427 protein-coding genes, 7 tRNA genes, 3 rRNA genes, 1 pseudogene and 2 riboswitches (2 of these 440 only partly in view) are annotated in these 457225 nt (G+C 71.6%); of the genes and pseudogenes, 268 read left to right on the forward strand and 170 right to left on the reverse strand.

The window, feature by feature from the left end; all coding sequences use genetic code 11:
* The 12 genes from pafA to OG432_RS28680 all read left to right on the forward strand — a co-directional run.
* On the forward strand, positions 1-1089 hold the 3' portion of the coding sequence (gene pafA, locus OG432_RS28625; protein WP_328313841.1) for a Pup--protein ligase. 273 nt of this gene lie to the left of the window's left edge; the window shows 1089 of its 1362 coding nt (coding positions 274-1362); the start codon falls outside the window, past its left edge; it ends in the stop codon at positions 1087-1089.
* Between the two features lie 138 nt (positions 1090-1227).
* Complete coding sequence (locus OG432_RS28630; protein WP_328313842.1) at positions 1228-2244, forward strand: FKBP-type peptidyl-prolyl cis-trans isomerase; 1017 nt, start codon at positions 1228-1230, stop codon at positions 2242-2244.
* Between the two features lie 40 nt (positions 2245-2284).
* Positions 2285-2656, forward strand: coding sequence for an FKBP-type peptidyl-prolyl cis-trans isomerase (locus OG432_RS28635; protein WP_328313843.1), 372 nt, complete (start codon positions 2285-2287; stop codon positions 2654-2656).
* A gap of 147 nt (positions 2657-2803) precedes the next feature.
* A complete protein-coding gene (locus tag OG432_RS28640) occupies positions 2804-3754 on the forward strand; it encodes a helix-turn-helix transcriptional regulator (RefSeq protein WP_328313844.1) in 951 nt (316 codons plus the stop codon).
* Positions 3755-3770: 16 nt separating this feature from the next.
* Positions 3771-4745 (forward strand): helix-turn-helix transcriptional regulator, encoded by a 975-nt coding sequence (locus OG432_RS28645; RefSeq protein ID WP_328313845.1) that lies wholly within the window; start codon positions 3771-3773, stop codon positions 4743-4745.
* Positions 4746-4777: 32 nt separating this feature from the next.
* Positions 4778-5014 carry a hypothetical protein gene (locus OG432_RS28650; RefSeq protein WP_328315280.1) on the forward strand — a complete coding sequence of 79 codons (237 nt, stop codon included), beginning with the start codon at positions 4778-4780 and terminating at the stop codon, positions 5012-5014.
* Positions 5015-5033: 19 nt separating this feature from the next.
* Positions 5034-5231, forward strand: coding sequence for a hypothetical protein (locus OG432_RS28655; protein WP_328313846.1), 198 nt, complete (start codon positions 5034-5036; stop codon positions 5229-5231).
* 212 nt (positions 5232-5443) lie between these two features.
* Positions 5444-5728 carry a Sec-independent protein translocase subunit TatA gene (tatA, locus tag OG432_RS28660; protein ID WP_328313847.1) on the forward strand — a complete coding sequence of 95 codons (285 nt, stop codon included), beginning with the start codon at positions 5444-5446 and terminating at the stop codon, positions 5726-5728.
* 73 nt (positions 5729-5801) lie between these two features.
* Positions 5802-6758, forward strand: coding sequence for a twin-arginine translocase subunit TatC (gene tatC, locus OG432_RS28665; RefSeq protein ID WP_328313848.1), 957 nt, complete (start codon positions 5802-5804; stop codon positions 6756-6758).
* A gap of 37 nt (positions 6759-6795) precedes the next feature.
* Entirely contained in the window at positions 6796-7704 is a 909-nt protein-coding gene (locus OG432_RS28670) for a diacylglycerol kinase (RefSeq protein ID WP_328313849.1), read from the forward strand.
* Between the two features lie 69 nt (positions 7705-7773).
* Positions 7774-10602: a DEAD/DEAH box helicase gene (locus OG432_RS28675; RefSeq protein ID WP_328313850.1), complete on the forward strand. Its 2829-nt coding sequence runs from the start codon at positions 7774-7776 to the stop codon at positions 10600-10602.
* A gap of 183 nt (positions 10603-10785) precedes the next feature.
* Complete coding sequence (locus tag OG432_RS28680; protein ID WP_328313851.1) at positions 10786-11415, forward strand: TetR/AcrR family transcriptional regulator; 630 nt, start codon at positions 10786-10788, stop codon at positions 11413-11415.
* A gap of 39 nt (positions 11416-11454) precedes the next feature.
* Here the strand turns inward: OG432_RS28680 and OG432_RS28685 are convergent, their stop codons facing one another.
* The gene (locus OG432_RS28685) at positions 11455-12432 is read right to left on the reverse strand and encodes an ADP-ribosylglycohydrolase family protein (protein ID WP_328315281.1); all 978 of its coding nucleotides are present in this window, start codon (positions 12430-12432) and stop codon (positions 11455-11457) included.
* A gap of 138 nt (positions 12433-12570) precedes the next feature.
* On the opposite strand from OG432_RS28685, the gene OG432_RS28690 reads away from it, so the two are divergent.
* The 3 genes from OG432_RS28690 to OG432_RS28700 all read left to right on the forward strand — a co-directional run bounded on the left by OG432_RS28690 (position 12571) and on the right by OG432_RS28700 (position 15336).
* Positions 12571-13239, forward strand: coding sequence for a PadR family transcriptional regulator (locus OG432_RS28690; RefSeq protein ID WP_328313852.1), 669 nt, complete (start codon positions 12571-12573; stop codon positions 13237-13239).
* A gap of 232 nt (positions 13240-13471) precedes the next feature.
* A complete protein-coding gene (locus OG432_RS28695; protein ID WP_328313853.1) occupies positions 13472-14494 on the forward strand; it encodes an ATP-binding cassette domain-containing protein in 1023 nt (340 codons plus the stop codon).
* 95 nt (positions 14495-14589) lie between these two features.
* On the forward strand, positions 14590-15336 hold the full coding sequence (locus OG432_RS28700) for an ABC transporter permease (protein ID WP_328315282.1): 747 nt from the start codon (positions 14590-14592) through the stop codon (positions 15334-15336).
* Positions 15337-15480: 144 nt separating this feature from the next.
* Here OG432_RS28700 and OG432_RS28705 read toward each other — a convergent pair whose 3' ends face one another.
* Together OG432_RS28705 and OG432_RS28710 are read right to left on the reverse strand one after the other, a co-directional pair.
* On the reverse strand, positions 15481-16326 hold the full coding sequence (locus tag OG432_RS28705; protein ID WP_328313854.1) for a siderophore-interacting protein: 846 nt from the start codon (positions 16324-16326) through the stop codon (positions 15481-15483).
* A gap of 49 nt (positions 16327-16375) precedes the next feature.
* The gene (locus OG432_RS28710) at positions 16376-17284 is read right to left on the reverse strand and encodes a 5'-3' exonuclease (protein ID WP_328315283.1); all 909 of its coding nucleotides are present in this window, start codon (positions 17282-17284) and stop codon (positions 16376-16378) included.
* A gap of 276 nt (positions 17285-17560) precedes the next feature.
* Between OG432_RS28710 and OG432_RS28715 the strand changes: the two genes are divergently transcribed.
* The 4 genes from OG432_RS28715 (at position 17561) to OG432_RS28730 (ending at position 21914) form a co-directional block, all read left to right on the forward strand.
* Entirely contained in the window at positions 17561-18628 is a 1068-nt protein-coding gene (locus OG432_RS28715) for a quaternary amine ABC transporter ATP-binding protein (RefSeq protein ID WP_328313855.1), read from the forward strand.
* A complete protein-coding gene (locus tag OG432_RS28720; RefSeq protein WP_328313856.1) occupies positions 18621-20423 on the forward strand; it encodes an ABC transporter permease/substrate binding protein in 1803 nt (600 codons plus the stop codon). Before OG432_RS28715 ends, OG432_RS28720 begins: the two co-directional genes overlap by 8 nt.
* Positions 20424-20646: 223 nt before the next feature.
* The gene (locus OG432_RS28725; RefSeq protein WP_328313857.1) at positions 20647-21201 is read left to right on the forward strand and encodes a helix-turn-helix domain-containing protein; all 555 of its coding nucleotides are present in this window, start codon (positions 20647-20649) and stop codon (positions 21199-21201) included.
* The gene (locus tag OG432_RS28730) at positions 21201-21914 is read left to right on the forward strand and encodes a helical backbone metal receptor (RefSeq protein WP_328313858.1); all 714 of its coding nucleotides are present in this window, start codon (positions 21201-21203) and stop codon (positions 21912-21914) included. Before OG432_RS28725 ends, OG432_RS28730 begins: the two co-directional genes overlap by 1 nt.
* A gap of 10 nt (positions 21915-21924) precedes the next feature.
* Here the strand turns inward: OG432_RS28730 and OG432_RS28735 are convergent, their stop codons facing one another.
* Positions 21925-23037: a TDT family transporter gene (locus OG432_RS28735; protein WP_328313859.1), complete on the reverse strand. Its 1113-nt coding sequence runs from the start codon at positions 23035-23037 to the stop codon at positions 21925-21927.
* A gap of 70 nt (positions 23038-23107) precedes the next feature.
* Here OG432_RS28735 and OG432_RS28740 point away from each other — a divergent pair, with 70 nt between their 5' ends.
* On the forward strand, positions 23108-24061 hold the full coding sequence (locus tag OG432_RS28740; protein WP_328313860.1) for a LysR family transcriptional regulator: 954 nt from the start codon (positions 23108-23110) through the stop codon (positions 24059-24061).
* A 217-nt stretch (positions 24062-24278) separates the two neighbouring features.
* Here OG432_RS28740 and OG432_RS28745 read toward each other — a convergent pair whose 3' ends face one another.
* The 3 genes from OG432_RS28745 to OG432_RS28755 form a co-directional block, all read right to left on the reverse strand.
* Positions 24279-24983 carry a gamma-glutamyl-gamma-aminobutyrate hydrolase family protein gene (locus OG432_RS28745; protein WP_328313861.1) on the reverse strand — a complete coding sequence of 235 codons (705 nt, stop codon included), beginning with the start codon at positions 24981-24983 and terminating at the stop codon, positions 24279-24281.
* A gap of 26 nt (positions 24984-25009) precedes the next feature.
* Positions 25010-26461, reverse strand: a complete 1452-nt coding sequence (gene eat, locus OG432_RS28750) for an ethanolamine permease (protein WP_328313862.1) — start codon at positions 26459-26461, stop codon at positions 25010-25012.
* A gap of 157 nt (positions 26462-26618) precedes the next feature.
* Positions 26619-27365, reverse strand: a complete 747-nt coding sequence (locus OG432_RS28755) for a FadR/GntR family transcriptional regulator (protein WP_328315284.1) — start codon at positions 27363-27365, stop codon at positions 26619-26621.
* A 131-nt stretch (positions 27366-27496) separates the two neighbouring features.
* On the opposite strand from OG432_RS28755, the gene OG432_RS28760 reads away from it, so the two are divergent.
* From OG432_RS28760 to OG432_RS28780, 5 genes are all read left to right on the forward strand, one after another.
* Positions 27497-28861, forward strand: a complete 1365-nt coding sequence (locus tag OG432_RS28760; RefSeq protein WP_328313863.1) for a glutamine synthetase family protein — start codon at positions 27497-27499, stop codon at positions 28859-28861.
* Positions 28862-28869: 8 nt separating this feature from the next.
* Complete coding sequence (locus OG432_RS28765; RefSeq protein WP_328313864.1) at positions 28870-30240, forward strand: aldehyde dehydrogenase family protein; 1371 nt, start codon at positions 28870-28872, stop codon at positions 30238-30240.
* A gap of 6 nt (positions 30241-30246) precedes the next feature.
* Positions 30247-31029 carry a 3-oxoacyl-ACP reductase gene (locus tag OG432_RS28770; RefSeq protein ID WP_328313865.1) on the forward strand — a complete coding sequence of 261 codons (783 nt, stop codon included), beginning with the start codon at positions 30247-30249 and terminating at the stop codon, positions 31027-31029.
* An 87-nt stretch (positions 31030-31116) separates the two neighbouring features.
* Positions 31117-32436, forward strand: a complete 1320-nt coding sequence (locus tag OG432_RS28775; RefSeq protein ID WP_443058478.1) for an HAD family hydrolase — start codon at positions 31117-31119, stop codon at positions 32434-32436.
* Between the two features lie 22 nt (positions 32437-32458).
* Positions 32459-33379, forward strand: a complete 921-nt coding sequence (locus tag OG432_RS28780; RefSeq protein ID WP_328313866.1) for a DUF2510 domain-containing protein — start codon at positions 32459-32461, stop codon at positions 33377-33379.
* 77 nt (positions 33380-33456) lie between these two features.
* Here OG432_RS28780 and OG432_RS28785 read toward each other — a convergent pair whose 3' ends face one another.
* On the reverse strand, positions 33457-34659 hold the full coding sequence (locus OG432_RS28785) for an amino acid deaminase/aldolase (protein ID WP_328313867.1): 1203 nt from the start codon (positions 34657-34659) through the stop codon (positions 33457-33459).
* A 195-nt stretch (positions 34660-34854) separates the two neighbouring features.
* Between OG432_RS28785 and OG432_RS34980 the strand changes: the two genes are divergently transcribed.
* The 3 genes from OG432_RS34980 to OG432_RS28800 all read left to right on the forward strand — a co-directional run bounded on the left by OG432_RS34980 (position 34855) and on the right by OG432_RS28800 (position 38120).
* On the forward strand, positions 34855-36048 hold the full coding sequence (locus tag OG432_RS34980; protein ID WP_443058479.1) for a hypothetical protein: 1194 nt from the start codon (positions 34855-34857) through the stop codon (positions 36046-36048).
* A gap of 83 nt (positions 36049-36131) precedes the next feature.
* The gene (gene mycP, locus OG432_RS28795) at positions 36132-37337 is read left to right on the forward strand and encodes a type VII secretion-associated serine protease mycosin (RefSeq protein WP_328315287.1); all 1206 of its coding nucleotides are present in this window, start codon (positions 36132-36134) and stop codon (positions 37335-37337) included.
* Positions 37338-37391: 54 nt separating this feature from the next.
* Positions 37392-38120, forward strand: a complete 729-nt coding sequence (locus tag OG432_RS28800; protein ID WP_328313868.1) for an SseB family protein — start codon at positions 37392-37394, stop codon at positions 38118-38120.
* 46 nt (positions 38121-38166) lie between these two features.
* Here OG432_RS28800 and OG432_RS28805 read toward each other — a convergent pair whose 3' ends face one another.
* On the reverse strand, positions 38167-38526 hold the full coding sequence (locus OG432_RS28805; RefSeq protein WP_328313869.1) for a DUF1844 domain-containing protein: 360 nt from the start codon (positions 38524-38526) through the stop codon (positions 38167-38169).
* Between the two features lie 376 nt (positions 38527-38902).
* Between OG432_RS28805 and infC the strand changes: the two genes are divergently transcribed.
* The 9 genes from infC to OG432_RS28850 all read left to right on the forward strand — a co-directional run bounded on the left by infC (position 38903) and on the right by OG432_RS28850 (position 49325).
* On the forward strand, positions 38903-39571 hold the full coding sequence (infC, locus tag OG432_RS28810) for a translation initiation factor IF-3 (protein ID WP_328315288.1): 669 nt from the start codon (positions 38903-38905) through the stop codon (positions 39569-39571).
* Positions 39572-39674: 103 nt separating this feature from the next.
* Positions 39675-39869, forward strand: a complete 195-nt coding sequence (gene rpmI, locus OG432_RS28815) for a 50S ribosomal protein L35 (RefSeq protein ID WP_053723558.1) — start codon at positions 39675-39677, stop codon at positions 39867-39869.
* Positions 39870-39973: 104 nt separating this feature from the next.
* Positions 39974-40357, forward strand: coding sequence for a 50S ribosomal protein L20 (gene rplT / locus OG432_RS28820; RefSeq protein ID WP_003970214.1), 384 nt, complete (start codon positions 39974-39976; stop codon positions 40355-40357).
* Between the two features lie 529 nt (positions 40358-40886).
* Positions 40887-41741 (forward strand): TrmH family RNA methyltransferase, encoded by an 855-nt coding sequence (locus OG432_RS28825; RefSeq protein WP_328315289.1) that lies wholly within the window; start codon positions 40887-40889, stop codon positions 41739-41741.
* Between the two features lie 66 nt (positions 41742-41807).
* Positions 41808-42920: a sensor histidine kinase gene (locus tag OG432_RS28830; protein WP_328313870.1), complete on the forward strand. Its 1113-nt coding sequence runs from the start codon at positions 41808-41810 to the stop codon at positions 42918-42920.
* A 172-nt stretch (positions 42921-43092) separates the two neighbouring features.
* Positions 43093-44214 (forward strand): phenylalanine--tRNA ligase subunit alpha, encoded by a 1122-nt coding sequence (gene pheS / locus OG432_RS28835; RefSeq protein WP_328313871.1) that lies wholly within the window; start codon positions 43093-43095, stop codon positions 44212-44214.
* Entirely contained in the window at positions 44214-46742 is a 2529-nt protein-coding gene (gene pheT, locus OG432_RS28840; RefSeq protein ID WP_328313872.1) for a phenylalanine--tRNA ligase subunit beta, read from the forward strand. Before pheS ends, pheT begins: the two co-directional genes overlap by 1 nt.
* Before the next feature lie 654 nt (positions 46743-47396).
* Entirely contained in the window at positions 47397-48737 is a 1341-nt protein-coding gene (locus OG432_RS28845) for a transcriptional regulator (protein ID WP_328313873.1), read from the forward strand.
* A 51-nt stretch (positions 48738-48788) separates the two neighbouring features.
* Positions 48789-49325: an NUDIX domain-containing protein gene (locus OG432_RS28850; RefSeq protein WP_328313874.1), complete on the forward strand. Its 537-nt coding sequence runs from the start codon at positions 48789-48791 to the stop codon at positions 49323-49325.
* Between the two features lie 15 nt (positions 49326-49340).
* Here OG432_RS28850 and OG432_RS28855 read toward each other — a convergent pair whose 3' ends face one another.
* Together OG432_RS28855 and OG432_RS28860 are read right to left on the reverse strand one after the other, a co-directional pair.
* The gene (locus OG432_RS28855) at positions 49341-49598 is read right to left on the reverse strand and encodes a hypothetical protein (RefSeq protein ID WP_328313875.1); all 258 of its coding nucleotides are present in this window, start codon (positions 49596-49598) and stop codon (positions 49341-49343) included.
* A 191-nt stretch (positions 49599-49789) separates the two neighbouring features.
* On the reverse strand, positions 49790-50650 hold the full coding sequence (locus OG432_RS28860) for a 3-hydroxybutyryl-CoA dehydrogenase (RefSeq protein WP_328313876.1): 861 nt from the start codon (positions 50648-50650) through the stop codon (positions 49790-49792).
* 163 nt (positions 50651-50813) lie between these two features.
* On the opposite strand from OG432_RS28860, the gene OG432_RS28865 reads away from it, so the two are divergent.
* Entirely contained in the window at positions 50814-52142 is a 1329-nt protein-coding gene (locus OG432_RS28865) for a glycoside hydrolase family 10 protein (RefSeq protein ID WP_328313877.1), read from the forward strand.
* Between the two features lie 43 nt (positions 52143-52185).
* On the opposite strand, the gene OG432_RS28870 is transcribed toward OG432_RS28865, so the two are convergent.
* Positions 52186-53124 (reverse strand): DMT family transporter, encoded by a 939-nt coding sequence (locus OG432_RS28870; protein WP_328313878.1) that lies wholly within the window; start codon positions 53122-53124, stop codon positions 52186-52188.
* On the opposite strand from OG432_RS28870, the gene OG432_RS28875 reads away from it, so the two are divergent.
* Together OG432_RS28875 and OG432_RS28880 are read left to right on the forward strand one after the other, a co-directional pair.
* A complete protein-coding gene (locus tag OG432_RS28875; protein ID WP_328313879.1) occupies positions 53123-54559 on the forward strand; it encodes an aminotransferase-like domain-containing protein in 1437 nt (478 codons plus the stop codon). The two genes, OG432_RS28870 and OG432_RS28875, sit on opposite strands and share 2 nt — an antisense overlap.
* A gap of 162 nt (positions 54560-54721) precedes the next feature.
* Positions 54722-55153, forward strand: coding sequence for a GNAT family N-acetyltransferase (locus OG432_RS28880; RefSeq protein WP_328313880.1), 432 nt, complete (start codon positions 54722-54724; stop codon positions 55151-55153).
* 92 nt (positions 55154-55245) lie between these two features.
* On the opposite strand, the gene OG432_RS28885 is transcribed toward OG432_RS28880, so the two are convergent.
* Entirely contained in the window at positions 55246-55734 is a 489-nt protein-coding gene (locus OG432_RS28885; RefSeq protein WP_328313881.1) for an RrF2 family transcriptional regulator, read from the reverse strand.
* A 105-nt stretch (positions 55735-55839) separates the two neighbouring features.
* On the opposite strand from OG432_RS28885, the gene OG432_RS28890 reads away from it, so the two are divergent.
* On the forward strand, positions 55840-56583 hold the full coding sequence (locus OG432_RS28890) for an SDR family oxidoreductase (protein ID WP_328313882.1): 744 nt from the start codon (positions 55840-55842) through the stop codon (positions 56581-56583).
* Between the two features lie 33 nt (positions 56584-56616).
* Here OG432_RS28890 and OG432_RS28895 read toward each other — a convergent pair whose 3' ends face one another.
* Together OG432_RS28895 and OG432_RS28900 are read right to left on the reverse strand one after the other, a co-directional pair.
* Positions 56617-57057, reverse strand: a complete 441-nt coding sequence (locus OG432_RS28895) for a VOC family protein (protein WP_328313883.1) — start codon at positions 57055-57057, stop codon at positions 56617-56619.
* A 13-nt stretch (positions 57058-57070) separates the two neighbouring features.
* Positions 57071-58471 (reverse strand): hypothetical protein, encoded by a 1401-nt coding sequence (locus tag OG432_RS28900; RefSeq protein WP_328313884.1) that lies wholly within the window; start codon positions 58469-58471, stop codon positions 57071-57073.
* Between the two features lie 277 nt (positions 58472-58748).
* Between OG432_RS28900 and argC the strand changes: the two genes are divergently transcribed.
* Genes argC through OG432_RS28925 form a run of 5 tightly spaced genes read left to right on the forward strand, consistent with a single transcriptional unit; the run spans position 58749 to position 63609 of the window.
* Positions 58749-59780 carry an N-acetyl-gamma-glutamyl-phosphate reductase gene (gene argC / locus OG432_RS28905; protein ID WP_328313885.1) on the forward strand — a complete coding sequence of 344 codons (1032 nt, stop codon included), beginning with the start codon at positions 58749-58751 and terminating at the stop codon, positions 59778-59780.
* Complete coding sequence (argJ, locus tag OG432_RS28910; protein WP_328313886.1) at positions 59777-60958, forward strand: bifunctional glutamate N-acetyltransferase/amino-acid acetyltransferase ArgJ; 1182 nt, start codon at positions 59777-59779, stop codon at positions 60956-60958. Before argC ends, argJ begins: the two co-directional genes overlap by 4 nt.
* Positions 60955-61866 carry an acetylglutamate kinase gene (argB, locus tag OG432_RS28915; protein WP_328313887.1) on the forward strand — a complete coding sequence of 304 codons (912 nt, stop codon included), beginning with the start codon at positions 60955-60957 and terminating at the stop codon, positions 61864-61866. Before argJ ends, argB begins: the two co-directional genes overlap by 4 nt.
* Positions 61863-63059 (forward strand): acetylornithine transaminase, encoded by a 1197-nt coding sequence (locus OG432_RS28920; RefSeq protein ID WP_328313888.1) that lies wholly within the window; start codon positions 61863-61865, stop codon positions 63057-63059. The genes argB and OG432_RS28920 overlap by 4 nt, the downstream gene beginning before the upstream one ends.
* Positions 63060-63066: 7 nt before the next feature.
* The gene (locus OG432_RS28925) at positions 63067-63609 is read left to right on the forward strand and encodes an arginine repressor (protein ID WP_328313889.1); all 543 of its coding nucleotides are present in this window, start codon (positions 63067-63069) and stop codon (positions 63607-63609) included.
* A gap of 45 nt (positions 63610-63654) precedes the next feature.
* On the opposite strand, the gene OG432_RS28930 is transcribed toward OG432_RS28925, so the two are convergent.
* The gene (locus OG432_RS28930; RefSeq protein WP_328313890.1) at positions 63655-64347 is read right to left on the reverse strand and encodes a L,D-transpeptidase family protein; all 693 of its coding nucleotides are present in this window, start codon (positions 64345-64347) and stop codon (positions 63655-63657) included.
* 315 nt (positions 64348-64662) lie between these two features.
* On the opposite strand from OG432_RS28930, the gene argH reads away from it, so the two are divergent.
* The 3 genes from argH to OG432_RS28945 all read left to right on the forward strand — a co-directional run bounded on the left by argH (position 64663) and on the right by OG432_RS28945 (position 68242).
* Positions 64663-66090, forward strand: a complete 1428-nt coding sequence (argH, locus tag OG432_RS28935) for an argininosuccinate lyase (protein WP_328313891.1) — start codon at positions 64663-64665, stop codon at positions 66088-66090.
* Between the two features lie 68 nt (positions 66091-66158).
* The gene (locus OG432_RS28940; protein WP_328313892.1) at positions 66159-66710 is read left to right on the forward strand and encodes a TetR/AcrR family transcriptional regulator; all 552 of its coding nucleotides are present in this window, start codon (positions 66159-66161) and stop codon (positions 66708-66710) included.
* A gap of 38 nt (positions 66711-66748) precedes the next feature.
* Entirely contained in the window at positions 66749-68242 is a 1494-nt protein-coding gene (locus OG432_RS28945; RefSeq protein ID WP_328315290.1) for an MFS transporter, read from the forward strand.
* A 395-nt stretch (positions 68243-68637) separates the two neighbouring features.
* On the opposite strand, the gene OG432_RS28950 is transcribed toward OG432_RS28945, so the two are convergent.
* Positions 68638-69267, reverse strand: coding sequence for a lysophospholipid acyltransferase family protein (locus tag OG432_RS28950; RefSeq protein WP_443058617.1), 630 nt, complete (start codon positions 69265-69267; stop codon positions 68638-68640).
* 320 nt (positions 69268-69587) lie between these two features.
* On the opposite strand from OG432_RS28950, the gene OG432_RS28955 reads away from it, so the two are divergent.
* The 3 genes from OG432_RS28955 to OG432_RS28965 are packed head-to-tail and all read left to right on the forward strand — an operon-like array spanning position 69588 to position 71863.
* Positions 69588-70748, forward strand: a complete 1161-nt coding sequence (locus OG432_RS28955) for a glycerophosphodiester phosphodiesterase (protein ID WP_328313893.1) — start codon at positions 69588-69590, stop codon at positions 70746-70748.
* A gap of 23 nt (positions 70749-70771) precedes the next feature.
* Complete coding sequence (locus tag OG432_RS28960; RefSeq protein WP_443058480.1) at positions 70772-71323, forward strand: sigma-70 family RNA polymerase sigma factor; 552 nt, start codon at positions 70772-70774, stop codon at positions 71321-71323.
* Between the two features lie 36 nt (positions 71324-71359).
* Positions 71360-71863 carry a GNAT family N-acetyltransferase gene (locus tag OG432_RS28965; RefSeq protein WP_328313894.1) on the forward strand — a complete coding sequence of 168 codons (504 nt, stop codon included), beginning with the start codon at positions 71360-71362 and terminating at the stop codon, positions 71861-71863.
* A 28-nt stretch (positions 71864-71891) separates the two neighbouring features.
* Here the strand turns inward: OG432_RS28965 and OG432_RS28970 are convergent, their stop codons facing one another.
* Both OG432_RS28970 and OG432_RS28975 read right to left on the reverse strand, forming a co-directional pair.
* Positions 71892-72323, reverse strand: coding sequence for a hypothetical protein (locus OG432_RS28970; RefSeq protein ID WP_328313895.1), 432 nt, complete (start codon positions 72321-72323; stop codon positions 71892-71894).
* A gap of 2 nt (positions 72324-72325) precedes the next feature.
* Complete coding sequence (locus OG432_RS28975; RefSeq protein WP_328313896.1) at positions 72326-72685, reverse strand: hypothetical protein; 360 nt, start codon at positions 72683-72685, stop codon at positions 72326-72328.
* 570 nt (positions 72686-73255) lie between these two features.
* Between OG432_RS28975 and OG432_RS28980 the strand changes: the two genes are divergently transcribed.
* From OG432_RS28980 to OG432_RS29015, 8 genes are all read left to right on the forward strand, one after another.
* Positions 73256-74311, forward strand: a complete 1056-nt coding sequence (locus OG432_RS28980) for a methionine ABC transporter ATP-binding protein (protein WP_328313897.1) — start codon at positions 73256-73258, stop codon at positions 74309-74311.
* A complete protein-coding gene (locus tag OG432_RS28985) occupies positions 74308-74976 on the forward strand; it encodes a methionine ABC transporter permease (RefSeq protein ID WP_328313898.1) in 669 nt (222 codons plus the stop codon). The genes OG432_RS28980 and OG432_RS28985 overlap by 4 nt, the downstream gene beginning before the upstream one ends.
* An 82-nt stretch (positions 74977-75058) precedes the next feature.
* Complete coding sequence (locus tag OG432_RS28990) at positions 75059-75907, forward strand: MetQ/NlpA family ABC transporter substrate-binding protein (RefSeq protein WP_328313899.1); 849 nt, start codon at positions 75059-75061, stop codon at positions 75905-75907.
* 184 nt (positions 75908-76091) lie between these two features.
* Positions 76092-76748 carry a GNAT family N-acetyltransferase gene (locus tag OG432_RS28995; protein ID WP_328315292.1) on the forward strand — a complete coding sequence of 219 codons (657 nt, stop codon included), beginning with the start codon at positions 76092-76094 and terminating at the stop codon, positions 76746-76748.
* Positions 76749-76852: 104 nt separating this feature from the next.
* Positions 76853-78067 (forward strand): precorrin-6y C5,15-methyltransferase (decarboxylating) subunit CbiE, encoded by a 1215-nt coding sequence (gene cbiE, locus OG432_RS29000; RefSeq protein ID WP_328313900.1) that lies wholly within the window; start codon positions 76853-76855, stop codon positions 78065-78067.
* 341 nt (positions 78068-78408) lie between these two features.
* Positions 78409-82092: a nicotinate-nucleotide--dimethylbenzimidazole phosphoribosyltransferase gene (gene cobT / locus OG432_RS29005; RefSeq protein WP_328313901.1), complete on the forward strand. Its 3684-nt coding sequence runs from the start codon at positions 78409-78411 to the stop codon at positions 82090-82092.
* A gap of 170 nt (positions 82093-82262) precedes the next feature.
* Positions 82263-83483: a uroporphyrinogen-III C-methyltransferase gene (gene cobA / locus OG432_RS29010; protein ID WP_328313902.1), complete on the forward strand. Its 1221-nt coding sequence runs from the start codon at positions 82263-82265 to the stop codon at positions 83481-83483.
* Between the two features lie 159 nt (positions 83484-83642).
* A complete protein-coding gene (locus OG432_RS29015) occupies positions 83643-84461 on the forward strand; it encodes a TrmH family RNA methyltransferase (protein ID WP_328313903.1) in 819 nt (272 codons plus the stop codon).
* A 198-nt stretch (positions 84462-84659) separates the two neighbouring features.
* Here OG432_RS29015 and OG432_RS29020 read toward each other — a convergent pair whose 3' ends face one another.
* Positions 84660-85913 (reverse strand): protein kinase domain-containing protein, encoded by a 1254-nt coding sequence (locus tag OG432_RS29020; protein WP_328313904.1) that lies wholly within the window; start codon positions 85911-85913, stop codon positions 84660-84662.
* 200 nt (positions 85914-86113) lie between these two features.
* On the opposite strand from OG432_RS29020, the gene OG432_RS29025 reads away from it, so the two are divergent.
* Both OG432_RS29025 and OG432_RS29030 read left to right on the forward strand, forming a co-directional pair.
* Positions 86114-86419 carry a hypothetical protein gene (locus tag OG432_RS29025; protein ID WP_328313905.1) on the forward strand — a complete coding sequence of 102 codons (306 nt, stop codon included), beginning with the start codon at positions 86114-86116 and terminating at the stop codon, positions 86417-86419.
* A 209-nt stretch (positions 86420-86628) separates the two neighbouring features.
* A complete protein-coding gene (locus OG432_RS29030; protein WP_328313906.1) occupies positions 86629-86838 on the forward strand; it encodes a hypothetical protein in 210 nt (69 codons plus the stop codon).
* 262 nt (positions 86839-87100) lie between these two features.
* Here the strand turns inward: OG432_RS29030 and OG432_RS29035 are convergent.
* The 5 genes from OG432_RS29035 to OG432_RS29055 all read right to left on the reverse strand — a co-directional run bounded on the left by OG432_RS29035 (position 87101) and on the right by OG432_RS29055 (position 87599).
* Positions 87101-87172 (reverse strand) — tRNA-Val (locus OG432_RS29035).
* Positions 87173-87220: 48 nt separating this feature from the next.
* Positions 87221-87292: transfer RNA gene (locus tag OG432_RS29040), tRNA-Val, on the reverse strand.
* A 48-nt stretch (positions 87293-87340) separates the two neighbouring features.
* Positions 87341-87412: transfer RNA gene (locus tag OG432_RS29045), tRNA-Val, on the reverse strand.
* 1 nt (position 87413) lies between these two features.
* A tRNA-Cys gene (locus OG432_RS29050) sits at positions 87414-87487 on the reverse strand.
* A 39-nt stretch (positions 87488-87526) separates the two neighbouring features.
* A tRNA-Gly gene (locus OG432_RS29055) sits at positions 87527-87599 on the reverse strand.
* 200 nt (positions 87600-87799) lie between these two features.
* On the opposite strand from OG432_RS29055, the gene OG432_RS29060 reads away from it, so the two are divergent.
* From OG432_RS29060 to OG432_RS29070, 3 genes are all read left to right on the forward strand, one after another.
* Complete coding sequence (locus OG432_RS29060) at positions 87800-88855, forward strand: chorismate-binding protein (RefSeq protein ID WP_328313907.1); 1056 nt, start codon at positions 87800-87802, stop codon at positions 88853-88855.
* Positions 88856-89677: an aminotransferase class IV gene (locus OG432_RS29065; protein WP_328313908.1), complete on the forward strand. Its 822-nt coding sequence runs from the start codon at positions 88856-88858 to the stop codon at positions 89675-89677.
* Between the two features lie 64 nt (positions 89678-89741).
* The gene (locus OG432_RS29070) at positions 89742-90575 is read left to right on the forward strand and encodes a GNAT family N-acetyltransferase (protein ID WP_328313909.1); all 834 of its coding nucleotides are present in this window, start codon (positions 89742-89744) and stop codon (positions 90573-90575) included.
* Positions 90576-90595: 20 nt separating this feature from the next.
* On the opposite strand, the gene OG432_RS29075 is transcribed toward OG432_RS29070, so the two are convergent.
* On the reverse strand, positions 90596-91114 hold the full coding sequence (locus tag OG432_RS29075; RefSeq protein ID WP_328313910.1) for a DsbA family protein: 519 nt from the start codon (positions 91112-91114) through the stop codon (positions 90596-90598).
* A gap of 140 nt (positions 91115-91254) precedes the next feature.
* Between OG432_RS29075 and OG432_RS29080 the strand changes: the two genes are divergently transcribed.
* Together OG432_RS29080 and OG432_RS29085 are read left to right on the forward strand one after the other, a co-directional pair.
* On the forward strand, positions 91255-91704 hold the full coding sequence (locus OG432_RS29080) for a hypothetical protein (RefSeq protein ID WP_328313911.1): 450 nt from the start codon (positions 91255-91257) through the stop codon (positions 91702-91704).
* 192 nt (positions 91705-91896) lie between these two features.
* Positions 91897-92070, forward strand: coding sequence for a hypothetical protein (locus OG432_RS29085; RefSeq protein ID WP_328313912.1), 174 nt, complete (start codon positions 91897-91899; stop codon positions 92068-92070).
* Between the two features lie 36 nt (positions 92071-92106).
* Here OG432_RS29085 and OG432_RS29090 read toward each other — a convergent pair whose 3' ends face one another.
* Both OG432_RS29090 and OG432_RS29095 read right to left on the reverse strand, forming a co-directional pair.
* Complete coding sequence (locus OG432_RS29090) at positions 92107-92664, reverse strand: CGNR zinc finger domain-containing protein (protein WP_328313913.1); 558 nt, start codon at positions 92662-92664, stop codon at positions 92107-92109.
* Positions 92665-92858: 194 nt separating this feature from the next.
* Positions 92859-93275 (reverse strand): SsgA family sporulation/cell division regulator, encoded by a 417-nt coding sequence (locus tag OG432_RS29095; RefSeq protein WP_053723613.1) that lies wholly within the window; start codon positions 93273-93275, stop codon positions 92859-92861.
* A gap of 199 nt (positions 93276-93474) precedes the next feature.
* Here OG432_RS29095 and OG432_RS29100 point away from each other — a divergent pair, with 199 nt between their 5' ends.
* From OG432_RS29100 to OG432_RS29115, 4 genes are all read left to right on the forward strand, one after another.
* On the forward strand, positions 93475-93876 hold the full coding sequence (locus OG432_RS29100; protein ID WP_328313914.1) for a TIGR02611 family protein: 402 nt from the start codon (positions 93475-93477) through the stop codon (positions 93874-93876).
* Between the two features lie 51 nt (positions 93877-93927).
* Positions 93928-93999: transfer RNA gene (locus tag OG432_RS29105), tRNA-Val, on the forward strand.
* A 105-nt stretch (positions 94000-94104) separates the two neighbouring features.
* On the forward strand, positions 94105-94551 hold the full coding sequence (locus OG432_RS29110) for an SRPBCC family protein (RefSeq protein ID WP_328313915.1): 447 nt from the start codon (positions 94105-94107) through the stop codon (positions 94549-94551).
* 39 nt (positions 94552-94590) lie between these two features.
* Positions 94591-94662 (forward strand) — tRNA-Val (locus OG432_RS29115).
* A gap of 73 nt (positions 94663-94735) precedes the next feature.
* Here OG432_RS29115 and OG432_RS29120 read toward each other — a convergent pair.
* Complete coding sequence (locus tag OG432_RS29120) at positions 94736-95461, reverse strand: 3'-5' exonuclease (protein ID WP_328313916.1); 726 nt, start codon at positions 95459-95461, stop codon at positions 94736-94738.
* A gap of 190 nt (positions 95462-95651) precedes the next feature.
* Here OG432_RS29120 and OG432_RS29125 point away from each other — a divergent pair, with 190 nt between their 5' ends.
* From OG432_RS29125 to OG432_RS29140, 4 genes are all read left to right on the forward strand, one after another.
* Complete coding sequence (locus OG432_RS29125) at positions 95652-96230, forward strand: DUF4365 domain-containing protein (protein WP_328313917.1); 579 nt, start codon at positions 95652-95654, stop codon at positions 96228-96230.
* On the forward strand, positions 96230-97423 hold the full coding sequence (locus tag OG432_RS29130) for a hypothetical protein (protein WP_328313918.1): 1194 nt from the start codon (positions 96230-96232) through the stop codon (positions 97421-97423). The genes OG432_RS29125 and OG432_RS29130 overlap by 1 nt, the downstream gene beginning before the upstream one ends.
* Before the next feature lie 160 nt (positions 97424-97583).
* Entirely contained in the window at positions 97584-99560 is a 1977-nt protein-coding gene (gene thrS / locus OG432_RS29135; protein ID WP_328313919.1) for a threonine--tRNA ligase, read from the forward strand.
* An 87-nt stretch (positions 99561-99647) separates the two neighbouring features.
* Positions 99648-100205 carry an HIT family protein gene (locus tag OG432_RS29140; RefSeq protein ID WP_328313920.1) on the forward strand — a complete coding sequence of 186 codons (558 nt, stop codon included), beginning with the start codon at positions 99648-99650 and terminating at the stop codon, positions 100203-100205.
* A gap of 2 nt (positions 100206-100207) precedes the next feature.
* Here the strand turns inward: OG432_RS29140 and OG432_RS29145 are convergent, their stop codons facing one another.
* Positions 100208-101881, reverse strand: a complete 1674-nt coding sequence (locus OG432_RS29145) for a hypothetical protein (protein ID WP_328313921.1) — start codon at positions 101879-101881, stop codon at positions 100208-100210.
* A 164-nt stretch (positions 101882-102045) separates the two neighbouring features.
* Positions 102046-104244 carry an elongation factor G-like protein EF-G2 gene (locus OG432_RS29150; protein ID WP_328313922.1) on the reverse strand — a complete coding sequence of 733 codons (2199 nt, stop codon included), beginning with the start codon at positions 104242-104244 and terminating at the stop codon, positions 102046-102048.
* A gap of 272 nt (positions 104245-104516) precedes the next feature.
* On the opposite strand from OG432_RS29150, the gene pgsA reads away from it, so the two are divergent.
* From pgsA to OG432_RS29185, 7 genes are all read left to right on the forward strand, one after another.
* On the forward strand, positions 104517-105182 hold the full coding sequence (gene pgsA / locus OG432_RS29155; RefSeq protein WP_328313923.1) for a phosphatidylinositol phosphate synthase: 666 nt from the start codon (positions 104517-104519) through the stop codon (positions 105180-105182).
* Positions 105179-106075 carry a phosphatidylinositol mannoside acyltransferase gene (locus OG432_RS29160; protein WP_328313924.1) on the forward strand — a complete coding sequence of 299 codons (897 nt, stop codon included), beginning with the start codon at positions 105179-105181 and terminating at the stop codon, positions 106073-106075. Before pgsA ends, OG432_RS29160 begins: the two co-directional genes overlap by 4 nt.
* Positions 106072-107232: a glycosyltransferase family 4 protein gene (locus tag OG432_RS29165; protein WP_328313925.1), complete on the forward strand. Its 1161-nt coding sequence runs from the start codon at positions 106072-106074 to the stop codon at positions 107230-107232. The genes OG432_RS29160 and OG432_RS29165 overlap by 4 nt, the downstream gene beginning before the upstream one ends.
* A gap of 345 nt (positions 107233-107577) precedes the next feature.
* Positions 107578-108123 (forward strand): hypothetical protein, encoded by a 546-nt coding sequence (locus OG432_RS29170; protein ID WP_328313927.1) that lies wholly within the window; start codon positions 107578-107580, stop codon positions 108121-108123.
* A gap of 180 nt (positions 108124-108303) precedes the next feature.
* Positions 108304-109224, forward strand: coding sequence for a pyridoxal 5'-phosphate synthase lyase subunit PdxS (pdxS, locus tag OG432_RS29175; RefSeq protein ID WP_328313928.1), 921 nt, complete (start codon positions 108304-108306; stop codon positions 109222-109224).
* Between the two features lie 6 nt (positions 109225-109230).
* Complete coding sequence (pdxT, locus tag OG432_RS29180; RefSeq protein WP_328313929.1) at positions 109231-109818, forward strand: pyridoxal 5'-phosphate synthase glutaminase subunit PdxT; 588 nt, start codon at positions 109231-109233, stop codon at positions 109816-109818.
* 114 nt (positions 109819-109932) lie between these two features.
* Positions 109933-110685: a YebC/PmpR family DNA-binding transcriptional regulator gene (locus OG432_RS29185; protein WP_328313930.1), complete on the forward strand. Its 753-nt coding sequence runs from the start codon at positions 109933-109935 to the stop codon at positions 110683-110685.
* Positions 110686-110760: 75 nt separating this feature from the next.
* On the opposite strand, the gene OG432_RS29190 is transcribed toward OG432_RS29185, so the two are convergent.
* On the reverse strand, positions 110761-111072 hold the full coding sequence (locus OG432_RS29190; protein WP_328313931.1) for a hypothetical protein: 312 nt from the start codon (positions 111070-111072) through the stop codon (positions 110761-110763).
* A gap of 316 nt (positions 111073-111388) precedes the next feature.
* Here OG432_RS29190 and ruvC point away from each other — a divergent pair, with 316 nt between their 5' ends.
* The 8 genes from ruvC (at position 111389) to OG432_RS29230 (ending at position 120719) form a co-directional block, all read left to right on the forward strand.
* The gene (ruvC, locus tag OG432_RS29195) at positions 111389-111919 is read left to right on the forward strand and encodes a crossover junction endodeoxyribonuclease RuvC (RefSeq protein ID WP_120725158.1); all 531 of its coding nucleotides are present in this window, start codon (positions 111389-111391) and stop codon (positions 111917-111919) included.
* Complete coding sequence (ruvA, locus tag OG432_RS29200; RefSeq protein ID WP_328313932.1) at positions 111916-112521, forward strand: Holliday junction branch migration protein RuvA; 606 nt, start codon at positions 111916-111918, stop codon at positions 112519-112521. The genes ruvC and ruvA overlap by 4 nt, the downstream gene beginning before the upstream one ends.
* A 106-nt stretch (positions 112522-112627) precedes the next feature.
* Entirely contained in the window at positions 112628-113728 is a 1101-nt protein-coding gene (gene ruvB / locus OG432_RS29205; protein ID WP_328313933.1) for a Holliday junction branch migration DNA helicase RuvB, read from the forward strand.
* 164 nt (positions 113729-113892) lie between these two features.
* A complete protein-coding gene (yajC, locus tag OG432_RS29210) occupies positions 113893-114381 on the forward strand; it encodes a preprotein translocase subunit YajC (protein ID WP_328313934.1) in 489 nt (162 codons plus the stop codon).
* A 144-nt stretch (positions 114382-114525) separates the two neighbouring features.
* Complete coding sequence (gene secD, locus OG432_RS29215; RefSeq protein WP_328313935.1) at positions 114526-116274, forward strand: protein translocase subunit SecD; 1749 nt, start codon at positions 114526-114528, stop codon at positions 116272-116274.
* Position 116275: 1 nt separating this feature from the next.
* Positions 116276-117382 (forward strand): protein translocase subunit SecF, encoded by a 1107-nt coding sequence (gene secF, locus OG432_RS29220; protein WP_328313936.1) that lies wholly within the window; start codon positions 116276-116278, stop codon positions 117380-117382.
* Positions 117379-117930 carry an adenine phosphoribosyltransferase gene (locus tag OG432_RS29225; protein ID WP_328313937.1) on the forward strand — a complete coding sequence of 184 codons (552 nt, stop codon included), beginning with the start codon at positions 117379-117381 and terminating at the stop codon, positions 117928-117930. The genes secF and OG432_RS29225 overlap by 4 nt, the downstream gene beginning before the upstream one ends.
* A 224-nt stretch (positions 117931-118154) precedes the next feature.
* Positions 118155-120719, forward strand: a complete 2565-nt coding sequence (locus OG432_RS29230) for a RelA/SpoT family protein (protein WP_328313938.1) — start codon at positions 118155-118157, stop codon at positions 120717-120719.
* A 615-nt stretch (positions 120720-121334) separates the two neighbouring features.
* Here OG432_RS29230 and OG432_RS29235 read toward each other — a convergent pair.
* Both OG432_RS29235 and OG432_RS29240 read right to left on the reverse strand, forming a co-directional pair.
* Positions 121335-122564 (reverse strand): DUF349 domain-containing protein, encoded by a 1230-nt coding sequence (locus OG432_RS29235; RefSeq protein ID WP_328313939.1) that lies wholly within the window; start codon positions 122562-122564, stop codon positions 121335-121337.
* Between the two features lie 204 nt (positions 122565-122768).
* A complete protein-coding gene (locus tag OG432_RS29240) occupies positions 122769-123551 on the reverse strand; it encodes a peptidylprolyl isomerase (protein ID WP_328313940.1) in 783 nt (260 codons plus the stop codon).
* 164 nt (positions 123552-123715) lie between these two features.
* Here OG432_RS29240 and OG432_RS29245 point away from each other — a divergent pair, with 164 nt between their 5' ends.
* The 4 genes from OG432_RS29245 to OG432_RS29260 all read left to right on the forward strand — a co-directional run bounded on the left by OG432_RS29245 (position 123716) and on the right by OG432_RS29260 (position 128208).
* Positions 123716-124426: an MBL fold metallo-hydrolase gene (locus OG432_RS29245; protein WP_328313941.1), complete on the forward strand. Its 711-nt coding sequence runs from the start codon at positions 123716-123718 to the stop codon at positions 124424-124426.
* A 14-nt stretch (positions 124427-124440) separates the two neighbouring features.
* Complete coding sequence (gene hisS / locus OG432_RS29250; RefSeq protein WP_328313942.1) at positions 124441-125703, forward strand: histidine--tRNA ligase; 1263 nt, start codon at positions 124441-124443, stop codon at positions 125701-125703.
* A gap of 440 nt (positions 125704-126143) precedes the next feature.
* Positions 126144-126782, forward strand: a complete 639-nt coding sequence (locus OG432_RS29255; RefSeq protein WP_328313943.1) for a vitamin K epoxide reductase family protein — start codon at positions 126144-126146, stop codon at positions 126780-126782.
* 70 nt (positions 126783-126852) lie between these two features.
* Positions 126853-128208, forward strand: a complete 1356-nt coding sequence (locus OG432_RS29260) for a replication-associated recombination protein A (RefSeq protein ID WP_328313944.1) — start codon at positions 126853-126855, stop codon at positions 128206-128208.
* A gap of 42 nt (positions 128209-128250) precedes the next feature.
* On the opposite strand, the gene OG432_RS29265 is transcribed toward OG432_RS29260, so the two are convergent.
* Positions 128251-128931 (reverse strand): DUF2470 domain-containing protein, encoded by a 681-nt coding sequence (locus OG432_RS29265; RefSeq protein WP_328313945.1) that lies wholly within the window; start codon positions 128929-128931, stop codon positions 128251-128253.
* Between the two features lie 231 nt (positions 128932-129162).
* On the opposite strand from OG432_RS29265, the gene rpsD reads away from it, so the two are divergent.
* Entirely contained in the window at positions 129163-129777 is a 615-nt protein-coding gene (gene rpsD / locus OG432_RS29270; RefSeq protein ID WP_053723667.1) for a 30S ribosomal protein S4, read from the forward strand.
* Between the two features lie 21 nt (positions 129778-129798).
* On the opposite strand, the gene OG432_RS29275 is transcribed toward rpsD, so the two are convergent.
* A complete protein-coding gene (locus tag OG432_RS29275; RefSeq protein ID WP_328313946.1) occupies positions 129799-131982 on the reverse strand; it encodes an ATP-binding protein in 2184 nt (727 codons plus the stop codon).
* Positions 131983-132149: 167 nt separating this feature from the next.
* Between OG432_RS29275 and OG432_RS29280 the strand changes: the two genes are divergently transcribed.
* The 14 genes from OG432_RS29280 (at position 132150) to nusB (ending at position 145619) form a co-directional block, all read left to right on the forward strand.
* A complete protein-coding gene (locus OG432_RS29280) occupies positions 132150-132590 on the forward strand; it encodes a DUF948 domain-containing protein (RefSeq protein WP_328313947.1) in 441 nt (146 codons plus the stop codon).
* A gap of 7 nt (positions 132591-132597) precedes the next feature.
* Complete coding sequence (locus tag OG432_RS29285; RefSeq protein ID WP_328313948.1) at positions 132598-132939, forward strand: DUF6167 family protein; 342 nt, start codon at positions 132598-132600, stop codon at positions 132937-132939.
* Positions 132939-135608, forward strand: coding sequence for an alanine--tRNA ligase (gene alaS, locus OG432_RS29290; protein ID WP_328313949.1), 2670 nt, complete (start codon positions 132939-132941; stop codon positions 135606-135608). Before OG432_RS29285 ends, alaS begins: the two co-directional genes overlap by 1 nt.
* A complete protein-coding gene (ruvX, locus tag OG432_RS29295; protein WP_328315293.1) occupies positions 135608-136072 on the forward strand; it encodes a Holliday junction resolvase RuvX in 465 nt (154 codons plus the stop codon). Before alaS ends, ruvX begins: the two co-directional genes overlap by 1 nt.
* Positions 136073-136173: 101 nt before the next feature.
* Positions 136174-137916: an endolytic transglycosylase MltG gene (gene mltG / locus OG432_RS29300; RefSeq protein WP_328313950.1), complete on the forward strand. Its 1743-nt coding sequence runs from the start codon at positions 136174-136176 to the stop codon at positions 137914-137916.
* On the forward strand, positions 137897-138739 hold the full coding sequence (locus OG432_RS29305; RefSeq protein ID WP_328313951.1) for a shikimate dehydrogenase: 843 nt from the start codon (positions 137897-137899) through the stop codon (positions 138737-138739). The genes mltG (OG432_RS29300) and OG432_RS29305 overlap by 20 nt, the downstream gene beginning before the upstream one ends.
* 197 nt (positions 138740-138936) lie before the next feature.
* On the forward strand, positions 138937-140121 hold the full coding sequence (aroC, locus tag OG432_RS29310) for a chorismate synthase (protein WP_328313952.1): 1185 nt from the start codon (positions 138937-138939) through the stop codon (positions 140119-140121).
* Positions 140122-140156: 35 nt separating this feature from the next.
* A complete protein-coding gene (locus OG432_RS29315; protein ID WP_328315294.1) occupies positions 140157-140639 on the forward strand; it encodes a shikimate kinase in 483 nt (160 codons plus the stop codon).
* Positions 140636-141730, forward strand: coding sequence for a 3-dehydroquinate synthase (gene aroB / locus OG432_RS29320; RefSeq protein ID WP_328313953.1), 1095 nt, complete (start codon positions 140636-140638; stop codon positions 141728-141730). The genes OG432_RS29315 and aroB overlap by 4 nt, the downstream gene beginning before the upstream one ends.
* Entirely contained in the window at positions 141727-142176 is a 450-nt protein-coding gene (gene aroQ / locus OG432_RS29325; RefSeq protein WP_328313954.1) for a type II 3-dehydroquinate dehydratase, read from the forward strand. The genes aroB and aroQ overlap by 4 nt, the downstream gene beginning before the upstream one ends.
* Positions 142177-142307: 131 nt before the next feature.
* Complete coding sequence (locus tag OG432_RS29330; protein WP_328313955.1) at positions 142308-143252, forward strand: Pro-rich N-terminal domain-containing protein; 945 nt, start codon at positions 142308-142310, stop codon at positions 143250-143252.
* A 193-nt stretch (positions 143253-143445) separates the two neighbouring features.
* Positions 143446-144552 carry a M24 family metallopeptidase gene (locus OG432_RS29335; protein ID WP_328313956.1) on the forward strand — a complete coding sequence of 369 codons (1107 nt, stop codon included), beginning with the start codon at positions 143446-143448 and terminating at the stop codon, positions 144550-144552.
* A gap of 69 nt (positions 144553-144621) precedes the next feature.
* Positions 144622-145188, forward strand: coding sequence for an elongation factor P (gene efp, locus OG432_RS29340; protein WP_328313957.1), 567 nt, complete (start codon positions 144622-144624; stop codon positions 145186-145188).
* Positions 145189-145190: 2 nt separating this feature from the next.
* Positions 145191-145619, forward strand: coding sequence for a transcription antitermination factor NusB (gene nusB, locus OG432_RS29345; protein WP_328313958.1), 429 nt, complete (start codon positions 145191-145193; stop codon positions 145617-145619).
* Positions 145620-145789: 170 nt separating this feature from the next.
* On the opposite strand, the gene bldD is transcribed toward nusB, so the two are convergent.
* On the reverse strand, positions 145790-146290 hold the full coding sequence (gene bldD / locus OG432_RS29350; RefSeq protein ID WP_014044812.1) for a transcriptional regulator BldD: 501 nt from the start codon (positions 146288-146290) through the stop codon (positions 145790-145792).
* A gap of 297 nt (positions 146291-146587) precedes the next feature.
* Here bldD and pyrR point away from each other — a divergent pair, with 297 nt between their 5' ends.
* The 14 genes from pyrR (at position 146588) to OG432_RS29420 (ending at position 163454) form a co-directional block, all read left to right on the forward strand.
* Positions 146588-147190: a bifunctional pyr operon transcriptional regulator/uracil phosphoribosyltransferase PyrR gene (gene pyrR, locus OG432_RS29355; RefSeq protein WP_328313959.1), complete on the forward strand. Its 603-nt coding sequence runs from the start codon at positions 146588-146590 to the stop codon at positions 147188-147190.
* 96 nt (positions 147191-147286) lie between these two features.
* Positions 147287-148270, forward strand: a complete 984-nt coding sequence (locus OG432_RS29360; protein ID WP_328313960.1) for an aspartate carbamoyltransferase catalytic subunit — start codon at positions 147287-147289, stop codon at positions 148268-148270.
* A gap of 2 nt (positions 148271-148272) precedes the next feature.
* A complete protein-coding gene (locus tag OG432_RS29365; protein ID WP_328313961.1) occupies positions 148273-149559 on the forward strand; it encodes a dihydroorotase in 1287 nt (428 codons plus the stop codon).
* Positions 149556-150146, forward strand: a complete 591-nt coding sequence (locus tag OG432_RS29370; RefSeq protein ID WP_328313962.1) for a PH-like domain-containing protein — start codon at positions 149556-149558, stop codon at positions 150144-150146. The genes OG432_RS29365 and OG432_RS29370 overlap by 4 nt, the downstream gene beginning before the upstream one ends.
* Entirely contained in the window at positions 150143-151312 is a 1170-nt protein-coding gene (gene carA / locus OG432_RS29375; RefSeq protein ID WP_328313963.1) for a glutamine-hydrolyzing carbamoyl-phosphate synthase small subunit, read from the forward strand. Before OG432_RS29370 ends, carA begins: the two co-directional genes overlap by 4 nt.
* On the forward strand, positions 151305-154613 hold the full coding sequence (gene carB, locus OG432_RS29380) for a carbamoyl-phosphate synthase large subunit (RefSeq protein WP_328313964.1): 3309 nt from the start codon (positions 151305-151307) through the stop codon (positions 154611-154613). The genes carA and carB overlap by 8 nt, the downstream gene beginning before the upstream one ends.
* An 84-nt stretch (positions 154614-154697) precedes the next feature.
* Positions 154698-155810: a quinone-dependent dihydroorotate dehydrogenase gene (locus tag OG432_RS29385; protein WP_328313965.1), complete on the forward strand. Its 1113-nt coding sequence runs from the start codon at positions 154698-154700 to the stop codon at positions 155808-155810.
* Positions 155807-156640 (forward strand): orotidine-5'-phosphate decarboxylase, encoded by an 834-nt coding sequence (pyrF, locus tag OG432_RS29390; RefSeq protein ID WP_328313966.1) that lies wholly within the window; start codon positions 155807-155809, stop codon positions 156638-156640. Before OG432_RS29385 ends, pyrF begins: the two co-directional genes overlap by 4 nt.
* 372 nt (positions 156641-157012) lie before the next feature.
* Complete coding sequence (locus tag OG432_RS29395) at positions 157013-157336, forward strand: integration host factor (protein WP_053724505.1); 324 nt, start codon at positions 157013-157015, stop codon at positions 157334-157336.
* A gap of 38 nt (positions 157337-157374) precedes the next feature.
* On the forward strand, positions 157375-157968 hold the full coding sequence (gene gmk, locus OG432_RS29400; RefSeq protein WP_328313967.1) for a guanylate kinase: 594 nt from the start codon (positions 157375-157377) through the stop codon (positions 157966-157968).
* A 100-nt stretch (positions 157969-158068) separates the two neighbouring features.
* Entirely contained in the window at positions 158069-158341 is a 273-nt protein-coding gene (gene rpoZ / locus OG432_RS29405; RefSeq protein WP_005319902.1) for a DNA-directed RNA polymerase subunit omega, read from the forward strand.
* Between the two features lie 115 nt (positions 158342-158456).
* Complete coding sequence (coaBC, locus tag OG432_RS29410; protein ID WP_328313968.1) at positions 158457-159689, forward strand: bifunctional phosphopantothenoylcysteine decarboxylase/phosphopantothenate--cysteine ligase CoaBC; 1233 nt, start codon at positions 158457-158459, stop codon at positions 159687-159689.
* 288 nt (positions 159690-159977) lie between these two features.
* On the forward strand, positions 159978-161186 hold the full coding sequence (gene metK / locus OG432_RS29415) for a methionine adenosyltransferase (RefSeq protein WP_328313969.1): 1209 nt from the start codon (positions 159978-159980) through the stop codon (positions 161184-161186).
* Between the two features lie 120 nt (positions 161187-161306).
* A complete protein-coding gene (locus OG432_RS29420; protein ID WP_328313970.1) occupies positions 161307-163454 on the forward strand; it encodes a primosomal protein N' in 2148 nt (715 codons plus the stop codon).
* Positions 163455-163584: 130 nt separating this feature from the next.
* Here OG432_RS29420 and OG432_RS29425 read toward each other — a convergent pair whose 3' ends face one another.
* On the reverse strand, positions 163585-164133 hold the full coding sequence (locus tag OG432_RS29425; RefSeq protein WP_328313971.1) for a hypothetical protein: 549 nt from the start codon (positions 164131-164133) through the stop codon (positions 163585-163587).
* A gap of 325 nt (positions 164134-164458) precedes the next feature.
* Between OG432_RS29425 and fmt the strand changes: the two genes are divergently transcribed.
* The 4 genes from fmt to OG432_RS29445 all read left to right on the forward strand — a co-directional run bounded on the left by fmt (position 164459) and on the right by OG432_RS29445 (position 169043).
* Positions 164459-165403 carry a methionyl-tRNA formyltransferase gene (fmt, locus tag OG432_RS29430; protein WP_328313972.1) on the forward strand — a complete coding sequence of 315 codons (945 nt, stop codon included), beginning with the start codon at positions 164459-164461 and terminating at the stop codon, positions 165401-165403.
* 38 nt (positions 165404-165441) lie between these two features.
* Complete coding sequence (locus OG432_RS29435; RefSeq protein WP_328313973.1) at positions 165442-166929, forward strand: RsmB/NOP family class I SAM-dependent RNA methyltransferase; 1488 nt, start codon at positions 165442-165444, stop codon at positions 166927-166929.
* Positions 166930-167217: 288 nt separating this feature from the next.
* A complete protein-coding gene (gene rpe / locus OG432_RS29440) occupies positions 167218-167901 on the forward strand; it encodes a ribulose-phosphate 3-epimerase (protein ID WP_328313974.1) in 684 nt (227 codons plus the stop codon).
* A 92-nt stretch (positions 167902-167993) separates the two neighbouring features.
* The gene (locus OG432_RS29445; protein WP_328313975.1) at positions 167994-169043 is read left to right on the forward strand and encodes a sugar-binding transcriptional regulator; all 1050 of its coding nucleotides are present in this window, start codon (positions 167994-167996) and stop codon (positions 169041-169043) included.
* A 68-nt stretch (positions 169044-169111) separates the two neighbouring features.
* Here OG432_RS29445 and OG432_RS29450 read toward each other — a convergent pair whose 3' ends face one another.
* The 3 genes from OG432_RS29450 to OG432_RS29460 are packed head-to-tail and all read right to left on the reverse strand — an operon-like array spanning position 169112 to position 173105.
* A complete protein-coding gene (locus OG432_RS29450; RefSeq protein WP_328313976.1) occupies positions 169112-170206 on the reverse strand; it encodes an amidohydrolase family protein in 1095 nt (364 codons plus the stop codon).
* The gene (locus OG432_RS29455) at positions 170207-171556 is read right to left on the reverse strand and encodes a glutamine synthetase (protein ID WP_443058482.1); all 1350 of its coding nucleotides are present in this window, start codon (positions 171554-171556) and stop codon (positions 170207-170209) included. It lies immediately after the preceding gene.
* 4 nt (positions 171557-171560) lie between these two features.
* Positions 171561-173105: an ATP-dependent DNA ligase gene (locus OG432_RS29460; protein WP_328313977.1), complete on the reverse strand. Its 1545-nt coding sequence runs from the start codon at positions 173103-173105 to the stop codon at positions 171561-171563.
* A 71-nt stretch (positions 173106-173176) separates the two neighbouring features.
* On the opposite strand from OG432_RS29460, the gene OG432_RS29465 reads away from it, so the two are divergent.
* From OG432_RS29465 to OG432_RS29475, 3 genes are all read left to right on the forward strand, one after another.
* Positions 173177-173605 (forward strand): ribonuclease, encoded by a 429-nt coding sequence (locus OG432_RS29465; RefSeq protein ID WP_328313978.1) that lies wholly within the window; start codon positions 173177-173179, stop codon positions 173603-173605.
* On the forward strand, positions 173602-173946 hold the full coding sequence (locus OG432_RS29470; protein ID WP_328313979.1) for a barstar family protein: 345 nt from the start codon (positions 173602-173604) through the stop codon (positions 173944-173946). Before OG432_RS29465 ends, OG432_RS29470 begins: the two co-directional genes overlap by 4 nt.
* Positions 173947-174035: 89 nt before the next feature.
* Entirely contained in the window at positions 174036-175517 is a 1482-nt protein-coding gene (locus OG432_RS29475) for a GuaB1 family IMP dehydrogenase-related protein (protein WP_328313980.1), read from the forward strand.
* Here OG432_RS29475 and OG432_RS29480 read toward each other — a convergent pair.
* Positions 175514-176584, reverse strand: a complete 1071-nt coding sequence (locus OG432_RS29480; RefSeq protein ID WP_328313981.1) for a GDSL-type esterase/lipase family protein — start codon at positions 176582-176584, stop codon at positions 175514-175516. The two genes, OG432_RS29475 and OG432_RS29480, sit on opposite strands and share 4 nt — an antisense overlap.
* A gap of 373 nt (positions 176585-176957) precedes the next feature.
* Between OG432_RS29480 and OG432_RS29485 the strand changes: the two genes are divergently transcribed.
* The 4 genes from OG432_RS29485 to OG432_RS29500 all read left to right on the forward strand — a co-directional run bounded on the left by OG432_RS29485 (position 176958) and on the right by OG432_RS29500 (position 182037).
* Positions 176958-178427 (forward strand): amino acid permease, encoded by a 1470-nt coding sequence (locus tag OG432_RS29485; protein ID WP_328313982.1) that lies wholly within the window; start codon positions 176958-176960, stop codon positions 178425-178427.
* Between the two features lie 10 nt (positions 178428-178437).
* On the forward strand, positions 178438-178893 hold the full coding sequence (locus OG432_RS29490) for an Lrp/AsnC family transcriptional regulator (protein ID WP_053724485.1): 456 nt from the start codon (positions 178438-178440) through the stop codon (positions 178891-178893).
* Between the two features lie 567 nt (positions 178894-179460).
* Positions 179461-180276, forward strand: a complete 816-nt coding sequence (locus OG432_RS29495) for a carbon-nitrogen hydrolase family protein (RefSeq protein ID WP_328313983.1) — start codon at positions 179461-179463, stop codon at positions 180274-180276.
* A 69-nt stretch (positions 180277-180345) separates the two neighbouring features.
* Positions 180346-182037 carry a flavin monoamine oxidase family protein gene (locus OG432_RS29500; RefSeq protein WP_328313984.1) on the forward strand — a complete coding sequence of 564 codons (1692 nt, stop codon included), beginning with the start codon at positions 180346-180348 and terminating at the stop codon, positions 182035-182037.
* A 334-nt stretch (positions 182038-182371) separates the two neighbouring features.
* On the opposite strand, the gene OG432_RS29505 is transcribed toward OG432_RS29500, so the two are convergent.
* The 3 genes from OG432_RS29505 to OG432_RS29515 all read right to left on the reverse strand — a co-directional run bounded on the left by OG432_RS29505 (position 182372) and on the right by OG432_RS29515 (position 186069).
* Positions 182372-183091 (reverse strand): DUF5995 family protein, encoded by a 720-nt coding sequence (locus tag OG432_RS29505; RefSeq protein ID WP_328313985.1) that lies wholly within the window; start codon positions 183089-183091, stop codon positions 182372-182374.
* A 192-nt stretch (positions 183092-183283) separates the two neighbouring features.
* Positions 183284-184699 (reverse strand): uracil-xanthine permease family protein, encoded by a 1416-nt coding sequence (locus tag OG432_RS29510; RefSeq protein ID WP_328313986.1) that lies wholly within the window; start codon positions 184697-184699, stop codon positions 183284-183286.
* Between the two features lie 167 nt (positions 184700-184866).
* A complete protein-coding gene (locus tag OG432_RS29515; RefSeq protein ID WP_328313987.1) occupies positions 184867-186069 on the reverse strand; it encodes an MFS transporter in 1203 nt (400 codons plus the stop codon).
* Between the two features lie 124 nt (positions 186070-186193).
* Here OG432_RS29515 and OG432_RS29520 point away from each other — a divergent pair, with 124 nt between their 5' ends.
* On the forward strand, positions 186194-187333 hold the full coding sequence (locus OG432_RS29520; protein ID WP_328313988.1) for an ROK family transcriptional regulator: 1140 nt from the start codon (positions 186194-186196) through the stop codon (positions 187331-187333).
* Between the two features lie 95 nt (positions 187334-187428).
* Here OG432_RS29520 and OG432_RS29525 read toward each other — a convergent pair whose 3' ends face one another.
* Positions 187429-189804, reverse strand: a complete 2376-nt coding sequence (locus tag OG432_RS29525) for a chitinase C-terminal domain-containing protein (RefSeq protein ID WP_328313989.1) — start codon at positions 189802-189804, stop codon at positions 187429-187431.
* 285 nt (positions 189805-190089) lie between these two features.
* Positions 190090-190220, forward strand: a riboswitch (FMN riboswitch).
* A gap of 166 nt (positions 190221-190386) precedes the next feature.
* Here OG432_RS29525 and ribD point away from each other — a divergent pair.
* The 10 genes from ribD to OG432_RS29575 all read left to right on the forward strand — a co-directional run bounded on the left by ribD (position 190387) and on the right by OG432_RS29575 (position 198966).
* Entirely contained in the window at positions 190387-191475 is a 1089-nt protein-coding gene (gene ribD, locus OG432_RS29530; RefSeq protein ID WP_328313990.1) for a bifunctional diaminohydroxyphosphoribosylaminopyrimidine deaminase/5-amino-6-(5-phosphoribosylamino)uracil reductase RibD, read from the forward strand.
* Positions 191476-191477: 2 nt separating this feature from the next.
* Positions 191478-192086: a riboflavin synthase gene (locus OG432_RS29535; RefSeq protein ID WP_328313991.1), complete on the forward strand. Its 609-nt coding sequence runs from the start codon at positions 191478-191480 to the stop codon at positions 192084-192086.
* 5 nt (positions 192087-192091) lie between these two features.
* Positions 192092-192736, forward strand: a complete 645-nt coding sequence (locus tag OG432_RS29540; protein WP_328315296.1) for a nicotinamide mononucleotide transporter family protein — start codon at positions 192092-192094, stop codon at positions 192734-192736.
* A complete protein-coding gene (locus OG432_RS29545) occupies positions 192733-194031 on the forward strand; it encodes a bifunctional 3,4-dihydroxy-2-butanone-4-phosphate synthase/GTP cyclohydrolase II (RefSeq protein ID WP_328313992.1) in 1299 nt (432 codons plus the stop codon). Before OG432_RS29540 ends, OG432_RS29545 begins: the two co-directional genes overlap by 4 nt.
* Positions 194032-194094: 63 nt before the next feature.
* Positions 194095-194580 (forward strand): 6,7-dimethyl-8-ribityllumazine synthase, encoded by a 486-nt coding sequence (ribH, locus tag OG432_RS29550; RefSeq protein ID WP_328313993.1) that lies wholly within the window; start codon positions 194095-194097, stop codon positions 194578-194580.
* Positions 194581-194615: 35 nt separating this feature from the next.
* A complete protein-coding gene (locus OG432_RS29555; RefSeq protein WP_100577332.1) occupies positions 194616-194897 on the forward strand; it encodes a phosphoribosyl-ATP diphosphatase in 282 nt (93 codons plus the stop codon).
* A 73-nt stretch (positions 194898-194970) separates the two neighbouring features.
* The gene (gene hisG / locus OG432_RS29560; protein WP_328313994.1) at positions 194971-195828 is read left to right on the forward strand and encodes an ATP phosphoribosyltransferase; all 858 of its coding nucleotides are present in this window, start codon (positions 194971-194973) and stop codon (positions 195826-195828) included.
* 46 nt (positions 195829-195874) lie between these two features.
* Positions 195875-196354: a PH domain-containing protein gene (locus tag OG432_RS29565; protein ID WP_328313995.1), complete on the forward strand. Its 480-nt coding sequence runs from the start codon at positions 195875-195877 to the stop codon at positions 196352-196354.
* A 183-nt stretch (positions 196355-196537) separates the two neighbouring features.
* Entirely contained in the window at positions 196538-197875 is a 1338-nt protein-coding gene (locus tag OG432_RS29570) for a hemolysin family protein (RefSeq protein WP_328313996.1), read from the forward strand.
* The gene (locus OG432_RS29575) at positions 197872-198966 is read left to right on the forward strand and encodes a hemolysin family protein (RefSeq protein WP_328313997.1); all 1095 of its coding nucleotides are present in this window, start codon (positions 197872-197874) and stop codon (positions 198964-198966) included. Before OG432_RS29570 ends, OG432_RS29575 begins: the two co-directional genes overlap by 4 nt.
* A gap of 15 nt (positions 198967-198981) precedes the next feature.
* Here the strand turns inward: OG432_RS29575 and OG432_RS29580 are convergent, their stop codons facing one another.
* Positions 198982-200880 (reverse strand): AAA family ATPase, encoded by a 1899-nt coding sequence (locus tag OG432_RS29580; RefSeq protein ID WP_328313998.1) that lies wholly within the window; start codon positions 200878-200880, stop codon positions 198982-198984.
* Between the two features lie 389 nt (positions 200881-201269).
* Positions 201270-201863, reverse strand: coding sequence for a uridine kinase family protein (locus tag OG432_RS29585; RefSeq protein WP_328313999.1), 594 nt, complete (start codon positions 201861-201863; stop codon positions 201270-201272).
* Positions 201864-202079: 216 nt separating this feature from the next.
* Between OG432_RS29585 and OG432_RS29590 the strand changes: the two genes are divergently transcribed.
* Complete coding sequence (locus tag OG432_RS29590; RefSeq protein WP_328314000.1) at positions 202080-203444, forward strand: peptidase C39 family protein; 1365 nt, start codon at positions 202080-202082, stop codon at positions 203442-203444.
* 119 nt (positions 203445-203563) lie between these two features.
* Positions 203564-203728: an SCO1431 family membrane protein gene (locus OG432_RS29595; protein WP_328314001.1), complete on the forward strand. Its 165-nt coding sequence runs from the start codon at positions 203564-203566 to the stop codon at positions 203726-203728.
* 19 nt (positions 203729-203747) lie between these two features.
* On the opposite strand, the gene OG432_RS29600 is transcribed toward OG432_RS29595, so the two are convergent.
* From OG432_RS29600 to OG432_RS29610, 3 genes are read right to left on the reverse strand one after another with little or no spacing between them, the layout of a single operon-like run.
* Positions 203748-204608, reverse strand: a complete 861-nt coding sequence (locus OG432_RS29600) for a hypothetical protein (RefSeq protein ID WP_328314002.1) — start codon at positions 204606-204608, stop codon at positions 203748-203750.
* Positions 204605-205825: a DUF6114 domain-containing protein gene (locus tag OG432_RS29605; protein ID WP_328314003.1), complete on the reverse strand. Its 1221-nt coding sequence runs from the start codon at positions 205823-205825 to the stop codon at positions 204605-204607. The genes OG432_RS29600 and OG432_RS29605 overlap by 4 nt, the downstream gene beginning before the upstream one ends.
* The gene (locus tag OG432_RS29610) at positions 205816-206430 is read right to left on the reverse strand and encodes a DUF6230 family protein (RefSeq protein ID WP_328314004.1); all 615 of its coding nucleotides are present in this window, start codon (positions 206428-206430) and stop codon (positions 205816-205818) included. Before OG432_RS29610 ends, OG432_RS29605 begins: the two co-directional genes overlap by 10 nt.
* Before the next feature lie 112 nt (positions 206431-206542).
* Here OG432_RS29610 and OG432_RS29615 point away from each other — a divergent pair, with 112 nt between their 5' ends.
* Entirely contained in the window at positions 206543-207169 is a 627-nt protein-coding gene (locus tag OG432_RS29615) for a TetR/AcrR family transcriptional regulator (RefSeq protein ID WP_328314005.1), read from the forward strand.
* A gap of 114 nt (positions 207170-207283) precedes the next feature.
* On the opposite strand, the gene OG432_RS29620 is transcribed toward OG432_RS29615, so the two are convergent.
* Complete coding sequence (locus tag OG432_RS29620) at positions 207284-208588, reverse strand: glycoside hydrolase family 18 protein (protein WP_328314006.1); 1305 nt, start codon at positions 208586-208588, stop codon at positions 207284-207286.
* 395 nt (positions 208589-208983) lie between these two features.
* Between OG432_RS29620 and OG432_RS29625 the strand changes: the two genes are divergently transcribed.
* The 4 genes from OG432_RS29625 to OG432_RS29640 all read left to right on the forward strand — a co-directional run bounded on the left by OG432_RS29625 (position 208984) and on the right by OG432_RS29640 (position 213605).
* Positions 208984-210156 carry an acyl-CoA dehydrogenase family protein gene (locus OG432_RS29625; RefSeq protein ID WP_328314007.1) on the forward strand — a complete coding sequence of 391 codons (1173 nt, stop codon included), beginning with the start codon at positions 208984-208986 and terminating at the stop codon, positions 210154-210156.
* Between the two features lie 392 nt (positions 210157-210548).
* Positions 210549-211175: a GNAT family N-acetyltransferase gene (locus tag OG432_RS29630; RefSeq protein WP_328314008.1), complete on the forward strand. Its 627-nt coding sequence runs from the start codon at positions 210549-210551 to the stop codon at positions 211173-211175.
* 178 nt (positions 211176-211353) lie between these two features.
* The gene (locus OG432_RS29635; protein WP_328314009.1) at positions 211354-212475 is read left to right on the forward strand and encodes a hypothetical protein; all 1122 of its coding nucleotides are present in this window, start codon (positions 211354-211356) and stop codon (positions 212473-212475) included.
* A gap of 35 nt (positions 212476-212510) precedes the next feature.
* Entirely contained in the window at positions 212511-213605 is a 1095-nt protein-coding gene (locus OG432_RS29640) for a phosphotransferase family protein (protein ID WP_328314010.1), read from the forward strand.
* A 54-nt stretch (positions 213606-213659) separates the two neighbouring features.
* Here the strand turns inward: OG432_RS29640 and OG432_RS29645 are convergent, their stop codons facing one another.
* Entirely contained in the window at positions 213660-214082 is a 423-nt protein-coding gene (locus OG432_RS29645) for a hypothetical protein (RefSeq protein WP_328314011.1), read from the reverse strand.
* A gap of 204 nt (positions 214083-214286) precedes the next feature.
* Between OG432_RS29645 and OG432_RS29650 the strand changes: the two genes are divergently transcribed.
* From OG432_RS29650 to fxsA, 4 genes are all read left to right on the forward strand, one after another.
* Complete coding sequence (locus OG432_RS29650) at positions 214287-214727, forward strand: Lrp/AsnC family transcriptional regulator (RefSeq protein WP_328314012.1); 441 nt, start codon at positions 214287-214289, stop codon at positions 214725-214727.
* Between the two features lie 9 nt (positions 214728-214736).
* The gene (locus OG432_RS29655) at positions 214737-216398 is read left to right on the forward strand and encodes an amidohydrolase (RefSeq protein ID WP_328314013.1); all 1662 of its coding nucleotides are present in this window, start codon (positions 214737-214739) and stop codon (positions 216396-216398) included.
* 581 nt (positions 216399-216979) lie between these two features.
* Complete coding sequence (locus OG432_RS29660; protein ID WP_328314014.1) at positions 216980-217747, forward strand: polyprenol monophosphomannose synthase; 768 nt, start codon at positions 216980-216982, stop codon at positions 217745-217747.
* A 111-nt stretch (positions 217748-217858) separates the two neighbouring features.
* Positions 217859-218443 carry an FxsA family membrane protein gene (gene fxsA, locus OG432_RS29665; protein WP_328314015.1) on the forward strand — a complete coding sequence of 195 codons (585 nt, stop codon included), beginning with the start codon at positions 217859-217861 and terminating at the stop codon, positions 218441-218443.
* A gap of 119 nt (positions 218444-218562) precedes the next feature.
* Here the strand turns inward: fxsA and OG432_RS29670 are convergent, their stop codons facing one another.
* From OG432_RS29670 to yczE, 4 genes are all read right to left on the reverse strand, one after another.
* Positions 218563-218937 carry an RNA polymerase-binding protein RbpA gene (locus OG432_RS29670; RefSeq protein ID WP_053724453.1) on the reverse strand — a complete coding sequence of 125 codons (375 nt, stop codon included), beginning with the start codon at positions 218935-218937 and terminating at the stop codon, positions 218563-218565.
* 254 nt (positions 218938-219191) lie between these two features.
* Positions 219192-220547, reverse strand: coding sequence for an MFS transporter (locus OG432_RS29675; protein ID WP_328315297.1), 1356 nt, complete (start codon positions 220545-220547; stop codon positions 219192-219194).
* A 66-nt stretch (positions 220548-220613) separates the two neighbouring features.
* Complete coding sequence (locus OG432_RS29680; protein ID WP_328314016.1) at positions 220614-221378, reverse strand: glycerophosphodiester phosphodiesterase; 765 nt, start codon at positions 221376-221378, stop codon at positions 220614-220616.
* The gene (gene yczE, locus OG432_RS29685) at positions 221375-222046 is read right to left on the reverse strand and encodes a membrane protein YczE (protein ID WP_328314017.1); all 672 of its coding nucleotides are present in this window, start codon (positions 222044-222046) and stop codon (positions 221375-221377) included. Before yczE ends, OG432_RS29680 begins: the two co-directional genes overlap by 4 nt.
* 101 nt (positions 222047-222147) lie before the next feature.
* On the opposite strand from yczE, the gene OG432_RS29690 reads away from it, so the two are divergent.
* On the forward strand, positions 222148-223650 hold the full coding sequence (locus OG432_RS29690) for an SCO1417 family MocR-like transcription factor (RefSeq protein WP_328314018.1): 1503 nt from the start codon (positions 222148-222150) through the stop codon (positions 223648-223650).
* 131 nt (positions 223651-223781) lie between these two features.
* Here OG432_RS29690 and OG432_RS29695 read toward each other — a convergent pair whose 3' ends face one another.
* Positions 223782-225407 carry a hypothetical protein gene (locus OG432_RS29695; protein WP_328314019.1) on the reverse strand — a complete coding sequence of 542 codons (1626 nt, stop codon included), beginning with the start codon at positions 225405-225407 and terminating at the stop codon, positions 223782-223784.
* A gap of 73 nt (positions 225408-225480) precedes the next feature.
* Positions 225481-225675 carry a hypothetical protein gene (locus OG432_RS29700; RefSeq protein WP_328314020.1) on the reverse strand — a complete coding sequence of 65 codons (195 nt, stop codon included), beginning with the start codon at positions 225673-225675 and terminating at the stop codon, positions 225481-225483.
* A 307-nt stretch (positions 225676-225982) separates the two neighbouring features.
* Here OG432_RS29700 and OG432_RS29705 point away from each other — a divergent pair, with 307 nt between their 5' ends.
* Together OG432_RS29705 and OG432_RS29710 are read left to right on the forward strand one after the other, a co-directional pair.
* Positions 225983-226375, forward strand: a complete 393-nt coding sequence (locus OG432_RS29705; protein ID WP_328314021.1) for an ankyrin repeat domain-containing protein — start codon at positions 225983-225985, stop codon at positions 226373-226375.
* Between the two features lie 266 nt (positions 226376-226641).
* Positions 226642-228069 (forward strand): HEAT repeat domain-containing protein, encoded by a 1428-nt coding sequence (locus tag OG432_RS29710; protein ID WP_328314022.1) that lies wholly within the window; start codon positions 226642-226644, stop codon positions 228067-228069.
* Between the two features lie 973 nt (positions 228070-229042).
* On the opposite strand, the gene OG432_RS29715 is transcribed toward OG432_RS29710, so the two are convergent.
* The 4 genes from OG432_RS29715 to OG432_RS29730 form a co-directional block, all read right to left on the reverse strand.
* The gene (locus OG432_RS29715; protein ID WP_328314023.1) at positions 229043-229912 is read right to left on the reverse strand and encodes a biotin-dependent carboxyltransferase family protein; all 870 of its coding nucleotides are present in this window, start codon (positions 229910-229912) and stop codon (positions 229043-229045) included.
* Positions 229909-230538, reverse strand: a complete 630-nt coding sequence (gene pxpB / locus OG432_RS29720) for a 5-oxoprolinase subunit PxpB (protein WP_328314024.1) — start codon at positions 230536-230538, stop codon at positions 229909-229911. The genes OG432_RS29715 and pxpB overlap by 4 nt, the downstream gene beginning before the upstream one ends.
* Positions 230535-231308, reverse strand: a complete 774-nt coding sequence (locus tag OG432_RS29725; protein WP_328314025.1) for a LamB/YcsF family protein — start codon at positions 231306-231308, stop codon at positions 230535-230537. The genes pxpB and OG432_RS29725 overlap by 4 nt, the downstream gene beginning before the upstream one ends.
* 242 nt (positions 231309-231550) lie before the next feature.
* Complete coding sequence (locus tag OG432_RS29730) at positions 231551-232843, reverse strand: MFS transporter (RefSeq protein WP_328314026.1); 1293 nt, start codon at positions 232841-232843, stop codon at positions 231551-231553.
* A 197-nt stretch (positions 232844-233040) separates the two neighbouring features.
* Between OG432_RS29730 and OG432_RS29735 the strand changes: the two genes are divergently transcribed.
* The 4 genes from OG432_RS29735 to OG432_RS29750 all read left to right on the forward strand — a co-directional run bounded on the left by OG432_RS29735 (position 233041) and on the right by OG432_RS29750 (position 241277).
* The gene (locus OG432_RS29735) at positions 233041-233748 is read left to right on the forward strand and encodes a GntR family transcriptional regulator (protein WP_328314027.1); all 708 of its coding nucleotides are present in this window, start codon (positions 233041-233043) and stop codon (positions 233746-233748) included.
* A 114-nt stretch (positions 233749-233862) separates the two neighbouring features.
* Positions 233863-235392, forward strand: a complete 1530-nt coding sequence (locus OG432_RS29740) for a hypothetical protein (protein ID WP_328314028.1) — start codon at positions 233863-233865, stop codon at positions 235390-235392.
* 304 nt (positions 235393-235696) lie between these two features.
* The gene (locus tag OG432_RS29745) at positions 235697-236608 is read left to right on the forward strand and encodes a hypothetical protein (RefSeq protein WP_328314029.1); all 912 of its coding nucleotides are present in this window, start codon (positions 235697-235699) and stop codon (positions 236606-236608) included.
* A 49-nt stretch (positions 236609-236657) separates the two neighbouring features.
* On the forward strand, positions 236658-241277 hold the full coding sequence (locus OG432_RS29750; RefSeq protein WP_328314030.1) for a hypothetical protein: 4620 nt from the start codon (positions 236658-236660) through the stop codon (positions 241275-241277).
* 41 nt (positions 241278-241318) lie between these two features.
* On the opposite strand, the gene OG432_RS29755 is transcribed toward OG432_RS29750, so the two are convergent.
* Entirely contained in the window at positions 241319-241720 is a 402-nt protein-coding gene (locus OG432_RS29755) for a hypothetical protein (RefSeq protein ID WP_328314031.1), read from the reverse strand.
* 397 nt (positions 241721-242117) lie between these two features.
* Here OG432_RS29755 and OG432_RS29760 point away from each other — a divergent pair, with 397 nt between their 5' ends.
* From OG432_RS29760 to OG432_RS29775, 4 genes are read left to right on the forward strand one after another with little or no spacing between them, the layout of a single operon-like run.
* Positions 242118-245006 (forward strand): sensor histidine kinase, encoded by a 2889-nt coding sequence (locus tag OG432_RS29760; protein ID WP_328314032.1) that lies wholly within the window; start codon positions 242118-242120, stop codon positions 245004-245006.
* Positions 245003-245449 (forward strand): roadblock/LC7 domain-containing protein, encoded by a 447-nt coding sequence (locus OG432_RS29765; protein ID WP_328314034.1) that lies wholly within the window; start codon positions 245003-245005, stop codon positions 245447-245449. The genes OG432_RS29760 and OG432_RS29765 overlap by 4 nt, the downstream gene beginning before the upstream one ends.
* 27 nt (positions 245450-245476) lie before the next feature.
* Positions 245477-245914, forward strand: a complete 438-nt coding sequence (locus OG432_RS29770) for a DUF742 domain-containing protein (protein WP_328314036.1) — start codon at positions 245477-245479, stop codon at positions 245912-245914.
* The gene (locus OG432_RS29775) at positions 245895-246500 is read left to right on the forward strand and encodes a GTP-binding protein (RefSeq protein WP_328314037.1); all 606 of its coding nucleotides are present in this window, start codon (positions 245895-245897) and stop codon (positions 246498-246500) included. The genes OG432_RS29770 and OG432_RS29775 overlap by 20 nt, the downstream gene beginning before the upstream one ends.
* A gap of 79 nt (positions 246501-246579) precedes the next feature.
* On the opposite strand, the gene glpK is transcribed toward OG432_RS29775, so the two are convergent.
* The 5 genes from glpK to OG432_RS29800 form a co-directional block, all read right to left on the reverse strand.
* The gene (glpK, locus tag OG432_RS29780; protein ID WP_328314038.1) at positions 246580-248091 is read right to left on the reverse strand and encodes a glycerol kinase GlpK; all 1512 of its coding nucleotides are present in this window, start codon (positions 248089-248091) and stop codon (positions 246580-246582) included.
* 197 nt (positions 248092-248288) lie between these two features.
* Positions 248289-249479 carry a lipid-transfer protein gene (locus OG432_RS29785; RefSeq protein WP_328314039.1) on the reverse strand — a complete coding sequence of 397 codons (1191 nt, stop codon included), beginning with the start codon at positions 249477-249479 and terminating at the stop codon, positions 248289-248291.
* On the reverse strand, positions 249476-249904 hold the full coding sequence (locus OG432_RS29790; protein ID WP_328315298.1) for a Zn-ribbon domain-containing OB-fold protein: 429 nt from the start codon (positions 249902-249904) through the stop codon (positions 249476-249478). The genes OG432_RS29785 and OG432_RS29790 overlap by 4 nt, the downstream gene beginning before the upstream one ends.
* A gap of 145 nt (positions 249905-250049) precedes the next feature.
* Positions 250050-250397 (reverse strand): DUF962 domain-containing protein, encoded by a 348-nt coding sequence (locus OG432_RS29795; RefSeq protein ID WP_328314040.1) that lies wholly within the window; start codon positions 250395-250397, stop codon positions 250050-250052.
* 199 nt (positions 250398-250596) lie between these two features.
* Complete coding sequence (locus OG432_RS29800; RefSeq protein ID WP_328314041.1) at positions 250597-251385, reverse strand: M15 family metallopeptidase; 789 nt, start codon at positions 251383-251385, stop codon at positions 250597-250599.
* A gap of 148 nt (positions 251386-251533) precedes the next feature.
* Between OG432_RS29800 and OG432_RS29805 the strand changes: the two genes are divergently transcribed.
* The gene (locus OG432_RS29805; RefSeq protein WP_328314042.1) at positions 251534-252094 is read left to right on the forward strand and encodes an NUDIX domain-containing protein; all 561 of its coding nucleotides are present in this window, start codon (positions 251534-251536) and stop codon (positions 252092-252094) included.
* A 23-nt stretch (positions 252095-252117) separates the two neighbouring features.
* Here the strand turns inward: OG432_RS29805 and OG432_RS29810 are convergent, their stop codons facing one another.
* The gene (locus tag OG432_RS29810; RefSeq protein WP_328314043.1) at positions 252118-254472 is read right to left on the reverse strand and encodes a glycoside hydrolase family 31 protein; all 2355 of its coding nucleotides are present in this window, start codon (positions 254470-254472) and stop codon (positions 252118-252120) included.
* Between the two features lie 218 nt (positions 254473-254690).
* Between OG432_RS29810 and OG432_RS29815 the strand changes: the two genes are divergently transcribed.
* Positions 254691-256679 (forward strand): acetoacetate--CoA ligase, encoded by a 1989-nt coding sequence (locus OG432_RS29815; RefSeq protein ID WP_328314044.1) that lies wholly within the window; start codon positions 254691-254693, stop codon positions 256677-256679.
* On the opposite strand, the gene OG432_RS29820 is transcribed toward OG432_RS29815, so the two are convergent.
* Positions 256680-257999 (reverse strand): aminotransferase class I/II-fold pyridoxal phosphate-dependent enzyme, encoded by a 1320-nt coding sequence (locus tag OG432_RS29820; RefSeq protein WP_328314045.1) that lies wholly within the window; start codon positions 257997-257999, stop codon positions 256680-256682.
* 45 nt (positions 258000-258044) lie between these two features.
* Here OG432_RS29820 and OG432_RS29825 point away from each other — a divergent pair, with 45 nt between their 5' ends.
* Positions 258045-259319: an MFS transporter gene (locus tag OG432_RS29825; RefSeq protein WP_328314046.1), complete on the forward strand. Its 1275-nt coding sequence runs from the start codon at positions 258045-258047 to the stop codon at positions 259317-259319.
* 24 nt (positions 259320-259343) lie between these two features.
* A complete protein-coding gene (locus OG432_RS29830; protein WP_328314047.1) occupies positions 259344-260228 on the forward strand; it encodes a hypothetical protein in 885 nt (294 codons plus the stop codon).
* Positions 260229-260379: 151 nt separating this feature from the next.
* Here the strand turns inward: OG432_RS29830 and ptsP are convergent, their stop codons facing one another.
* On the reverse strand, positions 260380-262050 hold the full coding sequence (gene ptsP, locus OG432_RS29835) for a phosphoenolpyruvate--protein phosphotransferase (protein ID WP_328314048.1): 1671 nt from the start codon (positions 262048-262050) through the stop codon (positions 260380-260382).
* An 80-nt stretch (positions 262051-262130) separates the two neighbouring features.
* Positions 262131-262580: a PTS sugar transporter subunit IIA gene (locus OG432_RS29840; protein ID WP_328314049.1), complete on the reverse strand. Its 450-nt coding sequence runs from the start codon at positions 262578-262580 to the stop codon at positions 262131-262133.
* Positions 262581-263256: 676 nt separating this feature from the next.
* On the opposite strand from OG432_RS29840, the gene OG432_RS29845 reads away from it, so the two are divergent.
* From OG432_RS29845 to OG432_RS29905, 13 genes are all read left to right on the forward strand, one after another.
* Positions 263257-264782 (forward strand): 16S ribosomal RNA (locus OG432_RS29845).
* A 279-nt stretch (positions 264783-265061) separates the two neighbouring features.
* Positions 265062-268186, forward strand: a 23S ribosomal RNA gene (locus OG432_RS29850).
* A 90-nt stretch (positions 268187-268276) separates the two neighbouring features.
* Positions 268277-268393 (forward strand): 5S ribosomal RNA (gene rrf / locus OG432_RS29855).
* Together the 16S, 23S and 5S rRNA genes form the textbook arrangement of a ribosomal RNA operon.
* Before the next feature lie 187 nt (positions 268394-268580).
* Complete coding sequence (locus OG432_RS29860; RefSeq protein WP_328314050.1) at positions 268581-269189, forward strand: CDP-alcohol phosphatidyltransferase family protein; 609 nt, start codon at positions 268581-268583, stop codon at positions 269187-269189.
* Positions 269190-269303: 114 nt separating this feature from the next.
* Complete coding sequence (locus OG432_RS29865) at positions 269304-271799, forward strand: mannose-1-phosphate guanyltransferase (protein WP_328314051.1); 2496 nt, start codon at positions 269304-269306, stop codon at positions 271797-271799.
* Between the two features lie 88 nt (positions 271800-271887).
* Positions 271888-272820 carry a DUF881 domain-containing protein gene (locus tag OG432_RS29870; protein WP_328314052.1) on the forward strand — a complete coding sequence of 311 codons (933 nt, stop codon included), beginning with the start codon at positions 271888-271890 and terminating at the stop codon, positions 272818-272820.
* A complete protein-coding gene (locus OG432_RS29875; RefSeq protein ID WP_003970459.1) occupies positions 272817-273149 on the forward strand; it encodes a small basic family protein in 333 nt (110 codons plus the stop codon). Before OG432_RS29870 ends, OG432_RS29875 begins: the two co-directional genes overlap by 4 nt.
* 5 nt (positions 273150-273154) lie before the next feature.
* The gene (locus OG432_RS29880) at positions 273155-273961 is read left to right on the forward strand and encodes a DUF881 domain-containing protein (protein ID WP_328314053.1); all 807 of its coding nucleotides are present in this window, start codon (positions 273155-273157) and stop codon (positions 273959-273961) included.
* Between the two features lie 82 nt (positions 273962-274043).
* Entirely contained in the window at positions 274044-274988 is a 945-nt protein-coding gene (locus OG432_RS29885) for an FHA domain-containing protein (RefSeq protein WP_328315299.1), read from the forward strand.
* Positions 274989-275007: 19 nt separating this feature from the next.
* Positions 275008-275748: a transcriptional regulator FtsR gene (gene ftsR, locus OG432_RS29890; protein ID WP_328314054.1), complete on the forward strand. Its 741-nt coding sequence runs from the start codon at positions 275008-275010 to the stop codon at positions 275746-275748.
* A 53-nt stretch (positions 275749-275801) separates the two neighbouring features.
* Entirely contained in the window at positions 275802-276275 is a 474-nt protein-coding gene (locus OG432_RS29895; protein ID WP_267054329.1) for a bifunctional nuclease family protein, read from the forward strand.
* A 224-nt stretch (positions 276276-276499) separates the two neighbouring features.
* Positions 276500-277087, forward strand: a complete 588-nt coding sequence (locus OG432_RS29900; RefSeq protein ID WP_328314055.1) for a MerR family transcriptional regulator — start codon at positions 276500-276502, stop codon at positions 277085-277087.
* 64 nt (positions 277088-277151) lie between these two features.
* The gene (locus OG432_RS29905) at positions 277152-278705 is read left to right on the forward strand and encodes a DNA polymerase IV (protein WP_328314056.1); all 1554 of its coding nucleotides are present in this window, start codon (positions 277152-277154) and stop codon (positions 278703-278705) included.
* On the opposite strand, the gene OG432_RS29910 is transcribed toward OG432_RS29905, so the two are convergent.
* Positions 278621-278998 (reverse strand): PRC-barrel domain-containing protein, encoded by a 378-nt coding sequence (locus tag OG432_RS29910; protein WP_328314057.1) that lies wholly within the window; start codon positions 278996-278998, stop codon positions 278621-278623. The two genes, OG432_RS29905 and OG432_RS29910, sit on opposite strands and share 85 nt — an antisense overlap.
* 135 nt (positions 278999-279133) lie before the next feature.
* A riboswitch (glycine riboswitch) is annotated at positions 279134-279241 on the forward strand.
* 193 nt (positions 279242-279434) lie between these two features.
* Between OG432_RS29910 and gcvP the strand changes: the two genes are divergently transcribed.
* Entirely contained in the window at positions 279435-282320 is a 2886-nt protein-coding gene (gcvP, locus tag OG432_RS29915; protein ID WP_328314058.1) for an aminomethyl-transferring glycine dehydrogenase, read from the forward strand.
* Between the two features lie 118 nt (positions 282321-282438).
* Here gcvP and OG432_RS29920 read toward each other — a convergent pair whose 3' ends face one another.
* Both OG432_RS29920 and OG432_RS29925 read right to left on the reverse strand, forming a co-directional pair.
* Positions 282439-282645 (reverse strand): DUF5999 family protein, encoded by a 207-nt coding sequence (locus OG432_RS29920; RefSeq protein ID WP_328315300.1) that lies wholly within the window; start codon positions 282643-282645, stop codon positions 282439-282441.
* Positions 282646-282988: 343 nt separating this feature from the next.
* Positions 282989-283576 carry a hypothetical protein gene (locus OG432_RS29925; RefSeq protein WP_328314059.1) on the reverse strand — a complete coding sequence of 196 codons (588 nt, stop codon included), beginning with the start codon at positions 283574-283576 and terminating at the stop codon, positions 282989-282991.
* Between the two features lie 494 nt (positions 283577-284070).
* Here OG432_RS29925 and OG432_RS29930 point away from each other — a divergent pair, with 494 nt between their 5' ends.
* On the forward strand, positions 284071-285591 hold the full coding sequence (locus OG432_RS29930) for a glutamate--cysteine ligase (protein WP_328314060.1): 1521 nt from the start codon (positions 284071-284073) through the stop codon (positions 285589-285591).
* A 99-nt stretch (positions 285592-285690) separates the two neighbouring features.
* On the opposite strand, the gene OG432_RS29935 is transcribed toward OG432_RS29930, so the two are convergent.
* Positions 285691-287448, reverse strand: a complete 1758-nt coding sequence (locus OG432_RS29935) for a substrate-binding and VWA domain-containing protein (RefSeq protein ID WP_328314061.1) — start codon at positions 287446-287448, stop codon at positions 285691-285693.
* 184 nt (positions 287449-287632) lie between these two features.
* On the opposite strand from OG432_RS29935, the gene OG432_RS29940 reads away from it, so the two are divergent.
* Positions 287633-288415, forward strand: a complete 783-nt coding sequence (locus OG432_RS29940) for a CPBP family intramembrane glutamic endopeptidase (RefSeq protein WP_328314062.1) — start codon at positions 287633-287635, stop codon at positions 288413-288415.
* Between the two features lie 71 nt (positions 288416-288486).
* Here the strand turns inward: OG432_RS29940 and OG432_RS29945 are convergent, their stop codons facing one another.
* Together OG432_RS29945 and OG432_RS29950 are read right to left on the reverse strand one after the other, a co-directional pair.
* On the reverse strand, positions 288487-289302 hold the full coding sequence (locus tag OG432_RS29945; protein ID WP_328314063.1) for a PhzF family phenazine biosynthesis protein: 816 nt from the start codon (positions 289300-289302) through the stop codon (positions 288487-288489).
* A gap of 128 nt (positions 289303-289430) precedes the next feature.
* A complete protein-coding gene (locus OG432_RS29950; protein ID WP_328314064.1) occupies positions 289431-289679 on the reverse strand; it encodes an SCO4226 family nickel-binding protein in 249 nt (82 codons plus the stop codon).
* Between the two features lie 217 nt (positions 289680-289896).
* Here OG432_RS29950 and OG432_RS29955 point away from each other — a divergent pair, with 217 nt between their 5' ends.
* The gene (locus OG432_RS29955; protein WP_328314065.1) at positions 289897-290502 is read left to right on the forward strand and encodes a PadR family transcriptional regulator; all 606 of its coding nucleotides are present in this window, start codon (positions 289897-289899) and stop codon (positions 290500-290502) included.
* 117 nt (positions 290503-290619) lie between these two features.
* Here the strand turns inward: OG432_RS29955 and OG432_RS29960 are convergent, their stop codons facing one another.
* Together OG432_RS29960 and OG432_RS29965 are read right to left on the reverse strand one after the other, a co-directional pair.
* Positions 290620-291048, reverse strand: coding sequence for a type II toxin-antitoxin system Rv0910 family toxin (locus OG432_RS29960; RefSeq protein WP_328314066.1), 429 nt, complete (start codon positions 291046-291048; stop codon positions 290620-290622).
* An 85-nt stretch (positions 291049-291133) separates the two neighbouring features.
* On the reverse strand, positions 291134-291325 hold the full coding sequence (locus OG432_RS29965) for a hypothetical protein (RefSeq protein ID WP_328314067.1): 192 nt from the start codon (positions 291323-291325) through the stop codon (positions 291134-291136).
* A 317-nt stretch (positions 291326-291642) separates the two neighbouring features.
* Here OG432_RS29965 and OG432_RS29970 point away from each other — a divergent pair, with 317 nt between their 5' ends.
* The 3 genes from OG432_RS29970 (at position 291643) to OG432_RS29980 (ending at position 294392) form a co-directional block, all read left to right on the forward strand.
* Positions 291643-292161 carry a Clp protease N-terminal domain-containing protein gene (locus OG432_RS29970; protein WP_328315301.1) on the forward strand — a complete coding sequence of 173 codons (519 nt, stop codon included), beginning with the start codon at positions 291643-291645 and terminating at the stop codon, positions 292159-292161.
* Between the two features lie 87 nt (positions 292162-292248).
* On the forward strand, positions 292249-293232 hold the full coding sequence (locus OG432_RS29975; RefSeq protein ID WP_328314068.1) for an EamA family transporter: 984 nt from the start codon (positions 292249-292251) through the stop codon (positions 293230-293232).
* A 194-nt stretch (positions 293233-293426) separates the two neighbouring features.
* Complete coding sequence (locus tag OG432_RS29980) at positions 293427-294392, forward strand: DMT family transporter (protein WP_328315302.1); 966 nt, start codon at positions 293427-293429, stop codon at positions 294390-294392.
* 79 nt (positions 294393-294471) lie between these two features.
* Here the strand turns inward: OG432_RS29980 and OG432_RS29985 are convergent, their stop codons facing one another.
* Positions 294472-295155: a pyridoxamine 5'-phosphate oxidase family protein gene (locus OG432_RS29985; protein WP_328314069.1), complete on the reverse strand. Its 684-nt coding sequence runs from the start codon at positions 295153-295155 to the stop codon at positions 294472-294474.
* 23 nt (positions 295156-295178) lie between these two features.
* Here OG432_RS29985 and OG432_RS29990 point away from each other — a divergent pair, with 23 nt between their 5' ends.
* Positions 295179-296519 (forward strand): aminotransferase class I/II-fold pyridoxal phosphate-dependent enzyme, encoded by a 1341-nt coding sequence (locus OG432_RS29990; RefSeq protein ID WP_328314070.1) that lies wholly within the window; start codon positions 295179-295181, stop codon positions 296517-296519.
* Here the strand turns inward: OG432_RS29990 and OG432_RS29995 are convergent.
* Positions 296513-297577: a DMT family transporter gene (locus OG432_RS29995; protein WP_443058484.1), complete on the reverse strand. Its 1065-nt coding sequence runs from the start codon at positions 297575-297577 to the stop codon at positions 296513-296515. The two genes, OG432_RS29990 and OG432_RS29995, sit on opposite strands and share 7 nt — an antisense overlap.
* Before the next feature lie 38 nt (positions 297578-297615).
* On the opposite strand from OG432_RS29995, the gene OG432_RS30000 reads away from it, so the two are divergent.
* On the forward strand, positions 297616-298518 hold the full coding sequence (locus OG432_RS30000; RefSeq protein WP_328314072.1) for a LysR family transcriptional regulator: 903 nt from the start codon (positions 297616-297618) through the stop codon (positions 298516-298518).
* A 65-nt stretch (positions 298519-298583) separates the two neighbouring features.
* Positions 298584-298871: pseudogene (locus tag OG432_RS30005) on the forward strand (IS5/IS1182 family transposase); the annotation flags it as partial.
* A 30-nt stretch (positions 298872-298901) separates the two neighbouring features.
* Here the strand turns inward: OG432_RS30005 and OG432_RS30010 are convergent.
* Complete coding sequence (locus tag OG432_RS30010) at positions 298902-299291, reverse strand: RidA family protein (protein ID WP_328314073.1); 390 nt, start codon at positions 299289-299291, stop codon at positions 298902-298904.
* A 363-nt stretch (positions 299292-299654) separates the two neighbouring features.
* Between OG432_RS30010 and OG432_RS30015 the strand changes: the two genes are divergently transcribed.
* The gene (locus OG432_RS30015) at positions 299655-300638 is read left to right on the forward strand and encodes a tetratricopeptide repeat protein (protein WP_328314074.1); all 984 of its coding nucleotides are present in this window, start codon (positions 299655-299657) and stop codon (positions 300636-300638) included.
* A 117-nt stretch (positions 300639-300755) separates the two neighbouring features.
* Here the strand turns inward: OG432_RS30015 and OG432_RS30020 are convergent, their stop codons facing one another.
* Positions 300756-301238, reverse strand: coding sequence for a pyridoxamine 5'-phosphate oxidase family protein (locus tag OG432_RS30020; RefSeq protein WP_328314075.1), 483 nt, complete (start codon positions 301236-301238; stop codon positions 300756-300758).
* A gap of 107 nt (positions 301239-301345) precedes the next feature.
* On the opposite strand from OG432_RS30020, the gene OG432_RS30025 reads away from it, so the two are divergent.
* Positions 301346-301996 carry an isochorismatase family protein gene (locus OG432_RS30025; RefSeq protein WP_328314076.1) on the forward strand — a complete coding sequence of 217 codons (651 nt, stop codon included), beginning with the start codon at positions 301346-301348 and terminating at the stop codon, positions 301994-301996.
* Here the strand turns inward: OG432_RS30025 and OG432_RS30030 are convergent.
* Entirely contained in the window at positions 301983-302486 is a 504-nt protein-coding gene (locus OG432_RS30030) for a Rieske (2Fe-2S) protein (RefSeq protein WP_328314077.1), read from the reverse strand. The two genes, OG432_RS30025 and OG432_RS30030, sit on opposite strands and share 14 nt — an antisense overlap.
* A 193-nt stretch (positions 302487-302679) precedes the next feature.
* Here OG432_RS30030 and OG432_RS30035 point away from each other — a divergent pair, with 193 nt between their 5' ends.
* The 6 genes from OG432_RS30035 to OG432_RS30060 all read left to right on the forward strand — a co-directional run bounded on the left by OG432_RS30035 (position 302680) and on the right by OG432_RS30060 (position 307206).
* Positions 302680-303570, forward strand: a complete 891-nt coding sequence (locus tag OG432_RS30035) for a HipA family kinase (protein WP_328314078.1) — start codon at positions 302680-302682, stop codon at positions 303568-303570.
* On the forward strand, positions 303567-303950 hold the full coding sequence (locus OG432_RS30040) for a DUF3037 domain-containing protein (RefSeq protein WP_328314079.1): 384 nt from the start codon (positions 303567-303569) through the stop codon (positions 303948-303950). The genes OG432_RS30035 and OG432_RS30040 overlap by 4 nt, the downstream gene beginning before the upstream one ends.
* Before the next feature lie 159 nt (positions 303951-304109).
* Positions 304110-304871, forward strand: coding sequence for a 3-oxoacyl-ACP reductase FabG (fabG, locus tag OG432_RS30045; protein ID WP_267054355.1), 762 nt, complete (start codon positions 304110-304112; stop codon positions 304869-304871).
* 17 nt (positions 304872-304888) lie between these two features.
* Positions 304889-305650 (forward strand): SDR family oxidoreductase, encoded by a 762-nt coding sequence (locus OG432_RS30050; RefSeq protein ID WP_328314080.1) that lies wholly within the window; start codon positions 304889-304891, stop codon positions 305648-305650.
* Between the two features lie 224 nt (positions 305651-305874).
* Positions 305875-306558, forward strand: coding sequence for a uracil-DNA glycosylase (ung, locus tag OG432_RS30055; RefSeq protein WP_328314081.1), 684 nt, complete (start codon positions 305875-305877; stop codon positions 306556-306558).
* Between the two features lie 165 nt (positions 306559-306723).
* Positions 306724-307206, forward strand: a complete 483-nt coding sequence (locus OG432_RS30060; RefSeq protein WP_328314082.1) for a hypothetical protein — start codon at positions 306724-306726, stop codon at positions 307204-307206.
* A gap of 16 nt (positions 307207-307222) precedes the next feature.
* Here the strand turns inward: OG432_RS30060 and OG432_RS30065 are convergent, their stop codons facing one another.
* From OG432_RS30065 to OG432_RS30075, 3 genes are all read right to left on the reverse strand, one after another.
* The gene (locus tag OG432_RS30065; protein WP_328314083.1) at positions 307223-307672 is read right to left on the reverse strand and encodes a hypothetical protein; all 450 of its coding nucleotides are present in this window, start codon (positions 307670-307672) and stop codon (positions 307223-307225) included.
* A 159-nt stretch (positions 307673-307831) separates the two neighbouring features.
* Positions 307832-308368, reverse strand: a complete 537-nt coding sequence (locus OG432_RS30070) for a DinB family protein (protein WP_328314084.1) — start codon at positions 308366-308368, stop codon at positions 307832-307834.
* A 39-nt stretch (positions 308369-308407) separates the two neighbouring features.
* Positions 308408-309010 carry a TetR/AcrR family transcriptional regulator gene (locus tag OG432_RS30075; RefSeq protein ID WP_328314085.1) on the reverse strand — a complete coding sequence of 201 codons (603 nt, stop codon included), beginning with the start codon at positions 309008-309010 and terminating at the stop codon, positions 308408-308410.
* 191 nt (positions 309011-309201) lie between these two features.
* Between OG432_RS30075 and OG432_RS30080 the strand changes: the two genes are divergently transcribed.
* Both OG432_RS30080 and OG432_RS30085 read left to right on the forward strand, forming a co-directional pair.
* Positions 309202-310446, forward strand: coding sequence for an FAD-dependent monooxygenase (locus OG432_RS30080; RefSeq protein ID WP_328314086.1), 1245 nt, complete (start codon positions 309202-309204; stop codon positions 310444-310446).
* Positions 310443-311348 carry a Gfo/Idh/MocA family protein gene (locus tag OG432_RS30085; protein ID WP_328314087.1) on the forward strand — a complete coding sequence of 302 codons (906 nt, stop codon included), beginning with the start codon at positions 310443-310445 and terminating at the stop codon, positions 311346-311348. Before OG432_RS30080 ends, OG432_RS30085 begins: the two co-directional genes overlap by 4 nt.
* Here OG432_RS30085 and lnt read toward each other — a convergent pair.
* The gene (gene lnt, locus OG432_RS30090) at positions 311272-312843 is read right to left on the reverse strand and encodes an apolipoprotein N-acyltransferase (protein ID WP_328314088.1); all 1572 of its coding nucleotides are present in this window, start codon (positions 312841-312843) and stop codon (positions 311272-311274) included. The genes OG432_RS30085 and lnt overlap by 77 nt on opposite strands.
* A 111-nt stretch (positions 312844-312954) precedes the next feature.
* The gene (locus OG432_RS30095; protein WP_328314089.1) at positions 312955-313443 is read right to left on the reverse strand and encodes a nuclear transport factor 2 family protein; all 489 of its coding nucleotides are present in this window, start codon (positions 313441-313443) and stop codon (positions 312955-312957) included.
* A gap of 83 nt (positions 313444-313526) precedes the next feature.
* On the opposite strand from OG432_RS30095, the gene OG432_RS30100 reads away from it, so the two are divergent.
* Positions 313527-314315, forward strand: coding sequence for a crotonase/enoyl-CoA hydratase family protein (locus tag OG432_RS30100; protein WP_328314090.1), 789 nt, complete (start codon positions 313527-313529; stop codon positions 314313-314315).
* 237 nt (positions 314316-314552) lie between these two features.
* On the opposite strand, the gene OG432_RS30105 is transcribed toward OG432_RS30100, so the two are convergent.
* From OG432_RS30105 to OG432_RS30115, 3 genes are all read right to left on the reverse strand, one after another.
* On the reverse strand, positions 314553-315353 hold the full coding sequence (locus tag OG432_RS30105; RefSeq protein WP_328314092.1) for a GNAT family N-acetyltransferase: 801 nt from the start codon (positions 315351-315353) through the stop codon (positions 314553-314555).
* A gap of 52 nt (positions 315354-315405) precedes the next feature.
* Positions 315406-315603 (reverse strand): hypothetical protein, encoded by a 198-nt coding sequence (locus OG432_RS30110; protein ID WP_328314093.1) that lies wholly within the window; start codon positions 315601-315603, stop codon positions 315406-315408.
* Between the two features lie 126 nt (positions 315604-315729).
* Positions 315730-315906, reverse strand: coding sequence for a hypothetical protein (locus OG432_RS30115; RefSeq protein WP_267054369.1), 177 nt, complete (start codon positions 315904-315906; stop codon positions 315730-315732).
* A gap of 208 nt (positions 315907-316114) precedes the next feature.
* Between OG432_RS30115 and OG432_RS30120 the strand changes: the two genes are divergently transcribed.
* Positions 316115-316498, forward strand: coding sequence for a hypothetical protein (locus OG432_RS30120; protein WP_328314094.1), 384 nt, complete (start codon positions 316115-316117; stop codon positions 316496-316498).
* A 27-nt stretch (positions 316499-316525) separates the two neighbouring features.
* Here OG432_RS30120 and OG432_RS30125 read toward each other — a convergent pair whose 3' ends face one another.
* Together OG432_RS30125 and OG432_RS30130 are read right to left on the reverse strand one after the other, a co-directional pair.
* Complete coding sequence (locus OG432_RS30125) at positions 316526-317398, reverse strand: undecaprenyl-diphosphate phosphatase (RefSeq protein WP_328314095.1); 873 nt, start codon at positions 317396-317398, stop codon at positions 316526-316528.
* Between the two features lie 359 nt (positions 317399-317757).
* Entirely contained in the window at positions 317758-318462 is a 705-nt protein-coding gene (locus OG432_RS30130; RefSeq protein ID WP_328314096.1) for a TVP38/TMEM64 family protein, read from the reverse strand.
* A 582-nt stretch (positions 318463-319044) separates the two neighbouring features.
* On the opposite strand from OG432_RS30130, the gene tuf reads away from it, so the two are divergent.
* Together tuf and OG432_RS30140 are read left to right on the forward strand one after the other, a co-directional pair.
* Entirely contained in the window at positions 319045-320235 is a 1191-nt protein-coding gene (gene tuf / locus OG432_RS30135) for an elongation factor Tu (protein ID WP_328314097.1), read from the forward strand.
* 270 nt (positions 320236-320505) lie between these two features.
* Complete coding sequence (locus OG432_RS30140) at positions 320506-321297, forward strand: spermidine synthase (RefSeq protein WP_328315303.1); 792 nt, start codon at positions 320506-320508, stop codon at positions 321295-321297.
* Between the two features lie 87 nt (positions 321298-321384).
* Here the strand turns inward: OG432_RS30140 and OG432_RS30145 are convergent, their stop codons facing one another.
* The gene (locus OG432_RS30145) at positions 321385-322425 is read right to left on the reverse strand and encodes a hypothetical protein (RefSeq protein WP_328314098.1); all 1041 of its coding nucleotides are present in this window, start codon (positions 322423-322425) and stop codon (positions 321385-321387) included.
* A 110-nt stretch (positions 322426-322535) separates the two neighbouring features.
* On the opposite strand from OG432_RS30145, the gene OG432_RS30150 reads away from it, so the two are divergent.
* From OG432_RS30150 to OG432_RS30160, 3 genes are all read left to right on the forward strand, one after another.
* Positions 322536-322973, forward strand: coding sequence for a DUF4442 domain-containing protein (locus OG432_RS30150; protein ID WP_328315304.1), 438 nt, complete (start codon positions 322536-322538; stop codon positions 322971-322973).
* Positions 322974-323145: 172 nt separating this feature from the next.
* Positions 323146-325638, forward strand: coding sequence for a beta-glucosidase family protein (locus tag OG432_RS30155; protein WP_328314099.1), 2493 nt, complete (start codon positions 323146-323148; stop codon positions 325636-325638).
* 74 nt (positions 325639-325712) lie between these two features.
* Entirely contained in the window at positions 325713-326369 is a 657-nt protein-coding gene (locus OG432_RS30160; protein WP_328314100.1) for a DedA family protein, read from the forward strand.
* A 90-nt stretch (positions 326370-326459) separates the two neighbouring features.
* Here OG432_RS30160 and OG432_RS30165 read toward each other — a convergent pair whose 3' ends face one another.
* Positions 326460-326903 (reverse strand): SRPBCC family protein, encoded by a 444-nt coding sequence (locus OG432_RS30165; protein ID WP_328314101.1) that lies wholly within the window; start codon positions 326901-326903, stop codon positions 326460-326462.
* A 128-nt stretch (positions 326904-327031) separates the two neighbouring features.
* Here OG432_RS30165 and OG432_RS30170 point away from each other — a divergent pair, with 128 nt between their 5' ends.
* From OG432_RS30170 to fxsT, 7 genes are all read left to right on the forward strand, one after another.
* A complete protein-coding gene (locus OG432_RS30170) occupies positions 327032-327562 on the forward strand; it encodes a gamma carbonic anhydrase family protein (protein WP_328314102.1) in 531 nt (176 codons plus the stop codon).
* 72 nt (positions 327563-327634) lie between these two features.
* A complete protein-coding gene (locus OG432_RS30175) occupies positions 327635-328378 on the forward strand; it encodes an acyltransferase (RefSeq protein WP_328314103.1) in 744 nt (247 codons plus the stop codon).
* A gap of 133 nt (positions 328379-328511) precedes the next feature.
* On the forward strand, positions 328512-329084 hold the full coding sequence (locus OG432_RS30180; RefSeq protein WP_328314104.1) for a helix-turn-helix domain-containing protein: 573 nt from the start codon (positions 328512-328514) through the stop codon (positions 329082-329084).
* A gap of 401 nt (positions 329085-329485) precedes the next feature.
* The gene (locus OG432_RS30185) at positions 329486-329677 is read left to right on the forward strand and encodes a hypothetical protein (RefSeq protein ID WP_328314105.1); all 192 of its coding nucleotides are present in this window, start codon (positions 329486-329488) and stop codon (positions 329675-329677) included.
* Between the two features lie 20 nt (positions 329678-329697).
* Complete coding sequence (locus OG432_RS30190) at positions 329698-332124, forward strand: FxsB family cyclophane-forming radical SAM/SPASM peptide maturase (RefSeq protein ID WP_328314106.1); 2427 nt, start codon at positions 329698-329700, stop codon at positions 332122-332124.
* A gap of 194 nt (positions 332125-332318) precedes the next feature.
* A complete protein-coding gene (locus tag OG432_RS30195) occupies positions 332319-333665 on the forward strand; it encodes a TIR-like protein FxsC (RefSeq protein WP_328314107.1) in 1347 nt (448 codons plus the stop codon).
* On the forward strand, positions 333658-337632 hold the full coding sequence (gene fxsT / locus OG432_RS30200; protein WP_328314108.1) for an FxSxx-COOH system tetratricopeptide repeat protein: 3975 nt from the start codon (positions 333658-333660) through the stop codon (positions 337630-337632). Before OG432_RS30195 ends, fxsT begins: the two co-directional genes overlap by 8 nt.
* Before the next feature lie 66 nt (positions 337633-337698).
* On the opposite strand, the gene OG432_RS30205 is transcribed toward fxsT, so the two are convergent.
* A complete protein-coding gene (locus tag OG432_RS30205; RefSeq protein ID WP_328314109.1) occupies positions 337699-338562 on the reverse strand; it encodes an alpha/beta fold hydrolase in 864 nt (287 codons plus the stop codon).
* A 99-nt stretch (positions 338563-338661) separates the two neighbouring features.
* Positions 338662-339069 carry a CoA-binding protein gene (locus tag OG432_RS30210; protein WP_328314110.1) on the reverse strand — a complete coding sequence of 136 codons (408 nt, stop codon included), beginning with the start codon at positions 339067-339069 and terminating at the stop codon, positions 338662-338664.
* A 202-nt stretch (positions 339070-339271) separates the two neighbouring features.
* On the opposite strand from OG432_RS30210, the gene OG432_RS30215 reads away from it, so the two are divergent.
* The 3 genes from OG432_RS30215 (at position 339272) to OG432_RS30225 (ending at position 344238) form a co-directional block, all read left to right on the forward strand.
* Positions 339272-339898 (forward strand): YigZ family protein, encoded by a 627-nt coding sequence (locus OG432_RS30215; protein ID WP_328314111.1) that lies wholly within the window; start codon positions 339272-339274, stop codon positions 339896-339898.
* A 177-nt stretch (positions 339899-340075) separates the two neighbouring features.
* Positions 340076-341230: an exonuclease SbcCD subunit D gene (locus tag OG432_RS30220; RefSeq protein ID WP_328314112.1), complete on the forward strand. Its 1155-nt coding sequence runs from the start codon at positions 340076-340078 to the stop codon at positions 341228-341230.
* On the forward strand, positions 341227-344238 hold the full coding sequence (locus OG432_RS30225; RefSeq protein WP_328314113.1) for an SMC family ATPase: 3012 nt from the start codon (positions 341227-341229) through the stop codon (positions 344236-344238). The genes OG432_RS30220 and OG432_RS30225 overlap by 4 nt, the downstream gene beginning before the upstream one ends.
* 27 nt (positions 344239-344265) lie before the next feature.
* Here OG432_RS30225 and OG432_RS30230 read toward each other — a convergent pair whose 3' ends face one another.
* Positions 344266-344661, reverse strand: a complete 396-nt coding sequence (locus OG432_RS30230; RefSeq protein ID WP_328314114.1) for an LppU/SCO3897 family protein — start codon at positions 344659-344661, stop codon at positions 344266-344268.
* Between the two features lie 55 nt (positions 344662-344716).
* Complete coding sequence (locus tag OG432_RS30235; RefSeq protein ID WP_328314115.1) at positions 344717-345163, reverse strand: Lrp/AsnC family transcriptional regulator; 447 nt, start codon at positions 345161-345163, stop codon at positions 344717-344719.
* A gap of 94 nt (positions 345164-345257) precedes the next feature.
* Here OG432_RS30235 and OG432_RS30240 point away from each other — a divergent pair, with 94 nt between their 5' ends.
* A complete protein-coding gene (locus OG432_RS30240; RefSeq protein ID WP_328314116.1) occupies positions 345258-345746 on the forward strand; it encodes a rhodanese-like domain-containing protein in 489 nt (162 codons plus the stop codon).
* 46 nt (positions 345747-345792) lie between these two features.
* Here the strand turns inward: OG432_RS30240 and OG432_RS30245 are convergent, their stop codons facing one another.
* The 3 genes from OG432_RS30245 to OG432_RS30255 all read right to left on the reverse strand — a co-directional run bounded on the left by OG432_RS30245 (position 345793) and on the right by OG432_RS30255 (position 350066).
* On the reverse strand, positions 345793-347469 hold the full coding sequence (locus OG432_RS30245) for a DUF885 domain-containing protein (protein ID WP_328314117.1): 1677 nt from the start codon (positions 347467-347469) through the stop codon (positions 345793-345795).
* A gap of 85 nt (positions 347470-347554) precedes the next feature.
* On the reverse strand, positions 347555-349054 hold the full coding sequence (locus OG432_RS30250; RefSeq protein WP_328314118.1) for a GNAT family N-acetyltransferase: 1500 nt from the start codon (positions 349052-349054) through the stop codon (positions 347555-347557).
* A gap of 142 nt (positions 349055-349196) precedes the next feature.
* Positions 349197-350066: an alpha/beta fold hydrolase gene (locus OG432_RS30255; protein WP_328314119.1), complete on the reverse strand. Its 870-nt coding sequence runs from the start codon at positions 350064-350066 to the stop codon at positions 349197-349199.
* A gap of 353 nt (positions 350067-350419) precedes the next feature.
* On the opposite strand from OG432_RS30255, the gene OG432_RS30260 reads away from it, so the two are divergent.
* Complete coding sequence (locus OG432_RS30260) at positions 350420-351184, forward strand: GntR family transcriptional regulator (protein ID WP_328314120.1); 765 nt, start codon at positions 350420-350422, stop codon at positions 351182-351184.
* 81 nt (positions 351185-351265) lie between these two features.
* Here OG432_RS30260 and OG432_RS30265 read toward each other — a convergent pair whose 3' ends face one another.
* The 3 genes from OG432_RS30265 to OG432_RS30275 form a co-directional block, all read right to left on the reverse strand.
* Positions 351266-352423, reverse strand: a complete 1158-nt coding sequence (locus OG432_RS30265) for an ROK family transcriptional regulator (RefSeq protein ID WP_328314121.1) — start codon at positions 352421-352423, stop codon at positions 351266-351268.
* An 88-nt stretch (positions 352424-352511) separates the two neighbouring features.
* Complete coding sequence (locus tag OG432_RS30270; protein ID WP_328314122.1) at positions 352512-353162, reverse strand: response regulator transcription factor; 651 nt, start codon at positions 353160-353162, stop codon at positions 352512-352514.
* Between the two features lie 51 nt (positions 353163-353213).
* Positions 353214-354383, reverse strand: a complete 1170-nt coding sequence (locus tag OG432_RS30275; RefSeq protein ID WP_328314123.1) for a sensor histidine kinase — start codon at positions 354381-354383, stop codon at positions 353214-353216.
* A 107-nt stretch (positions 354384-354490) separates the two neighbouring features.
* On the opposite strand from OG432_RS30275, the gene OG432_RS30280 reads away from it, so the two are divergent.
* The 3 genes from OG432_RS30280 (at position 354491) to OG432_RS30290 (ending at position 356675) form a co-directional block, all read left to right on the forward strand.
* Complete coding sequence (locus OG432_RS30280) at positions 354491-355420, forward strand: ABC transporter ATP-binding protein (protein ID WP_328314124.1); 930 nt, start codon at positions 354491-354493, stop codon at positions 355418-355420.
* Between the two features lie 3 nt (positions 355421-355423).
* Positions 355424-356170 (forward strand): ABC transporter permease, encoded by a 747-nt coding sequence (locus OG432_RS30285; RefSeq protein WP_328314125.1) that lies wholly within the window; start codon positions 355424-355426, stop codon positions 356168-356170.
* Between the two features lie 184 nt (positions 356171-356354).
* Positions 356355-356675 (forward strand): hypothetical protein, encoded by a 321-nt coding sequence (locus tag OG432_RS30290; RefSeq protein WP_328314126.1) that lies wholly within the window; start codon positions 356355-356357, stop codon positions 356673-356675.
* Between the two features lie 36 nt (positions 356676-356711).
* On the opposite strand, the gene mug is transcribed toward OG432_RS30290, so the two are convergent.
* Positions 356712-357257, reverse strand: a complete 546-nt coding sequence (mug, locus tag OG432_RS30295) for a G/U mismatch-specific DNA glycosylase (RefSeq protein ID WP_328315305.1) — start codon at positions 357255-357257, stop codon at positions 356712-356714.
* A 13-nt stretch (positions 357258-357270) separates the two neighbouring features.
* Positions 357271-358713, reverse strand: coding sequence for an adenylosuccinate lyase (purB, locus tag OG432_RS30300; RefSeq protein ID WP_328314127.1), 1443 nt, complete (start codon positions 358711-358713; stop codon positions 357271-357273).
* A 280-nt stretch (positions 358714-358993) separates the two neighbouring features.
* On the opposite strand from purB, the gene OG432_RS30305 reads away from it, so the two are divergent.
* From OG432_RS30305 to OG432_RS30345, 9 genes are all read left to right on the forward strand, one after another.
* Entirely contained in the window at positions 358994-359527 is a 534-nt protein-coding gene (locus tag OG432_RS30305; RefSeq protein ID WP_328314128.1) for a DUF6907 domain-containing protein, read from the forward strand.
* A complete protein-coding gene (locus OG432_RS30310) occupies positions 359524-359895 on the forward strand; it encodes a DUF6907 domain-containing protein (RefSeq protein WP_328314129.1) in 372 nt (123 codons plus the stop codon). Before OG432_RS30305 ends, OG432_RS30310 begins: the two co-directional genes overlap by 4 nt.
* A complete protein-coding gene (locus OG432_RS30315; protein WP_328314130.1) occupies positions 359892-360086 on the forward strand; it encodes a hypothetical protein in 195 nt (64 codons plus the stop codon). Before OG432_RS30310 ends, OG432_RS30315 begins: the two co-directional genes overlap by 4 nt.
* Complete coding sequence (locus tag OG432_RS30320) at positions 360083-360871, forward strand: hypothetical protein (RefSeq protein WP_328314131.1); 789 nt, start codon at positions 360083-360085, stop codon at positions 360869-360871. The genes OG432_RS30315 and OG432_RS30320 overlap by 4 nt, the downstream gene beginning before the upstream one ends.
* Positions 360872-360874: 3 nt before the next feature.
* Positions 360875-361021 (forward strand): hypothetical protein, encoded by a 147-nt coding sequence (locus OG432_RS30325; RefSeq protein ID WP_328314132.1) that lies wholly within the window; start codon positions 360875-360877, stop codon positions 361019-361021.
* A gap of 9 nt (positions 361022-361030) precedes the next feature.
* Positions 361031-361540 carry a hypothetical protein gene (locus tag OG432_RS30330; RefSeq protein WP_328314133.1) on the forward strand — a complete coding sequence of 170 codons (510 nt, stop codon included), beginning with the start codon at positions 361031-361033 and terminating at the stop codon, positions 361538-361540.
* 500 nt (positions 361541-362040) lie between these two features.
* A complete protein-coding gene (locus OG432_RS30335; RefSeq protein ID WP_328314134.1) occupies positions 362041-362772 on the forward strand; it encodes a GntR family transcriptional regulator in 732 nt (243 codons plus the stop codon).
* Between the two features lie 260 nt (positions 362773-363032).
* On the forward strand, positions 363033-363407 hold the full coding sequence (locus OG432_RS30340; protein ID WP_328314135.1) for a hypothetical protein: 375 nt from the start codon (positions 363033-363035) through the stop codon (positions 363405-363407).
* Complete coding sequence (locus tag OG432_RS30345; RefSeq protein ID WP_328314136.1) at positions 363404-363646, forward strand: hypothetical protein; 243 nt, start codon at positions 363404-363406, stop codon at positions 363644-363646. The genes OG432_RS30340 and OG432_RS30345 overlap by 4 nt, the downstream gene beginning before the upstream one ends.
* 94 nt (positions 363647-363740) lie before the next feature.
* Here the strand turns inward: OG432_RS30345 and OG432_RS30350 are convergent, their stop codons facing one another.
* The 12 genes from OG432_RS30350 to OG432_RS30405 form a co-directional block, all read right to left on the reverse strand.
* Positions 363741-367919, reverse strand: coding sequence for a transglycosylase SLT domain-containing protein (locus OG432_RS30350; protein ID WP_328314137.1), 4179 nt, complete (start codon positions 367917-367919; stop codon positions 363741-363743).
* A 174-nt stretch (positions 367920-368093) separates the two neighbouring features.
* Positions 368094-368318 carry a hypothetical protein gene (locus OG432_RS30355; RefSeq protein ID WP_328314138.1) on the reverse strand — a complete coding sequence of 75 codons (225 nt, stop codon included), beginning with the start codon at positions 368316-368318 and terminating at the stop codon, positions 368094-368096.
* Complete coding sequence (locus OG432_RS30360) at positions 368315-368680, reverse strand: hypothetical protein (protein ID WP_328314139.1); 366 nt, start codon at positions 368678-368680, stop codon at positions 368315-368317. The genes OG432_RS30355 and OG432_RS30360 overlap by 4 nt, the downstream gene beginning before the upstream one ends.
* Positions 368681-368939: 259 nt before the next feature.
* Positions 368940-369755, reverse strand: coding sequence for a hypothetical protein (locus tag OG432_RS30365; RefSeq protein ID WP_328314140.1), 816 nt, complete (start codon positions 369753-369755; stop codon positions 368940-368942).
* The gene (locus tag OG432_RS30370) at positions 369752-370327 is read right to left on the reverse strand and encodes a hypothetical protein (protein ID WP_328314141.1); all 576 of its coding nucleotides are present in this window, start codon (positions 370325-370327) and stop codon (positions 369752-369754) included. The genes OG432_RS30365 and OG432_RS30370 overlap by 4 nt, the downstream gene beginning before the upstream one ends.
* Positions 370324-370566: a hypothetical protein gene (locus OG432_RS30375; protein ID WP_328314142.1), complete on the reverse strand. Its 243-nt coding sequence runs from the start codon at positions 370564-370566 to the stop codon at positions 370324-370326. The genes OG432_RS30370 and OG432_RS30375 overlap by 4 nt, the downstream gene beginning before the upstream one ends.
* Entirely contained in the window at positions 370563-370718 is a 156-nt protein-coding gene (locus OG432_RS30380) for a hypothetical protein (RefSeq protein WP_328314143.1), read from the reverse strand. Before OG432_RS30380 ends, OG432_RS30375 begins: the two co-directional genes overlap by 4 nt.
* Before the next feature lie 5 nt (positions 370719-370723).
* Entirely contained in the window at positions 370724-371488 is a 765-nt protein-coding gene (locus OG432_RS30385; protein ID WP_328314144.1) for a hypothetical protein, read from the reverse strand.
* 226 nt (positions 371489-371714) lie between these two features.
* Positions 371715-372848 carry an AAA family ATPase gene (locus OG432_RS30390; protein ID WP_328314145.1) on the reverse strand — a complete coding sequence of 378 codons (1134 nt, stop codon included), beginning with the start codon at positions 372846-372848 and terminating at the stop codon, positions 371715-371717.
* Positions 372845-373258, reverse strand: a complete 414-nt coding sequence (locus OG432_RS30395; RefSeq protein ID WP_328314146.1) for a hypothetical protein — start codon at positions 373256-373258, stop codon at positions 372845-372847. The genes OG432_RS30390 and OG432_RS30395 overlap by 4 nt, the downstream gene beginning before the upstream one ends.
* A complete protein-coding gene (locus OG432_RS30400) occupies positions 373255-373473 on the reverse strand; it encodes a DNA-binding protein (RefSeq protein WP_328314147.1) in 219 nt (72 codons plus the stop codon). The genes OG432_RS30395 and OG432_RS30400 overlap by 4 nt, the downstream gene beginning before the upstream one ends.
* Positions 373470-373676, reverse strand: a complete 207-nt coding sequence (locus OG432_RS30405; protein ID WP_328314148.1) for a DNA-binding protein — start codon at positions 373674-373676, stop codon at positions 373470-373472. The genes OG432_RS30400 and OG432_RS30405 overlap by 4 nt, the downstream gene beginning before the upstream one ends.
* 129 nt (positions 373677-373805) lie before the next feature.
* Here OG432_RS30405 and OG432_RS30410 point away from each other — a divergent pair, with 129 nt between their 5' ends.
* Positions 373806-374366 (forward strand): helix-turn-helix domain-containing protein, encoded by a 561-nt coding sequence (locus OG432_RS30410; protein ID WP_328314149.1) that lies wholly within the window; start codon positions 373806-373808, stop codon positions 374364-374366.
* The gene (locus OG432_RS30415) at positions 374359-375546 is read left to right on the forward strand and encodes a site-specific integrase (RefSeq protein WP_328314150.1); all 1188 of its coding nucleotides are present in this window, start codon (positions 374359-374361) and stop codon (positions 375544-375546) included. The genes OG432_RS30410 and OG432_RS30415 overlap by 8 nt, the downstream gene beginning before the upstream one ends.
* A 136-nt stretch (positions 375547-375682) precedes the next feature.
* On the opposite strand, the gene def (OG432_RS30420) is transcribed toward OG432_RS30415, so the two are convergent.
* Positions 375683-376315, reverse strand: a complete 633-nt coding sequence (def, locus tag OG432_RS30420) for a peptide deformylase (RefSeq protein ID WP_328314151.1) — start codon at positions 376313-376315, stop codon at positions 375683-375685.
* Positions 376316-376689: 374 nt separating this feature from the next.
* Here def (OG432_RS30420) and OG432_RS30425 point away from each other — a divergent pair, with 374 nt between their 5' ends.
* Entirely contained in the window at positions 376690-377412 is a 723-nt protein-coding gene (locus tag OG432_RS30425) for a GNAT family N-acetyltransferase (RefSeq protein WP_328314152.1), read from the forward strand.
* A 67-nt stretch (positions 377413-377479) separates the two neighbouring features.
* On the opposite strand, the gene OG432_RS30430 is transcribed toward OG432_RS30425, so the two are convergent.
* Positions 377480-378313: an SGNH/GDSL hydrolase family protein gene (locus OG432_RS30430; protein ID WP_328314153.1), complete on the reverse strand. Its 834-nt coding sequence runs from the start codon at positions 378311-378313 to the stop codon at positions 377480-377482.
* Positions 378314-378574: 261 nt separating this feature from the next.
* On the opposite strand from OG432_RS30430, the gene OG432_RS30435 reads away from it, so the two are divergent.
* Positions 378575-378841: a holin gene (locus tag OG432_RS30435; protein WP_328314154.1), complete on the forward strand. Its 267-nt coding sequence runs from the start codon at positions 378575-378577 to the stop codon at positions 378839-378841.
* Here the strand turns inward: OG432_RS30435 and OG432_RS30440 are convergent.
* The 8 genes from OG432_RS30440 to bioB all read right to left on the reverse strand — a co-directional run bounded on the left by OG432_RS30440 (position 378838) and on the right by bioB (position 386194).
* Entirely contained in the window at positions 378838-379857 is a 1020-nt protein-coding gene (locus tag OG432_RS30440) for a hemolysin family protein (RefSeq protein ID WP_328314155.1), read from the reverse strand. The two genes, OG432_RS30435 and OG432_RS30440, sit on opposite strands and share 4 nt — an antisense overlap.
* On the reverse strand, positions 379854-381191 hold the full coding sequence (locus OG432_RS30445; RefSeq protein WP_328314156.1) for a hemolysin family protein: 1338 nt from the start codon (positions 381189-381191) through the stop codon (positions 379854-379856). The genes OG432_RS30440 and OG432_RS30445 overlap by 4 nt, the downstream gene beginning before the upstream one ends.
* 175 nt (positions 381192-381366) lie before the next feature.
* A complete protein-coding gene (locus OG432_RS30450) occupies positions 381367-381789 on the reverse strand; it encodes a GNAT family N-acetyltransferase (RefSeq protein ID WP_328314157.1) in 423 nt (140 codons plus the stop codon).
* A 68-nt stretch (positions 381790-381857) separates the two neighbouring features.
* The gene (locus tag OG432_RS30455) at positions 381858-382538 is read right to left on the reverse strand and encodes a class I SAM-dependent methyltransferase (protein WP_328314158.1); all 681 of its coding nucleotides are present in this window, start codon (positions 382536-382538) and stop codon (positions 381858-381860) included.
* 70 nt (positions 382539-382608) lie between these two features.
* A complete protein-coding gene (locus OG432_RS30460; protein ID WP_328314159.1) occupies positions 382609-382971 on the reverse strand; it encodes a VOC family protein in 363 nt (120 codons plus the stop codon).
* On the reverse strand, positions 382971-383663 hold the full coding sequence (gene bioD, locus OG432_RS30465; RefSeq protein WP_328314160.1) for a dethiobiotin synthase: 693 nt from the start codon (positions 383661-383663) through the stop codon (positions 382971-382973). The genes OG432_RS30460 and bioD overlap by 1 nt, the downstream gene beginning before the upstream one ends.
* Before the next feature lies 1 nt (position 383664).
* Entirely contained in the window at positions 383665-384954 is a 1290-nt protein-coding gene (locus OG432_RS30470) for an adenosylmethionine--8-amino-7-oxononanoate transaminase (protein ID WP_328314161.1), read from the reverse strand.
* The gene (gene bioB / locus OG432_RS30475; protein WP_328314162.1) at positions 384947-386194 is read right to left on the reverse strand and encodes a biotin synthase BioB; all 1248 of its coding nucleotides are present in this window, start codon (positions 386192-386194) and stop codon (positions 384947-384949) included. Before bioB ends, OG432_RS30470 begins: the two co-directional genes overlap by 8 nt.
* 145 nt (positions 386195-386339) lie before the next feature.
* On the opposite strand from bioB, the gene OG432_RS30480 reads away from it, so the two are divergent.
* The gene (locus OG432_RS30480; protein ID WP_328314163.1) at positions 386340-387482 is read left to right on the forward strand and encodes an 8-amino-7-oxononanoate synthase; all 1143 of its coding nucleotides are present in this window, start codon (positions 386340-386342) and stop codon (positions 387480-387482) included.
* A 70-nt stretch (positions 387483-387552) separates the two neighbouring features.
* On the opposite strand, the gene OG432_RS30485 is transcribed toward OG432_RS30480, so the two are convergent.
* The gene (locus tag OG432_RS30485; protein ID WP_328314164.1) at positions 387553-387774 is read right to left on the reverse strand and encodes a DUF397 domain-containing protein; all 222 of its coding nucleotides are present in this window, start codon (positions 387772-387774) and stop codon (positions 387553-387555) included.
* A 23-nt stretch (positions 387775-387797) separates the two neighbouring features.
* Positions 387798-388661: a helix-turn-helix domain-containing protein gene (locus tag OG432_RS30490; protein WP_328314165.1), complete on the reverse strand. Its 864-nt coding sequence runs from the start codon at positions 388659-388661 to the stop codon at positions 387798-387800.
* 244 nt (positions 388662-388905) lie between these two features.
* Between OG432_RS30490 and OG432_RS30495 the strand changes: the two genes are divergently transcribed.
* Entirely contained in the window at positions 388906-389349 is a 444-nt protein-coding gene (locus OG432_RS30495; RefSeq protein WP_328314166.1) for an ATP-binding protein, read from the forward strand.
* Between the two features lie 50 nt (positions 389350-389399).
* Here OG432_RS30495 and OG432_RS30500 read toward each other — a convergent pair whose 3' ends face one another.
* The 3 genes from OG432_RS30500 to OG432_RS30510 all read right to left on the reverse strand — a co-directional run bounded on the left by OG432_RS30500 (position 389400) and on the right by OG432_RS30510 (position 391341).
* Positions 389400-389870, reverse strand: a complete 471-nt coding sequence (locus OG432_RS30500) for a C40 family peptidase (RefSeq protein ID WP_328314167.1) — start codon at positions 389868-389870, stop codon at positions 389400-389402.
* A 526-nt stretch (positions 389871-390396) separates the two neighbouring features.
* Positions 390397-390705, reverse strand: coding sequence for a hypothetical protein (locus OG432_RS30505; protein WP_328314168.1), 309 nt, complete (start codon positions 390703-390705; stop codon positions 390397-390399).
* Between the two features lie 6 nt (positions 390706-390711).
* Positions 390712-391341 (reverse strand): ATP-dependent Clp protease proteolytic subunit, encoded by a 630-nt coding sequence (locus OG432_RS30510; protein ID WP_328314169.1) that lies wholly within the window; start codon positions 391339-391341, stop codon positions 390712-390714.
* Between the two features lie 427 nt (positions 391342-391768).
* On the opposite strand from OG432_RS30510, the gene OG432_RS30515 reads away from it, so the two are divergent.
* Entirely contained in the window at positions 391769-392482 is a 714-nt protein-coding gene (locus tag OG432_RS30515; RefSeq protein ID WP_328314170.1) for a carbon-nitrogen hydrolase family protein, read from the forward strand.
* A gap of 281 nt (positions 392483-392763) precedes the next feature.
* On the opposite strand, the gene OG432_RS30520 is transcribed toward OG432_RS30515, so the two are convergent.
* Positions 392764-393522 carry an SDR family NAD(P)-dependent oxidoreductase gene (locus OG432_RS30520; RefSeq protein WP_328314171.1) on the reverse strand — a complete coding sequence of 253 codons (759 nt, stop codon included), beginning with the start codon at positions 393520-393522 and terminating at the stop codon, positions 392764-392766.
* Between the two features lie 146 nt (positions 393523-393668).
* Here OG432_RS30520 and OG432_RS30525 point away from each other — a divergent pair, with 146 nt between their 5' ends.
* From OG432_RS30525 to OG432_RS30565, 9 genes are all read left to right on the forward strand, one after another.
* Positions 393669-394304, forward strand: coding sequence for a TetR/AcrR family transcriptional regulator (locus OG432_RS30525; protein WP_328314172.1), 636 nt, complete (start codon positions 393669-393671; stop codon positions 394302-394304).
* Positions 394305-394873: 569 nt separating this feature from the next.
* Positions 394874-395158: a type II toxin-antitoxin system Phd/YefM family antitoxin gene (locus OG432_RS30530; RefSeq protein WP_328314174.1), complete on the forward strand. Its 285-nt coding sequence runs from the start codon at positions 394874-394876 to the stop codon at positions 395156-395158.
* 312 nt (positions 395159-395470) lie between these two features.
* Positions 395471-395773, forward strand: coding sequence for an urease subunit gamma (locus OG432_RS30535; protein WP_328314175.1), 303 nt, complete (start codon positions 395471-395473; stop codon positions 395771-395773).
* Positions 395774-395787: 14 nt separating this feature from the next.
* Positions 395788-396099, forward strand: a complete 312-nt coding sequence (locus tag OG432_RS30540; protein WP_328314176.1) for an urease subunit beta — start codon at positions 395788-395790, stop codon at positions 396097-396099.
* Positions 396092-397813 carry an urease subunit alpha gene (locus tag OG432_RS30545; RefSeq protein ID WP_328314177.1) on the forward strand — a complete coding sequence of 574 codons (1722 nt, stop codon included), beginning with the start codon at positions 396092-396094 and terminating at the stop codon, positions 397811-397813. Before OG432_RS30540 ends, OG432_RS30545 begins: the two co-directional genes overlap by 8 nt.
* A gap of 14 nt (positions 397814-397827) precedes the next feature.
* Positions 397828-398502, forward strand: coding sequence for an urease accessory protein UreF (locus tag OG432_RS30550; protein WP_328314178.1), 675 nt, complete (start codon positions 397828-397830; stop codon positions 398500-398502).
* 302 nt (positions 398503-398804) lie between these two features.
* The gene (gene ureG / locus OG432_RS30555; protein ID WP_328314179.1) at positions 398805-399482 is read left to right on the forward strand and encodes an urease accessory protein UreG; all 678 of its coding nucleotides are present in this window, start codon (positions 398805-398807) and stop codon (positions 399480-399482) included.
* The gene (locus tag OG432_RS30560; RefSeq protein ID WP_328314180.1) at positions 399470-400240 is read left to right on the forward strand and encodes an urease accessory protein UreD; all 771 of its coding nucleotides are present in this window, start codon (positions 399470-399472) and stop codon (positions 400238-400240) included. Before ureG ends, OG432_RS30560 begins: the two co-directional genes overlap by 13 nt.
* A 205-nt stretch (positions 400241-400445) precedes the next feature.
* The gene (locus tag OG432_RS30565) at positions 400446-401972 is read left to right on the forward strand and encodes an alpha/beta hydrolase (RefSeq protein ID WP_328315306.1); all 1527 of its coding nucleotides are present in this window, start codon (positions 400446-400448) and stop codon (positions 401970-401972) included.
* Between the two features lie 90 nt (positions 401973-402062).
* Here the strand turns inward: OG432_RS30565 and OG432_RS30570 are convergent, their stop codons facing one another.
* The 7 genes from OG432_RS30570 to OG432_RS30600 form a co-directional block, all read right to left on the reverse strand.
* Positions 402063-403088 carry an NAD-dependent epimerase/dehydratase family protein gene (locus OG432_RS30570; protein WP_328314181.1) on the reverse strand — a complete coding sequence of 342 codons (1026 nt, stop codon included), beginning with the start codon at positions 403086-403088 and terminating at the stop codon, positions 402063-402065.
* A 94-nt stretch (positions 403089-403182) separates the two neighbouring features.
* The gene (locus tag OG432_RS30575) at positions 403183-403884 is read right to left on the reverse strand and encodes a lysophospholipid acyltransferase family protein (RefSeq protein WP_328314182.1); all 702 of its coding nucleotides are present in this window, start codon (positions 403882-403884) and stop codon (positions 403183-403185) included.
* 410 nt (positions 403885-404294) lie between these two features.
* Positions 404295-404456: a hypothetical protein gene (locus tag OG432_RS30580; RefSeq protein ID WP_162952649.1), complete on the reverse strand. Its 162-nt coding sequence runs from the start codon at positions 404454-404456 to the stop codon at positions 404295-404297.
* 64 nt (positions 404457-404520) lie between these two features.
* The gene (locus OG432_RS30585; RefSeq protein ID WP_328314183.1) at positions 404521-405480 is read right to left on the reverse strand and encodes a cytochrome c oxidase assembly protein; all 960 of its coding nucleotides are present in this window, start codon (positions 405478-405480) and stop codon (positions 404521-404523) included.
* 123 nt (positions 405481-405603) lie between these two features.
* Complete coding sequence (locus OG432_RS30590; protein WP_328314184.1) at positions 405604-406629, reverse strand: 6-phosphofructokinase; 1026 nt, start codon at positions 406627-406629, stop codon at positions 405604-405606.
* Positions 406630-406785: 156 nt separating this feature from the next.
* The gene (locus OG432_RS30595; protein ID WP_328314185.1) at positions 406786-407514 is read right to left on the reverse strand and encodes a type 1 glutamine amidotransferase; all 729 of its coding nucleotides are present in this window, start codon (positions 407512-407514) and stop codon (positions 406786-406788) included.
* 25 nt (positions 407515-407539) lie between these two features.
* Positions 407540-408787 carry a Mur ligase family protein gene (locus OG432_RS30600; protein ID WP_328314186.1) on the reverse strand — a complete coding sequence of 416 codons (1248 nt, stop codon included), beginning with the start codon at positions 408785-408787 and terminating at the stop codon, positions 407540-407542.
* A gap of 117 nt (positions 408788-408904) precedes the next feature.
* Here OG432_RS30600 and def (OG432_RS30605) point away from each other — a divergent pair, with 117 nt between their 5' ends.
* Entirely contained in the window at positions 408905-409441 is a 537-nt protein-coding gene (gene def, locus OG432_RS30605; protein WP_328314187.1) for a peptide deformylase, read from the forward strand.
* Between the two features lie 201 nt (positions 409442-409642).
* Here the strand turns inward: def (OG432_RS30605) and OG432_RS30610 are convergent, their stop codons facing one another.
* Positions 409643-410296, reverse strand: a complete 654-nt coding sequence (locus tag OG432_RS30610; RefSeq protein ID WP_328314188.1) for a TetR family transcriptional regulator — start codon at positions 410294-410296, stop codon at positions 409643-409645.
* A 176-nt stretch (positions 410297-410472) separates the two neighbouring features.
* Here OG432_RS30610 and OG432_RS30615 point away from each other — a divergent pair, with 176 nt between their 5' ends.
* Complete coding sequence (locus OG432_RS30615) at positions 410473-411702, forward strand: acyl-CoA dehydrogenase family protein (protein WP_328314189.1); 1230 nt, start codon at positions 410473-410475, stop codon at positions 411700-411702.
* 66 nt (positions 411703-411768) lie between these two features.
* Here the strand turns inward: OG432_RS30615 and OG432_RS30620 are convergent, their stop codons facing one another.
* From OG432_RS30620 to OG432_RS30630, 3 genes are read right to left on the reverse strand one after another with little or no spacing between them, the layout of a single operon-like run.
* Positions 411769-412257 (reverse strand): glutathione peroxidase, encoded by a 489-nt coding sequence (locus OG432_RS30620; protein ID WP_328314190.1) that lies wholly within the window; start codon positions 412255-412257, stop codon positions 411769-411771.
* Between the two features lie 31 nt (positions 412258-412288).
* Positions 412289-413170 carry an acyl-CoA thioesterase gene (locus OG432_RS30625; protein WP_328314191.1) on the reverse strand — a complete coding sequence of 294 codons (882 nt, stop codon included), beginning with the start codon at positions 413168-413170 and terminating at the stop codon, positions 412289-412291.
* Between the two features lie 36 nt (positions 413171-413206).
* Positions 413207-415720 (reverse strand): DEAD/DEAH box helicase, encoded by a 2514-nt coding sequence (locus tag OG432_RS30630; protein ID WP_328314192.1) that lies wholly within the window; start codon positions 415718-415720, stop codon positions 413207-413209.
* A gap of 143 nt (positions 415721-415863) precedes the next feature.
* Here OG432_RS30630 and OG432_RS30635 point away from each other — a divergent pair, with 143 nt between their 5' ends.
* Complete coding sequence (locus OG432_RS30635) at positions 415864-416655, forward strand: metal-dependent hydrolase (protein WP_328314193.1); 792 nt, start codon at positions 415864-415866, stop codon at positions 416653-416655.
* A 386-nt stretch (positions 416656-417041) separates the two neighbouring features.
* On the opposite strand, the gene OG432_RS30640 is transcribed toward OG432_RS30635, so the two are convergent.
* Together OG432_RS30640 and OG432_RS30645 are read right to left on the reverse strand one after the other, a co-directional pair.
* Positions 417042-418823 (reverse strand): ABC transporter ATP-binding protein, encoded by a 1782-nt coding sequence (locus OG432_RS30640; protein ID WP_328314194.1) that lies wholly within the window; start codon positions 418821-418823, stop codon positions 417042-417044.
* Positions 418820-420664, reverse strand: a complete 1845-nt coding sequence (locus OG432_RS30645; protein ID WP_328314195.1) for an ABC transporter ATP-binding protein — start codon at positions 420662-420664, stop codon at positions 418820-418822. Before OG432_RS30645 ends, OG432_RS30640 begins: the two co-directional genes overlap by 4 nt.
* 161 nt (positions 420665-420825) lie before the next feature.
* On the opposite strand from OG432_RS30645, the gene OG432_RS30650 reads away from it, so the two are divergent.
* Positions 420826-422433 carry a peptide-N4-asparagine amidase gene (locus OG432_RS30650; RefSeq protein ID WP_328314196.1) on the forward strand — a complete coding sequence of 536 codons (1608 nt, stop codon included), beginning with the start codon at positions 420826-420828 and terminating at the stop codon, positions 422431-422433.
* A 97-nt stretch (positions 422434-422530) separates the two neighbouring features.
* On the opposite strand, the gene OG432_RS30655 is transcribed toward OG432_RS30650, so the two are convergent.
* Together OG432_RS30655 and OG432_RS30660 are read right to left on the reverse strand one after the other, a co-directional pair.
* Positions 422531-423928: a Gfo/Idh/MocA family protein gene (locus OG432_RS30655; RefSeq protein WP_328314197.1), complete on the reverse strand. Its 1398-nt coding sequence runs from the start codon at positions 423926-423928 to the stop codon at positions 422531-422533.
* A gap of 197 nt (positions 423929-424125) precedes the next feature.
* Positions 424126-424584: a MarR family winged helix-turn-helix transcriptional regulator gene (locus tag OG432_RS30660; RefSeq protein WP_328314198.1), complete on the reverse strand. Its 459-nt coding sequence runs from the start codon at positions 424582-424584 to the stop codon at positions 424126-424128.
* A gap of 116 nt (positions 424585-424700) precedes the next feature.
* Between OG432_RS30660 and OG432_RS30665 the strand changes: the two genes are divergently transcribed.
* Positions 424701-426512 (forward strand): ABC transporter ATP-binding protein, encoded by a 1812-nt coding sequence (locus tag OG432_RS30665; RefSeq protein ID WP_328314199.1) that lies wholly within the window; start codon positions 424701-424703, stop codon positions 426510-426512.
* 119 nt (positions 426513-426631) lie between these two features.
* On the opposite strand, the gene OG432_RS30670 is transcribed toward OG432_RS30665, so the two are convergent.
* Positions 426632-426784, reverse strand: a complete 153-nt coding sequence (locus OG432_RS30670; RefSeq protein ID WP_328314200.1) for a hypothetical protein — start codon at positions 426782-426784, stop codon at positions 426632-426634.
* 161 nt (positions 426785-426945) lie between these two features.
* Here OG432_RS30670 and mltG (OG432_RS30675) point away from each other — a divergent pair, with 161 nt between their 5' ends.
* A complete protein-coding gene (gene mltG, locus OG432_RS30675) occupies positions 426946-427782 on the forward strand; it encodes an endolytic transglycosylase MltG (RefSeq protein ID WP_328314201.1) in 837 nt (278 codons plus the stop codon).
* A gap of 36 nt (positions 427783-427818) precedes the next feature.
* On the opposite strand, the gene OG432_RS30680 is transcribed toward mltG (OG432_RS30675), so the two are convergent.
* The 5 genes from OG432_RS30680 to OG432_RS30700 form a co-directional block, all read right to left on the reverse strand.
* Entirely contained in the window at positions 427819-428886 is a 1068-nt protein-coding gene (locus OG432_RS30680) for an NAD(P)-binding domain-containing protein (protein ID WP_328315307.1), read from the reverse strand.
* A 97-nt stretch (positions 428887-428983) separates the two neighbouring features.
* On the reverse strand, positions 428984-430192 hold the full coding sequence (locus OG432_RS30685; RefSeq protein WP_328314202.1) for an LLM class flavin-dependent oxidoreductase: 1209 nt from the start codon (positions 430190-430192) through the stop codon (positions 428984-428986).
* The gene (locus tag OG432_RS30690) at positions 430192-431226 is read right to left on the reverse strand and encodes an ABC transporter substrate-binding protein (protein ID WP_328314203.1); all 1035 of its coding nucleotides are present in this window, start codon (positions 431224-431226) and stop codon (positions 430192-430194) included. The genes OG432_RS30685 and OG432_RS30690 overlap by 1 nt, the downstream gene beginning before the upstream one ends.
* 125 nt (positions 431227-431351) lie before the next feature.
* Entirely contained in the window at positions 431352-432125 is a 774-nt protein-coding gene (locus OG432_RS30695) for an ABC transporter ATP-binding protein (RefSeq protein WP_328314204.1), read from the reverse strand.
* Positions 432098-433000: an ABC transporter permease gene (locus OG432_RS30700; RefSeq protein ID WP_328314205.1), complete on the reverse strand. Its 903-nt coding sequence runs from the start codon at positions 432998-433000 to the stop codon at positions 432098-432100. Before OG432_RS30700 ends, OG432_RS30695 begins: the two co-directional genes overlap by 28 nt.
* 551 nt (positions 433001-433551) lie before the next feature.
* Here OG432_RS30700 and OG432_RS30705 point away from each other — a divergent pair.
* The 5 genes from OG432_RS30705 (at position 433552) to OG432_RS30725 (ending at position 437403) form a co-directional block, all read left to right on the forward strand.
* A complete protein-coding gene (locus tag OG432_RS30705) occupies positions 433552-433974 on the forward strand; it encodes a YjbQ family protein (RefSeq protein ID WP_328314206.1) in 423 nt (140 codons plus the stop codon).
* A gap of 155 nt (positions 433975-434129) precedes the next feature.
* A complete protein-coding gene (locus tag OG432_RS30710; RefSeq protein WP_328314207.1) occupies positions 434130-434705 on the forward strand; it encodes a hypothetical protein in 576 nt (191 codons plus the stop codon).
* Positions 434702-435916, forward strand: coding sequence for an MAB_1171c family putative transporter (locus OG432_RS30715; RefSeq protein WP_328314208.1), 1215 nt, complete (start codon positions 434702-434704; stop codon positions 435914-435916). Before OG432_RS30710 ends, OG432_RS30715 begins: the two co-directional genes overlap by 4 nt.
* Positions 435913-436875 carry a DNA-binding protein gene (locus OG432_RS30720; RefSeq protein WP_328314209.1) on the forward strand — a complete coding sequence of 321 codons (963 nt, stop codon included), beginning with the start codon at positions 435913-435915 and terminating at the stop codon, positions 436873-436875. The genes OG432_RS30715 and OG432_RS30720 overlap by 4 nt, the downstream gene beginning before the upstream one ends.
* Positions 436876-436929: 54 nt before the next feature.
* Positions 436930-437403, forward strand: coding sequence for a DUF3574 domain-containing protein (locus tag OG432_RS30725; protein WP_328314210.1), 474 nt, complete (start codon positions 436930-436932; stop codon positions 437401-437403).
* 9 nt (positions 437404-437412) lie between these two features.
* Here OG432_RS30725 and OG432_RS30730 read toward each other — a convergent pair whose 3' ends face one another.
* The 9 genes from OG432_RS30730 to OG432_RS30770 form a co-directional block, all read right to left on the reverse strand.
* Positions 437413-437997, reverse strand: coding sequence for a phospholipase domain-containing protein (locus OG432_RS30730; RefSeq protein ID WP_328314211.1), 585 nt, complete (start codon positions 437995-437997; stop codon positions 437413-437415).
* 158 nt (positions 437998-438155) lie between these two features.
* Entirely contained in the window at positions 438156-438734 is a 579-nt protein-coding gene (pspAB, locus tag OG432_RS30735) for a PspA-associated protein PspAB (protein WP_328314212.1), read from the reverse strand.
* A gap of 55 nt (positions 438735-438789) precedes the next feature.
* Positions 438790-439713 carry a zinc metalloprotease HtpX gene (gene htpX / locus OG432_RS30740; protein WP_443058487.1) on the reverse strand — a complete coding sequence of 308 codons (924 nt, stop codon included), beginning with the start codon at positions 439711-439713 and terminating at the stop codon, positions 438790-438792.
* 59 nt (positions 439714-439772) lie between these two features.
* Positions 439773-442634: an NHLP bacteriocin export ABC transporter permease/ATPase subunit gene (locus OG432_RS30745; RefSeq protein ID WP_328314213.1), complete on the reverse strand. Its 2862-nt coding sequence runs from the start codon at positions 442632-442634 to the stop codon at positions 439773-439775.
* Position 442635: 1 nt separating this feature from the next.
* Positions 442636-444927 carry an NHLP family bacteriocin export ABC transporter peptidase/permease/ATPase subunit gene (locus tag OG432_RS30750; protein WP_443058488.1) on the reverse strand — a complete coding sequence of 764 codons (2292 nt, stop codon included), beginning with the start codon at positions 444925-444927 and terminating at the stop codon, positions 442636-442638.
* Entirely contained in the window at positions 444912-445715 is an 804-nt protein-coding gene (locus tag OG432_RS30755) for an HlyD family efflux transporter periplasmic adaptor subunit (protein ID WP_328314214.1), read from the reverse strand. Before OG432_RS30755 ends, OG432_RS30750 begins: the two co-directional genes overlap by 16 nt.
* 75 nt (positions 445716-445790) lie before the next feature.
* On the reverse strand, positions 445791-446015 hold the full coding sequence (locus OG432_RS30760; protein WP_328314215.1) for a type A2 lantipeptide: 225 nt from the start codon (positions 446013-446015) through the stop codon (positions 445791-445793).
* 384 nt (positions 446016-446399) lie between these two features.
* Positions 446400-447452 carry a chitinase gene (locus tag OG432_RS30765; RefSeq protein ID WP_328314216.1) on the reverse strand — a complete coding sequence of 351 codons (1053 nt, stop codon included), beginning with the start codon at positions 447450-447452 and terminating at the stop codon, positions 446400-446402.
* A gap of 261 nt (positions 447453-447713) precedes the next feature.
* A complete protein-coding gene (locus tag OG432_RS30770) occupies positions 447714-448190 on the reverse strand; it encodes an Lrp/AsnC family transcriptional regulator (RefSeq protein WP_328314217.1) in 477 nt (158 codons plus the stop codon).
* Between the two features lie 438 nt (positions 448191-448628).
* On the opposite strand from OG432_RS30770, the gene OG432_RS30775 reads away from it, so the two are divergent.
* Positions 448629-450170 carry a UDP-N-acetylmuramoyl-L-alanyl-D-glutamate--2,6-diaminopimelate ligase gene (locus tag OG432_RS30775; protein ID WP_328314218.1) on the forward strand — a complete coding sequence of 514 codons (1542 nt, stop codon included), beginning with the start codon at positions 448629-448631 and terminating at the stop codon, positions 450168-450170.
* Between the two features lie 111 nt (positions 450171-450281).
* A complete protein-coding gene (locus OG432_RS30780) occupies positions 450282-450791 on the forward strand; it encodes a mycothiol transferase (RefSeq protein ID WP_328314219.1) in 510 nt (169 codons plus the stop codon).
* Between the two features lie 69 nt (positions 450792-450860).
* Here the strand turns inward: OG432_RS30780 and OG432_RS30785 are convergent, their stop codons facing one another.
* Positions 450861-452066 (reverse strand): alpha/beta hydrolase family protein, encoded by a 1206-nt coding sequence (locus OG432_RS30785; protein WP_328314220.1) that lies wholly within the window; start codon positions 452064-452066, stop codon positions 450861-450863.
* A gap of 133 nt (positions 452067-452199) precedes the next feature.
* On the opposite strand from OG432_RS30785, the gene OG432_RS30790 reads away from it, so the two are divergent.
* The 4 genes from OG432_RS30790 (at position 452200) to OG432_RS30805 (ending at position 456592) form a co-directional block, all read left to right on the forward strand.
* Positions 452200-452817, forward strand: coding sequence for a TetR-like C-terminal domain-containing protein (locus OG432_RS30790; protein WP_328314221.1), 618 nt, complete (start codon positions 452200-452202; stop codon positions 452815-452817).
* Between the two features lie 188 nt (positions 452818-453005).
* Complete coding sequence (locus tag OG432_RS30795; protein ID WP_328314222.1) at positions 453006-454526, forward strand: FUSC family protein; 1521 nt, start codon at positions 453006-453008, stop codon at positions 454524-454526.
* A gap of 220 nt (positions 454527-454746) precedes the next feature.
* On the forward strand, positions 454747-455403 hold the full coding sequence (locus tag OG432_RS30800) for an HAD family hydrolase (RefSeq protein ID WP_328314223.1): 657 nt from the start codon (positions 454747-454749) through the stop codon (positions 455401-455403).
* A gap of 133 nt (positions 455404-455536) precedes the next feature.
* Entirely contained in the window at positions 455537-456592 is a 1056-nt protein-coding gene (locus OG432_RS30805) for a lactonase family protein (RefSeq protein WP_328314224.1), read from the forward strand.
* Between the two features lie 205 nt (positions 456593-456797).
* Here OG432_RS30805 and OG432_RS30810 read toward each other — a convergent pair whose 3' ends face one another.
* A protein-coding gene (locus OG432_RS30810) for a sirohydrochlorin chelatase (protein ID WP_328314225.1) crosses the window boundary here: on the reverse strand, positions 456798-457225 show its 3' portion. Its footprint extends 511 nt past the window's final position; only the last 428 of its 939 coding nucleotides appear in the window; its start codon lies beyond the right edge, outside the window — the gene reads right to left on this strand; it ends in the stop codon at positions 456798-456800.

Below are 457225 nucleotides of genomic sequence, written 5' to 3' on the forward strand. Positions count from 1 at the left end.
GACGCCGAACGCCGCCTGCACGAGGAGGGAATCGCGGGCGACGTCTATCTCTTCAAGAACAACACCGACTCGGCGGGAAACTCCTACGGCTGCCACGAGAACTATCTGGTGGCACGGCACGGGGAGTTCTCGCGGCTCGCGGACATCCTCATCCCGTTCCTCGTGACCCGCCAGCTGATCTGCGGCGCCGGCAAGGTGCTCCAGACCCCGCGCGGCGCGGTCTACTGCGTCAGCCAGCGTGCCGAGCACATCTGGGAGGGCGTCAGCTCCGCCACCACCCGCTCGCGTCCGATCATCAACACCCGGGACGAGCCGCACGCGGACGCCGAGCGCTACCGGCGCCTGCACGTCATCGTCGGCGACTCCAACATGTCGGAGACGACGATGCTGCTCAAGGTCGGCGCCACCGACCTGGTGCTGCGCATGATCGAGGCCGGCACCGTCATGCGCGACCTCACCCTGGAGAACCCGATCCGGGCCATCCGCGAGGTCTCCCACGACATCACCGGCCAGCGCAAGGTGCGCCTGGCCAGTGGCCGCGAGGCCTCCGCCCTCGAAGTGCAGCGCGAGTACTACGAGAAGGCCGTGGACTTCGTGGAGCACCGCGGCATCCGTACCGGCACCGTCGCCCAGGTCCTCGAACTGTGGGGCCGCACCCTGGACGCGATCGAGGCCGAGGACCTCGACCGGATCGGCACCGAGATCGACTGGGTCATGAAGTACAAGCTCATCGAGCGGTACCGGGCCAAGAACAACATGACCATGTCGCACCCGAGGGTCGCGCAGATAGACCTCGCCTACCACGACATCCACCGTCGGCGCGGTCTGTACTACCTCCTGGAGCGCAAGGGCCAGGCGGCTCGCATCTGCGACGACCTGAAGATCTTCGAGGGCAAGTCGGTGCCCCCGCAGACCACTCGGGCCCGGCTGCGCGGCGACTTCATCCGCCGCGCCCAGGAACAGCGCCGTGACTTCACCGTCGACTGGGTGCATCTGAAGCTCAACGACCAGGCGCAACGCACCGTGTTGTGCAAGGACCCGTTCCGGTCGGTGGACGACCGGGTGGAGAAGCTGATCGCCGGTATGTGAGGCCACGTCAGCACCCGTGAACCGGGGGCCCCGCGCGCTGTTGCGCACGGGGCCCCCGGGCATGCCGGACCCTTGTGGTGGCCGATGGGGGCCGTAGAGTGGCCGCTCCGACCGTTCCAGCTACCCCCGAGGACCACTGTGCGACGCCGACTTGCTGCCGCGCTCATCGTGCCGGCCTTGATGCTCACCGCGGCCTGCGGAGGAGGTGACGACGACGCAGCGAAGAAGAAGGACGCGTCCGCTTCCCCTTCCGCGCAGCCGTCGCAGCCGCCTGCCGCTCCCAAGCCGGTGTCCGACGCATCGCCGATGCCCACCGTCGCGGGTGACGCGGACAAGAAGCCCACGATCACCATCCCCAAGGGTGATCCGAGCGGGAAGTTCGTCGTCAAGACGCTGACCGCGGGCACCGGCGCGGAGGTCAAGAAGGACGACCTCGCGGTGACCAAGTACACCGGGAAGATCTGGAAGAGCGGAAAGGACCTCGCCGGTTCGTACGACAAGGACGGCGTGCCCCAGGTCATCCCGGCCGGCTCGCAGACCTACATCCCCGCGTTCAGCGAGGCGGTGCTGGGCCAGAAGATCGGCGCCCGCGTCCTGGTCGTCGCTCCGCCGGCCGCCGCGTTCGGCAGCGCGGGCAAGCAGGAGCTCGGGGTGAGCGGCACCGACACCCTGGTCTTCGTCCTCGACGTCGACAGCGTGATGCCGAAGAAGGTCGACGGCACCCAGGCGTCCATCCCGTCGGACCTGCCGCAGATCAAGGCGGACAAGGAGGAGGCCGCCACGATCTCCGTCCCGAAGAACGACCCGCCCAAGACGCTCGTCGACCAGGTGCTCATCGAAGGCAAGGGCCCCGAGGTCAAGAGCGGCCAGACCGTGTACATGCAGTACAGCGGTGCCACCTGGAAGCCGAACGAGGGCGTCGCGCAGGCGAAGCTGTTCGACACCTCGTGGAAGACGGGTGCCCCGTTCTCGACGACGATCGGACAGGGCCAGGTCATCGAGGGCTGGGACAAGGGCCTCGTCGGCAAGAAGGTCGGCAGCCGTGTGCTGCTGGTCATTCCGCCGGAGCAGGGCTACAAGGACAAGGCCCAGGGCGCGGACATCCCCGCGAACTCGACCCTGGTCTTCGTCGTGGACATCCTCGGAGCAATGTAAGACTGGTCCGGTTGCCCATAGCGATCAGTAGGAGCATTACGTGAGCATCGACAAGCCCGAGGTCGACTTCCCCGGCGGCGAGCCGCCGAAGGACCTGGAGATCAAGGAGATCTGGGAGGGCGACGGCGCCGTCGCCAAGGCCGGAGACTTCGTCAAGGTCCACTACGTGGGCGTGGCCTTCTCCACCGGCGAGGAGTTCGACGCCTCCTGGAACCGCGGCAACCCGCTGGAGTTCAAGCTGGGTGCCGGCCAGGTCATCTCCGGATGGGACCAGGGCATCCAGGGCATGAAGGTCGGCGGCCGCCGCCGGCTGACCATCCCGGCCCACCTGGCCTACGGCGACCGCGGCGCCGGCAGCGCCATCGCCCCGGGCGAGACGCTGATCTTCGTCTGCGACCTGGTCGCCGTCTGAGACGCACCCGGATCGGTCCCGAGCGATCGGACCTGATCGGACCGAGGGTCCATGCCTGCGGGCATGGGCCCTCGGCTTTTGCCCCGGGAGCCCGGAGCGGTACGGTCAACGGTCGTAGCGCACAACGAGAGAGGGCGTAGGGCATCGATGGCGATTGCCAAGGCCGAGCGGCTGATGAACCTGGCGCTGTGTCTGCTCGGGACACGGCGGGCACTCAGCAAGCGGGAGCTGCGCGAGTCCATCGAGGCCTACCTGGAGGCCGGTTCCGACGACTCCTTCAACCGGATGTTCGAGCGGGACAAGGACGACCTGCGTGAACTGGGCCTGGTGATCGAGACCGTCGAGAACCTCGACGGCGAGACCGGCTATCTCGCCCGCCGCGACAGCAACCGTCTGCCGCCGGTCCAGCTCGACGCCGAGGAGGCCGCCGCCCTCGGACTCGCCGCCCGCGTCTGGCAGCAGGCCCGGCTGGCGGGAGCGGCCAGCGGCGCCCTGCAGAAGCTGCGCGCCGCCGGCATGCCGGAGGCCGACAATCCGTACGAGCACAGCACGATCGAGCCGCGCATCCCGGTCCACGAGACGGCCTTCGAGCCGTTGATGCTGGCCTGCCGCGACCGCCGTCCGGTCGTCTTCGACTACCGCAAGGTCACCGCCGTACGCCCCGAGGAGCGCCACGTCGAGCCGTGGGGCCTCGAATGCTGGCGCGGCCACTGGTACCTGGCCGGCTGGGACCGTGACCGGGGGGCCGAGCGGGTGTTCCGGCTCAGCCGCATCTCCGGCCGGGTCCGCTCCCGCGCCGGTGCCTTCACCGCGCCGGTGCCCGACGTCGTGACCGTGCGCGAGACCGTCGAGACCTGGGCGGGGGAGACCGCGACCCGCTCGGCGCGGATCCGGCTGCGTGCCGGGGCCGGCTACCCGCTGCGCTCGCGCGCCACCTCGATGCGGGAACTCGGCGACGGGTGGGAGGAGTTGGAGATTCCGTACGGGCACGGGCTCGACGCCCACCTCGTGGAGTTCGGCCCCGATGTGGTCGTGCTGGAACCCGCCGATCTGCGGGCCGACGTGATGGACCGGCTGCGCGCCGTGGCCAAGGGCTGAGGGGGACCGTACGACCATGGCTGCCAATGCCATCGACCAGACGCGGCGGATGCTGTCGCTGGTGACCTATCTGCGCGAGCGCCCCGGCGCCCATGTCGCGGACGTCGCCCGCGCCTTCGGCATCACCGAGGACGAACTGATCTCCGACCTCGATGTGCTGCCCATGTGCGGCACGAGCTTCCGCGGCGGCGACCTCCTGGACATCGACACCGACGGCGACCGCATCTGGTGGCACAACCCGGACGACGTCGCGGCGCCGCTCCGGCTCGCCGCCGACGAGGCGACCGCGCTGCTCGTGGCCGCCCGCGCCGTCTCCACCCTGCCGGGCCTGCGCGAGGGCGACCGGCAGGCGCTGCTGCGCGCCACCGCGAAGCTGGAGGCCGCGGCCGGCGAGGCCGCCGGAGCCAGCTCCCGGCTCTCGGTCACCTTCGAATCCGAGGGCGGTGTCTTCGCCGAGGTCGACCGGGCCATCTCCGAGCGCCGCCGGCTGTGGGTGAAGTACTACTCGCCCGCGCGCGACGAACTCACCGAGCGCGAGGTCGACCCGATCCGGCTCTTCGCCGTGGGCCACACCTACATGGAGGCGTGGTGCCGCCTCTCCGAGGCCCGGCGCACCTTCCGCCTCGACCGGGTCGCCGAGATCCGGCTCCTCGACGAGGTGTCCGCGCCGCCCGAGCTCGAACTGCGCGACCTGTCCGAAGGCCTCGTCCAGCCGTCAGCCGAGGACCCCGAGGTCGTCGTCGAGGTAGGTCCTGGCGGGCGCTGGGTCGCCGAGTACTACCCGCACGACAGCGCCGAGGAACGTCCCGACGGCGGCCTGCGGATCACGCTGCGCACGCCCGACCCGGCGTCGCTGCGCCGTCTCGCGCTGCGCCTGGGCCAGGACGGCCGGATCGTCTCGCCGGCGGACCTCGCCGAAAGCGCCCGGCGCGCGGCCACCGAGGCGCTGGCCGGCTACGAGGACCGGCCCACGCCCGGCCACCGGAACTGAGGAGAGTGCGGAACGTGTCGGTCTCGCCCGTGATGTCCCGCCCGGTGGTCCCGGTGCTCTTCAAGGCGGCCTGCCCGGACTGCCGTGGCCGCTTCGAGCTCGCCGCCCCCGCGTTCCGGCTGGCGATCGGCGCGAGCCGCCGCACCACCTTCTACTCCTTCACCTGCCCCGAGTGCGGCTCGGCCGTCCGCAAGCCGGCCGGGGAGCGCATCATCGAGCTCCTCACCGGCGGCGGCGTCCGCACCCTCCGGCTCCACTCCACCGTCTAGACCTCCAGGATCGGCATCCATGTTCTGGCCGATGACCGCCATCGCCCTCGGGTTCCTCGGGATCGCCGTCCTCGGTGTCCTCGCCGTCAAGGTGTTCGTCGAGGCACAGCGGCTCGGCCGCCAAGTGGCCGACACCACACAGCGGATCAACCGCGCGGCCGAGGAGCTGGAGCGCGCCGCGGTCGACCTCGCGGGTGCGGGGGAAACGCTGGGATGAACAGTGCGCTCCGATGTCGTCCGTTTCGGGGCGGTACGCTGCACAACGCGGCCCAGCTAGCGAGGCGCGGTCCGCAAACGGGAGTGCGCACGGGGATTGCCCTGCGTTCACCCTTGCGCGTTACGATCGCTGCACGTAAGGAGGCCGGACACCGGTCCGGCGGTCCTCACGCAGCCCCCAACCCTGCAGCCTCGGTGAGAAGGTAAACGCTTATGTTCGGAAGGCTCGGCGCCCCCGAGATCATTCTCATCCTCATCGTCGTCGTCCTGCTGTTCGGCGCGAAGAAGCTCCCGGACATGGCGCGGTCGCTCGGCAAGTCGGCCCGCATCCTCAAGAGCGAGGCCAAGGCGATGAAGTCCGACGGTCAGCAGACCGCCCCGGCGGACCCGCCCGTCCCGGGCGAGCAGCCGCCGGCCCAGCGCACCATCCAGTCGGCGCCCGGCGACGTGAGCAGCGCTCGCCCGGTGGCCGAGCCGACGGACACCACCAAGCGCTGACACCGGGCCCCAGCAGGCGCTGCTCACCATCGGTGTGAACAGAGTGACCTGCCGCACGAGATGAGGACGTGGGTTGCTCAAGTCTGCCCGCAAACAACAGAGGGACCCCGAGGGGCGGATGCCTCTCTCGGACCACCTTCGTGAGCTGCGCAACCGGCTCGCGAAGGCGGTTCTGGCGATCCTGGTCTGCGCGATCGTGGCGGCGTTCTACTACAAGGACATCGCCGAACTGATCACCAAGCCGATCAAGGAGGCCGTGGACTGTACGGTGCCGTTCACCGAGCTCACCAGGAAGGACGGCGCGAAGGTCTGCGGCAACATCACGATGTCCGGCCTCATGGGGCCGTTCACCTTGATGATCAAGGTGTCGCTCGTGACGGGTGTCGTCGCGGCCAGCCCGGTCTGGCTCTACCAGCTGTGGGCGTTCGTCTCGCCCGGACTGCACAAGCACGAGAAGCGGTACTCGCTGAGCTTCGTCGCGGCGGGCTTCCCGCTCTTCCTCGCCGGTGCCTGGTTCTCGTACAACGTGCTGCCCGCGGCCGCCACGGTGCTCCTCGGCTTCACCCCCGAAGGGGTGGCCAACCTCCTGCCGCTCAACGAGCTCATCGACCTCGTCACCCGCATGATCATCGTCTTCGGCCTCTCCTTCGAGCTGCCGCTGTTCCTGGTGATGCTCAACTTCAGCGGCATTCTCACCGGCCGCCGGATGCTGGGCTGGTGGCGCGGAATGATCATGGGTGTCACGGTCTTCGCGGCGTTCGCGACGCCGACCGTCGACCCGGTCTCGATGCTCTCGCTCGCCGCCCCGATCGTCGCCCTGTACTTCGTCGCCGTCGGCGTCTCGATCGTGAACGACAAGCGACGCAAGGAGCGCGCCGCATCCGGGCCCGCCGACGACGAGGCCTCCGACCTCGACCTCACGCCCGATGACGTCGGCGCCATCGAGCCGGTGACCTCGCCCGCCGCGCTGCCCGAGCAGTCCGACGGCGGACGCGGGAGCAAGCTCTCCGGTTACGACGACGTCACCTGACCTTGACGTGGTCGCCGGAGCTTGTAAGGTCCGGCGGGTGACCAGCGAGATCACCCTCTTCGTCAATCCCACCGCGGGACGCGGCCGGGGCGCGCACGCCGCGCAGCCGGCCGCTTCCGCATTGCGGGCCGCGGGATTCTCGGTACGCACCGTCCTCGGCGAGGACGCGGGTGACGCGCTGCGGCGCGCCCGCCGGGCGGTCGAGGCCGGCACCGGTGCCCTCGTCACCGTCGGCGGCGACGGCATGGTCAACCTCGCCCTCCAGGCCGTCGCCGGCACCACCACCCCGCTCGGCGTGATCGCCGCGGGCACCGGCAACGACTTCGCCCGCGCCCTCGGCCTGCCCGTGCGCGACCCGGCGAAGGCCGCGGAAGTGGCGGCCCGTGCCCTCGCGGACGGGCACCTCAGGGAGATCGACCTGGGCCGGACCGGCGACCGGTGGTTCGCGACCGTCCTCGCCTCGGGCTTCGACTCCAAGGTCAACGACCGCGGCAACCGCATGCGATGGCCGGGCGGCCGCTTCAAGTACGACCTCGCGATGCTGGCCGAACTGGCCGCCTTCAAGCCCGTTCCGTACAAGGTCACCCTCGACGACGGCGAGACCCGCGAGATCGAGGCGACGCTCGTCGCCGTCGGGAACTCCTCCTCCTACGGAGGCGGCATGCGCATCTGCGCCGGCGCCGACCTCACCGACGGGCTCTTCGACGTCACGGTCGTCGGCGACTGCTCGCGCGCCACGCTCATCAAGGTCTTCCCGCGCGTCTACCGGGGCACCCACCTGGACCACCCCGTGGTCAGCACCTACCGCGCCGCCTCGATCGCGCTGGCCGCGCCCGGCATCACCGGCTACGCCGACGGGGAGCCGCTCGGCCCGCTCCCGCTCACCGCGGAGTGTGTACGCGCCGCGGTACGGGTATTGGCACCGGTACCGGCGTCCGGCCGGTAGGCCTCGGCACCGGGCCTCCCATAAAGATCGCGACCTCTGTCGGAGGCGGCGGGTAGGCTCGAAGACAAGATGACAGAGGACCTCTCACCAGCCGAAGCGTACGCAGCTGCCCGGCTCCGCGCCGCCGAGCAGGCCACCGCGCTCGCACCCTTCCGTGACCTGTACGAATTCGATCTGGACCCCTTCCAGATCGAGGCCTGTCAGGCCCTCGAAGCCGGAAAGGGCGTGCTCGTCGCGGCCCCCACCGGCTCGGGCAAGACCATCGTCGGCGAATTCGCCGTGCACCTGGCCCTCGGGCAGGGCCGCAAATGCTTCTACACCACGCCCATCAAGGCACTGTCCAACCAGAAGTACGCCGACCTGGCGCGCCGCTACGGCGCCGACAAGGTGGGCCTGCTGACCGGCGACAACAGTGTCAACGCGGACGCGCCCGTGGTCGTCATGACCACCGAAGTGCTCCGCAACATGCTGTACGCGGGCTCCCAGGCGCTCATCGGCCTGGGATACGTGGTGATGGACGAGGTGCACTACCTCTCCGACCGCTTCCGCGGCGCCGTATGGGAAGAGGTGATCATCCACCTTCCCGAATCCGTCACGCTCGTGTCGCTGTCGGCGACGGTCTCCAACGCGGAGGAGTTCGGCGACTGGCTCGACACCGTGCGCGGCGACACCGAAGTGATCGTCTCCGAGCACCGGCCGGTGCCGCTGTGGCAGCACGTCATGGCCGGGCGGCGGATGTACGACCTCTTCGAGGAGGAGTCCGACCACGGGGGCCGCGGCATCGCCCGGCGCGAGGTCAACCCCGACCTGCTGCGCATGGCCCGCCTGGAGAACCAGAAGACGTACAACCCGCGCGAGCGGCGCCGCGGCAAGATGGTGCGCGAGGCCGACCGCGAGCGGGAGCGCCGCTCGCGGTCGCGGATCTGGACGCCGGGGCGCCCCGAAGTCATCGAACGGCTCGACGCCGAAGGCCTGTTGCCGGCCATCACCTTCATCTTCAGCCGCGCCGCCTGCGAGGCCGCCGTCCAGCAGTGCATGTACGCGGGGCTGCGGCTCAACGACGAGGAGGGCCGCCAGAAGGTCCGCGAGATCGTCGAGGAGCGCACCGCCTCCATCCCCGGTGAGGACCTGCACGTCCTCGGCTACTACGAGTGGCTCGAAGGTCTGGAGCGCGGCATCGCCGCCCACCACGCCGGCATGCTGCCGACCTTCAAGGAGGTCGTGGAAGACCTGTTCGTGCGCGGCCTGGTGAAGGCCGTGTTCGCCACCGAGACGCTCGCCCTCGGCATCAACATGCCGGCGCGCTCGGTGGTGCTGGAGAAGCTCGTCAAGTGGAACGGCGAGCAGCACGCCGACATCACCCCCGGCGAGTACACCCAGCTGACCGGCCGGGCCGGGCGCCGCGGTATCGACGTCGAGGGCCACGCGGTGGTCCTGTGGCAGCGCGGCATGGACCCGGACGCGCTCGCGGGTCTGGCCGGCACGCGCACGTATCCGCTGCGCTCCAGCTTCAAGCCCTCGTACAACATGGCCGTCAACCTGGTCCAGCAGTTCGGGCGGCACCGCTCGCGCGAGCTGCTCGAAACGTCCTTCGCGCAGTTCCAGGCCGACAAGTCGGTGGTCGGCATCTCGCGTCAGGTGCAGCGCAACGAGGAGGGCCTGGACGGCTACCGGGAGGGCATGCGCTGCCACTTGGGCGATTTCGAGGAGTACGCCCGGCTGCGGCGCGACCTCAAGGACCGTGAGACCGACCTCGCCAAGCACGGCGCCGCCCAGCGCAGGGCCGCCGCGGCGGCGTCCCTGGAGAAGCTGAAGCCGGGCGACATCATTCACGTGCCCACCGGCAAGTTCGCGGGCCTCGCCCTGGTCCTCGACCCCGGGATCCCCGCGGGCCGCACCAACGGCCACCGCGGCTTCGAGCAGCACGACGGGCCCCGCCCGCTCGTGCTGACCGCCGAGCGGCAGGTCAAGAGGCTCGCCTCGATCGACTTCCCGGTGCCCGTGGAGGCCCTGGAGCGGATGAGGGTCCCGAAGTCGTTCAACGCGCGCTCGCCGCAGTCCCGCCGGGACCTGGCGTCCGCGCTGCGCACCAAGGCCGGTCACATCGTCCCCGAGCGGCACCGCAAGGCCCGCTCCGAGGCCGCCGACGACCGCGAGATCACCCGGCTGCGCACCGCGCTGCGGGCCCACCCCTGCCACGGCTGCGACGAGCGCGAGGACCATGCACGCTGGGCCGAGCGCTACTACCGCCTCCAGCGCGACACCCAGCAGCTGGAGCGGCGCATCGAGGGGCGCACCAACACCATCGCGCGCACCTTCGACCGCATCGTGTCGCTGCTCACCGAGCTCGACTATCTGCGCGACGACGAGGTCACCGAGCACGGCAAGCGCCTGGCCCGTCTCTACGGCGAGCTCGACCTGCTGGCGAGCGAATGCCTGCGCGCACGCGTCTGGGAAGGCCTGAGCCCGGCCGAACTCGCGGCCTGCGTATCGGCGTTGGTGTACGAGGCGCGCCAGTCCGACGACGCGGTGGCGCCCAAGACGCCGTCCGGCAACGCCAAGGCGGCGCTCGGCGAGATGGTGCGGATCTGGGGCCGGCTCGACGCCCTGGAAGAGGACCACAAGATCAACCAGGCGGAGGGCGTGGGGCAGCGCGAGCCCGACTTCGGGTTCGCGTGGGCGGCCTACCAGTGGGCCAGCGACAAGGGCCTGGACGAAGTGCTCCGCGAGGCCGACATGCCCGCCGGCGACTTCGTCCGCTGGTGCAAGCAGGTCATCGACGTCCTGGGGCAGATCGCGGCGGCGGCCCCGCGGGAGAACAGCACGGTCTCCAAGAACGCCCGCAAGGCGGTGGACGCGCTCCTGCGCGGCGTCGTCGCCTACAGCTCGGTCGGCTGACCGGCCGGTCGGCCGGGCGCCACGCCGGGTGTCCCGCCGACCTTATGGGGCGCCCGGTGTGTGCGGCCCCCCGTCGGAGTTCCGGCCGCCGGGGGGCGGCTCCCTGCCCGCCACCGACCACCCCGAGCGGGGTCGAACCCTCGCCACCCGGTGCCTTTCGCCGCGTGTGCGACGATCGTTTTCATGAGCTCCACGACGGGACGGAAGGCCGGACGGCCGCGGGCGGTCCAGCGGCCCGACACCGGGCTCGCCGCGCGCGATGAACTCCTGTGCGCGGCGGCCGAGTTGTTCACGCTGCACGGCTATGCGGCGACGACGACCCGGACGGTGGCGGAGCGGGCGGGGCTGCGCCAAGCCACGATGTACCACTATTTCTCGGGCAAGGAGGACCTCCTGGCCGAGCTGCTCGAATCGACGGTCACCCCCTCCCTCGGCCTGGCGCGCCGGCTCCTGGACGACTGCACGCGCGGCGCCGAGGAGCGGCTGCGCGCGCTGTGCCGTTTCGACGTGGAGCTGCTGTGCGGCGGCCCCCACAACCTGGGGGCCCTGTATCTCCTCCCCGAGGTGCGGGCCGAGCGCTTCGCGGTGTTCCACCGCAACCGCGCCGAACTGAAGGCGGCGTACGCGGAGCTGCTCGCGGGCACGCGCGCCTGCGCCGGCCTTGGCGCCGACGAGCTCGCGCTGCGTACGGATCTCGTCTTCGGCCTGATCGAGGGCGTCATCCTGATCCACCGCTCGTCCCCCGGCCGAGCGGTACCGGCCTTCGCCGCGGCCACCGCGGACGCGGCGCTGCGGATCGCGGGGGCCGGCTGAGTAGGGGGTTCCCCGGCCGCACGGGCACGCGCCCGCCCCTTATGCGACCGTCCCCGCCAACTCCCGCGCCAGGCGTGCCAGTTCGGTCACCCGCAGAACCCGGTCCCCGCACCCCGGCACGGGCACGTGCAGGGGATCCGTCCAGCGGGCCGGAATGGCGCGCACGCCGTAGCGGGCTCCGGCCAGGCCGCCGGTGACGGCCGCGACCGTGTCCGTGTCGCCGCCCAGGTCGATCGCCGCACCCAGCGCCCCCTCGAACGAGTCCGTCGTGCGCAGCGCCCACAGGGCGGAAGCCAGGCACGGCCATACCGCGCCGTTGAACTCCGTGGCGTCGTCGGGGTGCCATCCGGGTGCCAGGACCGCCGCCCAGCGCGCGCGGTGCTCGCGGTGGACGGCGGCCAGCGCGTCCAGCACGGCCGCGAGGGGATCGGCGCCGTCCAGCGCGGCACGGATCAGCTCGTGGTAGATCGCCGTGCCTTCCCAGGCGGCCCGGTCGCCGTGGGTGAGTGCGGCGATGCGGCGGGCGGCGGCCATCGTGGCCTCGCGGCCGGCGTCCGCGAAGTACACCGCGGCCGTGGTGGCCCGCATCAGTGAACCGTTGCCCGCCGCATGCCTGTTGACCTGGAAGTGGAGCGCGGCCGCGCGGTCCCAGGGGTCGCCGCTGGTCAGGACCGCCTCGGTCTGGAGCCCTATGTCCTTGGGGTCCGAGGCCGCCCAGCGCTGGAAGCGCCGGAAGACGTCGGCCGGTTCGAGACCGCCGTGTTCCAGGAGGGAATCGGCGACGAGGACCGCCATCTGCGTGTCGTCGGTCGCCTCGCCGGGATCCCAGCCGCCGCCCCCGCACATCGTGCCGGCACCGTCGGGGAAGCGCCGCGCATAGACACCGGGGGGCCCGAATTCGAACGGTGCGCCGAGCGCGTCGCCCACCGCCGAGCCGATGACCGCTCCCTCGGCCCGCTCGGCCCGTTCCGTGGTGCTGCCCGTCACGACGCGTCCGGCTGTGCCCCCGTCTTCCATGTCCATGCCGGTCACGCTACCCAGCGTGGGGGCCGCACGGGCGCGGGGGAGGTTTCCAGAACGCGATACATCGTGGTTGACGGTCCGCCACACTCGCGATATGTTCGGCTACGAGTAATCGGGAACGAGGTGGAGGCGATGGCAGTCGGGCGGCGCAAGCTCCGCAACCCCCTGGCGCTGGCCGTTCTGGTGCTGCTTGCCGAGCGGTCGCCGATGCATCCGTACGAGATCGCCCAGACTCTGCGCCGACGCGGCAAGGAGCACAGCATCAAGATCAATTACGGCTCGCTCTACACCGTCGTCCAGAACCTGGAGAAGCACGGCTTCGTGGAGGTCGCCGACGTCCAGCGGCAGGGCAACCGCCCCGAGCGCACGCGCTACGCCCTCACCCCGGCGGGCCGCGAGGAGATGCTCGACTGGATGGCGGACATCGTCGCGGTGCCCGTGCACGAGTTCCCGATCTTCGAGACGGCGCTGTGCCTCATGGGCGTCCTGCCGCCCGACGAGGTCGCCGCGCTCCTCAAGCAGCGCGTCAATTCGCTGGAGGTGCAGGCCGCCGGGCTCCGAGGAGCGCTGCGCAAGCTGTGCGAGACACTGCCGCGGGTGCTGCTCGTGGAGAGCGAGTACCAGCTCCACATGATCGATGCCGAGGTCCAGTGGGTGCGCGGCTTCCTCGAGGAAATGGCCGACGGCACCCTGGACGGCCTCGACGGCTGGCGCACCTGGCACGCCACGGGCCGACTCCCGCAGGAATGGGAGCACTTGGAGGACGAGGACCACTCCCGGGGCGACACCGCCGGCTCATGACCGGCGGCGCGCCACCGCACGTGGACGGACAGACGCACAGAGACAGGCAGTTGAACGCAGAGAACCCCGGCACGGGCTGTTGCAGCAGCCCACACCGGGGTTGCGACCCCGGACCGGACCCGCGCGAAGCAGGCCAGGCGATCGAGGTGCGGCACGCCAAGGATAGCCCGGCGCTCCCACGCGGATCGGTCCGTCATTTCGGCCAACCCGCTCACCACAGGAGAGCCTCGTCATGAACAACCGGGCGCCCGCAGTGCAGGCGCACAACCTGATCAAGACGTACCCCGGTGATGTCACCGCCCTCAACGGCATGGCGATCACCGTCGAGCCCGGCACGGTCTTCGGGCTGCTCGGCCCCAACGGCGCCGGCAAGTCCACCACCGTCAAGATCCTCACCACCCTCGCGCGCCCCGACAGCGGCACCGCGACCGTCGCCGGACACGATGTGCTGCGCCACCCCGACCGGGTGCGCCGCGCGATCGGCGTGGTCGCGCAGAAGTCCGGCGCCGACCCCGTCGCCACCGGTCGCGAGAACCTCCAGCTCCAAGGGCGGCTCTACGGTCTGACCGGGGCGTCCCTCAACGGCCGCGTCGGCGAACTCCTCGAACGGTTCGACCTCGCCCACGCCGCCAAGCGCATCGTCAAGGGGTACTCCGGCGGCATGCAGCGCCGCCTGGACGTCGCGCTCGGTCTGGTCCACCGGCCCGAAGTCCTCTTCCTGGACGAGCCGACCACCGGACTCGACCCCGAGGCGCGCACCGCGATGTGGGAGGAGATCTCACGTCTCGCCGGTGACGAGGGGCTGACCATCGTGCTCACCACCCACTACCTCGAAGAGGCGGACCGGCTCGCCGAACGCATCGCGATCGTGGACCGCGGCCGTGTCGTCGTCGAAGGCACCCCCGACGAGCTGAAGGGTGAGCTGCGCGGCGACGCCGTCCATGTGGAACTGCGCGAACCGGTCGTCGACTCCGGCGCCACACCGTCGCCGCTGCGCGCGGCCCTCACCGGCCTGCCCGGCATCCACGAAGTGCTGCTCGACGGCCGCCGGGTCAGCGCCCGCGCCGACGACGGGGCGGCCGCCGTGCCCGTCCTGCTCGCCGCCCTGGAACGGGCCGGAGCCCTTGTCGCCGCCGCGACCGTGGCCCGGCCCTCCCTCGACGACGTCTACCTGCGCTACGTGGGACGCCGTTACTCCGAGGCCGAGGCGGCAGCCGAAGCCCCCGCCCTCGCGACCGCGGGAGACGCCCGATGACCACCCGAGCACCTGCCCCCGCTCCCGCTCCTGTCCCCGCCCCGGTCCCGGCCGTCGCCCTCAAGGGCCCCAACGTCCTCGCCCAGACCTGGTACATGACGCAGCGTCAGCTGATGGCGATCTTCCGCCAGCCCGCCTATCTCCTCATCACCCTCATCCAGCCGGTGATCTGGCTCTTCCTCTTCGGCAACCTCTTCAAGAAGGTCGTCCAGCTCGGGGGCTTCGGCACCACCTCGTACCTGGACTACCTGGTGCCCGGCATCGTCCTGATGAGCGCGCTCGGCTCCAGCATGTGGGCCGGCATGGGCACCCTCGAGGAGATCGAGCGCGGCACGCTCAACCGGTTCCTCACCACACCGGTCAGCCGTGGCGCCCTGATGAATGCCAATGTCGTCCAGAACGGCATCAGCATCACCGTCCAGACCGTCATCATCCTGCTGCTCGGCAAGCTCGGCGGGGCCCACTACCCCGGCGGATTCGGCGGGTTGGTCATTCTCGCGGTCGCGGCGATCCTGCTCGGCACGGTCTTCGGCGCGTTCTCCAACGCGCTGGGCATGCTGGTCCGCCAGCGCGAGTCGATCATCGGCATCAACACCTTCCTGCTGCTGCCGCTGACCTTCCTGTCCTCGGCGTTCATGGCGCCGGCCCAGATGCCCTCCTGGATGCGGCACATCGCCGACTTCAACCCGCTCAACTGGGGCATGGTGGCGGGCCGTTCGGCCATGTCCGCCGACCCGGACCTCGGCCTCGTCCTCGGCCGGGGCGGCGCGCTCCTGGCCCTCGCGATCGTCGCGGTCCGGCTGTCGACCCGTACGTTCCGCTCGTACCAGAAGTCGGTGTAGCGGCGCGGCGCACGCCCCGGACGCACGAGACCCCCGGCGGGCAGCTGCCGGGGGTCTCGTGCGGGGGCGCGGGGGAGTGGCGCGCTTCGGTCGGGGGAGCGGCCCGGCCGAAGCGCCGGCGGATCACGGTCCCGCCGGGCCGGCTCAGGCGGCGGGGGCCTCCTGCTCGCGCTCCACCTGCTCGTTCCACTCCCGCTTGGCCGCGCGCCAGGCGTCGTCGTCCTGGCCCAGGCGCCAGTAACCCGAAATGGACAGCCGCTCGCGCGGCACGTGGTGCGAGACGCGGAGCAGCGCGCGCAGCTCCTTCACGAAGCCGGCCTCTCCGTGCACGAAGGCGTGCACGTCGCCGGCCGGGAAGTCCAGGCCCTTCACGGCGTCCACCAGCGCGGAGCCCACCGGGGCCTCGCCCCGGTGCAGCCATGTCACCGCGGTGCCGTCCGGGGTGCTGATCTTCTGCTCCTCCTCGGGGCCGCTCACCTCGACGAAGGCGCGCACCACGGCGCCCGCCGGCATGCGCTCCATGGCCGCCGCGATCGCGGGCAGCGCGCTCTCGTCGCCGGCGAGCAGATGCCAGTCGGCGGCCGGATCCGGGGCGTATCCGCCACCGGGGCCGAGGAAACGCACCGTCTCGCCGGGCTTGACCCGGGCCGCCCACGGGCCCGCGAGGCCCTCGTCGCCGTGCACCACGAAGTCGACGGACAGCTCGCCGGCCTCCGCGTCCCACCCGCGCACCGTGTACGCGCGGGTGCTGGGCCACTGCTCGCGCGGGAACTCGGCGCGGATGCGCTCCATGTCGAAGGGCTCCGGGTAGCTCACGCCCTGCGCCGGGAACAGCAGCTTGATGTAGTGGTCGGTGTGTTCGCCCGCGCTGAAGCCGGCGAGCGACGCACCGCCGAGCACGACCCGCATCATGTGCGGGGTGATCCGCTCGGTGCGCACCACCTGTGCCTCGTTGATCTTCGGTGTCTTGCGAGACGGCCGTTCTGCCACAGTGCGCTCCCCTGATTCACCATTAGTTAGGTTTACCTAAGCTAGCACTTCAGGCGCGGAGAGTGGAGAGCAGCCTGCCCGTCGCCCCGGCGAGCCCCCACTGCGCCACCAGCTCCTCCAGGGTCGCCGGATCGAGCGGCTCCGTGGGCAGCACCGGATCGAAGGCCGGCAGCGCCACGTCCATCGCGACCCGCACCACCTTCGGCGCGACGTCCAGATATTCGGCCGCCTCCAGGATTCCCCGGCGCTTGGCCGGGGTCAGCCGGGAGAAGCGGTCGGCCGCGGCCGCGCGGACCCCCGCCAGGTCGCCGTATTCGTTGATCAGCTGGGCCGCGGTCTTCTCGCCGATGCCCTTCACGCCGGGCAGCCCGTCGCTCGTGTCGCCGCGCAGCGCCGCGAAGTCCGCGTACTGGTCGGGGCGCACCCCGTACTTCGTGCGGATCATCTCGTCGTCGACCAGGTCGCAGTCGCCCACGCCCTTGCGCGGGTAGAGCACCCGCACCCCGCGCTCGTCGTCGACCAGCTGGAAGAGGTCGCGGTCGCCGGTCACGATGTCGACGGGGCCGGGCGCGAGGCCGGACAGGGTGCCGATCACGTCGTCCGCCTCGTACCCCGCGACACCCACACGGGCGATGCCCAGCGCGTCCAGGACGTCGTCGATCACCGGGACCTGCGGGGCGAGGGTGTCGGGGGTCTCCTCCTCGTCGGGCACGCCCGCCGGGGTCTCCTCGGCCACCCGGTGCGCCTTGTAGGAGGGGATCAGGTCGACCCTCCACTGCGGCCGCCAGTCCGCGTCCATGCACGCCACGAGGTCGTCCGGACGGTGGTCGTGGACCAGGCGGGAGATGAAGTCGAGCAGGCCGCGCACGGCGTTGACCGGCGTGCCGTCCGGGGCCCTGACCGTGTCGGGGACCCCGAAGTAGGCCCGGTAATAGAGGGACGAGGTGTCGAGGAGCATCAGGCGTCGCGTCACACCCCCGATGATGCCGCACACCACCGACAGTGACCGTCGGGAAGGGCGGGCGGGGGCGCGAGGGGAATGCGTGGAGGAGTACGTGAACAAGTGAACTGGATCACTTGTGCGTTTCTTCGGGAACCGACCGGGAAGGCGCGTCGCCGGAGCGGACCCAAGTATGGATTTCAACCATTTCTCGGGCTGCGGACCGAATCCGCGCCGCTCCACGGCCCGCCCGCGGGGGTGCGGGCCGTTTTCAGTTCGACCCGTGAGGTGTATGTGTCCAGGCTGCAAGCCGAGCAGCTCTACAAGGTGTTCGGCAGACGACCCGAGGAAGCCGTCAGCAGGCTCGAAGGCGGCGCCGACCGCGACGAGCTGCGGGCCGACGGGACGACCGCGGCGGTGATCGACGCCTCGTTCACGGTGGAACCCGGTCAGATCTTCGTGGTCATGGGCCTCTCCGGCTCCGGCAAGTCGACCCTGCTGCGCATGCTCAACGGGCTCCTGGAGCCCACGTCGGGCCGCGTCCTGTTCGACGGGCAGGACCTGACCGGTCTCTCCGCCCGCGACCTGCGCACGGTCCGCTCCAGCAAGATCAGCATGGTGTTCCAGCACTTCGCGTTGTTCCCGCACCGCAGCGTCCTGGAGAACGCCGCGTACGGCCTCGAAGTACAGGGCGTACCCCGTGCCGAGCGCGACAAGCGTGCGGCCGAGGCCCTGGAACTGGCCGGCCTCGGAGGCTGGGGCGACTCCTGGCCCGACGAGCTCTCCGGCGGCATGCAGCAGCGCGTGGGCCTGGCCCGCGCCCTGGCCACCGACGCCGACCTGCTCCTGATGGACGAGTCCTTCAGCGCGCTCGACCCGCTGATCCGGCGCGACATGCAGGACCAGCTCCTCGAACTGCAGAAGCGGCTCAAGAAGACGATCGTGTTCATCACGCACGACCTCAACGAGGCCATGCGGCTCGGCGACAACATCGCCGTGATGCGCGACGGGCGCATAGTCCAGCTCGGCACCGCCGAGGACATCCTGCTCACCCCGGCCAACGACTACGTGGCCTCCTTCATCCAGGACGTCGACCGCTCCCGGGTGCTCACCGCGCTCTCCGTGATGACCGCCCCGCACCGGCCCGACGTGGGCACGTGCGACTGCGAGACCGTGCTGCCCGACACCCCCGTCGCCGACGTGTGCGCGGTGGCCGCGCGGGTCCCGCACCCCGTCGCCGTCAAGGACAGCGAAGGCGCCGTGCTCGGCGTCGTGCCGCAGGAGCGCCTCATCGCCTTCCTCGGCGACGACAAGCAGGGCCCCGTGCCCTGCTCGACGAAGGATGTGGCCGCCCATGCCTAGGCTCCACCTCGGCGACTGGGTCGACAGCGCCGTCAACTTCCTCCAGACCCACCTGTCCTGGCTGTTCGACGCCATCACCCATGTCGTCAACGGCATGTACAACGGCATCAACACCGTCCTCGACGCCCCCCAGCCCCTGCTGTTCGCCGGCATCCTCGCCGTCGTCGCCTGGTGGCTGCGCGGTCTGCTCGCCGGCGTCCTGACCTTCGCCGGATTCGCGCTGATCGACTCGATCCAGCTGTGGGACGACACCATGTCGACGCTGTCGCTGGTGCTCGTCGCCGCGATCGTGACGCTGGTCGTGGCGATCCCGCTCGGCATCTGGGCCTCGCGCTCCACGACCGTGAGCGCCGTGATGCGGCCGGTCCTCGACTTCATGCAGACCATGCCGGCCATGGTCTACCTGATCCCCGGCATCATCTTCTTCGGCGTCGGCGTCGTGCCCGGCATCATCGCCACCATCGTCTTCTCGCTGCCCCCGGGCGTGCGCATGACCGAACTCGGCATCCGCCAAGTGGACGGCGAACTCGTCGAGGCGGCCGAGGCGTTCGGCACCACCCCGCGCAACACCCTGCTCCGGGTGCAGCTGCCGCTCGCCCTGCCGACCATCATGGCCGGCATCAACCAGGTCATCATGCTCAGCCTGTCCATGGTCGTCATCGCCGGCATGGCGGGCGGCGGCGGCCTCGGTGGCGCCGTCTACCGCGCCATCGGCAACGTCGACATCGGGCTCGGCTTCGAGGCCGGCATCTCCATCGTCGTCCTCGCCATGTACCTGGACCGGATGACCGGCGCGCTCAGCCGCCAGGTCTCCCCGCTCGGCCGCCGCGCGCTCGCCAAGGCGAAGGCCGCCGCCGGCGGGCTCAAGATCTGGAACTACCGTCCGCAGCCCGTCGTCGCGATCGTCGGCGTGGTGATCCTCGCGCTGGTCGCCGGCGGCATGAACATGTTCGGCTCCTCCGGCGAGACCACCGCCTCCGGCGCCAAGAACGTGGGCAAGGGCAAGAAGATCTCGCTCGGCTACATCCCCTGGGACGAGGGCGTCGCCTCCACCTTCCTGTGGAAGGAGCTCCTGGAGCGCCGCGGCTTCACCGTCGACGCCCGCCAGTACGAGGCCGGCGCGCTCTACACCGGCATGGCCGGCGGCCAGATCGACTTCGAGACCGACTCCTGGCTGCCCACCACGCACGCCCAGTACTGGGCGAAGTACAAGGACAAGCTGGAGGACGCGGGCTCCTGGTACGGCCCGACCTCCCTGGAGCTGTCGGTGCCGTCCTACGTCAAGGACGTCAACACCCTCGACGACCTCAAGGGCAAGGGTTCCGAGTTCAAGAACCGCATCGTCGGCATCGAGCCGAGCGCGGGCGAGACCGGGATCCTGAAGGACAAGATCCTCAAGCAGTACGGTCTGGACGGCGAGTACAAGGTCGTCGACGGCTCCACGCCCGGCATGCTCGCCGAGCTGAAGCGGGCGTACGCCAAGAAGGAGCCCATCGTGGTTCCGCTCTGGTCGCCGCACTGGGCGTACAACACCTACGACCTGAAGAAGCTCAAGGACCCGAAGGGGGCCTGGGGCAAGGGCGACGACGTGCACACCCTGGCCCGCAAGGGCTTCGCCGCCGACAACGCGCAGGTCGGCACGTGGCTGAAGAACTTCCACATGGACGAGAAGCAGCTCACCAGCCTGGAAGCGAAGATCCAGTCCACCGGCAAGGGCAAGGAGCAGGACGCCGTGCGCGCCTGGCTGAAGGACAACCCGGGCCTCGCCGACAAGTGGACCCCGGTCGCTTCGTAGCGGACCGGGTTCCACCTGCCTTTCCGCAGCCGCGGCCGGTCTTCCGGCCGCGGCTGCGGAACGTCGCGCTCCGGTCCGGTCGTGCTCCGGTCGCGGTCCGATCGCGTACGGAACGGTTGGCGATCTTGGCGGGACGGTCCCCTACGGCCCCGAAGCTGCGTAGGGTGACCTGCACGCAGCCGGTGCGAACGCGGACCGGGTGAACGGGGAGGGAGCCCGGGAGATGGACGACAAGGAAACTCTTCGGGTGGGAGTGGCGGTGCGGCGCCTGCGACGCAGCCTCGGCCTCACCCTCGCCGTGGTCGCCGAGCGCAGCGGCCTTTCGGTGCCCTTCCTCAGCCAGGTCGAGAACGAGCGGGCCCGCCCCAGCGCCCGCTCCATCCAGCGCGTGGCGGACGCCCTGAACACCACGGTCGGTGAGCTGTACGACGCCGCCGACTGCACCCGCACCGTCGACGTCGTACGGGCCGAACCCGAGGGGGACGCCCAGGGCGCGCGGCCCCTGCTGCGCGGCCACCACCAGCTGCACGCCATGGAGTTCACCGGCGAGCAGGACACCGGACGCGAATTCCAGCACCGCAACGACGAGGTGATGTACGTGGCCGACGGAGCGGCCGAGGTGGAGGCGGAGGGCCGCGCCTACCGCCTGGAGCGGGGCGACACGCTGTGCCTGTCCGGCGGGGTGCGCCACCGCTGGCGGGCGGCGCTGCCCGGCACCCGCATCCTCGTCGTGGCGGTCGCCGACCACATCGAGGCCATCGAGGAGACCCGCCACTGATGCGGGTGGTCTCCCTCGTCCCGTCCTTGACGGAGGCGGTCGCGGTCGGCGCGCCCGGCCTCCTGGTGGGAGTGACCGACTGGTGCACCCATCCGGCGGGCCTCGACGCCGAGCGGATCGGCGGCACCAAGAACCCGGACGTGGCGCGCGTCGTCGCGCTGGCGCCGGATCTCGTCGTCGCCAACGAGGAGGAGAACAGGGCCGCCGATCTGGCCGCCCTCACGGCCGCTGGCCTCGACGTCCTGGTCACCGAGGTCCGCTCGCTTCCGCAGGCCTTCGCCGAACTGGAGCGGGTCCTCGTCGACGGCTGCGGCCTCGCCAGGCCCGGCTGGCTCGACGCGGCCGAGCGGGCCTGGGCCGCGGTGCGTCCGGGGCCGCAGCGGCGGGCCGTCGTACCGATCTGGCGACGCCCCTGGATGGTTGTCGGCCGCGACACGTTCGCGGGCGACCTGCTGGCCCGGCTCGGCGTGCACAACGTCTACGCCGGCCACGCCGAGCGCTACCCCCGTATCGCCATCGACGAGCTGAACGCGGCCGGCGCCGACCTCGTCGTGCTGCCCGACGAGCCCTACCGCTTCACGGCGGCGGACGGCCCCGAGGCCTTCCCGGAGCTGCCCGCGGCCCTCGTCGACGGTCGCCAACTGACGTGGTACGGGCCGTCGTTGGCCAACGCGCCGGCCGTGATCGGCGCGGCGCTCGGCATCGACGTCTGATGTCGGCGGGCTACTTCTTCACGGGCGCCGCGAGCAGCTTCCCGTTCACCAGGCCCCGTACGGTGTGGAACCCGGCCACCAGCCAGGCCGCCACCAGCAGCACGTACAGGGCCACCGCCAGCCAGTCGAAGGCGTGCAGCGCGGTGTGGCGGGCGAGGCCCTCCGCGCCGGTCACACAGGTGCCGACGGGGAAGGTGAAGGCCCACCAGGTCATCGCGAACCCCATGCCGCGCCGGGCCGCGCGCACCGCCATCGCCACCGCGAGCGCGAGCCACATCAGGGCGAAGCCCATCACCGGCACGCCGTAGAGGACGGCGAAGGCGGCCATGCCGTGCGCGTACGTGGCCTCGATGGAGCCGCCGGCGACATCGGCCAGCTTGTTCACGGCGGTCGTCGACTGGCCGAGCGGGCCGAGGACCAGGAACAGGGTGGGGGTGAGGAACAGGGGCAGCGCGCCCCGGTGGATCAGGCGCGAGAACACCACCGGCAGGATGACCAGGGTGGCGAGCAGGCTCATCCCGAACATCGCGTACGAGCCGAGCAGCATCGCCTCGCGGGCCTGGCCGGCCGGCAGGTGGGGAACGAGCAGCGGGCCCAGCGTCGCCGACACCATGGGCGCGACCACCGGCAGCAGCCAGACCGGGGAGGCGCTGCCCGGAGCCACGTCGTGCCGCACGACCATCAGATACGGCACGGCCACGGCGGCCGCGAGGCCGATCACCGTGCCCACCGCGTAGAGCACCCAAGCCAGCGGCACCGCCGCGCTCTCGCCGATCAGATCGGCGCCGACCGAGAGCGAGCCGATGCCGACGGCCAGGAACGCCATCGACAGACAGCCGTAGAAGGGCGCGACGGCCGGGTCGAGGAGGTGGGCGCGGGCCTGGTCGCGGTGGTGCAGCCAGTGCCCGGCACGGGCCACGAGCAGCACCGCGAGCAGGGCGAGGGAGAACGCCCAGATCAGCGGAAGGCCGGGGATGTGGAAGGGCAGTCCCGCGCCCGCGTTCGCGATGATGGCGGTGCCCATGACCGCGGCGTACCAGTTCGGCCCGAGATGGCGAAGGGCGGGGAGCCGGGCGGCGGCGAGGGGCCGGGTGCGGGGGCGCGGGGGCGCGATGGTGGCCATGCATCCAGCTTCGGCCCGACGGCCGGGCCCCGCCACGCCCGTCGCGGCTATGGACCCATAAGCTGGGTTTATGAGCACCGATGGTCCCGAGGACACCAGCCCGCTGGCCCACCGCGTGCCCGATCTGGGGGCGATGGAGCTGCTGCTCGCCGTCGCCCGGCACGGCAGCCTCGGGCGTGCGGCCCGCGACCTCGGCATCACCCAGCCCGCCGCGAGCAGCCGCGTGCGTTCCATGGAACGGCTGCTCGGTGTGGCGCTGGTCGACCGTTCCCCGCGCGGCTCCACGCTCACCGCCGAGGGCGTCCTCGTGACGGACTGGGCCCGGCGGGTGGTGGAGGCGGCCGAGGCGTTCGACGCGGGCGCGCAGGCGCTGCGCGGGCGCCGGGACTCGCGGCTGCGGGTCGCCGCGAGCATGACGATCGCCGAGTACCTGCTGCCGGGCTGGCTGATCGCGCTGCGCGCCGAGCGTCCCGGCACCGCGGTGTCCCTGACCGCGGGGAACTCGGCGGTGGTCGCGGAACGCCTCCTCGCCGACGAGGCCGACCTCGGCTTCGTCGAGGGCCTCGGCGCGCCGGTGGGCCTCGACTCCGCGGTCATCGGCCACGACCGGCTCGTGGTGGTGACCGCTCCCTCGCACCCGTGGGCCCGCAGGCGCCGTCCGCTGCCGCCCGCGGAACTGGCCGCCACGCCGCTCATCCTGCGCGAGCGCGGCTCGGGCACCCGGCAGGTCCTCGACGCGGCGCTCGCCGCGCACGGCGGCCTCGCCGAGCCCCTCATCGAACTCTCCTCCACCACCGCGGTGAAGGCGTCCGTGGTCAGCGGGGCGGGGCCGTCGGTCCTCAGCGAACTGGCCCTGGGGGAGGAGCTGGCCGCGCGCCGTCTCGTGGAGATCCCGGTCGAGGGGGTGCGGCTGCGTCGCGATCTGCGCGCGGTGTGGCGCCAGGGCCCCCTCCCCGCCGGCCCGGCCCGCGACCTCCTGACCCTGACCCACCGGGGCTCCGCCCCGGACCCCGTCCGCGCCTGAGCGTCGCTCGTCCTCGATCTCCCCCAAGGCCTCAAGGGCCAGGTGGGACCCCCATGACGGGCTGAGGATGCCGATGGCCGCCCGGCACCCGGTAGTTGGGGGCGCGGGGAACCGCGCGACCAGCCACGCACGGTCCGCACCCGAAGGCGGGGTTGGGGGCGCGGGGAACCGCGCGGGCGGCGGCACGCCCGACGGCCGCGGTTCCTGCGGGCTCGCCTCAGGCCCCGTTCGCCACCGGCAGGCACGCGGCCGCACGCACCAGGCCCTCGGCCACGCGCAGGTCCCGGCCCATCTCCGGGTGCCACTGGACGCCCAGCACCCACCCACCGCCGGGCAGCTCGGCCGCCTCGACCGTGCCGTCGTCAGCGTGGGCCGAGGCCACCAGGGACGGGGCGAGGCGGTCCACGCACTGGTGGTGGTAGGCCGGCACGGACGACGCCTCGGGCACGAGCGATGCGTACAGCGTGCCCGGCACCGGCTCGACCGTGTGCTCGCCGAACACCCCGCGCCCCCCGGTGTGCCCCTCCAGATGCTGGACCAGCGTGCCTCCGAGCGCGACGTTGAGGAGCTGGAGACCGCGGCAGATGCCGAGGAGCGGGGTGCCCGAGGTCAGCGCCGCGTCGATCAGGGCCAGTTCCCACGCGTCCCGGTCGCGGGCGGGTGGTCCGGTACGGGGCGACGGCTCAGCCCCGTACAGGACCGGCTCGACGTCCGCCCCGCCCGCGATGACCAGGCCGTCGAGGCGCGCCACCACCTCGGCCGCGGCCGCCGGGTCGTCGTCCGGCGGCAGCATCGCCGCGAGGCCGCCGGCCGCCCGGACGAGGCGGGGGTATCCGGCCGGCAGCAGGGCGGCGGGCAGCTCCCACACGCCCCACCGGGCGGACTCCAGATACGTACTGATGCCGATGAGCGGCTTGGACACGGCGGAGGTCTCCGTTCGAAGGGGAGTCAGTCCCGGGCGAGTTCGGCCTCGGCCGCGGCCAGGGCGGCGAACTCCTCCTCGGGCGCGTGGGCGACCAGTCGGTGGCGACTGTAGAAGGCGAAATAGGCCAGCGCGATCGCGTACACGCCCAGCGCGATGAACGCCGCGTCCTTGTCCACCAGGAAGGTGGCCACCAGGGCGAAGAGCGCGAGCACGAACGCGACGGAGGAGGTCAGGACCCCGCCGGGGGTGCGGTAGGGCCGCTCGATGCCCGGCTCGCGGCGGCGCAGGACCACGTGCGAGAGGGCCATCAAAGCGTACGAGATGGTGGCGCCGAACACCGCCACGTTCAGCATCCGCCCGCCGTTGCCGCTCCAGGCAGCCAGCGCGAAGCCGAGCGCGCCGGGGATCAGCAGGCCGAGGTAGGGCGACTTGCGGCGGCTGGTGAGGGACAGGAATCGGGGCAGATAACCCGCCCGGGACAGCGCGAAGAGCTGGCGCGAACCCGCGAAGATCAGCGAGAAGAACGACGCCACCAGGCCGGCCAGGCCGGCGTAGTTCACGAACCGGCTCAGGGCCGTCGGGCCGCCGTCGCCCTGGAGCGCCACCACCAGCGGGTTGCCCGCGTCCTTGATGGCGGCCGAGCCGTGCGCCCCGGTCGCGGCGAAGAAGGTCACCACGGCGAGCAGGACGAGGACCGACAGCGAGATGGCCAGCGCGCGGGGCATGGACCGCACCGGGTCCTTGGCCTCCTCGGCCGCGAGCGGCACCCCTTCGACGCCGAGGAAGAACCACATGCCGAAGGGGAACGCCGCCCAGATGCCGAGCACGCCGAACGGCAGCCATGAGGTGGAGCCGAGCGCCGAGGCGTCCACGGGGATGTCGTTGAGCCTGGAGGCATCGAAGTTGGTGAAGGCGCCGATGGCGAAGACCAGCAGGGCGGCCACGGCGATCGCGGTCACCACAAGGCTGAAGCGCAGTGCTTCGCCCACACCCCACAGGTGGATCCCGATGAAGATCGCGAAGCAGGCGAGGTAGACGGGCCAGCCGGAGGTCAGCCCGAAGAGGCCGAGCGATTCGACGTAGTCGCCGATGAAGAGCGAGATCGCGGCGGGCGCCAGGATGTACTCGATGAGGATCGCGGTGCCGGTCAGGAAGCCGCCCCAGGTGCCGAGCGCCCGGCGCGCGAAGCCGTAACCGCCGCCCGCGGTGGGCAGGATGGCGGAGAGTTCGGCGAGCGAGAAGACGAGGCAGGCGTACATGATGCCCATCAGGGCGGTGGCCGCGGCGAGACCTCCGAAGCCGCCCTTGGACAGGCCGATGTTCCAGCCGGAGAAGTCGCCCGACACCACGTAGGCGACGCCGAGCCCGGTGAGCAGCAGCCAGCCGGCGCTGCCGCGCCGCAGGGTGCGCCGGTGGAGATAGTCGTCCTCGGCGGAGGCGGGTGGTGCGGTGCGCAGGTCGGTGCCCTCGGCCATGAGCCGCTCCAGATGATCGTCAGGGAAGATCAGGTCAATGGTTCGGCTGCATACCTTTGCCGGAGGGCAGGGTGATGCGCAAGGGGTGTACGTAAAACCGCGGTTACGGAGCCGGCCGCCCCGGCTTCCCTGCCCCTCTGCCCCCCTCCCGCCCCGCTCAGGTCAGGAAGCCGCGCAGCAGCGCCGCCGTGCCCCCGCAGTGCTCCCGCATCACTTCGCGCGCCCCGTCCGCGTCGCCGTCGAGCACCGCCTCGACCAGCGCGGTGTGCTGGTGCTGGGAGTGCTCCAGGTTGCGGACCAGGAGCGGGATGCAGTCCAGGAGCTCGTTCACCGTGGCCCGCACCGCCGCGTACTGGGCGGTGAGGCTCGGTGATCCGGAGAGTTCGGAGAGCGTGAGGTGGAGCAGGGTGTCCTGGCGGCGGTAGTCGGAGAGCTCGGCGTCATGGGTCGCGGTGAGCGCGGCGCGCAGCCGCCCGGCGTCCTCGTCGGTCAGGCCGTGCGCGGCGCACAGCCCCGCGGCACCGACCTCCAGGACCTCCCGGAAGCGCAGGACGTCCTCGACGTCGACCGAGGCGATGCGCCGGCGCAGCTCGTCCTCGCCGCCCTCGGCGGGCCTGGCCAGGACGAAGGTGCCGCCGTACCTGCCGCGCCTGCTCTCCACGAGCCTCTGGTCCTGGAGGACCTTGAGCACCTCGCGCAGGGTGACCCGGCTGATGCCCATCCGATCGGCCAACTCCCTTTCGGACGGCAGCCGTTCACCCGGCGGAACCAGTCCGAGGCGCAGCAGCTGAAGCACCTGCTCCAGTGCTTCCTCGAACCCGTTCCCGGCCCGTACGGTCCGCAGTACGGGAACGAGCGCGTCCGGCGCCCGGCTCTCCGTGCGGTCCGTTGCCCGGTCCTCCACGCGGTCGCGTGTCCGGCCCTCCGTGCGGTCCGTCGAGTCGATCTTCTTCGCCACGTCGTGGATTCCTCTTCCCAATCAATGGTTCTACCCCATACCTTATGGCTCTCGGCTGACCCAAGGAGGAGCTTCCCGTGGCAGACCGCACACCCCCGCTCTCGATCGAGGAGCTGCGAGACCTCGTCACGAGCGGTGAGATCGACACTGTCGTCCTCGCCTTCCCCGATATGCAAGGGCGGCTGCAGGGCAAGCGCTTCGCGGCCGGCTTCTTCCTCGACGAGGTCCTGGCGCACGGCACCGAGGGCTGCAACTACCTGCTCGCCGTCGACACCGAGATGAACACGGTCGACGGTTACGCCATGTCGTCCTGGGAGCGCGGCTACGGCGACTTCGCCATGCGCGCCGACCCCGCCACGCTGCGCCGTGTCCCGTGGAACGACGGCACCGCGATGCTCATCGCCGACCTCGGCTGGAACGACGGCTCGCCCGTCGTCGCCGCCCCCCGCCAGATCCTGCGCCGCCAGCTGGAGCGCCTCGCCGAGCTCGGCTACACCGCCCAGGTCGGCACCGAACTCGAATTCATCGTGTTCAAGGACAGCTACGAGCAGGCCTGGGACGCCGGGTACAAGGGCCTCACCCCGGCCAACCAGTACAACATCGACTACTCGGTGCTCGGCACCGGCCGCATCGAGCCGCTCCTTCGCCGCATCCGCAACGAGATGCAGGCGGCGGGCCTGACCGTCGAGTCCGCCAAGGGCGAGTGCAATCCCGGCCAGCACGAGATCGTCTTCCGCTACGACGAGGCCCTGGTCACCTGCGACCAGCACGCCATCTACAAGACCGGCGCCAAGGAGATCGCGGCCCAGGAGGGCGTCTCGCTCACCTTCATGGCCAAGTACGACCAGCGCGAGGGCAACTCCTGTCACATCCACCTCTCGCTCACCGACGAGGAGGGCCGTAACGTGATGGCGGGCGACGGGGCCGAGCCCATGTCGCCCGTGATGCGTCACTTCCTGGCCGGACAGCTCGCCGCGCTGCGCGACTTCTCCCTCCTGTACGCGCCGAACATCAACTCCTACAAGCGGTTCCAGCCGGGCTCCTTCGCGCCCACCGCCGTCGCCTGGGGCCACGACAACCGCACCTGTGCGCTCCGGGTCGTCGGCCACGGCGCCGGAACCCGCTTCGAGAACCGCCTGCCTGGCGGCGACGTCAACCCGCACCTCGCCGTCGCCGGACTCGTCGCGGCCGGCCTGTACGGCATCGAGAACAAGCTGGAACTGCCGGACGCCTGCACCGGGAACGCCTACACCGGCGACTACGCCCACGTCCCGACCACCCTGCGCGAGGCCGCCGACCTGTGGGAGAACAGTCCCATCGCCAAGGCCGCGTTCGGGGACGAGGTCGTCGCGCACTACCGCAACATGGCGCGGGTCGAACTCGACGCGTTCGACGCCGCGGTGACCGACTGGGAGCTCCGCCGCTCCTTCGAACGCCTGTGAGGAACGAGTTGTCCACTGCGTACGAGCTTCAGGTGCTCAACCCGGCCACCGAGGACGTGATCGCGGTCGTCGCCGGCGCCACCGCCGCCGATGTGGACGCGGCCGTGGCGCGGGCCAGGACGGCCCAGCGCACGTGGGCCGCCGCGGCCCCCGCCGACCGCGCCCGTCTCCTGCGCCGCTTCGCGGCCGTGGTCGACCAACACATCGAAGAACTGGCCCAGTTGGAGGTCGACGAGGCCGGCCACACCATCGGCAACGCCCGCTGGGAGGCGGGCAACGTCCGTGATCTGCTCGACTTCGCCGCCGGGGGAGTGGAGCGCCTGAACGGCCGTCAGATCCCGGTCGCGGGCGGCCTCGACATCACCCTGCTCGAACCGCTCGGCGTCATCGGCGTCATCGCCCCCTGGAACTTCCCGATGCCCATCGCGGCCTGGGGCACCGCCCCCGCGCTCGCGGCCGGCAACGCGGTGATCCTCAAGCCCGCCGAGACGACCCCGCTCACCGCTCTGCGCCTGGCCGGCCTCGCCCTTGAGGCGGGGCTGCCCGAGGGTCTGTTCCAGGTGCTGCCCGGCGCGGGCACGGTGGCCGGCAACGCGCTCGTCGAGCACCCCGGCGTCGCGAAGATCGTCTTCACCGGGTCGACCCGCGTCGGCAAGCAGATCATGACCACGTGCGCCGACCGCGTGAAGCGGGTCACCCTCGAACTCGGCGGCAAGAGCCCCAACATCGTCTTCGCCGACGCCGACATCGAGGCCGCGGCCGCCGCCACCCCGATGTCCTTCCTCGACAACTCCGGCCAGGACTGCTGCGCCCGCACCCGCATCCTGGTCCAGCGCACCGCGTACGACCGCTTCATGGAACTGCTCGGCCCCGCGATCGAGGAGATCGTGGTCGGCGACCCGGCCGACGAGAAGACGCAGATGGGTCCGCTGATCTCGCGCGTCCAGCTGGACCGCGTCAGGTCCTACGTCCCCGACGGCGCGCCCGGCCTGCGCGGGAGCGCGCCCGACGGGCCCGGGTTCTGGTTCCCGCCGACCGTCCTGACCGGCCTCGACGCGGACGCGCCCGCCGCCGTCGAGGAGGTCTTCGGACCGGTCGCCGTCGTCCTGCCCTTCGAGGACGAGCAGGACGCGGTACGACTGGCCAACGCCACCGAGTACGGACTCTCCGGATCCATCTGGACCCGCGACGTCGGCCGCGCGCTGCGCGTCTCGCGGGCCGTGGCGGCCGGCAACCTTTCCGTCAACTCCCATTCCAGCGTGCGCTATTCGACCCCGTTCGGCGGCTACAAGCAGTCCGGCCTGGGCCGCGAGCTGGGCCCCGACGCCCTCACCGCTTTCACCGAGACCAAGAACGTCTTCATCAGCACGGAGGCCTGAGCACTCATGACCGACGACATCATCTGCCGCCGCCTGGTCGGCCGCACCGCCGTCATCACCGGAGCCGGCAGCGGCATCGGCCTCGCCACCGCCAGGCGGCTGGCCGCCGAGGGCGCCCACGTGGTGTGCGGCGACATCGACGAGAACGCCGGCAAGGCCGCCGCCGAAGCGGTCGGCGGCACGTTCGTCAAGGTCGACGTCACCGACCAGGAGCAGGTCGAGGCGCTGTTCAAGACGGCCTTCGACACCTATGGCAGCGTCGACATCGCGTTCAACAACGCGGGCATCTCGCCGCCCGACGACGACTCCATCCTCACCACCGGGCTCGACGCCTGGCGCCGCGTCCAGGAGGTCAACCTCACCTCCGTCTACCTGTGCTGCAAGGCCGCCCTGCCCTACATGCAGCGCCAGGGCCGCGGCTCCATCATCAACACCGCCTCGTTCGTGGCGATCATGGGCGCCGCGACCTCGCAGATCTCCTACACCGCCTCCAAGGGCGGCGTGCTCGCCATGTCCCGCGAGCTCGGTGTGCAGTTCGCCCGCGAGGGCATCCGCGTCAACGCGCTGTGCCCGGGGCCCGTCAACACCCCGCTGCTCCAGGAGCTGTTCGCCAAGGACCCCGAGCGCGCCGCGCGCCGTCTGGTGCACATCCCGGCGGGCCGGTTCGCGGAGGCCGACGAGATCGCCGCCGCGGTCGCCTTCCTCGCCAGCGACGACTCCTCGTTCATCAACGCCACCGACTTCCTGGTCGACGGTGGCATCTCCGGGGCATACGTCACCCCGCTCTAGACCCGCAACCCCCGCTGTTCACCCGGGGGTCACGCACCCGGCAGCCGGGCGTCGCTCGACGCCCGGCTGTGCTGTCTAACGTCCGCGATGATCGTCCCGACGAAGGAGTCCTCCAGCGTGTCCAAGTCCCCCGCCGTCCGCCGGCTTCCGGTCCTCGCCGCGGCGCTGTCCATGGCCGCCGCCGGGCTCGTCGCCGCCCAGCCCGCCCAGGCGCATCCGCACCCGGCCCGCTGCCCCCAACTGACCGTCTCCGACGGCTGGTTCGGCGACAACCAGGACCGGATACAGGATCTGATCGACACCTACGGCACATGCGGCGCGGGGGCGGGCCACGGCAAGAAGCCGGTCGCCGTCTTCGACTGGGACAACACCGTCGTCAAGAACGACGTGGGCGACGCCACCATGTACTGGCTGCTGCGCAACTCCAAGATCCAGCGCCCCGCACGCGGCGACTGGCACACCACCAGCCGCTATCTGACCGACGCGGCGGCGACATCCCTCGCCGCAGCCTGCCCGGCCGGCCGCTCCACGACGCTGCCGACCGCCACCGACACCGCCTGCGCGGACGAGATCCTCGCGGTCTACGGCGAGGGCGCCACCGGCAAGGGCGCCGCAGCCTTCGCCGGATTCGACCGCCGCACCATGGAACCCTCGTACGCCTGGCTCGCCCAGCTCCTGCACGGCTGGACCCCGGCCCAGGTCGAGGCCTTCGCGAGCGCGGCCCGCACCCAGAACCTCACGGCCCCCGCCGACGCCGTCCAGACCTTGGGCAGCAACACCAAGGCCACGGCCTGGGTGCGCTACTACGACCAGCAGCGCGATCTGATCCGTACGCTCCAGAGGGCGGGCTTCGACGTCTGGATCACCTCGGCCTCGCCCGAGCCCGTCGTCGACGTGTGGGCGCGCGGCGCGGGCGTGGCTCCCGACCACGCCATCGGCATCCGCTCCACCACCCAGCACGGCCGCATCACCTCACACCTGAAGGGCTGCGGCTCGGCCAGGGACGGCGACGACTCGGTGATCACCTACATCGACGGCAAGCGCTGCTGGATCAACCAGGAGGTCTTCGGCGTACGGGGCGCCGCGGCCGAAAAGGTGCAGCCGGTCAGGAACCGCCAGGTGTTCGCGGCCGGCGACTCCGACACCGACGTGTCCTTCCTGCGGGACGCGACCGGGCTGCGTCTGGTCCTGAACCGCAACAAGAACGAGCTGATGTGCCGGGCGTACGACGACAGCGACGGCCGCTGGATCGTCAACCCCATGTTCATCGAGCCCAAGGGCCGGAAGGCCGCGCCCTACCCGTGCGCCACCACCGGCTACACCGAGCACGACGGAACGCCGGCCCCCGTGCGGCGCGCCGACGGCTCGGTCGTGCCCGACCAGTGGGACTCGGTGTACGGCGGCTGAACGCGGGTTCTAGGGTGTGCGCATGACCATGACGACCCCGCCCGGCTGGTATCCGGACCCGGGCGTGCCCGGCACCGAACGCTGGTGGGACGGCGCCGCCTGGACCGCCCACACCAGGGCGCCGGGCGGGCAGGTCTTCGGACCGCCGCAGCCCGCCGCCGTGGTCGTCGTGCCGCCCGCCCGGCGGCGCGGCCGGACGGCGGCGATCGCCGCGTCGGCCGCGCTCCTGGTGGCCGCGGTCGTCGGCGGGGCCGTCCTCATCGGCACGGGCGACGAGCCGCACCCCGCGAGCGCGAGCAAGAGCGCCACGACGCCCGTCGTCGTCAACTCGCCCTCCAGCGGGCCGAGTTCATCGCCCTCCGGCGATCCGGACACGCTCGTCGACCAGCTCAACGGCATCACTCTGCCGATCCCGGACGGCTGGGAGAAGACCGACGACGCGGTGACCGGACTCGTGACCATGACGACCAAGGGCACCTACGACTGCCCCGGCGACTCCGGGTTCTGCCACCACGGCCGGGTCACCACCTCCACCGCCACCACGACCGACCTCAGGACCCCCGAGGCCGTGGCCAAGAACGACATCACCGACGCCGCCGACGACGCCTACGACCACGACCCGGTCGGCTCCCGCCCCTACGACGGGATCACCGCGCACCACGAGGTGACGTCCGGCTCCGTCGTGGTCGACGGGCGCACCGGCTACTTCGTGCGCTGGCAGGTCGAGACCGGCGCGGGGCCCGGCGGCTACGTCGAGTCGCTCGCCTTCCCCTCGACGGTGGGCAGCCAGGCCATGGTCATCGCCCGGTTCGCCTTCGACGCGGGCGCGGACGGCCCGCCGCTCGCCCTCATGGACACCATCACCCGGGGTGTCGCGCCCATCGGCGGCGGCGGTGCACAGAACGGCGGCGCCGGCACCAGCCTGGCGCCACCGTCGCTCTGACCGCGCCGCGCCGTACCGTGCCGCGTGCGGTCCCGCGTCCCTCCGGCGCTGTACGGGCCGGTCCGGCCCCGTCCGGCCTAAAGGAACGTGCGGCCCTCGCCCCGGTACGTCGGCACGGTCGCCGTCACCCGGTCGCCCTCGATCAGCCGCAACTCATCGAAACGCTCACACAGTTCGCCCGCCTTGGCGTGCCGGAACCACACCTTGTCGCCGATCAGGAGATCGTCCGCGGCGGAGCCGAGCAGCGGCGTCTGCACCTCGCCCGCGCCTTCCTGCGGGTCGTACCGCAGCCCCTCCGGCAAGTACGGCACCGGCAGCCGGTCCGCGCCGGGTGCTCCCGAGGCCGGGTAGCCGCCGCCGAGCACGGTCACGACACCGACACCCGGCCGGCGCACCACCGGCTGGGCGAACAGCGCCGCCGGACGCCCGCTGAACGAGGTGTAGTTGTCGAAAAGCCGCGGCACATAGAGCCCCGAGCCCGCCGCGATCTCGGTCACCGCGGCCTCGGCCGCCGTGTGCTGCACACTGCCGGTTCCACCGCCGTTGACGAACTCCAGGTCCGGCGCGACGGCCCGGACCGCACGCACCACTTCGGCACGCCGCGCCGCCAGCTCCCTGCGGGCCGCGCCCTGCATCAGGCGGATCGCGCGCGAGCGCACGGGACGGCCGGCCACCGCGTCCCCGACCCCGGCCACATGACCCTCGTACGCCATGAGACCCACCAGGCGGAACCCGGGACGCCGGGCCACCGCGCGGGCGAGCTCGGCCAGTTGGGCGGGGGTGCGCAGCGGGGAGCGGCGGGCGCCGACCCGTACCCGGCCCCCGAACAGCTGGAGCGAGGTGTCCAGTTCCAGACAGACCCGCACCTCCTCGCCGTCGCCCTCGCGGGCCCGGTCGACGAGATCCAGCTGCGCCGGGTCGTCGATCATCACGGTGACGGCCCCGGCGAGCTTGGGGTCCGACGTCAGCTCCGCGAACGAGGCCCGGTCCGCGGACGGATAGGCGAGCAGCACGTCCTCGAAGCCGGCCCGCGCCAGCCACACCGACTCGGCCAGCGTGAACGACATGAGGCCCGCGAAGCCGGGCCGGGCGAGCACCCGCTCAAGGAGCGCGCGGCACCGGACCGACTTGCTGGCGACCCGGATCGGTTTGCCGGCCGCCCGGCGGACCAGATCGTCCGCGTTGGCGTCGAACGCCTCCAGATCGACGATCGCCACAGGCGCATCGAGGTGAGCGGTCGCCCGGTCGTACCGGGCGCGGTCAGCGGCGCGGGGAGTCATGACGGAAGCCTGCCAGAACCGGTTACCACAAGGTAGGGGTTCGGCCGGTGCGGATGCCGCGGCGGCGGACCGGCACACCGTCCGCGCGACGACCGGCACACGGACCGGTCTGCACCCGCACAGGATCAGCCCGTAGAGTGACGCCCGAGCACAAGAGGGCGGGACCGAACGGCAAGAGGGGCATGAGGGGGGCCGATGACCACCGACGCACGGCCCCCGCACAGCGCCCCCCAACTGCCGCCCGCCGCACCGGAATCCGACCCGTCCGACCCGGCCGGCCCCCCGCCGTCGGACCCGGCGGTGCCCGCGCCCGCACGGGCCGCCGACCGGCTGCGTACCGCGCTCGACCTGATGGACCCGGGCCCGGTCCTGCCGGACACTCCGCACATCCCGGACCTCCCGTACGTCCCGTTTGCGCCGGGCGCTGCGGATACCCCGGGCGCTCCGGGCACCCAGAACACCTCGCGCGTCCAGAACACCTCGGGCACCACCGGCATCCCGAACGCCCCCATACCGTCCACGGCTTCGGCGCCGCGCCCGCCCTCGATACCCCCGCAGCCGGCCGCGCCGCCGCGGCCCCTGCTCCCGCCGGAACCGCTGTCCGACGAGCCGGGCCCGCTGCGGCCGGTGCCCGCGCGGCGCCCCGGGCGGGTGGCCGCGGCCGCGATCTGCGTGGTGCTCGGCGTCGGGCTCATCGGCGGCGCGGCCGCGGGCACCTGGCTGGACGACGACTCCGAAGGGCCCGCAGCCCCCAGCAACTACACGGCCGCCCGCGACCTGTGGCACAGCGTGCCCGTCGACACCCTCTTCCCGCGCACCATCCGCGGCACCGGCGCGGGACCGGGCGGCGCCGACCGCCAGTGGACCCGCATCGGGGTCGCCCCGGACGGCGACTGCGCCGGCGCGCTCGACGCCCTCCTCCTCAAGGTCATCACCCCGGTCGGCTGCGTCCGCATGCTGCGCGCCACCTACACCGACGCGACGGCCAGCAGCGTGACCACCGTCGGCCTGGTCTTCACCCGCGCCGACCCCGCCGCCATGACCGCCCTGGCGAACCGGTTCACCACCGAAAAGCTCGGCGACCGCACCGATCTGCTGCCGCGCCCCTACGCCGTCAAGGGCACCGAGGCCGCCGCGTTCGGCGACAAGCAGCGCGCGAGCTGGACGGTACGGGTCCTCACCGACGCCCCGGTGCTCGTCACCGCCGTCTCCGGCTTCGCCGACGGCCGCGCGGTGGCCACACCGCAGGCCGCCGAACAGGCCACGGCGAACGGCGCGAGCGGCCTCGCGGCCGAGGCGGGCCTGGGCCACGACGCCAAGGGCATCGCCGACAACGTGGAACGCGGCCTGCGCAAGAGGGTCGCCGCCGGCCCGGAGCACACACCATGAACGAACCCATGGACGGGGCCTCCATGTGCGGGCCCGCTACGGAGGGCACGCCTGCGTGCGGGGCACCCGTGGTCCCGCCGCCCATGATCCGGCTGCTCCCCGCGCCGGGCGCCCGCCTGCGCCGCGTCGGCGCGCTCGGGGCCGTCGCCGCGCTCGGCCTGGTGCTCTGCGCGGGTCCGGCGCACGCCGACGGGATCCGCGACCGGCAGTGGGAGCTGGGCGCCATGCACACCCAGCAGGCGTGGCGTACGTCCCAGGGCCAGGGCATCACGGTGGCGGTCCTGGACACCGGCGTCGACGGCAGCCACCCCGACCTCGCGGGACAGGTCCTGCCGGGCAACGACCTCATCGGCTTCGGGGCCGGGCAGGGCAGCCGAGACTGGGCCCGGCACGGCACCGCCATGGCGGGCATCATCGCGGGCCACGGCCACGGCGAGGGAGACCGGGCGGGCGTGCTCGGCATCGCGCCGGAGGCCAAGATCCTCCCGGTCCGGGTCATCCTGGAGTCGACCGACCCGGCCCGCAAAGAGGCCCGCGAGACCAAGGGCGGCGCGCTCGCCGACGGCATCCGCTGGGCCGCCGACAACGGCGCCGACGTCATCAACCTCTCGCTCGGCGACGACAGCGCCTCCGCGCACCCCGAACCCGCCGAGGACGCCGCGATCCAGTACGCGCTCGGCAAGGGCGCCGTCGTCGTGGCCTCCGCGGGCAACGGCGGCGACCAGGGCGACCACATCTCCTACCCGGCCGCCTACCCCGGCGTGATCGCGGTGGCCGCCGTCGACAGGAACGGCACCCATGCCTCCTTCTCCACCCGACGCTGGTACGCCACCGTCAGCGCGCCCGGCGTGGACGTCGTCATAGCGGACCCGGACCGCAAGTACTACGAGGGCTGGGGCACCAGCGCCGCCTCCGCGTTCGTCTCCGGCGCCGTCGCCCTCGTACGCTCCGCGGATCCCGGCCTCAGCCCGGCGCAGATCAAGAAGCTCCTGGAGGACACCGCCCGGAGCGCCCCCGACGGCGGCCGGGACGACGCCCGTGGCTACGGCATGATCGACCCGGCCGCCGCGCTCACCGCCGCCGCCGCGCTGAAGCCGGCCGGGGTACACCCGGAGTCCGCCGCGCACGGCACGACGTACTTCGGCGGCGGGCCGGACGCTCCGGCCGCGCCCGACGACCCCTCGAACTGGCTGGCCCCGCTCTCCGCGGGCGGCGGCGTCCTGCTGCTCGTGACCGGTGTGGCGCTGTGGCGCTCCACCCGGGTCAAGACGCCGCGCGAGTGGCTGTGAGTCCGGCGCGGACGCCGTGACGGGCCGGCCGCCCCGCCCGGTTAGTCTCGTGACGTGGCGCTCAAGAACATTCCGGATTCCGGCTTCTCCGACGACGACGGCACTGCCGCCCCCGAACTGACCGAGGCGCTGGCCGCCTGGGCCGAGGACAGATCTGCCGAGCCGCGGGTGCTCGCCGCCCTGCGCACGGCACGGCTGCTCGTGCCGGTCGTCGCCATGCTCGGCGAGAGCGAGATCGACGAGAACGGCCTCAAGCGCGAGAAGACCAGCGACATGGCGGTGCCCACCCTGAAGGCGGGCGGGCGCACGGCGCTGCCCGCGTTCACCTCGATCGAGTCGCTCGCCCTGTGGGACCCGGCGGCCCGGCCGGTCGCCGTCCCGCTGCACCAGGCGCTCGCGGCGGCCGTGCACGAGAAGGCGGACACCGTGGTCATCGACCTGGCGGGGCCGGTCGCCTACGAGCTCAAGGGCGCCGCCCTGCTCGCCCTCGCGGAGGGCCGCAGCAGCACGGACCCGCTCCAGGACCCCGCGGTGCTCGGCGCGGTGCGTGCGGCGGTGGCCGCGGTTCCCTCGGTGCTGCGCGCCCATCTCGGCCCCGGCAGTGCGGACGGCACGCTCGCCCTGGTCGTCGCCGACGGCGCGGTCCCCGCCGACGCGGGCCGCGCGGTCGCCGAGCTGATCGCCGCCGACGAGACGCTGCGGGCCCGGCTCGTGCGCGGCCTCGACCTGGCCCTGCTGCCGTCCGTGGCCCCACAGCCGAACGAGCCGCTCTTCACCCGCTGAGGGGGAGGAGCGGCTCGTCCTGTTCGTACGGAAGGCGCGAAGGGGCTCAGCCGAAGACGGCGCCCGTGTACTTCTCGCCCGGACCCTGGCCCGGCGCGTCCGGCACGATCGACGCCTCGCGGAACGCCAGCTGGAGCGACTTGAGGCCGTCGCGCAGCGGGGCGGCGTGGAAGGACGAGATCTCGGTGGCCCCGGCGTCGAGCAGTCCGGCCAGGGCGTGCACCAGCTTGCGGGCCTCGTCGAGGTCCTTGTGCTCGTCGCCCTCCTCGGTCAGGCCGAGCTTCACGGCGGCGGCGCTCATCAGGTTCACGGCGACCGTCACGATCACCTCGACCGCCGGAACCTCCGCGATGTCGCGGGCCATGGTGTCGAAGTCGGCTGTGTCTTGGGGGGGCGTCTCACTCATGCCCACACGATATGCGGTGTGCGGAGCCGCCTCCCGCCACGCGTCCGATTGGCCCCTCCGTGCGGTTGCTGCTAACCTTGTGTAACGACCGGCCGGGCACGTGTGCCCGGCCCACAAGTGGAGGCTCCGATCTCCCACCCGACCACCCTCAGGGGAGGCGGGTCATCCGGTCAGGTGGCCCCCATCGTTCCGTACGGACGATGGAGCCGCCCGATGTGCGCCCCGCGGTGGACCCGCGGCGTGTGTTCCGGTTTCTTTGGAGCCCCGCCTGTGTCCGTCCCGGGGCATTTTTTGTGCCTCGTGGTGGTTGGTCACGTCACTAGAGACATACGCGGCTGTCTGCCAGACAGTCGTGTGGTGCTACTGAGGAGGATCCATCAGCGCCGAGCCCCGCATCAACGACCGGATTCGCGTTCCCGAGGTCCGACTTGTCGGCCCCAGCGGCGAGCAGGTCGGAATTGTTCCGCTTGCCAAGGCCCTGGAGCTCGCCCAGGAGTACGACCTCGACCTGGTCGAGGTCGCGGCGACCGCCCGTCCGCCCGTGTGCAAGCTCATGGACTACGGGAAGTTCAAGTACGAGTCGGCCATGAAGGCCCGTGAGGCGCGCAAGAACCAGGCGCACACGGTCATCAAGGAGATGAAGCTCCGGCCGAAGATCGACCCGCACGACTATGACACCAAGAAGGGTCACGTCGTCCGGTTCCTCAAGCAGGGCGACAAGGTCAAGATCACGATCATGTTCCGTGGTCGTGAGCAGTCCAGGCCGGAGCTCGGCTACCGACTGCTCCAGCGCCTCGCTTCGGACGTGGAGGAGCTCGGCTTCGTCGAGTCCAGCCCGAAGCAGGACGGCCGAAACATGATCATGGTTCTCGGTCCGCACAAGAAGAAGACCGAGGCGATGGCCGAAGCCCGCGAGGCCCAGGCGGCCCGCAAGGCGGAACGCCAGGGTCAGTCCGCCCAGGCCGAGGAGTCCGTCGAGGACGAATCTGCCGCCGAGGCGCCCGCCGCCGAGGCAGTGGCCGAGGAACACCCCGCCGAGGCCTGATTCCGGGACAGCCCGTTCCGGAAATCAACCGACACGAATGACGCTCCCGAGCGCCGGTCCCCGGACCGGCTGGGAGCGCCACTGACGAGGAGATAACGGCGCTATGCCGAAGAACAAGTCGCACAGCGGTGCCAGCAAGCGCTTCAAGATCACCGGCTCCGGCAAGGTGCTCCGTGAGCGTGCCGGCAAGCGCCACCTGCTCGAGCACAAGTCGTCCAAGAAGACCCGCTCGCTGACGGGCACGGTCGTTCTGGCTCCGGCCGACGCCAAGAAGGTCAAGAAGCTTCTCGGCAAGTGACGTTCCTCCGCCTCCGCTCGCCGGAGGCGGAACGTCGAGACCGGGACCTATTCGATTTCGGGCCGTGTGAGTCCAACCACGGCCCCGCTACAAGGAGTTAACAAGTGGCACGCGTCAAGCGGGCAGTCAACGCCCACAAGAAGCGCCGGGCAATTCTCGAGGCGGCCTCCGGCTACCGTGGTCAGCGTTCGCGCCTGTACCGCAAGGCCAAGGAGCAGGTCACCCACTCGCTGGTCTACAACTACAACGACCGCAAGAAGCGCAAGGGCGACTTCCGTCAGCTGTGGATCCAGCGCATCAACGCCGCTGCCCGCCAGAACGGCATGACGTACAACCGCCTCATCCAGGGTCTGAAGGCCGCCAACATCGAGGTGGACCGCAAGATCCTGGCCGAGCTCGCGGTCAACGACGCCAACGCGTTCGCCGCGCTCGTCGAGGTGGCCCAGAAGGCCCTCCCGAGCGACGTCAACGCCCCGAAGGCCGCGTAAGCGCCTGGCGGCTTGCCGAGCCGGACCGGACCCGCAGGCCGATGGCCTGCGGGTCCGGGTGCGTTGCGGAAGCTTTCCCGGGGGCGCTGTGCCCCCGATCCCCCGCCCCGGGGGCTGTGCCCCGAACCCCCGCCACCGCGGGCTGCCGACGGGGAGCGGTGACCGCCCCGGTCCCGGTCCCGGCCCGGCCTCGTCTGGGGACGGCCTCACCAGGTCCTGGCTTTCGGAGCGCGTGCCCCGGCCCGCCCTTCCGGGACTGTGCCCCAAGGTCCGGGCTCTGGGGGCTGCGGCCTCAAGGTCCCGCCTCCGGGGCCGTGGCCTCAAGCCCCGGTCCCGGCTCCGGGGGCTGTGCCTCAAGGTCCCGCCTCCGGGGGCTGCGACCCGGCCCCGCCTCTGGGGGGGGAGGCCTCAAGGTCCGGGCTCTGGGGGCTGCGGCCTCAAAGCCCCGCCTCCGGGGGCTGTGCCCCAAGGTCCCGGCTCCGGGGGCTGCGCCCCGGACCCACTCCCTTCGTAGAGAGAGCGCGTGTACATGCCCACCCCCGAGCTGATCTCCCCGCGTTCCCCTCGCGTCGCCGCCGCCCGTCGGCTTGCCCGGCGTAATTTCCGGGGGAAGGAGCGCCGGTTCATCGCCGAGGGGCCGCAGGCCGTGCGGGAGGCCGTCGAGCATCGCAGGGACGGCGCGCCCACCCTGATCGAGCTGTTCACGACCGTCGAGGCCGCCGAGCGCTACACCGACATCGTGGGCGCCGCCCTCGACGCGGGGGTCCGCGTCCACTACGCGGACGACGAGGTGCTCGCCGAGGTCTCCCAGACCGTCACCCCGCAGGGCCTGGTCGGCGTCTGCCGTTTCCTGGACTCGCCGTTCGAGGAGATCCTCGACGCGAAGCCCAAGCTGGTCGCCGTGCTCGCGCACGTCCGCGACCCCGGGAACGCCGGCACCGTCCTGCGCTGCGCGGACGCCGCCGGCGCCGACGCGGTCGTCCTCACCGACGCCTCCGTGGACCTCTACAACCCCAAGTCCGTGCGCGCGTCGGTCGGTTCGCTCTTCCACCTGCCGGTCGCGGTCGGCGTCCCCGTCGAGCAGGCCGTCCAGGGCCTGCGGGACGCGGGCGTACGCATCCTGGCCGCCGACGGAGCGGGCGAGGACGACCTCGACGCCGAGCTGGACGCCGGGACCATGGGCGGACCCACCGCGTGGATCTTCGGCAACGAGGCCTGGGGCCTGCCCGAGGAGACCCGCGCGCTCGCGGACGCCGTGGTGCGCGTGCCGATCCACGGCAAGGCCGAAAGCCTCAACCTCGCGACCGCCGCCGCCGTCTGCCTCTACGCATCCGCCCGTGCGCAGCGTGCTGCCACAGGGTGCCGCTCCGTGACCTCCTACTAGTAGTGTTGCGGGCCCGGGGGCCCACTCAGCGCTTCGGAGAGGCGGGATAGGGGGATGGCTGTCGGCATGAGCAGCATCGGCAACAGCACCGCGCTGTGTCCGCCCGGCCGTCCTGACGTCCTCGGCTTCGACCCCGACGACCTGCCCGACGGCATCGTCGTCGCGGACGACAAGGGCCAGGTGATCTGCTTCAACGCCGCAGCCGTCAGAATCACGGCGGTCGCGAAGCACGAGGCACTCGGCTTCCCCCTGGAGCGCGCGCTGCCCCTGGAAGACCTCAAGGGCCGCCGCTGGTGGCAGCTCACCGACCCGTACGGCGGCCTCGCCATCCGGGTCGGCCAGCCCGAACGCAATCTGCTGCTCCCCGGCGGCCGCGAAGTCCTGGTCTCCGCGCGCTACGTGCGCGAACACCCGAAGGGGCCCGTGCGACGGGTCGTGGTCAGCCTGCGCTCCACCGAGGCCCGGCGGCGCACCGAACGCTCGCACGCCGAGCTGATCGCCACCGTCGCCCACGAGCTGCGCTCCCCGCTGACCTCCGTCAAGGGCTTCACCGCGACGCTGCTCGCCAAGTGGGAGCGGTTCACGGACGATCAGAAGCGCCTCATGCTGGAGACCGTCGACGCCGACGCCAACCGCGTCACCCGGCTCATCGCCGAGCTCCTCGACATCTCCCGCATCGACTCCGGCCGCCTCGAAGTGCGCCGCCAGCCCGTCGACGTCCCCGCCGCCGTCGGCCGTCACCTCCAGGCGCACGTCGCATCGGGACAGGCCCCGGACCGCTTCCTCGTCCGCGTCCAGCGCCCGCTGCCCGATCTGTGGGCCGATCCCGACAAGATCGACCAGGTGCTCGGCAACCTGCTGGAAAACGCGGTGCGCCACGGCGAGGGAACCGTCACCATTGAGGTGGCACCAGCGCCCGTCCGCATCGACGAGCACGACGAGAAGGGAACGGCGGTCACCGTGAGCGACGAAGGCCCCGGCATCCCCGAGGAGTCGATGGGCCGTGTCTTCACCCGCTTCTGGCGGGGGAGCAAGCGCGGCGGGACGGGCCTCGGCCTGTACATCGTCAAGGGCATCGTCGAGGCGCACGGCGGCACCATCACGGTCGGCCGGGGGCCGGGCGGTGGCGCACAGTTCCGATTTATCCTGCCCGTCGGCGCTCCGGCGTATCTCCAGTAGATCGCCCCGAGCCGCCCACGGGCGCATGCGCATTCCATCACCCCGTTAGACTCGACCTTTGGCGCGTTTGTGTCCGCGCGCCATCGCCGTATCGCTGTCGCGGTCGCGGGGACCCCCGGCCTGGGGGCACCTCCCAGCGTTAGCTGGGGGACAATCGGAAGCACGGGAAGAGATGTCGGCACCCAACAAGTCGTACGACCCTGTCGAGGTCGAGGCGCTGAAACCGGAAGAGATCGAGCGCATGCGGGACGAGGCGCTCGCCGCCTTCGCCGCCGCGGGCGACCTCGACGCGCTCGCCCAGGCGAAGACCGCGCACACCGGTGGCACCTCGCCCCTCTCGCTCGCCAACCGCGAGATCGGCGCACTGCCGCCGCAGGCCAAGGCCGCGGCGGGCAAGCTCGTGGGCATGGCCCGCGGCGCCGTGAACAAGGCCCTGGCCGCGCGCCAGGCCGAGCTGGAGGACGAGCGGGACGCCCGGGTCCTGGTCGAGGAGGCGGTCGATGTCACGCTGCCCCACGACCGCGTACCGGCCGGCGCCCGCCACCCGCTGACCACGCTCTCGGAGCGCATCGAGGACGTCTTCGTGGCCATGGGCTACGAGGTCGCCGAGGGCCCCGAGGCCGAGGCCGAGTGGTTCACCTTCGACGCGCTCAACATCGGCCCGGACCACCCGGCCCGCAGCGAGCACGACACCTTCTTCGTGCAGGGGCCCGAGGCCGCCGCCCCTTCCGGCGTCGTCCTGCGCACCCACACCTCGCCCGTGCAGATCCGCTCGATGCTCGACCGCGAGCCGCCGGTGTACGTGATCTGCCCCGGTCGGGTCTACCGCACCGACGAGCTGGACGCCACGCACAGCCCGGTCTTCCGTCAGGTCGAGCTGCTCGCCGTGGACGAGGGCCTGACCATGGCCGACCTCAAGGGCACCCTCGACCACATGGTCAAGGCGCTCTTCGGCGAGGACATCGAGACGCGCCTGCGGCCGAACTTCTTCCCGTTCACCGAGCCGTCCGCCGAGATGGACATGGTCTGCTACGTCTGCCGCGGCGCGTCCGTCGGCAACCCGGACCGTCCCTGCCGCACCTGCTCCAGCGAGGGCTGGATCGAGCTCGGCGGCTGCGGCATGGTCAACCCGAAGGTGCTCACCGCCTGCGGTGTGGACGCCGAGAAGTACAGCGGCTTCGCCTTCGGCTTCGGCATCGAACGGATGCTGATGTTCCGCCACAACGTAGAAGACATGCGAGACATGGTCGAGGGTGACATCCGGTTCACCCGGCCGTTCGGGATGGAGATCTGATGCGGGTCCCGCTTTCCTGGCTGCGGGAGTACGTCGACCTCCCCGCCACCGAGACCGGCCGCGACGTGCAGGCCAGGCTCGTCGACGCAGGTCTTGAGGTCGAGACCGTCGAGCAGCTCGGCGCCGGGCTCAAGGGCCCGCTCGTCGTCGGCAAGGTCCTCACCATCGAGGAGCTGGAGGGCTTCAAGAAGCCCATCCGCTTCTGCACCGTCGACGTCGGCCGGGCCAACGGCACCGGTGAGCCCCAGGAGATCGTCTGCGGCGCCCGCAACTTCGCGGTCGGCGACAAGGTCGTCGTGGTGCTGCCCGGCGCGGTGCTGCCCGGCGACTTCGCGATCGCCGCGCGCAAGACGTACGGCAGGACCTCGCACGGCATGATCTGCTCCGGCGACGAGCTGGGCATGGGCCCGGACACCACCGGCGGCATCATCGTGCTCCCCCCGGAGCACGAGGTCGGCACCGACGCGATCGCGTTGCTCGAACTCGTCGACGAGGTCCTCGACATCGCGGTCACCGCCAACCGCGGCGACTGTCTGTCGATGCGCGGCGTGGCCCGCGAGACCGCGATCGCCTACGGTCTGCCGCTGCGCGACCCGGCGCTGCTCGACGTGCCCGCGCCCAACTCCTACGGCTACCCGGTCAAGGTCGCCGACCCGATCGGCTGCGACCGCTTCACCGCGCGCACCGTGACCGGTCTCGACCCCGAGGCCCGCTCCCCGATCTGGCTGCAGCGCCGTCTTCAGAAGGCCGGCATGCGTCCGATCTCGCTCGCCGTCGACATCACCAACTACGTGATGATCGAGCTCGGCCAGCCGCTGCACGCCTACGACCGCGGCCTGGTCGACGGGCCCATCGGCGTGCGCCGCGCCGAGGCCGGCGAGCTGCTCACCACGCTCGACGGCACCAAGCGCAAGCTGGACGCCGCCGACCTGGTCATCACCGACGACCGGGGCCCCATCGGCCTGGCCGGTGTCATGGGCGGCGCCAACACCGAGATCGCCGACTCCGTCACGGACCCCGAGACCGGCGAGGTCAAGGGCACCACCGAGGTCGTCATCGAGGCCGCGCACTTCGACGCGGTCGCCATCGCCCGCACCGCGCGCCGTCACAAGCTGACCTCCGAGGCGTCCCGGCGCTTCGAGCGCGGCGTCGACCCGCAGGCCGCGGCGGCCGCCGCCCAGCGGACCGTCGACCTGCTCGTGCTGCTCGCGGGCGGCACGGCCGAGGCCGGCGTCACCGAGATCGTCTCGCCGTCCGCGCCGCGCACCATCTCCATGCGCGCCGACCACCCGGACCGCGTCGCGGGCATCGAGTACGGCCGCGAGACCGTCGTGCGCCGCCTCCAGGAGGTCGGCTGCGACGCCTACGGGCAGGACGAACTCGTCGTCACCGTGCCGTCCTGGCGGCCCGACCTCACCGAGCCGAACGACCTGGCCGAAGAGGTCATCCGCCTGGAGGGCTACGCCAACCTGCCCTCCACCCTGCCGAAGCCGCCCGCCGGACGGGGTCTGACGGAGCGTCAGCGACTGCACCGCAGGGTCGGCCGGGCGCTCGCCGGCGCCGGGTTCACCGAGGCGCCGAGCTACCCGTTCGTCGCCGAGTCGGTCTTCGACCAGCTGGGTCTGGACGCGGACGACGCAAACCGTGCCGTCGTGAAGCTGGTCAACCCGCTCAGCGACGAGGAGCCGGCGCTGCGCACCACGCTCCTTCCGGGCCTCCTGGCCACGCTGCGCCGCAACGCCGGCCGCGGCAGCCACGACCTGGCGCTGTTCGAGACGGGCCTGGTCTTCCACCCGTCGCCGACGCCGGGCGTCGCGGCCCGGCTGCCCGTCGACCGCCGGCCCACCGACGAGGAGATCGCCGCTCTCGACGCCGTGCTGCCCGTGCAGCCGCGGCACGTGGGCGCCGTCCTCGCCGGTGCGCGCGAGCAGGCCGGCTGGTGGGGCAGGGGCCGCCCGGCCGACTGGGCGGACGCCGTCGAGGCGGCGCGCGCCGTGGCCCGCGAGGCGGGGCTCGAACTCGCCGTGGACCAGGGCCAGTACGGCCCCTGGCACCCGGGCCGCTGTGCCGAGCTGTATGTGTTCCCCGAGGGCGTCAAGACCCTCGTCGGGCACGCCGGTGAGCTGCACCCGCGCGTCGTCAAGGCGTTCGGTCTGCCCGCCCGCAGCTGCGCCATGGAGCTGAACCTCGACGTCCTGGAGCGGGCCGCCGAAGGCGCCGTGCGGGCGCCGTCGATCTCCACCTTCCCGGTCGCGACCCAGGACGTGGCGCTCGTCGTCGACGCCCGGGTCCCGGCGGCGGCGGTGGAGAACGCGCTGCGCGTCGGCGCCGGTGAACTCCTCGAATCGATCCGCCTGTTCGACGTCTACAGCGGCGAGCAGACCGGCGCGGGCAAGAAGTCCCTCGCCTACGCGCTGCGCTTCCGTGCCGCCGACCGCACCCTGACCGTCGAGGAGGCCTCGGCCGCCCGCGACGCGGCGGTGGCCCACGCGGCCGAGGCCACGGGCGCGGTGCTGCGCGGCGCGTAGCCCGCGGCGCGACGCACGACGCACCGAGAGGGGCGCCCCGGGATTCCCGGGGCGCCCCTCTCTCATGCGGAGACGTCCGCGAGCGAAGGAAATCGACCCGTCCGGGAGCCGGCGCAGCCCGGCCCCGCGGTCCGGTGCACCGCAGCGCGCAGAGGCCGAGGGACCGACGGCAGGTCCGTACTCCGGGACGGACCGTCGGTCGGCGGCGACCTGCACGAGGCGCTCGCGGAGGCGGCTCGCACCTCGCCGGTCTCGCCCGCCGCCGTGGTGGCCCGGGTGCGGCGCGCTGCTCGACCACACCCGTGGGCGGCTCTCGGACGACGTCGCTCTCCTGGTCCTGCGCAACGACCGCGGCCCGGGTGCCGGCGCAGCCGATCGGCGGCGGCGCGGCCGGTGTTCACCGGTGGCTCGGGGCGCCGTCGCCCTGCCGGGAGTGCCGGGCAGCGCGGACAGGGCGGACGGCGCCGGGAGGGCCGCCGCACTGTACGAGGGGGAGCCGGCGGCCCGGTCGCCTCGGGGAGAGGCGGTTCAGAGTCAACCGTCCACGGCCGCTCCTGGGCAGAGAGCGCGGCGCATAAATGCGGGTACTCGCTTCACACCCCGTGTGAACCCGGCTCCACTACGCTGATGTCACCGAGCCGACGGAGGGGCCTCATGCAGCCCAATACCCTGCTCGACGCGCTGGTGGACGAGGCGGGGATCTCGCACGCCGGGCTCGCGGCCCGGGTCAACCAGGCGGGGCGGGCCAGAGGTATCACCCTGAGATACGAACACACCGCGGTGGCACGGTGGTTGAAGGGTCAGCGGCCGCGCGGCCAGGTGCCCGACCTGATCTGCGAGGTGCTCGCCGGCCGGCTGCGACGCCGGGTCACCCTCGACGACATCGGCCTCGGCGTGCCGGGCGAACCGGCCCCGCTGCACGGCTCGCCGCTCGCAGGCTTCGTCGAGCGGGCCACCGCCCTGTGGCGCTCGGACGAACAGCAGCGCACCCACATACTCGACGCGCCGGCCGTCACCGGCACCCCGGCGGTCATGCCCGTATGGGAGTGGGAGAACCCGCCCGAGGACACCGATGTGTCCCGCAACGGCCAGACGGCGGTGGGGGAGTCCGACATCGAGATGCTGCGCTCGGCGCGCGAGCACTACGAGCTGATGTACCGCAAGGCGGGCGGCATCGCGACCCGCTCCCGCGTCGTCGGATTCCTCAACGCGGAGACGGCGCCCCTGCTGCGCGGCGGCTACACGGACGCCACCGGGCGCCAACTGCACCGCGCCACGGGCGGGTTGGTGGCCATCGCCGGCATCTGCGCCTACGACTCCAACGCCCAGGGTCTGGCCCAGCGCTACTTCCACCAGGCGCTGCGGCTCGCGAAGGCCAGTGGGGACAGGGGGCTTGGGGCCTACGTCATCGCGCTCCTCGTCAACCAGTCGCTCTTCATGCGGGACTACCGCCAGTCGGTGGCCTTCGCGGAGGCGGCCCTGCGCGCGGCGGGCGGCCGGCTCAGCCCCGCCCTCGCCTCCGATCTGTACGCCATGCAGGCCAAGGCGTACGCACATCTGGGGGACGGTCAGAGCGCGTTGTCCTCGATCAGGAGCGCCGAATCGGCGGCCGGGCGGATCCGGCCGGGCCAGGAGCCGGCCGAGACCGGCTACGTCCAGCCGGGCCTCGTCAACGTGCAGGTGGCCGAGGCCCTGCTCAGCCTCGGCGATCTGCCGGCCGCCCGTGAACAGGCCGCGCTCGCGGCCGACGAGCCCTCCCACGACAGGGGCAGGGTGCACCGCCTTGCGATGCTCGCGCAGATCGAGCTGCGGCAGGGCGACGCCGACCGGGCCGTGGCCACCGCGGTCGAAATGGCCGAGCGGGCCCGGGGGATGGAGTCGCAGCGACTGCGTGACCGGCTGCGCGTGGTGCGCGAGCACCTGGCCGCGAGCGGCTGCGCCGGCGCGGCCGAAGCCGCCGAGCTGATCGACGGGGCACTTCGCGTTCCCCTGTGACCGTCAGCCTGCTGCGATATTGCCACCTACTTGTCGAAAGGTGGCAGAAACGTGCAGTGGACGAACCTGAACGAACGAACTGTGTACGAGAATCGCTGGTTCCGGGTCAACCTGGCGGACGTGGCGCTCCCGGACGGGCGACACCTGGACCACTTCCTCATCAGGCTGCGGCCGGTCGCCGTGGCCACCGTCGTGAACACCGCCAACGAGGTGCTGCTGCTCTGGCGGCACCGCTTCATCACCGACAGCTGGGGCTGGGAACTGGCGGCCGGCGTCGTCGAGGACGGCGAGGACATCGAGGCCGCCGCGGCCCGCGAGATGGAGGAGGAGACCGGCTGGCGGCCCGGCCCGCTCAAGCCCCTGCTCACCGTCGAGCCGGCCAACGGCCTCATCGACGCCCGGCACCACCTGTTCTGGTCCGAGTCGGCCGAGTACATCGGCCACCCCGAGGACGACTTCGAGTCGTCACGTCGCGAGTGGGTCCCCCTCAAGCTGGTGCCCGACATGGTCGCCCGGGGGGAGGTCCCGGCCGCCAACATGGCGGCCGGACTCCTGCTCCTGCACCATCTGCGCCTGGCCGACGGCTAGGCCCTGGTCGCGACGTCAACGCCCGAGGGCCTGCCACACGGCGAGCGATAGCGCGCCGAGGGCGGCCAGTGCGGTGAGGGCGGGGAGCGGCCACCTCAGATGTTCGAGGGCCGCTACCCGTCCCACCGTCTCGGTCAGTTCACGCTCCGTCTGCTCGCCCCGCTGGGCGAGCAGCGCGAGCTGCCCGTCCATGTGGGCCATGCCGACGTCCAAGCGGCGGCGTAACTCCGCCAGTTCGTCGACGGTGATCGAATGTCCCGGGTGGCTGGACACGGTGGGGCTCCTTTGTCCTGTCAGGACGTGCCATGGATGTGTTGGCTCAGAGTCAACTCGCCGTGTTCCAGGGGCGGGAGCGTGTGCGATGGGCATATGCGGGCTCGTGCCGCACACCCGGTGTGCGCGGCACGAGCCCGGCCCACGCCTTTCAGGCGTACACCCGCGTATACAGACGTACGCCGTTGTCCTCAGGCGTACGAGTAGAAACCGGACCCGGTCTTGCGGCCGAGGCGTCCGGCGTCGACCATCCGCTGGAGCAGCGGGGGAGCGGCGTACAGGGGCTCCTTGAACTCGTCGTACATGCTGTCCGCGACCGAGGCGACCGTGTCCAGGCCGATGAGGTCGGAGAGCTTCAGCGGGCCCATCGGGTGGGCACAGCCCAGCTCCATGCCGTTGTCGATGTCCTCGCGGCTCGCGATGCCCGACTCGAACATCCGGATCGCCGAGAGCAGATACGGGATGAGCAGCGCGTTGACCACGAAGCCCGAGCGGTCCTGGGCGCGGATCGCGTGCTTGCCGAGGACCTTCTCGACCAGGACCTGGGCGCGGCTGATGGTGCCCTCGGAGGTGGTGAGGGCCGGGATCAGCTCGACGAGCTTCTGCACCGGGGCCGGGTTGAAGAAGTGGATGCCGATGACCTGGTCGGGGCGCGAGGTGGCGACCGCGAGCTTCACCAGCGGGATCGAGGAGGTGTTGGAGGCCAAGATCGCGTCCGGACGGGTCACGACCTGGTCGAGGATCTGGAAGATCTCGGTCTTGACCTGCTCGTTCTCCACGACGGCCTCGATCACGAGATCGCGGTCGGCGAACTCGCCGAGGTCGGTGGTGAAGCTCAGGCGGGCGAGCGTCGCATCGCGCTCCTCCTCGGTGATCTTGCCGCGCTCGGCGGCCTTCGAGAGGGAGTTGTGCAGCCGGGTGCGGCCGATCTCCAGGGCTTCGCCGGTGGTCTCCGCGACCATGACGTCCAGGCCGCTGCGGGCGCACACCTCCGCGATGCCCGCGCCCATCTGGCCACAGCCCACAATTCCGACGCGTTCGATGTCGGTCACATCGTGCCTTTCGCTCTACTGCAGTCCCCGGCAGGTCCCCCGTGTGATTCCGGCGCCCGCCTCCGGCCCCTGACGTTACTCCGAACGCGCGCGTGCCCGTGGGGGCGGGGCGGGCACGCCGTCCGGTAGACCTGGGTCCATGGCACCTGAGCGAGGGGCGAACGTGGGACTAATCACGCGGCGGGGCTTCGTGGCGGGGGCCGCGGGAGCGGTGAGCGGGCTGATCACGGCCGGTGGCGCGGCCGCGGCCGACCGGGGGTGCGCCGAGGCCGCGGACCCGGACGGGGCGCTGCACCGGGCGGTGCGGTCGGTGGCGGCTGCCGAGCCGTCCCGGGCCGCCGGTGATTCCTCGCGCGGCAGGGGCGGCCGGCGCGAGTTCCGGGGGGTGTGGCTGGCCACCGTCGCCAACCGGGACTGGCCCTCACGCCCCGGTCGGGGCGCGGCGGCCCAGCGCGCGGAGCTCCTCGCCCACCTGGACACGGCGGTGGAGCGACGGCTGAACGCCGTGGTGTTCCAGGTCCGCCCGACCGCCGACGCGCTCTGGGACTCGCCGTACGAGCCGTGGTCCCAGTGGCTCACCGGGGTGCAGGGCCGGGACCCGGGATGGGACCCGCTGGGCACCGCGGTCCAGGAGGCGCACCGTCGCGGCCTCGAACTGCACGCCTGGTTCAACCCCTACCGGGTCGCGAACCACACCGACCCCACGCGACTCGTGGCGACCCACCCCGCCCGCGTGCACCCCGACTGGGTCGTCCCGTACGGCGGGAAGCTCTACTACAACCCGGGCCTGCCGGAGGTCCGCCGGTTCGTCGAGGACGCCATGCTGGACGCGGTCCGGCGCTACGACGTCGACGGCGTCCACTGGGACGACTACTTCTATCCCTATCCGGTGGCGGGCGAGAGCTTCGACGACGACGAGGCCTACGCCCGGTACGGCGGCGGGTTCGGTGACCGCGCGGCCTGGCGGCGCGACAACATCGACCTCCTGGTGCGCGAGACGGCCGCCCGGATCAAGGAGATCAGGCCCCGGGTCCGGTTCGGCGTCAGCCCGTTCGGGGTGTGGCGCAACGCCGCGAGCGATCCGCTGGGTTCGGCGACGAAGGCCGGCGCCCAGACCTACGACGATCTGTACGCCGACACCCGCGGGTGGGTGCGCGAGGCGTTGATCGACTACATCTGCCCGCAGCTGTACTGGAACATCGGGCTCGCCGCCGCCGACTACGCGGTCCTCGTGCCCTGGTGGGACGAGGTGGCCCGGGGCACCGGCGTCGACCTGTACATCGGCGAGGCCCTCTACAAGGCGGGCGACCCGGCGCAGCCCGCCGCCTGGCAGGACCCGGCGGAACTGTCGCGCCATCTGACCCTGGCGGGCCGCTACGCCTCCGTCCGCGGCCACTGCTTCTTCGCCGCCAAGGAGGTCGCCGAGGACCGCGCGGGGGCGATGGCCCGCCTGGTCGCCGACCATTACGCGGTCCGGGCCGGCGTGGCCTGATCGATGCCGCCGGCCGGCGCCGTGCCTCGTGAAAGCCGAGGCGTCAGGACCGGGCCCGCTGCGTCACCGCGATGCACACCAGGACGCCCGCCGCGGCGAGCGGGGCGGCCGGGCTCAGGTGCTCGCCGAGCAGCAGCACCGACCAGACGAGCGTCAGGAGGGGCTGCGCCAGCTGGAGCTGGCTGGCCTTGGCGACGCCGATGGCGGCCATGCCCCGGTACCAGAGGTACAGGCCGAGGAATGTGGAGGCGGAAGCCACCCAGAGCAGCCCGACGACCCCGTGGACGGTGAGGTGCCAGGGTTCCAGGGTGAGGCCGAGGACCGTGCCGGTCACGGTGAGCGGGACGCACAGGACCAGGGCCCAACCGACGACGTGCCAGCCCGGCATGAGGCCCGAGAGCCGCCCGCCCTCGGTGTATCCGGCGGCACACAGGAGCAGCGCCGCGAACAGGTAGAGGTCAGCACGCGACAGCTCCCCGCCGCTCTGCTGGACGGTGAAGACGACCACCACGGCGGCGCCGGCGAGCGCGGCCGCCCAGAAGGCGCGTGAGGGGCGCCGCCGGGTGCGCAGGGCCGCGAAGGCGGCCGTGGTGAGCGGCAGCAGACCCACCACGACGGCCGCGTGCGACGTCGTCGCGGTCCCGAGCGCCAGCGTGGTCAGGACCGGGAAACCGATCATCACGCCACCCACGACCACGGCGAACCCGCCCCAGTGCGACCGGTCGGGAAACGGCACCCGGCCCCGCCACAGGAAGACCCCGGCGAGCAGCGCGGCGATCAGCAGCCGCAGCGACACCATCGACCACGTGCCGAAGCTCTCCAGTCCCCAGGCGGTGCTGGGGAAGGTCAGGGAGAACGAGAGCACGCCGAGCGTGGCGAGAGCCGTCCCGCGCGGCAGGGCGGGACGACGGTGGCCGTCCTCCTGAACTGCTGTCGGAACCGCTATCGGAACAGGGGGAGTAGCGCTATTCTGTGCTGTCATGCATGAGCGTAGCAGCGTGGCTGAACTGGCAAAATCCCTCCGGGGCGAACTCAATCGCTACTCCGTGGGCGGAAGGCTGCCGTCCAGTCGAGCCCTCGTCGAGCGCTACCGGGTCTCCCCGGTGACGGTCTCAAGGGCCCTCGCCCAGCTCGTCGCGGAGGGGCTCGTCGTCACCCGCCCCGGCGCGGGCGCCTACCGCGCCGAGCCGCGCGCCGACACCGGCCGCACCGGCGACACCTCCTGGCAGGAGGTCGCGCTCAGCGCCGACGGCGCCACCGAGCCGGCCCCGCGCGCGGTCGACGCCGCCGGAGTCCTGGCCGCCCTCGCGGTTCCGGCGACCGGCGTCATCGACCTCAGCGGCGGCTACCTCGACGCGGGGCTCCAGCCCGAGCGGGCCATGGGCGCGGCGCTCGCACGGGCCGGCCGCCGCCCCGGGGTGTGGAGCCGCCCGCCCGTCGACGGGCTGCCCGAACTGCGCTCCTGGTTCGCCCGGGAGATCGGCGCCGCCGTCACCGCGGCCGACGTACTGATCACCTCGGGCGGCCAGGCAGCCCTGACCACCACTTTGCGCGCGCTCGTCGCGCCCGGCGCCCCCGTCCTCGTCGAATCGCCCACCTACCCCGGCACCCTGGCGGTGGCCCGCGCCGCCGGGCTGCGTCCCGTCCCGGTCCCGGTCGATGCCGACGGCGTGCGACCCGATCTCCTCGCCCGCGCCTTCCAGGCCACCGGCGCCCGCGTCTTCTACTGCCAGCCCCTCTTCCAGAACCCGACCGGCGCCCTCCTGTCCCCGGACCGCGGCCGCGAAGTGGTGGGCATCGCCCACTCCTTCGGTGCGTTCGTCGTGGAGGACGACTTCGCCCGCCGGCTCGGTCACGAGGACGCCGGAGCGCTGCCCGCGCCGCTCGCCGCCGACGACCCTAACGGTGTCGTCGTCCATGTCTCCTCCCTCACCAAGGCGACTTCGCCGAGCCTGCGGATCGGGGCGCTCGCCGCCCGCGGACCGGTACGGGAGCGCCTGCGCGCCATCCAGGCCGTCGACTCCTTCTTCGTGCCGCGCCCCTTGCAGGAGACCGCCATCGAACTCGTCGGCTCCCCGGCCTGGGACCGTCATCTGCACGCCGTCTCCGCCGAGTTGACGGCCCGTCGCGAAGCCCTGGCAGGCGGCGTACTGCACCGCCTGCCCGAACTGGCCCTGCCCCACATCCCCTCCGGCGGCTATCACCTCTGGCTCCGGCTGCCCGAGGACCTGCCCGAGCCCGCCGTCGTCGCCGCCGCGCTGCGTGCCGGCGTCGCCGTCTCCGCGGGCCGCCCCCACTTCGGTGCCGAACCCCCGGCCGGCCATCTCCGCCTCAGCTTCGCGGGCGTGACGGGGCGCGCGCAGATCGCCGAAGCGGTGCGCAGGCTGCGCACCGCCCTGGACGACGTGCGGAGTTGACCGGGCGCGCCCGGGGCGGCCCCGTGGCGGCGGCACCCGCGCTCCCGTGACGGCGGCACCCGCGCCTCGGGGTTGGGCGACGGCCTCCCGGCCCGGCGCGCGTCACCCGCCGAAGTGGTGCCCGCCACTGACAAGCCGCCCGCCGGCTGCCAGGCTCCTGCCATGAGCGAAGTGATCTTCCGCGAGTACGCGATCTCGGCCGACCCCGCCCGGCTCGACCCGGCACGGATCCACCACTGGCTGTCCACCGACGCGTACTGGGCTCTCGGCCGGACCCGCGAGAAGCAGGACGCCGCCATCGCGGGGTCCCTCAACTTCGGTGCCTACGAGGCGAGTTCGGGCGAACAGGTCGCCTATGCGCGGGTCGTCACCGATCACGCCACGTTCGCGTGGCTGTGTGATGTGTACGTCGATCCCGCGGTACGGGGCAAGGGCCTCGGCACGGCCATGGTGGCCGCGGTGCGTGATCACCTCGCCCCGGTCGGCCTGCGCAGGATCATGCTGGCCACGGCCGATGCCCACGGGGTCTACGAGAAGCTGGGCTTCCGCGCCCTGGAGAACCCGGACCGGTGGATGGCGCTCGGCCTTCAGTAGGGCACATCCCGCGGCCGCGGGCCCGACGCCGCGAAACGGCCGGGCGCGGTGGGCAGGCGCGGCCGCGGGGGCCGGCGCGGGGCCGGCGCCCCTCAGTGCGGGCCCGGTGGTTCGGTGAGCCAGGCGCCGATGCCCGGCAGCGCGTCCGGCCCGCTGTCGCTCTCCACCGAGCCGACGAGGTCGGCGATCGTGACCGCGGCCAGTGACGCCCGCCACGCGGCGTCCGCGGCGCCCATCGCTCGGGCGATGGGGCACTGCTGCGCACACTTCTCCGGGGGTGTCGCGAACGGCCCCCGCTGACGGATCTCGGTGCACACGAACGCCGGGGCCGCCCCGTCGACGGCCTGCACCACATCGAGCAGCGTGATGGCGCCGGCCGCCTTGGCGAGCACATAACCGCCGGTCTTGCCCTGGATGGAGTGCACAAGGCCGGCCCGTGAAAGCGCCTGCAAGTGCTTGGCCATATAGCTGGGCGACACATCGTGCAGCTCGGCGAGACGGGCGGCCGGCACAGGGTCCCCGGCCGCCGTCAGCACCACACAGCAGTGCAGCGCCCACTCGACGCCGCCGGACAGTTTCATGCCGCCTCCCGTTGACTCGGACAGAGACTATCCGAGTATTATCTCGGATATCGGGTATCCGAGTTTGCGTATGGGAAATGTCCAGCTCCCGAAGGAAGGTCCACCATGAAGATCACCGTCATCGGCACCGGGCTCATCGGCTCCCAGCTGGCCACCCGGCTCGCAGGTCTGGGGCACGACGTGACCAGCGCGTCCCTGTCGTCCGGCGTCGACCTGCTCACCGGCGAGGGCCTCGACGCGGCGCTCGCGGGGGCACACGCCGTGGTCAACGTGACGAACTCGCCGACGTTCGACGAGAAGTCCCTCGACTTCTTCCGCACCACCGTGGGAAATCTGCTCGACGCGGGCGAGCGGTCCGGCGTCCGCCACCAGGTGGCCCTGTCGATCGTCGGCGCCGACCGGGTTCCCGAGCTGGACTACTACCGGGCCAAGGTGCTCCAGGAGGACCTGCTGCGCGGCGGTCCCACGCCGTACTCGATCGTCCGCGCGACGCAGTTCTTCGAATTCATGGAGCCCACGATGAGCTGGACGTCGGACGACGCCGCGGTGCGGCTGCCGGCCACCGCCATCCAGCCCACCGCCAGCGCCGACGTCGTGAACGCCCTCGCCGAAGTGGCCGCGGGGCACCCGCTCGACGGGATCCTGAACGTCGCGGGGCCCGACACGTTCACGCTCGACGCGCTCGGCCGGCTCACCCTGGCCGCCCGCGGAGACGAGCGTCCCGTGATCACCGATGACCGGGCCGGCCTCTTCGCCGCGGTCCACGACGACGCCCTGACCGCGGGGCCGGACGCGCACCTGGCGCCCACGCGGTACGAGGACTGGCTGACCGGCACCCTCAACGCCTGAGACCCGGCGCCCCGGCCGGGTCGCGTCGCCCGCTCAGGCCGGTGCCGGGGTGGGCTGTTCGCCGAAGACCCAGGGCGCGAGGACGACGAGCCAGCCGTCGGGATCCTCGAAGCTCACCGCGCCCCGCTCAGGCCAGTAGGGGTTCGCGGCGGGCACCGGGCGATGCCCGTGCTCGGCCAGCCGCCGGGTTGCGCGGGCGACGGCCTCGGGGCCGCGGAGGTAGAGCACCAGCTGGTTCTCGGGGTTCGGCTCAGGGATGCGGGGCGAGTCGCCGTGCTGCAGGAGCTCCATGTGCACCGGGGTGCCCGGCAGGCCGAGCACGACACCGTCGTACCCCTGATGGCCGCGCCACTGGGCGAGCACCGGCAGGCCGAGGACATCGCGGTAGAAGACCAGGACGTCGTCGTACCTCGCGGTCGGCCGGGCGAACCGGACCGCTCCTACATCGAGATGGCTGGGCCAGGTGTGAGACATGCGGCCCATGCTGTCAGGCGCGCCCCTGGGCCGAATCGGGCTTGGGGCGTAGGCCTTGGGGAGGGGCCCTGGGACGGGCCGCAGTGCGCCCCGAGCGGCAGCCGGCGGCCAACCGGCCGAGGCCACCGCTCCCTTCGGGGCGGCGGCAGCGAGCCCGGAGCGCCTGTTCGCCGGCCGAGGCGGACGGTTGTCCTGGGCGCAGGCGCGCATCAGTGGTCCGCGCGGGTGTCCGTGCGTCGACGACCGTCGCCAGCAAGCCGTAGTACGCACCGGTGCGGCTCTCGAAATCCGTGTGCGCGGACAGGCCGGGGACGCGGTCGTCCGGTGCGCGCAACAGGTCGACGGATGTCTGGGCGAAGCGGGCGGGCAGGCCTTCCCGCCCGGCGCCTGCCAGGAGGGAGCGCAGTGTGGTGACGGCGGCACGGGAGATCTCGCGCTGTTCCCGCCCGGCGCGCAGCATGCTCCGGTACCCGGACGCCGGTTCGGCCTCGACGAGGGTCCGGCTCGGGTCGTCGGCGAGTTCCCTGCCGGTGTGCGCCGTCCGGTGCGCCTCGGCCCCGGCTTCCAGCAGGACGTGCAGCGCGTCGAGCGGAGCGGTGGTGTGCGGTCCTGATGCGGCGGGGTCGATGCGAACGGAGAGGGTGGCCTCGACGTCGTCCGCGAGACGGCGGGCGGCGGCGTGGGCGCGCTCGGCCGTGCGACGTCCGACGCCCGTGTGTCCCAGGCCCCGCACTCCGGCGTCGAGCACGTCCCGCGCGGTGCGGGCGCCGGCCGCCTCCAGCTCGCGCGCCTCCGGGCCGGCCGCCACCCCTTCGAACAGTCGCGCAACGGGGGTGGCGCTCAGCTTCGCCTCCGTCTGCTCGGCGCGCAGTGCGTTCCACGCCGCGCGCACGGCGTCGCGAGCCCGTGCGTGGTCCTGGGCCACCCGCTCGGCCCTCTCGTGCAGCGCGCGTGCCCGAGCCACGGTCCTGGGGCGTACGCCCGCCAGGCGAACCGAGCCGCGGAGGTTCCCTCCGAAGAGACCGACGGCGATCAGGGCCAGACCGCTCAGCATGAGCGCGTCGGACAGCGCGTAGGGATTCTCGTCGTCGGGCGACGGCTCCAGGTCCCCCTTGTGCCGGCCCTCGGTGAACATGAAGCCCGTTTCCCAGCCGTTCCGCGTGCCCGAAGCGGAGGACGACGGCTTGAGCAGCTCGCCCCTCCCCGGGTCGCACCGATAAGCGGCCTCGCGCGAGCGACCCCCGTCGTGGTACGGGTCCTGCCAGCGCACGGTGCACCGGCCGTCGGGCTTCTCGCTGATCACGGTGAGGTCGATCTGGCGCGTCTCGGGATACGTGACGTAGGTGTACGCCGACCAACCGAACAGCACGACGCCGAGCGCCAGCACCCAGCGAAAGAACGGCCTGTGCCGCATGGTCCCCCCTCATCCCCGGCCTATGACCCCCGGCCCAGGACCCCGGCGGAGATTACCGCCGGCCGGCGGCAGTGGGCCGGGGCCGCCGTCCGCGTGCGGCGGCGCCCCCCGACCCCTTCGAAGGGGCCCGGCCCGGCCGCAGCCGCCGCCTCGACGCCAGGTCGTCACCCCGCTGCCCCTGGCCGGCCGGCCCCGGCCAGGCATAGCCCGCCGCACACATGTCTTTGCATAAAACTGCATAGCTGCGTATAGTCATGCCATCACCGAGGAGGATTCGATGGCGGCGGTACGTGCGGCAGTGGCAGGGGCCAGTGGATATGCGGGTGGGGAGCTGCTGCGTTTGCTGCTCGGGCATCCCGGGGTCGAGATCGGGGCGCTGACCGCGAACTCCAACGCGGGGCAGCCGCTCGGATCGCTTCAGCCGCATCTCGTTCCGCTCGCCGGGCGCATCCTGGAGCCGACCACCGCCGAAGTGCTCGCCGGGCACGACGTCGTGTTTCTCGCGCTGCCGCACGGCCAGTCCGCCGCGGTCGCGGAGCGACTCGGCGACGATGTCCTCGTCGTCGACATGGGGGCCGACTTCCGGCTCCGCGACGCGGGTGACTGGGAGAAGTTCTACGGCTCGGCGCACGCCGGCTCCTGGCCCTACGGGCTGCCCGAACTGCCGGGCGGACGGGCCGCGTTGGAGAGCACGCGCCGGATCGCCGTGCCGGGCTGCTACCCGACGGCCGTCTCCCTCGCGCTCTTCCCCGCCTACCAGGGCGGACTCGTGGAGAACGAGGCCGTCGTCGTCGCCGCCACCGGCACCTCCGGCGCCGGCAAGGCGCTCAAGCCGCACCTGCTCGGCAGCGAGGTCATGGGCTCGATGTCCCCGTACGGGGTCGGCGGGGGCCACCGGCACACCCCGGAGATGATGCAGAACCTCGGCGCCGTCGCGGGCGAGGACGTCACCGTGTCCTTCACGCCCACCCTCGCGCCGATGTCCCGCGGCATCCTCGCCACCTGTTCCGCGAAGGCGAAGCCCGGCGTCGACGCCGCGAGCGTACGGGCCGCCTACGAGAAGGCCTTCGCGGACGAGCCCTTCGTCCACCTGCTCCCCGAGGGGCAGTGGCCCGCCACCGCTTCCGTGTACGGATCCAACTCCGTTCACGTACAGGTCGCTCACGACGAGAGCGCCCACCGCGTCATCGCGATCAGCGCCATCGACAACCTCACCAAGGGCACCGCCGGCGGCGCGGTGCAGAGCATGAACATCGCCCTCGGACTCGACGAGTCGACGGGCCTTTCCACGATGGGAGTCGCGCCGTGAGTGTGACCGCAGCGCAGGGGTTCTGGGCGTCGGGCATCGCCGCCGGGATCAAGCAGAACGGCAACCCGGACCTGGCCGTCGTGGTCAACGCCGGGCCCCGCACCGCAGCCGCGGGCGTCTTCACCTCCAACCGCGTCAAGGCCGCCCCGGTCCTGTGGTCCGAGCAGGTCCTCAAGGGCGGCGAGGTGAGCGCCGTCGTCCTCAACTCCGGCGGCGCCAACGCCTGTACGGGACCCAAGGGGTTCCAGGACACCCACGCCACGGCCGAGAAGGCGGCGGCCTCCCTCAACACCGCCGGGTTCGACGACGCCGGCGGCCACGGCGCGGGCACGGTCGCCGTCGCCTCCACCGGGCTCATCGGCACCCTGCTGCCGATGGACAAGCTGCTTCCGGGCATCGACACGGCGGTGGCCCAGCTCACCGAGCACGGGGGTGAGAAGGCCGCCATCGCCATCAAGACCACCGACACCGTGCACAAGACCAGCGTGGTCACCCGGGACGGCTGGACCGTGGGGGGCATGGCCAAGGGTGCCGGCATGCTCGCCCCCGGGCTCGCCACCATGCTCGTCGTGCTCACCACCGACGCCGACCTGGACGCGGCCACCCTCGACAAGGCACTGCGCGACGCGACGCGCCGGACCTTCGACCGCATCGACTCCGACGGCTGCATGTCCACCAACGACACCGTGCTGCTCCTCGCCTCCGGCGCCTCCCAACTCGTACCGGAATACGATGAGTTCGCCGAAGCCGTACGGGGCGTCTGCGACGACCTGGCGCGCCAGCTGATCGGCGACGCCGAGGGAGCCTCCAAGGACATCCGCATCGAGGTGATCAACGCCGCGAGCGAGGACGACGCCCTGGAGGTCGGGCGGTCCATCGCCCGCAACAACCTCCTCAAGTGCGCCGTTCACGGCGAGGACCCCAACTGGGGCCGGGTGCTCTCCGCTATCGGCACCACGAAGGCCGCCTTCGAGCCGGACCGGCTGAGCGTCGCCATCAACGGCGTGTGGGTCTGCAAGAACGGCTCCGTCGGCGAGGACCGCGACCTCGTCGACATGCGCTTCCGCGAGGTCGAGATCACCGCCGACCTCGCCGCCGGCACCAGCGAGCCCGTCGTCATCTGGGCGAACGACCTCACCGCCGACTACGTCCACGAGAACAGCGCGTACAGCTCATGAGCACTCGTAAGCACACCGCACTGCCCAAGGCGCAGATCCTCATCGAGGCGCTGCCCTGGCTGATCCGGCATCACGGCAAGACCGTCGTCATCAAGTTCGGCGGCAACGCCATGATCGACGAGGATCTGAAGGCCGCCTTCGCCCAGGACGTGGTGTTCCTGCGCCAGTCCGGCCTCAAGCCCGTCGTGGTGCACGGCGGCGGACCGCAGATCAGCGCCCAGCTCGACAGGCACGGCCTGGTCAGCGAGTTCAAGGCGGGCCTTCGGGTCACCACGCCCGAGGCCATGGACGTGGTCCGCATGGTGCTCGCCGGACAGGTGCAGCGCGAACTCGTCGGCCTGCTCAACCAGCACGGGCCGCTCGCCGTCGGCATGACCGGCGAGGACGCCCACACCATCACCGCCACCCAGCACCGCCCCGAGATCGACGGCGAGCTCGTCGACATCGGGCGGGTCGGCCAGATCACCGCGATCGACCCGGGCGCGATCAAAGCGCTCCTGGACGACGGCCGGATCCCGGTCATCTCCTCGATCGCCCGCTCCCAGGACGACGGACATGTCTACAACGTCAATGCTGATACGGCGGCTGCGGCACTTGCGGCTGCGCTGGGCGCCGAGACCCTGATGGTCCTCACCGACGTCGAGGGTCTCTACGAGGACTGGCCCAACAGTGACGACGTCATCAGCAAACTGACCGCCGCTCAGCTGGAGAAGCTGCTGCCCGAGCTCTCCAGCGGCATGGTGCCCAAGATGGAGGGCTGCCTGTTCGCCGTGCGCAACGGGGTCAACACCGCGCGCGTGATCGACGGACGGGTCCAGCACTCCATCCTGCTGGAGATTTTCACCGACGAAGGCATCGGCACGATGGTCGTGCCGGACGGACGAGACGCCCAAGGGGGAGCGCGGTGACCAACCACGAACTCGCACAGCGCTGGCAGCAGGCCATGACGGACAACTACGGCACGCCCAAGCTCGCGCTCGTGCGCGGCGCGGGCGCCAGCGTCTGGGACGCGGACGGCGTCCAGTACGCCGACTTCGTGGGCGGCATCGCGGTCAACGCGCTCGGCCACGCCCACCCGGCCGTCGTGCAGGCAGTGACCCAGCAGATCGCCTCGCTCGGCCACGTCTCGAACCTGTTCGTCGCGGAGCCGCCGGTGGCGCTCGCCGAACGGCTGCTCCAGCTCTTCGGGCGGCCCGGCCGGGTGTACTTCAGCAATTCCGGCGCCGAGGCCAACGAGGCCGCCTTCAAGATCGGCCGGCTGACCGGGCGCACCCACATGGTCGCCACCCACGGCGGCTTCCACGGCCGGACGATGGGCGCCCTCGCGCTCACCGGCCAGGAAGGCAAGCGGACGCCGTTCCTGCCGCTGCCCGGCGACGTCACCCACGTGCCGTTCGGGGACGTCGAGGCGCTGCGGGCGGCGGTCACCGAGGAGACCGCCTTCGTCATCATCGAGCCGATCCAGGGCGAGCTCGGCGTCGTGGTCCCCCCGGCCGGCTACCTCGGGGCCGCCCGGGAGATCACCCGTGCCACCGGAACGCTGCTCGTCCTCGACGAGGTCCAGACCGGCATCGGACGGACCGGCAGCTGGTTCGAGTACCAGCGGCACGAGGGCGTCGATCCGGACATCGTCACCCTCGCCAAGGGGCTCGGCGGGGGACTGCCGATCGGTGCGACCGTCGCGTTCGGCGCCACGGCCGAACTCCTCAAGCCCGGCATGCACGGCACCACCTTCGGCGGAAACCCGGTCGCCTGCGCCGCGGGACTCGCCGTGCTCGACACGCTCGCCGCCGACGGCGCGCTCGACCAGGTCAAGCGCACCGGCGAGAAACTGCGGGACGGGATCGAGGCGCTGGGCCACCCGCTGGTCTCCCACGTCCGTGGTGCGGGGCTGCTGCTGGGTATCGTGCTCAACGAGCCCCTCGCACCCCGGGTGCAGCAGGCGGCTCAGGATGCCGGCTTCCTGGTCAACGCGCCCGCGCCCGATGTCGTACGGCTCATGCCGCCGCTCATCATCGGGGACGCGGAGGCGGATGCGTTCGTCCGGGCGCTGCCCGGCATCCTTGAAGCAGCAGGCGGGGACGGAAGATCCGGAGAATGAGACGACGATGACCGACGAGGCGCAGGACTTCGAGCCGGGCGGCCCCGCCGTACCGCAGACCCGCACCGCCCGCCACCGCCGGATCGTGGACATCCTCAACCGGCAGCCGGTGCGGTCCCAGAGCCAGCTCGCCAAGCTGCTCGCGGACGACGGGCTGAGCGTCACCCAGGCGACGCTCTCGCGCGACCTCGACGAACTGGGCGCGGTGAAGATCCGCAACACCGGCGGTGAGCTGATCTACGCGGTGCCCAGCGAGGGCGGTTTCCGCACGCCCAAGGCGCCGCTCGGGGAGTCCGCCAAGGAGGAGCGGATGCGCCGGCTCTCCGCCGAGCTGCTGATCTCCGCCGAGGCCTCCGCCAACCTGGTGGTGCTGCGCACCCCGCCCGGCGCCGCTCAATTCCTCGCCTCGGCCATCGACCAGGCCGAACTGCACGACATCCTCGGCACGATCGCGGGTGACGACACGCTGATGCTGATCAGCCGCGACCCCACGGGCGGCCAGGCGCTTGCCGACCATCTGCTGCGCCTGGCCCAGAGCGACCACCGCTGACGGCAGTGGGGGAAGACCGCCAACTCCCGCGCGGGGCGGCCGGGTTCAGTATCCGGTGAGCGCGGTCGGGCCGGTGTCCGTGCCGATCGCGATGTGCGGGCGGCGCCCCGGGACGGCCCAGGCAAGCACCCGGTCCATGGCCTCGGCGGGCACCGACACACAGCCGGCGGTCGCGCCGCGCCCGTTGACGTGCAGGAAGATCCCGGCGCCCCGGCCGCGCACCGGGCGCTCGTAGTTGAAGCCGACGACCAGGGCGCGGGCGTACTGGCTCGCGTACGCCGTCAGGTGCTCGGACTCGCCCGCCCGGCAGTCCGCCGGCAGGCCCTCCACCCAGCGGTTGTAGGCGCGGGACTCGTTGTCCTCGCACCACCACGACCGGTCGGTGGCGCGCCGGTAGGGATAGCGGGTGCCGGGCGGGGCGGCCGCCACCCCGAAGGCGTACGGAAGGGCGTACAGGCCGGTCGGTGTGGTGTCGGTGCCCTGGACCCGCGCGTCGCCCTCGACCAGCCCCTTCGCGCCGAACCTGGCGGGGGCCGAGCCCGCCGCCACCCAGTGCCCGTCGCGCAGGTCCCACCAGGTCAGCAGGCCGGTGGTCGCGTCGATCCCGGCGGCCTCGGCGGTCAGGAGCTGGCTGCCCCCGCCGGTGCTCGCCATCCGCTCGGGCAGCGGCGCGGGCGAGGGGCCGGGCGTGGCGAGCGGAACCAGCAGGGACGCGAGGAGCAGAGCAGCGAGGCGCATGTTCCGGACGGTAGGCGCCGCCACCGCCCAGGGCCCCCCGAACCGGCGCGGATTGCTCCGTAAGCGGGACGCGGCCGCCCGCCCGTGGCCGGGGTGGGTCCGGGGCCGGGGTGGGTCCGGTGGCCTGGGTGCGTGCGTGGCCGCGGCCCCCCGATCGGACGCGTTGACAAAACATGCAGAGCTCTGCATAGTTATGCCAACGTCAACCTGGCTACGGGGCGCGACTTCGGGTGAGCGCGAATCGTTGCACGACCGTCTCCCCGCTCCTCCGCGGCGGGGAGACGGTGGCACAACCACTTCTGAGGAGCTTGAGCTGTGAGCAGCAACAACGGTGACGTCCGGCTCTGGGGCGCCCGGTTCGCCGACGGTCCCGCCGAGGCGCTGGCGAAGCTGTCCGCCTCGGTCCACTTCGACTGGCGGCTCGCCCCGTACGACATCGCGGGCTCCCGCGCCCACGCCCGGGTGCTCCACACGGCGGGCCTGCTCACCGCCGACGAGCTCCGGCGGATGCTCGCGGGCCTCGACCAGCTGGCGAACGACGTCACCGACGGCACGTTCGTCGGCACCATCGCCGACGAGGACTGCCACACCGCCCTGGAGCGCGGCCTCCTGGAGCGCCTCGGCCCCGACCTCGGCGGCAAGCTCCGCGCCGGCCGGTCCCGCAACGACCAGGTCGCCACCCTCTTCCGGATGTACCTGCGCGACCACGCCCGGATCATCGGCGGCCTGATCGCCGAGCTCCAGGACGCCCTCGTCGGGCTCGCCGAGGCGCACCCGGACGTCGCCATGCCCGGCCGTACGCACCTCCAGCACGCCCAGCCGGTCCTCTTCGCCCACCATGTGCTCGCCCACGTCCAGTCGCTCTCCCGGGACGCCGAGCGGCTGCGGCAGTGGGACGAGCGGACCGCGGTGTCGCCGTACGGCTCCGGCGCGCTGGCCGGCTCCTCGCTCGGCCTCGACCCGGAGGCGGTCGCCGCCGACCTCGGCTTCGAGCACGGCTCGGTCGGCAACTCCATCGACGGCACGGCCTCGCGTGACTTCGTCGCCGAGTTCGCCTTCATCACCGCGATGATCGGCGTGAACCTGTCGCGGATCGCCGAGGAGATCATCATCTGGAACACGAAGGAGTTCTCCTTCGTGACCCTGCACGACGCCTTCTCCACCGGGTCGTCGATCATGCCGCAGAAGAAGAACCCGGACATCGCGGAGCTCGCGCGGGGCAAGTCGGGCCGCCTCATCGGCAACCTCACCGGCCTGATGGCGACCCTGAAGGCGCTCCCGCTCGCTTACAACCGCGACCTCCAGGAGGACAAGGAGCCGGTCTTCGACTCCTGCGACCAGCTGGAGGTGCTGCTGCCCGCCTTCACCGGAATGATGGCCACGCTCACCGTCAACCGGGAACGCATGGAGGAGCTCGCCCCGGCCGGCTTCTCGCTCGCCACCGACATCGCCGAGTGGCTGGTCAAGCAGGGCGTGCCGTTCCGGGTGGCGCACGAGGTCGCGGGGGAGTGCGTCAAGGTGTGCGAAGCCCACGGCATCGAACTCGACCAGCTCACCGACGAGCAGTTCGCGAAGATCTCGGAGCACCTCACCCCCGAGGTCCGTACGGTCCTCAACGTCAAGGGTGCACTCGCCTCCCGCAGCGGCCGCGGCGGCACGGCTCCCTCGGCCGTCGCCGTCCAACTCGCCGAGATCAAGGCCGACTTGACGGTGCAGCACGCCTGGGCGGACGCGAAGAAGTAGCCGCACGCAGAGCGGTGTGACCCAGCCCCAATGAGACATCTGTGTCTCATTGGGGCTAGGCTCGTCTCATGACCGTGGACCGAGACCAGGTACTCCGCACCGCCGCCGCCCTCCTCACCCGCAAAGCGACCGCCACCATGGACGAGGTCGCCCGCGCCGCGGGCATCGGCAGGGCCACCCTGCACCGGCACTTCGCCGGACGGGAGGCCCTCGTCAGAGCGCTGGAGGAACTCGGCATCCGCGAGCTGGAGGCCGCACTCGCCGCCGCCCGGCTGGAGGACGGAGCGGCCGCGGACGCGCTGCGCCGCTTGGTCGCCGAGGTCGAACCCGTCGCCGGCCTCCTCGCCTTCCTCGTCACCGAGAACCAGCTCTTCGAGGGCGAGGAGATGAACGAGGGCTGGGCCCGCATCGACGCCCGGGTCTCCGCGCTCTTCCGGCGCGGACAGGAACGGGGCGAGTTCCGCATCGACCTCACCCCCGCCTGGCTCACCGAGGCCCTGTACGGGCTGATCGGCGCCGGCGCCTGGTCCGTGCAGGACGGCCGGGTCGCCGCCAAGGACTTCCAGTACATGATCGCCGAGTTGCTGCTCGGCGGTGTACGGCGGAGCGTGGAGAAGTGACCGCAACCCAGCACCCGGCGTCCCGGGCCGCCGGCCCCATGGGCCGCTGGCTCGCGCTCGCGGTACTCGTCCTCGCCGTGCTGCTCGTCGCCGTCGACGCGACCGTGCTCGGCCTCGCCACGCCCTTCCTGAGCGAAGACCTGAAGCCGACCGGCACTCAGCTGCTGTGGATCGGCGACATCTACTCGTTCGTCATCGCCGGACTCCTCGTCTCCATGGGCAGCCTCGGCGACCGCATCGGCCGCAAGAAGCTCCTGCTCTCGGGGGCCGTGGCCTTCGGCGCGGTGTCCGTGCTCAACGCGTACGCGTCGAGCCCCGAGATGATGATCCTGGCCAGGGCCCTGCTCGGCATCGCGGGCGCGACCCTGATGCCGTCCACGCTCGCCCTGATCCGCAACATCTTCCACGACCCCAGGGAGCGCAGCCTCGCCGTCGGCATCTGGGGCGCGGCCGCCTCCGCGGGCACGGCGGTCGGGCCGGTCGTCGGCGGTTTCCTCCTGGAGAACTTCTGGTGGGGCTCGGTCTTCCTCATCAACCTGCCGGTCATGGCCGTCCTCGTCCTCGTCGGCATCAAGCTGCTGCCCGAGTCGCGCGACCCCGACCCGGGGCCCTGGGACCTCGTCAGCGTGGGTCTCTCCCTGGTCGGCGTCGTCGCCGTCGTATACGCGGTGAAGGAGGCCGCGGTCAACGGGTTCCGCTGGGACATCGCGGTCGCCGCGGTGCTGGGCGTCGGCGCGCTGGTCTGGTTCGTACGCCGCCAGCGCACGCTCGACTCGCCGCTCCTGGACATCCGGCTCTTCCACCACCGGGGCTTCTCCGGGGCCGTGCTCGCCGATCTGCTGACCATCCTCGGGCTTTCCGGTCTGGTCTTCTTCCTGTCCCAGTTCCTCCAACTGGTGCAGCAGCGCTCGCCGTTGGAGGCAGGACTCATCGAACTGCCCGCGGCGGTGGGGGCGGTGGGCACGGGGCTCGCGGCCGGCACGATCGCCCGCAGGACCTCGGTGCGCGGGGCCGTCGCGGGCGGGCTCGCGGCCGTGGGCCTCGCGCTCGCCGCGTGTGTCCTGCTCGGCGCGGAGACCGGCGTCGTCTCGCTCGGCCTCGCCCTGTTCGTGGGCGGCCTCGGCGCGGGCCTCGCCTTCACGGTGACGGCCGACGTCATCCTCTCCAGCGTGCCCAAGGAGCAGGCCGGAGCGGCGTCGGCGGTCTCGGAGACGGCGTACGAGCTCGGCGCGGCGCTCGGCATCGCGCTGCTCGGCTCGGTGGTGACCGGGATCTACCGGGGTTTCCAGGTGCCGGCCGGCGTTCCCGCGGAGATCGCGGCCGAGGCGCACGACTCGCTCGGCGGGGCGGTGGAGGCGGCCGGGCGGCTGCCTTCGGAGCAGGCGCACGTGATGCTGGGGGCGGCGCGGGACGCGTTCACCTCCGGGTTCCAGGCGGCGGCGGGGGTGGGGGCGGTCGTCCTCTTCGCCACGGCGACGGCGGCGTGGTTCCTGCTCCGCGGCCAACACCTGGCCGAAACCCCCGAACCCTGACCCCGCCCCCCCCGGGGCAACTCCCGGGCTCCCTGACCCCGCGCCCGGGGCCACCCCGGGCTCCCTGACCCGCCAGGGGCGCGAGGAACTGCGTGCCCGGCCCACGACGGTCCGCAGGCAGTGTGGGGGTTGCGCCCGCCAGGCGGGATGCGCGCCGGGTGCCTCGACTCGTGCCAGGGGCGCGGGGAACTGCGCGCCCGGCCGTCCATGGTTCGCGGACAACCCACGGGCTGCCCCCGAGGGGCTGGTCGTTCGGGTGCCGGTCCGCCGTGGCTGGTCGCGCAGTTCCCCGCGCCCCTGGCGGGGTTGCTGTGGGCCGTGTGCGGTTCGGCGGGGTTGGGGCGTGCCCCTGGCGGGGCTGCTGGGAGCCGGGGCGTGGGTTCGGCCGGGTTGGGTCAGGCCGCCTTGGCCTTGGTGGCGTACATGTCCACGTACTCCTGGCCGGACAGCCGCATGACCTCCGCCATCACCGAATCCGTGACGGCCCGCAGAACGTAGCGGTCCCGGTCCATCCCCTCGTACCGCGAGAACTCCATCGGCTCACCGAAGCGAACCGTGACCTTGCCGGGCCGCGGCATCCCCGCACCGCCCGGCTGCAACTTGTCCGTGCCGACCATCGCGAAGGGGACGACGGGCGCGCCCGTCATCAGGGTGAGCCGGGCGACGCCCGTCCGGCCGCGGTACAGGCGCCCGTCGGGGGAGCGGGTGCCCTCCGGGTAGATGCCGAACATCCGGCCGTCCTCCAGGATGCGGCGGCCGGTCATCAGCGCCGCGACACCCCCGTTGGCGCCGTCCCGGTCGACCGGGATCATGCCGACGCCGGTGAAGAACCAGGCCATCAGCCGGCCCTTGAGCCCCTTGCCCGTGACGTACTCGTCCTTGCCGATGAAGGACACCTGCCGGTCGCACACGATGGGCAGCACGATCGAATCGATGAAGGTCACGTGGTTGCCGGCGAGGATGACTGGACCGGTGCCCGGGATGTTCTCGGCGCCTTCCACCTGTGGGCGGAACATCAGGCGCATGATCGGTCCGAGCACTGCCTTGATGAGCGCGAAGCGGGACAACGGGCCCTCCGGGGTCGTCTGGGTGGATGTCGGAAGTCTGTGCAGGTGAGGACGATACTCGCGGCACACGTCCGATCGCACATCGGGTTCACGTAGTGGATACACGTTATTGACGCGTGTTTCCGCCAGGTTCGGCCCTCCTTGGCCCCCGTGTACCCCTAAAGCATCCCGCTCTTCACCTCGGTCCGCCTACGCTCGACTCCTCGCTTTGGCAGGTGCGGGACATACGGACATCACCAGCGGAAACCGAAGCGGAAACCGACGACCGAGGAGTGTTCATGACTGACGGTGAGCGGATGAGCCCCGGGCGGCGCGCCGTGCTCGGTGCGGCGGGCGCGGCCGCGCTCGGCACGGCGGCCACGGGCCTCGCGGGCGCGCCGGCCGCCGCCGCGCAGAACCGCGGCGGCGGCCCGGCCGGCTACCGCGGCCTGCCCGTGCCGTACGTCATCGGGCACCGCGGCACCGCCGGATACCGGCCCGAGCACACGCTCGGTTCCTACCAGCACGCCCTCGACCTCGGCGCCCACGTCATCGAGCAGGACGTGGTGCCCACCAAGGACGGGCACCTGGTCTGCCGGCACGAGAACGACATCTCGGCCACCACCGACGTCTCCGCGCACCCCGAGTTCGCCTCCCGCCGCACCACCAAGAGCATCGACGGGACCGCCGTCACGGGATGGTTCACCGAGGACTTCACGCTCGCCGAACTGAAGACGCTGCGCGCCAAGGAGCGCATCCCGGGCAACCGCCAGCACAACACCCTCTACGACGGCCGCTGGGACGTGTCCACCTTCGAGGAAGTGCTGCGCTGGGCCGAAGCGCAGGGCCGCCGCCTCGGCCGCCGGATCTGGCTGCACTCCGAGACCAAGCACCCCACCTATTTCCGCGGCATCGGGCTGCCCCTGGAGGAGCGCGTCGCCTCCCTGCTGCGCCGCTACGGGCGCCACCGCGCCGACTCCCCGCAGTTCCTCCAGTCCTTCGAGCCCAGCAGCATCCAGCGCCTGACGAAACTGGTCGACACCCCGTCGGTGGTGCTGCTCTCCAACGCGGGCACCAAGCCCTGGGACTTCGTGGTCGACGGCGATCCGCGCACCGTGGACGACCTCGTCGCGCCGGCCGGGCTGCGGTGGATCGCCTCCTACGCCCAGGGCATCGGCCCCACCCTCGACCTGATCATCCCCAAGGACGCCGAAGGAAGGCTGACCCGGCCGACCACGCTCGTCCGCGACGCGCACGCGCGGGGCCTGATCCTGCACCCCTACACCATGCGCAACGAGAACACCTTCCTGCCCGCCGAGTACCGGCGCGGCACCGACCCCAACGCCTACGGCGACGCGTTCGGTGCCTTCAGGACGTACTTCGCGACCGGCATCGACGCGGTGTTCTCCGACAACGCCGACACCGCACTGCTCGCCGCCGCCGATTTCCGCGAGCGCTGAGGACGACCCCGTACGAGTGACAAGTGGCCGCCGCCGAAACCGGGTTCGGCGGCGGGCGCGTCCCGCTCGGCATGGATCTCGTCACAGAGCTCAGCCCGCTCGTCGCCGCCGAGGCCGCCGCGGAGGCCTCCGGCACCGGAGTCGACGCCGACGACCTCGAACAGGCCGTCTGGCTCAGGCTGTTGGAGCGGCAGCCCGAGGACAGGCCGGTCCCGGCCCGCTGGGTGCGCACCGCCGTGCGGGCCGAGGCCCGCCGGGCCCGGCGGGTGCGGCGCCAGGAGAGCCCGTACGCGGGCGAGCGCGCGGCCGATCCGGGCCCGGGGCCCGAACTCGCCGCCATCAGCGCCGAACGGCGCCGCGTCCTGCACGCGGCGGTCCGCCGCACCCCGGGCAACTGCCCCCGCCTCCTGACCGCTCTGCTCTCGCCCGAGGACCCCACCTACCGGGAAATCGCAGGGGAGTTGGATATCTCACAGGGCAGCCTGGGACCGATGCGTTCCCGTTGCCTGGGATGCCTGCGCAGAATGCTGGCGGCGGAGGTTGCCGCTCCTGAACGAGGGGGAAAGGAGCGGTAGACAATCGGGGACCAGTTGAGCGAGAGGCATGCACACATGGGCATGAGCGTGACCATCTCTGCGGCCGGCGCACAGGATGCCGAGCAGATAATGAAGCTGCAGTACCTGTGCTACCAGAGCGAGGCCGAGCTCTACGGCGACTACTCGATCGAGCCCCTGACCCAGACCCTTGAGGACCTGCGGGGCGAACTGTCCACGGGATACGCCCTGGTGGCCAGGCTCGGCGACGAGATCATCGCGTCGGTGCGGGGCCGGGTGGACGCATCCGGCACCGGGCGCATCGACAAGCTCATCGTGCACCCGCGGATGCGGGGCCACGGCCTGGGCGGCCGCCTCCTGGACGCCATCGAGGCGCACTTCACGGCTCGGCTCGACGCCAAGCGCTTCCAGCTCTTCACCGGCCACCGCAGCGAGTCGAACCTGCGGCTGTACCGCAGGCACGGCTACGCGACCGTGGCCACGGAGGCCGTGAGCAAGCGGCTCTCCCTGATCACCCTCGAAAAGGACGTGGCGGCCCAGGAGTTCGTCGCCAGCGCCTAGCGCCCAGCACCTGTCCGGCGGCCAGGCCCTAGCGCTTGTTGCGCCTCAGCCACAGCATGCCGAGGACCGGCAGGATCACCGGGATGAAGACGTAGCCCATCCCGTAGTCCGACCAGACCGTCGCGTCGGGGAAGGCCGAGGAGTCCGCGAGGGTCCAGGTGCCGACGACCAGGACGAAGAGGAGTTCCGCCGCGCAGCACACCAGGGCTGCCCGGCGGGCCCTCTCGCCGCCGCGCACCAGCGAGTACGTGATGAAGCCGTACACGCAGGCCGCGATCGCGGACAGCGCGTACGCCAGCGGAGCCTTGCCGAAGTCCAGGGCGATCTGGACGATCGAGCGGGACGCCGCGGCCACGGTGAACACGCCGTAGAACCAGACGAGTACCCGGCCGGGCCCCGAGCCGAGCTTGCCGGCCTCGGCCTTGCCGGCGGGCGTGGTGTCAGTGGCGGACTCGGTCACGGTCAGCCTCCCCAGATGTCGTAGAGACGCACTTCGAGCACGGCCAGGACCACGGCGCCCGCCGACACCGTCACCGAGCCCCACTTGGTCCGCTCGGAGAGCGAGAGGAACCCCGCCGCGGGGACGGCCGCGAACGCACCGGCCAGATACGCGACGAAGATGGCGACACCCTGTTCGGGCCGCTCGCCGCGGCCGAGCTGCACCAGCCCGACGACGAGCTGGGCCAGCGCGAGGACGGCGACCACGGCCATGCCGATGAAGTGCCAGTCCTTGGTGGCCTGGTCCCGGTAGGCGGCATATCCGCACCAGGCGGCGAGGGCGAGCGCGGCGGCGGCGACCGCGACCGTCAGGGCATCGAGCATGGGGTCGAGGGTATTACGGGCCGAAAGGCCCGATGCGCTCGCCCCCGGGCCCGCGCACGGGCCCGGGAAGGGGGAGGCCGGCCGTGGCCTTGGCCACAGCGGACCGGGCCGGCGGGCCGGTCGGGTACGCGGTCGCGAGGGCCCTGACGGCGGCGTCGGCGCAGGCCGGGGCGGGTGCGTGGAAGGCCGCGGCGGTGGAGCGGGACCGTCCGCATGGCAGTCGGAAGATGTCCGGTATTCGGACATCCCCGTTTGGTTCCCGACCGGTTCTGCTTTACTTGCGACATGACCACGACGAGCAGCCGCACCCTTGCGACCGAGGCGATGATGACGCCCGGTGCTCGTTGTATGTGTCGAATGTGCGCCTTCTGAGGGTCCCCGCCCGAGCCTCGCGCCCCGAAGCGAGACCACGTGGCCGTGCCCGGTTCCGTACCAAAACCCACGGATTCGGCCTGCCCCCGCGCGCACCGCGCCCCCGGTATCCACCGCTGGGGCCGAGCCGCGCCCCGAACACGTTTGCCCCGTGCCCGGCATACCCCGCGCCGCGCACTCGACAGTGACGGAAATCCTGTGATCACCACAACGGGCCTGACCAAGGTCTACCAGTCGCGCGGACGAGATATCACCGCGCTCGACGGCGTCGACCTGCACGTCCGCGAGGGCGAGGTCTACGGCGTCATCGGCCAGAGCGGCGCCGGCAAGTCCTCCCTCATCCGCTGCGTCAACCTCCTGGAGCGCCCCACTTCCGGCACGGTCACCGTCGACGGCGTCGACCTCACCGCCCTCGCCGGCCGCGGCCGGCGCGCGGGCAAGGACCTGCGCCGGGCCCGCTCCCGCATCGGCATGGTCTTCCAGCACTTCAACCTGCTGTCCTCGCGCACCGTGCAGGACAACATCGAGCTGCCCCTGGAGATCCTCGGCGTCTCCGGCAAGGAGCGCTCACGCAAGGCCCTCGACCTGCTCGACCTGGTGGGGCTCGCCGACCGGGCCAAGGCCTACCCCGCCCAGCTCTCCGGCGGCCAGAAGCAGCGCGTCGGCATCGCCCGCGCCCTGGCCGGCGACCCCAAGGTGCTGCTCTCCGACGAGGCGACCAGCGCCCTCGACCCGGAGACCACCCGCTCGATCCTCCAGCTCCTTCGCGACCTCAACCAGCAGCTCGGCCTCACCGTCCTGCTCATCACGCACGAGATGGACGTCGTCAAGACGATCTGCGACTCGGCGGCCCTGATGCAGAAGGGCCGCGTCATCGAGTCCGGCACGGTGACCGAACTGCTCGCCACCCCCGGCTCCGAACTCGCGGCCGAACTCTTCCCGGTGAGCGGCGGCGCCACCGGCCCCGAGCACACCGTCATCGACGTCACCTTCCACGGCGACGCGGCCACCCAGCCCGTCATCTCGCAGCTTTCGCGGACGTACAACATCGACATCTCGATCCTCGGCGCGGCCATGGACACCGTCGCGGGCCGGCAGATCGGCCGCATGCGGATCGAACTGCCCGGCCGCTACGAGGAGAACGTCGTCCCCATCGGCTTCCTGCGCGAGCAGGGCCTCCAGGTGGACATCGTGGACGACAGCGCCGGCAACGGCGGCCAGGCGCTCGACCTGGTGAAGGAAGGTGCCAAGTGAGCTGGTCGGAGATGCAGCCGCTGCTGTCGCAGGGCACGTACGACAGCCTCTACATGGTTCTGTGGGCGACCGTCGTCACCATCGGACTCGGGCTGCCGCTCGGTGTGCTGCTCGTCCTCACCGACAAGGGCGGCCTGCTCCAGAACCGTCCGGTGAACAAGGTCATCGGCGTGATCGTGAACATCGGCCGCTCGCTGCCGTTCATCATCCTGCTGATCGCCCTGATCCCGTTCACCACCTGGGCCGTCGGCACCTTCATCGGACCGAGCGCCATGATCGTGCCGCTCTCCATCGGCGCCATCCCGTTCTTCGCGCGCCTCGTGGAGACCTCCGTGCGCGAGGTCGACCACGGGCTCGTCGAGGCCGTGCAGTCCATGGGCGGCGGCATCCCCACCATCGTGTGGAAGGCGCTGCTCCCGCAGGCCCTGCCCTCGCTGGTGTCCGCGATCACCACCACGGTGATCACGCTCGTCAGCTACTCCGCGCTCGCCGGCGCGGTCGGCGGCGGCGGGCTCGGCTCGGTCGCCATCACCTACGGCTACCAGCGCTTCGAGACCAACTTCATGCTCGTCACGGTGGCCGTCCTGATCGCCATCGTCACCGTGATCCAGCTGCTCGGCGACGGCGTCGTACGCCTGCTCGCCCGCCGCGGCCGGACCTCCTGAACCGTCTGGACCCTTCTCGAACACCACGGCCCGCACTCCTTGTCCGGGCGTCACACCGCACCACCGGAAAGAGGCACTTTTCGTGCGCAACAACACCAAGATCACCGCTGCCGCCCTCGTCACCGCCGCCCTCGCCGTCGGCCTCACCGCCTGCGGCTCGTCCTCGGACCCGAAGGCGGGCGGCAAGGCCGACGAGTCCAAGGCGCTCGTCGTCGCGGCGTCCCCCACGCCGCACGGCGACATCCTCAAGTTCGTCAAGGACAACCTGGCGGCCAAGGCCGGACTCAAGCTGGAGGTGAAGGAGTTCACGGACTACGTCCTGCCCAACACCGCCACCGAGCAGGGCCAGGTCGACGCCAACTTCTTCCAGCACAAGCCCTACCTGGACGACTTCAACAAGAAGAACGGCACCCACATCGTGCCCGTCGTCGACGTGGAGCTGGAGCCGCTCGGCGTCTACTCGCACAAGGTCAAGTCCCTCAAGGACCTCACCTCCGGCCAGACCGTCGCCGTCCCCAACGACACCACCAACGAGGGCCGCGCCCTCCAACTCCTCGCCGCCAACGGCGTGATCACCCTGAAGGACGGCGCCGGCTCCGGTGCCAAGCTCTCCGACATCAAGGACAGCAAGGGCCTGAAGTTCAAGGAGCTGGAGGCCGCCACGCTGCCCCGCGCCCTCAACGACGTGGACGCCGCGGTCATCAACGGCAACTACGCGATCGAGGCGAACCTGAAGCCCGCCAAGGACGCCCTCGCCCTGGAGAAGGCGGACGGCAACCCCTACGCCAACTTCCTCGCCGTCAAGCAGGGCAACGAGAACGACCCGCGCGTCCAGAAGCTCGCCAAGCTCCTGAACTCCGACGAGGTCAAGAAGTTCATCAACGACAAGTACGCGGGCTCCGTCGTCCCGGCCTTCGGCCCCGCCAAGTAGCCCTGCCCGTACGGCAGGACGAAGGTCCCGGACACCCCGCCAGGTGTCCGGGACCTTCGTCGCTACGGCCACCCGGCCATGCGCGCGGGGGGCCCGATGCTGCATGCTGTGTCTTTACGGTCCTCACAGGTTGACGGGCCACGCGGCCCCGCGGGCCGGCGCGGTCCCCAAGGCGGTCCACGGCATGGAGCGGCACATGACTACCCACCTTCCGGTGTTCCCGGACATCTCCATCAGCACGGACCGCCTCGTGCTGCGCCCCTTCGAGGATGCCGACGGCCCCGCGCTCATCGAGATGATGAACGACGAGCAGGTCGTCGCCTGGACCGCGGTGCCCCACCCCTACACCGCCCGCGACGCCGACGACTGGGTCCGCCACCTCGCCCCGCGCGAGCGCACCGAGGGCCGAGGAATCGTTCTGGCGGTCACCGAGTTCCTCACCCAGCGCCTCGTCGGCATCGTCCACCTCCAGAACACCAACTGGCGCACCCTGGCCACCGAAGTCGGCTATGTCGTGGCACCGTGGGCGCGCGGCGAGGGATACGCCACCGAGGCCGTGCTCGCCGCCGCCCAATGGCTCTTCAGGGACCAGCGCTTCGAGCGCCTCGAACTGCGCACCGCCGCCGACAACACCGCCTCCCAGCAGGTCGCGCAGAAGATCGGCTGCATCAGCGAGGGCGTGCTGCGCAACGCCTGGATAGCGCGTACGCAGACCGAGGACGGCGGCTGGACGGACATCCGCACCGACCTCATCGTGTGGAGCCTGCTCCCGGAGGACCTCGACGGCGTCGCCGAGCAGCTCGCCGACGCCGGTTACGCCTCCTACACCGACTGGAACTGACCCACGGCCGACGGACCGAACGAAGAACCGGAGCTACCCTCAAGTCCGTACCCCGGCACACATCCGCCGCCCCGACCTGCCACACCACCTGGAGTCTGACGAAGATGGCCGACCGCGTCACGGTGATCGGCTGGGACGGCTCGCCGCTCACCCCCGCGGCCACCTCCGCGCTCTCCGCGGCCACCCTGGTGGCCGGCGCCGCCCACCACCTCGCGCTCCCGGAGGTGCCGGCCGGAGCCGAGCGCATCCGGCTCGGCAGCGTGGGCCTGGCCGCCCGGCGCATCGCCGGGCACCGCGGCAGCGCGGTCGTCCTCGCCGACGGCGACCCCGGCTTCTTCGGGGTCGTCCGCACCCTCAGGGACCCCGAGCACGGCCTCGAAGTCGAGGTCGTGCCCGCCGTCTCCGCCCTCGCCGGCGCCTTCGCGCGGGCCGGGATGCCCTGGGACGACGCCCAGCTCGTCGTCGCCCACCCCCGCACCCTGCGCCGCGCCGTCAACGTCTGCCGCGCCCACCCCAAGGTCGGCGTCCTCACCTCGCCGGGCGCGGGCCCCGCCGAACTGGCCCTGCTCCTCGAAGGGGTCCACCGCACCTTCGTCATCTGCGAGGAACTGGGCAGCGACCGCGAACAGGTCACCGTCCTCACCTCAGAGAACGCCGCCGACCACGCGTGGCGCGACCCCAACGTCGTCATCGTCCTCGGCGGCGGCCCGTCCGGCGAGGGCGAGGGCTGGCTCGCCGGGCCCGCCCCCGGCTACCCGTCGGCGCCCCGCGGCTGGGCGCTGCCCGCCCGCGAGTACGGCACCGGGCTCGGTTCCGGGGAATCCACCGACCTGCGCGCCGCCCAACTCGCCCGGCTCGGGCCGCGCGTCGGCGACCTCGTCTGGGACATCGGCTGCGGCAGCGGCGCGCTCTCGGTGGAGGCGGCCCGGTTCGGCGCCGCCGTGATCGCCGTCGACGACGACGCCGATGCCTGCTCGCGCACCGAGTCCACCGCGCGCCGCTTCGGCGTACAGCTCCAGGTGGTCCGCGGCAAGGCCCCGCACGTCCTGGAGTCGCTGCCCGAACCCGACGTCGTACGCATCGGAGGCGGCGGCGCGGCGGTCGTCGAGGCGTGCGCGGATCGCAGGCCGGAGCGCATCGTGACGCACGCGGCCACCCGGGACGCGGCGGAGGCCGTGGGAGCCGTTCTGAGCGCCGGCGGATACGACGTCGAGTGCGCGCTCCTCCAATCGGTCGACCTCGACACGAGCGCCTGGTCGGAGCGCGAACGCTCGGTCGCCTTCCTGCTTTCCGGACGGCGGAAAGAAAGATCCCCGTGACTCCTTCGGCGCGTCGCGGAGGGTAGGCTGGCCGATCGTTGTACCGCACCCGGCCGTTCGGAGCTCCGCTGGCCAAGGGCCGGAAAAGGGAACCGCTTTGGGGCCCGTCGGCGGTACGGCACAACCGGGGGACGCGCAACGTGGCGCAGCCCACACGGTCCGTGGCCGGGACTGACCGCCGCAGCGCCGAAGGCCCGCGACAATGCATGGTGTCGTTGACGCCCGCGGGCCGTTCGCGACCGCGCGGCGCACCGTACGGAGCGACGGGTGCCGCACACGCCGAGCGTGGGCGGCCCCGGGCCGCAGGCCGAAGGAGCACTACAGATGGGCGAGGGGTACGCATGACTGACACCGGCCAGGTCCCGGGCGAGGGACTGCCGGAGAACGCAGGCATGGTGGAACAGCCGGGCGTCCCCGCTCCCGGCGTCTACACCTTCCTCGATCCCGCAGACACCTCGGCGAACACCGCGGACGACGACGATCTGCTGCTGATGCCGGGCGCCCAGGGCGCCTGGATCGACCCGCAGTCCTCGCCCGCCCCCGTCGCCGCCCAGCCGTCCACCCCCGGCCCGGCCGCGGAGCCCGGCGCGCACGAGACCGGTGGCCGTGACACCGGCTCCGTCGAGCTCGGCGGAGCCCGCGCCGCGCAGGCCCCCGCGAGCGCCGTCCCGCCGCCGTCCCGCCGCCCGCTCCACCTCGGCCCGCAGGTCCCCGACGCCTCCGCAGGTGTCGTACGGTCCCTCGCCGACCGGGGTCCGGCCGCCGCCCCCGTGAACCCGGTGCCCACGCGGAACCAGGGCCCGCCGACGGCGGGTCCCGAGTACCTGGACATCCCGCGCGAGGCGGCCGCGGCCCAGCCCCCAGCACCACAGTTCGCGGAGATGCAACCGGGGAGTGGCCTGGCATGGACGCCTCAGCAGCGTTCCGCGCCCCACGCGTCGCTCAACATGCCGATGCCCCCAGCAGAAACGGTCGTCCCCGAGGACTTCGCGGTGCACGCGGCGGCTCCGGCCGCCCAGCCCCACGCCGCCGAACAGCAGGCCCAGCACATGGCGCAGTCCGGCGCCCGGCCCGTGCTCCTCGTCGACCAGCTCGTCGCTCAGCAGGCGGCCCAGCCGGGCGCTGCACAGGCGCCGCAGCAGGGCGGACAGCCGCAGCCGACCGGCCAGTTCGTGCCGGTCGAGGGCACGGTCCCGACCGGCCCCCACCTCGCGCCCGCCCCGGCGCAGGCCGCCCCCGTACCGGAAGCGCCCGCGCTCGCGGAGCCCGGTGCGCAGGACGCGGCACCGCAACAGGCGCCGGAGCCGGTCGTCACCGGGCCCGCCGCCGTTACCGGGCCGGCACAGGCCGTGTCGGCACAGTCCGTGTCGGCACAGGCCGGGCCGATGGCGCCCGCCGAGCCGGTGGGACCCGGCGCCGCCGCGCCCGAGGCGCTCCCGGCCGAGCCCCCCGTGGCCGAGCCCTCCCTTGCCGAGCCCCTCCCGGCCGAGCCCCCGGCGGCCGAACCGCTCGCCGCCGAAGCGCCTCTCGCCGAAGCGCCGTTCGCGGAGCCGGACCCGGCCGTGCAGGCCCCGGCAGAGGCGGCTCCTCCCGCGCCGCCGGCCGTGCCCGAGGCCGTGACGCCCGAGTTCGCGACGTCCGAGCCTGTGGCGCCCGAGCCGCTCGCCGCCGAACCGGCCGCCGCCGAGCCCGTCGCGGCCGAGCCCGTCGCGGAAGAGGCGGCCGCGCCGCAGCCCGTGGCCGCGGAGCCCGTGCAGGCAGCCGTGCCCGAGGCGCAGCCCGTGGTGGCGGCGTCCGCCCCGGACCAGGCCCCCACGCATGTCGCCGTCCCTCTGCCGCAGACCCCGGTCGAGGAGCAGGCGCCCCAGCAGCACGGTGTCGTGGAGTCCGCCGCCGGGGTGCCGGTGGCCGTCGCCCCCGAGCCCGTCCTCGTGCCGCGGCAGGACCAGCCGGTGACGGCCGGAGCACCGGCCGTCGACCCGGCGCAGGTGCCCGAGACCTCCCTGGTCGATGCACCCGTCGCGGCCGATGCGCCCGTCGCGCCCCAGCCCGCCCCGACGCACGCGGTCGCCCCCGCCGCCGAACCGGCGACGCCCCAGGAGCCGCAGGCCACGGACGTCGCGCAGGTCCCGCAGGCCCAGCCGGTCACGGAGGCCATGGAAGCCGCACAGCTCACCGAGGGCGTCGAGCCCACGGATGCCGGACAGCTCACCGAGGTCGTCGAGCCCGCGGAGGCCGTCGAGCCCGCGGATGCCGTCGAGCCCGCGGATGCCGTCGAGATCCCGGAGCAGGTGCCCGCCGCCTCCGGCTACGACGACGCCGAGCGCGAGGCCGTCCTTCGCGTCATGCGCGAGCGACGCGACATCCGCAACGGCTTCCGCGCCGACCCCATCCCGCACGAGGTGCTGCTGCGCGTCCTGGAGGCCGCCCACACCGCGCCCTCCGTCGGGCACTCGCAGCCCTGGGACTTCGTGGTCATCCGGTCCGCCGAGACCCGCCGCACCATGCACGAACTCGCCCAGCGCCAGCGCGAGGCGTACGCCAAGTCGCTGCCCAAGGGCCGGGCCAAGCAGTTCAAGGAACTGAAGATCGAGGCCATCCTCGAAACCCCGGTGAACATCGTCGTCACCGCGGATCCGACCCGCGGCGGCCGGCACACCCTGGGCCGTTACACCCAGCCGCAGATGGCCCCGTACTCCTCGGCGCTCGCCGTCGAGAACCTGTGGCTCGCCGCCCGCGCCGAAGGGCTCGGCGTGGGCTGGGTCTCCTTCTTCGACGAGCGCGAGATGGTCCGCGCCCTCGGCCTGCCCGAGCACCTCGAAGTGGTCGCCTACCTCTGCGTCGGCTACGTCGACGAATTCCCCGACGAGCCCGAGCTGATGCAGGCGGGCTGGTCCAAGCGCCGCCCGCTGTCCTGGGTCGTCCACGAGGAGACGTACGGCCGCCGCGCACTGCCCGGCGAGGACCCGCACGACCTGCTCCAGGAGACCGTCTCGGGCATCCGCCCGCTGGACGCGAAGGCGCTCGGCGAGGCCTGGGAGCGGCAGAAGCGGATGACCAAGCCCGCGGGTGCGCTCGGCATGCTGGAGATCATCTCCGCCCAGCTGTCCGGCCTCTCGCGCAAGTGCCCGCCGCCGATCCCGGAGCCGGCCGCCGTCGCGATCTTCGCCGGTGACCACGGCGTGCACGCGCAGGGCGTCACCCCCTGGCCCCAGGAAGTCACCGGCCAGATGGTCGCCAACTTCCTCGGCGGCGGCGCGGTCTGCAACGCCTTCGCCCATCAGGTCGGCGCCGAAGTCTGCGTCATCGACGTGGGCGTCGCCTCCGAACTCCCGGCGACGCCCGGCCTGTTGCCCCGTAAGGTGCGGCCCGGTACCGCCGACATGACGACCGGTCCGGCGATGACCCGCGAGGAGGCGATCGCCGCCATCGAGGTCGGCATCGAGACCGCCCGCGACCTGGTGGCGGCCGGCAACAAGGCGCTCCTGACCGGCGAGATGGGCATCGCCAACACCACCGTGTCGGCCGCCCTCATCTCCCTCTACACGGGCGTCGACCCGGTCGAGGTCACCGGCCGCGGCACCGGCATCAACGACGAGACGCACGCCCGCAAGGTCGACGTCGTACGCCGCGCCCTGGAACTGCACCAGCCGGACCCGGCCGACCCCATCGGCGTCCTCGCCGCGATCGGCGGCCTGGAGCACGCGGCCCTGGTCGGCTTCCTGCTCGGCGGCGCCTCCCTGCGTACGCCGGTGATCCTCGACGGCGTCAGCACGGGAGCGGCCGCCCTGGTCGCCCGCGCGATCGCCCCCGAGGTCCTGTCCGCGTGCATCGCGGGCCACCGCAGCGCCGAGCCCGGCCATGTCGCGGCCCTCAACAAGCTGGGCCTGCGCCCGCTCGTCGACCTCGACCTGCGCCTGGGCGAGGGCACCGGCGCCCTGCTCGCCCTCCCGGTGGTGCAGAGCGCGGCCCGCGCGATGCACGAGGTCGCCACGTTCGACTCGGCGGGCGTCACCGAGAAGTAGCCCGTACGGCATGGGCGGGGGCCGGGGTCGCGGACCCCGGCCCCCGCCCATGCCGCCGCACGCACCCGCCCCTTAGGCTGTCGGCGGGGGCGCGTACCCCTCCCACCAGCCGCTTCATCGCAGCAGCGGCCCTTTCGCACCGCCAGCCCGCCCGAGGAGCACCCGCCACCATGGTCGAACACCCCGCGTACCCGGTAGGCCTCCGCCTCACCGGCCGCCGCGTCGTCGTCGTCGGCGGCGGCCAGGTGGCCCAGCGCCGTCTGCCGGCCCTCATCGCCGCCGGGGCCGACGTCACGCTGATCTCCCCGAGCGCCACCCCGTCGGTCGAGGCGATGGCCGACGCGGGCGAGATCCGCTGGGAGCGCCGCCGCTTCCAGGACGGCGACCTCGCCGACACCTGGTACGCCCTGGTCGCCACCGCCGACACCGAGGCCAACGGGCGCATCTCCGCCGAGGCCGAGCGCTCCCGCGTCTGGTGCGTACGCTCCGACGACGCGAGCGCCGCCACCGCATGGACCCCGGCCACCGGCCGCTCCGAGGGCGTGACCGTCGCCGTCCTCACCACCGACACCCCGGACCCGCGCCGCTCGGCCGCGATCCGCGACGCCGTCGTCGAGGGCCTGCGCGACGGCACCCTGGTCGCGCCGCAGCAGCGCACCCGCACCCCGGGTGTCGCGCTGGTCGGCGGCGGGCCCGGCGACCCCGACCTGATCACCGTGCGTGGCCGCAGGCTGCTCGCCGAGGCGGACGTGGTGATCGCCGACCGGCTCGGCCCCCGCGACCTCCTCGACGAACTGCCGCCGCACGTCGAGGTCATCGACGCCGCGAAGATCCCGTACGGCCGGTTCATGGCGCAGGAGGCCATCAACAACGCGCTGATCGAGCACGCGAAGGCCGGCAAGGCGGTCGTGCGGCTCAAGGGCGGCGACCCGTACGTCTTCGGGCGCGGTATGGAGGAACTCCAGGCGCTCGCCGAGGCCGGCATCACCTGCACGGTCGTGCCCGGCATCTCCAGCTCCATCTCGGTGCCGGGCGCGGCCGGCATCCCGGTCACGCACCGCGGTGTCGCCCACGAGTTCACCGTGGTCAGCGGCCATGTGGCACCGGACGACCCGCGCTCGCTCGTCGACTGGAAGTCGCTGGCCCAACTGCGCGGCACCCTGGTGATCCTCATGGGTGTCGACAAGATCGGCGCGATCGCACGGGCCCTGGTGACGCACGGCAAGAACCCGTCGACCCCGGTCGCGCTCGTCCAGGAGGGCACCACGGCCGCGCAGCGCCGCGTGGACGCCACCCTGGAAAGCGTCGGGGATGTCGCACGGGCCGAGGACGTCAGGCCGCCGGCGGTCATCGTCATCGGCGACGTGGTGACGGTGAACTCCCGCGCCTGAGCCCCCCCGGGCCGCTCCCGCCCAGCCCACCCACCCACTCACCCACCCACGCGAGCCACGCCCGACGACCGTTGACGGACGACCCCCACCCCAGCCGTTGACGTCGTCGGCCCCGCAGGCCCCGTTGGCACCCAACCCAGGACAAGGCAGTATCACCCTGTGGCCGATCTCATCACCGTCGAGGACCCCGACGACCCCCGCCTGCGCGACTACACGGGCCTGACCGACGTGGAACTGCGGCGCCGCCGCGAACCCGCCGAGGGCCTCTTCATCGCCGAGGGCGAGAAGGTCATCAGACGGGCCAAGGACGCCGGGTACGAGATGCGCTCGATGCTGCTCTCGGCCAAGTGGGTCGACGTCATGCGGGACGTCATCGACGAGCTTCCCGCGCCCGTGTACGCGGTCAGCCCCGACCTGGCCGAACGCGTCACCGGGTACCACGTGCACCGCGGCGCGCTCGCCTCGATGCAGCGCAAACCGCTCCCGGCCGCGGACGAACTCCTCACCACCGCGCGCCGGGTGGTGGTCATGGAGGCGGTCAACGACCACACCAACATCGGCGCGATCTTCCGCAGCGCGGCCGCCCTCGGCATGGACGCGGTCCTGCTGTCCCCGGACTGCGCCGACCCGCTGTACCGCCGCTCGGTGAAGGTGTCGATGGGCGCGGTCTTCTCGGTCCCGTACGCCCGCCTCGAGTCCTGGCCCAAGGGCCTGGAAACGGTCCGCGGCGCGGGTTACCGTCTGCTGGCCCTGACCCCCGACGAGAAGGCCTCCAGCATCGACGAGGCGGCCCCGCACAAGCTCGACAAGGTGGCGCTCATGCTGGGCGCCGAGGGCGACGGCCTGTCCCGCCAGGCCCTGGTCGCGGCGGACGAGTGGGTGCGCATCCCGATGGCCCACGGAGTCGACTCCCTGAACGTGGGCGCGGCAGCAGCCGTGGCCTTCTACGCCGTAGCAACAGGCCGCCCCACCACCTGACCCCCCCCCAACCCCGCCGGGGGCTCGGGGAACTGCGCGAACGGCCCCCGCCGGCCAGCACCCGAAAGACGACCGTCGGCCAAGCCTCCCCGAGCATCTCAGCCAGGGGAGCCCCCAACCTCGCCGGGGGCGCGGGGAACTGCGTGCCCAGCCGAAGCCGGCCCGCAGACGAAGAGCCGCCCCCCCCCCGCAGAGCCCTCAGAACTGCTTAACCGCAGCGATCCCCAGCAGCACAATCAACGTCACCAGCACAAACACGGTGAGCCGCTGCCGCAGCAGTCGCGGGTTGGCGGGCCGCAGCCCGCCGCCCGACGTGCGCGTCCCGGGCCGCGTCCCCGGCCGCCCCCCGGGCCGGGAGGCGTTGCTGCGGGGCCCACCAGGCCGCGACCCACCGGTACGCGGCGCGGACCCACCGGTACGCGGCGCGGACCCACCGGTACGCGGCGCAGACCCACCCGTACGCGCCCCGGGCCGCGGCCCCCCGGACGTCCCCGAGCCCGAGCCCGTACCCCGCCCCGCCTCGGTATACCGCTGCGTGCGCTCGTCGAGCCGCCCCGTGGGCCGCTCCACCTCCACCCGCTCGCGCTGCACGGGAGGCCGCACGTCCGTGCCCTGGGCGTGCAGACCGCCCTGGGCCTCCCGTGCGGCGATCTCCTTGAGCCGCATCGAGAGCTGCAGCGTGCTCGGCCGCTCCTCGGGGTCCTTCGCCAGACACGCCTGGACGAGCGGGGCCAGCGCGTCCGGCACGCCGCGCAGTTGGGCCTCCTCGTGCACGACGCGGTAGAGCATGACCTCGGAACTGCCGTGCCCGAAGGGCGAGTCGCCCATCGCCGCGTACGCCAGCGTCGCGCCGAGCGAGAAGACGTCCGTGGCCGGGGTGACCGCCGCGCCGCGCACCTGCTCGGGTGCGAGGAAGCCGGGGGACCCGACGGCCGTGCCGACATGGGTGAGCGTCGAGGCGCCGGTGGCCCACGCGATGCCGAAGTCGATGATCCTGGGCCCCTTGGGGGAGAGCAGGATGTTGGACGGCTTGAGGTCGCGGTGGACGACCCCGGCCTCGTGCACCGCGACGAGCCCCTCGGACAGCGCGGCCCCGATGGCCGCGGTGTCGGCGGCCGACAGCGGACCTTCCTCGGCGACCTTGTCGTGCAGCGAGGGCCCGGGAACGTACTGCGTGGCGAACCAGGGTCGCTCCGCCTCCAGATCGGCGGCGACCAGCCGTGCCGTGCACCCGCCCCGGATCCGCCGTGCCGCCGAGACCTCACGGGCGAACCGGGACCGGAACTCCTGGTCCTCGGCGAGATCGGGCCGGATCACCTTCAGCGCCACCCGCTGCCCGCGCCGGTCGGAGCCGAGGTACACGACCCCCATGCCGCCCGCGCCGAGACGCCGGTGGAGCCTGAACGAGCCGACGACACGCGGGTCCTCGCGCCGGAGCCGCATCATCGCCATTTTCATCCCCGCTGCCAGTCCTGTTGACGGGGCACAGCTTACGTACCCGCCGCCCGGTGTGCTCATAGGCCGCGCCCTCGCGGCCCGACCGATTGTCCGTGCGGGGTGGGAAACATGAAGCGTGGTCAGCAAGCCGCGGATCCCCGGCCGCTGAACCGTGCGAGATCTCAACGGTCCGTAGCGGAAGGGGGTTTGGGTCCGTGAAGGGTGATCGTGTGGAGATGGTGGTGGGCGCCGGATACACGACCCGCACCGACGAAGCGGTGGCCGGCAGGGCGGGCCGCAGGGTCGGGACGGCGGTCCGCCGCGGGGTGGTCGAAGTGAGCGAAGTCACGCACAGCGGCGCGGTCGCGCGTACCGCACGCCTCATGGCGACGCGGGCGCCCGCCCTGGTCGGACAGCCCGTCCCGAGGGGGGCCGCGGGGGAGTCGGAGCCCCGCGCGCGGGCCCGCCCCCTCCGGGAAGACCCCAAGGCCCAGGGGTCCCGTCTCCACCCAGGGGAGTAGGCGTGGGGGTGACGGCTCATCCCCTGGGAGGCCCGCAGAGCGGTACGAGGGCATGACGTCCGGCGCCCCGAGGATCCCTAATGTTGAAGTCAAGCGGCGGGTGATGCACTCGTCCCCCGAGGTCAGACACCCGCCGCTGTCGGGCCACCTCCGTGGGCGGAGGCCGGCCGGACACATGAGGCAGACCCATAAGCGAACAGGAGAGGACCATGGCGGACACGGCTGCGCGGACGATCATCCGCACGCGAGGACGCAGGGCGTACAGCGTCGCGTTCGGTGCCCGTCGTTCCGGCCCGCGCCACCCCTTGGTGGCGACGGCCATGGTCCTTCCCCTGGCGGCCCTGCTCGTAGTCGTCTTCGGAGGCTGGGATGCGGTGGTCACACAAGCGTCGTCCGTGGGCGTGATGCTGGGGCGCTGAGCGGCGCTCCGGACCCGGTAGAGCGGACCGGGTCGGGACATCCGGCCATTACAGCCCCGTGGGGACGGGGGTGCGGCGGACGGCAGTAAGAGGCGTTGCCCGATCGGCTGGGGAGCCGATCGGGCAACGCCTTTTGCACGCGCGGCGGGCGGATGGGCGAGAGCGGGGGCGGGGGCGGCCACGGCGACACGAGCGCGGGCCAGGGAGCGGCGCGCGCACGACAGAACCCCCGGCCTTCGAGAAGGCCGGGGGTTCCGGGCGGTGCGCGATACTGGGATTGAACCAGTGACCTCTTCCGTGTCAGGGAAGCGCTCTCCCGCTGAGCTAATCGCGCGGGAACGGCCCCCACACCTTACGGGGCCGGTTACTTCGTGTTACTGCGTGCGCGATACTGGGATTGAACCAGTGACCTCTTCCGTGTCAGGGAAGCGCTCTCCCGCTGAGCTAATCGCGCGGGAACGGCCCCCACATCTCACGGGGCCGGTTACTTCGTGTTACTGCGTGCGCGATACTGGGATTGAACCAGTGACCTCTTCCGTGTCAGGGAAGCGCTCTCCCGCTGAGCTAATCGCGCTTGGAGGTGGAGACGGGATTTGAACCCGTGTAGACGGCTTTGCAGGCCGTTGCCTCGCCTCTCGGCCACTCCACCAGGAGTGCATATGAGGGTTCGGGAAGATCCCCCACACCGAGCGGACGACGAGATTCGAACTCGCGACCCTCACCTTGGCAAGGTGATGCTCTACCAACTGAGCCACGTCCGCTTGTCGTTTCCGTTCCGCTTGCGCGTCCCGGCGACGTGTTGAACTCTAGCGGATTCCGGGGCCAGTACAAAAACGCGTTTGTGCAGCGTGCTGCGTTGCACCTGGTCCGGACCGCCGCCGGGGCGCGACCGGCGGCCCCCCGGGTCACGCCCCGGGGCACGCAGAGGCACCCCACCTGCACCGGCCCTAGACTCACAGACGTGCACGACCTCGCTCCTCTGGCCCGCTTCGGCCATCTCGTCGCCTCGGGCCTGCGTGATGTCACCAGCGATCCCGAGGCCCTCGACTCCACCGGTTTCTGGGCCGTGTCCGCCGACTTCGAGGGCCGGCTCGTCTGCGCCCGCTTCGCGGACGTCCGCGAAGGGCCGGTCCCCGAACCCGTGCCCGGAGCCTGGCGCGGGCCCGCCCCCGAGGACTGGACGTCGTCCCTGGACCGCGCCGCGTACACGGCGGGCGTACGCCGCATCCGCGAGCACATCGCGGCCGGTGAGGTCTACCAGGCCAACCTCTGCCGCGTCCTGAGCGCACCGCTGCCCGACCCGGCGACGGCCGACGTGGACGCCCTCACCGCGCTGCTCGCCCGCGGCAACCCGGCGCCCTTTGCCGGAACGATTCGGCTGCCCGCCCACGGGGTGGAGATCGCGACCGCGTCGCCCGAACTGTTCCTGCGGCGCACCGGACGCGTCGTCGAGTCCGGGCCCATCAAGGGGACCGGCCGGACCGCGGCCGACCTCCTGGAGAAGGACCACGCCGAGAACGTGATGATCGTGGACCTCGTCCGCAACGACATGGGACGCGTCTGTGCCACCGGCACGGTGAGCGTGCCCGAGCTGTGCGCCGTCGAGGAGCACCCCGGTCTCGTCCACCTCGTCTCCACCGTCCGCGGCGAACTGCGCGAGGGCGCCGGCTGGCGCGAGCTGCTCGCCGCCACCTTCCCGCCCGGCTCCGTCACCGGCGCGCCGAAGTCCAGCGCCCTGCGGATCATCGACGCGCTGGAGACCGCGCCCCGCGGCCCCTACTGCGGCGGCGTCGGGTGGGTCGACGCCGACCGCGGCACCGCACAACTCGCCGTCGGCATCCGCACGTTCTGGGTGGACCGGCCGCACGGCGTCCTGCGATTCGGTACCGGGGCCGGCATCACCTGGGGCTCCGACCCGGACCGCGAATGGCGGGAGACCGAGCTGAAGGCGTCGCGCCTGCTCGCGATAGCGTCGGGCGACAGGGCCCACAGCGGGCACAGTGGAAGGACCGCGTAAATGCAGATCTGGGTCAATGGCGCCCTGCGGGACGCCGGCGCCGCACAGGTGTCCGTCCTCGACCACGGGCTCACCGTGGGCGACGGCGTCTTCGAGACCGTGAAGGCGACCGGCGGAAAGCTGTTCGCGCCCACCCGCCATCTGGACCGGCTGACCCGCTCCGCCCGCGGTCTCGGCCTGCCCGACCCCGATCTCGACGAGGTGCGCCGTGCCTGCGCGGCCGTGCTCGATGCCAACCCCGTGCCGCTCGGCCGACTGCGGATCACCTACACCGGCGGACTCTCGCCGCTCGGCTCGGACCGCGGCGACAACGGGCCGACCCTGGTCGTCGCACTCGGCGAGACCTCGCGCCGCCCCGACACCACCGCGGTCATCACCGTGCCGTGGACGCGCAACGAACACAGCGCGGTGACGGGCCTGAAGACCACCTCGTACGCCGAGAACGTCGTCGCCCTCGCGAAGGCGCACGCGGCGGGCGCCTCGGAGGCGCTCTTCGCCAACACCGCGGGACAGCTCTGCGAGGGCACCGGTTCCAACGTCTTCGTGGTCGTCGACGGCCGCCTGCACACCCCGCCGCTCGCCTCCGGCTGCCTCGGCGGCATCACCCGCGCGCTGACCGTCGAATGGACCGGCGCGCAGGAGAGCGAGCTCCCGCTGGACGTCCTGGAGAGCGCCGAGGAGATCTTCCTGACCTCGACCCTGCGCGACGTGCAGGCCGTACACCGTATCGACGGGCGGCAGTTGAGCGCCGTGCCGGGCCCGGTCACCACGAAGGCCATGCGGATCTTCGACGAACGGGCCGGATCGGACCTGGACCCGTGACCGGAGCGGATCCGGACCGGTAAAGCGCGTGACGGGCGCCGCCCCGGCAGGTACAACGGCCTTGATGACCACCACCATTCGGCCGACCGAGCCGCTCCAGCAGGGCGCCGACGGCGCCAAGTCGCGGACCTACGACGTATGCGTGAACAGCCGACGCGTCGGCCGGATCAAGATCGCCACCGACGCCTTGTCCGGGGCCGGCACGGGCCGGATCGAAGAGCTGCACATCGACCGCGCGGACCGCGGCCGCGGCCGCGGCACCGTGGCCGCGCTCGCCGCCGAGGAGGTGCTGCGCGGCTGGGGCTGCGACCGGCTCCACCTCACGGTTCCGGCCGACGCCGACGCGGCCCTGCGGATGGCGGCGGCCCTCGGCCACGTGGAGCGCAGCCGCAACATGGTCAAGCAACTTGCGCCCACCGCAGCGGAGTTGCCCGACGGAACGGTCGGAAGGCCCATGAACGCCGACGAGTTCGAGGGCTGGCGGGCCGCCGCGGTGGAGGGCTACGCGCAGAGCTGGATCGAGCGGGGCGTGCCCGAGGCGGCGGCTCGGACCAAGTCCGAGGAGGAGCACCGCACCCTGCTGCCCGAGGGCGCCGCCACCGCGGGGACGCACCTGCTGCTCCTGGAGGACCGGGGCCGCGAGGTGGGCACCTTGTGGGTGGCCCGAGCCCCGGGGCCCGGCGCGGGGGCGTACGTCTACGACGTCCACGTCGCCGAAGAACACCGGGGCCGGGGTCACGGCCGCTCCCTGATGCTGCTCGCGGAGCGGGCGGCGCTCGCCGACGGCATGGACACCATCGGGCTGCACGTCTTCGCGGACAACACTCCGGCCCTGCGCCTGTACGAGTCGCTCGGCTACCGGACCACGCGCCACCACCTGGGCAAAGCCCTGCTCTGAGCCGAGGGCCCGGATGCGGCCTACTGGGCGAGCAGCCGGTCCACGAGCTCCTCGATGCGCTCCCGCAGTCCGTCCTGGCTCGCGCCGCCGTCGAGGCGCTCCTCGCCGATGACGTACGTCGGGGTGCCCGTCACACCGATCGCCTTGCCCTCGGCCTGGTCCGCGTCGACGATCAGCATGTGCCGTCCGTCGATGAGGGCGGTGTCGAACTCATCGGCGTCCAGGCCGAGTTCGGCCGCCGTTCGCACCAGGACGGACTCGCCCTGTTCGGCGAGGCGCCCGGTGCGGCCGAGGACGGCCTCCACGTACGGCCAGCCCTGCCCCTGCTCGAAAGCCTCCTCGGCGGCCTGGGCCGCGGCGAAGGCATGCTTGTGCTTCTCCAGCGGAAAGTGCCGCAGCCGGATGTCGAGCCGGTCGCCGTAGCGGGCGCGCAGGGCGCGGATGTCGTCGAGTGCGGTGGCGCAGTCGGGGCACTGCAGCTCGCACCACACGTCGAGGACGGCGGGGCCGCTGGTGCCGGAGGGGGTGGTGTCGCTCATGGGGCCAGTCTCCCAGCAACCGGGACCTGGGGAGGATCCCGCCCCGGAGATCTCCCTGAGGTCGTGGCCGGGCGTGGCCCGCCGGACGGGTTCCGGTGCAGGATGGAAGAAGCCACACCGCCCATGCCTGGAGGAACCGGATGCTTGCCGAGACCGTCTGCTCCGCCGTTTCCGCGGCCGGACTGGGCATCGCTGCCATCACGGCGTACCGCAAGCGTTTCCTCGCGGCTACGCGCATCGCCGCCTATTCGCTGGTCCCGGTCGGCCTCGTCATGACGGGCGTCGTGCAGTGGGTGTCCGGCATCGTCTTCAAGCCCAGTGTGTGGCTCGGCTTCGGCCTGCTCGGGATCGCCTGGCTGCTGTTCCTGACCACGCGGGCCGTGGAGCGGCGCGGTGGCGGCACCCGCAAGGAACGCAAGGCCGCCGCGGCGGCCGCCCGGCGCGACAACGTGGCCCCGGCGGCCACCGCGCCCCCGCTCGGCGCGGGCCGCGCCCCGGCGGCCGGCCCCGTGGCGAAGCCGCAGGGCAAGCCCGCCGCGAGCGAGGACTTCAGCGACATCGAGGCCATTCTGAAGAAGCACGGCATCTGATTCCCCCGCTCCTGGGAGCAGCCGGGAGCGCGGCCGCTCCCGGGCGGGGGTGCCGGGGGCCGAGGAAGGCTGTCCCGCACGGCTGTTCCCGCACGGCTGTTCCCGTACGTGCTACAAGATCGGGTGAACTCCCGCTCATTATGGACACGTTGGTATATCCATGCGGCGGGGCTGCGTCATCATCGGCCCGAGATGCTGGACACTTCCCAGGGCGCCGTCCCTGCACCGACCGACGAGCCGAGCGCGCCCGACCCTCAGGCTCGCGGCTGCCTCTTCGCCCTCTCCCAGCCGCCCCTGATGATCTTCCTGGGGGTGATCGGCTCTCTCCTGCTCATGGCCGCCCTGCACGACCTCTTCCTGCTGTGAGGCCCGACGCTCCGGCGCCCCGCGCCCCCGGCACCGTCAGCGGGCCGCTTCCTTGCGCCGGGCGCGGTAGGCGGCCACATGCAGGCGGTTCCCGCAGGTGCGGCTCGAGCAGTAGCGGCGTGAGCGGTTGCGCGAGAAGTCCACGAAGGCCCGCCCGCAGTCCGGCGCCTCGCACCGGCGCAGCCGCTCCAGCTCGCCGGTGACGATGAAGAAGGCGAGGGCCATGCCGCCGTCGGCCGCCAAGTGGTCGGCGACGGAGGCGCCGGGCGCGAAGTAGTGCACGTGCCAGTCGTAGCCGTCGTGGTCGGTCAGCTGCGGGGTGGTGCCGGCCGCGGCGACCAGCTGGTTGACGAGCTCGGCGGTCGCGCGGGCGTCCGGCGCCGCGAAGATGTCGGCGAACCTGCCGCGCACCCCCTGGACGCCCAGCAGGTCACCGGGGGAGAGCCGCTCGACTCCGCTGATGTTGTGGTCCTGGACGAAGCCGTACAGCGCGTCCACGTCCGCGAGGAGGTCGGTCGCCTCGCTCTCGGGCGCGGTGTTCACCAGATCGACCACCATGTCGAGGGCGATCCGGGTGTCGTGAGGGATCAGCACGATTCGCTCCCTGGCCTGCGGCGGGCGGCGCCCGTCGGATGCTGGCCGACTCTAGCGGCTCGTGCTGTACGCGCATCGGCGCCGTCCCCCACGACGGCTTCGTGGGGGACGGCGCCGATGGCTGCCGCTCCGTGGTTGTCCGCGCGGCGCCGTCGCCCCGAGTCGGACGGCGCCGTGCGGCTCTCTGCCTGGCCTCAGTTGTTCTCGGCCAGGATGTGCGAGAGTTCCGTGTCGAGATCGAAGTGACGATGCTCGGTGCCGGGCGGAACCGCGGCGTCGGTCCGCTTCAGGAACGACTCCAGGGCCCGCGCCGGGGCTTCGAGAAGGGCTTCTCCTTCCGGCGAGCTCAGGGCGATACAGACGACGCCCTGGCCGTGACTGCGTGATGGCCAGACTCTGACGTCGCCGGTTCCGGTGGGCCGGTGCAGGCCCTCGGCGAGGAGATCGCGAGCGAAGACCCACTCGACGGTTTCCTCGGCTCCGGTGTGGAAGGTGGCGTGCACGGCATAGGGATCGGCCGTGTCATACCGCAGGCCCGCGGGTACAGGCAGTGAGGACTCGCTCGACACAACGAGGCGCAGGTGCAGCTCGCAGCTGACCGTGGTGTTCATAAGCGCCAGGGCCTTTCGCTCAGTGTGCGCTCGGGGATTCGCACGTCGGCGAAATCGACATGCCACCTACGGTGCCGTTGTAAACCCCTCTGACCGTTTTGAAGGGGTTCACGTAGCTCGTACGGCGGAGTATTACTTTGGGTGATACGCCCATTTCGGTGAACCGGTTTCGAGACACCCGTCCGGTAGGTTGGGGCGCATGGATACGGGGAGTGACGAGCGGGGCGGGGCGGCACTCGGATCGCGCGCGCCGGCGTTCGTCAAGGCGTCGAAACCGCTGCACATCAGCTGGCAGGTCGGCGTCTTCGTGGTCGGTCTCGCGGTCGTGGCCGGGGGCGTGGTCATGCTGCCGCTGCCGGGTCCGGGCTGGCTGGTGATCTTCGGCGGCATGGCGATCTGGGCGACCGAATTCGTCTGGGCCCAGCTGGTGCTCCGCTGGACCAGGCGCAAGGTCAGGGAGGCCACGCAGAAGGCGCTCGATCCCCGAGTCCGGCGGCGCAACATCATCCTCACCGCGGCCGGCCTGATCATCGTCGGCGTGCTCGCGGGGATCTATCTCCGGTCGTTCGGCTTCGTGCCGCCATGGAGGATCGACCACTGACCGTGGGTGGTCAAAGACCCCGCTGACATGCGGTAATGTTGGCGCTGCACCGGGCGATTAGCTCAGTGGGAGAGCGCTTCGTTCACACCGAAGAGGTCACTGGTTCGAACCCAGTATCGCCCACCCGGACCGAAGGCCCCGGAGATCATCCCGATCTCCGGGGCCTTCGGCGTTCCCGTCGCGGGGCCGCCCCACCGCCGTTGTGCGGGCCCGCGCAGACTGGGGAGCATGAACTGGTGCCACTACCGCTTCCGCAGCGTCTGGGAGCTGCGTGCGGCTCCTGCGGCCGTCTACACGGTCCTGGAGCGCGCCGAGGAATACCCGCTCTGGTGGCCCCAGGTCCGCGACGTGACCCCCGTCGACGACCGCACCGCCACCGCCCGCTTCCGCTCGGTCATTCCGTACGACCTCCGCGTCACCGCGCACGAGACGCGGCGCGACCCGGCGGCGCTGATCCTGGAGGCCGCCCTGAGCGGTGACCTCGAAGGGCGGGCGCGCTGGACCCTGCTCGCACACGACGGCGGCACCCGGGCCGTCTACGACCAGGAGGTCGAGGTGCGCAAACCCCTGCTGCGCCGGCTCGCCGTGCCGGGCCGCCCGCTCTTCCGGGCCAACCACGCCCTCATGATGCGCGCCGGACTGCGCGGGCTCCGGCGTCACCTGGACGTGGTTTGAAAGCTGGGCCCAAGGGCCTGTATGGTTCAGTCCGTTCCCGGGCGATTAGCTCAGTGGGAGAGCGCTTCGTTCACACCGAAGAGGTCACTGGTTCGAACCCAGTATCGCCCACCGGGAAAGGCCGGTCCGTCACAGACGGGCCGGCCTTTTTGCTGCCCGCCGCCCACCGGTCACCCGCCAACCCTCAGGCCGCCGCCGGAAGTTCGGGCCGCAACGGCCACGCCGTGTCCACCAGCTCCTCGGTGCCCTGCTTGCTGAACCACGCCTGCAGACCACGCGCCTGCGCCGCGTGCCAGGTCGCCTGCAGCGCGTGCAACTCCGTCGGCGTCAGCCGCTCCAGGCGGCCCGCGAACCTGCGCCCCACCGCCCGTACGACCTCCAGGGCGGCCAGCGCGTCGGCCGCCGCGTCGTGCGCCCCCTCCAGCGCCACGCCGTAGTGCTCACACAAGTCGGTGAGGGTGCGGCGCCCCTTGCGGTAGCGGTCCAGATGCTTGTCGAGCACCCGCGGATCGAGCACCCGCAACGGATTGCGGCCCAGGTAGTGGCCCAGGGAAGCGGCGCGATGGCGCCTCAACTCCCGGTCCAGCAGCGTCAGATCGAACGGCGCGTTCATGATGACCAGCGGCCGACCCGCCGAGCACTGCTCCGCCAGCGCCTTCGCCACCTCGTCCATCACCGGGGCGGGCCAGCGCCCGTTCAGCCGAAGATGCTCATCGGTCAGACCGTGGACGGCGGTCGCGCCCTCCGGCACGGGTATGCCCGGGTTGATCAGCCAGCGGGTCACCCGCGGCCGCGCCCCGGGACCGTCCTGCACCACAAGGGCCGCCGACACTATCCGGTCCCCTTCGACGTCCACCCCGGTCGTCTCGGTGTCGAACGCCGCCAGGGGACCCTCGAACCAGCACGTCATGTCTACTCAACTCCTCGCGTACTACCGGCAGATGGCGTGCATCCCCTGCCCGATTCCGTGATACCCGTGCTGTTTGCGACATACGCCGTTTGCGGACGCCGGAGTGCGGAGACAACACAGGAGACGGCACGCACTGTTGACGGACCGTCACGCAAAAGGTTCGGCACAGCCCGGAAGGCATACGACAGCCATGGCGCTCGCGCAGCCCGATCCGGCCGCGCCCGGGTACGGTCTGCTGCCCGAGGGGATCGCACCGCTGCGCGGCTCGCTCGCCACCACCGCCTGCATGGAGACCCTCCAGGTGGGCTACCTGCACGCGGTGGCGGCCGCGGCCGGGTGCTCGCTGTCGCAGCCCTTCCCGGACAACGGAATCGACTGGCACCTGAGCCACAGCGCGGCCGGCCACACCGTCGACGACGAAGTGACCATCAAGGTGCAGCTCAAGTGCACGTACCAGATACCGCCGCATCCGCCGGGCGGAGCCTTCTCCTTCACGCTGGACAACGACCACCTGGTGAAACTGGCCCGCACACCCGTGTCGGTGCACAAGATCCTGGTCGTGATGGTGGCGCCGAGGAACCGCGACGAATGGCTGCACGCGGGCCACGACCGGCTGGCGCTGCGGCACTGCTGCTACTGGACCAACCTGGCCGGACACCCGGTGACCGGCCGGCGCAGAACCACGGTGCGAATACCGACCTCGCGGATCTTCGACGACCGCGCGCTCTGCGAGATCATGACGCGGGTCGGGGTGGGAGGGAGACCCTGATGCGCTGGTTGGACGAAGAGCCCGGCGGGATGCCGCCGGTACCCGGCCAGGTCGACCCGGCGGTGCTCGGCACCCTGCTGAGCCGGCACGGCTGGCACAGGCGCGGGGGAGCGCCGGGGCGCTACGCGCGCTGGACACCCCCCGGAGCGGCCGGCTCCGGCACGAGCCTGCTGGTCCCCGAGAGCCGGGCCTACCCCGACAGCGACGACCTGATCGGCGAGGCGCTCACCGCCCTCGCCCGCAGCGCCGCGCCGTCCGCACGCGAGGTGCTCGTCTCGCTCGCCGTGCCCAGCGACGAGGTCCGCTGGTGGCGCGAGGTCCCCGAGGGCCCGGCCGGCGCCGCCTCCTGGAGCGAACAGGAACACCTGCGCGGCGCGGCCCGCCGCATGCTGCTCGCCGGTGCGCTGGCCGTACGCGGCTCCGTCGGCCACCACGGGGCACGCCACCGCAGCCAGGCACTCGCCTCCCTCGCCGGAGTCCTGGTCGAGCCCGCGGCGGGCGGAGGGCTCACCGCGTTCGTTCCCGCCGCCACCGCAAGGCCCGCCGTGATCCGCCTGCACACCGCCCTGGGCGCCGTACGCGACGCCGTCGACTACCAGCGGACCACCGGCGGCATGGAAGCCTTCGACGCCGCCGTCCGGGCAGGCGTGAGCCGCGAGCTGACCGAATCCCTCGTCACTCTGGTGCGGGGCAGCGAAGGCGTGCGCGTCGCCCTCGCCTGGGCCCCCGCGGCCGGCGTCCCCGAAGGGTGCGCGGCCCGGCCCGAACCTGTCGACTTCTCGCCCGGCGACCTGCCCGCCCTGCGCGCCGCGGGAGCCCGTTACCTCGGCGGCGAACCGTCCTTGCCGGTACGCGTCACCGGCGTCGTGGAGCGGCTGCGCCGGTCGGGGCCGCGCGGCCCGGGGGTCGTACGGCTGCGGGTGCTGGCCGGGGCGGAGGTCGCCCACGTCCGCATGGAGCTGGACGAGGAGGCGTATCGCATCGCCGGACACGCACACCTGGTCGGGCTGCCGATCCGGGTCGTGGGGCGCCTGGAGAGCCGGGGCGGTTTCCGGCGGCTCTTCGACGCCCGCGAGGTGACACCGGTCCAGGTCGACGACGCCGAGCGGGACCGGCTGATGAAGTCGCTCCAGGAGAACCTCGACTTCTTCGAGGAGGCCTGCGGTGCGGAACCGGATGCCGCCCCCGAATGACCCCGCCCCCGAATGCACCGCCCCGAATGCTCCGCCCCGAACGACCCGGCCCCGCACGAGGGGCCCGATATCCGTTTCGCGACGCACCCCACCGGCTCGGTAGGATCGTCTCGCGTACGCGACACGCGCTGCGCGAGCCCCCTACGGCAGGAGAAGTCCGGTGTCAGACGTCCGTGTGATCATCCAACGCGATTCCGAGCGGGAAGAGCGCGTGGTGACGACGGGCACTACGGCGGCCGAGCTCTTCGCCGGTGAGCGCACCATCGTCGCGGCCCGCGTGGCCGGCGAGCTGAAGGACCTGGCGTACGAGGTGAAGGACGGCGAGGAGGTCGAGCCCGTCGAGATCTCCTCCGAGGACGGCCTCGACATCCTGCGCCACTCGACCGCGCACGTCATGGCCCAGGCCGTGCAGGAGCTGTTCCCCGAGGCGAAGCTCGGCATCGGCCCGCCGGTCCGGGACGGCTTCTACTACGACTTCGACGTCGAGAAGCCGTTCACGCCCGAGGACCTCAAGGCCGTCGAGAAGAAGATGCAGGAGATCCAGAAGCGCGGCCAGCGCTTCTCGCGCCGCGTCGTCACCGACGAGGCCGCCCGCGAGGAGCTCGCCGACGAGCCGTACAAGCTGGAGCTCATCGGCATCAAGGGCTCGGCGTCCACCGACGACGGCGCGAACGTGGAGGTGGGCGGCGGCGAGCTGACCATCTACGACAACCTCGACGCCAAGACCGGCGAGCTGTGCTGGAAGGACCTCTGCCGCGGTCCCCACCTGCCCACCACCCGCAACATCCCCGCGTTCAAGCTGATGCGCAACGCCGCCGCGTACTGGCGCGGCAGCGAGAAGAACCCGATGCTCCAGCGCATCTACGGCACCGCCTGGCCCTCCAAGGACGAGCTGAAGGCGCACCTGGAGTTCCTCGCCGAGGCGGAGAAGCGCGACCACCGCAAGCTGGGCAACGAACTCGACCTGTTCTCGATCCCGGAGCAGATCGGCTCCGGCCTCGCCGTCTTCCACCCCAAGGGCGGCATCATCCGCCGGGTCATGGAGGACTACTCGCGCCGCCGGCACGAGGAGGAGGGCTACGAGTTCGTCTACACCCCGCACGCCACCAAGGGGAAGCTCTTCGAGACCTCGGGCCACCTGGACTGGTACGCCGACGGCATGTACCCGCCCATGCAGCTCGACGAGGGCGTGGACTACTACCTCAAGCCCATGAACTGCCCGATGCACAACCTGATCTTCGATGCGCGCGGGCGCTCCTACCGCGAACTGCCGCTGCGGCTCTTCGAGTTCGGCACGGTGTACCGGTACGAGAAGTCGGGCGTGGTGCACGGTCTGACCCGGGCCCGGGGCTTCACCCAGGACGACGCGCACATCTACTGCACCAAGGAGCAGATGGCCGACGAGCTCGACCGGACGCTCACCTTCGTCCTGAACCTGCTCCGCGACTACGGTCTGAACGACTTCTACCTGGAGCTGTCGACCAAGGACCCGGAGAAGTTCGTCGGCTCGGACGAGATCTGGGAGGAGGCCACCGACACGCTGCGCGCGGTGGCCGAGAAGCAGGGCCTCGACCTGGTCGCCGACCCCGGCGGCGCGGCCTTCTACGGCCCGAAGATCTCGGTCCAGGCGCGCGACGCCATCGGCCGCACCTGGCAGATGTCGACCGTGCAGCTCGACTTCAACCTGCCCGAGCGGTTCGACCTGGAGTACACCGGGCCCGACGGCACCAAGCAGCGGCCGGTGATGATCCACCGCGCGCTGTTCGGCTCCATCGAGCGGTTCTTCGCGGTGCTCCTCGAGCACTACGCGGGTGCCTTCCCGGCGTGGCTCGCGCCGGTCCAGGCGGTCGGCATCCCGATCGGCGACGCGCACATCCCGTACCTCCAGGAGTTCGCCGCCGCGGCGAAGAAGAAGGGGCTGCGGGTCGAGGTGGACGCGTCCTCGGACCGGATGCAGAAGAAGATCAGGAACCAGCAGAAGCAGAAGGTTCCGTTCATGATCATTGTCGGGGACGAGGACATGGCCGCGGGCACGGTCTCCTTCCGCTACCGCGACGGTTCGCAGGAGAACGGCGTCCCGCGTGACGAGGCGCTGGCCAAGCTCGTCGATGTGGTGGAGCGTCGCGTGCAGGTGTGATCGTGTTACCCCGCGCATGCGGGGCTCGGCCCCCGGGAAGTGAGGTCACTTCCCGGGGGCCTTCTTCGTGCGTCAGGGGAAGGTCATATGCTGATTCGCATGACGAGTGAGCCGGAGCAGCAGATCGGAGTGGGTGTCCAGGACGCGTTCCAGCGCCTGTGGACGCCTCACCGGATGGCGTACATCCAGGGCGAGAACAAGCCGACGGGACCGGAGTCCGGCGACGGGTGTCCGTTCTGCTCGATCCCGGCGAAGTCGGACGAGGACGGGCTGATCGTCAAGCGCGGCGAGCACGTGTACGCCGTGCTGAACCTCTACCCCTACAACGGGGGGCACCTCATGGTCGTGCCCTACCGTCACGTCGCCGACTACACGGAGCTTGACGCGTCCGAGACCGCGGAGCTCGCGGACCTCACCAAGCGCGCGATGACCGCGCTGCGTGCCGCTTCCGGGGCGCACGGGTTCAACATCGGCATGAACCAGGGCTCGGTGGCCGGCGCCGGGATCGCCGCCCATCTGCACCAGCACATCGTGCCGCGCTGGGGTGGCGACACCAACTTCATGCCGGTGGTCGGCCACACCCGGGTGCTGCCCCAACTCCTCGCGGACACCCGCGCGATGCTGGCCGACGCCTGGCCTTCCTAGGCTCAGGCGTCGTACACGTCCGCCTTCCTCGGGGCCGGGTCCTGGACCAGGCCGCTGAGGATCGAGGAGCGGTTGGTGAAACGCTCGGTGTTCACTCCGTGCTCGTCGAGCACCTTCATGGCCGCCGAGTGCACCACCCGCAGCACCGGTGTCGCCGCGCGCATCGCGTCGTCGGCCATGAAGCGGTGGCGCCAGGGCTTGTCCGCCCAGGCGTGCCGCAGGCCGAACGGCTCGGGCAGCGCTATGCGGCCGCCCAGGTGGTCGAGAAGCGGCGGGTACCAGGTCAGCGGGGCGCGGGCGGCGAGGCGTACGACCTCGGTGGCGTCGACCAGGGGCAGCTGGACCGTCTTCTTCTCCCAGAACTTGAAGGTCTTGTCGACCTCCTTGGTCTTGGGGGCGGGCTTGGTGGTGAACAGGGGGTGCACCGGGCCGAGCGCGTGTCCGGTCACCTCGATCCGCAGGGTCTCGTGGAGGACGGTGACGGTGACCATCATGGTGATGACCAACTGGCCGTCCCACAGCGTGAACTGGATGCCGAGGTAGTGCCGGTTCCCGCTGGAGAACTGCTGCTCGTTGCAGATGCGCTGTATCTCGTGCTGGCGTACCTGGAAGTTGTCGATGTCCTGGCCGCTGGGCCGTGACACCTCCTTGGCGCCCTCGCCGATGGGGGAGACCACCCAGTTCTTGATGGACGGGGTGGGGAAGCCGCCGGTGTGCAGCGGGCCGCGTTCCAGGAGCTGGAGGCGGTCCTGGATGGCCCGTATGACGTCCCAGCTGCGGAAGCCGTGGATTTCCTTGCCGGCTTCCTTGGGTTCCAGCTCTTCGGCGAGCTGCCAGCTGCCCCAGCGGGTACCCATGCCGAGTATGCCTTTGGGGCCGGCGTAGAAGACGACGTTGGACTGGTCTTCGGCGGCCAGTTTGACCAGGGACTGGCGGAGCTGTTCCGCCGAGCCCGCGGCCGCGCTCTTGGGCACGGCCTCGGGGATCCTGGCTCCTATGCCGCCGCCGCCGAGCAGGCTGTCCCAGCGGGAGCGCAGGTCGCGTGCGGTCTTCTCACAGATGACCTTGGCCCAGTACCAGCCGACGACGGGGGCCACGAGCATCGCGCGCAGGTAGAGGCCGAGGAAGCCGTGGAAGGGCAGTTTGATCAGGAAGAGGACGGCGAGGCCGGCGGCGGCCACGAGCAGGACGGTGCCGAGCGCCCCGGCCCGGCGGTCCTTGGCTCCGGCCAGGGTGCGGCGGAGCTGGAAGATACCGAGCCAGAGCAGCATGCCGGGCAGGAAGAGGAACCCGAACACGGCCATGACGAGGGTGAGTTTGCTGTCGCGTTCCTTGCGGATGCGGATCGAGGCGAGGCAGTGCTCGACGATGGTGCCGGGTTCGGTGCCGAAGGACTGGATGATGCCCTTGCGGGTGGCGCCGAGCATCCTGGACTGCACGGCGCGGGCGAACGCCTCGCCGAGATTGGGTTCGAGGAGTGACAGTCTGCCCTTGGTCACCTCGGACTCGTGCCATTCGTTGTTGGCCTTGAGTATGTCCTGGACCGGGGTGTCCCGGTACGCGGCCGAGGCGAGTGCCTGGGTCGCCGCCGTCTGGCCCGCGGAGCCCTGGAGCGGCACCTGTGGCCTGGGCAAGAAGTCGAAGAATGGCTCTTCTGTCGTCACTGCCGCCCCCATCGCCGCGCGCCGTCGCTCCGCGGCCTGTTCCCGGCCGTCGCACCCCGCACACCATCTGATCTGGGACCCCAGCGTATCGGGGTCGCGGCCCGCTCGTCAGGGGACGTCGCAATGCGGCCCGCCGCACGGGGATCGCGGCGGGCAGCTTTCTGAGACTATGTCAACTATCGTCCCTGTTCTCCCTGTTCACGGATTTTGTCGGCGATCTGGGGCGGCATCGGCTCGTGCCGTGCGTACCTGCGGCTGAACCGTCCCGTGCCGTGCGAGAGCGACCTCAGGTCGAGGGCGTACCGGCCGATCTCGATCTCCGGGATCTCGGCCCGCACCAACGTGCGCCCCGGGCTCGCCTGTTCGGTGCCGACCACCCGGCCGCGGCGCCCGGACAGGTCGCTCATCACCGGGCCCACGTACTCGTCGGCGACCATGACCTGGACCTCGGCGACGGGTTCGAGCAGGTGGATCCGGGCGTCGGCGGCAGCCTCGCGCAGCGCGAGGGCGCCCGCGGTCTGGAAGGCCGCGTCCGAGGAGTCCACCGAGTGCGCCTTGCCGTCCACGAGCGTGATGCGTACGTCGACGAGCGGATGGCCCGCGGCCACGCCCTTCGCGGCCTGGGACCGTACGCCCTTCTCGACCGACGGGATGAACTGCCGCGGGACCGAGCCGCCGACCACCTTGTCCACGAACTCGACGCCGCTGCCCGGCGGCAGCGGTTCCACGTCGATCTCGCAGATCGCGAACTGTCCGTGGCCACCGGACTGCTTGACGTGCCGGCCGCGTCCGGTGGAGCGCGCGCCGAACGTCTCGCGCAGCGACACCTTGTGCGGTACGACGTCGACCTGGACGCCGTACCTGCTGCGCAGCCGCTCCAGGGCGACCTCGCGATGGGCCTCGCCCAGGCACCACAGCACCAACTGGTGGGTGTGCGCGTTCTGTTCGAGCCGCATCGTGGGGTCCTCGGCGACCAGGCGCGCCAGGCCCTGCGACAGCTTGTCCTCGTCGGCCTTGCTGTGGGCCTCGATCGCCAGCGGGAGCAGCGGGTCGGGCATGTCCCAGGGCGCCATCAGGAGCGGATCGTCCTTCGCGGACAGGGTGTCTCCGGTCTCGGCCCTGGACAGTTTCGCCACGCACGCCAGGTCGCCCGCGACGCACCGGGTCAGCGAGCGCTGCTGCTTGCCGAAGGGCGAGGACAGGGCGCCGATCCGCTCGTCGACGTCGTGGTCCTCGTGACCGCGGTCCGCCAGGCCGTGGCCGGACACGTGCACCGTCTCGTCGGGGCGCAGGGTGCCGGAGAAGACGCGTACCAGGCTGATCCGGCCGACGTACGGGTCGGAGGAGGTCTTGATCACCTCGGCGACCAGGGGGCCCTCCGCCGTGCAGGCCGGGGTCGGGCGCGGTGTGCCCTCGGGGGTCGTGAGGTCGGGTGCGGCCCGCTCCAGGGGGGAGGGGAAGCCGCCGGTGACGAGTTCGAGCAGTTCGATGGTGCCGAGGCCGTGCCGGGCGCCGTCCGCGGCGGGCGCCGCGGCGAGGACGGGGTGGAAGGTGCCGCGGGCGACGGCCCGCTCCAGGTCGGCGACGAGCGAGGCGAAATCGAGGTCCTCGCCGCCGAGATAGCGGTCCATGAGGGTCTCGTCCTCGCTCTCCGCGATGATCCCCTCGATGAGCCGGCTGCGGGCCCGCTCGATCAGCGCAAGCCGGCCCGCGTCGGGTCCGGTCTCCTTGCGCTCGCCCGAGGCGTAGTCGAAGACGCGCTGCGAGAGCAGCCCGATGAGACCGGTCACCGGGGCGTGTCCGTCGGGGCCCGGCGTGCCGTGGACCGGCAGGTACAGCGGCAGCACGGCGTCGGGGTCGTCGCCGCCGAACGTCTTGGCGCAGATCTCGGTCATGGCGTCGAAGTCGGCGCGGGCCGCCTCCAGATGCGTGACCACGATGGCCCGCGGCATCCGGACGGCCGCGCACTCCTCCCAGAGCATCCGGGTCGAGCCGTCCATGGCGTCCGCGGCGGAGACCACGAAAAGAGCCGCGTCCGCGGCGCGCAGACCGGCCCTGAGTTCCCCTACGAAGTCGGCGTATCCGGGGGTGTCCAAGAGATTGATCTTGAATCCGCCCCATTCGACCGGGACCAGCGACAGCTGGACGGAGCGTTCCTGGCGGTGCTCGATGTCGTCGTAGTCGGAGACGGTCCCGCCGTCCTCGACCCGGCCCGCGCGGTTGACGGCTCCCGCCGCCAGCGCCAGCGCCTCCACCAAGGTGGTCTTTCCGGATCCGCTGTGGCCGACCAGCACCACGTTCCGTACGGATGCGGGGTGGTCGGCCGTCGGAGCCCTGCCGGCGGCCCCGGGGTGTGCGTGTGCCTTGTCGCCCATGTCCGTTCCTCCCGGTTTCGTGCGCGGTGAGGTGGTGAGAGGGCGCGGACACGCGGACTCCGCGTGCCGAGGCGGCATCAGCGACGCCCGCGGTATTTCGAGCTTTGCACTCCGGTCACGGTGCGTCCATACGTCGTACGCGACCTCACGCGCACGGTGGCCCGCGGGCCGCCCGGCGGGTGCCCGGCGGTGCGGCCCGCCAGTCGTGGCTACGATGGGTCGGCCGGTGGCCAGCAGGGGCCGCGCGGCCACACCGACCCCTCGGGAAGGCCATGCTGAACAAGTACGCGCGTGCATTCTTCACGCGTGTCCTCACGCCGTTCGCCGCATTTCTGCTCCGCCGAGGAGTCAGCCCCGACGCGGTGACCCTCATCGGTACGGCCGGAGTGATGGCGGGTGCGCTGGTCTTCTTCCCCCGTGGAGAGTTCTTCTGGGGCACGATCGTCATCACCCTGTTCGTGTTCTCCGACCTGGTCGACGGCAACATGGCCCGCCAGGCCGGGATCTCCAGCCGCTGGGGCGCGTTCCTCGACTCGACGCTCGACCGGGTCGCCGACGGCGCGATCTTCGGCGGCTTCGCGCTGTGGTACGCGGGCCGGGGCGACGACAACGCCCTGTGCGCGGTGGCCATCTTCTGCCTGGCCAGCGGCCAGGTGGTGTCCTACACCAAGGCGCGCGGCGAGGCGATCGGCCTGCCCGTCGCCGTCAACGGTCTCGTCGAGCGCGCCGAACGCCTCGTGATCTCGCTGGTCGCGGCGGGCCTGGCCGGGCTGCACACCTTCGGTGTGCCGGGGATCCAGGTGCTGCTGCCGATCGCGCTGTGGATCGTCGCCGCCGGCAGCCTGGTCACGCTGATCCAGCGCGTGGTGACCGTCCGCCGGGAGTCCGCCGAGGCCGACGCGGCCGCCGCGCGGGCGGCCGGTGAGGCGGGCGCATGAAGGACCGACTGACCGACGCCCTGTACGGACTCGGCTGGGCGGCCGTCAAGAAGCTGCCGGAACCCGCGGCGACCCGGCTCGGCCGGAGCATCGCCGACCAGGTGTGGAAGCGGCGCGGCAAGAGCGTGCTGCGTCTTGAGTCCAACCTGGCGAGAGTCGTCCCCGACGCCTCCGCGGCGCGGCTGGCCGAGCTGTCCCGGGCCGGCATGCGCTCGTACATGCGGTACTGGATGGAGTCCTTCCGGCTGCCGTCGTGGAGCAGGGACCGGATGGCGAACGGGTTCGTGCCCGAGGACGTCCACCACCTCGCCGACGCCCTCGCCTCCGGGCGCGGAGTCGTCGTCGCGCTGCCCCACATGGGCAACTACGACCTGGCGGGCGCCTGGGTCACCAGCAAGCTGGACATCCCGTTCACCACGGTCGCCGAGCGCCTCAAGCCCGAGACGCTCTACGACCGCTTCGTCGCCTACCGCGAGAGCCTCGGCATGGAGGTGCTGCCGCACACCGGCGGCTCCGCCTTCGGCACCCTGGCCAGGCGGCTGCGCACGGGCGGCCTGGTCTGCCTGGTAGCCGACCGCGACCTGTCGGCCTCGGGCGTCGAGGTCACGTTCTTCGGCGAGACGACCCGGATGCCCGCGGGCCCGGCCATGCTGGCGCAGCAGACCGGCGCGGTCCTCCTGCCGGTGACGCTCTGGTACGACGACTCGCCGATCATGAAGGGGCGCGTGCACCCGCCGATCGAGGTGCCCGGGACAGGTGACCGGGCCTCCAGGACGTCCTCCATGACACAGGCGCTGGCAGATGCCTTCGCCACCGGAATCGCCGACCACCCCGAGGACTGGCACATGCTGCAACGCCTGTGGCTCGCGGACCTGGAGGAGCGAAGGCCGTGAAGATCGGCATCGTCTGCCCCTACTCGTGGGACGTCCCGGGCGGCGTCCAGTTCCACATCCGCGACCTGGCGGAGCACCTCGTCCGCCTCGGCCACGAGGTGTCGGTGCTCGCCCCCGCCGACGACGAGACCCCGCTGCCGCCGTACGTCGTCTCGGCGGGCCGGGCCGTCCCCGTCCCGTACAACGGCTCGGTCGCGCGGCTCAACTTCGGGTTCCTCTCCGCCGCGCGGGTGCGGCGCTGGCTGCACGACGGCACCTTCGACGTCATCCACATCCACGAGCCGGCCTCGCCCTCGCTCGGCCTGCTCTCCTGCTGGGCCGCGCAGGGCCCCATCGTGGCGACGTTCCACACCTCCAACCCCCGCTCCCGCGCGATGATCGCGGCGTATCCGATCCTCCAGCCCGCCCTGGAGAAGATCAGCGCACGGATCGCGGTCAGCGAGTACGCGCGCCGCACCCTCGTGGAACACCTGGGCGGTGACGCGGTGGTGATCCCCAACGGCGTCGACGTCGACTTCTTCGCGAAGGCGGAGCCGAACAAGGACTGGCAGGGCCAGACTCTCGGCTTCATCGGCCGCATCGACGAACCCCGCAAGGGCCTGCCGGTCCTCATGAAGGCGCTGCCCAAGATCTTCGCCGAGTGCCCCGAGGCCCGGCTGCTCGTCGCGGGCCGCGGCGACGAGGAGGAAGCCGTCGCGTCCCTGCCGCCCGAGCTGCGCTCCCGGGTCGAATTCCTCGGCATGGTCAGCGACGAGGACAAGGCGCGCCTGCTGCGCAGCGTGGACGTGTACGTCGCGCCCAACACCGGCGGCGAGAGCTTCGGCATCATCCTGGTCGAGGCGCTCTCCGCGGGCGCCGCGGTCCTCGCCAGCGACCTGGACGCCTTCGCGCAGGTCCTCGACCAGGGCGAGGCGGGAGACCTGTTCGCCAACGAGGACGCCGACGCCCTGGCCGCGGCCGCGGTGCGCCTGCTCGCCGACCCCGGCCGCCGGGCGGGCCTGAGCGAACGCGGCTCGGCCCACGTGCGGCGCTTCGACTGGGCCACGGTCGGCGCGGACATCCTCGCGGTGTACGAGACGGTGACGCACGGCGCGGCCGCGGTCGCCGCGGACGAACGCCCCGGGTTCCGGGCGCGGTTCGGGCTGGCACGCGACTGACCCCCGGGTCGCTCCGCGGCGTACGGAGGTGGCCCCGGCTGCCCGCCCTGCCCGCCCTGCCCGCCCCGACCGGGGCCGGCCCCCGTCAGGGGGCGCGGGGAACTGCGCGAGGCGCGGGCACGGGTCGCAGACGTAAGCGGGGTTGCAGGGCTCAGCCCCAGACCCCGGTCAGGCCTTGAGGGCGCTCGTCCTCCATCTCCTCCAAGGCCCCAAGGCCCCAAGGGCCAGGGGGCCTGAATGACGGGCCGAAGTGGGCCGCGTCGGCCGGCGCCGAGCAGCCGGACGGGCCGAGGCGGGCCGCATGGGCCACCCCGGCAAGGCTTCGCCCCGGTAGCCTTGCGGCCCGTGACCGTAACCCTCATCTGGATCGTCGTCGCCCTCGTCGCGATCGGCCTCTATCTCAGCTGGACCGCCGGCCGTCTCGACCGGCTGCACGCCCGCATCGACGCGGCCCGCGCCGCCCTCGACGCCCAACTGCTGCGCCGCGCATCGGTCACCCAGGAACTCGCCACCAGCGGGGTGCTGGACCCGGCCGCGTCCATCGTGCTCTACGAGGCCGCGCACGCCGCGCGCCAGGCGGAGGAGGAGCACCGCGAGGTCGCCGAGAGCGAGCTCAGCCAGGCGCTGCGGGCCGTCTTCGGGGAGCCGGCACAGGTCGAGGCGGTACGCGAGGCGCCCGGGGGGGTGGAGGCCGCGGAGGAGCTCGCTCAGGCGGTGCGCAGGGTGCCCATGGCGCGGCGCTTCCACAACGACGCCGTGCGGGCGGTGCGGGCGCTGCGCAGGCACCGTACGGTGCGCTGGCTGCGGCTCGCGGGACACGCGCCGTTCCCCCTCGCCTTCGAGATGGACGACGAGCCGCCGACCGCGCTGGCCGACCGGCCGGGGACCTGACCGCGGGGACCTGATCCGGCGGACCGGGGCACCTGATCCGGCGGACCGCCGTGACTGGATCCCCCGGACCGCGGGGCCGAAAACGATCCACCGGCTCAGTATTGGCCCTTGCTGTGGACCGGGTGGCCGGGGTTCTCTCGGGTCAGCAGAATCCCTTTCTTCGTTCAGTGAGGTCGCTCCGTGTCCAGCACCCCTTCCAGCACCCCGAACGCCGACAGCCCCGCCGTCGGCACCGCACGCGTCAAGCGCGGCATGGCCGAGCAGCTCAAGGGCGGCGTGATCATGGATGTGGTCAACGCCGAGCAGGCGAAGATCGCCGAGGACGCGGGCGCCGTCGCCGTCATGGCCCTGGAGCGGGTTCCCGCCGACATCCGCAAGGACGGCGGCGTGGCCCGGATGTCCGACCCGAACATGATCGAAGACATCATCGGCGCGGTCTCCATCCCGGTGATGGCCAAGTCCCGCATCGGCCACTTCGTCGAGGCCCAGGTCCTGCAGTCGCTCGGCGTCGACTACATCGACGAGTCCGAGGTCCTGACCCCGGCCGACGAGGTCAACCACAGCGACAAGTTCGCCTTCACCACGCCGTTCGTGTGTGGCGCGACCAACCTGGGCGAGGCCCTGCGCCGCATCGCCGAGGGCGCGGCCATGATCCGCTCCAAGGGCGAGGCCGGCACCGGCAACGTCGTCGAGGCCGTACGCCACCTGCGCCAGATCAAGAACGAGATCGCCAAGCTGCGCGGCTTCGACAACAACGAGCTGTACGCCGCCGCCAAGGAGCTGCGCGCCCCGTACGAGCTGGTCAAGGAAGTCTCCGAGCTCGGCAAGCTCCCCGTCGTGCTGTTCTCCGCCGGTGGTGTGGCCACCCCGGCCGACGCCGCGCTGATGCGCCAGCTCGGTGCCGAGGGCGTCTTCGTCGGCTCCGGCATCTTCAAGTCGGGCGACCCGGCCAAGCGCGCCGCCGCCATCGTGAAGGCCACCACCTTCTTCGACGACCCGAAGATCATCGCGGACGCCTCCCGCAACCTGGGCGAGGCCATGGTCGGCATCAACTGCGACACGCTGCCCGAGACCGAGCGCTACGCCAACCGTGGCTGGTAATCACTCATGAACAACCCCCCCGTCATCGGCGTACTGGCCCTCCAGGGCGACGTACGGGAGCACCTCATCGCCCTGGCCGCGGCGGACGCCGTGGCCAGGCCGGTCAGGCGCCCCGAGGAACTCGCCGAGGTGGACGGCCTGGTCATCCCCGGCGGCGAGTCCACCACCATCTCCAAGCTGGCCGGACTCTTCGGCATGCTGGAGCCCCTGCGCGAGCGCATCGGCGCGGGCCTGCCCGTCTACGGCACCTGCGCCGGGCTGATCATGCTCGCCGACAAGATCCTCGACCCGCGCTCGGGCCAGGAGACCTTCGGCGGCATCGAGATGATCGTCCGCCGCAACGCCTTCGGCCGCCAGAACGAGTCGTTCGAGGCGACCGTCGAGGTCGCCGGCGTGGGTCCCGTGGAGGGTGTGTTCATCCGCGCGCCCTGGGTCGAGTCGGTCGGCGCGCGCGCCGAGGTGCTCGCCGAGCACGGCGGCCACATCGTCGCCGTGCGCCAGGCGAACGCGCTGGCGACCTCGTTCCACCCCGAGCTCACCGGCGACCACCGCATGCACGCGCTGTTCGTCGACATGGTGCGCGGCGCCGCGTGAAGCACGCCCGCTTCGCCGCCCCGCGCGAAGCGGGGGCCGGGCGACGGGCGGGCCGGGTCCCGGTAGGATCTCTGCCGAACGACGCAGAATGGGTTACGCGAAGGAGACAGGCAGATGTCCGGCCACTCTAAATGGGCTACGACGAAGCACAAGAAGGCCGTGATCGATGCCAAGCGCGGCAAGCTCTTCGCGAAGCTGATCAAGAACATCGAGGTCGCGGCCCGCACCGGGGGCGCCGACATCGACGGCAATCCGACGCTCTTCGACGCCGTGCAGAAGGCCAAGAAGCAGTCGGTGCCCAACAAGAACATCGACTCCGCGCTCAAGCGCGGCGCCGGTCTCGAGGCGGGCGGTGCCGACTACGAGACGATCATGTACGAGGGTTACGGACCGAACGGTGTCGCGGTGCTCATCGAGTGCCTCACCGACAACCGCAACCGTGCCGCCTCCGACGTACGTGTCGCGATGACCCGCAACGGCGGCTCGATGGCCGACCCGGGATCCGTCTCGTACCTGTTCAACCGCAAGGGCGTCGTCGTCCTGCCCAAGGGCGAGCTCTCCGAGGACGACGTCCTGGAGACCGTTCTCGAAGCGGGCGCCGAGGAGGTCAACGACCTCGGTGACTCCTTCGAGATCATCTCCGAGGCCACCGACATGGTCGCGGTCCGCACGGCGCTCCAGGAGGCCGGCATCGACTACGACTCGGCCGAGGCCAACTTCGTCCCGACCATGCAGGTCGAGCTGGACGAAGAGGGCGCGCGGAAGATCTTCAAGCTGATCGACGCGCTGGAGGACAGCGACGACGTCCAGAACGTCTTCGCCAACTTCGACGTCTCCGACGAAGTCATGGAGAAGGTCGACGCCTGACCGGAAATCGCTCCGGTGAAGAAAACCGAATTGGCCCGCCGACGAGACCGTCGGCGGGCCACTTTCGACTCCGGGTCAGCCGTCGATGCTCCGCACCGACCCGTCGTGCCACAGGCTGCCCTTGCCGTCGGGGCCGACGGTGGAAGCGCGCATGTAGGTCGAACTGCCCTGCTGCCACCAGATGTTGATGGTGGACGTGTAGTTACAGGTGTTGTGGAAATAGACGGTGGTCGTGGAGACGCCGTCGGCCCACGACCAGTTGAAGCAGCCGCTGGTGCCCCGGTGCATGGACATCGGCGTCGCCGTCGCGGCCTGGGCGGGCGCGGCTATGGCGACGCTTCCGGCCACGAGCGACGCGGCGACCGCGGCCTTCATGATTTTGCGCATGGTTCCCCGATTCTTTCGAAAAACCCGGCGAACAGATAATTCCGCCGGGAACAGGATGGTCGTTCCTGTCTGTTCCGGGAACCTATCGATGCCGCACAAGGGCGGGCAATGCGGGAATTCCACCTCCTGGAATTCACGATTGACGTATCGGAAATATCTTGATCAACCGGGCGTGCCTTTTGCCGACGCTTTAATTCCGGTGCGCGGCCGCCCGGCAGGGTCGCCGCACCCGCCCGAGTCGCGCCGCGGAGACGGGCGTTGTCAGTGCGGGCCGATAGCCTGCGGGCAGGACGGCTGGAATCAGGGAGGGAGCGCGGTGCGGGTACTGGGCGTGGACCCGGGGTTGACCCGGTGCGGTGTCGGCGTGGTCGAGGGGCTCGCGGGCAGGCCGCTGACGATGCTCGGCGTCGGTGTCGTGCGGACCCCCGCGGATGCCGAGCTCGGCCACCGCCTGGTCGCCATCGAGCGCGGCATCGAGGAGTGGCTCGATGCCCACCGGCCCGAATTCGTCGCCGTGGAGCGGGTGTTCAGCCAGCACAACGTGCGTACGGTGATGGGCACCGCCCAGGCGAGCGCGGTCGCCATGCTGTGCGCCTCCCGGCGCGGCATCCCCGTCGCCCTGCACACCCCCAGCGAGGTCAAGGCCGCCGTCACCGGCAGCGGCCGCGCCGACAAGGCACAGGTCGGTGCCATGGTGACCCGGCTGCTCCGGCTCGACGCCCCGCCCAAACCGGCCGACGCCGCCGACGCGCTGGCCCTCGCCATCTGTCACATCTGGCGCGCCCCCGCCCTCAACAGACTCCAACAGGCCCACGCCCAGCACTCCGTACGGAAGGTCACCCGATGATCGCCTTCGTCAGCGGCCCGGTCGCCGCCCTCGCACCCGACACCGCGGTGGTCGAGGTCGGCGGCATCGGCATGGCCCTCCAGTGCACGCCCAACACGCTGGCCGAACTGCGCATCGGCCAGCACGCCAAACTCGCCACCTCCCTCGTCGTACGGGAGGACTCGCTGACCCTGTACGGCTTCGCCGACGACGACGAGAAGCAGGTCTTCGAACTGCTCCAGACCGCCAACGGCGTCGGCCCCCGGCTCGCCCAGGCCGTCCTCTCCGTGCACACCCCGGACGCGCTGCGCCGTGCCTTCGCCACCGGCGACGAGAAGGCGCTCACCGCGGTGCCCGGCATCGGCAAGAAGGGCGCCCAGAAGCTGCTCATCGAGCTGAAGGACCGGCTCGGCGCGCCCGTCGGCACGGCCCCGGCCGTCGGAGCCCCGGTGACCTCGGGCTGGCGCGACCAACTGCACGCCGCCCTCATCGGGCTCGGCTACGCGACCCGCGAGGCCGACGAGGCGGTCGCCGCGGTGGCGCCGCAGGCCGAGGCCTCGGACAAGCCGAACATCGGCGCCCTGCTCAAGGCCGCTCTGCAGACCCTCAACCGGGCCCGCTGAGCGGGCGGGCCCCGCGGCCGGGACCCGCCCCCGATCCGCCGGAGCCCCCGGGCCCCGGCTCCCGAACCCGCACCACCCACCGCGACCACGATCCGAGGCACACCGCATGAACTGGGAAGACAGCTCCGACACCGCGGATCTGTCGGCGACCGCCGATGGCCCCGGCGACCGCCTGGTCGGGGCCGACGCCGACGGCGAGGACACCGCGGTCGAAGCCGCCCTGCGCCCCAAGGACCTGGAGGAGTTCGTCGGCCAGGAAAAGGTCCGCGAGCAGCTCGACCTGGTCCTGCGCGCGGCCCGCGCCCGCGGCGCCACCGCCGACCACGTCCTGCTCTCCGGCGCCCCCGGCCTCGGCAAGACCACTCTCTCCATGATCATCGCGGCCGAGATGGGCGCCCCGATCCGCATCACCAGCGGTCCGGCCATCCAGCACGCCGGCGATCTCGCCGCGATCCTCTCCTCCCTCCAGGAGGGCGAGGTCCTCTTCCTCGACGAGATCCACCGGATGTCCCGGCCGGCCGAGGAGATGCTCTACATGGCGATGGAGGACTTCCGGGTCGACGTCATCGTCGGCAAGGGCCCCGGCGCCACCGCGATCCCGCTCGAACTGCCGCCCTTCACCCTGGTCGGCGCCACCACGCGGGCCGGCCTGCTGCCGCCCCCGCTGCGCGACCGCTTCGGCTTCACCGGACACATGGAGTTCTACGAGCCCTCCGAGCTGGAGCGCGTCATCCACCGCTCGGCCCGGCTGCTCGACGTGGAGATCGACTCGGCCGGCGCCGCCGAGATCGCGGGCCGCTCGCGCGGCACCCCCCGCATCGCCAACCGGCTGCTGCGCCGCGTCCGTGACTACGCCCAGGTCAAGGCCGACGGCGTCATCACCCCCGAGATCGCCTCGGTCGCCCTCGGGGTGTACGAGGTCGACGCCCGCGGCCTCGACCGCCTCGACCGTGCGGTGCTCCAGGCCCTCCTGAAGCTGTTCGGCGGCGGCCCGGTGGGCCTGTCCACCCTGGCGGTGGCGGTGGGGGAGGAGCGCGAGACCGTCGAGGAAGTGGCCGAGCCCTTCCTGGTCCGCGAGGGCCTGCTCGCCCGTACCCCGCGCGGCCGGGTGGCCACCCCCGCGGCCTGGGCCCACCTCGGTCTCGTACCGCCGCAGCAGGGCGGCGGCCCCGCAGGAAGCGGACAACAGGGGCTCTTCAGGGCGTGACGGCGCGGAGGGTCGCACCCGGAGGAACCCCGGTGGGATGCTGGGCGTTGTTCCATCTGTGCGGACTCGCTTAGACTCCGCCGATGCCGCCCTTCCAGGCCGGCGTACCCACCCCCAGATCAGGCCGCGCTCCGCGTGTGGTCATGCGAAGGAAGTTCCGTCCCGTGAGCCCTATTACCCTCCTCCCCTTGGTTTTGCTTATCGGGGCCATGTTCCTGATGACCCGGTCGACCAAGAAGAAGCAGCAGGCCGCCGCGGCCATGCGTGACGAGATGCAGCCCGGCACCGGTATCCGCACCATCGGGGGTATGTACGCCACCGTCAAGGAGATCGGCGACGAGACGGTCCTCCTGGAGGTGGCGCCCGGCGTGCACGCCGTCTACGCCAAGAACGCCGTCGGCGCGGTCCTGTCCGACGCGGAGTACAACCGCATCGTGCACGGCGACACCGAGGAAGAGCTCCCGGCGGTGCCGGACGACGCGTCGTCGCTGACCGCGGCCACCGAAGCCGCCGAGGCGGACGCCGCGGTCGCGGACGAGGCGAAGATCGACCTGGGCAAGAAGGACGGGGCTGCCGAGGCGAAGAACGCCGACGCGGCAACGCCCGAGGACGGCAAGGACGGCAAGGCCGACGGCGGGGCCGAAGCGAAGTAGTCACGCACCGGGACCGCACGGCGCCCGACCGGCGCGCGCGGTCCCCGGAGCGGGCCGACTTCCGCGGGGGACGTCCCCACACCACTTCGTGGCCGCCTGCGCGCACACCCGGCGCCGGGCGGTTGGACAGGGAGAAACGACAAGGTGGCAGCACCGAACAAGGGCCGAAGGCCGGCGGCGGGGGGTCAGAGCAAGCCGGGCCGCGCCCTGGCCTTCATCCTCATCGCCATGGTCGCGCTCACCGGTGGGATGTTCTGGTCCCACCACACCACTCCGAGGCTGGGCATCGACCTCGCGGGCGGTACGAGCATCACGCTCAAGGCCAAGGCCGAGCCCGGCCAGGAGTCGGCGATCAACAAGACCAACATGGAGACCGCGGTTCAGATCATGAACCGCCGTGTCAACGGTCTTGGCGTCACCGAGGCCGAGGTCCAGACCCAGGGCAACGACAACATCATTGTCAACATCCCCAAGGGTACGGACTCCGAGCAGGCCCGCCAGCAGGTCGGCCAGACCGCGAAGCTCTACTTCCGGCCGGTGCTCACGGCCGCCCAGGGCTCGCCGACGCCCACCCCCAGCGGTTCCCCGAGCCCGTCTGCCACGCCGAGCGCCGGTGGCAAGGGCACGCCCAAGGCCACGCCGAGCGCTTCCGGCAAGGGCACGCCGAGTGCTAAGAGCAGCCCGCAGGGGCGCGCCGTCACCGACGCGCTGAAGGCCTCGCCGACACCGAGCGCGAGCAAGTCCGGCAGCCCCACCCCGGCTCCCTCCTCGTCCGCCGACGCCCAGGCCGCCGCGGCCAAGCTGCAGCAGCAGTTCACCGCGCTCGACTGCGACCCGAAGAAGGGTCAGGCCGCCAAGGCCGGCGAAGGCGCCAAGTCCACCGACCCGACCGTGGCGTGCAGCCAGGACGGGTCGGAGAAGTACATCCTCGGCCCGGCCGAGGTCGACGGCACCGACGTCGCCAAGTCGCAGGCCGTGATCAACCAGAACGGTCAGTGGATCGTTCAGATGGACTTCACCGGCGGCGGCTCGAAGAAGTTCGCGTCGATCACCGGGAAGCTCTCGCAGCAGCAGTACCCGAACAACCGCTTCGCGATCGCCCTGGACAACCAGGTCGTCTCGGCGCCCACCGTGAGCTCCACGCTCAGCGGCTCCGCCGAGATCTCCGGCAGCTTCAACCAGAAGTCCGCCCAGGACCTGGCCAACGTGCTCTCCTACGGTGCGCTGCCCCTCTCCTTCCAGGAGCAGAGCGTCACCACCGTGACCGCGGCCCTCGGCGCCGACCAGCTGCACGCCGGTCTGATCGCCGGCGCCATCGGCCTCGGTCTCGTCATCATCTACCTGGTGGCCTACTACCGCGGCCTCGCCCTGATCGCCATCCTCAGCCTCGTCGTCTCGGCGATCCTGACGTACACGATCATGGCGCTGCTCGGCCCGGGTATCGGCTTCGCGCTGAACCTGCCCGCCGTCTGCGGTGCCATCGTCGCCATCGGCATCACGGCGGACTCGTTCATCGTGTACTTCGAACGCATCCGTGACGAGATCCGCGAGGGCCGCACCCTGCGTCCCGCCGTCGAGCGGGCCTGGCCGCGCGCCCGGCGCACCATCCTCGTCTCCGACTTCGTGTCCTTCCTCGCCGCCGCGGTGCTCTTCATCGTGACCGTCGGCAAGGTCCAGGGCTTCGCGTTCACGCTGGGTCTGACCACCCTGCTCGACGTGGTCGTGGTGTTCCTCTTCACCAAGCCGGTGATGACGCTCCTGGCCCGCCGCCCGTTCTTCGCGAGCGGTCACCCGTGGTCCGGGCTCGACCCGAAGCGGCTCGGCGCCAAGCCCCCGCTGCGCCGCGCCCGCCGCACCACCTCCGCCCCCGTCGACAACCCGAAGGAGGCGTGAGATGTCGAAGCTCGGCACTCTCGGCGCCAGGCTGTACCGCGGTGAGGTCGGTTACGACTTCGTCGGCAAGCGGAAGATCTGGTACGGCATCTCGATCCTGATCACCATCACGGCCATCGTCGGCCTGGCGGTGCGGGGTCTGACGATGGGCATCGAATTCGAGGGCGGCGCGGTCTTCACCACCCCGAAGACCACCGTCTCCGCCTCACAGGCGGAGAGCGCGGCCAAGTCCGCCTCCGGGCACGACGCGATCGTCCAGAAGCTCGGCAACGACACGCTGCGCATCACCATCGGCGGCGTCGACACGGCCAAGGCCGACCAGATCAAGGCCGAGCTCGCCAAGGACCTCAAGCTCCCGGCGAAGGACATCAACGCCGACCTGGTGGGCCCCAGTTGGGGCGAGACGATCGCCAACAAGGCCTGGACGGGCCTGATCGTCTTCATGATCCTGGTGGTGATCTATCTGGCCATCGCCTTCGAGTGGCGGATGGCGCTCGCGGCCCTGGTCGCCCTGATCCACGACCTCACCATCACGGTCGGCATCTACGCCCTGGTCGGCTTCGAAGTCACCCCCGGCACGGTGATCGGTCTGCTCACGATCCTCGGCTATTCCCTCTACGACACCGTCGTCGTCTTCGACGGACTCAAGGAGGGCCAGAAGGGGATCACCAAGCAGACCAGGCTCACCTACAGCGAGATGGCGAACAAGAGCCTCAACGGCACCCTGGTCCGTTCCATCAACACCACGGTCGTGGCGCTGCTCCCGGTGGCCGGCCTGCTGTTCATCGGTGGCGGCGTCCTCGGCGCAGGCATGCTCAACGACATCTCCCTGTCGCTGTTCGTCGGCCTCGCGGCCGGTGCGTACTCCTCGATCTTCATCGCCACTCCGCTGGTCGCCGACCTGAAGGAGACCATGCCGGAGATGAAGGCCCTCAAGAAGCGGGTGCTCGCCAAGCGCGCGGCGGCCGCCGCCAAGGGGGAGACCGAGGAGGAACCGCAGGACGCGGCGCCCTTCGACGACGAGGGCGACGACGACGCACAGACCGCGGGCGCGGTCGTCGGCCAGCGTCGTCAGCCGAGCCGCAACAACCGGGGGAAGCGCCGATGACGAGCGTCTCCACCGAGACCGTGGATCTGCTGCTCAGCCGCATCCGTGACGTGCCGGACTACCCGAAGCCGGGTGTGATGTTCAAGGACATCACACCGCTGCTCGCGGACCCGGAGGCGTTCACGGCCCTCACCGACGCGCTGGCCGCCCTGTGCGTGAAGCACGGCGCGACGAAGATCGTCGGCCTTGAGGCCCGCGGCTTCATCCTGGCGGCCCCCGTCTCGGTCCGCGCCGGGATCGGTTTCATCCCCGTACGCAAGGCGGGCAAGCTCCCCGGAGCCACCCTCAAGCAGGCGTACGAGCTGGAGTACGGCACCGCGGAGATCGAGGTGCACGCCGAGGACCTCAGCGGGGACGACCGCGTCCTGGTGATCGACGACGTGCTCGCCACCGGCGGCACCGCCGAGGCGTCGGTCGAGCTGATCCGCCGGGCCGGAGCGGAGGTCGCCGGGGTCGCCGTCCTGATGGAGCTCGGCTTCCTCAGCGGTCGCCGGCGCCTGGAGGCCGTCCTGGACGGCGCCCCGCTGGACGCCCTGATCACCGTCTGACCGGTCGGTACGACGCCGCCGAGGCGGGCCCGGAGGAATCCGGCGCCCGCCTTCGGTGTTTCGCACGACACCACCGTCACGCCCGGCCGACGGCCCGCGGCGCCCCTGCCACCCGGCCGAGGGAGAGCCGGGGCCCGTGGCTCGATACCATGTACGTCCGGGCCTGACCGGGGACCCGGACCCTCCCCCAGACTCCGTCCCGGGGGACCCCCAGAGGAGCGCTCTTGCCAGACGAGGCCCAGCCACTCTCCGCCGCGGAGCCCGAGAAGAAGGCCGAAGAGCCCGCGGCGGCCCCGGCCACGCCCTCCGAGCCCGCGGCCGAGCCGAAGCCCGCGGCGCCCGAGCGGGCCGGGACTCCGGCCGAGGAGGCCGAGGCCCCGGCCAAGGACCCCGCCGAGGCCCCCGCCAAGGACCCGGCCAAGGACCCCGCCGAGGCCCCGGCTCCCGCGCCCGTCGCGAAGCCCGTGGTGCCGGCCGGTGCGGTGTCCCGTTCCGCCGGCTCGTCCAACCGGGTCCGCGCCCGCCTCGCCCGTCTGGGCGTGCAGCGCTCGTCCGCGTACAACCCGGTGCTCGAACCGCTGCTGCGGATAGTCCGCGGGAACGATCCCAAGATCGAGACCGCCACGCTGCGCCAGGTCGAGAAGGCCTACCAGGTCGCCGAGCGCTGGCACCGGGGCCAGAAGCGCAAGAGCGGCGACCCGTACATCACGCACCCCCTCGCGGTGACGACGATCCTCGCCGAGCTGGGCATGGATCCGGCCACCCTGATGGCGGGCCTGCTGCACGACACCGTCGAGGACACCGAGTACGGCCTGGACACCCTGCGCCGCGACTTCGGCGACCAGGTGGCCCTGCTCGTCGACGGCGTCACCAAGCTCGACCGGGTCCAGTTCGGCGACGCGGCGCAGGCCGAGACCGTGCGCAAGATGGTCGTGGCGATGGCCAAGGACCCCCGCGTCCTGGTCATCAAGCTCGCCGACCGCCTGCACAACATGCGCACCATGCGGTACCTCAAGCGCGAGAAGCAGGAGAAGAAGGCGCGCGAGACGCTGGAGATCTACGCGCCGCTCGCCCACCGCCTGGGCATGAACACCATCAAGTGGGAGCTGGAGGACCTCGCCTTCGCGATCCTCTACCCCAAGATGTACGACGAGATCGTGCGGCTCGTCGCCGAGCGCGCCCCCAAGCGCGACGAGTACCTCGCCATAGTGACCGACGAGGTCCAGTCCGACCTGCGCGCGGCCCGCATCAAGGCGACCGTCACCGGCCGCCCCAAGCACTACTACAGCGTCTACCAGAAGATGATCGTCCGCGGCCGTGACTTCGCGGAGATCTACGACCTGGTGGGCATCCGGGTCCTGGTCGACACCGTCCGCGACTGCTACGCGGCGCTCGGCACGGTCCACGCGCGATGGAATCCGGTCCCCGGCCGGTTCAAGGACTACATCGCGATGCCCAAGTTCAACATGTACCAGTCGCTGCACACGACGGTCATCGGCCCCAACGGCAAGCCGGTCGAGCTCCAGATCCGCACCTTCGACATGCACCGCCGCGCCGAGTACGGCATCGCCGCGCACTGGAAGTACAAGCAGGACCCGTCCGCCGGCGCCTCCAAGGTGCGCACCGACGCACCGAAGAAGACCGGCAAGGACGACCACCTCAACGACATGGCGTGGCTGCGCCAGCTGCTCGACTGGCAGAAGGAGACCGAGGACCCCAGCGAGTTCCTGGAGTCGCTGCGCTTCGACCTCTCCCGCAACGAGGTCTTCGTCTTCACGCCCAAGGGCGACGTCATCGCGCTCCCGGCCGGCTCGACCCCGGTCGACTTCTCCTACGCGGTCCACACCGAGGTCGGCCACCGCACGATAGGCGCACGGGTCAACGGACGGCTCGTGCCGCTCGAATCCACCCTGGACAACGGCGACTTGGTCGAGGTCTTCACCTCCAAGGCGTCCGGTGCCGGGCCCTCCCGGGACTGGCTCGGCTTCGTCAAGTCGCCGCGGGCCCGCAACAAGATCCGTGCCTGGTTCTCCAAGGAGCGCCGCGAAGAGGCCATCGAGCAGGGCAAGGACGCCATCGCGCGTGCCATGCGCAAGCAGAACCTGCCGATCCAGCGGATCCTGACCGGCGACTCGCTGGTCACCCTCGCCCACGAGATGCGCTACCCCGACATCTCCTCGCTGTACGCGGCGATCGGCGAGGGCCACGTCGCGGCCCAGGGCGTCGTGCAGAAGCTGGTGCAGGCGCTGGGCGGCGAGGACGCGGCCAACGAGGACATCGCGGAGTCGGCGCCGCCGTCGCGGGGCCGCAGCAAGCGACGCAAGAACGCGGACCCGGGTGTCGTCGTCAAGGGCGTCGACGACGTGTGGGTCAAGCTCGCGCGCTGCTGTACGCCGGTGCCGGGCGACCCCATCATCGGCTTCGTCACGCGCGGCAGCGGTGTTTCGGTGCACCGGGCGGACTGCGTGAACGTGGACTCGCTGTCCCAGCAGCCCGAGCGGATCCTCGAAGTGGAGTGGGCGCCGACCCAGTCCTCGGTCTTCCTGGTAGCCATCCAGGTCGAGGCGCTCGACCGCTCCCGGCTCCTGTCGGACGTCACGCGGGTCCTGTCCGACCAGCACGTCAACATCCTCTCGGCGGCCGTGCAGACGTCCCGCGACCGGGTGGCCACGTCGCGCTTCACCTTCGAGATGGGCGACCCCAAGCACCTCGGGCACGTCCTCAAGGCGGTGCGGGGGGTCGAGGGTGTGTACGACGTGTACCGGGTGACGTCCGCGCGGCGCCCTTAGGCGGGCGGCATGCGGGGTCCTGGGGGCGCGCGTCCGTCAGCGCAGTTCCCCGCGCCCCTTGACCGCTCGGTGCCTGGCGGCGCAGTCAGCCCGTCCGGCGTTTGAGGACGAGCGCCCAGGGCGCGAACGGGGTCTGGGGCGGAGCCCCAGAGGCTCGAACCTCGGCCCCTTTCCACCCCCGGAGGGTTTCGGGAGGGGGCGGGGTGGGGCGAGTCCCGGGGTCTGGGGCGGAGCCCCAGGGCCCCCGGCTTCCGGCTTTCGGCTGCGGGCCGTGGGTGGCTGGTCGCGCAGTTCCCCGCGCCCCTGTGGGGCACTCGGAGTCGGCCGGTCGCGCTCACCGCGGCGGAGCCGCGCAAGTGTCACAGTCTCGCGCCCCTTGTAGGGGGCCCGGAGTCGGCCGGTCGCGCTCACCGCGGCGGAGCCGCGCAAGTGTCACAGTCTCGCGCCCCCTGTGGGGCACCCGGAGTCGGCCGGTTGTGCTCGCCGTGGGGGAGGCGCGTGAGGGTTTGGGCGCGCGCCTCTCGGGGCTGGGGACGGACCTTCGCCGGGGGAACGTGCGTGAGGCCCCCCGAACCCGAAAGGGCGCGGGGGGCCTCACGCAGGGGCGGGGCGGGGTCAGCCGCCGAACTCCTCCAGGCCCTTGAGGGCCTGGTCGAGGAGGGCCTGGCGGCCTTCCAGTTCGCGGGCCAGCTTGTCCGCCTTGCTGTCGTTGCCGGCCGCACGCGCCGTGTCGATCTGCTTGTGCAGCTTGTCGACGGCGTCCTGGAGCTGCCCCGTGAGGCCGGCCGCACGCGCCCGCGCCTCCGGGTTCGTACGGCGCCACTCGGCCTCCTCGGCCTCCTGGATCGCCCGCTCCACGGCGTGCATCCGGCCCTCGACCTTGGGACGCGCGTCGCGCGGCACGTGGCCGATGGCCTCCCAGCGCTCGTTGACCGAGCGGAACGCGGCGCGGGCCGCCTTCAGGTCGGTCACCGGGAGGATCTTCTCGGCCTCGACGGCCAACTCCTCCTTGAGCTTGAGGTTCTCGGTCTGCTCGGCGTCCCGCTCCGCGAACACCTCGCTGCGCGCCGCGAAGAAGACGTCCTGCGCGCCGCGGAAGCGGTTCCACAGCTCGTCCTCGGCCTCGCGCTGGGCGCGTCCCGCCGCCTTCCAGTCCGCCATCAGGTCGCGGTAGCGCGCGGCCGTCGTGGCCCAGTCCGTCGACGCGGACAGCGCCTCGGCCTCGACGACCAGCTTCTCCTTGACCTTGCGGGCCTCCTCGCGCTGCGCGTCGAGCGACGCGAAGTGCGCCTTGCGCCGCTTGGAGAACGCCGAGCGCGCGTGCGAGAAGCGGTGCCACAGCTCGTCGTCCGACTTGCGGTCGAGGCGCGGCAGCCCCTTCCACGTGTCGACGAGGGCGCGCAGCCGCTCGCCGGCCGAGCGCCACTGCTCGCTCTGCGCGAGCTCCTCGGCCTCGGCGACGAGCGCCTCCTTGGCGTGCTTGGCCTCGTCGGTCTGCTTGGCCTTCTGGACCTTGCGCTCCTCGCGGCGCGACTCGACGGTGGCTACGAGCTTGTCGAGGCGCCCCCGCAACGCGTCGAGGTCACCGACCGCGTGATGCTCGTCCACCTGCGTGCGCAGATGGGCGATGGCGGTCTGCGCGTCCTTCGCCGACAGGTCGGTGGTCCTCACCCGTCGTTCGAGGAGGCCGATCTCGACAACCAGGCCCTCGTACTTGCGCTCGAAGTAGGCCAGAGCCTCCTCCGGAGAGCCCGCCTGCCACGATCCGACGACCACTTCGCCCTCGGCTGTACGCACATACACGGTGCCCGTCTCGTCGACACGGCCCCACGGGTCGCTGCTCACAGCGCCTCCTCCACATGATGCCTGCGCGAGGGGTTCCTCCCCCGGGGCATCGTCCACAGTTTCCCGGCGGGTCCCGCCCGCCCTCCACAGCGCGGTACGAGCCCGCGCTGCACAACGCCAATCTAGGCGACCGGCCGCCCGGCTGTCCGCACTCAGCGCGGCCGAATTCAGCGGTTCACGCTCGGTGCCGGGCGGCCGACCGCGTCACTTTTTGGTGACGGCGGCCTTCTCGATGGTGACGGCCTTCTTCGGCGCCCCGTCGCCCGCGCCACCTTCGACGCCCTCCTTGGCGACGTCCTGCACGACCTTGAGGCCGGCCGCGTCGATCGTTCCGAACGGCGTGTAGGTGGGCGGCAGTTTGCTGTCCTTGTAGACCAGGAAGAACTGGCTGCCGCCGGTGTGGGCCTGGCCGGTATTGGCCATCGCGACGGTGCCCGCCGGGTAGGTCACCGTGCCGTCGGAGCCCGCCTTGCCGAGGCCCGTGAGGTTCTCGTCGGGAATCGTGTAGCCGGGACCGCCCGAGCCGGTGCCCTCGGGGTCGCCGCACTGCAGCACGAAGATGCCCTGCGTGGTCAGACGGTGGCACTTGGTGTTGTTGAAGAAGCCCTTGTCGGCGAGGTACTTGAACGAGTTCACCGTGTGCGGGGTCTTCGCCGCGTCCATCGCGAACGTGATGTCACCGGAGTTCGTCTTCAGGGCCATGTCGTACGTGGCTTTGGTGTCCACGGCCATCTTCGGCTCGGGCGTGGAGCTGGCCGACGGCGACGGGCTGTTCGAGGGGGCCGCGCTGTCCGACTTCTTCTTGCCGTCGCCGGAGAACGCGCCCGTCGCGAAGGCCGCGCCGCCCGCCGCCACGACCACCGCGAGGGCGGCCGCGATGACCGTGTTGCGGCGCCTGGCCTTGCGCCGGGCCGTCTCCCGGCGCTGCTGCTGCCGCTCGAACTTCTCGCGCGCGAGCTGGCGCCGACGCTGTTCGCTGCTGACCACCGGTCGTCTCCTTGTGCGGTCTCGTGGGGTGCGGGTACGTGCGTACGAGCTGACTGTGTCCCGTACCGTATATGGGTTCGCTGTGACCGGAGCAGCGCCGGTAGGCTCTGAGCAGCCGTAATCACCCGCCGCATCACCCGCCGTGCAAGAAATCGAGGACGATCGTGCTGATTGCCGGGTTCCCCGCCGGGGCCTGGGGGACCAACTGCTATCTGGTCGCCCCCGCCGCAGGCGAGGAATGCGTGATCATCGACCCCGGCCACCAGGCCACCCAGGGCGTCGAGGAAACGCTGAAGAAGCATCGGCTCAAGCCCGTCGCCGTCGTCCTCACCCACGGCCACATCGACCACTGCGCCTCGGTCGTCCCGGTCTGCGGAGCCCACGACGTACCCGCATGGATCCACCCCGACGACCGCTACATGATGAGCGACCCGGAGAAGGCCCTCGGCCGTGCCTTCGGCGCGCAGCTCATGGGCGAGCTCACGGTGGGGGAGCCGGACGACGTCAAGGAGCTCACCGACGGCGCCAGGCTGGCGCTCGCCGGGATGGAGCTGACCGTCTCCCATGCGCCCGGCCATACCAAGGGGTCGGTGACGTTCGGGCTGCCCGAGGCGGAGGACATCCCTCCGATCCTGTTCTCGGGCGACCTGCTCTTCGCCGGCTCCGTCGGACGCACCGACCTGCCCGGCGGCAGCCACGCCGAGCTCCTCGAGTCGCTGGGCCGCGTGTGCCTGCCGCTCGACGACTCGACCGTGGTGCTGTCCGGCCACGGCTCCCAGACGACCATCGGCCAGGAGCGCGCCACCAACCCGTATCTGCGGCAGGTGGCCGCCGGCCAGGGAGAGGGCATCGCCTCTCCCCGACGAGGAATGTGACGAGAAGCCTTCCCATGAGCACCTTCCAGGCCCCCAAGGGCACCTACGACCTGCTCCCGCCCGACTCGGCGACGTTCCTCGCGGTGCGCGAGGCGATCGCCGCGCCCCTGCGGAACTCCGGCTACGGCTACATCGAGACGCCCGGCTTCGAGAAGGTCGAACTGTTCGCGCGCGGTGTCGGAGAGTCCACCGACATCGTCACGAAGGAGATGTACGCCTTCGAGACCAAGGGCGGCGACAAGCTCGCGCTGCGCCCCGAGGGCACCGCCTCCGTGCTGCGCGCGGCCCTGGAGGCCAACCTGCACAAGGCGGGCAACCTCCCCGTGAAGCTCTGGTACTCGGGCTCGTACTACCGCTACGAGCGCCCGCAGAAGGGCCGTTACCGGCACTTCTCGCAGGTCGGCGCCGAGGCGATCGGCGCGGAGGACCCGGCGATCGACGCCGAGCTGATCATCCTGGCGAACGACGCGTACCGCTCGCTCGGCCTGCGGAACTTCCGCATCCTGCTCAACTCGCTCGGCGACAAGGAGTGCCGCCCCGTCTACCGGGAGGCCCTCCAGTCGTTCCTGCGCGGTCTCGACCTCGACGCGGAGACGATCCGCCGTGCCGAGATCAACCCGCTGCGGGTCCTCGACGACAAGCGCCCCGACGTGCAGAAGCAGCTGGTCGGCGCGCCGGTGCTGCGCGACTACCTGTGCGACGCGTGCAAGGCGTACCACGAGGAGGTGCGCGCCCTGATCACGGCGGAGGGCGTCGCCTTCGAGGACGACGAGAAGCTGGTGCGCGGCCTCGACTACTACACCCGCACCACGTTCGAGTTCGTCCACGACGGTCTCGGCTCGCAGTCCGCGGTGGGTGGCGGCGGCCGCTACGACGGCCTCTCCGAGATGATCGGCGGCCCCGAGCTGCCGTCGGTGGGCTGGGCGCTCGGCGTGGACCGTACGGTCCTGGCCCTGGAGGCCGAGGGCGTGACCCTCGCCATCCCCTCCACCACCAGCGTGTTCGCGGTCCCGCTCGGCGAAGAGGCGCGGCGCATGCTCTTCACCAAGGTGACGGAACTGCGCCGGGCCGGAATCTCGGCCGACTTCAGCTTCGGCGGCAAGGGCCTGAAGGGCGCGATGAAGAACGCGAACCGCAGCGGGGCCCGCTTCGCCCTGGTCGCCGGCGAACGCGACCTCGCGGAGGGCGTGGTCCAGCTGAAGGACATGGAGTCCGGGGAGCAGGTCCCGGTGGCCCTGGACACGATCGTGGACACGGTCCGGGAGCGCCTGGCCTGACGGCCGGGGGTCGGGTGCGGGTGCCGGTGCGGGTCCGGGTCCGGGTCCGGCTCCGGCCGTGCGTGGCAGCTCGCGCGGTTCGCCGCGCCCCTGGCTCTCCAGGCGAACCCGCGGCCGCCCCGGCGCCCGCGTGCTTGGCGGGGTTGGACAGCGCCTCCTGGCAGGAGCCTCCGCCAGGTTCCGGCGCTCGGCCACCTCATCGCGGCTCTGCTCCAACGCGCCGGTGGGACACGCCCGTTCGCGGCTCCGCCCGACGGCCCGGACCATCCATGCGGCGGCGAGCCGCCGGATCGGCGCCCGTCCGAGCCACGGGCACGACATTCGGAGCCCCGGGCGGTCCTCCTTATGTTCATCGAACGGTGGACAGTGCGCCCCGTGCGGCAGAATGATGCGGCGGCACGCACAGGACGACCACGATGACGGGATGACGGACCGGAGCTATGACCACAACACTTGACGACGTCTCCTCCGACTCCGGCCACCGGGAGGTGAGCAGCGAGGGTGCGATCGGCGGCAGCCGGGCCTTCGCGTGGCTGCTCGTGATCACCGGCGCCGCCGGTGTGCTGGCGGCCTGGGTGATCACGCTCGACAAGTTCAAGCTCCTGGAGAACCCGAACTTCGTGCCGGGGTGCAGCCTCAACCCGGTCGTGTCCTGCGGCAACATCATGAAGAGCCACCAGGCGGCGGCCTTCGGCTTCCCGAACCCGATGCTGGGTCTGGTGACCTACGGCATCGTCGTCTGCGTCGGCATGAGCATCCTGGCCGGCGGCCGTTTCCGCCGCTGGTACTGGCTGACCTTCAACGCGGGCACCCTGTTCGGCGTCTGCTTCGTCAGCTGGCTCCAGTTCCAGTCGCTGTACCGCATCAACTCGCTCTGCCTGTGGTGCTGCCTGGCGTGGGTCGCCACGATCCTGATGTTCTGGTACGTGACGTCGTTCAACCTCCGCAAGGGCCTGCTGCCGGCGCCGCGCTGGGCCAAGAACTTCCTCTCCGAGTTCACCTGGGTGCTGCCCGTGCTGCACATCGGGATCATCGGCATGCTGATCCTGACGCGCTGGTGGGACTTCTGGACCAGCTGACCGGCTGCCCGCCGACCTGCGTCGCCGCAGGCCGGCGGCGTTGTCAGTGGCGTGCCCTAGGCTCGTGGACGTGGAACCCGATCTCTTCACCGCAGCCGCAGAGGACCGCCAAGAGAAAGACCCGGCGGGCAGCCCCCTGGCCGTACGGATGCGCCCGCGCGTCCTGGACGAGGTGGTCGGCCAGCAGCACCTCCTGAAGCAGGGTTCGCCGCTGCGGCGGCTGGTGGGGGAGGGCGCGGGCGGCCCGGCAGGACCGTCCTCGGTGATCCTCTGGGGCCCGCCGGGCACGGGCAAGACGACGCTGGCGTACGTGGTGTCCAAGGCCACGAACAAGCGGTTCGTCGAGCTCTCGGCGATCACTGCCGGGGTCAAGGAGGTCCGCGCGGTCATCGACGGCGCGCGTCGCGCCATCGGAGGCTTCGGCAAGGAGACCGTCCTCTTCCTCGACGAGATCCACCGCTTCTCCAAGGCCCAGCAGGACTCCCTGCTCCCGGCGGTCGAGAACCGCTGGGTCACGCTGATCGCGGCGACGACGGAGAACCCGTACTTCTCGGTGATCTCCCCCCTGCTCTCCCGCTCCCTGCTGCTCACGCTCGAACCGCTCACCGACGACGACCTGCGGGCCCTGATCCAGCGGGCGCTCGTGGAGGAGCGAGGCCTGGGCTCGGCGGTCACCCTTCCCTCGGACGCCGAGGCGCATCTGCTGCGCATCGCGGGCGGCGACGCGCGCCGCGCGCTGACCGCCCTCGAGGCGGCGGCCGGTTCGGCCCTCGCCAAATCGGAGCAGGAGATCACGCTCCAGACGGTCGAGGAGACCGTCGACCGGGCGGCCGTGACGTACGACAAGGGCGGCGACCAGCACTACGACGTGGCGAGCGCGCTGATCAAGTCGATCCGCGGCTCCGACGTCGACGCGGCGCTGCACTACCTGGCCCGCATGATCGAAGCCGGCGAGGACCCGCGCTTCATCGCGCGCCGCCTCATCATCTCCGCGAGCGAGGACATCGGCCTGGCCGATCCGACCGCGCTGCCGACGGCGGTCGCCGCGGCGCAGGCGGTGGCCCTCATTGGGTTCCCCGAGGCCGCCCTGACCCTCAGCCACGCCACGATCGCGCTGGCCCTCGCCCCGAAGTCCAACTCCGCGACGACGGCGATCGCCGCCGCGATGGAGGACGTCCGCAAGGGCCTGGCGGGCCCCGTCCCGCCCCATCTGCGGGACGGTCACTACAAGGGCGCGGCCAAGCTGGGCCATGCCCAGGGCTATGTCTATCCGCACGACGTGCCGGGCGCCATCGCGCCCCAGCAGTACGCCCCGGACGCGGTGGCGGACAGGCGCTACTACGAGCCGACGCGCTACGGGGCGGAGGCGCGGTACGCGGACGTGGTGGAGAAGGTGCGGGAGCGCCTGGGCCGGGCCGGCGAGTAGCCCAGCCCTCATCTAGGCCCAGCCCTCATCTAGGCCCCGCTCTCAGCCGGCCGCCACCTCGAAGAGCCGGTGCAGGGCGCGGCGCAGTGCCGTGATGTCGTGCACCGGCTCGGGGAAGTCGAAGCGCGCGTCGAAGGTGTGACCGTCGACCCGGACGAAGCGCACACGCAGACCGAACCGGTCGAGCGCCAGCGGCGTGACGCGTGCCACGTCCTCGCGCTCCACAAGACCGCACAGCAGCCCCACCCGCTCGCCGTGCGCCGAGGCCAGATGCTGGAGCAGTTCGGTCTCGTGCCGTACCAGCGGATCGGGCTCCGCCGAGGCGAACTCCTCGGCGTCCACGCTGCTCGCGCCCCACAGGTCGTCCACGCAGGCGTCGCCGACTTCCAGGCGCAGCATCATGCGGCCGGGGCCCGCCTGGCCGGGTACCAGGGTCAGCCAGCCGGAGACCCAGGCGCGGCCCCGGATACGGTGGGGGACGGAGACCGGAGCCACGTCCGTGATCTCCAGGACCGCCCGCACCTCGTCGTCCTGCGCGTGCGTGGCGGCCCGTACGGCCGGGGAATCGGCGGGGAGGACGAGGAAGACGTCGCCGTCGGGACCGACGCTGCGGACGTCGGCGGCGAGCTGCTCCGGGCGGGCCGCCGTGAGGCCCGGTACGAGCAGCACCGCCGAGCAGGTACTATGTACGAGAGTTCGTGTGCGCTCGGCTGCTGACGGCATCCGCGCGATTTCAAGTCCGCTGGGACGCGGCTGACCACGATCTGATCGGACCTCCGTCACGTGACCGGCCCCGTGCTTCGACTGCGGGCTGGTGGAGTCGACCCCTCCTTCGGGAGCAGGGTCGCCCTTCTTCGTGTTGTCCGTGATGTGACTGGTGTTCCCCGGACGCGACATGCGATCTCCTTGAGTAAGGTGAGCCTAACCTAACCCAACCATGGAGGTTTGGAGAACGTGCCTAACCAGTCGCGTCCCAAGGTCAAGAAGTCCCGTGCGCTCGGCATCGCGCTGACGCCGAAGGCCGTCAAGTACTTCGAGGCCCGCCCCTACCCGCCGGGCGAGCACGGCCGTGGCCGCAAGCAGAACTCGGACTACAAGGTCCGTCTGCTCGAGAAGCAGCGTCTGCGCGCCCAGTACGACATCAGCGAGCGCCAGATGGCGCGCGCCTACGACCGCGCCAAGAAGGCCGAAGGCAAGACGGGCGAGGCGCTGGTCGTCGAGCTCGAGCGCCGCCTCGACGCGCTGGTCCTGCGTTCGGGCATCGCCCGCACCATCTACCAGGCCCGCCAGATGGTCGTGCACGGTCACATCCAGGTCAACGGTGGCAAGGTCGACAAGCCGTCGTTCCGCGTCCGTCCCGACGACGTCGTGACGGTCCGCGAGCGCAGCCGCGAGAAGGTCCCCTTCCAGGTCGCCCGCGAGGGTGGCTACGCCGGCGAGGGCGAGACCCCGCGCTACCTCCAGGTGAACCTGAAGGCCCTGGCCTTCCGCCTGGACCGCGACCCGAACCGCAAGGAAATCCCGGTCATCTGCGACGAGCAGCTCGTCGTCGAGTACTACGCCCGCTGATCACGGCGTAATACCGGAGCCTCAGCGCTTCAGCCCGCCGTCCCCCCGCTCCACACGGAGCGGGAGGCGGCGGGCTTCCGCATGTCCGGCCCCGTCGTGCGGCTGCGTCCCGTCGTGCGGCTGCGCCTCCTGGTGCGGCGCCAACTCCCGTGCCCCGTCGGCCTCCTGGCCGCTCCCCAGCGCACGCGCCACCGCCGTCCCCGCCTCGATCCGCGAGCCCCGGCGCCGGTGCTCCTCGTACGCCCGGTCGCCCAGGCGCTCCCTCGTACGCTCCTCGCACAGCACGTGCGCGGCGTAGAAGTAGGCCGAGCCGAACAGGGGCAGGCCCACCGACGGCCAGATCCGCTCGGCCGCGCCCTGGAGCACGGCCGCCTCCACCGGATCCCCGGTGTCCACGGCGACGAGCGCCAGCATCTCCAGGGTGAGCACCGTGCCCACCAGGTCGTGGAAGGCATGGCTCACGGAGAGGGTCTCCCGCAGCAGCCGGCGCGCCCCGTCCGGGTCGCCGCCCACCCAGGCCGCGTAGCCGAGGACGTACTGCGCATAGGCGCGGGTCCAGCGCTCCCCGTGGTCGTCGCACACCTCCACGACCTGCTCGCACACCGCCACCGCCTCGTCGAGCCGGCCCCGGAACCCCACCGCCATCGCCATCTCGACCTGGCCCATCAGCACATTGCTGTTGAGCTCCCCGACCTCCTCGTACCCGGCGAGCGCGGCACGCAGCAGCTCCTCGGCGCGCGGCATGTCGTCGGTGACCAGGGCCAGACACCCCGAGCGGTGCACGGCGTACGCCGCCGCCACCACGTCGCCGCGCAGCTCGGCCTCCTCGCGGCACTCCTGCAACGCGGCGATCGCCGCCACCGCGTCGCCCTGGAGCACCGCCACATAGCCGAGCACCCACAAGGCCTTCAGGCGCGAACTGTCGTGCTCGCTCTCGGCGTCCAGGACCTGCGTCAGCCAGTGCCGTCCCTCCGCCAGCCGCCCGCAGCCGACCCAGCAGAACCACAGCGTGCCCGCCAGATACTGGGCCAGGTGCGTGTCCTCGGGCGAGGTCAGCGAGAACTCCATCGCGGCCCGCAGATTGGGCAGTTCGCCCTCCACCCGGGTCGCGACCTCGGTCTGGCGGGGACTGAACCAGTCCAGCTCGCACCAGGTGGCGAGCCCCAGGTACCAGTCGCGATGACGTCGGTGGAGACGCTCGGCGTCCCCCGTCTCGGCAAGCCACTCGGCGCCGTACTCGCGGACCGTGTCCAGCAGGCGGTAGCGCACGCCGCCCGCGCCGTCCTCACGCACCACGAGCGACTGGTCGATCAGCTCGCCGAGCACGTCGAGCACCTCCTCCTGCGGAAGATCGGCGCCCACGCAGATGTACTCGACGGCCTCCAGATCGAAGGTGCCCGCGAACACCGAGAGCCGCGCCCACAGCAGTCGCTGCGCCGCCGTGCACAGCTCATGGCTCCAGCCGATGGTCGTCCGCAGCGTCCGGTGGCGGGGGAGCGCGCCCCGCCCGCCGCCCGTGAGCAGCCGGAACCGGTCGTCGAGACGGCGAAGGAGCTGCTCCACCGAGAGCGCGCCGAGCCGGCCCGCCGCCAGTTCGAGGGCGAGCGGGATCCCGTCGAGCCGGCGGCACAGCTCGGCGGCCGCCGTCTCGTGACCCTCGGCCGGCCGCTCGCCGGCCCGCGCGGCCGCCGCGCGCTCGGCGAAAAGCGCCAGCGCGTCCGCGTCGTCCAGCGGGGCCAGCGTGAACACCTGCTCGCCGTCGATCCGCAGCGGCAGCCGCCCCGCGGCGAGCACCCGCAAACCCGGGCAGCCGCGCATGAGTTCCCGCACGAGCTCGGCGCAGGCGTCCACCAACTGCTCGAACCCGTCGACCACCAGCAGGAGTTCGCGCTCCGCGAGATGGTCGAGCAGCAGATGGCGCGGAGCTCGCGCCGTGCGGTCGGCGAGACCGAGGGCCTCGACGACGGCATGGTCGAGCAGCCCGGGATCGTTGAGACAGGACAGCTCGACCAGCCGGACGCCGTCGCAGTACCGTTCCTGCTCGGCCGCGGTGGCCGCCGCCCGCAGCGCGAGCCGGGTCTTGCCGACGCCGCCGACGCCGGTCACCGTCACCATGCGCGCATCGCGGAGCAGACGGTCGAGACGGGCCAGGTCTCGGTCTCGCCCGACGAAGCGGTTCAACTCTGCGGGCAGATGGGAGCGCATGGAACACGCAGCGTACTCAAGGGTATGCACTGCGTACAATCGGCTTGGGCAACTCCGCTTGTGGCGGGCCGGGATGCGGTAGGGGAAGCGATCCTCGGCGCGATAGGCTCACAGGGCTGTATTTTTCGAGGTTTTCGAGTTCCGACAGGTTGCGGGGAGCGGTGCAAGTGTCCGGTGGTGAGGTGGCCGGGATCCTGGTGGCCGTCTTCTGGGCGATCCTGGTGTCCTTCCTCGCGGTCGTTCTCGTGAGGCTGGCCCAGACGCTGAAGGCGACGACCCGCCTGGTCGCGGACGTGACCGACCAGGCGATCCCCCTGCTCGCGGACGCCTCCACCGCGGTGCGCTCCGCCCAGACCCAGCTGGCCCGGGTCGACGCCATCGCCTCGGACGTCCAAGAGGTCACCTCCAACGCGTCCGCGCTGTCCACCACCGTCGCCTCCACCTTCGGGGGGCCGCTGGTGAAGGTGGCCGCCTTCGGATACGGAGTGCGCCGCGCGCTCGGCCGCAAGGGCGCCGAACCCGCCGACCCGCAGGCTCGGCAGGGCCGGCGAACCGTGATCGTCGGGCGGACCGTGCCGTCCGCACGGCGCTCCAAGCGAAAGGGCTGACGCTTCGATGTTCCGCCGTACGTTCTGGTTCACCGCGGGCGCGGCCGCCGGAGTCTGGGCCACCACCAAGGTCAACCGGAAGCTGAAACAACTGACGCCCGAGAGCCTGGCCGCGCGCACCGCCGACAAGGCGGTCGAGGCCGGCCACCGGCTCAAGGACTTCGCCCTCGACATCAAGTCCGGCATGGCGCAGCGCGAGGCCGAACTCAACGACGTCCTGGGCATCGGCGAGAGCGAGGTGCGCGAACTCCCCGCGCAGCGCCGCCTCGTCGCGATCGAAACCGCGCAAGAGCGGTACAGCAAGCAGCAGTACCCCAAGCATTCGTACAACCGGAATGAGGACCACTGATGGAGTCGGCCGAGATTCGCCGCCGCTGGCTGAGCTTCTTCGAGGAGCGCGGGCACACCGTCGTCCCTTCGGCGTCGCTCATCGCGGACGACCCGACTCTGCTGCTCGTCAACGCGGGCATGGTCCCCTTCAAGCCGTACTTCCTCGGTGAGACCAAGCCGCCCGCCCCGCGCGCCACCAGCGTGCAGAAGTGCGTGCGCACGCCGGACATCGAAGAGGTCGGCAAGACCACCCGGCACGGCACGTTCTTCCAGATGTGCGGCAACTTCTCCTTCGGGGACTACTTCAAGGAAGGCGCCATCAAGTACGCCTGGGAGCTGCTCACCGGCTCCGTGGCGGACGGCGGCTACGGCCTGGAGGCCGAGAAGCTCTGGATCACCGTCTACCTCGACGACGACGAGGCCGAGACGATCTGGCGCGACGTGATCGGCGTGCCCGCCGAGCGCATCCAGCGCCTGGGCAAGAAGGACAACTTCTGGTCCATGGGCGTGCCCGGACCGTGCGGGCCCTGCTCCGAGATCAACTACGACCGCGGCCCCGAATTCGGCGTCGAGGGCGGCCCGGCCGTCAACGACGAGCGGTACGTGGAGATCTGGAACCTGGTCTTCATGCAGTACGAGCGCGGCGCCGGCGAGAACAAGGAGGACTTCCCGATCCTCGGGGACCTGCCCTCCAAGAACATCGACACCGGCCTGGGTCTCGAACGCCTCGCGATGATCCTGCAGGGCGTGCAGAACATGTACGAGACCGACACCCTGCGCGTCGTCATGGACAAGGCCACCGAGCTGACCGGCGTGCGCTACGGCGACCAGCACACGTCCGACGTCTCGATGCGTGTGGTCGCCGACCACATCCGCACGTCCGTGATGCTCATCGGCGACGGTGTGACGCCGGGCAACGAGGGCCGCGGCTATGTGCTGCGCCGCATCATGCGCCGCGCCATCCGCAACATGCGCCTCATGGGCGCCACCGGTCCGGTCGTGCGGGACCTGATCGACGTCGTGATCAAGACGATGGGCCAGCAGTACCCCGAGCTCGTCACCGACCGCAAGCGCATCGAGACGGTCGCCCTCGCCGAAGAGGCCGCCTTCCTCAAGGCACTGCGCGGCGGCACCAACATCCTGGACACCGCCATCACCGAGACCAAGGCCACCGGTGGCACGGTCCTGGCCGGCGACAAGGCGTTCCTGCTCCACGACACCTGGGGCTTCCCCATCGACCTCACCCTGGAAATGGCCGCCGAACAGGGCCTCTCCGTGGACGAGGACGGCTTCCGCCGCCTGATGAAGCAGCAGCGCGACCAGGCGAAGGCGGATGCCCGCGCCAAGAAGACCGGTCACGCCGACCTGTCCGCCTACCGCGAGGTGGCCGACGCCTCCGGCGCCACCGACTTCACCGGATACACCTCCACCGAGAACGAGTCGACCATCGTCGGCCTGCTCGTCGACGGTGTGCCCTCGCCCGCCGCGACCGAGGGCGACGAGGTCGAGGTCGTCCTCGACCGCAGCCCGTTCTACGCCGAGGGCGGCGGCCAGCTCGCCGACCAGGGCCGCATCAAACTCGACAGCGGCGCGGTCATCGAGGTCCGCGACGTGCAGAAGCCGGTTCCCGGCGTCCACGTGCACAAGGGTGTCGTCCAGGTCGGCGAGGTGACCGTCGGCGCGTCCGCGTACGCCGCCATCGACACCAGGCGTCGCCGCGCGATCGCCCGTGCCCACTCCGCGACGCACCTCACGCACCAGGCGCTGCGCGACGCGCTCGGCCCGACGGCGGCCCAGGCCGGCTCCGAGAACTCGCCGGGCCGCTTCCGCTTCGACTTCGGTTCGCCCGCCGCCGTTCCCGGCACGGTCCTCACTGACGTCGAGCAGAAGATCAACGAGGTCCTCGCCCGCGAGCTCGACGTGCAGGCCGAGGTCATGTCGATCGACGAGGCCAAGAAGCAGGGCGCCATCGCCGAGTTCGGCGAGAAGTACGGCGAGCGGGTCCGCGTCGTCACCATCGGCGACTTCTCCAAGGAGCTGTGCGGCGGCACCCACGTCCACAACACCGCCCAGCTCGGCCTGGTCAAGCTGCTCGGCGAGTCGTCCATCGGCTCCGGTGTGCGCCGCATCGAAGCCCTGGTCGGCGTCGACGCGTACAACTTCCTGGCGCGCGAGCACACGGTCGTCGCCCAGCTCCAGGAGCTGGTCAAGGGCCGTTCCGAAGAGCTGCCGGAGAAGATCTCGACCATGCTCGGCAAGCTGAAGGACGCCGAGAAGGAGATCGAGAAGTTCCGCGCGGAGAAGGTGCTCCAGGCCGCGGCCGGTCTCGTCGACTCCGCGAAGGACGTCCGCGGCACCGCTCTCGTCACCGGCCAGGTCCCCGACGGCACCTCCGCGGACGACCTGCGCAAGTTGGTCCTCGACGTGCGCGGCCGCATCCAGGGCGACCGCCCGGCGGTGGTCGCGCTGTTCACCACGGCCAACGGCCGCCCGGTCACCGTCATCGCCACCAACGAGGCCGCCCGCGAGCGCGGTCTCAAGGCCGGCGAGCTGGTCCGCACCGCCGCGAAGACCCTCGGCGGCGGGGGCGGCGGCAAGCCGGACGTCGCCCAGGGCGGCGGCCAGAACCCGGGCGCGATCGGCGACGCCATCGACGCCGTCGAGCGCCAGGTCGCCGAGTCCGCGTGATGCGCCGAGGACGCCGACTCGCGATCGATGTCGGAGACGCCCGGATCGGGGTCGCCTCGTGCGACCCCGACGGGGTGCTCGCCACGCCGGTGGAGACCGTGCCGGGACGCGACGTCCCGGCCGCCCACCGGCGGTTGCGGCAGCTGGTCGCGGAGTACGAACCGATCGAGGTGATCGTCGGACTGCCCCGTTCCCTCAACGGGGGAGAGGGCCCGGCCGCCGCCAAAGTCCGGCGCTTCGCCCAGGAGTTGGCGCGCGGCATCGCCCCGCTCGGGGTCCGGCTCGTCGACGAGCGCATGACCACGGTCACCGCGACGCAGGGGCTGCGGGCCTCGGGCGTGAAGGCGAAGAAGGGCAGATCGGTCATCGACCAGGCCGCCGCGGTGATCATCCTCCAGAACGCCCTTGAGGCCGAACGGGTGTCAGACACGCCTCCGGGCGAAGGCGTCGAAGTGGTTATCTGATCGCGATACGGTAACGTTCCGGCCGATGCGGAGGCATTCGAACAGTCGCCGCACAGCAAAAGAGGCGGACCGTCCGGATGCCTCGCGGCTCTAGGGGACCGATGACTGAGTATGGCCGGGGCGCAGGCTCCGAACCGTGGCACCCAGAGGATCCCCTCTTCGGGGACCAGGGGTGGGGAGCGCAGCAGGCTGCCTCCGGTCAGGCTCTGCACGCCGGCCAGGACGAGCAGTACCAGCAGCAGGCCCAGCAGCCGTACTACCCGCAGCAGACACAGGACCCGTACGGGCAGCAGCAGTACGCCGAGGCGCAGCCCCAGCAGCAGTACCAGCAGGGCTACGCCGAGCAGTTCCAGCAGGGCTACCCGCAGCAGCAGTATCCGGACCAGTACGCCGCTCAGCCGCAGCAGCCCCAGCAGCCCCAGCAGTACAGCGGTGGCTGGGACACGGTCACCGGCGAGCAGGCCGCCATGCCGTACGCGGGCCAGCAGCCCGACCCCTACCACAACGGCTACGCCGGTGAGGGCCACGATCCGTACGGGACGCCCGAGGCGTACCCGCCGCCGCAGCCGCCCGGCCAGCGCCAGGCTCCCGTCGTGCCCGAGGTGCCGGAGCAGGGCCACGAGTGGGACGCCGAACCGCAGGAGGAGCGCCACCCGTTCTTCACCGGTGTTGACGACAGCGAACGCGAAAACGACGACCCGGGCGAGTCCCGCCGGGCCGCCGGCGGTGGCGGTGGCCGCGACCGGCGGAGCAAGACCAAGAAGAAGGGCAAGAGCGGACGGGCCTGCCTGGTTCTCGCGGTGATCTTCGCCATCGGCGCCGGCGGCATTGGCTACGTGGGCTACGACTTTTACGAGAAGAAGTTCGGCGCGGCGCCCGACTACGTGGGTGAGGGCAGCGCAGAGACGGTCACCATCGAGGTTCCGTCCGGCGCGGGCGGCTCCGAGATCGGCCAGCTCCTCAAGCAGGCCGGTGTCGTCAAGAGCATCGACGCCTTCGTCCAGGCCCAGAACGACGACCCCAAGGGCAAGACGATCCAGGCCGGCGCCTACACGCTGAAGAAGGGCATGTCGGCGGCGAACGCGATCAAGCTGATGCTCAACCCGAGCAGCAGGAACTCGCTCATCATTCCCGAAGGCAAACGCAATGCCTGGGTCTACGGGGAGATCGACAAGCGGCTCGGCCTGGCCGAGGGCACGACCAAGGGCATCGCGCTCAAGAACGCCGACAGCATGGGTCTGCCCGACTGGGCCAAGGGCCACAAGAACGTCAAGGACCCGCTGGAAGGATTCCTCTTCCCGGCGAGCTACCCGGTCGCCAAGGGCATGAAGCCCGAGGACGTGCTGAAGAAGATGGTCAACCGGGCCGCCTCCGAGTACGGCAAGCAGGACCTGGCCGCCGAGGCCAAGAAGCTCAAGCTGGACGGCCCCTGGCAGCTCGTCACCGTCGCCAGCCTCGTGCAGGCCGAGGGCAAGACGCCGGACGACTTCCGCAAGATGGCCGAAGTGGTCTACAACCGCCTCAAGCCGGACAACTACCAGACCAACCAGAAGCTCCAGTTCGACTCGGCGTACAACTACCTCACCAACCAGAGCAACATCAAGATCGGCCTGTCCGAGATCAACAGCAACCCGGACCCGTACAACACCTACAAGTGGCGGGGTCTGACGCCCGGACCGATCGGCAACCCCGGCACCGAGGCGATGGCCGCCGCGCTGGACCCGACGAAGGACGGCTGGCTGTACTTCGTGGCCACCGACGGCGTCCACAAGACCGAATTCGCCAAGACGCTGGCCGAGTTCAACAAGCTGAAGGAAGAGTTCAATGCCCAGTCCGGCCAGTGAGGGCGCGCGGCGCGCCGCCGTCCTCGGGTCGCCCATCGCGCACTCGCTCTCCCCGGTCCTGCACCGGGCCGCGTATGCCGAACTCGGCCTCGGTCACTGGTCGTACGACCGCTTCGAGGTGGACGAGGCCGGGCTTGCCGGCTTCGTCGCGGGGCTCGACGCGTCCTGGGCCGGGCTCTCCCTCACGATGCCGCTGAAGAGGGCGATCATCCCGCTGCTCGACGCGGTGAGCGCGACCGCCGCATCCGTCGAGGCGGTCAACACCGTCGTCTTCACGGACGACGGCCGCCGCCTCGGTGACAACACCGACATCCCGGGCATGATCGCGGCCCTGGAGGAGCGCGGAGTGACCCGGGTCGAGTCCGCCGCCGTCCTCGGTGCGGGCGCGACCGCGTCCTCGGCGCTCGCCGCCCTCGCCCGGATCTGCACCGGTCCCGTCACCGCGTACGTACGCAGTGAGGCGCGGGCCGCGGAGATGCGCGGCTGGGGCGAACGGCTGGGCGTCGACGTCCGCACCGCCGACTGGTCGCGCGCGGCGGAAGCCTTCGAGGCTCCGCTCGTCGTCGCCACCACCCCGGCCGGCACCACCGACGCCCTGGCCCCGGCCGTCCCCGAGCGGGTCGGCACCCTCTTCGACGTCTTGTACGACCCCTGGCCGACGGCGCTCGCGGCCGCCTGGTCGGGGCGCGGGGGAGCCGTCGTCGGCGGCCTCGACCTCCTCGTGCACCAGGCCGTGCTCCAGGTCGAGCAGATGACGGGCTGCGCCACGGCTCCGCTGGAAGCGATGCGCAAGGCGGGCGAAGCGGCACTGACACACCGCTGACGGCCCCGAGGCGGGGCGGCATGGGGAACGACCAGCGGGAATGGGTCCCGCGCCCGGCTCCGCCCCAGTCCGCCAGCTGGACCGGGGCCCGGCCCACCGTCCCGGACGTGGGAGGATCAGGGGTGGCGGGCCAGGGCCGCGCATCCTGGACGCGCCAGCCGTAGAAGTACCAGGACGCGCGAGCATGAGGAGCACCGTTGAGCAGGCTGCGCTGGCTGACCGCTGGGGAATCCCACGGACCCGCACTTGTCGCGACGCTGGAGGGTCTTCCCGCCGGCGTGCCGATCACCACGGACATGGTGGCGGACCACCTGGCCCGGCGGCGGCTCGGTTATGGACGCGGCGCCCGCATGAAGTTCGAGCGCGACGAGGTGACCTTCCTCGGCGGTGTGCGGCACGGCCTGTCCATGGGCTCGCCGATCGCGGTCATGGTGGGCAACACCGAGTGGCCCAAGTGGGAGCAGGTCATGTCGGCCGACCCGGTCGACCCCGAGATCCTCGCGGAGCTGGCCCGCAACGCCCCGCTGACCCGCCCGCGGCCCGGCCACGCCGACCTCGCCGGGATGCAGAAGTACGGCTTCGACGAGGCCCGGCCGATCCTGGAGCGCGCCAGCGCGCGGGAGACCGCGGCCCGCGTGGCGCTCGGCGCGGTGGCCCGCTCCTACCTGAAGGAGACGGCCGGCATCGAGATCGTCAGCCACGTGGTGGAGCTGGCCGCGGCCAAGGCCCCCTACGGCGTGCTGCCGACCCCGGCCGACGTCGAGAAGCTGGACGCCGACCCGGTGCGCTGCCTGGACGCGGACGCCTCGAAGGCGATGGTCGCCGAGATCGACCAGGCCCACAAGGACGGCGACACGCTCGGCGGCGTCGTCGAGGTGCTCGCCTACGGCGTGCCCGTCGGCCTCGGTTCGCACGTCCACTGGGACCGCCGTCTGGACGCGCGCCTCGCCGCCGCCCTCATGGGCATCCAGGCGATCAAGGGCGTCGAGGTCGGAGACGGCTTCGACCTGGCCCGCGTGCCCGGCTCCCAGGCACACGACGAGATCGTCAACACCGCCGACGGCGTCAAGCGCACCTCCGGCCGCTCCGGCGGCACCGAGGGCGGTCTGACCACCGGTGAACTGCTGCGGGTCCGTGCCGCGATGAAGCCCATCGCGACCGTGCCGCGGGCGCTCGCCACCATCGACGTCGCCACCGGCGAAGCCGCCAAGGCCCACCACCAGCGCTCCGACGTGTGTGCCGTGCCGGCCGCCGGCATCGTCGCCGAGGCCATGGTCGCGCTCGTCCTCGCGGACGCCGTCGCCGAGAAGTTCGGCGGCGACAGCGTGCCCGAGACCCGCCGCAACGTGCGCTCCTACCTCGACAACCTCCAGATCCGGTGAGCGCCACCGGACCGCTGGTCGTCCTCGTCGGCCCGATGGGGTCGGGCAAGTCCACCGTGGGCGCGCTGCTCGCCGAGCGGCTCGGCGTGCCCTGCCGGGACACCGACGCCGACATCGTGGCCGCCGAGGGCCGCGCGATCTCCGACATCTTCATCGAGGACGGCGAGCCGCACTTCCGCGCCCTGGAGCGGGCCGCGGTACGCGCCGCGCTCGCCGAGCACACGGGCGTGCTGTCGCTCGGCGGCGGCGCCGTCCTCGACGCGGACACCCGCGCGCTGCTCGCGCCCCACCCCGTCGTCTACCTCTCGATGGACGTCGAGGAAGCCGTCAAACGCGTCGGCCTGAACACCGCCCGGCCGCTGCTCGCCGTCAACCCGCGCCGGCAGTGGCGCGAGCTGATGGAAGCGCGCCGCCATCTGTACACCGAAGTCGCCCGTGCGGTCGTCGCGACCGACGAGCGCACCCCCGAAGAGGTCGCCCAGGCGGTCCTCGACGCACTGGAGTTGAAGGACGCATGACGGAGCAGGCAGCCACCCGGATCCAGGTCGGCGGCACCGCAGGGACCGAACCGTACGAAGTGCTCGTCGGCCGGAACCTGCTGGGCGAACTGGCCGGGCTCATCGGCGACCGGGCGCAGCGGGTCGCGATCATCCACCCCGAAGCCCTGGCCGGCACCGGTGACGCGATCCGCGAGGACCTCACCGGGCAGGGCTACGACGTCATCGCCATCCAGGTGCCCAACGCGGAGGAGGCCAAGACCGCCGAGGTCGCCGCCTACTGCTGGAAGGCGCTCGGTCAGTCCGGCTTCACTCGCACCGACCTCGTCATCGGCGTCGGCGGCGGCGCCACCACCGACCTCGCGGGTTTCGTCGCGGCCACCTGGCTGCGCGGGGTGCGCTGGATCTCCGTGCCGACCACCGTGCTCGGCATGGTCGACGCGGCCGTCGGCGGCAAGACCGGCATCAACACCGCCGAGGGCAAGAACCTGGTGGGCGCCTTCCATCCGCCCGTCGGCGTCCTGTGCGACCTGGCCGCGCTCGACTCGCTGCCCGTCAACGACTACGTGTCGGGCATGGCCGAGGTCATCAAGACGGGCTTCATCGCCGACCCGGTCATCCTCGACCTCATCGAGTCCGACCCGGCCGGCGCCCGCACGCCCGAGGGCCCGCACACCGCCGAGCTGATCGAGCGCTCCATCCGGGTCAAGGCCGAGGTGGTCTCCAACGACCTGAAGGAATCGGGCCTGCGCGAGATCCTCAACTACGGCCACACCCTCGCCCACGCGATCGAGAAGAACGAGCGCTACAAGTGGCGGCACGGCGCGGCCGTCTCCGTCGGCATGGTCTTCGCGGCCGAACTCGGCCGCCTGGCAGGGCGGTTGGACGACGCGACCGCCGACCGGCACAGCGCCATCCTCAAGTCGGTCGGCCTGCCGCTCACCTACCGCGGCGACCAGTGGCCCAAGCTCCTGGAGAACATGAAGCTGGACAAGAAGTCGCGCGGCAACCTGCTGCGCTTCATCGTCCTGGACGGCCTCGCCAAGCCGACCGTGCTGGAGGGCCCGGACCCGTCGGTGCTGCTCGCCGCCTACGGCGAGGTCTCCGCGTGACCCGGCCCGTGTTCGTCCTCAACGGCCCGAACCTCGGCCGCCTGGGCTCCCGCGAGCCCGACGTGTACGGCGCCACCAGCTACGCGGGACTCGTCGAGGTCTGCGAAGGGCTCGGCAAGGAGCTCGGCTTCGACGTCTCGGTCCGCGAGACCAACGACGAGGGCGAGCTCATCCGCTGGCTCCACGAGGCCGCGGACGGTCGAATTCCGGTCGTCATCAACCCGGGCGCCTTCACCCACTATTCGTACGGAATGCGCGACGCGGCCGCCCAGCGCACCGCGCCGCTCATCGAGGTGCACATCTCGAACCCGTACGCCCGTGAGGAATTCCGCCACACCTCGGTGATCGCACCCGTCGCCACCGGTACCGTCGCGGGCTTCGGCATCGGCTCGTACCGGCTCGCGCTGCGCGCGCTCGCCGACGAACTGGCCGACGAACTCGGCTGACGGGCACGGGTGGCGCCCCCCGGCCGTTCACACTGTGGCGGCCGGGGGAGGTACGGTTCTGCACCGGGCCGCTCCACACCGACGGGCGCCCGACCAGCGCCAGTTGCCTGTACGAGACGGAGTGGCACCGGATGCAGCACGCAGGGGGGGCTCCACTGCCGCCGCCCCACGCCACGGGGCAGCCCTCGCACGACTGGGCCCAGGGAATCGAGCCGGAGGGCACGGCTCCGCTCAGGCCCAACGTGCCACCGGCGGGGCCGCCGCCCACGCCGGGCACCCCGCCGTACCAGCCGGGCCCCCCGCCCGGATCCGGGCCGGCCCAGCTCCCGGCCCACCCACCGGCCCCGCCGGGGCCGGCCGCGCACCACCCCGGTACACAGCAGCCGCCCGGCCAGGGCTGGCACGGGCCCGCGCCCCAGCACGCCTCGGTGCGGCCGCCCTCCCGCGACACCACCGGGCACGTCGCCCTGCCGCCGGGCGGCCCCGTCCCGCTGCCGCAGGCGCCCGAGGGCACCGGCGCCACCACGCTCGCCGTGCTGCTCATAGGCCCCGCCGGGGCGGGCAAGACGACGGTGGCCCGCTACTGGGCACAGCACCGCCGGGTGCCGACCGCGCACATCAGCCTCGACGACGTACGCGAATGGGTGTGCTCGGGGTTCGCCGACCCCCAGTCGGGCTGGAACGACCACTCCGAGGCCCAGTACCGCCTGGCCCGCCGCACCTGCGGCTTCGCCGCGCGCAACTTCCTGGCCAACGGGATCTCCTGCATCCTCGACGACGCGGTCTTCCCCGACCGGCCCGTCGTGGGCCTCGGCGGCTGGAAGCGTCACGTGGGCCCCGGCCTGCTGCCCGTCGTGCTCCTGCCCGGCCTCGACGTGGTGCTGGAGCGCAACGCGGAGCGCAGCGGCAACCGGCGTCTGTCCGACGAGGAGGTCGCCGGCATCCACGGCCGCATGGCCGGATGGTACGGCTCCGGTCTGCCCATCATCGACAACTCCCAGTACGACGTCCCCACCACGGCCCGCCTCCTGGACGACGTCCTGGCCCGAACCATCGCCAGCCCCCCCACCTGGTAGTCCCACCTGGTAGTCCCGCTCCCGCCCGCCACACGAGCCCGCCCGCGCCGGGCATCTCAGCCCGTCATGGGGGTCCCCCTGGCCCGTGAGGCCCTGGGGGAGTTCGAGGGCGAGGCCGGACCGACTACCGGCGCGGCCCCCGGTCGGACGCGTTGGAGGGGCCGCACCCCTGCCCCGCTCGTACGCTCGAAACATGTCAGAGGTGTTCGCGGTGCGCCGCGCCTGGCTGCGGGACCGCTGCGCGGCCGCAGGCAGCGCAGCCGCCCTGGTCTCACGCCCGGCCAATGTCCGCTACCTCGCCGGCGGCGCCCCGCCCGGCGCCGTGCTGCTGCTCGGGCCGGCCGAGGACGTCCTGCTGTGCCCGCGCACGCCGTCCGGCGACCTCATCGAGGGCCACCTCGACGAGCAGCTCCGGCTCACCGTGCTGCCCGCGCCGGGTGCCGACCCCGTCGTGGCCGCCGCCGACCTCGCCCAGGCGAGCGGCGCCGACTCGCTGGCCGTCGAGGAGCACCATCTGTCCGTGGCCCGTCATCGCGCGCTCGGCTCGGTGGCGCCCCGGCTGCTCCTCGGCGACCTCGGGGGCGCCGTCGAGCAGCGCCGCCTCGTCAAGGACGAAGAGGAGATCGCCTGCCTGCGGATCGCCGCGGAGATCGCGGACCAGGCCCTGGGCGAACTGCTCGAGTCGATCCTGGTCGGCCGCACCGAGCGCCACCTCGCGCTGGAACTGGAACGCCGCCTGGTCGACCACGGCGCCGACGGGCCCGCCTTCATGACGTCCGTCGGCACCGGCCCCAACTCCGGCCGTGCGGGCCACCGTCCGGCCGACCGCCGGGTCGAGGAGGGCGACTTCCTCTCGGTCTGCCTGGGCGCCACCTACCGCGGCTACCGCTGCGAGATCGGCCGCACCTTCGTGATCGGCACGACCCCCGCGAACTGGCAGATCGAGCTCTACGACGCCGTTTTCGCAGCCCAGCGGGCCGGCCGGGAGGCCCTCGTACCGGGCGCCGAGTACCGCGCGGTGGACCGGGCGGCCCGTCAGGTACTGGACGCCGCGGGCCATGCGGAGGCCGTCGGGCCGCTCACCGGACACGGGGTCGGGATCGAAATCGACGAGGAGCCGCAGCTCGCACCTGGAGCCATGGGTAAACTGGACACTTGCGTGCCGGTCACCGTCGAACCGGGGGTCCACCTCCCGGGCCGGGGCGGCGTCCGGATCGATGACACGCTCGTCGTACGCCCCGAGGCGGACGGCGGCCCCGAGCTACTCACCATCACGACCAAGGAGCTGCTAGCGCTCTAGCACGCGTACGCGCCCCGGGTGCGTACCCTCGGTCGTCCACCAGCTTTCAGTCCAGGAGATTCCGCAACCGTGGCTTCCACGAACGACCTCAAGAACGGCCTGGTGCTCAAGCTCGACGGAGGCCAGCTCTGGTCCGTCGTCGAGTTCCAGCACGTCAAGCCCGGCAAGGGCCCGGCCTTCGTGCGCACCAAGCTCAAGAACGTGCTCTCCGGCAAGGTGGTCGACAAGACCTTCAACGCCGGTGTGAAGGTCGAGACGGCCACCATTGACCGCCGCGACATGCAGTTCTCGTACATGGACGGCGAGTACTTCGTCTTCATGGACATGAGCACCTACGACCAGCTCATGGTCGACCGCAAGGCCGTCGGCGACGCCGCCAACTTCCTGATCGAGGGCTTCACCGCCTCGGTCGCGCAGCACGAGGGCGAGGTGCTCTACGTCGAGCTGCCGGCCGCCGTCGAGCTCACCATCGAGCACACCGACCCGGGCGTCCAGGGCGACCGCTCCACCGGCGGCTCCAAGCCCGCGCGGCTGGAGACCGGTTACGAGATCGGCGTCCCGCTCTTCATCACCACCGGTGAGAAGATCAAGGTCGACACCCGCACCGGCGACTACCTCGGCCGGGTGAACAGCTAACCGTGGCTGCCCGGAACAAGGCCCGCAAGCGCGCCTTCCAGATCCTCTTCGAGGCCGACCAGCGCGGTGAGTCCGTGCAGACGGTCCTCGCGGACTGGGTGCGGCACTCGCGGTCCGACGACCGTCAGCCGCCGGTCGCCGAGTACACGATGCAGCTCGTCGAGGGATACGCGGGCCACGTGGACCGCATCGACGACCTGATCTCCACGTACGCGGTGGACTGGACGCTCGACCGCATGCCGGTCGTCGACCGGAACATCCTGCGGCTCGGTACGTACGAGCTGGTCTGGGAGGACGAGACGCCCGACGCGGTCGTCATCGACGAGGCCGTCCAGCTGGCGAAGGAATTCTCCACGGACGACTCTCCGGCCTTCGTGAACGGGATGCTCGCCCGTTTCAAGGACCTCAAGCCGAGCCTGCGCCGCGACTAGCGTCCGGCAGGACATGGCCGTACGAAGGGCCCGCAGCACCCACGGTGCTGCGGGCCCTTCGCCGTGTCTGCGCCATGGGGTCAGGGCACCGAGGGGCGTGCGAACGCGTCGGGCCCGTCGGGAGCGAGTGCTCCCGACGGGCCCGACGGCACGTTTCTGCTGAAGGGGTGTCAGCCCTCTTCGTGGGCGACCGCGCGGCGCGCGTCCGCATCGAGGACGCCCCAGCTGATCAGCTGCTCGGTGAGAACCGAGGGCGACTGGTCGTAGATGACGGCAAGGGTGCGCAGGTCGTCCTGGCGGATCGAGAGGACCTTGCCGTTGTAGTCACCGCGCTGCGACTGGATGGTGGCCGCGTAGCGCTGCAACGGGCCCGCCTTCTCCGGCGGCACGTGCGCGAGGCGCTCAAGGTCGAGAACCAGCTTCGGCGGCGGCTCGGCGGCCCCGCCCGGCGTGGTGCCCGGAAGCAGTTCCTGCACGGGAACACCGTAGAAATCGGCCAGCTCGGCGAGGCGCTGTACGGTCACGGCGCGGTCGCCACGCTCGTACGACCCGACCACGACGGCCTTCCAGCGGCCCTGGGACTTCTCCTCCACACCGTGGAGGGAGAGGCCCTGCTGGGTGCGGATGGCGCGGAGCTTGGCCCCGAGCTGTTTTGCGTATTCGCTGGACATATAGCTCCCCGGACGCTGTGACAACGTGCGGCTCCGCCGCGCGGCTGTAACTCACTGTGAGGTTACGCAGCGTTACTTGGCCGCGTCAAGCCGAATGGTCCACACCCACGCCCCGCAGGAGTGACAGGGTCCGCGTGGGGCGCGGCCCCACAGGTCATGGGGACGGTCGGGGTGCTCTCACCCGTTCGAGTGAGGCCCCTGGTATTACGGTCCTCCCGGCCCCTGGTACGGTTGGTGACGCAATTCCGGCGTCCTTTAAGGTCCGTCCCGTGAGGCGGAGAAGGAGGTCCTTTTCATATGGACACGCAGCACCCGCACCACCAGCAGGACCAGACGCACCCCGATGCGGCGCGGCCCGTTCTCGAAGGCCCCGACATCGCCCGCGTCCTGACCCGTATCGCCCACGAGATCGTCGAACGCGCCAAGGGCGCCGACGACGTGGTGCTCCTCGGCATCCCGACGCGCGGGATCTTCCTCGCCGAGCGGCTCGCCGTGAAGCTCGAAGGCATCACCGGGCGCAAGACGCCGGTCGGCTCCCTCGACATCACCATGTACCGCGACGACCTGCGGATGAAGCCGGCCCGCGCGCTGGGCCGCACCGACATCCCCGGCGAGGGCATCGACGGCCGCCTCGTCGTCCTCGTCGACGACGTCCTCTTCTCCGGCCGCACCATCCGCGCCGCCCTCGACGCGCTCGGCGACCTCGGCCGCCCCCGCGCCGTGCAGCTCGCGGTCCTCGTCGACCGGGGCCACCGCGAACTCCCGATCCGCGCCGACTACGTCGGCAAGAACCTCCCCACGTCGCTGCGGGAGACGGTCAAGGTCCAGCTCGCGGAGGAGGACGGCCGCGACGCCGTGCTCCTCGGCGTCAAGCAGACCGCTCCGGCCGGCGAGCAGTAGCTCCCCACGCCCCCGTACGGCCCACACAGATCCGTACGGGGCTGCTCCTGCGCGCCCGCACGCCCAAAACCTCCACCACACCTGGAGAACCCCCAGATGATGCGTCACCTCATCTCGGCCGCCGACCTCACCCGCGACGACGCCGTCCTCATCCTCGACACCGCCGAGGAAATGGCCCGGGTCTCCGACCGGCCGATCAAGAAGCTGCCCGCGCTGCGTGGCCGGACCATCTGCAACCTGTTCTTCGAGGACTCCACCCGCACCCGGATCTCCTTCGAGGCCGCCGAGAAGCGCCTGTCGGCCGACGTCATCAACTTCGCCGCGAAGGGCTCGTCGGTCTCCAAGGGCGAGTCCCTGAAGGACACCGCGCAGACGCTGGAGGCGATGGGCGTCGACGCCGTCGTCATCCGGCACAGCGCCTCCGGCGCCCCCTACCGCCTGGCCACCTCCGGCTGGATCGACGCCCCCGTCATCAACGCGGGCGACGGCACCCACCAGCACCCCACCCAGGCGCTGCTCGACGCGTTCACCATGCGCCGCCGCCTGGTCGGCAAGGACGCGCTCGGCCAGGACCTGGCCGGCAAGCGCATCACCCTCGTCGGCGACGTGCTGCACAGCCGGGTCGCCCGCTCCAACGTCGACCTGCTGCACACCCTCGGCGCCGAGGTCACCCTGGTGGCCCCGCCCACCCTGCTCCCGGTCGGCGTCGAGCACTGGACCTGCGACGTGTCGTACGACCTGGACACCGTGCTGCCGAAGTCCGACGCGGTGATGATGCTCCGTGTGCAGCGCGAACGCATGAACGCCGCCTTCTTCCCCACCGAGCGCGAGTACTCGCGGCGCTACGGGCTCGACGGCGAGCGCATGGCCAAGATGCCCGAGCACGGCATCGTGATGCACCCCGGCCCGATGGTGCGGGGCATGGAGATCACCGCCGAGGTCGCCGACTCCGACCGCTGCACGGTCGTCGAGCAGGTCGCCAACGGCGTCCACACCCGTATGGCGGTCCTGTACCTGCTGCTGGGCGGCAACGAGCCCGCCGTCAGCCACGCCCGTCCCACCGATGCGGAGAACAAGTAACGATGAGCAAGATCCTGATCCGTGGTGCGAAGGTCCTCGGCGGCGACGTCCAGGACGTTTTGATCGAAGGCGAGACCATCGCCGCCGTCGGCACCGGCCTGGAGGCGGGGGACGCGACCGTCGTCGACGCCGACGGCCAGATCCTGCTGCCCGGCCTCGTCGACCTCCACACCCACCTGCGCGAGCCCGGCCGTGAGGACTCCGAGACCGTCCTCACCGGCACCCGGGCCGCCGCGAGCGGCGGCTACACCGCCGTGTTCGCCATGGCCAACACCTTCCCCGTCGCCGACACCGCGGGCGTCGTCGAGCAGGTCTGGCGGCTCGGCAAGGAATCCGGCTACTGCGACGTGCAGCCCATCGGCGCCGTCACCGTGGGCCTTGAGGGCAAGAAGCTCGCCGAGCTCGGCGCCATGCACGACTCCGCCGCCGGCGTCACCGTCTTCTCCGACGACGGCAAGTGCGTCGACGACGCCGTGATCATGCGCCGCGCCCTGGAGTACGTGAAGGCCTTCGGCGGCGTCGTCGCCCAGCACGCCCAGGAGCCCCGCCTGACCGAGGGCGCCCAGATGAACGAGGGCGTCGTATCGGCCGAGCTAGGCCTCGGCGGCTGGCCCGCCGTCGCCGAGGAGTCGATCATCGCCCGCGACGTGCTGCTCGCCGAGCACGTCGGCTCCCGCGTGCACATCTGCCACCTCTCCACGGCCGGCTCGGTCGAGATCGTCCGCTGGGCCAAGTCGCGCGGCATCGACGTGACCGCCGAGGTCACCCCGCACCACCTGCTCCTCACCGACGAGCTGGTCCGGTCCTACAACCCGGTCTACAAGGTCAACCCGCCGCTGCGCACCGAGAAGGACGTCATGGCGCTGCGCGAGGCCCTCGCCGACGGCACCATCGACATCGTGGCCACCGACCACGCCCCGCACCCGCACGAGGACAAGGACTGCGAGTGGGCCGCGGCCGCCATGGGCATGGTCGGTCTGGAGACGGCGCTCCGCGTCGTCCAGCACACGATGGTCGAGACCGGCCTGCTCGACTGGGCCGGCGTCGCCGACCGCATGGCGCACAAGCCCGCCGAGATCGGGCGGGCGACCGGCCACGGCCGCCCCGTCTCGGCAGGCGAACCCGCCAACCTGACGCTCGTCGATCCGGCATACCGTGGTGACGTGAACCCCGCGGACTTCGCCTCCCGCAGCCGCAACACCCCCTACGAGGGTCGTGAGCTGCCCGGACGCGTCACCCACACCTTCCTGCGGGGCCGGGCAACGCTTGTGGACGGGAAGCTGGCGTGACGTACGCATCACTGATCGATCTGGCCGCCGCGGAGAAGTCCGCCGAGGTGACCAACTGGGGCGGACGCATCGGCTGGCTCGTCGGGCTCGCGCTCTTCGTGGCGCTCGTCTACTGGCTGATGCGCCAGGGCTGGCAGTGGCGCCGCCGCCTCCAGGCCGACCTGCCCGAGCTCCCCACCGCGCCCGAAGCGCGGGGCGAGGCGAAACTGGAGCTGAGCGGCCGCTACCACGGCTCCACCACCGCGGGGCAGTGGCTCGACCGCATCGTGGCGCACGGCCTGGGCGTCCGCAGCAAGGCCGAGCTCACGCTCACGGAAGCGGGCCTCGACGTCGTACGCCCCGGGGCGAACGACTTCTTCGTCCCGGCCGCCCAGCTCCGCGAAGCCCGGCTCGACAAGGGAATCGCGGGCAAGGTCCTCACCGAGGGCGGCCTGCTGATCGTCACCTGGAGCCACGGCGACCGGCTCATCGACTCCGGCTTCCGCTCGGACCGGGCCGAACAGCACCCGGCCTGGGTCGAAGCGATCAACTCCATGACCGAGACCTCTGAACCATCCACCACCACGACGGAAGGCGCCGCACGATGACGACCTCCACCCGGGGAGCCGCAAAGACTCCCGCCGTACTCGTCCTGGAGGACGGCCGCATCTTCCGCGGCCGCGCCTACGGGGCCGTGGGGGAGACCTTCGGTGAGGCCGTGTTCTCCACCGGCATGACCGGCTACCAGGAGACCCTCACCGACCCGTCGTACCACCGCCAGGTCGTCGTGATGACCGCCCCGCACGTCGGCAACACCGGCGTGAACGACGAGGACCCCGAGTCCCAGCGGATCTGGGTGGCCGGCTACGTCGTGCGCGACCCCGCCCGCATGCCGTCCAACTGGCGCTCGCGCCGCTCCCTGGACGACGAACTCGTCAAGCAGGGCATCGTCGGGATCTCGGGCGTCGACACCCGCGCCCTCACCCGCCACCTGCGCGAACGCGGCGCCATGCGCGTCGGCATCTTCTCCGGCGAGGGCCTCGCGGACGACGCGGCGCTGCTCGCCCGCGTGAAGGAAGCCCCGCAGATGGCAGGAGCCGACCTCGCCGCCGAGGTCGCCACCAAGGAGGCGTACGTCGTCCCCGCCATCGGCCCCGACGGCGAAGCCGTCCCGGTCGGCACTGCGAAGTTCACCGTCGCCGCCGTGGACCTCGGCATCAAGGGCATGACCCCGCACCGCATGGCCGAGCGCGGCATCGAGGTGCACGTGCTGCCCGCGACCGCCACCGCCGACGATGTGTACGCCGTCAACCCCGACGGTGTGTTCTTCTCCAACGGCCCGGGTGACCCGTCCACCGCCGACGGACCCGTCGCCGTGATGCGGGCGGTTCTGGAGCGCAGGACTCCGCTCTTCGGCATCTGCTTCGGCAACCAGATCCTCGGCAGGGCCCTCGGCTTCGGCACCTACAAGCTGAAGTACGGCCACCGCGGCATCAACCAGCCGGTGCAGGACCGCACCACCGGCAAGGTCGAGGTCACCGCGCACAACCACGGCTTCGCCGTCGACGCGCCCCTCGACAAGGTCTCCGAAACGCCCTACGGGCGCGCCGAGGTCTCCCACGTCTGTCTGAACGACCAGGTCGTCGAAGGACTCCAGCTGCTCGACCAGCCGGCCTTCAGCGTCCAGTACCACCCCGAAGCCGCCGCGGGACCGCACGACGCCGCGTACCTCTTCGACCGCTTCGTAGAGCTCATGGAGGGCCAGCGTGCCTAAGCGCTCAGACATCCAGTCCGTCCTGGTCATCGGCTCCGGTCCGATCGTCATCGGCCAGGCAGCGGAGTTCGACTACTCCGGCACCCAGGCCTGCCGCATCCTCAAGGCCGAGGGCCTGCGGGTCATCCTGGTCAACTCCAACCCGGCCACGATCATGACCGACCCGGAGATCGCCGACGCCACGTACGTCGAGCCGATCACTCCCGAGTTCGTCGAGAAGATCATCGCCAAGGAGCGCCCCGACGCGCTCCTGCCCACCCTCGGCGGCCAGACCGCGCTCAACACCGCGATCTCCATGCACGAGCAGGGCGTCCTGGAGAAGTACGGCGTCGAGCTGATCGGCGCCAACGTCGAGGCCATCAACAAGGGCGAGGACCGCGACCTCTTCAAGGGCGTCGTCGAGGCCGTCAAGGAGAAGATCGGCTACGGCGAGTCCGCCCGCTCGGTCATCTGCCACTCCATGGACGACGTCATCGCCGGCGTCGACACCCTCGGCGGCTACCCCGTCGTCGTGCGCCCCTCCTTCACCATGGGCGGCGCCGGCTCCGGCTTCGCCCACGACGAGGAGGAGCTGCGCCGCATCGCGGGACAGGGCCTGACCCTCTCGCCGACCACCGAGGTGCTCCTCGAGGAGTCCATCCTCGGCTGGAAGGAGTACGAGCTGGAGCTGATGCGCGACAAGAACGACAACGTCGTGGTCGTCTGCTCCATCGAGAACTTCGACCCCATGGGCGTGCACACCGGCGACTCGATCACCGTCGCCCCGTCGATGACCCTGACCGACCGCGAGTACCAGCGGCTTCGCGACATCGGCATCGCGATCATCCGCGAGGTAGGCGTCGACACCGGCGGCTGCAACATCCAGTTCGCGATCGACCCGGCCGACGGCCGCGTCATCGTCATCGAGATGAACCCGCGCGTCTCCCGGTCCTCCGCGCTCGCCTCGAAGGCCACCGGCTTCCCCATCGCCAAGATCGCGGCGAAGCTGGCCATCGGCTACACGCTGGACGAGGTCCCCAACGACATCACCGAGAAGACGCCGGCCTCCTTCGAGCCGACCCTCGACTACGTCGTCGTGAAGGCCCCGCGCTTCGCCTTCGAGAAGTTCCCCTCCGCCGACTCCACCCTCACCACCACCATGAAGTCGGTGGGCGAGGCCATGGCGATCGGCCGCAACTTCACGGAGGCCCTGCAGAAGGCGCTGCGCTCCCTGGAGAAGAAGGGCTCGCAGTTCGACTTCACGAGCCCGGTCGGCGACAAGGACGCCCTCCTGGCGCAGGCCGCGCGCCCGACCGACGGCCGCATCAACACCGTCATGGACGCGATCCGCGCGGGCGCCGCCCAGGAAGAGGTCTTCGAGTCCACGAAGATCGACCCCTGGTTCGTCGACCAGCTCTTCCTCATCAAGGAGATCGCCGACGAGCTGGCCGCCGCCGACAAGCTCGACCCCGAGCTGCTCGCCGAAGCCAAGCGCCACGGCTTCTCCGACGCCCAGATCGCCGGCATCCGCGGCCTGCGCGAGGACGTCGTGCGCGAGGTCCGGCACGCCCTCGGTGTGCGCCCGGTCTACAAGACGGTCGACACCTGCGCCGCCGAGTTCGCCGCCAAGACCCCGTACTTCTACTCCTCCTACGACGAGGAGAGCGAGGTCGCCCCGCGCACCAAGCCCGCGGTGATCATCCTGGGTTCGGGCCCCAACCGCATCGGCCAGGGCATCGAGTTCGACTACTCCTGCGTCCACGCCTCCTTCGCGCTGAGCGACGCGGGCTACGAGACGGTGATGGTCAACTGCAACCCCGAGACCGTCTCCACCGACTACGACACCTCCGACCGGCTCTACTTCGAGCCGCTGACGCTCGAAGACGTCCTGGAGATCGTGCACGCCGAGACCCTCGCGGGCCCGGTCGCGGGCGTCGTCGTCCAGCTCGGCGGCCAGACCCCGCTGGGCCTGGCGCAGGCGCTCAAGGACAACGGCGTCCCGGTGGTGGGCACCCCGCCCGAGGCCATCCACGCCGCCGAGGACCGCGGCGCCTTCGGCCAGGTGCTCGCCGAGGCCGGCCTGCCCGCGCCCAAGCACGGCACCGCCACCACCTTCGCCGGCGCCAAGGCCATCGCCGACGAGATCGGCTACCCCGTCCTCGTACGCCCGTCGTACGTGCTCGGTGGCCGCGGCATGGAGATCGTGTACGACGAGGAGCGGCTGTCCTCGTACATCGCCGAGTCCACCGAGATCAGCCCGACCCGGCCCGTCCTGGTCGACCGCTTCCTCGACGACGCGATCGAGATCGACGTGGACGCCCTCTACGACGGCACCGAGCTCTACCTCGGCGGCGTCATGGAGCACATCGAGGAGGCCGGCATCCACTCCGGCGACTCGGCGTGCGCGCTGCCCCCGATCACCCTCGGCGGCCACGACATAAAGCGGCTGCGGGCCTCGACGGAAGCCATCGCCAAGGGCGTCGGCGTCCGCGGCCTGATCAACATCCAGTTCGCGATGGCCGGCGACATCCTGTACGTCCTCGAAGCCAACCCGCGCGCCTCGCGCACCGTCCCCTTCACCTCGAAGGCGACCGCGGTGCCGCTCGCGAAGGCGGCCGCCCGCATCTCGCTCGGCGCGACCGTGGCCGAGCTGCGCGCGGAGGGCATGCTGCCGAAGGAGGGCGACGGCGGCACCCTGCCGCTGGACGCGCCGATCTCCGTCAAGGAGGCCGTGATGCCGTGGAGCCGCTTCCGCGACGTCCACGGGCGCGGCGTCGACACGGTGCTCGGCCCGGAGATGCGCTCCACCGGTGAAGTCATGGGCATCGACTCGGTGTTCGGCACCGCGTACGCCAAGTCGCAGGCCGGCGCCTACGGCCCGCTGCCGACCAAGGGCCGCGCGTTCATCTCGGTCGCCAACCGGGACAAGCGCACGATGATCTTCCCGGCGCGCGAACTGGTCGCCCACGGCTTCGAGTTGCTCGCCACCTCCGGCACCGCCGAGGTCCTGCGCCGCAACGGCATCAACGCCACGGTCGTGCGCAAGCTCAGCGAGGACGAGGGCCCCAACGGCGAGAAGAACATCGTCCAGCTGATCCACGACGGAGAGGTCGACCTCATCGTCAACACGCCGTACGGCACCGGGGGCCGGCTCGACGGCTACGAGATCCGCACGGCGGCCGTGGCCCGCTCCGTGCCCTGCCTGACCACGGTCCAGGCGCTCGCCGCCGCGGTCCAGGGCATCGACGCCCTCAACCGCGGTGACGTGGGGGTGTGTTCGCTCCAGGAACACGCGGAACACCTGACCGCGGCCCGCGACTAGCAGACGGCGAAGAAAGGGGGGACACCGGCAAACGGTGTCCCCCTCTTCATGAGCCCTCTCCAAGAGCCCCTGAGGACACCGAACATGTACAAGCTCTTCTTCAACCTCGTCTTCAAGCGCATGGACCCCGAGCAGGCCCACTACACGGCCTTCCGCTGGATCCGCCTCGCGGCCCGCGTCCCCGTCCTGCGCACCTTCGTCGCCGCCGTGCTCGCGCCCCGCTACGAGGAGCTGCGCACCGAGGCCCTCGGCCTGCGCATGCACGGGCCGTTCGGCCTCGCCGCCGGCTTCGACAAGAACGCCGTCGCGATCGACGGCATGTCGATGCTGGGCTTCGACCACGTCGAGATCGGCACCGTCACCGGCGAGCCCCAGCCCGGCAACCCGAAGAAGCGCCTGTTCCGCCTCGTGCCGGACCGCGCGCTCATCAACCGCATGGGTTTCAACAACGAGGGCTCCGCGGCCGTGGCCGAGCGCCTGGCGGCACGCAAGGCCGTCTTCCGTACGACGGTCGGCGTCAACATCGGTAAGACGAAGGTCGTCCCGGAGGCCGAGGCCGCCGCCGACTACGTGAAGTCGACCGAGCGCCTGGCCCGCCACGCCGACTACCTGGTGGTGAACGTCTCCTCGCCGAACACCCCGGGGCTGCGCAACCTCCAGGCCACCGAGTCGCTGCGCCCGCTCCTGACCGCCGTGCGCGAGGCCGCCGACCGCAGCGTGACCGGCCGCCGCGTCCCGCTGCTCGTCAAGATCGCCCCCGACCTCGCCGACGCAGACATCGACGCCGTCGCCGACCTCGCCGTCGAGCTCGGCCTGGACGGCATCATCGCGACCAACACCACGATCGCCCGCGAAGGGCTCGGCCTGACGTCGCCCGCCGCGCTCGTCAAGGAGACCGGCGGCCTGTCGGGCGCCCCGCTCAAGGAGCGCTCCCTGGAGGTGCTCGGCCGCCTGTACGCCCGCGTCGGCGACCGCCTCGTCCTCATCGGGGTCGGCGGCATCGAGAACGCCGAGGACGCCTGGCAGCGCATCCTCGCCGGCGCCACCCTCGTCCAGGGCTACAGCGCCTTCATCTACGAGGGCCCCTTCTGGGGCCGCGCGATCCACAAGGGCCTCGCCGCCCGGCTCGCCGCCTCCCCGTACGCAACGCTCGCCGAGGCCGTCGGCGCCGAGACCCGGAAGAAGGCCGCCGCATGACCCCCTTCGGTACCCGACTGCGCGAGGCGATGGACGCCCGCGGCCCGCTGTGCGTGGGCATCGACCCGCACGCCTCGCTGCTCGCGGACTGGGGCCTGAGCGACGACATCGCGGGCCTTGAGCGCTTCACCCGCATCACGGTCGAGGCCCTCGCCGACCGCGTGGCGCTCCTCAAGCCGCAGTCGGCGTTCTTCGAGCGGTTCGGCTCGCGCGGCGTCGCCGTCCTGGAGAAGGCCGTCGAGGAGGCCCGTGCGGCCGGCGCCCTGGTCCTGATGGACGCCAAGCGCGGTGACATCGGCTCGACCATGGCGGCCTACGCGGCCACCTACCTGGACCCGGCGTCCCCGCTGTTCTCGGACGCCGTGACCGTCTCGCCGTACCTCGGCTTCGGCTCGCTGCGCCCGGCGCTCGACCTCGCCGCCACGTCCGGCTCGGGCGTCTTCGTGCTCGCCCTGACCTCCAACCCTGAGGGCGCCGAGGTGCAGCGCTCGACGACGGCCGACGGCCGGCCCCTCGCCCAGCTGATGCTGGACCACATGAAGGCCGAGAACGCGGGCGCCTCACCCCTGGGCTCGGTCGGCGCCGTGGTCGGCGCCACGCTGGGCGACGCCGGTGTGGACCTCGACATCAACGGCCCGCTGCTCGCCCCCGGCATCGGCGCCCAGGGCGCGACCCCGGCCGACCTGCCCGGCGTCTTCGGCTCCGCCGTCCGCAACGTGGTCCCCAGCATCAGCCGCGGCGTCCTGCGCCACGGCCCGGACGCCGGCGCCCTGCGCGAGGCGGCGGCCCGCTACGCCGACGAGGTCCGCGCGGCGGTCTCCGCAGGATGACCGGGCGCGGCCCCCGGGGTGTGACATGCGTCGCATCCGGGGCCGCACCCCTCGGACGTGCCGGAACGCCCGCCGGACGGTGCGCGGAACGGCGGAACCGGCCCGCCGGGGATGCCGCGAGGTACGTGCACACGGAACGTTGACAAATTCCTTACGCAAAACAAGGGTGTTTTGTCTGAAAAGTCCTGATCAGCTGAGGCTGACCAGGACTTTTCGTCTGTTCTCGCTGACTGGAGCGGCCTTGGCCGCTAGTCTCCGACGAGAGCAGACGAGCACGTGCGCGAGTGCGTGGGTCGCTGCTCACCTGGTGTGGAGCGATCAGGTTCCGCGCCGGTCCGTATCCGACAGTTCGACATCCGAGGTGACGTAGGCGTGGCTCTTCCGCCCCTTACCCCTGAACAGCGCGCAGCCGCGCTCGAAAAGGCCGCCGCGGCTCGCCGGGAGCGGGCCGAGGTCAAGAATCGACTCAAGCACTCCGGCGCCTCCCTCCATGAGGTCATCAAGTCGGGCCAGGAGAACGACGTCATCGGGAAGATGAAGGTCTCCGCCCTGCTCGAGTCCCTGCCCGGCGTGGGCAAGGTCCGTGCCAAGCAGATCATGGAGCGGCTCGGGATCTCCGAGAGCCGCCGCGTGCGGGGGCTCGGCTCCAACCAGATCGCTTCCCTTGAGCGCGAGTTCGGCGGCTCAGGGGCCTGACGTCTCGGGCATGCCCGAGAAGCTGGAATAATCGCCGTATGGCAGCAACACCCCGGGGGACCACCCCCGTACCCCCGGACGCACGTCCGCGGCTGACCGTGCTCTCCGGCCCCTCCGGGGTCGGCAAGAGCACGGTCGTCGCTCATATGCGCAAGGTCCATCCCGAGGTCTGGCTCTCGGTGTCGGCGACGACCCGCAAGCCGCGCCCCGGCGAGCGCCACGGCGTGCAGTACTTCTTCGTGGACGACGAGGAGTTCGACAAGCTCGTCGCCAACGGCGAACTGCTGGAATGGGCGGAGTTCGCGGGCAACCGCTACGGCACCCCGCGCGCCGCCGTTCTCGAACGCCTCGAAGCGGGCGAGCCGGTCCTCCTGGAGATCGACCTCCAGGGCGCCCGGCTCGTACGCGAGTCGATGCCCGAGGCGCAGCTCGTCTTCCTCGCGCCGCCGAGCTGGGACGAACTGGTCCGCCGGCTCACCGGCCGGGGCACCGAGGCGCCCGACGTCATCGAGCGCCGGCTCACCGCCGCGAAGGTGGAACTGGCCGCCGAATCCGAGTTCGATACGACGCTCGTCAACACCTCGGTCGAGGACGTGGCCCGCGAGCTGCTAGCCTTGATGCGAGTTGTTTGATCGAGACGCGTGACGTCAGCCGCTCCACAGCGACGGACCGGCACGGCTCAACAGATCATCCACGCAGCTCACATCTTCGATCCCCATCGGAAGGCAGAGAGTGTCCTCTTCCATTACTGCGCCCGAGGGCATCATCAACCCTCCGATTGATGAGCTCCTCGAGGCAACCGACTCGAAGTACAGCCTGGTGATCTACGCGGCCAAGCGTGCCCGCCAGATCAACGCGTACTACTCGCAGCTCGGTGAGGGTCTCCTGGAGTACGTGGGCCCGCTCGTGGACACCCACGTCCACGAGAAGCCGCTCTCGATCGCGCTGCGCGAGATCAACGCGGGCCTGCTGACCTCCGAGGCCATCGAGGGCCCCGCCCAGTAGGCGACGACACGTTCCACCACAGGCCCGGCAGCGCGACTGCCGGGCCTGTGGTGTGTCATGGGTACACACACGCAGTCCGAAGATGACAGCGCGCGGGGAGAGGCGAGTTTTTCCGATGGCCAAGCCGAAGGTCGTTCTGGGGGTCAGCGGCGGCATCGCCGCCTACAAGGCGTGCGAACTGCTGCGCCGGCTGACCGAGTCGGGCCACGACGTGCGGGTGGTGCCGACCCGGTCTGCGCTCCACTTCGTCGGGGCCGCCACATGGTCGGCGCTCTCCGGCCACCCCGTCTCGACCGAGGTCTGGTCGGACGTCCACGAGGTGCCGCACGTCCGCATCGGACAGGGTGCCGACCTCGTGATCGTGGCGCCGGCCACCGCCGACATGCTCGCCAAGGCCGCCCACGGCCTCGCCGACGACCTCCTGACCAACACCCTGCTCACCGCGCGGTGTCCGGTCGTCTTCGCGCCCGCGATGCACACCGAGATGTGGGAGCACCCCGCGACCCAGGAGAACGTGGCGACGCTCCGCCGCCGGGGCGCCGTCGTGGTGGAGCCCGCCGTCGGACGCCTCACCGGTGTCGACACCGGCAAGGGCCGGCTTCCCGACCCGGGCGAGCTGTTCGAGGTGTGCCGGCGGGTGCTGGCGCGGGGGAGTGCCGAGCGGGACCTGGCCGGGCGGCACGTGGTGATCAGCGCCGGCGGCACGCGTGAGCCCCTCGACCCCGTCCGCTACCTGGGCAACCGCTCCTCCGGCAAGCAGGGGTACGCGCTCGCCAGGACCGCCGTGGCCAGGGGGGCCAGGGTCACCCTGATCGAGGCCAACACCGGGCTCCCGGACCCGGCGGGCGCCGACATCATCCGCGTCGGCACGGCCGTGCAGCTGCGTGAAGCGGTCTTGAAGGCGGCGGGGGACGCCGACGCCGTGGTCATGGCGGCCGCGGTCGCCGACTTCCGGCCCGAGGCGTACGCCGCCGGGAAGATCAAGAAGAAGGACGGCGAGGAGCCCGCGCCGCTCGGCCTCGTCCGCAATCCGGACATCCTCGCCGAGATCTCGGCCGACCGGGCCCGCCCCGGCCAGCTGATCGTCGGCTTCGCCGCCGAGACCGACGACGTGCTCGCCAACGGCCGCGTCAAACTCCGGCGCAAGGGCTGCGACCTGCTCGTCGTCAACGAGGTCGGCGAGCGCAAGACGTTCGGCTCCGAGGAGAACGAAGCCGTCGTGCTCGGGGCGGACGGCTCCGAGACCCCGGTGCCGTACGGTCCCAAGGAGGCCCTCGCCGACACCGTGTGGGACCTCGTGGGCCGGCGTTTCGGACAAACCGGGTCCGCCGCCCACGAGCGCGGCTGATCCTCTCCGTCCCGGCCGCCGGGCGATCCGTGCGCCGCGTTCGACCGTCCGCCGCCCGTCCGCCGCCCGGCCGCGGGGCGGGCCCCCGGGGCCGCACGGGCCGCCTTCGCGGCGGTCCGCCGCACCTCGCGGCGATCGGATTCGGAGATCTCCGGACTCCACGGAGCGAGACACGTGGTCCCACGAACAGAACCGACCGATAAACTGGTCCACGGAACGCCGCCGGGCGCAGCTCCCGGCGCGACCTACCATGATCAGCCAGCAGCCGCTGCAACCCCAGGGAGCGTTGTGTCCCGTCGTCTCTTCACCTCGGAGTCTGTGACCGAAGGTCACCCCGACAAGATCGCTGACCAGATCAGCGACACGATCCTCGACGCGCTCCTGCGCGAGGACCCGGCCTCCCGCGTCGCCGTGGAGACTCTCATCACCACGGGCCAGGTGCACGTGGCCGGCGAGGTCACCACCAAGGCGTACGCGCCGATCGCCCAGCTGGTCCGCGACAAGATCCTGGAAATCGGCTACGACTCCTCGAAGAAGGGGTTCGACGGCGCCTCCTGCGGTGTGTCGGTCTCCATCGGCGCGCAGTCCCCGGACATCGCGCAGGGTGTCGACACCGCCTACGAGAAGCGCGTCGAGGGCGATGAGGACGAGCTGGACAAGCAGGGCGCGGGCGACCAGGGCCTGATGTTCGGCTACGCCTGCGACGAGACGCCCGAGCTGATGCCGCTGCCGATCCACCTCGCGCACCGGCTCTCCCGGCGCCTGACCGAGGTCCGCAAGAACGGCACCATCCCGTACCTGCGCCCCGACGGCAAGACCCAGGTCACCATCGAGTACGACGGTGACAAGGCCGTCCGTCTCGACACGGTGGTCGTCTCCACGCAGCACGCCAGCGACATCGACCTGGAGTCGCTGCTGGCTCCGGACATCCGCGAGTTCGTCGTGGAGCACGTCCTGAAGCAGCTCGTCGAGGACGGCATCAAGCTGGACACCGACGCCTACCGGCTCCTGGTGAACCCGACCGGCCGTTTCGAGATCGGCGGCCCGATGGGCGACGCCGGCCTCACCGGTCGCAAGATCATCATCGACACGTACGGCGGCATGGCCCGCCACGGCGGCGGCGCCTTCTCCGGCAAGGACCCCTCCAAGGTGGACCGCTCGGCCGCCTACGCGATGCGCTGGGTCGCCAAGAACGTCGTCAAGGCCGGCCTCGCCACGCGCTGCGAGGTGCAGGTCGCGTACGCGATCGGCAAGGCCGAGCCGGTGGGCCTGTTCGTGGAGACGTTCGGCACCAACGCCGTGGACAACGAGAAGATCGAGACGGCCATCACCTCGGTCTTCGACCTGCGTCCGGCCGCGATCATCCGCGACCTGGACCTGCTCCGCCCGATCTACGCCCAGACCGCCGCGTACGGCCACTTCGGCCGCGAACTCCCCGACTTCACCTGGGAGCGCACCGACCGCGTCGACGCCCTGCGCAAGGCCGCGGGACTGTAGGCACAGCACGGCACGGCACCTCATGAGGGCCCCGGACCGGCATCGGTCCGGGGCCCTCATGCGTGCTCACGGGTCGTCCACCGGCCTGCGATGTCAGTCCGGTCTGGTAGGAATTTGGCTGTGAGCAGCGAGAACGAACGGCAGGGCGGGGGCGCCGAGGGTGCGGGGCCGGAGCAGCTTGCGCTCATTCGGGAGACCGTGCGCACGGCCAAGGTGCCCAAGGCCAAGCCGCGCACCTGGCGGGGGGCCGCGCTCGCCAAGGAGCTGCCGGTCGCCCGGGTCGTGGTGAACAAGGGGGTGCTGCACCTCGACCAGTTCTTCGACTACGCCGTGCCCGAGGAGCTCGACGCCGACGCCCAGCCCGGGGTGCGGGTGCGCGTGCGCTTCGGGGCCGGGGCGCGCAATGTGCGGGGCGGGCGCCGGGAGGGCGGCGGGCTGATCGACGGGTTCCTCGTCGAGCGCCGGGCCGATTCGGACTACTCCGGCCCACTGGCCGCGCTCGCGAGCGTGGTCTCCCCGGAGCGGGTGCTCAGCGCGGACACCCTGGCGCTGGCCAGAGCGGTGGCGGACCGGTACGCGGGCAGCCTCGCCGATGTGCTGCAGCTCGCCGTCCCGCCCAGGAACGCACGGGCCGAGGCGAAGCCGTCGCCGGAGCCGCCCGAGCCGCCCGCCGTGCCGGAGCCCGGTACGTGGGAGCGGTATGCCCAAGGGCCCGCGTTCATCGGGGCGTTGGGAAGCGGGGCGGCGCCCCGGGCGGTGTGGACCGCCCTGCCGGGCCCGCACTGGGCGCACGAGATCGCGCGGGCCGTGGGGGCCACGCTCGCCTCGGGACGCGGCGCCCTCGTCGTCGTACCGGACGGGCGCAGTGCCGGCCGGGTCGACGCGGCGCTGACCGAGCTGCTCGGCGAGGGCCGGCACGCGCTGCTCACCGCGGAGTCGGGCCCCGAGCGCCGCTACCGGCAGTGGCTCGCGGTGCGCCGCGGCGCGGTCCGGGCCGTGGTCGGCACCCGCGCGGCGATGTTCGCGCCCGTCGACCACCTCGGCCTCGTCGTGGTGTGGGAGGACGGCGATTCCAGCCACAGCGACGACAACGCCCCGTTCCCGCACGTGCGCGAAGTGCTCGAACTGCGGGCCACGCACGACAAGTGTGCCTTCCTGCTCGGCAGTACGAGCTGCACCGTCGAGGCCGCCCAGCTGGTGCAGAGCGGATGGGCCGCGCCGCTGGTAGCCGACCGTACGGTGGCCCGCGCGGCGGCCCCCCTCGTCCGCACCGTCGGCGACGGGGAGCTCGCGCGCGACGAAGCGGCACGCGCCGCCCGGCTGCCCAGCCTGGCCTGGCAGGCCGTGCGGGAGGGCCTCAAGAGCGGCCCCGTGCTCGTGCAGGTGCCGAGACGGGGGTACGCGCCGCGCCTCGCCTGCGCGCGCTGCCGGGCGCCCGCCCGGTGCGGCCGGTGCGCCGGCCCCCTCGAAGCGCCGGACGAGCGCGCGCTGCGGTGCGCCTGGTGCGGCACGGCGGAGGCCGACTGGCACTGCACCGAGTGCGGCGGGGGCCGGCTGCGGGCCCAGATCGTCGGCGCACGCCGCACCGCGGAGGAGCTCGGCCGCGCCTTCCCCGCCGTACCGGTACGCACCTCGGGGCGCGACCACGTCCTGGACGGCGTGCCGGGACAGCCCGCCCTCGTGGTGTCCACGCCGGGCGCCGAACCGGTCGCCGAGGGCGGTTACGCGGCCGCGCTGCTCCTGGACGGCTGGGCGATGCTCGGCCGCCCCGACCTCAGGGCGGGCGAGGAGGCGTTGCGCCGCTGGATCACGGCGGCCTCCCTGGTGCGCGGGCAGGACGAGGGCGGCACCGTGGTCGTGGTCGCCGAGCCCACCCTGCGTCCGGTGCAGGCGCTGGTCCGCTGGGACCCGGTCGGTCACGCCCTGCGCGAGCTGGCCGAGCGGGCCGAGCTCGGCTTCCCTCCCGTATCCCGGATGGCCGAGGCGATCGGGCGCCCCGAAGCGGTCGAAGCGTTTTTGCGGGTGGCCCAACTGCCTCCCGACGCGCAGGTGTTGGGGCCCGTTCCGCTGCCGGTCGCCGATCCCGGCAGGCCGCGCAGGCCCGGCGATCCCCCGGTGGGGGAGCAGTGGGAGCGGGCCCTGGTGCGGGTGCCGCCCGGCAGCGGCGCGGCACTGGCCGCCGCCCTCAAGGCGGCGCAGGCGTCCCGCTTGGCCCGGGGCGGCGCCGACCCGGTACGCATCAGGATCGACCCGCCGGACATCGGCTGAGCGCCCGTCATCGGCGGCGGGCTGGGACCGGACGTGGCCGTACCCTCGCGGCCGGACGTGGCTGTGCCCTCGCGATGCGTACGTGTGCAGGTGCGTACGGGCGCGAGGGCACGAGGGGGCGGGAAGCGGGTCAGCCGTTGCGGGGGCCGGGGAACGCGCTGGTGCGGACCTCCTCGCGAAGAGACTGGCTGCTCGCCGTCGGCTGCGGCGGCATCGAACGGGCCGCGGGGACCGCGGGCATGGGGGACAGGGGCGGCAGCGGCGGCAGGGTGCGGGTCACCGCGGTCTCGGCCGGGCTCTCGGCCTCGGCCTGGCCTGCGGCCGGGGCGGTCGCCCGGCGCGACCCGTAACGGCGGTGCACCGCCTGCTTGGTGACGCCGAGCGCGGAGCCCACCGCGTCCCAGGAGAAACCGAGGGAGCGGTCGAAGTCCACCGCGGCGGTCACCAGCGTCTCGACGCTGTCCCGCAGCTCCTGGGCGAGCCGAACGGTCGGCGCGGGGGCACGCCCGTACACGACGAAGCCCGTGGAGGGACCGGAGCGGCGAGGGCGGTAGACGTTGCCCAGCTGCGCGGTGAGGGTGCGCAGTGCGTCCACCTGTCGGCGGACCCGCTCGATGTCCCGCACCAACAGGTGCAGGCTGGCCCGCGCTTGGGCGTCGTGGGTTGCGTGGTCGGCCATGGGCAAGCCTCTCGAACCGGCGATGAAAGGGTGGGTGAAAACGGTACTGACAGTGCGTAGTGCTGGGCTGTGCTGTGTTGACGTGGTGCGGATGCCGAACGGGTGAAGGCCGCACAAGCGGCCCGGTCAGGTCAATCTCTCTTGACCAACGCGCTACCCGCTGTTGTGGTCACGCTGCGGGGGCGTATGGGCATATGCGCAGGGCGCACGACCGCCCATGCGCCCCTGCCGTGGGGACTCCTCCGGGGCGTCACCTGGGCGTACGCCCGTACCCCACCGGCCCATAGACTGAGACGCTGCTCTCGACAAAGCGAGGTAACCCCCAGTGAAGCTCGTCTTCGCAGGCACCCCCGAGGTCGCCGTTCCCGCCCTTGACGCCCTGATCGCCTCCGGTCGGCACGAGGTCGCCGCGGTCGTCACCCGGCCCGACGCACCCGCCGGGCGCGGCCGCCGCCTCGTGGCGAGCCCGGTCGCCGAGCGTGCCGAGGAGGCCGGCATCGAGGTGCTCAAGCCCGCGAAGCCACGGGACGAGCAGTTCCTGGCCCGGCTCCGCGAGATCGCGCCGGACTGCTGCCCGGTCGTCGCCTATGGCGCGCTGCTCCCCAAGTCCGCCCTGGACATCCCGGCGCGCGGCTGGGTCAACCTGCACTTCTCGCTGCTGCCCGCCTGGCGCGGGGCCGCGCCCGTGCAGCACGCGGTGATGGCCGGCGACGAGATCACCGGAGCCGCCACCTTCCTCATCGAGGAAGGGCTCGACTCCGGCCCGGTGTACGGCACCGTCACCGAGGAGGTCCGGCCCACGGACACCAGCGGCGATCTGCTCACCCGGCTCGCGTTCGCCGGCGCCGGGCTGCTCGCCGCCACCATGGACGGCATCGAGGACGGCGCCCTCAAGGCCGTTCCGCAGCCCGCCGACGGCATCTCCCTCGCCCCGAAGATCACGGTCGAGATGGCGCACGTCGACTGGGCGGCCCCGGCGCTGCGCGTCGACCGCGTGGTGCGCGGCTGCACCCCGGCGCCCGGCGCGTGGACCGTGTTCCGCGGCGAGCGCCTCAAGCTCATCCAGGCCGCCCTCGTCACCGACCGCACCGACCTCGCGCCCGGCGAGATCGCCGCGGCCAAGAACAACGTGTACGTGGGCACCGGCTCGCACGCGGTGGAGCTGCTCTGGGTCCAGCCGCAGGGCAAGAAGCCGATGCGGGGCGCCGACTGGGCGCGCGGGGTCCGCATCGCCCCGGGTGAGCGCGTGGGGGCGGCGGACGTACGCTGAGGGGGTTCGCCCCATCTGATCAGCGGAGCACCTTTCACGTGAACGATTCGCCACGTCGCAGCCCGAACCCCAAGGCGGGCAAGGGCGGCAGCCCGAACCCCAACGGCGGCAAGACCGGCAAGCCGTACCGCCGTCCCAAGAAGGACCCGGTCCGCATCCTCGCCTTCGAGGCCCTGCGGGCCGTCGACGAGCGCGACGCCTACGCCAACCTCGTGCTGCCCCCGCTGCTCCGCAAGGCGCGCGAGGGCGGGGACTTCGACACCCGGGACGCGGCGCTCGCCACCGAACTCGTCTACGGGACGCTGCGCCGCCAGGGCACCTACGACGCGATCATCGCGGCCTGCATCGACCGGCCGCTGCGCGAGGTCGACCCGCCGGTGCTCGACGTGCTCGCGCTCGGCGCGCACCAGCTGCTCGGCACCCGCATCCCCACCCACGCCGCGGTCTCCGCGAGCGTGGAGCTCGCCCGGGTCGTGCTCGGCGACGGGCGGGCCAAGTTCGTCAACGCCGTCCTGCGCAAGATCTCCGCGAACGACCTCGACGGCTGGCTGGAGAAGGTGGCGCCCTCCTACGAGGACGACGCGGAGGACCACCTGGCGGTCGTCCACTCCCATCCGCGCTGGGTCGTCTCCGCGCTGTGGGACGCCCTCGGCGGCGGCCGGGCCGGCATCGAGGACCTCCTTGAGGCGGACAACGAGCGTCCCGAGGTCACCCTGGTCGCGCGCCCCGGCCGCTCCACCACCGAGGAGCTCCTCGACGCGGTCGGCGAGGACGCCGGGCTGCCCGGCCGCTGGTCGCCGTACGCCGTACGGATGGCCGAGGGCGGCGAACCCGGCGCGCTCGACGCCGTACGGGAGGGCCGGGCCGGCGTCCAGGACGAGGGCAGCCAGCTGGTGGCGGCCGCGCTCGCCAACGCGCCCATCGAGGGCCGCGACGAACGCTGGCTCGACGGCTGCGCGGGCCCCGGCGGCAAGGCCGCCCTGCTCGCGGCGCTGGCCGCCGGGCGCGGCGCGGCCCTGCTGGCGTCCGAGAAGCAGCCGCACCGGGCCCGCCTGGTCGAGCGCGCGCTGGCCGGCAACCCCGGCCCCTACCAGGTCGTCGCGGCCGACGGCACCCGCCCGCCGTGGCTGCCGGGCACCTTCGACCGCGTCCTGATGGACGTCCCCTGCTCCGGCCTCGGCGCCCTGCGCCGCCGCCCCGAAGCCCGCTGGCGCCGGCGCCCCGAGGACCTGGAGGGCTTCGCGCCGCTCCAGCGCGGCCTGCTGCGCGAGGCACTCTCGGCGGTCCGCGTCGGCGGTGTCGTCGGATACGCCACCTGCTCACCGCACCTGGCCGAGACCCGGATCGTCGTCGACGACGTCCTCAAGGGCCGCGGGGGCGCCGAGCCCATCGAGGCCGAGTGGATCGACGTGCGCCCGCTGATGCCCGGCGTCGCGGGCCTCGGCGAGGGCCCCGACGTTCAGCTGTGGCCGCACCTGCACGGCACCGACGCGATGTACCTGGCGCTGCTGAGGCGCAGCGCCTGACCCGGCGCGACGCCCCGCCACATGCGGGGCGTCGCCTAACGTGCGCACCCGTACACGCAAGGCGACGGACCCGAACTGGCTTCCCCGGTGCGGCAGTTGGGGGGATCACGGTTTGGCCGCCGCCGTGACGTGAGTGGCCGCAGGGGCTGCGGCCGCGGGCCGCACGGGCGAAGGATCATGCGCCCAGGCCCCGCGGGACCGGCAGGATCGCCCGCCCGGCGCGGATCCGCACAGCCTTCGTCCGCCGCCGTGGCAGGCAAGTCGCCCAGGGCATGGCAGGCTTGGGGCATGGCTCAGATCAACCCCAGCATCCTCTCCGCGGACTTCGCACGGCTGGCCGACGAGGCCCAGGCCGTCACGGGCGCCGACTGGCTCCACGTCGATGTGATGGACAACCACTTCGTGCCCAACCTCACGCTGGGGGTGCCCATCGTGGAATCCCTGAGCAGGGCGACGGACACACCGCTCGACTGCCATCTCATGATCGAGGACCCGGACCGCTGGGCCCCGCAGTACGTCGAGGCCGGGGCCGGGTCGGTCACCTTCCACGCGGAGGCCGCCGCCGCCCCCGTACGGCTCGCCCGCGAGATCCGCGCCAAGGGCGCCCGCGCCTCGATGGCCCTGAAGCCCGCGACCCCGATCGAGCCGTACGAGGACCTGCTCCCCGAGCTCGACATGCTGCTGATCATGACGGTCGAGCCCGGCTTCGGAGGCCAGTCCTTCCTCGACATCATGCTGCCGAAGATCCGCAGGACCCGTGAGCTGATCGCCAAACACGGACTTGAACTCTGGCTCCAGGTCGACGGAGGCGTTTCGGCCGCCACCATCGAGCGCTGCGCCGAGGCCGGAGCCGATGTCTTCGTCGCCGGATCCGCCGTCTACGGGGCCGGCGACCCGGCCGAAGCCGTGCGCAGCCTGCGTTCCCTGGCTGAACGGGCGACGGCGGGCGCACCCTGGGCATGCGCACACTGAGCCGCCACTGAATGAACGGAACCCTGCGGGGCTGATCAAGGACCGTTGTATCTGACAGGATGAACAGCGAGTCCGGTGCGTGAACAGCAGTTGTGAACAGCAGTGAGGAGATCGCGGTGTCTGCAATGTCGGCGGGTCGGTCAGCCCTGCGGATGGGACCCGCGGAGCTGGTGCAGGCGGCGGCCATGGCCCGCCGCTTCTATCTGGAGGGGAAGTCCAAGATCCAGATCGCCGAGGAGTTCGGCGTGAGCCGCTTCAAGGTGGCCCGGGTCCTGGAGACCGCACTGGAACGCGACCTCGTACGGATCGAGATCCGCGTCCCCGCCGAACTGGACGCGGAGCGTTCCGACGCCCTGCGCGCCCGGTACGGGCTGCGGCACGCGGTCGTCGTGGAATCCCCCGCGGAGGGCGAGGAGACCTCGCCCGACCCGGAGAACCTCGGCGAGGTCGCCGCCGACCTGCTCGGCGAGCTGGTCAGCGAGGGCGACGTCCTCGGTCTGGCCTGGGGCCGCTCCACCATCCACATGGCCGCCGCCCTCGACAGACTTCCGCCGTGCACGGTGGTCCAGCTGACCGGGGTCTACGACGCGGGCACCGCCGAGCGGGGCTCCGTCGAGGCGGTGCGCCGGGCCGCCCAGGTCTCCGGCGGCGAGGCCCACCCCATCTACGCCCCGATGCTCCTTCCCGACCCGGCGACCGCCGCCGCTCTGCGCAACCAGACCGGGATCGCCCGCGCCTTCGAGTACTTCGACAAGGTCACCGTCGCCGCGGTGTCCATCGGCTCCTGGGAGCCCGGCATCTCCACCGTGCACGACATGCTCAGCGACGAGGAGCGGGCGCACTACGCCTCGCTCGGGGTCGCCGCCGAGATGTCCGCGCATCTCTTCGACGCGGAGGGCCGCCGCGTCGGCCGCGACCTGGGCGAGCGCTGCATCACCGTCGAGGCGGACCGGCTGCGCCGCATCCCGGAGGTCGTCGCGATCGCCGGGGGCCAGCGCAAGGCCGCCGCGATCGACGCCGTGCTGCGCTCCGGCCTGGTCACCAGCCTCGTCACCGACACGGCCGCCGCGGACTTCCTCCTGAACGAGACCGGCCCCAAGCCCCGGCCCGCACTCGACCGCGCGGACCCGGACGGCGTCTGAGACACCGGGGGCGCCGCGCCCCCGGTGCCGTCCCGCTCCCGGCGTCCTCGCACCCCGGTCCGCACGCCTCAGCCGCGGATGCCGTAGACCCGCTCGGCGTTGCCCGCGGACACCAGGGCGGCCACCCGGTCCGCGTCCGCGGCCGACCAGGCACCCGACCCCGTCCAGCCGTTCAGGAGCTGGTCCAGAGCCTCCTGGTAGAGCCGGGCCCCCACCACGTACAGCTCCGCGAGGCCGTACGCGTCCGTCGAGAACAGCAGCTTGCCGAACGGCGCCAGCTCAAGGAACTCGGCGAGCACCGCCGTCGCCCGCGCCCCGGTGTGCCCGAGCGAGAGCCCCACGTCCGCGTACACATGCGGGTACACGTGCGCCAGATAGCCCGCGGCCCGGTGGTAGGGGTAGCCGTGCAGCAGGATCAGCCGGCAGCCCGTGGGGCGCACGGCCCGGATGAAATCGGTCAGCAGCAGCGGATCGCAGCGGTGCAGCCTGAGGTCCGGGTCGCCGAATCCGGTGTGGATCTGGAGCGGAAGTCCGGTGTACGCCGCCGACCACAGCAGGTGCCGCAGCAGGACGGGATCGGTGATCCGCCCGGCGCCCGCTTCCAGCCAGTCGGCGACGGCCGCGCGCAGCCGTGCCTCCTCCGGCGGCGCCGGGTCGAAATCGAGGCCGTGGCGGTACCCGACCACGGACTTGAAGCCGGCCGCGCTGCCTGCCGCGGCGCCGATCGCGTTGCCGAGCAGCGTCAGGAACTTGTCCGGATCACGCACCCCGACGGCGGTGCGCTCCGCGAGGTGTTCCAGGCGTACGATCTCGCGCGCCTGTGCCCCCGCCAGCCGGGCCAGCTCGGCCGGGCCCGTCAGGTCGCCCGGCAGGCCGGTGTCCACCAGGTAGCTGCCGATGCCGGTGGAGCCGAGGAGCAGCCGGTTGGTCTCCTCGGCTCCCAGGTCGCGGCGGCGGGCCAGATAGCGGTCCGGCGGGCAGTGCGGTTCCAGCCCCAGGAGCGGCGGGCACCAGCGGCGCACCGCGAAGCCCAGCTGGGTGTCGAAGAAGCTCGTGCCGGGTGCGGCCGGGGCGTCGGACTCGGTCAGGAACGCCTCGAAGGCGGCGTCGTCGGGGTCGGAGCGCAGCACACCGTGACAGTGGTGGTCGACGAGCGGCAGCACTCAGTACCTCCCACGCGTGGCCTCGGCGATCTCCCGCGGCGTGCGGCCGTCGAAGAGCTTCGTCTCGGCCTGGCGCACCGAGACGATCGCCTCGAAGAGCGGATCGCCGAGCGCCTCGCGCAGAACCGCCGACTCCGTGAAGTGGCCGAGCGCCTCCGGCAGCGAGCCGGGCAGCCGCCGCGCCCCCGCCGAGGCGACCGGGTCGCCCGCCACCGGCTCGGGCAGCCGCAGCCCGGCGTCGAGCCCCGCGAGCCCGGCCGCGATGACCGCGCCCGTCACCAGGTACGGGTTGGCGGCCGGGTCGAACGACTTCACCTCCGCGTTCGCGGCGCCCTCGGCGCCGGGCGGCCCCGGCACGAACCGCAGCGCCGCCTCCCGGTTCTCCGGCCCCCAGCACTGGAAGGCGCCGGCCCAGCGCGAGGGAGCGAGCCGCAGATAGCTCGCGGGGCTCGGCGCGCCGATCGCGAGCAGTGCGGGCAGCGCGTCGAGGATCCCCGCGAGGAAGGCCTCGCTGGTCGCGCTCATCCCGGACGGGCCTTCGCCGCCCCGGCACAGGTTGCGGCCGTCCTGCCACAGGCTGAGGTGCAGGTGGCCGCCGTTGCCGACGCCCTCGGGATCCACGACGGGGCCGAACCACGGGGTGAGCCCGTGCTGGAGCGACACCGCGCGGATCGTCTCGCGCACCAGCACCGCGAGGTCCGCCGCGCCCACCGGATCCGCCGGGGCCACCGACACCTCGAACTGGCCGGGCGTGTACTCCGGGTGGATCTGGAGCACCTCGACGCCCTGGGTCTCAAGGGCGCCCAGCACGTCGCCCACGTACTGCGAACGCTCGACGACGCGCGCCATGCCGTACGCCGGCCCCGCCAGCGGCGGATCGACCACCCACTCCGTCTCGAAGCCCATCTTCAGCTCGATGCCGCGCTCGGCGGCCCGCTCGGTCATCCGGCGCGCGAACAGCCGCTGGCAGGCGCCGTAGGGCTGCCCCGACTGCTCGAAGCGGTCGGCGGGCGCCCACGCCCAGCCCGGCTGGGCGGCGAGCACGGTGAGCCGGTCCAGATCGGGGATCAGCCGCAGATCGCCGTCGGGGCCGCCGATGTGGGCACTGGTGGTCACCGAGTCGTCCACCAGATACACGTCGAACACCGGCGACATGCCCACGCCGTGCGCGGCGACCTGGGCGAGCCGGGTGGTCGGCACGACCTTGACGCGGGTGAGGCCCGCGACGTCCACCCAGGTCAGCGCGACCGCCCGCACCCCCTCCGCGGTGAGCCCGGCGGCCGCCAACCCGGCCTCCTGCGCCCGCCGTTGTGCCTGTTCGACCCGCCCCGCCCCGTGACCCTGATCCACCGGTTCATTCCCTCCTGTCGCCGAGCGCGACAACCGTCGCGACCGTGTCCGCTTCCGAGGCCCTCTTGTCCTCGCGATAGCGCACTACCCGTGCGAACCGAAGTGTGACCCCTTCCGGGTAGCGCGATGATCTCTGCACGCCGTCGAAGGCCACCTCGACGACGAGTTCCGGCCGCACCCGCACTCCCCACGGCTCCTCGGCCGCCGCCAACTCCCGCAGCCGCTCGGTCTGCCAGGCGAGCAGCGCATCGGTGAGCCCCTTGAACGTCTTGCCGAGCATCGCGAACGTGCCGTCCTCGCGGCGCGCCCCGAGATGCAGATTGGACAGGAACCCGGTGCGCCGGCCGTGACCCCACTCCGCCGCGAGGACCACCAGATCGAGCGTGTGCACGGGCTTGACCTTCAGCCACGCGGCGCCGCGCCGGCCCGCCGCGTACGTCGAATCGAGCGCCTTGAGGACCACACCCTCATGGCCGAGCGCCAGCGTCTCGGCGGCGAACTCCTCGGCCGCGCGCCGCTGTTCGGGGGCGGCCGGATCCTCCACCACGTACCGCCGTACGCGGCGGGGCTCGGGCGCGACGCGGGCCAGCTCCGCGTGCCGCTCGTGCGCCGGCAGATCGAGCAGGTCGCGGCCGTCCACCGACAGGAGGTCGAAGAAGACGGGGGAGAGGGGCACTCGGTCCCGTGCGCCCGCGACATCGAGCCGGGAGCCGACACGGCCGGCGATGTCCTGGAACGAACGCGGCCGCCCGTCGGGCCCCAGCGCGATCACCTCGCCGTCGAGCACGGCGCTCCGCGCCGCCAACTCGGCGGCCGCGGCGGCGACTTCGGGCAGCCGCGCGGTGATCTCGTCGAGAGTGCGGGTGAAGACCCGTACCGTGTCCCCGTCCTTGTGGACCTGGGCGCGGATGCCGTCGAGCTTCTCCTCGACGGCGCACGGGCCCAGCCGGTCGATCGCCTCGCCGACGTCCTTCGCGCTGTGCGCCAGCATGGGGAGCACGGGCCGGCCCACGTCGAGCCGGAACGCGGCGAGCGCGGACGGGCCCCCGGCGAGCAGGGTCCGGGCGACCGCGCCGAGCGAGCCGCCCAGCATCACGGCGCGCCGCACGTCGGCCACGGGCGCACCGGCGGCCGCCGCGAGCCCCTCGACGGCCGCCGCGTCCAGGGCGCCCTGGCGTACTTCGCCGATGATCAGCGCGACCAGGAAGTCCTGCTCCGCTGCCGTGGCCGCCGCCATCAGCTCCCCGGCCAGCCGCTTGCGTTCGCCCTGCGCGCCCTTCCCGGCCACCGCCGAGATCCGGTCGAGGCGCTCGTCGACGTCCCGGACGGTCAGCGAGGGCGAGGCCGCGGGCGGCGGGCGGTCCTTGAGGGCGCTCCAGCCGAGCCCGGTGCGCCGCTGGGGCAGCCGTCCCGCCAGATAGGTCACCACCAGCGGCGCCTCGTCCGGTTCGGTGGCCGAGAACAACCGGGCGAGCAGCGCGGACTTCTCCGAGCGCGATGCGGTGGCGGCGATCTCGGCCGAAGTTCTGGCCACGTCGGCAAGGAGCATGCCTCCATCGTGACCCGGAAACATCGCTCCACGCATTCGCTCGCGACGCCACCGGATGGGAGCATCGGGGCATGATCAACAGGTTGGCCCGGATCGTCCTCGCCTCGGTCCTCGCGTGTCTCGCCGTGCTGCTGGCCGGCTGCGGCGGCAAGGACGCCGCGAAACCGGCGGGCTCCTCGCCCCCGGCGCCCGCCTCCGCGGCGGCCCCCGCCTGGGCCAAGGGCATGGCCACCGTTGCGGCGGCCCGCCTTCCGGCCGAGGCGCGCGGGACCCTCGTGCTCATCGACAAGGGCGGCCCGTTCCCGTACAGCAAGGACGGCGTGGTGTTCGGCAACGTCGAGAAGCTCCTGCCCCGGCACAAGCGCGGCTACTACCACGAGTACACCGTCGACACCCCGGGCTCCCGGGACCGCGGGGCACGGCGCCTGGTGACCGGGCAGGGTGGCGAGTACTTCTACACCGGTGACCACTACAAGACGTTCAAGGCGGTGCTGCGATGACGGCCGAAGCGTTCGACTCCGTACGGGCCACGGGGTGGCTGGTCGATCTCCTCGATCTCGACGGGGTGACCGGAAAGGCCGCCTTCATGGACCGGGTGGCGACCGCGCTCCGCCTTCCCGACTGGTTCGGCCGCAACTGGGACGCCCTCGCCGACTGCCTCGGCGACCCCGACTGGGGCCCGGCCGACCCCGGCCGCCTCCTCGTCGTGACGCGCTGGCAGGAGTACGCCTCCCTGCGCCCGGAGGAGTGGGCCGTCGCCCTGGACGTCCTGGGCGACGCGGCCGGTCCGGGCCCGCACGGAACCCTGGCCGTCCACCTCGCACTCGGAGGATCGCACTAGGGCCGGTACCCCGGCCCTGGACGATCGGTCCGGGCAGCGCAATCGTACGAACATGGGACAATGAACTACGTGCTTTTCCCCTGGCTGAAATGCCTGGGGCCACCTCGATCGACTGGGATGTTCAGCACGTGCGTTTCCTCAACGACATCAAGCCGCCGTACGACCTGACGTACGACGATGTTTTCATGGTGCCGAGCCGCTCCGCGGTGGGCTCCCGCCAGGGCGTCGACCTGGCGTCCCCCGACGGCTCGGGGACCACCATCCCGCTCGTCGTCGCCAACATGACCGCGATCGCCGGGCGCCGCATGGCCGAGACGGTGGCGCGCCGCGGCGGCATCGTCGTGATCCCCCAGGACATCCCGATCGAGGTCGTCACCGAGGTGATCTCGTGGGTCAAGACGCGTCACCACGTGCTCGACACCCCGATCGTCCTCGCCCCGACCCAGACCGTCGCCGACGCGCTCGCCCTGCTGCCGAAGCGGGCCCACAACGCGGGCGTCGTGGTCGACGCCGACCAGAAGCCGGTCGGTGTCGTCACCGACGCCGACCTGACGGGCGTGGACAGGTTCACGCAGCTGTCCGAGGTCATGTCCAAGGACCTGCTGCTCCTGGACGCGGACATCGATCCGCGCGAGGCCTTCAACAAGCTCGACAACGCCAACCGCCGCTACGCCCCCGCCGTGGACAAGGAGGGCCGCCTCGCCGGCATCCTCACCCGCAAGGGCGCCCTGCGGGCGACGCTCTACATTCCGGCCACCGACGCCGAGGGCAAGCTGCGCGTCGCCGCCGCCGTCGGCATCAACGGTGACGTGGCGGGCAAGGCCAAGCAGCTCCTGGACGCCGGCGCCGACACGATCGTCGTGGACACCGCGCACGGCCACCAGGAATCGATGATCGCCGCGATCAAGGCCGTGCGCGGCCTCGACCCGCGGGTCCCGATCGTCGCGGGCAACATCGTCGCCGCCGAGGGCGTACGCGACCTCATCGAGGCCGGCGCCGACATCATCAAGGTGGGCGTCGGACCCGGCGCCATGTGCACCACCCGCATGATGACGGGCGTCGGCCGCCCGCAGTTCTCCGCGGTCCTGGAGTGCGCGGCCGAGGCCAAGAAGTTCGGCAAGCACGTGTGGGCGGACGGCGGAGTGCGTCACCCGCGCGACGTCGCCATGGCGCTCGCCGCCGGCGCCTCCAACGTCATGATCGGCTCCTGGTTCGCGGGCACCTACGAGTCCCCGGGCGATCTGCACACCTCCGCCGAGGGCCACCTCTACAAGGAGTCCTTCGGCATGGCCTCCGCCCGCGCGGTGAAGAACCGCACGAGCGACGAGTCCGCCTACGACCGCGCCCGCAAGGCCCTGTTCGAGGAGGGCATCTCCACCTCACGCATGTTCCTCGACCCGACCCGGCCGGGCGTCGAGGACCTGATCGACTCGATCATCGCGGGCGTGCGCTCCTCCTGCACCTACGCCGGTGCCTCCTCGCTCGCCGAGTTCGAGGAGAAGGCCGTCGTCGGCATCCAGTCCGCCGCCGGTTACGCCGAGGGCAAGCCGCTGCACGCCAGCTGGAGCTAGTCGCTCACCTGCTGTACGGCCCGGAGCCCCCGCGAGTCCGCTCGTGGGGGCTCCGGCACGTGTGGGGCCAGCGCCCCGGCCACCGCCGCCCCGAGCAGGGCATGGCCCTCGTCGGTGGGGTGCAGCCCGTCGGCGAGGTGGTCCGGGGTCAACAGGCCGTGTCCGGGCAGCAGATGGAGATGGCCGTCCCCCTCGGCGACGAGCGCGCGGACCGCGTCCTCCATCGCGGCGCGCAGCTCCGCGAGGGTCGCGCCGAGCGCGTTCGGGGTCTCCTCGGCCTCCGGGTGCAGCAGCGGCGAGACCAGGAGCAGCGGGGTCGTCCGGTGCCCGCGGCGCACGAGCCGTACGAACGCGAGAGTCGTCTCGTACATCAGCGGGACCGAAAACGGCACCCGGGACCAGCAGTTGGTGCCGAAGGCGAGCGTGAGCAGATCGGCGGGGAGCCGGGCGAGCTGTTCGGCCGTGGGCAGTTCGCCGCGGCCGCCGCCCGCGTAGCCGAGATTCACGGTGTCCAGACCGAGCGCCCGGCCCGCGACGGCCGGCCAGGCGTGCGCGGGCCTGGTCGACCACCAGCCCTCCGTGATGGAGTCCCCGTGCACGAGCCAGCGCGGCTGGGCCGCGGGCGGTGCGATGGGGCCGCCGACGCCGCGCACCCCGACGACCACCGGCGCCTGCGTCTCCGGCGGGTGGATGGTGAACGAGCCGCCACGGGACGGCAGTTGGAGCCGTACGCGACCCTCCTCGTGCGGGGGCACCGTGGATTCGGTGAGGCAGTGGTCGCCCTGCCAGAGCGCGAAGGTGTGCGCCAGATCGTGCAGCGCCTCGCCCCGCCCCGGCACCTTGGCGCGGTAGCGCAGCTCCACCGCCGTGGCTCCCCGGGCGGTGAACTCGATCCGCGTCCCGATCGGCAGCGCCGCCCGCTCCCCGGTGTCCCACGGCAGCCGCATCACGTCGTCCGGATCTGCGCGTACCGGCTGCCCGTCGGAGTCCAGCCAGGCCACCCCGCGCAGGAAGGGGGCCGGATCCAGCCAGCCCGTGGCCGGCTGCCCGGCGGTCTCGTGCGGCACGTGCGACTCCATGGGGCGCGACCCTGCAACAGGGCTGACACGGTGTCAAGGCGGCGCCGTGACCAGGACCACTGCGAGAGGCCGTAAACAGGGCTCTGAACAGGGCTTACGCACGGATCGAACGTTGATGTGCAACAAACACCCACCCGTCTCGGTTGAGCGCAATGATCAGCCATCAATGCGCAAGGTTGCTGCATTACGACCGGGAACAAGAACGCCATAGGGTTCTCGCCGTACGTGGAGTGGCGGGGATCGCCTGCTCGGCGGAACCGGCCACGGAAGGCTTCATGCTGCCCGGAACATCCCCTCGTGGGGGAGGCCGGGCCGTCGCGATCGCCCGCCGTCCGATTGGCAGCGATAAGGAGCCACCTCAGTGTTGGATCACGGCGCAGCGCCACCCTCGACCGATGCACCCGCCGCCGGGGGCCCGCGCCCCGGTCGCGGTCTGATGCGGCGCAAGCCGGTGGAGACGCTGGTCGCGGAGGGTGGGCAGGGCGAGGGCGGTTCGCTGAAGCGCTCGCTCGGCATGTGGCAGCTGACCATGATCAGCATCGGTGCGACGCTCGGCACCGGGATCTTCGTGGTGCTCGGGGAGGCCGTCCCCAAGGCCGGCCCCGCCGTCACGATCTCGTTCGTCATCGCCGGGCTCACCGCCCTCTTCTCGGCCCTCTCCTACGCCGAGCTGGCCGGCTCCATCCCGGTCGCGGGCTCTTCGTACTCGTACGCTTACGCAACACTCGGCGAATTCATCGCCTGGATCTGCGGCTGGTGTCTGATCCTGGAGTACGGCGTCTCGGTCGCTGCGGTCGCCGTCGGCTGGGGGCAGTACCTCAACGAGTTCCTCGACGGCACCATCGGCGTGACCATCCCCGACGCGCTGTCCGCGCCGCCCGGCGACGGCGGGATATTCAACCTGCCCGCCCTGATCGTCGTGGTCCTCGCCATGGGCCTGCTCCTGGGCGGCGCCCGCGAGTCCGCCCGCATCAACACGATCATGGTCGGCGTGAAGATCGCCGCCCTGGTGCTGTTCTGCGTGATCGGCTTCATGGGCTTCAAGTCGGGCAACTTCTCCGACTTCATGCCGCTGGGCCGGGTCGGCGTCACCGGAGCCGCCTCGACCCTGTTCTTCTCCTACATCGGTTTCGACGCGGCCTCCACCGCCGGCGAAGAGGCGAAGAACCCCAAGAAGGACCTGCCCCGCGCGATCATGCTGTCGCTGGTCATCGTCACCGCGCTGTACGTGCTCGTCGCGTTCGTCGCCGTCGGCGCACGCCCCTGGAAGCAGTTCGAGGGCTCGGAAGCGGCGCTCGCCGGGATCATGAAGGACGTCACCGGCCACTCCTTCTGGGCCACGCTGCTCGCGGCCTGCGCCGTGATCGCCATCGCGAGCGTCGTCCTGACGGTCCTGTACGGCCAGACCCGCATCCTCTTCGCGATGGCCCGCGACGGCCTCGTACCGAAGGTCTTCGCCAAGGTCAGCCCGCGCAGCGGCACGCCGGTCGCCAACACGATCGCCGTGTCCCTGTTCTGCGGCGTGCTCGCCGCCGCGGTGCCGCTCGGCAACCTCGCGGATGCCACCAGCATCGGCACGCTCTTCGCCTTCGCGCTGGTCAACGTCGCCGTCATCATCCTGCGCCGCACCCGCCCCGACATGCCGCGCACCTTCCGCGTCCCGCTCGGCTGGGTCGTGCCGATCCTCGGCTTCCTCAGCTGCGCCTACCTCATGTGGAACCTGTCCGGGGTGACGTGGGAGTACTTCGGATACTGGATGGCCGCCGGTCTCGTGATCTACTTCGCTTACGGCTACCGCCGTTCCAGGCTGGCCACCGCCTCACAGAAGTGATCCACCCGCAGTGCGACTGAATGACCTCGATGAACGCATCGTCCACGCGCTCGCCGAAGACGCCCGGCGCTCCTACGCCGACATCGGCTCCCTGATCGGTCTGTCCGCGCCCGCCGTCAAGCGGCGCGTCGACCGGCTGCGGGCGGAGGGGGCCATCACCGGGTTCACCGTACGGGTGGACCCGGCGGCGCTCGGCTGGGAGACCGAGGGGTTCATCGAGATCTACTGCCGTCGCAACACCTCGCCCGATGCGATCAAGCGCGGGCTCGAGCGGTATCCCGAGGTCGCGTCCGCCTCCACCGTCACCGGTGAGGCGGACGCGATCGTGCAGGTCTTCGCCTCCGACATGCGGCACTTCGAGCGGGTTCTTGAGCGGATTGCGGGCGAGCCGTATGTGGAGCGCACGAAGTCGGTGCTGGTGCTCTCCCCCCTCCTGAGGCGCTACACCTCAGGCTCCCCCGCCTAACCCCCTGGGGCCCGCCCCAGACCCCTTTCGCGCGTTTCCCCCCCTCCCGCCCGTGCGGCGGGGTCGGCGAGGCCCGGCTCCCTGGGGCTCCGCCCCGGACCCCGTATCGCGCCTTGAGGGCGCTCGTCCTCAATCTCCCCCAAGGCCTCAAGGGCCAGGGGGGACCCCCATGACGGGCTGAGGATGCCCATGCCGCCCGGCACCGAGCAGCTAAGGGGCGCGGGGCTGTGCCATTGCGCGGCTCCGCCGCGGTGGGCGCGACCCCTCGGCTCCGGATGCCCTACAGGGGCGCGGGGAACTGCGCGGGAAGCGGGCACGGTCCGCACCCGAACCAGGTTTTTTTGGGGGCGCGGGGAACTGCGCGCCCGGCCACGCACGGCCCGCACGCGAAGGTCGGCCGGGTGCGCCGGGAGCGGGGCCGGGGGCGCAACAAATCGCCGGGTGCAGCCGATCTTGCGCAACGAATCGTGCGGATACGCGCAACGCTCGCGCCTTGTCCGCCCCGAAGGGCGGAACGTACCGTCTAGTGACCCCACCCCGCACTCCCGCCCCCGCCGAGGACCGCCCATGCCCGCGTTGCGCACCGCCCTGCTCCAGAGCTCCGGCAGTCTTTCGGACGTCGCCGCGAACCTGAAGACCCTGGACGCCGCGGCCGAGCGGGCGGCCGCGACCGGCGCCGGGCTGCTCGTCTGCCCCGAGCTGTTCCTCACCGGGTACGCCATCGGCGACGACGTGGCCAAGCTCGCCGAGCCCGCCGACGGCCCCTCCGCCCAGGCGATCGCCGAGATCGCCGTACGCCACGGCCTGGCCGTCGTCTACGGCTACCCCGAGCGCGACGGCCACGACGGCGATGACGGCGGCACGGTCTACAACTCCGCCCAGCTCATCTCCTCCGACGGCAGCCGCCTCGCGAACTACCGCAAGACCCACCTCTTCGGCGGCTTCGAGCGGGAGGCGTTCGCGCCGGGCGAGCGGACCGTCGTCCAGGCCGAGCTCAACGGCCTCCGCGTCGGCATGATGATCTGCTACGACGTGGAGTTCCCCGAGAACGTCCGGGCCCACGCGCTGGCCGCAACCGACCTCCTCCTCGTGCCCACCGCCCAGATGCACCCGTTCCAGTTCGTCGCCGAGTCCGTCGTGCCGGTCCGCGCCTTCGAGAACCAGCTGTACGTCGCCTACGTCAACCGCACCGGCCCCGAGGGCGACTTCGAGTTCGTCGGACTGAGCTGCCTGGCGGGCCCCGACGGCGTCGCGCGCGCCCGCGCCGGCCGCGGCACCGAGCTGGTCGTGGGAGACGTCGACCCCGAGTTCCTGGCCGCCTCGCGCGCGAACAACCCCTACCTCCGCGACCGCCGCCCCGGCCTCTACGCCTCCCTCGTCTGAGCCCCGGGCCGCTCGGCCCCGCCGCTCCACCCCCCTCAACTTCCGTACTGTGCAAGGAGTCCGTACCCCATGACGTCCACGGTGCCCACCGCCGTCCAGCACATCGACGAGCAGCCGCCCGTCACGATGTTCGGGCCGGACTTCCCCTACGCGTACGACGACTTCCTCGCGCACCCGGCCGGCCTCGGCCAGATACCCGCGACCGAGCACGGCGCGGAGGTCGCGGTCATCGGCGGCGGCCTCTCCGGCATCGTCGCCGCGTACGAGCTGATGAAGATGGGTCTCAGGCCCGTCGTGTACGAGGCCGACCAGATCGGCGGCCGGCTGCGCACCGTCGGCTTCCCCGGCTGCGACCCCGAGCTGACCGCCGAGATGGGCGCCATGCGGTTCCCGCCGTGCTCCACCGCGCTCCAGCACTACATCGACCTGGTGGGCCTGGAGACCAAGCCGTTCCCCAACCCGCTCGCGCCCGACACCCCCTCCACGGTCGTCGACCTCAAGGGCGAGTCCCACTACGCGACCTCGGTCGACGAGCTGCCGCCCGTGTACCGCGAGGTCATGGACGCGTGGAACGCCTGCCTCGAAGAGGGCGCCGACTTCTCCGACATGAACCAGGCCATCCGCGAGCGCGACACCCCGCGCATCCGTGAGATCTGGGCCAAGCTGGTCGAGAAGCTCGACAACCAGACGTTCTACGGCTTCCTCTGCGACTCCGAGGCCTTCAAGTCCTTCCGGCACCGCGAGATCTTCGGCCAGGTCGGCTTCGGCACCGGCGGCTGGGACACCGACTTCCCGAACTCCATCCTGGAGATCCTGCGCGTCGTCTACACCGAGGCCGACGACCACCACCGCGGCATCGTCGGCGGGTCCCAGCAGCTGCCGACGCGGCTGTGGGAGCGCGAGCCGGCCAAGCTCGTGCACTGGGCGCCCGGCACCTCGCTCGCCTCGCTGCACGGGGGCGCGCCCAAGCCGGCCGTGACCCGGCTGCACCGCACCGCGGGCAACCGCATCACCGTGACGGACACCGACGGCGACATCCGCACCTTCCGTGCCGCGATCTTCACCGCGCAGTCCTGGATGCTGCTCTCCAAGATCGCCTGCGACGACTCGCTCTTCCCGATCGACCACTGGACGGCGATCGAGCGCACCCACTACATGGAGTCCTCGAAGCTGTTCGTGCCGGTGGACCGGCCGTTCTGGCTCGACAAGGACGAGGAGACCGGGCGTGACGTCATGTCGATGACGCTCACCGACCGCATGACGCGCGGCACGTACCTGCTCGACAACGGCCCGGACAAGCCCGCCGTCATCTGCCTCTCCTACACCTGGTGCGACGACAGCCTCAAGTGGCTCCCGCTGTCGGCGGCCGAGCGCATGGAGGTCATGCTCAAGTCGCTCGGCGAGATCTACCCGAAGGTCGACATCCGGCGGCACATCATCGGCAACCCGGTGACCGTGTCGTGGGAGAACGAGCCGTACTTCATGGGCGCGTTCAAGGCGAACCTGCCTGGGCACTACCGCTACCAGCGCCGGCTGTTCACGCACTTCATGCAGAACGCGCTGCCGGAGGACAAGCGGGGGATCTTCCTCGCGGGCGACGACATCTCCTGGACGGCCGGCTGGGCCGAGGGGGCCGTGCAGACCGCGCTCAACGCGGTGTGGGGCGTCATGCACCACTTCGGCGGCGCGACCGACGCGACCAACCCCGGGCCGGGTGACCTCTACGACTCGATCGCCCCGGTCGAACTCCCGGAAGACTAGCCACCCTTACCCTTCCTGGGACTCCGCCCCGGCCCCCGTTCGCGCCCCCTACCGGGTGCCCTACAGGGGCGCGGGGCTGTGACATTGCGCGGCTCCGCCGCGGTGGGCGCGACCGTTCGGCTCCGGGTGCCCTACAGGGGCGCGGGGCCGTGTCATTGCGCGGCTCCGCCGCGGTCTGCGCGACCAGTCAGTACCGGGTGCCCTACAGGGGCGCGGGGAACTGCGCGGGACGCGGGCACGGTCCGCGGACGAACGGGCACGGTCCGCGGACGGAAGCGGAGTCAGGGGCGCGGGGAACTGCGCGATCGGCCACGTACGGCCCGCACCCGAAGGTCTACCGCGTGAGCGGGGTCAGCAGGCACCGGGTCACCAGGCCCACCCCCGCATCCAGCCGCTCCGTGAACTCCTCTGCCAGAGAGGGCAGTTCACGCAACTGCCACAGCACCTTCGCCGCCGACCACGACGCGTCCCGAGCCCGGTCGAGGCTCCATGACGCCAGCAGGTGCGTCATGGGGTCGGCCACCTGGAACAGGTCGGGCCCCGGCATGAGCTCCTCCCGGATCCGCTCCTCCAGGACCGCCAGCGCGTCGCCCACCCGGTCGAAGTCCCGCTCCAGGAAAGCGGGTTCGCAGTCCAGGACCCGGCAGCTCTCGACCAGGGCGACGGTGAGGTCGTGCCCGATGTGCGCGTTGATCCCGGCAAGCGCGAACTGGAGCGGCCGGACGCCGGGATGGCGGCGGTACTGGAACAGCGGCCGCCAGCAGTCCGGCGGGCGCCGGCCCGCGGACGCCGCCTCCACGGCCGCGAGATAGCGCCCGGCGAAGAGCACGTCCAACGTGGCCGCCGCGCGCGGATCGGCGAAGCCGCCGTGGGCGATGAGCCGGGAGATCTCCTCGGTCACCGTCAGATAGACGCGGTTGAAGACCGCGATGCCGTCCCGGGCCGGCAGGTCGGCCCGGAGCGCGCGCATCCGCCGCACCACGGAATCGAGCGGACCGCCGAACCGGCGGGCGTGCTCCACGGGTGCGCTCGGCGTCCATTCGGTCTGCGTCATGGGGGCAGCGTCCCAGCCCGCCGCCGCGCCGAGCACCGCCGGAAGAGGTCATGACCGGAACGGATGAACGGACGGGTGTGGAGCGCGCCGCCGGGACGGCGAGAGGCTATGGCCGGCCCCTGCCCCGATTGCTGTCCGCCGCCCCGGCTGCCGCCGCCCCTGCTCCCCGCCTCCGCCCCGCCGCCAGCCGCCCTAGGCCTGCCCGTCCCGCTCGTCCCGGCCCTCCCGCTCGTCCCGCCCCTTCTCGTAGGAGGACGTGCCCGAATCCAGCAGCGGCTCCTGCCCCTTGAGGTGGGCCGGGGCCAGCGCGCGCAGCACGTGGTAGCCGGTGATGACCACGATCGTGCCCAGCGCGATGCCGCTGAGCTGGAAGTTGTCGCTGAACTTCAGCGTGACGTTGCCGATCCCGATGATGATGCCCGCGGCCGCCGGCACCAGGTTCAGCGGATTGCGCAGATCGACCTTCGCGTTGATCCAGATCTGCGCGCCGAGCAGCCCGATCATGCCGTACAGAATGACGGTGATGCCGCCGAGTACTCCGCCCGGGATCGCGGCGACGACCGCGCCGAACTTGGGGCACACGCCGAAGAGCAGCGCGAACCCGGCGGCCGCCCAGTACGCGGCGGTCGAGTAGACGCGGGTCGCGGCCATGACGCCGATGTTCTCGGAGTACGTGGTGTTCGGCGGGCCGCCCACGGCGGTCGACAGCATGGAGCCCGCACCGTCGGCCGCGATGGCGGTGCCCAGCTGGTCGTCCAGGTTGGTGCCGGTCATCTCGCCGACGGCCTTCACATGGCCGGCGTTCTCGGCGATCAGGGCGATCACGACGGGCAGCGCGACGAGGATCGCCGACCACTCGAAGCTCGGGGCGTGGAAGGTGGGCAGGCCGATCCAGTCGGCCTTGCCGACGCCGGACAGGTCCAGGCGCCAGTGGTCCACGGCCTCCGCGCCGCCGTGCACCGAGTGGATCTTCCCGAAGACGCGGTCGAGCAGCCAGGACACGCCGTACCCGAAGAGCAGCCCGAGGAAGATCGCGATCCGGGACCAGAAGCCGCGCAGGCACACCACGGCCAGGCCGGTGAACGCCATGACCATCAAGGCCGTCCACTGGTCCTGCGGCCAGTAGGTGGAAGCGGTGACCGGGGCCAGGTTGAAGCCGATCAGCATGACGACGGCGCCCGTGACGATGGGCGGCATCGCGGCGTGGATGATCCGCGCGCCGAAGCGCTGCACCGCGAGACCGACGAGGAACAGCGCCACGCCCACGACGAAGACCGCGCCGGTGACGGTGGCGCTGGTCCCTCCGGTGGCCCGGATCGCCGCGGCGACACCGACGAAGGAGAGCGAGCAGCCGAGGTAGCTGGGCACGCGGCCCTTGGTGGCGAGCAGGAAGATGACCGTCGCGATGCCGGACATCATGATCGCCAGGTTGGGGTCGAGACCCATGAGGACCGGCGAAACGAAGGACGCGCCGAACATGGCCACCACGTGCTGGGCGCCGAGGCCGACCGTGCGGGGCCAGGTGAGCCGTTCGTCGGGGCGTACGACGGCTCCCGGAGCGGGGGTCCGCCCGTCGCCGTGCAGGGTCCAGCGCACGCCGAGACGCATGGTCGCTCCAGTTTGTCCGTGAGGCCCGTGAGGTCCGTAAGGCCTGTGGGGTCCGTGAGGTCGGTGATGCCAGAAGCATCGAAAAGATCAGGCCAAATATTAGTGCGCGATCACCGAGGCCACGTACCGCGGCGGCCGGAGCGGACGTCTCCGGCGGGCGTCCGCCGTCAGGCCGGGTGCACCGGCTCCGCGCTCGGGGCCCGCGGCGCACGGGCCCCCGGCCGCAGGACCCGTGCTCCCGCCACCAGGCCGAGCGCGAGCACGGTCACCAGACCGAACGACACCACGAGGGAGGTCAGATCCGCGATGCCGCCGATCGCGGACGGCGCCACCAGACCCGATGTGTACGTGATCGTCGCGACACCCGCGATGGCCTGGCTCGGGTTGGGGCCGCTGCGGCCGGCCGCGGCGAACGCGAGCGGCACCACGACCGCCACCCCCAGGCCGATGAGGCCGAACCCCACGATCGCCACGGCGGGGCCGGGCGCCGTCACCACGAGCACGCCGCCCAGCGTGGCGAGGACACCGCCGCCGCGCACCGTGCGCACCGCGCCGAAACGGTCCACGCCCTTGTCGCCCGCGAGCCGGGCCACGGCCATGGTCAGCGTGAACGCCGTGGTGCAGGCCGCCGCCGTGCCGGCCGACGTGTCGAGCACATCGCGCAGGTACACCGCCGACCAGTCCAGGCTCGCCCCCTCGGCGAACACCGCGCAGAACCCCACCATGCCGATGATCAGCGCCGACTTGGGCGGCAGCGCGAACCGGGGCGGCGCCGCCTCGCCCGGGGCGCTGCGCAGATCCAGAACGCCCTGGCAGGCCGCGAGGCCGAGCACGGTCAGGACGCCGGCCGCGACCACGTGGTGCAGCCGCGCGTCGGCTCCGAGATGCGCGGCGAGGGTGCCGGCGGCCGAACCGAGCAGCGCGCCCAGGCTCCACATACCGTGCAGCGAGGACATGATCGACCGGCCGAGCCGGTTCTCCGTCTCCACGCCCAGGGCGTTCATCGCCACGTCCGCCATGCCGGCGCTCGCCCCGTACACGAACAGGACGCCGCACAGGGTGTAGACGTTCGGCGCGAGCGCGGGCAGCGCGAGCGCCAGCGTCCACAGGGCGAGCAGCCCGCGCAGTGCGTTGCGCGCCCCGAACCGGTGGGTGATCGCGCCGGACAGCGGCATCAGCAGGGACGAGCCGATCGCCGGGAAGGCGAGGGCGAGCCCCAGCTGGCCGGCGGAGACCCCCGCGTGTTCCTGGATCCAGGGGACCCGGGTGGCGAAGTTGCCGGTCACCGCGCCGTGGACGCAGAACACCGCGGCGACCGCGATCCTCGCCCGCTTCAACTGCCTTTGTTCCAGAGCCGGTTCGGTAGGCATCGACCGGGTTCCCCTTCCCCATCGCGGCGGTTTGTCCGTCCGCCGGGCGTAAGCTATCAGGAACCCTGCCTGATAAATAGGACGGGTGGCAACCCGCTTTCGGCGATCTGGAAGGATTCCCGGCATGCCCGCATCCCCGAGCACCGCACGGGCCATCAACGACCGGCTCGCCCTGCGTCTGCTGCAGGACGAGGGTCCGTTGACGGCAGGCCAGCTGAAGAACCTCACCGGGCTGTCCCGGCCCACCGTCGCCGACCTCGTCGAACGCCTCCAGGGCTCCGGCCTCGTGCACGTCGTGGGGGAGTCGGGCGCCGAGCGGCGCGGCCCCAACGCGCGCCTCTACGCGATCGTCGCCGACCGGGCCCATCTGGCGGCCCTGGACGTGCGCACCCACGGCGTCTCCCTCGTGGTCGCCGATCTGCTGGGCGCCACGCTGGCCGAGGCGACGCTGCCGGTCGAGCCCGGTACCGGGACGGGCCCTGCGGTCGAGCAGGTCGTGGCCCTCCTGGAGCGCACCGTGAAGGAGGCCGGCGCGGAACGGCTGCACAGTGTCGCGATCGGAGCCCCCGGCCTCATCGACCCGGCGGGTGGCGAACTGCGCGACACCACCGGGCTGCCGGCCTGGCACCGCGAACTCGTCCGCGTACTCGCCGAGCGGCTCCCCGCCGCCGTGCTCGTCGAGAACGAGACCAATCTGGCGGCCGTGGCCGAGCAGCGGCTCGGCGCGGCGCGAGGACAGGACACCTTCGTCCTGCTGTGGCTCGGGCAGGGAATCGGCGCGTCCGTCGTCCTGGACGGGAAGCTACGCAGGGGCGCGTCGGGCGGGGCCGGTGAGATCGGGTTCCTGCCGGTGCCGGGCACCGGCGGACTGCCCTCCGCGACGAGTTGCGACGGCGGCTTCCACGAGCTGGTGCACACCGGAGCGGTGGCACGCCTCGCGGCCCGGCACGGCAGGGCCCTCGGCGCGGAGGACGCCCTGCGCGATGCGGACGGGCCCTTCCTCGACGCGCTGGCCGACCGCATCGCGATCGGCGCGGCGAGCGTGGTCGCGGTCCTCGACCCCGGCCTGATCGTGCTCGGCGGTGAACTGGGCCATGCGGGCGGCCCGTTGCTCGCCGCCCGCGTCCAGCGCCGGCTCGCCGCGCTGACGCCGCTGACGACCGAGGTCAGGCCGAGCGAGCTGGGCGACGGCGCGGTCCTCGGCGGGGCCCTGCTGACCGCGAGGGACGCCGCCCAGGACGACCTCTTCGCCCCGAAGGGCTGACGCGGGACGGCGTGTGACGGTTCGTCAGGAAGCGGGAGCCCGGCGGCGGCCAAGGGCCGGGAGACCGCCGCCGGGCGTCTGGGTGGGGAGCCGGATCAGCAGGCGCCGAGATCCTGCCAGACCCCCCAGTCACCGGTAGTACCCGGCTCCTCGCCCTTCGTCCACCACTTGGACTTCCAGGTGTGCGACGTGTGCGAGACCGTGGTGCCGCCGCCGTACGAGGCGCCCGCCGACCAGGGCGGCGCCGCGCACGTGCCGCCCGACGGGGTCGGCGACGGCGAGGGACTGCCCGAGCCCGAGGGGGTCGGAGTCGGGGTCGATGTCGGGGTCGGCGAGGGTGACGCGGTGCCCGGGTCGCTCACGACGGCCCCCCGGGAGTGGTCGCCGGCCAGCGCGTAGGTCGTGCCACCGAAGGTCACCGTCCAGTTCGAGGGCGTGGAAACCGGCAGGTAGTAGACGAAGTCAAGGGTGACCGAGGCGCCCGGAGCCAGTGACTGCCAGCTCGGCAGCTTCAGCGAGACGCGGTTGTAGTCACCCTTGAGTCCGCCGATGTTGTTGGCCGCGGTGTGGTCGCTGCGCACGATCGTGGTGCCGAAGCCGGACTGGTCCTTGGCGTTGGCCGGGGCCGAGGTGCCGTAGTCGAACTGGAACTCCGTGCCGCCGGGCAGCGTCGCCGAGGTGTTGTTGGTGAGGGTCACCTTGGGGCTGATGGGGTAGTTGGAGTCGCCGAGCGGGAACTGCCCGAAGTCCACGCCGATGTTCAGCGCCCGGGTGGGCAGGTCGATCGTGGAGCGCTTGTTGCCGTACGGGGTGGCCGACTTGAACGTGTCGTACATCGCGCTCGTCAGGGTCGAGCCCTGCTCGTACTGGCCCTTGGCCGCGTTCCACCCGTAGTCGCCGGCCAGTTCCCAGACCATGGTGCCGCCGATGCCCTTGTCGGCGACATAGGTGGCCTTGGCCTTCACGGACTGCTCGTCCTCGGTGGACAGGAAGACCTTCTTCTGGTCGTTCCAGAGCCACGGCGCCACCAGTGTGGAGTCGTAGTTGCGGACGTAGGTGCCGGTCAGCTTGGTGGTGGCGGGGAGGCCGTACTTCGTGACGTAGTCGCCGACGATCCCCTTCTCCAGGTTCTTGGCGTGCCACATCGGGTTGGATCCGGCCGGGGCCTCCTTGCCGTTCGCGTCCAGGTCGTGCCACAGGTTGTCGATGCCGACCGCGCCGTCACCGCAGGTGGTGAGGCCCGCGCCGGCGGGGCAGGTGGTCGAGGGCGCCTTGCCCCACAGGCCGTTGGTGCCGCCCTGCACGTTCTGGAAGCCGCGCGTGTAGTACGGCAGGCCCATGTTGATGCGCCCGGCCGGCATCGAACCTCGGAAGTAGTGGTACGCCCAGTCGGCATTGAGATAGCCGATGCCGCCGTACTGCGCGGTGGAGTAGACGCCGGCGGCCGCGAGCTCCGCGTCCTTGCCGTCGTCGAAGAGCGAGGCGTTGGGGCCGACGTACTGGTTCCAGGCGCCGTGCAGGTCGTAGGACATGATGTTGACGTAGTCCAGGTACTGCTGGACCTGGAAGGTCTCCATGCCGCGCAGCAGATAGCCGGAGGACGGTGCCGCGACCGACAGGAGATAGTGCTTTCCGTCGGCCGCCCCCGCGCGGTCCAGCTTTTCGCGCAGCGACTTCATCAGGGCCGCGTAGCCCTTGACGAGCCCGGCCCGGCGGGCGTTGGAGAGGGTCAGGTCGAGCGGGTTGCCCGCGTCCTTCATCGTCGTCGGGTACTCGTAGTCGATGTCGACGCCGTTGAAGCCGTACTTCTTGATGAAGGCGACCGCCGAGTCGGCGAACGTGTCGACGCCTGCCTGGTTGACGGAGCCGTCCGCGTTGGTGGCCATGGTGTAGAAGCCGCCGGAGTCCACGCGCTTGCCGTCGTCGCCGAAGTAGCCGCCCGTCTCGGCCCAACCGCCCACGGAAATAAGGGTCTTCACGTTGGGGTGCTGCTTCTTGAACTTGTTGAGCAGGTTGAAGTGGCCCTTGTAGGGGAGCGAGGGGTCCATCTCGGCGCCGGCGACGCCCGGCCAGGTCATGCCGGTCGCGGCGTTCTTCTCGCTGTCGGTGCCGACCGAGATCTTGTTGTCCGAACCGACGTGCGCGAAGGCGTAGTTGATGTGGGTGACCTTGTCCCACGGGATGTCGGAGGCGAGGTAGGCGGGCGTCCCGTCCTGGCCGGTGCGCCAGCCGGTGAAGTAGCCGATGACCCGGCGCTGGTGGTCGGCGCCCATCTTCTCGCGGCCGTCGGTGTCGTACACCGAGCAGTACGGCACGTCGACGCCCGGCGTCTTGTAGAGCCCGTCGGGGCGACACGCCTCGTTGTCGACGGCGGCCTGCGAGACGCCGGTGGACAGCGAACCGAACAGCAGCCCGGCGACCACGGTGGCGGTCGTGAGCAGCGCGGCCCGTCTGCGGGTGGGGGAGAGCACGAGCGGTTCCTCCTGGGAGGTGGGACGGAACACAACGAACAGGGCGGTGGTCGTGCACGGCCCTGGCGTGCGCACACCGGCGGGCCTCTCCTCGGAGGTGACGCAGAGATTAAAAGGACTAGACCAGTGCGTCAATAGGTATGGACCAAAGGCGGGGTCGCCGCTCGCGTGCCGCCGGATTCCCGGTGGGGCGCCGCTCGAATCCGGCCATTCTGTGAGCCAGGCCACAGCCGCTCACTCGCGTGGCCTTCGAGCAGGCGTGGCACACTGGCCCTGTACCAGCAGCAGCGCACTCCGGGGTCGGTGTAATTCCGAACCGGCGGTTATAGTCCGCGACCCGTCCGCATCCAGCGGCCGGTTGACCAGGTGAAATTCCTGGACCGACGGTGAAAGTCCGGATGGGAGGCAGTGCGCGGCGGGCGGACCGTTCATCGGTCACGTCGGCCGTCTGTTACCGGTCGCCATCCGTGGCACCGGTCTCTTTCGGCCGTGGCGTGAGCTGTGCCGACGGTTCCGAAGTTCCCGCTCCCTGTCCTCATCGACAGGCCCCGGAGTCCGTGCCCGAAGAGGCAGGAGGACCCGGTGGCACCCACAGCCGACGCAGCCGCCATGCGCCGAGCCATCGAGCTCGCGGCGCGCGGACTCGGCTCCACCAGCCCCAACCCCGTTGTCGGATGCGTCATCACCGACGCCTCGGGCACGGTCGTGGGCGAGGGATTCCACCAGCGGGCCGGCGGCCCGCACGCCGAGATCCACGCCCTGCGGGACGCGGGCGAGCGGGCCCGGGGCGGCACCGCCCACGTCACCCTGGAACCCTGCAACCACACCGGCCGCACCGGCCCCTGCGCGCAGGCGCTCATCGAGGCCGGCGTCGCCCGCGTCCTGTACGCCGTCGCCGACCCGAACCCGCAGGCCACCGGCGGCGCCGACACCTTGCGCGCGGCCGGGATCCAGGTCGGGCACGGGCTGCTCGGCGACGAGGCCGAGGCCGGCAACACCGCCTGGCTCACCTCCGTACGCCTGGGCCGCCCGCACGTCACATGGAAGTACGCGGCAACCCTCGACGGGCGCACCGCCGCCGCGGACGGCACCAGCCGCTGGATCACCTCCGCCGAGGCCCGCGCCGACGTCCACCGGCTGCGCGCCGAGTGCGACGCCGTCGTCGTGGGCTCCGGTACCGCCCGCACCGACGACCCGCACCTCGCCGTGCGCGGCATCGACGGAGCAACTCAGCCGCTGCGCCTGGCAGTTGACACCAACGCAACCGCCGTCAAGCCCGGCGCCCGCATTCTCGACGACGCGGCGCCGACCCTGATCGCGGTCGCCGACGACGCCGACGCGGCGCACCTGCCCGAGGCCGCGGTCCTGCGCCTGCCGCGCGCCGCCGGCGGCCTGGACATCCCCGCGCTGCTCGCCGCGCTCCACACCCGGGGCGTGCGCTCGGTACTCCTCGAAGGCGGCCCGGCCCTGGCCGGTGCCTTCGTCGCCGCGGGCACCGTCGACAAGGTCGTCGGCTACCTCGCACCCGCCCTGCTCGGCGCCGGACCCACCGCGCTCGCCGGAGCGGGAATCAGCACCATCGCCGACGCGTTGCGGCTCGACATCACCGAGGCCGTACGGATCGGCCCCGACCTGCGCATCACTGCCACCCCTCTCGCCAAGGAGCGCTGAACGTGTTCACCGGAATCGTCGAAGAGCTGGGCGAGGTCGCCGCCATCGAGACCCTCGGTGACGCCTCCCGCTTCCGTCTGCGCGGCCCCCTCGTCACCGAGGGAGCCGGACACGGCGACTCCATCGCCGTCAACGGGGTCTGTCTGACGGTCGTGGAGTTCGGCGACGGCGAGTTCACCGCCGACGTGATGGACGAGACGCTCAAGCGCTCCAGCCTCGGCGCCCTCGAGGTCGGCTCCCGGGTCAACCTGGAGCGGCCCATGGCCGTCGGCGGCCGGCTCGGCGGGCACATCGTGCAGGGCCATGTCGACGGCACCGGCACGGTGCTCGCCCGCACCCCCTCGGAGAACTGGGAGATCGTCAAGATCGCCCTGCCCGGCGACCTCTCCAAGTACGTCGTCGAGAAGGGCTCCATCACCGTGGACGGCGTCAGCCTCACGGTCGTGGAGGCGGCCGCCGACTACTTCACCATCAGCCTCATCCCGACCACCCTCGCGCTGACCACGCTCGGCATCAAGCAGCCCGGCGACCCGGTCAACCTGGAGGTCGACGTCATCGCCAAGTACGTCGAGCGGCTGCTCGGCGCGAGCCACGGGGGGACCGACAAGTGAGCGCAGTGAACTGGCTGAACGGCGAGGCCTTCACCCTCTTCGGGCAGCACATCAAGTGGTCGGACATGACCGGCAACACCATCGGTCTGATCGCCCTCGCCCTCGGCTGGCGCCGGTCCATATGGACCTGGCCCGCCCAGTTCGTCTCCGGCCTGATCCTGTTCGTGGCGTTCGCCGCCGGGCACCTCTCCGGCAGCGCGGGCAAGCAGGTCGTGGTCATGGTCGTCGCGGCCGGCGGCTGGCTCGCCTGGACCCGCGGCAAGCAGCAGGCGCAGGACGGCTCCATCGCCGTACGGTTCGCGACCTGGCGCGAGCGGGCCTTCCTGCTCGGCGGCGCAGCCGTCGGCACCGTCGCCGTCGCCGGACTCTTCACCGCCTACCCGGCCCTGTCGTGGGACCCGTGGCCCGACGCCTACGTCTTCGTCGGCACCATCGTCGCCATGTACGCCCAGGCCCGCGGCATGGTCGAGTTCTGGTTCGCCTGGCTGCTCGTCGACCTCGTCGGCGTCCCCCTCAACTTCGCCAACGGCTACGCCTTCTCCGGCTTCGTCTACGTCATTTACGGCGCGCTCGTCCTGTGGGGCATGCGCGACTGGTGGCTGCGCTCGCGCACGAGCGTCAAGCCCGTCCTGGAAGGAGCGACGGCATGACCACGCACGCGCCCACCTGGTACTCCACCGACAACCGCGAGGACCTCTCCCTCGACCCCGTCGAGCAGGCCATCCGCGACATCGCGGCCGGCCGGCCCGTGGTCGTCGTCGACGACGAGGACCGCGAGAACGAGGGCGACCTCGTCATCGCCGCCGAGAAGGCCACCCCCGAGATCGTCGCGTTCATGATGAGCGAGTGCCGCGGCCTGATCTGCGCGCCCATGGAGGGCGACGACCTCGACCGGCTCGAACTGCCGCAGATGGTCGAGCACAACACCGAGTCGATGAAGACCGCCTTCACCGTCTCCGTGGACGCGAGCGGCGCGCACGGCGTGAGCACCGGCATCTCCGCCGCCGACCGCGCCACCACCCTGCGCCTGCTCGCCGACGGCCGCTCCGCCCCCGGCGACTTCGTCCGCCCCGGCCACATCTTCCCGCTGCGCGCGAAGCCCGGTGGGGTGCTCGTCCGTAACGGCCACACCGAGGCCGCGGTCGACCTCGCCCGGCTCGCCGGACTCGCCCCGGCCGGCGCCATCGTCGAGATCGCGGGCGAGGACGGCGTCATGCTGCGCCTGCCGGAACTCGTCCCCTTCGCCCGCAAGCACGGCCTGACGATCATCTCCATCGAGGACCTGATCGCCTACCGCCGCTCCGCCGAGCCGACCGTGCGCCGCGAGGCCGAGGTCCATCTGCCCACCGCCACCGGGGAGTTCACCGCCTACGGCTACCGCTCCACCGTCGACGGCGTCGAGCACGTCGCCCTGGTCCACGGCGAGATCGGTGACGGCGAGGACGTCCTGGTCCGGGTCCACTCCGAGTGCCTGACCGGCGACATCTTCCACTCGCTGCGCTGCGACTGCGGCCCCCAGCTCCAGGCCTCCATGGAGCGCATCACCGAGGCCGGCCGAGGCGTCGTCGTCTATCTCCGCGGCCACGAGGGCCGCGGCATCGGCCTGCTGTCCAAGCTCCGCGCGTACGAGCTCCAGGAGCGCGGCCGTGACACCCTCGACGCCAACCTGGAGCTCGGCCTGCCCGCCGACGCCCGCGACTACGCCGCGGGCGCCCAGATCCTCGCCGACCTCGGCGTGCACAGCCTGCGGCTCATGACCAACAACCCCGACAAGATCACCGCGCTCGTCCGGCACGGCCTGACCGTCTCGGGCCGTGAGCCCATGCCCGTCCAGGCGGGCGAGCACAACCTGCGGTACCTGCGCACCAAGCGGGACCGCATGGGGCACGACCTGCCGTGGCTCGACGGCGGCCCCGCGCCGATGTCGGCCTGCGGCAACCAGTAAGCCAGTAAGCCAGTAAGCCTGCACGAGCAAGCAAGCACACCGGAAACACCTGAAGGAGAGCACGTGAGCGGCAAGGGCGCACCCGAACTGTCCGTACGCAACTGTGGAGACCTCCGTGTCGCCGTGGTCGCGGCACAGTGGCACGAGAAGGTGATGGACGGACTCGTCAACGGCGCCCTGCGCGCCCTGCACGAGCTCGGCATCGACGAGCCGACGCTGCTGCGCGTCCCCGGCAGCTTCGAACTGCCGGTCGTGGCGAAGGTCCTCGCGGGCCGCGGCTACGATGCCGTCGTCGCACTCGGGGTCGTCATCAGGGGCGGCACCCCGCACTTCGAGTACGTGTGCCAGGGTGTCACCCTCGGCCTCACCCAGGTCACCGTGGACACCGGCGTACCCGTCGGATTCGGCGTGCTGACGTGCGACACCGAGGAGCAGGCCCTGGACCGGGCCGGTCTCGAAGGGTCGAACGAGGACAAGGGGCACGAAGCGGTCACCGCCGCCGTCGCCACCGCGGCCACGCTGCGCACGGTCAGCGAACCCTGGCGCTGAGCGACCGGAAACCACCCCTTACCCTAAGAAGCATCATGGCGAACAAACCCTCCAAGAGCTTCGAAGAGCTCTTCACCGAGCTCCAGCTCAAGGCCGCCAACGGCGACCCGTCCACCTCCCGCACCGCCGAGCTGGTGGACAAGGGCGTGCATGCCATCGGCAAGAAGGTCGTCGAGGAGGCCGCCGAAGTCTGGATGGCCGCCGAGTACGAGGGCAAGGAAGCCGCCGCCGAGGAGATCTCGCAGCTGCTCTACCACGTCCAGGTGATGATGGTCGCGCGCGGGATCTCCCTCGACGACGTCTACGCCCACCTCTGAGCACACCCGAACGGGCCCGTTCACCCGGCACACCACTCCGTACACCGCTCCGCACCCGAAGGAAGCTGACCTCATGCTGCGCATCGCCGTCCCCAACAAGGGTTCACTCTCCGGACCTGCGTCGGCGATGCTCCATGAGGCCGGTTACCGGATGCGCAAGGAGTCGAAGGAACTCGTCACCGTCGACCCCGTCAACGAGGTCGAGTTCTTCTACCTGCGCCCCAAGGACATCGCGATCTACGTGTCCGCGGGCAAGCTCGACATCGGCATCACCGGTGAGGACCTCCTGATCGACTCCGGGGCCGAGGCCGAGGTCATCCTGCCGCTCGGCTTCGCCCGCTCCACCTTCCGTTTCGCCGCCAAGCCCGGCACCGTCACGTCCGTCGAGGACCTGGCGGGCAAGACGATCGCCACCTCCTACGAGGGCATCGTCGGCAAGCACCTCGCCGAAGCCGGCGTGAAGGCCTCCGTCGTACACCTCGACGGGGCCGTGGAGACCGCGATCGAGCTGGGCGTCGCCGAGGCGATCGCGGACGTCGTGGAGACCGGCACCTCGCTGCGCAACGCGGGCCTCGAAGTCTTCGGCGAGCCGATCATGAAGTCCGAGGCGGCCGTCATCCGCCGGACCGGCGCCGCGACCGACGGCGCCGCACGGCTGAAGGTCGAGCAGTTCCTGCGCCGCCTCCAGGGCGTCCTGGTCGCCCGCAGCTACGTGATGATGGACTACGACTGCCGCGCCGAGCACCTGGAGCGGGCCGTCGCGCTCACGCCGGGACTCGAATCGCCGACGATCTCCCCGCTGCACAACGAGGGCTGGGTCGCCGTCCGCTCGATGGTCCCCGCCAAGGACTCCCAGCGGGTCATGGACGACCTGTACGAGCTGGGCGCCCGCGCGATCCTCACCACGGCCATCCACGCCTGCCGCCTCTGACCGGGCGCCCCAGGCGACGACCACAGCGACGAAAGCGAACGACACCGTGTCCGCCCCCGCACCCCAACCGCCCGGCCTGCCGGTCACGTTCAGGCCGACCGTCACCCGTGCGGTCCTCCTGACCAGCGCGGCGGTAATGTTCGTCGCCATGACGGTGATGTCGCTGCTCCTGGAGACCCTCAGCGGGGGCGAGCGGGGCAGCTTCATCCTGATGGCCGCGCTGTTCGCCGCGGTGCTCGTGCTGCTCAGCCGGCCCAAGGTGGTCGCCGACGACCGCGGCGTCACCGTGGTCAATCTCACCGGCAGGCGCCGCCTCGCCTGGGCGGAGATCCTGCGGGTCAACCTGCGCCAGGGCGACCCCTGGGTCTTCCTCGACCTCAGCGACGGCACCAGCCTGCCCGCCCTCGGCATCCAGCCGGCGAGCGGCAGGGCGCGCGCCATCCGCGACGCCAGGGCGCTGCGGACGCTCGCCGAAACCCACGGCACCCGGACCGATTCTTCCGGCACGGGTCACGACAACGGCTGAGCCCCCTGCCCCACCCGGCACCATCTTGATTACCCTGATGTCGGCGGCGCCGATCGCGCCCCGCCCCGCACACGGGCCTGCACCATCGGCCGCGGGGAACCTGCGACCCGAGGAGTGACTCCCTCCAGCAATGGACGGATCGTCCGGTAGTACCTGCGCCGCCCCCTCCCAGGAGGAGGCGGCATGACCATCTCACTCGTGCTGCTCTGTGCGGCATTCCTTCTGATCCTCGCCAACGGCTTCTTCGTGGCGGCCGAATTCGGCCTGATCACCGTCGACCGGCCGGACGCCGAGCGCGCCGCCGCCGAGGGCGACCGCAGGGCCCGCACCGTGGTGCGCGCCCTGCGCGAGCTGTCCTTCCAGCTCTCGGGAACCCAGCTCGGCATCACCATCACCTCGCTCGTCGTCGGCATGCTCGCCGAGCCCGCGCTCGCCGATCTGCTCGACGGGCCGATCGGCGCCACCGGCCTGCCGCAGGGCGCCGCCTCCGGCATCAGCGTCGTGCTCGGCATGCTGCTCGCCGCCGCCGTGCAAATGGTGATCGGCGAGCTCGTACCGAAGAACTGGGCGGTCTCCAAGCCGCTCCAGGTGGCCCGCTTCGTGGCCGGCCCGCAGGACCGCTTCTCGCGGCTCTTCCGGCCGGTCATCGCCCTGCTCAACACCGTCGCCAACCGCCTGGTGCGGGCGCTCGGTGTGGAGCCCGCCGACGAGCTGGCCTCCGCCCGCACCCCCGGCGAACTGGTCTCCCTGGTGAAGCACTCCGCCCAGGCCGGCGCCCTGGAACAGGACACCGCCGACCTCTTCGTACGGACCCTCTCGCTCGGCCACCTCACCGCGGAGAACGTGATGACCCCGCGCGTCAAGGTCAGCGCCCTGCAGACCACGGCGACCGCCGCGGACGTCCTCAACCTCACCCGCGCCACCGGCCTGTCCCGCTTCCCCGTCTACCGGGAGCGGATCGACGAGGTCGTCGGCATGGTCCACCTCAAGGACGCGCTCGCGGTGCGCCCGCAGGAGCGGCTGCGCACCGCGGTCGGCCTGATCGCCGTACCGCCGCTGCTCGTCCCCCAGACGTTGCCCGTGCAGCAGCTCCTCGGCCGGCTGCGCAGCGAACAGCCGATCGCCGTCGTCGTCGACGAGTACGGCGGCACGGCCGGTGTCGTCACCCTGGAGGACATCGTCGAGGAGCTGGTCGGCGAGGTGCGCGACGAGCACGACGGTGTGGACGCCGGCCGGCCCGAGCTCGCCGCGGTGGCGGGCGAGGACGGCAGGCCCGCCTGGGAGGCGGACGGCAGCTGCCGGGTCCTGCACCTGGGCCGGATAGGACTCGAAGCGCCCGAGGGCCCCTACGAGACCGTCGCCGGGCTCGTCGCCGACCTGCTCGGCCGCATCCCGGTCCCCGGCGACCGGGTGGAGCTGCCCGGCTGGCGGATCCAGGTCCGCCAGGTCGAGCGCTACCGCGCGGAGCGGGTCCGCTTCGTGCGCGCCGCCGACGCACCCATGGCGGAGGCCACCCGATGAGCGTGCTCCAACTCCTGTTCGCGCTGCTGCTCGTGCTCGCCAACGGATTCTTCGTCGGCGCCGAGTTCGCGCTGGTCTCCGTGCGCCGCAGCCAGATCGAACCGCTCGCCGCGTCCTCCGCGCGCGCCCGCCAGGTGCTGCACGGCCTGGAGAACCTGCCGCAGATGATGGCCGCGGCCCAATTCGGCATCACCGTCTGCTCGTTGACGCTCGGCGCGGTCGCCGAGCCTACGGTGGCCAGGCTCCTGGAGCCCGTGTTCCACGCGGCCGGCCTCCCCGAGGGCCTCGTCCATCCGCTCGGTTACGTCATCGCGCTCGCGCTGGTGGTCTCGCTCCACCTCGTCATCGGCGAGATGGTCCCGAAGAACCTGGCGATGGCCGCGCCCGAGAGGACCGCGCTGTGGTTCAGTCCGGGTCTGGTCGCCTTCGCCCGGGTCTGCAAGCCGGTGACGATCGCGCTCGGCGCCTGTGCGCGGCTCATCCTGAAGCTGTTCCGGGTCGAGCCGAAGGACGAGGTGGAGGCCGTCTTCACCAGCGTCCAGCTCGGCCGCCTCGTGGAGGACTCCGGCCAGGCCGGCCTCCTGGAACCCGAGGCGCAGGAACGCCTTGAGGACGCTCTTGAGCTGGGCAGCCGCCCGGTGACGGACGTCCTGCTCGACCGGGCCTCGCTGGTCACGGTGGGCTGCGCGGTGACTCCGAGGGAACTGGAGGAGCTGACGGTGCGCACCGGGTTCTCCCGCTTCCCGGTGTGCGCCGAGGGCGGTGCCTTCATGGGCTTCCTGCACGTCAAGGACGTCCTCGACGTGGAGGAGCGCGAACGCGCGGTGCCGCAGCAGCTGTGGCGCCCGCTCGCCACCCTGCGGGCCGAACTGCCCCTGGACGACGCCCTCACGGTGATGCGCCGCGCGGCCACCCACCTCGCCCAGGTCACCGACGGATCCGGCCGGGTGCTCGGTCTCGTCGCGCTGGAGGACATGCTGGAAATGCTGGTGGGCGAGGTCCGTGACCCCGCGCACCGCGAGGAGCCCACCCCGCTGACGCGGTTCGCCGAGCCGCGCGGCGAACAGGCACAGCAGGCGCTCGCCGGCTGACGCGGAAGAGATCGCCTAGAGAGGTTCCTGCGGGTCGCGGCGGGCGGGGCCGCGGCCCGACAGGACCTCTCCATAGGCCTGCATCAGATCGGGCAGCCGCAGCGTGGACAGATCGTCCCTGGTCGGCGTCGCCGGGTACATCGACAGCCTCAAGTCCCGGTAGGCGCAGCTCTTCTCGTACAGGGTCCGCAGGAAGCGGCCGTTGCCCAGCTCGTCGATCCAGGCCTGGTCGACGACGTGCCCGCTGATCGAACGCAGCTCGTCGAGGGCCTCCTCGTCCCACGCGTCGCCGTTCTCGGCGGCGAGCACCTCGCCGATCGAGGTCAGTTCGAGGGGACGGTAGGAGGGGAAGTCGACGCGGGTGGTGAAGCGGGAGGACAGGCCCGGGTTGGTGGCGAGCAGCCGGTCCATGCCCTCGGGGTATCCGGCGAGGATCACCACCAGGTGGTCGCGGTTGTCCTCGGCACGTTTGAGGAGCACCTGGAGCGCCTCGTCGCCGTACGCGTCGCCCTTGCTGTAGCCGGAGTTGGAGAGCGAGTAGGCCTCGTCGACGAAGAGCACGCCGCCCAGTGCCGAGTCGATCAGCTCATTGGCCTTGACGGCGGTCTGGCCGAGGAACTCGCCCACCAGGTCGGCCCGTTGGGCCTCCACCAGGTGATCCCCGCCGAGCAGCCCCAGCGCGTAGAAGACCCGGCCCAGGATGCGGGCGACGGTGGTCTTGCCGGTGCCCGAGGGTCCGGAGAAGACGAAGTGCCGCTTCGGGGGCTGGACGGGTAACCCCTGACTGGCCCTGAGCCGCGCCATGTTGAGCTGCGCGGAGAGCGCCTTGACCTGACGCTTGACCGGTTCGAGGCCGACCATCCGTTCCAGCTCGGCCAGCGCCTCGGCGAGCAGCACCGCGTCGGTGGGCCCGGCCGGGAACCGCGGCGCACCGGGCCGCGCGGGTCCGCCCGGCTTGTCCCGTACGCCGTCGCGGGCCGGCCCGGCCGGACCGGCGAGCGGCGTCTGGGGCTCCCCGGCCGCGGGTCTGAGCTCGCGGGCGTCGGGCTGATCGGGACCGGGGCCCGTCTCGGCCTCCGCCTCCACGGTGTCGCCGAAGCCGGACAGGGCGACCGCGGCGAGGTCGGGGGAGTCGTCGGCGCCGTCGAACCCGTCGTTCTCGGTGATCGCGGTGAGCCGGGCCGCGGTGTCCATGAAGGCCGGGTCGACGCGGTGGACCGCCCGGTACAGGGGCAGGGCGGCGGCCGAACGTCCGGTTCCCTCGTGGGCGCGGGCCAGCCAGTAGCGCAGTTCCTTGCGCTGGGGCTGTTCGCTGCGACAGCGCATGAGGGCCGCCGAGAGCAGTGGCTCCGCCTGGCCGAACATGTCCAGGCGGACGCGGGCCATGCCACCGAACAGGCCCGCCTCGATCCCGAGCAGCGGATCGTTCACCAACGGCTCGGTGTGGCGCACCAGTTGCTCCCAGTCCTTGACCAGATAGGAGCGGCAGGCATGCAGGAAGCGCACCTGCGGGTCGGCGTCGACGGGCGGCAGTCCCGCCAACGCCCGGTCGAGTTCGGGTACATGGCGGCCGTCCAGCCAGTGCGAGGCGTGGGCGAGCAGCAGATCGCGCGGACTCTCCAGGACCGGCTGCACCCACCAGCCGAGCCAGTACCAGGAGTTGAGGGTCCTGCGATGACCGGCGCGCTGCTCGCCGAAACGTTCGCGGTGGCGATACATGCGCAGGAGTGCGGTGGTCGTGTCCACGCGCAGGGCGTGCAGCCCGAGCCAGCCGTCCGCCATCGAGGGGTCGAGCCGCACGGCCGTGCGGAACTCCTCCTCGGCTTGCGGATACGCGCCCATCGTGTACGCGTCCACCCCGCGCAGCCAGGCGAGATCGGCCGGGGCATGCGCGCCCGTAGTGCCGAAGTCCATCACGTCCCCCACACCGTGCCCCGTGCTGAACCGCCAATTCACCCAAGGGAATTGGCGGGAGTTGACCGCACCGAGGGCATCGTACCTGCGAGAAGGCCCGCTGCCGTAGGGGGCGCGGAGGGGGCATTGGTGGTGACCGAGGGTGAGCGAAACACCTCGGACGAGGGCCCGAAGGGGGCGGAAAGGACAGAACGAAGCCCCCGATCACGGGGGAACAACCGGGGGCTTCGTGTCCGCGGCGGCTTCGGAAAGCCGCACATTGAGAACGTAAGACCTGTATGGCCCCTGGGTCAAGCGGAGTTGAGGCACTGTGTGGGCCGATTTGCGACTGTTCGGCGAGGTGGGGTGAGGCCGTCACGCTCGGTGAGCGAATGAGGGGCGCGGAGTGTTTACTCCGGCCCCGGGCGCCATTCGTACCCCTCCCGCACCTGCCGCACCACCGTGTCCGCGAAGGGGCGCGAAGGGTCGTCGTCGAAATGACGCACCTCCGCCTCCGTCCACTGCGCCCAGAAGGCGGTGAGCTCGGTTCCGTCGCGGCGCCGGCCCCGCTCCCAGGACGCTTCGGCGTCCAGGTCCATCCAGGCGAGCAGGGCGAGCGAGGGCCGCAGCGCCCGGCGGCCGGCCCCGACCCCCTCGACGAGGACCACGGGCGCCGGCTCCAGGGTGCGCGCGTCCGTGAAGCGCCGCAGGTGCCAGTCGTACGGCTCGTACCGGGCCGCCTCGCCGCGCGCGAACGGGGCGAGCACCTGGCGGCGGAACCGGTCCGTCCAGCCGAAGAACTCCTCGTGCGTGGCCAGATCGTCCAGATGCAGCACCGGCGCCCCGTCCAGCTCCTGAGCGAGCAGCCCCGCGAAGGTGGACTTCCCCGACCCCGCGTGCCCGTCCACCGCGACCAGCCGCACCGGCCCGCATGACGGCGCCAACGTCCTTACGGATGCGGCCAGTTCGGCCAGTGAGCTAGCGGGGTGGGGCGAGTTGTTCATGCGTCCTGCCTGGGTGCGGTCGACGTGTCCGGTGTCCGACCGTACCCGTCGACGGGGCGGCCACCCGGGCCCTGCCCAGGTCATGCCAGTGGTCGAGACCAATATTGGAGGCGGGACGCGTGCCGAATCACTGGCAGGAGGGCCCCGGCAACCGGGATAGTGGGCCCGCTGTCGTGCACGCACCACCCCATCCGTAATCGACTGGGGGTCCTCACCATGACCGGCTCCACCCCACGCAGAACCGTCCTCGCCGCGGCCGTCGCCGTCGCGGCCGGGGCCGCCGTGACCTCCTCCGGCGCACCGGCGGCCGCGTCCGCCCGCGCGCCCCGACCCGGACAGGGCCGGCAACTCGTGGACAACCAGGCCTGGACCACACACGCCCAGTGGCGCACCGGCACCGCACACGGCGTGCGCGCCGGGGCGGGCCGCCGCCCAGGCATCGTGATCGACCGCCCCGCGGGGACCACCGTCTACGCCGACCCGCACACCCACACGAGCGCCACCTGGGAGTATGCGAGCTGGACCTCCCCCCTGCACCGCTCCGCCGTCCCCGCCACCGAAGCCGTCGCCCACTGGAACGCCGACACCCCCGCCGGGACGTGGCTCCAGATCGAGCTGCTCGGCACCTACACCGACGGCACCGAGACCCCCGCGTACGTCATGGGCCGCTGGACGGCGGGCGACGGTGACGGCGACATCCGGCGCACCTCCGTCGACGGCCAGGGCGACGGCAAGAGCTCCATCTCGACGGACACCTTCGCGATCGACGCCCCCGCCACCGGCCTGCGCCTGGCGGCCTACCGGCTGCGGATCACGCTCTACCGCCGGCCGGGCACCCGGCTCACGCCGACGGTGTGGCGGCTCGGCGCGATGGCGTCCGACATCCCCGACCGGTTCACGGTGGACGCCTCGACCCCCGCCTTCGCGGGCGAGCTGGAGGTGCCGAGCTACTCGCAGGAGATCCACAAGGGCCAGTACCCGCAGTACGACAACGGCGGCGAGGCCTGGTGCAGCCCCACCTCCTCGCAGATGATCATCGAGCACTGGGGGCGGAAGCCGGACCCCGCCGATCTCGCCTGGGTCGACCCGTCCTACGCCGACCCCCAGGTCTGCCAAGCCGCCCGGGGCACGTACGACCACCAGTACGCGGGCTGCGGCAACTGGCCCTTCAACGCGGCCTACGCCGCGACCTACCGGGACATGAGCGCCGTCGTCACCCGGCTGCGCTCCCTGAACGACGTGGAGGACCTGGTCCGCGCGGGCATCCCGGCCATAACGTCCCAGTCGTTCCTGGCGACGGAGCTGACCGGCGCCGGCTACGGCACCGCGGGCCACCTGATGACGGTGATCGGCTTCACCGCCATCGGAGACGTGATCGCCCACGATCCCGCCGCGCCCGGCGACAGCGCCGTGCGCCGTGTCTACAAGCGGCGCGAGTTCGAGAACATCTGGCTGCGGACCAAGCGCTACAACGCGAGCGGCAACGTGGCGTCCGGCACAGGCGGCGTCTGCTACCTGTACTGGCCGGCCGACCCGACGCCCAGGCAGCGCACGGCCCTCGCGGCCGTCGGCATCCGCTGAGCGTGCGGCCGGCACCTCGGGGCAGTGACGAACGTCTCTACCCCGGGGCCCCGGTCCGCTGGCACTGTGGAACGGTCACCGGGGGGACCGTGCACCACCACACGACCGAGTGAGTTCCCATGACTCTGCCTGCCACCACGCTCGACGACCCCCGCGCCCTGGCCGAGCTGCGCGCCCGCACCGGCGGCCCCAAGGACACCGGCCCCAAGATCCTGGAACACGTCCTGGGCTGGACCCTCGTGGTGGTCATCGCCATGCTGGTCACGCAGGCCGGGCTGTTCTAGGGCCTGTCCGACGGCACGTTCAGTCGGCCTTCCAGTGCCGTTCGGGGATGCCGACCACGCCGTACAGCGCCCGTACCGGTGAGCGCCGCGCCAGCAGCGCCGGGCCCGCGAGGGCGGCGAAGAGCGCGAGCCCCAGCGGCCACCCCGCCAGACGCACCAGCGCGCTCGCGGCCACGGCCCCGATGAACGGCAGCCCGTAGACCCCGGCCGCGGCGACGGCCACCGCGAGCACCCGCGCCACCTTCCGGTCCTCGTCCGCGCCCGGCAGCTCCCAGCCCTCCACCAGCCAGCCGATCTCCGTGATGAGCAGGGTGGCGATGACGGCGGCCCCGAGCACGAGGAGCGCGAGGAAGGTCCCCGACGTCATGAAGTGCAGCAGGTGGTTGACCACGCTGTCCTTGGACCACGCGCGCAGCTCCCGCCGGTCGGTGGTGAGCAGACGGCGGTAGCCCGTGCCGTCCCAGCCGTGGACGAGCACCGCGAACAGCAGGAAGTGCGCGCCGACGCTCTGCAGATAGGCCCAGTACCCGGCCCCCACCAGAACCAGCGCTTGCGCGACGAGGAACCCGAGCAGCGCGGCGATCACCGTGCCGCCCGCGTAGAGCAGCACGAACCCGGCCCACACGCCGTGCGCGTCGCGTGCCACCTGCATCGTTGCCCACGACGGGTTCTGCCACATCATGAACAGCCCCGTGGGCACGAGGAGTACGGCCGCGAAGAGCACGGTCAGCATGAGGTACGGGTTGGCGGCGTGGCTGCGCGTGCGTATGCCCTCCTCGTGCACCGAACGCTGCCACCACTGGAGCTGGCGGGCCGCGGCGACGGCGAAGGTGGCGCCCGTCGCGTACGCCCAGAACAGCACGGCCTGGATCGGGATCACGAGGCCCCCAGGGTCAGACCGTTCGCGACGATCGAGTCCGAGGTGACCAGCGCCTGTTCGGCCGTCACCTGTGTCATGAAGACGAACGGCGGGACGATCGGCGGCACCGGCAGGGTGTCGGGGTCGAAGGTGAGGCAGAGCAGCCCTTCGAGGCAGCCGCTGAACTTGCTGAGGTACAGCGTCACGTTTCCGCTCAGGTCCAACGAGGTTGCCCCCAGGGCGAGTTCGTCGTGGCCGTCGCGGGTCTTGAGGCGGTAGTCGGTGAGCGAGGCCGACGTCATCCTGAGGACCAGGACCTTGAGGGGGCCGTGCGCGGTGGGCACCGTGGTCACCCCGGCGAGCAGGAAGCCGTGGGGCGCGAAGCGGGTGGTGGTGACCGTCGGCGGCACGAGGGGCGCGGTGACGGGGCCGGCCCGGAGCGGAGCAGGGGCCTGCGCCGGCCGGGCCTGCGCCGGTGCCTGTGCCTGCGCCGGTGGGCGTGGGCCGAGGGCGACCAGGAGGGCCACGGGCAGGGCGGCGGCCAGGGTGCGCTGGGTGCGTACGCCCGCCGTGCGCCCGGCGCCGCGCTCCTTCGGCGTCCAGCCGAACCCCATGGCGCTGCCCGCGATGCCGAACGCAATGCCGACCAGGAACCCGCCGAGGTTCGTCGCCGCGAAGGAGAGCACCGAAAGGATCAGGGCGTTGAGGGACACGTAGTGCCGCGTGTGCGGCAGGAACCACAGGAAGAGGCCGGCGACCACGAGGGCGAGACCGATGCCGATGGCGGCGATGCCGCCGAGCCCGAGACTGACCAGGATCGTCAGTGGTGACAGCGGCACCACGAGCAGCTCCACCCCGCCGAGCACGAGGAAGAGCCCGGCCCAGAACGGCCGCGTCCGCCGCCAGCCCCGCAGCGCGCGGCGCGCCTCGGGCAGAGGCAGCCGCTCATCGAGCCACGCGTGCCGCACGCCAGGAGCCCCGCCCTCGCCGGGCCGGGGCGCGCCGCGCCGGGGCTGGGCCGGCCGGTGTGGTCCGGACCTGGGCGTACCGGGATCCGTCTCGCCGCCCCGGGCCGGCACGGCCGGTATCCAGGGCTGCGGCCGTCCCGGCCCCGACGCGGGGGCGCCGCAGGTGCCGGGGGCCTCGGGGGCTTCGCGGGTGCCACCTGCGCCGGACGCGCCCGGGGTGTCGCTCGCGGCGCGGGGGAGTCCGAGCAGGGCCAGGCGTCTCAGAAGCACTTCTTGCCGCCGATGCTCACATCGACCTTCATCCCCTTCAGCCGGAAGTTGCCACCGGTCGCCGACCAGGCATGCGACTTCACACCGTCGACCTCGATGTCCCCCGCCTGGAGTCCGAACTTGCCCTGCTCGCCCCGAACTCCCTTGACCGCGTCGAGCGTTGAGGCGTCCCGCCCGATCTCGGCCGTGCCGAACCGCGCGTCGCCGACCAGGTCCTCGCCGTCGATGACCAGGTTGCTGGCCGTGACCTCGCCCGCGTCGCCGCCCGCCGTCAGCTTGAACACCACCGTGCCGACGGGGGTGCTCACCTCGGCGGACTGGCAGATGTCACTGAGCTTCGCGTCGCCGATTCCCAGCAACGCCACGGGGTGGCCCTTGCCGTCGGCGGACCTGTCCGTCTGGACGAACGAGGAGAGCCCCGAACTCGTCAGCTTCCCCGACGCGACCTGAAAACTGGTGCCGGACACCGCGAACGACGCGGCCAGCGCGCCCTCCGCCATCACATTGGCCATGATCCCGACCGCGAGGACCGCCGGAAGGGCGACGACGGCGGTCTTCTTCCAGGCTGTTGCGCCCTCGGCCAACGGCCTTTTGGCTGCGCTCACTTGATCCTCCCGTACGATCCGGCGAACCCTCGGAAAGGCGGTGCAGGGGGAGTGCGGAGGCAGGTCTGCCATACTGCGGGCATCCTGCGGCAGTTGGAGACTAGGGCTCAATTTGAATAATAGTCAACAGGGCGGAACGACCGAGAGATCCCAGGCGCGTCGCTCCGAACTCATCGCGACAGGGCGGAAGTTGTTCGCCGACACCTCGTACGACGCGCTGTCGATGGATGACATCGCCAAGCAGGCGGGGGTGGCCAAGGGCCTGATCTACTACTACTTCAAGTCCAAACGGGGCTACTACCTCGCCATCGTCGAGGACTCCGTCGCCGATCTGGTGTCGCGCGCCGGGAGCGACACCGAGCTGCCCCGCGCCGAACGGGTGCACCGCACCATCGACGGCTATCTCCGCTACGCCGAGCACCACCAGGCGGCGTACCGGACGATCGTCACCGGCGGGGTCGGCTTCGACACCCAGGTCCAGGAGATCCGGGACGCGGTGCGCGAGGAGCTGATCGCCACCATCGCCGAGGGCGCCTACGGCACCCGGGAGGTACCGGTGCTCGCCCGGCTCGCGCTGCTCGGCTGGCTCGGCAGCGTGGAGAGCGTCACCCTCGACTGGCTCGGCGACCTCGAACCGCCCCGCGACACGGTGCGCGAGCTGCTCGTACGCCTGCTGCGGCGCACCCTGGACACCATCGAGGAGTTCGAGCCGTCCTGCCCCTCGCCGGACAGCCCCTAGGCGTCCGGACGGGCCCTGGGCATCCGGACGGCCTGGTATCCGGACAGCCCCTGGGCGCGCACCGATGGGGGCGGGCGGCCGCAGCCACCCGCCCCCTTCGTCTCAACTCGTCTGCTAGCGAATTGACTTGATCAGCTCACCGTTGGTGGTGTCGCCGCTCAGCTCCCACAGGAACGTGCCGCCGAGCGCCTGGCTGTCCTTGTAGGTCATCTTCCCGGCGATGGTGGACGGGGTGTCGTAGCTCCACCAGTTGTTCCCGCAGTAGGCGTACGCCGTGCCCGCGACGGTGCCGTTGGCGGGGCACGTGGTCTTGAGCACCTTGTAGTCCTCGATGCCCTGCTCGTACGTGCCCGCGGCGGGGCCCGTGGCGGTGCCGCCGGGCGCCTTCTGGGTCACGCCGGTCCAGCCGCGCCCGTAGAAGCCGATGCCGAGCAGGAGCTTGCCGGACGGGACGCCGAGCTTCTTGAGCTTCTGGATGGCGGCGTCGGTGGTGAACCCCTGCGTGGGCAGGCCGCTGTAGGAGGTCAGCGGGGAGTGCGGGGCGGTCGGACCCTGGGCGGCCCAGGCGCCGAAGAAGTCGTACGTCATCGGGTTGTACCAGTCGACGTACTGGGCGGCGCCCGCGTAGTCGGTCGCCTCCATCTTGCCGCCCGCCGACGCGTCCGCGGTGATGGCGGCCGTCACCAGACTGGATCCGCCGAACTTCGAACGCAGCGCCGCCAGAAGGTTCTTGAAGGCGTCCCGCCCGCTGGTGTCGCAGGTGAGACCGCAGGCGTTGGGATACTCCCAGTCGATGTCGATGCCGTCGAACACGTCGGCCCAGCGCGGGTCCTTCACCAGCGAGTAGCAGGAGGAGGCGAACGCGGCCGGATTCTTCGCGGCCTCGGCGAAGCCGCCCGACCAGGTCCAACCGCCGAACGACCAGAGGACCTTGAGTCCGGGGTGCTTCTTCTTCAGCTCGCGGAGCTGGTTGATGCTGCCCGCGACCGGCTGGTCCCAGGTGTCGGCGGTGCCGTTCACGCTGGAGGAGGCGTCGTACGTCTTCTGGTAGTCGGCGTAGGCGTCACCGATGGCGCACTTCCCGCCGGTGACGTTGCCGAACGCGTAGTTGATGTGGGTCAGCTTGGCCGCGGAACCGGACGTCTCGATGTTCTTGACGTGGTAATTGCGCTGGTAGACGCCCCAGTCGGTGAAGTATCCGACGACCTTGGAGCCGGCCGCGGCCGGCGCGGCCGCGGGAGCGGCGACGGGAGCGGGCGCCGAAGCGGGCTCGGGCGAGGCGCTGGCGCTGCCGGCGAGCAGGGTCACGCCGAGCGCGGCGGTACACGCGGCGGCGATCAGGGACGTGAAGCGGGTACGGGCGCCCGTTGCTCGAACGGGGTTGAGCGCGTGGGGGATTGGGGGGAGGGGGCCGGGCATCGTGATCTCCTCGTGGGGAGGGGAGAGCGGGGGCAGGGCGCGACGGCGCGACAACGTGACGACGACGAGAAGGCGATTGACATGAACGCACTAAGTCGCTGAAGGGAACGCTAGAAGGACTAGACCAGACCGGTCAATGGTGCGGACCAACTCCGGAGCGCTCAGTTCCGGGAGCGCGCCGAGAACCCCGTCCGGTGTGCGGGCGGCGGAAATCGTGATCTTGGAGCCAGTGACGGGACGCGTCCGATCGGGCATACTCACAGCGCCACGGCCACCCGCCTGCTACTTCTGTGACCCGGAAGGGAAGGTAACGGCCGTAGAGCAGAGTCACCGGCGGCGCCGCCACACCCTGCGCGTGCGTCCGCCGTAGCGCCCGACAGGGAGGAGAGCGCGCCATGCCCGACCGTGCCCCACAGCCGGTGGAACGACAGCTGCCCACCGAAGAGGCCCGGGACCTCGTCGCCCTCGTGCGCGACATCGTCCAGCGGGAGATCGCGCCACGGGCCGCCGAGCAGGAGGATGCCGGCCGGTTCCCGCGCGAGATCTTCACCCTGCTCTCCGAATCCGGACTGCTCGGCCTTCCGTACGACTCCGAATTCGGCGGGGGCGACCAGCCCTACGAGGTCTACCTCCAGGTCCTCGAGGAACTCGCTGCGGCCCGGCTGACGGTCGGCCTCGGTGTCAGCGTCCACTCGCTGGCCTGTCACGCGCTCGCCGGATACGGCACCAAGGAGCAGCAGGCCGAGCACCTGCCGTCGATGCTCGCCGGCGGCAAGCTCGGCGCGTACTGCCTCTCCGAGCCCGCATCGGGTTCGGACGCGGCGTCGCTGCGCACCAGGGCGGTGCGGGACGGCGACGAGTGGGTCATCACCGGCACCAAGGCCTGGATCACCCACGGCGGGATCGCCGACTTCTACACCGTGCTCGCCCGCACGGGAGGCGAGGGCGCCCGCGGGATCACGGCGTTCCTGGTCCCCGGCGACGCGGAGGGGCTCTCGCCCGCCGTCCCCGAGAAGAAGATGGGCATGAAGGGCTCGCCCACGGCCCAGCTCCACTTCGACGGCGTACGCGTCCCCGACGCCCGCCGCATCGGTGAGGAGGGGCAGGGCTTCGCGATCGCGCTCTCCGCGCTCGACTCCGGCCGGCTCGGCATCGCGGCCTGCGCGATCGGTGTCGCCCAGGCCGCCCTGGACGAGGCCCTCGCCTACGCGACCGGGCGGCAGCAGTTCGGCCGGCCCATCGCCGACTTCCAGGGCCTGCGCTTCATGCTGGCCGACATGGCGACCCAGATCGAGGCGGGCCGCTCGCTGTACCTGGCCGCGGCCAGGCTGCGCGACGCCGGGCGCCCCTTCTCCCGCCAGGCCGCCATGGCCAAGCTGTTCTGCACGGACGCGGCGATGAAGGTCACGACGGACGCGGTACAGGTCCTGGGCGGCTACGGCTACACGGCCGACTTCCCGGTCGAGCGGTTCATGCGCGAGGCGAAGGTGCTGCAGATCGTGGAGGGCACGAACCAGATCCAGCGGATGGTCATCGCCCGGCACCTGGCGGGTCCGGAAACCCGCTGAACTCGTCCCGCGCCGGTACGTGGCTCGGCCACACCGGGGCCGCCACGATCCGGACCCACTCCTGATCGCGGCGCCCCGGCAGGGTCCGGCCCCTGCTCGCCCAATGGCGCAGCAGGGATTGGTAGATGGGCGGATCGGCATACTGCAGAATCGATTCGGCGGCCGTCGGCTGTTGTACGGGGCCGGGCTCGAAGTCGGCCACCCGCCGACGCCGCCCGCGGCCGGGGGCGCTCGAATGAAGCAAGCTCATGGTTGGGGAACGCGGGGTGTGGCGGGGCGGTCACCGGTGGGGGGATTCGGGCGTCTGTACGGGGGTGGCCCCGGCCGGGCAGTTCCCCGCTCGCCTCGGCCTTGTGGGCCGCCGTGGTGCGCCGGACCGGTACGGTGCGGACATGACGCTACCCGACAGTGGATCAGCCGGCCGTGGGGCGACGGAGGCCATCACCTATCGCGTGGCTGAGAGCGAGAGCGACAAGTCCGCCGTCATCAAGGGGGAGTTCAGCTCGGACACCGTCTTCGAGGTGGTCGAATCCGGCGGGGGCGGGTTCTCGATTCGGCCCGTTCGGCTGGACCTGCCGATGCGCAAGGTCTTCCCCGACGACGAGCCCGAGGGCGGCGAGGCGCCGGCCGGTGAGCGCCGGTTCGTCGCGCTGGACGGCGATCGGACCTGCGGCTATGTCGACACGGAGTACGAGCCCTGGAACCGGCGGCTGGTCATTGCCGATATCGAGGTGGCCGGGCCGTACCGGGGCCGGGGAATCGGACGCACGCTGATGAGCCACGCCATCGACTGGGCCCGCGCGTGCGGGGCCGGGCACGTATGGCTGGAAGTGACGAACGTCAACGCTCCTGCCATCCGCGCCTATCAGCGGATGGGGTTCGCTTTCTGCGGCCTGGACACGTCCCTCTACAGCGGAACCGAGTCCGAGGGGGAGACGGCACTGTTCATGAGCCGCGTCCTCGACCGACCCGTTCCCTCGCCTGTGGGTGGCTTCTCGCGCAGTTCCCCGTGCCCCTGACTGCTCGGTGCCGGCGATTGAGGACGAGCGTCCTCAAGGCGCGAACGGGTCTGGGGCGGAGCCCGACTCTCAGGTTGCCGCACGGGTGGGCGGGTGAACCGCCCCGGGTGACCAGGGTATGGCTACCGGGCCGCAGCTGACGTACCGTCAGATCTTCCCGTCGGACCGGAGGTTGCCCATGCCCGCCAACCGCCCCATCCCCCTCGACGAGTACCCCATCCACCAAGCCCCCCTCTCCATGGCCCATGTGGCGACCGGTGATCGCAACGCCTACGACCGCTGCATTTTCCACGTCTTCGACCACCAGGGCCGTGCCCTGCTCATCGCGGGGCTCGGGGTGTACCCGAACACCGGGGTGATCGACGCGTACGCGACCCTCCGCGTCGGCGACCGGCTGCACGCCGTCCGTGCCTCCGACGCCCTCGCCGACGACCGCATGAACCTGAGCGTCGGCCCGCTGACGATCACCGTCGACACGCCGTTGCGCCGCCTGGCACTGCACTGCGCCCCCGATCCGGACGACCCGGGTTCACTCTCGTACGACATCGTCTGGAACGCCGACTTCCCCGCCCTGTGGGAGCCGCACCACGTGCAGCGCAAGGGGGACCGGCTCACCCTCGAAGGGCGGCGGTTCGTGCAGGCCGGGCACTGCACCGGCGTGATCCGCGCCGGGGGCGAGGAGATACCCGTCACGGCGGGGGAGTGGACCGGGACGCGCGACCGCAGCTGGGGGGTGCGGCCGATCCCCGGTGAGGAGGCCGGGCGGGGCGACGAGTACCGGCCCGAGGGCTTCCACTGGCTCTGGGTGCCGGCCCGGTTCGACGACCGGTTCGTCATGGTCATCGCCCAGGAGGACGCCGACGGCTACCGCACCCTGAACGAGGCGGCGCTCGTGCGCGAGGGCCACCCCGATGCCCAACTCGGCTGGCCCCAGGCCGACATCACCTACCGTCCCGGCACCCGCCACCCCGAGCGCGCGGTCATCCACCTCACCGACAGGGCCCGCAAGCCCCTCGAACTCGGCGTCGAGATCCTCGCCTCCTCGCCGCTCGCCGTCGGCGCCGGCTACCCGCCCGCCGACGGCTGGCAGCACGGCACCTGGCAGGGGCGGGGCTGGACGGACCGGCAGGTCTACGACCTCCGCGACCCGGCCGCCCACCCGATGGCGGCGTACGGCGTGACCGACCACGCGGCCCGCTTCACCCTCGACGGACAGACCGGCTACGGGATCTTCGAACACGGCAGCTTCGGCCGCCACGACCCCAGCGGCTTCGCCGACCACACCTCCGTCGCGCCCTGACCCAGCCGCCCGTACGCCGTGAAGGGAGCACCGCCTTGGCCACCGCGCCACGACCCCGCACCTCCACCCGCGACCCCGAGGACATCGGCCGTCGCCTGACCGCCTGGCTCGACGAACGGCTGCCCGGCGCCCGGGTCACGGACATCCGGGTACCGTCGTCCAACGGCATGTCGAGCGAGACCCTCCTCTTCGACATCGAGCACCCCGACACCCCGGTGCGCGCCTGCGCGCTGCGGCTCGCCGCCGACCCGGACGCGTACACCGTCTTCCCCGTGTACGACATGGCCCGCCAGCACCGCGTGATGCGTCTGGTCGCCGAGCACACCGACGTGCCGGTGCCGCGCGTGCGCTGGCTCGAAGAGGACCCCGCGCCGCTCGGAGCGCCGTTCTTCGTGATGGACCGGGCCGAGGGGCGCGTACCGCCGGACGTCATGCCCTATACGTACGAGGGGAATTGGCTGCACGCGGCCGACGACGCCGAGCGCGCCCGCCTCCAGGACGCGACCGTCGGCGTCGTCGCGCGCCTGCACGACCAATTCCCCGCCCGGGAAGCCCAGTTCCTGCTGCCGGACGGCAAGGGATCCGCCCTGAGCCGCCATGTCGCGGCCCAACGGGACTACTATGCCTGGGTGGTTGACGGCCTTCCCCGCTCACCCCTCATCGAGGCGGCCTTCGACTGGCTCGACGCGCACTGGCCCGACGACGCGGGCCCCTCGGTCCTCACCTGGGGCGACGCGCGCATCGGAAACATCATCTACGACGGGTTCGAGCCGGCGGCCGTCCTCGACTGGGAGATGGCGGCCTGCGGCCCCCGCGAACTCGACCTCGGCTGGACCGTCTATCTGCACCGCTTCTTCCAGGACCTCACGGTGAGTTTCGGCCAGCCGGGCCTTCCCGGCTTCCTGCGGCGCGAGGACATCGAGCGGCGCTATACCGAACTCACCGGCCACACCCCGCGCTCCATGGAGTTCCACACCCTGTACGCGGCGCTGCGGCACGCGGTGGTCATGCTGCGGATCGCCTACCGGCAGGTGCACTTCGGCGAGGCCGTACCGCCCGCGGACCCGGACGCGCTGATCCTGCACCGAGCCAGTCTGGAAGCCATGGTGCGCGGCACGTACTGGAGTTGAGCGGTGATCGGCCGGACGCCCCCCGGTGGCGTCCGGCCGCACGGCGGGGCACGCTCAGGCTGCGCGGCGCATCTGCGGCAGCACCCGGACGGGACGCGAGCCCGGTCCGCCGACGTGCGAGAAGGGCTGGGTGCGCCAGTCGAGCTCCTGCGGAAGCGTGAGCAGCAGCGCGGTGTCCTGCTCCTGGACGTCGAGCGACTCGTCCGCGGCCTTCGCCTCCCCGGCGAAGCGCCCGGTCCCGGCACACACCGTCAGCACGAAGGGGTTCCACGGGCTCGGGCACAGCGCGTGCTCGGGCAGGACGTCCTCGTCGGCGAGGAGCGCGATGGGCCGGGCGCAGTCCGGGCAGATCACCCGGTACATCTCGAAGGTGTCGTACGCGTCGAGCGAGTCGTCGTCGATGAGTTCGGCGATATCGACGGGCTCCGGTTCGCCGCGTTCGCGTTCCGTACGTCCGGTTCGCTTGGGATTCTGCATTGGGACACTCCCCCTCGGGTGGGCCGGCATTGCGCCGTGGCCGCGACCAAAACAAGCACTTCCCGCCAGGCCGTGGCGATAACCGCGAGACCCCCGCCGAGGCCGCCGCAAACCTGTGGCGTTCGTCACATGTCGCCCGCAGATGCGCTTCCGTGCGCCGCCCCGACTGTGCCGGAGGCGCCCCGGGGCCATAGGTTGAGCGCCATGGAGGAGCTGGACCGTCAGATCGTGGAGCTGCTCGTCAAGGACGGGCGGATGAGCTACACCGACCTGGGCAAGGCCACGGGCCTGTCCACATCGGCGGTGCACCAGCGGGTACGCCGTCTGGAGCAGCGCGGGGTCATCCGCGGCTACGCGGCCGTCGTGGACCCCGAGGCGGTGGGCCTGCCGCTGACCGCGTTCATCTCGGTCAAGCCCTTCGACCCCAGCGCCCCCGACGACATCGCGGAGCGGTTGGCCGGAGTGGCTGAGCTGGAGGCGTGCCACAGCGTGGCCGGCGACGAGAACTACATCCTCAAGGTCCGGGTGGCCGGCCCGCTGGCCCTCGAACACCTGCTGACCCGCATTCGCACCCTGGCCGGCGTCTCGACGCGTACGACCGTGGTCCTGTCCACCCCGTACGAGGCACGGCCACCGCATATCTAGGCTGTCCCCATGAGTTCCGCGAGTTCCGCAACCGAAGCGTCCGCAGCCGAAGAGACCGCCCACCGCACCGTCCTGCTGCGCGGCGGCGACGTACACAGCCCCGCCGACCCCTTCGCCACCGCGATGGTCGTCGAGCGCGGACACGTGGCCTGGGTCGGTTCGGAAGGTGCCGCGGACGCCTTCGCCGGCGGCGTCGACGAGGTCGTCGACCTGGAGGGCGCGCTGGTCACCCCGGCGTTCACCGACGCACATGTGCACACCACCGCCACCGGCCTCGCCCTGACCGGCCTCGACCTCTCGGCGGCCCGCACGCTCACCGAGGCCCTCGACGCCGTACGCGCCCACGCCGCGGCGCGCCCCGACGACCGGGTGCTGCTCGGCGGCGGCTGGGACGCGGCGCGCTGGCCCGAGCGGCGTCACCCCTCGCGCGCGGAACTCGACGCGGCCGCCGGTGACCGCCCGCTCTACCTGCCGCGCGTGGATGTCCACTCGGCGGTCGCCACCACGGCCCTGCTCGACCTGGTCCCCGGAGTGCGTGACCTGCCCGGATACCGGGACGGCGAACCGCTCGACGGCGCCGCCCACCACGCGGTGCGGGCCGCGGCGCACGACGCGATCACGCCGCGCCAGCGCGCCGAGGCCCAGCGGGCGGCGCTGCGGCACGCGGCCTCCCTCGGCATCGGCGCCGTCCACGAGTGCGGCGGGCCCGACATCTCCGACGAGGACGACTTCACCTCGCTGCTCGCGCTGTCCCGCGACGAGGCGGGGCCGCGGGTCTTCGGGTACTGGGCCGAACGCGTCGAAGGCGCCAAGGACGCCGATCGCATCCGCGAACTCGGCGCGGTCGGCGCGGCCGGGGACCTCTTCGTGGACGGCTCGCTCGGCTCGCACACCGCCTGCCTGCACGCCCCCTACGCCGACGCCCCGCACACCGGCACCGGCCACCTCGACGCCGCCGACGTGGCCGCCCATGTGGCCGCGTGCACCGAGGCCGGGATCCAGGCCGGCTTCCACGCCATCGGTGACGCGGCCGTCACCGCCGTCGTCGAGGGTGTGCGGATGGCGGCCGAGCGGGTGGGAACCGCCCGTGTCCGGGCTGCCCGGCACCGCGTGGAGCACGCCGAGATGCTCACCCCCGCCACCGTCGCGGCCTTCGCCGAGTTCGGCCTCACCGCCTCCGTGCAGCCCGCCTTCGACGCGCTGTGGGGCGGCGACGAGGGCATGTACGCCGAGCGGCTCGGCGTGGAGCGGGCCCGCACCCTCAACCCGTACGCGGCCCTGCTGCGGGCCGGGGTGCCGCTCGCGTTCGGCTCCGACGCGCCGGTGACGCCGCTCGACCCGTGGGGGACCGTGCGCGCGGCCGCCTTCCACCGCACCCTCGAACACCGGATCTCCGCCCGCGCCGCCTTCACCGCGCATACCCGGGGCGGATGGCGCGCGCTCGGCCGGGACGACGCGGGGACCCTGGTGCCGGGCGCCCCGGCCGACTACGCGGTCTGGCGGGCCGAGGAGCTGGTGGTCCAGGCCCCCGACGACCGGGTGGCCCGCTGGTCCACCGACCCGCGCTCGGGCACACCCGGCCTGCCCGACCTCACGCCGGGCACCGCGCTTCCGGTCTGTCTGCGCACGGTGGTGTTCGGACAAACGGTATTCGCGCGTCCGAACGAGTGACATAGGGACATTTCGTACCGTTCGCGAACGGCCGTCACGGCATCGCCACGACCTGCGGATCTTCGGCACTGACCTGGCGATTTGAAAAAACGTCGCAGCTCAATCGGCTGTTGACAGAAAGCGCCCAGGGGCCGGTAGGTTCGGCCGAGTCCACCACAGGACGTCCGACCGGTTAAACCTCCACGCAGTCGTCGAACGCCGCTGGGTCATGGGGTGGTGTGCCGCACCGGCGCACCACCACTGGCAGCCAGGTTCAGCGCCCGCGCCTCGGGGGCGAGGGAAGGTTTCAGCCGGAAGAACGTCCCCCCTGCCCCCTGCGGGCTCGCGGGACGGTGGAACCCGGGTGGGGCCCGGACGCTCAGTAGACAACGGCTCTCGGTCGACCCGCAGCCAGCGGGCCCCAGGTCGGCCCGAAGGGCGCCGGGCCCCGGTACCGAGCCACGCCCCCTCACGGAGCTTCCGGCACGCCGCAGATCCCCACCGCCATCCGGGGGCATCCGGCACCACAGACCCTCTCGGTGCGGGCCGATCGCGACCGCTCGCTATGGTGGACCCCTGCGTACGGACAATAAGGGGCAGCAGTGAACGACGGCGGTCAGAGGCGGTACGGCCCGCTGGGCAGAGCCTTGGTGATCATCCCGACCTACAACGAGGCGGAGAACATCAAGCCGATCGTCGCCCGCGTCAGGGCGGCGGTCCCAGAGGCCCACATTCTGGTCGCCGACGACAACAGCCCCGACGGCACGGGCAAGTTCGCGGACGAGATCGCCGCCCAGGACGACCAGGTGCACGTGCTGCACCGCAAGGGCAAGGAAGGCCTCGGCGCGGCCTATCTGGCCGGCTTCCGCTGGGGCATCGAGAACGACTACGGCGTCCTGGTCGAGATGGACGCCGACGGCTCCCACCAGCCCGAGGAGCTGCCCCGGCTGCTCACCGCGCTCAAGGGCGCCGACCTGGTGCTCGGCTCCCGCTGGGTGCCCGGCGGCCGGATCGTGAACTGGCCCAAGTACCGCGAGTACATCTCGCGCGGCGGCTCGACCTACTCACGGCTGCTGCTCGGCGTGCCGATCCGCGACGTCACCGGTGGCTTCCGGGCCTTCCGCCGCGAGACCCTCGAAGGCCTCGGCCTCGACGAGGTCGCCTCCGCCGGCTACTGCTTCCAGGTCGACCTGGCCCGTCGCGCGGTCGCCGCGGGCTTCCACGTGGTCGAGGTCCCCATCACGTTCGTCGAGCGCGAGCGCGGCGACTCGAAGATGAGCAACGACATCCTGGTCGAGGCGCTGTGGCGGGTCACCGCCTGGGGCGTCGGCTCCCGCGCCAACAAGCTCCTGGGCCGCAAGCCCTCGTGAGCCCGAGCGGTCCCGGGCTCTCGTGAGCCCGGCCGCCCGGCCCCGGCCCGACCGGGCCGTGGTGACCTCCTCCTTACGCCGTCCGGATCGGCTCCCAGGCACACTGGGAGCATGATGACCGGCACTCCGCCTCCGACAGCTCCCAAGCGCTCGCGCGCACGCACCCTCGTACCGCTGGGGACCGCCGCCTGGCTGGTCCTGGAGATCTGGCTGCTCACCGTGGTGGCCGGGGCCACCAGCGGCCTCCTGGTCCTGCTGCTGCTCATCGGCGGGCTGCTGCTCGGCGGTTACGTCATCAAGCGGGCCGGACGCCGCGCGTTCCGCAATCTCACCGAGGCGGTCAGGCAGCAGCAGTCCGGCAGCGCCGCGCCCCCGACGGGCTCCGGCGGCGGTGAGGGCAACGCCCTGACCATGCTGGCCGGGCTGCTCCTGATCATCCCCGGCTTCGTCTCGGACGCGGTGGGGCTGCTCTTCCTGCTTCCCCCGGTCCGCAAGGCCGTGGCGCGCCGCGTGGAGCGTTCGCTCGACAGGCGGATGCGCGCGGCCGTCCCCGGCGGCCTGAGTGACGCCTTCCAGCAGGCCCGCATCCACCACCCGGACGGCAAGGTCGTGCAGGGCGAGGTCATCCGCGACGAAGGCCCCGCCGGCTACCCGCCGCGCGACGACCTCGGCCCGCGCCCGCCGCTGACCCCGTGAGGCCGCGGCGGCACCCCCGCGGAAGCCGCCCACACAAAAGCTGAGGGCCGGTCACACCAGGTGGTGTGACCGGCCCTCAGCTTTCAATGATTAACGCGCTGTATCGCCGAACTGCGCGATCAGGCGGACTTGCGGCTGTCGCGCGGATGCACGGCAATGTTCATGGTGCCGGACCGAAGGACCTCCAGCCTTTCGGCCAGAACCTCCTCCAACTCCTCGCGGGTGCGCCGCTCCATGAGCATGTCCCAGTGCGTACGCGCGGGCTTGCCCTTCTTCTCCTCAGGGCCGTCGCCGTCCACCAGGAGTGCGGGGGCCCCGCAGACCTTGCACTCCCACTCCGGCGGAATCTCCGCCTCCACCGAGAAGGGCATCTCAAAGCGATGTCCCTTCTCGCATGCGTACTCCACGGCCTGGCGCGGGGCCAGATCGATGCCGCGGTCGGTCTCGTAGCTGGTCACCACGAGGCGCGTGCCGCGAAGAGCTCGCTCACTCATGAATCGTGCCTCCCGGGCTTGTCGCCCACAGGACAGGTGTCACTGTCGTCGTCATCCGGTCAACGTCCGGTCGGCGGTAAAGATTCCCGTTCTGGGTCATGCGTCGCCGTCGTGCCGCCCCTTGTTGTACCCACCAGTGACCGGTTTGTCACATCTGACAGCAGATGTCACCCAGCGTCTTCTCTACTTGAGCACGCAGTAACGGTCCGCCTGGCAGGCCAAAGGCGTACACTACCGGCCTTTCACTTCAACGTCTAAATCCGCGCCGGAACAGGGTTCCCCGCGGCGGCCACAGCGGCCCGCACCGGTACCCGGGCGAGCAGCACGAACCCGACCGCGAAGAACACCACCAGCGAGATGATGGCATCCCTGTAGCTCCCGGTCAGCTGGTACGCCAGACCGAACACCAATGGCCCCAGCCAGCTCAGCCCGCGGTCGCTCATCTCGTAGGCCGAGAAGTACTCGGCCTCCTTGCCGCTGGGCACCAGATGCGAGAACAGCGACCTGGACAGCGCCTGGCTGCCGCCGAGCACCGTGCCGATGGCCGCCGCCAGGACGAAGAAGAGCACGGGCCGGTGGGCCGGCAGGAAGAACCCGACCCCGAGGATCACCGCCCAGACCGCGAGCGAGCCCAGAATGGTCCGCTTCGCGCCGTGCGTCCGCGCCAGGCGGCCCATCCCGAGAGCGCCCGCCACCGCCAGGACCTGCACGAGGAGCACGGCCACGATGAGCGTGTTCTGATCCAGGCCGAGTTCCTCCGACCCGTAGATCGAAGCCTGCGAAATGACCGTCTGCACGCCGTCGTTGTAGATGAGGTACGCCAGCAGGAAGGCGAGGGTCAGCGGCCTCGCGCGCATGTCGCGCAGCGTCGAGACGAGCTGCCGCCAGCCCGCCCCGACCCTGCCCTCGCTCGCCGACACCGCCATCCTGCGGTCGCGAAGACGCCGCAGCGGCACCAGGGTGAACGCGCCCCACCAGATCCCGGCCGAGGCCAGACAGATCCGTACCGCGGTCGACTCCGACACCCCGAAGCGGTCGTGGCCCGAGTAGAGGATCAGGTTGAGCACCAGGACACCGGCGCCCGAGGTGTAGCCGAAGGCCCAGCCGCGGGAGGACACGTGGTCGCGCTCCTCGGGGCCGGCGATCTGCGGCAGGTAGGCGTTGTAGAGGACCATCGACACGGAGAGCGCCGCGTTGGCGACGATCAGCAGCGCCGCGCCGAGCAGATAGCGGTGCCCGTCGAGGAAGAACATCCCGGCCGTGGCCGCGGCCCCGGTGTAGGCGGCGGCCGCGAGCAGCGGCTTCTTGCGCCCGCTCCGGTCGGCCGCCGCGCCCACGATCGGCATGAGGACCACCGCGACGACGACCGAGGCGGACACGGCGTACGCGAAGAGCGAGCCCGCCCGCACCGGGACGCCCAGCGGATGGACGAATCCCTCGGCGTCCGCGGCCGACTTGGCGATCGACGTCAGATACGGGCCGAGGAACACCGTGAGCACGCTCGTCGAATACACCGAGCAGGCGAAGTCGTAGAAGTACCAGCCGCGTTGTTCCCGTTTGCGCTCGTCCGTGCTCGCGGGCCGGCCGTCCGCCCGGTCCGCGTCGTCCATGGTCTCAGCGCTCAACCCGCGCCCCCTCGCTCGTGCCGTACGCGAGCGGTGGCCGCCGGGGGCCGGTCAGTGCCAGGCTCCCCGCTCGGTCAGTACCGTGCGCAGTGTCTCCAGATGATCGGTCATGATGCCATCCACGCCAAGGTCGAGGATGGCCCTCATCCGGGCGGGATCGTTGACGGTCCACACGTGCACCTGCAGGCCCAGCGCATGCGCGGTCCGCACGAAGCGCCGGTCCACGACGGGGACGCCGCTCTGGCTCACCGGCACCTGCGCGCTGACCGCGCCCGTGCGCAGGGGAGCGGGAATGCCGTACGAGCGAAGGCGCAGCGCGGCCACGCCCCGCACGCCGTACGACGTCGCAAGGCGCGGGCCCGCGAGCCGGTGCGCCCTGGCGACGCGGGCCTCCGAGAACGAACCGACGCAGACCCGGTCCCAGGCCCCGGTGCGGCGGATCAGGTCGATCAGCGGGACCAGGGCCGCCTCGGCCTTGAGGTCGACGTTCCAGCGGGCCTCGGGGAAGGCTTCGAGGAGCTCCTCGAAGAGCGGCAGCGGCTCGCGCCCCGCCACCCGCGCCCGCTCGACCTCGGCCCAGTCGAGATCGGCGATCCTGCCCCGGGCGTCGGTGACCCGGTCGAGCGTCGCGTCGTGGAAGGCGACGAGGCGTCCGTCGGCGGTGGTGTGCACATCGGTCTCGAAGTACCGGTAGCCGGCCTCGGCGGCCCGCGCGAACGCGGCGGCGGTGTTCTCGATCCCGTCCGCCGCGCCGCCCCGGTGGGCGAACGGGATGGGGGCGGGATGGTCCAGATAGGGGTGGAGTACGCGTGTCACCGGGGAAGTATCGCGCGCTCCGGGGTGGCGGCCGGGGCGCGGGGGCCGGGGACGGACGGCCGGCGTGCGGGCGTCGCGGCCGGTTCCGGGATCGCGAAGAGGCGCAGGAAGAACTGGGCGAGCGGCCCGATCGCCAGCGCGTACAGGACCGTGCCGGCACCGAGCGAACCGCCGAGCAGGAATCCGGTGGCCACCACGAGCACCTCCAACGACGTGCGCACGAGCCGGATCGAGCGCCCGGTGACCCGGTGCAGTCCGGTCATCAGACCGTCGCGCGGGCCCGTACCGAAGCGGGCCGAGATGTACAGGCCGGTGGCGGCCCCGTTGCAGACGATCGCGCCGACGGACAGCGGCACCTGGCCGAGCAGCCCGTGCACATCGGGGACGACGGCGAGGGTGGCGTCCATGAAGACGCCGATCGCGAAGACGTTGGAGACCGTGCCGAGCCCCGGCCGCTGCCGCAGCGGGATCCACAGGACCAGCACCGCGGCCCCGACGACGATGGACACGACGCCCATGGACAGACCGGTGTGCCGGGCCAGTCCCTGGTTCAGTACTCCCCACGGTTCGAGACCGAGCCCGGAGCGCACGAGCAGCCCCGCGCTGATGCCGTACAGCGCGAGTCCGACGTACAGCTGGAGCAGTCTGCGGACGAGATGCGTGGACAAGGTGGTGCCCCCCGAGTGGTAGTAGTGGACTGGCTCATGCCACTCTGTGGCGGGGAAATGGACTCCAACCATGGCCAATTCCGGGAAGGTGGACCGACTTCATGGCGCAGTGGACCTCGGCGATCGGGCCCGCCCAGCTCGCCCGTCAGCTCAAGGCGCAGCAGCCGCGCCCGGTCGGCGCCGGCCTGCGCAAGCCGCCGGCCTATCGGGCGCTGGCCGACGGGATCCGGCTGCTCGTGCTGGAAGGCCGCGTCCCGGCGGCCGCCCGGCTGCCCGCCGAGCGCGAACTGGCCCTCGCCCTGTCGGTGAGCCGCACGACGGTCGCGGCCGCCTACGAGGCGCTGCGCGGCGAGGGCTTCCTCGAGTCACGGCGCGGCGCGGGCAGCTGGACCGCGGTGCCCGCGGGGCACCCGCTGCCCGGCCGCGGGCTCGAACCCCTGCCGCCCGAGTCGCTCGGCTCGATGATCGACCTGGGCTGCGCGGCCCTGCCAGCGCCCGAACCCTGGCTGACCCGGGGCGTCCAAGGGGCGCTCGAAGAGCTCCCGCCGTACGCCCACACCCATGGCGACTACCCGGCGGGCCTGCCGGCCCTGCGTCAGATGCTCGCCGAGCGCTACACCGCGCGCGGCATCCCGACGATGCCCGAGCAGATCATGGTGACGACGGGTGCGATGGGCGCCATCGACGCGATCTGTCATCTGTTCGCCGGCCGGGGTGAACGCATCGCCGTCGAATCGCCGTCGTACGCCAACATCCTGCAGCTCATGCGCGAGGCGGGCGCGCGGCTCGTGCCGATCGCCATGGCCGAGGGGCTTTCGGGCTGGGACCTGCCGCGCTGGCGCCAGGTGCTGCGGGACGCGGCGCCCCGGCTCGCCTACGTCGTCGCCGACTTCCACAACCCGACCGGCGCGCTCGCCGGCGAGGACCAGCGACGCGAACTCGTCGACGCGGCCCGCTCGGCCGGCACGGTGCTCGTCGTCGACGAGACGATGAGCGAGCTGTGGCTCGACGACGACCTCGACATGCCCCGCCCGGTCTGCGCCTTCGACCCGGCCGGAGCCACGGTGCTCACCGTCGGTTCGGCGAGCAAGGCGTTCTGGGCGGGCATGCGCATCGGCTGGGTGCGGGCCGCCCCCGACATCATCCGCTCGCTGGTCTCGGCCCGCGCCTACGCCGACCTCGGTACCCCCGTCCTTGAGCAGCTCGCGGTCAACTGCCTGATGGCGTCCGGTGGTTGGGAGCAGGCGGTCGAGCTGCGGCGGGTCCAGGCGAGGGGGAACCGCGACGCGCTGGTCACCGCGGTCCGCCGTGAGCTGCCGGACTGGGAGTTCGACGTGCCGCGCGGCGGGCTCACGCTGTGGGTGCGCACCGGGGGTCTGTCGGGGTCCCGCCTCGCCGAGGTCGGCGAACGGGTCGGGGTCCGGGTGCCGTCGGGGCCGCGCTTCGGCGTGGACGGGGCCTTCGAGGGCTACGTCCGGCTGCCGTTCACGGTGGGCGGCCCGGTCGCCGACGAGGCGGCCTCGCGCCTTGCCGCGGCGGCGCGGCTGGTGGAGACGGGCGGCGGCTCGGGCGGCGCGGAGCCACCGCGCACGTTCGTGGCCTGACGGGCGCGGGGGCCCCGGCCGGCTCGGAACCCGGCCGGCTCGGAACCCGGCCGGCTCGGACCTGGCCGCTCGGAACCGGGCCCGCTCGGCCCCGGCCGGCTGGGATCACGGCCGGCTCGGCCTTGGCAGCCTCATCCCTCGGCCGGAACGGCCTCCACGGGTGTCGAGTCGGCCGGGGCCACGTCGGGCGGCGGCACGTCCGCCGGGGCGGATTCCGCGGTCCTCGGCTCGACGGCCCGCTGTTCCACCGGCACGTCGCGGGGCGGCAGGAGGCCGAGGACGGCCTCGCGGTGGGCCTGTGTCGTCGCGTCGTCGTACGGGTCCGGGGTCGCGGGGACCTGGAGGCGCAGGACCGGCCCCGTGCCCAGGCGGGCGTAGCCGCGGCCCGGCGGGACGTCAGGGGTGGGGGTGGTGTGCGGCGGGACGCCGAGCACCGACTCGACCTCGCCGAGGGAAGCCGCGCCGAGCACCACGCGGGCCCGGGTCTGCGAGCGTACGGGCTCGGACAGGTCGTCCAGGGTGTCGAACTGTTCGGCCACCACCACCGTCACCCCGGCGGCCCGCCCGTGTCGCAGCGGGACCTGGAGCAGGTGCTGCGGGTCGGTGCGGCCGTCGGCGGCGGCCAGGTCGGCGAGGACGCTGGGGCGGTCGAGCAGGATCCACAGGGGACGCTTGGTGTCCTCGGGGGCCGGGCGCCCGGCCTGGCGGGCGCGGTTCGCCGAGATCAGCCGGCGCTCGGTCTCGTGCGAGGCCCACTCCAGGGTGGCGAGCGCCCCGGCGAGACCGCACTCGACGGCCAGGACGCCCGAGCGGCCGGTCAGACAGGCGTACTCGCCCGTGCCGCTGCCCTCCACGATCAGCACGTCGCCGTCCTTGAGGGCCTGGAGCGCGATGGAGCGGAGCAGCGTCGTGGTGCCCGTGCCGGGCCTGCCGACCACCAGGAGGTGGGGCTCGGTGGAGCGGGGCCCGGTGCGCCAGATCACCGGCGGTGCGTCGTGGCGCTCCTCGCCCGCGGTCACCGGGACGGTCCGCTGCACGGCGTCCGGGTCCGTGAAGCCGAGAACCGTCTCGCCGGGGGAGGTCACGAAGTGCTGGGCGCCGATCGAGGTCGTCAGCGCGCCCAGAACGCTCAGGTCGAGCTCGTTGCCCTCCTCGTCCCATACGAAGCGGTACTCGCGGCCGCGCCCCGACTTGGCGTGCAGGAGCTGCTCGATGCGGGCGCGGGCCTCGGCCTCGCCGTCCGTGAAGTACGCCGGGTAGCGCACCCGGAGCCGGGTGAGGCGGCCGGCGTCGTCGAATTCGTACGCGCTGAGGGCTTTGTCCCACTCGCCGCCGTGGGAGAAGAGCGGGTTCGGGTCCTCCGGCACGGAGAAGTAGGGCACCAGCGCCTCGTACAGGGACTGGAGGCGGGCGAGTTCCGCGTCGTCCGGGCCGGTCTTGACGACCGGTTTCTCGCGGCCCTTCCAGGCGGCCGCGCCCATCACCGTGATCAGGGCAAGGAGCGGCCCGTACGGGATGAGCGCGACGACCAGGACCACGGCCGCCGTCAGGAACAGCGCGGGACTACGCCGTTCCTTGGGGGTGGCGGCCCATTTGCCGCGCAGCGCGGCGGTGATCAGCCGCAGGCCGCGGCTGATCGTGATGAGCGGATGGAGAACGTCGGTGGCGCTGTCGGCGGCCGTGCGCGCGATCTCGCGGCTGCGAACGATGGATGCGCTGCTGCTGCTCAGAATGCGGGGGAGTGGTCGCCGGGCCACGTCGTTCTCCTGGAGTTGTGTCCGCAGTGGTGTCTGCCGTGATGTCTGCCGTGGAACGGAGGACAGCGGGAGGTCAGAACTTGATCCCGCCCAGCAGGCTGGCGAGGCTCGCGCCTCCGGCCGTGATGCTCGGGGCGATGGCGGTACCCGCGAGATAGAAGCCGAAGAGGGAGCACACGAGCGCGTGCGAAGCCTTGAGCCCGTCTTTCTTGAAGAAGAGGAAGCAGATGATTCCGAGCAGCACCACGCCTGACATGGACAGGATCATTTGGGGTCTCCTGGTTGGTGGGGACGGTCACCATGAGTTCTTCCAGGCTCACAGGAAGTATCTATGCGATAAAAGGTGCAAATGGGTGAAACTCCGCTAATTTCACTGGAGTGGCGTATATGTAAAGCCGCCCGGAGCGGGACACTGTGCCGCCGTCGCGGCCCCCGGGGCGCACATGCGTCACTCGCGGTGATCTTTGCCGCGGACACCCTCCGTCATGTCGTCGGCCGGGCAGTACCCTGTCGATTCACTCGTACGGCTCTGTCGCCGTGCGGGTTCGTTCCGTTGCCCCTAAGGAGTTTTTCCGATGAGCGAGGATCTCGATCCCGAGGTGGTCGAGCTGGCGGCCAAGGTCTTCGAGCTGGCCCGGCACGGCGATGCCGAGACGCTTGCCGCCTACGTGGACGCAGGGGTGCCCGCGAACCTCACCAATGACCGCGGCGACTCCCTGGTCATGCTGGCCGCCTACCACGGGCACGCCGACGCGGTCTCCGCGCTGCTGGCCCGCGGCGCCGAGGCCGACCGCGCCAACGACCGGGGCCAGACCCCGCTCGCCGGGGCCGTCTTCAAGGGCGAGGACGCCGTGATCAAGGCCCTGCTCGCCGGCGGAGCCGATCCCTCCGCCGGAACGCCGTCCGCGGTGGACACCGCCCGCATGTTCGGCAAGACGGAACTGCTCGCCCTGTTCGGGGCCAACTGAGCGTCCACCGACCGTTTACGGGAGATCCACCCGGGAGCGCGCGGAGAGGTGCGCCGTAAATGTGGTCGCGATGGCGAAATGGCTGGGTCATCATGACGTCGAACCCCTACATCGGGGGCAGGGTCCCTACATCGGGGACCGCGACGAGAGGCAGGAACATGGTCTACACCAAGCAGAAGACGGCGGGCGGCCCCTCATGTTGCTGCGCGGCCTAGGGCAAGGCACGAATCCCGGTTGCGTCGACAGCTTGATGTGAGGCTATTCCCATGTTCGATCCAGTCATAGCGCCGAGCGGCACGCTGCTCGGCCTGCTGCAACGGGGCCGCGGCGACGGCACCCTGCACGCGCTGGCCGCCCCGCGCGACGAGGCCCTGGCGGCCCTGAACCACTGTGTACGGAGCGACCCCCGCCAGGACTGGCAGGTCGAGAACCGCTCGCTGTACTACGCGCGCCTCTTCCTGGATCTGGACGGCGGGCTCGACCAGATCGAGCGCCACCTCTTCGGCGCCGAGGACGTCCTCGACACCGAGGACGCGCGCACCGGGCTCGCCCTCGCCGTACTCGGCCACCTCGCCTCGTACGGCAGGAGCGACGCGCTCGCGCTGCTGCGCCGCTACGCCGAGACCGGGTCCAACTGGGCCTGGGCCCTCGACGAGCTGGCCCTACGCGACGACGACGCGGGCCTGCGGGCCCTTGCCACCTCCGTGCTCGCCCGCTTCCCCGCCAGCACCGAGGGTGAGGCCGACCTCGCCGCCACGGTGCGTGACGCCTACGAGCCGCGCCCCTGGCGGCTGTGGGCCGACGATCCGCGCGAGAGCGTGGGCGCCCGGGTGCGGGCCGCCCGGGAGGCCGGCTCCTTCGACCGCTGGCAGCGTCAGATGCGGCCGTCCGGGCCCCGGCCCGGATGGAGCGTCCAGGCGGTCTTCGACTGGGCCGACGAAGGTCTGGAGCGCGGCGCGCTCCTGCATCTGCCGGCCGCGAGGTGCCTCGGCGCCGTCGCGGGGCCCGAGGACAGGCACGTCATCATCGAGGCGGCCCGCTCCGGCTCCGACGGAGCCCGCGGCGCCGCCCTGCACTATCTCGCCGAGTCACGCGACGCCCGTGTGCTCGACCTGATCGAGGCGGCCGTCTCCGACGGACCGGCCGGCTCGCGCGTCGCCGCCGAGGCCGCCGTCCATGCTTTCGAACGCATGTGTGGCCCGGAGGCCGTCGAGCGGGCCCGCGGCTGGGTGGCGCGCCCCGACGAACTCGGCGCGTCCGCCGCGAGTGTGCTCGCGTCCCGGGGCGAGGCCGGTGACGAGGAACTCGTGCTCGGCGCGCTCCGTGAGACCGTACGGTCCCAGGGCCCCGACGCCCCACTGCTCCGCGCGCTCGTCGACGGGGCCGGCAGGCTCGGCATCTGCTGCGCCGCCCCCGTCCTGCGGCACGTCTACCGCGAGACATCCTCGTCCGAGCTGCGGGGCCGCACAGCCCGCGCGCTCGCCGCCACCGACCCTTCCTTCGCGACCGGCTTCGCCGTCGAGTGCCTGTGGGACTGCGAGGAGACCACGCGCGAAGTGGCGGCGCAGTACGCCGAGTTGGTGGATGCCCGGGTGGCCGACCGGCTGCGCCGGCTTGCCGCGGACCCGGCGGAGGAGGCGGAGGTGCAGAGCGCCATCCACGATCGCCTCGGCCCGGACGCCACGGCGGTCTGACACCCCGGTCCCCGTCCTCAATCGCCGGACGGGCCGAGGCGGCCCGCACCAGCCCCCCTGCCGAGGCCGCCCCAGCCAGGGGCAGGGCCATGGCGTCACGCGCCACGCCGCGGAGACAGGTCGGTGCGGGGTGCCCTACCGGGGCGCGGGGCTGTGTCATCGCGCGGCTCCGCCGCGGTGTGCGCGACCGGCCACGCACGGTCCGCAGCCGAAGGCCGGGGGCTCCGGGGCTCCGCCCCGGGCCCCGGGAGTCGCCCCACCCCGCCCCTTCCCTCAACCCTCCGGGGGGGGGAAGCGTTGTGGGGTTCCGCCCCAGACCTCGCTCGCGCCTTGAGGGCGCTCGTCCGCAAACGCCGGACGGGCTGACTGCGTCCGCGCCGGCCGGCACCGAGTGGTTGAGGGGCGCGGGGAACTGCGCGACCAGCCACGCACGGTCCGCAGTCGGAGGCCGGGGGTTCCGCCCCAGACCCCGTTCGCGCCTTGAGGGCGCTCGTCCTCAAACGCCGGACGGGCTGACTGCGTCCGCGCCGGCCGGCGCCGAGTGGTTGAGGGGCGCGGGGAACTGCGCGACCAGCCACGCACGGTCCGCAGTCGGAGGCCGGGGGCTCCGGGGTTCCGCCCCAGACCCCGTTCGTGCCTTGAGGGCGCTCGTCCTCAAACGCCGGACGGGCTGACTGCGTCCGCGCCGGCCGGCGCCGAGTGGTTGAGGGGCGCGGGGAACTGCGCGACCAGCCGCGCACGGTCCGCAGTCGGAGGCCGGGGGCTCCGGGGTTCCGCCCCAGACCCCGTTCGCGCCTTGAGGTCGCTCGTCCTCAAACTCCCCCAAGGCCTCAAGGGCCAGGGGGACCCCCATGACGGGCTAGGTATGCCGCCCGGCACCGAGTGGGCAAGGGGCGCGGGGAACTGCGCGCTCAGCTCGTGCGGCGGAGGCGCGATCCACCGCCCGCCCGCCCGCCTACCCGAGCGGAGCGGATCAGTCCCAGTGCGTCAGCACAAACCTCAGCCGCGCCCCCGGCACCGCCTGCGCCGCCGCCGCGAGATCGGGCGCGGGTACGACCCCGATCACCGGATAGCCCCCGGTCGTGGGATGGTCGGCGAGGAAGACCACGGGGCGCCCGTCCGGCGGCACCTGCACCGCCCCCAACACCATTCCCTCACTGGGCAGTTCACCCTCGACCACACGCCGCAGCGGCGGCCCCTCCGTGCGCAGCCCGATCCGGTTGCTCTGCGACGACACCCGGTAGCGGCCGGCCGCGAGCGCCGCGGGCGCGTCCGGCGCGAACCAGTCCGCGCGCGGTCCCGGGCGCACCCGCAGCACCAGTTCGTCGGGCACCCCGGGCGCCGGCACCCAGTCCACCCGCCGACCCGGGACGCCCGGACGCCCCAGCGGCACCACCGTGCCCTCGCGCAGCGGCGCCGGCCCGAGACCCGACAGGAGGTCCGTGGAGCGGCTGCCGAGCACCGGCTCCACGGTGATGCCGCCCGCGAACGCCAGGTAGGAGCGCACCCCGCGCACTGGCGAGCCCACCGAGACGAGAGCCCCCGGCGCCAACCGCACCGGGGCGCCCCACGCGGCCGGCCGGCCGTCGACGGTGACCGCGCACGGCGCCCCGGTCACCGCGACGGTGACCGCACAACCGGCGCGTACCGCGCACCCGTTGAGGGTGGTCTCCAGGACCGCCGCGCCCTGCGCGTTGCCCACCAGACGGTTCGCGAGCCGGCTCGCGGGCAGGTCGAGCGCGCCGGATCGCGGCACCCCGAGGTGCGCGTGCCCGTGCCTTCCCTCGTCCTGTACGGAGGTGAGCGCGCCGGCCCGCACGACGCGCAGCGCCCGCTCGGTCATCGTCGCGTCCCCGGGACGAAGCGGACCAGCGTTCCCGGCGCGAGGAGCGCCGCCGGATCGCGGTGGGTGTCCCAGAGCACCGCGTCGGTCGTGCCGATCAGCTGCCAGCCGCCGGGTGACGAGCGCGGATAGACGCCGGTGTACGGGCCGGCCAGGGCGACGGAACCTGCCGGGACCGCGGTGCGCGGGGTGGCCCGGCGCGGCACGGCGTACCGCTCGGCGAGGCCGGTGAGGTAGGCGAAGCCGGGGGCGAACCCGCAGAAGGCGACGCGGAATCGGGCCGCGGAGTGGATGCGCACCGCCTCCTGCTCCGAGACCCCCCACAGGGCGGCGACCTCCGCGAGGTCGGGCCCGTCGTAGCGCACCGGGATCTCGACCGTGTGCGCGCTGCCCGCCCGCAGCGGCGGGACCTCCCAGGTGACCAGTTGGGAGGCGAGCGCGGTGGGATCGGCCAGACCGTCGAGCAGGACGGTCCGGGCGGCGGGCACGATCTCCCGTACGGGAGGGAGCGTTCCCGCGGCGCGGCGGCGCACCAGTTCGGCGTGGAACGCCCCGGCGCTCTCGGCGCCGTCGAGCTCGACCAGCAGGGCGTGGTCCCCGACCGGCAGGACGCGCGGCACGTTCACGAGAACGCCGCCACCCGTACGCCCGCCGACTCCAGGGCCGCCCGCACCCGCCGGGCCAGGTCCACCGCGCCCGGAGTGTCGCCGTGCACGCACAACGACCCGGCGCCGACCGGGACATGCTCGCCGGATTCGGCCACGACCGTGCCGTGCAGGGCCATCGCGACGGCGCGGGCCACCACCGTGTCCGGATCGCTGACGACCGCGCCGTCCCGGCCGCGCGGCACCAGCGTGCCGGCCGCGGTGTAGGCGCGGTCCGCGAACGCCTCGGTGACGACGGGCAACCCGGCCTCCTCGGCCGCCGCGAGCAGCCGCGAGCCCGGCAGCCCGAGCACCGCGAGCGACCGGTCCGCGAGGAGCACCCCTTCGACGACGGCTGCCGCCTGTTCCGGGTCGTGCACGGCGCGGTTGTAGAGCGCGCCGTGCGGCTTGACGTACGCCACCCGGCTTCCGGCGGCGCGGGCGAAGACGTCCAGCGCGCCGATCTGGTAGGCGACTTCGGCGGCCAGTTCGGCGGGCGGCACGTCCATGGAGCGGCGGCCGAAGCCGGCGAGGTCGCGGTAGGAGACCTGCGCGCCGATGCGTACGCCGCGCTCCGCGGCCAAGGCGCAGACCCGCCGCATGATGGCGGGGTCGCCGGCGTGGAAGCCGCAGGCCACATTGGCGCTGGTGACCACGGACAGAAGCTGTTCGTCGTCGGTCAGCCGCCAGTGGCCGAAGCCTTCGCCCAGGTCGGCATTGAGGTCGATCGCCGACGTGGCGGACCGGGTCATGGGTGCGGGGTCTCCTTTTCCGGGTGGTGCGTGGCCGGTGATGCGTAGCCGATGGAGCCTGGCCTCTGGTGCGGGGCCGGAGGTGCGTGGTCCCGGGGAGTGCGGGGCCGGCGGTGCGTGGTCCTGGGGGCGTGGTCCTGGAGGTGCGTGGTCCTGTGGTGCAGTGTGCCCCGCGCGGGCGCGCCGCGCTCGGTGGTGGACGCGGCCGCGGCGGGGCCGGCGGGCTCCCGGCGGGGCCGCCGTCACAGCAGCTCCCGGTCGCGCGTCTCGGGCAGTCCGAGCAGCGCGAGCACGGCGATGGCGTAGCCGACGGCGCCGAAGACCAGCGCGCCGCCCACGCCCCAGCTGCCGGCGAGACAACCCACCAGGGTCGGGAAGAAGGCGCCGACGGCGCGGCCGGTGTTGTACGTGAACCCCTGGCCCGTACCGCGCACGGCGGTCGGGTACAGCTCGCTGAGGAACGAACCGAAGCCACTGAAGATCGCCGACATGCAGAAGCCGAGCGGGAATCCGAGCACGAGAAGCAGGGTTTTCGCCCCGGCGGGAAGGTGGGTGTAGAGCACGATGCAGACGGCCGAGGCGACCGCGAACACGGCGATGTTCTTCTTGCGCCCCAGGACGTCGGTGAGGTACCCGCCGGTCAGATAGCCGAGGAACGCCCCGGAGATCAGGAACGCCAGATAGCCGCCGGTGCCGACGACCGTGAGGTGCCGGTCGTTCTTCAGGAACGTCGGCACCCAGGTCGCCAGCGTGTAGTAGCCGCCCTGGACCCCGGTGGAGAGCAGCACCGCGAAGAGAGTCGTGCGCCGCAGCGGGCCCCGGAAGATGGCGGCGAAGGTGGCGGCGCCGCTCGTCGTGCGGGCGGTGGAGAGTCGCTGTTCGGTGGCGGCGGGCGCGTCGCGCACGCCGCGCCGCACGTAGACCAGGAGCAGGGCGGGGAGCGCCCCGGTCCAGAACACCACGCGCCAGGCGGTGTCCGGGTCCACGTACTGGAAGACCAGGGTGCAGACGACCACGGCGAGCGCCCAGCCGGCCGCCCACGCGCTCTGCACGGCGCCCAGGGTCCGGCCGCGGTGCCCGGCCGACGCGTACTCGGCGACCAGGATCGCGCCGACCGCCCACTCACCGCCGAACCCGAGTCCCTGCAGGGCCCGGAACACCAGGAGCATCTCGTAGGTGGGGGCGAAGCCGCAGGCCACGGTGAAGACCGCGTACGTGGCGACGGTGATCATCAGGGCCCTGACCCGGCCGATGCGGTCGGCGACGACCCCGGCGAACGCGCCACCGACGGCCGAGACCACCAGGGTCACGGTGGTGAGCAGCCCGGTCCGGCCGGCGTCGAGCCCGAAGTACGCCGAGACGGCGACCATCGTGAGCGGGAGCGTGAAGAAGTCGTACGAGTCGAGCGCGTAGCCGCCGAAGGCGCCCCCGAAGGCGCGCCGCCCGTCGGGGCCCAGCGCCCGCAGCCAGCCGAACGGGCCGTGTTCCACGGGGAGTTGCGCGTGCTGCTGCTGCGATGTCCGGGTCGTCCTCATGTGCACCTCGCGGGAGAGGGAGTGAGAGGGGACGGCCGGGGCGGGCCCGGCCGACTTCAACGTAGGGGATTGTTGAACAATCCGACAAGACTCATGTCGAGACATTCCCGCTGCCTCGCATCCCCGCATCCCCTGCCGGGCTCCTACGATGAGCCCACGCGCCGGCGGGAGCGGGCCGGCCGGAAGGAGAGGGTGCAGTGGCGACAACGGACTCCGGACGGGGCGGACTTGCCGAGGACCGCGCGCTGCTCGGCCGCACGAGCACGGCGGAGCGGGTCGCGGACATCCTGCGCACCCGCATCGCGGAAGGCTTCTTCCGGCCGGGGGAGCGCCTCGCCGAGGACGCCATCGGCAAGGCGCTCGGCGTCTCCCGCAACACCCTGCGCGAGGCGTTCCGGCTGCTCACGCACGAGCGGCTGCTGGTCCACGAGCTCAACCGCGGGGTCTTCGTGCGGGTGCTCGCCGTCGAGGACGTGACGGACATCTACCGCACCCGGCGCCTGGTCGAATGCGCCGTCGTGCGGGGCCTCGGTGAGCCTCCCCACCGTCTCGAAGGCCTCGACGCGGCCGTCGCGGACGGCGAACGCGCGGCCAAGGAGAGCGACTGGCAGGGCGTGTCCACCGCCAACATCCACTTCCACCGCGAACTCGTCGCCCTCGCCGGCAGCGCCCGCACCGACGAGCTGATGCGCGGTGTCCTGGCCGAACTGCGCCTGGCCTTCCACGTCGTGGACGACCCGCGCCGCCTCCACCGGCCCTACCTCGTGCGCAACCGGGAGATCCTCGAAGCGCTCCGCGCCGGCGAGGGAGCCGATGCCCTGCGGCTGCTCGCCGGCTACCTCGACGACTCGCGTGCCCAGCTCGTCGAGGCGTACGGGAAACTCGTCGCGGACGCGCCCGCCTGAGGCCGCGCCGGGGCACGGGAAGCGCGGCCCGGACGCGCCCGCCACCGGTGGCGGGCGGCGGGCGGATCTGCGCCGTTTCGACCGTTGTCAGTGCGAGGACCTAATCTGTCCAGCGTGACTTCGCCTGCCTCGACGGAATTCGTTCCGCCCCAGCTCAGCGCGGCGCCGCGCCCCGCGCCGGGCCCGGCCGCCGACGAGGGGCTCGCGCGGCGGCTGCGCGCCCTGGCGTGCACCGCCCCGCTGCACGACCTCGACGTGCGCAAGGCCAACCTCGCGGGGGAGTACTCGGTGTACGCGATGGCCGAAGTGGCCCTCGCCTCCATCGACCTGGTCACCCTGAACATGGACTTCGACACGGGTGCCGACCACGAGCAGATCGTGGCCCGGCTCGTGCCGCGCGTGGCCGCCCAGGCACCGGCCCGGCCCACCGCGGAGCACGAGCGGGTGGCCCGCTGGGTCCTGGAGAACCTGATCAACGTCGGCAGCGTGGACCGTGGCTTCCGCGCGGTGTACGGCACGTTCAACCCCGACGGCGTCTACGTCCGCAGGGACTACGACTTCAAGCTCCTCGAAGAGGTGCCCGGATACGGCGGCGCCGTCTATCTGCGCACCACCGACGAGGCCGTCAACGTCCTGGTCGGCGCCCTCGACACCGACGTGACCAGCGCGCAGATCGCGGCCGAGGTCAAGCTGGAGGTCCTGATCAGCCGCGGCCGCCTAGCCGACGCCCAGCTCGCCGCCGAACAGGCCCGCTACCGCACCGTGCAGTACGCCGAGACGCTCCGCCGCACCCTGGAGGCGACCCGCCGCAACGTCCGCGCGGTCGACTGGCTCAACGCGGTGCCCGACATGATCGCCGAGGCCCTCGACCACGTCGCCGACCGCTACCGGCACGAGAACGCGATCCTGACCAACATCCGCAAGGCCCGCGACGAGGCGGAGGACCCGGAGCACAAGCGCCGCGCCGCCGAGCTCGTCGACATCGTCAAGGACTGCATCCGCCGCCACACCCAGCTCCAGTCCCGTCTCCTGGAGGCCGGCCCGCTGTTCCGCGCCGAGCAGGACCGCCAGGCCTTCGCCCGCCCCGCCGCCCGGTCGGGCCTCGACCTGTACGGCCAGCTGGTCGCTCCGCTGCTGCCGCTGCCGGTGACGGACGCGATCCGGGTGACCGACGCCTTCTTCGCGCGCGGTACCGGCCTGCGCACCCCGGTGTCCGTCCGGGTCGGCGACCTGGTGGACATACTGCTGACGCCGCCCACGGAGCGGGAACACCTCGGCGCGGAGATGCCCGAGCCCGACCTGATCGCCACCCCCGACGACAGCCGCTTCAGCGAGGAACAGCTGGCCGCGGCCATGGAACTCCTCGACCTGGAACACGACGCGCCCCGCCGCCTGTCGGGCCTGCTCGCCGACGCGCGCCGCCGCAACGACCTCGAACTCCCTTACCTGGTGGCCCTGTTGGCGATCCACGCGGCGAGCCCTCCGGTCGGCACCGCCTACCGCCAGGGCGAGGAGCGCCTGCTGTTCGCGGTGGACGACGGCACACAGCTGGAGGACCCGGAGTTCGGCGGGGCCGACCTGATCGTGGGGATGGCGCTGCTCGACACGGTCGGGATGGCGGCCGGGCGGACGGAGGCGACGTGAGTCCTTCCCCACCCCGCCCCTTCCCGACACCCTCCGGGGGCGGGTGGGAAGCAAGAGGCAGTTCTGCCCGGGGGAGCGGCCCCCTGACCCCCGCGGGGACCGCGACCCCGGACCCTGCCGCGGGGTCGGATCCAGCCCCTTTGGCGTTCGAGGAGCGGGGTCTGGGGCGGCGCCCCAGGACCACCGGCCCGCATCCGTTCCCCCACCCCCCGAGGGTCTCGGGAAGGGGCGGGGCGGGGAACAGGCCCGCCGCGGGCGACCGGCACCCCGCGCCCAGCACCGTACGCACCAAGGAGACGACCCCGTGACCGACCAGCCCACCGAGCACGCCGCCCTCGGCGACGACGCCGAGGCCCCGGCGCCCGCCGCGCCCGGCACCGGCGGCGAAGGCCGGATCACCCCCGCCGACGCGGCCGACGCCGCGCGCCTGGTCGCGTTCGGCCTCCAGCCCAAGCTGCTCCCGGCCCGCGACGCGGAGTACGGCGAGCTGCTGCGGCGCCACCGCGAGGACCCCGCGTTCGCGCGGCTGGCCGACGCGGTCGCGGCCGGGCTCGGCCTGATCGTCCTGGAGGTGTCGCCCCGCGCGGGCATGGCCGTCACCGCCGCCGAGGACTCCGTCTTCGCCGTCCGCATGGGCGACTACGCGCGCCGGGCCGCCGCACCCGACTCCGCCGACCGCTTCCTGCACGGCCTGGCCCACCTCGCCGTCGCAGCCCTCGCCTTCCCCCGCCCCGAAGACCTCGCCGACGACGGCTACATCGGGCGGATCACCGTCAACGGCGTGGACGCGTTCGTCCGACAGGCCTGCCGCCGCCTGGAGGAGCGCGCCGAGGAGACCGGCGAGAACACCGACCCCGAGACCGGCGCCCCGGGCCTCGAAGCCGCCTGGCGGATCTACGCACGGCGCAGCTCCACCGGAGCCACCAAGGACGCCCGCAGGCTCGCCGGCTCGACCACCGGCATCGTCGCCAAGGCCGTCGCCTTCCTCACCGAATCCGGCTTCCTCCAGCGCACCGGTGACGACGCGGGCGGCGCCTACCGCACCACCGCCCGCTACCAGCTGCAGGTCCGTGACATGGCCGGCAGCGCGGCCCTTACCGAACTGATCGAGCTCGGCGTGGTCGCGGTCACCGACGGCAGTGCCACCCTGCTGCCCCCGTCCGACGCCGACGACCTGGAACTGGCGGCCGACGCCGGCCTGCCGTTCCACTCCTGACGCCGCACCCCGCTCCAGCCGCCCCCCACCACCACGAGAGTCCGCCGACATGTACGAGCTGTCCCGGGTCCGCCTCTACTCCATCGGACCCGCCGGTGCGCGCTACGCCGACACCGTGCTTGACCTGCGGGGAGTCGGCGCGCCCGTGCCCAACCCGGCCCCCACGCAGGCCGAGTTCTTCGAGGACGACCCGGTCGGGCCGCCGCGCCGCCCGGCCCCCGCCGGCGTGCTCTTCCTGGAGAACGGCGGCGGCAAGTCCGTCCTGCTCAAGCTGATCTTCTCGGTGATGCTGCCCGGCCACCGCAACACTCTCGGCGGCGCCAGCTCCGGCGTGCTGCGCAAGTTCCTGCTCGCCGACGACTGCGGGCACGTGGCCCTGGAGTGGCAGCACACCCTCACCGGTGAGCTCGTCGTGGTCGGCAAGGTCAGCGAATGGCGCGGCCGCCAAGTCTCCAACGACCCGCGGAAGTTCGCCGAGGCCTGGTACTCCTTCCGGCCGGGCCCCGGTCTCAGCCTCGACTCGCTGCCCGTCGCCGAGTCCAGCGCGATGCGCCCGACCGCGGAAGGCGCGTCGGGCGCCCAGGGCCGGCGCCGCACCATGAAGGGCTTCCGCGACGCCATCACCGAGGCGACCAAGGCCTACCCGCATCTGGAGGTGTACTGGGAGGAGATCCACGACCGCTGGAACGAGCACCTCGGCGACCTGGGTCTCGACCCCGAACTCTTCCGCTACCAGCGGGAGATGAACGCCGACGAAGGCGAGGCCGCGGGCCTGTTCGCGGTCAAGAAGGACTCCGACTTCACCGACCTGCTCCTGCGCGCGGTCACCGACACCCGCGACACCGACGGCCTCGCGGACCTCGTCAGCGGCTTCGGCAACAAGCTCGGCCGCCGCTCCGAACTCACCGCCGAACGCGACTTCACCGCCGGCTCGGTGGACCTCCTCAACCGGATCGTCGACGCCGCCGAGACCCGCGGCCGCGCCCGCGACATCCACGCCGGTGCCGAGCGCCGCACCCGTACGCTCGCACGGCGTCTTGCGGCCCGCGCCGCCGACGAGCGGGGCCGCGCAACCGACCTCGCCCAGCAGGTCACCGCCGCCGCCCATCACGTCACGCTCGCCGAGCAGGCGCGCGGCACGAGCTCCCTGATCGCCTCCGAACTCGCCTACCGGCACGCCTCGTTGGCGCTCTCCGTCGCCGAGAAGGCGGCCACCGCGCAGCGCCGCGAACTGGCCGACGCCCGGACGCTCCACTCCGCCTGGCAGGCCGCCGAAGCGGTCCTCCGCCACCGCGCCGCCGCCGACCGTTCGGCCCGCGTCGCCGTCGCCATCCAGGAGGCCGAGCGGGACGCGGCCCCCGCCCTCGCCGCCCGCGCCAAGGCCGCCGCCGATCTCGTACGGGCCCTGCACGCCGCCGCCGAGGACGGCGAGCGGGTCGCCGCCGAGGAGGAGGAACGCTCCGCCGGGCTCCAGGACGTGGGCGAGGCCGCCCACCGCGACGCCACCGTCGCCGCGACCGAGGCCCAGCGGGCCCGCAGCGAGACCGGACACCTGCGCCAGCGCCTGGCCGAGGTCGAGCAGGAGACCGCCGAAGCCGTCCGGGCCGGCTGGCTCGACGACAGCGCGCCCGACGCCGATCCGGCCCGCGCCGCGCTCGCCGCCAGCGACGCCGAGAAGACCGCCGTGGCCGGCTGGGACGTGGCCCGCGAAGCCGCGCGCGCCGCCGCGGACCGGGCCCGCGAGGCCGCCTCGGTGGAGGCCCGCGCGGAACTGGCCGCGGCCCGCGCCGAGGACGCCGCGCGCGCCGCAGAGCAGGCCTACGACGCCGAGCGCCGGGCCGCCGAATCGCTCGCGGCCGAGGAGCGCCTCGCCGAGCTGCTCAGCCTGCCCACCGGCCGCTCCGGTGTGCCCGAGCCCCGCAGGCACGACGGAGAAGGGGCCCAGAGCCCGCTCAGCGCGGCCGAGTTGGACCGCGGCGCGGACGACCTGAGGGCCCTCCTGGAGCAGAGCGTCACCTCCGCCGAACGCCAGCTCTTCGACCTGCGGACCGCCGCGGCGGACGACGCGCGCATCCTCGGCGCACTCGGCGACGGCGGGCTCCTGCCGCCCAGCCCCGATGTGCTCGCGACCGTCGAGTACCTGGGCGAGCATGGCATCCCCGCACTGCCCGGCTGGCGCTACCTCGCCCAGGCCGTCGCCCCCGCCGACCACGCCGCCGTGCTCTCGGCCCGTCCCGAACTCGTCGACGGTGTGGTCATCACCGACCCGGCCTCGCACACCCGGGCCCGCGAAGCGCTCGCGGGCGCCGCGCTGCTGCCCCGCTCCGCCGTGGCCGTCGGTACGACCGCGGCGCTGCTCGCACCCGTACCGGCCGCGGACGCGGGCACGGACGGCGGCGTCTTCCTCGTGCCGCCGAACCCGGCCATGCACGACGAGCACGCCGCCGACGAGGAACGCCAGACGCTGCGCGCCCGCGCCACCGCCCGCGACGAGGAGATCCGTACCCTCGCCGGCCGGCTCGCGGGGGACCGCTCGCTGGCCGCCCGGATCGGAGCCTGGCGCGCCGACTGCCCGCCCGGCATGCTCGCCGAACTCGCCGTCGCCGCCCACACCGCCCGCGAGGCCGCCGGGGAAGCCGCGCGGGAACTGACCGAGGCCCGCACCGTGCGGACCGAGGCGGACGAGGCCGCCGCCGAGACCGCGCGGGTACGGGAGGAGCGCCAGGAGATCGCGCAGCGCGCCCGCCGCGCCGCCGACGCGCTCGCAGGGCTCGCCTTCCGGCTCCGCGAACGGGCCGGCTGGCAGGTCAGACTCCGTGAACTCGCCGACGAGGCAACCGAGTCGGAGGCCCGCGCCCACACGCTTCTGGAGCGCGCCAAGGCAGCCGACGAGGACCGCCGGGCCGCCCAGCGCGCCGCCGACGACGCCCACCGCACCTCCCGCGCGCTGCGCGCCGAGCGCGCCGAGATCGCCGGCGCCCCGGAGAAGCTCCCGGAGCCCGACGCCGACGCGCCGCGCACCGCGCTGCCCGCCCTGCGCGAGGCCTACCGAGCCGCCTCCCAGCTGTACGAGAAGGTCGGTGTCGGCGCCGACCTGCGCGCCGAACAGGCACGCGCCGAGAGCGACGAGAGCGCGGCCCTCGCCGAGCTGGACCGGCTCACCAACAAGGTGCGCACCCGCGCCGCGACCCTGCTCGAAGGCACCGACGGAGCGGACGGCCCCTCGCGCCAGGCAGCCGCCGCCCGCGCCGAGTCGCTGGTGCAGATGCTGGAGACGCGAGCGTCCACGGCGAGCGAGCACCTCGGACGGCTGCGCGGCGAGGCCGAGCGCCTGGCACCCGCCGACGGCGAGCGGCACACCGAGCTCCCCGACGCCCAGGTGCCGGCCGACGCCGAGCAGGCCCAGGTGCTGCTGCGGACCGCGACCGCCGAACTCGCCGCGCGTACCGATGCGTTGGAGGCCTCCCGCGCCGCGCACGCCGAGCTGCTCGGCGCGCACCGGTCGGCCGAGGACGCGGCGGGCGGCTTCGACGAGACCGGGGCACTCCTGCGCGACCTGCTGCGGGACAACAGCCACGGCCCGGAGGAGGAGAGCGCACCCGAGCCGTATCCCGGCACCCTGGAGGAGGCCCGCCAGGCCGCCGCCGAGACGCGTCGCTCCCTGCGCGGCTGCTCGGGCGACCTGTCGGCCGCCGACTCCGCGGTGCGCGAGGCGAGCGACATCCTGGTGCGCCACGCCAACGCCACCCGCTACGAGCAGGTGCGCACCCCGGCCCGTCAGCAGATCCGGGAACTCCCCGCGGCCTCCCTGCCCGAACACGCCGCCGCTTGGGCGGCCGCCTTCGAGCCGCGGCTGCGCGTCCTGACCGACGAGCTGGAACAGCTGGAGCGCAACCGCGACTCCATCGTGGACCGGCTGCGCGGCCTGGTGGAGTCGGCGCTCACCACGCTGCGCTCCGCCCAGCGGCTTTCCCAGCTGCCCGAGGGCCTCGGCGAGTGGTCCGGCCAGGAGTTCCTGCGCATCCGCTTCGACGAGCCCGACCAGACCACCCTCACCGAGCGGCTCGGCGAGGTCATCGACGAAGCCACCCGCGCCGCCGTACGGAAGAACTCGGACCTGAGGCGCGACGGCATGTCCCTGTTGCTCCGCGGTGTGCAGGCCGCCCTGGAGCCGCGCGGCATCGCCGTGGAGATCCTCAAGCCGGACGCGGTCCTGCGCGCCGAGCGCGTCCCCGTCGGGCAGATGGGCGACGTGTTCTCCGGCGGCCAGCTGCTCACCGCCGCGATCGCCCTGTACTGCACGATGGCGGCGCTGCGCAGCAACGACCGGGGACGCGACAAGCACCGGCACGCGGGCACGCTCTTCCTCGACAACCCGATCGGCCGCGCGAACGCCACGTACCTCCTGGAGCTCCAGCGGGCCGTGTCCGACGCGCTCGGTGTGCAACTCCTCTACACCACGGGCCTGTTCGACACGACCGCGCTCGCCGAGTTCCCCCTCGTGATCAGGCTGCGCAACGACGCGGACCTGCGGGCGGGGCTGAAGTACATCAGCGTCGAGGAGCACCTGCGGCCCGGCCTGCCGCAGCAGGCGACCACGGGCGAGACCGTGCACGGTGAGATCACGGCGACGCGCATGTTCAAGAAGTCTGCCGCGCAAGGGAGTTGACGCCGTGCCGGGGTGGGGCGCCCGGGGGTCGGCCGGGCGGCTCAGGCGCGGGACAGTCCCCGGCGCGAGCCGTCCGCGGACCGTATTCGGGCCCCGCTCCCGGCCGTGCGGGCGGCCCGCCGCGACCGGCGGTGCTCCCTGCGCAGCTTGCGTGCCGTGCTGCTCGGCATCGACACCACGCCGTTGCGCTGGTTCCACACCTGGCGGGTGACCCACACGTCGAGCACGCCCCACGTGGCGAGGACCGTGCTGCCGACGGTGCTGATCAGCATCGGGAAGGCGAGCCAGGAGCCGGCCAGCGTGGACAGGACGGCGACCATCGCCTGCATCAGGGTCGCCGCGACGATGATGACGGCGCGCACGGCCGCGGTGCGGACCGGATCGGGCAACCGGGGTCGCGCGGCGGGTTCTTCCACCCACAACGGCTGCTGCTCACCACTCATGCCTGCATTCCTCCCCACCCGCGGAGCCCCGATGCCTCGTCCGCCCCGCGGCTCCGCGTCGGCGGGCCACGGCTCGGCGCCATCGCTTCCTGACACCCGTGTGCCCCGTAAGTGCCCCGGTCCCACAAGCGCTCCGTACAGACAGACGAACGGAACTCCCCGAAGATTCCCCGCACTTGGCCGGAACGCAGAATTCCAGCCATCTGCCACAGCGGGCGAAAAGCGGCCATGACGGGTGTCCTTCGGTGAAGTCCGGGTTGTCATCTCCTGGAATACCGGGACAACTCATGATCAGCACGCCGGAGTGCGGCCGAAAATCGCCCGGACGTGCCTTCGAGTTGTCTCTGTGTCAGTAGTAGGCTCACGCCGTTTGTTGACGGTTGATCTGGGGGAGGCCATGCGCTTTCGCGGGAAGTCCATCCGCAGGAAGATCGTGGCGTTGTTGCTCGTGCCGCTCGTCTCCCTCACCGCGCTGTGGGGGTTCTCCACCTATCTCACCGGCCGGCAGGCCAGCGGTCTGATGGACGTGGCGCACATCGTCAAAAAGGTGGGCTACCCCCTTGAGGACACCGTCCGCGACATCCAGCAGGAGCGCCGGCAGACCCTCGTCTACCTCGCCGACGAACGACCCGCGGACGCCCTGACCTCGCTGCGCAGTCGCCGCGCCGCCACCGACGCAGGGATCGCCAGGATCCGCGCCGCCGCACAGAACTCCGACGTCCGCGGCGACCTCCAGAGCACCGCCCGATCCCACCTCAAGGCGGCCCTCGCCGGCTTCGACACCGTGGCCGCACTGCGGCGCTCCATCGAACAGGGCACCGTCGACCGGGTCCAGGCGCTGCAGTTCTACAACCGCCTCATCGACCCCTGCTACGGCTTCCTCATGAATGTCCACGCCCTGGAGAATGTGGAGATGGACAAGCAGGGCCGGGCTCTCGTCGGCATCACCCGCGCCCGCGAAATGCTCTCCCGCGAGGACGCCCTCGTAGCCTCCTCCCTGATCACCCCGAAGACGACCGCGCCCGAACTGCGCCGCATATCCGACCTGGTGGCCAGTCGCGAACTGCTCTACGACACCAATCTGGAGCTCCTGCCGAGCGCCGAACGCGCCACCTTCCAGCAGTACTGGAGCGGCCCCGACACCGAGGCGCTGCGCACCGCGGAGGCCGCCGTCATCGACGCGGGACCCGCCAAGAACCCCCGCCACATCGACGCCACCCGCTGGCGGCAGGCCGTGACGCCCGTCCTGGACCATCTCGCCCAGATGGGCACCGAGGCCGGCAACCGCTACCAGGACCGGGTCGAGCCGGTCGCCTTCGACGTCCTGATCAAGGCGGGGCTCGCCGGTGTCCTCGGCTTCCTGGCCCTGCTGATCTCCCTGTTCATGTCCGTGCGCATCGGCCGCGAACTCGTCCGCGACCTGACCCGCCTGCGCAAGGAGGCCCACGAGGTCTCGGGGGTGCGCCTGCCGAGCGTGATGCGCCGCCTCGCCGCCGGCGAAACCGTCGACGTGGAGACCGAGGCGCCCCGCCTGGACTACGAACGCGACGAGGTCGGCCAGGTCGGCCAGGCATTGAACACCCTGCAACGCGCCGCCGTCGAGGCCGCCGTCAAACAGGCCGACATGCGCCGCGGTGTCTCCGAGGTCTTCGTCAACCTGGCCCGGCGCAACCAGGTGCTCCTGCACCGCCAGTTGACGCTCCTGGACACCATGGAGCGGCGCACGGAGGACACCGACGAACTCGCCGACCTCTTCCGCCTCGACCACCTCACCACCCGTATGCGCCGGCACGCCGAGGGCCTGGTGATCCTGTCCGGCGCCGCTCCCTCCCGCCAGTGGCGCAAACCGGTCCAGCTCATGGACGTCGTACGGGCCGCGGTCGCCGAGGTCGAGGACTACGAGCGCATCGAGGTGCGCAGGCTGCCGCGGCTCGGCGTCGGCGGCCCCGCCGTCGCCGACCTCACCCACCTCATCGCCGAACTCCTGGAGAACGCCACGGTGTTCTCGCCCCCTCACACCGCCGTCCAGGTGCACGGAGAGCGGGTCGCCAACGGCTTCACCCTGGAGATCCACGACCGCGGTCTCGGCATGACCCCGGAGATGCTGCTCGACGCCAACCTGCGCCTCGCCGAGACCCCCGAGTTCGAGCTGTCCGACACCGACCGGCTCGGCCTGTTCGTGGTGAGCCGGCTGGCCCAGCGCCAGAACGTGCGGGTCTCGCTCCAGCCCTCCCCGTACGGCGGGACCACCGCCGTCGTGTTCCTGCCGGCCACCCTGCTCACCGACGCGCCCGAGACCGAGGGCACCGGCTTCCGCCTCGACCGCGCGTCGGCCGGGGACGAGGGCGATCGCGGTTCCGCCCCGCCCCGCCGTGCGCTGTCCCCGCTGCCGGTCGGCGTCCCCGGCCAGTCGGTCCTCGACGGACCGGTCGAACTGGAGCCCCCACTCGACCCGTTGGGCCTCGACGAACCGTCCGTGTTCGAGGCGCCCTCCGCGCTGGAGGGGAGCGCGTCGGCACGCGGCGGACTGCTGCGCTCCGCCCGCCGGGCCGCCGAGCCGGCCGACGAGGGCCAGCAGCACCAGCAGAGCGCCGACGAAGGGGAGGGGCAGGGCCAGGAGCCGCTGCCGCTGCCACGCCGGCATCGGGTGCCGACCCTGGTCAGCGACAACGGCAGGCGAGTCGACGGGCCCGGCCGAGGCCATCCGGCACCGGACGCCGAACCGTCCCCCGAGGTGCGCCGCGCCTTCGAGAACCGCCTGCCCGAGCCGCGTGCCACCCAGCCGCCCCGGCCGCCGGCGCCCCGCTCACAGGCGGCCCGCCCCGAACCGGCGTCCCCGCAGCCCCTGCGCCCCGCACCCCGGCCGTCGGGTCTGACTCCGGTGCGGCCCGCGGGCCTGGACCGGCCGCCGGCCGTGCCTGCCGCCGCCCCGCCCGTCCTGCCGGGCGCCCCCAGCTCCGCACCCTCCTGGGGCAGCCTTCCCGGCGACCCGGGCGAGCCCGCGGGCGAGGCACCCCCGGGCGGGCTGCCCCGCCGGGTCCGCCAGGCCAGCCTGGCCCCCCAGCTCAAGGACGCCCCCGACGGCCACCGCGCCGCGCCCGAGCCCGACAGCGGGCCGGAGCCGGAGCGTGACGCCGACGAAGTACGCGACCGGATGGCAGCACTGCAGCGCGGCTGGCAGCGAGGGCGCAGGCACAACGAAGCCTCGGACACCGCGGATGGACCGTTCGCGCACGACCGGGGCGACACCGCACGACGAACCACACCGGAGGGGGACGGTCGATGACCGCGCCACAAGACTCAGCCGCAGCACGCAACGCCACCCGGAGCGGTTCCGGTGAACTCAACTGGCTCCTCGACGAGTTGGTCGACCGCGTCGGCTCCATCCGCAAGGCCCTCGTGCTGTCGGGCGACGGCCTGGCGACCGGCACCTCGCGGGACCTGACCCGCGAGGACGGCGAGCACCTGGCCGCCGTCGCCTCCGGCTTCCACAGCCTCGCCAAGGGCGTCGGACGCCACTTCGACGCGGGCAGGGTCCGCCAGACCGTCGTCGAACTCGACGACGCCTTCCTCTTCGTGACCGCCGCGGGCGACGGCAGCTGTCTGGCCGTCCTGTCCGACGCCGACTCCGACGTCGGCCAGGTCGCCTATGAGATGACCCTGATGGTCAAGCGGGTCGGCGTCCACCTGGCCACCGCACCACGGACCGGCCTGCACACCGGAGGGTGAGGGGGCACGCCATGACCGGGGGACGCGATGAGTGACGCAGACCAACGGGCCGAGGCACGGCCGGGGGACCCGTCGGCGCCGCCCGGCCGCCCGCTCCACTGGTTCGACGACGACGCCGGCCCCGTGGTGCGTCCGTACGCCATGACGCGCGGCCGGACCACCAGCGCGGGCCAGCACCGCCTCGACCTGATCGCCGTGGTCGTCCCGGAACCCGCCGCCGACGACCCGGGCCGCGACCAGACGCTCTCCCCGGAACACGTGGAGATCGTCGAACGGTGCGGCGACGCACCGCAGTCGATCGCCGAACTCGCCGCCGGCCTCGACCTCCCCGTTGGGGTGGTCCGGGTCCTGGTCGGCGATCTCGTCGCCGATGCCCTGGTCCACGTAACCCGACCCGTTCCGCCGGCCGAGCTGCCGGACGAGTCCCTTCTCCGCGAGGTGATCAATGGCCTTCGGGCGCTCTAGCCGCAGAAAGCGGCACGTCGATCCGGTGACCCTCAAGATCCTGGTCGCCGGCGGCTTCGGCGTCGGCAAGACCACCCTGGTCGGCGCGGTGAGCGAGATCCGTCCCCTGCGCACCGAGGAACGCCTCAGCGAGGCGGGCCGCCCCATCGACGACCTCGACGGTGTCGAGGGCAAGAGCACCACCACGGTGGCCATGGACTTCGGGCGCATCACGCTCCGCGAGGACCTGGTGCTCTACCTCTTCGGCACGCCGGGCCAGGACCGCTTCTGGTTCCTGTGGGACGAGCTGGCGCAGGGCGCGCTCGGCGCGGTCGTCCTCGCCGACACCCGCCGCCTGGAGGACTGCTTCGCCGGCATCGACTACTTCGAACGGCGCGGCATCCCGTTCACGGTCGCGGTCAACTGCTTCGACGACGCCGCGCGTTACCCCGCCGACGCGGTGCGCGCCGCCCTGGACCTCGACCCCGAGGTGCCGCTCCTGCTGTGCGACGCGCGGGTCCGTGAGTCGGTCAAGGAGATCCTCGTCGGGGTGGTCGAGCACGCCATGGCCCTGTCGGCGAAGTCCCGCCAGCCCGCGGCCACGTGAGAGCCCCCTTCCGGACGTGACGCGGCCCGTACCCCCACCGACCGGGGTACGGGCCGCGCGTCCATTGTGTCGGGGCCGCCTACCGCCCGTCCTCCTCGTGCCAGCCGAGGCTGCGCTCCACGGCCTTGCGCCAGTTGGCGTACTCGCGCTCACGGACCCGGTCCTCCATGCGCGGGGACCACTGCACATCGCGCCGCCAGTGCGCCCGCAGCTCGTCGAGGTCCGACCAGACACCGGTGGCGAGCCCGGCCGCGTAGGCCGCTCCCAGGCATGTCGTCTCGGACACCCGGGGACGCATCACCGGGACCCCCAGCACATCGGCCTGATGCTGCATCAGGAGGCTGTTGGCGGTCATGCCGCCGTCCACCTTCAGCGTCGTGATCGGCACACCCGAGTCCTGGAACATGGCGTCGACGACCTCGCGGGTCTGCCAGCTCGTCGCCTCCAGGACCGCCCGCGCCAGGTGTGCCTTCGTCACGTACCGGGTCAGTCCCGTGATGACGCCCCGCGCGTCGGAGCGCCAGTAGGGCGCGAAGAGCCCGGAGAAGGCGGGCACGATGTAGGCCCCGCCGTTGTCGTCGACGCTCGCCGCGAGGCTTTCGATCTCGTCGGCGGTGCGGATGATGCCGAGTTGGTCGCGGAACCACTGGACCAGTGCGCCGGTGACCGCGATGGAGCCCTCCAGGCAGTAGACCGGCGCCTGGTCACCGATCTTGTACCCGACGGTGGTGATCAGCCCGTGCTTGGACGGCACGGGCCGGGTACCGGTGTTGAGCAGCAGGAAACTCCCCGTGCCGTACGTGTTCTTGGCGGTCCCCGTGTCGTAGCAGGCCTGCCCGAACACCGCCGCCTGCTGGTCGCCGAGCGCGGAGGCCACGGGCACGCCGGCCAGCCGGCCGACGGCGGTGCCGTACACCTGCGCCGAGGAGCCGATCTCGGGCAGCATCGCGCGCGGCAGGTTCATCGCGGCGAGGATCGCGGGGTCCCATCGCAGGGTGTCCAGGTCCATGAGCAGGGTGCGCGAGGCGTTGGTGACATCGGTGACGTGGACGCCGCCGGACGTGCCGCCGGTCAGGTTCCAGATCAGCCAGGAGTCGATGGTTCCGAACGCGATCTCACCGCGCTCGGCGCGGGCCCGCAGGCCGGGCACGTGGTCGAGCAGCCAGGCCGCCTTGGGCCCGGAGAAGTAGCTCGCCAGTGGCAGTCCGGTCGTCGCGCGGAAGCGGTCCTGGCCGGCGTCTCCCGCGAGTTCCCGACACAGGGCGGCGGTACGGGTGTCCTGCCAGACGATCGCGTTGTGCACGGGTTTGCCGGTGGCCCGGTCCCACAGAACGGTCGTCTCGCGCTGATTGGTGATGCCGAGCGCGCTGAGCTGCTGTGCCCGCAGACCGGCCCGGGAGAGCGCGCCCGTCACGACGGCCTGCACCTTGGCCCATATCTCGGTGGCGTCGTGTTCCACCCAGCCGGGCCTGGGGAAGATCTGTCGGTGCTCGCGCTGGTCGACGCCGACGATCGCGCCGTCCTGGTCGAAGATGATGCAGCGGCTCGAAGTGGTCCCCTGGTCGATCGCGGCGACGAACTTGTCCGTCATGGCTACCCCTGGATCGAAGGGCTGCGTGGTGGTGGGGGCGGGAGCCCCGTGGGACGGCGGTGCCGAGAGGTAACGGGAAGTGTTCTCCTGCGGTGACGGACCGTCAAGATGCCGTGCCGCAAAGGCTGTTGCGGCCACCCCACGGCGGCTGCGCCGAGGGTGTCGCCGCCGTGGCCCGCCGTGCCCCGCCGTGCCCCTCAGTGCACCGCCACCACGGCCGAGCCGTGCCCGAACAGCCCCTGGTTCGCGGTGATCCCCACCCGGGCCCCCGCCACCTGCCGGGCGCCCGCCGATCCTCTCAACTGCCAGGTGAGCTCGCAGACTTGGGCAATGGCCTGGGCCGGTACGGCCTCTCCGAACGATGCGAGGCCGCCGCTGGTGTTGACCGGGATCCGCCCCGAGAGCGAGGTCGCCCCGTCCCGTACGAGCCCCGCCCCCTCGCCCGTGCCGCAGAGCCCGAGGTCCTCGTACCACTCCAGTTCCAGCGCTGTGGACAGGTCGTACACCTCGGCCAGCGACAGCTCTTCGGGCCCGATGCCGGCCTCTTCGTAGGCGGCTCGGGCGATGGACGCCCGGAAGGAGTGTGGCGAGGGCTCCACGGCGGCCGCCGAGTCCGTCGCGATGTCGGGCAGGTCGAGGACCGCCTTGGGGTAGGTGGGGCTCACCGTCGAGACCGCGCGGATGCGGACCGGGTCGGCGACGCCGTGCCGACGGGCGAAGTCCATGCTGGTGAGCACGAGCGCCGCCGCGCCGTCCGATGTGGCGCAGATGTCGAGCAGACGCAGGGGGTCGGCGACCACGGCCGAGGCGGCGACCTCCTCGGCGCTGACCGCCTTGCGGTAGCGGGCGTTCGGGTTCAGTGCGCCGGCCGCCGCGTTCTTCACCTTGACCCGCGCGAAGTCGGCCGGCGTATCGCCGTACAGGGCCATCCGGCGCCGGGCGTACAGGCCGAAGTAGGCGGGATTGGTCGCGCCGAGCACCCGGAACCGCAACCAGTCCGGGTCGTCGGGACGCTCGCCGCCGGCCGGGGCGAAGAACCCCTTGGGGGCGGCGTCGGCCCCCACCACGAGGACCACGTCGGCCAGCTGGGCCAGGATCTGGGCCCGCGCCGCCCCGACCGCCTGGGCGCCGGAGGCGCAGGCCGCGTACACGCTGGTGACCCGTGCGCCCTGCCAGCCGAGCGCCTGCGCGAAGGTCGCGCCCGCCACGTATCCGGGGTAGCCGCCGCGCACGGTGTCCGCGCCGACCACCGAGTCGACGTCCGTCCAGTCGATCCCGGCGTCGGCGAGCGCCGCCCGCGCGGCGACGGTCCCGTACTCCACGAAGCTGCGTCCCCACTTGCCCCACGGGTGCATCCCCGCACCCAGGACCGCGATGTCGCCGCTCATGCCGCCACCCCCACGGGCCGCCAGTGCCAGGTCGTCCAGACGGTTCCGGAGTCCTCGTTGAGCACGCCGGGCACGACCTCGACTTCCATCCCGACCGCGAGATCGGCGATGCCGACGCCGGGCGCCGCCTGGCCGAGCACCACCATCCGCTCGGCCGCCAGCTCGACGGCGACGAGAAGGGAGGGCTCCCACGCCACATGGGGGTCGGACACATAGGGGGACGGGGGACGGTAGCGGCCGTCGGTGTACGACCACACCCGGCCCCGCCGGGACAGGGGGACCTCCGCCAGCTCGCCGCCCGTGCAGGCGGGATTGCGGCAGAAGGAGTCCTCCCGCGGGAAGAAGACGGATGCGCAGGCGGTGCACCGGGTGCCGAGCAGCCGGAAGTCCTGCCCCTGCGCATCCGTGAACCAGCCCGCGACCACGGGCGTGCGGGTACGTGCGTCGGTCAAGGCCCCTCCCGGCACAGGTTTCTGACGGAACGTCAGAAGTCTGCCACGGGCGACCGGGGTTGGGGAGGGGCGGTCGGGTGCCGGTCCTTGATCAGTGATCGGCGGGGAGCCGCTTCGATCAGTGATGGGCGGCGAGCCACTTGGCGGCGATCTCTCCCAGCTCGCGGTCGCGCCCGGCCAGCATCATCCGGATCATCTGCCGGTCGCCCCGCAGCGACCAGGCGGGGTGCCCGAAGCTGGCGGGGTTGTTCTTCTCGATGAACCAGTGCGCCGGCCACGCCGTCCCGTACCCGAGGAGCGGCAGGGCCAGGGCGTACCGCTTGCGCCCGCGCGCGAGCCCGTAGGCCCCGATGGCGAGCCCCGTGAGGGTGCCCGTCAGATGCACCCAGCGGGTGGCGGCCCTGGAGTGCATCGCCACGTAGTAGGGCCAGAACTCCTCGTACGACTCGAACGTAGGTTGCGTCATGCGGCCGAACCTAATGGCTCGGCGGAGAACCGGATACGGCTGCTTCGCGTCCGAGAGGACAGAGCGGGTGTCCGGGACCCACGGGGGTGGCCCCGGACACCCGCTCCGGTTTCATCCGGAACCAGGGGCGAGATCTCTCGTGACGGACATGACGAGGTCATTCGCCTAGGCATCGCGACGAAGCGGAATTCATCGGCTGTCAGTGCCCGGCCACGGACCGCCATGCCACGGGGAAGTCGAAGTAGGTGTCGGGGAAGCGCTCCGGCTGGTAGGTGAAGTGCCACCACTCCTCGGGCAGATTGACGAAGCCCTGCGCCTCCAGCGAACTCTTGAGGAACTGCCGGTTCGCCCGCTGGGCGCCCTGGACGCGGGGGTCGTCGGTGTGCGCCAGGGTGTCGAAGCAGTCGAACCCGGTGCCCATGTCGACGGAGTTGTCCGGGAAGCGTTCGCCGCGCGGCGCGTAGCACGGCACCAGCGGGTCGCCCGGGTGATAGGGCCGGGTGGGCAGGGCGGGCAGCTTGACGATCGTCAGGTCCATGGTGCTGCCCCGGCTGTGCCCGGACTTCTCGGCGATGTAACCGTCGGCGAACAGTCTCGACTTGTCGACCCGCGGATAGAACTCCGCCTTCATCCGCTCGTCGTCGAGATCCTTCGCCCAGCGCACGAAGTGATCGACGGCCCGCTGCGGCCGGTAACAGTCGTACACCTTCAGGGAGTAGCCCCGGCGCAACAGCCCCACCTGGGCCCGGTGCAGCGCCTGCGCGGCGGGCCGGGTCAGGATGCACAGCGGCTGCCGATAGCCGTCGACCGGTTCGCCCACGAAGTCGTGCGGGGTGATGTACCGCATCTCCTGGATGATCGTGGGATCGACGGAACTCAGCGCCACGAACGCGCCCGGCGCCCTCGGCCGGGGCACGGCCCGCGCGGCGGGGGCGAGCGCGGTGACCGCGAGCAGCGCGACGGCGCAGACGCCCAGCCGGCGCAGCATGCGGACGGCCGCCCGAGGCGCGGTGGCCGATCGTTCGGGACGCCCTGGTTGTTCGGGTCGCCCGCCCGGTTCTGTAGATCGTGTCATGTACGCACCCTCTATCAGGTCAACTCGCCCACGGCAAAGGGCGATCGATTAGAGTCCGCGCGTGACCGCCACCCCGAAACAGCCCCGCCCGGATTCCCACTGCGGTGCGTGCGGGACCCCGTACGGCACCTCGTCCGACGCGCCGGGCGGCTGGCCGCGCTCCTGTACGGCGTGCGGCACGACCGCCTACCGCAACCCGCTCCCCGTCGCCGTCGCGCTGCTGCCGGTCACCGACGCGCGCGGAGGCGGTCTGATCGTCATCACCCGCACCATCGAGCCGCAGCGCGGCGGCCGCGCGCTGCCCGGCGGCTTCATCGACCACGGCGAGTCCTGGCAGAGCGCGGTGGTGCGCGAACTCCGGGAGGAGACCGGCATCGAGGTGCCGGCCGAAGAGGTACGCCTCGCGGACGCCCTGAGCTCGCCCCAGCACCTGCTGCTGTTCGGGCTCCTGCCCGCGCGCCCGGCCGACGCACTGCCGCCCCCGCTGCCGACCGACGAGAGCGAGGGCTGGGAACTGCTGCGCGAACCCGCCGAGTTGACCTTCCCCCTGCATACGTGGGCGGTCCGCCGATGGTTCGCGGGGGCCTACGGCGAGGGCCGGGGCGACGGGCCGGCCGGCTGAGCCGCCGCGCGGCCGACGGCGGTTCAGCGCGCCGCCCCGCGCACCCGCACCGGGAGCCCGACCTCGTCGTCCGCGCCGCCCGGGACCCGCTCCACCACCACACGGCCGTCGGCGACCCGGGTCGCGAACCGCTCCACCGTCGCCGGCTCCCAGCCGTCCCCCGTGTCCCGCACCACCAAGCCACCTCCGGTGCGGCCGGCAGCCGGAGCCCACACCTCCAGCTCCAGCCCTCCGTCCGCACCCCGCACCGGAATCACCGAGCCCGCCCGCGCAAGGACGGGGATCCGGGAGAGGGGAGCGTCCAACAGGACCTGACCGGGCCCTTCGTGCGCCTCACCCGTCGCGGTGTCGTACCAGCGCCCGCGCGGCAGCCGCACCGCCCGCCGGTCCGCGCCGCGCTCGAAAACGGGGGCCACGAGCAGCGCGTCGCCAAGCAGGAAGGCGTCCTCGCACGCGCGCAGCGCCCGGTCGGCCGGCGCGCCCCACCACAGCGGGCGCACATAGGGGGCGCCGGTCATCAGGGCCAGCTGGGCCAGCGTCTCGAAGTACGGGTGCAGCCGGCTTCGTTCGGCCAGCGCCGCCCGCGCCGCTTCGAGGACCGCGGGGCCGAACTCCCAGGGCTCGCGCCGCCCCGCCCACTTCGCGGAGTGCGTACGGAACAGCGGCAGCCAGGCGCCGAGCTGGAACCAGCGCAGATACAGCTCGGGCGAGGGGGTGCCGGTGAAGCCGCCCACATCGGGCCCCGAGTACGGCACCCCGCACAGCCCGAGGCCGATGACCAGCGAGAGCGAGGCGCGCAGGCCGGGCCAGCCGGTCGACACATCGCCCGACCAGGCGCCGCCGTAGCGCTGCATCCCGGCCCAGCCCGAACGCGAGAAGAGGAAGGGCCGCTGTTCCGGCCGCAGCCGGCACAGCCCGTCGTAACCGGCCCGTGCCATCGAGAGCCCGTACACATTGTGGGCCTCGCGGTGATCGCCGCCGTGGCCCTCCAGGTGGTGGCGCGCCGACCTGGGCAGCGTCGGGTCCCCGAAGGGCGCGAAGGACACCGGCTCGTTCATGTCGTGCCACACCCCGGCGAACCCCTGGTCGAGCCGCTCCTGGTAGAGCCCGCCCCACCAGGCGCGCGCGTGGGGATCCGTGAAGTCCGGATAGGCGCACTCCCCGGGCCACACCTGGCCCCGCACCTCGCGCCCCCGGCCGTCCTTGACGAAGGCCCCGGCGGCGAGGCCGCCCTCGTACACCGGGTTCCCGCGCTCCGCCCGGACCGCGGGGTCGACGATGGAGACCAGCCGCACACCCTTCCTCGCCAGGTCACCGGCGAGCCTCGGCAGGGCCGGGAAGGCACGCCGGTCGACGGTGAAGACCTGGTGGGCATCGAGGTGGTCGATGTCGAGATGGAGCGCGGACAGCGGCAGGGCGCGCTCGGCGTACCCGGCGGCGATCCGCCGCACCTCATGCTCGCTGCCGAACCCCCAGCGCGCGTGCTGGGGGCCGAGGGCCCAGGACGGCGGCAGGGCGGGAGCGCCGGTCAGCGCCGTCCACCCCTGCAGAACCCGGGCCGGGGTGCCGACCACCACCCAGCACCGCAGCGGCCCCCCTTCCATGCGCAGCTCGCTCCCGCCCGGCCGGTCGTGCCCCGAGCCCGCGCCCTCCTCCCCTTCGCGCAGCAGCACCCGGCCGTCCCAGGTGGTGTCGTAGAACGCGAGGTGGGTCCCCGCGTCCGCGACCACCAGCTGTACGGGCATGGTGATGTACAGCGGATCGTCGTCCGGCCCGAAAGCGCCCCCCGGGTCGGTGTTCCACAGGCGGTACGAACCGTCCCGGAGGCGCGGTCCGCCGGAGCGGCCGCCAAGACCGAAGAACCGTGCGTCGGCGGGCACTTCGGACCGTTGCAGCCACCGGGCCCGCCCCCCGGCGACCGGCTCCCACCAGCGCGGCGGCAGCTCACGCCGCAGTACCCCGCCGCCCGGTGCGCAGACCTCCACCGCTCCGTGCCGGGAGACGACCACGGTCAGGCGCTCGGACACCACCCGCCAGCCGCCGTCCTTGTCCGGTTCGAGGACCGCCCGCGCGTCGGGCTCCGGCGCCCGGCCGGCCAGGGCGTACGACGGCTCGGGCTCCGCTCCGTCCCAGCCCCAGAACACCGCGCCGCCCACGGTGACCCGTACATGGAGCTCGGAACGCGCGAAGCGCACCACGCCACCACCCGGACGCGGCTCGGCGTCCGTGACCGCGCCGGGCACCCGGGCGCGCTCGGGGCCACGCGCCGGCAGGTCCCGTGCGTCCGTGCGGCGCCGCACGAGGGCCGAGCGCAAGGCCCGCAACCCGTGCACCGAGCCGACCGCCTTCACCGAACGCACCAGGGCATCGCCGTTCATGCAGCTCACCCTGCCACCCGGGCGGCTCCGGGCGCGGTGTGTTCAGCTGCCGTTCACCTGTGGTGGCGCCATATGTGCGAGCCCCCGACTATGGGTGGCACACCCTGGTGCGGAAGACGATCACATGGCATCGTCCCTTCCAGCCGCCTCACGCGCACACCCCCTCGCGTGTGTGCGGGACACACGCAGACCACGCGTTACAGCCCGGGAGCCGACCGATGACCTCAGCAGCGAACCCCGATCCGCAGTCCGCGCCCCTGTGGCAGCCGGACTCCGACCGCATCGCCGCCGCGCGGATCACCCGCTTCCAGGCCTGGGCCGCCGAGCGCTACGGAGCGCCGGCCGAAGGCGGATATCCGGCTCTCCACCGCTGGTCCGTGACCGAACTCGACACCTTCTGGCAAGCCGTCGCCGCCTGGTTCGACATCCGCTTCTCCTCCCCGTACGAAGCCGTCCTTGCCGATCGAACGATGCCGGGAGCCGAGTGGTTCCCGGGCGCCACCCTGAACTACGCCGAACACGCGCTGCGCGCCGCCGAGGACCCGGCGCGGGCCGGCGCTCCCGCGCTGCTGCACGTCGACGAGACCCACGAGCCCGTGGAGATCGGCTGGGCCGAGCTCCGCCGCCAGGTCGGCTCGCTCGCGGCCGAGCTGCGCGCCCTCGGCGTCCGTCCGGGCGACCGGGTGAGCGGCTATCTGCCCAACGTGCCGCAGGCGGTCATCGCGTTCCTGGCATCGGCCGCCGTCGGCGCCGTCTGGACCTCGTGCGCACCCGACTTCGGCGCCCGCAGCGTCCTGGACCGCTTCCAGCAGGTCGAGCCGGTCGTCCTGTTCACCGTCGACGGATACCGCTACGGCGGCAAGGAGCACGACCGCACCGAGGTCGTCGCGGAGCTGCGCCGGGAGCTGCCCACCCTGCGCGCCGTCGTGCACATCCCGCTGCTCGGCACACCGGCGCCCGAAGGCACCCTGGAATGGTCCGCCCTCACGGCCGGGGAGACGGAACCCGTCTTCGAGCAGGTGCCCTTCGGCCACCCCTTGTGGGTGCTCTACTCGTCCGGCACGACGGGGCTGCCCAAGGCGATCGTGCAGTCCCAGGGCGGCATCCTGCTCGAACACTTCAAGCAGCTCGGACTGCACTGCGACCTCGGCCCCGAGGACCGTTTCTTCTGGTACACCTCAACCGGCTGGATGATGTGGAACTTCCTCGTCTCCGGCCTGCTGACCGGCACGACCGTCGTCCTGTACGACGGCAGCCCCGGCTACCCCGGGACCGGCGCCCAGTGGGGTGTGGCGGAGCGCACCGGTGCCACCCTGTTCGGCACGTCGGCCGCGTACGTGATGGCCTGCCGCAAGGCGGAGGTGCACCCGGGGCGCGACTTCGACCTGTCCCGCGTCAAGGGCGTGGCGACCACCGGCTCGCCGCTGCCGCCCGACGGGTTCCGCTGGCTCCACGACGAGGTGCGCGAGGACCTGTGGATCGCCTCGGTCAGCGGCGGCACCGACGTCTGCTCCTGCTTCGCCGGAGCGGTCCCGACGCTCCCCGTGCACATCGGCGAACTCCAGGCCCCCTGCCTCGGCACCGACCTCCAGGCCTGGGACGCGCAGGGCAGGCCCGTCGTCGGCGAGGTCGGCGAGCTCGTCGTCACCAAGCCCATGCCGTCCATGCCGATCCGCTTCTGGAACGACCCCGACGGCAGCCGCTACCGCGACAGTTACTTCGACATGTTCCCCGGCGTGTGGCGGCACGGAGACTGGATCACCCTCACCGACCACGGCTCGGTGATCATTCACGGCCGCTCCGACTCCACCCTCAACCGCCAAGGCGTGCGCATGGGTTCGGCCGACATCTACGAGGTCGTCGAACGGCTCCCGGAGATCCGCGAATCGCTCGTCATCGGCCTCGAAGAGCCCGACGGCGGCTACTGGATGCCGCTGTTCGTCCACCTCGCCGAGGGCGCCGCCCTGGACGACGCCCTCCGTACGAAGATCAAGCAGGCGATCCGGGAGCAGCTTTCGCCCCGTCACGTCCCCGACGAGATCATCGAGGCGCCCGGCGTCCCGCACACCCTCACCGGCAAGCGCATCGAGGTGCCGGTGAAGCGGCTCCTCCAAGGAGCGGCCCTCGACAAGGCCGTCAACCCCGGCTCGGTGGACAATCTGGACCTGCTGCGCTTCTACGAGGACATCGCCCGCAAGCGCGCCTGATCAGCCCCCGTAGGTGGCCTCGGACTCGCCGAGCGCGTCCGCGAAGTCCGAGGCCAGCCGCGCGGCCCGCGCGGTCTCAAGGCCGGCCACGGTGACGCGCACTCCGGGCGCCGCCGCCATGCGGAAGCGGGCGCCGGCCGCCACCCACCAGCCGCGCGTGCGGAGCCCGTTGACGACGGCCGACTCGTCGCGCACCGGCACCCAGACGTTCATCCCGCTCGCCCCGTGCGCCGGGATCCCGCGCCGGGCGAGCTCCTCGACGAACGCCGCGCGCCGCTTCCCGTAGGCGACCTCGGCCCGCTCCACCAGGAGCCGCGCCGACGGATCGTCCAACAGGCAGAGGACGGCGGCCTGCAGCAGATGGCTCACCCATCCGGAGGTGAGCAGGAGGCGTCCGTCGTGCCGCGCCAGCGTCACCGGGTCGCACGCGGCGCCGGCCCATCGGAGGTCCGTGCCGAGGTACTTGGTCACGGTCCGTACGTGGGCCCACCGTGAAAGCCCGCCCTCCGTAAGGGAGTTGAGCTCCACTCCCGCGATCTCGGCGGCGTGGTCGTTCTCGATGACGAACACCTCGGGTGCCTGCCGCAGCACGTCGACCAACGCGTCGCGCCGCGCCGCCGAGAAGTGGCCGCCGTACGGATTCTGCGCGCGGGGGCTGCACACGACGGCCCGCGCGCCGGCGCGCAGCGCATCGCGCAGCTCCTCGGGGCGCATGCCCTCGTCGTCCACCGCGACCGCGATGGTGCGCAGGCCCATGGCCTGGAGCAGATCGAGCAGGTGGTGGTAGCCGGGGTCCTCCATGGCCACCGCGTCGCCGGGGCGCAGCTCCGTGGCGAGCAGGCGCGCGATGCAGTCGAGGGCGCCATGGGCGAACGTCACGGAGCCGGACGGTACTCCGTCCTCGTCGAACCAGGCACGTACCCGCTCCTCGAGGCGCGGCAGTCGCGGCGTGGAGCGGTGCGAGCGGGGGCCTGTCGACGGTGCGACGAGGGCCGGCAGGTCCGGCAGGAACGCGAAGTCGGGGTGACCGCCGGCCAGATCCCGCAGCCCGTCCGGCACCTTGGGCGGTCGGCGCGAGGCGACCGCGGGCGCCGCCGCGACCACCGTGCCGCCGCGCCCCCGGGTGACCACCACACCGCGCTGCCGCAGCTCTTTGTAGGCCGTGGCCACCGTGCCGGGGCTCACCGCCAGCTCGTCGGCCAGACGCCGTACGGGAGGGAGCGCGTCGCCCGGCCCGAGGCCGCCGTCGGCGACCGCGCGCTCGACGGACGCGGCAATGCCCTTGGCCGTCGTACCTGAAATCGAATATTGTGCTGCCACGTAGGAAACTATGTATCAGTACATAAAATTCGTCAAGGGGGAGCAATGGACTGGAGCCGCCACCGGGCCGCACTGTGGGAACGCATTCCAGGGGGCATCGACGGCCGCCGCATGCTCTCCGTCGCCTTCGTCGACCGGACCGGCAGCGGACTGTGGGAGGCCGTCTCCGTCCTCTACTTCAGCTACGTCGCCGGCCTCTCGCTCGCCCAGATCGGCACCCTCGTCGCCGTCTCGGGAGCGGTCGGCATCGCCGGCGCCCCCATCGGCGGGCGCATCGCCGACCGGCTGCCCCTGACCCGCGTGCTCGTCGGCCTCCAAGTACTGCGCGCCCTGGCGGCGTTCGCGCTCCTGACCACCGACCACTTCGTCCTGCTGCTCCTGTTCGCCTCCGCGGCAAGCTTCGGCGACCGTTCCGCGAACATCCTCACCAAGCTGTACGCCGCCCGGATCGCGGGCACCGACCGCGTCCGCTACCAGGCCGTCAGCCGGACCGTCGCCAACGCGGGATGGGCCGTCGGCGGCCTGGCCGCGGCGGGAGCCCTCGCCATCGGCTCCACCTCCGCCTACGAATGGCTGCTGGCCGGCAACGCCCTGTCCTTCCTCGGCTCCGCCCTCATCACCGCGCTCTGCGCCGAGCCCCGGACGCCGTCGCGCACCGTCGCCAGGTCCGGCGACCCGGCGGTCGAGCAACGGGCCGCCAACCCCTGGCGCGACCACCGCTACCTGACCTTCGTGCTCACCGAGACCGTGCTCTTCCTCGACGACGCGGTCTTCAAGGTCGGCCTCCCGCTCTGGACCGTGCACGCCACCGACGCCCCGCACGGCCTCGTCCCGCTGCTCCTCGTGATCAACAACGTGATGGTGGTGGGCCTCCAAGTGCCCCTCGCCCGATTCGGCACCACCACCCCGGCCGCGCGCCGGCTGCTGCTCCCACTCTCCGCGGTCTTCGCGGCGGCGGGCGTGACGATCGCCGCCTCCGCCACACACGGAGCCGGCCCCGCGACCGCCTTCCTCGTGGCCGCGACCGCCGCCTTCACCCTCGCCGAGATCATCCACGCGACCGTCTCCTGGGAACTGTCCATCGCGCTCGCCCCCGACCACGCGCAAGGCGCCTACCTCGGCGTCCACGGCCTCGCCCAGTCCGTCCAGCGCAGCATCGGCCCCCTCGCCGTCACCGCCGCCATCGCGACCGGACCCGCAGGCTGGATCGCCTTCGGCACGGTCATCGCAGCCACCTGCCTGGCACAGCACCGCCTGGTGCGGCCACGTTCCGGACCAACGCCACTGTCAGTGGCGCCGGTTACGGTGAGTGAGCATTGATGGACACCGCGCTCAGGGGGAAACATGGCGCACACGCACCACATCAGGGCCGTCCGGCGCACACTCCGCCGTGAAATGCCGGGCACCGTCGGCCTGATCGCCGACGCGCACGACTTCACGGCCATGACGAGATACCGAACCTTCACCTTCGACGACCACACCGCCTACCTGCGCCAGGTCGAAGGCCTGCTGCGCTCGCTCGCCGCCCAGGGCGCACACACCACGGTCGCGCTCTTCGACCCCGACGAGTTCACCGAGTTCTGTACGACGCAGGGCCTCGACCCGGACACGGCGGACAGCCGCACCCGCTTCACGGCCGAACTGGCGGCGGGCGGCGCCTGCGTGGCCTACGCGGGCCAGCCCATCGACAGCCTCGTCCCACAGCTCATCAACAAGGCCGTCCGCAAAGCCACTTGGGAGTACGCCACTCTCCTCCTGGCAGAGGCGGGGGAGTGCGCCGAATGCGGCCAGGACATCGGGCGGGCCGCCTTCGACCGGGCCTCCCACCTGCTCCTGAGCCTCCTGGAAGCGGCCGGCCCCGGCACCCACCACCTGGTGTGCAGCATCCCCGCCCAGCAGGACCAGCTCATCAGCGTCCTGCACGCCCACCGGGACGGATTCGACCCGGCCCACCTCGACGAGACGGACGCCGCGGAGTTCGTGACCGTCCTTGCAGCAGGCATCGCCCTGCACAACACCGGCGGCCTGGTCCTGCGCACCACCGAACCGGGAGTCCCGGACCGCCTGTACGGCTGGCGCCTGCAGCACGACCGGCTCGACCCGCTGACCGCGGGCGAGGTCTTCAGCGCCTACTGCACCGACGCCGAGACCGGCGAACCCGTGCCCCCCGAGCCGGACGTCGACTACCGGCCCGGCTTCCCCATCGACCAGCCCGACATCGGGCACTGAGAGAACGGAGAGAACAGAAGGGGAGATCAGGAGAGAGATCAGGAGAGATAAGGAGAGGGAGCGCAGAAGAGGGGGCGGGCACAGAAGAGGGGCCCCTGCCGCGCCGCGGCAGGAAGCCCCTCTCACACCGACCGGTCTCACGACCGCCCGGTCACTCGCCGGACAGCACCGCCTGCGCGGCCGTGCGCGCATCCTCCGCGGTGTCCGCGGCACGCGCCGCCGATGCCGCACGCTCGCACTGCGCCAGCGTGTGCTTCGCCAGCGTGGAACGCACATAGGGAATGGACGCGGCGCCCATCGACAGGCTGGTCACACCAAGACCGGTCAGGACACACGCCAGCAGCGGATCGGAGGCGGCCTCACCACACACACCACAGCTCTTGCCCTCGGCCTTGGCGGCCTCGGCGGACATGGCGATCAGGTCGAGCAGAGCGGGCTGCCACGGGTCCTGGAGCCGGGACACCGCGCCCACCTGACGGTCCGCCGCAAAGGCGTACTGCGCCAAGTCGTTGGTGCCCAGCGACAGGAACTCGACCTCCTGCAGGATCGAGCGGGCCCGCAGCGCGGCGGAGGGAATCTCCACCATCGCGCCGAACTTCGCCCGCAGCCCCGCCTCACGGCACGCGTCGGCGAAAGCCTTGGCATCCGTACGGTCGGCCACCATCGGCGCCATGACCTCGAGGTACACCGGCAGACCCTCGGCGGCCTTGGCCAGCGCGGTCAACTGCGTACGCAGCACATCGGGGTGGTCGAGCAGCGAGCGCAGACCACGCACGCCGAGCGCCGGGTTGGGCTCATCGGCAGGGGTCAGGAAGTCGAGCGGCTTGTCGGCGCCCGCATCCAGGACTCGCACCACGACACGCCCCTCGGGGAACGCCTCGAGCACCTTGCGGTACGCCTCGACCTGCTTGTCCTCCGACGGCGCCTTGGCGGAGTCGTCGAGGAAGAGGAACTCGGTGCGGAACAGACCGACACCCTCGGCGCCCGCTTCCACCGCCGCCGGGACATCGGCGGGACCGCCGATGTTGGCCAGCAGCGGAACCTTGTGCCCGTCGGACGTCGCGCCCGGACCGGACGAAGCCGACAGCGCTGCCCTCCGCTCGGCGGCGGACCGCTCGAGTTCGGCCCGCTTCTCCTCGCTCGGGTCCACGAAGATCTCACCCGTGCTGCCGTCGACGGCGACCAGCGTGCCTTCTGCCAGCTCACCGGCGCCCGGCAGGGCCACGATCGCGGGAACACCGAGTGCCCGCGCCAGGATGGCGCTGTGGCTGGTGGGCCCACCCTCCTCGGTCACGAACCCGAGAACCAGCGCCGGGTCGAGAAGCGCCGTGTCGGCCGGCGCGAGATCGCGCGCGATGAGCACGTACGGCTCGTCACTGTCCGGCACGCCCGGCATGGGCACGCCCAGCAGGCGCGCCACGATCCGGTTCCGCACGTCGTCGAGGTCGGCGACGCGGCCCGCCATGTACTCACCGGCACCCGCGAGCAGCTCGCGGTAGTGCGAGAACGCGTCGTAGACAGCGCGCTCCGCGGTGCTTCCGACGACGATCCGCCGGTCGACGTCGGACATCAGCTCGGGGTCCTGGGCGATCATCGCCTGGGCCTCGAGCACGGCCTGCGCCTCACCGCCGGCCAGATTGCCACGCGCCATCAGGTCGGCGGCCACAGCTTCCACGGCCTGGCGGGCGCGCCCCTGTTCGCGCCCGTGGTCCGATGCCGGGATCTGCTTGGCAGGCGGTTCGAGAACCGCCGTGCCCATGTGCCGAACCTCGCCGATCGCCACACCGTGGCTCACGCCGACGCCTCGCAGCGTTGTCTCCATCTCACCGTCTCCGATAGTCGCGGCGGTCGCTGCCGCCGCCGTTGTTGTCTCTCCAGTACGCCGTCGCGACGGCGTACTCGTCACTGCCAGCTGAACAGCGCGTCGCCGGCCTTCACATCGCCGCTGTCGACGACATCGGAGAGGGAGTCGGTGGTGGCCTCAAGTGCCACGATGGGACAAATGGGGGACTTGCCGGCGGCCTCGACGGCGGCCGGGTCCCAGCGCACGATTTCCTGGCCGCGCGTCACGGTGTCGCCCTTGTTGACGAGGAGCTCGAAGCCCTCGCCGTTGAGCTGAACGGTGTCGATCCCAAGGTGTGTCAGTACACCGTGACCTTGGCCGTCCACGACGACGAAGGCGTGCGGGTGCAGGGACACGACGATGCCGTCCACGGGCGCCACGGCCGCCGACGGCTCACGAACGGGATCAATAGCGGTGCCGGGGCCCACCATCGCGCCGGAGAAAACAGGGTCGGGCACTGCAGCAAGCCCGATGGCCTGTCCGGCAAGTGGGGACGTCACGCTAGTCATGGGGAGCCTCCCAGGGGCGGAGCTTCAAGTGTCGCCGTCACTACCTGTCCTGGACGGCGTACTGTTCAGAAGGGTAAGTCATAAGAAGTCCTAGTTCCGCACGACAGGTACTGGTTGGCGGACCTAGGTGCGCACCGGAAACGATTTGCCTCGACTCCCGGTGGCCTGTACTGTCGTACTCCTGCCTGACCCCATCACGACACTGTGATTCGGCGGTCGGCGGCACCTACCAAGTCCCGATCCTAACCCGGATTTCCGACTGCGCATGCTGCGAAGACGGTGGTCCGGAGCACGGAAAAGACTTGCTAGAGTCTGAATCGCCGGAAAGCCAATAGGCCGAAAAGCGAAAATCCCCGCTCCAGCGGGTGGCGGAAACGAGAAATCGAATCTGCTAGGCTGGAAACACGAAATACCGAAGGGAAGCGCCCGGAGGAAAGCCCGAGAGGGTGAGTACAAAGGAAGCGTCCGTTCCTTGAGAACTCAACAGCGTGCCAAAAGTCAACGCCAGATTGACAACCCCGTCTCCATTTCGGTGGAGCGAGGTTCCTTTGAAAAGTCCTGTCGGTCCTTGTGGCCGGCAGGCGATTACACAGCGAGGACGCTGTGGACGGGCCGCCTTATTCCGGTGGTTCCGTCCCGCTCTTACGTGATGTGTGCACCCGATTACGGGTAAACATTCATGGAGAGTTTGATCCTGGCTCAGGACGAACGCTGGCGGCGTGCTTAACACATGCAAGTCGAACGATGAAGCCCTTCGGGGTGGATTAGTGGCGAACGGGTGAGTAACACGTGGGCAATCTGCCCTTCACTCTGGGACAAGCCCTGGAAACGGGGTCTAATACCGGATAACACTCCTCAAAGCATTTTGAGGGGTTAAAAGCTCCGGCGGTGAAGGATGAGCCCGCGGCCTATCAGCTTGTTGGTGGGGTAATGGCCTACCAAGGCGACGACGGGTAGCCGGCCTGAGAGGGCGACCGGCCACACTGGGACTGAGACACGGCCCAGACTCCTACGGGAGGCAGCAGTGGGGAATATTGCACAATGGGCGAAAGCCTGATGCAGCGACGCCGCGTGAGGGATGACGGCCTTCGGGTTGTAAACCTCTTTCAGCAGGGAAGAAGCGAAAGTGACGGTACCTGCAGAAGAAGCGCCGGCTAACTACGTGCCAGCAGCCGCGGTAATACGTAGGGCGCAAGCGTTGTCCGGAATTATTGGGCGTAAAGAGCTCGTAGGCGGCTTGTCACGTCGGATGTGAAAGCCCGGGGCTTAACCCCGGGTCTGCATTCGATACGGGCTAGCTAGAGTGTGGTAGGGGAGATCGGAATTCCTGGTGTAGCGGTGAAATGCGCAGATATCAGGAGGAACACCGGTGGCGAAGGCGGATCTCTGGGCCATTACTGACGCTGAGGAGCGAAAGCGTGGGGAGCGAACAGGATTAGATACCCTGGTAGTCCACGCCGTAAACGTTGGGAACTAGGTGTTGGCGACATTCCACGTCGTCGGTGCCGCAGCTAACGCATTAAGTTCCCCGCCTGGGGAGTACGGCCGCAAGGCTAAAACTCAAAGGAATTGACGGGGGCCCGCACAAGCAGCGGAGCATGTGGCTTAATTCGACGCAACGCGAAGAACCTTACCAAGGCTTGACATATACCGGAAAGCATCAGAGATGGTGCCCCCCTTGTGGTCGGTATACAGGTGGTGCATGGCTGTCGTCAGCTCGTGTCGTGAGATGTTGGGTTAAGTCCCGCAACGAGCGCAACCCTTGTTCTGTGTTGCCAGCATGCCCTTCGGGGTGATGGGGACTCACAGGAGACTGCCGGGGTCAACTCGGAGGAAGGTGGGGACGACGTCAAGTCATCATGCCCCTTATGTCTTGGGCTGCACACGTGCTACAATGGCCGGTACAAAGAGCTGCGATGCCGCGAGGCGGAGCGAATCTCAAAAAGCCGGTCTCAGTTCGGATTGGGGTCTGCAACTCGACCCCATGAAGTCGGAGTTGCTAGTAATCGCAGATCAGCATTGCTGCGGTGAATACGTTCCCGGGCCTTGTACACACCGCCCGTCACGTCACGAAAGTCGGTAACACCCGAAGCCGGTGGCCCAACCCCTTGTGGGAGGGAGCTGTCGAAGGTGGGACTGGCGATTGGGACGAAGTCGTAACAAGGTAGCCGTACCGGAAGGTGCGGCTGGATCACCTCCTTTCTAAGGAGCACAGCACCGTCTGCAGACAAATGTTCTGCACGGTCAGCTCATGGGTGGAACGTTGACTATTCGGCACGACAGGTTGTTTTTCACTAGTACTGCTTCGGCGTGGAACGTGAAGGGTCAATCGGTCGGGCCGGGCACGCTGTTGGGTATCTGAAGGCACGGGCTATGCCCGCTGGTCTTCGGTCGCCGGCCCCAGTGCACTCACCAGGTTCTGGTGGGGTGATGGGTGGTTGGTCGTTGTTTGAGAACTGCACAGTGGACGCGAGCATCTGTGGCCAAGTTTTTAAGGGCGCACGGTGGATGCCTTGGCACCAGGAACCGATGAAGGACGTGGGAGGCCACGATAGTCCCCGGGGAGCCGTCAACCAGGCTTTGATCCGGGGGTTTCCGAATGGGGAAACCCGGCAGTCGTCATGGGCTGTCACCCATACCTGAACACATAGGGTATGTGGAGGGAACGAGGGGAAGTGAAACATCTCAGTACCCTCAGGAAGAGAAAACAACCGTGATTCCGGGAGTAGTGGCGAGCGAAACCGGATGAGGCCAAACCGTATGCGTGTGATACCCGGCAGGGGTTGCGCATGCGGGGTTGTGGGATCTCTCTTTCACAGTCTGCCGGCTGTGAGGCGAGTCAGAAACCGTTGGTGTAGGCGAAGGACATGCGAAAGGTCCGGCGTAGAGGGTAAGACCCCCGTAGCTGAAACATCAACGGCTCGTTTGAGAGACACCCAAGTAGCACGGGGCCCGAGAAATCCCGTGTGAATCTGGCGGGACCACCCGCTAAGCCTAAATATTCCCTGGTGACCGATAGCGGATAGTACCGTGAGGGAATGGTGAAAAGTACCGCGGGAGCGGAGTGAAATAGTACCTGAAACCGTGTGCCTACAAGCCGTGGGAGCGTCGCGCATTGAGTTTACTCAGTGCGTCGTGACTGCGTGCCTTTTGAAGAATGAGCCTGCGAGTTAGCGGTGTGTAGCGAGGTTAACCCGTGTGGGGAAGCCGTAGCGAAAGCGAGTCCGAACAGGGCGATTGAGTTGCACGCTCTAGACCCGAAGCGGAGTGATCTAGCCATGGGCAGGTTGAAGCGGCTGTAAGAGGTCGTGGAGGACCGAACCCACCAGGGTTGAAAACCTGGGGGATGACCTGTGGTTAGGGGTGAAAGGCCAATCAAACTCCGTGATAGCTGGTTCTCCCCGAAATGCATTTAGGTGCAGCGTCGTGTGTTTCTTGCCGGAGGTAGAGCACTGGATAGGCGATGGGCCCTACCGGGTTACTGACCTTAGCCAAACTCCGAATGCCGGTAAGTGAGAGCACGGCAGTGAGACTGTGGGGGATAAGCTCCATGGTCGAGAGGGAAACAGCCCAGAGCATCGACTAAGGCCCCTAAGCGTACGCTAAGTGGGAAAGGATGTGGAGTCGCAGAGACAACCAGGAGGTTGGCTTAGAAGCAGCCACCCTTGAAAGAGTGCGTAATAGCTCACTGGTCAAGTGATTCCGCGCCGACAATGTAGCGGGGCTCAAGCGTACCGCCGAAGTCGTGTCATTCATACACATAGGGCCAACGCCTGTATGGATGGGTAGGGGAGCGTCGTGTGCCGGGTGAAGCTGCAGCGGAAGCTAGTGGTGGACGGTTCACGAGTGAGAATGCAGGCATGAGTAGCGATACACACGTGAGAAACGTGTGCGCCGATTGACTAAGGGTTCCTGGGTCAAGCTGATCTGCCCAGGGTAAGTCGGGACCTAAGGCGAGGCCGACAGGCGTAGTCGATGGACAACCGGTTGATATTCCGGTACCCGCTTTGAAACGCCCAATATCGAGCCCATTAATGCTAAGGCCGTGAAGCCGCCCTGATCTCTTCGGAGTTGAGGGGAGTGGTGGAGCCGCTGACCCAAGGTGGTAGTAGGTAAGCGATGGGGTGACGCAGGAAGGTAGTCCAACCCGGGCGGTGGTTGTCCCGGGGTAAGGGTGTAGGCCGTGCGGTAGGCAAATCCGTCGCACATTAAGGCTGAGACCTGATGCCGAGCCGATTGTGGTGAAGTGGATGATCCTATGCTGTCGAGAAAAGCCTCTAGCGAGTTTCATGGCGGCCCGTACCCTAAACCGACTCAGGTGGTCAGGTAGAGAATACCGAGGCGTTCGGGTGAACTATGGTTAAGGAACTCGGCAAAATGCCCCCGTAACTTCGGGAGAAGGGGGGCCATCACCGGTGATGAGATTTACTCTCTGAGCTGGGGGTGGCCGCAGAGACCAGCGAGAAGCGACTGTTTACTAAAAACACAGGTCCGTGCGAAGCCGTAAGGCGATGTATACGGACTGACGCCTGCCCGGTGCTGGAACGTTAAGGGGACCGGTTAGTGACCTTTCGGGGTTGCGAAGCTGAGAACTTAAGCGCCAGTAAACGGCGGTGGTAACTATAACCATCCTAAGGTAGCGAAATTCCTTGTCGGGTAAGTTCCGACCTGCACGAATGGCGTAACGACTTCTCGACTGTCTCAACCATAGGCCCGGTGAAATTGCACTACGAGTAAAGATGCTCGTTTCGCGCAGCAGGACGGAAAGACCCCGGGACCTTTACTACAGTTTGATATTGGTGTTCGGTTCGGCTTGTGTAGGATAGGTGGGAGACTTTGAAGCGGCCACGCCAGTGGTTGTGGAGTCGTCGTTGAAATACCACTCTGGTCGTGCTGGATGTCTAACCTCGGTCCGTGATCCGGATCAGGGACAGTGTCTGATGGGTAGTTTAACTGGGGCGGTTGCCTCCTAAAGAGTAACGGAGGCGCCCAAAGGTTCCCTCAGCCTGGTTGGCAATCAGGTGTTGAGTGTAAGTGCACAAGGGAGCTTGACTGTGAGACCGACGGGTCGAGCAGGGACGAAAGTCGGGACTAGTGATCCGGCGGTGGCTTGTGGAAGCGCCGTCGCTCAACGGATAAAAGGTACCCCGGGGATAACAGGCTGATCTTCCCCAAGAGTCCATATCGACGGGATGGTTTGGCACCTCGATGTCGGCTCGTCGCATCCTGGGGCTGGAGTCGGTCCCAAGGGTTGGGCTGTTCGCCCATTAAAGCGGTACGCGAGCTGGGTTTAGAACGTCGTGAGACAGTTCGGTCCCTATCCGCTGCGCGCGCAGGAACATTGAGAAGGGCTGTCCCTAGTACGAGAGGACCGGGACGGACGAACCTCTGGTGTGCCAGTTGTCCTGCCAAGGGCATGGCTGGTTGGCTACGTTCGGAAAGGATAACCGCTGAAAGCATCTAAGCGGGAAGCCTGCTTCGAGATGAGTGTTCCCACCTCCTTGAGAGGGTAAGGCTCCCAGTAGACGACTGGGTTGATAGGCCAGATGTGGAAGCCCGGTAACGGGTGGAGCTGACTGGTACTAATAGGCCGAGGGCTTGTCCTCAGTTGCTCGCGTCCACTGTGTTTGTTCTGAAGCAATGAACTCCCGCATGCCTCTTTGGGTGTGTGCTGGTCGAGTTCAACTTCATAGTGTTTCGGTGGTCATAGCGTTAGGGAAACGCCCGGTTACATTCCGAACCCGGAAGCTAAGCCTTTCAGCGCCGATGGTACTGCAGGGGGGACCCTGTGGGAGAGTAGGACGCCGCCGAACAATTTTTAGGGGAAAGCCCCGCACCAGATCGTAGAAATACGGTCACGGTGCGGGGCTTTTTCGCGTTTTCTGGCCCTTTGGGAGGCGCCGGCAATGAGCGTCGCCGTACCCCCTGTGCATCCGTTGGCGCTCGCTGACGGTAGGGTCGGGGAGCATCGTCGGCACATTTCCCACAGGAGGCCCCCGGGTGGAGGTCCAGGAGACTCGCGTTCAGACGGACCGGGTGCTCACCATCCCCAATATCCTCAGCATGGCGCGCCTGGTGGGCGTACCACTCTTCCTGTGGCTGATTCTGCGTCCCGTCTTCGGCGGGCCGAACAGCGATGGCTGGGCGCTGCTGGTGTTGGCGCTGAGCGGTGTCAGTGACTACTTGGACGGCAAGCTGGCCCGTCGCTGGAACCAGATCAGCAGCCTGGGCCGGCTGCTCGACCCGGCGGCCGACCGGCTGTACATCCTTTCCACCCTGGTCGGTCTTACCTGGCGTGAGATCCTGCCGATTTGGTTGACAGCCGCTCTCTTGGTCCGGGAGCTGATGCTTCTGGTGATGGTGGGAATCCTTCGCCGCCACGGCTATCCGCCGCCCCAGGTGAACTTCCTGGGCAAGGCCGCTACCTTCAACCTGATGTATGCCTTCCCGTTGCTGCTGCTCAGCGACGGCAGCGGATGGCTGCCTTCGCTCGCGACGATTTTCGGATGGGCGTTCGCAGGATGGGGTACAACTCTGTATTGGTGGGCAGGAATCCTGTATGTGGTTCAGGTCCGCCGGCTGGTGAAGGCGGACGAAGCGGCCGACTGAGCTCGGCGTCCGCGGTCCCCGGCAGAGTCCGGCAGCAGCGCGCGACGCCACAGGGACTGCCCCTCAGGGCGAAGTCGGCAAGACCGTCGTCTCTTGTAGGAGGACGTTACCGACATGAAGGCCGTCGTGATGGCTGGCGGCGAGGGCACACGCCTTCGCCCCATGACTTCGAGCATGCCCAAGCCGCTCCTTCCGGTCGTCAACCGGCCGATCATGGAGCACGTGCTGCGGCTGCTCAAGCGGCATGGGCTCAATGAGACCGTCGTGACCGTGCAGTTCCTGGCCTCTCTCGTCAGGAACTACTTCGGTGACGGCGAAGAGCTCGGCATGGAACTCACCTATGCCAATGAGGAGAAGCCCCTCGGTACTGCGGGCAGCGTCAAGAATGCCGAGGAAGCCCTCAAGGACGATGCCTTCCTGGTCATCTCCGGTGACGCCCTCACCGACTTCGACCTCACCGACCTCATCAACTTCCACAAGGAAAAGGGCGCACTCGTCACGGTGTGCCTGACCCGAGTGCCCAACCCTCTCGAATTCGGCATCACCATTGTCGACGAGGAGGGAAAGGTCGAGCGCTTCCTCGAGAAGCCGACGTGGGGGCAAGTCTTCTCCGACACCGTGAACACGGGCATCTACGTGATGGAGCCCGAGGTGTTCGACTACGTCGAGGCCGACAAGTCCGTCGACTGGTCCGGCGACGTCTTCCCGCAGCTCATGAAGGAAGGCAAGCCGATCTACGGCTATATCGCCGAGGGCTACTGGGAGGACGTGGGCACGCACGAGAGCTACGTCAAGGCGCAGGCCGACGTGCTCGAAGGCAAGGTCGACGTCGACATCGACGGTTTCGAGATCTCCCCGGGCGTCTGGGTCGCCGAAGGCGCCGAGGTCCATCCCGACGCCGTGCTCCGGGGCCCCCTCTACATCGGGGACTACGCGAAGGTCGAAGCGGATGCCGAGATCCGCGAGCACACCGTCATCGGCTCGAACGTCGTCGTGAAGAGCGGGGCCTTTCTCCACAAGGCCGTGGTCCACGACAACGTATACATCGGCCAGCACAGCAATCTGCGCGGCTGTGTGATCGGCAAGAACACCGACATCATGCGCGCCGCACGGATCGAGGACGGCGCCGTCATCGGCGACGAATGCCTCGTCGGTGAGGAATCGATCGTCCAGGGCAACGTCAGGGTCTACCCCTTCAAGACCATCGAGGCCGGCGCGTTCGTCAACACCTCGGTGATCTGGGAGTCGAGAGGGCAGGCCCATCTCTTCGGCGCCCGGGGAGTCTCCGGCATCCTCAACGTGGAGATCACACCGGAACTCGCGGTCCGACTCGCCGGCGCGTACGCCACCACGCTCAAGAAGGGGTCGACCGTCACCACGGCGCGCGACCACTCCCGAGGCGCGCGTGCGCTCAAGCGCGCCGTCATCTCGGCGCTGCAGGCCAGCGCCATAGACGTACGCGACCTGGAGAACGTGCCGCTGCCGGTCGCCCGCCAGCAGACCGCCCGGGGCACCGCCGGCGGAATCATGATCCGTACGTCGCCCGGTGTGCCGGACTCCGTCGACATCATGTTCTTCGACGAGCGGGGCGCGGACCTCTCCCAGGCGGGGCAGCGCAAGCTCGACCGCGTCTACGCGCGCCAGGAGTACAGGCGGGCCTTCCCGGGCGAGATCGGCGATCTGCAGTTCCCCTCCAGCGTCTTCGACTCGTACACCGGCTCGCTGCTGCGCAAGGCCGACACCACCGGTATCGCGGAGGCCGGTCTGAAGGTCGTCGTCGACGCGTCCAACGGAAGCGCCGGCCTCGTGCTGCCCAGCCTGCTCGGCCGACTCAAGGTGGACTCGCTGGTGATCAACCCGGGTCTCGACGAGTCCAGGCCGACGGAGTCCGCCGAGGGCCGGCGGGCCGGGCTCGTGCGGCTCGGGGAGATCGTCGCGTCGGCGCGTGCCGCGTTCGGGGTGCGGTTCGACCCGGTGGGCGAGCGGCTCTCGCTGGTCGACGAGCGCGGCCGGATCGTGGAGGACGACCGGGCGCTGCTGGTCATGCTGGACCTCGTCGCGGCCGAGCGGCGCAGCGGGCGGGTCGCGCTGCCCGTCACGACCACCAGGATCGCCGAGCAGGTCGCGGCGTACCACGGCACCCAGGTCGACTGGACGACCACCTCGCCGGACGATCTGACGCGGGTGGGTCGTGAGGAGACCACCATCTTCGGTGGTGACGGGCGTGGCGGGTTCATCGTGCCGGAGTTCAGCAGCGTCTTCGACGGGGCGGCGGCGTTCGTGCGGCTCCTCGGCCTCGTGGCGCGCACCCAGCTCACGCTGAGCCAGATCGACGCGCGGATCCCGCAGGCTCATGTGCTGCGACGGGACATCCCGACGCCGTGGGCGGTCAAGGGCATGGTCATGCGCCAGGTCGTGGAAGCGGCCGGCGGGCGGTCCGTGGACACGACCGACGGGGTACGGGTCGTCGAGGCCGACGGGCGCTGGGTGATGGTGCTGCCCGACCCGGCCGAGGCCGTCACCCATCTGTGGGCCGAGGGACCGGACGACGTATCGGCCCAGGCGCTCCTCGACGAATGGGCAGCGGTGGTCGACAGCGCAGGTCACTGATGTCGTAAAGGTGTGCGGGGCCGGGCCGGTGGGCGCGGCCCCGCACAGCGGTGGGGCCATTCGGTGGTAGCGGCGCCGACGTGCGACGATGTGCGGCATGCCGCAGCAGCCCCCCGTTCGGAGCACGCCGTCCCCGCCGCCGCGCCCCGACGCGTCGATGTCGCTGCTGACCAATGTGATGGACCACGCGCTCGACGACGGCTACGCCGAGGCGACCGCCCGCCGTGCGGCCGAGGGCGGGGCGGGACTTCCCCGCACACTGCAGGCCAAGCTCGCGCTCGCGGGCGGCCTCGTGCTGGCCGCGCTGGTGGTGACGGTCGGCGCTGCGCAAGCCCGCGTCACCGCCCCCGTCGTCGCCAAGGAACGCCAAGAACTGATCAACCGGGTCGAGTCGGAGACCAAGGCGGCCGACAAGCTCCAGGACGACGTGGACGGGCTGCGGACCGAGGTCGGGGACCGTCAGCGCAAGGCGCTGGAGAAGCACGGTGGCGACCAGGGCGAGCTGGTGGCGCTGCTCTCCGGCGCGACCGAGGTGCACGGTCCGGGGGTGAAACTGGTCGTCGACGACGCCAAGGAGACCGTTCAGGGCGACGGCAGCCGGCCGCGCGAGAGCACGACGTTCGCGGACACCGGCCGCGTCCGGGACCGCGACATGCAGCGCGTGGTCAACGGGCTGTGGCAGTCGGGCGCGGAGGCGATCGCCATCAACGGGCAGCGTCTGACATCGTTTTCGGCGATCCGGGCCGCGGGCGACGCCATACTGGTCGACAACAGGCCACTGGTGCCGCCGTATACGGTGCTCGCGGTGGGGGACGGGAAAAAGCTCAGCACGGCCTTCCAGGACAGTGCGGACGGCCAGTACCTGCACGTGCTGGAGCAGAACTACGGGATCAGGGCGAGCATTTCGACCGCGTCCGACGTTCGTCTCCCGGCGGCGCCGAGCCTGACCGTACGTACCGCACAACCAATGGCCACGGGCGCCGCTAAGGGCGCGGCCGACACAGGGAAGGGCACATCGTGATCGCCGTACTTGGCCTCGTCGTGGGCGTCGTGGTCGGACTTCTGGTCCGGCCCGAGGTGCCCGCGGTGGTCGAGCCGTATCTGCCGATCGCCGTGGTAGCGGCACTCGACGCGGTCTTCGGCGGGCTCCGCGCCATGCTCGACGGCATCTTCGTCGACAAGGTCTTCGTGGTCTCCTTCCTGTCGAACGTCGTGGTCGCCGCGCTGATCGTCTTCCTCGGCGACAAATTGGGCGTCGGCGCGCAGCTCTCGACCGGTGTGGTCGTGGTGCTCGGCATCCGGATCTTCTCCAACGCGGCCGCCATCCGTCGCCACGTCTTCAGGGCCTGACGCCGATGAGCGACCTGAGGAACACCGATCCGGGTGACGGCGACGAGCGGCCCGTCGTCGCACCGAGTGAACCGAGTGCGACCAAGCCCGATCTGACGGGGCGGCAGCGGCTCGCCGCGGGGCTGTGGCCGCCGCGGGTCAGCCGCGCGCAGCTCATCGTGGCGCTTCTCCTGTTCGTCCTCGGTCTCGGCCTCGCCATCCAGGTCCGTTCCAACAGCGACAACAGTGCGCTGCGCGGGGCCCGCCAGGAGGATCTGGTGCGCATCCTGGATGAACTGGATTCCCGCACCAAGCGTCTTGAGGATGAGAAGCAGCGTCTCGACGGCCAGCGCACCGAGCTGGAGACCAGCTCCAACCAGGCGGAAGAGGCACGCAAGCAGACCGTGGAGAAGGAACGGCAGCTCGGCATTCTGGCCGGCACGGTCGCGGCGCAGGGGCCGGGCATCACGTTGACGATCACGGACCCGAAGGGTGCAGTCGAGTCCGACAAGGTACTTGACACCGTGCAGGAACTGCGCGCTGCAGGGGCCGAGGCGATCCAGATCAATGACGTCCGTGTGGTGGCGAACACCTATTTCTCGGACGAGACCGGCGGCATCGGCGTGGACGGAACGAAGGTGAGCGCGCCGTACGTCTTCAAGGTGATCGGCAGGCCGCAGGATCTGGAGCCGGCGCTCAACATCCCCGGCGGAGTGGTGCAGACTTTGGAGAAGGAGCAGGCCACCGCCACTGTGGCCCGCTCGGAGAAGATCGTCGTGAACGCCTTGCGGGTCGCGAAGCGGCCTGACTACGCTCAGTCGTCCTCGCACTGAAGGGGGCACACGTGAGGGCTGTCGGACAAGAGCAGCAGGTTGCGGGGGGTCGCCGCTCCGTAACAGTGGTGCGTGGTGGAAACTGTTTGGCGGATACGGACGTTGTGAGGATGTCCGGGTCGGCCGGTGTGTTGATTCTGGGTTCGTCCTGCCCCACGGGCGGGTCTATTTCGGTCAAGGGGAATCGCCCGTGAAGTTGTTTGCGAAGTTGTTCGGCAAGAGCGCACGCCAGGACGGCGGCAGCGCCGCCAGGCACCGTGCTCCGCGCGCCGATGGGACAGAGGAGCAGGGCGGCGAGCGTCCGCTGTTCCGCGACGAGGTGGCCGGTTCCGGTGGTGACATTCCGGGCGCGTCGTCTGTTGACCCTGCGGGTGCCGGGCGCATAGGTTTCGGGGAATCGTCAACCTCAAGTACGGGTGGAGGGTTTGGCTCCGACCCGTATGCCACCAGTGCTCACGCGGTGCCGCCGCGGCAGGAGGATCCGTCGATGTCGGGCTTGCCTGTTTGTACGAGGTGTGGGCACAGCAACCCCGCAGCCAGCCGCTTCTGCTCCAACTGCGGCGCGCCGCTGCGCCCGGGTGTCGTTCCGGAGCGCGCCTCCGAGACGACGTCGACCATCTCCATCTCGGGCCTTGAGGCGTACGACGCCGAGGTGACCGGGCAGACGCAGCTGCCGTCGCTCTCCCCGGAGGCACAGGCCGCCGTGGACGCCCTGCCGCTCGGCTCGGCGCTCCTGGTGGTGCGCCGCGGGCCGAACTCGGGAAGCCGCTTCCTGCTGGACGGCGAGCTGACCACGGCGGGCCGTCACCCGCAGAGCGACATCTTCCTGGACGACGTGACGGTCTCGCGCCGCCACGTGGAGTTCCGGCGGGGTGCCGACGGGCGCTTCACGGTCTCCGACGTCGGCAGCCTCAACGGCACCTACGTGAACCGCGAGCGGATCGACGCGGTCGACCTGGCCAATGGCGACGAGGTCCAGATCGGGAAGTACCGGCTGGTCTTCTACGCGAGCCAGCGCGCTCTCTGAGATCCGGCAGGGAAGGTCCATGCTGCAGACACCGACGGGCGGTGCCGGATCGGGCACCGCCACCGCGGGCCGGCTGATGAGCATCGGCGGCGTGCTGAATCAGTTGCGCGACGAATTTCCCGAAGTGACGATCTCGAAGATCCGCTTTCTGGAGTCCGAGGGCCTGGTCGAGCCGAGGCGTACGCCATCGGGGTACCGCAAGTTCACCGCGGGCGATGTCGAGCGGCTGGCTCAGGTGCTCCGCATGCAGCGGGACCACTACCTGCCGCTTCGGGTGATCCGCGAGCACCTGGACGCTCTCAGCCGCGGTGAAGAGCCCTCGCTGCCGGCCCCGGGCGGTTCCCGGGAGCCGTTCGACGCGCTGGGCGAGCCGGACGGGGACCGGCCCACGGCGGCCCGGCTGGGCCGGGCGGAGCTGATGGCGGCCGCCGAGGTCAGCGAGGCGGAGCTCGCCGAATGGGAGTCGTACGGCCTGATCACGCCGGGGTCCGAGGGCGGCTTCGACGCCGAGTCGGTGAACGTGGCCCGTCTTGTGGCGGATCTGGGGCGATTTGGTCTCGAACCTCGTCACCTGCGTGCCATGAAGGCCGCCGCGGACCGCGAGGCGGGGCTGGTCGAGCAGGTGGTGGCGCCCCTGCGACTGCACCGCAATCCGCAGACCAGGGCCCATGCGGAGGCCACCGCGAAAGAGCTCGCGGCGCTCTCCGTCCGGCTTCACGCGGCGCTCGTACAGACCGCCCTGGGTGTCCGGCTTCACTGATCTTGTAGGTGCCCGACTACCCAAACCTGCCGAGCACGTCCTAGGGTTGCTGTGTGAACGAGCTCGACGTCGTGGGTGTCCGGGTGGAAATGCCCAATAACCAACCGATCGTGCTCCTGCGTGAAGTGGGAGGCGATCGGTACCTGCCCATCTGGATCGGTCCAGGTGAGGCGACCGCCATTGCCTTCGCGCAACAAGGGATGGCTCCTGCGCGGCCCCTGACGCACGACCTTTTCAAGGACGTGCTGGAGGCCGTGGGTCAGGAGCTGACCGAGGTCCGCATCACGGATCTGCGCGAAGGCGTCTTCTACGCGGAGCTGGTCTTCGCCAGTGGGGTGGAGGTGAGTGCCCGGCCGTCCGACGCCATAGCGCTGGCGCTGCGCACCGGTACGCCGATCTACGGCAGTGACGGTGTGCTCGACGATGCCGGCATCGCCATCCCGGACGAGCAGGAGGACGAAGTGGAGAAGTTCCGCGAGTTCCTCGACCAGATCTCGCCGGAGGACTTCGGAACCAACAGCCAGTGAGCACCGGAAACAGGTGATCCGGCGGCCCCGGGAGTGATGACGCGCGCCGCGCGTGCGCCGGAGGAGTTTCGGCGCATTCGAGAAGCTTTTCCCGTAAGAGAGATACGGGAAACCACCCTCAGGGTGATTATCACTCGGCGTGCCGAGTGTGGCGATCGTTGACGCACCCCGAGTGACTGCCTACCGTCGAGTGGGCAGGTCAAGGACGGAGGGTCGGCGTGAGAATGAGCGGCGACGGTACGGCAGGGGGAGCTCCCGGACGAAGTCCGGGGGAGAACGGTCCGTACCCGCTTCACAGCAGTGCGGCCGACCCGACCACCGAAACGATCGGATACCGGGGACCGACGGCGTGCGCGGCGGCCGGCATCACCTACCGCCAGCTCGACTACTGGGCGCGTACCGGCCTGGTCGAACCCAGCGTGCGTCCGGCCTACGGATCGGGCACCCAGCGCCTCTACAGCTTCCGGGACGTCGTCGTCCTGAAGATCGTCAAGCGCTTCCTCGACACCGGGGTCGCGCTGCAGAACATCCGCGCCGCCGTGCAGCACCTGCGGGAGCGCGGGTTTCGCGATCTGGAGCGGATGACGCTGATGAGCGACGGGGCCACCGTCCACGAGTGCTCGTCGCCCGACGAGGTCGTGAGCCTGCTCCAGGGCGGCCAGGGCGTCTTCGGGATCGCCGTGGGCGTGGTGTGGCGGGACGTCGAGTCGGCCCTCTCCCAGCTGCACGGCGAGCGGGTCGACACGGGCGAGACGCTGGTCGGGCACAACCCGGCCGACGAGCTGGCCCGGCGCCGCAACCGGGCGGTCTGACGCCCTGACGCCCTGACGGCGGTGCCGCGGCCGATTGTCAGTGGCGTACGGCAGCATCGGAGATGTGAGAGCCGCGCCGACCATCCTGCATCTGGACATGGATGCCTTCTTCGCCGCCGCAGAGCAGGCGTCGAAGCCCAGCCTGCGCGGAAAGCCGGTCGTCGTGGGCGGCCTCGGACCGCGCGGGGTGGTGTCCACGGCGTCGTACGAGGCGCGGGTCTTCGGGGTGCGTTCGGCGATGCCCATGGCGCAGGCCAGGCGCCTCTGTCCGAACGCGGCGTATCTGGTGCCGCGCTTCCAGCTCTACCGCACGATCAGCGAGCAGGTCATGGAGCTGCTGCGGCGCCTGTCGCCGCTGGTCGAGCCGCTCAGCCTGGACGAGGCGTTCGTGGACCTGGAGGCCGGCGGGGTGGCCTTCGGGTCGGCGGACGCGCGCGAGGCCGGTGAGCGCCTGCGCAGGGACATCCGGGCGGTGACGGGGCTCAGCGGGTCGGTCGGGCTCGCCGGATCCAAGATGCTGGCCAAGATCGCCTCCGAGGAGGCCAAGCCGGACGGGCTGTTCCTCATAAAGCCCGGCACCGAGCGTGAACTCCTGGCCCCGATGCCGGTGCGGACCCTGCCGGGCGTGGGGCCCGCCACCGGGGAGCACCTGCGCCGGGCCGGCATGACCACCGTGGCCGACCTCACCGAGGCGGGCGAGGACGAGCTGGTCCGGCTGCTCGGGAAGTCGCACGGGGCGTCGCTGTACCGGATGGCCGCCGGGTTCGACGACCGGCCCGTGGTGGCCGAGCGGGACGCCAAGTCGGTGTCGGTCGAGGACACCTTCGACGTCGACCTGCACGATCGGGTGCGCATCATGACCGAGGTCGGGCGGCTGGCGGAGCGGTGCGTGCAGCGGCTCCGGGCATCCGGCCACTCGGGCCGGACGATCGTGCTGAAGGTCAGGCGCTACGACTTCTCCACGCTGACCAGGTCCGAGACGCTGCGCGGGCCCACGGACGACCCGGCGGTGGTGCGCGAGGCGGCCGGGCGGCTGCTCGACTCCGTGGACACCACGGGCGGGGTGCGGCTGCTCGGCGTGGGGGTCACCGGGCTCGCCGACTTCACGCAGGAGGACCTGTTCGCGCAGGCGGCTGGGGACCGGGCCGCCCAGCAGGACCCGGCGGCCGAGGCCGAGGAGGCGGCCGTGCCCGTGGCCGAGCCGGAGCCCGTGGAAGACCCGGCGCAGCGCCGCTGGCTGGCCGGACACGATGTGCGGCACAGCCAGTACGGGCCGGGCTGGGTGCAGGGAAGCGGCGTCGGGCGCGTCACCGTGCGCTTCGAGACGCCGACCTCGCTCGTCCCGGGCAGGGTGCGGACCTTCAGGGTGGACGACCCCGGCCTCACGCCGTCGGAGCCGCTGGCCCTGGTCGATCCGGCCGCAGAGGGCTCCCCCGGCGAGGTGCGGCCGGGGGAGGCGGAGCCCAGGGCCGAGCCCAGGGCCGAGCCCAGGGCCGAGGACGGGGGCGGGGAGGGCGCCGAGGAGGGGGTGGGTCAGGCGTCGCCGTTGGCGAGTCGGCCGAAGTCGCGGTCGGACGGCGGCGGGCCGGGTTCGGGGGCCTCGATGTCCAGACCGTAGTGGTGGTAGAGCTGAAGCTCCTGTTCCGGGGAGAGATGGCGGCCCACGCCGAAGTCCGGCGCGTCCTTGATCAGGCTGCGCTCGAAGGGAACGTGCAGCGCCTCGTCGATCACGGTGCTGGGGTCCAGGGGGACGAAGGCGTCCCGGCTGAACAGGCCGGTGCGCACGGCGGCCCACTCCGGTGCGCCCGTCGCGTCGTCGAGGTAGACCTCGTCCACCGTCCCGATCTTGCGTCCATTGCGGTCATACGCCTTGCGGCCGATCAGGCTGCGCGGATCGATGTCGGTCTGCACGGTCCCTCCAATTGGTCGCAACCGGTCAGAACTGCTCCATAAGCACTACAAAAGTGCACATCGTGGGTGTTGGCCACTTGAGCAGTTGAACAAAGAATCGGCTCGGAGCGCGCTGGTAGGCTGGCAAACGGCTGCTGACCCCGTGCGGGAGAGTCCACCGAAGTGCTCACTGAGTGCCACGGCGGACGCCGAAGGAGCAACTCCTCCCCGGAATCTCTCAGGCCCACGGACCGCACGGACGAGGTCACTCTGGAAAGCAGGACGGGGGACGCACGGGCACTGCTGCTCGGGCAAAACCTTTCCTCACCGACGGTGAAAACCGGGTCGCTCCCATGCGCCCGGTGAAGCTCTCAGGTTGAGATGACAGAGGGGGAGGCCGTCCGGGTACCCGCGCCGTGGTGCCCCTCGCAGGTCGTGCGACCAGGAGGCCTCCGTCATGACCGCCAACCGCATTTCGCTCAGCCAGCTGGAGCGTGGCATTCCGTTCGAGCAGCGCCACATCGGGCCCGATGCCGAGGCGCAGGCGAAGATGCTCGCGCAGGTCGGCTACGGCTCGCTCGACGAGCTGACCGCCGCCGCCGTCCCCGAGGTCATCAAGAGCGCCGGGGCCCTGAACCTGCCCGAGGCGCGGACCGAGGCCGAGGTGCTCGCAGAGCTGCGCCGGCTCGCCGACCGCAACCAGGTGCTCGCACCCATGATCGGCCTGGGCTACTACGGCACCTTCACGCCGCCGGTGATCCTGCGCAACGTCATGGAGAACCCGGCCTGGTACACCGCGTACACGCCCTACCAGCCGGAGATCTCGCAGGGCCGTCTCGAAGCGCTGCTCAACTTCCAGACCATGGTCGCCGAGCTGACCGGCCTTCCGACCTCGGGCGCGTCCCTGCTCGACGAGGGCACCGCCGCGGCCGAGGCCCTCGCGCTGTCCCGCCGGGTCGGCAAGGTGAAGGGCGGGGTCTACCTGATCGACGCCGACACCCTGCCGCAGACCGTCGCCGTGATCCAGACGCGCGCCGAGCCGACCGGCGTCGAGGTCGTCGTCGCCGACCTGAGCGACGGCATCCCGGCCGAGATCGCCGACCGCGGCGTCTTCGGGGTGCTGCTCCAGTACCCGGGCGCCTCCGGCCAGGTCCGTGACCTCAAGCCGGTCATCGACCGGGCTCACGAACTCGGCGCGATCGTCACCGTCGCCGCCGATCTCCTCGCGCTCACCCTGCTCGCCTCGCCCGGATCTCTCGGCGCGGACATCGCGGTCGGCACGACCCAGCGCTTCGGCGTCCCGATGGGCTTCGGCGGACCGCACGCCGGGTTCATGGCCGTCCAGGAGAAGTTCGCCCGCAGCCTGCCCGGTCGCCTCGTCGGCGTCTCCGTCGACGCCGACGGCAACAAGGCCTACCGCCTGGCGCTGCAGACCCGCGAGCAGCACATCCGCCGCGAGAAGGCCACCAGCAACATCTGCACCGCCCAGGTGCTGCTCGCCGTCATGGCCGGGATGTACGCGGTCTACCACGGCCCGGACGGCCTGAAGCAGATCGCGCAGCGCACCCACCGCTACGCCGTGCTGCTGGCCGAAGGCCTGAAGGCCGCCGGGGTCGACGTCGTCCACGAGGCCCACTTCGACACCCTGACCGTGCGCGTGCCCGGCAAGGCCGCCGAGGCCGTCGCCGCCGCCCGCGAGGGCGGGGTCAACCTGCACCTGGTCAACGCCGACACCGTGTCCATCTCCTGCGACGAGACCACCACCCGGACCCAACTGGCCGCGGTCTGGGCCGCGTTCGGGGCCGACGCCGATGTGGAGGCGCTCGACGCCGCGACCGCCGACACCCTGCCCGCCGCTCTGCTGCGCAGCGACGAGTTCCTGACCCACCCGGTCTTCCACCAGCACCGCTCCGAGACCGCGATGCTGCGCTACCTGCGCAAGCTCGCCGACCGCGACTACGCGCTCGACCGCGGCATGATCCCGCTCGGCTCCTGCACCATGAAGCTGAACGCGACGACCGAGATGGAGCCGGTGACCTGGCCCGAGTTCGGGCAGATCCACCCCTTCGCGCCGGTCGAGCAGGCCGCCGGCTACCTCACGCTCATCCGTGAGCTGGAGGAGCGCCTCGCCGAGGTCACCGGATACGACGCGGTGTCCATCCAGCCCAACGCCGGTTCGCAGGGCGAGCTCGCGGGTCTGCTCGCGGTCCGTGCCTACCACCGCGCCAACGGCGACACGCAGCGCACCGTCTGCCTCATCCCGTCCTCCGCGCACGGCACCAACGCCGCGAGCGCCGTGATGGCCGGCATGAAGGTCGTCGTCGTCAAGACCGCCGACGACGGCGAGGTCGACGCCGACGACCTGCGCGCCAAGATCGAGCAGTACCGCGACGAGCTCTCGGTGCTGATGATCACCTACCCGTCCACGCACGGCGTGTTCGAGGAGCACGTCGCCGACATCTGCGCCCAGGTCCACGAGGCCGGCGGCCAGGTGTACGTCGACGGCGCCAACCTCAACGCGCTGGTGGGCCTGGCCAAGCCGGGCAAGTTCGGCGGCGACGTCTCGCACCTCAACCTGCACAAGACGTTCTGCATCCCGCACGGCGGCGGCGGCCCCGGCGTCGGCCCGGTCGGCGTGCGCTCGCACCTCGCGCCGTACCTGCCCAACCACCCGCTCCAGCCGACCGCGGGCCCGGCCACCGGTGTCGGCCCGATCTCGGCCGCCCCGTGGGGCTCGGCCGGCATCCTGCCGATCTCGTGGGCGTACGTACGTCTCATGGGCGGCGAGGGGCTCAAGCGGGCGACGCAGGTCGCCGTGCTCGCCGCGAACTACATCGCCAAGCGCCTGGAGCCGCACTACCCGGTGCTCTACACGGGCCCCAACGGTCTCGTCGCGCACGAGTGCATCGTGGACCTGCGCCCGCTGTCCAAGGCGACCGGCGTCAGCGTCGACGACATCGCCAAGCGCCTGATCGACTACGGCTTCCACGCGCCGACCATGTCGTTCCCGGTGGCCGGCACGCTGATGATCGAACCCACCGAGTCCGAGGACCTGGGCGAGATCGACCGGTTCTGCGACACCATGATCGCGATCCGCGGCGAGATCGAGAAGGTCGCCTCCGGCGCCTGGCCGGCCGACGACAACCCGCTCGCCAACGCCCCGCACACCGCGGCCGCGCTCGGCGGCGAGTGGAACCACGCCTACAGCCGTGAGGACGCCGTCTTCCCGGCCGGTGTGTCGGCCGCCGACAAGTACTGGCCGCCGGTGCGCCGCATCGACGGCGCCTTCGGCGACCGCAACCTGGTCTGCTCCTGCCCGCCGCTCGACGAGTACGACCACTGATCCCACACATGCGTAAGGGCCGGTTCGGGGTGTGTTCCCCGGGCCGGCCCTTGTGTTGTCCGTGCCGGACGCGTCCGCGGGGGACCCGTCCGTACGGGAACTGCCCGTACGGGGCCGCCTAGGCGGCCGTCGCCACCTGTTCCGCCGTGAGCGGCCGGTGCGGGGCGATGATCTGCCCGTCCGGCAACAGCTCACCGGTGTCCTCGAAGAGCAGGACGCCGTTGCACAGCAGGCTCCAGCCCTGCTCCGGGTGGTGTGCCACGGGCTTCGCGGCTTCCCGGTCGGCGGAGAAGGCTGTCGGGCAGGCTGGCAGGTGCTGGCACATGGATGCGTTCTTTCGCTGCGTCGTGGTGAGTGTGCTGCGGCTCGATGCGTTGTTCATGGCCGCCCCCCGTAGTCAGTCGGTCGGTCCGATCCCAGTGTTGCCCCACGGGCGTCAATCCGCAGGGATTTCGCGGCAGCGCTTCCTACTGCTTAATGACGTATCACCCGTGCGGACGGTTCAGCTCAACTGGCCTGTCTTTTCGGGTGGTTCGCAGTGGCCCGAGAGAACTAGCCCGTATGGCGCAGGCGGCGCGTACGCAGCATAGACACACCAGGCCCCGCGACCGCACCGGTCGCGGGGCACATTTTTTCGCGCGGCGGTCGCAGCGGCCGCGGACGTGGGGTCAGGCCGGCTGCCCGAGCAGCGGAGCCGGGGCCAGGCGCAGAGTGAGGACGGGGAGGAGTTCGCTGACGCGCAGCGGGCGGTGGGAGCAGATGCCGGGCGGGGCGGGAGCGAGCGGCACGAGGAGGTCGTGGGGCGCGGGAGCGCCCGATGCGCCGTCGGCGGTGGTGTCGCCGTGCAGCCACAGCGTGAGCATGTAGAGCTCGGGGATCGAGAGGAGCCGGGGCTGGTAGTGGGTGGCGAGGAGTTCGGCCTGGCGCAGGGCGCGCCCGGTCGAGGCGATGTAGGGGCCTTCGAAGAAGTGCGAGAAGGTCCAGCCGTCCGGCGTGAGCCGGGTGTCCGCGGCGGCGACCGGGCGGTCGGGGTCGCTGATCAGGAAGCGCCATCCGGCCAGCCGGGTGCGGGCGGTGCGGCCGCCCGATGTGATCCCGTCCAGGACGTGGAGCGGGAGCGGGAGTTCGGGGGTGAGCGGGCCGGGGGCGGAACGGAGGGCCGGGGTGCGGGCCTCACGGACGGCGGTGGGGGAACCGAGTGCCGCGAGGACGCTGCGCAGGGCGGGCGCGGGGGCCGGGGGGACATGCAGCGGCATGGTGGGTCGCCTCTCACTTTCGGAGACACGGTGATACGTGGGCAGGGCGGACGGCGCTGTCTGCGGTGCGGGGCGGGGGCAGAGGGGGGCCGACGAAAGATGGCCGGGGCGCCAACTCTCTGCCTCGTTTGCAGAGTTTATACGACACGTGTTCACACGGTGTTTCGGCTAGCTGTCGGCCATATTGCCCGCAAGTCGGTATCAGGCCCTCCTGTGCGGGTGATTTGCCCGGGGAAATGTCCGCATCGGCGCTCCGACCTGGAAAGGTTCCCGCCCGGTGGTCGGCCGAAACTCGTCGGTGTTTTTCACTATTGCCGACAGGCAGGTAACTGCCCGTTGCCGTATGCCTGATGAATGTGCCGCGGGCCGCTGCGTCCGACGGTACTCTCCCGACGCCGCCCGCGCAGGCGTTATAGATCAGTCAGCCTGGGCATTATCGACCATGACGCGAGCGGCCGGTGTCGCTGGCTGCCCATTCGAGGAGGGACCCTTCGATGGGGGAGAAGGTCGTGGCAGGCGGATTCGACCTGTCCGATCGGCACCGCTACCGATCCAAGCTGCAGGAGTGCCTGGAGGGGCTGGGGATGCTGCTGGACCAGAAGCGGTTCGACCGGCCCAGGAACCTGATGGGGCTTGAGCTGGAACTGAATCTCGCGGGTCCCGACGGTATGCCCCGCATGATGAATGCCGAGGTGCTCGAACGCATCGCGAGCAGGGATTTCCAGACCGAGCTCGGAATGTTCAATCTGGAAGTGAACATCGCCCCGCACCGGCTCGGCGGCCGCGTATTCGATCAGCTCGCGGAGGAGTTGCGGACGGGGCTCGGGTATGCCGACCGCAAAGCCGCCGAGGTCGACGCCGGCATCATCATGATCGGAATTCTGCCGACCCTGGTCCAGGACGACCTGGTGTCCGCGAACCTTTCCGACGTCGATCGCTACACCCTGCTCAACGATCAAATCGTGGCGGCCCGCGGCGAGGATTTCACCCTCGACATCCAGGGCGTCGAACGACTCCAGTGCACCTCGGCGTCGATCACCCCGGAAGCCGCCTGCACGTCCGTCCAGTTGCATCTGCAGGTGACGCCCGCACGGTTCGCGGCGGTATGGAACGCGGCGCAGGCGGTCACGGCCGTCCAGATCGCTGTGGGAGCCAACGCGCCCTTCCTGTTCGGGCGGGAGCTGTGGCGCGAGTCGCGTCCGCCCCTGTTCGAGCAGGCCACCGACACCAGGCCGGCCGAACTGCGCGCCCAAGGGGTGCGCCCGCGCACCTGGTTCGGGGAACGCTGGGTCACCTCCGCGTACGAACTCTTCGAGGAGAACCTCCGCTTCTTCCCGCCGCTGCTGCCGATCGTCGACGAGGAGGAACCGCTGCGCGTCATCGCGGACGGCGGGGTGCCGCAGCTCAAGGAACTGGTGCTGCACAACGGCACGATCTACCGCTGGAACCGGCCGGTGTACGGGATCGCCGACGGTGTGCCGCACCTCAGGGTGGAGAACCGAGTGCTTCCGGCCGGTCCCACCGTCAGCGACGTGCTCGCCAACGCGGCCTTCTACTACGGCCTGGTGCGGGCCTTGGCGGAGGACAGCCGGCCGGTGTGGACGCGGCTTCCCTTCGAGTCCGCGGCCTCGAACTTCGACGCCGCGTGCCGCTACGGCATCGACGCCGAGCTCCTGTGGCCGGCGCCGCGGCGCGGCGCCGGCGTCACCCGGGTGCCCGCGGTCAAGCTCGTGAGCGAGGAGCTGCTGCCGCTGGCCGCGGCCGGCCTCGACGCATGGGGGGTGGAGGCGGCCGACCGTGACCACTACCTCGGCATCATCGAGGAGCGGTGCCGCCGGCGCGTCAACGGCTCGTCCTGGCAGGTCGACACCTACCACCGGGCCCTGGCCGCGGGCCTGGGCCGCGAGGCCGCCCTGTCCGCGACCACCCGGCGCTACCGCGAGCTGATGCTCGAGGGCGAGCCGGTCCACACGTGGCCCACGGGTTTCCCCGGCCCGCAGGCCCGGCACGGCTGACCCGGCGCCCGGCACGGCCGCGGACGGGGGTTGCCGGGGCCCCGGCAGGGCGCGCCCGTGCCGTCCCGCGGGTTGCCGGGGCCGCGGTCACGGCCGGTGTCAGCCGCCCTGCGCCTGGCCAAGCGCCGTGATCGCCTTGAGGATCACGGCCTGGATGTCGGCCGGGTCGTTCACCTGGTACCCGGTCCCACCGGTCGCCTGTGCGATCTGCCGCACCTCGTCCTTGTCGGCCCGCGGGCCGACGGCGATGGCGATCAGCGCCACCGGCTTCGCCGGATCCCTGAGCTTTTGCAACGCGGTGACGAGGCCGTCCAGCGAGATGCTCCCCGGGTCCTCGTTGGCGCCGTCGGTGAGCAGCACCACGGCGTTGAACTTGCCGCCGGCATACGTCGAGGTCGCCTCCTTGTACGCGGCCAGCGTCGTGTCGAAGAGGCCGGTCGCTCCGCCCGGCACCGGCTGCAGCGCACCGAACGCCCGCGTCAGCTTCTCGCGCTGGGTGCGCCCGCCGCCCGCCGGATCGCCGAGCCGGGCGGTCGGCACCAGCCGGCGGTAGTCGCGCGATCCGTCGAGGTGGGTGGCGAAGTCCCACAGGCCGATCTCGTCGTTGGGGGTGAACTGCGAAAGCGCCTGCATCAGCGAGGACTTGGTGACGTCCATGCGGGAGCGGCCGCCCGAGCCCGGCACCGGGTCGGCCATCGAACCCGAGGCGTCCACCACCGTCGTCAGGCGGGCGCTCTGCACGGTGATCGTCCACATGCCGAGCGCGTCCTGGAGTTCCTGGGCCGACGGAGGCTCGGCGCTCGCGCTCGCGTACGGCTGCGGAGCACGGGCCCCGGCGGCCGAGGCGACCGGGTCGGCCATCTGCTGCCCCGCCGTGCGAAACCCCTGCCCGGCCAGGACCCGCAGGGAATCGGGGTCGCCGAGCAGCGTCATGAAGCGCATCGCGGCCCGGCTCTCGTTGGTGCTCATCCGTGTCTCGCGGACCATCGTGTACGGATAGTCGAGCTGCGGCGCGCTGTCCGTGGGGTAGAAGAGGCGCAGACCCTTCGCGGTGCCGTGCTGGGCGTTGTAGGCGAAGGCCGACTGTTCGGACAGGACGAGGGCCTGGTTGCGATGTGGGTCGGCCGAACCGTCCGGGGCGAGCGTCTTCACCGCCCGGCCGTCGTCCGCGGAGACCCGCTGCGAGAGGACCTTGGCGAGGGCGGCCGTTCGCGTGTCGCCGTCCGGTCCGCCGCTCGCCGCCGATTTGGCGATGCAGCTCAGGGCCAGCAGCCCGGAAGCGCTGCGTGCCGGGTCGGCCGAGCCGAGGCGCAGCTTGTCGTCCTGGGTGGTGGACGTGGCCAATTCGGCCCAGGTGTAGGTCTTTTGGGGCCACGCGAGAGACGCGGCCGCCGAGGGCACCACGGCCAGGGCGACCGGCGACGCGGCGATGTGCCCCGCCGTCACCACCCCCGCCGACTCGCCGGCGTCCTTCGCCCGGTCGACCCACAGCGACGCGTCGGGTATCCACACCGAGAAGTCGGGCTTGGCTGCGGAGGCGAACGATGCGGCGACCTCGTAGGAATCGCGGGCGCTCACCCGTACGTCCATGCACGAGCCGTCCGAGGTGATCTTCTGCGCGCGAGCCCGTTCGGCGACGGCCCGGACGGCCGGGGCGATGTCGGGCGAGGCGACCAGATCGAGCCGTACCGCGGAGGCCGCGCAGGAGCGGCGGAAGGAGAGCAGCCCGCGCTGTACGGCGATGGCGGTGCCCCCGGCCACGGCCATGACCAGGACGGTGGCGAGGGCGACCGTACGGCGCCGGGCGGCCCCGCTGCCGTGTGTCGCGGCGTCGTCGGGCAAGCTGTGACGTCCCATGGCGGTGGTGCCCCTCCTTGAATTTTGAACAAGGAAAAGGGAGACCACACCATCGCAATGGCGCCCGTCCCCCGGCCTGTCGCGCGCGATCTTCGTAATGTCCTTCGAGACCCTAGCGGGGCGGCGGTGGGGATGGAACGGGATTCGTCAACTGGAGGCAGGTGTGCAGGTGGAGGCCGAGCGCGTGGCTGATTCTCTTCCCGAGGAGGGGAGTTCACCGCAGATCCTGCGGTCCGAGACCGTGCTCGTGCTGGCGCTCTCGCTCGGCGCGAGCGGTGTGTCGGCCCTGATCAGCTTTGTCGGATCGCTCACCAAGCCCGGCGGCCTCAAGCACCAGGCGGCCAACCTCAACACCTCGTACGCCCCCGGGCGGCCGTGGCTCGATCTCGCCTGGCAGCTCTTCGGCATCGCGACGGCGCTGGTGCCGGTCGCACTGGTGGCGCACCTGCTGCTGCGCGAACGGGCCGGCGGTCTTCGGGTGATCGGCTTCGACCGGACGCGGCCCTGGTCGGACCTCGGCAGGGGTGTCCTGATCGCCGCCGGGATCGGGAGCGCGGGGCTCGCCTTCTACCTGGTGGCCCGTGCGGCGGGCGGCAATCTGACCGTCGTGCCCGAATCGCTGCCCGGCGTGTGGTGGAAGTATCCGGTGCTGGTTCTGTCGGCGCTCCAGAACTCCGTACTCGAAGAAGTGATCGTCGTCGGCTATCTGCTGCGCAGGCTCGGCCAGTTGGGGTGGACCCCCATGGCGGCGCTGGTCGCGAGCTCCGTGCTGCGCGGCTCCTACCACCTCTACCAGGGCATCGGCGGCTTCCTCGGCAACATGGCCATGGGGGTGGTCTTCGTCCTGCTCTACCGGCGCTGGAAGCGGGTCGGCCCGCTCGTGGTGGCGCATGCGCTGCTCGACATCGGTGCCTTCGTCGGATACGCACTGCTCGCGGGCAAGGTGAGCTGGCTGCCCACGATGTGAGGCGGCGCTGGGGAGTGTCTTCGACGTGGCGTCGTCCGCCCGCCGGCCGGACGGGACGGTGAAGACACGACCTAGGGCGCGGTCAGCAGCTCGCCGTCGATGACGGTCACCGCCCGGCCGGTCAGCAGGGTGCGCACGCCGCGCACCTCGGTGCGTACGCGGCCGGAGCGGGGCGAGGCCTGGAGGCCGGTCAGTTCCGTGCGGCCCAGGCGTGCCGACCAGAACGGTGCGAGCGCGGTGTGGGCGCTGCCCGTCACCGGGTCCTCGTCGATGCCGACGTTGGGGAAGAAGCACCGCGACACGTAGTCGTAGCCCTGCGCCGGATCCGCCGCGGCGGCCGTGGCGATGATGCCGCGCCTGGAGTGCCGCCCCAGCGCGCGCGGATCGGGCGTGAGGGCGCGTACGGCCTTCTCGTCCGGGAGTTCCACGAGCAGGTCGCCGATGTCGGCCGAGGTGTCGTGGACCGAGACGATGCGGGCGCCGAGCGCTTCGGCCAGCCCGGCCGGAACCGCCTCCTCCGTGAGCGAGGAGGTCGGGAAGTCGAGCGTGATCGTGCCGTCGGCGGCCGCGGTCGCCGTGAGGAGGCCGCAGCGCGCGGCGAACCGGACCGTGCCGCTCGCGGCCCCCGTGGAGTGCAGGACGTGCGCCGTCGCCAAGGTGGCGTGGCCGCACATGTCGACCTCGGCGGCCGGGGTGAACCAGCGCAGCGCCCAGTCGGCCCCGCCGCCCGGAGGCAGGGGGTGCGCGAAGGCGGTCTCGGCGTGGTTGACCTCGCGGGCCACGTCCTGGAGCCAGTTGTCGGCCGGGAAGGCGTCGAGCAGCAGGACTCCGGCCGGGTTGCCGGCGAAGGGGCGGTCGGTGAAGGCGTCGACGATTCGGATGCGCATGCCTGGCACCGTACGGGAGGCGAAAAAGCGCGCGCCAAGGCCAATTCGCGATGACTGGACCGCGTGCGTGTCGTGACGTGCGGCCGGTCCGATGGCGCCGGACCGGCCGGGCGACGGTGAGGGTCGGGTCAGGCGGTCAGCGGAACCGCGTGGACCTCGTCGGCCGGGTGCCCGGCCCGCTCGTGAACGCGCCGCACGGCCTCGGCCGACGGCGCATCGGACAGGCAGTACACCGTGCCCGACTCGGGGTCGGCCCACGCCTTCTCGAAGTGCACGCCCTCTTCCTTCTCGATGGCGAGGTCCGCCCTGTGAGCCTGGGCCAGCTGATCGGCCGTGATGCCGGCCATGCCGTGGTGGACGTCCATGAACCGGGACATGGCGTCGCACCCCCTTCTGGATCCGCGGGGCGTTCGGAACCGGCGAGTCGGCGCCAGCCCCGCTCCTTCCACCCTGCGCCCGAACCGCCGCCGGAGCGACCGGGCCGGGGCCCGGACATGGCAGCGGACCGCGAAGTCGTCGTGCCACTTGCCAAGCGTAATTCACCGATATATCGTTGACGCATCGCGACAGATCAACGATGGAAGGAACGAAATCATGCGTTCACATGGACACGGACAGCACGGACCCGGCCATCACGGTCGGGGTGACTTCGAGGGGCGTCGCTCCGCCTTCGGGCCGTTCGGGCCCGGCTCCGGCGGGGGACCGTGGGGCGGTGGGCCGTTCGGCCCCGGCCGCGGTGGCCGGGGCGGCCCGCGGGGCAGGGCGCGGCGCGGCGATGTCCGCGCGTCGATCCTGGCCCTCCTGAAGGACCGGCCGATGCACGGCTACGAGATGATCCAGGAGATCGGCGAGCGCAGCGGCGGGGCCTGGAAGCCCAGCCCGGGTTCGGTCTACCCCACTCTTCAGCTCCTGGAGGACGAGGGTCTGATCACCAGCGAGAGCGAGGGCGGCAAGAAGCTGTTCACGCTCACCGACGCCGGGCGTACGGAGGCCGAATCGGGAGCCGAGGCTCCTTGGGAGGACGCCGGGCGCGGGGTCGACTGGGAGGCCATGAACGAGATCCGGCAGGCCGGCTTCGGCCTGATGGAAGCGTTCGGGCAGGTCTGGAAGACCGGCTCCGCGGATCAGCGCCAGAAGGCGCTCGCCGTCATCAACGACGCCCGCAAGAAGCTGTATCTGATCCTGGCCGACGAGGGCTGAGTCCCCGCCGGAGCGAAGCCCCGCGGCCGCCGCCCGCGGGGCTTCGCGCGTTGGCGCGCTGGCCCGCGGTCAGGCGGACGGGCCCGCGGCGTGGGCCGGTCGGTCGGGCGGGCCCGGTCAGGCGCACAGGCCCCCGAGCTTGCGCAGCGACTCGTTGAGTGCGGCCGTCGCCGAGTCCTTCAGCTTGCCCGCCATGAGGGAGACCGCGGCCCCCGTGAACTCCCCGTCGACGCGGACCGTGGTGGCCGCGCCGTCCGGAATGACCGTGTAGCGGTTCATGACGTTCACGCCCATCGGCCCCTTGCCCCGGATGCCGAACACCCGGCCGGCCTCGAACTCGTCCACCGTCCACGCCACTTCGGCGGGGAACCCCATGAGCTTCATGTTCTCCGCGTAGGTCGCGCCCAGCTCCAGCGCGTCGGGGCCGCCCGCGGGGAAGTTCGTGTGGGTGGCGTTCCACTCGCCGTACGAGGAGAAGTCGGTGAGCTGTGCCCAGACCTTCTCGGCCGGAGCCTCGATGCGTGCCTCCGCGCTGACCTCGGCCATGCGACCACTCCTTCGTGGGGACTGTGACGGGGACGTGTCGCGGAACGTAGCGGCAGCGGGGTGAACATTCAATACTGATGAACCGTCAGATCTTCTGGATCTCCATCGCCCAGATCTGGGCGGAGTCGAACACGTCGGAGGCGCGCGGGCGCGCGGACTCGTCGTGGCAGTGGAACGCGGCCCAGAACAGGTCGCCCGGGAGCGCCTCGCGGGGCGCGTACACCCGGTACACGTACTGCAGTCCGTCCTGGGCGAGAAGGGCGACCATCCAGCACATCGGCGCTCCCTCGGCGGGCGGGTGGGGACGGCTGTGGCATGCGTCCAGTCATGCGTCACCGGGAGGGACGAGCCCGGGTGCGGGCATGGTTGCGCCGGGGGCCGCGGGAGCGCGTCGGCGGCGGCGTGCCGGAAGGTTGCCCTGACGGGGAAGATTCGCGTGATCTCATCCGTAAGGAGGAGAACCCGGTCATGCGTGCCCACCTTCTGTCGGAGGCACGAATGCTCCCGCACGCCGATGCCTCGCGCGCCCGCGCCTGGTGAGCTTGAGGGGTGCACAGTTCTCCCCCCGGAGCGGCGCGCCAGACCTCTTCCCCCGTGGAGGCCGCCCAGCCCCGAGCCTCCGCCCACCCGCTGGATCCCGCGGACATCGAAGCCCGGCTCACCGACGAGCTCGCTTCGATGGTCACGGGCGCCCGAAGGCGCGCGCTGCGCGACGGGGACCGGCAGTTGGACACCGCCCACCTGCTGCACTCGCTGATGGAGAGCGATCCCGAGGTGCGGGCCACGTTCGAGAGCGGGCGCCAGGTCGCGCGCGTGCTCGGCTACCTGGTGCAGCGCAGCATCGGATACGGGCTGCGCTGGCAGGGCTCCGTCGAGGACTCGGGGGCGGTGCCCGTGATGACCCAGCCCGGCTGGTCGCCGAGTGCGCTCACAGCGATGGAGCACGCGCTGCGCCGCGCCGCGGCCCGGGGTGACGCGCGGGCCGAGGGGCGTGACCTGCTGGCGGCGCTGGCCGCCGACCCCGCATGCCGTGCCATCGAGGTGCTGACCCATGCGGGGGTGGACGCGACCTCGCTCACCGACCGTCTGCGGGAGCCGTCGCACCGGGTGTGACCAGGCGCCGGCCCGGATCCGCGGGGTCGCCGTCTCGACAGGCGTCACCCATGTGACGGTCCTGACCAGGCCTGCCATGATGTGCCGATGCACGCGTCTCAGGGGAGAAGCGCCGGCCTGGGACTCGCCCTGGTGTCGGCCTTCGCATTCGGTGGTTCCGGTGTGGCGGCCAAGCCGCTCATCGAAGCGGGGCTCGACCCGCTGCACGTGGTGTGGCTCCGGGTGACAGGGGCCGCGCTCGTGATGCTTCCCGTGGCCTGGCGCCACCGGGGTCTGGTGCTGCGCAAGCCCGCCCTGCTCGCCGGATTCGGGCTGCTCGCCGTCGCCGGAGTCCAGGCCTGCTACTTCGCCTCGCTCTCCCGCATACCCGTGGGCGTGGCCCTGCTCGTCGAATATCTCGCCCCGGCGCTCGTCCTCGGCTGGGTCCGCTTCGTGCAGCGCAGGCCCGTGACCCGGGCCGCCGCGGCCGGGGTGGTGCTCGCCGCCGGAGGGCTCGCCTGCGTCGTGGAGATCTGGTCCGGGCTGAGCTTCGACGCGCTCGGACTGCTCCTCGCCCTCGGGGCGGCCTGCTGCCAGGTCGGCTACTTCGTCCTGTCCGACCAGGGCGGCGAGGGCGAGGACGCGGCCGACCCCATCGGAGTCATCGCCTACGGACTGCTCATCGGGGCCCTCGTCCTGACCGTCCTGGCCCGGCCCTGGGGCATGAAGTGGTCCGTGCTCGGCGGCGGCGCCGACATGAACGGCACGACCGTGCCCGCCGTGCTGCTGCTGTGCTGGATCGTGCTGATCGCCACCGTGCTCGCCTACGTCACCGGTGTCATCTCGGTGCGCAGGCTGTCCCCGCCGGTGGCCGGGGTCGTCGCCTGCCTCGAGGCGGTGATCGCGACCGTCTTCGCCTGGGTCCTGCTCGGCGAGCACCTGGCGGCGCCGCAGATCGTCGGCGGCGCCGTCGTCCTGTGCGGGGCCTTCATCGCGCAGTCGTCCACGCCGAGAGCGCCCTCGGGACCGGTCGCCTCCGGCGGACCCGTGCCCGCCGAAGGGGAGTTGTCGGCCGGGCGCTCCGCCGCCTAGGGTGACGATCATGCACGCGACCGTACTTCCGCCTCCCGCCGCGTAACGCGGGCGGCCGCACTCCCTGACGAAGACCCTGCTCGGTCGGTTGCCGAGCGGCTCGTCGCTGCCCGCGCAGTCCACGCCAGCGACCAGCCAGCTGTCTTCTTCCCTCCCGGAGTACGTACGTGTCGAACCCTTCCACCGGCCTCGCCATGGGCCCAGCCGTACCGCTGCCCGCGGCCCCGCTGTCCGTCGGGCGCGGTCTGCTCTACCTCGCCTTCGCCGGATTCGCCTGGGGCACCGCGGGCGGCGCCGCGGCCCTGCTCTTCGGGGCCAGCGACCTCGGACCCCTCGCCCTCTCCTTCTGGCGCTGCGCGGGCGGGCTCGTCCTGCTGCTCGGCGCCATGGCGCTGCGCCGCCGGCCGGTGCCCGCGGCGCCCGAGGTGCGGGGCCGCCGGATGCTGCGCATCCTCGGCAACGGCATCGGCCTGATGATCTTCCAGAGTGCCTACTTCGCGGCCGTCGAGGCGACCGGGCTCGCCGTGGCGACCGTGGTGACCCTGGGCGCGGGGCCCGTCCTCATCGCCCTGGGAGGCCGCCTCGTGCTCGGTGAACGGCTCGGCCGGCCCGGCTCGGCGGCCGTCGCCGGGGCGCTGGCCGGACTCGCCGTGCTGTGGATCGGCAACGGTGGCGGCACGGTGCGGCCCGCCGGGGTCGTCCTCGCCCTGGTGTCCGCCGCCGGGTACGCGGCCATCACCCTGCTGACCAGGTGGCTCGGGCGCGACGGCGGCGCGGCCGACCCGTCGGCGACCACGGCCTGGGCGTTCGGCGTGGCCGCGCTGTGTCTGCTGCCGTTCGCCGGCGCGGAGGGCCTGGTGCCGCACACGGTCGAACCGGTGCGGGTGGCCGTCCTGCTGCTGTACGTGGCGGCGGTGCCGACGGCGCTCGCGTACGCCCTCTATTTCGCCGGTGCCGCGGTCGTCCGGTCCGCGACCGTCTCCGTGATCATGCTGCTCGAACCGGTGAGCGCGGCCGTGATCGCCGTGTCGGTGCTGGGCGAGACGATCACCGTGGCCACGGCGGCGGGCACCGCGCTGCTGCTCCTCGCGGTGGTCGGCCTCGCCGCATCCGAGACGCGGGAGGCGGCGAGGACCCGCAGCGGGACGGCCGCGCAGTAGCGAGCGGCCGGCCTCGGCCTTGGCGCGCGCCCGCCCCTGGCCCTGCGCCGGGGGTGGGGCCAGGCAGGGCGCACCGGCCTCAGAGCGCGCTGATGTAGCCGGGTACCGCCACCGCCGGGTCCAGGTCGTCCGCCGGGACGGGCGTGCCGTAGCCCCGGGTGAGCGGGAGCACGCCCGTCCAGTAGGGCAGCGTGAGGTCTTCGGCGTCGTCGTTCGGGCCGCCGGTGCGGAGCTTGGCCGACACCTCGTCCAGGTCGAGGCTGATCACCGCGGTCGCGGCCAGCTCCTTGGCGTTGGCCGGGCGTGAGTCGAGGGAGCGGCCCGGGACGACGTGGTCCACCAGCGCGTCGAGCGCGCTGCGCTTCTCCTCGGGGTCGGTGACCTCCTGGGCGACGCCGTGCACCACGACCGAGCGGTAGTTGATCGAGTGGTGGAAGGCGGACCGGGCGAGCACCAGGCCGTCGACATGGGTCACCGTCAGACAGACCGGGAGCCCCGGGTCGGCCTGGCCCGCCGCCCGCAGCGGACGCGATCCGGTCGAGCCGTGTACGTACAGCCGCTCGCCGACCCGGGCGAAGAGCGTCGGCAGCACCACGGGCGCGCCGTCACGGACGAACCCCAGGTGACAGACGTACGCCGTGTCGAGGATGGTGTGCACCAGCTCACGGTCGTAGGAGGCCCGCTCGCGCGAGCGGGTCGGTACCGTGCGGTCGGTCGCCTGGTAGGGGGCCGCGGTCGAGGTGTCCGGCATTGCGTTCTCCATTGCACTAGTGCATAATCTTGTTTGTGCTAGGAGAATATCGGATCGTGGGGCGTGGCGCATCGGAGATTGCCGAGAGCGTAGAGCGCGGAGTGGGCAGCGGCGGCCTCGAACCGGGTCAACTGCTCCCGCCGCTCAGGGAGTTGGCCACCGAGCTCGGTGTGAACCCGAACACCGTCGCGGCCGCCTACCGGCTGCTGCGCGATCGCGGGGTGATCGAGACGGCGGGCCGGCGCGGCAGCCGGGTGCGGGACCGGCCCGCGAGTTCGGCGCGTGACCTCATCCGCGCGGACGTGCCGGACGGCGTGCGCAACATCGCCGACGGCAACCCGGACGCGCGCCTCCTCCCTCCGCTCGGCGACGCGCTGGCCGCAGCCGCCCGCGGCAATGCCGAACGCCCCGGCAGGTACATGTACGGGCAGGAGCCCGTCGACGAGGAGCTGGCCCGCCTCGCCCGCGCCGCCTTCGACGAGCAGGGGGTGCCGGATGGTCCCATCGGGGTCCTCTCCGGTTCGCTCGACGCGATCGAGCGGGTGCTCACCGCGCATCTGCGGCCCGGCGACGCCGTCGCGATCGAGGATCCGGGCTGGGGCGCGCTGCTCGACCTCGTGCCGGCCCTGGGCCTTCGGCCCGAACCCATGGCGCTGGACGACGAGGGCCCGCTGCCCGAGGCGCTCGAACGCGCCCTGCGCGCGGGCGCCCGCGCCGTCGTGATCACCTGCCGAGCTCAGAACCCGACCGGCGCGGCCGTGAGCGCCGCCCGCGCCCGGACACTGCGCGAAGTGCTCGCCGCTCACCCCGGTGTGCTGCTCATCGAGGACGACCACGGCCACGGCATGGTCGATCTGCCGCTGCACCCCGTCGCCCCGGTCGCCGGGCACTGGGCCTTCGTACGGTCGGTGGCCAAGGCGTACGGGCCGGATCTCCGGATCGCCGTCCTCACCGGGGACGCGGTCACGCTGGACAGGGTCCGCGGGCGCCAGCGGCTGGGGCCCGGCTGGGTGAGCAGGCTGCTCCAGCGCGCCGTCGTCGAGCTGTGGACCGCCGGCGCCGTCGACCCTGCGAAGGTCGCCCGCTCCTACCGGGAGCGCCGCGAGGGCCTGCTGGGGGCGCTGCGCGAGCGGGGGGTCGCAGGGCACGGGCGGAGCGGATTCGTGGTGTGGGTGCCGGTGCCCGACGAGACGGGGGCGGTGTCCAGACTGCTGCACGCGGGCTGGGCGGTCGCGCCCGGAGCGCGCTTCCGGCTGGAATCGGCGCCGGGACTGCGGATCACCGTGTCCAGTCTGACGCCGGACGAGATCGGGCCGCTCGCGGACGCCATCGCCTCCGCCGTCGGCCCGGGTCCCGGCTCCCGCTTCGCCTACTGAGCCCGAGCCCGCCCCTTGGCCCTGGCGCGCGGCCTGCTCTGGGTGAGGGCGGCGCCCGCCAGGACGACGGCCGCTCCGACCGGGGTGTTCCAGCTGAGGCTCTCGCCGAGGACCGCGACTCCGGCGGTGGTGGCGATCACCGGGATGAAGTAGGTGACCATCTGCGCGGTCGTCGGCCCCACCTCGTTGACGAGTCCGTACTGGACGAGCACCGCGAGCCCGGTGCCGAGCGCGCCGAGCGCCGCGACGGCCAGCAGCGGAACCATCGGGAACGAGCTCGGAAAGCCGGCGAACAGTGGCGTGACCAGGGCGAGTTGAAGGGTGGCGACGCCGAGCTGGGGGCCGATCAGGGACAGGCTGGAGTGGCCGCTCCCGGCGAGCGTGCGCCGCACGTAGATCCAGCCGACCGGGTAGCAGAGCGAGGCGAGCAGGGCCATCGCGGTGCCCTTGGCGTCCAGGCCGTGGAAGCCCTGCCAGGCGCCGAGGACCGTGAGCACCCCGAGGAAGCCGAGGCCGAGCCCCGCGACCCGGCGCCGCGTCGGCCGGTCCTCGGACAGCGCCACCATCGACAGGGCCATGCCCCACAGCGGCGAGGTCGCGTTGCAGATGCCCGCCAGCGTCGAGGGGATCGTCAGTTCCGCGTACGCGAACAGCGAGAACGGCGCGGCGTTCAGGAAGAACGCGGCCACCGTGAGGTGCAGCCAGGTGCGTCGGCCGCGCGGCAGTCGCTCGCGCTTGACGGCCATCGCGACGGCCAGCACCAGAGTGCCGAAGAGCAGCCGTCCGAACGTGACCTGGAAAGGGGCGAAGCCGTCCGTGCCGACCTTGATCAGCAGGAAGCTGAAGCCCCAGATCAGCGATAGTCCGGCGAACCGGACGCGCCAGTCCAGGGCGGGCCGGCGCCGTGCGGCCGGCGCAGCGGCGGCGGGGGCGGGGGCAGGGCGCGAGACGGCCGGAAGAGGCGCGTCGCAGGCGGCGGGGGAGGGGGACGCGGAGGGCCGGGACGGGGTGGCGGTGCTCATGACGACCACGATGAGGCCGATAACCACGTAGCACAAGCGAGACTTCACCGTGGAGATGGATTAGCATCGCTTACATGTTGAATCTGGAGCGCCTGCGTACCCTCGACGCGGTGGCCCGGCACGGTTCGGTGGGCGGCGCGGCCGACACCCTGCACGTGACGACCTCCGCCGTCTCCCAGCAGCTCGCCAAGCTGGAGCGCGAGGCCGGCCAGCCGCTGCTCGCCAAGAACGGACGGGGCGTGCGGCTCACCGACGCCGGCCGGCTGCTCGCCGACCACGCCGCCCGCATCCTCTCCCAAGTGCAGGTGGCGCAGGCGGAGTTGGAGGAGCAGCGGGGCAGAGTCGTCGGCGAGCTCAGGATCGCGGGCTTCGCCACCGCCGCCCGCGGGCTCTTCCCCGCCGCCCTCGCCTCGCTGCGCGCCGAGCACCCCCAGCTCTCCGTCCGGTCCGACGAGCTGGAGGCCGACGAGTCGGTCCAGGGCGTGCTCCTCGGCGACCTCGACCTCGCGCTCGTGCTCGACTGGTACAACAAGCCGCTCCCGCTGCCCGACGGGCTCGCCAAGCGGGCCGTCCTCGACGACCTCGCGGATGTCGCCCTGTACGCGGACCACCCGCTCGCCGGACGCGATGTGGTGGACTTGGAGGAGTTCGCCGAGGACGAGTGGATCACCTGGCCCGAGGGCGAGTTCTGCAACGAGTGGCTGATGTTCACCCTGCGCGGCAAGGGCATCGAGCCGAGGATCGCCCATGTCGCCCGCGAGCACGCGACCCAACTCGCGCTGGTGGAGGCGGGGTTGGGCGTCAGCATCGCACCGCGCCTCGGCCGGGGTCCGGTCCCCGACGGAGTGCGGGTCGTGCCGGTGCGGGACGCGATGAACCGCCACGTCTACGCGGTGTGGCGCGCGGACGCCGACCGCAGGCCCTCGATCCGCGCCGCCGTCGAGGCGCTCACCGCGGCGGGGGAGCGACTCGCCTAGGCCGTGTCCGCGAAGTGGCGTCGTCCGCCGGCAGGGCGGGGCCGGCGGGGTCTGATGCGTGCGATCGCAAGGCGTACTCGTCCCGCCGCAACCGTCGCTACCCGCGGCGACGCAAGATCGAGCACGTCATCCCGGAACCGAGGAACCGGCGGGCCAACCGCCAACGCGGAGGCAGCAGGGGCGGCCGGCCCACCGGCTTCGACAAGACGGTCTACAAGCGCAGGAACGAAGTTGAGCGGACGATCAACACGTTGAAGAACTCGCAGGCGGTGGCCACGAGGTTCGACAAGAGAGGCCACGTCCTCCACGGCACCGTGACCGTCGCAGCAAGTCGCCTGTGGCTTGGCTCGTAAACCCGCCGAAGAGCGTGTGAGTACCCCGCGTCAGTGGACGAGTCCGATGGCCTCGATCTCGATCATCCACTCAGGGTTCGCGAGTGAGGAGACCTCTACGAACGACTCCGCGAGGTGGGGCTTGTCCGGGAAGTGCTCCGCGCGCAACTTCGCGAAGATGTCCTGCTGCGCCATGTCGGTGACGAACACGGTCGCCTTGACTACGTCGGCGAGGCTGGAGCCCGCGTTCGTGAGGACCGTCGACAGATTCGCGAGCGCCTGACGGGCTTGCGTCTCGAAGTCCCCGGCGCCGACCGTGACTCCCTGGGCATCGATCGGCGCTTGCCCTGACGTGAAGACCAAGTTCCCGACCCGGACGCCGAGCGATATACCGGCCGACTCGTACCAGTCGGGTTCCGCGGAGACACGCACACGCTCCACGGCAGGCTGTGTAACGGACATTCCTCTGACACTCCCTCAAAACTGCACACATACGGAGCCGGGCAGCTGTGATCACCCCGGCGTGGTCGACAGCCACGAATCCCTGAGATTCATTCCCGAGGGCTTGCAAGTCCGCCGCCGGACAGGCCCTAGGCAATGGGAAGGCCATCGGCAACCCGGCAGGGTCGGGCGGCGCGTTGAGAGGGGCTCTCCCCTTCGGCTTCGATGGCCGACTGGGGTGATCGTGGCCTGTGCGTGCTTTCGTTGCAGGCAAGCTCGCCATCACTGACGGATCACCGACAGCGGTAGCGCCGTCCGTGCGGAAGTGCTCATCGAACCTTCGGCCACGGGTATTCTCTGGCGATGTCCAGTCAGTCAGTGGCGGCGGGAGTCGGTCTCGCTGGTGTGATGGCGCACTGCGGCGGAAGCCCCGTGGGCGCCGTGGAGCTCTTGGCCGGGGCAATAGCCTCGGCACCGGCGGCTCCGGAGCCCTATGCGGCCCTCGCCGGGTTGTGGCAGGACCGACGCTCGGAACTGAAGGAGAGCCTCGAAGAGAACGGCTCCTTGAACGTTGTGCCGGCGCAGGCGTACTTCTTGTTCCTTGAAGGGGACATGGACGGCGCGGTGATGTCGCTTGGGTCGGTCACGGGTGTACGGCCCGACGTGGCATGGGCTGCTGCACCCTGGTTCGGGGATGTGCGCTTTCTCGGCGCGGTGAGTGCTGCGGCGCTGGCCGAGGCGTGTCTACGGACGTTGGACTACGGCCACGACCTGGACACCGATGAGATGCGGGAGCGGTTCACGCCCTGGTTCCATGCCCTCGACGTGGTGTCCGAACGGCATCCCGTGCCGGAGTCGCTGGCTGCCATGGCCAGGCTGCCCCGGGCCTGCGGCCAGTACGAACTGTCCTTTGCGCTGTGCGACCGCGCCGATGCCGTCGATCGGGTCATGTGGACGGCAGTCGCACGAGCGGCCACCTGGCGTGCGACGGGCGACCTGGATCAGGCTGCTGCGGCCTTCGAATGCGCCCTGCTCCTGGACTCCGCCAACTGGTCCCTCCACCTGGACCTGGCGGACGTACGCGCCGAGCAGGGCGACTTCGCCGCAGCCGCGCGCCTCGTCGAACAGGGCCTGGAATGCGCACCTCACGAAGTCACCCTGCGCGCGGCGAGCGCCGCCTACCGCACACGCCTTGCCGGCTCGTCCGACGGCCTGAGGGCCCTGATCGCCCTGGCGCCAGAGATCGCGAACATCACCTATCGGAACCTGCTGATCGACTACGCATGTGCAGGGCCGAATCTGCCTCGGAGACTCGTTGCCAAGGCCCGCAGCATCGGTGGGAACTGAATCGGCTGTCGTGCCAACCGGGGGGAAGCGGGACGGCGTTCAGGTGCTCCGTCACGTGATGTGCCGGACAGTGCCCAGGCCGTCCCCGGCTGGGGGCGTTCGCCGAACCGGGGTCGGTCAGTGCCCGAACTCGCCTCCCAGTTTGCGGAAGTCCCACGACACGACGGTGGTCGGCGTCAGGCGGAGCCACGCGTGCCGCCCGTCGTGGACCATCTCGTCGAGGCCGAAGTTCTTCGACGCGAACAGCCGCTCCACTTCGGCGAGTTCGGGTTCGGGACACGCCGCCCCGGTGCGCGGCGCCTCGCCGACCGGGACGACGCGGCCGCTCAGCTCCACGCCGCGCAGCTCCCCGTAGTCCGTGCCGTCGTCCACGACCACCGCGACGCGCGGATCCTTGCCGAGCTGGGTCCAGCGGCGGCTTCGGGTGATCGAGTACAGCCAGAGCGAGCCGCCGTGCCAGACGTACCAGAGCGGGGCGACGTGCGGGCTGCCGTCCGCGGAGACGGTGGCGACCCGGCAGGTGCGCTGCTCGCCGAGGAAGGCGTCGCGCTCCGCGTCGGTCATCATGATCCTGCGGCCCCGTCGCTGTGTGGCGGTCATCCGCACCATCCCTTCGAAGGTCCCGCGCCGACACGCGTTCTGACGATACGTCAGAAATCATGGCGTGCTCTTCCCCCGTCGCGCAATGGCGGTTAGCCTCCGGCGCCATGGCGACGAAGGAACTCCTCGTACGGCAACTCGTCCCCGCCTCCACGGTGCTGATGACCGTCGAGTGCCAGCAGGGCGTGGTCGGAAAAGACAGCGCGCTGCCCGAACTTGCCGCACAGGCACGGGAGTCGGGGGCGCTGCACAACGTGGCACGGCTCGTGACGGGCGCGCACCGGGCAGGCGTCCAGGTGCTGCACGCGGTCGCGGAGCGCCGCCCCGACGGACGCGGCGCGAACCGCAACGCACGGCTCTTCCGGGCCGCCGAACGACTGCCGGTGCAGCAGTACTCGGGCTCACGGGCGGTGCGCGTCGCCGAGCCGATCGAGGTGACCGACGAGGACTTCGTGGTGCGCCGGCTGCACGGCCTCTCGCCGGTGTCCGGCACGGACGTCGACGCGCTCCTGCGCAACCTCGGCTGCCGCACCCTGATCGTCACCGGCGTCTCGGCGAACGTGGCGATCCCCAACGCGGTCTTCGACGCCGTCAACCTCGGCTACACCGCGGTGGTCGCCGCGGACGCGATCGCGGGGGTGCCGGCCGACTACATCCCCGCGATGGTCCGGCACACCCTGGCCCTCGTCGCCACCGTGGCCACGACCGACGACATCCTGGGCTGCTTCGAGGAAGCGGGCCGCGCTACGCCAGCTTGATCGAATCCCCCTCGACGGAGATCGCGGCGGTTGGCAGCGGGGCCGGCGCGGGGCCGGCCTTCACGCTGCCGTCCGCCACGTCGAACTTGCTCCCGTGACAGGGGCAGTTGATGGTTCCTCCCGAGACGGACGACACGGCGCAGCCTTGATGGGTGCACTTCGCCGAGAACGCCTTGAACTGGCCCGCGGCGGGCTGGGTCACCACGACGCCCTCCTTGGCGAAGATCTTTCCGCCGCCCTGCGGGATGTCGGAGGTCTTCCCCAGGACGTCCCCGCCGCCCTTGGCGCCACCGTCCCCGGCGGGCGCGGCGGCCGTGGCCGGGCCGGAGCCGGCCGCGCTGTCCGAGCCGCCGCACGCCGTGAGCGCCGCGGCGAGACCTGCCGCGCCGACGCACGCGATGACGGTTCGGCGCGCCGGTACCTGTGCCGCTACCCGCGCGGGTGCGTGTGCCGGTCCCGGCGCGGGTGCGGAGTGCGCTTCGGTGCTCATGCTGAGTGTCCTCTCGACGTACGACGCGTGACTGCGTGCGTGACTGCGTGGGGGAGTACGGGAGTGGGGCGGGGGGCGTTCAGCGCCGGGGTGACTTCCTGCGAGGCCGTTCGGGTCGTCCGGCGGTGCGGGCCGTTCCGGCCGCGCGGAAAAGGCGCCCGGGGTCCGGGGCGGGGGGACGTAGCCTGGGCGCATGCTCACTGAAGTCACCGCGACCCGGTACGTCACGCCGTTGCGTGAGGGCGGGTCGCTTCCGGGCATCGTCGAGGCCGACGATCTCGGAACGTACGTCATCAAGTTCACCGGGGCCGGCCAGGGCCGCAAGACGCTCGTCGCGGAGGTCGTCTGCGGCGAGCTCGCGCGGCGCCTGGGGCTGCGCGTGCCGGAACTGGTCACCATCCAGCTCGACCCGGTCATCGGCCTGTCCGAACCCGATCAGGAGGTGCAGGAGCTCCTGAAGGCGAGCGGCGGCCTCAATCTCGGCATGGACTACCTGCCGGGCTCGATCGGGTTCGATCCGCTCGCCTATCAGGTGGACGCGGCCGAGGCGGGCCGGGTCGTGTGGTTCGACGCGCTGATCAACAACGTCGACCGGTCGTGGCGCAACCCCAACATGCTGGTGTGGCACGGCGACCCGTGGCTCATCGACCACGGCGCCACCATGATCTGGCACCACAACTGGCCGGGTGCCGCGGCCTCCGCGGCGAAGCCCTACAACGCGTCCGACCACGTGCTCGCTCCGTTCGGGCCCGACGTCGCCTCCGCCGCCGCCGAGCTCGCACCGATGGTCACCGAGGATCTCCTCACCGAGGTCACGGCCCTCGTTCCCGACGAGTGGCTGGTCGACGAGCCAGGCTTCGCGTCCACCGACGCACTGCGCCGCGCCTACGTCGACCCGCTGCTCGCCCGCGCCGCGGCGATCCACGAGCGCATCACCCTGGACGCCCCCACCGCCACCGGGCCCTCCCGGGCGCCGGGCTGGCTGACCGAGCACGCGAAGCCCTGGCCGCACCCCACCAAGAACAGCCAGAACAGCCAGAACACCAACAACGACCCGAACAGCCAGAAGGATGCCGACCGTTGAGCAAGCGCGAAGTCTTCGAGTACGCGCTGCTGCGCGTGGTGCCACGCGTCGAGCGCGGTGAATGTTTCAACGCGGGCGTCCTGGTCTATTGCCGCGCCCACTCCTTCGTCGCGGCACGCACCCACCTGGACGAGGCCAAGCTGAGGGCGCTCGACCCGGCCGCGGACGTGGTGGGCGTGCGGGCCGCGCTGCGCGCCGTCGAGGGTGTCTGCGGCGGCGGCGAGGGGGCCGGGCAGGCGGCGGGCGACGACCCGGGCCGCCGCTTCCGCTGGCTCATCGCGCCCCGCTCCACCGTGGTCCAGCCGGGCCCGGTGCACACCGGCCTGACCGCGGATCCCGCGGCCGAGACCGAACGGCTGCTCGACCTGCTGGTGCGGTGATCACGCCCCCGCCGGGGGTGCGACACGGGTGTGACATGCGCCGCGGGATCCGTGGGCCGTTGACACCGCGTGCCAGGGCTTCTAGCGTCTCGTCTGCTGAAGCTACTAAGCGGTTGCTCAGTGACTGAGGGCCGCGGATCCCAGGGCGAGGAGAACAGCATGTCCACCACCGAGCAGCGTGTCGCCATCGTGACCGGGGCGGCGCGGGGCATTGGCGCCGCGACCGCCGTCCGGCTTGCGGCCGAGGGCCGGGCCGTCGCGGTACTCGACCTCGACGAGGCCGCCTGCAAGGACACCGTCGACACGATCACCGCGGCGGGCGGCCGGGCCCTCGCCGTGGGCTGCGACGTCTCCGACAGCGCCCAGGTGGAGGCCGCCGTCGAGCGCGTCGCCGCCGAACTCGGCGCGCCGACCATCCTCGTCAACAACGCCGGTGTGCTCCGCGACAACCTCCTCTTCAAGATGAGCGAGTCGGACTGGGACCTCGTCATGAACGTCCACCTCAAGGGCGCGTTCCTGATGGCCAAGGCCTGTCAGAAGCACATGGTCGACGCCAAGTGGGGCCGCATCGTCTCGCTCTCCTCGTCGTCCGCCCTCGGTAACCGAGGCCAGGCCAACTACTCCGCCGTCAAGGCCGGCCTGCAGGGCTTCACCAAGACCCTCGCCAAGGAGCTCGGCAAGTTCGGCATCACCGCCAACGCGGTCGCCCCGGGCTTCATCGTCACCGAGATGACCGCCCAGACCGCCGCCCGCGTCGGCATGGGCTTCGAGGACTTCCAGGCCGCGGCCGCCACCCAGATCCCCGTCCAGCGCGTCGGCCACCCCGAGGACATCGCCAACGCCATCGCCTTCTTCACGGGCGACGCCGCGGGCTTCGTCTCCGGCCAGGTCATGTACGTCGCCGGCGGACCGCTCAACTAAGCGCAGGGGTACGGAACATGACTGAACTTCCCGAACTGTCGGGCAAGGTGGCCCTGATCACCGGAGCGAGCCGCGGCATCGGCTACGGCATCGCCGAGGCGCTCGTCGCCCGCGGCGACCGGGTGTGCATCACCGGACGCGGCGAGGACGCCCTCAAGGAGGCCGTCGACAGGCTCGGCTCCGACCGGGTCGTCGCGGTGGCCGGCAAGGCCGCCGACGAGGCCCACCAGGCCGCCGCCGTCGAGCGCACCATGGAAGCCTTCGGCCGGGTCGACTTCCTGATCAACAACGCGGGCACCAACCCGGTCTTCGGCCCGATGGCCGAGCTGGACCTGAACGTGGCCCGCAAGGTGTACGAGACCAACGTGATCTCTGCGCTCGGATTCGCCCAGCAGACCTGGAAGGCCTGGCAGAAGGAGAACGGCGGCGCGATCGTCAACATCGCCTCCATCGCCGGCGTCTCCGCCTCGCCCTTCATCGGCGCGTACGGCATGAGCAAGGCGGCCATGGTCAACCTGACCCTTCAGCTGGCGCACGAGTTCGCGCCGACCGTACGGGTCAACGCGATCGCCCCGGCGGTCGTCAAGACCAAGTTCGCCCAGGCGCTCTACGAGGGCCGTGAGGCGGAGGCCGCCGCGTCCTACCCGATGGGCCGGCTCGGCGTGCCCTCCGACATCGGCGGCGCCGCCGCGTTCCTCACCTCCGACCAGTCGGCCTGGGTCACCGGGCAGACCCTGGTCATCGACGGCGGGCTGTTCCTGAACGTGGGGGTGCACTGAGGAACGGGCACCTCCAGGCCACCTCCAGGAGCGTGCCCGCTCGGCCCGAAGCCCCCCCCAAGTGCCCCGTCGCGTCGGTCGGTCGATGCGGCGGGGCATCGCGCTGCGCCCGGCCGCTCCGGCGGCGGGAGGCGGGCGCACGGGCGGCGTTGTCAGTGGTGGCCGGTAGGTTCTGAACTCCGCACCGAGGGTGCGGAACCGAATGTCCCACGGAGGTTGTTGACGTGACCGATTCCGCCATGCTGCCCGAGTCCTGGCAGGGCGTCCTCGGCGAGGAGCTCCAGAAGCCGTACTTCAAGGAGCTCACCGCTTTCGTCGAGGAGGAGCGGGCGAAGGGCCCCGTCTTCCCGCCCCGCGACGAGGTCTTCGCCGCCCTGGACGCGACGCCGTACGACAAGGTCAAGGTCCTGGTCCTCGGGCAGGACCCCTACCACGGCGAGGGCCAGGGCCACGGCCTGTGCTTCTCGGTGCGGCCCGGCGTCAGGACACCGCCGTCCCTGCGCAACATCTACAAGGAGATGCGCGACGAGCTGGGCCTGGACATCCCGGACAACGGCTACCTCATGCCGTGGGCCGAGCAGGGCGTGCTGCTGCTCAACGCGGTCCTCACCGTGCGCTCCGGCGAGGCCAACTCGCACAAGGGCAAGGGCTGGGAGAAGTTCACCGACGCGGTGATCCGCGCCGTCGCCTCGCGGCCCGACCCGGCGGTCTTCGTGCTGTGGGGCAACTACGCGCAGAAGAAGCTCCCCCTGATCGACGAGGAGCGCCACGTCGTGGTCAAGGGCGCCCATCCTTCGCCGCTCTCGGCCAAGAAGTTCTTCGGCTCCCACCCGTTCACGCGGATCGACGAGGCGGTCGCGGCCCAGGGCCACGACCGCATCGACTGGCGCATTCCGAACCTGGGCTGAGGGCCCGGCCTGGGCGGGCGGGGGCGCCGGGCGGCCGGGGCGTGTGACGGCGTCCGGCTGACAGACCGGTGCCCCCGCCCGAGCCTGAGGCCGATTGTCAGTGGCTGCCGCTAGCGTCGAAACCGTTCGGCTTTCGAGACGACCGGTGGAGACAGTGTGACGGACATGCAGGAAGCCCCGGGGGACATCGTGATGACCCGGATCGGGCAAGCGATGATGCTGCTGCACGGTGGGGACCGCGAGGAGGCCCGCAACCGCTTCGCCGCCCTGTGGTCGGAGATCGGCGAGCGCGGCGACGCGCTCCACCGCTGCACCCTCGCCCACTACATGGCCGACGCGCAGGACGACGCGGAGGACGAACTGGCGTGGGACCTGCGGGCGTTGGCGGCCGCCGACGGCTTGAGAACCGCCGACGGCCCGCGTCATGACCGCCTCCCGGCCCACCGTGCGCCGCTCGCCGTGCGCGCCTTCTACCCCGCGCTCCACCTCAACCTCGCCGCCGACTACGCGAAGCTGCACCGCCCCGCGGAGGCCCGTCGTCATCTCGACCGGGCCCACGCCGCGCTCGACGTGCTGAACGACGACGCGTACGGAAACGACACCCGTGAGGCGCTGCGCCGCCTGGAACGACAGCTGGATGCCGTGTGACGAGGGGGGCGCCCCCTCAATGGCCGTATACCTGATGACAGATGCGCGCCTCGGGGCTGTCGGCGCGCCAGCCCGCGTAACCCTGGCCGAGCGCGCAGACGTCACCGGAAACGGGCGGTGCGGGGGCGGGTCGGGGGTGTGGAGTCGCGGGGGCGGCCGGCTGGTGCCGCGGCTGTTCGGTGCGGTGATGACGGCCATGACCGACCGCTTGCCGCCGGTCGGCCACAGGTGGCGGGGGCGGCGCGGCGGGCGGGCTCGTCGGCGCGATCGCCTCCAGGGCCTCGCGGGCGGGCGGCTGCGCGATCTGCGGGGAGAGCCGGCTGCTGCGGCCGCTGTCGGCGGCCGGAGCGGGCGGTGGGGAGGGCGCGGGTCCCGACTCGACGGAGACACACCCCGAGACGCATCCGCAGACGGCCAGGGCGGCCACGGTCGTCAGGAGCCTCAGCGCGTTCCTGGTTCGGTGCATCGGACAACTCTGCTGGCCGCGGCGGGCGTTGGGCGAGCCGGTGGGGCCACAATGGCCCGCACGAGTGACGCGCCCGCCGGGGCGGGCGCGCGGGAACCCGGCGCGGATTCCTGCCGCCGCCGGGCCGGCCCACCCGGCCCCGTCAGCTTCCGGTGCGCGTCAGCTTCCGGCGGCGCCGTCGATCGCTTCGCGGATCAGATCGGCGTGGCCGTTGTGGCGGGCGTACTCCTCGATCATGTGGGTGTAGATCCATCGCAGGTTGAAGTGCTGCCCGCTGCGAGCGGTGCCTTTGCTGAGGTCGTCGAGGCCGTGGCCGGCCGCTGCCTCCCGGGTCGCGGCGACCTCCGTGTGCCATGTGGCGAGCGCCTCGGCATAGGTGTCGTCCGGGCCGAAGTGGAAATCGCCGTCCGGGTCCTCGTCGGTCCCGTACACGCCCTCGTCGGTGCCGCCCGAGAACACCGTGACGAACCACCAGCGCTCGACTTCCGCGAGGTGGCGCAGCAGCCCGAGCAGCGTGAGAGCGGAGCTCGGCACGGCCGTCCGCTTGAGCTGCTCGTCGGTGAGCCCGGAACACTTCCAGAGCAGTGTGCCGCGGTGGTATTCCAGCCAGCCTTCGAGCATGTCCCGCTCGGTGGCGTCGAGTGCGGGCTCGTCACGCCGAGCGGATTCGGCCTGCGGTACCTCGGAGGTCGTCATGGCGTCATCCTGGCCGACGGTCACCGCCGTGGCCACCGGTTATCGAGATGCGGGCCCGGCCAGCATGCCGTGCAGCAGCTCGGAGAAGCCGCGGCGCAGTTCGGGCTCGGACGGCACCTCGGCATGGTAGGAACCGGCCGCGCAGGAGAACATCAGGCCTTCGCCGAACGAGACGAGGCCGAGCGCGTGGCGTTCCGGCGCGCCGGAGCCCGCCGCCGCCATCAGTGCCACGAGCGGCTCCCTGAACTGCCGTCCGGCCGCGTCGTAGTGGGCACGCAGCTCGGGTCGCCGGGTCGCCTCCAGGGCCAACTCGTAGCGGGAGACCAGCAGTTCGCGATGATCGGTGAGGCTGCGGTGCAGGGCGCGGGCGAGCGCCGCGGCCACGTCGTCGAGGTTGGCCCCCGCCACCGGCAGCTCGGCCGGGGTGAGAACCTCGGCCTCCCGCTCAGCCTGCCGCGTAACGGCCGCTTCGAGCAGCGCGAGCCGGGTCCGTGCCTGGTTGGAGGTCGAGCCCTGGGGCAGCCCGGCCCGCTCGTCGACGGCGCGATGGGTCAGACCGCGCATGCCCCGCTCGGCGAGCAGGGCGAGCGCGGTGTCGGCGATGAGCTCGGCACGCGAGGTGCCGGGGATGCGTGCGGCCATGAGATCAACCTATCCCGTGCACTACGGGTGTAGTAACGTGAGGTGTGCACTACAGGTGTAGTGCATGACAGACGCGGTACGCGGGTGTCATGGGCCAGGCGCCCACCAGGAGCCGGGCCGTGGGCATGACCACCAGCCAGACCGTGGGTCGAACCACGAGCGCGCCATGAGTCGGAGCGTCAGGGGGCATCATGAACATCGAGGTGGACGGCGTGGGCGGCACGCCCCGCGCGGTCGTCGTCGGCGGCGGGATCGGCGGGCTCGCCGCCGCGGCGGCGCTGATCGGGCGCGGCTGGCAGGTCACCGTCCTGGAGCGGGCCGCGGCGCCGAAGCCGGCCGGGGCGGGCATCGCGCTCGCCCCCAACGGTCTGCGCGCCCTCGACGTCATCGGCCTCGGCGACGCCGTCCGGGCCCTCGCCGCCTGGCAGGGCGACGGCGGCCTGCGCACCCCGCGCGGCCGATGGCTCTCCCGCACGGATGCGCGCGCCGCCGCCGACGCCTTCGGCGGACCCGTCGTGCTGCTGCACCGGGCGACCCTGATCGACACCCTGGCCGCCGCGCTCCCGGCGGGAACGGTACGCACCGGCGAGGCGGCGGAGCTGGCCGACCGCGGGGCCGCCGACCGCCCGGCCGTGGTTCGCACCGCCGGCGGGGAGATCGAGGCCGACCTGGTCGTGGGCGCCGACGGCATCCACTCCGCGCTGCGCGCGAGCCTCTTTCCGGCCCACCCGGGTCCCGAATACGCCGGGTTCACCACCTGGCGCCTCGTGGTCGCGGGCCCCGCCCGGCCGTTCGCGCCGCACGAGACCTGGGGGCCGGGCAGGCTGTGGGGCACCCAGCCCCTCAAGGACGGCCGCGTCTACGCGTACGCGGCAGCCAGGACCCCGCGCGACGGGCACGGTGCCGAGGGTGAACTCCCGGTACTGCGACGGCTGTTCGGCACCTGGCACGATCCGGTCCCGGCCGTGCTCGCGGCCGTAGGCGAAGGCGCGGTGCTGCGCAACGACGTCCACTGGATGGCCAAGAGCCTGCCCGTCCACCACCGCGGCCGGGTCGCCCTCATCGGTGACGCGGCCCACGCCATGGCGCCGACGCTCGGCCAGGGCGGCAATCAGGCCTTGGAGGACGCCGTCGTCCTCGCCCACTGCGCTGACCCCCACGGCGACCTCGCCGTCTCCCTCGCCCGCTACAGCGCCGAGCGCGTGCCCCGCACCAGGGCCATGACGGACAAGGCGGAGCGCGTCGCCCGGCTCGCGATGACGCGCAATCCGGCCGGCGTCGCGGCACGGAACACCCTGATCCGTGCGCTCCGCCTGCTCGGCCCCGGCTCCGCGCTGCGCCCCTTCGCGGACATCATGGACTGGCAGCCACCAGCCACACGTATGCTGACCAGGCAAGGAAGCAGGACACCACTCGGCGACAGGGAGACCCCGTGAAGGTCGGATGCATCGGACTCGGGGACATCGCGCACAAGGCCTACCTGCCGGTGCTGACCATGCTGGCCGACACGGAACTGCACCTGCAGACCCGCACCCCGGCCACTCTGGCCGCGGTGGCCGACGCCCACCGCATTCCCGCCGCCCAGCTCCACACCGACCTGGACGCGTTGCTCGCGCAGGGGCTCGACGCCGCGTTCGTGCACGCGCCGACCGCCGTGCACCCGGAGATCGTGACGCGGCTGCTCGAATCCGGCGTACCGACCTATGTCGACAAGCCGCTCGCCTACGAACTCGCCGAGTCCGAGCGGCTGGTGGCGCTCGCGGAGGAGCGCGGCGTGAGTCTCGCCGTCGGCTTCAACCGGCGGCTCGCCCCCAGCTACGCCCAATGCGCCGATCACCCGCGCGAGTTGATCCTGATGCAGAAGAACCGGGTGGGTCTGCCCGAGGACCCGCGCACGCTGGTGCTCGACGACTTCATCCACGTCGTGGACACCCTGCGGTTCCTGGCGCCGGGGCCGATCGAGCACACCGTCGTACGGGCGCGGGTCCGCGGGGGCCTGATGGAACACGTGGTCCTTCAGCTCTCCGGCGACGGCTTCACCGCGATCGGCACCATGAACCGGCTCAACGGCTCCACCGAGGAGATCCTGGAGGTCTCCGGGCAGGACACCAAGCGCCAGGTGCTCAACCTCGCCGACGTGGTCGACCACAAGGGCCAGCCGACGCTGCGCCGCCGTGGCGACTGGGTGCCGGTCTCCCGCCAGCGCGGCATCGAACAGTCCGTGCTGTCCTTCCTCGACGCGGTGCGGGCGGGGAAGACGCTCAGCGCCCAGGACGCGCTCGCGACCCATGAGCTGTGCGAGCGGGTGGTGCGGGAGTCCCTGCGGCAGGCCTCCTGAGCACCCGCGTCCCCTGCGCCGCACAGAACACGACGACCACCGCAAGCGCCGCGTAGACCGCCCAGTCGCCGAAGCGCACATAGGGCGTGGTGCCGGTGGTGAGCGGGATGTCGTACACGGCGGAGGTGCTGGCGGAGGTGCCGATCCACCGGCCGATCCGGCCGCCGTCCGCACCGTGGACCGCGCTGATTCCGGTCAGCGTCGCGTGGACCATCGGACGGCCCGTCTCGGCGGCGCGCAGCGCGGCGAGCGAGGCGTGCTGGGCCGGGGCCCAGGTGTCCTGGAACGACGAGGTGGAGGACTGCGCGACCAGCAACTGGGCGCCGTCGCGCACCAGATGACGGCTCATGTCGGGAAACGCGGACTCGAAACACACGAGCGGCCCAAGACGCACCCCCGTGGGCAGCGTCATCACCACGGGGGTCGTGCCGCGCCGGCGGTCCTCGCCGGCCGCCTTGCCGACCGACGTCGCCCAGCCGAGCAGCGAACGGGCCGGAATGTACTCACCGAACGGCACGAGCCGCATCTTGTCGTAGCGCTGACCGGTCGGCCCGACCGGTCCGACGAGCACCGAACTCTTGAAGATCCCCGGCTTGTCCGACCTGCGGGCGTCCACATTCACCAGGATGTCCGCGCCGACCTCCCGCGAGAGCTTCGCGATCCGGGCGGCCAGGTCGGGGCGGGCGGCCAGGTCCTGCCCCACACTGCTCTCGCCCCACACGACGAGATCCACCCGCTGCCCCACCAGGGCCCGCGTCAGCGCCTCACTGCGGGCGAAGCGGGCATCGCCGTCCTCGATCACGCCCGGCTGCACCACGGCGACCCGTAGGTGGCCGTCCCGCTGCATATGGGGAGCCCACACCCATACCGCGCTTGTGGCGAGCGCACACACAACAAGGGCCGACACCATGGCGATACGCGCCGCCCGGTGGACCACACAGAGGGCGACGGCGGTGTTCACCGCCACCACGAGCAGACTCACCAGCCATACCCCACCCACCGACATCAACCGCAGCGCGGGAGCCACCTCCCACTGGCTCGCGCCGAGCAGCCCCCACGGCCCGCCGAGCCCCTGCCACGACCGGACCAGCTCCACCATCAGCCAGCCCGACGGCACCACCGCCACCGCCGCCAGCGCACGCGCCGTCGAGGGCCTGCCGCCCAGGGCCGAGCGCACCAGCACACCCCACGGCGCCCACAACAGCCCAAGCAGCCCGGCGAGCACCACGATGAACACATTGAGGCTCGGCAGCAGCCAGTGGTGCACGGCGAGCATGAACCCGGTGCCGCCGAGCCATCCGTCGAGCGCGGCCCGCCGGACGCTGCCCGCGGAACGCACGAGCAGCAGCAGCGGCACGAGCGCCACATAGGCGAACCACCACAGCGACGGCGCGGGGAACGCGAGCGCGGGCAGCGCCCCGGCGAGCAGCGCGGCCGCGCCGCGCCACCAGGCCGAGGCGAGCCGCGGACCGTGACGGCCGACCGGAATCCGCATACCGCGCCTCCTTGCCCACCCCCGTGATCAGGTCTGTCCCCCCGCCAGTGTGCGGGAGAGCGGCGGCCGCGCGCAGACGGCCCGGCGGCCCCGGCGCGTTACGCCCGCCCCTCAGCTCCCCGAGTGCCCGGCGAGCACCCCCGACAACCGTCGCCACTTCTCGAACACGGTCACCGACCGCAGCCGCCACCCTTCCTCGGCGCGGACCAGCGAGAAGGCGTAGCGCCCGCCGGCCTCGAAGTCGGGTGCGGGCGGCCCGGCGTCGCCCGCGGTGCCGCAGCACATCGGGTTGAAGTAGTCGGCGCGCAGCTCGGCCCGGTCGCCCGGGTAGCCACCGAGATCCTGAAGGCTCAGCACCCGGTTGGTGATCAGATGCTGACGGACCGGGAACACCAGCAGGGTCTCGCCGAGCCACCGCGCCACCTCCTCGGCTCCGCCCTCGATGCCGCCCGCGGCACGGTAGTCGGCGCGTCCGTCGGCCGCGAACAGGGCGCGGTAGGCGGTCCAGTCCCCGTCGTCGACGGCCGCGGCGTATCCGGTGATGAGTTCGTCGATGGCCAGCCGGTCCAAGAGGGTTCCGAGATCCACACGCTGCGTCATCGGGTCAGTCTCCGCCCCCGGGCCCGTAACGCCAAGAGCGCTGCACTTGTGGGCGGTCGGCGGGCCGTGTTACCGCTGGCGCCATGACTGATGAGAGAGCCCCGGCAGTACGCAGCGAACGGCACGGCCCGGTCACGACGGTGGTGCTCTCGCGCCCCGGCGTGCGCAACGCGGTGGACGGCCCCACCGCGCGGGCCCTCGCCGACGCCTTCCGTGCCTTCGAGGCCGACGAACGGGCCGCCGTCGCGGTGCTGTGGGGAGAGGGCGGCACGTTCTGCGCGGGCGCCGACCTCAAGGCGCTGGGCACCGCACGGAGCAACACGGTGACCGAGGACGGCGACGGCCCGATGGGTCCGACCCGGCTGCGGCTCTCCAAACCGGTCATCGCCGCCGTCGCCGGGCACGCGGTGGCCGGCGGGCTCGAACTCGCGCTCTGGTGCGACCTGCGGGTCATGGAGCAGGACGCCGTGTTCGGGGTCTTCTGCCGGCGCTGGGGCGTGCCGCTGATCGACGGCGGCACGGTGCGCCTGCCGCGGCTCATCGGGGCGGGCCGTGCCATGGACCTCGTCCTGACCGGGCGGCCGGTGGACTCGCCGGAGGCCCACGCCATCGGCCTCGCCGACCGCGTCGTGCCCACCGGCACCGCCCGCGCGGCCGCGGAACGGCTCGCCGCCGAGATCGCCGCCTTCCCGCAGACGTGCCTGCGCCACGACCGGATGTCGCTGCGCGAACAGGAGGGGCTCGGCGAGGAGGAAGCCCTCCTGAACGAGGTGCGTCACGGCGTCCACGCCCTCGGCGGCGAAGCCCCCGAGGGAGCGGCCCGGTTCGCCGCGGGGGCGGGCCGTCACGGCGCCTTCGACGAATGGGCTTGACGGATCCCAGCCCTGGGCGCCCGGCGGGCTTGCGCGTACGCGGCCACGGGCGCCGGCTGGCGCGTACGCGACGGGAGCGGCCGCGCACGGATGCGGCCAGGGGCGCCGCCTCGCGCTTACGCGACCATGGGGGCCCGGCCCGGTCCGCCCGGCGCCGGGATCCGTGCCACGCACCAACCCGCTTGCCACGCAGGGAAGTTGGCCGCGCCCGAGCCGGCCCCCCGCGGCGGCCGTCCGCTAGGGCCGGCGGATGTACGGCGTCGTCACGGTCAGCTCGACGAAACCCAGGCGCCGCAGGATGGGGCGGCTCTGGGCGGAGGCGTCGACCTGGAGGTAACGGCAGCCGCGCTCCGCCGCGATGCGGGCACGGTGGGCGATCAGGGCGCGGTAGATGCCCTTGCCGCGCCACTCGGGCAGGGTGCCGCCGCCCCACAGGCCGGCGAACTCCGTACCGGGAAGGACGTCCAGGCGGCCCGCGCTCACCGGCACGTCACCGGCCATGGCCACCACCGCGGTGAGGGTCTCGGGAGCATGGGCGAGCTGGGCGAGCAGCCGTTCCCTCAGGCGGGAGGCGTCGCCGCCGAAGGCGCCCTGGTGAACCTCGGCCAGCAGGTCCACTCCGGCCGCGTCGGTGACGGGGCGCAGGGAGATGCCCGCGGCGAGCTCGGAGTGGAGAGCGAGGTCGGCGACGCGGGCAACCATGACGGTCTCGTCGGGCTCGGCCTCGAACCCGGCGGCCACCAGGCGCCGTCCGAGGTCGGCGGGGCGGTCGTGGGCGTACAGCTTCCACTCGCATTCCACACCGAGGGACGCGAAGTGGCGTACCTGCGCGGCGATCCGGGCATCGGCGTCCGCCTCGGTCAGGTCCGACCAGAGGACGCCGTTCCAGACGGGTGCGGGACCGACCTGCCGCACGACGCCGCCGACGCGCTCGATCCGGGCCCCGGGCCCGTCGGGCACGGCGTTCTCGCGCATCTGCCGGTCGAAGAGCGCGAGCACCTCGTCATCGGCGCCGCTGTTCAGGGAGTCGGTGTCCATCGGGCCACCCCATCACCGCGAGGAGACGCCGGGCAACCGGAATGCGCGCGGCTCAGGCCCGCGGCCGTGCGGAGGTTCCCGCGGCGAGCGGGGCGGGCTCGCCCACGGCGTCCGCCCACTCGGTGAGCAGCCGCTCGTACTCCTCCGCGGGCCACTGCCCGTCCGCGCCGTCGACGAGCGCACGGATGGCGTCGTTGGCGGCATCCGCGTCGGACGGCGGGGTGCCGGGCCGGTCGGGGGAGGTAGACATGCGAACAGGCTACGGGCCCGACCGCCCCGCTGTACCCCCGATTACGTCAATGCCCAGGTGAGCGGGGTGTGGGGTGGTCAAGGTCACAGATTGTGGGGGCTTTGTGTGGGATTTGGGAGGGCGAAGTCAGGCCGCCTGCGCGGTGTCGTCGCGAACCGCGGCCGCCCACTCGACGAGGAGTCGTCGGTAACGCTCCTCCTCGTCGGGGGAGAGGCGTCCGTCGGACTGCTCCCACAATGAGCGGATCTCCGCGTTCACCACGTCGGCAGGGCGAAGGCAGCGGCGGTCGAAAGTCGGGGGCATGAGGACAAGCCTACGGCCATGAGGTGACCCAGCGCCACGGAGTGGGAACTCTCAGCCAGCATCGGCGGATTGAGCGCGGCGCCGGGGCCGGTGGGCGCGGGTGCCGGGGGCCGGATCCGGACAGGCCGGCGCGGAGCCCGTTCAACTGTCCGGCGCGGTCCGGGCGTTGCCGGGTCCCGGCGCGCGGGCCTCCGCCTATCCTCGCGGCATGGAGCAGAGCGAGGTTCTCAAGCGAGTGATCGGCATCCTCACCGAGGCCGGGGACTACCGCCGCCGCATCGAGCAGGACGGCGAACGGAGCGGCAGGGACACGGAGATCGGCATCGTCACCGCCCTGCTCAACGAGACGATGCCGCACATCGAGATCCCCGCGGACGCCACTCCGCAGGAGATGGCGACCCTGGTGGCCCGGGAGGTCGGCGGCGCCATTCGTCAGCTCGTGGCCGCCTTCAGTCTGGCCTTCGTGGCCCTCGCCCAGGCCCATGACTCCGGCGAACAGGACGTGTCGTCGGCCGATGTCCTGCAGGATCTGGCGCTGCGCGCCGAGGAGGTCAAGGGCGACGGCCCCGCGTCCGGCCCCGCGTCCGGCTGAGTGTCCAACGGGCGCGCGACCGGCGGATCAGAGCCCGCCGCCCGCGTCCGGGCTGAGGGAGCCGGCTCCGATGAGGGCGAACAGGACGACGCCCAGGGCGATCCGGTAGACGACGAACGGCATGAAGCTCTTGCTGGAGATGAACGACATGAACCAGGCGATGACCGCGTACCCCACGCCGAAGGCGACGGCCGCGGCGAACAGGGTGGGCGGCAGCGGGGCCTGACCGGGGCCGCCCGCGTCCTTCAACTCGAAGACCCCGGAGGCGAGTACGGCGGGAACGGCGAGCAGGAAGGAGTAACGGGCCGCCGCCTCACGGGTGTAGCCCATGAGGAGGCCGCCACTGATGGTGGCGCCGGAGCGGGAGACTCCGGGTATGAGCGCCATGGCCTGGCACATGCCGTAGATCAGGCCGTCCCTGGTGCTGAGCTCGTGCAGCGACTTGCGTTCCCTGGCCGCGCGGTGGCGGCCGCCCGACGCGTCGCGGGCCGCGAGCCGGTCGGCGACGGCGAGCACGACGCCCATCACGACCAGGGTGGTCGCGATGACCCGCAGATCGCGGAAGGAGGTGTCGATCTGGTCCTTCAGGACGATGCCGAGCACCCCGATCGGGATCGATCCGACGATCACGAGCCAGCCCGTCCGCGCGTCGCTGTCCCCGCGCAGCGAACGGTCGGTGAGCGACCGGAACCAGGCCGAGACGATCCGTGCGATGTCCGAACGGAAGTAGATGAGGACGGCGGTCTCGGTGCCGATCTGCGTGATGGCGGTGAACGCGGCCCCCGGGTCCTGCCAGCCCGCGAACGCCGCGGTCAGCCGCAGATGGGCGCTGGAGGAGATGGGCAGGAACTCCGTAAGCCCCTGGACGAGCCCGAGTATGAACGATTCGAACCAAGACATGGGGTGCTGCGCCATCCAAGGGGATCGGGGTGCGGGCCGGCCGGCGCGACGGGAACGTCCGAGGCGTTCGGGGGCGGTGCGGCCGCACCACCGCTCCGGTGATCTTGTACGGATCGAGCCGCACGGTAGCGACCGCGGGTGAACGGACGGTTGCCGTACGACCGCGCCCCGGGGAAACGGGAGGTGGCGGGGCGGCGTGCCGGGGGAGGGGGTGCCGGTCTGCCACGGCATTCCGGCCCCCACGGCCCCGACGCCCCGTTCCGGATGGCCCCGACTGCCCCGCTCCGGAGGGGCCCCTGGGCCGTGTCTTCAAAGTCCCGTCCGGCCGGCGGCGGACGACGCGACGTCGAAGACACTCCCTAGCCCCGGCGCAGCCGGTGCCGCTTGTGCCAGGCGAGCGCGGCGGCGCCGACGCCGCTCAGGACGATGAAGCCCATCGCGATCACAAAGGCCGGCGAGGTCGGCGACGAGGCGCTGCCGCCCGCGACGACGTACGCGAGGGTGTTGGGCACCGACCCGGCCCCCGTCGCCAGCAGGAACGGCACCCACCCCATGCGTGACACCGCGGCGCAGTAGTTGGCCGCGGCGAAGGGCACCCCGGGGAAGAGGCGCAGCGCCATCATCGAGCGGAACCCGTGCCGCGACAGCTGGCCGTCGGCCGCCGTCAGCCAGCGCCCGCGCAGCAGCGGGCGCAGCGCGTCCTGCCCGAGCATCCGGACCAGGCCGAACGAGACGCCCGCGCCGAGCACCGTGCCCGCGAGGGCGGCCACGAGCCCCGCCTGGGTGGCGAACAGGGCCCCCGCGGCCAGATTGAGGATCGGGCGGGGCACGAACGCCGCCGTGCACAGGCCGTACGCCACCGCGAACAGCGCCACCGCCCCGGCCCCGCGCACGTGCGGCGGCCAGCCCGCGGCGAGCATTCGCTGCGGCTGGAGGACGAGCACACAGCACCCCGCGGCCACGAGGACCAGCACGAGCAGAGCGAACCGCGACCACGGCGACAGCAGCGCTCTGCCGCACCGGGCGGCGAGAGCGGACGGGGGCCGGGCAGCGGGCTCGAACATTCCCGGAGACTAACCGAAGCGGACCCGCGCCCGCCGTGAGCGAAGTCCCCCACCCCCGCCCCGCCGTGCGTACGGCGGATCCATGTCCCGCGTGTGCCCCGCGACCCGCTCGCCGCCCATTCCGTCGGGCCGCTCGTCGCCGCCGACTTCATCCGCAAGGCCATCGGCTGGAGCCTGCGCGCGTATGCCGAGACCGACCAGGGCGCCCCCCCACGCCGTCGTGACGGCCGAGCGCGAGCGCCCGTCGCCGCTGTCCGTGCGCGAGGCCCTGAGGAGCCTGTGACCCGGGCGCCCGCCCCAACTCGAGCCCCCGGAAAACCATTCGACGCGCCGCCACCCACCAGGGATGATCGGCGACATGTCCAGGTACGCCTTCCTCGCAGCGCCGTCCGCAGTCGCGGACGCGCCGAAGGCTGCCGTCACCTCGGCCACGGCCGCAGATGCCGTCGCACCCGCAGCGCCCCTCGGCGGCGCCCGAAGCTGACCCTTCCCGGAGACATCCGGCGGACCCCGCACGGGGAGGGTCGGCCGGATCTCAGGGGTCCCAGCACCGCTTTGCGACCACGCGAGGGACATTCAGCCATGCCCAAGACGGCATACGTACGCACCAAGCCCCACCTCAACATCGGCACCATGGGCCACGTCGACCACGGCAAGACCACCCTGACCGCCGCCATCACCAAAGTGCTCGCCGAGCGCGGCGGCGACGGCGCCACCCGGTACGTCCCGTTCGACCGGATCGACCGGGCCCCCGAGGAGGCCGCCCGCGGCATCACCATCAACATCGCGCACGTCGAGTACGAGACCGACACCCGCCACTACGCGCACATCGACATGCCGGGCCACGCCGACTACGTCAAGAACATGGTCACCGGCGCCGCCCAGCTCGACGGGGCGATCCTCGTCGTGTCGGCGCTCGACGGGATCATGCCGCAGACCGCCGAGCACGTCCTGCTCGCCCGCCAAGTGGGCGTCGACCACATCGTGGTGGCGCTCAACAAGGCGGACGCCGTCGACGACGGCGAGGACGGGGTCCTCGCCGACCTCGTCGAACTGGAAGTGCGCGAGCTGCTCTCGGCGCACGGATACGGCGGCGACGCCGTGCCCGTCGTACGGGTCTCGGGGCTCAAGGCGCTCGCGGGCGAGCCGCGCTGGACCGAGGCGATCGGCGCGCTGCTCGACGCGGTGGACACCTATGTGCCGCTGCCCGAGCGCTATGTCGACGCGCCGTTCCTGCTGCCGGTCGAGAACGTGCTCACCATCACCGGGCGAGGGACCGTCGTCACCGGGGCCGTCGAGCGCGGCACGGTGCGGGTCGGCGACCGGGTCCAGATCCTGGGCGCGGACGCCGAGTCGGTGGTCACCGGAGTGGAGACGTTCGGCAAGCCGATGGAGACGGCGCAGGCGGGCGACAATGTCGCGCTGCTCCTGCGCGGGGTGCCACGCGACGCGGTCCGCCGCGGACACGTGGTCGCCGAGCCCGGCAGCATCACACCGGGCCGCAGGTTCACCGCGCAGGTGTACGTCCTGTCCGCGCGCGAGGGCGGCCGCTCCACCCCGATGGCCACCGGCTACCGGCCGCAGTTCTACATCCGCACCGCGGACGTCGTCGGCGACGTGGACCTCGGCGAGCTCGCGGTCGCGCGGCCCGGGGAGACGGTCACCATGACTGTGGAGCTCGGCCGTGACACCCCGCTGGAGCCGGGCCTCGGCTTCGCGATCCGCGAGGGCGGCCGCACCGTCGGCGCGGGAACGGTCGGCGCGCTGCTGTGACCGGCCGGCCCGCCTCCACCAACACCCTGGGGGAGGCGGGCCGTTGGCATGGTGCCCGGCCCCTCGGCATGCGGCTGGTGCCTGGCCGCCGCGCGGTTCCGCGCGGCCCCGGCCACGCGATGCCCGGCAGCGGGGCCATCGTCGGCCGTGCCCCACATTCCCGCCCGCCCGGCCGCCCGGCGGCGGGCGCACAATGGGAGCGTGAACGACGACCCGCACACCGAGCCGATTCCCGTCATCCGGGAGGTCGACTGGGGCACCGCCAAGCTGATGCCCGATGTCGACCGGGAGCGGGCCTGGCTGCTGACCGTGAACGGCTCCCCCCAGTCGTACGTGGACCTCGACGACCCGACGTACATCGAGTTCGAGTACCTGCGCCGCCTCGCCCATGCCGTGGACTGCGCGGCCGACGAGGGCGCTCCCCTGGACGTGCTGCACCTCGGCGGCGGCGCGCTCACGCTGCCCCGTTACGTCGCCGCGACCAGGCCCGGCTCCCGCCAGGACGTCGTGGACGCCGACCGGGCGCTGGTCCAACTCGTCCGCGAGCGCCTGCCGGTGCCCGCGGACGCCGGGATCGCTCTGCACGCCGCGGACGCCAGGGAGTGGGTGGCCCGTGCGCCCGCCGCCTCGGCCGACCTGCTCGTGGCCGACGTGTTCGGCGGGTCGCGCGTGCCCGCGCACCTCACGTCCGTCGCGTACGCGCGCCTGGCCCAGCGGGTCCTGAAGCCGGGCGGGGTCTACGCCGCCAACCTCGCGGACGGCGCGCCCTTCACCTTCCTCCGCTCCCAACTCGCCACGTTCCAAGCGGTGTTCGCGGAGGTGGTGTTGATCGCCGAACCGTCCGTCCTGCGCGGGCGGCGTTTCGGGAACGCGGTCCTGCTGGCCTCGGCCCGCCCGCTGGACGTGGCGGCGCTGGCCCGGCGCACGGCGGGCGACGCCTTCCCGGCCCGGGTCGAGCACGGCGACTCCCTGCGCCGCTTCGTCGGTACCGCCCGGCCGGTCACGGACGCCGACGCCCAGCCCTCACCCGAGCCGCCGGACGGCGCCTTCAGTATCGGCTGAGCACGGGGCGGCGCGGGCGGGACCGCTCAGCGGCCATCGCCTGCGCCGCCCCGTGCGGCCAAAGGGATTCCCGGTGGCCGCCGTGGGTCAGGAACCGGAGCCGGAGGTCGGCACCAGGCGGATGGTGCTGAGGATCTTCTGGATGGTGTCCTCGGGAACCGCGTCCGACACGCCCGTGCCGGCGATGAGGCTCCACGCGGCGAGGTCGCCCTTGGCGGTCTTGAAGCCGAAGAGCACGGACTGACCGTCGGTGGAGCACTTGTCCGTCTTCTTGGCGCCGGTCGCCTTGGCGCGGACCACGCTGCCCTGAAGGCCGGACTTGGTCGTGTAGGGGACCGGCTTCTCCGAGGTGATGTGGTTCTTGTCCGGCTGGGTGTAGGCGTAGTACAGCCAGTCGTCGGCCTGCTCCGCCGCGTCGTCGGTCGACTTGGCGCCGTTGGCGCCCTTGGTGCCGACGGTGGCGAGCGCGGTGTTCTCGGTGTTGCCGCTGCCGCTCTTGGTGGTGCACCACTTGGACTTGTAGTAGGCGGGGGACGTCATCATCATGCCGCCGAACCCGTTGGGGTCCGCGTCGTCGGACCAGCCCACGCTCATGCCGGGGCTGTCGACCTCCCAGTCCGGCGGCACGTCGAAGGCGTCGCCCCGAGTGGGGTTCACCACGACCTTCCAGCCGGCGATGACCGGCTTGACGTCGGTGCCGGCGCCCCGCGGGTTGGCGGCGGGGGAGGACGGCGCGGCGGGGCCCGAGCCGGAGGCCGAAGGCGACTTCTTGTCCTTGCCGTCGGCCTGGTCGGTGCTCTTGCCGTCGTCCTTGAGGACCACCACGCCCGTCACGGCGGCGGCCACCACCACGGCGGCGGCCGCGACGATGGCGATGAGCGTGGTCTTCTTCTTGTTGTTCGGCGGCTGCGGCGGACCGGGCGGGCTGCCCACCGGGTACTGCGGCACCGTCGGCTGCTGGTACGGGTTGGGCGTCTGGTAACCCTGCGGCGGATACCCGGGCTGCGCGGGCTGCTGCCCCGGCTGCTGATAGGGGTTCGGCTGCTGGTACCCCGGCTGCTGGTACGGGTTCTGATTCGGATCCTGCGGGTTCTGCTCGCCCCCGGGCGGCTGCTGTCCTGGCCACATGGCCAGTAACCATAGAGGTGCACCGGCACTGCTGCTACGGCCGCCCCCGTCGAGGGATGGCCAACAACGGCTACTCATGGGTAACATCGAGCCTCATGAGCGCTGATCAGATGTCCGTGGGCGAGATGCTCGCCGCGACCGTTCCCATGGCGAGGACCCTCAACCTGGAGTTCCTCGAAACCACCCCCGAGCGTGCCGTGGTGCGGCTCCCGGACCAGAGCGACTACCACAACCACGTCGGCGGACCCCACGCCGGCGCGATGTTCACGCTCGCCGAGTCCGCCAGCGGTGCGATCGTCATCGCCGCCTTCGGGGACCAGATGAACCGTGCCGTACCGCTCGCCGTCAAGGCGGAAATCGGTTACAAGAAGCTCGCCATGGGCGTCGTCACCGCCACCGCGACCCTGGGCCGCCCGATCGCCGACGTGGTGGCCGAGCTGGACGCGGGGCAGCGCCCCGAGTTCCCGGTCGTCATCGAGATCACGCGCGCGGACGGCGCCGTGACCGGCGAGATGACCGTCGTGTGGACCCTGCGACCCAACTCCTGACCGTTCGCACGCGAACCCGCGGAGACGGACGGTGCCAGGTTGCGCGACGCCCGGGGCGCCTGACGGATGGTCAACTCCGTCGTGACGCATAGTGCGTTCACACGCTGAACACAGACCGCCGGCCGTGCCGCGGTCCACCACGGCGTGCCCGCGCACAAAGGAGTGACGGTCCATGTCCCACCCGGTTTCCCGAAGGTCAGCACTGCGTCTGCTCGGCGGCGCCGTCACGGTCGCGGCGGCCGCGACCGGCACCCTCGCGGTTCCCGCCGCCGCCCTGCCCCGGGCCCGCGCCGGGACCCCCGTCCCGCCACGGGTCGAGTCCCTGCTCACCCGTCTCACCCTCGACGAGAAGATCGCCCTGCTGCACGGCGCCACCGACCCGCACGGCCTCGGCCAGGCCGGTTACCTCGCCGGCGTGCCCCGCCTCGCCATCCCCCCGCTCCGTCTCGCCGACGGGCCCGCCGGCCTGCGCCTCAGGGAGCACGCGACGGCCCTCCCGGCCCCCGTACTGCTCGCCTCCGCCTTCGACCCCGCGCTCGCCCGCGAGTACGGCGAGGTCCTCGGCCGCGAGGGACGCGCGCTCGGCCAGGACGTCCTCCTCGCGCCCATGGTCAACCTGATCAGGACCCCGTACGCCGGGCGGAACTTCGAGACCTTCTCCGAGGACCCGCTGCTCAGCGCCGACCTCGTGGCCGAGGAGATCCGCGGCATCCAGAGCCAGGGGCTCATCGCCACCGTCAAGCACTTCGCCCTCAACAACCAGGAACAGAACCGCACGTCCATCGACGTACGGATCGCCGAACAGCCCCTCCGCGAAATGGAGCTGCGCGGATTCGAAGCGGCCGTCACCGCGGGTGTGGGCGCCGTGATGGGCGCGTACAACAAGGTCAACGGGACCTACGCCTGCGAGAACAAGCCAATCCTCAGCGACATCCTGCGGGACGGCTGGGGCTTCGAGGGCTGGGTGATGACCGACTGGTTCGCCGCGCACAGCACCGTCGCCTCCCTCACCGCCGGACTCGACATGGAGATGCCGAGCGGCCCCTACTTCGGAGCCGCCCTGAAACGGGCCGTGGGCGACGGCAGCGTCCCCGAGACGCTCGTCGACCGGGCCGTACGCCGCGTCCTCGGCGTCATGGAGCGCTTCTCGCTGCTCGACGCGGACGCTCCGGCCCGGCCGGCCCGCGACCCGCGGGCCGGCGCCGACACCGCGCTCAAGATCGCCAAAGCGGGCGCCACCCTGCTCCACAACCGGACGGCCACCCTTCCCCTCACCGGCGCCGCGGCCCGCTCCATCGCGGTGATCGGCCCCACCGGAACCCTCCCGTTCATCGGCGGGGGAGGCAGCGCGCACGTCGTCCCCGACCGCGCGGCGAGCCCCCTCGACGCCATCAGAACCCACGCGGGCAAGGACGCCGACGTCAGCTACGCGATGGGCGAGGACCTCTACGGCAAGCCGCTGCCCGGCACCTCGCCCGGTGCGGACTTCGAGGGGCAGCGCGTCTCCGCCGGCGTCACCTTCACCTACGCCGGCACCCTCACCGTGACCGACCCGGACGAGTGGACCTTCACCATCCACTACTCCGGCGACCGCCCCAAGGTCGTCCTCGACGACACCGAACTCTTCCCGCCCGCGCCCGGCCTCGGCGAACTGTTCGGCGGCGGACTCGTCGGCACCGCGCCCGACGGTCTCGACGTGCGCCGCAGCACACTGCGCCTCACCGAGGGCCCGCACCGGCTCGCCGTCACCGCCAAGGGCGGCCGCTCGGGGCAGCTCTTCCGGCTCCGGCGCACCACCGGCGCCACCCGGGCCGCCGACGTCGCCGAGGCGGTGCGCGCCGCACGGGCGGCCGAGAGCGTCGTCCTGTTCGCGTACGAGGACGCCACCGAGGGGGCCGACCGCACCGGCCTCGCCCTGCCCGGCCACCAGAACGAGCTGATCGAGGCGGTCGCCGCCGCCAACCCCCGTACCGCCGTGGTGCTCAACACCTCGTCCAGCACCACCATGCCGTGGCTGGCGCGCACCGGCGCCGTCCTGCAGATGTACTACCCGGGCCAGGAGGGCGCCGAGGCCACCGCGGCCGTCCTGTTCGGGGAGTGCGACCCCGGGGGGCGGCTCACCCAGACCTTCCCCGCGTCCGACGACCGCCACCCGGTGGCCGGGGACCCGCGCCGCTACCCCGGTGTGGACGGCACCCAGGAGTACTCGGAGGGCATCCACCTCGGCTACCGCTGGTACGACGCCCAAGGCGTCACGCCGCTCTTCCCCTTCGGGCACGGGCTGTCCTACACCACGTTCGCGTACTCCGGCCTGAGCGTGCGCCCCGACGGCGACGGGCTCGGCGTCACCTTCACCGTCCGCAACACCGGAAGCCGCGCGGGCGTCACCGTGGCCCAGGTCTACCTCGGCCCCTCGCCCGACCTCCGGCTCGACCAGGCGCGCCGTGCCCTGGCCGGCTACCGCCGCCTGGAACTGGCGGCCGGCGCCGTCGAGCGCGTGACCGTACGCGTCTCGGCCCGCTCGCTCTCCTCGTGGGACCCGGACCGGCACGGCTGGGTCCTTGGCACCGGAACCCGCGAGGTGAGCGTGGGTGTCTCCGCGGCCGAGGCGCGGCTCGTCGGCCGTGGCCAGGTCCGATCGGGCGCGGCGGGCCCTCGGCCGTGACCGGGTAGGCTTCCCGGCGTGCGCCAGGGGGGCGCACGCCGGGCCGCGACCCGGTGCGAGCGGGAGGAAGCGCGTTGCACATCCAGGAGTGGCTGGAGCACATCCCCGCCGTCAGTGTCTATCTCCTGGTGGCGCTCGTCATCGGCGTCGAAAGCCTCGGCATCCCACTGCCCGGCGAGATCGTCCTGGTCAGTGCGGCCCTGCTCGCCTCGCAACAGGGGCACATCAACCCGGTCGTGCTCGGCGCCTGCGCCACCGCGGGAGCGGTGGTCGGCGACTCGATCGGCTACGCGATCGGCCGCAAGGGCGGCAGGCCCCTCCTCGCGTGGCTCGGCCGCAAATTCCCGAAGCACTTCAGCGAGGGCCATGTCGCCCTCGCGGAGCGCTCCTTCCAGAAGTGGGGCATGTGGGCCGTCTTCTTCGGCCGCTTCATCGCCCTGCTCCGCATCTTCGCGGGTCCGCTCGCGGGCGTCCTGCACATGCCGTACTGGAAGTTCCTCATCGCCAACGTGCTCGGCGGCATCTGCTGGGCGGGCGGCACCACGGCCGTCATCTACTATCTCGGCATCGTCGCCGAATCCTGGCTGAAGAACTTCTCCTACCTGGGTCTGGTGGCGGCGCTCCTGATCGGCGTCGCGTCGATGCTGGTCGTCAAGAACCGGGCGAAGAAGTCCATGGCGGAGGCGGACGCGGCACGGTCCACGCCGGAAAACGTCCCGGCCGGCGACTGAACTCAGCCGTTCGGCTCGGTCCTTTCCCTCCCGTCGGCCCGCTCGATCCAGTGCCGGGCGGCCCTGCCCCCGGCACTCGGTGCGGCCCGCTCAGGCGGAACGGTCACGCAGCAGCACCTTCACGGCCCGGCCGAACACGACCCGGCCGGCCCCGGCGGTCACCGGGTCGAAGGCGCGCGGCACTCCGCGTACGCGCAGCTCCTCGCGCCAGACCAGGTACGCGCCCCGCCCGGCCGCTCCCACCTCGATCTCGGCCCAGCCCGCGATCGTCCGGCCCCGCTTCTCCAGCCGGCACCGGCCCGGTGTTCCCGGGACCGGCGGCTGCCAGCGGGTGATCTCCATCGGGTCCTGGAAGCACAGGCGGCCCAGGCCGGTGCGGGCCACGAAGACCGTGCCCCGGCCCGTCGGCGGCGCGGTGCGCACCGTGACCCGGGTCAACGGGACGCTGTCGCCGTGCCGTTCCCAGTCGGTGAGCCGCCGCCAGGCTTCGTCGGGGGTCAGGTCGGTGCGGCGTTCGATCCGGAAGAGTGCCATCGCGCGATCGTAAGCGGGCCGGGGTCGCACGCATCGCAGGCTCGTGATGCGGGACCCGGCCGCGGAGGCCGCGGCGTCGTCGCTTAGCGTGACACCCGGCGCGATCGAGTCCGTACAAGGAGTGGCGCATGGCAGAGCAGGCGTTGGTCGTGGCAGTGGGCGGCAAGTCGCCCCGGATCGCCCCGACCGCATTCACCGCACCCACCTCGGTGGTGCTCGGCGAGGTGTCCCTGGCCGACGGTGCGAGCGTCTGGTACCACGCGGTCCTGCGGGCCGACTGCGGACCGGTCGTCGTCGGCGCCGACAGCAACATCCAGGACAACTGCACCGTGCACGTGGACCCCGGCTTCCCGGTCACCATCGGCGAGCGCGTCACCGTGGGGCACAACGCGGTGCTGCACGGCTGCACGGTCGAGGACGACGTCCTGGTCGGCATGGGCTCCACGGTCCTCAACGGCGCCCGCATCGGCGCCGGATCGCTGATCGCGGCGCACGCCCTGGTGCCGCAGGGCATGGACGTGCCGCCCGGCTCCCTGGTCGCGGGCGTACCGGCGAAGGTACGGCGCGCGCTGACCGACGAGGAGCGCGAGGGGATCAAGGTGAACGCCCTGATGTACCGCGGCCTCGCCGAGGACCACCGCGCGGCGCACGGCGGCTGACGCCGGGGGCTGAGCGGAAGATCACAGGCGTCGGCGGCGATCGACCCGGCCGGCGATGAGTACCGTGAGCGCGTGCCCAAGAACAGAAACACGTTCTCATCGCTGACCGCCTGGCGGCGCCGCATCGCCTCCCGCGCGGTCCACGGCGGTTGGGGCCTGGTCAAGGCGGCGGGCGCGGTCACCGCCGAGCACCCCGGAAAGCTGCGCTTCCGCCGGATCGGCTCGGGAACCCGCCTCGCCTTCCCGCAGGGCACCGTGTTCGGCGAGCCCTGGATCGAGCTGGGCGACCACTGCATCATCGGCGAACAGGTCACCCTCACGGCCGGAATGATGCCCGGTCTCGACCTCGGGGCCGACCCCATTCTGACCTTGGGCAACGGGGTCGTGCTCGGCCGCGGCAGCCACGTCATCGCCGACACGACCGTGACCATCGGCTCGGACACCTACTGCGGCCCGTACGTCTACATCACCTCGACCAACCACAGCTACGACGACCCGCACCAGCCCGTGGGCAAGCAGTGGCCGCGCATGGAGCCCGTGGAGATCGGCCCCGGCTGCTGGCTCGGCACCGGCGCGGTGGTGCTGCCCGGGGCCCGTCTGGGCCGCAACGTGGTCGTGGCCGCGGGCGCCGTCGTACGCGGCGAGGTGCCCGACCACGCGGTGGTGGCCGGGGCGCCCGCGAGGATCGTGCGCACCTGGAACGAGCAGGACGGCTGGCAGCCACCGCTGCGCACGCCCGCGCCGGTGCCCATCCCGGAGGGCGTCACCCCGGAACAGCTGCTCGCCATCGCGGAGTTGGCCTCGGAAGAGTCCTGACCTCCACGGCAGGCCGCGAGGCCTCGAAGTGCCCCGCAGTACAGTGGGGCGACAGCGGAGACCAGTGGGCGCACCACACGGCCCGTCACCACAACATCGGACGGCCTCCCGGGGCCCACCTCATGGACGGAATGTGTCGGACCTCGAACTGCTGACCCAGTCACTGGCCCGCAACGTCAAGCGCTGGCGCACCGAGCGCGGTTTCACCCTGGAGGCACTCGCGGCCCGCGCCGGAGTCAGCCGCGGCATGCTCATCCAGATCGAGCAGGCCAGGACCAATCCCAGCGTGGGCACCGTCGTGAAGATCGGCGACGCGCTCGGCGTGAGCATCACCACGCTGCTCGACTACGAGAGCGGCCCGGCGGTCCGCATCGTCCCGCCCGAGCAGGCCGTGCGGCTCTGGTCGACCGAGCGCGGGAGCCACAGCGTCCTGCTCGCAGGCACCGAGGCCCCCGGCCCGCTGGAGCTGTGGCACTGGACGCTGGAGCCCGGCGACGCGAGCCCCTCCGATCCGCACCCGGCCGGCACGGTCGAGCTGCTCCATGTCACCCGGGGCACGCTCACCCTGCGGGTGGACGGCGTCAACTACCCGGTCCCCGCAGGTCATTCGGCGTCGTTCGAGGCCAACGCGGCGCACACGTACGGTAATGAGGGACCCGAGACGGTCGAGATGACGATGGCCGTGTCCGTACCGTTCGAACGCTGAGACCCGCTGCGACGCGTCGGAGCCCCCGCGGGGTCCTCGCATTCCGGATGACTTTGCGTCCGTATCTGGTAATCGGGCCCGCGCCGGGTGGACGCTGAATTATGGTCGATTTCGTGGCTCCGGAGAGACGGGCGTGCCGCGTTCACCTCCGACGAAACCACCCGTGCGGGTGATTTCGGTGCCCACGCCGAACCCGGGCACGGGCCCACGCAGTTGTGTGGTCCCGGGAGGCGGCAGCGGCCACACCGGTCGCTCGTGGCGCGTGAGCACCCATGGGCGCGGAACGCGGCCGCAGTGCACGACGTACCAGAAGCCCCCGCAATGTTCTTCGAGCCGTGTTGTGCGCAGTGATCGGGAACCGCCCACTGCAAAAACGGTGCTCCAGTCCGAAAGGCGCTCACGTGGAAGCTCTCGTCTCGGCGGCCGAACGGCCCGGCCCCGCACCCCGCAGGCCGGCCGGGCGGCGGCTGCCGCTGGTGAAGAGGGCGGCGGCGCAGAGCGCCGGCAGGGCCCCGGCGAACCTGACCAGGGTGGTGGCGGCCGGCGCGAACACGGCGGTGCCCGGCACCTCCGCCTTCCAGTCGGCGCTCTGAGACCGGATCGACGCGCCTCCATGAACCGGCCGATTCAGCCCGCTCTGTCGCAGTTCGTCCTGAAGGTCCACAGCCGCTGCGACCTGGCCTGCGATCACTGCTACGTCTACGAACACGCCGACACGAGCTGGCGCGGCCGACCGAAGGCGGTCTCCGACGAGATCCTCGCCCGAGTGGCGGACCGCATCGCCGAACACGCCCGCCGTCACGACCTCCCCACGGTCCACGTCGTCCTGCACGGTGGCGAACCGCTGCTCGCCGGGCCCGCCAGGCTGCGGCGCGCCGCCGAGGAGCTCCGGCGGGCGCTGCGCGGAGTGAGCGCACTCGACCTGCGGATGCACACCAACGGCGTGCTCCTGGACGAGAACTTCTGTGACCTCTTCCTCGAACTCGGCATCAAGGTCGGGGTCTCGCTCGACGGCGACAAGGTCTCCAACGACCGCCACCGCCGCTACGCCGACGGCCGCAGCAGTCACCACAAGGTCATCCGCGCCGTGGAGCTGCTCAACCGCCCCCGCTACCGGGCCCTGTTCGCCGGCCTGCTGTGCACCATCGACGTCGAGAACGACCCGGTCGCCGTCTACGACGCGCTGGTCGAACTCGCGCCGCCCCGGATCGACTTCCTCCTCCCGCATGCCACCTGGGACACGCCCCCGCCCCGGCCGGGCGGCGCCGCCACCCCGTACGCCGCGTGGCTCGACGCCGTCTACCGGCGCTGGGACGCGGCGGGACGCACCGTGCCGGTGCGCGTCTTCGACTCCGTGCTGCGCACCCTGCGCGGCGAGAGCAGCCTCACCGAATCCCTCGGGCTCGCCCCCGCCGACCTCGTCGTGATCGAGACCGACGGCACGTTCGAGCAGGCCGACAGCCTGAAGACGTCGTACGACGGAGCGCCCGCCACCGGCATGGACGTCTTCACGCACTCACTCGACGACGTCCTCCAGCACCCCGGCATGCTCGCCCGCCAGCAGGGCATCGAGCAGCTCTGCGCCCAGTGCCGCGCCTGCCCGGTGGTGCGGTCCTGCGGCGGCGGGCTCTACGCCCACCGCTACCGCACCGGCAGCGACTTCGACAACCCGTCCGTGTTCTGCCCCGACCTGCTGGCCCTGGTGACCACCATCCGAGACCGGGAGGCGGTCGTGCCCGCGGCCCCGAGCGCTCCGCCGGCCGTCGAACTCCCGCTTCCCCAGCGCGACTTCGACGCGCTGGCCGCCGGATTCGGTGGTGCGGACACCATCACGCGCCTGGCCGCCGCCCAACTCGACGTCAACCAGGAGCTGCTCGCCGCCGTCAGCGGCTGCATCGCGCTGTCCGACCGTGAGGCCACGGCCGCCTGGGAGCTCCTGACGCAGCTGGACGCCGAGGCGCCCGCGGAGCTCGACGCGGTCCTCGCCCACCCCTACACCAGGCCGTGGGCGCTGAGCGTCCTCGAAGGCCGTGCGGCCCCCGCGGGCGGTCTCGCCGAGATCGCCGCGGCCACGGTGGTGCGGGCAGGACTCGACCTCGGCGTCACCGTGCCGGTGCAGGGCGGCGCGCTGCGCCTGCCGGGACTCGGCACGGTCCGCCTCGCCGGCGGCGTCGACGAGGCCGAAGTGAGCGGCGCTGCCGAGGGGTTCGCGGTGCGCGCGGGTGTCCGCCGGTTCGAGATCGGCCGGCACGAGGGCCTCGACGGCGCGTCCCCGCACTGGGAGCCCGTACGCCTCTTCGAGAGCGACGGCTGGAGCGTCGCGATCGAGGACACCGACCCGCTGCGGGACTGCCACACCTGGCCCGTCGCACGACGCATCGCCGCCGACGAGATCAAGCTGTGGGCCGAGGACCTCACCGTCGCCCGGTCCCTGATCCGGCGCGAACTGCCCGCGTACGCGGACGCGGTGGCCGCCGGACTGCGCCTGATCACCCCCCTGTACGCGCCCGACGGCAGCAACGTCAGCGCCGCGTGCAAGGAGGCCTGGGGCGCGATCGGGGCGGCCAGGCCCTCCTCGCCCGATCAGCTCGCCCTGCTCATCGTCCACGAGTTCCAGCACGTGAAACTCGCCGCCCTGCTCGACGCGGTCGACCTGTACGACAAGGCCGACCGCGCCCTCCACTACGCCCCCTGGCGCCCCGATCCTCGCCCGATCGGCGGGCTGCTCCAGGGGACGTACGCACACATCGCGGTGACCGACTTCTGGCGGGTGCGCCGAGAAACGGCGCGAGGATCCGGCCAGCGCGCCGAAGCCGAGGCGCAGTTCGCGCGCTGGCGGCATCAGACCTCGGACGCGGTCGACGTGCTCCTCGGCTCCGGGTCCCTCTCCGACCTGGGGGAAGCCTTCGTGACCGGTATGGCCGAGACGGCGGCGGGGTGGCAGGCCGAGCCGGTCTCCGCGGCCGCGCGGTCGGCCGCCGAGCGCTCCGCCCGGCGCCACCGCGCCGAGTGGAAAGCCCGTACCGAAGGAGCGAGTTGACCGAATTCCCCAGCGAATTGCGGGAATTCTGCCCCCATTTGATTGATCCACTCAATGACCGGCGCATGGTTTCGGTCATGATCTGATCGGTGATCCACGAGTGGATCGGTCCATGGGTTTGTTCGTTCTGTTCCTTCGGAGAATCTTCCGTTCCTACACTGAGCACCCATCCACTTGGACCGGGGGAGACAGTGGTGCACGGATCAGTGGGGGCCGGTGAAGACGAACAGAAGCCATACTTCTTCCTCAGCTACGCACACACGCCGAAGAGCGACCCCAAGGACAAGGACCCCAACCTCTGGGTCCAGCGCTTCTTCCGGGACCTCTGTGCGCACGTGATGCAGCTGACGCCGCTCCCGGCCGGCAGCGCCGGCTTCATGGACCAGCAGATGCAGCCCGGTGAAGGGTGGCAGGAACGGCTTTCGGAGGCGCTGGCCCACTGCAAGGTGTTCGTCCCGCTCTATTCGCCCCGCTATTTCCTCAGCGAACAGTGCGGCCGGGAGTGGTTCGCCTTCTCCAGCCGGGCCGCCGCACAGAACAGCCGTAACGGCCACCACACCAGCAACCCCGTCACCGGCGTCGTGCCCGCGCTGTGGGTGCCCGTACCGACGAGACAGCTGCCGCAGCCCGCCGAGCGCCTCCAGTTCAACCACGCCACATTCGGCGAGGAATACGCCGACGAGGGTTTCTACGGCCTCATCAAGCTCAACTACCTGCGCGACCAGTACGAGCGCGCCGTCTACCGGCTGGCCAAACGCATCGTGAACGTGGCCCAGCAGTCCCAGCTGGCACCCGGCGACCCGCACCAGGACTATGCCAAGGTGCCGTCCGCCTTCGGCCCCACCGGCGGACCCACCCGCGAAATGGAGGTCTCCGTCCTCGCCTGCTCGCGCTCCACCCTCCCCGCCGGACGCGGCCCGGAATGCTACGGAACCGAGTCCCTCGACTGGAACCCGTACCATCCGGCCTCCTCCAGACCCCTCGCCGACCACACCGTCGACGTCGTCCGCAACCTGAACTACACCGTGCACCTCAGCGACTTCGAGGCCGAGCCCCAGCGGCTGCTCGCCTCGGGCCCGCCCGCCCCGGGTCTGCTGCTGCTCGACCGCTGGGCCCTGGACGCCAGGCGCCGCCGCGAACTGGTGGACCAGCTGTGCGCCACCCGCCGGCCCTGGATCAGCGTCCTGGTCCCCGGCAACCTGGAGGACCCCCAGACCCGGGCGCGCAACGAGGAGTTGGCGCAGCAGGCCGACGCCGCCCTCTCCCGCCGGGCCGACGAGAACGACGGGCACCGCACGACGGGCACCGGACTGCCCAGCCTCGAAGCGTTCAGCAAGGCGATTCCCGGGGCCGTGAAAGCGGCGGTCAGGCACTACGAGGCCAACGCGCCGACCTATCCACCGCCCGGGAGCGGTGGGCCGATGCCCCGGGTCCTTCCGGGCGGGATCGGCTACGGCGTCAGGGACCCCGGCGGCCGTGGTCAGAGCACGGACCAGGACAAGAACTACGGTGATAAGGCGGAGGGCTCATCAGATGACTGAGAACCGCAACGGGACCGTCGTCACGTTCTATTCGTACAAGGGCGGCACCGGACGGACCATGGCGCTGGCCAACTGCGCGTGGATCCTGGCGGCCAACGGATACCGGGTGCTCGCGGTCGACTGGGACCTGGAGGCGCCGGGCCTCCACCGGTTCTTCCACCCCTTCCTCGACCTGGCGGGCCTGGAGGCCACCCCGGGTCTGATCAACCTGATCACCGACTACCAGGACGAGGCCAGGCGCCCCGCCGACCGCGACCCCGACTGGCACCGCGACTACGCACGGGTGCGCCCCCACGCCACCTCCCTCAACTGGAACTTCCCCAAGGGCGGCAGCCTGGACTTCCTGTCCGCGGGGCGGCGCAACCGCGACTACCCCTCCATCGTGGGCAAGATGGACTGGGACGACTTCCACGAGCGCTTCGGCGGCGGCCAGTTCTTCGACGCCATGCGCGACGACATGCAACGCCACTACGACTACACGCTGATCGACAGCCGCACCGGGCTCAGCGACATCGCCGACATCTGCACCGTCCAGATGCCCGAAGTGCTGGTCGTGTGCTTCACGTTGAGCGACCAGAGCATCGACGGCGCCTCCGCGGTGGCCCGCGACATCGAGGAGCGCTACCACGAGCGGCGCATCCGCATCCTGCCCGTCCCCATGCGCATCGACGACGGCGAGAAGGAGAAGGCCGACGCGGGACGGGCCCTGGCCCGCGAGAGCTTCCCCGGCTTCCCCGGCGGCCTCAGCCCCGAAGAGCTCGGCAACTACTGGGGCACCGTCGAGGTCCCCTACCGGCCCTTCTACGCCTACGAGGAGATCCTCGCCACCTTCGGCGACGCGCCCAACGTGAGCAGCTCCATGCTCAGCGCCTGCGAACGGCTCACGTCCGTCCTCACCGGCGGCCTGGTCAACTCACTGCCCCCGATGGACGAGGCCGACCGGCTCACCCACGTCGCCGCGTACACCCGGCGCAGGCCCATGCCGCCCTCCAACATCGTGCTCACCCATGTCGCCGAGGACCAGATGTGGGCCGACTGGCTGGTCCACGTCCTGACGATCGCCGGCTTCCACGTCGTGCCGATCGACGCCCGCACCCCCCAATCGGCGGCGGCGGAAGCAGAGTTCACGGCCGGCGCCGGATACCGGATCATCCCCGTGGTGTCGCAGGCCTACCTCACCACCGAGCGGGCGAGGACCGCCTGGGACTCCGGATCCGGGCTCGACCCGGCGGGCGGACGCCGCCAGATCCTGCCGATCCGCGTCGGCGACGTCCGGCTCAGCCCGCCGCTCAGCAGCCGGGGCGTCGTCGACCTCGTACGCCTCGACGAACAGGACGCGGCGGCCGCCGTGCTCCAGGCGTTCGACCGGGCCGATGCGGGCGGCGCCCTCGCTGCCGCGCCCGCGGGACCCCGCTACCCCGGCAGCGTGCCCAAGATCTGGAACGTCCGGCCCCGGCACGCCTGGTTCACGGGCCGCACCTCCGTCCTGGAACGGCTGCGCGACCAGCTGCGCGGTGACAGCCGCTCGGCCCAGCGCTTCCCGCAGGTCCTCTACGGCCTCGGCGGCGTCGGCAAGACACAGGTGGCGCGGGAGTACGCGCACCGCTTCCGTGCCGACTACGACCTGGTGTGGTGGATCGAGTCCGAGCAGCCCGACCGCGTCGTGTCCTCGCTGGCCGAGCTGGCCGAGGAGATGGACCTCAGGGCCGGCGACGTGGTGGCCGAGGCCGCGGCGGCCGCCCTCCAGGCGCTGCGCCGCGGCGCGCCCTACTCCCGCTGGCTGCTGATCTTCGACAACGTCGAGGACCTCGACCGGGCGCTGAAACTGCTCCCGGAGGAGACCGAGCCCATCTCCGGCACGACCTACGGCCACATCCTCGCGACGTGCCGCAACAAGCCGGCGTCCACCCAGGTCGAGGCGATAGAGGTGGAGGTCTTCACCCGCCCGGAGAGCGTCGAGCACCTGTGCCGCCGGGTGACGAAGCTCCCGGCCGCCGACGCCGACCGGGTCGCCGACGCGGTCGGCGACCTGCCGCTCGCCGTGGAGGTCGCGGCGGCCTGGCTCGCCGAGACGGCCACCCCGGTCGACGCCTACGTGGAACAGCTCAGGGAGCAGAGCACCAAGGTGCTCTCGCTCGGCAAGCCCGAGGACTACTCGGAACAGATCGGCGCCACCTGGAACATCTCCATCAGGCGGCTGCGCGACGAGTCCAAGGCCGCGGTGCGCCTGTTGGAACTCTGCTCCTTCTTCTCGGCCGAACCCATCTCGATGCGGCTCATCGGCAGCGACTCGATGTTCGAGTCCCTGCTGCCGTACGACCCGGACCTGCGCGACCGGTACATGCTGGGCAAGGTCATCCAGACGCTGAACCGTTTCGCGCTGGCGAAGGTCGACCCCGCGGACAGCAGCATCCAGGTGCACCGGCTCGTGCAGGCCGCGGTGCGGTCCGGGCTCAGCGACGACGAGGCCGACACCGCCAAGCACGAGGTGCACCGCATCCTGGCCGAGGCCCGCCCCGTCGAGGGCGTCGACCGCGACAACCCCGTCAACGACCCCAAGAGCTGGCCCAGTTTCGAACTGATCTGGCCGCACCTGTCCGCCTCGGGCATCGCCGACTGCGACGAGGAGAAGGTCCGCCAGCTCATGGTCGACCGCATCCGCTATCTGCTCAAGCGCGGCGAGCTGGAGAGCGCCCGGGTGCTCGGCACCCAGCTCAACAAGGTCTGGACCCGCGAGCTGGGCGAGAACGACCTCCAGACCCTCAACATCCGCTTCGAGCTCGCCAACGCCCTGCGCGCCCAGGGCAAGTACCAGGAGGCGCGCGCGATGGACGAGGACACCCTCGCCCGCCAGATCAGCGTCCTGCACAAGGACCACCCCAACGACGACCACCCCAGCATCCTCATCACCACCGGCAGCCTCGCCGCGGACCTGCGCGCGCTCGGCAGGTTCGACGAGGCGCTCACCCGCGACCTGCGGATCTACCACGGCCTGCGGCAGATCTTCGGCGAGAACCACCCGCGCACCCTCATCGCCGCGAACAACCTCGCCATCGACTACCGGCTCAGCGGCGACAGCGAGGCGGCCCGCAGGCTGGACGAGGAGACCGTGGAGCGCCGCAGCGCCTTACTGGGCGACGAGCACCCCTTCACCCTCACCACCAAGGGCCACCTCGCGCGCGATCTGCGCGAGAGCGGCGAGTACACGGCCTCGGTGCAGCTCCTGCGGGAAGTGGTGGCCGCGTTCGAGCGGGTCCTCAACGCGGACGTGCCCGAGGCCCTGCGCACCGCCAAGAGTCTCGCGGTGTCCCTGCGCAAGGCGGGCCACCCGCACGAGGCGAAACGCCTGACCGAGGAAACGTACAACCGCTATCGGGGCCGGTACGGAACCAAGGCGCCCGACGCGCTCGCGTGCTGCCTCAACCTGGCCGCCGACTTCTCGGCGACCGGGGACAAGCGGGCCGCCCTCGACCTGGCCCTTCAGGCCCTGGAGGGCTACCAGGGAACCCTGGGCAGCGAGCACCCCTTCACCCTGGCCTGCCGCAACAACGTCTGCATCTACCGGCGGGGCCTGGGCGCCGCGGAGGAAGCGGTGCGGGGTGGCGAGGACGTGCGGGCGGCGCTGGAGGAAGTCCTCGGACCGCGCCACCCGTTCACCCTGTGCGCCGCGGTCAACCTCGCCAACGCCTACGGCGACCTGGGCCGGCCCGACCTCGCCGAACGGTGGGAACGCACCGCGCTCAAGGGCCTGTTGGAGCGGTTCGGACCCACCCACCCCGATGTGCTCGCCTGCCGCTCCAACCTGGCGATCACGCTCCGGGCGGCCGGCCGGGAGGAGGAGGCCCAGCGGCTGCGCGCCTCCATCCTGGAGCCGGCGGCCAAGCAGCTGGGCGTGGACCATCCGATCGCCGAGGCGGCACGCGCCTGGCGCCGGATCAACCGCGACCTCGAACCGCAGCCCGTGTGACCGGCGCGACCGGTGCGAGGGGAGGGGGGAGTGCTCGGCCCCACGGGCTCGGGCGCGCCCCCGGACTCACCAGGTGGCCCAGCTCAGCACCCGGGTGAGCACCCGCAGCGCCCCGAAGTGCGCGGCGCCGCGCTCGACGATCAACTGGGCGCCGGGAATTCGCTCGGCGAGCCAGCGCGTGTGCTGCACCGGCGCGAACACGTCCTGCTCGCCGTGCCACAGGAGCACCGGCGCGCCGATGTCCTCGGGCCGGAACTCCCAGTCGGTGCTGAAGGACATGACGTCGTCGACCCAGCCGTCGGCCGAACTACGCAGCCCCTCCTCGAAGTTGCGCTCCAGCATGGCGCGGATCCCCGCGTCGGCGACGATGCCGCGGTCCGGCCCCGGCAGGCCGTGGCGCATGTCGGCGACCGAGCGCCGGGGATCGGAACGGATCGTGATCGACCGCATCTCCAGGGCTGTCGTCAACTGGCCCTTTCCGGCAGCTGCGTTGATGTACTCCCGCACATTGGACTCGGTCATCCCCTCGAACCAGTCGAGCCCCTGCGCGTCGCGCGGAGCCAGACCCACGAGCGCGGCGGCCCGCGCGGTGCGGCCCGGGAGCAGCGCCGCGCAGGCCAGTGCGTGCGGCGCGCCGCCGGACCGCCCCACCACGGCGAACTCGTCGATCCCCAGCGCGTCGGCGATGGCTTCCACGTCCGCCGCGGCGTGCGCCACCCGGCGCCCCGGCAGCCGGTCCGAGTCGCCGTACCCGGGCCGGTCGAAGGTGATCAGGCGCACGCCGAGGCGGTAGAGCACCGCGCTGCGCGGCGCGGGCCCCAGCCGGCTCCCCGGGGTGCCGTGCAGCAGGAACACCGGTCTGCCCCGCGGGTTCCCGTAATTCTCGACCGCTAAGTCGCGCCCGTCCCTGGTACGAATCAGCTCCCCCAACTGGTGCCTCCCCGTAGGTCTGGTTGGCGCCAGTATGAGCGCGGGCGATTCAGTGGTACATACCCCCACTCGTCCAATGCGCGAGCGCCGAAGCGGCGCTCAGCCGAGGCGGGGGATCTCGATCGCGGGGCAGCGGTCCATGACCATGTCGAGCCCGGCGGCGCGGGTGCGCTCGCAGGCATCCTCGTCGATGACGCCCAGCTGGAACCAGACGGCCTTCGCCCCGATGGCCACGGCCTGGTCGGCCACCGCCCCGGCGAGGTCGCTGTTCACGAACACGTCCACGACGTCGACCGGGAACGGGATCGCGTCGAGGGAGGCGTAGCCCTGCTCGCCGTGGACGGTCTCGGCCTTGGGGTGGACCGGCACGACACGCTTGCCGAACCGCTGCAGGACACGGGCGACCCCGTAGGCGGCCCGCCCCTCGTTGGAGGACAGCCCGACGACGGCCCAGGTCGAGCCGGTGGAGGTGAGGATCTTGCGGACGGTTTCCTGATCGGCGTACACGGGGTTCTCCTTGGCGAGGCATCGAGGTCACTGAGGCTGTGAGTCACTTAGGCCGTGAGTCACTGGGACCGTGAGTCACTGGGACGGTGGGGCACTGGGATCATGCCTACACCCTTTGGCCGTGCGGCGAGGAAAACCCCGTGCTGCCGCCCGCCCCGGTCCGCCGGGCCGGGGCGGCCCCGGCGGCGCATAGGGTGGGCGGATGCAGGAGCAGTACCGCACGATCGCCCGAGAAGGCGTGCACGAGAGCGAGATCAACCGATCGCGCTTCATCTGCGCGCTCGCGCCCGCCGCGACCGAACAGGAAGCGCAGGCGTTCGTCGCGCGCATCCGCAAGGAGCACCCGACCGCCGGACACCACTGCTTCGCGTACGTGATCGGCGCCGACGCCGCCGTGCAGAAGGCGAGCGACGACGGCGAACCCGGCGGGACCGCCGGAGTGCCCATGCTCCAGATGCTCACCCGGCGCGAGGTGCGGTACGTCGTCGCCGTCGTCACCCGGTACTTCGGCGGGGTCAAGCTCGGCGCGGGCGGCCTGATCAGGGCGTACGGCGGTGTGGTCGGCGAAGCCCTGGACGCGGTCGGCACCCTCGTGCGCCGCCGCTACCGGCTGGCCACCGTCACCGTCGACCACCAGCGCGCCGGACGGCTGGAGAACGACCTGAGGGCGACCGGCCGTGCGGTGCGCGAGGTGCGCTACGCGGAAGCCGTGACCATCGGCATCGGGCTCCCCGAGGCCGACATCGACGCCTTCCGCGCCTGGCTCGCCGACGCCACCGCGGGCACCGCGACGCTGGAGCTGGGCGGCGAGGCGTACGGCGACGGCTGAGATCGGCCCGCGATCACGACTCCGGCCACGCCACCGAGGTGAGCGATGTCAGACTGAGGGCCGTGAGGGGCCAGGTGCCGGCCCGCACCAGCGGGGTCCGTGATGGTGGTGAGCCCGGCGGCTGCCGGAGCCGGTACCGGGAGAGGTGAGGAGAAACATGCAGGTCGGAGCGGTGTCTTGAGGATCCTCCACACCTCGGACTGGCACCTGGGCCGGTCCCTGCACCGGGTCGACCTGCTCGACGCCCAGGCCGCGTTCCTCGACCACCTGGTGGCGACGGTGCGCGACCACGGCGTGGACGCGGTCGTGGTGGCGGGCGACGTGTACGACCGGGCGGTGCCGCCGCTCGCTGCCGTCGGCCTCTTCGACCGGGCGCTGCACAACCTCGCCGACGCGGGGGTGGCGACCGTGATGATCTCCGGCAACCACGACTCGGCCCGCCGGCTCGGCGTGGGAGCCGGCCTGATCGAGCGCGCCGGGATCCACCTGCGGACCGACCCGGCGGGCTGCGGGACACCGGTCATGATCGACGACGTGGCCTTCTACGGGCTGCCCTACCTGGAGCCGGCCCTCGTCCGCGACGAACTGGCCGCGCCAAGGGGCGGGCACGAGGCCGTGCTGAGCGCCGCCATGGACCGGGTGCGCTCCGACCTCGCGCGCCGCCCCGCCGGGACCCGTTCGGTCGTCCTCGCGCACGCCTTCGTGGCCGGCGGCGAGCCGAGCGACAGCGAGCGCGACATCACCGTCGGAGGAGTCGCGGCCGTACCCGCCGGCGTCTTCCACGGCGTGGACTACGTGGCCCTCGGCCACCTCCACGGCAGTCAGGCGATCACCGAGCGCGTCCGCTACTCGGGCTCGCCGCTCGCCTACTCCTTCTCGGAGACCAACCACCGCAAGTCCCTGTGGCTCGTGGACCTCGCCGATGACGGAGCCGTCACCGCCGAACGGATCGACTGCCCGGTGCCCCGCCGCCTCGCCCGGATCCGGGGCCACCTCGACACGCTCCTCGAAGACCCGGCGCTGACCCGCCACGAACAGGCATGGGTGGAGGCCACACTCACCGACGCCGTGCGCCCGGTCGACGCCATGGCCCGGATCGGAGCCCGCTTCCCGCACACCCTGAGCCTCGTCTTCGACCCCGAGCACACCGACGGCGACGCGCACGCCTCGTACGCGCAACGGCTCAGCGGCCGCAGCGACCAGCAGATCGCGGAGGACTTCGTGGCGCACGTACGCGGCGGCAGCGGCCCCGACGACGGCGAACGGACGGTCCTGCAGGGCGCGTTCGACGCCGTAAGGGTCGACGACGGCGTGCGCGAGGTGGCCCGGTGAGACTGCACCGCATGCGGGTCACGGCCTTCGGCCCCTTCGCCGGAAGCCAGGAGATCGACTTCGACGCGCTGTCGTCGGCGGGCCTCTTCCTGTTGCACGGACCGACCGGCGCGGGCAAGACCTCGGTGCTCGACGCGGTCTGCTTCGCCTTGTACGGATCCGTGCCCGGCGCCCGCCAGAGCCCCGGCACCGTGCTGCGCAGCGACCACGCCGAGCCCCTCGTCTTCACCGAGGTCCTGCTCGAACTCACCGTCGGCGGACGGCGGTTGGAGGTCACCCGCCGCCCCCAGCAGGACCGCCCCAAGAAGCGCGGCAGCGGATTCACCACCGAGAAGGCGCAGACCTGGCTGCGCGAGCACGACCCCGCGGACCGTGCCTGGCGGTCGCTGAGCCGCTCGCACCAGGAGATCGGCGAGGAACTCGGGCAGCTCATCGGGATGAGCCGGGAGCAGTTCTGCCAGGTCGTGCTGCTGCCGCAGGGGGAATTCGCCAAGTTCCTCAGGTCGGACGCGGAAGCCCGCGGCAGGCTGCTCGGCAGGCTCTTCGACACCCGCCGGTTCGCCGCCGTCGAGGACCGCCTCGCCGAGCTGCGCCGGGCCGCCGAACGCCAGGTCAAGGACGGCGACGAACGTCTGCTCGCCTTCGCCCAGCGCATGGCCCAGGCAGCCGGCTCCGGCGCCGACGCACGCGCGTGGCCCCTGCCCGACGCGCGGCCGGGGGATCCGGGCCTCGCCTCGGACGTGCTCCAGTGGGCGGCCGTCGCGCGCGCCGGTGCGCGCGAGCGCCTCGCCGTCGCATCGGCCGCCGTCGACGCCGCGGAAGGCAGGCAGGCCGCCGCCCGGCGCGCCGCCGATGAGGCGCGGCAGCTCGCCGCGCTCCAGGAGCGGTACGCCCAGGCGCACGCCAGGGCCGAGGAGTTGGCGGCCCGCAGGCCCGAACAGGAGTCGCTGCGCGCGCGCCTGGAAGCCGCCCGCAAGGCGGAACTCGTCTCGCCCGCGCTCGAATGGTGGGAGCAGGCCCGGCGCGACCACCGCGCCGCCACCGCCGAACGGGACCGCTCCCGCGCCCGGCTTCGCCCCGACCTCGCCGACGCGGGTGCCGAACAACTCGCGGCCCTCGAACGCAGGATGCGCCAGGACCTCGGCGCTCTGGACTCCGCCCGCAGGGCCGAGCGGCGCAGCGCCGAGATCGACGCGGAGCGCGCCGGCCTCGACGCGCGGGCCCGCGCCGACGAGGACGTCCTCACCGACACCGCGGCCTGGCTCGCCGGCTGGGAGGGCGCCCGGCGCGGCCACCAGGCGCGGATCGACACCGCCCACGAGGCCGCGGCCCGCGCCGAACACCTCGCGGGCCGGCTCGAACCGGCGAGGCGCCGCCTCGAAGCGGCCCGCGAACGCGACGCGTCGCAGGCCCGGCTCGCCACGGCCGAGCGGCGGCACGCCGACACCCGGGACGCGGCCAACACCGCGCACGAACACTGGCTCGCGCTGCGCGAGGAGCGGCTGCGCGGCATCGCGGCGGAGCTCGCGGCACAGCTGCGCGAGGGGGAACCCTGCACGGTCTGCGGCTCGCCCGAACACCCCGCGCCCGCACGACCCGCCACCGGCCAGGTCGACCGCGCCGCCGAGGACGCGGCACAGCGGGCCCACCGGAACGCCGACGCGGCCCGCGCGGAGGCCGAGGCCGCCCTCGCCTTCGTACGGGAGGAACTGGCGGGCGCCCGAGCCGAGGCCGGTACGGCGAGCGTCGAGGAACTCTCCGCCGAGGCGGGGCAGTTGCGGCGCGAGCACGCGGCGGCGCGGGACGCGGCCGCCGCACTGCACGACGCCCAGGTGTCGCTCGCCGCGGCGGAGCGCGAGTACGAGCAGCGCCTGGCCGCTCAGCGCACGGCGCAGCAGAACATTGCCGCCCGCACCGCGAGCCGCGAGGCGCTGGACCGTGAACAGGCTTCCCTGGAAGGGGTGTTGAGCCAGGCGCGCGCGGGAGCCGCGAGCGTCGCGGAGCAGGCCGCACTGCTCGAACACCGGGCGGACATCCTCGCCGGGGCGGCGGAGGCGGTACGCGCCGTCGAAGACGGTGCCGAGCGGCTCAAGGAGGCCGACGGACGGCTCTCGCAGGCGGCGTTCCGCGCCGGCTTCGACACCCCGGACGCCGCGTCGGCGGCCCTGCTCGACGAGCGGGGGCAACGCGACATCCAGCACCGGATCGACGAGTGGCAGCATGCCTACGCCGCGGTCGGCGCCCGCCTCGCGGAGCCGGAGACCGCCGCGGCCGGCGCCCAGGCACCCGCCCGCGCCGATCGGTGCGAGGCCGCGGCCGCCGCGGCCGAACGCGCCCTGCGGGACGCCACGTCCGCGTTCTCGGCGGCCCGCGCCCGCTGCACCGAACTGGACACCCTCAGCGGCCGGGCCACCGAGGAGACCCACAGGATCGGCCCGCTGCGCGAGGAGTACGAACGGGTGGCCCGCCTCGCCGGGCTCACCGCCGGCACCTCGGCCGACAACGAGCGCAAGATGCGCCTGGAGTCGTACGTGCTCGCCGCCCGTCTCGAACAGGTCGCGGCGGCCGCGACCGCCAGGCTCCAGCGCATGTCGGGCGGCCGGTACACCCTGGTGCACTCCGACGCCAGGGGCGGCAGGGGGCGTTCTGGCCTCGGACTGCACGTGGTGGACGCCTGGACGGGCCGCGAACGCGACACCGCCACGCTGTCGGGCGGCGAGACGTTCTTCGCGTCCCTCGCCCTCGCCCTCGGCCTCGCGGACGTGGTGACCGACGAAGCGGGCGGCGCCCGCCTGGACACCCTGTTCATCGACGAGGGCTTCGGCAGCCTCGACGACCAGACCCTGGACGAGGTCCTCGACGTACTGGACTCGCTGCGCGAACGCGACCGCAGCGTAGGCATCGTGAGTCACGTCGGTGACCTGCGCCGCCGGATCCCGGCCCAGCTGGAGGTCGTGAAGGGGCGGACGGGCTCGTCGGTGCGGCTGCGGGGGACCGAAGGGGCGTGAGGGCAGGGCGTGCGGCCGCGCCCTGGTCTACTTCTTGCCGGCCTCGTCGTTGTCCTTGAAGCAGACGACGAACCAGTCGCCGGTCCCCGACTGGGTCAGCGAGCCGGTCGTGCCCGGAGTGTCGGAGCACGAGAAGGTGTCGACGACGCCGTTCTCATCCATCTTGAGGACCTTGTACCGCGCGTCCGGGTCGGTGCAGTCGAGCTTCTCGGTCTTCGCGTGCTCGTCCGTCCCGACGTTGCGGAAGCAGTCACCGACCTTGAGGCTCGCGGACTGGTCCTTCGCGTCGCGCGGCCCCCAGACCGAGAAGGCCACCATGCCCACGACGGCGATCACGAGCCCGAGGAGGATCAGGCGGTTGCGCCGTATCTGTGCCGGGGAGTACGAGACGGACGGGCCGCCCAGGGGCGGGAGTTGGGACACGGCTGGTTCCTCGGGGTGTCGGGAGGCGGGAAAGCAGCCTTGAATCTAGCCCGCTTCACCGTCCGATCGCGCGCCGGGGGAGGGGTGAGGAGTACACCACGCTCGTCGTCACCGCGCCCAGCGTCCCGATCTTTCCGGATATCTCCTCGAGGTGGCTCATCGAGCGGGCGCTGACCTTGATCACGAAGCAGTCGTCGCCCGTCACGTGGTGCGCCTCCATGATTTCCGGCGTCGCGTCCACCAGATCGTGGAACGGCTTGTAGTTGCCGTTCGGATAGCGCAGGCGCACAAAGGCGAGGATGGGCCTGCCGAGACGCTCGTGATCGACGACGGCGGTGTAGCCCGCGATCACCCCGGCCTCTTCGAGGCGGCGCACCCGCTCGGTGACGGCGCTCGCCGACATCGACACGGTCCGGGCCAGCTCGGCGTAGCTGGCCCGTCCTTCCTGCTGGAGGGCTTCCAGGATGCGCCAGTCCGTGGCGTCGGGGGAATACATGGTCATGGTGCCCACCCAACCGTGAAATCCCCGGAGCAACAAGAGATGTCCCGGGGATCGGACCTTCCGCGATGGATCACCGGCCCATAGATTTTCAGCCATGACGAGACAGCACACCGCCGCCGCCAACCCGGTCCTGCGGGTGGCCCCGGCCGCCCCCGCCGACGCCGCCGCCCACTTCCGGGCCGGCCTGGCCTTCCACGCGGACGTCTCCGACGTCGCCGGCGCGCTCGCCGCCGGCGGTGACCCGGGCTTCGTCGTCCTGGACTCCCGCTCCACCGCATCCTGGGACCAGGGTCATGTGCCCGGCGCCGTCCACCTGCCGACCGCGCTCATCGCCGAGCAGGCCGAGCTGCTGCTCGACAGGACGGTCCCCGTCATCACGTACTGCTGGGGTCCCGGCTGCAACGGCGCCGCACGCGCGGCCCTTGCCCTGGCCGAACTCGGCTTCCGGGTCAAGGAGATGCTCGGCGGCTTCGAGTACTGGGTGCGTGAGGGCTTCGCGTTCGAGACGTGGGAGGGCGGCGAGCGACGCGCCGCCGACCCGTTGACCGCGCCCGTCGAGGCCGGGGCGCACTGCGGCTGCTGAACTGCCGTGCGGGGGCGGCCCGTTGAGCGGGCCGCCCCCTGGTGTCTCAGAGCTTGGAGAGCTCGTCGACGAGGTCGTCGAGGCCGAGCGATCCCTGCGAGAGCGCCGCCATGTGCCAGGCCTTCGGGTCGAAGGCGTCACCGTGGCGGGCACGGGCGTTCTCGCGTCCGAGCAGCCAGGCGCGCTCGCCCAGCTTGTAGCCGATGGCCTGCCCCGGCATCGACAGATAGCGGATCAGCTCGCTCCGCACGAAGTCGGCGGGCCGGCTGCTGTGACCGGCGAAGAACGCGTGGGCCAGCTCCGGCGTCCAGCGCTCGCCGGGGTGGAAGGGCGAGTCCGCCGGGATCTCCAGCTCCAGGTGCATGCCGATGTCGATGATCACCCGGCAGGCGCGCATCATCTGCGCGTCCAGGTAACCGAGCCGGCGCTCCGGATCGGTCAGGAAGCCCAGCTCGTCCATGAGGCGCTCCGCGTACAGCGCCCAGCCCTCGGCGTTGGCGCTGACGTGGCCGACGGTGGCCTGGTAGCGCGAGAGCTGATCGGCGACGTGCACCCACTGCGCGAGCTGGAGGTGGTGGCCGGGAACACCCTCGTGGTACCAGGTCGACACCAGGTCGTACACCGGGAAGCGGGTCTCGCCCATGGTGGGCAGCCAGGTGCGGCCGGGGCGCGAGAAGTCCTCGGAGGGGCCCGTGTAGTACGGGGCCGCGGCGCCGCCGGGCGGAGCGATGCGCGACTCCACCTTCCGCACCCGCTCGGCGAGTTCGAAGTGCGTGCCGTCGAGCGCTTCGATGGCCTCGTCCATCAGGGACTGCAGCCAGTCGCGGACCTCGTCGACCCCTTCGATGTGGGCGCCGTGCACGTCGAGATGGGCCAGCGCCTCCCAGGGCCCGGCGTCGGGAAGGATCTTGGCGGCCTCAGTCTTCATCTCGCCGAGCAGCCGGTGATACTCCGACCAGCCGTAGGCGTACGCCTCGTCGAGGTCGAGCGCGGTGCCGTTGTAGTACTGCGACCAGCGCTGGTAGCGCTCGCGGCCCACCGTGTCGGGGGCGCCCTCGATGGCCGGCGCGTACACGTCGCGCAGCCAGTCGCGCAGGGCGGCGAGGGCGGCGGAGGCTTCGGTCGCCGCCTCGTCGAGCTCGCCGCGCAACGAGGCGGGGCCGGGCTCGGCGAGCCCCTCGAAGAAGCCGGTGGCGAGCCACTCGCCGAGCTGGCCGACGACGGTCTCCGTGGCGAGCGGACCGCCGAAGAGCTTGCGTTCCAGGCCCAGTTCGAGCGAGGCGCGGTATCCCTCGATCGCGGCGGGCACCGCGCGGAGGCGGGAGGCGAGGGCGCGCCAGTCCTCCTCGGTCTCCGTCGGCGACAAGGTGAACGCCATCCGCACGTCGTGCACGGGCGAGTTGAGGTTGCTGACCTTGCGCAGGCCCTCGTCCGCCTCGTGCACACCGAGCTCGGAGGACAACCGCTCCCGCAGCAGTCGGCCGCAGCGCCGCTCGGCGTCACTGTCGGCGCCGGGCTGCCGCTCGGCCTCGTCGAGTCGGGCGAGCGTGGTGCGCGCCAGGCCGGCCATGGCCGACTGTCCTGCGGGGGAGAAGTCGGGCAGGAGGGCGTGGCTCGCCCTGACGCCCAAGTAGCTCCCGGTGATCGGGTCGAGTTCGATGAGTGCGTCGACATAGGCGTCGGCGACCTGGCGGGGCAGCGCGCTGCTGGAAGTAACTGACATGCGGACATCCTCTACGAGGGAGGGCGCCGCGTCACCACCCATCAGGGCGCGAGCACCTGTCCGGCCGCCGTGTCCGCCGCGGTCCTCATCGGGGCCGGCTCTGTTCGACGTGCCGGGGCCGCTCCGGAACGTTCTTGGACGCCGTCTCGGCGAGGCGGGCCGTGACCACCAGGGTGCCCTCCTCGATCTGGTAGTCCAGGGGAAGGCCGAGCCCCCGCATGGCCGCGACCATGCCGGTGTTCGACGACTGGGTGATGGCGTAGACGCTGTCGCAGTTCGCCTCGGCGGCGAGGCCGAGGAGGCGGCGCAGCAGCTGGGAGCCGATGCCGCGGCGCTGCCAGGAGTCCTCCACCAGCAGGGCGACCTCGGTCTCGTCGCCGTCCCACAGCAGGTGGCCGAGGGCGACGAGCCGCCCGGAGGCGGTCTGCACGGCGAGGGTGCGGCCGTAACGCGGACTGAGCAGATGGCCGAGATAGCGGTCGGCGTCGCCGACGGGGCCGTGGTAGCGCAGGCCGAGCGTGTGCGGCGAGCAGCGCTCGTGCATCGCCTTGGCGGCCTCCAGGTCGCGCGGGTCGGCGCGCCGCACGGTGATCTCGTTGCCCTCGGGCAGGGTCAGCACGTCCTCGCCGCGCGGGACGCGCGGGCCGAGCCGGGCGTCCAGCTCGACCAGGGCCCGCGCTCGGGCGAACTCGGTCGGTGTGAACGGAAGGTGGGGCCGGTCGATGGTGATCGCGCCGCCGCCCGGGTCGCGCAGTCGCATCGTGGTCGATTCCAGTACGCCCTCGACCGGGGCGATCTCGCCGTTGGGGCGGCCGGTGAGGGAGACCGCGGGCAGCGAGTGGATGGTGCAGCGGCCCAGCAACTGGCGCAGGGCGAGCGGGAGTTCCGCGGCGTCGAGCGCGGTGCGGGTGGCGAGGCCGAGGACCCGGGTCGGGGCGTCGACGAGGTCGTGGGCGTCGGCCCGCTCGGTCCAGGTGTCGGCGCCGCCGGCCGCGGAGACGGCTTCGGACAGCTCGGTGGCCGACAGATGGGCGGGGGCGCGCAGCAGGAACTCGTCGACCGTGCCGTCGGCCAGCGGGTGCGTCTGGAGGGTGAGGATGTCCACGTGGTGTCCGGCGAGCACACCGCACAGGGCGGCGAGGCTGCCGGGCGCGTCCCGTACCGTCGTCCGCATCCGCCACAGGGCCGTCTCGCGGTGTGCGCCCTCGGCCGCTGCCTCGCCGGTCGCCGTGGCTCCGGCCGGGAGGCCGCCGGTCGTAGTGGCGCCGGTATCCGGGGGCGGGGGCGCATGACTGTGACGCCGTGCCCACCAGGTGTGGAACGCGGCCGTGGCGATGAGCGCACCCGCCGACGCGACCAGGAGGAACGTCCCGTCGGGGCCGTGCGCGACCAGGTTCGCGAGCCCGTCGGCCACGGCCACGGCCGTGAACAGCGCGGCGAGTTCGACGAACTCCCGCCGCCAGGCGTGACGGCGGGGGTGCCCGGCGGAGGCCGAGGGGTGCTTCGAGGCGTGCTTCGACGAGCGCGCCGAGGCGTGGAGCGGGGCGTGGGCCGGGGCGTGGATCGGGTCCTGCGTATCAGTCATGGGACCACTGTGGCCGAGCGGTGTTGCGTGATCGCGAACGCTTTGTGACTGACTGGTTAAGTGTGCTTCTGATGCTCTTTTGGCTGTTTTCCGCCGGGCATGGCCTGGAGTGTTCGCCTCCGGTGACAGGCCCGTTCGCGGCTCACCCGAGTCGGGCCGCCGTCCGCACGGCCCCGCCGACCGGCCGGCTCCCGTCCAGGATGACACGCGTGACCAGGGCGGGGTCGTCGTTCATCGGCACATGGCCGCAGCCGGGCAGCCGTACGAGGCGGGCGCCGGGGATGGCGTGCTTGGCGCGGACGCCCTGGCGGCGCAGGAGCAGCCGGTCCTTGCTGCCCCACGCGACGGTTACGGGAAGGCCCGGCACGTCATCGGTCACCAGGACGCTCTGCCCGGCGGCCAGGGTCTGCGCGAAGCCGGGCGCCTCGCACAGCGCGAGCGTCTCCGCGACGACGGCCTGCGGTGAACGCCTTCCGGGCCGGGCGTAGATGGTGCTGGTCAATGCCGTGCGCCCGGCTGCCGTGCGGGAGAGCCGTTCGATGACGGGAAGGGGCAGGGCCATCGCGACCTGCCGCATGGTCCGCAACACGGCGAACGCGTACTGCCGCTCCGGCGGCGTCCAGAAGCCGGCGGGCGAGAGCGCCGTCACGGACCGTACGAGCCCGGCGCGCCCCAGCTCCAGGGCGAGCAGACCGCCCAGCGAGTTCCCCGCGACGTGCGGGCGGTCGATCCCGAGGGCCTCGCACAGCGCGCCGAGCACGGGGACCACGCCGGCGAGGTCGTAGGAGACGCCGTCCGGCAGGCCGGGCGATGCGCCGAAGCCCGGCAGATCGACGGCGATCACATCGCGGTCGGCCGCCAGCAGGTCGAAGACCGGATCCCACGCCTGGAGGTGGTGGCCGATGCCGTGCAGCAGCAGGAGGGGTTCCCCGGAGCCCTCGCGCCGATAGATGACGGAGGTGGAGCGGCTCCCCCGGGGGGTGTCGATGGTGAACGAGACCTCTGCGGTCATGGTGCTGCTCCCTGTCCTGGGATCCGCGCTGAGACGACTTGTCAGCAACAACTACCGCCCAGTAGCCGGGAGTTCAATAGACATACCGGACGTGGCGCGGGCGGGCCGTCGGGCCGGGTCGTCCGCCTGGGGTTCGGCGGGATTCCGCTCCTCGGTGTCCCGCGTGGTCCTCACGGGGGCGCGAACGTCTCGTGAACGCTCTGTGGCACCCCTCGTGTGCGCTCCGTAACGGAACGAGGATTGGTCTTGACCAAGGGGGTGGGCCGCCCTATGGTCGCAGAGTTAGTGCAGGAACCTTTAATAAACAAGGGCACGGAAAGCCGCCGCGGACACGGCGATTGCGGAGGATCAGGGTGGGGACCACGCAGCTGGAATCGGTGCCGGAGCCGAAGTACTGGCACCTCAAGACGGTACTCAGCGAGGCGCTCGACTCGGACTTCGCGGTGGGTGAGATCCTGCCCAACGAGCGCGACCTCGCGGCCCGGTTCGGCGTCGCACGCGCCACGCTCCGCCAGGCGCTCGAACAGCTCGAACTCGAAGGCCGCCTCCAGCGCCGCCGCGGCGTCGGCACCACCGTCGCCCCGCCGCGCACGGCCGTTCCGGTCGCCACGGCCCAGCACGACTGGCCCGGCGCACCCGGCGACGACTGGCAGACCGCGGACGCGACGGCCGCCGTGCCGCCGGCCGCGGTCTCCGCCCTCTTCGACGCGGCAGCCGGCGAGGAGACGCACGTCGTCCGCCGGATCCGGGTGACCCATGGCCAGGCCGTCGCCGCCGAACTCCTCTACGTGCCGGCCGGGTCGGTGCCCGAACTCTCAGCCATCGACGTTCCGTCGGGCCCGGCCCGCGGCCGGGCCGTCCTGCGTGAACTGCGCCGCCTCGCCCTCGAAGGGCAGGACCGCGCGGTGGAGCTGGGTTCGGCCCGCGCCGACGACGCCAAGGAACTCGACCGGCTGCCCGGCGCCCCCGTCCTCGTCGTGACGACCCGGTACTACGCCGGGGGCCGCACCGTGGCCGTCTCGGTCGCCACCTATCGCGCGGACACCTGCCGTCTCACCTTCAGCGACTCGGGCGACCTGGAGATCAGCCACACCGCACAGCAGCGCCAGGCCTCCTGACCCTCCGGGCCGCTGCCGCACCCACGGACGCCACGGCCCGCACCACAGGAAGGGTGCGGGCCGTGGCGCCTCGGCGTCGTCTCAGCGGCGCGCGGTCACCGTGCCCTCGACAGCGAACAGCTCTTCCTCCACGTGGTCGAGGGCCAGACGCAGCGCGCCCGTCGCCACCGCCGCCTCCCCGAGCATGGACAGCACCACCCGCGGCGGCCGCAGACAGTAGCGCGCCAACTCCTCGCGCAACGGCTCCAGTACGCCGTCGATGCCGGCCGCCCACCCGCCCACGACGACCAGCTCGGGATCGAGGGCGAGCACCAGCGCCGCCACGTCGTGCACCAGCCGCTGAAGGAACCGTTCCACCGCGGCCTGCGCCCGCGCGTCACCCTGCCGGGCCAGCGTGAACACATCCGCGACGGCCTGCTCGTCCAGCGGGTGCAGAGGCTCGTCCGTGGTCGAGAGCAGCTTCTCGGGGGTGACGTCACGGCCCAGCAGATGGAGCGCACCGATCTCGCCCGCCGCGCCGCCGAAGCCCCGGTGCAGCCGGCCGCCGATGAGCGAACCCGCCCCCGGACTCAGACCGGCCATGACGAAGACCATGTCGTCGGAATCGGTCGCCGCGCCCTTCCAGTGCTCGGCGACGGCAGCCGCGTTGGCGTCGTTCTCCACCAGCACCGGGCAGCGGAACGAGCGCCGCAACCGCTCGCCGAGGGCCAGCCCCGTCCACTCGGGCAGCGCCGTGCCCAGCCGCACCGTGCCGTCCGCCTCGACGATCCCCGGGCTGCCGACGCCGACCGCACGCAGCGAGCTGCGCGCCACACCGGCCCGGCGCAGCACATCGGCGACGGTCACCCGGACCCGTTCGAGACGCTCGTCGGCCGAGGCCGCCTCGGGCACTTCGCGCGAACCCGCGCCGAAGATCCGCCCGTCGAGACCGGAGAGCAGAGCCGCCACCCGGTGCGGGCCGATCTCGATCCCGAGCAGATGCCCCGCCTCGGCCCGGAACCGGAAGCGCCGCGCGGGCCGGCCCTGACGCCGGGCCTCGCCCTCCTCGGGCGCCGATTCGACGACGAGCCCGGCCTCCATGAGGCCGTCGACCACGCCCTCGACCGTCGGCCGGGACAGACCGGTGATCCGGGTCAGATCGGTCAATGTGGGAGATTCCGCGCCCCTCAGGGCGTGCAGCACCACCGCGGAATTGATCCTCCGCAGCAGAGAGGGATCCCCGCCGGTCAGCCGCCCCAACGTGTGTCCTCCCAGCTCGTGCGCGTGTCTGCCGGATCGTACTCGCTGGTCAGGTGTACGGCGAGCGGCGGCCCGTAACGGAGGCGCATCAGCTCGGGGCCACGAAACCGGACTCGTACGCCGCGATGACGGCCTGGGTGCGGTCCCGGGCGCCCAACTTCGCCAATACGGCGCTGACATGCGTCTTCACGGTCTCCGTGCCCACGACGAGTTCCGCCGCGATCTCCGCGTTGGACAGCCCCCGCGCCATCAGTCGCAGCACTGCCGCCTCCCGGTCGGTGAGCGCCGCCGCGGCGAGCGCGGTCCGCGCCGCGCTGTTGCCGTACTCGGCGGCGAGCGCGCGCACCGCGGACGGGAACAGCAGGGAGTCGCCCTCGGCCACCAGCCGCACCGCGTTCACGATCTCGGCCGGCCGGGCCCGCTTCAGAAGGAACCCGTCGGCCCCGGCCCGCAGCGCCTCGTAGACGTACTCGTCGTTCTCGAAGGTCGTGACGACCAGGATCTTCGGTGGATCCTGGACGGTGCGCAGCACGGCGCGGGTCGCCTCTATGCCGTCCATGAGCGGCATCCGCACATCCATCGCCACCACGTCCGGCCTCGTCTGCCGGATCAGCGGAATCACGGCCGCCCCGTCGGCCGCCTCACCCACCACCTCGATATCGGGCTGCGCCTCCAGCACGGCCCGCAGACCAGCGCGGACCAGGGGTTCGTCGTCGACCAGAAGTACGGTTACCGGCATCGGGCCAGCCTAGTGGCCCACCGCGCGGGGCCCCGGGGGCTGTGGACGACGTCAGACCGGGGTCTCCAGCGGCAGCCGCACCCGTACCCGCCACTCTCCCTCGTACGCCCCCGTCTCCGCCTCCCCGCCGAGCAGCGCGGCCCGCTCCCGCATCCCGCGCAGGCCGCTTCCGCCCTTGCCGCGAGGCGCCGCCCCCGTCAGCGGATTGGTCACATCCATCTCAAGTCGCTTTCCGAGGACGGCCATGCGGATCCGTACGGGCACGGGGCCCGAATGCCGCAGCACATTGGTCAGCGCCTCTTGGAGGATGCGGTATCCCTCCCGCGAGACCGGTCCCGGCACCAGCTCAAGAGGGCCGGAGAACTCCGCGTCGACCTCCGCGCCCGAACCACGGGCCGACTCGATGAGCCGGCCCGCTTCCAGGAGCGTCGGGCGCCGGCTGGCCGGAAGCGTCGTCTCGCGCAGCACGAGCAGCACCCGCTCCAAGTCCTCCAGCGCCGCCCGGCCCGTCTCCTCGATGGCCAGCAACGCACGGTCGGTGAACGCCGGATCCTTGGCCGCGCGGGCCGCACCGGCCTGGATCACGGCCACGGTCAGTGCATGGCCGATGGAGTCGTGGATCTCCCGGGCGATCCGATTGCGCTCGAGAAGCAGCTCGGTGCGCTCCTCCAGCGCGGTGAACCGCTCCTTGGCGGAGGGCGCGAGCAGCTTGCGGGCAACCCACGTGATGAAGTTCCCGGTCAGCACGAGACAGACCGGCATGAGGGCGACGGGAACCAGCGCCAGCGGCAGGAGCCACCACCCCGCCGACCAGGACGCCATCCACCCGAAGACGACCGGCGCGTGACCCAGCCCGCGCGCCACCATGTCCACGGCCAGCGACGGTATCCAGACGGTCCCAGCGACGGCCACCCAGGACAGCACGAGCCGGACCTCGAGCCAGAGCACGGTGCGCCAGCGATCACGCCAGGTGGCCGACGGCGCGAGCGCGATCGAAGGATCGGGTCTGCCGCGCTCGCCCGGTGTGAGCAGCAGCTGCGCCTGGACACCTTCTTCGAGCCGCACCGCCGGTATCAGCCCGAACGGCACCACCAACAGGCCAAGGACGTACACCTGCTGGGAGATGAACATCCACATGGCCGCGAACATGATCGGGATGAGCAGGTGAAGCCACCGTGTGTAGGTGACTGGACGGGCCAGCAGGCGAAGGGAGCGGCGCATTGGTCCATCGTCCCAGCGCGCCGATCTCCGCGGCTCCCCCGTGCGGGGGAGACGTTCCCCCCTGCCGGGGGAGGCCGCTGACCAGGCCCGACGGCCACGCTTGAGGCATGACAAGGATCGAAGTCGAAGCACTCCGCAAGGAATACGGCACCACCCGCGCCGTGGACCACCTCACCTTCGCGGTCGAGCCCGGCCGGGTCACCGGCTTCCTCGGCCCCAACGGCGCGGGCAAGTCCACCACCCTGCGCATCCTGCTCGGCCTCGACTGGCCGACGGCGGGCACCGCACTGATAGGCGGCCGGCGGTACGCGGAGCTGGCGGACCCGTTGCGCGAAGTGGGAGCGCTGCTCGACGCCCAGGCCGCGCACGGCTCCCGCACCGCCCGTGCCCATCTGCTCGCTCTCGCCGTCAGCAACCGCATACCGGCGCACCGGGTGGAGGAGGTCCTTGGGGAGGCCGGGCTCACGAAGGTCGCCGGCCGCCGCGTCAAGACGTTCTCGCTCGGCATGCGGCAGCGGCTCGGGATCGCTGCCGCGCTCCTCGGCGACCCCGCGGTGGTGATCCTGGACGAACCGTCCAACGGGCTCGACCCCGAAGGGATCATCTGGATAAGGGAGTTGATGCGCTCCCTCGCCCGCCGGGGCAGGACGGTGCTGGTCTCAAGCCACCTGATGAACGAGACGGCTTCGTTCGCCGATCACCTGATCGTCCTCGGCCGCGGGCGGCTGCTCGCCGACACGCCCATGCGGGACTTCATCGATTCCCGGATCCGGCCCAGGGTCCGTTTCCGCACCACCGAAGGCGGCCGGCTGCGCGAGCTCCTGCTCGGTGAAGGCTTCGAGCCGGTCCCGGGTGAGGGCGGGCTCTGGACGGTCGAGGGGGCGCGGGTCGACGCGATCGGTCCGCTCGCCGCACGGGCGGGCATCCCGATTCTCGAACTGGCCACGGAGGAAGCCACATTGGAGCAGGCATATCTCGATCTGACCGCAGGCGAGGCGCAGTTCGCCTCCGCCCCCACCGTGACCCAGGAGGCCTGAGCCATGTCGTTCCCCGCGGTGTTCCACGCCGAGTGGATCAAGGTCCGTTCCTTGCGTTCCCTGATGGGCTCCCTGTTGACGGTGCCCGTGGCGACAGTGGGCCTCTCGCTCCTGATCTGCGGCGCCCTCGGCCGTCCCGAGCCCGGCAACACCGACTTCGACCCTGTGCTGTTCTCCTACTACGGCCTGAATTTCGGCCAGTTGGCGGCCGTCATCTTCGGTGTCATAGCGGTGGGCGGTGAATACAAGGACTCCGGTGTCCGCGTCTCCCTCGCGGCCGTGCCCGACAGGACGGTGTTCTACGGGGCCAAGCTCGCCGTGGTGGGAGGATGCGTCTTCACCGTCGGCCTGGTGGCCAGTCTGATGAGTTTCCTCGGCGGCCAGGCCCTGATGGACCAGGGCTTCGGGATAGGCATCGGGGACCCGGGCGCGCTGCGCGCCGTCCTCGGCTGCGCGGTCTACCTGGCGCTGATCAGCGTCCTCGCGGCGGGGGTGGCGGCCGTGCTGCGCAGTGTCACCGGCGCGCTGAGCGTGCTCGTGCCGCTGTTCCTGATCCTGCCGTTCGTGGTGGGCGACATGTCGCATGGCGGCAGCGCGGCCGACTTCCTGCCCGATCGTGCGGGCCGGCAGATCCTGCTGCAACACCCGGCCGGCTCGCTGGGCCCATGGAGCGGAATGGCTGTCCTCGCGGCCTGGACGCTGCTCATATCGGGCGCCGGCTGGTGGGCGCTGAAGCGGCGCGACGCCTGACCGTGCGCAGCTGACCGCACGACTGCTGACGGGGCGCCAATTGTCAGTGCCGGACGGTTTACTGACGGACATGACCACCGCCCTGTATCTCCAGCACATCGATCGGCTGTGCTCCCGGGAATTCCCCGCGGAGCGCGTCCGCAGCGGCTCGGGTGTGAGCGGGCCGGGCTACCACAGTGCGTGCTTGAGCGCCGACGAAGAGGAATGGGAGGACATCACGCAACGGCTCGAACTGCGCGCCCAATGCGTCGCCGACCACGAGGCCTTGATAGCGGAGCTCACCCGCCGCTGGGAGCAACCGCAGTGGATCAGCCTCTGGAGCACGCAGGCCCGGCTGGTCGCGGGAGAGGCGATAGCGGAGCCGTGGGCGGAATTCGCGGTCGGCTTCGACTTCCTGCACCTGTGGCACGTCGACGGCCGGTGGGTCGCGGTGGGGCTCGATCTGGAGGAGGACGGCCCGGGGTGGGACCTGAGCGTCACGGTGACAAAGACAGCGCCGCCCTAGCCCGGCGCCTCGGCCGATCGGGCCGAACGAGCCGAACTAAGCGTGGGGTTCCCGCGCCGCGAGGCGCAGACGGGCGTACTCCTCGGCCATGGTCTGAGCCGTCCAATGGGCGTTGAGACCACTGGGATTGGGCAGGGCCCACACCCGGGTCGTACCGATCGTGTGCTCCTGGGGCCCGATGCGGGCCTTGCGGTCGCCGAACGCCGTGCGGTAGGCGGTCACTCCGACGACGGCCAGCCAGGTGGGCCGAAGGCGCTCCACCTTCGCCGTCAGCAGGCGCCCGCCCTCGCGGAACTCCTCGGCGTCGATCTCGTCCGCGCGTGCCGTGGCCCGAGCCACCACATTGGTGATGCCGAGACCGTGCGACAGCAGTTCGTCCTGTTCGGAGGGCTTCAACTGCCGTGGTGTGAAGCCGGACAGGTGCAGGACCGGCCAGAAGCGGTTGCCGGGGCGGGCGAAGTGGTGGCCGGTCGCACCCGACATCAGGCCGGGGTTGATGCCGCAGAACAGCACGGACAGGCCGCCCGCGATCACGTCGGGAATGACGGTGTCGCGAGCGGCCTGGAGTTCCTGAGGAGTCAGCACGGGACCGGGATCACAGGATCGAGCCCGGCGCGTAACCGGCCGCAGCGGGGTGCTGCTTGACGATCTCCTCGATGCGGGAGACCACGGCGCCCACCTGGTCGCCGGCCGCGCCGGTGAAGGACAGCTTGTCGGCCATCAACGCGTCGAGCTGCGCCCGGTCGAGCGGCATGCGGTCGTCGGCGGCGAGCTTGTCGAGGAGCTCGTTGCGCTCGGCGCCCTGCTCACGCATGGCGAGCGCGGAGGCCACCGCGTGCTCCTTGATGACCTCGTGCGCGGCCTCCCGGCCGACGCCGGAGCGGACGGCGGCCATCAGGACCTTCGTCGTGGCCAGGAACGGCAGGTAACGGTCCAGCTCACGGGCGACGACGGCGGGGAAGGCGCCGAACTCGTCGAGGACGGTGAGGAAGGTCTCCAGCAGGCCGTCGAAGGCGAAGAACGCGTCGGGCAGCGCGACCCGGCGCACCACCGAGCAGGAGACGTCGCCCTCGTTCCACTGGTCGCCCGCCAGCTCGCCGGTCATCGAGGCGTAGCCGCGCAGAATGACCATCAGGCCGTTGACGCGCTCGCAGGAGCGGGTGTTCATCTTGTGCGGCATCGCGGACGAGCCGACCTGGCCGGGCTTGAACCCCTCCGTCACCAGCTCGTGTCCGGCCATCAGCCGGATCGTCTTGGCGACCGAGGACGGCGCGGCGGCCAGCTGCACCAGCGCGGTCACCACGTCGTAGTCGAGGGAGCGCGGGTAGACCTGGCCGACGGAGGTGAAGGCGTGCGCGAAGCCGAGGTGGCCCGCGATGCGCTGCTCCAGGTCGGCGAGCTTCGAGGCGTCGCCGCCGAGCAGGTCCAGCATGTCCTGCGCGGTGCCGACCGGGCCCTTGATGCCGCGCAGCGGGTAGCGGGCGAGCAGGTCCTCCAGGCGGCCGTACGCCACGAGCAGCTCGTCGGCGGCGGTCGCGAAGCGCTTGCCCAGGGTGGTGGCCTGCGCGGCCACGTTGTGCGAGCGTCCGGCCATGACCAGCTCGGCGTACTCGCCGGACAGCTTGCCGAGGCGGGCGAGGACCGCCACCGTGCGGTCCCGCATGAGTTCCAGGGAGAGCCGGATCTGGAGCTGCTCGACGTTCTCGGTCAGGTCGCGCGAGGTCATGCCCTTGTGGACCTGCTCGTGGCCGGCCAGGGCGTTGAACTCCTCGATGCGGGCCTTCACATCGTGCCGGGTGACCTTCTCGCGCTCGGCGATGGAGGCGAGGTCGACCTGGTCGATCACGCGCTCGTAGTCGGCGAGCGCTGCCTCGGGCACCTCGATCCCCAGATCCTTCTGGGCGCGCAGCACGGCGAGCCACAGCCGGCGCTCCAGCTTGACCTTCTGCTCGGGGGACCAGAGGACGGCGAGCTCCGCGGAGGCGTAGCGGCCGGCCAGAACGTTCGGGATGCGAGGCTTCGCAGACACAGCAGTCACGTGGACAGAGCTTACCTGTCGTCCATGGCGGCCCCGAATCGTCCATGACTCAAGGAAAGCGGCAGGTCAGGAGCCCCTGCGGGGCTCGGCCTGTCGCTAGTCCGTGAGACGAGTGTGAGACAGAAGTGGTCCCACCTTCCCCTCGCAAGCGTGTTGCTAAGTAGGACCATGAGGTGTTAAATAGAGTCAACCTTCCGCAGAAACGCGGAACGGCCCAACCCGGTGTCTCACCACCGGGCAGGGCCTAGATCCGAACCCCTCTGAACCAGGGAGTCGAACCATGAGCTCTACCGTATCTGCCGCCGTCAAGCTGTCCGCCGACCGCCCCTCGGGCGCTCCGCTGGCACTGCTCCCGGCGATGCCCGCGCAGCCTTCCCGCGCCGTGCCCGTCGAGCCGCCGGCCGCGCCCCGCACGTGGACGTTCACCAACTCCGAGACGGGCAAGCCGGTCTCCGTCACGTGCATGCCGGGCTGCGAGATGAACCACTCCTCGGACATCAAGACGCCGACGCACCCGGAAGACATCTGGTGCCAGGCCCGCGCCGAGGACGTCACGCTGCCCGTGAACGTCACCACCGAGGCCGAGGAGTTCCGCATCCTCGGCATCACGATGAACGTGCGGCCGTTCGACAGGCACATGTCGCAGCGCACGCCCAACGTGTCGGTCGAACTGCTCGACGATCACTGGGTCGAAGACCTGGACCCGGACGCCTTCGAGGCGGTCATCGACACGCTGGCCGCGAGGCTCGACGTCCTGCGCGCCACCCACGCCCAGCTGCTCAAGGTCCGCGCCGAGTACCGGAAGCACGCGTGAGCGCGGCCGGCACGGTCGCCGTGCAGACGACGGATCACGGTGTGGTGCCGGTGCCGGAACCGTCCTGGTGCCTGGGCGTGCACCAGGCGACCGGCTTCCGGTCGGATGTCTGCCACCTTGGCCGGACGGTCGCCGTGAAGGTGCAGACGCGGTGCCACGGCGAGGTCGTTCTCGTCGAGGCCTGCCTGGTGCAGTACCCGTACAGCACGGGGAGCCGGGCGCCCTACGTGACCGTGGACTTCGTCGGCGACGGGCACGAGTACAGCGACGCGGGCCTGCGGGGCTTGTCGGAGCGGCTGGTGGGCTTCGCTCTGGAGACCGTGCCGCGGCTGCGTGCCGAGCTGGCGGCGGCCGGGGAGGTGCGGTGAGCGCCTCGCTGGTGCGCCGGCCGACTGAGGACGCCGCGGTTCACGCGGCGTCCCGGTCGCCCCGGGCGCTTCCCCCGGTCCCGGCGATCCTCGCCGACCTGATCACAGCTAACCGGCTCGGTGACCGTGAGGGCGTCTGCCTGCTCGCTCACCGTGCCGTCCGCGCGAGCGGCGGGGAGGTGGGCGAGTGAACACGGCGAAGCTGCTGGCGAACACGTCTCTCGCGGCGGGGGTCGTGTTCACCGCGACCGCCGAGTACAGCCTGGCCCGTCGCCTGGGTGCGATGGAGCCGGTGTCAGTCATGCTTCCGGTGGCCATCGACGCCTACGCGATCACGGCGCTGAAGCGGTTCCGGCCGTTCGACATCGCCCTGTCGCTGCTCGTCATGGGGGCGGCTCAGGTGGCGGCGCATCTGCTGGACTCGCACGTGATGCCGGTGAACGGCTGGCTCGTCGTCGTCGTGTCGCTCCTCGTGCCTACGGCGATCTGGCGTACCCATGCCCTTGCCCGTGACGAGGTGCAGGCGCCCGTTGAGGCCGAGCCGCACGCAGCCGCGGACCTGCTGCCGGTCGTCGATGTCGAGCGCGTACCCGAGCCGTACCCGGCGATCCCGGCGGCTGTACCCGCCGTACCCGAGGCCGTACCCGCCGGGGCCCGGCTGCTGCCGATCGTCGCCCGGCCGGTTGCGGCTGAACGGTCCGCAGCGCGAATGGAACCCGTAGCTGTATCCGCAGCCGAGTACGCCCGTACCCGGCCGGAGGTGCACGTCGAGTACGTACCCGACGTGGAACCGTCGGACGCGGCGGCGGAACCCGACCGGCCCGAGGACGAGTTGACGAGGCTGGCCCGGAAAGAGTTCGCCGACCTGCTCGACGAGGGGCGTATCCCCGCGATCCGGCAGCTTCGGGATACGTACTCGATCGGCCAGCCGCGGGCCCAACTGATCCAGCAACGGCTTCGCCTGTACGCGGACTGACCGGTGGTCCCCGTCGCGTTCTTCGCTCTCGCGGCCCTGTTGGCGCTGGCCGGTCTGTCCGCGGTCGCGCCCCACGACGTACCCCGTATCACCGGGACCGTCGCGTTCATACTCACGCTTGCGACGCTCGGCGTCGCCATCCTCCACTGAGGAATAGCCGTGCAATTCGTGACCATCGGCGGTGTCACCGTCGGTCTGTGCATCCTGCTCGCCACCGTCATCAAGTGGTGGCCCGGCGCCCGGCCCCTCCAGAAGGACCCCCTGCGCCACGCCGGCCGCCTGCTGCCGTTCCTCCTCGCTTGGGCCTACGGCGTTCTCACGATCCTCGGGGTTGGCGGCCTGATCGGCTGGGTCGCCCGCACCACTCTGTGGATCTCTAACTGGCTCGGTGACGTCGCTCTCGTCTGGGGCGTCGGCGGGCAGACGGGTCAGCACGGCGGGGGAGCCCGCTATCTGCCGCTCACCCAGACCGGTGGCGCGGTCGTGCTCATCATGACCGTGGCCCTGGTGACCGCGGCCAAGCGCTCCAAGTACGGCAGTGAGCTGAAGGCCGGCGCCTGGAGCGGTATCTGCCTGGGCACGTCGGCAGGGGTCGCGGGGTTCGCGGCCGTGCCGCTTGCTCAGGCCGTCAACTGGATCGGTACGACGGTGTACGGGGCGATCGGATGAGCAGCCCGGCGGCCGGTGCCTGCGTTCTGGTTGTGTTCGCCGCGGCGACGATCGGGGGCACGTTCGCGGCCTCGCCCACGGTCGGCGTCCTGCTCGTCTGGGTCTGTGCCATGGCACTGCTGTGGCGGACCGCCCGGCGCCGCGTGTCCGATTCGTCCGCCACTCCCCCACCGCTGTCGCCGGACGCATCCGGTGACGTTTACGCAGGTGACACGACACGCATCGCGAGAGTGGAGCGGAGCCCAGAAGGGGTTATGTGCATCCTGCACCCAGAGCGGGAGGAGGTGAACGGCGAATGATCAAACGCCTGTTGACCCTCGCCACCGATCTTGTGTACTGCTCAGCCTGCGGCTGGTGGTACCCGGCGCACACCCACTGACAGAACAGAGCCCCCGCCCGGACGGGCGGGGGCTCTTTCGTGTTCGAGCGGGGTTGACCTCGCGACACGGTCGCGCCAGCATGACTACTGGACCAGTCCACTAGTCATCGAGGGTTGCGTTATGGCATTGCCGAAGTACGACCAGATCGCTTCCGACCTCCGCGGGCGGATCGTCCGTGGCGAGCTGGCTCCAGGGGCCGGCCTGCCATCCGAGCGCGAACTCGTCGAGCGCTGGAACGTGGCACGCGCGACCGTCGTCCGGGCCTTGGACGTCCTGCGTCAGGAAGGACTGATCGAAACCCGCCAGGGCACCGGTTCGACGGTCCGACCGCGCATTCCGCTGGCACGCACGGCAGGTGAGCGATACGCCACGTCCGTGGCTACGGGGCAGGTGTACACCGCGGGCGAGTACGCGGAGATCGTCTCGGCCGAGATCATTCCGGCACCCGACGACGTCGCCGCGGGCCTCGACGTCGACCCCGGCACGCCCGTTGTGCGCCGCCACCGGGTGACTTTCGAGGGCGAGGCGCCCACGGCAACCTCGTACAGCTGGTTCACCGCCGAGGTTGGCGAGGCCGCGCCGCGGCTGCTGCTGCGGGAGCGGGTGCGTGAAGGGACGACTCGGTACGTCGAGATGCAAACGGGCCGACGGCCTCACACCGGCCGCGATTGGTGGGCGGCGCGTCTGGCCACGGACGAAGAGCTGGCCCTGTTGAGGCTGGACGGCCCGGCTGCGGTCTCCGAGGTGCGTCACGCGGCGTATGACGCTGAGGGGAGGGTGCTGGCTTATGAGGTCGGCATCAACCCGGGTGGACGATGGTCTCGGAGCGACGAGTATTCGATGGTCGACTGATAGATCGTCAACCTGGCGTAGGGCCCCTGCCGTTGGTGGGGGCCCTTTCTGGTCTCCAACCTTGACCTGACTAGTCCACCGGTGGACTATGCAAGTGGAGTCCTGGTGTGAGCCGGGCGACCACAACAGCTTGCCACCCCATCGGAGGAAGCATGGCCACACTGTCGACGTCGGATATCTCCGATTGGCTCGCTGCGAGCCTGAACAGGCCGTCAGACGCGCGCGCGCAGTGGGCAGACGGGCGTCCCGCGCTCCTCGCCATGGGACGTCGCTTCTCTGCCGTCCGGTTCACCGCCGAGCTGGTGCACGCCGTGGCGGCCAGCGCAGACCCCAGGACGGCCAGCGAAGTACTGGCCGCACTGGACGGGCCCGTGATCCACGACCCGCGCAACGGACGCTTCTACGCCCTGGTGCCGGCGTCCCCGCCCGGTCCGACGCTCAGCCCGCACGCGACCTACCTCGGCCTCGGCCACTACATCGGCGTGCCGCGTGTCGGGGACGACGAACAGACCGAGGTGTGGTGCAGCTACTGGGCTGTGCCCATGCGGACGCCGGGTGATCTGTGCAGCCCGACGTCCGTCACGGGGCTGATCACGGGGGGCACCGCAATTCTGAACGGACGGATCGAGTCGTGAAGCAATGGGCCTACGTCGTGTACGAGCGGGAGGGCCGGACCGGGCTCATCACCGTCGACCTCGGCGACGACATGAAGCGGGTGGCATTCCTCCGGTCACCGGTGCCGGGCCATCTGAGCGAGGCGACGATCCGCACCCCAAAGCTGCGGCCGGCCTCGATCAGGGAGGCGGAAGCCGCGCGCGCCGCGGGCCTGACTCGCGAGTCGCAGAAGTCGTACCTGCCGCCGCGCCGGCGCTGAACTCCGCACCCTTGCCACCTCCGATCCGACAGGGAGCGGCACCACGAAAGCCCCGCCCGGAATGCGGTCCGGGCGGGGCTTCCTGTCTGTCAGGTCACCTCCGTCCCGCGGTGAGGGCTGCCGTCATGTGGCCCGCGAAGGAGTGGACTTGGCCGTCGGCGACGTCCGCGACGTAGGCGTGCAGGGTGGGGCCGTCCTGGACGACGAGCGTCACTGGCTGCCCGGACCCGAACCCGCCCGTTGACGGCTCTGCCGCCATGCGCGTCAGCGCGTTGGCCTGCTGCGTCGTGAACACCGGCTCCGGCCTTCCGGTCCCGTTGTAGGCAAGGTTCATGCCGGGCTGGAGGTATCCGCCGGAGTCGTAGCCGTGCCCCTGGCCGAGGAAGCTGAGGCCCGGACCGTACCGGTGCTTGGCGTAGTTCAGGGCCGCGAGCAGGTTGTCGTAGCCGTTGAAGATGTCGCCGTGACCAGGGAACTTGTACGCGTTGAACGTCGCAGAGATCGTCTGCATCAGACCCTTGGCGAGGTCCCCGGTGCGGTTGTTGATGTCGCCGATGTTTCCCTGAACCGCACGCTCGTTGCCGCCGGATTCGGTGGCGATCTGCCGCAGGATCCGGGCGACCATGTCCGGGCTCGTCGACAGGCCGTTCGCCGCCAGAGCCTGGATGACCTGTGGCGTCCACCTGGTCACACCGGACCCGGACGGGGCGCCGGCACTGCCGCCACCGAAGAGGCCGCCGACCGAGGCGACGGTCTTCTTGAGCAGGCCCAGGAGTCCGTCGAGCATGTGCTTCGGCAGCCCTCCGACTGCCTTGCCGATCGGCGTACTGCCGACACCGCCACTGATCTTCGACAGGATCGGCTTGATCAGCGAGCCCCACGCCTTGCTCGGGTCGGAGAACAGGTCGACGCCCGCCTTGGCGAGGTCGACGCCCTTGCTGAACCCGGACTTGATCCAGCCGCCCACCTTGCTGAGCCCGCCGAAGATCCCGCCATCGGAGAACCCAGGCAGACCGAGGGCTTGCTGGACGCCTGCGACGCCACCGCCGCGGGCCGCGGCGTTCATCGACTCGACGTACTGCGGGCCGACCGCGCGCGTCCACTCCGGGCGCATGACGGCCTCGCCCCCGGACAGGGCCGCGAGATGCACGTCCCTGCCAGGGGTGTAGCCGGGCAGGATGCCGCCCGTCGCGAAGGAGTATTCCTTCAGGGGGTCGAGATCCACGATCTTCGCTACGGCATTCCATACCTGCCGGATTCCGTCGTTGTAGACGGTGTTGACGATGAACTGGACGGGCGTCTTCACCAGGTCGTGGACCTTGCCCCAGGCGATGCCGATCGCATCCTTCGCCTGGCCGAAGGAATCGGCGACCTTGCCCATGCCGATCTTGAGCGCGTCGAAGACCGGCTGAAGCTTGCCTTGCAGCCAGGACGCCTTGTCGGAGATGAACCCGAAGGCCGGCTGGATGGCCTTCTGCCACAGCCAGGTCGCCAGGCCGCCCAGCCAGCTGAAGCCGTCGCCCAGGTAGTTGAACCACGGCTTCACCCCGTTGTTCCACAGCCAGGCCGCCCCGGCCGCGATCAGGTCCCACGTAGGCTTGATCGCAACCGCCCACAGCCAGACCGCGATGCCGCCGATCAGCCTGAACGCCAGATACAACGGCGTGATCAAAACGGTGGCTATGACCGCGAACAGGATGCGGGCACCCAGCTGGATCGCGTTCCAGGCGGGCTGAATGGCGTTGGTCCACAGCCACATCGCCCAGCCGCCCAGCGTCTGCAGACCCGACCAGATTCCCGAGAAGACCGGCTGCAGCACCGTCTGCCACAACCACGTCGCCCCGGCCGCGATGCCCTGCCAGGCTGCCTGAACCAGCACCCTGAACCACGTGAAGTGGTTGTAGGCGTACACCACGGCCGCCGTCACGGCGATAAGGGCCGTGATCACCCAGCCCCACGGCGACAGTTTCGCTGCCAGACTCAGTGCCGTCATCGCCGCCGCGGCAACCAGCTGCGCGCCGGCCCACAGGCGCGTCGCGATGAACAGCCCGTACATCAGCTGGATGGCGCCGGGGAAGTTGTTCGCTATCCAACTGACTCCCGTCGCCAGGATCTGCAGCGCCTGCAAGCTGATCTGGGAGATCGGGCCGAGCGCGCGCGACAGGTCGAAGAACGCATCGGCGATCTTCCGGATGGTCTCGGAGACGATCGGCGCGTTCTTCGAGGAGTAGTCCAGGAACTTCTCGAACTCCGGTGAACCCTTCAGTGAGGCGCCCCAGTTCGCGAACCGGCCGGTGATCTTCTCCATGCGGGTTGCGATGGAATCCATGTGCGGGAAGAAGGCATCGACGATGCCCGCCATCCCCTTGAAGATCAGACCGAACGAGATGCCCAGACCGACCAGCGCCGGCTCGATCGACGTCGCCAAGTCGCGCTTGAACGACTGCCACCACGGGGACTTGAAGCCCCGGCTCACCCGGTCCTGCAGCTTCCCGACCGCGTCCGCCGCGGCGTACACGAACGGTGTCAGCCCCGGCAGAGCGTTCTTCAGCCCGATGAGGGCCCGCGTGAAGATGGGCATCACTGCCGGTTGGAGCGCCGTGGACCAGGCGGTGAACGCCGACCGCAGGGAGAGGAACGCGTTGAAGGTGTCCCGAGCCGCAGGGGTCAGCTTGGCGAGGGCGTCCTGGTACTTCTGCTGTGCGGTCTCCGCGGTCGATGCCGAGCCGGCCGCCGACTGCTGGGCCTGGGCGATCTGCCGCTGAGCCGACGCGATCGAATCGGCGGCCTGAGCCTGGGCCTGGGCGACACCCGCGTTGGCCTTGGCGACCTTGTCCTGCGCGTCCGCCACGGCCTGGGCCTGGTCGGCCACGGTCCGCTGAGCCTGGGCCAGCTTGTCCTGTGCCTGGCGAACGATGTCGGTGCCCTCGACGCCGCTCTTCGCCGCGGCCGTCTGCTGGTCCTTCAGACGCTGCGTGGCCGTCGTCTGTTCCTTCAGACGCTGCACGGCCTGGTCGTAGGCAAGCTGGGCTTCCTTGCGCTGAAGAACCGTCGCCTTCGGATCAGCAAGGGACTTCTTCAGCGCGTCCTGCGCTTCGGCCAGGGACAGCGTCGCGTCCCGCTGCGACAACTGCGCGTCGGTGTACGAGTTGGCGAGGTCTTCCAGCTGCTGCGCGGCTGCCTTACGGGCGGCCGTCAGATCGAGCTGCGCCTGCCGGGCCGACTTCTGCGCGTCCGCGAGGGACTTCTCCGCGTCGACCACACCGCGCTCGGCCTGCTTCACCTGGTCTTGCGCGTTCTGTATCTGGTAGGCCGCGGCACGGTGCGCCGAGGCGAGGGCCTGCTGCGCGCCGGCCATCTGCAAAGCCTTCGAGGTGCCCTGGGTCGTGGCGACCGTGGACGCCTGCTGAGCGGCCTTCTGCGCCTGCAAGGCGCCCATGATGTTCTTGAACGCGGGAATCGCCACGGCGGCGATCGCGCCGAGCCCTACACCGGCACCTACGGCCGCGGCCGTGACGGCGCCGAGGCCGGCCGCCACCACCGGCAGAATGGGCAGGATCGCCGGGCCGAACGCCAGGGCCGCCGTCGTCAGCAGGTTGAAGTTGGCCGCCGCCGAGCTGGTGTCGACGTCCACCTTCACGTTCTGGCCGTCGAGACGGGCGATCTCAGCCCGCAACGCGACGAGTTCAGCGATCGCCTGCCCGGTGTCGACGCGCACGTTCACGTCGGGATGCTCGGCCCCCAGCCGCTTGAGATCGGCCTCGATCTTGTCGATCTCCGCCAGGGCCACCGCCGCGTCGACATCGACACCGACCCGCTTGTTCGACAAGGTCTCCAGACGGGCCCGCAGCCGGGCCAAGTCCGCATCAAAACCGGTGTCGCCGATACGGACATCAGCCTTCGGCAGGTTCTTCATCGCGGCCTGGAGCCGGGCCCGGAAGGCGCGGCCGAACGCACCGCCCGTCTCGTCACCCGAACGCGTCGCGGCCGGGAGCGCCGTGCGTCCGCCCTGCGTGATGCCGTTCCGCAGACTGTCCCGGATCTGTGCGGAGATGCGGGCCGCGATCTGCGCGCCCAGCTGCTCGCCGATCCGGATGCCGATCGCGTTGCCGACGGCTCCCGACATGGCCGGGCCGAACGCCCTGCCTGCCGCTTCACCAGCGTCCGTACCGGCACGGGTAGCGGCCGGGACGAGACCGGCCCGCAACCGCTGATAGATCCCTTGGGTATTCGGGATCACGTCGACTTCGACGGAGCCCACACTGATCGCCATAGCTGCCCCTTCCGAGCAGTCCGTGGCGCGGGCCCTTGAAGGTCAGATGGTGCGGTTGGTCAGTGGAGCTTGATCTGCCTCGCTCGAGGTGTCGCCGGCACCCGGTTGGACCCTGGGGAGAGGAAGGGTCCGGGGCGTCTGCGAGGATCGGGTCCGTGTAGAAGCCCTCCTCGGCTACGGGTCTGGAGCTTTCGGCCCAGGGCGGGGCGATGGCAGGAAGGACTCCCAGTCCCGCCACCCCTCGCGGTACGCCCGGCGCGCAACGGTCCACTGGATCAGCGCGTACTGCGTCTCGGCGGCGTCCTCGGGATCACGCACCCACCAGTCGTCGAGGCTGAACACGTCCAGCGGGGGCGGGTATTCGTCACCGGCCGGCGCACGGACACGGCGCCGGCTCATGCCGACCCCCGCCACCGGATCACGGCCGCATGCCGCGCGTGCGCCGAACGCGCCTGCGCGTCATGCCGCTCCTGGCCCTCTTCGTCCGGCAGCTTCAGCGCGGCCAACAGACGGGACACCAGCGAGCGGTGCTGACGCAGCTCCTGCACCAGAGGACTGGCCACCGGCTGCCCCTGCGACCCGGTCACGACCAGAGGGGCATCCCGCAGCGCCTCCTCCATCCGCTCGATGAGGTCGACTTCCCGGCATGCGTCGCCGAGGACACGCAGCTCATCGGCGCGCAGCTCGAACGCTCCGGCGATCTCCTCCCAGAGGCATGAGCCCTGCGACCCGAGGCCCGCCGGCGGTTGGTTCAGAGCCATCACGGCCCCCTTTCATGATCAGGAAAAACACAGCGAAGTCAGCACGCAGAAACTGGGGTGCTATACGGCCCCGATCCCTTAAAGATCATGATCATGGTTAATCCCCCAGGTGATCATGGTGTCCCAAACGATCATCATTTCGGTGATCGTTTGGGACGTCGGCGCTGGTGACGGCTGAGAAAGGCCTGAGGTCCGTCACCATCGGTCCGATGCTCGTCATGCCCAACAAGATCAGTGCCGTTGACGCCGAGTTCATGGGTCACGCAGCCAGCACTCGCCTGACCTGCTCGGCCGCGCCTGCACGGCTGAGGGCCGCCGCGGCGGCATGGGTGGCGTTACGCCATGCCTCCACCGCGCCGGCCCGCTGCCTCACCTCACCTGGCGTGGCGAGCCCGAGCGTGAGGTCCGGTTGCCGTGCGAGGTACACCCAGCGGGCCACGTGCTGGTGCCTGAGCTCCCGCCATCCGGACACGACCTGTGCCAGCCGCGGCCACTGCCTGTCGAGTACGGCGTCGGCCGTCGGCTCGGGCAGGGTGGCCACGGCGAACAGCGCGTTGTCCCGGCCGCCGTCTCCGCCTGCTGCTGCGACGATGTCGGCTCGGTCGGCGACGAGCTGGTCCAGCTGGACCGCGATGCCTTCGGCCCGCTGGTAGGGGGCCGTGACTGCGGGGTTGTTCCACGGGATGCGAGCGGGGTCGAGCTCGTCGGGCAGCTTGGCCGCCGCCTTGGCCAGCGCCGCGGTGAGGGTGGCGAACTCCTTTTGCAGGCCACCGATCCAGGCGGGCACGGCGTCGAAAACGGCCTGCGCGTACAGGAGGCGGGCGTCTTCGTTGAAGCGCCCGGCGGCCCGCCGCGTGAGGTCGGCGGCCTGAAGGTCGAGGGCGTACTGCTGGACGGTTGCGGCGACGTCTGCGGCCGTGGCGGGCACGGGCGGGCGCTCGGGGTCGGGGGCGCGCATTGCGGCGTTCACGGCGGCGTCTACGGCCGCGGCCTCGCGCACAGTGGCGGGGATGTCGAGGCCGCGGCGTTCGGCTGCACGGACCGCCTTCTCTGCGGCGTTCACGTTGAGGATCATGCGGATTCCATCTCCTGCTGGGCGAGCCGGGAGATCTCGGCGTCGGATGTGGAGCTGAGGACGGACGGGGTCGGCGCCATGAACTGGCCTGCGTGGCGGAACTCAAACAGCGGGTCGCCGGTGCCGGGCAGGTCGTTGTACTCCTGAACGGCTTCGGCGAACGTGGGGCGACTGGCGGCGTAGGCGTCGATGACGGGCGTCCAGTCGAACTGTGCGGCGCGCGCGGCGATGGCCTGGGCGAGGACGTCGTCACCGGAGAGTTCGGCGGCCGCGAGGGCGTCGGTGGCGGCGCGCGGGTCGTCGAGGCGGGCGGCCCGGTCGACGGCGTCACGACGGACGGCGATCGCGTTGGGGTCGGTGGCGCCGGTGTTGCCGAACATCTTCCTCTGGAGCTTGGCGCGCTGCGCTTCCACCTGGCCGAGCTCGGCCTGGCGCTGCGCTTCGAGGTCGCTCTGCGCCTGCTTGTACGCCTTGGCGGCCATGACGCGCTTCGCGTGGTCGCTGTACGTCTTGTTGTTCTCGATGCGGGCGAGCTTGGACTGGTAGGCGTCGTGGATCTGCTGGGCGTTCATCGGGGGGTCCCTTCTGCTGTGTCGGCGGCGGCGAGCGCCTGAAGATTGGTGATCATGTCGAGGACGGTTTCGGCGGGTAGGGCGAGGCGGACGGCTTCGGCGAGAGCGAGCGCGGTCCCTTCGGCGACGTGTGCGAGCTCGACGGGGTTGAGGCCGTCGAGGAGTGCGCGGATGTCGGCCGGCTCGTCTCGTAGGGCGGCGACCATCACGCCGTAGCTGGTGAGGAACGGGTCGGTCACGGCTGCTCCTTCTGTCGGGCGAGCTTGGCGGCGTGCCTCGCGGCAACCCCGGGCCGGCGAGCGGCGGCCAGCTCGGCCCGCTGGCGCTTCGCGCGCTCGATACGGGCACGCGCCGCGGCTATCCGCTCGGCCACGATGTCGTTGACGTTCATGCACATCACACCGCGATGAAGAGCTGGGGGAGTTGGGCGAGGGCGGCGCGGACGAGTCGGTGACGCTGCCGTCGGGTCGCTTCCTCGATGGCCAGGAGGCTGACATCTTCCGTGAGTTCGTCAAGCGTCCGGCCGTAGCCGTCGACCTGCTCCTGAAGCTGGGCGAGGGCCGTGCGGTAGCGTTCGCTGCCTTCCGCGCTCTCCGCGCTCCGAAGCTGGAAGTCCGGAGCAGGGCTCTTCGTGGCGAGCGCTCGATAGTGCCGAATCCTCATCGTGGTGGCTGCGACCTCCACCGCGGCCGGGCTGGGCTCGTCGACGAAGGAGACTCCGGTCGGCAAGTGCGTCCGCCTGTGAGGCTCGACGAAGCACGGGTACGCCTGATCTCCGTTCCTCCGCTGCAACGGACACTCCCGGTCGGTCGACTGCGGGTCGGTAGCCCAGGACAGGATTTGCGCGTTGAGCAACTGGTCCGACTCGGCCCCGCTCAGTGGGGTCCATCGCGGCTCATGGAGGACGCGGCTGCGCCGGAGCTCGCCGCCGTCCTGCCAGACGATGTGCCAGTGCGGCGGCGAGTCGCTGCACCGGTCCGGGTGGTAGTTGACGTAGCCCCAGGGGACGCCGTTCAGGGTTCCATCACTACTGATGAGGGATTCCTCGCGCAGCTGCCGGAAGACGGACAGGGTTACCTGCTTGCCGCTGATCGTGAGGGCCTGTACCTCAACGGCGACTGTGGTGATCGACGCGTTCTGGGTTGTGAGCTGCTTGGGCATGGTGACTCCTGGTCTGTGGTCGCTGTCGTCAAAAGCGGCAGCAACAAGGGGCGAGTGGGTTTCCGGGGCCGGGGCTGTCCCACCTGTCCCCTCCCTAAAGGAGGAGGGGGGAGGGGACAGGTGTGCCGACGTGCCCTGTCCCCGACCTGTCCCAGACCTGTCCGGGACAGGTCTGACCTGCGGTTTCTCGGAAACCTGTCCCGCCGTTGGGGACAGGTGAGATGTCCTATTCATGCTGTCCCGTCCCCTCGGGGTCCGGGGACAGGTTTGGGGACAGGTGATTTGCCCGGTTCCTCCGGTACTCGATGACGTCCTTCAGGAGGTCGTTGCGAGCTTGGATGCCGAGTGCCGCGCACTTGTGGCGAACTCGTTCGCGGCCCCAGTCGACGGGCACGTTCTCGGCGTCGAGGGCGGCGGCGATCTCCTCGATGCGCCCTTGGTGCCCGGTGCGTGCCTGGGGCTGCGCGACGGGGTCGAGCGGCACCAGTACGACGGACGTGAGCGGACTCCCGTCTTCCTTGGCCTCACCGTTCAGGGCGACTTGGTGCAAGCCGAAGACGACGTCGCCGAGTTCCTCGTCGTCCTTCTGCTTGCCGGTCTTGAGGGTGATCGTCGTGTCGAGCAGGCCGCTCCCCTTGCGCTCGACCCCCAGCTCGGTTTGGAGTGCACCCTTCACCGCGGTGGCGCCTCGGCCGCGGTCGCCGTCGTGGCCGGTGTGGTGGACGAGCAGGACACACGCACCGGACGTGCCGCGCAGCTGCTCCATGCGGTCGACGACCCGGCCCATCTCTGTGTTGGAGTTTTCTTCGATGCCGACCGTTACCCGGGCCTGGGTGTCGATGACGACGAGTGCGGGTCGCCGCCGACGGCACAGCTCGACGAGCACGAGCCATTCGGGGTCCATGGCCTGCACGGGCCGAGGCAGGAAGAAGACGCCCGTCATGCGGCACCCATGGTGTTGCTCCCAGGCGCGGACCCGCTTGCGGATGCCTCTCATGCCTTCGGCTACGAGGTAGATGACCGGGCCCTGGGTGACGTCCTGTCCGTGCCAGGCCATCCCGGTTCCGACGCAGCCGGCGAAGTCGAGCGTCATGAACGACTTGAAGGTGCCGGATGCGCCGTACACGCGGGCGAGGGTGTCCCTGTACAGGACGTCGGTGATGACCGGTTCGAGCGGCTCGATGTCGTCGAGCGCCGCCGAGTCGAGCAGTTCGGCTTCCAGGGCTTCGACCCGGTTAGCGAGGTGCTGTTCGGATGTGACGCCCACGGTGCGCGGACCGGTCGGCTCTGCCGGGAAGTCTGCCCACAGGTCGTCCTCGGGCGGCACCTCCCGGAGGTAGACGACGGCCGGATCGTTCACGCCGCCTCCTTTCGGGCCTCATGCCGGTTGCGGGTGACGATGTCGGCGTGGGCCTGGTCGAGTTCGGCGAGGCTGGGCCGCTGCCAGATCGGTGGGTGGGGGCGCAGGGCGTCGTCGAGTTCGGCGGTGATGTCGAGGTGGTACTTGCGCCAGTTCTCAGCGAAGGCCATGACGCCGGCGAGCTTCATGGGGTCCTCGGGGTCGAGGGCCCGCCACTCGGGGGTGGCGTACTCGGGGTAGTCGCCGTGCAGGTACCGGCGCTTGGCGGCGGCCCAGTAGTCGCGGACGGCGGCGACCTGTTCCGTCTCGGCCCCGGTCTGCGTTACGGTGGCAGCGGACTTACCGCCCGCTGCGGAGTCTTTCGGAGAGGGGCCGGAGTCGAGCCGGCCCCTCTTTGCGTTCCGGTTCATGCTGCGGCCCTCTCCTCTCCAGAGAGAATCCGCACCAGGTCGGCGGTAATTACGACGTGGCGGGCCCCGAACGGGATTGTCTTGACAGGGGAGTCGCCCCGCTTGATGCGCTCGTGCAGGTGGCTCTTACTGCAACCGAGCGCCTGCGCGGCCTGGCTGACACTGACGGTCGCGGGCCACTTGCGGACGTCGCCGAGGGTGGGCTGCTCACTCACGCCGCCCTCCTGGGGGTGATGGTGCAGTCGCTGAGGAACTGTTCGATGTCACTTCGCCGGTAGAAGACGCGGCCCCCACGCCCCTTGCCGGTCTTGATGTAAGCGGGGCCTTCACCGCGCCACCGGCGCTCTGCTAGCGCGGCGGCTGTGCCGAGCACGGGGTACTCGTCGGCCACCTGCTTCGGGGGCAGGAACTCCTCCATGCCTCTTAGCTCCCTTCTGGGATCACACGTTGCTTAGTAGGACCATCTAGTCCTACAATGCACCACATGGAGACTGTAGCACCCACCACGAACCGCACAAGGCCGAGACTGTTGCATACGCTGTTGCCCATGGCAGAGCAGCAGCGCGGACGACGCGCCATCGAAGTTGGCCCCACTGGTCAGACGGTCGCAGCGAACATCGCTCGACTGCGTGAGCGCCGAGGGCTGACCACCCGACAGCTGTCCGCCACATTGGAACGAGCGGGGCGGGCCATCCCGGCTTCGGGGATCACTCGCATGGAGAAGGCGGAGCGCGTCGTCACAGCTGACGAGCTAGTCGCCTTGGCTGCTGCCTTCGGTGTCTCGCCATCTGCGCTGCTCCTTCCGCTCTCATCCCGGGCGGTAGACCAGATCGAGGTCACCGGCGGGGGGACCGTGTCAGCTGACACGGCATGGGCGTGGGCGGACGGCGAACGCCCCCTTCACCTCTCGGAGGGCAACGAGCGAAAGGAGCTGGTCGAGCATGAGCTGTTCGGTCGCCCGCAGTGGCTGTACAAGCGCAGCCCTGAACACCTGAAGGCCAAGCGCGAACTCTTCGAGCGCATGGCGGAATGGGGGGCCGTCGACTTGGACGTCGTCAAGGGCCTAGACCCCGCCCCCTGGCAGCACAAGAAGCCAAGCGATGGCTGAGCCGAAGCGGATCGTCCTGCGGGATGGCAAGGTCCGCTACCGGGTGGTCGTCGACGCGGGCCAGGATGAGAACGGCAAGCGCGTCCAGCTGACGATTACGCGGGACACGAAGACGGCGGCCAAGGATGAGCGGGACCGGATCCTGCATCAGCGGGCCGCTGGCACGTTCATCGCCCCCAGCAAGATCACGTTGGGTGAGTGGCTGGAGCAGTGGCTGGAGTACAAGCGGCGCGACGTCGAAGAGACGACGATCCGCACCTACCGCCTGGCCCTGGTCCACGTCTTTGATCGGCTCGGCCACATCCGGTTGCAGGAGCTGACCGAGGACCACATTCAGGACTTCCTTGATGAGGTCGTCGCCACCGGTCGGCGCCGCGGCGGTGAGCCTGGTACGCGCCTCGCGGTGTCCACGGTCGAGGGCATCCTGACCCGCCTGCGGGAAGCCTTGGGGCGGGCGGTGGTCCGCAAGCTGATCGCCACCAGCCCGGCGCAGTACGTGCGGGTCGCGCTCGTCGACAAGAAGACCGACAAGCGGGAGCGGGCCAAAGTCAAGCCGTGGGCGGTGGACGAGGTGCAGACGTTCGTCCGCGGCATGGAGGGTGACCGGCTGTACGCCCCACTGTTGTTGTCCTTGATGGGTCTGCGGCCGGCTGAGGTCTGCGGCCAACGGTGGACCGATGTGAATCTGGTCGACGGGGTCCTGGGCATCACCACTACCAGGACGATGGTTGGCAACCACAAGGTCTTGGAGAAGGACACCAAGACGGCATCCGGGGAAAGGGCCTTGCCCTTGCCGCGCGGGCCCTGGGAGGCGCTGCGGGACTTCCGTGACCGGCAGGCCAATGAGCGGGAGCTCGCGGGGGAGGCGTATACCGTGACGGGCTACGTTCTCGTCGATGAGCTGGGGATGCCCATCAACACGCGGCAGCTGCGGGAGTACGCCTATCAGCTCATGGCTCATCTGGGTCTACGGCGGGTCCGGCTGTACGACGCTCGGCACTCCGTCCTTAAGGCGCTGGCGCTGAGCGGTGTCCCCGATGTGGTCCTCGCGGCGTGGGCGGGCCACACGAACGCCGGTTTCACGAAGCGGAAGTACGTGTCCATCGAAGCTGAGGACATGAGGGGCGCGGCCGTGGCCCTCGATGCCTTCCATGGCGGTAGCCAAAAAGCCCTCGCGTGAGAAAATGTGAGATTTTCTCGGTCATCAGCACGGCTAAATCTCCACTGACCTGCGCATTAGTCTTTCAGCGTAGAACAGTGGACAGATTCTACTGGCGATTTCTGCAGGCCAGCGCCCCACCCCTATTTGTCGCTTGCTACGAGAGTTCGAAGCCCAGTGCCTCGGCGGCCGCGGCGGGCGTGGGCTGGTTCCAGCGCTCGGACATCGCCTCGCGCGAGGAGAGCGAACGCGGCTCGGCTCGGTCCAGATACAACGTGCCGTTCACATGGTCGGTCTCGTGCTGCACGATCCGGGCGGGCCAGCCGGTGAACACCTCGTCCAGGGCGCGGCCGTGCTCGTCGAGCGCGCGCAGGCGTACGGTCTCGTGCCGGGCGACCACCGCGCCCCAGCCGGGCACGCTCAGACAGCCCTCGAAGAACGCGGCCCGGCCGGATCCGACGGGCTCGTACGACGGATTGACCAGGACGCGGAACGGCTGCGGGACACGGCCGCGGACGAGCCTGACCTCCTCGGACACCTCCGCCGCGTCCTCGATGACGGCGAGTCGCAGCGGCAGGCCCACCTGCGGTGCGGCGAGGCCGACCCCTGGTGCGGCGTGCATCGTCGCGCGCATCGCCTCGATCAGGCGGGCGAGCCGCGCCCGGTCGAGACGGTCGTCCACCGGCTCGGCGGGCCGCCGCAGCACGGGGTCTCCGGCCGAGACGATCGGGAGGACGCCGGGGGCGGAGAGGAGTTCGTCGACAAGGTCGTTGAGCGCGGGGGACGGCATGGGGACAGCATGCCAAGAACGATCACCAGGCGCGGGCACCGGGGTGCTCCTCCCACGAAACGTGCCCCGTCCACCTCGTGCGGAAGGACTTCCAGGAGGTGCGAATCGACTTCCCCTGCATGCGGACGACTTCCCCTACATGTACATGCGGAACGACTTCCACTCCGTGCGCAACAGCGTCCGCGGCGCGTGCGGAGCGGGGCGGTTCTCCGGTAGGGGCGGGCCAGCGGAATGGCCCCGGGAATGCTCAGCGCCTCGCGGAACTTTCCCTGGGGGGAGTCCCGGCGGAGCCTGTGCAGGGCGCGCGCCCGGGATGCCACACCGCCGGTTCCGAACCCCGGGATGCCACACCGCCCGCACCGAACGAGGAGATCATGCACAACGCGTCCGTCCGCACCGAGAGCCCGGCGCACCCGCTGGACAACCCCGCGTACGCCTCGCTGACCGGGCCGCACGCCCGGTTCGCCGAACGGCGGGGCAGGGTGCTGCGGTACCGGACCGATGTATCGCCCTGGCTCGGGCTGCCCGCGGAACCGGACGCCGCCGACTGGGCGGACCTGGCGGCGCTCGCCGGCCCCGGCACGGAAGTGGAACTCCCCGGGGTCCGTGCCCCGCTGCCCGAGGGCTGGGAGGTCACCTTCGACCTGGCGGGCGTCCAGCTCGTCGGAGAGGCGGTGCGGGCCCGGCCCGACGAGGAGGCAGTCCTGCTCGGCGCCGCCGATGTTCCCGACATGCTGGCGCTCGTGGAGCGCACCCGGCCGGGGCCGTTCCTGCCCCGCACCGTGGAGCTCGGCACCTACCTGGGCATCCGGCGCGACGGGCGGCTGATCGCGATGGCGGGCGAACGCCTGCATCCGCCGGGGTGGACCGAGATCAGCGCCGTCTGCACCGACGACGCCTTCCGCGGGCAGGGCCTCGGCTCCCGTCTGGTCCGTGCGGTCGCCGCTGGCATCGCGGAGCGTGGCGAGACGCCGTTCCTGCACACCGCCGCCGGCAACACCGGCGCGATCAGGTTGTACGAGTCCCTGGGCTTCCGGCACCGACGCACGACACGGTTCGTGGCCGCACGCGTGCCGGAACCGAGCCCGGCCCGCTGACGCCGTTCACCCCGGGGGAGATCCGGTGAGTCCCGGTTCCGGCACCGGCTGCGTAGGGCCGCGGCGTTCAGTCCTCGACCCGGCTCCAGTCGTGCACCGGGCCGGCCGAGCCCTCCGTCGGAGTGACCCAGAACGCCCGGCCCTGCGCGGCGCTGAAGTGGGCCCCGCTGCGGCCGTCGCCGGAGGAGCGCCCGGTGAGCCGGCGCCCTATCCACGGCACCAGGTGTTCCCGCGCGAAGCGCAGGTCGGCGCCGCGGCTCGCGATCCATCGGGGCCGGACGGCCGGGGGCAGGGCCGCGCGCCAGTCGTCCTCGGCGTCGAGGCCCAGGGTCTGCCAGACCGCTTCGGCCACCCTGCGGTGCCCCTCCGCCGTCAGGTGCAGCCGGTCGACGTCCCACATCCGCTGATCGCCAAGGACCGGGGCGCCGTACAGGTCGACGACCAACGCGCCGTGGCGCTCGGCGAGTTCGTCGACGTGTGCGAAGAGTTCTTCCATGCGCGGACGGAAGCGTTCCTGGACGGGACCGTTGCGGGCCGGACTGCGCATCAGTACCAGCTGCTTGCACGCGGGTGCGAGCTGTTCCACCGCGTCCGTCAGGAGGGCGCGCACCCGGCCCATGTCGCACTTGGGGCGCAGGGTGTCGTTCAGGCCGCCGACCAGGGTGATGACATCCGGGCGCAGTGCCACCCCAGCGGGCACCTGCTCCTCGACGATCTGCCCGATGAGCTTGCCGCGCACGGCGAGGTTGGCGTAGCGGAAGCCGGGTGTGCGGGCCGCGAGACGCGCGGCGAGCAGGTCGGCCCAGCCGCGGTAGGTCCCGTCGGGAAGCCGGTCGGACATGCCCTCCGTGAAGGAGTCCCCGAGCGCGGCAAAGCTGGTGTATGAGGCATTCATCTCCATGGCGCTGTGATCGTACCGCGCGGTAGCCAAGACCGGCGGGGGCGGTGGAAGCCCCCGGCGATGCCGCCCGAACCGATGGCGGGCACCGAGCCGCACCGGGTCGGTACGCGCTCGCACGCGCCTGCGCGCCCCCCAGCCCGGATTTCGGAGCGCACCGATCTCGACGGCCCCCTGTCCGGGGAAGCCGTTCCGCGGTATGCCGGGTACACCTCAAGTTTTCGGGCCCCGGCCGGGTCGGCCGTGCGAGAGAGCGAGCGTGCGATGTTGTTCACCGCGGCCTTCTGGAAGGCCACAGCCGAGCGTGCCGTCCGTACCTTCGCCCAGGCGCTCGCCGCCGTCCTGACGGCCGGGGCGACCAGTCTGCTCGACGTCCACTGGACCGCCGCGTTCGCGACCGCGGGGATGGCCGCGGTGCTCGCCGTCCTCATGGCCGTCGGATCGGCGGGCCTCGGGGCGCCCGGCCCCGGCCTGACCGAGACCACGAACCCGGAGCGCCCCGCCGGCCCCCTGCCGGTGAGCGGCGGTTAGGCCGCGGCCGGAGGCCCCACCAGTTCCCGCAGCACGTCCTCCATCGTGACCAGGCCGGCCAGCTTGCCGTCCTCGCCGAGCGCCGCCGCCAGATGTGTACGGCTGCGGCGCATCGCTGTCAGGACGTCGTCCAGCGGCGTCGCGGCGCGCACCCGGGCGATCGGACGCAGCGCGGCGACCGGGAAGGCCACGTCGCGCGGCGAGGCGTCGAGGGCGTCCTTGACGTGGAGATAGCCCAGGATGCGGCTGCCGTCGTCGACGACCGGGAAGCGGGAGTACCCGGAACTCGCGGCGAGCCGCTCCAGCTCCGCGGGTGTGGTGCCGACCGCGGCCCGCACCACCTTGTCCAGCGGAACCACCACGTCCCGCACCGGGCGGCGCCCCAGTTCCAGCGCGTCGCGCAGCCGGCCGGCCGCGCGGTCGTCGAGCAGTCCCGCGGCGCCCGCGTCGGTCACGAGACGGGCCAGCTCGTCGTCCGAGAAGGTCGCGGCGACCTCGCTCTTGGCCTCCACCTTGAGAAGTTTCAAGATGGCGTTGGCGAAGGCGTTGATCGCGAAGATCGCCGGACGTAGCGCCCTGGCCAGCGTCACGAGCGGCGGCCCGAGCAGCAGCGCGGTGCGGGCCGGCTCGGCGAGCGCCACGTTCTTGGGCACCATCTCGCCGAGCAGCATGTGCAGATACGTCGCGATCGCCAGGGCGAGCACGAAGGAGACCGGGTGGATGAGACCGGTCGGCACGCCCACGGCGTCGAAGACGGGCTCGACCAGGTGCGCGATGGCCGGTTCGGCGACCACACCGAGCACCAGGGTGCACAGGGTGATGCCGAGCTGGGCCGCCGCCATCAGGGCCGAGACGTGTTCCAGGCCCCAAATGACGCTGCGCGCGCGGCGGTTGCCGTCCTCGGCGAGCGGTTCGATCTGGCTGCGGCGCACCGAGATCAGCGCGAACTCGGCTCCCACGAAGAAGGCGTTGACGACCAGGGTGGCCAGGCCGATGAGAATCTGGATCGCGGTCATCGGGCGGCCTCCTCGTCCTCGTCATCGGTGTGCAGCGGCGCGTGCAGCAGGACGCGTGCCGCGCGCCGGCCGGTCGCGTCGACCACGTCCATGCGCCAGCCCGCCAGTTCCACACGGTCGCCGAGTTTCGGAATCCGGCCGAGTTCGGTCGCGACGAGGCCGGCGAGGGTTTCGTACGGGCCGTCCGGGACGCGCAGTCCGATGGTGGCGAGCTGGTCGTCGCGGGCGGCGCCGTCCGCGGAGTACAGGGTGCGGCCGTCGGCGTCCTGTCCCGCGGGGGCGAGGTCGGGGGTCTCGTGCGGATCGTGCTCGTCGCGGACCTCGCCGACGACCTCCTCCACGATGTCCTCAAGGGTCACGACCCCCGCGGTGCCGCCGTACTCGTCGATGACGACGGCCATGGTCCGCTTGCCGTAGAGCTGGTCCAGGAGTCGGTCCACGGTGAGCGTCTCGGGGACGAGCAGCGGCTCGCGCAGCAGAGCGGACACCGGATGCAGGCGCCGGCGCTCGGCGGGGACGGCCAGGACGTCCTTGATGTGGGCTATGCCCACGATCGAGTCGAGGCTGCCCCGGTAGACGGGGAAGCGGGACAGGCCGGTGGCGCGGGTGGCGTTGGCGACGTCCTCCGCGGTGGCCTGGATGTCGAGCGCGGTGACCTGCACGCGCGGGGTCATCACGTTCTCGGCGTTGAGCTCGGCGAGGTTGAGGGTGCGGACGAACAGTTCGGCGGTGTCCGCTTCGAGGGCGCCCTCCTTGGCCGAGTGCCGGGCCAGGGCGACCAGCTCCTGCGGGCTGCGGGCGGAGGCCAGCTCCTCGGCGGGTTCCAGGCCGAACCGGCGCACCAGATGGTTGGCCGAGGTGTTGAGGTGGCTGATCAGCGGCCGGAAGGCGGCGCTGAACGCGCGCTGCGGGGCCGAGACGACCTTGGCGACGGCCAGCGGCGAGGAGATGGCCCAGTTCTTGGGGACGAGCTCGCCGACGACCATCAGGAACACCGTGGAGATCACCATGCCGAGCACGAGGGCCACCGAGCTCGCGGCCGACGCGGACAGGCCGACCGATTCCAGCGGCCCGGTGAGGAGCTTGGCGATCGACGGTTTGGCGATCATGCCGATGACGAGCCCGGTGACGGTGATGCCGAGCTGGGCGCCGGACAACTGGAAGGTGAGGCTTCGTACGGCCTTGAGGGCGCTCGCGGCCCCGCGTTCGCCGCGCTCGACGGCGCGTTCCAGATCGCTGCGCTCGGCGGTCGTGAGGGAGAACTCGGCCGCCACGAAGACCGCGCACACCAGCGAGAGCAGCACGGCCGCGAGGAGCAGGAGCACTTCGGTCATCGGGTCACCTCCGTCCCATGATCGGCCAGGCGGAGGCGGTGCGCGCGGTGTCGCGCGGCGGTACGGGTACGGGGAGGCTCGCCCATGGGCGGACGCTCACACCTTTCGTTCGGTGAATCCGGTGGCTCGAAGTCCATCCATGGTAAAGCACTGGCAAAAATGTGGGTGTGGTCGCTCAGCCCAGGGGCTTCACCCAGCGCCGCCAGTGTTCCTGCGGCTCGTACCCCGCCGCCGCCCAGGCATGCCGCGCGAGCTCGTTGCGGACCAGCACCATGGCGTCCGCCCGGCGCCCGCCCAGTGCGACGAAACGGGCCTCGGCCGCCGACAGGAGCGCGCCGCCGATGCCTCTGCGGCGGTGATCGGGATGGACGGCGAGACGGTAGAGATGACAGCGCCACCCGTCGAACCCCGCGATCACCGTGCCGACCGGGCCCCCGCCCTCCTCCGCCAGGATCAACGCATCGGGGTCGCGGGCGACGAGGGCCTCGATGCCCGCCCGGTCGTCACTGATGCTGGTGCCCTCGGCGGCGACCTTCCAGAAGGCCAGCACCGCGTCCAGATCACCGGGCCCCGCGGCCCGGATACGCAGATCGTCCATGGCGCCATCCCACCACCGGGACCCGGCCCCCGACCAACCGTTTCGGCATACGGACGCCGCGCGCGCCGCTACTCGTCAGGGCCGAGCGCGGGCCGGCGGGCCACGCCCAGGACGCACGGCGACGAGGGCGCAGGGATGCCCCGCTCCGGCACCCGCAGGTGGCGGTGGCCGACCATTTCGAAGCCCGCCGCCTCGATCGCGCCCAGCGGGTCGCGCGCCGTGTGGCAGCCGCCGAACAGCATCGGCCACACCGTGCGGTCCAAGCCGCGCTGCACGGTCGCGAGCACCCGGCCCTCGGCCCTGCCGTGCTCGAAGAAGCGCAGCTCACCGCCCGGACGCAGCACGCGGCGGATCTCGCCGAGCGCGCGGGGCAGATCGCGTACCGAACACAGCACCAACGAGGCGACCGCCGCGTCGAAGGCCTCGCTCTTGACCGGCAGCGCCTCCGCCGCGCCCGGCACCACGTCCACCGGGACCTCGGCCATGAGTGCCGCCCGGACCGCCAACTGCCTCAGCGTGCGCTCCGGTTCCAGCGCCACCACCTCGGACACGGCCGCCGGATAGTGCGCGAAGTTGAGCCCGTTCCCGGCGCCGATCTCGATGACGCGCCCCGACAGGCCGTCGAGGAGCTCGGCGCGGTGCCGGGCGATCCCGGCCTTCAGGTCGACCGCCTCGCTGTAGCGGGCGTAGAAGCGGGCGAACACCGGATGGTGCACGGCATCCGGTGCGATCGTGGTGCGCGGCGCCATGACGGACCTCCTGAGCCTGCGGACAAGCCGGGGTACACCCCTACTCGCATTGTCCCCGTGCCAGGCCCGCTCACCCGTCGGCGGACTCCACGAAGCAGAACTCGTTGTCCTCCGGATCGCGCATCACCTGGAAGGTGCCCTGCGCGTCGGTCACCGTCGCACCCACCGGGTGCGCCCCGCGCCGCACGGCCGCGGCCCGCGCCCGGCCCACGTCCTCGACCGCGATGTCGAGATGCAGCCGGTTCTTGGCCGCCTTCGTCCCGGGCACCTTCTGGAACGCGAGACGTGGCGTGCCCGGCGGGTCGACATGGGCCCACGACGAGTCGCGGACCACCGGGCGCCCGCCGAGCAGCGCCGCCCAGAACCGCGCGAGCCGCCCCGGGTCGGCGCAGTCCACGACGAGCTGCCCGAGGCGGGCCCGTAACACAGCCATCAGCTACTCCAAACGCCGCCGAGCGCGGGGGCGAGCCAACGGGCCGCCCGGGTACGGAAGTCGGTGGGCGCCAGCCGTCCGGCGCCCTCGGGTACGGTGCCGAGCAAGGGTGCACCGGCCGATTGGGGCAGGTCCACCAGGTTGCAGCGAGAGGCCAGATCGGGCTCTGCGGGCCAGCTGCCCACGACGACCCCGGCGAACTCGATGCCCCGGGCCCGCAGGGCCTCGCCGGTCAGGGCCGTCGAGTTGAGTGTGCCCAGTCCGGCGGGCGTCACCACCACGACGGGCGCGCCGAGGATCCGGGCGGCGTCCGCGAGGGTGCCGCCCTCCTCGTCGAAGCGGACCAGGAGACCGCCCGCGCCCTCGACCAGAACCAGGTCGTGCCCGGTGGCCAGCTTCGCCGCCGCCTCGGCGACCTCCTCGGGACCGACGGGGGTCATGCCCGCCCGACGCGCCGCGGTGCCCGGCGCCAACGGCTCCGGGAACCGGGCCAGTTCGGCCCCGGTCACCGCGTCACCCGCGAGCCGCCTCACCTCGGCCACGTCACCCGGCTCGCCCGGCGCGACCCCCGTCTGGGCGGGTTTGAGCACCGCCACCGAACGGCCGCCGGCGAGCGCCAGGGCGGCGATCGCCGCCGTGGTGATGGTCTTGCCGATCTCGGTCCCCGTACCGCTCACGACCAGAATCGTCATCTCAGCCCTCCCGCGCCGCCGCGCACACCGCACGGCAGATACGCGCCAGATCGTCGTCGTCCGTCACATAGGGCGGCATCGTGTAGATCAGGTCCCGGAACGGCCGCAGCCACACGCCCTCGCGCACGGCCGCGGCGGTCGCCGCCTTCATGTCCACGTCGTGATCCAGCTGGACCACGCCGATGGCGCCGAGCACCCGCACATCGCGCACGCCCTCGATGGAGCGGGCCGCGCCGAGGCCGTCGAGCAGACCGGCCTCGATCCGCTCGACCTCGCCCCGCCAGTCCTGGCCGAGCAGCAGGTCGATCGAGGCGAGCGCCACCGCCGCCGCCAGCGGATTGCCCATGAACGTCGGGCCGTGGGCGAGCACCGGGACCTCCCCGGACGAGATGCCGTCGGCCACCCGGCTCGTGCACAGCGTCGCCGCCATCGACAGATAGCCGCCGGTCAGTGCCTTGCCGACGCACATCACGTCCGGTGAGACGCCCGCATGGTCCGCCGCGAACAGCGCACCCGTGCGGCCGAAGCCGGAGGCGATCTCGTCGAACACGAGCAGCACGCCGTGCTCGTCGCAGGCCTCGCGCAGTACCCGCAGGTACTCCGGCGGGTGAAAGCGCATGCCGCCGGCGCCCTGCACCACCGGTTCCACGATCACCGCGGCCACCTCGTCGGCATGGCGCGCGATCGCCTCGCGCAGCTCCCGCGCGTACGCCTGATCGAAGCCGGCCGGAGGGGCGTCCACGAACACCTGCTTGGGCAGTGCGCCCTGCCACAGCTCGTGCATCCCGCCCTCGGGGTCGCACACCGACATCGGCTGCCAGGTGTCGCCGTGGTAGCCGCCGCGCCAGGTGAACAGGCGCTGCTTGCGCGGCCGCCCGACCGAGCGCCAGTACTGCAGGCACATCTTCACGGCGACCTCGACGGAGACCGACCCCGAGTCGCTGAGGAAGACGTGCTGGAGCGGCCCGGGGGTGATCTCGACGAGCCGGGCGGCGAGCCGGACGGCGGGCTCATGCGTGAGCCCGCCGAACATGACGTGGCTCATCCGGTCCAGCTGGCCGCGCACCGCCTCGTTGAGCACCGGGTGGTTGTAGCCGTGCACGGCCGACCACCAGGACGCCATGCCGTCGATCAACTCGCGCTGCCCGTACGCCGGTTCGGCGAGCTTGAGCCGTACGCCAGACGCCGATTCCACCAGGAGCTGCTCCTGACGGCCCGGCATCGGACCGTAGGGATGCCAGACGTGCCGGCGGTCGAGGTCGAGCAGCTGTGCGGGGGAGTGCTCAGGCATTGGGCGCGAGATCCGTCCCCGCGCCGCGGCGGCGCACGGCCACCAGATCCGTGCGCGCCTGGTCGGCCGGAGCCGGCTCGGGCGCCGCGGACGCGCCGTGGCCGCCACAGGGGCCGCAGCCGCCGCCCTCGTGGGAGCCGCACGCGCCGTCCTCGTGGGAGCCGCAGCCGGCGGGGGACGTGCCGCACCCCGCGCCGGAGGCCTCCGTGCCACAGCCCGAGGCGGCGAGCGCGTCGGCGCGGTGACGGGGAAGCGTGGTGGTGCCCGCGCCCTCCACCTCGAACCCGGCGTCCGCGATCATGTCGAGGTCGGTCTGCCCCGCCTGGCCCTCACTGGTCAGGTAGTCGCCCAGGAAGATCGAGTTGACCAGGTGCAGCGCGAGCGGCTGCATCGAGCGCAGATGCACCTCGCGCCCGCCCGCGAGCCGCACCTCGACGTCCGGGCACACGAACCGCGTCATGGCCAGGATGCGCAGGCAGCGCTGCGGCGTGAGGTTCCACTCCTTGCCGAGCGGGGTGCCCTCGAAGGGGATGAGGAAGTTCACCGGCACCGAGTCCGGGTCGAGCTCGCGCAGCGAGAAGACCACGTCCACCAGGTCCTCGTCGGACTCGCCCATGCCCGCGATCAGACCCGAGCAGGCCGAGAGCCCCGCGCCGTGCGCCTTGGTCACGGTGTCCACACGGTCCTGGTAGGTGTGCGTGGAGGTGATGTCCCCGTACGTCGCCTCGGACGTGTTGAGGTTGTGGTTGTACGCGTCCGCGCCGGCCGCGCGCAGCCGCTCGGCCTGGCCGTCGGAGAGCAGCCCGAGGCAGGCGCAGACCTCGACGCCCTCGTTCTGCTCCTTGATCGTCTCGATGGTCTCGGAGACGCGGGCGATGTCGCGGTCCGTGGGGCCGCGGCCGCTGGCCACCAGACAGACCCGCTTCGCGCCGCCCGCCACGCCCGCGGCCGCCGCCTTGGACGCCTCGTCGGGCTTCAGCCAGGTGTACTTCAGGATGTCGGCCTTGGAGCCGAGCCGCTGGGAGCAGTACGAACAGTCCTCGGGACACAGGCCCGACTTCAGGTTGACCAGATAGTTCAGCTTCACCCGGCGGCCGAACCACTGGCGGCGCACCTTGCCGGCCGCGGCCACCACATCGAGCAGTTCGTCGTCGGAGGTCGCCAGTACGGCGAGTGCCTCTTCGCGGGTCGGCAGTTCGCGCCGCAACCCCTTGTCCACCAGCGTGTTCAGCAGGTCCATGGCGCCGATCTTCGCGCACGGCACCGCCCCTGGCCAAGGTAGGGATCCCACAACACAGCCCGTTTGAGGTGTGTGTATCGCCACACCATGACCAGTCATGGCACCGGCTAGGGTCTGTCGGCAGCCTACAAAAAGGGACTCCACCATGTTGCGAGCGCCGTTCGACTGGATCGACAGCGAATCGGAGCGCCGCGAGCGCGCCGGTCTGGTCCGCACGCTCCGGCCGCGCGACGTGCACCAGGACCTGCTCGACCTGGCGAGCAACGACTACCTCGGGCTCACCCGGCACCCGGTGGTCACGGCCGGCGCGGCCGATGCGGCGCACCGCTGGGGCGCCGGCGCGACCGGGTCCCGCCTGGTGACGGGCACCACCGCGCTGCACGCGGAACTGGAGCGCGAACTCGCCGACTTCTGCGGCTTCGAGTCCGCCCTCGTCCTCTCCTCCGGGTACGCGGCGAACCTGGCGGCCCTGACCGCGCTCGGCCCGCACGGCTCCCTGATCGTCTCCGACGCCGCCAACCACGCCTCCATCGTCGACGGCTGCCGGCTCGCCCGTGCCCGTACCGAGGTCGTGCCGCACGCCGACCCCGACGCCGTCCGCAAGGCGCTCGACGCCCACGAGGGCCCCGCGCTCGTGGTGTCGGACTCGGTGTTCTCGGTGGACGGCGACGCCGCACCGTTGCCCCAACTGGCCGAAAAATGCCGGGAGTTCGGGGCAGCCCTCGTCGTGGACGACGCGCATGGGCTCGGGGTGCTGGGCGCGGGCGGGCGCGGCGCGCCGCACGCGGCGGGGCTGGCGGGCGCGGACGACGTCGTCGCCACGGTCACCCTGTCGAAGTCCCTCGGCAGCCAGGGCGGTGCGGTCCTCGGGCCGGCCCGGGTCATCCGGCACCTGGTGAACGCGGCGCGCACCTTCATCTTCGACACCGGGCTCGCGCCCGCGGCGGCCGGCGGCGCACTCGCCGCGCTGCGTCTGCTGCGCGCGGAGCCGGAGCGCGCGGCCCGCGCCCGAGCCGTCGCCGTCGAGCTGCACGGCAGGCTCATCGCGGCGGGGCACGCCGCGGTGCGCCCCGATGCCGCGGTGGTCTCCGTGCGGGCCCCCTCTCCGGAGGCGGCCGTGACCTGGGCGGCCGACTGCCGGGCGGCCGGCCTGGTCGTCGGTTGCTTCCGCCCGCCGTCGGTGCCGGACGGCATCTCGCGGATCCGGCTCACGGCGCGTGCCGACCTGACGCACCAGCAGATCGACAGGGCGGTGGGCGCGATCCTGAGGACCGCGCCCACCGTCTGACGTACCCGCTGTGTGCCGTGCCCGCTGTGTGGCGTACCCACTGCGTGGCGTACCGCTGTGTGGCGTACCGTCAACTGGCCGCGGACACCAGCGAGATGAAGCGTTGCCAGGCCGGGTCGCCGAAGAGCAGCGCGGGCCCGTCGATCCGTTGGGAGTCGCGCACGGCAAGCAGCTCGCCCTTGAGCCGGGCCGTCTCGACACAGTTGTTCATGCCCACGCTACGGCTGCTGCGCCGCCACGAGGCATGGGTGAGGGATGTACTGGAAGGAACGTGCGCAGGGTGTGTGGACATCTCGCCTCCCCACCCGCCACGAACTAGCCCGGTTCCTCCCGGGCTGCCCTGGCGATGAGATCCAACGACTCCTCGGAGGAAAGCGCGTGTGCCTGGACGGTCTGGAACGCGGCACTGTACGCCTCGAGGTCTTCTCTCCGTTCGAGGTAGAGGCTACTCGTCAAGTGGTCGATAACCACCACATCCAGATCGGAAATGGCCGGAAACGAAAAGATAAGGAAGGGACCGGTCAGTCCTCTATAGGCGCCATGGCGGAAGGGGATGACCTGTAGCCGGACGTGCGGCAGCGCGGCGATGTCGAGGAGGTGCCGCAACTGTTCGCGCATGGCTCGCGGCCCGCCCACCCGGCGACGCACCACTGCCTCGTCGACGACCGCGCTGAGCGCCAGCGGCGGGTCGGCGCGCAGCACTTCCTGGCGGGCGATCCGCACCTCCACCAGCGCGTCCACCTTCGCGGGCGCAAGGCCCTCGAGCGCTGCCCGCGTCACCGCCCGCGCGTACGCGGGAGTCTGGAGCAGGCCGGGCACCACCGAGGTCTCCAGGGTGCGGGCCGAACGCGCCTGCGACTCAAGGCTGATGAAGTCGCGGTACTGCGGCGGCAGCAGCCCGCGGTAGGCATGCGCCCAGTCCACCCCGCTGCCTCCCGCCGCATCGGTCAACGCGCCCAACAAGGCGCGAAGTTGAGGGTCGTGGACCCCATAGGCGTCGAGCAGCCGAGCCACGTCGCCGGGCTTCACGCCGCTGCGCCCGGTTTCGATCCGGCTCACCTTTGACTGGTGCCAGCCGACGAGTTGGGCGGCCTCCCCGCTCGTGAGCCCCATCCGGTCGCGCAACCGGCGCAGCTCCTCGCCGAGCTTGCGTCTGCGCACCGCCGGCCCGTGCCCCATGGTCGCCTCCTTCGCTTCCGGCGCTTCCGGCGAGGGGTAAGTGTGGGCCCAAATGCGTTCTGTCGTCGCAGAGTTCACCGCTTTGAGCGACAGATATATGCATATCTTGGTGGATCGCACCCAAGACCGGCACGATGAGTGGCACTCTGGCGCGAAGCACAGTCCGAGGCCGACATCGTCTCCGCGAGCGCTCATCCGCTACGAGACCTCGAGCCGGCCCGGGTGGGAAAGGGACAGCGTCGCCATGGCAGACCATCTCGAAGCAACCGTCACGCTGCCGAGCGATCCCGCATCGGTCTCCGCCGCGCGGCGCCATGTCGCCACGATCCTCGCCGATTGGGGCCTGCCGCCCGAAGCCGAAGCCGTCGACACGGTGCGCCTCATCGTCTCGGAGCTCGCCACCAACGCCGTGCAGCACACCCTCGGACAGTCACCCACCTTCACGGTGGAGCTCCGCCTCGAACGCGAGGAGGTGCTCAGGATCGGTGTCACCGACAGCCATCCGCGCTGGCCGAAACGATTGCCCGCCGCCGTCCAGCAGGACAACGGGCGGGGCATGGTCATCATTCGCTGGCTCGCGGCCGAGTCCGGCGGCAAGCTGTCGGTCACGCCCACGGCGGACGGCGGCAAGACGGTCTGGATCGCGCTGCCGTGGCACACGGAGACGGCCGCGGTGCGGAGCGGTTAGCCCGGACCGCCGGACGCCCCGCACCGCCGGACACCGGCGCGCGGGGGAGGTCAGCCCACGCGCCCGTACCAGACGCTGTGGCTCCAGATCCGCTCCAGGCGCACGACGGTGCCGGACTTGGGGGAGTGCCAGATCCGGCCCTCCCCGGCGTAGATGCCCACGTGGTACACGCTGCCCCCGGAGTGGAAGAACACCAGGTCGCCGGCCTTGCGCGAGGAGGCCGAGACGTGCCGGGAGCTGTTGTACTGCTGCTGCGCCGAGCGGGGCAGCCTGCGGCCCGCCTGCTTGAACGAGTAGAGCGTGAGCCCCGAACAGTCGAAGCGGGACGGGCCCGACGCCCCGTACTGGTAGGGCGCGCCCTTCTTCGACGCCGCCACGTGAAGCGCCCTTGCGGCCACCGCGGCGGCGCTCGCCTCGGGCGCGGTGCCCGGTGCCAGCGTCGTCGCGCTCACGGCGAGGGTGAGGGCACAGACGGCACCGAGACGGACGGCCAGGGACGGAACGTATGTCTGCGCGGTCATGCGCAACCCTTCGTCAAACCGCCTGCGAAGGATGACCTGTCGGGTTCGGACTGGCGAAGACGCCCGGCCGCGTGAACGGCTTCACCCCGAGGGAGGGCCGACCCTCGGCCCTCCCGAAGTACTCGGGTCCTCCACTCCTGCCGGTCCACTCCTGTCGACCAGTCGTCCGGAACGGCGGCAGGACTCGGCGTCCGCCCGGACCGCCCCGCCGAGGTGGCGGGGGCTTGTCGTCTCAGGGATCTTCACGCACCGACTGTCGTATTTCCGACCCGAAACGGCTTTGTGTGAGGCTGCTCACGGATGAACCGTTTGGGTGGACAAGGGTGCTTCGACACCCCTCCGAAAGGGGCTGACGAGCCTCGTACCAGCAACGGAAGGATCGATTCCGCATCGTTGGCGGACGCAATAAGCACCTCATAAGGGCCGATGAAAGGAGCCACGCGTGGGCCGATCGGGGGTACTCCTTCTGGTCCGTTTCGCCGGCCCCTTGAGCGCGTCGGACCCCCTTTGCTCCATTCGGTGCCCTCTAACCCGCTCTCCTCGGCGGCACGCCGACCCGGCCCGCGCGGCGCTCGCCGTCCAGCACGCGCAGCGCCCGCGTCAGCGTGCCGGCGTCCACCCGTGCCTCCCCGCGCAGATGCATCGTGGTGAGGGCCTCCCTCAGTGCGGCCGCCCGGCCCACCAGTGCCTGTGCCGCACGCAGTGCACCGTAGGTGTCGTGGCCGTGGGCCGGGTTGATGCGGCCGAGCAGATCGACCACTTCGAGATAGGAGTCGATGAACGCGGCCTCGGCGCGCGTCAGCGCGGGCAGCGGCGGAAGTTCGGGCGGCAGCACCGTGATTCACCTCCCGTGCGACGACGTCTTGCGGCTGACGAGTACGTGGTCGGCGAGTCCGTACGCCACGGACGCCTCCGCGTCGAGCACCAGGTCGCGCTCGATGTCGGCGGCCACCCGCTCGGCGCTCCGCCCGGTGTAGTCGGCCAGGAGTCCGGTCAGGAGGGCGCGGCCGCGCAGTACTTCGGCCGCCTGGATCTCCAGGTCGGAGGGCTGACCGCGCACCGGCTCCTCCAGGGCGGGCTGACGCAGCAGCACCCGGGAGGCCGGCTGCACCATGCGCTTGCCCGGCGTGCCGGCCGCGAGCAGCACCGCGGCCACGGCGCTCACCTGGCCCAGGCAGAACGTCTGTACGTCGCAGGTGATGAACCGCATCGCGTCGTGGATCGCGGTCATCGCGGTGAGCGAGCCGCCGGGGGAGTTGATGTAGAGGGAGATGTCCCGGTCGGGATCGGTGTACTCCAAGTGCATGAGCTGGGCCATCACATCGTTGGCCGAGGCGTCGTCGACCGGCGTGCCGAGAAAGACGATCCGCTCCTCGAAGAGCTTGGAGTAGGGATCGAGCGTGCGGATGCCGACGGCGGTCCGCTCCTGGAACTCGGGCAGCACATGGCGGGCGGCAGGACGGTGGTTCATGACGCGTACCTCTCCTCGACCGGGCCCGAGGGCCCTCCCTAAAAAACGTACAGGACGTACAGAGCGATGTCCTGAGCCTCTGCCTGTCCGGCGCCAGAAGCAAGCCGCCGGAGCGGGTTTCGCTGTGGGCGAGCGGGCGGAGCGGGCGGAGCCGGGGGAGCGGGCGGAGCCGGGGGAGCGGGCGGGTGGAGCGGGCGAGCAGGCGGAGCGCGTCGTCGTGACGTGGACCCGCGGACCGTGGCCCTCACGCGTCGACACGGTGGCCGTGGCCTTCTTCTGCCCCGTTACTGGTGGGCTCGCGTAGTCAACTGTCGCGAGTTTTCGATGCTGCTGAGCGCGCTGGTGACTTTCCGTGATCTCCAGCCGGTTCCCGTGCCGCGGGGGCCCGGGGTTTCCTGCGGCCCGGTCGGCGGCGAAGATGCAGGCCATGATCGTCGCAGCCGCCCAGTTCGCCCCGGTCGCGGGGGACATCGATGCCAACGTCCGTACCATCGCCGGGCTGATCCGGGCCGCCGGGGCCGACGGCGCCCGCGCGGTCGTCCTCGCCGAGCTCGCCGTGACCGGCTACGAGCCGACGCTGATCCGAGACACCCCCGGCCTCGTCCTCACCGAGGACGACGCCCGCCTCGAACCCGTACGGGAGGCATGCCGCGCCGTCTCGGCGGCGGCGGTCGTCAACGGTCCCGTGCGCACGGCGGAGGGCCGGCCCGCGGTCACCTCGCTCGTCATCGGTCCGGACGGCGGCCTCCTCGCCCGGTACGACAAGCAGCACCTGTACGGCATCGAGCGGGAGGTCTTCGCGGCGGGCGGCCGGGACGGCCGCTTCGAGCTGGAGGGCACCCGGTTCGCGCTGGCCACGTGCTACGACAACCGCTTCCCGGAGCTCGCCGAGCGGGCCGCCGCAGACGGCTGCACGGTCTATCTGGCGAGCTCGGTGCTCTCCGCCGACAACGACTCGTTCGAGAAGGTCTATCCGGTGCGGGCCCGGGAGTTCGGTCTCCACGTGGTGCTCGGCAACGTCCTCGGCGACAACGAGGACGGCGTGGGCTGCGGCGCCGCCGGCGCATGGGGCCCGGACGGCGAACGCACCGCCGACGCCGGCACCGAGATGCCGGGTCACGTGCTGGCCGAGGTCGGCTGAACCGGCGCTTGGGGCATCGGCACAGCGGTTGTCGTCGAGGACGATCATGGCCGTCCAGCACGGTGATCCACTTCGCCGCTGGGGTTCGGTGAGAGGCCTCCGGGCCCGGTCCGGGGCCGGCTACGGTCCGGCTCGTGCCGGTGGAATTTCTGACCGAAGAGCAGGCGGAGGCGTTCGGAACGTTCGCCGAGGAGCCGACGAGGCCCGAGCCGGAGCGGTCTGACGAGGACGGCACCGGCGCGGAATGAATCCGGCGCGGCCCGGGACGGGCTCGCGGTCGCTCAGAGGAGGACGCCGCCGGAGACCTCGACACGCTGGGCCGTCATCCAGCGCAGGTCCTCCGACGCCAGCGCTGCGATGGCGTCGCCGATCTCCTCGGGTTCGCCGACGCGGCCGAGCGCGGTCTGCCCGGCCAGACCCTGGCGCATACCGACGTCATCCCGCATGGCACCGCCGTTGAAGTCGGTGGCGGTCGGGCCCGGGGCAATGGAGTTGACCCGGATACCTCGGGGGCCAAGCTCTGCGGCCAGAGTGCGGCTCAGAGCCTCGACGGCGGCCTTCGAAGCGGAGTAGACCGACGTCGCGGGACTGGTGTGGCGAGTCAACGACGACGAGACGTTGATGACCCGGGCACCCTGCGCCAGCAGCGGCACAAGCGACTGGATGAGGAAGAACGTGCCCCGCACGTTCGTGCCGAACACCGTGTCGAAGTCGTCGGCCGTGACAGCCTCCAGCGCCCCGAACACCCCCACCCCCGCGTTGTTGACCACGATGTCGAGCCGCGAGGCCCCCCATCGCTCAAGCAGTGCGCTCAGCTCGGAAGTGAGGGCTCCGAAAGAGGAGATGTCGCTGATGTCGAGACGCATGACAGCGGCAGTCCCACCCGCGGCGTGCACGCGCCGCGCGGTCTCCTCGGCCCCGGCCACATCCCCGCGGTGAGTGACCACGACCCGCACCCCGCGCGCCGCCAGGGCGACGGCTGTGCTGCGGCCCAGCCCACGGTTTGCCCCGGTCACCAAAGCGATCCTGTCGGCTGTCATCAGCTGCTCCCTCATCGCGCGGCACCAGAGAGACATCGGGCACCGCCATAAGAGGCGAGTCGGTCGACTCGCCTTTCCATCGCAGCGTAGACACACCAAAGAGGCGAGTCAAGTGACTCGCCTCGGGTCTGGGGCATACTGCACGCATGGCAGCAGAGCTCTCCGCACACCACCGCCGTCTCGCCCAGCAGAAGCGAGAGGCGATCATCTCCGCAGCCACGGACCTCTTCCTGGACCGCGGCTACGACGGGACCTCCCTCGTCCGTATCGCCGAAGGGGCGGCCGTCTCGAAGTCCACCCTGTTCAAGCAGTTCCCCACCAAGGCAGCCCTCTTCGAGGCCATCGTCACCGAGTCCTGGCAGCGTGACACCGCGGACACTGTCGCGCGGCCTCAGGCCGGAGACCTGCGTCGCGGCCTGACCTCCATCGGTCACCGCTACGCCGACCTGATCGGCCGACCCGGCATGACGGCCCTGTTTCGCATCGTCATTGCCGAGCTGCCCCGCTTCCCCGAACTGGGTCAGATGCAGTTCCGGCTCGGCAAGCTGCCCTACTTCATCTCGGTCCAGCACTACCTGGAGTCGGAGCACGAGGCCGGCAACGCCGACGTCCCGGACGCCGAGAGCGCCGCCAACCAGTTCCTCGGGATGATCGCCAACTACGTCCTGTGGCCCCGCATGCTGCTGACCGACTGGGACCCCTCAGCCTCTGACATCCACTACGCCGTCGAGCAGGCGGTGGAGACCACGCTCGCCCGGTACGCCTCCGACCGGCCGGCCTGATCCAGGGGCTTGGCAACGCTCAAGCGGGCTCAGCATCCTGTCGGCACCTACGAGAACCCCGTCAGCGCACTCATGCCCTGATCGAGATCGTTCTCATGCAGAACCAGGGGCGCGGGGCCGGTTGCAGCGGTCGGCAGGTGCCGTAGTTCCAGGCCAGGGAGCTAGTGGCGGCTTCGACGACATCGGATCGGGGGCCGGAGACGCACGAGGTGAGGAAGTCGTGCACTCGCTGCCCTGTTTCGCGCTGAAGGACGAGATATCGCAGGTAGGAGAGGTCGGACGGGGAGCCGCAAGTTCCGACAGGTACGTCGCACGTCGGCAGAGCACTTGAGGGAAGAAGAAGCCCCTGGCCGCGGCGCCAGGCACTCACCGGGGCTCGGGAGAACCCGCGGCATGTCGCACACTTCCTCCCGTGCGGGGTCGGTCATCCGTTTCGGTGAACCTCCTGGACTTCTCCCACCGCGCAGGGACGGAGGGCGGCGAGAGCTCCCCGCGCGCCTCTGACCTGCGGTTCCCTCGCCGCTCGCGGAGCACGGTGGCGTGGGGGAGCCGGAGTCTAAGCTGGGTGCATGGCCTACGAGATTCCGGTGACGCAAGCCCGCGCAGAGCTCGCGGAGCTGATCAACCGCGTGGTGTACGGCGGGGAGCGGGTCGTGGTGACGCGTCACGGCAAGCCGCTCGTCGCGCTGGTGTCGGCCGCCGATCTGGAGAAGCTGGAGGCCGACCGGGAGCAGGAGGAGCAGCAGGTGGCGAGCTCGCTCTCTTCCGTGCACCCCCTGACGCCGGCCGCCTCCGGCGAGCCCCGTCGCTTCGGGATCGCCGCCGAACACCGCGGCCCGCACGCCGGGGACTGACCGGCCGACCGGAATGTGCGCTCGCCGCGCCGCCGGAAAGATGCCCTCTGCACCGGTCGGCGGGGCGCATGATTCCGCTTCGATGATCACGCGTTCGCAAAGCGTCAGTTAACGCGCTGGAAAAACTTCCGCTCTAACGTGCAATGCCTGGCCAAGGGGCCGGGAGATGCCGTTCAACAAGTTGTTGCAGTCGGATACGGTTCCGCTGCGTCCGAGTGGAAGCGACCCCGTCCGACCGGCCTCCGCCTCGACGCCCGCTGAGTCCGTACACGGCTGTCCGTGGACGGAAGGCACGACTGTGAGGTGGGAAGCGTGCAACTGACGCCGCACGAGCAGGAACGTCTGCTCATCCATGTAGCCGCCGATGTGGCAGAAAAGCGCAGAGCCCGCGGGGTGAAACTGAACCACCCCGAGTCCGTCGCCCTCATCACCTCGCACATCCTCGAAGGGGCCCGCGACGGCCGCACGGTCGCCGAACTCATGGCATCCGGACGGAAGTTGCTCTCCCGCGACGATGTGATGCCGGGCATCCCGGAGATGATCCACGACGTTCAGGTCGAGGCGACCTTCCCCGACGGCACCAAGCTCGTCACCGTCCACGAGCCGATCGTCTGAGGGGGAGGAGCGCCGTGATTCCCGGAGAGATCCTCTTCGCCGACACGCCCATCGCCCTCAACGAGGGCCGTGAGACCGTCCGGCTGACCGTCGTGAACGCCGCCGACCGGCCCGTCCAGGTCGGCTCCCATTACCACTTCGCCGAGGCGAATCCCGGACTCGACTTCGACCGTACGGTTGCCCGGGGCAAGCGACTTCACATCGCTGCGGGTACCGCCGTCCGCTTCGAGCCCGGCATCCCCGTCGATGTGGAACTAGTCCCGCTGGCCGGCCGGCGCATCGTGCCGGGCCTGCGCGCAGAGACCGAAGGCGCCCTTGATGACTGACCTCGACCGAGCCGTATACGCCGACCTGTTCGGCCCCACCGCCGGCGACCGGATCCGGCTCGCCGACACCGACCTGCTCGTCGAGATCGAGGAGGACCGCTCGGGCGGGCCCGGACGGTCGGGCGACGAGGCGGTGTTCGGCGGCGGCAAGGTGATCCGCGAGTCCATGGGGCAAGCGCGGACCACCCGCGCCGAAGGCGCTCCCGACACCGTTGTCACCGGCGCCGTGATCGTCGACCACTGGGGCATCGTCAAGGCCGACATCGGCATCCGTGACGGCCGGATCACCGGCATCGGCAAGGCCGGGAACCCCGACACCATGGACGGCGTCCACCCCGACCTCGTCATCGGCCCCGAGACCGAGATCATCGCGGGCAACGGGAAGATCATCACAGCGGGAGCCGTCGACACCCACGTCCACTTCATCTCGCCCACCCTCATCGACCAGGCGCTCTCGTCGGGCATCACCACTCTGGTCGGCGGAGGCACCGGACCCGCCGAGGGCTCCAAGGCCACCACCATCACGCCCGGCCCCTGGCATCTGGCCCGGATGTTCGCCGCCCTGGAGAACGCGCCCGTCAACATCGGCCTGCTCGGCAAGGGCAACACGATGTCCCGGGAGGCCATGCACTCCCAACTGCGCGGCGGCGCGCTGGGGTTCAAGATTCACGAGGACTGGGGGGCGACGCCCGCCGTCATCGACGCCTGTCTGGGCGTCTGTGAGGAGACCGGCGCCCAACTCGCCATCCACACGGACACGTTGAACGAAGCGGGATTCGTCGGCGACACCCTCGCGGCCATCGCGGGCCGCTCGATCCACGCCTACCACACCGAGGGCGCGGGAGGCGGACACGCGCCCGACATCATCACCGTGGTCTCGCAGCCCAACGTGCTGCCCAGCTCCACCAACCCGACCCGGCCGCACACCGTCAACACCATCGAGGAACACCTCGACATGCTGATGGTCTGTCATCACCTCAACCCGGCGGTGCCGGAGGACCTGGCGTTCGCCGAGTCCCGCATCCGGCCCTCCACCATCGCGGCCGAGGACTTCCTGCACGATCTGGGCGCCATCTCCATCATTTCCTCCGACTCCCAGGCGATGGGCCGGATCGGCGAGGTCGTACTGCGCACCTGGCAGACCGCTCACGTCATGAAGGTGCGGCGCGGCGCGCTCGCGGGTGACGGCCGGGCCGACAACCACCGGGTGCGCCGCTATGTCGCCAAGTACACGATCAACCCGGCCGTCGCGCAGGGCCTGGACCACGAGATCGGCTCCGTCGAGAGCGGCAAGCTCGCCGACCTGGTCCTGTGGGAGCCCGCCTTCTTCGGCGTGAAGCCGCAGCTGGTGATCAAGGGCGGCCAGATCGCGTACGCGCAGATGGGCGACGCCAACGCCTCGATCCCCACCCCGCAGCCGATCCTGCCCCGGCCCATGTTCGGCGCGTACGGCAGGGCGCCCGCGGCGAACTCGCTCAACTTCGTCTCCTCGGCGGCGCTCGAGGACGGCCTTCCCGAACGGCTCGGTCTTGGCAAGGAGTTCGTGGCGATCAAGAACACTCGGCGGGTCGGCAAGGCGGACATGCGCGAGAACGACGCGCTGCCCGACGTCACGGTCGATCCGGACACGTTCACCGTGACCATCGACGGGGACGTGGTGGAACCCGCGCCGGCCGCCGAACTGCCCATGGCCCAGCGGTACTTCCTCTTCTGACGGGCGGTCAACACATGAGTCGCGCTGCCCTGCTCGTCCTCGCCGACGGCCGCTTTCCCGCCGGTGGCCACGCCCACTCCGGTGGCGCCGAAGCGGCCGTCAAAGCGGGACGCATCCGCACCCCCGCCGACCTGGCGGAATTCTGCCGGGGCCGGCTGCACACGGTCGGTCTCACCTCCGCCGGGCTCGCCGCGGCCGCCGCGGCCGGCCTCGACCCGCTCGCCCTGGACGAGGCCGCCGACGCCCGCACCCCTTCGCCCGCCCTGCGGACCACCGCCCGCAAGCTCGGACGCCAGATGATGCGGGCGGCCCGGACGACGTGGCCGAGCGGCGAGCTCGACGCGCTGGCGGTGGCGCGGCCGCGCGGCGCGCACCAGCCGATCGTGCTCGGCCTCGCCGCGCGTGCGGCGGGGCTCGGGCCCGAGGACGCGGGGCACTGCGTGGCGTACGAGGTGGTCAGCGGGCCGGCCACGGCGGCGGTGCGGCTGCTGAGCCTCGACCCGTTCGACGCGACGGGCGTCCTCGCACGGCTCGCGCCGGAGCTGGACGATGTGGCCCGGCGGGCGGCCGTCGCGGCGGCGCGGGCGGTGGTGGAGGGCCTCGACGCGCTGCCCGCCGCGTCGGCTCCGCTGCTCGACGTCATGGCCGAGGCGCATGCGGCTTGGCCGGTGCGGCTGTTCGCGTCGTAGGAGTGTCGTAGGAGTGGCTCCCTGCGCCCCGGAGCTCCCGCCCCCGGACCCCCTTCGTGCCGAAGGCACTCGTCCTCACGCGCCGGACGGGTGGGGAGGCCGGGGGCCCGCGGGCCCCGTCATTCGGGGCGGGTTCGTCCTCGGCCGCCGGACGGGCTGGGGACGGAGGGAGATCGCCGCCCTTTTCGCCCCCAGCCGGCTTGCCCTCAATCGCCGCAAGGACTGCGGGAGTTGTCCTCACCCCTCCGGCCCCCCAACCCCAACCGCAACCCCAACCCCAACCGCACTCTCCTGGAGACCCCATGCACCTCGACCACTCCCACGAAGGCCCCGCCGCCATCAGCGCCGACGCCCACCGGCCCGACGGTTCGCGGCGAGCGTTGCGCGTCGGGCTGGGCGGGCCCGTCGGGTCCGGGAAGACCGCCACCGTCGCCGCCCTCTGCCGTGCGCTGCGCGACCGGCTCTCCATCGCCGTCGTCACCAACGACATCTACACCCGCGAGGACGCCGCGTTCCTGTTGCGCAACGCCGTGCTGCCGCCCGAGCGGATCCAGGCCGTGGAGACCGGCGCCTGTCCGCACACCGCGATCCGCGACGACATCTCCGCCAACCTCGAAGCCGTGGAGGACCTGGAGGACGCCGTCGGGCCGCTCGACCTGATCCTCGTCGAATCGGGCGGCGACAACCTCACGGCCACTTTCTCCAAGGGCCTGGTCGACGCCCAGATCTTCGTCATCGACGTGGCCGGCGGCGACGACATTCCGCGCAAGGGCGGCCCCGGCGTGACCACCGCCGACCTGCTCGTGGTCAACAAGACCGACCTCGCCCCCCACGTCGGCTCCGACCTCGCCCGCATGGCCCGCGACGCCAAGGAACAGCGGGCCGAACTCCCCGTCGTCTTCCAGTCGTTGAGGTCCGAGACCGGCGTGGCCGACGTCGCGGAATGGGTCGGGGAGAAGCTCGCGGCATGGAAGGCGTGACCCTCGGCGCGGCCGGGCTGCGCGCCACCGCCCGCATCGTCGCCAGCCCCGAAGGGCTGCCCGTCCTCGAAGGAGAGGGGCCGCTCGCCCTGCGCCGCACCCGCGCTCGGGGCCCGTACCACCGGGTCACCGTCGTCGGTGCCATGAGCGCCCCGCTCGGCGGCGACCAGATCGCGGTGGAGGCCGAGGTGCGGAGCGGGGCGCGGCTCGACGTCGACTCGGCGGCCGCCACCATCGCCCTGCCCGGCCGCGGCGGCGAGCGCGCCCACTATGACGTACGGCTCACCGTGGCCGACGGCGGTGAACTGCGCTGGCTCCCCGAACAGCTCATCAGCGCACGGGGCAGCGACCTGCGGATGCGGACCCGGATCGACCTCGCGCCCGGTGCCCGCCTGGTGTTCCGCGAGGAGCAGGTCCTCGGCCGCCACGGCGAACCCGCCGGCACGCTCATCACGCGTCTCACCGTCCACCGCGCCGGCCGGCCCCTGCTCGATCAGGAGTTGGCCTTCGGTCCGGCGGCGCCGGGCGGCTGGGACGGCGGAGCCGTCCTCGGCGGGCACCGGGCCGCCGGTCAACTCCTCGTCGTGGGGACGGAGTTCATGGAGCTGCCGGTCGCGGCCGAGCTGCTCGGCGCGGACGCGGTGCTCACCCCGCTCGCCGGCCCCGGGTTCCTGGTCACGGCCCTGGCCCCGGACGCCCGGCTGGTGCGCCGGGTACTCGACGACGTCCTGCGCGCGCGCCTGCTCCCTCGCGGCTGACCGCTCAGCGGAACCTCCAATCCGGCTATCGGTTCGGTAAAGAAACACCTGGCCGGGTTGTGCACAGGGTGCTCACAGACGAAAGGATCCCCCGACAGGCCCGAACGCAGCGCTGAGCTGAACAGCGCACTTCAGCAGGGGGAGGTACCACTTGAGACGCACCGCAGTGCTCGGCTCGGCCGGCACACTGATCGCGGGCACGCTGATGGTGGGCGCGATAGCGGCCCCGGTCGCCAACGCCGACAACCGCGACCACGGTTGGTCCGAGGCGCGTGGCGTACAGGTCGCGGCCGACCGTGCGGCCAAGCAGGGCATCAGCTGGACCGACTGCCCCGCCGACTGGGCGATCGCGAAGCCCGTCCAGTGCGGCTACGTGAGCGTCCCGCTCGACTACGCGCGGCCGGGCGGCAAGCAGATCAAGCTCGCCGTCGACCGCATCGGCAACACCGGCACCAAGGCCGAGCGCCAGGGTGCCCTCGTCTACAACCCGGGCGGCCCCGGCGGCTCGGGCATGCAGTTCCCGACCCGCGTGACCAAGAAGAACCCGCTCTGGACGAACACCTCGAAGGCGTACGACTTCGTGGGCTTCGACCCGCGCGGCGTGGGCCACTCCACGCCGATCTCGTGCGTGGACCCGCAGGAGTACGCCAAGGGCCCCAAGGCCGACCCGGTCCCCGACAGCGAGGCCGACAAGCGCGCCCAGCGCAAGCTCGCCGCCGAGTACGCGGACGGCTGTGCCGAGCGCAGCGGCTGGATGCTGCCGTACATGACCACCCCGAACACCGCTCGTGACCTGGACGTCATCCGCGCCGCGCTCGGTGAGAAGAAGCTCAACTACCTGGGCGTCTCCTACGGCACCTACCTGGGCGCGGTCTACGGCACGCTGTTCCCGTCGCACGTCCGCCGCATGATCGTGGACAGCGTGGTCAACCCGGACCAGGACAACATCTGGTACCAGGCCAATCTGGAACAGGACGTCGCCTTCCAGGCCCGCTGGAACGAGTGGGAGGACTGGGTCGCCAAGTACGACGCGAAGTTCCACCTCGGCACCACCCGGGCCCAGGTCGAGGCGCAGTGGCTGAAGCTGCGCGCCGACGCCAAGAAGAGCCCCCTCGACGGCAAGGTCGGCCCGGCCGAACTGCTCGGGTTCTTCCAGAAGGCCCCGTACTACGACTCGTACTGGGTGCCGGTCGCCAAGGCGCTCAGCGCCTACGCGGCGGGTGACAGCAAGCCGGTCGTGGCGGCCGCGGCGTCCGACATGACGGACATCGCGGGCAACATCGCATCCGAGAACGGTAACGCCGTCTACACGGCCATCGAGTGCGCGGACGCCAAGTGGCCCACCAGCTGGCACAAGTGGGACCGCGACAACACCCGTCTCAACAAGGACTACCCGTTCCTGACCTGGTCCAACGCGTGGATGAACCTGCCGTGTGCCACCTGGCCCACCAAGCAGCAGAACCACCCGGTCAAGGTCAAGACCGGCAAGGGCCTCCCGCAGGTCCTGATCGTGCAGTCCACCAATGACGCCGCCACTCCCTTCCAGGGCGCCGTCGAGCTGCACAAGGCCTTCAAGAACTCGCGCCTCGTCATCGAGAAGGGCGCCGGTTCCCACGGTGTGACCGGTCTCGTCAACCCGTGCATCAACTCGCGCGTGGACGACTACCTGCTCACCGGAAAGACCGACCACGCGGACTTCACGTGCACCCCGCACGCGACTCCCGTGCCGTAAAAGGCAGTTGAGCACAGGGCGGCCGGAACTCTCCGGCCGCCCTTCGTGCTGCAGTGGCCCGGCCTGCCGAGCCCGGCCTGCCGAGCCCGGTCAGCCGCGCGCGGCCAGCCAGGCGTCCTCGGCCGCGTAGTCGAACAGGTCGCCGTACTTGGTCATTGCGGGGAAGGCCTCCCGCCAGTCCCTTCCTTCCAGCTGCCCGGCGATCCACTCGACCGTGCGCGGCAGCGACTCCACATATCCGGTCACCGGCTTGTAGCCGAGTTCCCGCTCGGCCGCCGACATGTCGTACACGATCGGATGCGGACCGCTCCACGGCGTCAGCCCGATGCCGTCGTCGGGCATCCCCTCCACCGGCACGATCTCGCTCCGCACGCCGAGCACCTCGTCGACGGCCGCGCCGATCTCCGCGACCGTCGGCGCCTGGGGATCCGCCGCGTTGAGTACCCGCGAGCCCGGCTTCAGCGCGGCGAGCCGGATCAGCTCGGCGATGTTGGCCGCGTGCGCGGGATGGAAGCGGCTGCGCCCCTCGAACGCCAGGATCCGCACCGGCCGCCCGTCCAACGCCCGCTTCACGAAATGCAGTTCGCGGGGGCTACGGCAGTGCACGCCGTGGATCGCGCCCGCCCGCACGAGCGTCGAGGGCAGCGCCGAATCGAGCAGCTCCCGCTCAAGGAGCACCTTCCTGGTGCCGTAGGTGGCGTCACCGGGCGCGACCGTGGCGAGCGACTCGGGGATCGGCACCGGATAGCACGGCGGCCCGGCCGGCCCCGCCATCGTGTCGAAGCTGCGGCCCTGGTCGTCCTCGTACACCGCGCCGCTGGAGATCACCACCGCCGAACCGACCCGGTCGCCGAGCCCGATCAGCTGCCGCGCGTGCTCCCTGCCGTACGCCACCATGTCGACCAGTACGTCCACACCGTCCCCGACCACGGCGGCCAGCGCCGCGTCGTCCTCCCGGTCCAGTCGCACGGGGCGGACCGCATCGGGCCACGCGGGATCCTCACCTCCGCCCCGTGACGCGGCGCGTACCTCCCAGCCGTCCTCGGCAAGGGCGCGCACCGCGACCCGGCCGATCTGTCCCGTGGCTCCTATGACGCATGCCGTTCCCTTGCTCATGCATCGACGCTACGGCCGGGCGATCATCACGGGCCAGAGCGTTTCACCCTGCGCGGATCCGCCCAGGGCGCAGCCTTCCGGGGAACTCCGGGCGTCAGCCCATGATCCCGCGGAAGCGCCGCGAGGCCTCGGCCTTCACATCGGCCGCGTACCGGTCCACGTACTCCTGGCCCGACAACTCCATGACCTTGTACATGATTTCGTCGGTGACCGCCCGCAGGACGGCCTTCTCGCCCTCCATCCCCGCGTACCGGGAGAAGTCGAGCGGCTCGCCGAAGCGGATCGACACCCGCTTGATCTTCGGCAGGGTCTGGCCGGGCGGCTGGATCTCGAAGGTGCCCACCATGGCGCACGGAATCACCGGAACCCCGGCCCTGAGGGCCATCACCGCGACGCCGACCTTGCCCTTGTACAGCTTGCCGTCGGGCGAGCGCGTCCCTTCGGGATAGATGCCGAGCAGTTCGTCCTTGGCGAGCACCCCGAGCCCCTCGCGGATCGCCGCCTTCCCCGCCTCCTTGCCCGACCGGTCCACCGGGATCTGCCCGACCGCGCGGAAGAACGCCGCGGTGAGCCGCCCCTTGAGACCGGGCCCCGTGAAGTACTCCTGCTTGGCGAGGAAGGTGATGCGCCGCTTCAGCATCACCGGCATCAGGAAATGGTCGGAGAACGACAGGTGGTTGCCGGCGACGATGGCAGCGCCGTCCTCGGGAACATGGTCGAGCCCCTCCAGCCGCGGCCGGAACAACACCCTCAACAGGGGCCCCAGGACTGCGTACTTGAGGATGTAGTAGAGCACCCGCGAGCTCCTCACCATGCAGAAGGGTGGCCAGTGTAGGCGCAGGCCGCGGCCCCTGTAACCACCGCGGGCCGATCACGGGAGTGTCGCTCCGCGGCCGTGGCCGGCGGGCGATGGTCACGGGGCTCGGCCGGTGAACCGTGGCCGCATGTGCGTCCACCCCGATCGGGGCGTCCAGCTCGTACCCCGTGAGCGACACCTCGGCGAAAACCACGACCCCGGCGTGCGCCGTCGGACGGCCTCCGCACGGGCCGTGCGTTGGCGCTCACGTCGTACGCCGTGCACCCGGGCTGGGCCACCGCGATGGCCGGGGGATGCCTCACCGCGAAGCTCTCCTGGGGAACCGGAGCGGCCCGTGTGCCGTGGTCACGCCCTGCTCACGCCCTGCTCACGTCCTGCTCGTGTGCCGCCTATGTGCTGCGCGACACCGCGGCCGTTCCTATCGCGGTCAGCCCGAGCACCACCCAGCCGAACCACAGCCAGCCGCTGCTGCCGAGCGCCACCGTGTACGCGGTGATCACCACCAGCATCACCAGAGTGAGCACCATCATCGACTTCGTCGAACGGGGCATCGCGGTCCCCTTCCTCCCGGCAGGTGCCGTGAAGGCCATGGTCACCCCGCGAGGGGCCCCGGCGCTACTGCCCGCGCGAGTTCAGCGAGGCCAGATAGGCGTTGTAGGCGTGAAGCTCCTTGTCGCCGTCGCGCTCGGCGGCCCGGTCGGTGCGGCGCGCCTGTCGTTTCTCGGTGGCGTACCACTGGAAGACGAGCGCGATCAGCACGAGCACCGAAGGGATCTCGCTGAACGCCCAGGCGATGCCGCCGGCCGCCTGCTGGTCGGTGAGCGCGTCGACGCCCAGCGAGGACGGCGGGCTCTTGTACGTGCTGATCATCGGCTCGCTGGCCATCATCAGGGCGATGCCGAAGAAGGCGTGGAAGGGCATCCCCGCGAACAGCTCCAGCATCCGCATCACATAGCCCGGCCGGTGCGGCCCCGGGTCGACGCCCATGATCGGCCAGAAGAAGACGAGGCCGACGGCGAGGAAGTGGACCATCATCGCGATGTGCCCCGTCTTCGACTCCATCAGGAAGTCGAAGATCGGCGTGAAATAGAGCCCGTAGAGGCTGGCGATGAAGAGCGGGATGGTGAACGCCGGATGCGTGACGATCTTCATGTACCGGCTGTGCAGCAGCATCAGGAGCAGTTCGCGCGGGCCTTTGCGGCCGCGTGTCGCGGTTACCGGCAGCGCGCGAAGGGCCAGGGTGACCGGCGCGCCGAGCAGCAGCAGGATCGGCGACAGCATGCTGATCACCATGTGCTGCACCATGTGCACGCTAAACATGACCATGCCGTAGTCGTTCAGCTTGGTGCACATGACGAACGCGATGGTCAGGACGCCCACGGTCCAGAAGATCATGCGGCTCACCGGCCAGCTGTCACCGCGCCGCCGGAGCCGGACCACGCCCCACGCATACAGGGCGAGCCCGAGCAGGCAGCCGATCAGGAAGAAGGAGTCCGCCGACCATGCGAGGCCACGCGCCAGCGTGAACGGCGGCAGGTCCATGTTCATGTCCATGCCGTGCCCGCTGTGATCCATCCGCTGACTCCTGATTCGTACCGGTTGTCCCGCACCAGACTAGAACCGCCCCCGGCCGGTGATGCGGGCGGGGGCGGTTCATTGCGTACCAAACGATCCGGAAGCGACCGGAGGGGCGGAGGGCTAGAGGACGCACTCCGCTTCGGCGTACCGCTCGGCCGGGACGGTCTTCAAGGTGGCCGTCGCCTCGGCGAGCGGGACCATGACGATGTCGGTGCCGCGCAGCGCGGTCAGCATCCCGAACTCGCCGCGGTGCGCGGCCTCCACGGCGTGCCAGCCGAAGCGGGTGGCGAGCACGCGGTCGTAGGCGGTGGGCGTGCCGCCGCGCTGGACGTGACCGAGGATGACCGGGCGCGCCTCCTTGTCCAGGCGCTGCTCCAGCTCGATGGAGAGCTGACGGGCGACACCCGCGAAGCGCTCGTGGCCGTAGACGTCGGTGCCGCCCACGTCGAACTGCATCGAGCCCTCGCGCGGCTTGGCCCCCTCGGCGACGACCACGATCGCGAACTTCTTGCCCGCCGAGAAGCGCCGGCCGACCAGCTCGGTCAGCTCGTCGATGTCGAAGGGACGCTCGGGGACGACGATGGCGTGGGCGCCGGCGGCCATGCCGGAGTGCAGGGCGATCCAGCCGGTGTGCCGGCCCATGACCTCCACGATCAGGACGCGCTGGTGCGACTCGGCGGTCGTCTTCAGACGGTCGAGCGCCTCGGTCGCCACGCCCACGGCGGTGTCGAAACCGAACGTGACGTCGGTCGATGCGATGTCGTTGTCGATGGTCTTGGGCACGCCGACGATGGGGAGACCCGCGTCGGAGAGCAGGGTCGCGGCCTTGAGGGTGCCCTCGCCGCCGATCGGGATGATCGCGTCGAGGCCCAGCTCGGCGACGTGGCCCCGGGCGCGCTCCACGCCGTCGCGCAGATGCGCGGGCTGCACGCGGGAGGAGCCGAGGATGGTGCCGCCGCGGGCCAGGATGCCACCGACCGCGTCGAGGTCGAGCTTGCGGTAGTCGGCTTCGAGCAGGCCCTTCCAGCCGTCGTGGAAGCCGATGACCTCGTCGCCGTGGTCCACCACCGCGCGGTGCACGACGGATCGGATGACGGCGTTCAGGCCGGGGCAGTCGCCGCCGGAGGTGAGCACACCAATTCGCATTGCCCGGAGAACCTTTGCAACGTGGGCCGACGACCGGACCACGTCGTCCGGTTGGATCCCCGTCACCCTACCGGCGCAGGGTGACGGGGGCCGAATCGGAGGTCCGACTGATGGACGTCGTACGAAGGTACGAAGCCGGTCGCGGCCGGACGCGTCCTAAACGGGCTGGGTCGCCGACGCGATGCGCTCCGCGCGCAGCGCCTCGTACCACCGGTCGTCGGTCGGCGGCAACGCGTTCACGTCGAGGGCCAGCTTCAGGAGCATGTCCGCGATCTGCGGATTGCGCGCGAGCACCGGACCGTGCATGTACGTGCCGAACACGGTGTCGTTGTACGCGCCCTCGGTGCCGTCGCCCGTGCCGTTGCCCTTGCCCAGGCGCACCCTGGCGAAGGGGCGGGCCGTGGGGCCGAGGTGGGTGATGCCCTGGTGGTTCTCGAAGCCGGTCAGCTGGGGCAGGCCCAGGCGCTCGTCGATGTCTCCGAGCACGTCGCCGACACAGCGCTCGCCCTCGCCGCGCGTCGAGATCACGTCGATCAGGCCGAGACCCTGCTGGCGCTCGCCGACGTCGTTGACGAACTCGTGGCCGAGGATCTGGTACCCGGCGCAGACCGAGAAGATGATCGCGCCGTTGGACGCGGCGCGCTCCAGGCCGCCGTCGCGGCGCAGCCGCTCGGCCGCGAGCCGCTGCGGCCGGTCCTCGCCGCCGCCGATGAGGTAGATGTCACCGGAGGTCGGGATCGGCTGGTCGCTGCGGACGTCGAGCCGGTGCACGTCCAGGCCGCGCTGGCGCGCCCGGCGCTCCACGACCAGGGCGTTGCCCTGGTCGCCGTAGGTGCTGAGCAGGTCGGGGTAGACCCACACGAGGCGCAGGCTGTTGTCTGCCATGTCGCTTGCTTGCTCCTTGCTCGGGTCAGTTGCCGACGACGCGGCGTACGTCCTGGAACGCGGTGTAGTTGGCGATCAGCTCGATCCGGCCGGGCGGCGCCAGCTGCGTGCACTCCTCCAGGCTCTCGCACACCCGGAAGTCCAGGTTCGCGACCTCCAGACGCACCGCGAGGTCCAGCTTGCGGTCGCCGATCACGAAGATCGGGTGGCCGGCCAGACGGGTGTAGTCGACGTCCCACAGCCAGGAGGTGTCCGTGCCGTCGGCGCCGCGGGCGTTGACGGACAGGACGACGGGGGTGGGCGGCGGGTCGATGAGGGAAAACGTTTCGAGCCAGCCCGCCGGGTTCTTCGCGAGCAGCAGCCGCAGCTCACGGCCGGCGAAGGTGACCACGTCGTAGCGTCCCGCGACCGCCTGCACCTGGTACATGCGTTCCAGGGCGACCTGCGGCGGCACCCCGAACACCGCGGCGACCGCGGCCGAGGTCGCCGCGTTCGCCTTGTTGGCGCGGCCGGGCAGCTGGAGGTGGATCGGCCAGGCCGAGCCGTGCGGGTCGAGGACGTAGTCGCCGTTGAGGACCCAACTGGGAGCCGGGCGGCGGAAACCGCACTCGCCGCAGAACCAGTCGTCGCCGGGGCGCTGCATCACACCGCCGCAGGAGGGGCACGACCAGGCGTCGTCCTTCCACTCCTGACCGGCCGCCACCCACACCACGTTGGGGGAGGAGGACGCCGCCCACACCACCAGCGGGTCGTCCGCGTTGGCGATCACCACGGCCTTCGAACCGGAAAGGCCCTCGCGCCACCTCTCGGCGAGCATCCGGGTCTCGGCCGCGCGGTCGAGCTGGTCGCGCGACAGGTTGAGGAGCGCGATCGCCTTCGGCGTCACATCGCGCGCCACGCCCGCCAGATACTTCTCGTCGACCTCGATCACGCCGTACTTCGCGTCCGAACCGCCCGCGAGCGCCGACGTGATACCGGCCGGCATGTTGGCGCCGAGCGCGTTCGACACCACCGGGCCACTGGCTCGCAGCGCCTCGGCGATCAGCCGGGTGGTGGTCGTCTTGCCGTTCGTCGCCGACACCAGGACGACGTCCAGATGAGTGGCGAGCCGCCCGAGCAGATCGGGGTCGAGCTTGAGCGCGACGCGCCCGCCGATCACCGATCCACTGCCCCGGCCCGCCGCGCGCGACACCGCCGCGGCGGCCTTGCCCGCGGTCACCGCCAGCTTGGCTCGCGGTGACAGGGGCCCGGCACCTCCAACGTGTCCTGACATCGTCCTTGATCCTCCTTGCGCCTGGGTCAGGTGTCAGCCTATCGAGATCCGGTCTGCGCCCCGAACCGCGCCACCATGCGAAATGGCTTCCGCTCCGTGGAACGTACTCTTGCGCCCATGCGCCACCGCCCCATTCCCGGCAGTTCCGGCTCCGTACGAGAGATGAGTCTCCTCGGCGACCGGTTGCTCCACGCGCCCTGCGAACCCGTCACGGAGTTCGGCCCCGCGCTGCACCGCCTCGTCGAGGACATGTTCGCGACGATGTACGCGGCCGACGGTGTCGGCCTGGCGGCGAACCAGATCGGCGTCGGGCAGCGGGTGTTCGTGTACGACTGCCCCGACGACGAGGACGTGCGGCATCTGGGGTACGTCGTCAACCCGCGCCTGGTGGAGGCGGACGGCATCGAGGTGCGCGGCCCCGAGGGCTGCCTTTCCCTGCCGGGTCTTGAGGCGCCGACCTCGCGCTTCGACCGTGCGGTGGTGGAGGGGGTGGATCTCGCGGGGGCGCCGGTGCGGATCGAGGGGACCGGGTTCTTCGCGCGGTGCCTTCAGCACGAGTGCGACCATCTGGACGGGGTGGTCTACGCCGACCGCGTGACGGGCCGCCACCGCTCCCGCTTGCAACGCGCGATCCGCAAGGCCCCTTGGAGCTGACCCCCCGGGGCTCCGCCCCAGACCCCGTTCGGGCCTGGACGGCCCTCGTCCTCAATCGCCGGACGGGCTGAGGTGGGCTGCCCTGGCACCCTGCCAAGGGCAGCCCACCCAGGGGCGCGGGGAACTGCGCGAGAAGCGTCCACGGTCCGCAGGCGAAGGCGGGGTTGCGGGGCTTCGCCCCGGGATCTGGCGTGGCCGGGGTCAGAAGCCGGGGCCGCCCGCGCGGTCGCCCGCGGCGGCGAGGCGGCCCCAGAGGAGATCCGCCAGCGACCGCACCAACTCCGCGCGCGAGCAAGGCCGTTCACCCAGCCACCAGTCGCCCGCCGCGTGCATCATGCCGACGATCCCATGGCCCCACACCCGCGCGAGCACCTCGCTGCCCGGCCCGAGGTCGATCCGCTCGGCTATGACCACGCCGAGGTCCTCGCCCATGCGGCGCAGCAGCGGCGCCGAGTGGCGCCCCACGTCGAAGCCCTGCTCGGACTCGGGCGCCGGCGCGTCCTCCGCGGGGTGCATCAGGAACCGGTAGACCTGGGGCCGCGCCTCGATCGCCGCGAGATAGGTGTCCAGGGTCGCCTCGACCCGCTCGCGCCGGCCGGCCGGTGCGTCGAGCGCGGCCCGCAACGCGGCGAGCAGGGCGTCGGTGTGCCGCGTGGCCAGCGCGCGGTAGAGGCCGCCCTTGTCGCCGAAGTGGCGGTAGAGGATGGGCTTGGTGATGCCGGCCTCCGCCGCGATCGCGTTCATCGAGGCCTTGGGGCCGTCCCGCAGGACCACCCGGTCCGCCGCCTCCAGGAGTTCGCGCCGCCGGCGCTGGGCCGCCGTGCGCTGCTGCTCGGCCTGCTGCGTGGTCTCCATGGGTTCGTCTCCCCGCCCGTACCGCGTCTTCCGTGGGTTCCCGGTCTCGAAAGCCTTGCGCAACGTAACACTCCGCCCGTACCGGACGCTGCGGGGCCGAAGGCCGGTTGACAGCGGCTACCCGCCGGTAACAGACTGCGGTTACCGCAAGTAACGCAGGGAGTGGTGGAGGGGACATGGCCGAGTTCACGATGGATCTCAACGACGACCAGAAGCAGGTCCGGGACTGGCTGCACGGATTCGCCAAGGACGTGATCCGGCCCGCCGCCGCCGAGTGGGACGAGCGCGAGGAGACTCCCTGGCCGGTCATCCAGGAAGCCGCCAAGGTCGGAATCTACTCCCTCGACTTCTATGCGCAGCAGTTCTTCGACCCGACCGGTCTCGGCATCCCGGTCGCCATGGAGGAGCTGTTCTGGGGCGATGCGGGCATCGCGCTCTCCATCGTCGGCACCGGCCTCGCCGCCGTCGGCGTCCTCGCCAACGGCACCGAGGAGCAGATCGGTACCTGGATCCCCCAGATGTACGGCGATGTGACCGACGTCAAGGTAGCCGCCTTCTGTTCCTCCGAGCCGGACGCGGGGTCCGACGTCGCCTCGATGCGCACCCGCGCCGTGTACGACGAGGCCAAGGACGAGTGGGTCCTGAACGGCACCAAGACCTGGGCGACCAACGGCGGTATCGCCAATGTGCACGTCGTCGTCGCGGTCGTCGACCCCGACCTCGGCTCCAAGGGCCACGCCTCCTTCATCGTGCCGCCGAACACCCCGGGCCTCAGCCAGGGTCAGAAGTTCAAGAAGCACGGCATCCGCGCCTCCCACACCGCCGAGGTCGTCCTCGAAGACGTGCGCGTTCCCGGGCACTGCCTGCTCGGCGGCAAGGAGAAGCTCGACGAGCGGCTCGCCCGCTCCCGTGAAAAGGCGAAGGCGGGCGGGGGCGAGAGGGTGAAGAACGCCGCCATGGCCACCTTCGAGGCGTCCCGCCCGGCCGTCGGCGCGATGGCGGTCGGCACCGCGCGGGCCGCGTACGACTACGCCCTCGAATACGCCAAGACCCGCGAGCAGTTCGGCCGCCCCATCATCGACAACCAGGGCATCGCCTTCCAGCTCGCCGACATGCGCACCCGGATCGACGCGGCCCGCCTCCTGGTGTGGCGCGCGTCCTGGATGGCGACCACGGGCAAGAAGTTCGAGTCGGCCGAGGGCTCGATGTCCAAGCTGTACGCGAGCGAGACGGCCAAGAAGGTCACCGCCCAGGCGATCCAGATCCTCGGCGGCAACGGCTACACGCGCGAATACCCGGTGGAGCGAATGCACCGGGACGCCGCGATCTACACCATTTTCGAGGGCACCAGCGAGATCCAGCGGCTCGTCATCGCCCGCACCCTGTCGGGCATGCCGATCCGCTAGCGGCCGGTACGCGAAGGTGCCCCGACCTCGTCCGAGGCCGGGGCACCTTCGCGTCGTGGAGCCGCGTCAGGCGGGCAGGTTGGCCTCGATGAGGGCGACGACCTCGGGGGCGTCCGGCTCCGTGCGCGGACGGATGCGGGCGGCCACCTCGCCCTGCGGGGAGAGCAGGAACTTCTCGAAGTTCCACTGGATGTCGCCGGCCTCGCCGTCGGCGTCCGCCGTCTTCGTCAGCTCCGCATACAGCGGGTGGCGGGTCTCGCCGTTCACGTCGCTCTTCTCCAGCAGCGGGAAGGTCACGCCGTACGTCGCCGAGCAGAACGTGCCGATCTCCTCGGCGGTGCCGGGCTCCTGGCCGCCGAACTGGTTGCACGGCACGCCGAGCACGGTCAGGCCGCGCTGCCCGTACTGCTCCTGAAGGCGCTCAAGGCCGGCGTACTGGGGGGTCAGACCGCACTTGGACGCCACGTTCACCACGAGCACGGCACGGCCCTTGAAATCGGCGAGCGAGGTCGGCTCGCCGGACAGGGTGCGCAGCGGGATGTCGTACAGGCTCATCGGTAACTCCTTCTGGGAAAAGGTGAGTTGATCAGTCGGCGGCGGGGGTCAGGGGGCGGAAGAGACCCTCCTGGACCACCGAAACCAGCAGGTCGCCCGCGCGGTTGTAGATCCGGCCACGGGCGAGGCCCCGGCCGCCCGTCGAGACGGGGGACTCCTGGTCGTACAGGAACCATTCGTCGGCGCGGAACGGGCGGTGGAACCACATCGCGTGGTCGAGCGAGGCCATGTCGAAGCCGCGCGGCCCCCACAGCGGCTCGACCGGGATGCGCACCGCGTCCAGGAGCGTCATGTCGCTCGCGTACGTCAGCGCGCAGGTGTGCACCAGCGGGTCGTCGCCGAGCGGGCCGACCGCCCGCATCCAGACCGCGCTGCGCGGATCGGCGCCCTTGATCTCCTCGGGCGTCCAGCGCAGCCCGTCCACGTACCGGATGTCGAACGGCTGGCGGCGCGCCATCCGCTCCAGGGCCTCCGGCAGCGCGCCCAGGTGCTCGCGGATCTCCTCGGTGACCGTGGGCAGCGACTCCGGCTCGGGGAAGTCGAGGCGCGGCGGGAGCTGGTGCTCGATGCTGCCGTGCTCCGGGCGGTGGAACGACGCCGTCAGGTTGAAGATCGTGCGGCCCTGCTGCACCGCCGTGACCCGCCGGGTGGTGAAGGACCGCCCGTCGCGCACCCGCTCCACCTGGTAGACGATCGGCACACCGGGACGGCCCGGCCGCAGGAAGTAGGCGTGCAGCGAGTGCACCGGGCGCTCGCCGTCCGTGGTGCGCCCGGCCGCGACGAGGGCCTGGCCCGCGACCTGGCCGCCGAAGACCCGCTGGAGGGACTCCTCGGGGCTTCGGCCGCGGAAGATGTTGACCTCGATCTGTTCGAGGTCGAGCAGATCGACGAGTCTCTCCGCCGGGTTGGTCATGACGTCGCGGTCCTCTCCGGAACAGGGGGGTGGGGGTCAGAGTTCGCCGACGGCGGTGACGCGCAGCACCGCGCGGCCCTCCTCGTCGGAGGCCGCCAGGTCGACCTCCGCGCCGATGCCCCATCCGTGGTCGCCGTTCGGATCGGCGAACGCCTGGCGGACGCGCCACAGGCCGTGTGCCGCGTCCTCCTCGATGGAGAGCAGCTTGGGGCCGCGCGCGTCGGGCCCGGTGCCCAGGTCGTCGTACTCGTCCCAGTACTTGTCCATCGCCTCGCCCCATGCGTCCGCGTCCCAGCCGGACTCCGCGTCCAGTTCGCCGAGCGCGGTGAGGTTGTCGAGGGCCGCGAGCTCCACGCGGCGGAACATCGCGTTGCGCACGAGCACCCGGAAGGCGCGGGCGTTGGCCGTGACCGGCTTGACCTCGTCGGCCTTCTCCTGCGCCTCCTCGGCGGTCTGCACCTCGGGGTTGGCGAGCTGTTCCCACTCGTCCAGGAGCGAGGAGTCGACCTGGCGCACCATCTCGCCGAGCCACGCGATGAGGTCTTCGAGATCCTCGGTCTTCAGGTCGTCCGGGATGGTGTGGTCGAGCGCCTTGTACGCGCTCGCCAGATAGCGCAGGACGATGCCCTCGGTGCGCGCCAGCTCGTACCAGGAGGTGAACTCCGTGAAGGTGAGTGCCCGTTCGTACATGTCACGGATGACGGACTTCGGCGACACCGGGTGGTCGCCGACCCACGGGTGCGACGTCTTGTAGACGTTGTACGCGTGCCACAGCAGCTCTTCCAGCGGCTTCGGGTACGAGATGTCCTGGAGCCGCTCCATGCGCTCCTCGTACTCGACGCCGTCCGCCTTCATCTGTCCGACGGCCTCGCCGCGCGCCTTGTTCTGCATGGCGGCGAGGATCTGGCGCGGATCGTCCAGGGTCGACTCGACGACCGAGACCATGTCGAGCGCGTACGACGGCGACTCCACGTCCAGGAGGTCGAAGGCGGCGAGCGCGAACGTGGACAGCGGCTGGTTCAGCGCGAAGTCCTGCTGGAGGTCGACGGTGAGCCGGATCGTGCGGCCCTCGGCGTCCGGTGTGTCCAGCTGCTCCACCACACCGCCATCGAGCAGCGAGCGGTAGATCGCGATGGCCCGGCGGATGTGCCGCAGCTGCGCCTTGCGCGGCTCGTGGTTGTCCTCCAGGAGGTGGCGCATGGCCTCGAAGGCGTTGCCCGGCCGGGCGATCACCGAGAGCAGCATGATGTTGGTGACCCTGAAGCGCGAGGTCAGCGGCTCGGGCTCGGAGCCGATCAGCTTCTCGAAGGTGGTGTCCGACCAGCCCACGAAGCCCTCGGGTGCCTTCTTGCGAACCACCTTGCGGCGCTTCTTCGGGTCGTCGCCCGCCTTGGCGAGCGCCTTCTCGTTCTCGATGACGTGCTCGGGCGCCTGCGCCACGACATAGCCCGCCGTGTCGAAGCCGGCCCGGCCGGCGCGCCCCGCGATCTGGTGGAACTCGCGGGCCCGCAGGGTGCGTACGCGCGTGCCGTCGTACTTCGTCAGAGCCGTGAACAGCACCGTGCGGATGGGGACGTTGACGCCGACGCCGAGGGTGTCGGTGCCGCAGATGACCTTCAACAGGCCCGCCTGCGCCAGCTTTTCGACCAGCCGGCGGTACTTGGGCAGCATCCCCGCGTGGTGCACGCCGATGCCGTGCCGGACGTAACGGGACAGGTTCTGGCCGAACTTGGTGGTGAAGCGGAAGTTGCCGATCAGGTCGGCGATCTTGTCCTTCTCCTCGCGCGTACACATGTTGATCGACATCAGCGACTGCGCCCGCTCGACCGCCTGGGCCTGCGTGAAGTGCACGATGTAGACCGGCGCCTGCCGGGTCTCGAGCAGCTCGGTCAGCGTCTCCGTGATGGGTGTCGTCACGTACTCGTACGAGAGAGGCACGGGCCGGGTCGCCGAGCGGACCACCGCGGTCTCGCGGCCGGTGCGGCGCGTCAGGTCCTTCTCGAACATCGCGACGTCGCCGAGCGTGGCCGACATCAGGACGAACTGGGCCTGCGGCAGCTCCAGGATCGGGATCTGCCAGGCCCAGCCGCGGTCGCCCTCGGCGTAGAAGTGGAACTCGTCCATGACGACCTGGCCGATGTCGGCGTGCTTGCCGTCGCGCAGCGCGATCGAGGCGAGCACCTCGGCGGTGCAGCAGATGACGGGCGCGTCCGCGTTGACGGAGGCGTCACCGGTCAGCATGCCGACGTTCTCGGTGCCGAAGAGCTTGCACAGGTCGAAGAACTTCTCCGAGACCAGCGCCTTGATCGGCGCGGTGTAGAAGGTGACCTCGTCCCGGGCCAGCGCCGCGAAGTGCGCGCCCGCCGCCACCAGGCTCTTTCCGGAGCCCGTCGGGGTGGAAAGGATCACGTTGGCCCCGGACACGACCTCGATCAGCGCCTCCTCCTGGGCCGGGTACAGGGTGATGCCCTGGCCCTCGGCCCAGGTGGAGAAGGCCTCGAAGAGGGCATCGGGGTCGGCACTCGGCGGCAGCTGATCGATAAGGGTCACGCCCCCATCTTGCCTGGCCGGGCCCGTAAGCGGGAACCGGCCGCCGACGCGAAGATCATCGCAGGTAGGCTGCCAGCTCGGCCCGTCCACGGACGGGCCGTCAACTGTGCGCACGAGCAAGAGGAATGGGGCGGGGCGCGGCCATGATGGGACCAGCTCACTCACTGTCGGGGGCCGCGGCCTGGCTCGGGGTGGGCGCGGCAGCGGCCGCCTACGGGCACCCCATGCCGTGGCCGGTGCTCGTCGTGGGCGCCCTGATCACGGCGGGCGCGGCGCTGGCGCCCGACCTCGACCACAAGTCGGCGACGATCTCGCGCGCGTTCGGGCCGGTGTCCAAGGCCCTGTGCGGCATCGTCGACGACCTCTCGCACGCGGTCTACAAGGCGACCCGGGGGCCCGGTGACCCGCGCCGCAACGGCGGTCACCGCACGCTGACCCACACCTGGCTGTGGGCCGTCCTGATCGGGGCGGGTGCCTCGGCGGCGGCGGTGTTCGGCGGGCGCTGGGCGGTCCTCGCCATCCTCTTCGTGCATCTGGTTCTCGCGGTGGAGGGCCTGCTGTGGAGGGCCGCGCGGGTCTCCAGCGACGTCCTCGTGTGGCTGCTCGGCGCGACGAGTGCGTGGATCCTGGCCGGCGTCCTCGACAAGCCCGGCAACGGCTCGGACTGGCTGTTCAGCGGCCCCGGCCAGGAGTACCTGTGGCTGGGCCTGCCGATCGTCCTCGGCGCGCTGGTCCACGACATCGGCGACGCCCTGACGGTCTCGGGCTGCCCGATCCTGTGGCCCATCCCGCTCGGCCGCAAGCGCTGGGCTCCGCTCGGTCCGCCGAAGGGGATGCGGTTCCGTGCCGGGAGCTGGGTCGAGCTGAAGGTGCTGATGCCGGTGTTCATGATCCTGGGTGGGGTGGGGGCGGCTGGGGCCCTGAACTTCATCTGACCCGGGCCGGCGCGGGGCCTCGGGCACGAGGCCGTTCCTCTGGTCCTGTGCTCCTGCGGTCCTGTACCGCTGTGGCCCTACGGTGCTGTGGCTCTGCGGTGGTCCCGTTGTGGCTCCGCCACGGATTCCCCGGCCCCCATCCGCGGTCGGCCGCGGACCGTGCGTGGCCGACCGCGCAGTTCCCCGCGCCCCTCAAGGGCGTCGCCGCCCCCTCGGGCGGCGGCGAGCCGGTCCTGACTGTCCGGTTCCGGGTGGGTGGACCCGGTCGGGGGCGCGGGGAACTGCGCGACGAGCCATGTGAGGGCCGCGGTGGCAGGGGAGGCGCCGGGGGCCGGGCGCAGGCCCGGTGGGACGGGGTCGCTGAGTACCCCGCACCGCACCGCGGGTCATCCGTGCCAGGACTGCCACAGCGCCGCGTACGCCCCGCCCGCCCCCACCAGCTCCTCATGGCTGCCGAGCTCCGTGATGCGCCCGCGTTCCACCACCGCGATGACGTCCGCGTCGTGCGCGGTGTGCAGGCGGTGCGCGATCGCCACGACCGTGCGGCCGTCCAGGACGCGGGCCAGGGAACGTTCCAGATGGCGCGCGGCGCGGGGATCGAGCAGGGAGGTCGCCTCGTCCAGGACCAGCGTGTGCGGGTCCGCGAGGACGAGCCGTGCCAGCGCGATCTGCTGGGCCTGCGCAGGCGTGAGGGACAGGCCGCCCGAGCCGACCTCCGTGGCGAGGCCGTCGTCGAGCGCCCGCGCCCACCCGTCCGCGTCGACCGCCCCCAGCGCCGCCCACAGCTCGGCGTCCTCGGCGCCCGCGCGAGCGAGCAGCAGGTTGTCGCGCAGCGAGCCCACGAAGACGTGGTGCTCCTGGTTGACCAGCGCCACGTGCTCGCGCACCCGTTCCGCCGGCATCCGCGACAGCTCCGCCGCACCGAGGGTGACCCGCCCCTCGCGGGGCGCGTAGATCCCGGCGAGCAGCCGGCCGAGCGTCGACTTGCCCGCCCCGGACGGCCCGACCAGGGCGACCCGGGTGCCCGGAGCCACCGAGAGCGACACCTCGTGCAGGACGTCCACACCCTCGCGGTAGCCGAAGCGGACGTCGTCCGCCTCGACGTGCCGCCCGTCGGGCCGCACCCGCGCGTCACCGGCCGCCGGCTCGATGTCCCGGACGCCGACGAGCCGCCCGAGCGAGACCTGGGCCACCTGGAGCTCGTCGTACCAGCGCAGGATGAGCCCGACCGGCTCGACCAGCATCTGGGCGAGCAACGCGCCCGTGGTCAGCTGGCCGACCGTGATCCAGTCCTTGAGGACGAAGACCCCGCCGATCGTCAGCACCGACACCATGATCGTCATGTGGGTGACGCTGACCACGGGGAACAGCACCGAGCGCAGGAACAGCGTGTACCGCTCCCAGGCCGTCCACTCCTTGACCCGCTGGTCCGACAGCGCGATCCGGCGCGCCCCCAGGCGGTGGGCCTCGACGGTGCGCCCCGCATCGACCGTCTCGGTCAGGGCGGAGGCGACCGCCGCGTACCCGGCGGCCTCCGAGCGGTAGGCGGCCGGCGCGCGCCGGAAGTACCAGCGGCAGCCCACCACCAGCACCGGCAGTGCGACCAGCACGGCGAGGGCGAGCGGCGGAGCCGTGACACCGAGGGCGCCGAGCAGCAACGCCGCCCACACCACACCGATGGCCAGTTGTGGCACGGCCTCGCGCATCGCGTTGGCCAGGCGGTCGATGTCCGTGGTGATCCGGGACAGCAGATCGCCGGTGCCCGCGCGCTCCAGGACGCCCGGCGGCAGCCCGACCGACCGCACCAGGAAGTCCTCGCGCAGATCGGCCAGCATCTCCTCACCGAGCATTCCGCCCCGCAGGCGCACCATGCGGACGAACACGGTCTGCACGATCAGGGCCACAGAGAACAGGACGGCCACGCGCCCGAGTTGGAGGTCGCGGACCCCCGTCGACAGGTCCTCGACGACACCGCCGAGGAGGTAGGGGCCGACCATCGACGCGATCACCGCGACGGCATTGGTCCCGATCAGGACGGCGAACGCCCTGCGGTGGCGCCGCATGAGTTCACCCACGTACGCCCGGACCGTGGCCGGCGTGCCCACGGGCAGGGTGGTGGCCGACTGCGGGGCCGCCGGGTCGTACTCCGGTACCGCCACGCCGATCATGCCGACTCCTCCACTTTCTTTGTCGCCGCGGACGAGGACACGGACGCGGGCACTGACACGGACACTGGCTTCGGTTCTTCCTCGTCGCTCTCGCGGGTGACCACCGCGCGGTAGCGGGCATCGGTGCGCACGAGGTCGCGGTGGGTCCCCACCGACACCACCTCGCCCGCGTGCACGAACACGACCCGCTCGGCCGCGTCGAGCAGCAGCGGCGACGACGTGAAGACGACCGTGGTGCGCCCGGTGCGCAGCCGCTTGATGCCGTTCGCGACGCGTGCCTCGGTGTGCGAGTCCACCGCGGAGGTCGGCTCGTCGAGCACGAGCACCTCGGGATCGGCCACCAACGACCGTGCGAGGGCGAGGCGTTGGCGCTGGCCGCCGGAGAGCGAGCGGCCCCGCTCCGTGATCCGGGTGGCCATCGGGTCGCCGTCGCCGTCCACCGAGGCCTGCGCGAGTGCGTCCAGCACGTCGTCGCAGTGCGCCGCGGTCAGCGCGGCCGCCGCCTCGACCTGCCCGGACGACGGGACGTCGAGCAGCTCGCGCAGCGTGCCCGACAGCAGCACCGGATCCTTGTCCTGAACGAGGACGGCCGCGCGGGCGTCCTCGAGGGGGAGCCCGTCGAGGGACACCCCGCCGAGCAGCACCGACGGCAGCTCGTCCGACTCCGGGGCATGGCCGCCGAGCCGGTCCGCGAGCCGCCCCGCCGCGTCCGGATCGCCGCACACCACGGCCGTCAGCCGCCCCTCGGGCGCGAGCAGCCGGCTCGCCGGGTCGTACAGGTCGCCCGAGAGCGGCTCCGTAAGCGGCCCCGACGGCGCCGCCGTGTCCGCGTCGGCGGGGCCGGTGACCCGCTGGAGCGCGAGCACCCGGGCCGCCCGCTTCGCGGAGGGCCGCGAGAACGAGTACGCCATGGCGATCTCCTCGAAGTGCTGCAAGGGGTACAGCATCAGCGTCACCGCGCTGTAGACGGTGACCAGTTCGCCCACCGCGATCCGCCCGTCGAGGGCCAGATGCGCGCCGTACAGGACGACCGTGATGAGCAGCACGCCCGGGAGCAGCACCTGGACGGCCGAGATCAGCGACCACATACGGGCGCTGCGCACCGCCGCCCTGCGGACCTCCTGGGAGGCCTCCCGGTAGCGGCCGAGGAACAGCTCCTCGCCGCCGATGCCCCGAAGGACCCGCAGACCGGCGACCGTGTCGGAAGCCAACTCCGTTGCGCGGCCCGCCTTTTCGCGCTGGATGTCCGCACGCCGCGTCGCGCGCGGCAGCAGCGGAAGGACGGCCAGCGCGAGGACGGGCACGCCGATCGCGACGACCATGCCGAGCGCGGGCTGGTAGAGGACCAGACCGACGCAGATGATCACCAGTGCGGCCGCGGCCGCGACGAACCGCGACAGCGCCTCGACGAACCATCCGATCTTTTCGACGTCACCGGTGGAGACCGCCACCACTTCGCCCGCCGCGACCCGGCGCGTCAGCACCGAGCCGAGGTCGGCGGCCTTGCGGGCCAGGAGCTGTTGCACCCGGGCCGCTGCGGTGATCCAGTTGGTCACGGCCGTGCGGTGGAGCATCATTTCGCCGAGCGCGATGGCCACGCCGAGCAGCACGTTGAGGGCCGCGGCCAGCGCGAGCCGGTCGCCCGAGCGGTCGATGGCCGCCTGCACGGCGAGGCCGACGGTCAGCGGGAGCCCGGCGATGCCGCACTGGTGGAGCAGTCCCCAGCCGAGCGCCTTGAGCTGGCCGCCGAGCTGGTTGCGGCCCAGCCAGTACAGGAAGCGCGGGCCCGAACGGACATCCGGCGCACCCGGATCCGTGTAGGGAAGATCGCGAATTTGCATGACGTCCCGGGATTCCTTGCGTCGAGTGGCATGAGCCGTGCAAGGTTCGCCCCTTCGCGATGTGGATTTCAATCGATTTTTCCGCGTTGGGGCCCAGAACCCGCCACCGGCCACCCGCTGGGTCTGGCGCCGCGACCGTGCTCGCGCTTCACTCCTGGTCCATGAGACGACGAAGGATCATGTCCATGCTCGGCGGCCTCACCCTGGCCGCCGGACTGATGCTCGGAGCGGGCCCGGCCCACGCGGCAGACCCCCCGCCCATCGAGTTCGGCACCGACTGGCACGACCCGCTGACCGCGGCGCCCCCGGTGGCCACTCCGCACACGAAGTCCTGCCACGTCACCCTTGCCGAGGCCCAGTTCCGCGACTTCACTCCCTACAAGGGGAGTTACGCACCGCCCAAGGGCTGCGGCGACCGGTGGAGCAAGGTAGTGCTCCGCCTCGACGGCAAGGTCAAGGGGCGCCAGTACGACCGTCTGGGCTATCTCCACGTGGGCGGCGTTGAGGTGCTGCGCACATCCACCCCCGAGCCTTCGGTGGACGGCATCGCCTGGAACGTCGAGAAGGACGTCACGCGCTACAGCGCCACCCTCCGATCCGCGCAGCCCGTCGAGATGCTCATCGGGAACACCGTCGACGACACCTACACCGGCGTCATCGACGTCAAGGTGACCCTCACGTTCTACGCCGCCGACGCCAGGACCGCGCCCGCGGCGACCCCCGACCGGGTGCTCCCGCTGGACGCGGCGCAGGTCACCACGGGGCGCAACTCCGAACGCCTCCTCGCCGAGGTGTACGCCACCGGTTCGGGCGGCGGCTGCGAGGAGTTCTGGTACCTCGCCGTCCCCGACCCCGCCCCCTACTCCTGCAAGGCGCCGGCCGGCCCCAACCGCGAGGTGCGCATCGCCGTGGACGGCCAACTCGCGGGCGTGGCGGCGCCGTTCCCCACGGTGTGGACGGGCGGCTGGTCCAACCCCTTCCTCTGGTACGTCGTGCCCGCGCCCCGCGCCTTCGACGTACAGCCGGTCACCTATGATCTGACGCCGTACGCGGCCCTGCTCAACGACGGCCGTCCCCACCGGGTCGAGGTGTCGGTCGCCGGCGTTCCCGCCGGGCAGGACGGCTGGTCCACGCCGGCCAACCTGCTCGTCTGGCAGGACCACGGACGCGAGGTCGTCACCGGAGCACTGACCCGTCACGACGAGACGGCGCCGGTCGACTCGACGACGTACAAGCCCGGTTCACCCGAACTGCGGCTCGACGCCGCGAGCAGTCACCGTCTCACCACGGCCGGATACCTCGACACCTCGCACGGCCGCGTCACCACCACGGTCACCCGCTCGGTGTCGGGCGACTCGGCGCACCGGTGGACCGAGGGTGAGAACACCGATGCGCTGAAGGGCAGTTGGCGCGACGACGAGAGCGTGACGACCCGGGGCCGCGGCCCGGCCGTGACCGTGCGGAACGACCGCACGTACACGATGGACGGAACGACGACCATCGCCGCGGACGGCCGGCTGCGCACCGCCATCACCCTCGGCGACCGGGCGAACTCCCTCACCCTGCACGGCACGCGCCCCACGGCCTTCTCCCACCTCGACGACACCTACCGGGGCGACGCCTCCTGGACCATGAACGTCCCCCGAGAGCAGCGCCACGCGACCGGCACCTCCGCCGAGCGCTACCGCCTGTACGGCTCGGACGGCTGCTACGACCACAGCCTCACGACCGCCCAGGGCGCCCTGACGGAGGACGTACGGCGCTGCTGAGCCTCGCGGGTGGATCGGCCGGTGCCGGCCGGCACCGGCCGACCCACCCGTACCACCCGTACGGCATCGCCGGGGGCCGCAAGGCCCCAGTGCGCACTCACACCTCGGCGGGCTTCACGGAGTCCACTCCGGGCCGGGCCTTCTTCCATTCACCGCGGGTGAAGTCGGGGATCTCCTGCGGCATGCCCCGCTGCTTGATCGACAGGTGGCTCAGGGGGACCGGGGAGCTCCAGGTCGCCGCGTCGTACACGTCGAAGTCGGGTACGAGTCCCAGACGCATGCACTGCATCAGCCGGAACACCAGCATGTAGTCCATCCCGCCATGGGTGCCCGGCGGGTTGGCGTGCTCCTTCCACAGCCAGTGGTCCCACTCGGCGTACCGCGAGAAGTCGCCCCACGCGTCGTTCCCGTGGTCCGGCTCGATGTAGATCCGCTCGGGGTAGTCCTCGAAGAGCCCCTTGGTGCCGGCGAGGCTGTTGATCCGGCTGTAGGGGTGGGGCGTCGACACATCGTGCTCCAGCCGGATCACCCGCCCCTTCGCGGTCTGCACGAGGCTGATCGTGCGATCGCTTCCGATGTACGTCTCCTTCCAACTCGCGTCTCCCGCAGGCATGTTGGCGGCCCGGTACTGTGCGAGGCCCAGCGAGGGCGAGCCGACGCTGACGATGCTCACCGCACGGTCGCCGCGGTTGAGGTCCATGTAGTTGGCGACGGGACCGAAGCCGTGGTTGGGATACAGGTCGCCGCGGAGCCGGGTGTGCCAGAGCCGGCGCCAGGGGCCCTCGTAGTAGGCGGGGTCGAACATCATCGCGCGCAGATCGTGGTTGTACGCCCCCGCGCCGTGCAGCAGATCACCGAACGTGCCGGCGTGCGCCATGCGCAGCACCCGCATCTCGTTGCGTCCGTAGCAGCAGTTCTCCAGCTGCATGCAGTGCCTGCGGGTCCGTTCGGAGAGGTCCACCAGGTCCCACAGCTGATCCAGCCGGAGCGCCAGGGGGCACTCCACGCCGACATGGACCCCGTTCAGGAGCGCCGATCCGGCGATGTCGAAGTGGGAGTCCCAGGGGGTCGCCACGTGTGCGAAGTCGATGTCACCGCGCCTGAGCAGCTGTTCGTAGTCGTGGTCGCCGTGGACGTACACGGCGGGCGCGGGCTGCCCGGCGGCGGCGACCTTGGCGGCGGCCCGCTCGGCCTTCGCCTTCACCGGGTCGCACAGCGCCACCACGGCGACGCCCGGCAGGGCCAGATACAGATCGAGCATCGCGGCGCCGCGGTTGCCGAGGCCCACCATCGCGACGCGTACGGTCGAACGCCGCTGGAAGGGGACCCCGGCCATGGTGGCGCCCCGGCGCGGCCGCTCCCGCACCGGCGTCCGCCCGGCCGCCGCGGCCGGGCCGCCCGACGCGCCGATCCCGACGGCGGCGCCCGCGGCCCCCGCGGACCACAGGACGGAGCGGCGGCTGACGTCGTGGTGCTCCGGTGCTGTGTCGTGCATTGAGGCTCCAGGTGATCGACCGGATGTCCAGGCGCCGACGCGCGCGGTCCCCGCCCGGCCCCGGGAGATCCCGGGAAGGGCGGGGCGGGGGAGCGCGCAAGGGTGTCGGCTGGACTCTTGATACCGGTCGGCGGGCGCCTGGTGGCGTTTCATCGGGAGGGCGCGAAGGGTGTGTCGGGCGATGCGGCGGCGCTCGCTCAGCAGCCGCGCTCCGGGGCTCCGTCCACCAGCGTCGTCAGCAGTCCGCCGAGCACCTCGCGCTGTTCGGCGGTCAACGGGGCGAGGATCTCCTCCGCGGCGCCCCTGCGCGCGCCGCGCAGCGTGCGCAGCGTGGCGCGGCCCGCGTCGGTGAGCTCGATCCGGATCACCCGGCGGTTGCTCGGATCGGGCACCCGGCGCACGTCGCCGCTCTCCTCCAGCGCGTCGACCAGGGTGGTGACGGCGCGGGGCACCACTTCGAGGCGCGCGGCGAGGTCGGCCATGCGCGGCGGCTCGTTCCAGTGCGCCACCGTGCGCAGCAGCCGGAACTGGGCGGGCGTGATGCCGACCGGCTCCAGGTGGTGCTTCTGGATCCGGTGCAGTCGGCGGGTGAGTCTCAGCAACTGCTCGGCCAGCAGACCGTCGGCGTCGGGGGCCCGGGAAATGTGTGGCTGCATACGGGAACAATAACAGGACCTGGTTCATTGTGAGTATAGGTAACAATGAGCTATGCTCTCGAAGTCGTCGCCGCTCCGCCTCCCGGCGGGCGCCCTCATCCCTGGCGAAGGAGCCCATGCGCCCCGAACAATCCACCTGGACACCCCCGCCCCGCGGCGCCGAGCCCCCGGAGCCGGCTCAGGTCCGCCGCATCCTCACCCTGTTCCGCCCCTACCGCGCCCGGCTCGCCATCGTCGGACTGCTCGTGGCCGCGTCCTCGCTCGTCTCGGTCGCCTCGCCGTTCCTGCTGCGCGAGATCCTCGACGTGGCCATTCCGCACCACCGCACCGGCCTGCTGAGCCTGCTCGCCCTCGGCATGATCGGCACGGCGGTCCTCACCAGCGTCTTCGGCGTGCTCCAGACCCTGATCAGCACCACCGTCGGCCAGCGCGTCATGCACGACCTGCGCACGGCGGTGTACGCCCAGCTCCAGCGGATGCCGCTCGCCTTCTTCACCAGGACCCGCACCGGCGAGGTGCAGTCCCGCATCGCCAACGACATCGGCGGAATGCAGGCGACGGTCACCTCCACCGCCACCTCCCTGGTCTCCAACCTGACGGCCGTCGTGGCCTCCGTCGTCGCGATGCTCGCCCTGGACTGGCGCCTGACCTGTGTCTCGCTCCTGCTGCTGCCGGTGTTCGTGTGGATCAGCCGCCGGGTCGGCCGTGAGCGCAAGAAGATCACCACCCAGCGTCAGAAGCAGATGGCCGCGATGGCCGCCGAGGTCACCGAATCGCTCTCGGTCAGCGGCATTCTGCTCGGCCGCACCATGGGCCGTGCCGACTCGCTGACCAAGAACTTCGCCGCCGAGTCCGAGCGTCTGGTCGACCTCGAAGTGCGCTCCAACATGGCCGGGCGCTGGCGCATGTCCACCATCGGCATCGTCATGGCCGCCATGCCCGCCGTCATCTACTGGGCGGCCGGCCTCGCCCTCCAGACCGACGGCCCCTCGATCTCCATCGGTACGCTCGTCGCCTTCGTCTCGCTCCAGCAGGGCCTGTTCCGCCCCGCCGTGAGCCTGCTCGCCACGGGTGTGCAGATGCAGACCTCGCTCGCCCTCTTCCAGCGCATCTTCGAATACCTCGATCTGCCCGTGGACATCACCGAGGCCGACGAGCCGGTACGCCTGACCACGGTGCGCGGCACCGTCCGCTTCGAAGACGTCGACTTCCGCTACGACGAGAAGCAGGAACGCCCCACCCTCGCGGGCATCGACCTGACCGTGCCCGCGGGCGGCAGCCTCGCCGTGGTCGGCCCCACGGGCTCCGGCAAGTCCACGCTCAGCTATCTGGTGCCGCGCCTGTACGACGTGACCGGCGGCCGCGTCACCCTGGACGGCGTCGACGTGCGCGACCTGGACTTCGACAGCCTGGCCCGAGCGGTCGGCGTGGTCTCCCAGGAGACGTACCTCTTCCACGCCTCCGTCGCCGAGAACCTCCGCTTCGCCAAGCCCGACGCCACCGACGAGGAGCTGGAGGCCGCGGCCCGCGCGGCGCAGATCCACGACCACATCGTGTCGCTGCCCGACGGCTACGACACCCTGGTCGGCGAGCGCGGCTACCGGTTCTCCGGAGGCGAGAAGCAGCGGCTGGCGATTGCCCGGACCATCCTGCGCGACCCGCCCGTGCTCATCCTCGACGAGGCGACCAGCGCGCTCGACACCCGCACCGAGCACGCGGTGCAGCAGGCCATCGACGCGCTCTCCGAAGGCCGCACCACCATCACCATCGCCCACCGCCTCTCCACGGTGCGCGACGCGGACCAGATCGTCGTCCTCGACGGGGGAGTCATCGCCGAGCGCGGCACCCACGAGGAACTGGTCGACCGGGACGGCAGATACGCGGCGCTGGTGCGCAGGGATGCCGAGCCGGCCCCCGTGCGGAGTTGAGCCCGCTCTCCCGGTCGCGGCCCGTGTCGCCCGGGGTGGAGCCGGCCGCCGAGGCCCCGCACACGGCGACGCCGCCGCTCCCGTGGGACGGGGAACGGCGGCGCCGGGCGTGACGACCGTCAGACGAGCCAGCCGAGGAAGTGGAAGACGCCGGCGAGCAGGTCGGTGATGAGGTTCATGATCGTGCTTTCTGCTGGTGCGGTGGCATCGGAGCGATGCCGTCGTGGGACTGCGCAAGGCCCGGTCTGCAGCCCGTCGCTTGCGCCCCTCAAGCATCCTTCGCCACAGGGGAGTTGAGCAACGAATGGCGTGACGATCACGCGTACCAGCGAACACCCGATCCCCTGTTCGTGTGTTCTCCTGCTCCGTATGGGCACGCGTCGACGACCCCCGAATGTCTGATATGTCGTAAATTCGGGGGTAGCGTGCCGCCATGAGTGAGACCCCGTACGGCCGTCGCCCCCGGCTGACCCGCCGCGGCCGACTGCTCCTGTTGCTGGTCGCCCTGCTCGTGGTGGCCGCCGTGGTGCTCGTCCTGGTGCTGCGGCAGTCCGGCGCGCCGCCCCGGAGCCTCGTCGTGCCGGAGGGCTGGCGGGCGAGCCAGGTGTACGCGGCCGTCGACAAGCGCCTCGATCTGTCGCCCGGCACCGCCAAGAAGGCCGCGGCCGCCACGAAGCTCAAGCTGCCGGCCGAGGCGCGGGGCAATCCCGAGGGATATCTGTTCCCGGCGACCTATCCGGTCACGGACGACACGACCCCGGGCGGCCTGCTCGGCTACATGGTCGAGACCGCCAACCGGCGTTTCGGTCAGGACCGCATCACGGAAGGCGCCCGGGGTAGTGGGCTGACGGTCTATCAGGTGGTGACCATCGCCGGGATCGTGCAGGCCGAAGCCGACTCGGTGGCCGACATGGGCAAGGTCGCGCGCGTCATCCGCAACCGTCTGCAGCGCGGTATGCCGCTCCAGATGGACTCCACGCTGAACTACGCACTCAACCGCTCGACGCTGGCCACCACGACGGACGACACCAGGACCGACAGCCCGTACAACACCTATGAGCACAAAGGGCTGCCGCCGACGCCCATCGCCAACCCCGGGCAGCAGGCCGTGGACGCCGCGATCCGCCCCACACCCGGCGCCTGGCTGTACTTCGTGACCGTGGCGCCCGGCGACACCCGGTTCACCGACAGCTACGCCCAACAGCTGGACAACGTAAGGGAGTTCAACGAGAACCAGAAGAAGCGCGACGGCGGCCGACCGCAAGGCTGATCACCGGGCCGCTCGCAAGGCTGATCGCAGAACGCATCACACCCCGGCCGGTTCGCGCTCCAGGAGCCGCACGATCTCTCGCACCGCCGCGCGGCCCGCGCGGTTGGCTCCGATCGTGGATGCCGAGGGGCCGTAGCCGACCAGATGGACCCGCTCGTCCCGGACCGCCCTGGTCCCGTCGAGCCGGATGCCGCCACCCGCCTCGCGCAGCCGCAGCGGAGCGAGATGGCCGACGACCGGACGGAAACCGGTGGCCCAGACGATGGCGTCGGCCTCGACGCTCCGTCCGTCGTCCCAGGCGACCCCGTGCTCGGTCAGCCGGTCGAACATCGGCAGCCGGTCGAGGACGCCCTTCGCCCGCGCCGCCCGCACGGCGTCGTTCAGTGGCAGCCCGGTCACCGACACCACGCTCCTCGGCGCCAGCCCGAGACGCACCCGCTCCTCCACCATCGCCACGGCCTCCCGCCCGGCCTCCTCGTCGAAGGGGCCCTCGCGAAAGACCGGCGGCCGCCGCGTCACCCAGGTCGTCCGCGCCGCCACCTCGGCGATCTCCATCAGATGCTGGGTGCCCGAGGCCCCGCCGCCCACCACGACCACCCGCTGCCCGGTGAACGCGCCGGGTCCCGGATAGTCCGCCGTGTGCAACTGCCGCCCCCGGAACACCTCGTGGCCCGGGTAGCGCGGCCAGAACGGCCGGTCCCAGGTCCCGGTCGCGTTGATCAGCGTGCGCGTGGCGAACCCGCCCTCCGAGGTCTCGACGAGCAGCCGGCCGCCGTCGCCCTCCCGTACGGCGGCCACGTCCACGGGCCGGTGCACCCGCAGGCCGAAGGCGTCCTCGTACGCGGCGAAATACTCTCCGATCACCTCGGACGACGGACGTCCGGCGGCCGCGCCGGTCAGCTCCATGCCGGGCAGCGCGTGCATGCCGTGCACCTTGCCGTAGGTGAGAGAGGGCCAGCGGAACTGCCAGGCGCCGCCCGGACGCGGCGCGTGGTCGAGCACCACGAAGTCGCGGCCGGGCTCCAGGCCCGCCCGCCGCAGGTGGTAGGCGCCGGACAGACCCGCCTGCCCGGCGCCTATGACCACCACGTCCATCTCGCGCACCCCGATGCCGTTCACGGTTCTACCAACCGCGCCGGGTGCGGAGATCTTCCCGGGCCGGACCGCTCGGCGACCGCGCCCGGTCAGCGACCGCGTCCGTTCAGCGGCCGCCACCCACGAGGAGCGGGGCCCCGCCCGGCGCGGACGCCGGGCGCCCGCTCGCCGCGGGCACCCCCAGCAGCGGTGAGGCCGGGATGGTCGCGAGAAGCCCGCGTGCCGCGAGGTCCGGGGTCACGCCCTCGCCGAACCAGTAGGCCTCCTCCAGATGCGGGTAGCCCGAGAGCACGAAGTGCTCGACGCCGAGCTCGTGGTACTCCTCGATCCGGTCGGCCACCTGCGCATGGCTTCCGACCAGGGCCGTGCCGGCCCCACCGCGCACCAGACCCACGCCCGCCCACAGGTTCGGCGAGATCTCCAGGGAGTCCCGCGAGCCGCCGTGCAGGGCGAGCATCCGCTGCTGGCCCACCGACTCGCTCTTGCCGAGCGCCTGCTGGGCCGCTGCGATCGTCTCGGCGTCGAGATCGCCGAGCAGCCGGTCGGCCGTCGCCCACGCCTCGCGCGAGGAGTCCCGCGAGATGGTGTGCAGCCGGATGCCGAAGCGCACCGTGCGCCCGCGCTCCTCGGCGAGCCCCCGGATCCAGTCGATCTTCTGCTTCACCTGCGCGGGGGGCTCGCCCCAGGTCAGATAGACATCCGCGTGATCGGCGGCCACCGGGCCCGCGGCCGGCGAGGAGCCCCCGAAGAAGATCTCCGGCAGCGGGTCCGGCGGCAGCGCGGTCAGGCCGCCCTCCACCTGGTAGTGCTCGCCGTCGAAGTCGTACGGCTGCCCGCGCCAGACGCCCCGTACGACCGAGAGGAACTCCGAGGTCCTGGCGTAGCGCCGGTCGTGGTCGAGGTGGTCGCCGAAGCGCCGCTGCTCGGTGGAGTCTCCGCCCGTCACCACGTTGAGCAGCAGCCGTCCGCGCGTGATGCGCTGGTAGGTGGCGGCCATCTGCGCGGCGAGCACGGGGGAGATCACACCGGGCCGGAAGGCGACGAGGAACTTCAGCCGCTCGGTGTGCTGGGCGAGCGCGACCGTCGTCAGCCACGCGTCCTCGCACCACGTGCCCGTGGGCGTCAGCACCGCTTCGAAGCCCAACTGCTCGGCCGCTTTGGCGATTTGGGCCAGATAATCGATGTCGGGCGCGCGCACCCCGGTCACGGGGGAGAGCCGCGAGCGCTTGAGGCCGCCGTCGGTGTAGGCGTGGCGGTCGACCAGGGTACGGCCGTCACCGCCGGTGGGCAGGAACCAGTGCAGGTGAACGGTCATCAGGAAGAGGCCTTTCCGTACGAGCGGGGCGCGGTGGTGGAGGGGGGAAGCGAGCCGTTGAAGCGGGTGTCGACGTAGTCCTTGAAGGAGAAGCGCCGAGGGATCAGCTTCAGATCCGCGAAGGTGTCGGCGATCTGCTGCTCGGAGGAGATCGCGGCGTCGTCCACGGCCACCGCGACGCGGGTTCCGTTGCTGCGCTTCACCGAGTCGAGCGCGACGGAGTAGGGCAGTCCGGTCTCCTTCGACCAGACCTTGGCCCACTCCTCGGGGTGCTTGAAGACCCAGTCCTGGGCGCGGTTGAGGCGCTGCAGATAGTCGCCGATGGCCTTCGCCTTCGCCGGGTCCTTGAGCGCGGCCGGCGAGGCGACCTGGAATCCGAGGCCGTTGACCTGCCCCTCACCGGTCGTCAGGATCCGCCCCTTCTTGGAGCCGAGGACCTGCGAGGTGTACGGGTCCCACACCGCCCAGGCGTCGACCTTGCCCCGGTTGAACGCGGCCAGCGCGTCGGCCGGCTGGAGGTAGGTGGGCGTGACGTCGCCGATGCCGAGCCCGGCCTTCTTCAAGGTGGACAGCAACTGGTAGTGGGCGGAGCTGCCCTGGGCCACGGCGATCGACTTGCCCTTGAGGTCGGAGGGCCGCTTCAGCGGGGAGTCCTCGGGGACGAGGATCGCCTCGCCCGCGGAGGAGCCATGAGTCGCCGCCACGATCTTGATCTTGGAGTTGGCTCCCGCGGCGAAGACCGGTGGCGTGTTGCCGACCCCGCCGATGTCGACGGCCTTGGCGTTGACCGCTTCGAGCAGCGGCGGCCCGGAGGTGAAGGTGGACCATTTGATCGTGTAGTCGAGGTGGTCGAGCTCACCGGCCGCCTTGAGGATGGCCTCCGAACCGCCCTTCTGGTCACCGACGTCGAGCGTGACCGAGCCGGAGCCCGAGCCGGACCCGGCCTTGGTGTCCGCGGCCGAGTTCCCGCCGCACGCGGCCAGAAGCACGGTGAGCGGCAGAAGCATCAAAACGGGCAGGGTGTGGCGTCGCATGGATACGTTCTTTCCTTCGCGGAGATCGCACAGTGCGCGGGGTGCGCCGAGCGGGGTGCGGGCGGGGTCGTTGAGGTTCGGGGCGGGTTCCCGTCAGGTTCCCGTGCCGGAATCGGGCGCCGGAGTCAGGCGGCGGAGGCGGTGGCGACAGCGGGCTGTTCCACGCCGAGTTCGCCCAGCAGGCGGGAGCGCAGCGCGGCGAAGCCGGGCGCGCCGACCGAGCGGGGCCGCTCCAGCGGGACGGACGTGTCATGGGCGATGGCGCCGTCCCGCATGACCAGGACGCGGTCGGCGAGCAGCAGTGCCTCATCCACGTCGTGCGTCACCAGCAGGACCGCGCAGCCGCGTCGCTGCCAGAGTTCGGCGACCAGTTGCTGTGCCTTGATCCGGGTCAGCGCGTCGAGCGCGCCGAACGGTTCGTCGAGCAGCAGCAGATCGGGTTCGCGCACCAGCGCTCGGGCGAGCGAGGCGCGCTGGGCCTCGCCGCCGGAGAGCGTCTTGGGCCACGCACCGGAGCGGTGGCCGAGCCCGACCTCCTCCAACGCCGCCTCCGCGAGCGCCCGTTGGGGCTTGCCGGGCAGTCCGAGCAGTACGTTGCGCCACACCCGCTTCCAGGGCATGAGGCGCGGTGCCTGGAAGGCCACGGCCCGCCGCCGGGGAACCAGCACCGTGCCCTCGATCTCCCGGTCGAGACCGGCGAGTACCCGCAGCAGCGTCGATTTGCCGCAGCCGCTGCGCCCGAGCAGCGCGGTGAACTCGCCCGCCCGCAGGGTGAGATCGAGTCCGTCGATGACGGGTCGCCCGTCGAACGCGCGGGTCAGTCCCTCGACCCGTACGGCGTCGGCATCGGTGGGGGCGGTGGCGGTGGTGGTCACTGGCCCGTGAAGGTCGGTCGCCATTGCAGGAGCAGCCTTTCGAGAGTGCGGACGACGGCGTCGGCGAGCAGGCCGAGGAAGGCGTACACGACCAGGCACACGACGATCACGTCGGTGCGGAAGAACTCGCGGGCCTGGTTCATCAGGAAGCCGATGCCGGCGTCCGCGTTGATCGACTCGCCGAACACCAGGGCGAGCCAGGCCGTGGCGAGGGAGTACCGCAGCCCGGTCATCGCGCCCGGAAGGGCGCCCGGGAGCACCACATGGCGCACCAGACCCCATCGGCCGAGCCCCAACGCCTTTCCCGCTTCCACGAGTTGGGCGTCCACGCCGCGAATCCCGGCGTACACGTTCAGATACAGATGGAAGGCCACGCCGAGCGCGATGAGGGCGACCTTGGGTGCCTCGCCGATGCCGAGCCAGATGATGAACAGCGGGATCAGGCCGACCCAGGGCACGGTGCGCAGCATCTGCACGGTGGCGTCGATCAGGTCCTCGCCGAGCCGCGAGAGCCCGGAGAGCAGGGCCAGGACGATCCCGGCCACGCCCCCGACGAGCAGGCCCACCGCCACGCGCTGGAGCGAGATGCCCATCGCCGACGGCAGCGTCCCGTCCGAGATCAGATCGGTGCCGGCGCGGGCGACCGTGCCGGGCGAGGCGAGCGTGTCGGGGCTCAACACCCCGGTGGCGCTGAGGACTTGCCACAGGACGAGCAGGGTCAGCGGCCCCACGGTGCGGCGCAGCCAGCGCGGCACCGAGCGAAGCCGGCCGCCCCGCGAGGCGAGGGGAACGACGGGTTCGAGTGCGGGGCCGGCGGGTGGCGCGGTGGCGGCGCCGCGGGGCGGGGCGGCTTCTTCGGCCGGGGCGACGGCATCCGGCGGGGCATGGTCGACGGTCATGGGAACTCCATGGGTCCAAGCGGTGGAAGGCGCTGGGCAGGGGCGGCCCCGGGCAGGCCGGACCGGCGCGGGCCGGCGTGGACGGTCGCGAAGGCAGGCCCTTGCGGGGCGGGAGCGCGGGTGCTGGTACGGAGCGTGACCTCGCGGCATCGCGACCGCGCACGGACGGGTGTCAGTGGGCGAGGGCGAGGCGTGCGAAGAGCCGGGGAAACCCGGGACGGCTCCGTGTCAGGACTGGTGCGGTGAAAGCCGGGGGGAAGGCCGGCGGCGCCGGTGGGCCGAGGCGGAAGGCGTCAACAGCCGGACGGGACGCGCCGGAACGTCAGCAGCCGCGACAACAGGCGGCGGACGCCACCCGCAGCAGGTCGATGTGACCGCGCGTGGTGAGCAGGGCTGAACGTGACATGGCGTGAACGTAGCGACCCGTTCCGGACGGGGTCAACGACGTCTCGCCCCTCGGACGCGTGATCTTGCCCATTGGGCGACCCATGGGGTGGCGGCTTCGGTGCGGCACAGCGCGTACCGGGCGTGCGGCCGGGAAGATGAGAGACATGTCCGACGCCTTCACCACCCATGTCCTGACCATCACGACCGGCTCGCAGGAGACGGTGACCGATCTGACCGGCGACTGCGAGGAGTTCCTGCGCCGGCACGCGGCGGGCCGCGACGGTCTGCTCAACGTCTTCGTGCCGCACGCCACCGCCGGCATCGGTGTCCTGGAGACCGGTGCGGGCAGCGACGACGATCTGCTCGCCGCGCTGCACACCCTGCTTCCCGCCGACGACCGCTGGCAGCACCGGCACGGCAGCCCCGGCCACGGCCGCGACCACGTCGTGCCCGTGCTCGTCGCGCCGCACGCCACGCTGCCGGTCGTCGGCGGCCGGCTCGCCCTCGGCACCTGGCAGTCGGTGTGCCTGGTGGATACGAACAAGGACAATCCCAACCGGCAGGTCCGGCTCAGTTTTCTCGGCTGAACCGGGCGAAAGCAACTGCACAGGCCCGGGAGTTGAGGGTGTGGCATCATGGCCGCGTTGTCTGCCCGGGGGTGTGACGCCGCAATCCCCCGAGCCGCTGAAATCGGCTTCGCAACGGCCTGCTTCTCCAGCGTGGAAGGCGTGGAAGGCTAAGGATGAAGGTGTCTGGCTCTGCGTTACCGTCGCCGGAGGACCGTCGGCTCAGGCGCCGTCTCAAAAAGGTTCGTCAAAACTGTGAGGCGCTGCTCGCGGACTGGGGCATGGAGCACGGGTGCGGCATTGATGAACTGCACCGCTATCTCAGCACCCAGAACCGGCGTCCGATCCATCTGATTCCGATGCCCTTCCCGGAACGGCATCTCTTCGGTCTCTGGCTGAAACTCGACGACTTCGACATCATCGCTTACGAGAAAGCCGCCTCCCCGTCACACAAAGAACACATCATCGCCCATGAGCTCTCCCATATCGCCTTTGCCCACCGCGGTTCCGTGGAATTCGACCACAGCGATACCAGCCGCCTGTTCACCGACGTCGAACCGGCCGAGGTCCAGGGCATGTTGATGCGGTCCCGCTACAGCGACGACGAGGAGCAGGAGGCCGAGACGATGGCGTCGCTGATCCTGGCCCGCGCCACCAAGAGGTGGCTGGAACCGGCCTGGGGCGTCCCCGACGAGGCCGCGGAGATCGTCGCCCGCATCGAGAACGGCGTCGGCCACCCGGACCCGTCGTGAACGCGGTCAACACGGTCCTCACCTGGGTCTGCGCGCTCGGCGGCATCGCCGCCTTCGGCTACCGGCTGCCCGACCTGCTGCGCAGGAAGCACGACGTGGCCCTGTGGGCGCTCTGCGTCTACTTCCTGTGCTCGGGCATCAGCTTCCTGGTCGACCTGGACGCCCTGCGGGTACACATCTCCGACCTGTTCGGCCTGCCCAACATCACCTCACTGATCGTGCAGGTCGCCGTCGTGGTCCTCACCGCGGCCCAGCAGGTCGTCCTCGTGTACTGGTCGTCGCCCCCCGAAGCGGCCCGCGGGCGGGCGGGGCGACGGGTGCTGTTCTTCGGCGCCGCGCTGTGCGTCCTCGTGGTGGCCTCCCTCGCCGTGAGCCCCGTCGCCAGCGCCAAGACGGCCACCTCCACGATCCTGCTCAGCATCCAGGACGGCCGGTACGCGCTGTACATGTCGTTCTATCTCGTGATCTGCGGTGTGGGGCAGTTCGAGACGGTCCGCCTGTCGCTGCGCTTCACCAAGATGGCCAACCGGCAATGGCTCAAGGTCGGTATGCGCACGGTGACCGTGGGCGCGAGCCTGATCCTGGTGTACTGCGTCACCCGCAGCATCCAGATCGCCGGCACCCGGCTGCACTACGACGCCTCCGCCCTCGACCCCGTCCAGTGGTCGTGCGGCACCGTCGGAGCCCTGCTCCAGATCACCGGCTGGACCATTCCGTCGTGGGGCATCCACCTGACCCGCGCCGCGGGCTGGCTGCGCAGCTACCGCTCCTACCTCAGGCTGCGGCCGCTGTGGTGGGCGCTCTGCCAGGCCTCGCCGGACATCGCGCTCGACCCGCCCCGCTCCTGGGCGCGCGACCTGGTCCCGCCGCGCGATCCGCACTACAGCCTCTACCGGCGGGTCATCGAGATACGCGACGGACAGCTGATGCTGCGCACCTCGCTCTCGCTCGCGGACTTCTCCCGCGTGGCCCGCTCGCTCGGCCTCCCCGAGGACCCCACGTCCCCGCTCGGCGAGGCGCTCCAGGTGCGGGCCGTCCTCGACCGTTCCGCATCGGAGCGGGACGAGCAGGCGGACGCCGCGGACATCCCCGCACGGCCGCCGTACGACGACTTCCGCGACGAGGTGGAGTGGCTGACGCGGGTGGCGTCCTCGTTCACCGCCCTCACCCAGGGCCGGCCCGTGCCGGTCCCCGCCAGAATCCCCTCATGACCCAGGCGTCCCACCCACCCGTCGCGGCGCGCGACGACGCGGGCCGCCGGACGTCGGCGGCCACGGCGTCGCGCGCGGTCCGGCATCTGGTGGCGCTCGACGCCGCACACGGCGCGACGGCCGCCCTGCCGGCCGTACGTCAACTCCTGATGCGCGTACCGGAGCTGACGGCCGACCCGGCCGGCCTGTACGGGGCGGACCGCGATCTGACCGCCGCCCTCGCCGAACTGTGCGAAGTGATCGGCTGGATCCTCTTCGACGCGGGCCTCAACCGCGGGGCCCACCGCATGAACCTGAGGGCCCTGGCCCTTGCCGAACGCTGCGGCGACCGCGCCATCGCCCGACTGGTGCTGCTCAACCACAGCATGCTCCACACCCACCGGGGCCGCCCGAGGGCCGCCCTCGACGCCGTGGCCGAGGTGGCGGGCCCGCGGCCGCTGCCGAATCTGGTCGCCACCCTCGTCCTGATCCGCCGCGCCCACGCGATCGCGCTCCTGGGCGGCCACCGGGAGGCCGGCGCGCTCATCGCCCGCGCCCGAGGCCGGTTCCTCGACGGCGCCTCGCGCCTCGACCCGCCCTGGTCGTGGTGGATCGACGAGCCAGAACTCACCGGCCACCACGGCTGGGTCCTGGCCAGGCTGCACGACTGGGACCACGCCATCCCGCTGCTGTACGAGGCCGCCACGACCCCCGGCCCCTCATACCGCCATCTCTTCACCGCGGAACTCCTCGCCGCCCTGACCGGGGCCGGGGCGTGGAGCGAGGCCGAAGGCCTCATCGCCGACCTGGCCCCGCGCGCCGCGGGCATCGGCTCCGCGCGGACGACCCAGACCCTCGCCCGCACCGCCACCCAGCTGCGCGACTGCGTGGCGGCGCCCCCGAACCTGCGGGACGCGGCGGCCTTCCTGCTGGAGGCGGTCCCCCCTCATCCCGAGGACAAGGGCCGGCCTTCCCGCTAGGCCCGCCGGGCTCCGCACGCACCACCCCACCCCAAGCCGACAGACAGGGACAACATGCTTCACATCCGGGTGTCCACGCCCGCGGCCGCCGCTCTCGTGGCGGTCGTGCTCCTCTTCGCCGCCGGAGGCCCCGTCTCCGAGGTCGCCTACGGCACCGCCGTGACGCCGGCGTCGCAGGCGCAGACCACCACCCACGGCAGCCCCTACGTGGCGACGCATCTCTACTTCGGAACGGGCCGTCACAACGGCGAACCGCCCATCACCGACGACCAGTTCATGAAGTTCGTCGCCGATGTGATCACGCCCCGGTTCCCGGTCGGCCTGACCATACAAGAGGGCCGCGGGCAGTGGCGCGACAAGACGGGCAGCATCAACAGGGAGAACTCCTACGAGCTGACGGTGCTCTATCCCTCGCGCGAGGCCCGCACCCACGACCCCGACATCGAGTACATCCGCAACCTGTACTGCTCGATGTACGGCCTGGAGTCCGTGGGTCGCGCCGACGTCAAGGCGCAGGCCGACTTCTGAGCCCCACGCCTACGGGGGCGTGAGCCGGCGGATGACGAAGAGCATCGCGCCGAGCAGCACCAGGACCGCGCCCGTGATCAGGCCGTCGAGGTCGCCGACCCCGGCGATCACCCGCCGTCGCTCGTCCGTGCCGGTGGCCGCGGCCACGGCGCGGGGCGTGGGGGCCGCCGTCCCGGCCCCCGACCCCGATTGACCCGCGTCCGTCGTCCCGGTCGTCCCGGCCGCGCGGTCACCCGCGGCCGCCGCCGACGGCGTGGGCGTCCCGCACCGCAGGACACCGTCGACGTCCTGGCGGAAGCCGTCCGGGCCGAGCACGGTGAAGCGGTAGCTCTGGCCCTCGCCGACCGGCACCGTGATGGTCCTGGCCCGGCCCGGCTCGACGGTCACCGCGACCCCCGCCAGCCGGAAGCGGAACGGCGCGTCGCCCGCGTTGCTCGCGGTGACGTCCACACCACCCCCGGCACAGTCGTCCACCGCGGCCACCGAGGGCGCGGGCCCCTTCCCAGGCAGCGCCGCACCGGTGCCCATCAGTGTGCTCACGGCCGCGAGCGCGAGGACCCGGCGGGCCGCGCCGTGCTTCGATGCGTGCCTCACGAGGGGCCCTTCGGGGTGGGGGAGGGGCGGCGGCGAACACATCCCAGTACGCGCGCGGACCGAAGGGCGTTCAACGCGGCCCGCGCACCGCTGTGTCGCACAGGGACCGGGTCACGGCTGCGCCCCGCCGGAAGGCGGCGGCTCCCGCGGCGCGGGCCTCACAGACCCGGGGCGCCCCAGACCGGGAACCAGCGGGACAGATCCTTCTCGATCCGCACGTCGTCCGCGAGGACCGCGCTGATCCGCAGTTCGAGTGCGTTGTCCCGCCGGTCCGCGGACAGCGGCGCGAACGGATAGAACGTGCCCCGCTTGTAGAGGTACACCAAGGCGAACGCCCGGCCCTCCGCGTCCTCGAACCCGACCAGCGAACACAGGAGTTGAGGGCCGAACCCGGCCCCTTCGAGTGCGCTGTTCACGGCGTGCAGATCGCCCACGAGCGAGGTCAGGCCGTCGGGGCCCCGACGGGAGAGCAGCCACGAGAAACCGTAGGAGTCACGGCTGAACTCCACAGGGGCGCCCCCGCGTTCGCCGTCCGCTTCGAGCAGCTGTGTCACGTCCTCGCGGATCCCGGCGAAGGCCCGGCCCTCCACGGTGGTGAAGCACACCGAACCCCGGCCGGTCGGCGTGAACCCGGTGGCCGCCCGCAGGGTCACCACGGCGGACGGCAGCGCGAACAGCCGGTCGAGGTCGGGTGCGGCGGGCCGGGTGCGGCCGAGCAGGACGTCCAGGAAACCCATGCGCTGTGTCCTTCGTCAGAAGGGGCCGACCCGTGTCCGGGGGCCCGTGTCCCGGTCATGCCGGACGCCCGAGCTCCGCCGAGATCCTGGCCAGCCGTTCCAGGCGCTCCTCCAGACTCGGGTGGGTGGCGAAGAGCCGGGCGACGCGGCTGCCCGCGCCGAGAGCGGGCACGAAGTAGAAGGCGTTGAACGCACTCGCGGTGCGCAGGTCCTTGCCGGGGATGCGGGCGATGTCGCCGTCGAGCTTGGTCAGCGCGGAGGCGAGGGCGGACGGATGCCCGGTCAGCAGCGCGCCGGCCCGGTCGGCGGCCAGTTCGCGGTAGCGCGAGAGCGTGCGGATGAGGAGGAAGCTCAGCGAGTACACCAGCGCCGAGACCCCCATGACGGCCGCGAGGACCACCATCGTGTTCTGGTCGCGCCGTCCGCGGCCCCCGTACAGCTGCGAGTAGAACGCGAAGCGCACGACGAGCCCCGCGACCACGCCGAGGAACGAGGCGACGGTGATCACCGCGACGTCGCGGTGCGCCACGTGCGACAGCTCGTGCGCCAGCACTCCCTCCAGTTCGTCGGGCTCCAGACGGCGCAGCAGCCCCGTGGTGACGCAGAGCACCGCGTGGTCGGCGTTGCGGCCGGTGGCGAACGCGTTGGGCAGGTCCGTGTCGGCGACGGCGAGCTGCGGCCTCGGCATGTCCGCGGTGGCGCACAGCCGGTCGACGACGCCGTGCAGATGCGGCTGCTCCTGGCGGGTCACGACCCGGCCGTGCATCGCGTACAGGGCGATCCGGTCGGAGAACCAGTACTGAGACCACAGGACGGCCGCCGCCACCACGACGACCACGACCACCGACTTGAGCAGGACCACGAGGACCGCGACGAAGGCCACGTACAGCAGGCCCAGCAGGAACACCGTGACCAGCATGCGCGTGGTCAGCTCCCGGTCCGGTGCGAAACGGGTGCGCACAGCCGTCCTTTTGATCATGGCCTACTCCAGGAGCGTGCGGTGATGCTCACCCTCCACCATGCCACCGCGCGGGGCATTCAGAGCAGCTGGCGTCGCACCAACTCGTGCAGGCTTCCGCCGGGATCGGCGAGGAGCTCGGCGGGCGGCCCCTGCTGTACCACGCGGCCCTCCGCCATGACGATCACCCGGTCGGCGTCCAGGACCGTGGAGAGCCGGTGGGCGATGACGAGACGGGTGGCGTCGAGACCCCTGGTGCTCTCCATCACGACGCGCTGGGTCTCGTTGTCCAGGGCGCTCGTGGCCTCGTCGAAGAACAGCACGCGGGGGCGCCGCACCAACGCCTGGGCGATCATGAGGCGCTGGCGCTGGCCGCCCGAGATGGCCCCGCCGCCGGAGATCATGGTGTGGAGCCCCATCGGCATCCGCTTGATGTCTTCGGCGAGCCCCGCCATCGCGGCCGCCTGCCACGCCTCCTCCTGGCTGAACGCCTCCGCGCCGCAGATGCAGTCCAGGATCGACCCGGAGAGCGGCTGGGCGTTCTGCAGCACGACCCCGCACTGGCGGCGCACGGCCGCCCGGTCGAGGGCGGACAGGTCCTGGCCGTCGTACAGGACGCTGCCCGACACCGGGTCGTCGAAGCCGATGAGCAGGCGCAGCAGGGTCGACTTGCCGCAGCCGCTGGGCCCGACGACCGCCACGAACTCGCCCGGCGCCACCTTCAGCGACACGTCGTCCAGGACGAGCGGGGCGTCGTCGGCGTAGCGGAAGGACACCCCTCGTGCCTCGATCCCGCCCGACAGGACACCGGGCTGGGTGCTGGCCCCGCGCACCTCGGGTGCTTCGTCGAGCACCGGCCTGATCTGCTCGAACATGGGCAGCACCGCGGCGGCCGAGACGAACGCCCCGGTGAGCTGGGTGACGGCCGTGAGCAGCATCGTCACCGCGGTGTTGAACGTCAGGAACGCGCCGGCCGACAGCGAACCGCGGGCCGGCCCCGCGAGCAGGGCGAACATCAGGAGTGAACACAGCGGCAGATACACGGCGTTGAGGACCGTCGTCATGTTCGTGATCCGCCCGGCCCGCTTGTGGAGCTCCCTGCTGCGCGCGAATTCGCCCGCCCACGCGCCGTAGGCGAAGCTCTCGGCCGCCGCGACCCGCAGTTTGGGCAGTCCGCGCAGGGTCTGGAACGCCTGGTTGTTGAGCTTGTTGCTCAGCGCGACCAGACGGCGCTGCCAGCGCAGCTCCCCCATCCCCAGGGCGAGGAACACCGCCGCGACGACCAGGAGCACGGCGATCGCCACCAGGGCGAGCGGCACGCTGAAGCACAGCAGCAGGACCAGGTTGACGAGCCCGACCGTGCCCGCCTGCAGGACGACGGGAGCGGTGCCCGAAAGGACCCGGCGGATCGCGCCGACCCCCATCGCCGCACTCGCCAGCTCGCCGGTGGAACGCCCGGCGAAGAACGCGGTCGGAAGCCTCAACAGGCGGTCCCACACGGCGGGTTGGAGGGTGGCTTCGATACGTCCCTCCATGCGCAGGACGGTGAGGTTCTGGAGCAGCGTGAACGCGGCCGACACGACGGCGCCGACGACGACGGCCAGCGACACCTGCACGATGAGATCCGTCTCGGCGCGCGGCACGAACGAGCCGAGCACCTGACCGGTCGCGAGCGGCACCAGGGCGCCGAGCGCCACCGTCACGAGGCCGGCGAGGAGCAGCCGGCGCAGGTCCGGACGGGTGCCGCGCAGGCTGAAGCGCAGTAGCCCCCAGGCGCCGAGGGGCCGCTCGGGCAGCGGGCGGTAGAACATCACGGCGCGCCGCTCGAACTCCCCGGCATTGCCCGCGTCCACCCGGGTGCGCCGGCCCGACGCCGGGTGCACCGCGTCGTACCCGCCGCGCCGCCACAGCAGCGCGACCGGTGTGCCGCTCGTGCGGTGGCCCACCAGCGGGCCGGAGTCCTCGCGCCACCAGCGGCCGTCGAGTCTCACCGGCCGGGTGCGGATCCGCGAGCCGACCGCGACCCGCTCGACGGGGTCGGTCCGGTCGCCGACCGCGCCGCCGAGCGAGGGGTCGGCCAGGGTGATGCCGGCCGCCTCGGCGACGAGCCGGCAGGCCGCGTACGTCACGTCGTCGCCCGGCGACGCGGCGCGCGACGGCGCGCCGCGGGTGCGGCCGATGGAGGTCAGCAGCGCCCGGTCCGCCTCCTCGCGGACGGTCTCGCCCGCCTTGATCCCGGCCGCGGTGCGGTCCTCGTGGGCGCGCTCCATGCGCTCGATCCAGCGGTCCAGCGCCGAAAGGAGCCGGTACTGCTGATTGACCATGCCCTGCCACAGGGCGCCGTCGACGAGCAGGTCACCGGCCGCCTCGGCGCTGAACGCGGCCCCGTACTGCACGCTGCCGGGCGCGACCGCGAGCCACAGATTGTCGTCGTCGGCCACCGCGTCGTCCGGGGCCGTACGGCCGTCCAACGGGGCCTCGAACAGCACCCGTTGACCCCGTGCCACCCCCAGCGAGAAGGCATGCTCCAACAGACTCAGGGCCGCGTCACCGGTGTCGTACCCGCTCGCGCTGAAGCCCTCGTACCCCGTGGAGTGCGGAGGCCGGTACAGCTCGCGCAGCGGGATGCGGCGCAGCACGCACCCCCGCAGGGGGCGGCCGACCAGGGTGTGGCGCGGGCCTTCGACGGGCCCGAGGAGCAGGGTGCCCGGTTCGAGGCGGCCGAGGAAGTGCCAGTGGCCGCCGTCCGCCGCGTCGACCGCGAACAGGTCGAGGGCGCCGCTCACCACCTGCCACAGCACCTCGGGGCCCTGGAGCGAGAAGCCGGGCAGACCGGCGCAGTCGATGTGCTGCCCGAGCCCGGCGAGCGCGGCGGCGACGGGGTCGTGCCCCTGGGCGGCCGGGCTCTGCGCGGGGTGCGGGAAGGGGTGTGGCGAGGTCACCTCAGTGCTCCCTGACCAGCTCGGCGTAGGGGCCCCCGGCCGCGACCAGCTCCTCGTGACGGCCCCGCTCGACGACGCTTCCGTGGTCGAGTACCACGATCTCGTCGCTGTCGCGGACCGTGCTGAGGCGATGCGCGATGACCACGCAGGCGCAGCCGCGGCGGCGCAGATTGTCGATGATGACGTGCTCGGTCTCGGCGTCCAGCGCGCTGGTGACCTCGTCGAGGACCAGGATGCTGGGCGTGCGCACCAGCGCCCGAGCGATCTCCAGGCGCTGGCGCTGACCACCGGAGAAGTTGCGCCCGTCCTGCTCGACGCGGCTGTGGATGCCGCCGGGGCGGCGCGCGACGACCTCGTACAGGGCCGCGTCCTTGAGGGCGGCGACGACGGCGTCGTCCGGGATCGAGGGGTCCCACAGCGCGATGTTGTCCCGCACCGTGCCCTCGAAGAGGAAGACGTCCTGGTCGACGAAGGACACCGACGCGGCGAGCGCGCCCCGCGGAATGTCCTCCAGGCGCCGCCCGTCGATGCGGATGGTGCCCTCCCAAGGCGCGTACAGGCCCGAAATCAGCCGGGACACCGTCGACTTGCCGCTCCCCGAGCCGCCGACCAGGGCCACCTGGCGGCCCGGTCCGACGGTCAGCGAGAACCCGGTGAGCAGGGGCTTGTCGAGCGGGCTGTAGCCGAAGGTGATGTCGTCGAGCGTCACATGGCCCTTGAGGCGGCGGGTGCTCGCGGGCGGCTCGGGCCGCGCGTGCAGCGCGTCCACGGGGAAGTTCTCGACGTCCTTGAGCCGGGCCACGTCCGCCGCGAAGTCCTGGACGCGCCCCGCCACGCCGTTGAGGCGGGTGACCGGGGCGGTGAAACGGGTCACGAGCGCCTGGAACGCGACGAGCAGACCGATCGAGAGGTGCCCCTGGACCGCCCGCAGCCCGCCGATCCACAGGATCAGCGCGCTGTTCAGCGTGGCGAGCGCGGGGGCGGCCACGCCGAGCCAGGCGCTGGGCACCCCCAGACGCTGCTGTTCGTCGAGGGTGGTGGCGTGCTGGCCCGCCCACCGGCGGAAGAACCCGTTCTCACCGCCGGTCGCCTTCATCGTCTCGATCAACTGCAGCCCGGTGTAGGAGGTGTTGGTGAGCCGGGCGCTGTCGGCGCGCAGCTTCTGCGTGCCGGTGGCGCGCAGCCGCACCACCACGCGCATCGCGACGACGTTGAGGAGCGCGATGGCGACCCCGATGACGGTCAGCTGCGGATCGTAGGTCCACAGCAGGACGGCGTACAGCAGCACGACGATGCCGTCCACGGCCGCCGCGGTCAGGTCCCTGGCCAGGGTCTCGGCGACCGCGTCGTTGGACTGGAGCCGCTGCACGAGGTCGGCGGGACTGCGCTGCGCGAAGAACGTGACCGGCAGCCTCAGCAGATGACGGAAGAACCGGGCGCTGCTCAGCGTGGAGGAGATGATCCGCCCGCGCAGCAGATTGGCCTGCTGGAGCCAGGTCAGGACGACCGTCAGCGCCACCATGGTGCCCATGGCCGCGAACAGCACACCCAGCAAGGAGCTCTGATGGCCTATCAGGAAGAGGTCGATGTAGGTGCGGCTCAGCGCGGGCAGCGTGGCGCCGACGGCCACCAGGAGCAGGCTGGCGAGCAGCGAGGCGAGCATCGTGCCCGTGGTGCCGCGCAGCCGGGCGGGCAGCGCGCGAAGGACACCGGGCCTGCGGCCGCCGCGCCGGAAGCCGGGGCCCGGCTCCAGGACGAGGACCACGCCGGTGAAGCTCGTGTCGAAGTCCTCCGACGCCACGAAGCGGCGGCCCTTGTCGGGGTCGTTGATGTGGACGCCCCGGCGGCCCAGCCGGCGCCCCGTGCCGTCGTACACGACGTAGTGGTTGAACTCCCAGAACAGGATGGCCGGCGCACGCACCTCGGCGAGCGCGGCCGGTTCCATCTGCATGCCCTTGGCCGTCAGCCCGTAACTACGGGCCGCCTTCAAGATGTTGCTGGCCCGTGAGCCGTCGCGCGAGACGCCGCAGGCGATGCGCAGTTCCTCCAGGGGCACGTGGCGGCCATAGTGGGCGAGCACCATGGCGAGCGAGGCGGCGCCGCATTCGAGCGCCTCCATCTGGAGCACGGTGGGGGTGCGCACGCTCGTCGTGCGCCGCGCCCCGGGCGCCCGTCGGCGACGGCGGGAGCGCCGGGCGCGGCCGGCCGGCGCGGGCCCGGCGCGGCCGTGACCGGCGGGCGCGAGGCCGGGGGAGGGGGGTGTGGTGTGCGGTGCGGTCACGGGAGCAGCCAATCGAGGGGACGCCGGTCGGCCAGGTGGACGGTGGCGGTGGCCGGGGTCATGGAGTCGACGGCGAACGGCGGGCCGTCGGCCGACGACCAGCGGTAGCCGGACGCCGTGGGCGCGCGGTCCAGGCGTACGAGAACCGCGACGGGTCTGCCCTGTTGCGACACCTGCTCGGCGAGGCGGGCGTCGCCGAGGAACGCGGCGATCTGCTGGCCGCTCTGCGCGGTCCTGCCGACGGCGGCGACCCGCCCGCGCAGCACCCCGTACCGGTCGGCCGGGACGGACTGCACGCCGAGGTCGACGCGGGCGCCCACCGGCACCTGCGCACCGCTGTCGCCGGGCACGTACACCATGGCCACCAGGGGGTCGTCGGGGCCGCCGGCGCGTTCCACGCTGGCCACGTTCGCGCCGGTGGCGACGACGGATCCGATGGTGGCGCCGAGACCGGTGAGTCGCCCCGCGGCGATCACACGGACGGTCCGGTCGCCCTGGGCGGTACGCACCTTCAGGAGCGGCGCGTCGGCGGCAAGGGACTGGCCCTCCTTGGCGAACACCGCGGTGATCTGGCCCGCCACCGGGCTCTGCAGGACATAGCTGCCCTGGGCGTGCGTGAGGACGGCGGGGGCGTCGATCGTGGAGGAGACGGAACCCTCGACGGCCCAGAAACAGGCGGCGGCCATGACCATCACGGTGACCAGAAGAACGAGCCTGCCCTGCGGGCGCGCGAAACGCACCGGCAGGTCGAGTTCCTCCGGCGACTGCAGTTTGGAAAGGGCCTGTTGGCGAAACTGCACGGAACTCTTCCCTCAGCCGTGAACGATCGGCAATGAGCCCCGGAACCTGTTGGGTTCCGGGGCTCGAATGCGATCTCAGAGACCGGCGACGAGGCCCGTGGCCAGGCCCGTGACGGCGCCCGTGTTCACACCGGTGACCGAGCCGACGAGGCCCGTGACCGAGTTGACGATGCCCGAGACGGGGAGCACGGAGTCGGCGGTGCCGGTCACGTTGGAGAGCGCGGTGCCGACCAGGCCGCCGGACACGTTGTCCAGGTCGGCGTCGGAGATCTCGAGGGTCGCAACCTGAGCGTTGTTCATGGTTCTGCCTTTCATGGGGACATTTCCTATCGGGAACTCCTTGCCGGTGCTCCCGCAGTGGCCAGGATCAAAACACGCCGACTGCGTGCGCAGCCAATCGCCGCGGCTCTGATCAGGCGGTGTGTCCCCTTTCTAAATGGCAGTGGGTGCAGGCACGTTCATGATTTGGGGGCAGATTCTTCACGAGCTTCACCGGACGAATTCCGGGAGTGCGCGCTTTTCTTTTCCCGGGTCCTTCCGAAGTGGGACACTCCCGTACCAAAGCCGCTGCCCGGGGCGGCCGCTCCGGGGCGGCCCGCGGTCCCGGTGACGGGTCTGCGCACGGGATGTGCAGGTTCTCGGAAGGTGTCCTTCCGCTTGCCTGCGGGACACGTCTGGGGCGCCTCAACGCCCCTGGAGCGCCTTGACGTTGGTGCCGAACGTCCAGTTCTTCGCGCCGTCCCAGTTGAGCGACCAGGTCATCAGGCCCTTGAGCCGGCCGCCGTAGCCGTTCCACGCCTGGGCGACCTGACCGGTCGTCATGTAGCCGCCGCCGGCGCCCGGCTGGGCCGGAAGGCCGGGTACCTGCTTGTCGAGGGGCACCTTGACCGTGGTGCCCTGCACGGTGAGGCCCTTGTCGAGACAGGTGGTCTGCGCGGTGAACCCGGCGACCGTTCCGGCCTCGTAGGAGTCGCCGGAGCAGCCGTACATGCTGCCGTTGTAGTACTGCATGTTGAGCCACCACAGCCGGCCGTTGTCGGCGTACTTCTTCACGATCGGCAGGTACGCCCCCCAGATCGAGCCGTACGTCACGCTGCCGCCGGTGACGTACGCGGTCTCCGGGGCCATCGTGAGGCCGAAGCCGGCCGGCATCTGGGCCAGGATGCCGTCGATGATGCGGATGAGGTTGGCCTGGGACGGCGAGAGCGTGGCGATGTTCCCGCTGCCCACCAGGCCGGTCTCGATGTCGATGTCGATGCCGTCGAAGTTGTACCGCTTCAGGATCGGCACGATCGTCGCCACGAAGCGGTCGGCGACGGCGCTCGAACCGAGGTCGATGCCGGCCGCGGCGCCGCCGATGGACATGAGGATCGTCTGGCCGTCGGCCTTGGCCTGGCACATCTCGGCGGGCGTGGCCACCTTCACCGTGGCGTCCATGCCGTCCTCCCACAGGACGGTGCCGTCCGAGCGGATCACCGGGAAGGCGGCGTTGACGACGTTGTAGCCGTGGTCGCGGATGCGGGAGTCGGTGAGGGGGATCCAGCCGAGCCCCGGGTGAACGCCGTTGGCGGCGCCGTCCCAGTTCTCCCAGTAGCCCTGGAGCACCTTGCCCGAGGGTCTCGGCTTGAGCGAGCAGGTGTCCGCCCGCGGCGCGCTCGGCGCGGCGGCCACCGGGGCCTGCGCGGCGAGCGCCAGCACGAGGCCGGCTCCCAGCAGACGCAACGTACGACCGATCATGATGTGCTCCTTGCCTCCGGGAGCGCCGCTGGAGCGGGGGCGCGGCGGGTCCTGGACCGTGGGGGGACAGGAGGAGGTGCGAGGGGTGGCGCCCCACACCGTAGATTGGTCCAGACCTACCGTCAATCACTCACGCACGTAAGGAAGTTGGGATCCACGGCGCGCCCCTTGCACGCACAGATCGGCAAGTTGGGGCCCGGCGCCCGCCCATCACGCGCACCGGCGGGCAGGTTGGGCCCCGCCGCCCCTGCCCGATCGCACTCAGCGCCCGGCGGCGCGCCCCACCGACTCCACCAGCGGCAGCAGCCGGTGCGCCACCCGCTCGCGCAGCGCCACCTCGGTGCGGGTGCGCACGACCCCCGGCAGCTGGATGAGCCGCTGGATGACGTCTTCGAGATGGCCGTTGTCGCGGGCGGCCACACGGGTCAGCAGATCGCCGCCGCCGGTGATCGAGAACGCCTCGATGATCTCGGGCACGGCCGCGAGGGCGTCACCGACCTCGTCGAGGTGCCCCTGGGTCACCTCGATGTGGACGAAGGCGAGCACCGGATGACCGAGGGCCGCGGGGGAGAGCACAGGGCCGGTGCCGGTGATCACCCCGTCCCGCTCCATCCGGTCGAGCCGCGCCTGGAGCGTGCCGCGGGCGACGCCGAGGATGCGGGCGTACTCACGGATGCTGGTGCGCGGCTGCTCGATCAGCAGACGCAGGATCCGGGTGTCGAGGGTGTCCACGGCCATGTCTCGTCGGCCCCTTCTGGCGGTGTTACGGCTCTGGCGACAAGGCTGCGACTGTACCCATGGCCCAGTCCCGCGAGCAGCGGGTGTGCCGACGGCCCACCGGTGCGCCCGGGGGCGCCGGCCTCGTATGGGCGAGCGCCGCTCCCGCCGGGCGTAGACTCACGCAGCGCCGAGTCGCATGTGCACCGGGCCACCGGGCCGCCCGTCTCGACGCCGCGTGAGTACGGCGCGCATCTCGTACGGTTCCATTCCACGCCGCCCCGCTTCGCCGCGCCGGCCGCCGACGCCCCCACTCAGGGCCGTGTCGGCCCCCAACAGCACGATCCCCGACCGTCGGGCACCCCTCACGGGCGCCGGACTGCCAGGTCCATGGTCATCACCGCGGTTACCGGCCCGTCCCTCATGGCGCGCCGGCCGGCCGCCATCGAGGGGACAGCTATGCAACTGAACGAGCTCCTGACCGGCTTCGGCCACGAGGTCCTCCACGGCGACACCGACACGGTGATCAGCGCGCCCCCCACCTTCGACGCCCACCGGGTGACCCCCGGCGCGCTGTACATCGCTGTGCCCGGCCACCATGAAGGGGGATCGGAAGGTGTGCCCCGGGCCCTGGGACTCGGGGCGGTGGCCGTCCTGCTGGAGGGCGACGACACGGCCGGGCCCGCGGACGGTGTGTGCGTCGTACGCGTACCGGACGCACGTGTGGCGGCCTCGGCGGTCGCGTCCCGCTACTACGGCGAACCGGGCCGCTCGATGGACGTGGTGGCGGTCACCGGCACCAACGGCAAGACCTCGGTGTCCTACATGATCGAGTCCGTGCTGCGGATCGCCGCGGGCGCGCGGGTGGGTGTCATCGGCACCTCCGGCAGCCGCATCGGCGACGCGCGCGTCGCGATGCCACGCTCGGTCCTGACCACGCCCGAGTCCCCGGATCTGCAGTACCTCCTCGGATACATGCGCGACCGGGCCACGGGCACCGTGGTGCTGGAGGCCACCTCCATGGCGCTGCTCACGCACCGGGTCGACGACGCCCACATCGATCTCGGGGTGTTCACCAACCTGACGCAGGATCACCTGGACGACCACGGCTCCATGGAGAACTACGGCAACGCCAAACTGCGGCTGTTCCAGGGCCTGTGCCGCCGCGCCGTGGTCAACCTCGACGACCCCATGGGCGCCACCGTGCGGCGGCTGATGCCGGACACGGCCACCACGTACGCCCTCGACACGGAGGCGGACTACTGGGCCGGCGACATCGCCATGGACGCCGCGGGCAGCCGGTTCACCCTGCACCACCAGGGGCGCACCTACCCCGCGGCGATCCCCGTTCCCGGTCGCTTCTCCGTGTCGAACGCGCTCGCCACCCTCGCCGCCTGCCATCTGCTCGGCCACGACCTCGGCGTGCTGGTGGGCGCTCTGCGGTCGATGCCGCCGGTACCGGGCCGGTTCGAGCGGCATGTGACCGGTCGCGGGACCTCCGTCATCGTCGACTACGCGCACTCCCCGGACTCGCTGGAGAAGATCCTCACCGCGATCCGGAGCTTCGCCACCGCCCGGGTCATCACCGTCTTCGGCTGCGGCGGCGACCGCGACACGACCAAGCGGGCGGCCATGGGCGAGATCGCCGGACGCCTGTCCGACCTGTGCGTCCTCACCTCGGACAACCCGCGCGGTGAAGCGCCGGAGGCGATCCTCGACCAGATCGCCCCGGGCGTGGCGGCGACCGGCACCCCCTTCGAGCGCATCGCCGACCGGCGGCGGGCGATCGCGGCGGCACTGGCCGCCGCGGGTCCCGACGACATCGTCCTCGTCGCCGGCAAGGGCAGCGAGCCGCACCAGATCGTCGGCGACGAACTGATTCCCTTCAGCGACATGGCCGTCGTACGCGAACTCGCCGAGGAGCACGCACAGGGGCCCGCACAGGGGCCCGCTCCGGAGCCTTCCGGAGCGAGTGCGGCGATGTCCGTGCTCGGCGGCTGACGGGCCGGCCCGCGTCCATGGCTGGGTGAGGACGGCTCCGAACAGGGCACGCGTGGGACGTCGAGCGGGCGTCGACGCCCGCGGACGGACCGATGGCGTGAGGATGGACGGATGAATACTGCAGAGGTTGTGGCGGACGCGTTCGGACGCGTCCAGGAGGAAGTGCACACCGCCGTCGAGGGCCTCTCGGCCGAGGAACTGGCCTTCCGGCCGGACGGCGAGGCGAACTCCATCGCCTGGCTGGTGTGGCACCTGACGCGGGTCCAGGACGACCACGTCGCCGACGCCGCGGGCCGGGACCAGGTGTGGACGGCCGGGGGCTGGGCCGACCGGTTCGGCCTGGCGCTCGGCGACGAGGAGACGGGCTACGGGCACACGGCCCAGCAGGTGGCGGCGGTCAAGGACGTCTCCGCGGAGCAGTTGCGCGGTTACTACGACGCCGTCCACGAGCAGACCCTGTCGTTCGTGCGGGCCCTCGACGACGCGGCGCTCGACCGCGTCGTCGACGAGCGGTGGACCCCGCACGTCACGCTCGGCGTCCGGCTGATCAGCGTCATCGGCGACGACCTCCAGCACGCCGGCCAGGCCGCGTACGTACGGGGCCTGCTGAAGGGCCACTGACCCGGCCCGGTCCTGCCGTCCGCCCCGGCGACCGGCGCCGCCGCACCCGCCGGGGCCGGAGCGTGCGGTTCAGGCGGACGGAAGGGCCGTGTCGAGCCAGTCGAACATGACCTGGTGGGCGCGGTGGAAGGCCCCGACGTGGCAGTGCTCGCCGGCGCCCTCGGCCTCCGAGAGCGTGACCAGGGTGGCGGGGGCGTTGACGAGCCGATCGGCGAGCAGACGGGGCTGCCCCTTGAAGAACTGGTCGTTCTCGGCGTCCAGGACGAGAGTGGGGGCGACGATCTTGTCGGCGCTGCCTTCGAGGGAGTAGGCGCGAGAACGGCGCACCAGGTCGGCGTAGGAGTGCGCGCCGACCGTCCATACGCCGTTGTCGAGGGCCCAGCGCACCTGGGTGTTCTCGGCGGCGGCGGCCGCGAGGGCGGCCTCGGCGGCCTCGTCGCGGCCCTCGGCGATCCAGGCGATGACCTCCGGGGGGAGGGCGCGATCGAAGACGCCGCCGAAGTCGAGGACACCGTCGTCGAGGATGAGCGCGGCCACCCGGTGGTCGTGGGCGGCGGCGCGGGCGACGAGATAGCCGCCGAGGCTGTATCCGAACAGGGTGATGCGCACGGGGTCGATCTCCGGCCTCGTCAGGGCGTAGTCCACGACCGGGGTGGACACCGCCTCCCAGTCGGGGCGGAAGACCAGCTTCTGCTCGCGCAGTACCGCGCCCTGGCCCGGCCCGTCGAAGGCGAGCACGTTGTAACCGCGGCGCAGCGCGGCCGCGGCGATGACGAAGTAGGCCTCCTCCGCCGTGGAGTCGTATCCGTTGGTGTAGACGACGGTGGGGCGCGCGGTCCCGCTGTCGTCCACCAGGAACAGATAGCCCGGCAGCGTGGTGTCCTCGTACGGGATGGCGACGCTCTCCACCGGCGAGTCGAAGAGCGCGGCGGCCGCGGCGAAGGTGCTGCGGGAGGCGCTCGACAGCAGGGCGACCTCGGGGTCGGTGGCCGGCGCGGAGCGCAGATAGAACTCGGCGGTGCGGTAGTAGTTCGACGCCCTCAGGAGGGCCTCGCGGGCGCTGACCCGGTGACCGGCGGCGAGCGCCTGCCGGCCGATGGCGGCCACGCGCTCGGCGGTCGCCTTCCACGAACGGTGCCAGCTCGGTTCGTCGCCGTCGTCGATGGTGCGCGCGGTGGCCAGGATCTCGCCGAGGTCGGCCCCCTGATAGGCGGTGAACCCGGCCGCCCGCAGGGTCTCGAAGGAGAAGGACTCGTCGTCGAAGAGGAACTTCATGCTGTGCCGTCCATTCGCTGGGTGCCGCACGGGAACGCGACCTTTAGTCGAGACGATCCCGTTCCGTCTCGGCTAGAGCTTAAGGTGTGACCAGTCGAGACGCAACCGTTCCGTCTCGATTACGCTGGGCGGCATGAGCGATCCAGCCACCACCACTCCCACGCCGCCCGCGGAGCGGCGCGTCGCCGGGGGCCCCGTCCTTCAGGACGAGGTCACCCGGGCGCTGACGACGGCGTTCTTCGAGGAACTGGCCGCGACCGGATACGGCCGTCTCGCGATGGAGGCCGTCGCCAGACGGGCCGGCGCGGGCAAGGCGGCGCTGTACCGACGCTGGCCCTCCAAGCAGGCCATGACCGTCGCACTGGTCTCCGAAGTGGCCACCGCCTCCGACATCCCCGACACCGGCTCGCTCCGCGGCGACGTCCGTGAGTTCCTGCACGGCTGGTTCGCCGCGCTCAGCCATCCGCTCGCCATCCGCGTCATTCCGGACCTCATGGCCGAGGCGTCGCGCAACGACGAACTCGGCGAAGCCCTGCTGACGAGGGTGCGCGACCCGCGCCGCGAACAGGCCGCCCGCCTGCTGCGCCGCGCGGCCGAGCGCGGAGAGCTTCCGCCGGACGCCGACACCGAGCTGAACCTGGACTTCCTCGCGAGCCCGGTCTACTGGCGCATGGCCGTCGTCCGCACCCCGACCGGCGACGACTACCTGGACCGCCTCACCGCGAAGGTCGTGGCGGCGCTGACGGCCTGAGCATCGCCATGGCTGGGCCGATGGGCCTGCGTGGACGAGAGAAACGCCCGAACCATGGACCATTGGCCCAGTAGTGCGACGTCGAGTTGAGCCATTGGGACGACAAGTGATGTCATGGGTGGGTCGATGGCGCTGTGGTCTCCGCAGCGCCTTTCTCATGTCCTGCCGAGACAAGGAGCAGTGGGTCCGTGGTGAAGAGGGTGTTCGTGGCTCCCGACCCGGGGAGGCTGCGGCTGCGCAGCGCGTCGCGAGCCGTCCTGGGGATCGGCCTCGCGGTCGTGGCGTGCGGCCTGGCCGGCCACTCACTCGTCGCGGCGATCACCGGCGGCCTCGCGGCGCTCCTGGCGCTCTTCACGGTGACGGATCCGACCGTCCGCGGCCAGGCGGTCACGACCGCCCTGCTGCCGGTGGTCGGTCTACCCGTCTTCGCCCTTGCGGCCTGCCTCCACGACGTCCCCCTCGCACGGGACCTGGCGTTCCTCGCCATCGTGGGCGCGGGCGTCTACGCCCGCAGGTGGGGCCCGCGCGGCCACTCGCTCGGCGTGTTCGGGTTCATGTCCTTCTTCGTCGCCCAGTTCCTGCACATGGTGCCCAGCCAGCTGCCCGAGCTGTACGAGGCCGTGCTGCTCTCCCTGGCGATCGCGGCGGCCGTCCGGTTCGGCGCGTGGTGCTACGAGCGCGGCGGGCCCGCGACGGCGGCGCTCGTGGTGCCGGCGCCGGGCCGGGGCCTGTACCGGGCGACGACGCGGCAGGCCGTGCAAGCCGTGGTCGGAGCGGGATTCGCCCTAGCGGTCGGCCAGTTGCTGTCACCGGACCGGTGGTACTGGGCCGTCGGCGCGACGTGGTGGATCTTCGTGAACACCACCTCGCGGGGCGAGACGCTGGTCCGCGGATTCCGGCGGGTCCTCGGCACCGTGATCGGCGCCGGGGCCGGCCTGGCGGTGGCCGTGCCCCTGCACGGGGCGCCCGTACCCACCGCCGTGCTGATCGCGCTGTGCGTCTTCGGCATCTTCTACACGGCGGCCGTCTCCTACACCTGGATGATGCTCTCGGTCACCCTCATGGCCAGCCTGCTCTACGGGCTCCTCGGCGTCCTCGACACCGATCTGCTCGCCCTGCGTTTCCTCGAGACGGGCGTCGGCATGGCCGGGTCCGTCATCGCCGTCCTGATCGTGCTGCCCATCACCACCCACGCCACGACGGACGCCTGGGTGCGCCACGCGCTGCACAGCGTCCGGGCCTCCGCCGCCGCGGCGGCGGCGCGCCTCGCGGGCGACGACGCCGACCCACTGCCCCACATCGCCCAACTGGAGCTGACCCTGGGCAGGGTCCGGCTATCCCTCGCGCCGCTCGTGCACCCGCTCAACCCCGTACGGGCGCGCAAGGCGAGGGCCCGGCAGATCCTCGGATACCTCGACGACTGCGCCCGCGAGGCGCGCGGCCTGGCCGCGGTGGCCGCCGACGCCGAGGCCTCCCACGACCAGCGCCTGACCGCCGCGTGCGAGCGGGTGGAGGCCGCGGTGGCCGTGCTCGTCTCCTCCCCGTCGGCGCCGAGCGCGTCGCCCCGCTCGTCGTCGCCCGTCCACAAGCCGGCCGCCGCTGCCGCGGAACACCCGGCGCTGGCGCACCTGCACGAGCTGGAGCGAGTCCTGCTGAGCCTGGGAAGCCCCCTCCAGGCCGCCCCCGGCTCCCCGCTCGCCGACACGTAGGCCCGCCCCGGCCCAGGTTCGCGCTGTCCTCGCGCCGGGACGGGCGGGGGCCGCCCATGCGGGCCTGCACCGAGCAGTCGACCGGGCGGGGGCCGCCCATGCGGGCCGGGACCCGATACCCAAGGGGCGCGGGGGAGCTGCGCGACCGGCCACGCACGGCCCGCAGGAGAACGCCGGGCCCGCGGGAGCCGTCCGACGCCGCCCTGGCAGGATCACGTTCATGCTCACGCCCCCGCCCTCACACAGCGAAGCCCGCCCCTTCGACGCTCTGCTCTGCGACTTCGACGGCGTTCTGCGCCTGTGGGACCCGGATGGAATGACCGCGCTCGACCGCGCCTCGGGGCTGCCCGAAGGGACCCTGGCGGCCGCGGCGTTCCGGCCGGCGCTGCTCGACGACGCGGTCACCGGCGCGATCAGCGACGAGGAGTGGCGGGCACGGGTCGCGAGGGACCTCGCCGCGACGTTCGGCGCCGGCCCGGCGGGAGAGGTGGTGCGCGCGTGGAGCGCGCTGACCGGAGAGGTGGACGGCGAAGTGCTGGCCCTCCTCACCGGCCTACGCCGCCGGGTCCCCGTAGTGCTGGTGTCCAACGCCACCACGCGCCTGGAGGACGACCTCCACGGGCTCGGCCTCGCCGACGCGTTCGACGCCGTCGTCAACACGGCCCGTATCGGCGTCGCCAAGCCCGACCCCCTCGTCTTCGAGGCGGCGGCCCAGCGGGTGGGCGCGGACCTCCGTCGCTGTCTGTTCGTGGACGACACCCCGGGACATGTCGAAGCCGCCCGGCGCGCGGGTCTGACCGGGCATCACTATCGAGATGCCGATGGATTGCGCGACATCACCGCTCAACTCGTCGATCTCCCGGGCCCGTCGGCCTGACCGGCAGCGCCAAGCCCCGCACCGCCGACCCCAGTTGGTCCAGACCTCCTGCTACGGTCGCCGGAGCACGCCACCTGGTGTGTGGCCGGGACCCGGTTCGGGCCCGCGCGGTGAGGACTTCGGCGGAGACGGAATGGGTGGCACGGTGGGCACGGACAGGGCCGCGCGGGCGTTCATCGGATCGTTCACCACGGCGGGCGGACACGGGGTGACCGCGGTCGCCGTGGACGAGGGAACCGGGGCGCTCCTCCCGCTCGGGTCGTCGTCCGCCGTCGTCAACCCGTCGTTCCTGGCGCCCTCGCGCGACGGACGCGTCCTGTACGCCGTGGGAGAGACCTCCCACGGGACGGCTGCCGCCTTCGACATCACCGGCCCGGTGCCGGGGCTCCTGGGCGAGCCCGTCCCGGTGAACGGCGCGGGCCCCACCCACCTCGCCCTCGCCGCCGGGCACCTCGTCACCGCCAACTACGAATCGGGCAGCGTCACCGCGCTGGCGATCCGCCCGGACGGCACGCTCGACCGGCCCGTGTCCGTCCTGGCGCACCACGGCTCGGGCCCCGACCCCGACCGGCAGCGCGCACCGCACGCGCACCAGGTGCTCGCGGACCCGAGCGGCCGCTGGATCGTCAGCGTCGACCTCGGCACCGACTCCGTCCGCGTCTGCGAACTCGCCCGGGGCAGCGGCGCCCTGCGCCTGCACTCCGAGGCGGTACTGCGCCCCGGCAGCGGCCCCCGCCACCTCGCCTTCCACCCCGGCGGGCTGCACGCGTACGTCCTCAACGAACTGGCACCGACGCTCACGGTCTGCCGCTGGGACGCGGCGGCCGGGCACCTCGAACCGCTCGGCGAGACACGGGTGGTCGAGGACGGCGCGAGCGGCGAGATCTACCCGTCCGAGGTCGTCGTCGGCCACGACGGACGCTTCCTGTGGGCGGCCAACCGCGGGCACGACTCCCTCGCGGTCCTCGCGCTCGACGAGGGCGCCGACAAGCCCCGGCTCGTCACCACCGTGGGCTGCGGCGGTCGTTGGCCGCGCGACCTCACCCTCGACCCGTCGGGGCGCCGTCTGTACGCCTCCAACGAGCGCTCGGGCGACGTGACCTGGTTCGACATCGACACCGCCACCGGCATCCCCACCCGAGCCGGTTCCCTCCAAGCGCCCGCCGCGTCATGCGTCGTCTTCTGCTGATGCGCCAACGCGCCAACGCGCCAACGCGCCAACGCGCCAACGCGCCGACGCGTCGACGGCCTGACGCGCTGACGCCCGCCCTTCCAGGCGGCGTCGTGACACGGCCGGCAGCCGCGGAGTGGGCAACTCGGCCGGCCCGACCGCGCAACGCGGCGGGGCCCGCCCCGGTCGTCCGGTGCGGGCCCCGCCTCTCGCGTGCGTGCGGTCAGTGGACCGGCGAGCCCTGCGCCTGCGGGGTGATGCCCAGCGAGGCCGCGTACTTCGACAGGACCAGCTTGCCAATGGCCGGGTAGGCGCCGAGCGCCTCGGCGGCGGAGCAGTCCGCTTCCTTGGCGGCGGCGTCGAGCAGCCCGTCGGCCACCTCCGGGCCGATCAGGTACGGGGCGACCGCGAGTTGGACCGAGCCCGAGCCGCGCAGCTGGTCGGCCATCGCGCCGATCGCGCCCTCCTGGTCGAGCGCGGCGGCCATGACCGGCACGGCGAGGCGTGCGGCCAGCAGCATGCCGGTGATTCCGGCGGCCTGTACGGCCTCCTCGCCGCCCACCGTCGCCAGGATGATCCCGTCGGCGGCGGTCGCGACCGTGAAGAGCCGGGCGCGGTCGGCGCGGGCGAGGCCGGCCTCGGAGAGGCGCA

This window comes from Streptomyces sp. NBC_00442 (assembly GCF_036014195.1).
In the GTDB taxonomy this organism is placed as follows: Bacteria; Actinomycetota; Actinomycetes; order Streptomycetales; family Streptomycetaceae; genus Streptomyces.

Coding starts and splice junctions, on each gene's coding strand:
- OG432_RS28640 (WP_328313844.1), top strand. CDS start 2,804: ATGGCGATTGCCAAGGCCGAGCGGCTGATGAACCTGGCGCTGTGTCTG.
- OG432_RS28645 (WP_328313845.1), top strand. CDS start 3,771: ATGGCTGCCAATGCCATCGACCAGACGCGGCGGATGCTGTCGCTGGTG.
- OG432_RS28650 (WP_328315280.1), top strand. CDS start 4,778: ATGTCCCGCCCGGTGGTCCCGGTGCTCTTCAAGGCGGCCTGCCCGGAC.
- OG432_RS28655 (WP_328313846.1), top strand. CDS start 5,034: ATGTTCTGGCCGATGACCGCCATCGCCCTCGGGTTCCTCGGGATCGCC.
- tatA (WP_328313847.1), top strand. CDS start 5,444: ATGTTCGGAAGGCTCGGCGCCCCCGAGATCATTCTCATCCTCATCGTC.
- OG432_RS28675 (WP_328313850.1), top strand. CDS start 7,774: ATGACAGAGGACCTCTCACCAGCCGAAGCGTACGCAGCTGCCCGGCTC.
- OG432_RS28680 (WP_328313851.1), top strand. CDS start 10,786: ATGAGCTCCACGACGGGACGGAAGGCCGGACGGCCGCGGGCGGTCCAG.
- OG432_RS28685 (WP_328315281.1), bottom strand. CDS start 12,432: ATGGAAGACGGGGGCACAGCCGGACGCGTCGTGACGGGCAGCACCACG.
- OG432_RS28690 (WP_328313852.1), top strand. CDS start 12,571: ATGGCAGTCGGGCGGCGCAAGCTCCGCAACCCCCTGGCGCTGGCCGTT.
- OG432_RS28695 (WP_328313853.1), top strand. CDS start 13,472: ATGAACAACCGGGCGCCCGCAGTGCAGGCGCACAACCTGATCAAGACG.
- OG432_RS28700 (WP_328315282.1), top strand. CDS start 14,590: ATGACGCAGCGTCAGCTGATGGCGATCTTCCGCCAGCCCGCCTATCTC.
- OG432_RS28710 (WP_328315283.1), bottom strand. CDS start 17,284: ATGCTCCTCGACACCTCGTCCCTCTATTACCGGGCCTACTTCGGGGTC.
- OG432_RS28720 (WP_328313856.1), top strand. CDS start 18,621: ATGCCTAGGCTCCACCTCGGCGACTGGGTCGACAGCGCCGTCAACTTC.
- OG432_RS28725 (WP_328313857.1), top strand. CDS start 20,647: ATGGACGACAAGGAAACTCTTCGGGTGGGAGTGGCGGTGCGGCGCCTG.
- OG432_RS28730 (WP_328313858.1), top strand. CDS start 21,201: ATGCGGGTGGTCTCCCTCGTCCCGTCCTTGACGGAGGCGGTCGCGGTC.
- OG432_RS28735 (WP_328313859.1), bottom strand. CDS start 23,037: ATGGCCACCATCGCGCCCCCGCGCCCCCGCACCCGGCCCCTCGCCGCC.
- OG432_RS28740 (WP_328313860.1), top strand. CDS start 23,108: ATGAGCACCGATGGTCCCGAGGACACCAGCCCGCTGGCCCACCGCGTG.
- eat (WP_328313862.1), bottom strand. CDS start 26,461: ATGGCCGAGGGCACCGACCTGCGCACCGCACCACCCGCCTCCGCCGAG.
- OG432_RS28770 (WP_328313865.1), top strand. CDS start 30,247: ATGACCGACGACATCATCTGCCGCCGCCTGGTCGGCCGCACCGCCGTC.
- OG432_RS28775 (WP_443058478.1), top strand. CDS start 31,117: ATGATCGTCCCGACGAAGGAGTCCTCCAGCGTGTCCAAGTCCCCCGCC.
- OG432_RS28780 (WP_328313866.1), top strand. CDS start 32,459: ATGACCATGACGACCCCGCCCGGCTGGTATCCGGACCCGGGCGTGCCC.
- OG432_RS28785 (WP_328313867.1), bottom strand. CDS start 34,659: ATGACTCCCCGCGCCGCTGACCGCGCCCGGTACGACCGGGCGACCGCT.
- OG432_RS34980 (WP_443058479.1), top strand. CDS start 34,855: ATGACCACCGACGCACGGCCCCCGCACAGCGCCCCCCAACTGCCGCCC.
- mycP (WP_328315287.1), top strand. CDS start 36,132: ATGATCCGGCTGCTCCCCGCGCCGGGCGCCCGCCTGCGCCGCGTCGGC.
- OG432_RS28805 (WP_328313869.1), bottom strand. CDS start 38,526: ATGAGTGAGACGCCCCCCCAAGACACAGCCGACTTCGACACCATGGCC.
- rpmI (WP_053723558.1), top strand. CDS start 39,675: ATGCCGAAGAACAAGTCGCACAGCGGTGCCAGCAAGCGCTTCAAGATC.
- OG432_RS28825 (WP_328315289.1), top strand. CDS start 40,887: ATGCCCACCCCCGAGCTGATCTCCCCGCGTTCCCCTCGCGTCGCCGCC.
- OG432_RS28830 (WP_328313870.1), top strand. CDS start 41,808: ATGAGCAGCATCGGCAACAGCACCGCGCTGTGTCCGCCCGGCCGTCCT.
- pheS (WP_328313871.1), top strand. CDS start 43,093: ATGTCGGCACCCAACAAGTCGTACGACCCTGTCGAGGTCGAGGCGCTG.
- pheT (WP_328313872.1), top strand. CDS start 44,214: ATGCGGGTCCCGCTTTCCTGGCTGCGGGAGTACGTCGACCTCCCCGCC.
- OG432_RS28845 (WP_328313873.1), top strand. CDS start 47,397: ATGCAGCCCAATACCCTGCTCGACGCGCTGGTGGACGAGGCGGGGATC.
- OG432_RS28875 (WP_328313879.1), top strand. CDS start 53,123: ATGCATGAGCGTAGCAGCGTGGCTGAACTGGCAAAATCCCTCCGGGGC.
- OG432_RS28870 (WP_328313878.1), bottom strand. CDS start 53,124: ATGACAGCACAGAATAGCGCTACTCCCCCTGTTCCGATAGCGGTTCCG.
- OG432_RS28880 (WP_328313880.1), top strand. CDS start 54,722: ATGAGCGAAGTGATCTTCCGCGAGTACGCGATCTCGGCCGACCCCGCC.
- OG432_RS28885 (WP_328313881.1), bottom strand. CDS start 55,734: ATGAAACTGTCCGGCGGCGTCGAGTGGGCGCTGCACTGCTGTGTGGTG.
- OG432_RS28890 (WP_328313882.1), top strand. CDS start 55,840: ATGAAGATCACCGTCATCGGCACCGGGCTCATCGGCTCCCAGCTGGCC.
- OG432_RS28895 (WP_328313883.1), bottom strand. CDS start 57,057: ATGTCTCACACCTGGCCCAGCCATCTCGATGTAGGAGCGGTCCGGTTC.
- OG432_RS28900 (WP_328313884.1), bottom strand. CDS start 58,471: ATGCGGCACAGGCCGTTCTTTCGCTGGGTGCTGGCGCTCGGCGTCGTG.
- argC (WP_328313885.1), top strand. CDS start 58,749: ATGGCGGCGGTACGTGCGGCAGTGGCAGGGGCCAGTGGATATGCGGGT.
- argB (WP_328313887.1), top strand. CDS start 60,955: ATGAGCACTCGTAAGCACACCGCACTGCCCAAGGCGCAGATCCTCATC.
- OG432_RS28925 (WP_328313889.1), top strand. CDS start 63,067: ATGACCGACGAGGCGCAGGACTTCGAGCCGGGCGGCCCCGCCGTACCG.
- OG432_RS28930 (WP_328313890.1), bottom strand. CDS start 64,347: ATGCGCCTCGCTGCTCTGCTCCTCGCGTCCCTGCTGGTTCCGCTCGCC.
- OG432_RS28940 (WP_328313892.1), top strand. CDS start 66,159: ATGACCGTGGACCGAGACCAGGTACTCCGCACCGCCGCCGCCCTCCTC.
- OG432_RS28945 (WP_328315290.1), top strand. CDS start 66,749: ATGGGCCGCTGGCTCGCGCTCGCGGTACTCGTCCTCGCCGTGCTGCTC.
- OG432_RS28950 (WP_443058617.1), bottom strand. CDS start 69,267: ATGCGCCTGATGTTCCGCCCACAGGTGGAAGGCGCCGAGAACATCCCG.
- OG432_RS28955 (WP_328313893.1), top strand. CDS start 69,588: ATGACTGACGGTGAGCGGATGAGCCCCGGGCGGCGCGCCGTGCTCGGT.
- OG432_RS28965 (WP_328313894.1), top strand. CDS start 71,360: ATGGGCATGAGCGTGACCATCTCTGCGGCCGGCGCACAGGATGCCGAG.
- OG432_RS28975 (WP_328313896.1), bottom strand. CDS start 72,685: ATGCTCGATGCCCTGACGGTCGCGGTCGCCGCCGCCGCGCTCGCCCTC.
- OG432_RS28995 (WP_328315292.1), top strand. CDS start 76,092: ATGGAGCGGCACATGACTACCCACCTTCCGGTGTTCCCGGACATCTCC.
- cbiE (WP_328313900.1), top strand. CDS start 76,853: ATGGCCGACCGCGTCACGGTGATCGGCTGGGACGGCTCGCCGCTCACC.
- cobT (WP_328313901.1), top strand. CDS start 78,409: ATGACTGACACCGGCCAGGTCCCGGGCGAGGGACTGCCGGAGAACGCA.
- cobA (WP_328313902.1), top strand. CDS start 82,263: ATGGTCGAACACCCCGCGTACCCGGTAGGCCTCCGCCTCACCGGCCGC.
- OG432_RS29020 (WP_328313904.1), bottom strand. CDS start 85,913: ATGGCGATGATGCGGCTCCGGCGCGAGGACCCGCGTGTCGTCGGCTCG.
- OG432_RS29030 (WP_328313906.1), top strand. CDS start 86,629: ATGGCGGACACGGCTGCGCGGACGATCATCCGCACGCGAGGACGCAGG.
- OG432_RS29065 (WP_328313908.1), top strand. CDS start 88,856: ATGCAGATCTGGGTCAATGGCGCCCTGCGGGACGCCGGCGCCGCACAG.
- OG432_RS29070 (WP_328313909.1), top strand. CDS start 89,742: ATGACCACCACCATTCGGCCGACCGAGCCGCTCCAGCAGGGCGCCGAC.
- OG432_RS29075 (WP_328313910.1), bottom strand. CDS start 91,114: ATGAGCGACACCACCCCCTCCGGCACCAGCGGCCCCGCCGTCCTCGAC.
- OG432_RS29080 (WP_328313911.1), top strand. CDS start 91,255: ATGCTTGCCGAGACCGTCTGCTCCGCCGTTTCCGCGGCCGGACTGGGC.
- OG432_RS29085 (WP_328313912.1), top strand. CDS start 91,897: ATGCTGGACACTTCCCAGGGCGCCGTCCCTGCACCGACCGACGAGCCG.
- OG432_RS29095 (WP_053723613.1), bottom strand. CDS start 93,275: ATGAACACCACGGTCAGCTGCGAGCTGCACCTGCGCCTCGTTGTGTCG.
- OG432_RS29100 (WP_328313914.1), top strand. CDS start 93,475: ATGGATACGGGGAGTGACGAGCGGGGCGGGGCGGCACTCGGATCGCGC.
- OG432_RS29110 (WP_328313915.1), top strand. CDS start 94,105: ATGAACTGGTGCCACTACCGCTTCCGCAGCGTCTGGGAGCTGCGTGCG.
- OG432_RS29120 (WP_328313916.1), bottom strand. CDS start 95,461: ATGACGTGCTGGTTCGAGGGTCCCCTGGCGGCGTTCGACACCGAGACG.
- OG432_RS29125 (WP_328313917.1), top strand. CDS start 95,652: ATGGCGCTCGCGCAGCCCGATCCGGCCGCGCCCGGGTACGGTCTGCTG.
- OG432_RS29130 (WP_328313918.1), top strand. CDS start 96,230: ATGCGCTGGTTGGACGAAGAGCCCGGCGGGATGCCGCCGGTACCCGGC.
- OG432_RS29140 (WP_328313920.1), top strand. CDS start 99,648: ATGCTGATTCGCATGACGAGTGAGCCGGAGCAGCAGATCGGAGTGGGT.
- OG432_RS29145 (WP_328313921.1), bottom strand. CDS start 101,881: ATGGGGGCGGCAGTGACGACAGAAGAGCCATTCTTCGACTTCTTGCCC.
- OG432_RS29150 (WP_328313922.1), bottom strand. CDS start 104,244: ATGGGCGACAAGGCACACGCACACCCCGGGGCCGCCGGCAGGGCTCCG.
- pgsA (WP_328313923.1), top strand. CDS start 104,517: ATGCTGAACAAGTACGCGCGTGCATTCTTCACGCGTGTCCTCACGCCG.
- OG432_RS29160 (WP_328313924.1), top strand. CDS start 105,179: ATGAAGGACCGACTGACCGACGCCCTGTACGGACTCGGCTGGGCGGCC.
- pdxT (WP_328313929.1), top strand. CDS start 109,231: ATGAACAACCCCCCCGTCATCGGCGTACTGGCCCTCCAGGGCGACGTA.
- OG432_RS29185 (WP_328313930.1), top strand. CDS start 109,933: ATGTCCGGCCACTCTAAATGGGCTACGACGAAGCACAAGAAGGCCGTG.
- OG432_RS29190 (WP_328313931.1), bottom strand. CDS start 111,072: ATGCGCAAAATCATGAAGGCCGCGGTCGCCGCGTCGCTCGTGGCCGGA.
- ruvA (WP_328313932.1), top strand. CDS start 111,916: ATGATCGCCTTCGTCAGCGGCCCGGTCGCCGCCCTCGCACCCGACACC.
- ruvB (WP_328313933.1), top strand. CDS start 112,628: ATGAACTGGGAAGACAGCTCCGACACCGCGGATCTGTCGGCGACCGCC.
- secF (WP_328313936.1), top strand. CDS start 116,276: ATGTCGAAGCTCGGCACTCTCGGCGCCAGGCTGTACCGCGGTGAGGTC.
- OG432_RS29225 (WP_328313937.1), top strand. CDS start 117,379: ATGACGAGCGTCTCCACCGAGACCGTGGATCTGCTGCTCAGCCGCATC.
- hisS (WP_328313942.1), top strand. CDS start 124,441: ATGAGCACCTTCCAGGCCCCCAAGGGCACCTACGACCTGCTCCCGCCC.
- OG432_RS29255 (WP_328313943.1), top strand. CDS start 126,144: ATGACCACAACACTTGACGACGTCTCCTCCGACTCCGGCCACCGGGAG.
- OG432_RS29265 (WP_328313945.1), bottom strand. CDS start 128,931: ATGCCGTCAGCAGCCGAGCGCACACGAACTCTCGTACATAGTACCTGC.
- OG432_RS29275 (WP_328313946.1), bottom strand. CDS start 131,982: ATGCGCTCCCATCTGCCCGCAGAGTTGAACCGCTTCGTCGGGCGAGAC.
- OG432_RS29285 (WP_328313948.1), top strand. CDS start 132,598: ATGTTCCGCCGTACGTTCTGGTTCACCGCGGGCGCGGCCGCCGGAGTC.
- alaS (WP_328313949.1), top strand. CDS start 132,939: ATGGAGTCGGCCGAGATTCGCCGCCGCTGGCTGAGCTTCTTCGAGGAG.
- ruvX (WP_328315293.1), top strand. CDS start 135,608: ATGCGCCGAGGACGCCGACTCGCGATCGATGTCGGAGACGCCCGGATC.
- mltG (WP_328313950.1), top strand. CDS start 136,174: ATGACTGAGTATGGCCGGGGCGCAGGCTCCGAACCGTGGCACCCAGAG.
- OG432_RS29305 (WP_328313951.1), top strand. CDS start 137,897: ATGCCCAGTCCGGCCAGTGAGGGCGCGCGGCGCGCCGCCGTCCTCGGG.
- OG432_RS29315 (WP_328315294.1), top strand. CDS start 140,157: ATGGGGTCGGGCAAGTCCACCGTGGGCGCGCTGCTCGCCGAGCGGCTC.
- aroB (WP_328313953.1), top strand. CDS start 140,636: ATGACGGAGCAGGCAGCCACCCGGATCCAGGTCGGCGGCACCGCAGGG.
- OG432_RS29330 (WP_328313955.1), top strand. CDS start 142,308: ATGCAGCACGCAGGGGGGGCTCCACTGCCGCCGCCCCACGCCACGGGG.
- OG432_RS29335 (WP_328313956.1), top strand. CDS start 143,446: ATGTCAGAGGTGTTCGCGGTGCGCCGCGCCTGGCTGCGGGACCGCTGC.
- bldD (WP_014044812.1), bottom strand. CDS start 146,290: ATGTCCAGCGAATACGCAAAACAGCTCGGGGCCAAGCTCCGCGCCATC.
- pyrR (WP_328313959.1), top strand. CDS start 146,588: ATGGACACGCAGCACCCGCACCACCAGCAGGACCAGACGCACCCCGAT.
- OG432_RS29360 (WP_328313960.1), top strand. CDS start 147,287: ATGATGCGTCACCTCATCTCGGCCGCCGACCTCACCCGCGACGACGCC.
- OG432_RS29365 (WP_328313961.1), top strand. CDS start 148,273: ATGAGCAAGATCCTGATCCGTGGTGCGAAGGTCCTCGGCGGCGACGTC.
- carA (WP_328313963.1), top strand. CDS start 150,143: ATGACGACCTCCACCCGGGGAGCCGCAAAGACTCCCGCCGTACTCGTC.
- OG432_RS29385 (WP_328313965.1), top strand. CDS start 154,698: ATGTACAAGCTCTTCTTCAACCTCGTCTTCAAGCGCATGGACCCCGAG.
- pyrF (WP_328313966.1), top strand. CDS start 155,807: ATGACCCCCTTCGGTACCCGACTGCGCGAGGCGATGGACGCCCGCGGC.
- gmk (WP_328313967.1), top strand. CDS start 157,375: ATGGCAGCAACACCCCGGGGGACCACCCCCGTACCCCCGGACGCACGT.
- coaBC (WP_328313968.1), top strand. CDS start 158,457: ATGGCCAAGCCGAAGGTCGTTCTGGGGGTCAGCGGCGGCATCGCCGCC.
- OG432_RS29425 (WP_328313971.1), bottom strand. CDS start 164,133: ATGGCCGACCACGCAACCCACGACGCCCAAGCGCGGGCCAGCCTGCAC.
- rpe (WP_328313974.1), top strand. CDS start 167,218: ATGGCTCAGATCAACCCCAGCATCCTCTCCGCGGACTTCGCACGGCTG.
- OG432_RS29460 (WP_328313977.1), bottom strand. CDS start 173,105: ATGCTCCTTGCCGACGTGGCCAGAACTTCGGCCGAGATCGCCGCCACC.
- OG432_RS29465 (WP_328313978.1), top strand. CDS start 173,177: ATGATCAACAGGTTGGCCCGGATCGTCCTCGCCTCGGTCCTCGCGTGT.
- OG432_RS29470 (WP_328313979.1), top strand. CDS start 173,602: ATGACGGCCGAAGCGTTCGACTCCGTACGGGCCACGGGGTGGCTGGTC.
- OG432_RS29475 (WP_328313980.1), top strand. CDS start 174,036: ATGCCTGGGGCCACCTCGATCGACTGGGATGTTCAGCACGTGCGTTTC.
- OG432_RS29495 (WP_328313983.1), top strand. CDS start 179,461: ATGCCCGCGTTGCGCACCGCCCTGCTCCAGAGCTCCGGCAGTCTTTCG.
- OG432_RS29500 (WP_328313984.1), top strand. CDS start 180,346: ATGACGTCCACGGTGCCCACCGCCGTCCAGCACATCGACGAGCAGCCG.
- OG432_RS29505 (WP_328313985.1), bottom strand. CDS start 183,091: ATGACGCAGACCGAATGGACGCCGAGCGCACCCGTGGAGCACGCCCGC.
- OG432_RS29510 (WP_328313986.1), bottom strand. CDS start 184,699: ATGCGTCTCGGCGTGCGCTGGACCCTGCACGGCGACGGGCGGACCCCC.
- OG432_RS29515 (WP_328313987.1), bottom strand. CDS start 186,069: ATGCCTACCGAACCGGCTCTGGAACAAAGGCAGTTGAAGCGGGCGAGG.
- OG432_RS29520 (WP_328313988.1), top strand. CDS start 186,194: ATGCCCGCATCCCCGAGCACCGCACGGGCCATCAACGACCGGCTCGCC.
- OG432_RS29545 (WP_328313992.1), top strand. CDS start 192,733: ATGACCACGCACGCGCCCACCTGGTACTCCACCGACAACCGCGAGGAC.
- OG432_RS29555 (WP_100577332.1), top strand. CDS start 194,616: ATGGCGAACAAACCCTCCAAGAGCTTCGAAGAGCTCTTCACCGAGCTC.
- hisG (WP_328313994.1), top strand. CDS start 194,971: ATGCTGCGCATCGCCGTCCCCAACAAGGGTTCACTCTCCGGACCTGCG.
- OG432_RS29570 (WP_328313996.1), top strand. CDS start 196,538: ATGACCATCTCACTCGTGCTGCTCTGTGCGGCATTCCTTCTGATCCTC.
- OG432_RS29575 (WP_328313997.1), top strand. CDS start 197,872: ATGAGCGTGCTCCAACTCCTGTTCGCGCTGCTGCTCGTGCTCGCCAAC.
- OG432_RS29580 (WP_328313998.1), bottom strand. CDS start 200,880: ATGGACTTCGGCACTACGGGCGCGCATGCCCCGGCCGATCTCGCCTGG.
- OG432_RS29585 (WP_328313999.1), bottom strand. CDS start 201,863: ATGAACAACTCGCCCCACCCCGCTAGCTCACTGGCCGAACTGGCCGCA.
- OG432_RS29590 (WP_328314000.1), top strand. CDS start 202,080: ATGACCGGCTCCACCCCACGCAGAACCGTCCTCGCCGCGGCCGTCGCC.
- OG432_RS29595 (WP_328314001.1), top strand. CDS start 203,564: ATGACTCTGCCTGCCACCACGCTCGACGACCCCCGCGCCCTGGCCGAG.
- OG432_RS29620 (WP_328314006.1), bottom strand. CDS start 208,588: ATGCCCGGCCCCCTCCCCCCAATCCCCCACGCGCTCAACCCCGTTCGA.
- OG432_RS29625 (WP_328314007.1), top strand. CDS start 208,984: ATGCCCGACCGTGCCCCACAGCCGGTGGAACGACAGCTGCCCACCGAA.
- OG432_RS29630 (WP_328314008.1), top strand. CDS start 210,549: ATGACGCTACCCGACAGTGGATCAGCCGGCCGTGGGGCGACGGAGGCC.
- OG432_RS29635 (WP_328314009.1), top strand. CDS start 211,354: ATGCCCGCCAACCGCCCCATCCCCCTCGACGAGTACCCCATCCACCAA.
- OG432_RS29645 (WP_328314011.1), bottom strand. CDS start 214,082: ATGCAGAATCCCAAGCGAACCGGACGTACGGAACGCGAACGCGGCGAA.
- OG432_RS29650 (WP_328314012.1), top strand. CDS start 214,287: ATGGAGGAGCTGGACCGTCAGATCGTGGAGCTGCTCGTCAAGGACGGG.
- OG432_RS29655 (WP_328314013.1), top strand. CDS start 214,737: ATGAGTTCCGCGAGTTCCGCAACCGAAGCGTCCGCAGCCGAAGAGACC.
- fxsA (WP_328314015.1), top strand. CDS start 217,859: ATGATGACCGGCACTCCGCCTCCGACAGCTCCCAAGCGCTCGCGCGCA.
- OG432_RS29670 (WP_053724453.1), bottom strand. CDS start 218,937: ATGAGTGAGCGAGCTCTTCGCGGCACGCGCCTCGTGGTGACCAGCTAC.
- OG432_RS29675 (WP_328315297.1), bottom strand. CDS start 220,547: ATGGACGACGCGGACCGGGCGGACGGCCGGCCCGCGAGCACGGACGAG.
- OG432_RS29690 (WP_328314018.1), top strand. CDS start 222,148: ATGGCGCAGTGGACCTCGGCGATCGGGCCCGCCCAGCTCGCCCGTCAG.
- OG432_RS29700 (WP_328314020.1), bottom strand. CDS start 225,675: ATGATCCTGTCCATGTCAGGCGTGGTGCTGCTCGGAATCATCTGCTTC.
- OG432_RS29705 (WP_328314021.1), top strand. CDS start 225,983: ATGAGCGAGGATCTCGATCCCGAGGTGGTCGAGCTGGCGGCCAAGGTC.
- OG432_RS29710 (WP_328314022.1), top strand. CDS start 226,642: ATGTTCGATCCAGTCATAGCGCCGAGCGGCACGCTGCTCGGCCTGCTG.
- OG432_RS29715 (WP_328314023.1), bottom strand. CDS start 229,912: ATGACCGAGCGGGCGCTGCGCGTCGTGCGGGCCGGCGCGCTCACCTCC.
- OG432_RS29725 (WP_328314025.1), bottom strand. CDS start 231,308: ATGACCCGGTCCGCCACGTCGGCGATCGACCTCAATGCCGACCTGGGC.
- OG432_RS29730 (WP_328314026.1), bottom strand. CDS start 232,843: ATGAGGACGACCCGGACATCGCAGCAGCAGCACGCGCAACTCCCCGTG.
- OG432_RS29750 (WP_328314030.1), top strand. CDS start 236,658: ATGTACGAGCTGTCCCGGGTCCGCCTCTACTCCATCGGACCCGCCGGT.
- OG432_RS29755 (WP_328314031.1), bottom strand. CDS start 241,720: ATGAGTGGTGAGCAGCAGCCGTTGTGGGTGGAAGAACCCGCCGCGCGA.
- OG432_RS29760 (WP_328314032.1), top strand. CDS start 242,118: ATGCGCTTTCGCGGGAAGTCCATCCGCAGGAAGATCGTGGCGTTGTTG.
- OG432_RS29765 (WP_328314034.1), top strand. CDS start 245,003: ATGACCGCGCCACAAGACTCAGCCGCAGCACGCAACGCCACCCGGAGC.
- OG432_RS29770 (WP_328314036.1), top strand. CDS start 245,477: ATGAGTGACGCAGACCAACGGGCCGAGGCACGGCCGGGGGACCCGTCG.
- OG432_RS29775 (WP_328314037.1), top strand. CDS start 245,895: ATGGCCTTCGGGCGCTCTAGCCGCAGAAAGCGGCACGTCGATCCGGTG.
- glpK (WP_328314038.1), bottom strand. CDS start 248,091: ATGACGGACAAGTTCGTCGCCGCGATCGACCAGGGGACCACTTCGAGC.
- OG432_RS29785 (WP_328314039.1), bottom strand. CDS start 249,479: ATGAGCGGCGACATCGCGGTCCTGGGTGCGGGGATGCACCCGTGGGGC.
- OG432_RS29795 (WP_328314040.1), bottom strand. CDS start 250,397: ATGACGCAACCTACGTTCGAGTCGTACGAGGAGTTCTGGCCCTACTAC.
- OG432_RS29800 (WP_328314041.1), bottom strand. CDS start 251,385: ATGCTGCGCCGGCTGGGCGTCTGCGCCGTCGCGCTGCTCGCGGTCACC.
- OG432_RS29810 (WP_328314043.1), bottom strand. CDS start 254,472: ATGAACGGCGATGCCCTGGTGCGTTCGGTGAAGGCGGTCGGCTCGGTG.
- OG432_RS29815 (WP_328314044.1), top strand. CDS start 254,691: ATGACCTCAGCAGCGAACCCCGATCCGCAGTCCGCGCCCCTGTGGCAG.
- OG432_RS29825 (WP_328314046.1), top strand. CDS start 258,045: ATGGACTGGAGCCGCCACCGGGCCGCACTGTGGGAACGCATTCCAGGG.
- OG432_RS29830 (WP_328314047.1), top strand. CDS start 259,344: ATGGCGCACACGCACCACATCAGGGCCGTCCGGCGCACACTCCGCCGT.
- ptsP (WP_328314048.1), bottom strand. CDS start 262,050: ATGGAGACAACGCTGCGAGGCGTCGGCGTGAGCCACGGTGTGGCGATC.
- OG432_RS29840 (WP_328314049.1), bottom strand. CDS start 262,580: ATGACTAGCGTGACGTCCCCACTTGCCGGACAGGCCATCGGGCTTGCT.
- OG432_RS29865 (WP_328314051.1), top strand. CDS start 269,304: ATGAAGGCCGTCGTGATGGCTGGCGGCGAGGGCACACGCCTTCGCCCC.
- OG432_RS29870 (WP_328314052.1), top strand. CDS start 271,888: ATGTGCGGCATGCCGCAGCAGCCCCCCGTTCGGAGCACGCCGTCCCCG.
- OG432_RS29880 (WP_328314053.1), top strand. CDS start 273,155: ATGAGCGACCTGAGGAACACCGATCCGGGTGACGGCGACGAGCGGCCC.
- ftsR (WP_328314054.1), top strand. CDS start 275,008: ATGCTGCAGACACCGACGGGCGGTGCCGGATCGGGCACCGCCACCGCG.
- OG432_RS29900 (WP_328314055.1), top strand. CDS start 276,500: ATGAGCGGCGACGGTACGGCAGGGGGAGCTCCCGGACGAAGTCCGGGG.
- gcvP (WP_328314058.1), top strand. CDS start 279,435: ATGACCGCCAACCGCATTTCGCTCAGCCAGCTGGAGCGTGGCATTCCG.
- OG432_RS29920 (WP_328315300.1), bottom strand. CDS start 282,645: ATGTGCCAGCACCTGCCAGCCTGCCCGACAGCCTTCTCCGCCGACCGG.
- OG432_RS29925 (WP_328314059.1), bottom strand. CDS start 283,576: ATGCCGCTGCATGTCCCCCCGGCCCCCGCGCCCGCCCTGCGCAGCGTC.
- OG432_RS29930 (WP_328314060.1), top strand. CDS start 284,071: ATGGGGGAGAAGGTCGTGGCAGGCGGATTCGACCTGTCCGATCGGCAC.
- OG432_RS29935 (WP_328314061.1), bottom strand. CDS start 287,448: ATGGGACGTCACAGCTTGCCCGACGACGCCGCGACACACGGCAGCGGG.
- OG432_RS29945 (WP_328314063.1), bottom strand. CDS start 289,302: ATGCGCATCCGAATCGTCGACGCCTTCACCGACCGCCCCTTCGCCGGC.
- OG432_RS29950 (WP_328314064.1), bottom strand. CDS start 289,679: ATGTCCCGGTTCATGGACGTCCACCACGGCATGGCCGGCATCACGGCC.
- OG432_RS29955 (WP_328314065.1), top strand. CDS start 289,897: ATGCGTTCACATGGACACGGACAGCACGGACCCGGCCATCACGGTCGG.
- OG432_RS29960 (WP_328314066.1), bottom strand. CDS start 291,048: ATGGCCGAGGTCAGCGCGGAGGCACGCATCGAGGCTCCGGCCGAGAAG.
- OG432_RS29965 (WP_328314067.1), bottom strand. CDS start 291,325: ATGTGCTGGATGGTCGCCCTTCTCGCCCAGGACGGACTGCAGTACGTG.
- OG432_RS29975 (WP_328314068.1), top strand. CDS start 292,249: ATGCACGCGTCTCAGGGGAGAAGCGCCGGCCTGGGACTCGCCCTGGTG.
- OG432_RS29980 (WP_328315302.1), top strand. CDS start 293,427: ATGGGCCCAGCCGTACCGCTGCCCGCGGCCCCGCTGTCCGTCGGGCGC.
- OG432_RS29985 (WP_328314069.1), bottom strand. CDS start 295,155: ATGGAGAACGCAATGCCGGACACCTCGACCGCGGCCCCCTACCAGGCG.
- OG432_RS30000 (WP_328314072.1), top strand. CDS start 297,616: ATGTTGAATCTGGAGCGCCTGCGTACCCTCGACGCGGTGGCCCGGCAC.
- OG432_RS30015 (WP_328314074.1), top strand. CDS start 299,655: ATGTCCAGTCAGTCAGTGGCGGCGGGAGTCGGTCTCGCTGGTGTGATG.
- OG432_RS30020 (WP_328314075.1), bottom strand. CDS start 301,238: ATGACCGCCACACAGCGACGGGGCCGCAGGATCATGATGACCGACGCG.
- OG432_RS30025 (WP_328314076.1), top strand. CDS start 301,346: ATGGCGACGAAGGAACTCCTCGTACGGCAACTCGTCCCCGCCTCCACG.
- OG432_RS30030 (WP_328314077.1), bottom strand. CDS start 302,486: ATGAGCACCGAAGCGCACTCCGCACCCGCGCCGGGACCGGCACACGCA.
- OG432_RS30035 (WP_328314078.1), top strand. CDS start 302,680: ATGCTCACTGAAGTCACCGCGACCCGGTACGTCACGCCGTTGCGTGAG.
- fabG (WP_267054355.1), top strand. CDS start 304,110: ATGTCCACCACCGAGCAGCGTGTCGCCATCGTGACCGGGGCGGCGCGG.
- OG432_RS30050 (WP_328314080.1), top strand. CDS start 304,889: ATGACTGAACTTCCCGAACTGTCGGGCAAGGTGGCCCTGATCACCGGA.
- OG432_RS30060 (WP_328314082.1), top strand. CDS start 306,724: ATGCAGGAAGCCCCGGGGGACATCGTGATGACCCGGATCGGGCAAGCG.
- OG432_RS30065 (WP_328314083.1), bottom strand. CDS start 307,672: ATGCACCGAACCAGGAACGCGCTGAGGCTCCTGACGACCGTGGCCGCC.
- OG432_RS30070 (WP_328314084.1), bottom strand. CDS start 308,368: ATGACGACCTCCGAGGTACCGCAGGCCGAATCCGCTCGGCGTGACGAG.
- OG432_RS30075 (WP_328314085.1), bottom strand. CDS start 309,010: ATGGCCGCACGCATCCCCGGCACCTCGCGTGCCGAGCTCATCGCCGAC.
- OG432_RS30080 (WP_328314086.1), top strand. CDS start 309,202: ATGAACATCGAGGTGGACGGCGTGGGCGGCACGCCCCGCGCGGTCGTC.
- lnt (WP_328314088.1), bottom strand. CDS start 312,843: ATGCGGATTCCGGTCGGCCGTCACGGTCCGCGGCTCGCCTCGGCCTGG.
- OG432_RS30095 (WP_328314089.1), bottom strand. CDS start 313,443: ATGACGCAGCGTGTGGATCTCGGAACCCTCTTGGACCGGCTGGCCATC.
- OG432_RS30100 (WP_328314090.1), top strand. CDS start 313,527: ATGACTGATGAGAGAGCCCCGGCAGTACGCAGCGAACGGCACGGCCCG.
- OG432_RS30105 (WP_328314092.1), bottom strand. CDS start 315,353: ATGGACACCGACTCCCTGAACAGCGGCGCCGATGACGAGGTGCTCGCG.
- OG432_RS30110 (WP_328314093.1), bottom strand. CDS start 315,603: ATGTCTACCTCCCCCGACCGGCCCGGCACCCCGCCGTCCGACGCGGAT.
- OG432_RS30115 (WP_267054369.1), bottom strand. CDS start 315,906: ATGCCCCCGACTTTCGACCGCCGCTGCCTTCGCCCTGCCGACGTGGTG.
- OG432_RS30120 (WP_328314094.1), top strand. CDS start 316,115: ATGGAGCAGAGCGAGGTTCTCAAGCGAGTGATCGGCATCCTCACCGAG.
- OG432_RS30125 (WP_328314095.1), bottom strand. CDS start 317,398: ATGTCTTGGTTCGAATCGTTCATACTCGGGCTCGTCCAGGGGCTTACG.
- OG432_RS30130 (WP_328314096.1), bottom strand. CDS start 318,462: ATGTTCGAGCCCGCTGCCCGGCCCCCGTCCGCTCTCGCCGCCCGGTGC.
- tuf (WP_328314097.1), top strand. CDS start 319,045: ATGCCCAAGACGGCATACGTACGCACCAAGCCCCACCTCAACATCGGC.
- OG432_RS30140 (WP_328315303.1), top strand. CDS start 320,506: ATGCCCGATGTCGACCGGGAGCGGGCCTGGCTGCTGACCGTGAACGGC.
- OG432_RS30145 (WP_328314098.1), bottom strand. CDS start 322,425: ATGTGGCCAGGACAGCAGCCGCCCGGGGGCGAGCAGAACCCGCAGGAT.
- OG432_RS30150 (WP_328315304.1), top strand. CDS start 322,536: ATGTCCGTGGGCGAGATGCTCGCCGCGACCGTTCCCATGGCGAGGACC.
- OG432_RS30155 (WP_328314099.1), top strand. CDS start 323,146: ATGTCCCACCCGGTTTCCCGAAGGTCAGCACTGCGTCTGCTCGGCGGC.
- OG432_RS30165 (WP_328314101.1), bottom strand. CDS start 326,903: ATGGCACTCTTCCGGATCGAACGCCGCACCGACCTGACCCCCGACGAA.
- OG432_RS30170 (WP_328314102.1), top strand. CDS start 327,032: ATGGCAGAGCAGGCGTTGGTCGTGGCAGTGGGCGGCAAGTCGCCCCGG.
- OG432_RS30190 (WP_328314106.1), top strand. CDS start 329,698: ATGAACCGGCCGATTCAGCCCGCTCTGTCGCAGTTCGTCCTGAAGGTC.
- fxsT (WP_328314108.1), top strand. CDS start 333,658: ATGACTGAGAACCGCAACGGGACCGTCGTCACGTTCTATTCGTACAAG.
- OG432_RS30215 (WP_328314111.1), top strand. CDS start 339,272: ATGCAGGAGCAGTACCGCACGATCGCCCGAGAAGGCGTGCACGAGAGC.
- OG432_RS30235 (WP_328314115.1), bottom strand. CDS start 345,163: ATGACCATGTATTCCCCCGACGCCACGGACTGGCGCATCCTGGAAGCC.
- OG432_RS30240 (WP_328314116.1), top strand. CDS start 345,258: ATGACGAGACAGCACACCGCCGCCGCCAACCCGGTCCTGCGGGTGGCC.
- OG432_RS30245 (WP_328314117.1), bottom strand. CDS start 347,469: ATGTCAGTTACTTCCAGCAGCGCGCTGCCCCGCCAGGTCGCCGACGCC.
- OG432_RS30250 (WP_328314118.1), bottom strand. CDS start 349,054: ATGACTGATACGCAGGACCCGATCCACGCCCCGGCCCACGCCCCGCTC.
- OG432_RS30255 (WP_328314119.1), bottom strand. CDS start 350,066: ATGACCGCAGAGGTCTCGTTCACCATCGACACCCCCCGGGGGAGCCGC.
- OG432_RS30270 (WP_328314122.1), bottom strand. CDS start 353,162: ATGCCGGTAACCGTACTTCTGGTCGACGACGAACCCCTGGTCCGCGCT.
- OG432_RS30275 (WP_328314123.1), bottom strand. CDS start 354,383: ATGCGCCGCTCCCTTCGCCTGCTGGCCCGTCCAGTCACCTACACACGG.
- OG432_RS30280 (WP_328314124.1), top strand. CDS start 354,491: ATGACAAGGATCGAAGTCGAAGCACTCCGCAAGGAATACGGCACCACC.
- OG432_RS30285 (WP_328314125.1), top strand. CDS start 355,424: ATGTCGTTCCCCGCGGTGTTCCACGCCGAGTGGATCAAGGTCCGTTCC.
- OG432_RS30305 (WP_328314128.1), top strand. CDS start 358,994: ATGAGCTCTACCGTATCTGCCGCCGTCAAGCTGTCCGCCGACCGCCCC.
- OG432_RS30335 (WP_328314134.1), top strand. CDS start 362,041: ATGGCATTGCCGAAGTACGACCAGATCGCTTCCGACCTCCGCGGGCGG.
- OG432_RS30340 (WP_328314135.1), top strand. CDS start 363,033: ATGGGACGTCGCTTCTCTGCCGTCCGGTTCACCGCCGAGCTGGTGCAC.
- OG432_RS30350 (WP_328314137.1), bottom strand. CDS start 367,919: ATGGCGATCAGTGTGGGCTCCGTCGAAGTCGACGTGATCCCGAATACC.
- OG432_RS30355 (WP_328314138.1), bottom strand. CDS start 368,318: ATGAGCCGGCGCCGTGTCCGTGCGCCGGCCGGTGACGAATACCCGCCC.
- OG432_RS30360 (WP_328314139.1), bottom strand. CDS start 368,680: ATGGCTCTGAACCAACCGCCGGCGGGCCTCGGGTCGCAGGGCTCATGC.
- OG432_RS30365 (WP_328314140.1), bottom strand. CDS start 369,755: ATGATCCTCAACGTGAACGCCGCAGAGAAGGCGGTCCGTGCAGCCGAA.
- OG432_RS30370 (WP_328314141.1), bottom strand. CDS start 370,327: ATGAACGCCCAGCAGATCCACGACGCCTACCAGTCCAAGCTCGCCCGC.
- OG432_RS30380 (WP_328314143.1), bottom strand. CDS start 370,718: ATGAACGTCAACGACATCGTGGCCGAGCGGATAGCCGCGGCGCGTGCC.
- OG432_RS30385 (WP_328314144.1), bottom strand. CDS start 371,488: ATGCCCAAGCAGCTCACAACCCAGAACGCGTCGATCACCACAGTCGCC.
- OG432_RS30395 (WP_328314146.1), bottom strand. CDS start 373,258: ATGAACCGGAACGCAAAGAGGGGCCGGCTCGACTCCGGCCCCTCTCCG.
- OG432_RS30405 (WP_328314148.1), bottom strand. CDS start 373,676: ATGGAGGAGTTCCTGCCCCCGAAGCAGGTGGCCGACGAGTACCCCGTG.
- OG432_RS30410 (WP_328314149.1), top strand. CDS start 373,806: ATGGCAGAGCAGCAGCGCGGACGACGCGCCATCGAAGTTGGCCCCACT.
- OG432_RS30415 (WP_328314150.1), top strand. CDS start 374,359: ATGGCTGAGCCGAAGCGGATCGTCCTGCGGGATGGCAAGGTCCGCTAC.
- def (WP_328314151.1), bottom strand. CDS start 376,315: ATGCCGTCCCCCGCGCTCAACGACCTTGTCGACGAACTCCTCTCCGCC.
- OG432_RS30425 (WP_328314152.1), top strand. CDS start 376,690: ATGCACAACGCGTCCGTCCGCACCGAGAGCCCGGCGCACCCGCTGGAC.
- OG432_RS30430 (WP_328314153.1), bottom strand. CDS start 378,313: ATGGAGATGAATGCCTCATACACCAGCTTTGCCGCGCTCGGGGACTCC.
- OG432_RS30435 (WP_328314154.1), top strand. CDS start 378,575: ATGTTGTTCACCGCGGCCTTCTGGAAGGCCACAGCCGAGCGTGCCGTC.
- OG432_RS30440 (WP_328314155.1), bottom strand. CDS start 379,857: ATGACCGCGATCCAGATTCTCATCGGCCTGGCCACCCTGGTCGTCAAC.
- OG432_RS30445 (WP_328314156.1), bottom strand. CDS start 381,191: ATGACCGAAGTGCTCCTGCTCCTCGCGGCCGTGCTGCTCTCGCTGGTG.
- OG432_RS30450 (WP_328314157.1), bottom strand. CDS start 381,789: ATGGACGATCTGCGTATCCGGGCCGCGGGGCCCGGTGATCTGGACGCG.
- OG432_RS30455 (WP_328314158.1), bottom strand. CDS start 382,538: ATGGCGCCGCGCACCACGATCGCACCGGATGCCGTGCACCATCCGGTG.
- OG432_RS30460 (WP_328314159.1), bottom strand. CDS start 382,971: ATGGCTGTGTTACGGGCCCGCCTCGGGCAGCTCGTCGTGGACTGCGCC.
- bioD (WP_328314160.1), bottom strand. CDS start 383,663: ATGACGATTCTGGTCGTGAGCGGTACGGGGACCGAGATCGGCAAGACC.
- OG432_RS30470 (WP_328314161.1), bottom strand. CDS start 384,954: ATGCCTGAGCACTCCCCCGCACAGCTGCTCGACCTCGACCGCCGGCAC.
- bioB (WP_328314162.1), bottom strand. CDS start 386,194: ATGGACCTGCTGAACACGCTGGTGGACAAGGGGTTGCGGCGCGAACTG.
- OG432_RS30480 (WP_328314163.1), top strand. CDS start 386,340: ATGTTGCGAGCGCCGTTCGACTGGATCGACAGCGAATCGGAGCGCCGC.
- OG432_RS30485 (WP_328314164.1), bottom strand. CDS start 387,774: ATGTCCACACACCCTGCGCACGTTCCTTCCAGTACATCCCTCACCCAT.
- OG432_RS30490 (WP_328314165.1), bottom strand. CDS start 388,661: ATGGGGCACGGGCCGGCGGTGCGCAGACGCAAGCTCGGCGAGGAGCTG.
- OG432_RS30495 (WP_328314166.1), top strand. CDS start 388,906: ATGGCAGACCATCTCGAAGCAACCGTCACGCTGCCGAGCGATCCCGCA.
- OG432_RS30500 (WP_328314167.1), bottom strand. CDS start 389,870: ATGACCGCGCAGACATACGTTCCGTCCCTGGCCGTCCGTCTCGGTGCC.
- OG432_RS30510 (WP_328314169.1), bottom strand. CDS start 391,341: ATGAACCACCGTCCTGCCGCCCGCCATGTGCTGCCCGAGTTCCAGGAG.
- OG432_RS30515 (WP_328314170.1), top strand. CDS start 391,769: ATGATCGTCGCAGCCGCCCAGTTCGCCCCGGTCGCGGGGGACATCGAT.
- OG432_RS30520 (WP_328314171.1), bottom strand. CDS start 393,522: ATGACAGCCGACAGGATCGCTTTGGTGACCGGGGCAAACCGTGGGCTG.
- OG432_RS30525 (WP_328314172.1), top strand. CDS start 393,669: ATGGCAGCAGAGCTCTCCGCACACCACCGCCGTCTCGCCCAGCAGAAG.
- OG432_RS30530 (WP_328314174.1), top strand. CDS start 394,874: ATGGCCTACGAGATTCCGGTGACGCAAGCCCGCGCAGAGCTCGCGGAG.
- OG432_RS30545 (WP_328314177.1), top strand. CDS start 396,092: ATGACTGACCTCGACCGAGCCGTATACGCCGACCTGTTCGGCCCCACC.
- OG432_RS30550 (WP_328314178.1), top strand. CDS start 397,828: ATGAGTCGCGCTGCCCTGCTCGTCCTCGCCGACGGCCGCTTTCCCGCC.
- ureG (WP_328314179.1), top strand. CDS start 398,805: ATGCACCTCGACCACTCCCACGAAGGCCCCGCCGCCATCAGCGCCGAC.
- OG432_RS30560 (WP_328314180.1), top strand. CDS start 399,470: ATGGAAGGCGTGACCCTCGGCGCGGCCGGGCTGCGCGCCACCGCCCGC.
- OG432_RS30565 (WP_328315306.1), top strand. CDS start 400,446: ATGGTGGGCGCGATAGCGGCCCCGGTCGCCAACGCCGACAACCGCGAC.
- OG432_RS30570 (WP_328314181.1), bottom strand. CDS start 403,088: ATGAGCAAGGGAACGGCATGCGTCATAGGAGCCACGGGACAGATCGGC.
- OG432_RS30580 (WP_162952649.1), bottom strand. CDS start 404,456: ATGCCCCGTTCGACGAAGTCGATGATGGTGCTCACTCTGGTGATGCTG.
- OG432_RS30585 (WP_328314183.1), bottom strand. CDS start 405,480: ATGGATCACAGCGGGCACGGCATGGACATGAACATGGACCTGCCGCCG.
- OG432_RS30590 (WP_328314184.1), bottom strand. CDS start 406,629: ATGCGAATTGGTGTGCTCACCTCCGGCGGCGACTGCCCCGGCCTGAAC.
- OG432_RS30595 (WP_328314185.1), bottom strand. CDS start 407,514: ATGGCAGACAACAGCCTGCGCCTCGTGTGGGTCTACCCCGACCTGCTC.
- OG432_RS30600 (WP_328314186.1), bottom strand. CDS start 408,787: ATGTCAGGACACGTTGGAGGTGCCGGGCCCCTGTCACCGCGAGCCAAG.
- def (WP_328314187.1), top strand. CDS start 408,905: ATGCGCCACCGCCCCATTCCCGGCAGTTCCGGCTCCGTACGAGAGATG.
- OG432_RS30610 (WP_328314188.1), bottom strand. CDS start 410,296: ATGGAGACCACGCAGCAGGCCGAGCAGCAGCGCACGGCGGCCCAGCGC.
- OG432_RS30615 (WP_328314189.1), top strand. CDS start 410,473: ATGGCCGAGTTCACGATGGATCTCAACGACGACCAGAAGCAGGTCCGG.
- OG432_RS30620 (WP_328314190.1), bottom strand. CDS start 412,257: ATGAGCCTGTACGACATCCCGCTGCGCACCCTGTCCGGCGAGCCGACC.
- OG432_RS30625 (WP_328314191.1), bottom strand. CDS start 413,170: ATGACCAACCCGGCGGAGAGACTCGTCGATCTGCTCGACCTCGAACAG.
- OG432_RS30635 (WP_328314193.1), top strand. CDS start 415,864: ATGATGGGACCAGCTCACTCACTGTCGGGGGCCGCGGCCTGGCTCGGG.
- OG432_RS30640 (WP_328314194.1), bottom strand. CDS start 418,823: ATGATCGGCGTGGCGGTACCGGAGTACGACCCGGCGGCCCCGCAGTCG.
- OG432_RS30645 (WP_328314195.1), bottom strand. CDS start 420,664: ATGCAAATTCGCGATCTTCCCTACACGGATCCGGGTGCGCCGGATGTC.
- OG432_RS30650 (WP_328314196.1), top strand. CDS start 420,826: ATGAGACGACGAAGGATCATGTCCATGCTCGGCGGCCTCACCCTGGCC.
- OG432_RS30655 (WP_328314197.1), bottom strand. CDS start 423,928: ATGCACGACACAGCACCGGAGCACCACGACGTCAGCCGCCGCTCCGTC.
- OG432_RS30660 (WP_328314198.1), bottom strand. CDS start 424,584: ATGCAGCCACACATTTCCCGGGCCCCCGACGCCGACGGTCTGCTGGCC.
- OG432_RS30665 (WP_328314199.1), top strand. CDS start 424,701: ATGCGCCCCGAACAATCCACCTGGACACCCCCGCCCCGCGGCGCCGAG.
- mltG (WP_328314201.1), top strand. CDS start 426,946: ATGAGTGAGACCCCGTACGGCCGTCGCCCCCGGCTGACCCGCCGCGGC.
- OG432_RS30685 (WP_328314202.1), bottom strand. CDS start 430,192: ATGACCGTTCACCTGCACTGGTTCCTGCCCACCGGCGGTGACGGCCGT.
- OG432_RS30690 (WP_328314203.1), bottom strand. CDS start 431,226: ATGCGACGCCACACCCTGCCCGTTTTGATGCTTCTGCCGCTCACCGTG.
- OG432_RS30695 (WP_328314204.1), bottom strand. CDS start 432,125: ATGGCGACCGACCTTCACGGGCCAGTGACCACCACCGCCACCGCCCCC.
- OG432_RS30700 (WP_328314205.1), bottom strand. CDS start 433,000: ATGACCGTCGACCATGCCCCGCCGGATGCCGTCGCCCCGGCCGAAGAA.
- OG432_RS30705 (WP_328314206.1), top strand. CDS start 433,552: ATGTCCGACGCCTTCACCACCCATGTCCTGACCATCACGACCGGCTCG.
- OG432_RS30710 (WP_328314207.1), top strand. CDS start 434,130: ATGAAGGTGTCTGGCTCTGCGTTACCGTCGCCGGAGGACCGTCGGCTC.
- OG432_RS30720 (WP_328314209.1), top strand. CDS start 435,913: ATGACCCAGGCGTCCCACCCACCCGTCGCGGCGCGCGACGACGCGGGC.
- OG432_RS30725 (WP_328314210.1), top strand. CDS start 436,930: ATGCTTCACATCCGGGTGTCCACGCCCGCGGCCGCCGCTCTCGTGGCG.
- pspAB (WP_328314212.1), bottom strand. CDS start 438,734: ATGGGTTTCCTGGACGTCCTGCTCGGCCGCACCCGGCCCGCCGCACCC.
- htpX (WP_443058487.1), bottom strand. CDS start 439,713: ATGATCAAAAGGACGGCTGTGCGCACCCGTTTCGCACCGGACCGGGAG.
- OG432_RS30760 (WP_328314215.1), bottom strand. CDS start 446,015: ATGAACAACGCTCAGGTTGCGACCCTCGAGATCTCCGACGCCGACCTG.
- OG432_RS30765 (WP_328314216.1), bottom strand. CDS start 447,452: ATGATCGGTCGTACGTTGCGTCTGCTGGGAGCCGGCCTCGTGCTGGCG.
- OG432_RS30770 (WP_328314217.1), bottom strand. CDS start 448,190: ATGGCCGTGGACACCCTCGACACCCGGATCCTGCGTCTGCTGATCGAG.
- OG432_RS30775 (WP_328314218.1), top strand. CDS start 448,629: ATGCAACTGAACGAGCTCCTGACCGGCTTCGGCCACGAGGTCCTCCAC.
- OG432_RS30780 (WP_328314219.1), top strand. CDS start 450,282: ATGAATACTGCAGAGGTTGTGGCGGACGCGTTCGGACGCGTCCAGGAG.
- OG432_RS30785 (WP_328314220.1), bottom strand. CDS start 452,066: ATGAAGTTCCTCTTCGACGACGAGTCCTTCTCCTTCGAGACCCTGCGG.
- OG432_RS30790 (WP_328314221.1), top strand. CDS start 452,200: ATGAGCGATCCAGCCACCACCACTCCCACGCCGCCCGCGGAGCGGCGC.
- OG432_RS30800 (WP_328314223.1), top strand. CDS start 454,747: ATGCTCACGCCCCCGCCCTCACACAGCGAAGCCCGCCCCTTCGACGCT.
- OG432_RS30805 (WP_328314224.1), top strand. CDS start 455,537: ATGGGTGGCACGGTGGGCACGGACAGGGCCGCGCGGGCGTTCATCGGA.